Below are 461373 nucleotides of genomic sequence, written 5' to 3' on the forward strand. Positions count from 1 at the left end.
CGACGACATGACCGACCCACAGCCCCGGGAGCGTGGCCGATGAGAGTTCTGCTGCTCGGCTCCGGGGGATATCTCGGCCGCTATGTCGCCGAACACCTGCTCGCCGACCCCGCCGTCCAGCTCACCGCGCTCGGCCGCGGCGACGACGCGGATGTGCGGTTCGACCTGTCCACCGGGAGCCCCGGCGCGCTGACCCGCTTCCTCAACGCCGTCCACCCCGGAGTGGTGATCAACTGCGCGGGCGCGACCCGCGGCGGGGCGCGCGAGCTGACCCGGCACAACACCGTGGCCGTCGCCACGATCTGCGAGTCGCTGCGTCGCAGCGGCTGCGGCGCCCGCCTGGTCCAGCTCGGCTGTTCCGCCGAGTACGGGCCGTCCCAGCCGGGCTCGTCGACGGCCGAGGACGCGGTTCCGCGCCCCGGTGGCCCGTACGGGGTGAGCAAGCTGGCCGCGACCGAGCTGGTGCTGGGGTCCGGCCTGGACGCGGTGGTGCTGCGCGTCTTCTCTCCGGTCGGGCCCGGCACCCCGGCCGGCTCGCCGCTGGGCCGGCTGGCCGAGGCGATGCGCCGCGCCATGCAGGCCGGGGACGGCGAGCTGAAGCTGAGCGGCCTCGGGGTGCAGCGGGACTTCGTGGACGTACGGGACGTGGCGCGGGCGGTGCACGCGGCCTCGCTCTCGGCCGCGCAGGGGGTCGTCAACATCGGCACCGGGCGGGCCGTCCGGCTGCGCGACGCGGCCGCCGTGCTCGCCCGGGTGGCGGGCTACGGCGGCACCCTGCACGAGATCGACGGCCCGCCCGGGCGCGGGCCGCTGCACCACATCCCCGCGGCGGCGGGCCCGGCCGGGCCCGGGGTCGAGCACGTGGGCGGCGCGTATCCGTACCCGGACGGCTGCGGCAGCTGGCAGCAGGCGGATGTGCGCACCGCGCGCGACCGGCTCGGCTGGCGCTCCAGGATCGGTCTGGAGGAGTCGCTGGCCGACATCTGGATGGAGGCGGCGTGCCGCATCTGACGGCCGGCGGCGCTGCCCGGGTGCTGGGACGGATCCGTCTCGCGGACCGGACCGCCCGTCTCGGAATGAGATGGGCCATGGCAGTGTTACGAGGAGAAGAACCCTGCTCCCACTCATTACGGAGTCCCCGTGTCGCTGCCACCCCTGGTCGAGCCGGCCGCCGAGCTCACCGTCGACGAGGTCCGCAGGTATTCGCGCCATCTGATCATCCCTGATGTGGGGATGGACGGGCAGAAGCGGCTGAAGAACGCCAAGGTGCTGTGTGTGGGCGCGGGCGGTCTCGGCTCGCCCGCGCTGATGTACCTCGCCGCGGCCGGTGTCGGCACCCTCGGCATCGTGGAGTTCGACGAGGTCGACGAGTCCAATCTGCAGCGCCAGATCATCCACAGCCAGGCGGACATCGGCCGCTCCAAGGCGGAGTCCGCGCGCGACTCGGTGCTCGGCATCAACCCGTATGTGAAGGTCGTGCTGCACGAGGAGCGCCTCGAGGCCGACAACGTGATGGAGATCTTCTCCCAGTACGACCTGATCGTGGACGGCACCGACAACTTCGCCACCCGCTATCTGGTCAACGACGCGTGCGTGCTGCTGAACAAGCCGTATGTGTGGGGGTCGATCTACCGCTTCGACGGCCAGGCGTCGGTCTTCTGGTCCGAGCACGGTCCCTGCTACCGCTGCCTCTACCCGGAGCCCCCGCCGCCCGGCATGGTCCCCTCCTGCGCCGAGGGCGGCGTGCTCGGCGTGCTGTGCGCCTCCATCGGCTCGATCCAGGTCACCGAGGCCATCAAGGTGCTCACCGGCACCGGCGAGCCGCTGGTCGGCCGCCTGATGATCTACGACGCCCTGGAGATGACCTACCGCCAGGTCAAGGTCCGCAAGGACCCCGACTGCGCGGTCTGCGGCGAGAACCCCACCGTCACCGAGCTCATCGACTACGAGGCCTTCTGCGGCGTCGTGTCGGAGGAGGCCCAGGAGGCGGCGGCCGGCTCGACGATCACTCCCAAGCAGCTCAAGGAGTGGATCGACGACGGCGAGAACATCGACATCATCGATGTCCGCGAGCCGAACGAGTACGAGATCGTCTCGATCCCCGGCGCCCGGCTGATCCCGAAGAACGAGTTCCTGATGGGCAGCGCCCTCCAGGACCTTCCGCAGGACAAGAAGATCGTCTTGCATTGCAAGACGGGTGTCCGATCGGCGGAAGTCCTGGCCGTCCTGAAGTCCGCGGGCTTCGCGGACGCGGTCCATGTGGGCGGCGGCGTCATCGGCTGGGTCCACCAGATCGAGCCCGAGAAGCCCGTCTACTGACCCGAGGCTTGTGTGCCACGGGGCCCGCACCGTCGAGGACGGTGCGGGCCCCTGTGCGCAGGCGCTACGAGCAGACCTTGCCGTCCGCCGGCACCTTCCCGTTCAGCAGGTAGTCGTTCACGGTCTTCGTGGTGCACGTGTTGCCGCCGCCGCCGTTGTACGCGCCGTGGCCCTCGCCCTTGTTGGTGAGCTCCACGCCGACGCCCTTGCCCAGTTCCTGGACCATCTTCCGGGCGCCCTCGTACGGCGTGGCCGGGTCGCCGGTGTTGCCCACGACCAGGATCGGAGCCGAGCCCGGGGCGCTGACCTCGGGGTGCTCGGTCTTGCCCGTCACCGGCCAGTCCATGCACGAGAGCATGCCCCAGGCCAGGAACTCGCCGAAGACCGGGGAGGCCTTGCGGTACTCGGGTAGCTTCGCCTTCACATCGGCGACCGTGTAGCGCTGCTTGTCGTCCGCACAGTTGATGGCGACGTTGGCGGCGTTGATGTTGCTGTAGCCGCCGTTCTCGTCGCGGCCGGCCATGGAGTCCGACAGCAGGAGCAGCATGTTGCCCTGCTTGGCCTGGAGGGCCTCGGTCAGCCCCAGCGTCAGGTACTGCCAGGTGTCCTTGCTGTACAGCGCGGCGGCTATGCCGCCCACGGCCTGGTCCTGGGTGAGCTCGCGGCCGCTCCTGGTGGGCAGCGGCTGCTTGTCGAGCCTGGCCAGCAGCGTGGTGATCGTCTTCTCGGCCTGGTCGGGGTCGTCGCCGACCGGACAGGCGAGCCCCTTCTTGGCGCAGTCCTTCAGATAGTTGTCCAAGGCGAGCTGGAACCCCTTCGCCTGGCCGAGGTTGCTCCGCTCCGGGTCCTCGGTCGGGTCGACCACGGCGTCGAAGACGGCGCGCCCCACGTTCTTGGGGTAGAGGTGGGCGTAGACGCCGCCCAGCTCGGTGCCGTAGGAGATGCCGAAGTAGTGCAGCTTCTTGTCGCCGAGCACCTCCCGCATGAGATCCATGTCGCGGGCCGCGCTGACGGTGTCCACATGCGGGAGCACCTTGGCGGAGTTCTTCTCGCACGCGGCTATGAAGTTCTTCTGGTCCGCCGTCGCGGCCGCGATCTCGGCGGCGTCGTCGGGCGAGCCGTCCACGGAGTCGGAGGCGTCGAGTTCCTTGTCGCTCAGGCATTTCACGCCCGCGCTCTCCCCGACCCCGCGCGGGTCGAAGCTCACCAGGTCGTAGCGGGCGCCCAGGCGTTCGTAGTCGTCGGCGAAGCCGGGGAGGGTGGAGACCCCGGAGCCGCCGGGGCCGCCGAAGTTGAAGATGAGCGAGCCGATCCGCTTGCCCGGATCGGTGGCCTTGGAACGGATCAGGGCGAGGTCGATCGTCTCGCCCTCGGGCTTGGCGTAGTCCAGCGGGGCGCGCAGGGTGGCGCACTGCCAGTCGCTGCCCGGGGCCTCGCCGCTGCCCTGCATGGTGGTGGGCGCGGGGCAGGACTTCCAGTTCAGCTTCTGTCCGGTGAGCGAGGTGGGCAGGCCGGAGGCGGATGGTCCGTCGGACGACGAGGAGGGGGCGGAGGAGGCATTGTCCTTGCTGTTTTCGCCGCCGTTGTCGTCGTTGCAGCCGGCGACGGCGGTGAGTGCGACCACGACGGTCGCGCAGACCAGTGCCCTGGCCCGTATGGTGCGTATGGAACTCGACATAGCCGAGGATCCTATGAGCACGGTATGACCCGGAAGGTGCAGGTCCCTTCTCGATTCGGTCACAGGTTCCGGAACGTCGGGTGTGGATTCCGGTACGGAACCGGGCCCGCTAGCCACAGACCTTGCCGTTCGCCGGCACCTTGCCGCGCAGCAGATAGTCGTTGACCGTACGGCGCACACAGGCGTTGCCGCTGTCGTACGCGCCGTGCCCCTCGCCCCGGTACGTCAGTTCCACCCCGACGCCCGGGCCCAGCTCCTGGGCCATCTTGCGGGCGCCCGCGTACGGCGTGGCCGGGTCGCCGGTGTTGCCGACGACCAGGATCGGCGCGGCGCCCGGGGCACTGACGTCCGGGGTGCGCCAGGCGCCGTGCACCGGCCAGCCGGAGCACTGGGTGAGGCCCCAGGCCAGCGAGTCGCCGAAGACCGGGGACGCCTTGCGGAACTCGGGCAGCCTCGCCTTCACATCGGCGACCGTGTAGCGCTGTTTGAAGTCGGCGCAGGTGATAGCGGCGAGGGAGGACTGAAGGGTGCTGTAGCGGCCGTCCGGGCTGCGGCCGTTCATGGCGTCGCCGAGGGCCAGCAGGATCTTGCCGTCGCCCTGTTCGGCGTCCGCCATGCCCTCGGTGAGGTACGGCCAGAAGTCGCGCGAGTACAGCGACTGCGCGATGCCCCCGCCGGCCAGCGACTCGGTCAGCTTGCGCCCGCCGATGCCGGGCAGCGGGCGCTGGTCGAGCTTCTTCAGCAGCCCGCGGATCTCCGCCTGGGTGGGGCAGCTGGAGCCGCCGCCGCTGCCGCCGGCGCACGCCTTCATGTAGTCGCCCAGCGCCAGCTGAAAGCCCTTCGCCTGGCCGAGGGCGCCCTGCTCGGGGTTCTGCGTCGGGTCGACCACGCCGTCGAAGAGCGCGCGCCCCACCTTCTTGGGGAACAGATGGGCGTAGACGCCGCCCAGTTCGGTGCCGTACGAGACGCCGAAGTAGTGCAGCTTCTTGTCGCCGAGGACGCTGCGCATGAGATCCATGTCACGGGCCGCGTTGGCGGTGCCGACATACGGAAGCACTTTTCCGGAGCGCTTCTCACAGGCCGCGGCGAACTTCTTGCCGCGGCCCACAAGGGCGTTCACTTCCGTCTTGTCGTCCGGGGTCGAGTCGGCCGCGAAGAAGGCGTCGAGCTGCTTGTCGCTCAGACATCTCACCCCGCTGCTGAGACCGACCCCGCGCGGATCGAAGCTGACCAGGTCATAGCGGGTGCGCAGCTCCTTGTAGCCCCTCGCGAAAGCGGGCAGGGCGGCGACGCCGGAGCCCCCGGGGCCGCCGAAGTTGAAGATGAGCGAGCCGATGCGGCGGCGCTGGTCGGTGGCCTTGGCGCGGATCATGGCGATGCCGAGGGTCTCCCCGTGCGGCTTGCGGTAGTCCAGCGGGACGTGGAGCGTCGCGCACTCCCACTGCTTGCCGGGGGCCTTGGTGGTGGCCCCGTCCTCGCTGTTGTCGGGGGCGTGACAGGTGGACCACTTCAGCTTCTGGTGGGCCGAGGTGTCCGGCCGCTCGTCGCCGCCCGTTCCGCAGCCCACGGCGGCGGCCAGCAGCAGGGCGACGGCGGACGGCGCACCGGCGCGTACGGGTCGGGACACGGCGCTCTCCGGGGGTGGGGGCGTGGTGCCATCCTCCGGCGCGCCCGGGCCCGGCGCGCGCGGTGCGGGCGTACGGGTGATCCGTGCCCGGGCACCAAAGGGCTCCGTGCCCGGGCCCCCTACAGGGCCTCTTTGCGGGTGAGGTGGGTGAAGGCCAGCCAGCCCGGCAGCACCGGCAGCCAGAAGACCATCAGCCGGAAGAGGAGCACCGCGGGCGCGGCGATCTCGTACGGCAGCCCGGCCAGCGTCAGACCCGCGATCAGCGCCGCCTCGACAGCCCCCACGCCGCCCGGGGTGGGCGCCGCCGACCCAATGGCGTTGCCCGCGAGGAAGACCACCGCGATGCTCGCGTAGCTCATGTCGCCGCCGAACGCCCGGATCGAGGAGTCGAGGCAGAGCACGTTGGCCGCGGTCAGCAGCAGCATCCCGCCGATCCCGGCCAGCAGCTTCCTGGGCCGCTGGAGCACGTCCAGCATGCGCGGGACGACGCCCGCGAACAGGGACCGCAGGCGGGTGGACACAAACTTCCGCAAGCCCGGGATCGCGGCCACCACGAGCGCGAGCACCGCGGCCGTCAGCAGCCCGGCGATCACGGTGCGGGACGGCGAGAGGGTCGGGGTGCGCTCGGTCCCGGTGATGTAGCCGAAGGCCAGCAGCAGCAGGATGTGGCTGGCGAGGCCGAACAGCTGGGACGCGCCGACGCTGGCCACCGCCAGCCCGGGCCGCACCCCGGCGCGCTGGAGGAAGCGGGCGTTGAGCGCGACCCCGCCGACCGCGGCGGGCGCCACCAGCTTCACGAACGACGCGGCGACCTGCGCCAGCACGGTGCGCCCGAACGGCACCTTCTCCGGCACGAAGCCGAGCAGGGCCAGCGCCGCCGCGATGTACGTCAGCGCCGAGGACAGCAGGGCGGCGATCACCCAGATCCAGTTGGCCTCGCCGACCACCGTGCCCAGCTTGATGTGGGTGAACTGGGACAGCAGGAAGTACGCGGCGAAGGCGCCCGCGCAGAAGCTGACCAGCGTGCGCGGCTTGATGCGCTCCAGCCGCACCGGCTCTATCGGCGCCTGCGGCCTGATCAGCAGCACCTGGCGGCGGATCTGGGAGAGCAGGTCCTCCTCCCGGGCCACCTCCACGGCCTCGTCGATCGCCCGCTTCTCGGCCTGCTTCTCGGCCTTGAGCGCCTTGCGGTCGACCGCCGCCGTGTCCACCCGGCGCCCCACCTCCTCGGCGGGGACGGCCTTGGCCGCCTCCTCGGCCTGCTTCGCCTCCTTGGCCTCCTTCGCGGCGCGCGAGGCCTCCACGACGGCTTCCCGGTAGCGCTGCGCGCGCTCGCGCGCCAGCTGGCGCAGCGTCGCGCGGGTGCTGCGGTGGAGGGCGAGAGGCTGGAGCAGCGGAAGGCTGTCGGCCACCGCGTCCGGGCCGAGGACCGCGACCGCGGCGGCGACGGACCGCTCCGCGCCGACCCGCAGGCCGAAGGTGGTGAGCAGCTGCGCGACGTCCATCCGCAGCACCACGTCGCCGGCCGCGATCTCGCCGCCGCGCAGATCGGTCAGCACGATGGTGCCGGAGCGGTCCACCAGCAGCGCGTCGCCGTCCAGCCGGCGGTGGGCGATGCGGCGCGACTGGAGGGCCTGGACCTGGCGCCAGGCCCCGGCCATCAGCTCGTCGGTGACCGCCGCGTCGGGCAGCGCGTTGAGCGGGCGGCCGCCGATGTGCTCGTAGACCAGCATCACGGCGTCCGGGCCGAGCTCGGAGGTGGCGATCAGCTTCGGCGCGTTGGCGCCGGCCGCGATGGCCGCGTAGGACAGCAGCGCCTCCTGCTCGAGGGCCTGGCGCAGCGACTGGAGGCTGCGCGGCGGGGTGATGGTGCGCAGCGTCAGCCGCTGCCAGAGGCGGTAGAAGAAGCCCTGGGCCTGCTGCTCGCGGTCCACGACGGTGACGTCCAGCGGCGGGCCGTCCTCGAGGGTGACCAGATAGCGGCGGCCCCGGTCGTTGTGGTTCCCGTGCTCGCCGTCGGCGGAGCCGGAATCGTCGTATCGCAGCGCGCTGACCGGCGCGAAGCCGACCCGGCGCAGCCCGGCGAGCAGATGCTGGCCGGTGGGGCGCACGTTCGGGGAGCCGACGGCGTACAGCGTGCCGTAGGCCACGGTCCAGCCGATCAGCACCGTGATGATGATCGAGAACGGTGTGGTGTAGCCGCCCACCAGCACCGCGAAGGCGTCGAGCAGCAGCACGAACCACATGGCCACCCGCCAGCGCGGGCGGCGGGCCATGCCGACGGCCGTCATATAGGCGATGACGGGTGCGAGATAGCCGTGGACGGGGTCGCTGAGGGTGCCGCCGGGCGCGGGCTGGGTGAGCGCCTCGCGGATCGAGTCGGGGGCGCCGCGGGCCACCCACAGGTCGGTGGCCAGGGACACGCCATGGGCGAGGACCGCGGCCAGCACGCCGTCGGCGATCCGCAGTCCGTCGCGTTTGATCAGCCGCTCGATGGCGAAGGCCATCGGGAGGAGGAGCACCGCGACGCTGGCCGCCAGGCCCGCGAAGTCGATCAGCAGCGTGGGCGCCTGGTTGGCGCCGTGGCCGATGTCCTTCTCCAGGCCGGCGGTGGTGCCGTGGGCGAAGGCCGCGATGGCCAGCACGACGCCGATGCCCAGGATCCCGAGCAGCAGCCGCATCAGGTCGAAGGGGCGGTGGACCCGGGCGGGGAGCAGAGGCTCGTCGCCCGACACGCGGTCGACGGGCGGCTGGGGGGTGTCGCAGTCGTTCATCTCGGAGGTCTTGTCGCCGGTCTCGCGAGCCTCACGAGTCTCGGGAGCCTCAGGGGCGGACGGCTCCGGCTCGGGCGCCTCGGGCCGTGACGCTTCGTGGTCGGACGTCTCTGGCTTCGGCTCTCGCTTCGAGGGCTCTCGCTTCTTGGCGCGGGGCAGCGCCTTGGGGGAGCGGGCCTCCCCTTCCGGAGGCTGCGCACCCTGCTGCTCGGCTGTCTCTTCTTGATCTCGTATCACCAGTCACCGCCCGGAAGATGGTGGCATGCCCGGGCTGAGCAGGTGGGCATCAGGGTGCATTTCGGGGACGTGAAATTCGGATGGTACGTCGCGTATGGGGTTTCCGCACGCTTGATGGCCGGGTCGGGGGATGGCGCTGTGGAGCACCGGCGGGGCTGTCGGTGGGGTGCGGCAGGATGTACCGGATGAGCCGGATTCCCGATCAGAGCGGTGAGCACGCCGAGGGCGAGCGGACGGGGGACGCGCACCAGCTGCCCGACTACGCGGAGCGAGTGCTGGAGGTCGCCGAGCTGATTCCGCCCGGCCGGGTGATGACCTATGGCGATGTTGCCGAATGGCTGGACGAGGGTGGCCCGCGGCAGGTCGGCCGCGTCATGGCGCTCTACGGCGGCGCCGTGCCCTGGTGGCGCGTGGTGCGCGCGGACGGCGCGCTGCTGCCCGGCCATGAGCTGCGGGCGCTCGGCCACTACCGGCAGGAGGGCACGCCGCTGCGCGAGGCGGCGCGCTCGGCCGAGGGCCATCTGCCGCGCATCGACATGGCCCGGGCCCGCTGGGGCGGGGATGGTGGGGACGGCGGGGACGGCGGGGCCGGTGCGGACTGACCCCGGGCCCCACGTCCGCCGGTCGCATGGCCGGCGGGGCCCATGCCGAAGCGACGCGGCGCGCCCGCGGCCGTATCCACAGCCATTCGGGTGACGCCCCGCGTCACATGAGAGGCTGTGCCGCACCCAGCACACCCACCAGGACCGGCGATCCACGTGAGCTCCTCCTCCTCGTCCGTTCCGCGCCAGCGGCAGGCCCGACAGCCGTCCTCACGGCAGCCGTCCCCGGGCACGTACCGGCTGGTCCGCACCCGGCCGGACCCGGTGGCGCCGCCTGCGCTGGACGCACGGCAGCGCGCCGTGGTCGACCACCCCGGCGGCCCGCTGCTGGTGCTGGCCGGTCCGGGCACGGGGAAGACGACGACGCTGGTGGAGGCGGTGACCGAGCGGGTGCGGGGCGGTGCGGACCCCGAGCGGATCCTCGTGCTCACCTTCAGCCGCAAGGCGGCGGTCGAGCTGCGCGATCGGATGGCGGCGCGCCTGGGGGGCGCCCGCGGACCGCAGGCCACGACCTTCCACTCTTTCTGTTATGCCCTGGTCCGCGCCTACCAGGACATGGACATTTTCGCCGATCCGATGCGGTTGCTGTCGGGTCCCGAGCAGGACGTCGTGGTCCGCGAGCTGCTCACCGGCCAGGCCGAGCTGGAGCGCGAGGGGCGCGCCGCGGTCCGCTGGCCGGACGAGCTGCGCGCCTGCCTGACCACCCGCGGCTTCGCCGACGAGGTGCGCGCGGTGCTCGCGCGCAGCCGGGAGCTGGGGCTCGACCCCGGCGCGCTGGGGGACTTCGCGGCGCGCCAGGGGCGGCCGGACTGGCGCGCGGCGGCGGCCTTCCTCGCCGAGTACCTGGATGTGCTGGACGCGCAGGGGGTGCTGGACTACGCGGAGCTGGTGCACCGGGCCGTGCTGCTCGCCGAAGGCCCCGGCGCGGCGGCGGAGCTGGCCGCGCGCTACGACGCCGTCTTCGTCGACGAGTACCAGGACACGGACGTGGCCCAGCTGCGGCTGCTGCGCGCGCTGGCGGGCGGCGGCAGGACGCTGGTCGCCTTCGGCGACCCGGACCAGTCGATCTACGCCTTCCGCGGCGCCGACGTGGGCGGCATCCTCGAATTCCCCCGCAGCTTCCCGCGGCGGGACGGCCGACCGGCCCCCGTCGAGGTCCTCACCACCTCCCGCCGCTCCGGCGCCGCGCTGCTCGCGGCCACCCGCCTGATCACCCACCGGATGCCGCTGACCCGCCTCCCCGCGGCCGCGGTGCGCGCCCACCGGGAGCTCGCGCCCGCCCGCGCGGGCGGCCGCGTGGAGGCGTACACGTATCCGACCGCGGGCTCCGAGCTCGACAACATCGCCGACATCCTGCGCCGCGCCCATCTGGAGGACGGCGTTCCGTGGCGCGAGATGGCCGTGCTGGTGCGCGCCGGAGGCCGCTCGCTCCCCGGCGTCCGCCGCGCCCTGACCTCGACGGGCGTGCCCGTGGAGGTCGACGGCGACGACATCCCCCTGCGCCACGAGCCCGCGGTGGCCCCCCTCCTCACCGCCCTGCGCGCCGCCGCGACGGCCGCCCTGCGGGGGCCCGCCGGGCGGGGGCCCGTGGGGCGAGGTGCGCCCGTGGCGGCTCGCGGCCGGGGGTCCGCCGAGCCCGCAGGGCTCGCCGGGGCGGCGGCTTCCCCCGGCGCGGCCGCGGACGCGGCCGGTGCCACCGGCCCCGGGCCGGCCGAAGCGGCCGTGCCCGCCGCCGGTCTCGACGTCGAGACCGCGCTCACCCTGCTCACCTCGCCCCTCGGGGGCATGGACGCGGCCGATCTGCGGCGGCTGGGCCGGGCCTTGCGGGAGGAGGAGCGGGCCGCGGGGCGGGGGGTGCCGCGCCCCTCCGACGTCCTGCTCGCTGAGGCGCTCGCCGAGCCCGAGCGGCTGGTCGCACACGACCCGGCGTACGCGCGCGGCGCGCAGCGGCTCGGCCTGCTGCTGGGCAAGGCGCGCGAACTGCTCGCGGGCGGCGGCACCGCGGAGCAGGCGCTGTGGGAGCTGTGGGACGGCACGCCCTGGCCGCAGCGGCTGGAGCGGGCCGCCCACCGCGGCGGCGCCGCCGGGCGCAACGCGGACCGCGACCTGGACGCGGTGTGCGCGCTGTTCGAGACCGCCGCGCGCGCGGAGGAGCGCGTCGGCGGCCGCGGCGCGCTCAACTTCCTGGAGGAGATCGACGCGCAGGACATCGCGGCCGACACCCTCTCCCGCCGTCTCGTCCGCCCCGACGCCGTACGGCTGATGACCGCGCACCGCTCCAAGGGCCTGGAGTGGCGGCTGGTCGTGGTGGCGGGGGTGCAGGAAGGGCTCTGGCCCGATCTGCGGCGCCGTGGCTCGCTGCTGGAGGCGGACCGGATCGGCCGGGACGGGCTGGCCGAGCCGCTGCCCGCAGGGGCGCTGCTGGCCGAGGAGCGGCGGCTGTTCTACGTCGCGGCGACGCGGGCCCAGGAGCGGCTCGTGGTCACGGCCGTCAAGGCCGCGGCGGAGGACGGGGACCAGCCCTCCCGGTTCCTGGCCGAGCTGGGCGTCGAGCCGGTGGACGTCACCCAGCGCCCGCGCCGCCCGCTGTCGGTCGCGGCGCTGGTCGCCGAGTTGCGTGCCACCACCGTCGACCCGGCGGCCCCCGACGCCCTGCGGGACGCCGCCGCGCGCCGCCTCGCGCGGCTGGCGGCGCTGCGCGACGAGGACGGTCAGCCGCTCGTCCCTTCGGCGCACCCCTACCGCTGGTGGGGGCTGTACGAGCCGACGCACAGCGAGGTGCCGCTGCGCGACCGCGACCGCCCCGTGGCGCTGTCCGGCAGCGCGCTCGACCAGCTGGTCAACACCTGCTCGCTCCAGTGGTTCCTGGGTCGGGAAGTGAAGGCCGACACCCCGGCGACGGCCGCCCAGGGCTTCGGCAACGTCGTCCACGTCCTGGCCGACGAGGTGGCGTCCGGCCGCACCCCGGCCGATCTCGCGGTCCTCATGGAGCGGCTGGACTCCGTATGGGAGGCGCTGGCCTTCGACGCGCCCTGGAAGTCGCGGCAGGAGAAGGAGCAGGCGCGGGCGGCACTCGAACGCTTTCTGCGCTGGCATGTGATGGAGCGCGGCGGCCGCACCCCGGTGGCCACCGAGCACGAGTTCGACGTCACCTTGGAGGCGGACGCCTATCTGGTGCGGATCCGCGGCAGCATGGACCGGGTCGAGGCGGACGGGGATGGCCGCGCCTATGTTGTCGACTTCAAGACGGGCAAGCAGTCGGTGACCCGCGACGCCGTCGCCCGCCACCCCCAGCTGGCCGTGTATCAGCTGGCGGTACGGGAGGGCGCGGTCGACGGCCTGTTCGCGGACGGCCGCCCCGAGCCGGGCGGCGCGGAGCTCGTACAGCTGCGGCAGGGCGCGGCCCGTAAGGAGGGCGGGGACACCGCGCCCAAAGTGCAGGCGCAGGAGCCGTTGCAGGGGGAGTGGGTGGGCGAGCTGCTGGCCACGGCGGCCGGGCGCGTCCTCGACGAGCGCTTCTCCCCGAGCGCGGGCGACCACTGCAACCGCTGCTCGTTCCGCGGGGCGTGCAGCGCGCGGGCGGAGGGGCGGCACGTCGTGGAGTGAGCGAGTGAGCGATGTGGCGTTCGCTACACCGGTTCTGATTGGTTCTGGTTGCTGCTGATTGATGCCGATCGGTCCCGTCCGGTGGGGCCCGCGTACGGACCGGCGCTGACCTCGGTGTTGACGTCGGTGTCAGCGGGCCCGGATAGCCTCACTGGAATGTCCGCCCGCATCACCGACCCCGAGCAGCTCAAGGAGCTCCTCGGCATTCCGTTCACCCCGGAGCAGATCGCGTGCATCACCGCGCCCCCAGCCCCTCAGGTGATCGTGGCCGGAGCGGGCTCGGGCAAGACCACGGTGATGGCCGCGCGGGTGGTGTGGCTGGTGGGCACCGGGCAGGTCGCCCCGGAGCAGGTGCTCGGCCTCACGTTCACCAACAAGGCGGCCGGGGAACTGTCGGAGCGGGTGCGGAAGGCACTGGTCAAGGCAGGGGTGACGGACCCGGAGCCGGTGCCGCCGGGGGCCGCGCGGAGCGCCGGGACCGGGCCCGAAATCGCTGCGGGCGAGCCGCACATCTCCACGTACCACGCCTTCGCCGGGCAGCTGCTCAAGGAGCACGGGCTGCGCATCGGCCTCGAACCGGGCGCCCGGCTGCTCGCCGACGCCACCCGCTTCCAGCTCGCCGCGCGCGTGCTGCGCACCGCCCCCGGGCCGTTCCCGGCCCTCACCCGCCCCTTCGCCGACCTGGTCACGGATCTGCTCGCGCTCGACGCCGAGCTGGCCGAACACCTGGTCCCCGCCGAGCGGCTGCGCGCGTACGACACCGAGCTGCTGCGCACCCTCGACGGGGTGAAGCTGACCAACGCCGAGCTGCGCAAGGTGCCCGAGGCCGCCCACGCCCGCCTCGAACTCCTGCGCCTCGTCGAGACGTACCGCGCGGACAAGCGCGGCCGCGATCTGCTGGACTTCGGCGACCAGATCGCGCTCTCCGCCACCCTGGCCGGCACCCGCCCGGAGGTCGGCCGGATCCTGCGCGAACAGTTCGCTGTCGTCCTCCTGGACGAGTACCAGGACACCTCGGTCGCCCAGCGCCTGCTGCTCTCCGGCCTCTTCGGCGGCGGCACCGGCCACGCCGTCACCGCCGTCGGCGACCCCTGCCAGGCCATCTACGGCTGGCGCGGCGCGTCCGTGGCCAACCTCGACGACTTCCCCGAGCACTTCCCGCACGCCGACGGCAGCCCCGCGCGCCGCTTCGCGCTCAGCGAGAACCGCCGCAGCGGCGGCCGCCTCCTGGACCTTGCCAACGGGCTCGCCGCGCCCCTGCGCGCCATGCACGAGGGCGTCGAGGCGCTGCGCCCCGCCCCCGGCGCCGAGCGGGACGGCGTGGTGCGCTGCGCGCTGCTGCCCACCCACGCCGAGGAGCTGACCTGGCTCGCCGACTCCATCGCCCACCTGGTGCGCACCGGCACCCCGCCCGGCGAGATCGCGGTGCTGTGCCGTACGGCAGGCGACTTCGCCCGGATCCAGGGCGCCCTGGTGGAGCGGGAGGTCCCGGTGGAGGTCGTCGGCCTCTCCGGGCTGCTGCACCTCCCCGAGGTCGCCGACCTGGTGGCCGTCTGCGAGGTGCTCCAGGACCCGGGCGCCAACGCCGCCCTGGTGCGCCTGCTGACCGGCCCCCGCTGGCGGATCGGCCCCCGCGACCTGGCGCTGCTCGGCCGCCGCGCCCGCGCGCTCGTGCGGTACGGGGGCGCGGGGCTGCCGGATGGGGGCGAGGACCCCGACCGCCGGCTCGCCGAGGCCGTCGAAGGTGTCGACCCAGCCGAGATCGTCTCGCTCGCCGACGCCCTGGACACCTTCCTCACCCCGGACGGCCCGGACGACGGGCTGCCCTTCTCGGCCGAGGCCCGGATCCGCTTCGCCCGCCTCGCCGCCGAACTGCGCGAGCTGCGCCGCTCGCTGGGCGACCCTCTGATGGACGTGCTCCACCGGGTGCTGGCCGCCACCGGCCTGGAGGTCGAGCTGTCCGCCTCGCCCCAGGCCCTGGCCGCCCGCCGCCGGGAGACGCTCGGCAACTTCCTCGACGTCGCGGCGGGCTTCGCGGCCCTGGACGGCGAGGCCACGCTGCTCGCGTTCCTCGGCTTTCTGCGCACGGCCGCGCAGTACGAGAAGGGGCTCGACAACTCCCTCCCCGGCGGGGAGAACACGGTCAAGGTGCTCACCGCGCACAAGTCCAAGGGGCTTGAGTGGGACGTGGTGGCGGTGCCCGGTCTCGTCGCCAAGCAGTTCCCCAGCGACCAGGCCCGCGAGTCCTGGACGGCGAACGCGCGGGTGCTGCCGCACGGGCTGCGCGGCGACGCGGAGACGCTCCCCGAGGTCGCCGACTGGAACGCCAAGGGGCTGACCGCCTTCAAGGAGTCCATGAAGGCGCACCAGAGGACCGAGGAGCTGCGGCTCGGCTATGTGACCTTCACCCGCCCCCGCTCCCTGCTGCTCGGCTCCGGCCACTGGTGGGGGCCCACGCAGAAGCGGCCGCGCGGCCCTTCGGCCTTCCTGGAGGCCCTGCGCGAGCACTGCGAGGCAGGCCACGGCGAGGTGGAGGCGTGGGCGCCGCCCCCGGAGGAGGACGAGGAGAACCCGGCCCTCGAAGCCGCGGCCGCCGACCGCGCCTGGCCGCTGCCCCTCGACCCGGACGCGCTCGCCCGCCGCCGCCGCGCCGCGGATGTGGTGCTGGCGCACCTGGACCGCCTGGAGGCGGCGCGGAACGAGCCGCCCGCGCCCGAGGCCCTGCCCCCGCGCGGTGGCCCCGCCGCGCACGACGCGGGCCACCCGTCGGTCGGCCGGACGCCCGAGGCAGACGTCGGCGCCGGAGACGCCCCGGCCTGGCCCGAGCCGCCCGAGGACGCGTACGACGACCCGGACGCGTACGACGGCCCGTACCCGTACGACGAGGCGTACGCCGATGAGCCGTACCCCGACCCCGACGCCGCCGGGAAGGGGCGGAGCGAGGGAGGAGACCGACCCGACGACGACCTGTGGGCCGACTGGCCTGCCGAAGCCGACCCCCACCCGACCCCGGTAGGGGCAGCCGCATCGCCCGGCGGCGGCCTGTCGCCGGAGGAGGCGCGGCTGGTCGGCTCCTGGGACCGGGACCTGGACGCGCTCGCCGGCGAGCTGCGCCGCGCCCGCGCGACCGTCCGCGACGTGCCGATGCCGTACACCCTCAGCGCCTCGCAGCTGCTGCGCCTCGCCGCCGACCCCGACGGCTTCGCGCGGGAGCTGGCCCGCCCCATGCCGCGCCCGCCGCGCCCCGCCGCCCGCCGCGGCACCCGCTTCCACGCCTGGGTGGAGTCGCGCTTCGAGGCGCTGCCGCTCCCGTTCCTCGGCCCGGACGAGCTGCCCGGCGGCGAGGACCACGAGCCGGAGATCGCGAACGAGCGGGACCTGGCCGAGCTCAAGGAGGCGTTCGCGCGCACGCCGTACGCGCGGCGCACCCCTTACCGCGTCGAGGAGCCGTTCCAGCTGGCGCTGGCGGGCCGGACGATCCGGGGCCGGATCGACGCGGTGTACCGGGTGCCGCGGGCCGCCGGGGCCGGGCCGGGCGTGCGGTACGAGATCGTCGACTGGAAGACCGGCCGCTCGCAGGACGCCGACCCGCTCCAGCTGGCGGTCTACCGCCTGGCCTGGGCGGAGCAGCGCGGTCTGCCCCTGTCGGCGGTCTCGGCGGCGTTCCTCTATGTGCGCACCGGCGACGTCGTCCGCCCGGCCGACCTGCCGGGCCGGGCCGGGCTCGAGCGCATCCTGCTCGGCGAGGAGCACGAGCCGCACGCCGAGCAAGCCGAGGAACACGTGACGGAGAACACATAGCGGCGGCGGCCGCGCGTGGACCCCGGCCCTGGCACCCCTCCGGGCCGGATAGGCTCAAGTGCATGAGTAATACCCCGGACACGGACATCGCCGTCCGCACCTACGTGGAAGGCAACCGCGCCGCGTTCCTCGATGATCTCGCCGAGTGGCTGCGCATTCCGTCCGTGTCCGCCGACCCCGCCCGCGCCGACGACGTCCGGCGGAGCGCGGAGTGGCTGGCGGCGAGCCTGACCGCCACGGGGTTCCCGGTGGCCGAGACCTGGCCGACGGCCGGGGCGCCGGCCGTGTTCGCGGAGTGGCCGTCCGGTGATCCGGACGCCCCGACCGTGCTGGTCTACGGGCATCACGACGTCCAGCCCGCCGCCCGGGAGGACGGCTGGCACACCGAGCCCTTCGAGCCCACAGTCAAGGACGGCAGGCTGTACGCGCGCGGCGCCGCCGACGACAAGGGGCAGGTGTTCCTGCACACCCTGGGCGTACGGGCCCACCTCGCGGCGACCGGCCGTACCGCCCCCGCGGTCAACCTGAAGCTGATCGTCGAGGGCGAGGAGGAGTCCGGCTCGCCGCACTTCGCCGAGCTGATCCAGGCCCACGCCGACCGGCTCGCCTGTGACACCGTGATCGTCTCCGACACCGGGATGTGGTCCGAGGACACCCCGACCGTCTGCACGGGCATGCGCGGTCTCGCGGACTGCCAGATCGATCTCTACGGCCCCGACCAGGACATCCACTCCGGCTCGTTCGGCGGCGCGGTCCCGAACCCGGCCACCGAGGCGGCCCGGCTGGCCGCCGCCCTGCACGACGCCGACCGCCGCGTCGCCATCCCCGGCTTCTACGACGGGGTCGTGGAGCTGACCGACCGCGAGCGCGAGCTGTTCGCCGAGCTGCCCTTCGACGAGGGCGCCTGGCTGCGCTCGGCGCACTCGCACGCCACGCTCGGCGAGGCGGGCCACTCCACCCTGGAGCGGATCTGGGCCCGCCCGACCGCGGAGGTCAACGGGATCGGCGGGGGTTACCAGGGGCCGGGCGGCAAGACGATCGTGCCGTCGTACGCCCAGCTGAAGCTGTCCTTCCGGCTGGTGGCGGGCCAGGACGCGGACAAGCTCGAGCCGGCGGTGCGGGAGTGGGTCGCGGCCCGGCTCCCGACGGGCATCCGCCATGAGATCGCCTTCGGGAACGCGACCCGCCCCTGTCTGACCCCCCTCGACCACCCGGCGCTCCAGTCGCTGGCGCGGGCCATGGGGCGGGCCTTCGGCACCGAGATCCGCTTCACCCGGGAGGGCGGCTCGGGACCGGCCGCCGATCTTCAGGACGTGCTCGGGGCGCCGGTGCTCTTCCTGGGCATCTCGGTGCCCTCCGACGGCTGGCACGCGCCGAACGAGAAGGTCGAGCTCGACCTGCTCATGAGGGGCGCCGAGACGGCCGCGTACCTGTGGTGCGATCTCGCGGAGAAACGCCCCGTATAGCACGCATATGTAGGTAAGACACCCGTTCCTCAGGGGGAGTTGGAAGCAGCCGTGACCACCTGGACCGATCGCACCGACGACTTGCCGATCGCCCTCAGCGGCGCGAGCGGCATCGACCGTGCCGCGCACCACCGTCTGGACGAGGCGTGGCTGGCCGCGGCGTGGAGCCACCCGACGACGCGGGTCTTCGTGGTCTCCGGCGGCCAGGCGCTGGTCGACGACACCTCCGACGGGCGCACCGAGCTCGTCATGACCCCGTCCTTCGAGGCCCCGCTCACCGAGAACCACCGCTACTTCCTGGGCACCGACGACGACGGGGTGCGCTACTTCGCGCTCCAGAAGGACGCGCTGCCGGGCCGGATGGACCAGTCGGCGCGCCCCGCGGGGCTGCGGGAGGCGGGCGCGCTGCTGTCGGCGCGGGACGCCGGGCTGCTGGTGCACGCGGTGGCGCTGGAGAACTGGCAGCGGCTGCACCGCTTCTGCTCGCGCTGCGGCGAGCGCACGGTGATCGCGGCGGCGGGGCACATCCGCCGCTGCCCGGCCTGCGGGGCCGAGCACTATCCGCGGACGGACCCGGCCGTGATCATGCTGGTGACCGACGAGCAGGACCGGGCGCTGCTGGGCCGCCAGATGCACTGGCCCGAGGGGCGCTTCTCGACGCTCGCGGGCTTCGTCGAGCCGGGCGAGTCGATCGAGCATGCCGTGGTGCGCGAGGTGGCGGAGGAGGCGGGCGTCACGGTCGGCCAGGTCGAGTATGTGGCCAGCCAGCCGTGGCCGTTCCCGTCCAGCCTGATGCTCGGCTTCATGGCGCGCGCCACCACCTCCCGGATCCAGGTGGACGGGGAGGAGATCCACGAGGCGCGCTGGTTCTCGCGGGACGAGCTGCGGGCCGCGTTCAAGTCCGGGGAGGTGCTCCCTCCGTCGGGTATCTCGATCGCGGCCCGTCTCATCGAGCTCTGGTACGGGGAGCCGCTGCCCAGGGCCTGAGCCCGCGCCCGAGGCCGGGTGCGAGCCCGGGTGTGAGGCTGGGCACAGGCGCCAGGCTCAGGCGCCGACCTTCGCCTTGACCTGGGCGAGGGAGGGGTTGGTCAGGGTCGAGCCGTCGGCGAAGAGCACGGTGGGCACCGTCTGGTTGCCGCCGTTCGCCTTCTCGACGAAGGCCGCCGACTCCGGGTCCTGCTCGATGTTGACCTCGGTGTACGCGATTCCCTCGCGGTCCATCTGGCCCTTGAGCCGGCGGCAGTAGCCGCACCAGGTGGTGCTGTACATCGTCACAGTGCCGGACATCGGTCCTACTCTCCTCGGGGCTCGGCCTCTCCGTGAGGCTCGGCGTATGGCAGTGGTGGAACGTCCGCCCGGCCCCGGAGATTCCCCCGCCGCCGCGCGACCCTCGCCGCCGTGCGACGGGGCCCCCGCCGGCAGGCAGATGATCGGCAGGCGGATGACCGGCAGGCAGATGAGATGACCGGGTGGTCACGGCTGTGGACAACCGTCCCGGCGGTCTCAGCGGACCTGGCAGCATGGCGGGGTGACAGCAGCAACGCCCTCCCCTCTCTTCCCGCGAGTCTCCACGCCGGCCGAGTACGCGGCGGTTCCGCGCGACGCCGACGCGGTGCTCGAAGGGCTCGATCCGGAGCAGCGCGAGGTGGCCACGGCCCTCCAGGGCCCGGTGTGCGTGCTGGCCGGAGCCGGCACGGGCAAGACCCGTGCCATCACCCACCGGATCGCCTACGGGGTGCGTGCGGGAGTCTTCCAGCCCGCGAGCGTGCTCGCCGTCACCTTCACCAACCGCGCGGCGGGGGAGATGCGCGGGCGGCTGCGGCAGCTGGGCGCGGGCGGGGTGCAGGCGCGCACCTTCCACTCGGCCGCGCTGCGCCAGCTCCAGTACTTCTGGCCCAAGGCGGTGGGCGGCGAGGTGCCGCGGCTGGCGGAGCGCAAGGTGCAGCTGGTCGCGGAGGCCGCGGCGCGTTGCCGGGTCCGGCTGGACCGCAATGAGCTGCGGGATGTGACGGGCGAGATCGAGTGGTCGAAGGTCACCCAGACGGTGCCCGAGGACTATCCGGCCGCGGCCGCCAAGTCCGGCCGGGAGGCCCCGCGCGACGCCGCCGAGATCGCCCGGATCTACGGCATGTACGAGCAGCTCAAGCGCGAGCGCGGGGTGATCGACTTCGAGGATGTGCTGCTGCTGACGGTCGGGGTGCTCCAGGAGCGGCATGACATCGCCGACCAGGTGCGCCGTCAGTACCAGCACTTCGTGGTCGACGAATACCAGGACGTCAGCCCGCTCCAGCAGCGGCTGCTCGAGTTGTGGCTCGGCGACCGGGAGACCCTGTGCGTGGTCGGCGACGCCAGCCAGACCATCTACTCCTTCACCGGCGCCACCCCCGACCATCTGCTGAACTTCCGCACCCGCCACCCGGGTGCCACGGTCGTCAAGCTGATCCGCGACTACCGCTCCACGCCCCAGGTCGTGCACCTGGCCAACGGGGTGCTGGCCCAGGCCCGGGGCCGGGCGGCCGAGCACCGGCTGGAGCTGGTGTCGCAGCGCGAGCCGGGACCCGACCCGGTCTATTCGGCCTACGCGGACGAGCCGGCCGAGGCCGAGGGGGTGGCCCGCCGGATCCGCGAGCTGATCACCCCCGTGGAGCGGGGCGGCGGCGGGATCCCGGCGAGCGAGGTCGCCATCCTCTACCGGGTCAACGCACAGTCGGAGGTGTACGAGCAGGCGCTGGCCGATGCCCAGGTGCCCTACCAGCTGCGCGGCGCCGAGCGGTTCTTCGAGCGCTCCGAGGTGCGTGAGGCCGGGCTGCTGCTGCGCGGCGCGGCCCGCGCCGGAAGCGCCGACCCCGCGCTGACGGACGCGGATGTCCCCTCCCAGGTGCGGGCCGTGCTGGGCACCCGCGGCTGGACGCCGGAGCCCCCGGCCGGGTCGGGCGCGGTGCGGGACCGCTGGGAGTCCCTGGCGGCGCTGGTGCGGCTGGCCGAGCAGTTCTGCGCGGGCCGTCTGGCGGAGGGCCACCAGGTCACCCTGGCCCACCTGGTGGCGGAGCTCGACGAGCGGGCGGCGGCCCAGCACGCGCCCACGGTGGAGGGTGTGACACTCGCCTCACTGCACGCCGCCAAGGGGTTGGAGTGGGACGCGGTCTTTCTGGTCGGGCTCACCGAGGGCATGGTGCCCATCACCTACGCCAAGACCGACGCGCAGGTGGAGGAGGAGCGTCGGCTGCTCTATGTGGGGGTCACCCGCGCCCGCCGCCATCTGGCCCTCTCCTGGGCCCTCTCGCGCTCTCCCGGGGGCCGCGCGAACCGCCGCCCCAGCCGTTTTCTGAACGGGCTGCGCCCCGGCTCCGCGGCCTCCGTCCCCCGCGCTCCGGGCGGGGGCGGCGGCATCGAGCGCGGCGTCAGCGGCGGCGCGACCGGCCCGGTCCGCAAGCGGCGTGGCCCGGTCCACTGCCGGGTGTGCGGCAGGACGCTGACGGACGGGGGCGAGATGAAGCTGAGGCGCTGCGAGGACTGCCCCTCCGAGATGGACGAGGCGCTGTACGAGCGGCTGCGGGACTGGCGGGCCGAGCAGGCCGGACAGCTGAGTCAGCCCGCCTATTGCGTCTTCACCGACAAGACGCTGCTGGCGATCGCCGAGGCTGTGCCGGGAACCGAAGGGGAGCTTGCCGGCATCCCTGGAGTGGGGAGGCGGAAGCTCGACAAGTTCGGTGCCGACGTCCTCATGCTCTGCTCCGGGCGGGAACTCACCCGGGCGGAGGATGCCGACGGGACCGGCGGAAGTGGTCCCGAAGACACCGCGCAAAACTCGACGGAAAAATAGTTTGCGCGCGCGGAGCGCATACCCATAGCCTTCCGAGCACGGAGACAACGGCCCTTCCGGGATCCGATGAATCCGTGTTGTACTGAACTAGCCGGACCGGATTCGAGACGGTCCCTGAGACGCCGAGAGGAGGCGAGCCCAATGATCAGCTTCATGAAGACCATCAAAATGACCGATCGTTCGGTCGTCGCCGCCTGCCCGCTCGGCTTTGAACTGCCTGGCACCGGTCTGTCCACCGGCGCCAATGAAGCACGTCTCAGCGAGCGACCGATCCAGGCACCTGCGGTAGCAGCGACCGCGCGGGCGATTGCCTATGCGTTTGCGGCCAATGGTGCCGGATCCCGGACGACGCAGCAGCACCACCAGAAGTGGGCCCTCCGCGGGCTTGGACCCTGGAGTTATCCAGCCTGATCCACGATCAGGTCGGCACCTTCCAGGGCCGCGGAACCCACACCGGGATCCGCGGCCCTTTTGATTTGCCCGCGTCCGGCCACCAGCCGGACCGAAAAGACGAGGAACTGACGACCGTGCAACTCAAGGCACACACGCCGTCCGTAGCGACCGACCTGATCCCCCCGCCCGACCCTTCGGAGGACTCCTTGACCCCGCTTACCGCCCTCACCGAGTTGGATGAGGCCATCGAGAACCTCGGCGTGGCCGTGCCGTGCCGCTCCTACGACCCGGAAGTCTTCTTCGCCGAGTCCCCGGCCGACGTCGAGTACGCCAAGTCGCTCTGTCAGACCTGCCCGCTGCGTGAGGCCTGCCTCGCCGGGGCCAAGGACCGCCGTGAGCCCTGGGGGGTGTGGGGCGGCGAGCTCTTCGTCCAGGGCGTCGTCGTCGCCCGGAAGCGGCCGCGTGGTCGCCCGCGCAAGAACCCGGTCATGGCATGAACGCCACCGGCACCATCGATCGCCCAGCGACGCACGACCCGATGAAACAGGTCCCGATGACCCCGTCCGTCTCCGACACCTCAGCCCGCAACACTTCGGGTGCGACCGAGTCGCGCCAGAACAGGACCCGTGAAATGCAACTCATCCCAGAAGCCCTGGCCCGTGCGCATATGCGTGAACGACTGCACGAGGCCGAGTCTCAACGCAGGGCGCTCCGGCTCGCCGCGGCGCGGCGGATGCAGCGCCGTGCGGAGCGCGCCTCGCTCCGCGCCCGCCGCGCTCTGGCCGTGGCGGTCATGCAGTAACACAGGGGGATACGAAGGGGCCGGTCCGATCGGACCGGCCCCTTCGTCTGTCCGCCATGAGGGCGGACGCTTCAGGCAGATGCCTCAGCCGTCTTCCCGGGCACCTCAGCGACGATCTCCGACGAACCCTTGTCCGCTTCCTCCACCTCTGTGGCCTCGACGGCCTCGACCGTCTCGGGTGCCTCTGCTGCTTCTTCTGTGTATTCCTCGTCCCGCTCGGCGAAGCCGGGCACCCAGTCCTCCAGCTCATTGCGCAGCCGCACCTCCGCGCCCAGCTGGCACAGCACCCCGATCGTGCTCAGGCACACCCGGTGGATCAGCAGATAGGCGGGCGGCAGATTGAGCTGGTTGCCCAGCTCATAGACCGGGGAGCGACGATCGGCCACCCGCGCCGCCTGGCGGCGCAGCCACTGGCGGTCGAAGGTGAACTCCTCCACCTGGGCCGGCTCCAGCATGGGCAGCAGGAAGTCCAGCAGCGCCTCCGGGTCGAGCTCGATGGCCGGCTTGACGAACCCCTCGCCGCGCAGCAGGTCATAGACCCCCTGGGCATCGCCCTCCAGCGCCATCCGCAGGGCGATGCCGATGGGCTCGGGAAGCCCGCCCGGGAGCCGGTCCATCGAACCGAAGTCCAGCACCCCCAGCTTCCACTTCTCCGGCGGACCATCCGGGGCGTCACCGGTCAGCAGCCGGAAGTTGCCCGGGTGCGGGTCGGCGTGCAGCAGCCCGGTGCGGGAGGCGCCCGAGAACAGGAAGCGCGCGAGCAGCTGTCCGGCCCGGTTCCGCTCCTCGGGCGTGCCCTCGGCTATCACCTCGGAGAGCGGTATGCCGTCCAGCCATTCCGTGATCAGCACCTGGTCGCTCTGGTGCACCACCTGCGGGACCACCACATCCGGATCTTCCGCGTACTCCTCGGCGTGGATGCGCTGAGAGTCGGCCTCCAGCTCGTAGTCCAGCTCCTCCGCCACCCGCTCGCGCAGCTCGGCGATGAGCGGCTTGACATCCAGGCCCGGCACCAACGGCCCCAAGACTCGGGCAAATCGGCTCAATTGGTTCAAGTCGGATATCAGTGCCTCGCCCGCGCCCGGGTACTGCACCTTGACCGCGACCGTGCGCCCGTCGTGCCACACCGCCCGGTGCACCTGCCCGATCGAGGCGGACGCCGCGGGCTTGTCGTCGAACTCGGCGAACAGTTCGCGCCACTCCGGGCCCAGCCGCTGCTCCAGCGCGCCGTGCACCGTGCGGGTCGGCATGGGTGGCGCCGCCTCCTGGAGCTTGGTCAGCGCCGCCCGATAGGGCTTGGCTATCTCTTCCGGCAGCGCCGACTCGAAGACCGACATGGCCTGGCCGAGCTTCATCGCACCGCCCTTGAGCTCGCCGAGCACCTTGAACATCTGCTCCGCGGTGCGCTGTTGCACCTCTCGCGCGACGATCTCCGCCGGCCGTCCCCCTATCCGCTTCCCCAGACCCCAGGTGGCGCGCCCGGCGAACCCCAAGGGCAGCGTCGCCAGCTTGGCGGTACGGGTGATCGCCTTGCGCGGCAGATCGGACATGCGCCCCTCCAACTACAGCTGAGCCATTCCCGGGAGGTGGCCCCCGGGCCCCCGTCGCCCACTTGGCGGACGCCGGTCACCCGGACATTGTCGCGTGCGGGTCCTCGGCAACCGAGGCATATACCGCATCAGTCCGCTCCGCCGCACCGCAGCCGCATTCCGCATGGGGCTCGATCCGCCGCATGTCCCAGGTGAGAGCCGGTAGCGCCGCCTCCAACCGGGCTCCGGCGGCGGCCGGCAGCCGCCCGTCCAGAAAACCCAGCGCATGCACGGCCGTGACCCCCGCGACCACCGTGGCCAACGCGGTGTCGCAGGCCCAGGTGGGCCGGCGGCGGCCGGACCGCCACTGCGCCAGCATCCTCGGCCAGGCCGGCTCCCGCTCGGCCCGCCCCGCCGCGACGCACCCCGCACACGGGGTGATCCCCGGGCACACCAGCGGCCCCACCACCCCCGTCGCCTCCAGCACCCCCGCGTACAGATGAGGTGTCCCCGAGGCCAGCAGCGGCTCGGCCTCCGCCGGATCCGGTGCATAGGCCGCGAGCCCGTCGCGCGGGGCGAACACCACCAGGCTCAGCCCCGGCTCGCCCGAGGGCATCGGGCCCGCCGACGGCCGGCGCGGCATCGGCCCCGGCGCGGACCGCCGCACCAGGCCGCGCGCCGCCGCGTCCCGCCGCTCGCCGATCCGCTCGGGCGGCAGCCCGCCGGGCATCACATCCCACGGCTCGACACAGCCGCCGTCCACCACATCGACCCGCCCGACCCCCGAGGCCGACAGCAGCGCCGCCACCGCCGCCCCGACCCGGCCCGCGCCCCTCACCTGCACACGCATCGCACCGCGCGCGGCCAGCAGCCGCGCCCCGGCCCCCGGCTCGGGACACAGCACCGACAGCGCCGCCAGATCGGGCCGCAGCCGATCGAGGGCCGCCCCGCGGCCCCAGGCCGCGGCCGCCCGCTCACCGCCCTCCACCGGATCGTCGAGCAGACCGGCCGCCGCCAGCCGCTCCACCAGTGCGTCGGCCCGCCCCTCCGGCAACCCCAGGGCCCTGGCCTCCTCCCGCAGCAGCGGCAGCCCGCGCGTGCCGTCCAGCAGCTCCAGAAAGCTGCCCGTCGCCGTGTCCAGCGGCCCCACCACCACCGCATGGGCCCGGGCCACCCCGAACTGCACGGTGTCCCGGCTTCGCCAGCCGCGCCGCAGCGCGGGCTTGAGCATCGGATGCATCGCCACCCCCGTGGTCACAGTCCCCGTCTCCGAACTGCACCCAGCTTGCGCGACCCCGCCACGCCGCCGCCGAAAGTTGTCCACAGCCCCGGGGGATAGTCGTACAAGCGATGACCACGGTGGAGTGGTTCGTCCGGCGACCCGGTGCGCGGCGGGACTTCCCCGGCTGCCAGCGGGTAACGTCAAGGGGTGTCTGCCGACCGTTCCCCCCACCTCGCCGGGGAGACTTCTTCGCACAGCGCCGCCAGGACGCGCGGCGCCCAGAGCCCGCCCGGCCGGGGCCCGGGCGCGGTCGAGGTCCGCCGGAGCACACGGCGGCGCAGAACGGTCTCGGCGTACCGCGAGGGCGACCGCACCATCGTCCTGATCCCCGCCCGCATGTCCGAGGCGGAGGAGCAGCGCTGGGTCGGGGTGATGCTCGACAAGCTCGCCGCACAGGAGAGCAAGCGGATGCTCGGCGACACGGAGCTCGCGGACCGCGCCGAGTGGCTGTCCGAGCAGTACCTGGCGGGGCGGGCCCGCCCCGCCAGCGTCCGCTGGGTCACCAACCAGAACACCCGCTGGGGGTCGTGCACCCCGTCCGAGGGCAGCATCCGGCTCTCGCACCGCCTCCAGGGGATGCCGGAGTACGTGGTGGACTACGTCCTCGTCCACGAGCTGGCCCATCTGCTGGTGCCCGGCCACGGCCGGCGCTTCTGGCAGCTGCTGGAGTCGTATCCGCGGACCGAGCGGGCGCGGGGGTATCTGGAGGGCGTGGTGGCCGCAGGAAGACTGCCGCACCTCCCCCCGGCCCCGGCCGAGTAGTCACCGGAACCACACGTCGCTCCCCGGCGTCGCTCCTTCTCGGCGGCAGCGGTTAGCCTGGCGCGCAATGCATTCTCCGCTATCGGGATGGGGGACGGTCGTTACGTATGGCCAGGGAATTCCAACGCGGCCACAAGGCCAAGCTCAGTGATCTGACCGCGGGGAGGGATCTGTATGTCGGTGTGCAGATCGCCGGGCCCGGCCTGACCTTCGACATCACCTGCTTCGGCCTCGACGCCGACGAGCGGCTCTCCGACGACCGCTACTTCATCTTCTTCAACCAGCCCAAGTCCCCCGAGGAAGCGATCCAGCAGCTCGGGGCGCAGGCCGGCGACGCCGAGTCGTTCCGCGTCACCCTCGACAGCATCCCGGCCCACATCCACAAGCTCTCCTTCACCGCCACCATCGACGGCGCGGGCCAGATGTCCCAGGTCGGCCCCGGTTACATCCGGGTCGTCGCGGGCGGCGAGGAGGTCGTCCGCTACTCCTTCACCGGCGCGGAGTTCAGCACCGAACGCGCCGTGATGCTCGGTGACTTCTACCTCAAGGACGTGTGGCGGTTCGCCGCGGTGGGCCAGGGCTTCGACGGCGGCCTCGACGCGCTCCTCAAGAACTTCGGCGGCGAGGTCGCCGAGGAGGAGCCCGCCCCCGCCCAGGGCGCGGCCCCCGGCTTCGCGCCGCCCGGCCAGGCCGCCCCCGCGCCGGGGTTCGCGCCCCCGGCCGCCGCGCCGCAGCCCGCCCCGGACTTCGGCCCGCCGCAGCCCGCACCGCAGGCCCCGCAGCCCGCGCCCGCGCAGGGCTTCGCGCCGCCGCCCGGCAGCACGCCCCCTCCGGTGGCCCCCAACCCGCCGCAGATGCACGCGGCACCGACCATCGCCGCGCCGATCGTGCCCCCCGGCCAGGTGCCGCCGCCCGGCCAGGTGCCGCCCCCGGGCCAGCCCGCGCCGTACCCCGGCCAGCCGCAGTTCGGCCAGCCCCCGGGCCAGATGCCCCCGGCCCCCGCCCCGTACGGCCAGCCCGCCCAGCCCGCCCCGTACCCCGGCCAACCCGCGCCGTACGGCCAGCCGGCCCAGCCGCAGGGCGGCGGCGCCGCCCCCGGCGTCCAGGCCGCGCTCGCCAAGTACCGCGAGGCGCCCACCGGCCAGCGCTGGACGCCGCAGAACCCCCGGCTCATCCGGGCCGACCTCGGGGTCGGCGGCCAGCCGATCCTGGCCCGCCAGGGCTCGATGGTGCTCTACCAGGGCAAGGTCGACTTCAGCTACAAGGGCGCCGGCTTCCGCGGCCGGATCACGGGCAACGCGACCGGCCAGGAGATGCAGCTGATGCGCTGCACCGGCCAGGGCCAGGTCTTCCTCGCCGAGGATGCCGCCGAACTCCACCCCATCGAGCTCCAGGGCGACGCGATCTGCGTGTCCGCCGAGAGCGTGCTGGCCTTCGACGAGGGGCTGCACCACGAGGTGCGCCGGATCGAGGGCCACGGGATCCCCGGCGGGGCGCTGTTCACCATGCAGTTCCAGGGCACCGGGACCGTCGTCGTGAAGACCCTGGGCACGCCCGTCGTGCTGCCGGTCACCCCCACGACCTTCGCCGACGCCAACGCCGTCGTCGCCTGGTCCGCCGCCTCACAGGTGATCATCTCCAGCCAGGTGCGGCTGCGCCGCAACGCCTACCCCGGCCACAGCGGGGAGACCGTGAACCTCCAGTTCCGCGGTGCGCCCGGCAACTTCATCGTCGTCCAGCCCTACGAGGTCTAAAGGGACCGCCATGGACCAGCAACTGATCAACGGTTACGCGCCGGCCCCGGTCTCCGCCCGGATGGAGAACCACGGCAGCAGCATGCTCAAGGTCGCCATGCAGAGCGGCCAGGACCTCTTCGCCCGCACCGGCTCGATGGTCGCGTACGAGGGCTTCATCCAGTACGAGCCCAACCCGCCCGCGGTGCGCCAGATGGCCTCCCAGTGGTTCACCGGGGAGGGCGCCCCGCTCATGAAGTGCAGCGGCGACGGCCTGCTCTATCTCGCCGACTACGGCGCGGACGTCGTGTGCGTCAACCTCAACGGCGACTCGCTGTCGGTGAACGGGACCAATCTGCTTGCCTTCGACGCCCACCTCCAGTGGGGCGTCGAGCGGGTCAAGGGGATCGCCAAGTTCGCCGGGCAGGGCCTGTTCAACGTGGGCGTCTCCGGCACCGGCTGGGTCGCCCTGACCTCCCGGGGCACCCCCATCGTGGTCGACTGCGGCCGCGGCGAGGACGAGACCTATGTGGACCCGGACGCACTTGTGGCCTGGTCCACCAATCTCAAGGTGAAGGGGAAGCGCAGCTTCAAGGCGTCGTCCCTGATCGGCCGGGGCAGCGGCGAGGCCTACCAGCTCGGCTTCTCCGGGCAGGGCTTCGTCGTCGTCCAGCCCAGCGAGGACAGCACTGACCGGCTCCGGGCGCGGGGCTGAGGGGGAGCGAAGACACCATGCAGAGCCCGCTTTTCGGCTTCACCGAGGCCCAGACCCAGGACCGCTACGCGCTTCAGAACCCGCAGCTGCTGCGGGTCGCCCTCAACGGCCATGAGGACGTACTGGCCCGCAAGGGCGCCATGGTCGCCTACCAGGGGCTGATCGAGTTCGACGGCGAATACCAGACGCAGGGGCAGCAGCGCGCCCGGGCCCGCACCGGCGAGGCGCTGGACCTGATGCGCTGCTCCGGCCAGGGCACCGTCTACCTGGCCAACCTCGCGCAGCACATCCACGTCCTGGATGTGGACCACGAGGGGCTGACCGTCGACAGCGCCTATGTGCTCGCGCTCGACTCCACCCTGCACTGGGAGTCGATCGCGGTGGACAGCCAGTACGGCATCTCCGGCTCGGGGAAGTACAACCTCAACATCTCCGGCCGCGGCAAGGTGGCCCTGATGACCTCGGGCCAGCCGCTGATGATGCAGGTCACCCCCGACAAGTACGTCAATGTGGACGCGGACGCCATCGTCGCCTGGTCCACCTCGCTGCGGGTCCAGATGCAGGCCCAGACGCACTCCAGCGGAGTGTGGCGGCGCCGTGGCAACACGGGGGAGGGCTGGGAGCTCAGCTTCCTCGGCCAGGGCTATGCGCTGGTGCAGCCCAGCGAGCTGCTGCCGCCGCAGGACGCGACGATCGGCGGCGGGGCGGCCGCCCAGTTCGGCATGGGCCAGCAGGGCGCCCGTGGGCAGAACCAGGGCAACATCTTCAGCAACTGACGGCCACCGACGGCCGCTGATGTCGGCCGACGGCAGTCGACGCCCCGGGTGTGGCGGCCCGGGGCCCGCCGTACCCGCGCGCTTCCCTTACGACCTGGGGCGCCATAGGGAGCGGCGTCGCGACGTCCAGCACGGCCGCTCGCGGCGTTACCGAAATGCCCAAGTAGCTCCGCTACGAGGACCTTCCGGTGCCTTGCGATCGACCGCACCGGACGCCGCTCCTTGGCCCACTCCCTATGGCGCCCCAGGTCGTTACACCAGCGCGCGGGTACGGGCCACCAGGCGGTGCACCGACTCGTCGGCCACGCCCGCCACCTCGTCATAGCCGAACCAGCGCAGATCCAGCGACTCCTCGCTGATCGCCGCGACCGCGCCCCGCGGGGCCAGCGCCGCGTACTGCACATCCAGGTGCCAGGCGCACGGGGTCCGATGGCGGTCGAGACGCACCGGGCCGCCCGGCAGCAGCGTCAGCCCCTCGATCCCGGACTCCTCGGTGGCCTCGCGCAGCGCCGCGCCCGCCAGGGTGGCGTCCTCGGGCTCGCAGTGGCCGCCCATCTGGAGCCACATCTTCAGTTTGCGGTGCAGCGTCAGCAGGACCCGCTCCTGGGACGGGTCGATCACCAGCGCGCTGGCCGTGATGTGCCCGTCCTGGCAGGCCTTCCACATGCCGTCCGGATACGCGGCCAGATGGTCGCCGTAGTCCTGCCGCAGCCGGTCCTGCGCGGCGTCCGGCGCGGGCCACTCGCGCAGCACGCGCGCCGCGTCCTGGTGCAGACTCACCGGCCGCTCTCGCCCTTGCCGCCGCTGCCCTTGTCGCCGTCGTCCTCGCCGTCCTGGGCGCCGCCGGCCTGCTGAGGGCCGCCGGTGCCCTTCTCGCCGCCCGCGGCCTCGCCGAGCATCTTGTCCAGCTCGGAGAAGTCCAGCTGCTCGCGGTGGACGAAGCCGTCCGGGTCGTCCAGGTCCTCGGCCGTCGGCAGCATGTCGGGGTGCGCCCACAGCCCGTCGCGCCCGTCCACACCGCGGGCGTCGGTCAGCGAGGCCCACAGCCGCGAGGCGTCGCGCAGCCGGCGCGGCCGCAGCTCCAGGCCGATCAGCGTGGCGAAGGTCTGCTCGGCGGGGCCGCCGCTCGCCCGGCGCCGCCGCAGCGTCTCGCGCAGGGCGTCGGCCGACGGCAGATGGGGCGCCGCGGCGGCGTGCACCACCGCGTCCACCCAGCCCTCGACGAGCGCCAGGGCGGTCTCCAGACGCGCCAGCGCGGCCTTCTGGGCCGGGGTGTCCTCCGGCTGGAACATGCCCTGCTGGAGCGCCTCCTGCAGCTGCTCCGGGTGGGTCGGGTCGAGCTGGCCGACCGCGTCCTCCAGCTTCGCGGTGTCAACCTTGATCCCGCGGGCGTACCCCTCGACCGCGCCGAACAGATGCGAGCGCAGCCACGGCACATGCGAGAACAGCCGCTGGTGGGCGGCCTCGCGCAGCGCCAGGTACAGCCGGACCTCCTCCTCGGGGACGCCGAGCCCGGAGCCGAACGCCGCGATGTTGATCGGGAGCAGCGCCGCCTTGCCCACGGGCCCCAGGGGCAGCCCGATGTCCGTGGAGCCGACGACCTCGCCGGCCAGCACGCCCACCGCCTGCCCGATCTGGGTGCCGAACATCGCGCCACCCATGGAGCGCATCATCCCGAGCAGCGGGCCGGCCATGGCCTGCATCTCCTCGGGGAGCACATCGCCCATGGCGGCGCCGACCCGCTCGGCGACCGGGTCCACCAGGTCCTTCCACACCGGCAGGGTGGCCTCGACCCACTCGGCGCGGCTCCAGGCCAGCGCGGCGCCCGAGCCGGAGGGCAGCGACGTGACGCCGTCCAGCCACAGGTCGGCCAGGCGGAGGGCCTCCTGGACCGCGGCGCGCTCGGCCGGGCCGACGCTCGAGTCCTTGGTGCCGTCCGCCGTGCCGCGCGCCACCGTCTGCCGCGCGATGTCCTTGGCCATGTCCCAGTTCACCGGGCCGCCCTCATAGGAGAGCATCTGGCCCAGCTGCTGGAAGGCCGCGCCCAGGTCGCTCGGGTTCAGCGACCCGAACATCGCGGCGAACGGATTCTCACCGCCGCCACCGCCCGCGCCGAACCCGAACGGATTCGCGGGGCCCTGACTGCCGCCGTGGCCGCCCTTCTTCTTGCCGTCGTCGCCGTCATCCGGCTCCTCCGGCGGGAGGCCGAATCCGAATGGGGTGTCACTCACGGGTTCCCTCGGCTCGTAGGGCCGCCGGCCCGGGCCGGCGGCGAATGCCTTGCATCACCACCCAGCCTAGACACCTCGCCGGTTTGCGGGCTCAGTGCTTCGCTGATAGCGGGCCTGCGGCAGGATGGACGTCACCTGGTACGTATGCGTCAGTGCGCTGCGTACTGAAGACAACCGCTGGAGACGCCCGGTGAGTTCCCCAGACCGAGAAGTTCGCGCCGCTGACCGAGAAATTCGCGCAGCGCGAAACGATACGCCGCGCACCGCGCGACGCCCCGTCGTCGCGGTCACCGGCGCCGCGTCGGGCGCCGGAGCCCTGCTCACGCAGCGGCTCGCCGAATCCGACGAGATCAAGCACGTCCTGGCCATCGACGAGCGCCGCGGCGAGGTGACCGAGGCGCAGTGGCATGTCCTGGACGTGCGTGACCCGGCCATCGCCGAGAAGCTGCGGGGCGCCGACGTCGTCGTCCACCTCGCCGTCGACCTCGACCTGGGCACCGATCCGGCCGCCCGTACGGCCTACAACGTGCGCGGCACCCAGACCGTCCTGACCGCCGCCGCGGCCGCCGGGGTGCGCCGCGTGGTGCTGTGCACCTCCGCGATGGTCTACGGGGCGCTGCCCGACAACGACGTGCCGCTCGCCGAGGACGCGGAGCTGCGCGCCACGGCAGAGGCCACCGGCGTCGGGGACCTGCTGGAGATCGAGCGGCTCGCCCAGCGCGCGCCCAGGGCCCACCCCGGGCTGAACGTCACCGTCGTACGCCCCGCCATCCTGGTCGGCGGCACGGACACCGCGCTCACCCGCTACTTCGAGTCGCCGCGCCTCCTGGTGGTCGCCGGATCCCGGCCCACCTGGCAGTTCTGCCATGTCGAGGACCTGGTCGAGGCGCTGGAGTACGCCGCCCTGGAGAAGGTCGAGGGTGAGCTGGCGGTCGGCTGCGACGGGTGGCTGGAGCAGGAGGAGATCGAGGAGCTGTCGGGCATCCGGCGCATGGAGCTGCCCTCCGCGGTCGCCCTGGGCGCGGCCTCCCGGCTGCACCGGCTCGGCCTGACCCCGTCCCCGGCGGGCGACCTGGCGTACACCATGCACCCCTGGGCGGTCAGCGGCAGCAGGCTGCACGAGGCGGGCTGGCGCCCGCGGTGGACCAATGAGGAGGTTCTTGCCGAGCTGCTGGAGGAGGTCTCCGGGCGCCACACGGTCGCCGGGCGGCGGCTCGGCCGCAAGGACGCCGCCACGACGCTGGGCGCCGCCGGCGCGACGGTGGCCCTGGTGGGCACCGCGGCGATCGTCCGCCGCGCCCGTAGGGCACGCCGCAGGGCCTGAGCGGAAACCATGTTCCGCCATCCGGCAAGATCCGGCATTCCGTGGAGTGAGTGCGGTGGGGCACGATGGGGCGCATGGGACGTAGGTACGACCATCCGGGCGAGCTCGCGGCCGCCGATCCGATCCGCCTGCTCGCGATCCGTGACACCCCCCTGTCCGTCGACGAGGTGTTCGGGGCGGTCGGCGACGCCGCCGCGGGGGGCACCGCGCTGTTCGTCGGCACAGTGCGCGACCACGACGGAGGCGCTGACGTGGGCGCACTCGGCTACTCAGCCCACCCGTCCGCCGAGGCGGAGCTGCGCCGGGTGGCCGAGAAGGTCGCGGCGGACTTCCCGGTGCGGGCGCTCGCGGCGGTGCACCGGGTCGGGGACCTCGCGATCGGGGACCTGGCCGTGGTCGTGGCCGTGGCCTGCCCGCACCGGGCCGAGGCCTTCGCGGCCTGCCGCCGGCTGATCGACGACCTCAAGAGCGAGGTCCCCATCTGGAAGCACCAGACCTTCAGCGACGGCACAGACGAATGGGTGGGCGCGTAGCGCCTCGTTGAGGGGTGGTGGTCGGGTGACGGGAGGGCGGGTGGGCGCGTAAGGGGCGCTTAGGGCGGGCGGGTGGAGGTGTACCGCTGAAGGATGTACTCCGGTTGCGTAACCCGCACCCTGCCCCGAGCGTTGACATGGCGGAGGATTAATCTGCTCATCTGTCAGTCGCGGTTGTGTCATGGGGATGGGAGGCCGCTATGAGTGTGCTTCTGTGGTTGCTCATTCCGGTTCTTGCCGCACTGGCTGCCGTGCTCTATACGGGCTGGGCCTCACGCACCCGCAAGACCGGGGACGTTGCCGAGCTCGCCGGGTACGCGCGGTTCCGTGAGGCGATGGAACGCGCACATTCCGATTCGGACGCCGCCTAGTCGTCGCCGCCCTCGGCCGTCGGCTCGTACGGACGGCCCGGGCGGTGCACTGACGGGCGTGTCCCGTACTGTCGTTCCATGCCACGCCGCACCGCGACGATGCTCGCTTCCCTCCTGATGCTGATCGCGCTGCTGTGCGCCGGGCTGCTGATCCCGGTGCCGTACTCCGAGATGTCGCCGGGGCCGACCTACAACACTCTGGGGTCGCACGAGGGCGAGTGCGTGCTTCAGATCTCCGGCCAGAAGGGCTGTGAGACCACCGGCGGGCATCTGAACATGACGACGGTGCGCGTCACCGGCTCCGAGTACAAGATGAACCTCGTGGAGGCCGTCTACGGCTGGCTGGCCCATGACGAAGTGGTGGTGCCGCACAGCACGCTCTACCCGGACGACAAGACGGCGGACGAGGTGAACCAGGAGAACGCGGAGGAGTTCACCCAGTCCCAGGAGAGCGCGAAGGTGGCGGCGCTCAGGCAGCTGGGCAAGAAGGTCAAGGCCCACGTCATCGTGGCCCGCGTGGAGCGGGACAAGCCGGCCCAGGGCAAGCTGCACGCGGGCGATGTGATCAAGGAGGTGGACGGCTCGCCGGTGCGCAGCGCTGAGGACGTCGCCAAGCTGATCACCAAGCACAAGCCCGGCGAGAAGGTGGTCTTCACGGTCGTCCCGGCCAAGGACGCGGCCGCGGCGGAGAAGCAGAACAAGGAGGCCACGCGCCGCGAGTCGGTCACCGTCACCACCGAGAAGGCGAAGGACGGACGGGCGATCGTCGGCATCGGGCCCGGAGTCGACTACACCTTCCCGCTGAAGATCGACATCAAGCTGGCCGACGTGGGCGGGCCGAGCGCCGGGCTGATGTTCGCGCTGGGCATCGTGGACCGGCTGTCGCCGGGGGACCTGACCGGCGGCAAGTTCATCGCGGGCACGGGCACCATCGACGACATGGGCACCGTCGGCCCGATCGGCGGGATCCAGATGAAGACCATCGGCGCGCGGAAGGCGGGCGCGGAGTACTTCCTCACGCCCCAGGAGAACTGCGCGGCGGCCGCCGCGGACAAGCCCGGCGGCCTCACGCTGGTGAAGGTGCACACTCTCGACGGGGCGATGAAGGCCCTGAAGCAGATCCGCGCGGGGGACACCGCCGCACTGCCCAAGTGCGCCAAGGGCTGAGCCCGGGCGGGGGCTGAGCGGAGGCCCCGCAGGCCCCCGCAGCCCCGGCCCGCCGCGGCCCCCGCCGCCGTCAGTCGGCGAAGGTGGCGGACAGCGCCTCGGCCAGCCCCGGCACCAGGTCGGCGCCGGTGAGCACGTCGGTGGGCGAGTCCTTCTCGCGCAGCCGCACCGCCGCCTCGCGCGACCCGTCCCGCAGCACCGCGACCGTCATGCGGACCTCCTGGCGGTCCGGATGCTTCGCGACCCAGGCGGCGAGCTGCTTCTCGCTCAGGTTCTGGGGCACGGAGTCCTCGGCGGACGGCGGCAGCATCAGGCGCTCGACGGTGAGTGCGCAGCCGACCACCGCGTCGGGCCAGGCGATGGTGGCCAGGAACTCGTCCAAGGGGGTGCCAGCGGGCAGCTCGTCCTGCTCGATGGGGGTGAGGGTGGCGGCCTCCGTGGTGTCGGTCTCCTCGTCGAGCCCGAGCTGGGCGGCCAGGCCGGGCTCCTGTTCGCGCAGCCGCGCGGTGTCGACGAGGGCGAAGAGGCGGGCCGGGCGGTCCCAGCCGAGCCCGGCGGCGTACTCGTCGATCTCGAGGACGGCACGGGTCAGCGGATTGGCGGCCAGGGGCCCGGAGGGAGGGGGAACGTTCGACATGGGTCATATCGTGCCCTGATCGGACCCGGAAACGGGAACTGAGTAAAGCCTGGGTAAGTTGCTCCATTGGGTCCTACTGCCCGGACCCGCTAGTCGACAGCGAACTTCGAGGTGCACACCTTGGCTTTCCAGATGCCGGACCGCGGCGGAGGCCCGACGGGGCCGCGGATCAGAGTCGGCCGACCGTCCCGGCGAGTCCGGACCCTGCTCATGACCCTGGGTGTGCTGGCCGTGCTGGCCATGCTCTTCGTCATGTTCGCGGGGTATTGGACCGACTGGCTCTGGTACCGCTCGGTCCATTACTCCTCGGTCTTCACCACCACCCTGTGGACCAAGATCGGTCTGTTCTTCGTCTTCGGCCTGCTGATGTCCCTGGCCGTCGGCGTCAACATCTGGCTGGCGCACCGGCTGCGGCCGCCGCTGAGCGCGATGTCGCTGGAGCAGCAGAGCCTGGACCGCTACCGCATGGGCATCGCGCCCTACAAGAAGTGGGTGCTGCTGGCGATCACCGTGGTGGTCGGGCTGATCGCGGGAGCTTCCGCGTCCAGCCAGTGGCGTACCTGGCTGCTGTGGGTCAACGGCGTGCCGTTCCACCAGTACGACCCGCAGTTCCACTTGGACGTCAAGTTCTACGCCTTCGACCTGCCCTGGTACCGCTTCCTGCTGAGCTTCGGCTTCGCGGCGACGGTGCTCTCGCTGGTCGCCGCCGCGCTGGTGCACTACCTCTACGGAGGCCTGCGCGTCACCAGCCCGGGCGCCCGCGCGACCGGCGCGGCCACCGGCCATCTGTCGGTGCTGCTGGGCATCTTCGTCAGCCTCAAGGCCGTGGCGTACTGGCTCGACCGGTACGGGCTTGCGGTGAAGTCGAGCGACTTCAAGTCGTCCAGCAACTGGACCGGTCTGCGCTATGTGGACGCCCACGCCTATCTGCCCGCGAAGACGATCCTCTTCTGCATCGCGGCGATCTGCGCCGTGCTGTTCTTCGCGACGCTGTGGCGGCGCACCTGGCAGCTGCCCGTCATCGGCTTCGGCCTGATGGTGCTGTCGGCGATCCTGATCGGCGGGCTCTACCCGGCGATCGTGCAGAAGTTCCAGGTCCAGCCCAATGAGCAGGCCAAGGAAACGCCGTACATCAAGAAGAACATCGAGGCCACGCGCAAGGCGTACGGCATCGACGGCTCCGACGTGCGGGACTACGAGGGCGAGGCGCCCAAGGACGCGGACCGCAAGCAGCTGCGCGCCGACGCCGACGCCACGGCCAGCCTGCGGCTGCTCGACCCGAATGTGGTCTCCCCGACCTTCCAGCAGCTCCAGCAGGTCAAGGACTACTACGGCTTCCCGTCCACCCTGGACGTGGACCGTTACAAGACCCCGGACGGCAAGGACCAGGACACCGTCATCGGGCTGCGCGAGCTGAACGTGAGCGGTATCCCCGAGCACAACTGGATCAACGACCACTTCAAGTACACCCATGGGTACGGCGCGGTCGCGGCCAAGGGCACCACGACGTCCCAGACGCGGCGCGGCGCTCCGGACTTCATCGAGGAGGACCTGCCGTCCAAGGGTCAGCTCCCGAAGTACGAGCAGCGCATCTACTACGGCGAGAAGACCACCCAGTACTCGATCGTCGGCGGTCCGCAGAAGGAGCTGGACTACTCCAGCGACAAGGGTGAGAAGACCTACCGGTACCAGGGCGACAGCGGCGTCAAGCTGTCCAACCCGATCACCCGCGCCGCGTACGCGCTGACCTTCAGTGAGCCCCAGATCCTGTACTCCGGGGCCATAGGGGACGGTTCGCGGATCCTCTACAACCGCACGCCCAAGGAGCGCGTCGAGGCGGTCGCCCCGTGGCTGACCATCGACGGCGACGCCTATCCGGCGGTGGTCGACGGCCGGGTCAAGTGGATAGTGGACGCCTACACGACGACGGACGGCTATCCGTACGCGTCGCGTACGACACTCGGCGACACGACGGCCGACTCGCTCAACGACCACGACGGCGAGCGGTCGGTGGTCGCGCAGCAGAACAAGGTCAACTACATCCGGAACTCGGTCAAGGCGACCGTCGACGCGTACGACGGCAAGGTCACGCTGTACGAGTGGGACACCAAGGACCCGGTGCTGAAGACGTGGAAGAAGGCGTTCCCGGGCACGGTCAAGCCGAAGAGCGCGATCAGCTCCAGCCTGATGGAGCATCTGCGCTATCCGCAGGACCTGTTCAAGGTGCAGCGCGAGCTGCTCACCCGCTACCACGTCACCGACCCCGTGACGTTCTACAGCGGCAGTGAGGTGTGGCAGGTCCCGGACGACCCGACCAACAAGGGCACCTCGGTACCGCCGTACTACCTGAGCATGAAGATGCCGGACCAGAAGGAGCAGACCTTCTCGCTGACGACGACGCTCACGCCCAAGGGCCGGGACAACCTCGGTGCCTTCGTGGCGGTGGACGCGGATTCGGAGAGCAGCGGCTACGGCAAGATCAGAATCCTGAAACTGCCGTCCAACACCGGTGTGGCCGGTCCACAGTTGGTGCAGTCCAAATTCAACTCCGATGACAAGATCGCCGAAACGCTCAACATTCTCAAGCGGGGCGATTCGGATATCGAGTACGGCAATCTGCTCACCGTTCCGCTCGGCGGTGGCCTGCTGTACGTCGAGCCGGTCTATCTGCGAGGCGCCGGTACGGACCTTCCGCTGCTGCGGCAGGTGCTGGTCAGCTACGGGGACAAGACCGCCTTCGAGAGCTCGCTCAGCAAGGCGCTGGACGTGGTCTTCGGTCAGAGCGAACCGTCCGACTCCTCGAGTGGCCAGGACGGCGGCGGTGGCGGTGGCGACACCTCCAAGCCGCCGGCGGCCGGTAACGCCACGGTCGAGCAGGCCCTGAAGGACGCCCAGAAGGCGTACGAGCAGGCCCAGGAGGCGCTCAAGAAGGACCCGCAGGACTGGGAGGCCTACGGCAAGGCCCAGCAGGACCTCAAGGACGCGCTGGACCGGGCCGCCAAGGCCGAGGAGAAGGCGGCCGAGAAGAAGGGCCAGAGCCAGGACGGCGGACAGCAGGACCAGAAGCAGGGTCAGTCCGCCGACGACAAGGCGAGACGGGAAGACGCCTGAGCTGACGCCCCGGCCGCTCGGGTGAATATCCGGGCGGCCGCCACCCCGCGCCGTGGTAACCTTGAGAAACAACGGCGCGGGGTGGAGCAGCTCGGTAGCTCGCTGGGCTCATAACCCAGAGGTCGCAGGTTCAAATCCTGTCCCCGCTACTGACAGACAAGGCCCGGATCCGAAAGGATCCGGGCCTTGTCGTGTGTCCGCCGGACGTCTACCCAAGGAATCGCGATACAAGCGTTTGGGTTGTCTCTCTGTGGGCATGTCGACAAAACGCTGAAGTGACCTCATCGGCTGCGGTATACCAAGGTGTACCCGGGTTGCAGGTGATGCCACGATGGAATTTATGGGGGACAGGGTCAGTCTGTTGGAGACAGGGCGTTTTGCGCACACTCACGACGATGCCGAGGAGGAGGCCCGGCACCGCCGGGCCGCCGAGTCCGGCGACATCGCGTCGATGAGCGCCCTGGGTGCGCTGCTGCTGCGCCGCGGCGACCTCGACGGTGCCGAGGCGCATCTGCGCGGGGCCACCGCCGCGGGCGACCGGGCCGCTGCCAACAACCTCGGTGTCCTTCTCCATCAGCGCGGCTACGCGGACGAGGCGGCAGGCTGGTGGCGCATCGCCGCCGTCGCCGGGTCCGCCGCCGCGGCCCACGCCCTCGGCCGCCACCACCGTGAGCGCGGGGACGAGCCCGCCGCCGAGTACTGGCTGCGCCAGTCCGCCGAGTCCGGCCACGCCCTGGGCGCTTACGCCCTCGGCGACCTGCTGGAGCACCGCAGCGACATCGGCGCCGAGCACTGGTTCCGGTCCGCCGCGGAGCGCGGCCACCGCGAGGCCTCGTACCGCCTCGCCCGCATCCTCGACAAGCGCGAGGACGAGGCCGTCAGAGGCCGCGCCGGTCCCGGCGCCGAGTCGGAGGCCGAGAAGTGGTACCGGCAGGCCGCCGCGCGCGGCCACCGCCGTGCCGCGCTCCACCTGGGCACGCTCCTGGAGAAGCGCGGCGAGATCCAGGAGGCGGGCCGCTGGTACCTGACGTCCGCCAAGGACGGCGAGGCCCGCGCCGCCTGCGCGCTCGGCTTCCTGCTGCGTGACGCGGGCGACACCGACAGCGCCGCCGTCTGGTGGCACCGCGCCGCCCAGGACGGCGACGGCAACGCGGCCAACGCGCTGGGCGCCCTGCACGCCGACCGCGGCGAGACCCAGACCGCCGAGCGCTGGTACCGCACCGCCCTGGACGCCGGGGACATCAACGGCGCGTACAACCTCGGGCTGCTCTGCGCCGAGCAGGGCCGCGCCGCGCAGGCCGAGCAGTGGTACCGCCGCGCCGCCTACGCGGGGCACCGCGAGGCCGCCAACGCGGTGGCCGTCATGCTGCTCCAGCGCTCCGACGCGGCCGGCGCCGAGCCGTGGTTCTCCAAGGCCGCCGAGGCCGGGAGCGTGGACGCCGCGTTCAACCTGGGCATCCTGTACGCCGGGCGGGGCGAGGAGCGGGCCGCCCACCAGTGGTACGAGCGGGCCGCCGCCGCCGGGCACACCGATGCCGCGCTCCAGGTCGGCATCGTCCTGCTGCGCGAGGGCGACGGCCGCGAGGCCGAGCGCCATCTGCGCTGCGCGGCCGGGGGCGGCAGCGCCGAGGCCGCCTTCCGGCTGGGCGCGCTCCTGGACCGGCCGTCCGCCGACGGGGGCGCGCCCCGCGGGTCCCTCGGCCGGGCCGAGACGGAGCCCGCCGTGCCCGAGTACGAGGAGTGGTACGAGCGCGCCGCCCGGCAGGGCCACCGGCGCGCGCAGGTGCGCATGGGCATGCTCGCGGCCGGCCGGGGCGATGTGGTGGAGGCCGCCCGCTGGTACCGCGAGGCCGCCGAGGCCGGCAGCAGCAACGGCGCGTTCAACCTGGGCCTGCTCCTCGCCCGCGAGGGCAGCGAGCCCGAGGCCGCCCTGTGGTGGACCCGCGCCGCCCAAGCGGGCCACGGCCGCGCCGCGCTGCGTCTGGCCCTCCTGGCCGCCCGCCGGGGGGCGCTCTCCGAGGGCCAGCGGTGGTGCGCCCGGGCGGTCGAGCTGGGCCCCGCGGAGGTCGCCGAGCGCGCGGCGCGGCTGCGGGACGCCCTCCAGCAGGAGCTCACGGCGTAGCCCCGCCTTCCCCGGCCCCCTCCTCCTTCCCGCGCCCCTTCCCGCTGATCGCTCTCTGCTCGCGATTTGCCCTGGCCGTCGCCCTGTGGTTAATATTTCGACACACCGACGCGGGGTGGAGCAGCTCGGTAGCTCGCTGGGCTCATAACCCAGAGGTCGCAGGTTCAAATCCTGTCCCCGCTACCAAGGCGAAGGGCCCGGATCCTCAAGGATCCGGGCCCTTCGTGTCGCGCCCGTGCGTCCGGGACCGGGCGGTCGCCTGGGGTCAGGCGGCCACGCAGTCGGGGCAGAGTCCGCGGTAGGTGACCTCGGCCGCCGAGACCGCGAAGCCGAAGCGCTCCTCCGAGGGGAGGTCGGCCAGCGGGTCGCCGGAGGGGTGGACGTCGCGGATGGTGCCGCACCGCGCGCACACCAGGTGCTGGTGGGCGTGGTGGGCGTTCGGGTCGTACCGCTTGGCCCGGCCGTCCGTGCTGACCTCGATCACCTCGCCGAGCGAAACCAACTCCCCGAGGGTGTTGTATACGGTCGCGCGCGAGATCTCGGGCAGACGCCCGGCTGCGAGGGCGTGAACCTCATCGGCGGTGTAGTGCACATGGTCCCCGTCGAGGACCTCGGCGACGACGCGCCGCTGTGCCGTCAACCGCCAGCCGCGTCCCCGGAGTCGTTCCAGCAGGTCACTCATGCCATTCACCTATCAGTCAGATAAGGCAAGGGTAGCAGTGGGCGCGTCCATGACCAGATCTGTTATCACTCTGAAGGCATTATTGAGTTAGACGTTGTCCAGGGTGGGCTTCGTCTCAGCCTGCCAGTGCCGGTGCCGGCCGCCGTGCGCCGGTCCAGCAGCGGATGATGTCGCGCACCGACACCACGCCCACGGGGTCGCCCGCGTCCAGGACGATCAGATGGCGGAAGCCGCCGTGGGACATCGCGCGCGCCGCCTCGTCGAGCGTCCACTGGGGCGCGGCGAAGACGACGTCGGAGGTGGTGTGGGCGTGGGCCGGCTCATGGTCCGGGTCCTGGCCCGCTCCCAGTGAGTTGAGGACGTCGCGCTCGGTCAGGATGCCGAGCCCGCTGGTGTCGGGGTCCAGCACGATCGCCGAGCCGACGCATCGCGCGGACATCAACCGGGCGGCCTGGCGCAGGGTGTGGGTGGGGCCGATGGTGAGCACCACGGAACTCATGGCGTCGCGGACGAGCATGGGTGGGGACATGGTCGTCGCCTCCTCCTTGGCGAATCCTTACTGCGGGGGGTTGAACGGCTGCGCGGGTGAACGATTGCGGGGGTGAGCGAAACCGCGGCGACTGCACAAGTTCACAAGCGCGCGGATTCACATGTTCACATGGGGGCGCGGGCGTCAACAAGGGGCGTGCGGAAGCCGATCTACCGCCTGGTGCGCCCCCGCGCTCCGGGATGTACGAGCCGGTCCGGGCCCGCCAGCGGCCCTAGCCGCCCAGATAGTTCAGCAGTTCGCCGTGCAACAGGCCGTTCGATGCCGCCGCGTCACCGCTGAGCACCCCCGGCACCCCGTCGAGTCCCGTGAAGCGGCCGCCCGCCTCCTGAACGATGACCGCGTTCGCCGCCATGTCCCACAGTGACAACTCCGGCTCGGCGCAGATGTCCACCGACCCCTCGGCGACCATCATGTACGGCCAGAAGTCGCCATAGCCGCGCGTCCGCCAGCAGGCCCGCGTCAGATCGAGGAAGCCGTTCAGCCTGCCGCGCTCCTCCCAGCCACTGAGCGAGGAGTACGCGAACGACGCGTCCTCCAGCCGCGACACCTGCGAAACCCCCAGCCGGGTCGCGGACGACAGGCTCCGGCCGGTGTACGCCCCCAGCCCCTCGGCCGCCCACCAGCGGCGGCCGAGCGCGGGCGCCGACACCACCCCGACGACCGGCCGGTCGCCGCCCTGGCCGCGCTCCATGAGCGCGATCAGTGTGGCCCAGACGGGCACCCCGCGCACATAGTTCTTGGTGCCGTCGATCGGGTCCACGATCCAGCGGCGCGGACCGCTGCCCTCGCTGCCGAACTCCTCACCCAGCACCGCGTCCCGCGGCCGGGCGCGCTGGAGCGAGCTGCGGATCAGTTCCTCGGCCGCCTTGTCGGCCTCGCTGACCGGCGTCATATCAGGTTTCGTCTCGACCTTGAGGTCGAGCGCCTTGAATCGCTCCATGGTGGTGGCGTCGGCGGCATCGGCGAGTACATGGGCGAGACGCAGGTCATCGTGGTAGTCGGGCATGGCCGAACAGTATCGATACGGATTCGGCCGATCCACACGACGACGGCCGGACGGGGGGCGCCCGGGGCGTACGCCGTGGCCATTGACATCACCTGGCGGTGCGTCAATTCTGTCCGCACGTGCCGCTGAAGAGGGACGCATGGCCTGGGAGGCGACGATGCCCGCAGCACGTGAATCCTTGCTCGACGCGGCCTTCACCGCGCTCGCCGACCGCCCGTGGGCGTTGATCCGCATGGTCGATGTGGCGTTGGCGGCCGGGGTCTCGCGGCAGACGCTCTACAACGAGTTCGGCAGCAAGGACGGCCTCGCGCGCGCTCTGGTGCGCCGGGAGGCGGAGGCGTATCTGACCGGCGTCGAGCGGGCGCTGTCCGGAGCGTCCGGCGCCGCCGGCCCGGACGAGCGGCTGGCGGCCGCGGTGGTCTGGACCCTGCGGGTGGCGGCCGCGAACCCTCTGGTGCGGGCGGTGCTCACCGGCTGCTGGAGCGAACGGCTGCCCTCGCCCGCGCACGCGGGGGCGGGAGCCGGTACCGGTGCCGGTGCCGCTCCGGTGAGGCCGTCGTGGCGCCCGGACCGCCCGGACGATCCGCTGCCCTCGCCCGTCGAGGTCCTGGCCCAGATCAGGGACCGCGCGGTGCGCCTGCTGGCGGGCGACTGGCCGCAGGGCGCGGCGGCGGACCTCGGCCGGGCCTGCGAGACGGCGGCGCGCCTGGCGCTGTCGTACGTGGTCGCGCCCGTGTCGGAGGAGGAGGCGGAGAGCGCGGTACGCGGCGTCCTGGCCTAGGCCGGCACTTTCGCCACGGCCCTAGTGGGCCGAGCCGGAGAGCTGGAGTCCTATCACGCCGGCGATCACCAGCGTGATGGAGATGATCTTGAGCGTGGAGACCAGGTCACCGAGGAAGACCATGCCGTAGATCGCCGTTCCGGCCGCCCCGATGCCCGTCCACACCGCGTACGCCGGGCCCACGTCCAGCTTCTTCAGAGAGAGCGTCAGCAGGCCGAAGCTGCCCAGCGCGAAGGCGCAGAAGGCGATGGTCGGCCAGAGTCTGGTGAAGCCGTGCGAGAGTTTGAGACAGACGGCGAAGCCGGTTTCGAGTAGCCCGGCGACCACGACCAGCAGCCACGCCATACAAGTCCTCCCGCGCCGGTGTCGGCTGCTTCCGCCTCGCTCGCCTGGAGCCGATCTCGCGATCTGGATCGGCCCGGTGTGATTATCCAGTTACCTCCCATGTGATGGGGGGTGGCAAACGTCGCGCGGGCGGGCGGATCAGTCGCCCTCGCGCCGCTCCCGTGTGGCCAGCAGCCGCCGCAGGGAGTAGAGCCGGGCCGGGTCGGCGTGGCCGTCGGCGACCCACTGGTCCAGCGCGCAGTCCGGCTCGTCGTGGCTACAGGCCCGCGGGCAGCCCTCGGTGCCGGGCTCCAGGTCCGGGAAGGCCTGGATGACCCGCGCGGGGTCGACGTGGTGCAGCCCGAAGGACCGTACGCCCGGGGTGTCGATGACCCATCCGTCGTCGCCGGGCAGCGGCAGCGCGAGCGCGGAGGTGGTGGTGTGGCGGCCGCGGCCGGTCACCGCGTTGACCCGGCCCGTGGCCCGCTTGCGCTCCGGCACCAGGGCGTTGACCAGGGTGGTCTTGCCGACGCCCGAGTGCCCGACGAAGACCGTGACCTGGTCCGCAAGCCGCGCGCGCACCCGGTCGGCCGCGGCGCCGTCGGTCAACTCCTCGCGGTTGGTGACGACATAGGGGATGCCGAGCGGCTCGTAGGTCTCCAGGAGCGGGGCCGCCGGAGCCAGGTCGGACTTGGTGAGGACCAGCAGCGGGGAAAGACCGGCGTCGAAGGCGGCGACCAGACAGCGGTCGATCAGCCGCGGGCGCGGCTCCGGATCGGCGAGCGCGGTGACGATCGCCAGCTGGTCGGCGTTGGCCACGACCACTCGCTCGAACGGGTCGTCGTCATCGGCGGTACGGCGCAGCACCGACGAGCGCTCCTCGACCCGCACGATCCGCGCGAGGGTGTCCTTGGCCCCCGACAGATCCCCGACGACCGCGACCCTGTCCCCGACCACCACGCCCTTGCGGCCCAGCTCGCGGGCCTTCATGGCGATGATCGTGCGGTCCTCGACCAGGACGGTCAGCCGGCCGCGGTCGATGGTCAGCACAAACCCCTCGGCGGCGTCCGCGTGCTTGGGGCGGATGCTGGTGCGGGGCCGGTTGCCCTTGCGGTTGGGGCGGACCCGGACGTCGTCCTCGTCGGTGTGCTTGCCGTAGCGGCGCATGGCGGGGGCGCCTCAGGCTCTCCGCGCCGGGGCCGTCGCCGCGTCGAGCATGCCGCTCCACAGGCCGGGGAAGTCGGGCAGGGTCTTGGCCGTGGTGGCCACGTTCTCGATCCGCACGCCCTCGACGACCAGGCCGATGACCGCGCCCGCGGTGGCCAGCCGGTGGTCCTCGTAGGTGTGGAAGACCCCGCCGTGCAGCGGGCGCGGGCGGATCCGCAGCCCGTCGGCGGTCTCGGTGACATCGCCGCCCAGCTCGTTGATCTCCTTGGCCAGGGCCGCGAGCCGGTCGGTCTCGTGCAGCCGCAGATGCGCGATGCCGCTCAGCGTGGACTCGGAGTCGGCCAGCGCCGCCACCGCCGCGATCACCGGGGTGAGCTCGCCCACCTCGTGCAGATCGGCGTCGATGCCGGTGATCCGGCCGGTGCCGGTGAAGGTCAGCCCGGCTTCGGTGAGCTCGCAGGAGCCGCCCATGTCGGTGAAGATCCGGCGCAGCGAGTCGCCGGGCTGGGTGGTGCGCTCCGGCCAGTCCGGGATCGTCACCCGGCCGCCGGTGACCAGGGCGGCCGCCAGGAACGGCGCCGCGTTGGACAGATCGGGCTCGACCACCAGGTCGCGGCCCAGCAGCGCGCTGGGCGACACCCGCCAGACGTTCGGCTCGCCGCCCGCCTCCGGGGCGTCCACGGCCGCGCCCGCGGCCCGCAGCATGTCGACGGTCATCCGGATGTGCGGCAGCGAGGGCAGCGCGGCGCCCACATGGCGCACCTCGACGCCCTGGTTGAAGCGCGGCGCGGACAGCAGCAGCGCGCTGACGAACTGCGACGAGGAGGAGGCGTCGATGCGCACCGGGCCGCCGTCCAGCGCCCCGCCGCCGTGCACGGTCATGGGCAGCGAGCCGCGGCCGTCGTCGTCGATCCGGGCGCCGAGCGCGCGCAGCGCGTCGATCACGCCGTGCAGCGGACGCTCGTGCGAGCGCTTGTCGCCGTCGAACCGGACCGGGCCGTCGGCCAGCGCCGCGACCGGCGGCAGAAAGCGCATCACGGTGCCGGCGTTGCCGACGTCCACGGTGGCCGGGCCGTGCAGCCCCGCCGGGATGACCCGCCAGGCCTCGCCGCCGCCCGCGGAGCCCGGCGCGCCGTGGGAGCCGGGGGAATAGTCGGGGACCGTCTCCTCGATGCCCACGCCCAGGGCGCGCAGCGCCTCGGCCATCAGGAGGGTGTCGCGGGAGCGCAGCGGGCGGCGCAGCCAGCCGGGCTCGGCGGCGAGCGCCGCCAGGATCAGGCCGCGGTTGGTGACCGACTTGGATCCGGGCACGGTGACGGTCGCGTCGACCGCTCTGTCGGCGAGCGGAGCGGGCCAGAGGGCGGAGTGCGCGCCCGAAGAGGTCTCAATGCCGGTCATGGCTCTCACTTTAGTGGCTCGCCGAGAGTGAGATTCCTGATCAAAAGTGGCGAAACCCAGTCGAAACACGCCGCTGGTATGAACAGCTCGCGGTTGGCTCGGGGCCGGGTCGGGGCCGGCTCGCGGCCAGGTCGAGGACCGGCGGGACCTCGGTTCACACCCCCAGCAGCCAGCGGCCGCCGCCGATCAGCGAGGTCAGCGAGACCACGTGGAAGAGCAGCAGCCAGACCGTGGCCGGCACATTGGTCAGCCGGGCCAGCTGATCGGGGTCGGAGTCGTGCGCCCCCGAGTAGCGGCGCTTGCGCTGAAGTTCGAACGGGGGGCGTACGCCGCCGAGGAGCAGAAACCAGACCACGCCGTACGCGAAGGCCGCCTGGACGTCCGGCTCGGTCAGCCAGGAGACCAGGAAGAAGGCGGCCCCGGAGAGGACCACGGTGAGCACGCCGTACGCGTTGCGGATCATGACCAGCATCGCGGCCAGCAGCGCCGTCGTCCCCCACAGCAGCGCGGTGATGTGGCCCGCGGCCAGCAGCCACGCGCCCGCCAGGCCGAGCAGGGACGGCGCGGTGTATCCGGCGGCCGCGGTGAGGATCATGCCGAGGCCGGTGGGCTTGCCGCGCGAGACGGTCAGCCCCGAGGTGTCCGAGTGCAGACGTATCCCGTCCAGCCGCCGCCCGCTGACCAGCGCCACCAGGCCGTGGCCGCCCTCGTGGGCGATGGTGATGGCGTTGCGGGCGATCCGCCAGGCGATCTGGGAGACGACCGCCGAGAGCGCGATGAGCCCGGTGGCGGCGACCAGCCAGGGGGTGGGGTCCGGCTGGGTGCCGACGACGCGGTCCCACAGATCGGCGGCGTTCGTGCTGTCCATGCGCGGGAGGCTCCTCGCGTCCGAGTTCGGTGCTTCTTCTGTTCTGTACGTTCTTCTTGGTCGCGCGGTTTCGACGGCCCGGCGTCACCGGCCCCGGGCGTCGTGGCAGTGTGGCACCTATGTGCGGTCGATACGCAGCGAGCCGGAAGCCCGAGGACCTCGTGGGCCTCTTCGCGGTGCAGAAGTGGGAGCCGGAGGAGACGCTGGCCCCGGACTGGAACGTCGCGCCCACCAAGGACGTGTACGCGGTTCTGGAACGCCCTCTGAAGGACGCCGACGAGCCGGGCCCGGTCCGCCAGCTGAGAGCGCTGAAGTGGGGACTGGTCCCGTCCTGGGCCAAGTCGCCGGACACCGGCGTGAAGATGATCAACGCGCGGGCGGAGACGGTCCACGAGAAGCCCTCGTACCGCCGCCCCTTCGCCTCGCGCCGCTGTCTGCTGCCCGCCGACGGCTACTACGAGTGGGTCACCGCACCGGCGGAGCGGCAGCTGGAGGAGCAGGGGAAGCGCAAGCGGCCGCGCAAGCAGCCGTACTTCGTGACCCCGGTGGACGGCTCGGTGATGGCCATGGCCGGGCTGTACGAGTTCTGGCGGGACCGGACGCTGCCGGACGACCATCCGCGGGCCTGGTGGGTGACCTGCACGGTCATCACGACCGAGGCGGAGAAGGAGCCGTTCCCGCTGCTGGGCGAGGGCGGCGACGACGCCGGCGCGGGGCCGCGGTCGCTCGCCGACATCCACCCGCGGATGCCGCTCGTGCTCACCGAGGACCGCTGGGCGGACTGGCTCGACCCCTCCCACACCGACCCCGACGAGCTGCGCCCGCTGCTCGCCCCGCCGCCCGCGGGGCTGCTGCGCGCCTACCCGGTCGCCACGGCCGTGAGTGACGTTCGCAACAACGGGCCGGAGCTGGTGGCCGAGCTGGAGGCCCCCGAGGCGGGCACGCTCTTCTGAGCCGCGTTCTGCGCCGCGTTCTGCGCCGCCGGTCTTCCGATCGGCGCGGGGTCGATACCGCGGCGCGCCGCCCGGACGCGGCAGGATGGGCCTGTGAGCGCCGAGCAGACCCAGCAGACCGCACAGACCGGTGAGCCGTCCGGAGCGACGACGGCCGGGACCGGCGAGACCGTGCCGACCCCCGCCGGTGACGCCCGCATCACCTGGCACCGCGCCGCCTCCGCCTCCGGCGCCCGCGCCGTGCTGGCCGTGAGCCATGGCGCCGGGGGCGGGATCGAGGCCCGGGACCTGCGGGCGCTGGCCGCCGCGCTGCCGCCGCTGGGCGTCGATGTCGCGCTGGTCGAGCAGCCGTGGCGGGTGGCGGGGAAGAAGGTCGCGCCCGCGCCCAAGACCCTGGACACCGGATGGCGCGCGCTGTGGCCCGCGCTGGAGAAGCCCGGGCTGCCGGTCGTCGCGGGCGGGCGCAGCGCCGGGGCGCGGGTGGCCTGCCGTACGGCGCGCGAGCTGGGCGCGAGCGCCGTGCTGGCGCTGTCCTTCCCGCTGCACCCGCCGGGCAGGCCGGAGCGGTCCCGGGCCGAGGAGCTGCTGGACGCCGGCCTGCCGACGCTGGTGGTCCAGGGCGACCGGGACCCGTTCGGCCGCCCCGAGGAGTTCCCCGAGCTGCCCGTCGGCATGGAGCTGGTCGGGATCCCGCACGGCGACCACGGTTTCGCCGTGCCGAAGAGGGCGGACATCGGCCAGGAGGAGGCGCTGGCGCTGATCACCGGAGCCGTCGCCGACTGGCTGGCCCGCCTACCGGGCTGAGCTGCGCGGACGTGCCGTATCGAGCGGCGGAGGCGGCCCGGGAATGCGATCGGGACGCTGTGTGTTGTAGCGCGCGTAGCTATGAATCAGGACAAGGCACAGGCTCAGGTACCCGCACCAGGAGAAGGAGTCCCCAGTATGGGTTCGCTCGCTTGCCCGGCCCGCCCGCGCGCCGCCGACCTGGACTGGTCGCAGCCGCAGCCGGGGTGGACCGCCCGGAACGAAGCGGCGGGCGGACCGGATCGTCGTCTATTCTCCGATTCGAGTGGGTCCGCATTCGGCGGTCCCGACACGAAGGCGGAGGAGGTGGGTCAGGTCACTGGCACCGACGCGGGGACCGACGGCGTGACCGAGGGCCGGCCGGCCGGGCAGCCGCACGAGACTGACGCCGAGCGCAACGCGCGCTTCGAGCGGGACGCCCTCACGTTCCTCGACCAGATGTACTCCGCCGCATTGCGTATGACGCGCAATCCGGCCGATGCCGAGGACCTGGTCCAGGAGACGTACGCGAAGGCCTACGGGTCGTTCCACCAGTTCCGTGAGGGCACCAACCTCAAGGCGTGGATGTACCGCATCCTCACCAACACCTTCATCAACTCGTACCGCAAGAAGCAGCGGGAGCCCCAGCGCAGCGCGGCCGAGGAGATCGAGGACTGGCAGCTCGCGCGCGCCGAGTCGCACATGTCGACCGGTCTGCGCTCCGCCGAGTCGCAGGCGCTCGACCACCTCCCCGACTCGGATGTCAAGGAAGCGCTCCAGGCCATTCCCGAGGAGTTCCGCATAGCGGTCTATCTCGCGGACGTCGAGGGGTTTGCCTACAAGGAGATCGCGGACATCATGGGGACACCCATCGGTACCGTGATGTCGCGGCTGCACCGTGGGCGCCGCCAGCTGCGCGGACTGCTCGAGGACTATGCCCGTGGGCGCGGGCTGGTCCCGGCCGGCGCGCCCGCCGCGGCGGACGAGTCGCACGATCGGAAAGGCGCGGACTCATGAGCTGCGGAGAGCCGCACGAGACGGATTGCTCCGAGGTCCTCGACCACCTCTACGAGTTTCTCGATCGCGAGATGCCCGACGTGGACCGCGCCAAGCTGGAGGTGCACTTCCACGAGTGCTCCCCCTGCCTGGAGAAGTACGGGCTGGAGCAGGCCGTCAAGAAGCTGGTCAAGCGGTGCTGCGGCCATGACGACGTGCCCAGCGACCTGCGCTCGAAGGTCATGAACCGCATCGAGCTGATCCGCTCCGGCGAAGTCGCGCCGGAGCGGGAGGTCGTCGCGGAGGCGAACGCGCCGACGCCCGCGCAGGACTAGGCGCCCTCCGGCGGGCTGTTCCGTTCACCGCCGTGCGGGGCCGAGGCCCTGCGCGCTGTCCGGGCAGCCCGGCCCGGCTCGCGCGTTCGTACAGTACGGCCGCCCGATCATCACCCGAAGGTGTGCAATCGGGCGGAGCACACGGACGAACCCCGCGCGCCCGGCTCTATCCTCCCCAATCTGACGGCCCGACCGGGGCCGCGGACGGACGGGGAGGAGGGGGCATGCGGGCGGTTCCTCTGGCGGCGCGCGTCTACATCCTGAGCGCCGCGCTCCTGGCCGCGGTGTGCGCCGCCCCGGCCCTGTGGCCCGCGGCGCATGTCTCATGGGCCACGGCCGCGCTGCTCGCCGCGCTCCACGCGGTCGTCGTCCGCAGGCCGCCCGGCTCCCTCCTGCTCAGCCCCGCGCTTCTGGCCGGGGCTTTTCTGCTGCCCGCGCCCGCCGCCGCGCTCGTGGCGGTGCCCGGCGCGCTGCTCGGACCCGTCGAGCGGCGCCCCGCCGGCGTACGGCGGCTGTGGCGCGCCGCGCGGCTCGCGCTCGCCGGATACGCCGCCTCGGGCGCCTTCGCGCTCTGCGGCGGTCGGGAGGCCCTGGCCGCCCCCGCCACCGCCGGTGCGCCCGATGTGCCGGGCGGCTTTCCGTACGTCCTGGTGCCCGCGGCCGTCGCCGCGCTCGTCCTGGGCCTGACCGCCGCCGCCCTGGAAGGCGGTGTGCTGATCACCGCCGAGGACCGCTCGCCGCGCGCCGCCTGGCGCGGCCGGGTGCTGTGCTCGGTCGTCCCCCATCTGGCGCACGGCCTGGCCGGGCTGCTCATGGCGGCGCTGTGGCGCAGCCCGTACGGGCCGCCCGCCGCGCTGCTGGTGCCGGTGCCGATGTACGTCTGCGCCCGCGCCTTCGCGCTGTGTCACCAGGAGCGCGCCGCCCACCAGGCCACCGTCCGCGCCCTCGTCCAGGCCGTCGACATCAAGGACCGTTATACGCGCGGCCACTGCGAGCGGGTCGGCCGCGCCTCCGTCATGATCGCCCGCGAGCTGGGGATGGGCGGGGACCGGCTGGAGGCGCTGCGCGTCGCGGGCGTCCTGCACGACGTGGGCAAGCTCGGCGTCCCCACCCGGCTGCTGCGCAAAAACGGTCCGCTGACCCCCGAGGAGCGCCGCGTCATCGAACTCCACCCCGAGTACGGGCACGAGATGGTGCGCGGCATCGGCTTCCTGGAGGAGGCGCGGGAGGCGGTCCTGCACCACCACGAGCGGCTGGACGGGAGCGGCTATCCCTATGGGCTCGCGGGGGCGGAGATTCCGGAGTCGGCGAGGGTGGTGGCGGTCGCGGACGCCTTCGACGCGATGACCTCGACCCGCGCGTACCGGCGGGCGCGGCCGGTGCCCGTGGCCATGGAGGAGCTCGAGCGGTGTGCGGGGGCGCAGTTTGACCCGCGGATGGTGGGGGCCCTGGCCCGCGCCCTGGACCGGTACGGCTGGCCTGTCCCCGCCCCGTCCCCGGCCCCGGAGGAGGCGCGCCACCTCGCCCCGGCCGGCCGGGAACGCGCACCGGGGCATTCGCCGGACCGGCGCGGAAACGTCCCGCCTGCGTCCCCTGAGACCGTGCCGGGCCGGGGCCCGGGCGGCTCCCGGCCCCGGGGGCTGAGCGCCTCGCGGCCCGGGCCGGGCGGTGGCACATGAGCCCGTGGCGGTGCGCCGTGCCGTGGCCCGGCGCGGGCGCGCGCAGGACGGCCGTCGGCGGGGGAGGTGCCGCGGCCCCGGGCCGGGCCGGTCGCCGCGGCGGACGCGAGGCCGGGCCCGGGCCGGAAGCCGGGCACCGGCCATGGTCCGGCCGCTCGGCGCGGCGGGGCCGGGGAGCGCTCACCGTCGTCGCGGTGTACGGCGCGGCCGGCGCGCTGGCCGTGGCCGCCGTCGCCTGGACGCAGTGGCGGGGCGTGCGCGAGCCGGGGACGGCGCTCGCCTTCGGGGCGCTGGTCGCGCTGGGGGAGGCCCTGCGGTGGGACGGGCGCGCGGGCCCGGCCGGGGCGCCCGGGCGGCCGGACGAGCCGGAGGCCGGGGAGCGCGAGCCCGCGCCCGTCGCCGCCGCCGGCGCCCTCGGCTACGCCGCCGTACTGGGGCGGCTGAACGGCCAGCCGGCCGCGCACGGCGTCCTCCAGGCCGTCGCCGTCATCGGCGCCGCCTCCCTCGTGGCGCTGCTGCCGCGCGTCGCGCTCGGGCGCCCGGTCGGCCTCGGCCTCGGCCTGGACACCGACCGCGCCGCGCGCCGGGTGCTCGCCGTCGCCTTTGTCGCGCTCTGCTGCCAACCGCTCCACCACACCGGCCGGTTGCCCGCCCTGCTCGACGGTCTCGACCGGCTGAGCGAGGGCTCGTATCTCGTCGTCTCCTCGCTGCTGGTCCTGGCCCTGGCCGCGCTCGGCGACGCCGCCCTGGCCGCGGCCCTGACCCGGGCCCGTACGGGCCGGCCGTACGCCCTCCTGCTGTGCGACGGACTGCGCGCGCTGCCCGGCGTGGGCGCCGCGGTCTGCGCGACGGCGGCGGCCATGGCCCCGGCGGTGGCCGTGGCCGGGCTGTGGGCGCTGCCGGTGCTGGCTGTGCCGCTGCTGCTCGTCCAGCACTCCTTCCGCCGCCGCGCGGCGATCCGGGCCACCCGCCGCCAGACCGTCGCCTCGCTGGCCAGGACGACGGAGACGGCCGGGTACACCCCCGCGGGCCACGCCCGCCAGGTCGCCCTCCTCAGCCGCGCCGTCGGCCGCGAGTTGCGGCTTTCCGGCCCGTCCCTGACCGTGCTGGAGTACGCGGCGCTGATGCACGACATCGGCCAGCTGTCGCTGCTCGACGCCGTGCCGGCCGGGGCCACCGAGCCGCTGCCGGAGGCCGAGCGGCGGCGGATAGCGCTGCTGGGCGGGGCCGTCGTCCGGCAGACCGGGGTGCCGGACGAGGTCGCGGAGATCGTGGAGCGGCAGGCGGACCCGTATCGGGAACAGCCGCTTCCGGCCCGTATCGTGCGGGCCGTGAACGCCTACACCGAGCTGGTGAACGCCTACACCGAGCCGGTGGGAGGTTCCCCGGGCGGCTCCCTGGGAAGCCCTCAGAAGGGCCGGGGCGCGGCCGGGCCCAGGGCCCTGGAACGGCTGCGGCGGGGCACGGCCCACGACTTCGACCCGGCCGTGGTGGAGGCCCTGGCCACGGTCGTGTCGCGTCCGGCGCCCGACCTGGTGCACGGCCGCCGAGCCGGCCGCGTACCAGGTCACCCGAGGTCTCCCGAAGCGAGAACTCGCGGGTAATGAGCGGCTGCCCCGAGAGGCATGGTTGGATGCGAAGAGAGGGGGTGTCGGGCCTATGGCCGGCGGCAAGGAGGTGTGGTGGGCATCGTCCCCGGGCCGATGTGTGAGGGGCCGGGCTGAGATGTCCGCGAATGTGTGGCAGGTTGTCGTCGAGGGAGGGCTTGTCCGTCCGCGAAGGCATCTGGTGCGGTACTACTTCGATACCGGCAGGCGGGAATGGTGAAGATCTTCGGCAAGGTGCGGCACCGGCCGTCCGCGTCATGGCGGCAGGCCACGGACCGCGCGTTCACGCTCATCGGAGACGGCCGGTACGAGGACGCGGGAGCTCTGCTGACCCGCGCCGCCGACCTGGAACCGTGGCTGTCGGAGTCCTGGTTCAACCTGGCGCTGCTGCACAAGTTCCGGCACGACTGGGAGCAGGCGCGCGCGGCGGGGTTGCGCGCGGTCGCGCTGCTGGACCGCGAGACCGGCGCCCCGGACTGGTGGAACGTGGGGATCGCCGCCACCGCTCTCCAGGACTGGCCGCTGGCGCGCCGCGCCTGGCAGGCGTACGGCCTGAAGGTGCCGGGCGAGGCCTCCGCGTCCGGTGAGCCGCTGGGCATGGAGCTGGGCAGCGCGGCCGTGCGGCTGTCGCCGGAGGGCGAGTCCGAGGTCGTCTGGGGCCGCCGGCTCGACCCGGCCCGGATCGAGGTGCTGTCCATCCCGCTGCCGTCCTCCGGGCGGCGCTGGGGCGAGGTGGTGCTGCACGACGGCGTTCCGCACGGCGAGCGCGTCACCTCCGCCGGCCCCGCGTATCCGGTCTTCGACGAGATCGAGCTGTGGGCGCCGTCCCCGGTGCCGACCTGGGTGGTGCTGCTGGAGGCCGCGACGGAGGCCGACCGGGACGCCCTGGAGCGGCTCGCGGCGGACGCGGGCTTCGCCGCCGAGGACTGGTCGTCCTCGGTGCGGCTGCTGTGCCGCTCCTGCTCGGAGAGCCGGATGCCCAGCGACGAGGGCGAGGGCGAGCACCTGGACCCGCACGACCACAGCGAGCCCGGCCAGCCCGGCCCGCTGGGGCACCGCATGGCGGGCTCGGGCTCGCTGTGGGTGGCGGAGCGGGAGTGCGGGATCGCCGCGCCGAGCGGGCTGGTGCGGGGGCTGCTGGACGGCTGGGTCGCGGACAGCCCGGACACCCGTGAGTGGCGGGACCTGGAAGAGGTCTGCTGACATACCCGCTCATCCGTCGCGGGCCTTACGACCTGGGGTGCGGCCGTTACCCTGTAGGGCGACGAGTGGCGGTTTTGAGGAAGGCGTGCGGCGGACGATGGCGCAGCAAGGGACTGAGCAGCGGGTGGACGACGAGTTCATCGTGGACACGGAGGACTGTGAGGAGCGCGAGCGCGCGTATCGCGAGCGCGGCACGGCCCGCCCGATCACGGTCGTCGGCAATCCGGTGCTGCACAAGGAGTGCCAGGACGTCACCGAGTTCGACGACAAGCTGGCCGCGCTGATCGACGACATGTTCGCCAGCCAGAAGGCGGCCGAGGGCGTGGGCCTGGCCGCCAACCAGATCGGCGTCGACCTGAAGGTCTTCGTCTACGACTGCCCGGACGACGACGGCGTCCGCCATGTGGGCGTGGTCTGCAACCCGGTGCTGGACGAGCTCCCGGCCGACCGCCGGGTGCTGGACGACTCCAACGAGGGCTGTCTGTCGGTGCCCACCGCCTACGCCGCGCTGGCCCGCCCCGACTACGCGGTGGTGCGCGGCCAGGACGCCCAGGGCAAGCCGATCGCGGTCCAGGGCACCGGCTACTTCGCGCGCTGCCTCCAGCACGAGACGGACCACCTCTATGGCCGTCTCTACATCGACCGCCTCTCCAAGCGCGACCGTAAGGACGCGCTGCGGCAGATGGCGGAGGGCACGCCGCGCTACGAGACGGTGCCCAACGACTGACGCCCGACAGGGCATACATACGGCGCGGCGCCCCCGGGAGATCCCAGGGGCGCCGCGCCGTATGCCGGGTTTGCATCAGAAGCGGCTCAGAAGTCGTCGTCGAAGGAGACCGAGCCCTCGACCGCCACCTGGTACGCGGAGGCGCGGCGCTCGAAGAAGTTGGTCAGCTCCTGGACGTTCTGAAGCTCCATGAAGGAGAACGGGTTCTCCGAGCCGTAGACCGGGGCGAAGCCCAGCCGGGCGAGCCGCTGGTCGGCGACGCACTCCAGATACTCGCGCATCGACTCGGTGTTCATACCCGGCAGCCCGTCGCCGCACAGGTCGCGGGCGAACTGGAGCTCGGCCTCGACGGCCTCCCGCAGCATGTCGGTGACCTGCTGCTGGAGTTCGTCGTCGAAGAGCTCGGGCTCCTCCTCGCGGACCGTGTCCACCACCTGGAACGCGAAGTTCATGTGCATGGTCTCGTCGCGGAACACCCAGTTGGTGCCCGTCGCCAGGCCGTGCAGCAGGCCGCGGGAGCGGAACCAGTAGACGTACGCGAAGGCGCCGTAGAAGAACAGGCCCTCGATGCACGCCGCGAAGCAGATCAGGTTGAGGAGGAAGCGGCGGCGCTCCTCCTTGGTCTCCAGCCGGTCGATCTTGTCGACCGAGTCGATCCAGCGGAAGCAGAACTCCGCCTTCTCCCTGATCGACGGGATGTTCTCCACCGCGGCGAACGCGGCGGCCCGGTCGTCCGGGTCGGGGAGGTAGGTGTCCAGCAGCGTCAGATAGAACTGGACGTGCACGGCCTCCTCGAACAGCTGCCGGGACAGATACAGCCGCGCCTCGGGCGAGTTGATGTGCTTGTAGAGGGTGAGCACCAGGTTGTTCGCCACGATCGAGTCACCGGTCGCGAAGAAGGCGACCAGGCGGCCGATCAGGTGCTGCTCGCCGGGGGAGAGCTTGGCGAGGTCGGCCACGTCCGAGTGGAGGTCGACCTCCTCCACGGTCCAGGTGTTCTTGATCGCGTCGCGGTAGCGGTCGTAGAAGTCCGGGTACCGCATCGGCCGCAGGGTCAGCTCGAACCCGGGGTCCAGGAGGTTCTTGACGCGTTCGGGGGCGGTGGTCACTGGCAGGCCTCGCAGGACTCGGGGTTCTCCAGGGAGCAGGCGATGACCTCGGGGTCGACGGGCGCCTGCTGAGTGGGGATGGGCACGGTGGCGGGGGCGGCCGCGCGGGCCGACTGGGCGATCCGGGTCGCCGGGCGCGAGCGCAGGTAGTACGTGGTCTTGATGCCGCGCTTCCAGGCGTACGCGTACATCGAGCTGAGCTTGCCGATGGTGGGCGAGGCCATGAAGAGGTTCAGCGACTGGCTCTGGTCGAGGTACGGGGTGCGGGCGGCGGCCATGTCGATCAGGGCGCGCTGCGGGATCTCCCACGCCGTCCGGTACAGCCGGCGTACGTCCTCGGGCACCCAGGAGAAGTCCTCGACCGAGCCGTTGGACTCGCGCAGCGCCTCACGGCTCTGGGCGTCCCACACGCCGAGCTTCTTCAGGTCGTTCACCAGGTAGGAGTTGACCTGGAGGAACTCACCACTGAGCGTCTCGCGCTTGAAGAGGTTGGAGACCTGCGGCTCGATGCACTCGTAGACGCCCGCGATCGAGGCGATGGTGGCGGTCGGCGCGATGGCCAGGAGGAGCGAGTTCCGCATCCCGGACTTGGCCATCCGCTCGCGCAGCGCTGCCCACCGCTCGGGCCAGGTCGCCACCGCGTCCGTGTAGTGGTCCGGGTGCAGCACACCGCGCGCGGTGCGGGTGGCGGACCAGGCCGGGTGCGGGCCGTGGCGCTCGGCGAGGGCGCAGGACGCCTCGTACGCCGCGAGCATGATGCGCTCGGAGATCTGGGTGGACAGCGCTTGCGCCTCGGGCGAGTCGAAGGGCAGCCGCAGCCGGAAGAAGACGTCCTGGAGGCCCATCAGGCCCAGGCCCACCGGGCGCCAGCGGGAGTTGGACGCCCCGGCCTCCTCGGTCGGGTAGAAGTTGATGTCCACCACGCGGTCGAGGAAGGTGACGGCGGTGCGGACGGTCGCGTCCAGCCGCTCCCAGTCCATTACTTCTTCCCCGGCGCCGCCGTCTTTGCCCAGGTGCGCGGCCAGGTTGACCGAGCCCAGATTGCACACGGCCGTCTCGCCGTCGTCCGTGACCTCCAGGATCTCGGTGCACAGGTTGGAGGAGTGCACGACCCGGCCGGGCTCGGCGGTCTGGTTGGCGGTGCGGTTGGCGGCGTCCTTGAAGGTCATCCAGCCGTTGCCGGTCTGCGCGAGGGTGCGCATCATCCGGGCGTACAGCTGGCGCGCCGGGACGGTCTTGACGGCCAGCCCGTCCGCCTCGGCCTTCCGGTACGCGGCGTCGAACTCCTCGCCCCACAGGTCGACCAGCGCGGGCGCGTCGACCGGCGAGAACAGCGACCAGTCGGCGTCGGCCTCCACCCGGCGCATGAACTCGTCCGGGATCCAGTGCGCGATGTTGAGGTTGTGGGTGCGGCGGGCCTCTTCGCCCGTGTTGTCCCGAAGCTCCAGGAACTCCTCGATGTCCGCGTGCCAGGTCTCCAGGTACACACAGGCCGCGCCCTTGCGCCGGCCGCCCTGGTTGACGGCGGCGACGGAGGCGTCGAGGGTGCGCAGGAACGGCACGATGCCGTTGGAGTGGCCGTTGGTGCCGCGGATCAGCGAACCGCGGGCGCGGATGCGCGAGTAGGACAGGCCGATGCCGCCCGCGTGCTTGGAGAGCCGCGCGACCTGGTGGTAGCGGTTGTAGATCGAGTCCAGCTCGTCCAGCGGCGAGTCCAGCAGATAGCAGGACGACATCTGCGGGTGGCGGGTGCCGGAGTTGAACAGCGTGGGGGAGCTGGGCAGGTAGGACAGTGTGCTGGTGAGCCGGTACAGCTCGGCGACGTCGTCCAGCGCCCGCTCCGAGTGGTCCTCGGCCAGCCCGCAGGCCACCCGCAGCAGGAAGTGCTGCGGGGTCTCGATCACCTGGCGGGTGATCGGGTGGCGGAGCAGATAGCGGCTGTGGAGGGTGCGCAGCCCGAAGTAGCCGAAGCGGTCGTCGGCGCCGTCGGCCAGCGCCCGCTCGACCAGCGCGTCCAGGCGGGCGGCGTGGGCGGTCACGAACTCGGCCGTGCCGTCCGCGATCAGGCCCTCGCGGTGGCCCACGGCCACCGAGGCGGAGAAGGAGACCGCGCCCTGCCCGGCCGCCTCCTCCGCGATGGCGAGGGTCAGCAGCCGCGCGGCGAGCTTCGAGTACTCGGGTTCTTCGGCGATCAGACCGGCCGCCGCCTCGGTCGCGAGGGTGCGCAACTCCGCCTCGTCCGAGCCGGGATGGCGGCCGCGCAGGGCGGCGGCCGCGACCTTGCCGGGGTCGGTGGCGGGCAGGTCGGCGGTGAGCTCCGTCAGGGTCCGCAGCAGGGCGGTCCCGGGCGCGTCGTCCGCTGCCTGAGTAGCCGCTGCCTCTGAAACCGGATCGGCTGGCGCGATGGTCACTGAAGTGTTCTCCCTCGCTCGGCTGGGGGCCGGGCGGGTGGTACGCGATGGGCGCGTGCGGGCATGCCGAAACCGCCAAGGGCATACCGCACAGCGTCCATCGGCCCAACCCGCGGGGCCCGGACGTATGAGACGGCTGTCGGCAGGTCCTCGGACTCGCGGGTACGCAAAAGCGTACGCGTACACCGTTGCGGGACAGTTCCGGATTCGCACCGGATTCCCCTGCGGCGACAGCGAGCATGAGCATACATCTTGTGGTGGCGAGCGCACGCGCCCCCACATGTTGTGTCGCGAGGTGGAGTGTTTCGTACGAATGTGCTATTCAGTGCCGGACTTGGCGCGGTCTTGGCGCGCGCTTGGCACAGGCCTGACGCAGGCCCGAGACAGGCCTGACGCGGGCCCTGGGGCGTGCCCCGAGGTGCCCCGAGGTGGCCCGGCAGAGGCCGGCAGGGGGCCGGTACGGCCCCGGCGCGGCCCCGGTGCGGGTCCGGCGCGGACGGTCGGGCGCGAGCCCGGCAGGGGCCCGGCAAGGGCCTGCGCCGGGCCCGGCGCGGCGCCGGGTCGCCTTTAAGCGGGCGCCGTTGCCCGCCACTCCGCGAGGGTACGGGCCAGCCTGGCCCGGTAGTCCGCGTAGCCGCGCTCGTATGCCTCGGCGCGCTCCGCGTCGGGTACGACAGTACGCGAATCGGCTCGCCATTGTGCCGCGTCCACCGGGTCGCCCAACGCGCGCCAGGCGACCGCGACCGCGCCGCGCGCCCCCACCTCGGGCTCGTCCGGGATCCGCACCGGCCGCCCCAGGACGTCCGCGAACAGCTGGGTCCAGGCGGCGGACCGGGTGCCGCCCCCGCAGGCCGCGAGCGTCGCGCTCAGCCCCGCGGCCTCCAGGCAGTGGCGTGCCGCGTACGCCACGGCCTCGCAGGCGGCCCGGACGGCGTCCGCGCGGGTCGTGGCCAGGGTCAGGCCGTCCAACCGGCCCCGCGCGGCGGGCTCCACGAACGGGGCGCGCTCGCCCGCGTCCGACAGGAAGGGCAGCGCGGTGACCCCGCGCGCCCCCGGCGGGCTGTCGGCGAGCAGCGTCTCCAGATCCGCGGTGGTCGCCCCGGTGAACTCCAGGACCCACTCCAGGGCCGCCGTGCCCACCATGGCGGGCATGCCGCGCAGCCAGCGGTCCCGGTCGGGCGTGCACAGCCACATGCCCGCCGGGTCGGCCGCCGGGTCGATCCGCGCGCTGTCGGTGAGGACCTGGCTGGCGAGCGTGGTGCCCACGATCAGCAGCCCGTCGCCCACCTCCGTCACGCCGCTGCCGATCGCGCAGGCCGGGAGGTCGTACGGGCCCGCCGTGACGGGCAGTCCGGCCGGCAGCCCGAGCAGCTCCGCGCCCGCGTCGTCGAGCCGCAGGACGGTGCCGGGCGCGGCGGGCGTCGGCAACAGCCGGGCGTATTCGGCGATTCCGCACGCTTCCAGGGCATCGGGGACGTATGCGCGTGTGGTCACGTCCAGGAAGGGCATGGACGCGTCCGAGGCGTCCACGCCGATGACGCCGGTGAGCCGCTGGGCCACCGCGTCCACGCAGTAGCCCGCGACCTCCGCGCGCGCCAGGGCCTGTGGCTCGTGGTCGGCCAGCCAGCGCAGCAGCGGCGCGTGGCAGCCGGGGAACACCCCGGAGCCGGTGAGCCGGTAGAGGTCGCGGATGGTGCCGTCCTCGCCCCAGCGGGCCACGGTGTCGTTCGCCCGGCCGTCCATCCAGGAGATCGGCGGGCGCACGGCGCGGCCCGCCGCGTCGCGCAGCCACAGCCCGTCGCCCTGCCCGGTGAGCGCGAGCGCCACCGGGGCCTCCCGGCCCTTCGCGGCCAGGGCGGCGGTCACCTCGCGGACCACCTCGGCGACCGTGCGCAGCACGTCCTCCAGGTCCTGCTCCACCCGCCCGCCGGGCAGGCGGTCGAGCCGGCTGGGACGGCTGGCGGCCGCCAGGGACCTGCCGTCCCGGCCGAAGGCCACGGCCTTGGTGACGGAGGTGCCGACGTCGACTCCGAGGACGATGCTCATGACGTGGGCCCTCCTTGGGGGCGTCGACTGCGCGGGTTTGTGCGGGGCTGTTGTGCGGGGGCCGGGCTGGGCCTGTCCGGCGGATCTTGCCGCCGGACACCTCCTAGCCCGTGGGCTGGTTCGCGGGGTGGGCGAGCTTTTCGCCGCGGGCGTAGCGGCCGACCTCGGCGGCGGTGATGGCGGCCGCGCGGTGCGCGGTCTGCCGGGTGGCGCCGGCGAGGTGCGGGGTGGTGACGACGTTGGGCGCGGAGTGCAGCGGCCAGTCGGCGGGCGGCGGTTCGAGGTCGTACACGTCGAGGGCGAGGGCGCCGAGCCGGCCGGAGCGCAGCGCCTCGGGCAGCGGGGCGTAGTCGAGCAGGCCGCCGCGCGCGGTGTTCACCAGCACCGCGCCGGGCCGCATCCGGGCGATCCGGTCGGCGTCGATGAGCCCCTGGGTCTCGGGGGTGAGCCGGGCGTGCAGGCTGACCACGGAGGAGCGGGCGAGGAGTTCGTCCAGCTCGACCGGGACGACGCCGTCCGCGCGGGCGGTCTCGGGGTCGGTGTACGGGTCGGCGATCAGCACCCGGGCGCCGAACGCGCGCAGCACGCGGGCGACGATCCGGCCGATGGCCCCGTAGCCGACCAGGCCGACGGTCGCGCCGTCCAGCTCGATGCCGCCCTCCTCGTACGCGTAGAAGTCCCCGCGCCAGCGGCCGGCGCGCAGCTCGGCGTCCGCCGTCGGGATGCGGCGCATCGCGGCGAGCATCATGCCGACCGCGAACTCGGCGGCGGCGGTGGCGTTGCGGCCGGGCGCGAAGCTGACGGCGACGCCGGCGCGGGTGGCGGCCGGCAGGTCGACGTTGACCGGGCCGCCGCGGGAGACCGCGACCATACGCAGCTCGGGGCGGGCGGCGAAGACCTCGGCGGTGAACGGCGCCATCTGCGTCACGCACACCTCGGCCCCGGCCAGCGCCTCGATCAGCTGCTCCTCGGTGCCGCTGGCCTCGATCACCCGGCTCGCCGGGCCGCCCACCGGGCCGAAGGGCTCGTGGGGCCACGGCAGCGTCAGCTCGGCGACGTCGACGTCGATGTCCTCGAGCCCCGGCTCGTCGCGGAGCGCGGCGATGATGAGGTCGGGGCGTACGAAGTGGTCTCCGGCGGCGAGGACACGCATGGGTGGCCTTTCTTCGGCGTTCCATCACAGAGGCGACGCTAGATTTAACATCGTTGACGTGACAAAGCAATGGCCCGCGCGTCGTGCGGGCCGAAGGGAGGAAGCGTCCTGTGACGGCTCGCCTACTGCTCGTCCGCCATGGAGAGACGGTGTGGCACGCGGAGAACCGGTATGCCGGGATCTCGGACGTGGCCCTGACGGAACGGGGATTCCGGCAGGCGGAAGCGCTCGCCCATTGGGTGAAGGGGCGCGAAGTAAACGTGGTGGCCTGCTCCCCGCTGAGCCGCGCCCGGCTCACCGCGCGCCCGGCCGCGGACGCGCTCGGGCTCGTCCCCGAGATCGTCGAGGACCTGCGCGAGGTCGACTTCGGCTGGGGCGAGGGCCGCACCATCGCCGAGATGGAGGCGGAGGACCCGGCGGCCGTACGGGCCTTCCGGGCGGACGCGGAAGCGGGCGCCTTCCCCGGCGCGGAACCGCCGGGCGCCGCGTCCGCCCGCGCCGCGTCCGCCCTGCGCGGGCTGGCCGCCGCGCACCCGGGCCGCACGGTGCTCGTCGTGGCGCACAACTCCCTGCTGCGGATGGCGCTGTGCGCGCTGCTGGGCATCCCGGTCGGCCGCTACCGGCAGGTCTTCCCGCGGCTGGACAACGCGGCGGTGAGCGAGATCGAGGTGGCAGGCGAGAGGACGGCGCTGCGCTCGCTGAACGTACCGACGGGCGCGGTGGCCACGAGCGCGGGGGCCACGGGGGCGGTGGCCACGAGCGCGGCGGCCACGGGGGCGGCGGCCACGAGCGCGGGGGCCACGGGGGCCGCGCCCGCCGGGGACGCGTCCACCGGCCGTGGGGGAGAATCCGCCCCATGACCACGACCGGCGCGTCCGACGTCCCGCCCCGCTCCCAGGCCGCACGCAGACAGACCATCACCGAGTACGTGCTGGCGCACTCCACCGCCACCGCGGCCGAGCTCGCCGAGCTGGCCGGCGTCAGCCTCATGACCGTGCACCGGGACCTGGACGAGCTGGCCAGGCTCGGGGTGGTGCGCAAGTTCCGGGGCGGGGTCTCGGCGCTGCCGTCGTCGGTCTTCGAGTCCAGCCTGGACTACCGGATGGGCGTGAACCGGGCCGAGAAGGAGGCGGTGGCCGCGGCCGCCGCGGAGCTGGTCGAGCCCGGCATGTCGATCATGTTGGACGACTCCACGACCGCCCTCGCCCTGGCCCGGCTCCTCGTCGACGCCGCCCCGCTGACCGTGGTGACCAACGCCCGGCGCGTGGTGGAGGTGTTCGCGGGGGTGGAGCAGACCCGGCTGATCGGCCTGGGCGGGGAGTACTCGCACACCCACGACTCCTTCCTCGGCGTGCCCTGTGTGGCGGCGATCGAGGCGCTGTCGGTGGACATGGTGCTGGTCTCCACCTCGGCGGTGGACGCGCACACCACCTACCACCAGGAGCAGGACGTGGTGCTGGTGAAGCGGGCGATGCTCGCGGCCGGAAGCCGAAAAGTGCTCCTTATGGACGCGTCGAAGACCAGGCGCACCGCCCTGCACCGCCTCTGCCCGGTCGACGAGTTCGACCACCTGGTGGTGGACGGCGGAGTGGACGCGGCGCTGCTGGTGGAGCTGCGGGAGCGCACGGATGTGAGGGTGGCGGGGGCGCGCTCTTAACGTCTCCCGTGTTAACTTCACTTCGCACATGAGGCTGGTGGGCCTTGGGCGCGCCGGGGAGCCCCCAAGGCCCACCGTTGTACGGCCGCGCCGCGCGTCGAAGGAGCCGACCGCTATGAGCACAACGTCGCCCTCCCTGGAGGTCGTGGCAGGCATCGACATCGCCACGGCGGCGGTCCGGGTGGTGTGCGTCGACGCGCAGGGCCGGATCCGCGCGGAGACGCGCGAGCCGCTGCCGCCGCCCCGGCGCGGCGCGGGCGGGCGCAGCGAGCAGGACGCGCGGGCCTGGTGGCCCGCCGTCGCCGCCACGCTGCGGCGGGCGACCGCGGCGCTCCCGTCGGGCGGCCGGGAGGTGGTGGCCGTCGCCACGTCCGCGACCTCGGGCACGGTCGTCCTGGCCGACGGCGCGGGCGAACCGGTCGGCCCGGCCCTGATGTACGACGACCGCCGCGCGGCCGAACTCAACGCCCGCGCCCAGCGCGTCGGCGCCCCGCGCTGGCAGGCCCTCGGCCTCTCGGTCGGCCCGACGGCGGCCCTGGGCCGGATCGCCTGGCTGGCGGCGGAGGAGGAGGGCGACGACGGCAAGCTCCTCCACACCCCCGACCTGATCGGCCGGCGGCTCACCGGAGGCCCGGTGGCCACCGACTGGAGCCACGCCCTCAAGAGCGGCTACGACGCGCGCCTCGGCGAGTGGCCCGCCGAGGTCCTGGACGCGCTCGGCGTACCGCCCGGGTGGCTGCCGCCCGTGCAGCCGCCCGCCACCGAGGTGGGCACGGTGTGCGCGGCCGCGGCACACGAGACCGGGCTGCCGGTCGGCTGCTCCGTCCGCCTGGGGATGACGGACGGCTGCGCCGGACAGATCGCCACCGGGGCCGTCCGGCCCGGCCAGTTCGTGGGCGTCCTCGGCACCACGTACGTCCTCAAGGGCGTCACCCGCGAGCTGGTCCACGACCCGACCGGCGCGCTCTACAGCCACCGCCACCCCGACGGCTGGTGGCTGCCGGGCGGCGCCTCCAACACCGGCGGCGAGGCCCTCGCGCACGTCCCCGCCGACCGCCTCCCCGCCCTCGACCGCGCCGCGGCCGCCCGCGGCCCCGCCTCCGTGGTGACCTACCCCTTGCGCCGCGAGGGCGAGCGCTTCCCGTTCGTCAGCGGCGAGGCCTGCGGCTTCGTCCTCGGCACCCCGGCCGACGAGGCCGACCGCCACCGCGCCGAGCTGGAGGGCGTCGCCTTCCTGGAACGCCTCGCCATCGAGCGCGTACGGGAGCTGGGCGTACCCGTCGAGGGGCCGCTGTGGGCGGCGGGCGGCGGCAGCCGCAGCGCCCTGTGGACCCGCGTCCGCGCCACCGCCCTCGGCATGCCCCTGCGCGTCGCCGACCACGCCGAAACCGCCTTCGGCGCCGCGCTCCTCGCTGCCTCCGGCACCCTCCACCCCGACCTGGCCGCGAGCGCCGCCGCGATGGTCCGTACGGGCCGGGACATCGACCCGGACGAGACCGAGCGCGCCGCGCTCGACGAGTCGTACGCGGCCTTCACCGCCGCCCTGCGCGAACGCGGCTGGCCGGCGTAGTCCGGCCTCCTGCTGTAGTCCGGCCCTCGGAATCGCTCCCCGGGCTCCCCCGGTACCCACTGTCGAACGGAGTCAAGTCCGACCCCTTGACGGAGGCTTGGTCTATACCTAGCTTCTCCTCCGCCCCCACTTGTCATGTATGTGACTGGGATTCGGGTCCACAGACAGATGCCCCGGCATCTGCCGCCGAGAGGAGAACCCTCATGCGCGAGACCGCTCAGCGACCGACCCACCCGCGAAGCCCCCGCCGGCGAAGGATTCCCGCACTCACCGCCGCCGCCCTGTCCGCCGCCTGCCTGGCCGGTGCCCTCGTCGGCCCGGCCCAGGCCCAGGCCGCGAAGACGGCGTCCGCACCGCGCTCCGCCGACAAGGCCGCCGCGCCCGCCGCGTTCACCCACCCCGGAGTCCTGGTCGGCCGCTCCCAACTCGACTTCATCCGGGGCAAGGTGCAGGCCGGCTCGGCGCCCTGGAAGGGGGCGTACGACGCGATGATGGCGAGCAAGTACGGCTCGCTGTCGTACACGCCGAAGCCGCGCGCGGTGGTGGAGTGCGGCCCGTACTCCGACCCCAACTACGGGTGCACCGACGAGCGGCAGGACGCCATCGCCGCGTACACCCACGCGCTCGCCTGGTACGTCACCCGCGACGACCGCTACGCGAAGAAGGCGATCGAGATCATGGACGCCTGGTCGGCCACGATCAAAGACCACACCAACAGCAACGCGCCCCTACAGACCGGCTGGGCCGGATCCGTGTGGCCGCGCGCGGCGGAGATCATCCGCTACACCTACACCGGCTGGCCGAACGTCAGCCGCTTCGCGACCATGCTGCGCAACGTCTACCTCCCCAAGGTGATCAACGGCTCGAACAGCAACGGCAACTGGGAGCTGTCCATGATGGAGGCCGCCGTCGGCATCTCCGTCTTCCTCGACGACCGCGCGAGCTACGACAAGGCGGTCGCCCGCTATCTGAACCGGACCCAGGCCTACGTCTACCTGGAGTCGGACGGCGCCCTGCCCAAGACCGTGCCGGGCAGCGGGCTGGACACCAAGGACAAGATCGTCAAGTACTGGCAGGGCCAGTCCACGTTCGTCACCGGGCTGACCCAGGAGACCTGCCGGGACCTCACCCACACCGGCTACGGCATCTCCGCGATCTCCCACGTGGCGGAGACCTCCCGGATCCAGGGCGAGGACCTCTACCCGAAGGTCGGCGAACGCCTGCGCCAGGCGCTGGGCTTCCAGTCCAAGTACGATCTCGGCGCGTCCGTGCCGTCCTGGCTGTGCGGCGGGACGCTCAAGGACAAGCTGGGGCCGGTCACCGAGGTCGGGTTCAACGCCCTGCACAACCGCCTCGGCTACCCCATGGACAACACCCAGAAGCTCACCGAGCAACAGCGCCCGGCCGGCACCAACAATCTCTTCGTGGCCTGGGAGACCCTGACCCACGCCGACAACTCCGGCTGAGCCGACCGTGTCCCGCCGGTCAGCCGCCGAGGAGGAAGGCCAGCGCGTCGGCGGCGAACCGCCTGTCGGTGAACGTCGCGCCGTGGCCCCTGCCCGGGTAGCTGATCAGGCGGGCGCCGGGGATCCCCGCGACCGTCTGGCGGGCCAGCTCCAGCGGGTAGACCACATCCTTCTCCCCCTGGATCAGAAGCGTGGGGGCCTTGATGTCGTCCAGCCGCCCGCGCAGGTCGAAGCCGTCTTCGGCGCCCAGCATGGTGGCGGCGTCGGTATGGTCCTTCCGGCCGTCGGCCAGCCATCCCAGCGCCCTGACGAGGGTGCGGCCGACCGTCGACTCGGTCACCAACTCGGCCAGGGCCGGGCTCGGGCGCTCGCCCCGCCGCGCGCGGTCGATGTAGGCGCGCTGGGCGCGCCTGCCGATCGGCCCGAGCGTGCAGGCCGTACCGCCCAGGACCAGGCGGGCGACCAGTTCGGGGCGGTCGGCGGCGAGCTGGAGCGCCGCGGAGCCGCCGCTGGACAGGCCCAGGACGTTCACCGGGCCGGTGAAGGTGGCCTTGAGCGCGTGGGCGTAACAGTCGGCCAGCTCGGCCATCGTCGTGGTGGGCGGCAGCCCGGGCGGCCGGTTGAGGACATGGACGGTGAAGTGCTCGGTGTAGGGCCGGACCGTTCGCATCAGGTAACGGCGCGCCAGTCCGGTCGGGTTGGCCGCCTCGGGCGTGAAGAGCAGGACGATCAGCGGCGGCCCGGCACCGATCGACAGACAGGGCAGCCCGTTCATGACGGCGAGGCTCCCTCCGCCGTGTGCGAGGCGGCGATCAGGGCGGCGCCCAGCTGTACGGCGACGAGCTTGCGGAGCTCGACGGGCAGGCCGGGGGAGTCCGCCTCGGCCTGGCCGTACCACTGGTCGAAACGCTCGGTGAGGGCGCGGTGCTGCTCGCGGATCGCCGGTGTCAGGTTTCCGGCGGCGAGTTCGGCGTCGAGCATGCGCAGGAACACGCCGAGGAGGCGAAGGCGCAGTAGGTGTGTGGTCTGGTGGCTGCTGAACTCCTCGGCGACGGTGGCCGGGCGGCCGAGGCCGGGGCCAGGGCCGGGCCGGGATTCCTCCAGTTCGGCCATCCTGCGGAAGGTCTCCAGCGTGCTCTCGGTCGAGCGGCGGAACGGCGAGGGTACGGTCAGGTCGTCGGAGACGGCCCGCATCGCCGCCTTCAGCGTCTCGATCAGCTCGCGCCGCGCCACCGCCGCCTCGGCGACGACCTCGCCGTACGGCCGGTCGGTGGCGCTTCGGTCGGATACGCGGTCGTCGGCCCAGTACGGCACCTCGGCCACGAGGTGGAGCGCGCCGAACCTGGCCGCGTAGTCAGCGCTGCTGCCGCCCGCGCCGAAGGCGGCGCCGACGTGGGCCCCGGACGGAGTCAGGTAGACGGCGGGGGCGATCGGCTTGGCGCCGGGCAGTTCCGGTTCGCCGTGGTGCAGCGGGAGGCCTTCCTCGCCTGGCAGTTCGGCCAGCCGCTCGGCGAGCGTCGGGTTGTCGCGGTTGAGGTAGAAGAACGCGCCGTGGTACTCGCCGTTGTGAAGGGAGTAGACCAGCGACGGCCTCACCTCGTCCATGAGCCGCATCAGCGCCGCCGTCTCCGGCAGCGTGCGGTCGAAGCGGTAGTCGCCTTCGGCCAGCGGAAACGTCCACTCGACCTGTTCGGACAGGTCGGGGCGGAAGAAGTGCCGGACGTAGCCGCGCCGGTCGCCCGGCCTGCTGTACCAGGGCTCGTTGAGCCTGGCGCCGTCCGGGTCCGCGCACGGGACGAAGTGCCAGCGGTGGCCGAGCTCCGCCCGCAGCTCGGGGTCCTCGCACAGCAGCTTGATCAACGCGCTGACGGTGAGGCCGCCGACCGGCTCGTTGGGGTGCGGTCCGCCGATGACCACCGCGTCCGCCGGTCCGTCGCCGACGGTCAGCGCGCGCAGCGGTTCGCCCAGGCGCGAGGTGCCGATGCGGCGCAGTCGCACCAGGTCGGGGTGGGTGGCGGCTAACGCATCCAGCTCGGCGTGCATGGCGTCGACGGACGGGAACGCGGTGGAGCCGGGGACCCGGCTCAGATACTCCCCTGTATTCATAATGGAGTTACCGTAATAATGAGATTATGAGAATGACAAGGGTGGAGGCCAAGCAGCGCAACCGGCGGGCCCTCCTCGACGCCGCGCGCGGCATCGTCGCCAGAGACGGCCACCGGGCCAGGCTCGAAGAGATCGCCGAGCGGGCCGAGTTGACCACCGGAGCGATCTACTCCCTCTTCGGCAGCAAGAACGGCCTGCTGATCGCGCTCGTCGCGGACCACCTCGGCCCGCACGACGAGGGCTTGGAGCGGCTCCTCCCCGCCGAGCTCGCGCTCGTCGACGCGGTCGACGCCTTCGCCCGCCACTACCGCCGCCTGTGCGACGACCCCGACGCGCTGCGCCATCTCTCGTTCGAGATCAGCTTGCAGGACCTGGCCCTGCGCGACCCCGAGTTGCAGCCCAGGCTCGCCGCGTCCGTCCGCGCCCACGAGGAGCGACTGGCCGGGCTCTTCACCGGCCGGTCCCATGACGGCTCCGCCGTGACGCCGCCCCAGGCACAACGCCTGGCCACCGCGGTCAGGGGGCTCCTGGTCGGCCTCAGCCAGGGAGTCATCCTCGGCCGGATCGACGCGGCCCCCGAGGACTACTTCGCCGACACCGCCCGCGCCCTGGTCACCCCGGACGTGCTCGGCCCGCCATGACACCGTCATGGGTGCGGTTGTGGTGAGTATGGGACAGCGACACGCCGTCGCGACGGCGTGTCGCTGTCCCATACTCACCACAAACCGAGGCCTCGGTGTCAGGCCGTGAAGAAGTCCGCCAGAGCGCGCGCTACTGCGGCGGCGTCGTTCTCCATGGGAATGTGGTCGGCCCCCGCGACCCGGACCAACCCGGTGTGCGGCATCTCGGCGGCGAACCGCCGGCAGGCCACGGAAGCCCCTGCCCGGCTACAGCTCAACGGTGAACGCCCACAGCGTGATCCCCGGTATCGGCTCCCAGTCCCGCTCCGGGGCCCGTACGAACCCCAGCCGCCCGTACAGCCGGTGCGCGGTGGTCATCTTCTGCTGGCTACAGATCACGATCCGTTCGAGGCCCAGCTCCAGCCCCCGCTCCAGGCACGCCCGCACCAGCGCCTCCGCCGCTCCCCGCCGCCGTGCCTCCGGCCGCACGGCCAGCATCCGGAACTCGCCCTCGCCCGGGCGGGCCAGATCCGTGTACGCCCCGCCGTGCCCGGTGAAGGCCACCGCCCCCAGCACCTCGTCGCTCCCCGCGTCGGCCGCGACCAGGACCTCCGCATGCTCGGCCCGCCGCCGGACGTCGCGCAGCTCGCCCTGATACCAGCCGCTTTCGTCGAATTCCAGCAGCCCGTCCGCGAGGTACGCCCGCGCGGTGAACTCGCCGATTTCGTCGAGCTCCTCGTCCCGCGCCCGCCTGATCATGATGTCCATACCAGGCAGTGTGGCGCACTCGGCCTCAGGCGCCGTCCCGGAGCCGGTCGCGCTGGATCTGGTGGGCGAGGGCGCGGCGTACGGAGGCCGATGCGGTGGTGGTGGCCCCCGAGGGGAGGTCGAGGGCGCGGCTGATCTCGTCGTACGCGGCCCGATAGCCGCTGGGCAGCTCCGGCTGATGCGTCCGCAGGTCCTCTTCGACCAGGCGCCTCAGCTCGTCGACATTCTCGGGCGTGAAGCGCTTCCTGCCCCGGGCGATGGCGTTCACGTAGCGGGTGCAGCGGGCGGTGTCGTAGAAGGTCTCGGAGATCTCCTCGGCGAGGCCCCATAGGCGTCCTTCGAGCCATGAGATGTCGCGCTGGTCCAGGGAGAGCGTCACCGGGGGCGGTGGGTCCCCCGCCCTGTACTTCGCGACCTGCTTGGACACGGCGGGCTGGCTCATGTCGGTGAGCCGGGCGATCCTGTCCTGGGTCCAGCCGAAGCCGACCAGCACTTTGATCATCTCGGCGCGCAGCTTCCGCATCTCCTCGCCCGCGCGGATGACCTCGTTCATGGCGGCGAGCATCCGCCCGGCCTGTTCCTCGGTCAGCGCCTCGGGGATCCGGTCCGTGCTCTCCTCACCTGCCACACCACGGTTATACACCCGGGAGCGGGTGCGGGTGCGCCATCACCATAACCGGGTTGTATAACTCGGTTATGGCATGGCAGGGTGCGACCCATGCCCACCTTCTCCGCACCTGACGGAACCGAACTCGCCTACCGCGTACACGGAGACGGCGACCCGGTCGTCTGCATCCCCGGGGGTCCCACGGACGCCGGCTACCTCGGCGATCTCGGCGGCCTGTCCGCGCACCGCCGGCTGATCGTTCTCGACCTTCGCGGCACCGGCCGGTCCGCGATCCCCGAGGACGTCTCCTCGTACCGCTGCGACCGACTGGTCGACGACGTCGAGGCGCTGCGCGCACACCTCGGGCTCGCCAGGATGGACGTGCTCGCGCACTCCGCGGGCGTGAACATCGCGGCGCAATACGCGGCCCGACACCCGAAGCGCCTCGGCAGGCTCGCCCTGATCGGCCCCAGCACCCGAGCCGTCGGCATAGCGATCACCGGGGAGACGCGGCGCGAGCTCGCGCGGCTGCGGAAGGACGAGCCGTGGTTCCCGGCGGCGTTCACGGCCCTGGAGGCGATCACCGAGGGCAGGGGCGGCGATGGGGACGCCATCGCCCCCTTCTTCTGGGGCCGGTGGGACGCCGCGGCGCGGAAGCACCATGCGGCCGCCCGGCCGAGCAACAAGGAAGCCGTCGCCCTTTTCGGGGCCGAGGGCGCCTTCGACCCGGAGGCCACTCGCGCGGCGCTCGCGGCCTGCGAGGCCCCCGTCCTGCTGCTCGCCGGTGAGTACGACCTGAACAGCCCTCCCGAGTCGGTGGCCGAGTTCGCGGAGCTGTTCCCCGACGCCACGCTCGTCGTGCAGCCGGGGGCGGGGCACTATCCCTGGCTGGACGACGCGGACCGGTTCACCGCGACCACCGCGGCGTTCCTGGGCTGAGGACGGAGGCCCCGCCTACGACCGGGGCTCCGGTTCGGCGGGGGTGGAGGTCCGGCGCTTCGTCGGCTGGTCCAGCGGCGTGGTCGGCCGCACCGGTGCGCGGGTGGGGTCGGCCCGGCCGCTCGGGGTGGCGGTGGTGCCGGGGGTGTTGCTCTGGGGCCGCTGGGTGGGGCGGGGGGTGACGCGTTCGGGCGACGACGACGGGGTGGGGGTCGCCGACGGGGCCGGGGACGCGGTACGGCCGCTCGCCGGCGGGGCCAGGGGGACCGACGGGGGCGCGGGCGACTCGCGCGTCGCCAGGTGGAGCGGCAGCGCGACCAGGGCCGCGACGGCACAGGACACGCCGACCCCGGCCGCCGTGCGGAGCACCCGACGGCGGGTCGCGGTGCGGCGGATCGCCTCGTATCGGCCGGGGGGCGGGGCGAGGCGGTCGGAGGCGGGCCGGAGGATCACCGCGAGAGGGTCGTCGGGCTCGAACTCCGGGCCGTCGTCAAGGCGTGTGGTCAAGGCTTCTCCTCAGGTGGGCGCGGAGCAGTTCGCGGGCCGCGTGGAGGTCGGCCTTGACGGTTCCTTCCTTGCGCCCGGTCAGTACGGACACGTCCCGGACCGGCATGTCAGCGTAGTAGTGCAGCAGGATCGGGACACGCAGCCGTTCCGGCAGCGACTGCACGAGCAGCCGCACCGACGGGTCGCCCTGTTCGGCGTGGGGGCGGACGGCGGCTTCGGCGGTGACCCGGCGCAGGGCCCTGCGCTCGCGCTCCAGCTTGCGCCAGTGATCCCGGACGAGGTTTGCCGCGGTGACATAGAGGAAGCCGCGGGGTTCCTCCACGGACGTCCACCGGGCCCAGAGCCGGGTGAACGCCTCCGAGGCGATCTCGTGCGCCGTCTCGTCGTCGTCGACGAGCCTGCGGCACCAGCCGGCGAGGCGCGGGTAGAAGGCGGCGAACAGCTCGGACGCCGCCTTGTCACGGGACCGTTTCAACGCTCTCCATGGCCGTGATGGCACTCGTAGGGGAGGATCCCGGGCCCGGCGGCGTACGTTCCGCGGGCCCGGGATCCGGTGGGGGGTGGGTCAGGGGCTGGTGGGGCTCAGAGCGGCGAAGACGATCACGTTGTCGCGGTACACACTGCCGCTACGAGGGCCACCACATGTGATCAGCCGCAGTTCCGGGCGGTCCACGTTCCCGTAGACGTCGTCCGCCGGGAAGTCCGCCTTGGCGACCGTCCGTACGCTGCTGACGGCGAACACCGCCGCGGTGCCGTTCTCCAGGCGCGCCTCGATCCGGTCGCCCCGGTGCAGCCGCGACAGGTGACGGAAGACCCCATCCCCGTAGGCGCCGACCGTGACATGGCCGAGGATGACCGACGGGCCGACCTGCCCCGGTGTCGGCGAGTCCCGGTACCAGCCCGCCCGGTCGTGCGCCGTGATCGGGGGCACCTGCACGGTGCCGTCCGCCGCCAAACCCAGCCGCATGACCGGGGTGTCCACCCCGATGGCCGGGATCCGCAGCCTGACCGGGGCCGAACGCGCAAGGGCGCGCGCCCTCTTCACGGGGGTCGAGGACGGCGGGGGCGTGCTCTCGCGGTGCCCGGCCGTGGTCTGCCGGGTCCGCGGGGCCTGGTTGCCGCCACCACAGCCCACGAGCAGCGAAGCCATCGCCGCGGTGGCGAACGCGCGCCTGGAGACGGGGGTCATGCCCCGGTGGCCCGCCGGCGGCGTACGACGAAGACGGCCGCGCCACCAGCGGCCAGCAGCGCGGCGGCGCCCCCGCCGATCAGCGCGCCCTCGGCCCCGGACCCCGAGGACTCCTCCGCCACCCCGGTGTTCGGCGCGCCCTTCGGCACCGCGCGGACCTGGGGTTCGGCCCGCTTCTGGGCCGATTCGTCGCGGGGGGTCGGGACGGCGGTGGCGGGGGACTTGGACGGTTCGATGCTCGGAGCCTGGTCGGCGGGGGCCGGCGTCTTGGTCGGTTCGGCGCTGACGGTGGGCTTGGGAACCGGGGTCGCCTCGTCGGCGAACGCGGGCCCGGTGCTCGCCAGCACAGCGGTGCACGCGAGTGCCACGGCACTGAGGACAGTTCGGCGCATCTGATCGCTCTCTCTCGTCGGTCCGCCTGGCCGGTACCCGGCGGGCTGGGTTACGGATCGAGCGGAGAGACGAGGCAGCGGCGGCGCGGGTTGTAAAGAGATGGCAAAGCCGTCAGGGCTTGTTCAGGTAGGTGAGCACGGCGAGGACGCGGCGGTTGCTGCTGTCGTCGTCGGTGATGCCGAGTTTGCCGAACATGGAGGTGGTGTACTTGCTGATGGCGCTGTCGCTGAGGAACAGCCGCCGGCCGATGGCCTGGTTGGACAGTCCTTCGGCCATGAGGCCGAGCACGGAGTATTCGCGTTCGGTGAGCCCTCCGAGCCGTCGGTTCGAGGCCCCGCTGGACAGCAGTTTGGCGATGACGGCCGGGTCCATGGCGGTACCGCCGGCGGCGACGCGCTCCAGGGCGTCGATGAACTGATCGGCGTCGAAGACGCTCTCCTTGAGGAAGTAGCCGATGCCACCGGCGCCGTCGGCCAGCAGCTCGCGGGCGTACAGCTGCTCGACGTACTGGGAGAGGATGAGGACCGGCAGTCCGGGCAGTTCGCGGCGGGCGGCGAGAGCCGCCCGCAGGCCCTCGTCCGACTGGCTCGGCGGCATGCGGACGTCGACAACGGCGACATCCGGCCGCCATGTCAGCAGCGCGTCGAGCGTCTCGGGTCCGGTGGCCGCCGTCGCCACCACCTCGTGTCCGCACGCCTCGATGAGGCGGACCATCCCGTCACGCAGCAGGTAGAGATCTTCGGCTACAACGATTCGCACGGCACCATCATCCTCGCGCGGGTCGGGCCGCCCGCCGGGCTGGTGACCTCCAGGGTGCCGTCGAAGACCGCGAGACGGCGGCGCAGCCCCGCGAGCCCTCCGTCGGTCCGCACGCGGGCCCCGCCCCGGCCGTTGTCCTCGACATCGATGACGATGGCGGTGTCGTCCCGGGCGATGGAGATCCGCGCCCGGGTCGCATGGGCGTGCTTGACCGCGTTGGTCAGCAGTTCGGTGGTTCCGAAGTACAGGGCGGACTCGATCGGCGGGTCCAGGCTGAGCCGAACGTCGGCGCTGACCGCCGCTTCGAGCGGGCTGTCCAGGACGAGGGCGCGCACGGCATCGACGAGCCCCCGGTCGTTCAGCACCGGCGGGTTGATTCCCTGGACCAGGTCGCGGAGTTCGGTCAGCGATGTGGCGGCGCCGACCCGCGCTTCCCTCATCAGTGCCCTGGCCTGGTCGGGGTCGGTCTCCATCAGCTTCTCCGCGGTCGCCAGGGAGAGCCCGAGCGCGACGAGGCGTGCCTGCGCCCCGTCGTGCAGGTCGCGTTCGATCCGGCGGATCTCGGCGGCCTGCGCGACCGTCGTGTCCGCGCGCTGGGCGGTCAGCTCGTCCACCCGGTCCGCCAGCGCCATCGCGGGCGACGGGCCCAGGAAGCGGACGGCCACCGGTTCGACGGGCCGCCAGGCGTACGGGGCCCCGGCGAGGGCCACGACCAGGCCGAGCGCCCCGACGACGCGCCCGGCGGGCCCCGACTCGCCCTGGCCGAGCGAACCGAGCCCGAGGACCGCCGCGGCCACCCCGGCCGGCGGAAGGGACGCCACCAGGCCCGCGGTGAGCGGCGCGATCGCCGTGAACCGCAGGTCGCGCCAGTTGGCGGGGTCCTTCCACCGGACCCGCCACCTCTGGTCCAGGAGGGCGTCGCGCTTGGTGCGCTCGTACCCGAAGCCGTTCCACCAGTACCCGGTGGACATCCGCGTCACCGGCCCGGCCTGCCGGTATCCGTCGGGGACGACGGTGGCGGTCCACCGCGCGACGAGATGGCGGACCATCCGGCACACCGGGCGGGCCAGGCCGAGCGTGCCCACGCACACCAGCACCAGCGGCGCGACCCACGACCACGGGTTGCCCGCCCCCCACCAGATCCCCAGTGTCACGGCGGCCCCCCACACCGCCGGGACCAGCATGCTGACGACCACCACGACACACCCCCGCACAAACCCCACGCAGGCGTCAGTCGCCCACGACACCACCTGTCGCATGACCCTTCCGTCTCCTTCAACACGGTGCGCCGACCTGGCCGGTACGGCTCGCTGCTGCCACTGTGCACCGCACGGAGCCGGACGCCCGCCGGATCGGCCGCGAAGTGGGTCTGGCCCCACCCGGCTGTGGGTCCAGGCGCATACCGCCTCGGCCAAGCGCTTCGTAGCGTCGGTGAGCATGGACACCAACACGCACACCACGACCGAGGCGGCACTCCTCGACAACCCCCGCGCCCAAGGGGCTCTCGACACGGCGAAGAGCAGCATCAAGGTTTACGGCGCGCTCAGCGCCGTCGCCCTCCTGGCGGTCGTCGTGGTGTCGAGCAGCGGGCACATGGTGAACACGTTCATGTGGGTCCGGGCAGTCCTGCTGCCGGTCGTCACCGCGCTGATCTACCGGATGGCCATCTCCGCTTCCCGGGGATCCCGACGGGCCTTCGAGCGCGTGAGCACCCTCGCCGTCATCATGCCGATCGCGATCATCGGCGTCGACCTGATCCCGGGTGTCTGCCCGCCGTGGTACGTCGTGACGCAGGTCGTCTGCATGCTGCCCATCATCCGCGTCGCCTTCCTCACCCGCGGCTCCGCACTGCGCGCCGCCTTCCCCAAGGGGCGCTGAGCTACCGGTCGGTCAGTTCGGCGGGGTCCTCGGCACCGTCGCTGCGGCTCCACCGGCGCAGCACGGCGTCGAAGTCAGCTGTACGCGGCCTGAGGGTTTTAGGGTCGATGCTCATGTCCTGCGGAGGTGGTCGAGGTGGCCTGCCTTGGCGCTGCGTATGAGGGCGCGGAGGGCGGCGGGGGTGGTGGTGAGGATGGTGTCGGGCTCGTCGCTCTCGCGGAGCCGGACGGTGGCGTCGTCGGTCGAGGAGACGTAGAGGCAGGCGTTGCCTTCGGCGCTGTACGAGGACTTTTGCCAATTGCGAGAGGACAACTCATTCACCTTCCAGGGTGCGGATGATGTTCCGGATGAGGTCACGCGACTCGTGCTCCGTGAGGGCGACCGCCTCCATACGGTCCAGCACGACGCGGTACTTTTCCAACTGCGCTGCGGCGTCGAGTAGTTCGGAGCCATATTCCGCATCAAGCTGCACCGTGTCCAGCTGTGGGACAGGCCCGGTGGCGTAGCAGACGGACTGTCCCGAGCCCGGGAACGATCCGGCCTCGAAGGGGATCACCAGCACCCTGATGTGCTTGCGCTCGCTCATGTCGAGGATGTGCCGCAGCTGCCCTCGCGCGGTTTCCGGGCCACCGAAACGCATGCGCAAAGCAGCTTCGTGGACGATCGTCGTATATGGCGTGGGGTTGTCGCGATACAGAATCGCCTGGCGTTTGATGCGGTGCGAGACACGGTGTTCCACGTCGGGAGGAGGCAGCTGTGGCACAGCCTGCCGGAAGATCTCCCGAGCATGCTCGGGGGTCTGCAGCAGGCCAGGGATGTGGGCGATGGAAAACCCCTGGTCATACTCCCTCCGCCTGCCTCACGACCCCCGTGCCGCCGCCATCGCCCGAACCACCCTGCGGGCCGTACTCGCCTGGCACGGTATGCGAGAACTGACGGACCCAGCGGAGCTCGTGACGTCGGAAATGGTGGCCAACGCCTACCGTCACACCACCGGCCCGGCGGAAATGCGCATCCGCGCCGTCGAAGAGGGCCGCCTCCGCGTCAGCATCTGGGACACCAACCCCGACATCCCGCCGCCCTTCGACAAGCCCCCGGCCCTCTTCGGCCGCTCGGCCGCCCTCGCCGAAGCCGCCGCGAACACCGAGGCCACGTACGGGCGCGGGCTGCTCATCGTGCGGATCTGTGCGGACAACTGGGGCGGCTACGCCCTCGCCGACGAACTGTTCGGGGTCAGCGGCAAGCTGCTCTGGTTCGAGCTCGCGCCGACACCCTGTGATGCCTTCGACATCGCGGCCTGAGGCGGCCCACGGCGCAGGCGAGTCAGCCGACCACGAACGTGGCGCCGGGTGCGGCGTAGTCGACCGGACCGGGGAAACGGGCCGAGGCCCGGGCCACGGCCTGCTGCGGGGTGAGGAAGCGGCCGACATGCGTGACGATCAACCGTCCCGCCCCGGCCGCGCGGGCGGTGTCGCCGGTGTCCTCGGGCGTGTGGTGGACCTGTTCCCCCGTGCTCGGCCGCTCCGCGCTCTCCGCCTCGCACAGCAGCACATCGCACCCCTCGGCCAGGCTGGTGAGGCCGGCACACGGGGCGGTGTCCCCGGAGTAGACCAAGGACCGGCCCTCGGCCTCGGCGCGCAGGGCGAAGGCGGGGATGCCGTGCGCCACCGCGCGGCTGGTGAGGGTGAGCGCGCCGACGCGCGCCTGGTGGCCGTCGTGCAGTTCGTCGATGGCGAAGGCGGACTCGACCGGGCTGCGCTCGGAGGTGTTGGTGAGGAAGTGCGCGAGCCGGTCGGCGATGCCCGGCGGGCCGTAGAGGGGGATGGGCGCGGCGAGCCGGATGTCCGCGAAGAGCGCGCCGTAGTAGGCGGTGAGCAGGTCCGCGCTGTGGTCGGCGTGCAGATGTGAGATCCAGATCGCGTCCAGCTCGTCGAGCCGGACATAGCGTTGCAGCGGGCCGAGTGTCCCGGTGCCCGCGTCCACCCAGACGCGGGTGTCGCCACTGGACACGAGGTAACCGGAGCAGGGGTTGTCGACGCTCGGGTACGGCGTGGCGCAACCGAGGACGGTGAGGCGCAGGCCCTGGGAGCTGTTCATGTCTTCTGTGCGCATACGTTCCCTCTCGGACGTCCTCTGCCGGTCCTTCAGACGGCAGCGGCGCCAGGCGTCGCCCTCCGTGGACGCATCATCAACGAAGTGGGTACTTCCGGTCAAAGACGTCCCGACGGCCGCATGACACTCTGAAAGCGATTGACGCTGCTGGGATATCCCTCGGGATTTCGAGCATCTCAGCCGCGGAAAACTTACCCCCGGGAAATCCACACGCAGACAACGAGGGGACACGTATGTCCATTTCCCCAGGAGCCACCATACGAGTTGCCGTGGCCACTGCCGCGCTCGCGGCGCTCGGCTTCACCGCTCCGCAGGCATCCGCCGCCGAGACGGCCTCCGTCGTCGATTTGGTCGCGCCCCAGGCGGACGAAGAGACCCGAAGGATAGCCGCTGAGGACCCGCAGGCGGTCCAGGCTGCGGCCACGCTGTGCGGCTCGGGCTATGAGCTCTCCGACGCCGATCAGCTTCCCGAAACGGACTGGAGACTGGGAACGCTCTTTCTCTACTTGAAAGCCGGCGCGGGGAGTTCGTGGCGCGGGTGCCAAATCTTCGACAACAACACCGGCAGCACGAAATACATGAAGCTCAAGGTGTGTGACAACAAGACCGACAATCCTCCCTGCGACACGGACGAAGGAAACTTCAGCCAGTACGCGGGCCCGGTGTACACGGGCACTCAATGGAAATACCCGCAGTGCGCCAGGGTCACCGCGATCATGAAGAACTCCCAGAGCTCCGGCACGGCCCTCATCGACGCCGTGAGGGTGGCGGGTTCGTGTAACTGACGGGCAATCCCCGGCAGCGTCCTCCGGTCGCACCGGCGCCGGAGGGCGGTGTCGAGCTTTTTCGCCCGGAAAGGGGCAGGGATGAAACACCGGCACGGATTACGTACCACTCCGCTCTGGGGGACGGGAGCACTGGCCGTCGCGCTGGCCGCCGGTCTGCTTCAGGCACCGGCGGTGCGAGCCGACGAGGCGTCGTCGTCCTCAGTCCACGAGGCCGACAAGCAGGTCCCGGGACAGTCGCTTGCCGACGCGGTCGAGCCCGATGAGCGCGCCGCCGTCCTGGGTGAGGGTTACCGAACATCCGGTGACCGGGCGTGGACCACGTCCGGGGACGCCACCGGCTTCCACGTTCTGGTGGCGGAGGCCAAGGGCGGCTACCGCTGGAAGACCGCCGCCACGCTCTCCGAGCCCGGATTCGACACCGACGCCTGGATCGGAAACGCCTGCGTGACGGAATCCGGCACCCGCGCGGTCGTCGCCTATGCGCCGCGCACCTTCACCAACAAGCCCGAGTTGATGAGCAGGGGCGCGTTCACCGCTGTCGTCGACCTCGGCAGCGGGAAGGTCACCAAGCTGCCGGTGCAGTCGTCGCTGGCGTACTTCTCGCCGGGCTGTGGTCATGGCGAGCGGGCGGTGCTGTCCCAGCTCACCGATGACGGCATGGCCGAGAACGCCACCCGTCTGATCACCGTCGACGCCGCGGCGGGCAGGGCCCTCAAGCCGCTGGAGGCCAAGGGGCAGATCACCTCCGCCATCCCCTACGACAAGGACGAGATCGTCGCCGCGGACGGAACCCGTCTGGTGAAGATCGACAAGCGGGGGAAGCGGACGAAGATCGCCGACACCGCCGGCATACCGTTCCAGATCACCAAGGACGCCGCCGACGGCATCAGCTACCTGGACCGGGCCGGTCGCGAGGCGAAGACGGGAAAGACCTTCGGACACGTCCGACATGTGGCCGCCGGGGCCATCGATGCGGCCGGCCGCGGCGGGACGGAGCCCGAGCCGAGACTGGTGGCCTCCGGTGAGCTGACCGCGCTGGATCTCACCGGTTCCGCCTCCGGAGAGGTGTTCGTCACCGGGAAGGCCACCAGCCGGGGCAAGGCTCCCGTACATGTGCACAATCCCGGTGGCCTTCTCAAGGAGACAAAGGTCAGCACGCGCGGCCGCGCGGCCGTGGCATCCCGATGGGCGGCCGGTAAGGGCTCCCGTATCCGCTCCGAAGAAGCCCTGACCGAACGTACCGTCACCATCGACATCACGGTTCCGGGCACGGGGAAGGAAGTGCGGCTCGGTTCGGTGCCCGGCGCCTCGCCCGTGGCCGAACGGTGGATGTCGCTGGGACGGCGAACCTCTCCCGCTCTGGCCGTCCCGCAAGGCGTCAAGGCCGCCGCCGACCCCCACGACCCGGTCGAGTCGGAGCGGACCTGCTCGGTGCCGCGCGGTGACGTCCGCAAGCAGGCCTTCCAGCCGACGCCGCGGCAGGTCGAGTGGGCCGTCGACCAGGCTGTGATCAACGGCCTGGACAAGTGGATCAGCCGCCCGGCGAACTGGAAGAACACCGGGATGGCCGCCTACCGGCCGCAGGCTCTGTTCCCGCTGCGGGTGCTGTCCGGTGACCCCAACGGCAAGGTGGACCGCGACGAGGAACAGTGGCACATCCCGGCGCAGATCCTGCTCGGCATCACCGCGCAGGAGTCCAACATGTGGCAGGCCACCCGCTTCGCCGTGCCGGGTGTCACGTCCAACCCGCTGATCGGGAACTACTACGGCATCGCGTACGGCTCCGACGGCACCGAGGTCGACCCGTGGCGCGTCGACTGGGCGGAGGCGGACTGCGGCTACGGCATCACCCAGGTCACCGACGGCATGCGGCTGCCGGGCCACGGCCAGCCGACCCTCAGCGAGACCCAGCAGGAGGCCGTCGCCCTGGACTACACCGCGAACATCGCCGCGGGCGCGGACATCCTGGCCGAGAAGTGGAACCAGACCCGCGGCGCCGGCCTGATCATCGCGGAGGGCAGCCCGAGGTATCTGGAGAGCTGGTTCTTCGCCCTGTGGGCCTACAATTCCGGCTTCTACCCGCAGGCGGACGCCGGTGAGAACAAGGGCAAGTGGGGTGTGGGCTGGACCAACAACCCCGCGAATCCCCTGTGGAAGGCCAACCGGCTCCCGTTCCTGGAAGGCGAGAGCGGCGGTGACGACTACTCACACGCGGCGCATCCCCAGGACTGGCCCTACCAGGAGAAGGTCCTCGGCTGGGCCGCCCGGCCGATCTCCGCGCTGTTCAAGCCCGGTGACATGCAGCCCGGCTACCGCGCGGCGTGGTGGAGCCTGCCTGCGGACCGCTCCACGGTCAAACCCCCGGTGGACCTGTTCTGCGATGCCTCGAACGAGTGTGACCCGAGCCTGATCGGGCCCGAGGACGCGAACGAACCGGGCCTCGGGGCCTGTGAGCGCGAGGATCTGTACTGCTGGTGGAACAAACCCGCCCGGTGGAAACTGTGCTCCAGCGCGGCCTGTGGCAACGCGATTCACCGGTTCAACAACAGCGACTACCCGGAACAGCCCGACGAGAACTCCTACCCGCCACGCTGCATCAGCGGCCTGCCGACCGGCTCGCTGATCGTGGACGACCTGCCGAACGGCGCCGCCTACGCGGGATCGGCACCACGGCAATGCTCGGGAATCGCCTCGCGCGGCACATTCGAGTTCACCTTCGCCAACGACGGGGGGCAGTATCCCGGCAAGATCGACACCCATCAGATCGGCGCCGGCTATGGCAACCACTTCTGGTTCTCCCACACCCGCGACACCCGGGACCCGGGGGACACGGACGGCCGGCGCCTGTCCACCACCGGCACCTGGACGCTGGATCGGCAACTCGGCGGGTGGGCCCGGGTGATGGCGCACATCCCGGACCACGGCGCGCACACCCGCCAGGCGCGCTACATCATCAGGGGCACCGACTCCACCAGCCCGGTCCGGGTGGTGCCGCAGCGCACCATGGAGAACAGATGGGTGGAGCTGGGGGTGTTCCGGTTCACCGGCACGCCCCAGGTGTCACTGTCCACCGATGCGCAGGACGGCGACGGCAGCGAGGACGTCGCCTGGGACGCCGTCGCCTTCCAGCCGCTGTCGGAGAAGCCGGACGACTTCGTCGTGGCGATGGGCGACTCGTACTCGTCCGGCGAGGGAGCCTCCGCCGGCGGTGGCGGCGACTACTACCGGGAGACCGACTGGGGTGGTGACCAAGGCAAGCTGCGCAGCGCCTGCCACCGTTCCCGCAAGGCCTGGTCGCGCCAGGCGGCGCTGCCGGGCAACAGCACCAGCGTCGGGGAGCGGGTCGCCAACTGGGACCCGTCCCTGGACTTCCACATGACCGCCTGCTCCGGCGCCAAGACGCACAACCTGCTGCCCGGGAACAAGGGCGGGTACGGCGAGCTCGCCCAGCTCGACCAGGGCTACCTGGACCAGAACACCACGCTGGTGACTCTGTCGATCGGCGGCAACGACGCGCGCTTCGCCGACATCGTCTCGTTCTGCGCCATGCGGCCGGATTGCCACCTGGAGACGATGGATGACGACAGCGAGCGCCTGGAGCTCGCTCAGCCGAAGTACATGCGGAGCCAGGTCACCCCCAAGATCACCGAAGCGCTGGGCGCGATCAAGGAGAAGGCGCCCAACGCGCGGATCGTCCTGATGGGATATCCGCTGCTGTTCTCGGAGTCGGACTACGGGCGGTGCATTGCCGATGGGTCCTTCTTCAGCGACGCGGAGGTGCGGTGGTTCAACGAGATGGGCGGCGTGTTGACCGACGTCATGACCGAGGCCGCCGCGGACGCCAGGGCCGCCGGGGTGGACGTGACATTCGCCGACCCCGCAGAGGAGTTCTCCGGCAAGGGCGTCTGCGACGACCCGGAGACCATCCATGGCGTCGTGACGGACCTGACCCCCGGTGACGACCCGCTGTGGGAGTGGGGCCCCATCAAGGCCGGTACGTCCGCGCAGTCCTTCCACCCGAAGATCGAAGGAGCCCGGCTGTATGCGGATGCCCTGGAGAAGACACTGAGGCAGATGGGAAGCGCGTAACGACGACGCCGACACCACGCGAACGGGCCACCGCTCCCCAGGGGGCGGTGGCCCCGTGTATCGCCGCCTGATCGCGACGGTCGGGGTGGCGCTCAGCCGCGGTCCGCGCGCCGCGACAGCAGCGCCACCGCCGCGACCGCGCCCAGCGCGACGACCGCGATGCCGCCGAGCAGTGCGTTGGCCATGCCGCTGTTGAACGCCTCGCGGGCGGCGTCGGTCAGCCGGGCTCCGGTGCGGTCGTCCAGTTCGGTGGCGGCGCGCAGGGCGCCGGCCAGGGAGTCCCGGGTGGCATCCGCCGCCTCGGCGGGCAGGCCGTGGGCCGTGTCGGCGATGTCGGAGCGGTAGGTGGAGTTGAAGACGCTGCCCAGGACGGCGATGCCGAGAACTCCGCCCAGTTCGCGGGTGAGGTCGTTGAGTGCGGAGGCGACGCCCTGCTTCTCGGGCGGCAGCGCGGCGACGATGGCCTCGGTGGCGGGGGTCGCGGCGAAGGCGATGCCCGCGCCGAGGAGGGTGGTGCTGGCGAGGAAGGGCCAGAGGCCGCCGCCGTCGACCGTCGCGGCCAGGACGCCGAGCCCGGCGGCGATCAGGGCCATGCCGAGACCCATCACGGCGCGCATCCCGTACCGCTTGGCGAATCCGGGGGCGACCGGGGAGAACAGGATCGCGCCGAGGGCCATGGAGACCAGGGCGAGCCCGGAGCGGATGGGGGAGTAGCCGAGGATCTGCTGGAGGTACTGGAGGCCGAGGAAGAAGAAGCCGAACATGGCGATCGACTCGGCCGTGATGATGAGCGAGCCCGCCGAGACGCCCGGCAGCCGGAAGACCCGTACGTCCAGCAGCGGGTGCGCGGTCCGCAGCTCCCAGCCGACGAAGGCCGCGAGGCCGACGGCGCCCAGGGCGAAGCCCGTGATCACCGAGCCGTCGGACCAGCCCAGTTCCGGGCCCTCCACGATGCCGAAGACCAGCGCCCCGATGCCGATCACCGACAGCAGGGCGCCCACGACATCGAGCCGCGCCGACTCCGTCTGCTTCGAGGCCGGGGCGATCGCGGCGGCGACGGCGAGGGCGAGGGCGGCGAGTACGGCGTTCGTCAGGAACACCGAGCGCCAGGAGTACGCCTCCAGGAGGCCGCCGGCCAGCAGTACGGCGAGCAGGCCGGAACCGAAGCTGACGCCGGACCAGATGCCGACGGCGCGGCCGCGCTCCTCGGGCGGGAAGACATGGGTGATGATCGACAGGGTCATCGGCATGACCAGGGCGGCGCCCACGCCCGCCAGGCCGCGCAGGCCGATCACCAGCGTCACCTCGTCGGTCCAGACGACGGCGCCCGAGGACAGCGCGAAGAGGGCGAGGCCCACGAGCAGGACGCCCTTGCGCCCGTAGCGGTCGCCGAGGGCGCCGCCCAGGAGCAGCAGGCCGGCGAAGGCCACGCCGTACGCGTTCATGATCCATTGCAGCTCGGACTCGGTGGCCCGCAGGTCGCGGGCGATGTCGGGCACGGCCACCAGGAGCGAGGCGAGCATGCCGACCACGACGGCGAGGGCCAGGCACATCACCACCAGGACGGCTGTCCGGCGGGCGGCGCCGGGGTGTGGCGGTGCGGTCGGCGGGGCCGTGGACTGCTGCATGGCGATCACTCCGTTTAAGCGAGCGTTTCAAACGACTGTTTCAAGTGGAGCATGAGTGGCTTGCTTGAATCAAGCGTTCGTTTAAACTCGGTGGCGATGAGCGAGCCCAAGCAGCCCACCGCCGCGCCCCCGTCCCGTCCCGCCCCGACCCGGGACCGGCTTCTCGACGCCGCCGAGCGGCTGTTCGGCGAGCACGGCTTCGCCGCCACCTCGCTCCGCACGGTGACGGTCGCGGCCGAGGCCAATGTGGCCGCGGTCAACTACCACTTCGGATCCAAGGAGGGGCTGCTGCGCGCGGTCGTCGAGCGCGCCATGGCCGAGGTCAACGGCGAGCGCCTGCGCCTGCTGGAGGAGTTGGGGGCCGCCGGTGACGGGCGGCCCGGAGTGGCGGAGCTGGTGCGCGCCTTCGTCATGACGGGCGCGCGGCTCGTGGAGCGCAGCGGGGAGCGGGGCGCGTCGGTCGCCCGGTTCCTGGGGCGGGTGATGGCCGAGCCCGACCCCGCGATCCGGCGTCTCTTCGCCACGGAGGTCGGCCCGGTGGAGGGGCGGTACCTCGACGCGCTGCGGGCGGCGCTGCCTCAGCTGTCCGCGGCGGAGGTGGCGTTCCGCTTCCGCGCCATGGTCGGCCTGCTGGGCCTGCATCAGTCGAGCGCTCTGGGCGATCTGCACCCGGGCGACGCGGCCGAGGGCGCGGCGCCGGGGGATGACGACGCCGGGCGGCTGGTCACCTTCCTGACCGCGGCGTTTCACGCGCCGCCCACCACCGGCGACGAGCGCTGACAGCCGTACGCATGCGAACGGACCGCCATCCCCCCACCAGGGAGGACGGCGGCCCGTCAGGTGTGGCTCAGTGGCCGCCGGAGGTGCCGGCCGTGGCCGGGGGGAGGTCCGCCTTGACGCCCGGGTCGCCCGCGTCCGCCTTGTAGTCGGCGGCCGTCGTCTCGTCGACGCCGTCCGGGGCCTTCACGGCGCGCAGGACGAGGGTGAGGACGACCACCACGGCGGCGTTGAGCACAAAGGCCGTGAAGCCGATGTAGCCGATCTCGCCGATCCCGGGGATCTCCTTCTGGCTGCCGCCGAAGTGCTTCTGGGTGGGGGTGGCCACGCCGTACGCCGCCATCGTGCCGTAGACCATGCCGACCGCCCAGCCGGCCAGCAGCGCCCAGCGGTGGAACCAGCGGGTGAACAGGCCGCCCACCAGGGCCGGGAAGGTCTGGAGGATCCAGACGCCGCCCAGCAGCTGGAAGTTGATCGCGACGGACTTGTCCATGCCGAGGACGAAGACCAGCGCGCCGACCTTGACCAGCAGCGAGACCAGCTTGGAGACCTTGGTCTCCTGCTCGGGCGTGGCGTTCGGCCGCAGGAAGTCCTTGTAGATGTTGCGGGTGAAGAGGTTCGCCGCCGCGATGGACATGATCGCCGCCGGGACCAGCGCGCCGATGCCGATGGCGGCGAAGGCGACGCCGGCGAACCAGTCCGGGAACATGTCCTCGAACAGCTGCGGGATGGCGAGCTGGTTGTTGTCCACCTTCACGCCCGCCGCGATCGCCATGAAGCCGAGCAGCGCCAGCAGGCCCAGCATCAGGGAGTAGAGCGGCAGGATCGTGGTGTTGCGGCGGATCACCTCGCGGCTGCGGCTGGAGAGCGTCGCGGTGATCGAGTGCGGATACATGAACAGCGCGAGCGCCGAGCCGACGGCCAGGGTGGCGTAGGCCCACTGCGCCTTCTCCCCGGGGGCCAGGGCGCCGCGCGGCGCCCCGGTCTTCGGGTTGTCGCTGGAGAGCCAGGCGCCCGCCTTGGAGAAGATGTCGTCGAAGCCGCCCAGCTTGATCGGGATGTAGATGATCGCCACCACGATGACGATGTAGATCAGCGTGTCCTTGACGAACGCGATCAGGGCGGGGGCGCGCAGACCCGAGGAGTAGGTGTACGCGGCGAGCACGCCGAAGGCGATCAGCAGCGGCAGGTCCTTGATGAACCAGTTGGTGTTCTCGCCGCCGCCCACGCCCATCACGTCCAGCACCGCCTGGATGCCGACGAGTTGGAGGGCGATGTACGGCATGGTGGCGAGGATGCCGGTGACCGCGACGGCCAGCGACAGGCTCTTGGAGCCGAAGCGGCCGCGGACGAAGTCCGAGGTGGTGACGTACCCGTGCTTGTGCGACACCGACCAGAGCCGGGGCAGGAAGAGGAAGATCAGCGGATACACCAGGATGGTGTACGGGACCGCGAAGAAGCCGGACGCGCCCGCTGCGTAGATGGCCGCCGGGACGGCCACGAAGGTGTACGCGGTGTAGAGGTCGCCACCGAGCAGGAACCAGGTGACCCAGGTGCCGAAGCTGCGGCCGCCCAGGCCCCACTCGTCGAGGTTGTTGGCGTTCTCGGCCGCCCGCCAGCGCGCGGCCATGAATCCCATGACCGTGACGGCCAGGAAGAAGAAGATGAAGACGCCGAGCGCGACGCCGTTCACGTCGTTCTTCATTCCGCCGCACCTCCCTTCTGCGCCCGCTCCGCCTCGCGCAGCGCCCGCTTCTCACGGCGGACCAGCGCATACGCGACCGCCGTCAGCACGGCTGAGACGGGCACCCAGAGCATCTGGTACCAGTAGAAGAACGGGATGCCGATGAAGGTGGGCTCGACCTTGGCGTACGAGTCGACCCACAGCAACGCCACGAAGGGGGCGACCAGGCACAGACCGACCACGACGCGCGAGGGCGTGATGACCGGTCTCCTGCCTTGTGTTTCGGATGTTCCTGACATTGGCGGTTGCTCCGTCCCGTCCGTCCCGTGGCTGAGCACCTGCGCTGAGCACCTGTGTATACAGACTGATCGTTTGCTTAATGCGCAGGAAATCTAAGCCAGAGGCCGGGCGGACGTCACTACCCGTCCGTATATCGGTATGGGAAAGAAAGGGCGTCGGAGGCGACTCGGATGACGGAGGCTCAGCCGATCGGCGTGGGCTCAGCCGTTCGGCCGCTGTAGCCGGGCCACGAACTTGTAGCGGTCCCCCCGGTAGACCGACCGCACCCACTCCACCGGCTCGCCGGCCGCGTCCAGCGAGTGGCGCGAGAGCATCAGCATCGGCAGCCCGACGTCCGTGCCCAGCAGCCCGGCCTCGCGCGGGGTGGCCAGCGAGGTCTCGATGGTCTCCTCGGCCTCCGCGAGGTGGATGTCGTACACCTCGGCCAGGGCGGTGTAGAGCGAGGAGTACTTGACCAGGCTGCGGCGCAGCGCGGGGAAGCGCTTCGCGGACAGGTGGGTGGTCTCGATGGCCATGGGCTCGCCGCTGGCCAGCCGCAGCCGCTCGATGCGCAGTACCCGGCCGCCGGTCGCGATGTCCAGGAGCCCGGCGAGCCGGTCGTCGGCGGTCACATAGCCGATGTCCAGGAGCTGGGAGGTGGGTTCCAGGCCCTGGGCCTTCATGTCCTCGGTGTACGAGGTCAGCTGGAGGGCCTGGGAGACCTTGGGCTTGGCCACGAAGGTGCCCTTGCCCTGGATCCGCTCCAGGCGTCCCTCGACGACCAGTTCCTGGAGGGCCTGGCGCACGGTGGTGCGGGAGGTGTCGAACTCGGCGGCGAGGGTGCGCTCGGGGGGGACCGGGGTGCCGGGCGGCAGGGTTTCGGTGATCTCCAGCAAGTGCCGCTTGAGCCGGTAGTACTTGGGCACGCGCGCGGTGCGCGTCCCACCGGAGCTGCTGCCGGAGCTGTTGGCGCTCTCGGCCGTGGCCGATGTGGCCGTCGTAGCCGCCGTGGCCGTGCCGGCCGTCGCCGTTGCCCCCTCGGTGTCCATCGCGCGCCCTTCCGACTCCTGATCTGCTGCCGTCACCGGCTCCTCCGTTTTCAGCGGCTCACATCGTGGCACGGCCCTGGCCTCGGACGACTGCTGCGCCCGGATGTCGTCAGGTGTCGGTCCGATAACGGAGCCTACGGCGGCTCTTGGGCACCTTGACACCCCAAAAGGTCTAGGCCAAGCTGCGGGCACTGGTCTAAACCATTAAACCTGTCTTCCGGTCCTTTGGGGAGTGTGCTGTGAAGCGTGGGCTGATAGCGGCGACGGGCGTCGCGGCAATGCTGGTGACCGTCGCGGCCTGCGGGTCCGGCGATGACGACGAGAAGACAGGGGCGGACGGCTTCAAGGGCGAGACGCTCACCGTATGGGCGATGGACGGATCCACCCCCGACGGCTGGACCAAGGACGTCAAGGCGGCGTTCGAGAAGAAGACGGGCGCCAAGCTGAAGCTGGAAGTCCAGCAGTGGAACGGCATTCAGCAGAAGGTGACCACCGCGCTCTCGGAGTCCGACCCGCCGGACGTGATCGAGATCGGTAATACCCAGACCCCCGCCTACGCCCGGACCGGCGGTCTGGCCGAGCTGACCGACCTGAAGGAGTCGATCGGCGCCGACTGGGCCGAGTCGCTCAACAAGTCCGCGGTCTACGACGGCAAGCAGTACGCCGCCCCGTGGTACGCGGCCAACCGGGTGGTGCTCTACAACAAGAAGATCTGGGCCAAGGCCGGGATCAAGGACACCCCCAAGACCCGGTCCGAGTTCTTCCAGGACCTTGACGCGATCAAGAAGAAGACGGACGCCGAGCCGATCTATCTGCCGGGCCAGAACTGGTACTTCTTCGACGGGCTGACCATCGGAACCGGCGCCGACCTCGTCAGGAAGGAAGGCGACACGTGGGTCTCCAACCTCGCCGACGCCAAGGTCGCCAAGGCCATGGACATCTACAAGCAGTACCAGTCCTTCAGTGAGGCCCCCAAGGACAAGGACGAGGCCACCCCGCAGCAGGCCGAGGTCTTCGCCAAGGGCAAGACCGGCGCCTTCATCGGAATGGGCTGGGAGGCGGCGACCGCGATCAAGGCCAACCCGAAGATCGAGCAGGACATCGGCTACTTCACCATCCCGGGGGAGACCGCGGACAAGCCGGAGGGCGTCTTCCTCGGCGGCTCCAACCTCGCGGTCGCGGCGGGCAGCAAGAAGCAGGAACTGGCCAAGGAGTTCCTGAAGATCGCACTGTCGGACACCCACGAGGGGCAGCTGGCGAAGGAAGGCGGCGTGATCCCCAACAAGGAGTCGCTCCAGTCCCAGCTCAAGGGCAACGCGGCGGCCGAGGCCGCGGCACCCGCCGCCGCGGGCGGCGGCACCACCCCGCTGATCCCCGAGTGGGCCCCGGTGGAGAACGCCCCCAACCCGATCAAGACCTATATGACCGCTGTGCTCCGGGGTAAGTCGCCCGCGGAAGCGGCCAAGTCGGTCGAGGACGAGATGAACAAGCGCCTCAGCCAGGAGCAGTAACGGCCATGGCTGTAGCGACCACACGCAAGGGCCCCGGCCCCGGCCGCCCGACGGCGGCCGGGGCCCCCGGGCGCGGAGCGCCGCCGGGCCGTACGCGCACGGGCGGCGGAGCGCCCCGGGGGCGGCGCGGCCGGCTCACCGGCACCGCGCCCTATCTGCTGCTCCTGCCCGCGCTGGCCGTCACCGTGGTGCTGCTGGGCTGGCCGATGGTGAAGAACGGCATGCTGTCGTTCCAGAACCTCAATATGCGGCAGCTGATCCAGCACCTCACCGAGTGGAACGGCGTCGACAACTACCGCGAGGCGCTGACCAGCGAGGACTTCTGGCGGGTCACCCTCAGATCGGTGGTCTTCACGGCCGTCAACGTCGTACTGATCATGGTGCTCGGGACGCTGATCGGGCTGCTGCTGGCCCGGCTCGGCAAGAAGATGAGGCTGCTGCTGTCGACCGGCCTCGTCCTCGCCTGGGCGATGCCGGTGATCGCGGCCACCACCGTCTTCCAGTGGCTCTTCGCGTCGCGCTTCGGGGTGGTCAACTGGGTCCTGGACAAGCTCGGCTGGCACTCGATGGCCGACTACAACTGGACCGGCAGCCAGTTCTCGACCTTCTTCGTCATCACTGTGCTCATCGTCTGGCAGTCGATCCCCTTCGTGGCGATCAACCTCTACGCCGCGACCACGACGATCCCCCAGGAGCTGTACGAGGCGGCCGCGCTGGACGGCGCCGGGGCCTGGCGCGGCTTCACCTCCGTGACCCTGCCCTTCCTCAAGCCGTTCCTGTTCGCCACGACCTTCCTCGAAGTGATCTGGGTCTTCAAGTCGTTCGCCCAGGTCTTCGCGATCAACGAGGGCGGCCCGGAGCGGCTCACCGAGACCCTTCCCGTCTACGCGTTCATCGAGGGCGTGGGCAACCAGCACTACGGCATGGGAGCCGCGATCTCGCTGCTGACCATCCTCGTCCTGCTGGCCCTGACCTCCTACTACCTTCGGATCGTGCTCAAGCAGGAGGAGGACGAGCTGTGAAACGCTCGCTGGCCGGGCGGCTGTGGCCCAATGCGACGGCGGTCGTCCTCTTCGTCGCCTTCGTGTTCCCCGTCTACTGGATGTTCAGCACGGCCCTCAAGCCCACCTCGGACATCATCTCCGAGGACCCGGTCTGGTTCCCGGCCGACGCCACCTTCGAGCACTTCGGGACGGCCATCGACGCCGAGAACTTCTGGACCCTGGTGGGCAACTCCCTCACCGTGACCGTCTCGGCGGTGGCGCTCTCCCTGGTGATCGCGCTCCTGGCGTCCTTCGCCCTGGCCCGGATGCGCTTCAAGGGGCGGCGCGGCTTCCTGGTGACCTTCATGATCGCCCAGATGGCGCCCTGGGAGGTCATGGTCATCGCGATCTACATGATCGTCCGCGATGGCGAGATGCTGAACAGCCTGGTGCCGCTGACCCTCTTCTACATGGTCATGGTGCTGCCCTTCACCGTCCTCACCCTCCGCTCCTATGTCGCCGCCGTGCCCAAGGAGCTGGAGGAGTCGGCGATGGTCGACGGCTGCACCCGGCCGCAGGCGTTCACCCGGGTGATCTTCCCGCTGCTGGCGCCCGGCCTGATGGCCACCTCGCTGTTCGGCTTCATCACGGCCTGGAACGAGTTCCCGCTCGTGCTCATCCTGAACAAGGACGCCGAGGCCCAGACGCTGCCGCTGTGGCTGTCCAGCTTCCAGAGCAACTTCGGCGACGACTGGGGCGCCACCATGGCCGCCGCCTCGCTCTTCGCCCTCCCCATCCTCCTCCTGTTCCTCTTCCTGCAACGCAAGGCGGTCGGTGGTCTCACTTCCGGCGCTGTGAAGGGATGATCCCTCGCATGACGACCTTCGCCCGCGGCTCGGCCACCCTCACCAGGGACGCCCTGGCCGTACTCCAGCCCGGCTTCGCCGGCACCACCGCCCCCGACTGGCTGCTGCGGCGGCTCGGCGAAGGGCTCGGCTCCGTCGGCATCTTCGGCCGCAACGTCGTCTCGTCCGAGCAGCTCGCCGCCCTCACCGCCCAGCTGCGGGCGGAGCGCGACGACGTCCTCGTCGCCATCGACGAGGAGGGCGGCGACGTCACCCGGATGGAGGTGCGCACCGGCTCCTCCTTCCCCGGCAACCTGGCGCTCGGCGCCGTCGACGACACCGCCCTCACCGAGGCCGTGGCCCGGGAGCTGGGCCGCCGGCTCGCCGAGTGCGGAGTGAACCTCGACTGGGCGCCGTCCGCCGACGTCAACTCCAACCCCGACAACCCGGTCATCGGCGTACGCGCCTTCGGCGCCGACCCGGGGCTCGTGGCCCGCCACACCGCCGCGTACGTCCGGGGCCTCCAGGGCGCCGGGGTCGCCGCCTGCACCAAACACTTCCCCGGGCACGGCGACACCGCCATCGACTCCCACCACGCCCTGCCGCGCATCGACGCCGATCTCGACACCCTGGCCGCCCGCGAACTGGTCCCTTTCCGGGCCGCCGTGGCCGCCGGCACCAAGGCCGTGATGAGCGCCCACATCCTGCTGCCCGCGCTCGACCCGACCCTCCCCGCCACTCTCAGCCCGGCCGCCCTGCACGGCCTGCTGCGCGCCCCCGCCACCGAGGGCGGCCTCGGCTTCGAGGGGCTCATCGTCACCGACGGCATGGAGATGCGGGCCATCTCCGCCGCCTACGGCATCGAGCGCGGCAGCGCGCTCGCCATCGCCGCGGGCGCCGACGCGATCTGCGTCGGCGGCGGGCTCTCCGACGAGGACACCGTGCTGCGGCTGCGCGACGCGCTGGTGGCCGCCGTACGGGCGGGGGAGCTGCCGGAGGAGCGGCTCGCCGACGCCGCGGCCCGGGTACGCGCCCTGGGCGACTGGGCGCGCCACGCCGGGGGGCCGGGTGCGGCGCAGGGGATCGCACCCGCCCCCGAGGCGGGGCTGCGCGCGGCCCGCCGGGCGCTGCGGATCACCCGCGGCGAGCGGCCCTACGAGCCGCCCGCCGGCCCGGTGTTCGTCGCCGCCTTCACCCCGGTGGCCAACATCGCCGTCGGCGACGAGACTCCCTGGGGCGTCGCCGCCGAACTGGCCCGGCTGCTCCCGGGCACCGGCACGGCCACCTACGGACGGCAGGACGTCGAGGCTGCTGAGGCTGCGGAGGCTGCTGAGGCTGCGGAGGGTGCGCCCGCATTGATCGCAAATGTACTCGGCGAGGCGGCGGATCGTAGGATCGTCGCAGTGGTACGCGATGTCCACCGCCACCCCTGGATGGCCGGTGCCCTGGACACCCTGCTCGCCGCCCGGCCGGACACGGTCGTCGTCGAGATGGGCGTGCCCCAGGCGCCGCCGACCGGGGCGCTGCACATCGCGACTCACGGCGCCGCCCGGGTCTGCGGGGTGGCCGCCGCGGAGGTCATCACCGGCGGCGTGGCCGGGCGATGACACCACCGCCCAGCCGGACCCGCACCGCGGGCCCGGCACAGCACAGCACACTGGAGGCACCCAGCATGTCCGCCACGACTCCGGCACAGCACAGCGACCAGCCGGGCCGGATCATGTCCGGGGAGATGGCCGAGCAGCCCGCGGTGCTGCGTCGGATCCTCGACGAGGGCGCGCCCCGTATCCGCGAGATCGCCGAGCGGATCGCCGCGCGCGACCCGCGCTTCGTACTCCTCACCGCGCGGGGCACGTCCGACAACGCGGCGCTGTACGCGAAGTATCTGCTCGAGGTCCTGCTGGGCAAGGCGTGCGGCCTCACCTCCATGTCCACCACCACCGCGTACGGGGCCGAGCAGGACCTGACCGATGTATTGGTGATCACGGTCAGCCAGTCCGGCGGCTCCCCGGACCTGGTCGCCTCCACCAAGGCCGCCCGCGAGGCCGGCGCGATCACCCTCGCGGTCACCAACAACCCCGACTCCCCGCTGGCCGCCGTCTCCGAGTTCCACATCGACGTGCTGGCCGGCCCGGAGAACGCGCTCCCCGCGACCAAGACCTACACAGCCGAACTGCTCGCCCTCTACCTCTTCGTCGAGGGCCTGCGGGGCGGCGACGGCGCGGCCGCCAAGGGCCTCCCCGAGCTGGCCCAGCAGATCCTGGACCGGGGGGACGAGGTGAAGCAGCTCGCCGGCCGCTACCGCTTCGCCGAGCGCATGGTGATCACCTCCCGTGGCTACGGCTACCCGACCGCGAAGGAGGCCGCGCTGAAGCTGATGGAGACCAGCTACATCCCCGCGCTGTCCTACTCCGGCGCCGACCTGCTGCACGGCCCGCTCGCCATGGTCGACAACATCTCCCCGGTGATCGCGATCGTCACCGAGGGCAAGGGCGGCCAGGCGCTTCAGCCGGTCCTGGAGCGGCTGCGCGGCCGCGGCGCGGACCTGGTCGTGATCGGCGCCCAGTCGGAGGTCGACCGCGCGTCGGCGGGCTTCGCCCTGCCCACGGAGGGGGTGGCCGAGGAGGTCCAGCCGATCCTGGAGATCCTGCCGCTCCAGCTGCTCGCGTACGAGGTGACCATCGCCCGAGGCCAGGACCCGGACGCCCCCCGCGCCCTCGCGAAGGTCACCGAGACCCGCTGAGTCACCGGATACGGGCCGCCACCCCCCACCGGCTCCCGCGCCTCCCTGCGAGGCGCGGGAGCCTCCCGTTTCGGGGCGGGGGCGCCCCTGGACTCTCGGGGTCTGGGGCGGAGCCCCAGTTGAGGGAAGGGGCGGGTAGGGGAAACGGCTCGCCGCAGGCGTCCAGACCCCCAGACCCCCCAAAACCACCCGCGGGCCGCGGCGCCAAAGCGGGACCCTCAACCCGCCCGGCACCGCAGCCCGGAGTTGCATCGGCCGCAGCGGGCCGACCTGAGGCGCCCGGAGCGGTCAGGGCAGAGCGCCCCGCGTGCCTCGATCCACCCTCCTGTGCGGGGAGAGTGGAAGATCGTAGTGGGGCCCATTCTGGACTAGACCAGTCTTGCCTGTCCACGGCTCTGCGCGGAAAGGCTGAATCCGCCGTCCGGGTAGGCTCACAGCGTGCCCTCCATGAACGACCTCGTACGCGAGCACACCGCACTCGGCGACTCCGACCTCGAGTGGCTCCACCTGCTGGTATCGGAGTGGCAGCTGCTCTCCGACCTGTCCTTCGCCGATCTCGTCCTGTGGGTCCCGACCCGCGACGGCACCCGCTATGTGTCGGTGGCGCAGATGCGCCCGAACACCGGCCCCACCTCCTACCAGGACGACATGGTCGGCCATCTCGCCCCGCGCGGCCGCCGCCCGATGCTCGACGCCGCTCTCGACGAGGGCCGGATCGTCCGGGAGGGCGACCCGGAGTGGCGGGAGGAGGTCCCGGTCCGGGTCGAGTCCATCCCGGTCCGCCGGGAGGGCCGGGTGCTCGGGGTGATCGCCCGTAACACCAATCTGCTGACCGTACGGACGCCCAGCCGGCTGGAGCTCACCTACCTCCAGAGCGCCTCCGACCTCGCTCAGATGATCGCCGCAGGATCGTTTCCCTTCCCCGAGCAGCAGGTCGACATGGACGCCTCGCCCCGCGCGGGCGACGGGCTGATCCGGCTCGACGCGGACGGCGTCGTCCAGTACGCCAGCCCCAACGCCCTGTCCGCCTACCACCGCCTCGGCCTGGCCGCCGACCTGGTCGGCCACCACCTCGGCCAGACCACCGCCGAACTCGCCCCGGTGCGCGGCCCGGTGGACGAGGCGCTGGTCAAGCTGGCCAGCGGCTGGGCGCCGCGCGAGTTCGAGGTGGAGGGCGACGAAGGCGTCATCCAGCTGCGGGCCATCCCGCTCAAGCCCAAGGGCGTCCACATCGGTTCGCTCGTCCTCCTCAGGGACGTCACCGAGCTGCGCCGCCGCGAGCGCGAGTTGATCACCAAGGACGCCACCATCCGGGAGATCCACCACCGGGTGAAGAACAACCTCCAGACCGTGGCCGCCCTGTTGCGCCTCCAGGCCCGCCGGATGGACTCCGACCAGGGGCGGGAGGCGCTCAACGAGGCGGTGCGCCGGGTCGGCTCGATCGCGATCGTGCACGAGACCCTGTCCCAGAACCTGGACGAGCGGGTCGAGTTCGACGAGATCGCCGACCGGGTGCTGGCCATGGTCGCCGAGATATCCCCGGGCAAGGTCACCGGCCATCGCACCGGCCGGTTCGGCATCCTGGACGCCGAGGTCGCCACCCCGCTGTCCATGGTGCTGACCGAGGTGCTCCAGAACGCGCTGGAGCACGGCTTCGGGCCGGGGGAGCTGGGCACGGTCGAGGTCTCGGCGGTGCGCGGCGGCACCGGCGCGGACGGGCGGCTGCTGGTCACCGTCGAGGACGACGGGCGCGGGCTGCCGGAGGGGTTCGACCCGCAGCGGGCGGGCAACCTGGGCCTTCAGATCGTACGGACGCTGGTGGAGGGGGAGCTGGGCGGGACGTTCGACATGGTGCCCGCGCCCGAGCGCGGCACCCGGGTGGTCCTGGACATCCCGGTGCGGGCCGAGAAGCACTGACCCGGCGCCGGGTCGCGCCGGGTCGCGCCGGGCGGAATTCCGGGTGAGACCTTCAGCACACGCTCACATTCTGAGCACAGCACTGAGCCGCACAGCACTGAGCCCCGGACCGTTTCCGGTCCGGGGCTCAAAGCTCACGTTGCTGTGCGCATCGGGGTTACTGCGCGCTGCGGCTCGGGGGCCACGGGGTGTGGGCGTCAGGCGCTGGCGTTGCGTGCCCGGTTGCGAGCGGCACGGCGCTTCATTGCGCGGCGCTCGTCCTCGCTGAGTCCACCCCAGACGCCGGAGTCCTGGCCGGACTCAAGCGCCCACTGCAGGCACTGCTCCATGACGGGGCAGCGGCGGCAGACGGCCTTGGCTTCCTCGATCTGCAGCAGCGCAGGACCGGTGTTGCCGATGGGGAAGAACAGCTCGGGGTCTTCCTCGCGGCAAACGGCGTTGTGACGCCAGTCCATGGCTGCTCCATCTCCTCGTGTTGCGGAAAAGTTGCTTGTGAATGTGAACGCTTTCACGAACCCCTCGACAAGGGTAGGGACATCAACCAGTTGGGGCTGGTGCGGTCCCATGGAATGAGGAGGGGGATTCGGACTCTCAAGGGGGCCTTCTGGAGGCCGTCCCGATCGCCAAGAAGAGACTCGCAAACCTCGGCGGCGGATACAACCCCTTCCGGAAAGTTTTTTTTGATTCCTTGGTGTCGGCTCTGTCACAGCCCTACTTCCGGGGGGTGGAAGCCAGGCTAAACGTTCGACTGGAAGGACTTTTTGCGGTCTCACTCACACAATCACACGCAGTGCACGGCGTACGCCTGTGAACGTCACGCTCGTACGCAGTCCCAGATGGTCACCGTCCATCTGAAACGGCAGTGGCGCCTGCGATTGCAAGGTGAAGTCCGTCAGGTCGTGCAGCGAGACCGCGTGCTTGCCGCGGGGCCCCCGTTCGGGGCTGGAAGTCAGCAGCTGGGTCACATAGCGGGTGGCCGCCGGCGTGGACAGTTTGGAGAGTCCGAGCACGTCAAGGGCGGTGTCGAAGGACGCGTCCGGTAGGGCGTAGATCGGGCGGTTGCCCAGATATGTCCACGGGACGGTGTTGCAGACTATGGACACCACGAGCCCCTCGACGGGGTCCTCGTCCGGGCGCTTGAGGGTGATGGTCCCCTCGCGGCGGTGCGGGTCGCCGAGGAACTGCCGTGCGACCTGGCGTATATAGAGCGCGTGTGTTGACCGCTTGCCGCGTTCGCGCTGTTGTTCGACGCGGCCGATCACGCCCGCGTCGAAGCCGAAGCCCGCGCAGAAGGTGAACCACCGGGCCGGCACCGACTCGTCCGCGGTGCCCGGCGTGCCCGCGGCGAGGCCGAGGCCCACGGTGCGCTCGGTGCCGTCCCGCAGCGCGTCCAGCAGGGCGCCGGTCGCCTCCACGACGTCATTGGGCAGACCGAGGGCGCGGGCGAAGACATTGGTGGAGCCGCCGGGCACGACGGCCAGGCGGGGCAGCGCGTCCGGGTCGGGGCCACTGTGCAGCAGCCCGTTGACCACCTCGTTGACCGTGCCGTCGCCCCCGAGGGCGACGACCAGCTCGTGTGTGCCCCCCTCCGCGGCCTGCCGGGCCAGGTCGCGGGCGTGCCCCCGGTACTCCGTGGTCGCGACGTCCAGCTTCAGGTCGCTGGCGAGCGCGTGGATCAGGACGTCGCGAGTGCGGGCACTGGTGGTGGTTGCTGCCGGGTTGACCACGATGAGTGCGCGCATGCGCAGCAGCCTACCCACTGATGATGAACCGCCCGCAATCCCGGGCCCGCCCCGGCCGGACCCGGGCGGCGGCTAGGCTGCCGGGGTGAGCAGTAAGAAGTCCGCCTCCGCCAAGAAGGCCAGGCCCGCGAAGACGGCGAAGCCGACGCCGAAGGCGACGACGGCCCCGAAGGCGACGACGGCCAAGGCGACCACGCAGGCCCCCGCCGACGCGGCCCCGTCCGGCCCCCGCCCGACGCGGCTGACCGCGGCCGCGGTGCTCGCCGCGGCCGAGGCCGCGGTGCTGGTCGGCCTGGGGGTGTATGTGCTGATCATGGGGGTGACCGGGGATCCGGACAGCCCGCAGCAGGCCGAGATGCTCGGGGTGACCGTGCTGGCGCTGGCCCTGCTGCCGCTGGCCGCCGCCCGCGGGCTGTGGCTGCGCCGGCGGTGGAGCCGCGGGCCCGCGATGATCACTCAGCTCATGGCGCTGCCCGTGGCCTGGACGCTGGTGCAGAACGGCGGCGGGCTGATCGCCGTCGGGGTGGCCACCGCCCTCGCGGCGTTTGCCGTGCTGGCGCTGCTGATCAACCCGACGGCGACGGAAGCGCTGGGCATCGGCCCGCGCGACGCCTGACCCCTCTCCCCGGCCCTCCGGCCGCCTTTACTCCTGTACTCCTGGCGGCCCGTTACTCCTCCACCAGCAACCGCTCCCGCAGCTGGGCGAGGGTGCGCGCCAGCAGCCGTGAGACATGCATCTGCGAGATGCCGACCTCCTGCGCGATCTGCGACTGGGTCATATTGCCGAAGAAGCGCAGCAGCAGGATCTTCTTCTCGCGCGGCGGCAGATCCTCCAGCAGCGGCTTGAGCGACTCGCGGTACTCGACGCCCTCCAGCGCCTCGTCCTCCGCGCCGAGTGTGTCCGCGACCGCCGGGGACTCGTCGTCCGTGTCCGGCACGTCCAGGGAGAGCGTGCTGTATGCGTTGGCCGACTCCAGGCCCTCCAGCACCTCTTCCTCGGAGATGCTCAGATGCTCGGCCAGCTCATGGACCGTGGGGGCGCGGCCGTGTCGCTGGGAGAGCTCGGCGGTGGCCGTGGTCAGCGAGAGCCGCAGCTCCTGAAGCCTGCGCGGCACCCGCACCGCCCAGCCCTTGTCGCGGAAGTGCCGCTTGATCTCGCCGACGACCGTGGGGGTCGCGTACGTCGAGAACTCGACACCGCGGTCCGGGTCGAACCGGTCCACGGACTTGATCAACCCGATGGTGGCGACCTGGGTGAGGTCGTCCAGCGGCTCGCCGCGGTTGCGGAAGCGCCGCGCCAGATGCTCCACCAGCGGCAGATGCATCCGCACGAGGGTGTTGCGCAGCTCGGCGCGCTCCTCGGAGCCCTCCGGGAGCCCGCGCAGCTCGACGAACATCGCCCGCGCTCCGCTGCGGTCATGCGGATCGGGCCGCTCGTGCCGCTCGTGCTGATGCTGATCCATGTGGTCCGCCCGCTCTGGTCGGTCTCCTGCCGCCTCCGGGTCCGCGGGATGCGGCTGGGCCGGCGGGTGCGGGATGGCCGGGGTACGCACTCCCCGCGATGATGCGGTGCTCACGGAGCCCCCCTTTCCTTCACGGCTGTCCGGGGCCGGCGCCGCGCTCCTTGTACAGGCTGATACTGACCGTGCGGTCCTCGGCCACGGTCGAGTCGACCTTGCCCGCGAGCGCGGAGAGCACTGTCCAGGCGAAGGTGTCGCGCTCGGGGGCGCGCCCGTCGGTGGTCGGAGCCGAGACGGTCACCTGAAGTGCGTCGTCGATCAGGCGGAAGACGCAGCTCAGCACACTGCCGGGCACGGCTTGCTGGAGCAGGATCGCGCACGCTTCGTCGACGGCGATGCGCAGATCCTCGATCTCGTCGAGGGTGAAGTCCAAGCGGGCTGCGAGGCCGGCCGTGGCCGTCCGCAGCACCGACAGGTAGGCACCCTCAGCGGGCAGCCGGACTTCTACGAAGTCCTGGGTCCCGGGCTCGCCTGCGATCTGGGACACCCTCACCTCCAAGGTGACACAAGCTGATTGAGCTGAGCTGATTGGAGCGCCGGTCGTGAGCCCTTATGGTGGAGGGGGAAACGGACCGGCGCGGCACGTGGTTCGGCTGCGACGCTATCGCGATCTGCGGCTCGGTGTCGCCCGGACGAAGCACGGCCCCCGTCATGGGTGAACGCCGACCCGAAGGTCCTCGATATCACTCATAGTAAGCACATGAGTACGCACAGTGGCTAGAGGTTTGCGGCCTCAATTCGAAAGAGATGTCGCCCCGTTGAAGGATCCGCAGGTGACATGGCTCCTTTCCCCTCCTCTCCCGCTGAAGGCGTCGCTGTTCGGATCATGTGATGAAGGCTAGCGGGCCACACCGTCCATGGGGCAGTCCTTAGAGGATCATGTGGTCCACGTAGCACCAGCGCCAGCTCTCGCCGGGCTCGAAACTGCGCATCACGGGGTGTCCGGTCTCCTTGAAGTGCTCGGTGGCGTGCTGGAACGGCGATGAGTCGCAGCAGCCGACGTGGCCGCAGGACAGACACAGCCGCAACTGCACCGGATGGCTTCCCACGGTCAGACACTCCGGGCAGGTGTCGTACCTCGGCTCCGGCTCGGGCACCGGCAGCTCGGGAACATGCGGACACTCGTTCATGATTGCCAGACTAAACCGACAAGACGAGCGGGACGGGCTGGCTGATGGACGTATTTCCCCTGTTGGTACTGGTCGCGGGCAGCGCGGCCGTGGCGGGCGCGGCCCGCCGCACACACGTGCCCGCGCCACTGCTGCTGGTCGCCGCCGGGCTCATCGCCTCGTATGTGCCCGGGGTGCCCGAGTACGCGCTCGACCCGCATGTCGTGCTGCCCCTCGTGCTGCCGCCCCTGCTGCACAAGGCTGCGTACGACAGCTCGTATCTGGACCTGCGCGCCAATATCCGCCCCGTCGCCCTGCTCTCCATCGGATATGTGCTCTTCGCGACCGTCGCGGTCGGCTGGATCACCTATCTGCTGGTACCGGGCCTGCCGCTGACCGCCGCGCTCGTCCTCGGCGCGGTCATCGCCCCGCCCGACGCGGTCGCGGCGACGGCCATCGCCCGGAAGGTCGGCCTGCCCTCCCGGCTGATCACCGTCCTCCAGGGCGAGTCCCTGGTCAACGACGCGACCGCCATCACCGCCTACAAGGTGGCGCTGGCCGCGGCGGTGGGCGCGGGGGCCACCTGGGCGGGCGGCCTCGAGGAATTCGCCCTCGCGGCCATCGGCGGCGTCGGCGTCGGGCTGATCCTGATGGTGCCGCTGCACTGGCTGCGCACCCGGCTGCGGGATCCGCTGCTCCAGAACACCCTCTCGCTGCTCATCCCCTTCGTCGCCTACGCGGCGGCCGAGCAGGTCCACGCCTCGGGCGTGCTGGCGGTCGTCGTGGTCGGCCTCTACCTCGGGCACCGGTCCTGGCAGGTGGACTTCGCCACCAGGCTCCAGGAGACCGCGGTGTGGAAGATGCTCGCCTTCATTCTGGAGTCCGTGGTGTTCGCGCTGATCGGGCTCCAGCTGCCGGTCGTGCTGCGGGGCCTGGGCGAGTACGGCCCCTTCGAGGCCGGCTGGTACGCGGCCCTGCTCTTCCTCGTGGTCGTGTGCGTGCGCTTCGCCTGGGTCTTCCCCGCGACCTTCCTGCCCCGCGCGCTCTCCCGGCGGATCCGTGAGCGGGAGCCGGAGACCGACTGGACCGCTCCGGTCGTCATCGGCTGGGCCGGGATGCGCGGCGTGGTCTCGCTGGCCATCGCCTTCTCCATCCCGGTCACCGTGCACGGTGGACTCCCCTTCCCCGCCCGTAACCTCGTCCTCTTCCTGACCTTCACGACCGTCATCGGCACCCTCGTCATCCAAGGGCTCACCCTGCCCGCGCTGATCCGCGTGCTCCCGCTGCCCGGTCGCGACCCCCAGGCCCAGACCCTGGCGGAGGCCCAGGCCCAGAACGACGCGTCGCGGGCCGCCGAGCGCCGCCTCGACGAGCTCCTCGCCGACGAGCGCAACGCCCTGCCCCAGCCGCTCGCCGACCGGCTGCGCACGGTGCTGGAGCGGCGCCGCAACGCGGTGTGGGAGCGGCTCGGGGCGGTGAACGAGGTGACGGGGGAGTCGGCCGACGACACGTACCGCAGGCTCGCCAGCGAGGTGATCGGCGCCGAGCGCGCGGTGTTCGTGGAGCTCCGCGACGCCCGGCGGATCGACGACGAGATGCTGCGGACCCTGCTGCGCAGGCTGGACCTGGAGGAGGCGGCGGCCTACCGCGAGGAGAACGAGGACTAGCCGGTGCCCGGACTCGGGCCAGTCCGCGGGGTCACTTCAGGCGGTCGCGGATGCGGGCGCGCATCGCGTCCATGGTGAAGCCGCGCGGGTCCGTCTTGCCCGGCTGCCATTCGAGATGGCCGATCACCGAGCGCTCGGTCCAGCCGTGATGACGGCAGATCGCCGCCGCGGCCCGCTCGATCGCCGCCAGTTGTTCCTCCGGCCAGGGATCCTTTCCGTCCCCGAGGTTTTCGCACTCGAAGCCGTAGAAGCAGCGATTGCCGTCGGTGTTCGCCTCGTTGTCCGGGGGCAGGGCCTTCTCGGCGATCACGGCGCGCAGCACCTCGTCGTCGCCGAGCCCCGCGTGGTTGGCGCGGCCGTAGCCCACCAGGTGTACGGCGCCATCCTTGGCGATCACGCCGTGGCACAGCGGGCCGGGCAGCGAGTCGAAGCCGTCCCGGCAGATCCGCACGGTGAGGTCGGTGCCGGAGGTGACCGTGTGGTGGATCATCACGCCGTGCACCTCGCCCCAGGGCCCCTTGTGGTTTCTGTTGTGGTGGCGCCAGTCGCCGACCTGCACCACACGCAGGCCCTCGCGCTCCAGAGCCGACAAAAAGTCCCCTGCGGACATGGGTGAGGCCATGGCCGCCTCCGTTCGCGTCGTGCGGGGCCGCCCCTCGCGGCCCGACTGTCACCCCGTGCATACCCATGAAAACGCTCGGTGACGAGTCCTGGTGCAAGCGATGTGAAGCACTCCGGTTATCGTGCGTTCCGAGCCGCTCGACGACGCGCAGGAGAACCACGGAACCATGGACTACCAGGGACTTCTCGACGAGGTCGCGGCCCACGTCGCACCGCAGCTCGGCCAGGGCGAGGTGGCCCAGTACATCCCCGCGCTGGCCTCGGTGGACCCGCGCCGGTTCGGCATCGCCGTCGCGGACGTGGACGGCACGGTGACCGGGGTCGGCGACTGGGAGGTCCCGTTCTCGGTGCAGAGCATCTCCAAGGCGTTCAGCCTCGCGCTCGTCCTCGAACAGGACGGCGAGCGGATCTGGCGGCGGGTCGGCCGGGAGCCCTCCGGCAACCCCTTCAACTCCCTGGTGCAGCTCGAGTACGAGAACGGCATCCCGCGCAATCCGTTCATCAACGCCGGCGCCCTGGTCGTCACCGACCGGCTCCAGACCCTGACCGGCGACGCCAGCACCACCATGCTGGAGTTCCTGCGCGCCGAGAGCGGCAACCCCGGCCTCGCCTTCGACCAGTCCGTCGCCGCCTCCGAGTCCGAGCACGGCGACCGCAACGCCGCCCTCGCATACTTCATGGCCAGCTACGGCAATCTCGACAACCCGGTCCCCACGGTCCTCGAGCACTACTTCTGGCAGTGCTCGATCGAGATGAGTTGCCGCGACCTTGCCCTGGCCGGCGGCTTCCTGGCCCGGCACGGGCTGCGCGCGGACGGCTCCCGGCTGCTGTCGCCGCGCCAGGCGAAGCGGATCAACGCGGTCATGCTCACCTGCGGCACGTACGACGCGGCGGGCGACTTCGCCTACCGCGTCGGCCTGCCCGGCAAGAGCGGCGTCGGCGGCGGCATCGTCGCGGTGATACCGGGCCGCTGCACGCTGTGCGTCTGGAGCCCCGGGCTCGACGCCCGCGGCAACTCGGTGGCCGGGACGGCGGCGCTGGACCACTTCACGACGCTGACCGGCTGGTCGGTGTTCTAGCCGGTGTCCTGGCCGGTGTTTCGGGGGTGCGGACCCCGGTGGCGTTCGGCCGGGGCGGGCGGGACCATGGAAGGAGCAGGAGGTGTACGCATGCAGCACGAGATGCGCGCCGAATACGAGGAGGGCAGCTCCGGGCGGGTGGCCGGCGCGCCGGTCAAGATCTGGCACATGGTGCGCGGCATCGGCACGACCGCGATGTGCGGACGCGAGCTGAACCCGGACGCGGAGACGCAGTCGGCGGAGGTCTGGGCCACGGACGACTCGGTGCCTTTCTGCCATTCTTGTGGCGCGATGTATCTGCGCGAGGTTCCTTGAGCGAGGTGCCGTACCAGGAGTGGCGATCAGGGCTGCTGGGCGGCCGGGCCGTGGTGTGGTCCCGTACCGCCGGGGCCGGGCCGCAGCGTGTGCTGCCGGACGGCTGTACCGACCTGATCTGGAGCTACGGCGACCCGGCCGCCCCGGCCGGGGAACTGTTCGTGGCCGGGCCCGACACCCGGGCGCACCTCGCGGAGGGCGCCCCGGGCACCGGCTGGGTCGGGCTGCGGTTCGCCCCCGGCACGGGTCCGGCCGTGCTCGGTGTGCCCGCGTACGAACTGAAGGACCAGCGGGTGCCGTTGGCGGCGCTGTGGCCGGGCGCCGAGGTGCGGCGGCTCGCCGAGCGGCTGGCGGAGGAGGCGGGCCGGGCCGGCACGGGGTGGAACGGCGCGGGCCGGGGCGGTACGGGCCAGGGCAGTGCGGGCCGGGCGCTGGAGGCCGTAGCGCTGGACCGGCTGCGCGGCGCCGAGCCGCCCGACCGGGCGGTCGGCGCGGTCGTGGCGGGGCTCTCCGGTGGCCGGACGGTCGCGGAGGTCGCCGCCGAGGTGGGCCTGGGGGAGCGGCAGCTGCACCGGCGGTCGCTCGCGGCGTTCGGCTACGGCCCCAAGACCCTGGCCCGGGTCCTGCGGCTGAACCGCGCACTGGACGCGGCGCGGGCGGGGACGGCCTTCGCCGAGATCGCGGCCGTCACCGGCTACGCCGACCAGGCCCACCTCGCCCGCGAGGTCAGGGCGCTGACCGGGGTGCCGCTGAGCCGGCTGCTGTAGCCGCGCCCGCGCCCGCGCGCCCCCGTCAGTCGGTGGCCAGGGGCGCGAACAGGTCGACGCCATTGCCGTCCGGGTCGAGGACGGTGGCATACCGCTGGCCCCAGAACGCGTCCCACGGCTCCCGGTGCCCGCGCCCGACGCCCGACTCGACGAGCTCGGCGTACGTCTTGTCCACGTCCGCCGGGCTGTCGCAGAGGAAGGCCAGGCCGATGCGCCCGGACCCGCTCGGCGGCGGCGTCCAGCCGGGGTCGAAGGAGCGGACCACCTCGACGGTGTCCCACAGCAGGCGCAGCCCGCCCGGCAGGGTGGCCTCGACATGCGGCTGGGTATCGGCGTCGGCGGGGATGTTTACGCCGAGCCGGCGATAGAAGGCGAGCGAGGCGGCCAGGTCGGTCGCGACCAGGCCGACCGCGTCAAATCGTGCTGTCATGCGGGCAGCGTAGGCACCGGGCCGGCCCCCGGTCTTGAACGAATCGGACACCGCCCGGCGGCGCGCCCTTATGGGCAGCGGATGACCTGGCCCGCGTACGAGAGATTGCCGCCGAAGGCGAAGAGCAGCACCGGTGCGCCCGGCTCGATCTCCCCCCGCTCGACCAGCTTGGACAGCGCGAGCGGCACGCTGGCCGCTGAGGTGTTGCCGGACTCGACGACATCGCGCGCGATGACCGCGTTCGTCGCGCCGAGCTTGCGGGCGACCGGCTCGATGATCCGCAGATTGGCCTGGTGCAGCACCACCCCGGCCAGCTCCTCGGGGGTGACCCCGGCCCGCGCGCACACCTCTCGCGCGATGGGCGGCAGCTGGGTGGTGGCCCAGCGGTAGACGGTCTGGCCCTCCTGGGAGAAGCGGGGCGGGGTGCCCTCGATGCGCACCGCGCGGCCCATCTCGGGCACCGAGCCCCAGACGACCGGTCCGATCGCCGGGACGCCGTCCGTGTACGTCGTGTCGTCGGCCACCACGACGGCGGCGCCCGCGCCGTCCCCGAGCAGCACACAGCTGGAGCGGTCGGTCCAGTCGGCCGCCTCGGTGAACTTGTCGGCCCCGATGACGAGGGCGGCGGTGGCCGACCCGGCCCGGATGGTGTGGTCGGCGGTGGCCAGCGCGTGGGTGAAGCCGGCGCACACCACGTTGAGGTCCAGGGTGGCGGGGGAGCCGAGGCCGAGCCGGGCGGCGACCCGGGCCGCCATGTTGGGGCTGCGGTCGATCGCTGTGGACGTGGCGACGATCACCAGATCGATGCGGGCGGGGGCGAGCCCGCTCGCGGCGAGGGCCTTGCCGGCCGCCGCGGCGGCCATCTCGTCCACCGTCTCGTCCGGGCGGGCGATGTGCCGGGTGCGGATCCCGACCCGGGTGCGGATCCATTCGTCGCTGGTGTCGACGATGGCGGCCAGGTCGTCGTTGGTGACCACCCTCGTGGGCTGGTAATGGCCGACGGCCGCTATGCGTGAACCCGTCATGCTGTCTAGCCCTTCGCCCGGGTGTCCATCCGGCCGCCGCCCGGATGTGCGGGTGAGCGGGGAGCCGGTCGGCTTGGTCGCCTTCAGTCTTGTGGGGGCGCGCGGCCACTGGACACGCCGGTACGTGCCAATCTTGCGCCCCGAGTTCTGGAGCTTACGGCCTTTCCAGCGGAGGAACCGGATCCCTCGTGGCCGCCGTCTGAGGTCATGTCCGCCGGTAGGGCGGGGGAACGCGCGCATGGCGACATGCGGGCACGGTGTGATGCGGCACGGCGGAGCCGGGCGCCGCGAGCGGGGAGTACGGAGTGCGGTACGTCGGGGGACGGCTGGCGTGGCCGGGGCGGCGGACGTGGCTGGTGGTGCTGGCGCTGGTGACGTTCCAGCTCGGATCGCTGGTGTGGCCGGCGTACGCCTGCGGCTGCGGCGGGCTGGTGCCGGGCCGGAACACCACCATGGTGGTGGAGCGCGAGACGTCGGTGGTGCGCTGGGACGGCCGCACCGAGGAGATCGTGATGAGCCTGACCGTGGGCGGCGACGCCCACGAGGCGGCCTGGATCATGCCGGTGCCGAACCGGGCGACGGTCCGGCTCGGGGACCGCGCCCTCTTCGACGAGGTGCGCGAGCTCACCGCGCCGGTGCGCCGGACGCGTCACTACTTCTGGCCGAGGCCGGGCGACTGGCCCTTCGACGACCGGAAGATCGAGTACCTGGGCGGGCCCCGGGACGGCGCCGGGGCCGGCGCGCCCCCGCGCGTGGGCGTCGTCAGCCGTGAGCGGCTCGGCCCGTTCGACGTCGCCCGGCTCACCGCGACCGACCCGGACGCGCTGCGCGACTGGCTGGAGGCGCACGGATTTGAACTGCCCGACCGGCTGGCCGAGGGGCTGAAGCCGTATGTGCGCGCCAAGTGGGAGTACGTCGCGGTGCGCCTGGCGCCCGCGGTGGCCGGTGACAAGGGTGACGGCGCCAAGGAGGTGCTCGGCGGGACGCTCGACCCGCTGCGGCTCACCTTCGACTCGTCCCGCCTGGTCTATCCGATGAGGCTGTCGCGGCTGGCGAAGACTCCGCAGGCCCTGGAGCTGTATGTGCTGGCGCCGCACCGCATGGAGCCGCGCGGCGACATCGGGGGCGGGGCGCCGCGAGTGACCTACGCCGGGTGGTTCACCCCCGGGCAGGCGCCGCTGGGGGAGCTGGCGGAGGTCGCGGGGCGGCGGATGTTCCTGACCGGCTTTCAGCAGTCGTTTGCGCGTCCGGAACTCATCGACGGGGACCATGAGTTCCGGCGCGCCGCGGAGGACACCACCTTTCAGCGCGTCACCTATGACCACGAGCTGCTGAGGGTGGGGGGCGTCCCCGCCTGGCTGCTGACCGTGGGCGGCGTCCTGCTGGTCCTGGTGGCCGCGGCGTTCTGGGCGTTGAAGGCCGGGCGCCGCAGGCGGGCGGAGCGCTACTGGGGGCCGGGAGGCCCGCCCGCGCCACGGCTCGGGTGACCCGGGCGGGGCGGTGTTCATGTGGTCGGCGCAAATACGCCAACGACACTTGCCGCCCTGTTCGTTGACTGGTGAGCGGATAGATGGGTATGTCATGTACTGACGTGGTCGCGCCTCCATCACCCCAAGGGGGCTTCATGTTTGACGATCGGCCCGCGTTCGGCGTGCGCGTGCGTGTGCTCGGCGGTGTCACGGTGGCGGAGGTCTCGGGCGAGCTGGACATCTTCGCCGCGGCGAGGATCTCCGCCCGGCTCGATTCCCTCACCCGCGCGGCCCGCCCGAACCTGGTGCTGGACCTGCGGATGGTGACCTTCCTGGACTGTGCCGGGGTGTCCCTGCTGTGCCGGTTGCGCAACCGCGTGCTGGAGCGCGGCGGGCGGCTGCGGCTGGTGATCGTCGACCCGCGGTTCACCCGGCTGCTGCGGATGGTCCGGCTCGATGAGGCCTTCGAGGTCGTGGACGACCTGGCCTTCGCGGTCGCGCGGTCGGGGGAGGTGAGCGCCGGAGGGAGCAGCGGCGCCATTGCGTAAAAGTGTGTCCGACCAAGTGTCAATAGTATGAGCAGAAATTCACTCGCACGAGCGCATTTACTCCGGCAAAAATCGGGTCCCTACCTCCGTAACCGGCGGTCACCCGTCTACGCTCGCGGGCACATCACCCAGGACCCCGGTGGTATCCGTCCCGGTGCCGACCCTGCCCGCTTCCGGGACCCTCATGAGGGTGAAAGGGGGCAGTGTGCCGTTCCGAGGTGATTTCGCGATGACGCAGCAAGGCCCTCCCCGCCGGGAGGTGCCCGCGCCTGCCATCACCCCCGGGCGCCTCCGCGCGGACCGCGGCGCGGCGCCCCGCGCCTGTACATACAAGGTCGCCGGGTACACCGTCGTGGAGCTCCACGGCGAGATCGACATCGTCGGCCGGGAGCGCATCGGCCTGGAGCTGGACCGGGCCACCTCCCCGCCCGCGCCCTCCGTCGTCATCGACCTGACGCCGACCCGTTTCTTCGACTGCTCGGGGTTAGAGCTGCTGTGCCGCGCCTACCGCCGGGTGCGGGACCGCGGCGGGCGGCTGCGGCTGGTCTGCGACAGCCCGCTGATCCTGCGCACACTGCGCGTGGGCGGGCTCCTGGACGTGCTGCGCCCGGCGCCGACGCTGGCCGACGCCTTGCGAGAGGACTGACCGAGGAGGCGGCGCGGGGCCGCTCAGAGCCGCCGGCCCCCGCCGTGGGTGACGCGGTGGTGGCTCGCCCGCCGGCGGGCGAGCAGGCGGTGGTGGCGCAGGGGGCGGCGCTGTCCGGGCGGGTTGTCGCCGTAGCGGAGCGCGGAGACCCGACTGCCGTGCTGGGCGTTGAGCCGGTGGATCACCACCACGCCCGTGACGACCAGCACGACGATCACAGCCACCATGACGACGGTCTCCATGGCGCTCACTCCCAGGGGCCGGGCCCCAGTCTGGAGGGAATCCGGCCGTTATGCGCTGAATGCTCTCGTGGCCTTTACGGTACTCCCCGCGGACACCGGACCGCACCCGGCGTGGCGCGGGGTGCCGGGTGCGGTCAGGGGTGCCGGTCGCGGCCCTACCGGGCGCTCGCTCCGTACGTCTTGCCGAGGGCGGCCAGGCCGTTCGCCCACAGCTGGTTCACCCTGCTGATCTCGGCCGCGTTGGGCTGGGAGTTCCTGCAGGACGTGCCCGGCCCGCCGCCCGACATCAGCTCGCTGCACGGACCCGAGTAGTGGTCCGGCAGCCCGAGCACATGGCCGGTCTCGTGCGCGGTGACGCGGGTGGAGTCGTACTGCTGGTTCTGCGCGAAGTCCAGGAAGATGTAGCCGTTGCCGTGGCCGTCCGTGCTCGCGTACGAGCCGCTCGGGTCATTGCCCTCGCGGTACTCGAAGTCGGCGTTGCTGCCTTCCTGAAGCTTCACATTGCTGACCGAGGAGTTCCAGATCTGGGTGGAGCGCGCTATCACGGACCTGAAGCTCGGGGCCCTGCTGGTGCTGTAGGTGACGGTGACGGCCTCCGCGCCGGGCACCACGCCCCGCTTGTCCAGCACCGACTTGATCACGGCCTTGAGGAAGGCGTCGGTGTCGGCGCGGCTCTCGCCGCTCGCGACGTACGCGGACTTGGCGGTGTGGCTGACGGCGCCGCCGTCGGGTGTGGCGGCGGAGGCGGGTACGGCGGACAGAGTCGAGGCCAGGCCGAGGCCCAGCGTCGTCACGAGCGCCGACGTGGAGAACTTCATGTGGGGGGCTCCTCATCGTCCGTCAGGCCCCGTCCGTCCACGGTGAGGTGGCGGGCCGAGGCCATGGGATGAACGCTTGGTGCCCCGAAGTCTTGGTCAGATCCGGCGCCACGCGGAGATATCAACCGGCGATAGCACCATCACATAACCCCCGTGCGCCCCCGAATTTCCGGCCGCGCTCCGATCGTCTCCCGGACCTCGATCGACCGTCCGGGATGCGGTGTTCGTGTGCATTGAGTGTCTGGTGTGACCTCCTGAACGGCCGTTATGCTCGCGCCGTGGAGCTCGAGGTCAGGCACCTTCGCGCACTGTGCGCCATCGCCGACACCGGCAGCTTACGCAAGGCCGCACGCCAACTGGGTATGAGCCAGCCCTCGTTGACAACCCAGCTCAGGCGCATCGAGAACGCCATCGGCGGCCCGCTGTTCTCACGCGAGCTCACCGGCAGCCGGCCGACCCCCCTCGGGCGCTCCGTGCTCTGCCGGGCCCGGCCCATCGTGGCCGAGATGAACGCCCTCGTCGCGGAGGCCAAGCAGGAGGCCGGCCGGTGCGGTCCGGCCACGGGTGCCCGGCTGCGCATCGGCAGCACCGGCGGCCAGGCCGTGGCGGGCTGGCTGCGCAGACTCCGCGCCCGCTTCCCCGACGCGGACACCACCATCCACATCGACGTCTGGGCCGACTCGCTGCTGCGGATGGTCGCCGGGAGCCAGCTGGACGTCGCCTTCGTCCACGAGGTCGAAGGCGCCCCGCTGCGCGTCCCCGACGGCGTGCGCAGACGCGTACTCGTCGCCCGTGAGCCCCAGTTCGTCGCCCTCCCCGCGACCCACCCGGCCGCCGCCCGCCCCGTCGTCCCGCTTGCCGACCTCGCCGCGGACCAGTGGATGCTCGACCCCGCCCACGAGGGCCAGGAAGCCACCCTCCGCCGGGCCTTCGCCACCGCGGGCCGCGGCCCCCGAGTCGTCTACGGCGACTACCCCACCGCCGCCGACCTGGTCGCCTCCGGCGAACTGGTCACCCCGTGCCGCCCCACCGCGACCCCCCGCCCCGGCCTCGCCATCCGCCCCCTCCTCGACGACCCCCTCACCCTCCGCCTCTCCCTGGCCTCCCGCCCCACCGACCCGCCCGACGCGGACGCGCTCTTCCACGACCTCAGGGACTCCTACCTGGAGCTGGCCTGGGCGAGCACGGCGTACCGGCAGTGGCTGCGGCGCAACGACAGCCCGCTGCCGCGCGCGTCGGAGGGCGGCAACCCCACGAAGAACCGGCTGCCCGCGTGAGCCTTGTCCGGCCCTTGCCGAAACCCTGAGCCGCACCGCAGAGCCCCATCGCTACAGCGACGGCAGCGCCTGCTCCGCCCAGATCGTCTTCCCGGTGGCCGAGTGCCGGCTGCCCCAGCGCAGGCAGAGCTGGGCGACCAGCAGCAGCCCGCGGCCGCCCTCGTCGAAGACGCGGGCGCGGCGCAGATGCGGGGCGGTGTTGCTGCCGTCGGAGACCTCGCAGATCAGCGTGTGGTCGTAGATCAGGCGCAGCTGGATGGGCTCGGCGGCGTGCCGCATGGCGTTGGTGACCAGCTCGCTGACGACCAGTTCGGTGGTGAAGACGGCCTCGTCGAGCCCCCAGGCCAGCAGCCGGTCCGTCACGTCCCGGCGGGCCCGGGCGACCAGGGCCGGGTCGTCGGGCACGTCCCAGGTCGCCACGCGCGAGGCGTCCAGACCGCGGGTGCGGGCCAGCAGGAGGGCCACGTCGTCGGAGGCGCCGTGCTCGGGGAGCAGCGTCCGCAGCACGCTGTCGCACCCCGCCTCCAGGGAGGGGGCGGGATGGGCCAGCGCGGCGGTGAGTGCGGTCAGCCCGTCGTCGAGGTCACGGCCGCGGCCGCCGATCAGGCCGTCGGTGTAGAGGGCGAGCACCACGCCCTCCGGGACGTCGAACTCGATCGCCTCGAAGGGCAGCCCGCCGACGCCGAGCGGCGGCCCGGCCGGCACGTGGACGGCGCTCGCCGTGCCGTCGAGGGCCACCAGAACCGGCGGCGGATGGCCCGCGCGGGCGAGCGAGCAGCGGCCGGCGACCGGGTCGTACACCGCGTACAGGCAGGTGGCGCCGACGTCCCCGGTGGGGGTGCCCGCGCCGCCCTCGGCGGACAGGTGGATGACGAGGTCGTCGAGGTGGGTCAGCAGCTCGTCGGGCGGCAGGTCGACGTCGGCGAGCGTGCGCACCGCCGTACGCAGCCGGCCCATCGTGGCGGAGGCCTGGATGCCGTGGCCGACCACATCGCCCACGACCAGCGCGACCCGCGCCCCGGACAGCGGGATCACATCGAACCAGTCGCCGCCCACCCCGGCGTACGTCCCCGCGGGCTGGTAGCGGAAGGCGATGTCCAGCGCCGTGGGCCTGGGCAGGGTCTGGGGCAGCAGGCTGCGCTGGAGCGCCAGGGCGGTGTCGCGCTCCCGGGTGAAGCGGCGCGCGTTGTCCAGGCAGACGGCCGCCCTGGCGGTGATCTCCTCCGCGAGCAGCACATCGTCCTCGGTGAACGGCTCGGGCCGGCTGTGGCGGGAGAAGGCGGCCACGCCGAGCGTGACCCCACGGGCCCGGATGGGCACCGACATCATCGAGTGGAAGCCGTAGGTGCGCAGCGTGGCGGCGCGGGCCGCGGACTCGGCCGCCCAGCGCCTGATGGCGGCGTCGGTCTCGCGGTGGATGATGGGCCGGCCCGCCGCCAGGGACGCGGCCTGCGGGGAGTACTCCGGGTAGGTGTCCACCTGCCCCAGCTTCACCACGGCCTCCGGGGCGCCCGGGAGGACGGACTGGTGGGCGGCCCGGCGCAGCACCACCGGGCCGGCGAGCGGCCCGGGCGGGGGCTCGCCGAACGCCCCGTCCCCCTCGACCCCTTCGGCCCCCTCGTTGTGGCCTCGCTGCTCCAGCAGATCGACGCTGACGAAGTCGGCCAGGCCGGGGACGCCCACGTCGGCCAGTTCCTGCGCGGTGCGGGTGACGTCGAGCGTGGTGCCGATGCGCACGCTGGACTCGCTGAGCAGCAGCAGCCGCTGCCGGGCACGGTACTGCTCGGTGATGTCATGGGCGGCCAGACAGACGCCGTGCACCTCGCCGTCCGGCGTCTTGAGCGGGGCGAGGCGGGCCGACCAGGCGTGCGCGCGGGTCTCGGCGCCGACGCGGCGGTACGTCTCCACATTGCGCCGCTCCCCGGTGCGCAGCACCTCGGCCATGTTCCGTTCGAGGTCCTCGCTCTCCAGCTTTCCGCCGATCTCCGACAGCCGCAGACCGCGGATCTCCTCCTCGGGCAACCCGATGACCTGGGCCATATGGTCGTTGATCTTGCGCAGCCTGAGCAGCCGGTCGTAGATCGCCACGGGGCAGGGGGCCTGCTGGGACGCCAGCGCCAGCAGGGCGTCGTCCTCCGCCTGCCCGGTGACGTCCTCAGTGACGTCCTCGGTGCCCCCGGTGCCCTCGCCGGGGCCCGGGAGCGGGGAGACCAGCAGCCAGTCGCCCGGCCCGTCCGCGCTCGGCGCGCCGCGGTGGGCCAGCAGCCGGACCGGTACGGTGCGCCCGTCGCGGTGGCGCAGGGTCAGCGTGCCGCTCCAGCGGGGAAGGGCCGCCGCGGCCCGGACGTCGTCGGGGGAGAGCTCCTCGGCGAGCAGCGCGGCCGCGTCCCGGCCCACCACCTCCGCGGGAAGGTGGCCGAGCAGCCGTCGGGCGCCCTCGTTCCAGCTGGTCACGACGGCGTCAGCGCTGATCGTGGCCCTCGCCGTGGCCGCCTCGTCGAGCGGGTCGCCCCGCCGGTCGCCGAGCCCGTCGCCAAAGGGAAGGGCGCTCTCCTGGCCCGTCATCGTCGATCTGTCCCACTTTCACCGCGCCTGGCCCGGCCTCCGAGCGGGAGGTCACAAGGGCGCGCAGATCCAGCGTCGTGCACATCCGGCACGACATCAACCGGGATGCCGGCGCGGAACCCCTCGTCAGGGCCGATCTTCCGCGTTGACAGGGGGATGAACGCCCGGCTGTAATGGCGCCCGGTGCCACGTGGCGTCGGCCAGAGAGCAGTGGGCAGGCCGGCAGCTGGGCGAGCACCATCACGAAGGGACCACGTCATGAGCGCCTACTCCGCGCTGCGCGTCTGACCTGAGCACCGCCTCCGCGCGTCGTCCCTCTTCCGTCACTTCCGCTCAGCCGACTGAGCACACAGACGTCCATGTCCGGGCCTCCGGACCAGGGTCGCGCGCCTCACCGTCGTCACACACCTTTTCTGGAGATTCGGCACCGTATGCCCACATCCTTCAACCAACAGATCATCGAGGAGTTCCGAGCCAACGAGGGAAAGGTCGGCGGCCCCTTCGAGGGCGGCGATCTCCTTCTGCTCACCACCACCGGGGCGAAGTCGGGCGGTCGGCACACCGTGCCGCTCGGCTACGTCCGCGACGGCGACCTGCTGCTCGTCATCGCGTCCAACCTGGGCGCACACCGCCATCCCGCCTGGTACCGCAACATCCTCGCCCACCCCGTGGTGGGGGTGGAGATCGGCGCCGAGGCGTTCGAGGCGATCGCGGTCCCCGCCGAGGGGGCGCGGCGGGACGAGCTGTTCGAGCGGGTGGTGCGGGTGGCGCCCGGATACGGCGACTACCAGAGCCGTACCGAGCGCGCCCTGCCGGTCGTGGCGCTGGAGCGCCCCGACCACGGAGCGGCGGGGGAGGTGCCGCGTGAGATCAGGACCCTCGCCGACAAGGTCCTGGAGATCCACGCCTGGCTGCGTGGCCAGCTGCGCCACATACGCCACGAGGCCGACGCCCACCTCGTCGCCCGCGCCGCCCACCAAGGGCCCGGCGAACCCCCGGCACCGGGGCTCGGCCTTCAGATCCGGCAGCACTGCCTCGCCTTCTGCGAGGCGCTGACGCACCACCACACCGGCGAGGACACCGCCGTCTTCCCCGCCCTGGCGACCCACCACCCGGATCTGCGCGAACCCCTCGACCGCCTGCGCGACCAGCACCGTACGGTCGCCGTCCTCAAGGAGCGGCTTCTCGCGCTCCTGGCCGACATCACCACCGCCGACCCGGCCCGTTTCCGGGCCGAGCTGGACCGGATGACCGAGGAGCTGACCCGCCATCTCGACGACGAGGAGGCGGAGCTGCTCCCCGTCCTGGAGCAGATCCCCTTCCCGCCGGCCGCACCGGGCCCCCGGGCGGCGGAGGGCGCCACCGCCTGACGGCGGCTGATGGGCGGTGCCCCTCGTTCCGGCTCCCGGGCCGGGACGCGGGGGCGCCTCGTCATGCGCGCGGAGCGCGTTCCTTTCGCCAGAAGAGGTGGTGCGTCACCCCGCTGGGGCTGGGCACGACATCGAGGTGGAACCGGTCGAGCAGCTCATCGGGCGACTCCCAGAGCCGTATCCCGGATCCGAGCTTCACCGGCGAGACCGCCACATGCAGGGTGTCGACGAGGTCGGCCTCGAGGAACTCCCGGATCGTGGTGGCCCCGCCGCCGAGCCGGACGTCCTTGCCCCGCGCCGCCTCGCGCGCCTGCTGGAGGACCGTGGCCGGATCGCCGTCGACGAAGTGGAACGTGGTGTCGGAGAGCGTGAACGAAGGACGCGGGTGGTGGGTCAGGACGAACACCGGGGTGTGGAACGGGGGCTCGTCACCCCACCAGCCGCGCCACTCCTCGTCCTGCCAGGGCCCACGCTGGGGCCCGAACTTGTTACGGCCCATGATCTCGGCGCCGATATTGCGTGCGAAGTCCCGAGTGAAGTAGTCGTCGAGGCCGCGGCTGCCTCCGGGGTCGGTGCGCATGGGCCAGCTCGCCGTGGCGCCGGCCCAGGCGAACAGCCTCCCGGGATCGACGTGGCCGAACGGATTTTCGAGGGTCTGGTCCTCGCCGGCGGCGATTCCGTCGCTCGAGACACTGAAGTTCTGAACTCTCAGCAGCTGATGCATGCGTCTCCTCCTGCGTTTATGGACAACAGTGAGACCGTCCGTGCCGGGAAAACTCATCGTGCGGCAGTCAGGATGCGTTCAGGTGTCCGATGGCACGGTCGCTGCCCATGACCCATGAAACGTCCGAGACATTCGCGATGTCCACGGCAGGCCGACCCGCCGCTCCGGCGCGGCATCGGCTGAGCTGGAACAAGGTGCCCGAGGTCACCGTCTACTTCTGGATCATCAAGGTGCTGTGCACGACGGTCGGCGAGACCGCCGCCGACCTGCTGAACGAGAAGGCCGGGCTCGGCCTGACCGGCGTGTCGGTGCTGATGAGCGCGCTGCTGGCCGTGGTGCTTGTGGTGCAGTTCCGCACGAGTGCGTACCGGGCGGGCGTCTACTGGCTCGCCGTGGCCCTGATCAGCGTCGTCGGCACCCTGATCAGCGACAACCTGACCGACAACATGGGCGTGCCGCTGGAGGCGAGTACGGCGGTGTTCGCGATCGTCCTCGCGGCCGTGTTCGCCGTCTGGTACCGGCGCGAGCGGACGCTGTCCATCCACAGCGTCGACACCACCAGCCGCGAGTCCTTCTACTGGCTCGCGGTGCTCTTCACCTTCGCCCTGGGCACCGCGGCCGGTGACCTGGTCTCCGAGCGCATGAGCCTCGGCTACTGGCTGGCCGCCGTGCTGTTCGCCCTGGCCATCGCCGCAGTCGCCGTCGCGCACTTCGCACTCGGCCTCGACGCGGTGTGGAGCTTCTGGATCGCGTACATCCTCACCCGGCCGCTCGGCGCCTCGATCGGCGACTACCTCTCCCAGCCCACCGGAGACGGCGGCCTGGGCCTGGGCACCGTCATCACCAGCGCGCTGTTCCTGGCCGTCATCCTCGGTCTGGTCGTCTACCTGGGGGTGACGCGCAGGGACGTCACCGCCCCGGAGCGGGCCGCCTGACACCCGGCCTGACCTGCCGAGCGGTCCGCGTTCAGGATGCGTTCAGGCTCTCTGTGCCACGGTCGGAGATCCCGGCCGCCACCGGCGGCCGGTTCATCTCAACAGGGCGCTCGTCCCGGTCCCGGGAGCGAGCGCTCTGTTGTTCGACCGGACAGGAGAAGCCGAGTTGGCGAAATCGGAGATCCTCACCGAACTCGACGTGGCGAGTACGTCGAACACGTCGAGCACGTCGAGCACGACCAAGTCGGTGATGAAGAAGCTGCCCGAGGTCACGCTGGCCTTCTGGATCATGAAGATCGCCGCGACGACCCTGGGTGAGACGGCGGGCGACCTCTTCTCACAGACCCTGAAGCTGGGCTACTTCCTCACCACGATCGCGCTGTTCCTGATCTTCGTGGTGACGCTGGTGGTCCAGCTGCGATCCCACCGCTACAACCCGTTCTTCTACTGGACCGTGATCCTGTCGACCAGCATGGCCGGCACCACGATGTCCGACTTCATGAATCGCGACGCCAGCGCCAAATACCTCGCGAACGGCGCCGCTTCGCTCGGCTGGGGCCCGCAGGGGCTGGGCCTCGGCTACCCGGTCGGAGCGGCGATCCTGATCTCGATCCTTCTGGCGATCTTCCTCGCCTGGAAGGTGAGCGGGATGACGTTCCGGATCCGCGACATCGTCACCTTCAGGGGCGAGGCGCTGTTCTGGGCGGCGATCCTCGTGTCGAACACCCTCGGCACGTCCATGGGCGACTTCCTGTCCGACAGCTCGGGCCTCGGCTACGCCGGCGGCGCACTGCTCGTGACCGGGGTGCTCGCCGTGCTCGTGGCGCTGATGAAGGTGCGCGCGGTGCCGAATGTGCTGCTGTTCTGGTTCGCCTTCGTCCTCACCCGCCCGCTGGGTGCCACCGCGGGCGACTTCCTCACCAAGCCGGTCGCCAAGGGCGGCCTGGATCTCGGTACCGCGGGCTCGTCCGCCGTCCTGCTCGCCGTCCTGTTCGGCCTGATGGCCTTCGCCCAGGTGCGGGAGCGCCGGACCGACGCCCCTGCGGCGAAGCCGGAGCGGGAGCCGGTCATCCGGCAGGCAGGCTGACCGTGAACCTGGCGCCGGGCGCGGGTCCGGGTTCGTAGGACACGTCACCGCCGACGGCGCGGGCCAGGCGTCGCGCGAGCGGCAGCCCCAGCCCGGCGCCGTCGTGCCCATCGCCGGTGTCGGCGCGCCTGCCGGGCTGGAACAGCTCGTCCACGAACGCCTCCGGCACACCGGGGCCGTCGTCGACGACGGCGATCCGCACGGCGCCGGGGACGGGCCGCGCGGACACGGTCACGCGGGAACGGGCGTAGCGGGCGGCGTTGGCGAGCAGGGGGCTGAGGATGCGTTCGAGGAGAGCGGGCGCGACCCCCGCCGCCAGCACCGGGGCTCCCGGCTCCATCGAGGTCCGCACCTGATCCGGTGTGTCGAGGCGCTGGAGCAGGCGGTACAGGACGGGCACGACGTCGGTCGTCCCCGGGGCCGCCGCCGGGTTCAGCGCGTTCTCGCGGGCGTCGTCCAGGAGGGTGTCGCAGATGGTGCGTATGGACTGCGCCGCCTCGGCGATCACCTCCTGGGTGGCGCGGGTCTCGGCGTCCGTGCGGGGGCGGGCCCGCAACCAGTCGAGCTCGATGATGATCCGGGTGAGCGGGGTGCGCAGTTCGTGGGACAGCTCCGCCGTCAGTTGCTGTTCGTGGCGCAGCACGGTGCGGATGCGGTCCAGGAGCTGGTCCAGTGAGGCTCCGAGGCGGGCGAGCTCGGCCGGGCGGTCCTCCGCGCTGAAGCGTGCGTCGGAGCCCACGGCGCTCCACTGGGTGGCCTGGTCGGTCATCGTCCGCACCGGGCGCAGCGCCCGGCCGACGGACAGGCGGGTGAGCCCATAGGTGCAGCCGAGCATCACCGCGTCCAGGATGAGCGACCCCAGCAGCAGGGTGTCGGCCGAACTGCGGTACGGAGTCAGGTCCAGCGCGGTGACGACGGTGGCGGTGACATGGCGGCCGGGGATGGGCTGGGCACACAGCCGGACCGGCGGGTGACCGCGGGCGTCGACGGTCGCGCAGGCATGCTTCCGCTGCGCCGCCAGCCGGTCGGCGGCCTGGGTGAGCGGGCTGTCGGCCGTGACGGACGGCGGCTTCTCCAGCGGGCGAGTGCCGTCGTAGGTCCAGACGTTCGCGTCGAGGAGGCGGTCGTTGACGGTTTCCAGGACCCGAACCCGGGGGCCGCTGGTGTCGATGGTCGTGGCCACGGCCGCCGCCCGGTTGCGCAGTTCGTCGTCCGCCTGGTGCCGCAGATGCCGGTCCATCGCGGCGTTGAACGCCACGGTCAGGATCGTCATCAGCAGCGTGGCGGTGGTCAGCGCCACGAGAGAGAGCCGGCCGCGCAGGGTGCGGGGGACAAGGCGACGGAAGACCCGGGAGACACGGCTCATGACAGACGGTGTCCCGCGCCCCGCGCCGTGCCGATCGCCAGGCCGCTGCCCGCCTCCCGCAGCTTGCGGCGCAGCCGGCTCAGATACTGGTCCAGGGTGTTGTCGCTGACCTGCGCGCCCTCGGGCCAGCCGGCCCGCACCAGGTCACGGCGGCGCACCAGCGTCCCGTCGGCGGCGACGAGCGTGGCCAGCAGCCGGAACTCGGTGGGGGACAGCGCGACGCGGGCACCGCCCACGGTCAGGCTGTGGTCCACCGCGTCCAGGACCAGGTCCCCGACGGAGGCCACCGCCGTCGTGGCGGCCCGTTTGAGTACGGCTCTCAGCCGGGCGGCGAGCTCGGCGAGGTGGAAGGGCTTGGGCAGGTAGTCATCGCCTCCGGCGGAGAATCCGGACAGGCGGTCGGTGAGCTGGTGCCGGGCGGTGAGGAAGATCACGGGGGCGAGGAAGCCATTGGCGCGCATCGCCTGGCATACGTCCCGTCCGTCCGCATCCGGCAGGCCGACGTCCAGGACGGCCGCCGAGATGTCGGCGGTGGCCAGCCGCAGGGCGGTGGCGCCGTCGGCGGCCAGGACCGGGGCGAAGTCCTCGTCGCACAGGCCACGGCGCAGCACGTCCCGCAGGGCGTGATCGTCCTCCACCACCAGGATCTTGGGGCGCATGATCCTCCGTCGGAACACCGTTCGTCTACGGAACTGTAGACGAGCGGCGGCCATGGAGCGTTCCCGGACGAAGGGCGCCGCGCGAGAAACATCCGTACTCAGCCGTACTCATCCGCACAAAAGACCGCACCCGGACCGCAGGGACGCCGTGGTCGGCGGCCCGTGGCCCGGGTGCGGACGAATAAGGTGCTGCGATCGGAGCAACCGCAGCTCAGAGGGCATGATCCAAGATCAGGCCTTCTTGGTCTCCCAGAAGATCTTGTCGATCTGGGCGATGTAGTCCAGAGCCTTCTGACCCGTGGCCGGGTCCGTGGAGGCCTTGGCGGCGCTGAGCGCCTTGAGGGTGTCGTTGACCAGCTGGTGCAGTTCCGGGTACTTCTCGAAGTGCGGCGGCTTGAAGTAGTCGCTCCACAGCACCGAGACGTGGTGCTTGGCGAGCTCCGCGCGCTGCTCCTTGATGACGGTGGCGCGGGCCCGGAAGTGCGGGTCCTCGTTGGCCTGGTACTTCTCCTGGACGGCCTTGACGGACTCGGCTTCGATACGGGCCTGGGCCGGGTCGTACACACCGCAGGGCAGGTCGCAGTGGGCGCTGACCTTGACCTTCGGGGCGAACAGGCGGGAGAGCATAGAGCTGTCCTTCCTTAAGTGATCGTCTTCTCAGGTGCGAGATTACTCCGTGGGGGAAGGCTTTTCCCGGGTGCCCCGGGGGGCTTAGGTCAAAAGTCCAGTGGCAGCCTGGGACGCCTGGGATGCTGAATGTACGTGACCGGAGGTGTCTTGATGCCAGAGCAGCTGCACGATCGCGGGCAGGAGCAGGACCGCGAGCGCCGTGGGCTGCTGCGGATCGGGCTCGCCGAGGTCTACAACCCGTCGATGGTGCCGACGCTGAACCCCGGAGATCAGCTGGTCGTCCGGTACGGCGTGGCCGTCCGGGCGGGCGATGTGGTGCTGCTGCGGCATCCGTTCCGCCAGGACCTGCTGATCGTCAAGCGCATCGTGGAGCGGCGTGACGGCGGCTGGTGGGTGATGGGGGACAACCCGTACGTGGAGAACGACAGCCGGGAGTTCGGCGTGGTGCCGGACGAGCTGGTGGTGGCCAGGGTCTGGGTGCGGCTGCGGCCGCTGCCGGGGGCCGGGTCGGGTCAGCGGTCGGTGGCCGGGATGCTGTCGTGGGTGCTGTCCGCGGTGCGGCGGGTGGGGTCGGCGCGGTCGGCACGGTCGGCACGGTCTGGGGGGGTGCTGCCGGGCCGGCGCGGGGCGGTCTCGGAGCGCTCGGTGTCCAGGCGCTTGCGGGCGCGGTAGGCGGCGACGTTGGCGCGGGTGGCGCAGCGGTCGGAGCAGTAGCGCCGGGATCGATTTGTCGATGTGTCGAGATAGGCGTTGCGGCAGGGCGGTGCCTCGCAGATGCCGAGGCGGTCGACGCCCAGTTCGGTGAGGTGGAACGCGAGCCCCATGGAGGCGGTCGCGGCGTAACCCGCGCTCGCGTTGGCGGCGTAGTCGGCGATGTGCATATGCCATTTGGGGCGGTCGTCCTCGTCCCGGTACTCGTGCCCGGAGATCTGCGGGCTGACCGGGAACTCGATGAGCAGCGCGTTCAGCAGGTCCACGGCCAGCACCTCGTCCCCGCCCGCCGCCGCCTCGAAGACGGCGCGCAGCCGGGCGCGCACCGACCTCAGCCGGGTGACATCGGAGTCGGTGGCGCGCCGCGCCGCCTGCTGGCTCTCCCCGAAGAGTGCGCGCACCGCATCGACCGAGGTGAGGGCGTCGGTGCCGCGCGCGGGCTCCTCGCTGTTGACCAGGCGCACGGCGAGATCCGAGTAATAGGCCAGTTCCACTTGTGGTCCTTACGAGGGTCGGGCTATCGTCGGTAATGGCTGATATGGCTACGAGGGTATTACGACGGAGCAGGCGGGGAGAGAATTGATGACCGACACCGTCGCCGCGCCGGACTGGCGGGCATGGCAGCAGAGCTGGGACCGGCAGCAGGAGTGGTACCTCCCCGACCGCGAGGAGCGGTTCGGGGTGATGCTGGACATGGTCGAGGCGCTGGTCGGCCCGGAGCCGAGAATTCTGGACCTGGCCTGCGGCACCGGCAGCATCACCGACCGGGCGCTGCGCAGATTCCCCCGCGCCACCAGCACGGGCGTGGACCTCGACCCGGCGCTGCTGACCATCGCGCGCGGCCACTTCGCGGCGGACGACCGGGCCGAGTTCGTGACGGCGGACCTGCGCGACCCGGGGTGGACGGACAGGCTGCCACACCGCTCGTACGACGTCGTGCTCACCGCCACCGCGCTGCACTGGCTGCCGGACGACGCGCTGCGCGTGCTGTACGGGCAGCTGGCAGGGGTGGTGCGGGACGGCGGGGCGTTCCTGAACGCCGACCACATGCCGGGGCGGGACACGCCCAGGATCGATGCCGCCGTGCGCGCGTTCGAGCACGCCCGGCGGGAGCGGGCCAGGGCCGAGGGCGCGCAGGACTGGGCGGCGTGGTGGCAGGCGGCGGCCCGGGACGAGGCGCTCGCCGCGCCCGTCGCCGAGCGGTTCAAGATCTTCGGCAACCCGGCCGACGGCGCGGACCACGCGGACGGCGTGGCCGAGGCGTTCCAGCCCGTCGGCTGGCACGCGGCCACGCTGCGCGAGGCGGGGTTCGGGGAGGCGCGGGCCGTGTGGTGCTCCCCGTCGGACGCGATGGTGCTCGCCCTGAAGTAGCCGGCGTAGTCGAAGTGGCTGGAGGAGCTGAAGCAGGCACGGGTGGTACGGGCCGGATCCGGCCCGTACCACCCGTCGTGCGCCGCGGGACAGCTCTGGAGGGCCTAAAGAACCTTCGAGAGGAACGACTTGGTCCGTTCGTGCCGCGGGTTGGTGAGCACCTCGCGCGGGTGCCCGGACTCCACGACCACCCCGTCGTCCATGAAGACGATCGAGTCCCCGACCTCCCGGGCGAAGCCCATCTCGTGGGTCACCACGACCATGGTCATGCCGTCCTCGGCCAGCCCGCGCATCACGTCCAGCACATCGCCGACCAGCTCGGGGTCGAGCGCCGAGGTGGGCTCGTCGAAGAGCATCAGCTTGGGCTCCATGGCCAGCGCCCGCGCGATGGCGACGCGCTGCTGCTGGCCGCCGGAGAGCTGCGAGGGGTAGTTGCCGGCCTTGTCGGACAGGCCCACCCGGTCGAGCAGCCGCAGCGCGCGCTCCCGGGCGACCGCCTTGGCCTCGCCCTTGACCTGGACCGGCGCCTCCATGACGTTCTCCACCGCGGTCATGTGCGGGAAGAGGTTGAAGCGCTGGAAGACCATGCCGATGTCCCGGCGCTTCGCGGCGACCTCGCGGTCCTTGAGCTCGTAGAGCTTGTCGCCCTTCTGCCGGTAGCCGACCAGCTCGCCGTCCACGTACAGCCGCCCGGAGTTGATCTTCTCCAGGTGGTTGATACAGCGCAGGAAGGTGGACTTCCCGGAGCCGGACGGGCCGATCAGACAGAACACCTCGCGGGGCGCGACCTCCAGGTCGATGCCCTTGAGGACCTGTAGCGCGCCGAAGGACTTGTGGACGCCTTCGGCCTTCACCATGGCGTTCATGACGTGCCCACACCTCCGGAGGGTCGGTTGGAGAAGGAGAAGAGATTGACCCGGATCCGCTGGAGCGGGGTCATGGGCAGGCTGCGGCTCGAGCCGCGGGCGTAGTACCGCTCCAGGTAGAACTGGCCCACGCTCAGGACGGAGGTCAGGATGAGATACCAGAGGGCCGCGAGGAAGAGCATCTCCGCGGGCGCGCCGGAGGTCTGGCCGACCTCGCTGGTGGCCTGGAGCAGATCCCAGTACTGCACGGCGACGACCAGCGAGGTGGTCTTGAGCATGTTGATGAACTCATTGCCGGTCGGCGGCACGATCACCCGCATCGCCTGCGGCAGCACCACCCGGCGCAGCGTCTTGGCGTGGCTCATGCCCAGCGCGTGCGCCGCCTCGGTCTGGCCCTCGTCGACGGCCTGGATGCCCGCGCGGCAGATCTCCGCCATGTACGCGGCCTCGTTCAGGCCGAGCCCCAGCAGGGCGGCCAGGAACGGGGTCATGAAGTCCGACCACTCGTCCTGGTAGATCGGGCCGAGGTTGATGTACTCGAAGATCAGCCCGAGGTTGAACCACAGCAGCAGCTGCACATAGACCGGGGTGCCGCGGAAGAACCAGATGTAGCCCCAGGCGATGGAGGCGGTCACCGGGTTCTTGGACAGCCGCATCACCGCGAGGAGGATGCCGAGGACCACGCCGAGCGCCATGGAGGCGATCGTGATCCAGACGGTCTTGCCGACGCCCTTGAGGATCTGGTCGTTGAAGAAGTAATCCGGGATGGCTCCCCAGTTCACCTTCCCTTGGGAGAAGGCGTACACGATTGACGCCAGGAAGGCGATGACCACGACCGCCGCGACCCAGCGCCCGTAGTGCCGCACCGGGATGGCCTTGATGTTCTCCGGCTCGGGTGGGGGCGGTGGGGCGTCCTGGGGACCCACCTTGTCGATCTCAACAGTCACGGAAAGAGCCTTTCAGTGGGGGAGAGGGGAGGCCGGGTCACTTGCCGCCGTTGACGATGGCCTTGAGGACCGCGCCGTCCTGGACGCCCCACTTGGCGATGATCTTGTCGTATTCGCCGTTCGCGATGATGAAGGCCAGCGCCTGCCGCAGCGCATCGCGCAGCTCGGTGTTCCCCTTGGCCACGGCTATGCCGTACGGGGCCGCCTCGACCTGCTCGCCCACCACCTGGAAGTCATTGCCGCCGCCCGAGGTCTTCACGGCGTAGGCGGCGACCGGGAAGTCGCTGGCGCCGGCGTCACCGCCGCCGCCGAGCAGCCGGGTCTGGGCCTCGGTGTCGTTCGCGTAGGCCTCGATCGAGATCTTGCTCTTGTGGTTCTTCTCGCAGGTCTTGCTCTGGGCCTTGGCCAGGTCGTGGGAGGTGGTGCCGCGCTGGACGACGACGTCCTTGCCGCACAGGTCGTCCCAGGTCTTGATCCCCTGGTCCTCGCCCTTCCTGGTGTACATCGACACACCGGCCGTGAAGTAGTCCACGAAGTCGACGCCCTCGCCGACCGGCTTGCCGGTCTCGGGGTCGACGCCGTCCTGGCGGCTCTTGTTGTCGGTCATGGCCGACATGGCGATGTCGTACCGCTTGGAGCGCAGGCCGGTCAGCAGACCGTCGAACGTGCCGTTGTTGAACTTGAACTCCACGCCGAGGACCTTGCCCATCGCGGCGGCGAGGTCCGGGTCCAGGCCGATGACCTGCCCGTTCTTCCTGAACTCCACCGGCGGGTAGTTGATGTCCGAGCCGACCTTGATCACGCCCGCGCTCTGGATCTTCTTCGGCAACATGCTGAAGAGCGGGGCCGTGGTGGCGCCTCTGGTGGTGTTCGTCTTGTCCCTCTGGTCGCCACAGCCCGTCAGGAGCAGGGCACCGGTGACCGCGATCGCGCCGGCGACGGCCGCCTTGGACTTCATGCCGGTCCGTCGGCTGCGTCGGCGCGTAATGCTGGCGGTCATGCTCGTTCCTCCTGCGGGGTGAGAGGGTGTCCGGATGGGCCAGAACACGTTTGTGGGTGTCGCGACCCTGTGTGATTGGGGCATCTTGCCACCGGACTGGCTCGATCAGACGTCCAGCCATGTCAAAATCGGGTAACGGGCGACCCCCGTGGTGCACAGGGGCGGAAACGCCCGGCCGGAAGACCGCGGCCAATGAGCGGAACGAGACGTTCATCACGTTTGATCACATAGGGAAACGTCTCGAGTGGTGGACGTTCAAGGGTGATTCAATCGCTTTCGCAGGTAACGCGAGGTATTCGAACACCACACATACGACCGCGGCGGGAAACCGTTCGTCCCCGGAGGAGCCCTTCCGGTAGAACGGACGGTTACCCCCCTCACCCGGGGCTCGGGGCGCGTGTGCGGCGCGCCCGGCGTTCGAATCTGGACCCAGCGGCGGATATCCGCCCAGTGGGACCCGGACGCGGTGCCCGCCCGCTCCCCAACCAGGGGCGGATACCCTCAACAGAAATACGACAAAGGGGTCAAATAGTGGCAGCGGAGATCGCGAATCCTCGCAGCGACAGCACGAACGGAAGCGCCGGAGACGCGGAGGGAGTCGCGGACGGCGAGCCCTTCGATCCGGCCTTCGCGCTGCACCGGGGCGGCAAGATGGCCATCGAGGCGACGGTGCCGGTGCGGAACAAGGACGATCTGTCCCTCGCCTACACGCCGGGCGTCGCGAAGGTCTGCAGCGCCATCGCGGAGAAGCCCGAGCTGGTCGACGAGTACACCTGGAAGTCCCACGTCGTCGCGGTCGTCACGGACGGCAGCGCGGTGCTCGGGCTCGGCGACATCGGTCCGGAGGCCTCCCTGCCCGTGATGGAGGGCAAGGCCATCCTCTTCAAGCAGTTCGGCGGCGTCGACGCGGTGCCGATCGCCCTCGACTGCCGCGAGGTGGACGAGATCGTCGAGACCGTCGTCCGACTCGCCCCCTCCTTCGGCGGCGTGAACCTGGAGGACATCTCCGCCCCGCGCTGCTTCGAGATCGAGCGCAAGCTCCAGGAGCGCGTCGACATCCCGATCTTCCACGACGACCAGCACGGCACGGCGGTCGTCACCCTCGCCGCGCTGCGCAACGCGGCCAAGCTGACCGACCGCTCGCTCGGCCAGCTGCGCGCCGTCATCTCCGGCGCCGGCGCCGCGGGCGTCGCCATCGCCAAGATCCTCGTCGAGGCGGGGATCGGGGATGTCGCGGTCTGCGACCGCAAGGGCATCGTGTCCGCCGACCGCGAGGACCTCACCGACGTCAAGCGGGAGCTGGCCGGCTTCACCAACAAGGCCGGTCTGACCGGGCCCATGGAGGCCGCGCTGGACGGCGCCGACGTCTTCATCGGCGTCAGCGGCGGCACCGTCCCCGAGCAGGCGGTCGCCAAGATGGCGCCCGGCTGCTTCATCTTCGCCATGGCCAACCCGACCCCGGAGATCCACCCGGACGTCGCCCACAAGTACGCCGCGGTGGTCGCCACCGGCCGCAGCGACTTCCCGAACCAGATCAACAACGTTCTGGCCTTCCCGGGCATCTTCGCCGGCGCGCTTCAGGTCCGGGCCTCCCGGATCACCGAGGGCATGAAGCTCGCCGCCGCCGAGGCGCTGGCCGCCGTGGTGGCCGACGAGCTGAGCGCCGACACGGTCATCCCCTCGCCGTTCGACGACCGGGTCGCCCCGGCCGTGACCGCGGCCGTCGCGGCGGCGGCGCGCGCGGAGGGCGTGGCGCGCCGCTGAGTCCCCCAGGGCGCGCGTCGTATACGACGGCCGGGCCGCCGCCTCGCATGGAGGTGGCGGCCCGGTCGTCGTACGGGCGCGGGCGGCCGTTCGTACGCGCGGCGCGTGTCACACCGCGGCGTGGTTCCGCCGCCCGGCCCGCCGCCCCTATCGTCGGGATCATGTTCGCTGCCTACGCCGCACGTATCGACCGTGACCAGCCGCTGAACGGCCTCGAACTGGGCGAACGCCCCGAGCCCGAGACGCGCCCCGGCTGGACGACCATCACCGTCAAGGCCGCCTCGCTCAACCACCACGACCTGTGGTCGCTGCGCGGCGTCGGCCTCGGCGAGGAGTCGCTGCCGATGATCCTCGGCTGTGACGCGGCCGGGATCGACGAGGACGGCAACGACGTCGTCGTCCACTCGGTCATCGGACAGACCGGGCACGGCGTCGGCGCGCGCGAGCCCCGCTCCATCCTCACCGAGCGTTACCAGGGCACCTTCGCGGAGAAGGTCGCCGTCCCCACCTGGAATCTGCTGCCCAAGCCCCCGGAGCTCTCCTTCGAGGAGGCGGCCTGCCTGCCGACGGCCTGGCTGACCGCCTACCGCATGCTGTTCACCAACGCGGGCGTGCGCCCCGGCGACAGCGTCCTGGTCCAGGGCGCGGGCGGCGGCGTGGCCACCGCGGCCATCGTGCTGGGCGCGGCGGCCGGGCTGCGGGTGCTGGCCACCAGCCGGGACGAGGCCAAGCGCAAGCGCGCGGTCGACCTGGGGGCCGAGGGCGCGTACGAGCCGGGGGAGCGGCTGCCGCGGCGCGTGGACGCGGTGATCGAGACGGTGGGCGCGGCGACCTGGTCGCACTCGGTCAAGTCGCTCAAGCCCGGTGGAACGCTGGTCATCTCGGGCGCGACCAGCGGGCCGAGCCCCAAGTCCGCCGAGCTCAACCGGATCTTCTTCCTGGAGCTGAAGGTCGTCGGCTCCACGATGGGCAGCAAGGAGGAGCTGGAGGACCTGCTGAGCTTCTGCGCGGCGCGCGGCGTGCGGCCGGTCATCGACTCGGTGCTGCCGCTGGACCGGGCCCGCGAGGGGTTCGAGAAGATGGCGAGCGGGGACCTCTTCGGCAAGGTCGTGCTGACGGTCTGAGGGTCTGAGGGCTTTTACGGCTTCACGGCTTCACAGCTTTACGGCCGTATGAAGCTCCGCGCGAAGCGGTACCGCTTGGCCGTGGTGCCCTGGAACCCGGGGAAGTGCCTGACCCGCTCCCACTCAGGGGTCGGATCGTCGGCGGCGATGGCCGCGTCGTACGCCTCCTCGCTGGTCCACTGGGCGTAGTTGAGCACCTGCGCCCGGTCGTTGGCCAGATGGCGGGCGCCGTCGACGATCAGGTGGAAGTCGGCGGAGATGAGGTCAGGGCTCGGGGCGGGGTCGGTCTCCAGGGCCTCGATGACCGCGTCGATCCACCTCCGCCGCAGCTCCGGGGCGGGGTCGTCGAAGTCGGCCCTGATGACGACGATGCACCCGGGCACCCGGGGATCGCCCGCCGCCCGGGTGTCGAAGCCGCGGTAGCGGCGGTAGTTGGCGATGCCGTGGCGCTCGATGCCCGGCACGGCGGCGTCGATCTCGTCCACCCGCTCCTGGCGCTGGGCGCGGACGAAGGCGAGGTACGCCTCCTCGCTCGCCCACTGGGCGTGGTGCATCAGCGTCTCGCCGTCCATTCCCACATACACGTTCTGCGAGAACAGCTCCGGGCTCGGCCACGGACGGGAGTCCCAGGAGTGGGCGAGGGCATCCACCGTCGCCCGCTGCCGCTCGGGGGTGCCGACGCCCCAGGTGGAGAACAGGGCGGCGCCGACGTCGGGGCGCGCGAGGTCGGGGAGTGGGCTGGTGGGACCGAGCATGGGGGGCTCCTTCGGGATCGCGGGCGAAGGCCGCTTCGCCTTCGCCCGCGATCCTGATACCTCAACCGAGGTTGAGGTCAAGGCCGTTCGCTACTCGTACGCGACCTGGACCGCGGCGATGCCCAGCGTGCTCTGCATGGGCAGCATGCCCGCCTCGAACACCGCCGCGAGCAGCGGGTGGACCAGGCTCGCCAGCCGCTCGGCGCGCTCCGTGCCGAGCGCGCGCCAGGGCTCGGCGGCCAGCTCGTCCGTCAGCCGCTCGATCGCGTCGCGGCCCTGCCGGCCGCGCTCGGTGGCGTTCCCCTCCGCGTCGAGCCAGCCGCGCTCGGCCAGTCGGCCGGCCGCGGCGCTCCACTCCTCCGCGGTCCAGCCGCGGCCGCCGAAGTTGGCCGTCGGAGCGGCGCCGATCCCCGCGAAGGACACCAGCGACTCGCACGGGTCGAGACCGGCGGTGAGCAGCGCGGCCAGGTGGCCGTCCCCGCGATGCTCCCGCAGCACGGCGGTGGCCTGCCACAGGGCGAGGTGCGGCTCGTCGGACCAGCCGAGGTCGCGGTTGGCGGCGGCGATGGGGCGGGCGGCCAGGGTCGCGGCCTCGGCCGCCTCCTTGGCCAGGGCCGCGGCCTCGGCGATGTCCGGCCCGTCGATCCGGTCGCCGAGCAGCGCGCGGTACGTACGGTCGACCGCCCGCAGCCGGGCGGCCACCACCTTGTCCGGGGCGGCCGTCGACCAGACGGCGGGGATGTACTCGGCTATGGTGCGCGGGCTGAAGCTGTAGAACGTGGCCGTCACCAGCTCGGGGCCGACCGGGCCCAGCGGGGCGGCCCGCCAGGCGAAATAGCTGGGCCAGCGGGACTCGACGTCGTAGCCGAGCGCCGCGGCCTCCTCGGATGCCTGCGGAGCGAAGTAGAGACATGCGTGCACCGGCTCCAGCTGGTGCCACATGCGGCGGGCGAGCGCTTGATACTGCGTCACTCTTACCTCTTCGGATGAGACTCTGGCGAGGGCGGGCGGAAGCGGGGGAAAGCCGAGGCCGAAGGATAGCCAGAGCATGGGGAGGGTGAGGCCTATTCCTCCGTACGTCCCCGCAGCAGCGCGTTGATCCGCGCCGCGGTGGCCGCGAGCCGCCGCCGGGCCTCGGCCGCCTGTTCGGCGTTCACGCCGTGGTCGCGGGCCGTGTCGCGGATGTCGTCGCGGAAGCGGTCCAGCAGCCGGTCCAGGTCGCGGGCAGGGTCGCCGGACGGGGTGAAGTCCCGGGCCCACTCCGGCTCGGGCCCGGCCTCAGCCGCCGTCTCCTTCTCCGTCTCCGGCAGATCCACGCGCTCGACGACGACCTCCGGCTCGGCCCGCTCCGCGCCCCCGGCGTTCTGCCGTGAGATACGGCCCATGCCGCGCGACACCTCGGCCAGCCCCTCCCGGACCGCGCGCTGCCAGTCGCCCGCCCGGAGGTGTTCCTGCGTCTGCTCCTGAAGCCGCCGGGCCATCCGCTGCATCTCCTCGCGCGCGAAGTCCTGGGCGTCCTTGGCCTGTTGCCGGGCGCGCTGGGCGTCCTGCCGCGCCCGGCGGCTCTCCTGCTTGGCCCGGCGCGCCTGCTCCTTCCACTCGTCCTTGGCGCGGCGCATCTCCTCCTTCGCCAGCCGCCACGCCTCCTTGTCCCCCCACGGGCCCTCCCACGACGGCCCCGGCTGCTCGGCGGAGCCGCCCGACCTGCCCGAGCCGTTCGAGCCGTTGCCGGAGGTGCGGGCCTGCTGCGCCGCCTCCCGCATCTCGCGCCGCAGATCGCTGGCGGAGCCGCGTACGTCCTCCCGGATCTCGGCGGCCAGCTCGGCGACGGACTCGCGGATCTCGACCTCCAGGTCGGCCAGCTCGCCGCCGCGGTCGGCCAGTTCGGCGCGGCCGGCGTCGGTGATGGAGTAGACCTTGCGGCCGCCCTCGGTGGTGTGGGTGACCAGGCCCTCGGCCTCCAGCTTGGCCAGCCGGGGGTACACGGTGCCGGCGGAGGGCGCGTACAGGCCCTGGAAGCGCTCCTCCAGCAGGCGGATGACCTCGTAGCCGTGGCGCGGCGCCTCGTCGAGCAGCTTGAGGAGGTACAGGCGCAGTCGGCCGTGGGCGAATACGGGCGGCATCAGAGGACCTTTCCTTCGGGGCGGTCAGGGCCTTGCGCCGGGCCGGCCGCATCCTCTTCTCCGGTGGGCGGGCGGCGCAGCAGCGCTATCGCGCCCGAGACGGTGGTGGCCTTGAGCCTGCCATGGCCGGCGCCGAGCCGGCCGGAGATCTTCTTGGCCCCCCACTGCCCGCTGACCCGCAGATTCTCGAAGGCGTTGGAGACGGCGCCGCTCGTGGTGTGCGCCTCTACCTCCGCGTCGGCGGGGTGCGGCAGCCGGATCGCGATCTCGCCGGACACGGTGGTGAGGGCGATGTCCGCGCCGCCCGGGGCGGCGACGGGGGCGAGGTCGAGGAGGATGTCGCCGCTGACGGAGTCGGCGCGCACGGAGGCGCTCGAGCCCTCGATGACGGTCAGGTCGCCGGAGACGGAGTTGAAGCGCAGCCGCCCGGTGACGGCCTGGGCCTCGACCCGGCCCGAGACGGTGTCGGCCCGGACCGGGCCGGTCAGCCCGACCAGGGTGAAGTCGCCGGTGACGCCGTGCACATCGGTGCGGCCGCCGAGCCCGGAGAGCACGGTGCCGGCGCCGACCGCGCCGATCGAGGCGCTGGTGCCGGTGGGCACGGTGAGGGTGAGATGGACCGTGCGGTTCCAGCTCTTGTGGTCGAGCCACTTGAGCCAGCCCTTCCACGGGACGTCGTCGTATCCGACCCGCAGTACGCCTTCCTCGTGGGTGACGATCAGCGGCGGCCCGTCGATCTCCGCCAGCTCCAGGCGGGTGGGCCCGGTGTCGGTTCCGACGACGTTGACGGTGCCGCCGACGACGCGCACCTGGAGGGTGGACACGGGGTCGTCGAAGGTGAGCTTCTGCGGTTCGGTCAACGACCACTTCGACCCGGCTGACATCCCTGGCCTCCCCTGGGCTGGACGCTGACGGGACCCCGGACCGGACCCCGTGACGGATGCGACGCAACATATCGCGTCTCCTGCTAGACACGATATATCGCGGATCCGGAGAGTCAAGCGGCGGCGGAGGCGGGGCCGGTTCCGGGCGCGGGGCGGCGGCGAGGAACGGAATGGCTGATTCCTGACGAGGGTGTCGTCCGGGGATTCCGCTAGAGCGCCGCTAGAGCCTTGCTGGAGAGTCATGGAGTGCGAATGTTCGAGGCTGTTACCTTCAGGGCCTCGGAATCGGGGGGGAAGGGTCAAATTGGGTCATGCCGGCACAGCCCTTGAAATACATCACACCCGAAGACGCTCGGGATCTGCGTTCTGTGGCCCAGCTGCTGGTCAGGGCAGCGGACGATTACCCCTATTCGGGGGTAGGTTACTTGGCCGAAGGCGCGGAGAGCGAATCAACACGTCAGTCCTATCCAGAGCTTCTTGATTCCGCGCTCCGATTGCTCACCGCACTGCGATCCCGCGGGCTGAAGCCGCATGACAAGGTCGTGCTGCTGCTGGACGGCCAGCGGGAATTCCTCACCGTTTTCTGGGCCTGTCTGCTCGGCGGGTTCGTCCCCTGCCCCATGGTGCCGGTGCCCGGCGACCCCGCCCGCTGGGCCGCGCAACTCGCCCATGTCAACCGGCTGCTCGACGGACCGCTGCTGGTCACCACCGAGGCGATGCGCGCCGAGCTGCCCGCGGTGCCCGGGCTCGCCGTGGCGTCCGCGGAGGAGCTCGGCGGCGGCGAACCCGCGCCGGACATCCACCGGGCCGCGCCGGAGGACCTCGCGCTGCTGGTGCTGACCTCCGGCTCCACCGGGAATTCCAAGGCCGTGATGCTCTCCCATGGAAACGTGCTCGCGTCCATGGCCGGAAAGGCGGAAAAACAGCGGCTGACCGCCGCCGACACCACTTTCAACTGGATTTCCTACGACCATGTCGCGGCGCTTCTCGAAGCGCATATGCTGCCGCTCTACACAGGCGCGAACCAATTGCACGCCCCGGCCTCGGTCATACTCGAGGAGCCTCTGCGGTTTCTCCGCATCATATCCCGCCACCAGGTGACGATGACCTTCACGCCGAATTTTCTCCTCGGCCCGCTGAATGCCGCGGCTCGGGAACTCGCAGAGGCGGAGGAGGCGGCGGAGGCGGCGGAGGCGGGTGAGGAGGCCGAGGCGGGCGGGGAGCGGCTCGACCTGAGCGCCCTGCGCCACATCGTGAGCGGCGGCGAGGCCAATGTGGTCGCCACCGGTGAGGCATTTCTCGCCAACTACGCCCCGTACGGCCTGCGGAGGTCCGCCCTCTGGCCCGCCTTCGGCATGACCGAGACCTGCGCGGGCAGCATCTACAACCGCGACTTCCCCGCCGCCGACACCGGCCAGGAGTTCGCCAACCTCGGCACCCCCGTCATGGCGCTGTCCATCCGGGTGGCCGACGACGAGCATCGCGCGCTGCCCGCGGGCGAGGTGGGGGAGCTTCAGCTCAGCGGCCCGATGATCACGGCGGGCTATTACAACGACCCGGAGGCCACCGCGGAGGCCTTCACCCCCGACGGCTGGTTCCGCAGCGGCGACCTGGGCCGCATCGACGACGGCCGGCTCACCCTGGTCGGGCGCAGCAAGGACAGCGTCATCGTCAACGGCGTCAACTACTTCAGCCATGAGATGGAGGCCGTGCTGGAGCAGCTGGACGGCGTGGCGGGCGGCTACGCCGCGGCCTTCCCGACCCGGCGGCCCGGCAGCGACACCGAGCAGCTGGTGATCGCCGTCCACCCCGAGACGGCGGAGGACGACGAGGCGGGGCTGTACCGGCTGCTCACCGCCGTGCGCTCGACCGTGGTGATGCACTGGGGGTTCCGCCCCTCCCTCATCCTGCCGCTGCCCAAGGAGGCGTTCCCCAAGACCAGCCTGGGCAAGACGCTGCGCCGGCGGATGCGCACGCGCCTGGAGTCCGGCGGCTTCGACGACGTCATCGCGCGCGTCGCCGAGCTGACCACCCGCAGGCTCGGCGGATACACGGCGCCGGAGGGCGGGACCGAGCGGGTGCTCGCCGAGATCTACGCCGAGATGTTCGACCTGGCCCCGGACCAGGTCAGCGTCACCGCGAGCTTCTTCGACCTCGGCGGGACCTCGCTGGACATCCTGCGGCTGCGCCGCCAGGTGGCCCGCCGCCTCGGCGGCGCCGACCTGCCGGTCATCGCCGTGCTCACCGCCCCCTCGGTGCGGCAGCTCGCCGCCCGGATCGACGGGGGCGGCTCGCCCGCCGCCACGGCGTACGACCCGGTGGTGCCGCTTCAGGCCGCCGGCGACAAGACGCCGCTGTTCTGTGTCCACCCGGGCGTCGGCGAGGTCCTGGTCTTCGTCAACCTCGCCAAGTACTTCGTCGGCGACCGGCCCTTCTACGCCCTGCGCGCCCGGGGGTTCAACGAGGGCGAGCGGCCCTTCGGGAGCTTCGAGGAGATGGTGGCCACCTACGTCGACGCCATCCGCGCCACCCAGCCCCACGGCCCCTACGCGGTCGCCGGCTATTCGTACGGCGGCGCCGTGGCCTTCGAGATCGCCAAGGCGCTGGAGGCCCGGGGCGAGCGCGTCGACTTCGTCGGCAGCTTCAACCTCCCTCCGCACATCAAGTACCGCATGGACGAGCTGGACTTCGTCGAGACCGCGACCAACCTCGCCTTCTTCCTCGACCTGATCAACAAGAAGCAGTCCCTCGACCTCCCCGGGCAGCTGCGCGGGCTGCCCCGGGAGGAGCAGCTGGCGCACCTCCTCGAGATCGCCCCGGCCGGCCGGCTGGCCGAGCTCGATCTGGACCTGGAGAAGTTCGCCGCCTGGGCCGCGCTCGCCAGCGGGCTCACCGACCTCGGCCGCGGCTACACGCCCACCGGCACCACCCGGTCGATGACGGTCTTCTACGCGATCCCGCTGCGCGGCACCAAGCAGGACTGGCTCGACAACGAGCTGCGCAGATGGGACGAGCACAGCACCGAGGCCAACCGGTACATCGACGTACCGGGTGAGCACTACACCCTGATGGGGCCGCAGCACGTCGCGGCCTTCCAGGCCATCCTGCGCAGGGAGCTCGACCGCGCGCTGGGCGACGGCACGTAGTCGACGGCACGTAGCCGACGGCAGGCAGTCGACGGCAGGCAGTCGACGGAGAGCAAGAGGAGAAGAGCAGGTTGGAAGGCAAGAAGATCCTGGTCACGGGCGGCACCGGACAGGTCGCCCGCCCGGTGGCCGAGGCGCTGGCCGAGCACAACGAGGTCTGGTGCCTGGGCCGGTTCGGCACCCCGGGCGTCGAGGAGGAGCTGAACGCCCGCGGGATCAGGACGCGCCACTGGGACATGGACGACCTGAGCGGGGCCGGGTACGACGGGCTCCCCGACGACTTCACCCACGTCATCCACTCGGCCGTGCGGCGCGGCGAGGACGGTGACGTCAACGCCGCGATCGAGGTCAATTCGGTCGCCTGCGGCCGGCTGATGACCCACTGCCGAGGCGCGGAGGCGTTCCTCTACGTCTCCACGGGCGCGCTCTACAAGCGGCAGACCCTGGACCACCGGTACGCCGAGGACGACCCCGTGGACGGGGTGGCCGACTGGCTGCCGGCCTATCCCGTGGGCAAGATCGCCGCCGAGGGCGCCGTACGGGCCTTCGCGAGCGTGCTGGACCTGCCGACCACCATCGCCCGGCTCAACATCGCGTACGGGCCCGGGGGCTATGGCGGGGTGCCGATGCTCTACTTCAAGCGGATGCTGGCCGGCCAGCCGATACCGGTGCCGCTGGAGGGTCAGAACTGGTGCTCGCTGCTCCACACCGACGACCTCGTCGACCAGGTGCCCAGGCTGTGGGCGGCCGCGTCCGTGCCCGCGACGCTGGTCAACTGGGGCGGCGACGAATCGGTCGGCATGACCGACTGCGTCCGCTATCTCGAGGAGCTCACCGGCGTCGCGGCCCAGCTGGTGCCCAGCCAGGTCACCCGGGAGACCTACCAGTTCGACCCGGCGCGGCGCCTGGCGCTCACCGGTCCCTGCCGGGTGCCCTGGCGCGAGGGGGTGCGGCAGACCCTGGAGGCGCTGTACCCCGACCACGTCAAGCCGCGTCCGGCCGCCCCGGCAGCCTGATCCGAGCAGACACCGAGCAGACACCGAGCAGACACCGAGAAGAGACCGAGAAGAGACCGAGGAGATTCGAACCACCGTGGCGTCACAGAACATCGAGGCCATCCAGGGGTGCTACGCGGGCTTCCGCGACCGGGACGTCGAGGGGATCCTCTCCGGGATGCACCCGGACGTGGAGTGGGTCCACCCGGACGGGATGGCCAAGTACGGCCTCGGCGGCACCAAGCTGGGCCATGCGGGGATCAAGGAATTCCTCGCGCATGTCCCGACGGTGCTCGGCGGGATGAGACTCAGACCCGAGGAGTTCATCGAGCAGGGGGACCGGGTGGTCGTCTTCGGCACCCGCGAGGTGACCTCGCGCACCGGCACCACCATGACCTTGGCCTTCGTCCACTCCTGGACGATGCGGGACGGCAAGGCGACGAGGATGGAGGACATCTTCGACACCGTGGCGTTCCATGAACTGATCGAGAGCTGACCCCCGCATGAACGGACCGCCTGTGCCCTACCGCCGGGGCACAGGCGGTCCGTTCGTGCGTCACGCCGTGGTGACGACCTCCGCGTAGTCCAGGCGCGGCAGCCGGCCCATCCAGGCCTCGGGCCCCGGCCGGCCGATGTTGACCACGCACAGCGCCCGGTGCCGGCCGTCCTCGAAGAACTCCTTGGACACGGCCTCGGGGTCGAAGCCGATCATCGGCCCGGCGGCCAGCCCCGCCGCCCGCACGCCCAGGATGAAGTAGCCCACCTGGAGGGCGGTGTTGAACCGCGCCGAGGCCTCGCGCAGGCCCGGCTCCGCGAAGAGGTCCTGCGGGCTGTCCATGAACGGCACCAGCCGGGGCAGCTCCTCGTGGAAGTCCAGGTCCGCCGCGAGGATCGCCACCAGCGGCGCCTTCGCCGTCTTCTCCTGGTTGCGCCCGGTCATGTACGACACGAGGCGGGCGCGGGCCTCCGGCGAGCGCACCAGGACCACGCGCAGCGGCTGCTGGTTCATCGATGTGGGGGCGTACTTGACCAGTTCGTAGATGGCGCGGACCTGCTCGTCCGTGACCGGCTCGTCGGTGAACGTGTTGGCCGTACGGGCCTCCAGGAACAGCTGGTTCTGCGCCTCGGGCGCCAGGGTGAGGTGGCTGAGGGCGGCGTCGCTGTTCTCCGGTGTGCTCATGGAGCTGTCTCCTCGTGGGCCGGGTCGTCATTTATTGGACTGGACTGGCTAGTCCAGTGAAGTGATGGAAGGCTAGACTCGCAAGTCCATTGGGGGCAAGAGCGCACCGAAACCGGGGGAGTCAGGAGGACGGGCCTGTGCGGACGGACAGCGCGCCGCGGCGCGGCACCGTGGGCCGGCCGGCGGGCCCTCAGCCCGCCAAGCGCCAGGCCATATTGGAGGCGGCCGTCGCCGTCTTCCTGCGCGAGGGATACACCCGGGCGAGCGTGGACGTCATCGCCGACGAGGCCAGGGTGTCCAAGCAGACCGTCTACAACCACTTCGGCGACAAGGAGCGGCTGTTCCTCGCGGCCGTCGAGGGCGAACGCGAGCGGGTGGCCGCCGACTTCGCCCCCGTCCTCGGCTCCGATCCCGCCGACGCGTCGGGGGGACAGGACGACACGGACGCCGAGACCGCCCTGGTGACCTTCGGCCACCGGGTGCTCCACGTACTGCTCGACGAGCGCGCCTCCGCGCTGCGCCGCCTGGTCATCGCCGAGGTGGCCCGCCATCCGTCGCTGCGCCTGGCCTGCGCCGAGGGGGAACCCAGGCAGCTCGTCGAACACCTCGTCGACCTGCTCACCCGCCGCGCCGAGCGCGGCGAGCTGAGCGTCGACGACCCGGCCACCGTCGCCCGCCAGTTCGTCGCCCTGCTCGTCCAGCAGGGTCTGCACCAGTCGATGTACGGCACCCGCCCGCTGCCCGGGCACGAAGCCGCGGCCATCTGCGAGAAGGCCGCAGACCTGTTCGTACGCGCGTACCGCAGGTGATGTGTGAGGAGGTGGCACCACCTATGCATGTGAGCGTCCTCGGACCGCTGACGCTGCGCCTCGGCGAACAGTCGGCGGTGCCCAGCGCGATGAAGCCGCGCAAGGTCCTGTCCCTGCTGCTGCTCCACGACGGCCGGATGGTGCCCGTACAGACCCTGATGACCGAGCTGTGGGGCGAGCGGCCGCCGCGCACCGGGCTGACCACGCTCCAGACCTACGTCCTGCATCTGCGCAAGCTGCTGGCGCAGGCGCTCGGCGTCCCGTCGACCGCGGTCGCCCGGGACGTCCTCCAGACCAGGCCCGGCGGCTACGCCGTGGTGCTGCGCTACGGCCAGCTCGACGTCCACCGCTACCGCGACCTCGTCGCCGACGGCGAGCGCGCCCTGGAGATGGGCGACGAGCGGGCCGCCGACGCGGCGCTCCGGCGGGCGCTGTCGATCTGGCAGGGCCCGGCCCTGGTCGACGTCACGCCGCACGGGCGCCCCCTCCAGGCCGAGGTCGCCCGGCTCGAACAGTCCCGGCTCACGGTCACCGAGCGGAGCATCGAGACCCGGCTGCGGCTCGGCGGCCACCAGGAGGCGCTGAGCGACCTGGCCTCCCTCGTCGTCGAGCACCGCTTCCACGAGGGCATCCACGGCCACTACATGCTCGCGCTCCACCGCTCCGGCCAGCGCACCCGCGCCCTCGCGGTCTACCAGCGGCTGCGCATGGCCATGACGGAGGAGCTGGGGCTCGAACCGTCGGCCAGGCTCCAGCGCCTCCAGCAGGCGGTGCTGGCCTCCGACCCCCGCCTGGACTTCGAGTCGGGGGCGGCGGGGCGGGGGCCGGTGGTGGCGTAACGGGTGGTGGCCCGACGTCCGTGCGGCCCACCGCGCGACTGCTCGAGGTCGCCGACGCGGACGCCGCTGCCGCCGGCCGCCTCAGATCGTCCTCAAGCTTCTGATCTTCGAGCCAGGTCTGTACGTGGCGCTGCTAGCTTCCTAAAGTGCAATCGCCGAATGTGGCGTTCCACTTGATGACCGGCCACGGGGGAATCATGCTGTTCGTCCCGCTCGCTCCATATCCGCAAGACACGCCGTCCCCGTCTCGCGCCGCCAAGAACCGCTGAAGGGGAATCGTGCTCACGTACCGCCAGGTCATGACCACCGATCTGTCCCTTCTCGAAACGGCCGCCACCAAATGGGACGAGGCCGCCAAGAAGTTCGAAGCGGTCCAGAGGATCTACGACAGCAAGGTCAAGTCGGTGGGGCTCGACGGGAGCTGGACCGGCCAGGCGAACCTGGTCGCGCGCCCCAATATGCAGCTGACCGATCACCAGTTCACCGCGGCGCCCAAGGAAGCCCGCGCCATCGCCTCGATTCTCCGGGACGCGCACAGCCAGTTCGTGGAGCTGCGCGGGAAGGTGAAATCGGCGGTCGCGGACGCGCAGAAGGCCGGGATGAAGGTCTCGGACGCCGGTGTCGCGAGTTACGACTACTCGAAGGCCGGCGCGAGCGCCGCCAACGCGGCGCGGCACGACCCGGGAACGCATGAGGCCGAGCAGACCTGGACCCGGCACATCGACGCGGCGGTCAAGGCCGTCGACGACGCCGACCAGGGCGTGAAGCTCGCACTCAAGGCGGCCGTTCAGGACCCCGATCTCATCGACGGCGCGGTCAACGGGTTCAACGACAAGGCCGAAGGCGACATCGAGAAGGTCGAGGCCAAGGAAGCCGAGGAGCTCTCGACCAGAATCAACTCCGGCGACAAGCTCAGCGACAAGGAGATGGCCGAACTCCAGCGGCTGTTCCGGGACAACCAGCACGACAAGGCGTTCAGCCAGACATTCCTGGACGCCATGGGCCCCAAGGCCACCATCCAGCTGAACAACAAGTTCAACAGCCTCGCCAAGGACGGCGACGACAAGGACTTCCGCGCCCTCCAGGAAGGCGTGGCCACCTCGCTGGCCACCGCGACCAAGTCCCCCTCCGACCCCTTCTACAAGAAGTGGCAGGAGGGGCTGCGCAAGGTGGGCACCGAGAACTTCGGGCGCATCGGGGAAAGCCTCTACGGCTACCAGTCGTTCCTCAACCTCATGACTCACGGCAAGAACTACGGGAAGAAGTTCCTGCTCGATCTCGGGAACGATCTCATCGCTCTGGAGAAAAAGGACGGCACCGACAAGTGGCAGAAGGGCGCCGGGCACAGCCTCGAATCCACCGACCCGCTCGATGATCTGCTCGGCATCATGGGCAAGCAGCCCGACGTCGCCAAGGCATTCCTCGATCCGGGCGTGGACGGCTCGAACGACCACTTGCGCTATGTGCTCCAGGACCGCAACTGGCCCAAGATCGTGATGCAGACCCCGGACGGCGACATCTACTACCGTGACGACCCCGACAGCCGTCAGGGTCTGGGGCCCGCGCTCGAAGCGGGGGCCACCGGAAACGTCCCCGGCACGGACCACGTTCTCGGCTATCACACCGATGCCGAGGCCCGCATCATGCGCGACACCATCAAGCTCCTGGACGAGGGCCGCCACGGGGGCGATCTGCACCCGAACCTGCGCGACAACATGGGCCGCATGCTCGTCGACTACACACCCGAAACCCATGAGATCCTGACCCGCACGGGCATGTACATGGACAAGGACGGCGTGTGGAACGACGGCACGAGCGACCCCAAGGACTCCCATATGTCCGTCCCCCGGGAGAGCCTCGTCCGCATCATGCGCGGTGTGTCGGAAGACGGTAAGGCATTCGACGAGATGTACGAGGCCGAGCGCTTCTACGCCGCCGGGACGCTGACCAAGACGGACTTCCACGACCCCAATGAACGTGCCTCGGCCATCGAAGGGGCGTCCTCCGTCTTCGGTTTCTACGACGGAATCAGCTCCGACATCGCCCGCGACAAGAAGGACGACGCCGTTTCCTGGGCCAACCACGCCCAGACCGGCGAGTTCGTCATCACCGGGGGTATACAGGCCGCTGCCAGCGCCGGCGCCTCGCTCGCCGGCAAGGGCCCGGCCACCGGCTTCGTCACGGACGCCGTCTACCGCATTCTCTACGCGGGCGTCTACGACTGGAAGGAAGACCAGATCGCCCAGGCGGGGCACGCGGCGGCGGGGGAGACGGAGTATCACTTCACCACCGGCCAGAAGCAGGTGAACCATCTCGTCGCGGGCTGGGCCAAGGAGAACGGCTACAGCGCCGAGAGCGGGTTGTCGCGACACCTCGTCGGCTCCGGCCAGGAGCGTTACGACAGCGCCCGGACGGAAGGCCTCATCTACCTGGACGGCTGAGCCGGGAGCCCGGGCCCGGGCCTCGGTCCGGGCCCCGGCGGGCCCGGTGTCGGCCGAGGCGGGCTACTCGTCCTCGTCCTCGTCGTCGAGCCGGGCCAGCCAGGTCGCGAGGCGCTCCACCGGGACCTCGAAGTCCGGGTTCAGGTCCACGAACGTGCGCAGTTGCTCGGCGAGCCACTCGAAGGTGATCTCCTCCTCGCCGCGCCGCTTCTCCAGCTCCTCGATGCCGCGGTCGGTGAAGTACAAGAGGGTGCTCCGGGTCGGGTTGGGTCGGGTCAGGTGTGCGGGTGCGTACGGCCCCAGGATAGAGCGGCCGGGGCCCTCTTCTCGCTAATGCTACGCGCGGCGTACTACGCATCGCGTAGTATGGGTTCATGCGGACCAACGACGCCCAGATGCTGGTGCTCTGCGCCCTGGCCGACGGGCCCCTGCACGGCTACGCCATCAACGCCGCCATCGAGAAGCTGTCGGGCGAACGCCTCGGCCCCGGCAGCCTCTACGGGGCCCTCGCCCGCCTGGAGTCCAAGGCGCTGATCGAGCCCCTGGAGGGGGAGGGCCGCCAGCGACCGATGCGGCTCACGGCCGAGGGGCACGAGGTGCTGGAGCGGGAGGTGCGGTCCATGGCCGAGGTCGCCGGGCGGATGTTCGAGGCCGCCGTGCCGGACCGGATCGGCTACCTGGACCGGCTGGCCGGGACCGACCAGGCCCGCTCCTACAAGCAGGTCATGCTCGACGCGCTGGCTGTCCGCCCCGGCCACACCGCGCTCGACCTGGGCTGCGGCCCCGGCACCGATCTGGCCGTCCTCGCCGAGGCGGTCACCCCGTCCGGGACGGTGATCGGCATCGACGCCGACCCCGAGATGGCGGCCCGGGCCCGCGAGCGTACGGCGGACCTTCCCGCCGTGGACGTACGGATCGCGGACGCCCAAGCCCTCCCCCTCGCGGACGCGAGCGTCGATCGCGCCCGCACCGACCGCACCCTTCAACACGTGGCGGACCCCGCCCAGGTCCTCGCCGAGGCGCGGCGCGTGCTGCGGCCCGGCGGGCGGCTGGTCATGGGCGAGCCCGACTGGGACTCGCTGGCGATCGACCACCCCGACCCCGAGATCTCCCGCGCCTACACCCGCCACATCACCGAGCGGATCGTCCGCAACGGCGTCATCGGCCGCCAGCTGCCCCGGTTCGCGACGGAGGCCGGCTTCGCGGTGCCGGCGGTCGTCCCCGTCACCTCCGTCTTCCGGGACACCCGGTCCGCCGACCGGATCCTCGGCTTCCAGCGCAACGCGGAGCGCGCGGCGGCGGCCGGATACCTCAGCGAGGAGGCGGCGCGGCGGTTTCTCGACCACCTCGCGGAGGGGCCGTTCTTCGCGGCGGTGACGCTTTACGTGGTGGTGGCGGAGGTTGCGGAGGCGGGCGCTCAGCCCTCTTCGTAGTGACTCAGAAGTCGGGAATATCGTCCAGCCGGCTCAGGAAGCGGCCGGGCCACGAATACAGCGCGCCGCTGAAGGAGAGATTGCGTGTGTAGACGCCCTCCAGCAGGATGGCCAGCCCGATGTCCAGCCCGTCGGCACCGCCCTGCCCCGTGCCCGAGATGGTGCGCGGATACCGCCAGCCCGAGCGCGACATCGTGACGACGGCCCCCTCGCGCCGCAGCTCGTGCCGGAGCTTGCCGCCCAGCACCTGGTAGCGGTACGAGCGCCCGGCGACCTCGATCCGCAGCGCCCGCCCGCGCGCCGTCACCGCCAGGTGGCGGCGGCGCAGCGTGCCCGTCCAGCCGTCGGCGGTCAGCGTCATCGTGGCCAGGCGCGGCAGGTCGCGGAATTCGTAGCCGGTGAACGACATGGGGGGTGTCGCGTGTCCCGACACCCAGGCGGTGAGGGTTTCCTGGAGGAGATCCTCCTCCGCCGGACACGCCAGCTCGACCGGCCCGAAACCGGGCACGGTCCCGGCCCAGGTGTGGGTGGCCCTCAGCCTGAGACGGCCCCGGGCGGAGCCTGTGTGGGTGAGTTCGAACTGGACCGAGTGCTGGACCGTGCTCATATGCCGTTTCCCCCTGAACAACTCCGCTGGTGACACTACCTGCCGTGGGCTCAGGCGGCTGGGCGGGGGGCAGGCCCGCTCGTCGGGCGGAAACGGAGCGACGGTCCGCGGCGTCTCAGTTCTCAACAGACCGCGCTCGGCAAACCCGCCGACGCGATGGGAGAGGGCACACCGATGGCAACCACCACCACACCTGACCCGCGACCGGACCGCGCGCAAGACCGTATCGCCGCGACGGTGACGTCCTTACAGGCCGACCTGGCCCGCTCCGAATCCAAAGCCAGCCTGTTACTCGCCCTGGCCGGAGCGGCGCTCGTGGCGCTCGGCTCCATGGCGTCCGACCTCCACCCGACCGTCCCGGCCGCTGTGGCCGGCGCCCTCGGCACCGCCGCCCTGCTGGCCACGACCGTGATCCTGCTGCTCGCGGTGCGTCCGTACGTCGGGGGCAACGACTGGACCAGCTGGCCCGCGTTGAGCGATGACCAGTTGGGCGAGCGTCTGTCCGCCGGCTACCAGGTGGAGCATGTGCGGTTCATGGCCGAACTCGCCGCACGGAAGTTCCGCCTCATCCGGGCCGCCGTCGACTGTCTGCTCGCCGGGCTCGGCCTGCTGGCTCTCGCGGCCGTCCTCGTCGCGGCGGCGTAGCGTGCCGCTGGTGACACCGACGTCGCCCGGCCGGGCCGCCGCCGAAAATCCGGAGGTCAGGTCGCGGTGCGGTCATTACGATCCGAATCATGAGTACTCACCCTGACGGCCCCACGTTTGTGCTGGTCCACGGCTCCGGCTCCAGTTCGTTCATGTGGGCGCCCGTCCAGCGGGAACTTGCGTTGCTCGGCCATCGCAGCTTCGCCGTCGACCTGCCGGGCCACGGCTTCGACGCGCAGTACCCGGTGGCCTATCAGGCCCCGCAGGACCTGGACGCCTGGGCGGCCGAGCCTTCGACGCTGGCCGAGGTCACCTTGCGGGACAACGTGGACATGGTGGTTGACGTCGTCCGCCGAGTGGCCCGGTACGGACCCGTGGTGCTGGTGGGCGCGAGCCTTGGCGGGACCACCATCACGGGAGTGGGCAACGCGGTGCCCGACTTGGTGGACAGGCTTGTGTACATTTCCGCGTGGTCGTGCGTACAGCGGTCCAGCCCTGTTGAGTACATGCAGGAGCCCGAGTTCGCCGACAACCTGTTGGCCCCGCTGGCCGCGTTGAACGTGGGCGACCCGGCCGGACTCGGCGTCGGGCGGGCGAACTACCGCACGGCCGACCCCGACCTGCTGGCCGCCCTCAAGGCAGCGGTCATGGCGGATGCCACCGACGAGCAGTTCCGTGCCTTTCTGAACATTCTGCAACCTGATGAGTCGCTCGCCGTGATGACGGCCGATGCCCGTGGGCAGGCCGACACCTGGGGAACGATCGCCCGCACGTATATCCGGCTCACCGGCGACCGCACGCTTCCGGTGGCGATGCAGGATCGTCTGATCGCCGAGGCCGACGCACTGACGCCCGATAACCCTTACGACGTGCACACCCTGGACACCAGCCATGTCGGCTTTCTCCTGCGCCCGGCGGAGGTGGCGGGAATTCTGGATGGGCTGACCTGACCGCCTGGTGACTCACCGGACGGGCGCAGGCCCTTCAGCGAAGGGTGATCACATTTCCGGTGACCAGGGCCGCATCGTCGGAGGTGAGGAACACGATGGTCTTCGCGACGTCTGCCGGGTCGGCGACATGGAAGTGCGTGGCGCTCGACGCGACGAATTGCCGCACCTCGTCCGTGACCCATCCGGTGTCGGTCACGGGCGGATGCACGACGTTGGCGGTGATGCCGAGAGGGGCCAGCTCCGCGGCGGCGGACAAGGTGTAGTTGGTCTGAGCCGCCTTCGCTGCCCCGTACGACACCTCTCCCGGAAAGCCGAGGTCGCCGCCCGAGGTCAGACCGACGATCCTTCCCCAGTCGGCACCACGGGCCCTGTGCCGACGGGCCATTTCGCCGATCAGCAGCGCCGGGGCCATCGCGTCCACCGAGAACTGCCGGGACCAGGTGTGGGCGGTGACCGGTTGCAGCGGCCGGCCGAACTGGTCGGCCGGATTCGGGGTGAAGGTGTCCTGGATCCACCCCGACGCGTTGTTGATCAGGATGTTGACCGGCCCCAGACGTTCCTCGGCGACGTCGAAGAGTGTGGCGGGGGCGTCGGGGTCGCTGAGATCCGCCTCGAATGCCTCGGCCCGGCCCCCGGCTCGGCGGATCTCGTCCACCACGTCCGTGCCGTCGACGGATCGCTCGCTGTGGTACCGGTCTGTCGTGTCCGTTGCGTCCGTCGCATCGGCGTCGCGCAGCCGCAGATAGGTGCAGAGCACCGCAACGCCCCGGGCGGCGAGCGCCTTTGCCGTCGCGGCCCCGATGCCCTGATTCGCGCCCGTCACGATCGCGACATGGCTGGTCCCCGGTGTTTCCGGCATGCCGTCACTCCTCGCAGGTGAATGATCTCGGTCAGGGCCGGAGGTGTTCGAGGGTGAACTCCGGCAGGGCGTACGCGCCGGCCTGAGGTGCGGCAGGGTCGGCGGGGTGGTCGGCCCCGGGGATGTCCCCGGCGTGGAGTTCCGCGTCGTCGACGGGGATGTAGTCCAGCACCGTCGGGTCGGGGAGTTCCCAGAAGCGGCGGGCGTTGGCGGAGACGGCGTACACCGTGGCGAAACGAGTGGACGCCGGGGCGGTCAGCGCGGCCCGGACGAAGCCGATGGCATCGCGCGGGCTCAGCCAGGTCGCCAGATGCCGGGGCTCGGTGGGCGCGTGCTCGAAACTGCCGATACGCAGGCACACCACGGACAGCCCGAACTTGTCCGCGTACAGCTGCCCGAGGGCCTCGACGGCCACCTTGCTCACCCCGTAGAGGCCGTCCGGGCGTGCCGGCTCCTGCGGCCCGGTGAGATGCCCGGCCGGATAGAAGCCCGTCGCGCGGTTGCTGCTCGCCAGCACCACCCGCCCGATCCCCGCGCGCCGTGCCGCCTCCAGGACGTGGTGCGTACCGAGCACATTGGCCTCGAGCAGATCCGGAAGAGGCGCCTCATCCGGCACACCGCCGAGATGCAGCACGCGGTCGGCCCCCGCGAGCGCCGACTCCACGGCGGCCGCGTCCCGCAGATCGACGGTGCGCACCTCCTCGTTCCCGGCCTCCGGCCGGAGCGGCACCCGGTCGAGCAGAATCAGCCGCTCCGCCTCGCCCCGCAGCGCCTTCCGCACCACGGACCCGATGTTCCCCGCCGCGCCCGTGACCGCTACCGTCCCGAGACCCACTACGCCCCCTTCCGGGCGGCTTCGCGGCGCTGCCGCTTGCCCAGCGGCGCCTGGGAGAGGTCCTCGGCGCCGGGCCTCAGGTTCTTGAAGCCGTAGCCGCGCTGCCCCAGCCACTCCCTCGCCGCGTCCTCGGCGCGCTCGGTCGCGTCCAGGATGTCCTCCTCGGCCTCCCCCGAGTCCAGGAAGCGGAACGTGAAGGCGGGCCGAGCGGCGATGTCGTAGCTGAGATGCCCCTCCGGCGTGAACGCCGCGCGCAGTACGTCGTGCTCGGCGGCGCGGGCCAGGAGCTCCGACCGCTGATCGGTGCTCAATCCGTCGAAGACGCCACGGACGGTGATACGGAAGGTACGAGTGGCCATCCCGCGAGCCTATGCAGCGACATCGGTGTGGCTCCACCGAGTTTTCGCGGCGGAGGATGGGCCGATGACGATCGGGATCGCGGACATGGCGGCGCGGCTGGTGGAGGTGCCGGGCGTGGTCGGGGTGATGCTCGGCGGGAGCCGGGCGCGGGGTGAACACGCCCCGGACTCGGACTGGGACCTGGGCGTGTACTACCGGGGCCCGCTGGATGCGGAGCGGCTGGGGGTGTTGGCGGCCGAGGTGGTCGGCGGGCCGGTGGAGGTCGCGGGTCCGGGCGAGTGGGGGCCGTGGGTGAACGGCGGGGCATGGCTGGACGTGGACGGCCGGGCGGTGGACTGGATCCTGCGGGACGTGGACCGCGTACGGGCGGTGTGGGAGGACTGCCGCGCCGGGCGGTACGAGGTGGGCACGCAGGCCGGGCATCCGCTCGGGTTCTGGTCGCCCTGCTACGTGGGCGAGGTGGCCCTGGGGCGGGTGCTGGCCGACCCGGGCGGGGAGCTGGACGAGTTGCGGGCGGAGGCGGGGCACTATCCGGAGCCGCTGCGGGATGCCCTGACGGCGGGGGCGGTGTGGGAGGCGGGGTTCCTGGTCGCGAACGCCGCGAAGTCCGCCCGGCGGGGTGACGTCCTGCATGTCTCACTGTCTCTGTCCCGGGCTGTTGGGCTGCTCGTCCAGGCGCTGTTCGCGCATCACCGCCGCTGGTGCCTCAATGAGAAGGGCGCGATGGCGGCGGTGGCGGGGATGCCGGACACGCCTGCCGGGTTCGCCGGGCGGGCGGAGTCGCTGCTGGCGGATTTGGGCGGCGGCGCGGGGGAGTTGGGGGAGCGGGTGGGACGGGCGGGTGGGCTGGTGGATGAGGTGCGGGCGGTGGTGGGCGGGTAGCGGCATGTGTTCTAGTCAACTTTGACTAGAAGGTGTCTGCGCCCTACCGTCTGGAGCATGGTCGAGAAGATGATCCCCATCCTCCCCTGCCCGTCGATCCCCGAACTGGTGGAGTTCTACGAGCGCCTCGGCTTCGCCGTGGACCACCTACAGACCCGCCCCAACCCGTACGCGGCACTCAGTTACGGCGACAACATCGAGCTGCAGTTCTTCGGCACCAAGTCGGTTGTCCCGGCCGAGTCCTGGTCCACCTGCTACATCGCCACCGACCGGGTCGATGAGCTGTACGAGACCTTCCGGGCCCGGCTCAAGGCCTCCCTCGGCCGCATCCCGACCCGTGGCCTCCCGCGCATCGGGCAGCTGAAAGACACCTCGTACGGCATGCGGCAGTTCCTGATGACCGACCCAGGCGGCAACTGCATCCGCATCGGCCGGCCCACCGGCGCCTCCCTCGAACACGCCCCCGCACCGAAGGAGCCCTTCGCCCGCGCGGTGCACAACGCCTCGCTGATCGGCACCTCCAAGGAGGACCCCGCCCAAGCCGCCCGCATCCTCGATCGTGCCCTCGCGAAGGAGACCCCGTCCGGCCCCGCCGAGCACTACCGCGCCCTGATCCTGCGCGCCGACCTCGCCGCCCAACTCGACGACCCCGCCACGGCCCGCGCCCATCTTGCTGATGCGGCCGCCCTCACACTCACCGAGGGGGAGCGGACGGAACTGGCGGACGAGCTCTCTCGGGCGGCGGACCTCGCGGCCGATCTGGGGAGGGTCTAAGGCGCGTATCCCCCTCGCGGTACCCACCACTGTTCCCCGGCCCAGTACGGCTGGAAAGTCGTGCATGGGATGAGCGGCTGGGCTGGGCGTTCGGGCTGATAGCAGATGATCCGGCTGGGAGGAGTGCGGCACGCGCCGGCCGTCGTCCTCGACCTGACCGCGTGCGCGATGGCGGACCGACAGCGCACCCCGCGCCATGGCGACCTGGCGCAACCTCGCGGTCGGCGCCCTGCGGCTGAACGGCGCGAAGAACATCGCCTCCGGCCGTCGCCGCAATGCGCGTGACGCCCGCCGACCCCTCACGCTCCTCGGCCTCGCCTGAGCACGAAGTGGAGGTCACTCGACTACGCCGAAGCCCTGAGGGCTGTCGCAGCACAACTTCAGGCTTTGATCTTGATCAGGCGGGCTGTCTCGCGAGGTCATCGAGGGGAACGGCGCTTCGGCGTTCGTGAGTTATTTTCCGACGGCTCCCTGGGTCGCTCAGGGGCCGACCGGGTCCGGCGCATGCGTTCTCGGCGTTCTCACAGGCCGAGACCGAGAGGTAACGCCGCCTCAGATGGTCGGGGTGTCGTCAACAACCGGCCTGTGAATCTCAACGACCGGCTTCCACCCCGCGGAGAACTCGATGAAGTCCGCACGGGTGGGGTAGGTGTCGACCGCGCGACGGTCACGCTTGGGGCTTTCGGTCCCCTTGCGCCCCCGGGGAATCTGCTCCTCGAAGATGTCGACCTTCACGTCGGGGACCTCCTTGAGGCCCTGGCGCCAGATCTGCACGACGTCGGCGCCGAAGGCCTGCCGGGCCGCGGCGTAAAGGGCCGTGAGGGCCCCCTTGTCCCCACCGGGGACGAAAAGTGCCAGGTCCAGAACGACACCGGCGGACTGGAGGACCTCGATGGTCACCGAGCCGTTCTCGTCGGCCAAGTAGATTCCGGCTTCATTCTCGTCGTCGGGAAGGAAGGTGACCTCTTCCTGGAATACGGTTCTCGCCGTGATCGAGCCGCCCTCGAAATCCTCACCGGACTTGGTCAGAAAAGCAGGGACATAGCAGTCGGGAAGCTTGAGTTCTGCCGTGTCGGCGGAAATGAAGAGCCTGTCCTTCACACCGAGCTTCGTCACCTCTTCCAGCGAGAGGCGGCGAGCGGCGATCTTCTCCGTGTTCACGATTTCCCTTTCAGGTTGCACTGTCCCTCCGAACAAGGACGCTACCACGAAACCCTGAGGTCAACTGCCCAGTAATCTTTGGGTAAATGGCCTCCGATGACCTGCACGGGAGGATACCGAAGCGAGTGCCACTCGGTCGGGAACACGCATCCGCCAGGTAGTGTCCCTCCTCATGCTGTTGGGGATCAACTGGCGGTTGCATTTCGGTGCGTTGGGTAGCGCGGAGGAACTAAAAGAGAGTTTACGGCAGATATCGCCCATATCGCCTTCGGGGAGGTGGCGGCGCGGTAAGGGGATCCATTCGTCGTGCATCTCGAAGAGCGCAGCGGAAACCAACCGGATGGTCCGACAGCGCAACAACGGAGACCCCCACCGGCAACATCTGGATGGAGCGCGAACCGGAAGTCGCGTACTACCGGGCCCTCTTCGGTCAGGACTTCGGCGTAGTCGGCTGACGCCCGGTTGCTGACGTCTCGTCATGGTGGGCGGGGTTCGGTACACAGCAGGCACGGACGTCCGCGATCACGGAGTTCTCTACGCTCTGTGACCTTGGACTGCCGGTGCCTGCCGACGCGTCATCTCTGATCTCCCCTGCCTTTGAACAGCTCAGACCGCATCCGGAAGTGTCCGGGAGTGATCTTCCCTGCTCGCGGTGAGTGAATGGGTGGCCGACGCACCGCCGACCCTGCTCGAACGGCTCGGCACGGCCGTCGACCCGCTGGTCCCGAAACGGTCCTGGCCCGCGGAATCCACGATCCGGCGACTGCTCGCCAGAATCGACGCGGACGCCCTGGACCGGGCGGTCGGAGCCTGGCTCGCGGACCGGCAGACCAGGGGACAAGGGCTGCGAGGGCTCGCGGTCGACGGGAAGTCGCTGCGGGGTGCGGCCCGCGCGAAGGGACGGAAGATCCACCTCCTGGCCGCCTGCAGAAACCTTGCGATCGGAGCTCTCCGCCTGACCGGCGCCCGCAACATCGCCTCCGGCCTCCGACGGGCAGCCCGAGACCAAACCCGGCCCCTTGCCCTTCTCGGCCTCACATGATCAAAACGGACGACAGGAAACCACGCCGAAGCCCTGCGTCGAAAGTGACGGGACGGCCGCCCCGGTTGCCCTTCTTCTTGCGGTTGGCGGCCTGGTCCTCTCGCGTCTCTGATCAGCCCTCGCAAAGCCCATCGCGTGAAAGCGCGGAGTCAGGAAACATCCTTGCGCAACGACGCGATGAGGAGGTCAAGGTCGCCGCGTGCCGTGTACGTACGGATCGGGTCGATGTAGTCGCGTGACTCGATGATCTGGCCGTCCCGGACCCGCATGACGAAGACACAGGGCACCTTGGCCGTGGAGCCGTCCGGCAACGTGAACTCATAGGCGAACTCGGCGACGATCACTTCAGGATCGGCGGTCTCGTGAACGACGACATCGACCACCCGCCTCTTCGGTGCGGACGCCCGAACCTCCGGCTCCACCGTGAAGTGCTCCTGGAGCGCCCGCCGACTCGTCAACGGCTCGGACTCGGGCGTTGCCATCGGATGCCGGACATCGGTGACCTCGCCATACAGGTCAGGCAACTCGTTTGAGTTGCCGCCGGCGACCCCATGAACAAGTCGGAGAAACACATCGCGCGGACTCAGACTCACAAGACCTCCCCAAGTAATACGCAGATACGCACAGGCAGCTAGTGATCATTATCGCCGGATGCCGGCCGGTCTTGCGGACTGTCTGATGCTCTGACCACATCCGTTCACCGACTTGGGCAACCGAACCCCGACGCGCATGGGGCGGTAATCTCTGCGCTCGGTCGGATGTTCCGCCGGGCGGTCGAAGGGTGGGGGCAATGGGGGTTGCGCGGCAGGAGGTCAGGACGGAGTCGGGGTCGGAGAGAGAGCCGAGTCTGCTGCCGGCGCTTGGGGTGTTGATCGTGCTGGCCGCAGTACTGGAACGCTATCTGTCGCTGTTCGGTGGACCGGAGACGTACATACTCTGCAGTGACGTTGGAGAGCTGTCCGAACGACTCGACCAGGAAGTAAGCATGAACCGGTGGCTCCTCCTGGCCGGTCTCGTGGTGTCCGTGGCAGCGCTGGCCATCTCACGCGTGCGCCGCGGACGAGTTCTTCCCGTGCTCATGCTGTCTTCGGTTCTGATCTTGGTGGTTCTGGCGGACGACTATGCGGCGCGCGCGGATGCCGTCGCCCTGGAGATCTTTACATCCCGGACTTGCGACGAACCCACAAACCTCTACGACACTTCCCGGGGCTGGTTCAACTGGAATCCACTCGGCTAGGTGCTGTGACCGCATAGGTCCGCCGGGTTCAGGCTGCGGTTTCGTGAGGGGCGTCCGCCCCGGCGGATGCCCTTCTCACCGCGGAGGGTGGCCAACGCCCCCAAGTCGGCTTGGTGCGGTAGCGGCACGCATGGAGTTTGTGGTGGATATGGGACGGCGACACGCCGACGCCACGGCGTGTCGCCGTCCTATATCCACCACAAATCCGCTCACGGTTCGCGTGACTCGGGCGCAGATCAATGGGGATGGCGGTTTGCCGTCCTCAGGCGTTTCTCTGGGGGCGTCGATATTGCTCCAAGAGGTCCTTGGCGAAAAGTGTCCACGGATGAGTTGGGCCGAGTGCCCTGGTTCGGCTTTCTGCAAGGTACTCCGCGTGCTCGATAGCCTCCGCGTATTGACCTAGTGCTGCCAAAATCATGCTGAGTGTTGCTCGGGCGTTCAGCGCGATCGGGTAATCAGGGCCAAAACGTCGCACATACTCCGCGAAGGCGGAGCGAATGTGCGGTAGTGCCTCCGCAGCTCGCCCTGCCTGGCGGAGAGCGCATGCATAGTTGAGTTGCGTATCAAGCGTGATGGAATGGTCTTCTCCCACCTCACGAAGGCAATCCGCGACCAAGGTGGACCCTGCGGCTACGTCGGTCGGCTGGGTGGATACCTCCAGGAGAGACGACCTCGCGAGAAGCGTAAGGGGGTGTGTAGGTCCCAGGGCTTGGGTGTGGCCCTCGGCCGCTCGACGCATCAGTGAGGTGCCATCCTGCTCTCGACCAAGGTTGAAGAGCGGACCGGCTAGTTTCAAACAGGTTTGCAGAGTCTCCGGTGCCGTTGGACCAAGTGTCCGTTCGCAGTCTTCCAACACGTTCAGATATAGGGCCTCGGACTCCTCGAATCGGCCAAGCCGAAAGAGGGCCCGCGCCACACGTTGACGCAACCTGATAGCCAAGACATGGCTGGCGCCCAGCCGGGGAGTTACCAGTTCCACAGCCTCGCTGCCCAAGCTGAGAGCTGAGGCGTAGTCGCCAGCCCTGTGGACAGCGGTGACGAGCCGAAGAGCGCACTCCGCCGCCGCTTCCACTGTCGATTGACTGGGTTCCCAATTCGCTGTTCTCCGCAGTAGTGCGATCACATGCGGCGCGAGCAGGTTCACCCGGGGTTCCTGCGCCCCTCGGTCGGGCACCGCCGGCAAGACAGCGAGAAGTAGGCGGGCGGCCGTGGCCGAAAGCTGTTCGCGCTGGTCAGCGGGCGTGGTTCGGGCGACGCTGCCGAGGAGTACGCCGTGGGTGCGCAGGCAGCGCATCTCCCCAGATACGAGCTCGGTAAGGGAGTGATCAAGGAGTCCGCGCAGCGCTGATTCCACGCGGGATGCCGGGAGTACCGGGTCGAGTCTGGTCCCGGAGAGGACCGACAGTGGCAACGGATCACTGGACCAGCAAGCGAGGAGGCTCAGAAGGCGGCCCGCTTCAGGCAGGCCTTGGGCGGCGAGGGCATCGAGGGACAGCTGCCAGGTGTGACTGAGCAGATGACGCGAGTCACCGCCGACGGCTGCGGCGCCCTGGTCGATGAGCTCGATGGGATCGGTGGGGCTGAGACCGGAGCCGCCGCCGTCCAGCCGGCGACTGTAGTCCGCGAGAGTCCATGGGTCGATCACCTGGTGGGCAAGGAATCCGCCGGCCAGGGTGAGTGCCAGGGGCAGCCGTCCGAGGCGGTCGGCGACCTCCCCGGCGTCTTCGACCGATCCGGCATGTGGCGCAAGGTCGCGGAGAACGAGAGCGGCATCCTCACGCGGAAGTACGCCGAATTGAAGGAGTTCGGCACCAGGCCACCAGTGAGCTGCTGCTTGTCGGGTTGTGACGACGACAGTGCCGGTGGGACTGGTGCGCAGCCAGCCGCCGTCGCGGAGGATGGCGGGGGTGTCGGCATTGTCGAGGACCAGTAGCCAGGGCTGGTCGGAGTGGTCGAGGTAGTGCCACACGAGGTCGGCGGCCGGACGCAGTCCGCTGCGTGCCCCCACCAGTTCGCCGTCGGTGGCTCCGCGGTCGGCTGCGACGGCGAGCATTCCGGCACGAAGGGAGGCGGGGTCGGATGCGTTGACCCACAGCCCGAGTCGACCGGCCTCGCTGGTGGCGTGGTGAAAGAGCGCATAGGCAACAGCGGTCTTGCCGCATCCGCCCAGGCCATGAAGGACGTAGACGCGGTTGCCGACGCCAGATTCCACGGCGGCCCGCAGCCGGTCCATCTCCCCGACCCGGTCGCGAAGCACCACGGGAGCACGGCCGACCGCCGGGCGGCGTACGGAGTCGGGCCCCGACCAGTCGGGGGTGTGATGGTGGTGCTCGGTGATGTGCTGGTCACCGGCGGCTTGATAGACGCGACCTTGGCCATCGGCCCAGGCGTCATTACGGCCGCTCACCGCTGGCCGAAGTTCTGGTCGCGGCCGGCCTGGTAGACCCGGGCTTGACCTGAGGCGGTGGCGTGCTGAGTCACCGATGGGACTTCGGGCGTGTGAGGGGCCAGTTCGTTCAACAGCATCCGCAACGCCTCCATCTCCTCGGGATGGGTCACAAGCAGTCGCCGGACGCGTCCCTGCCACTCGGCGCCCAATTCCTCGCGGGAGTCGAGGTCACCATTGGCCTGCGCAGTGAGCAGGTCGCTGCGCGTCGCTTCGAGCTCGGCGGAAATCGCGTCGGCCCGGTCCGGCTGAGCACGACGCCAGAACGAGGCGAACCCTTCCCTGACGCTCTGCCATGCCTCGGTTGTCAGCGTCGTGACCAGGGTCGTCCCTGCCGCACTCGCCAGCGCGACCATCTCCGGATCCATAACTTGTCCCCTCCGACCAGCCACTATCCGTCGCCTCAGACTAGCCAGCGAGGCGGGCGACCGCATCGGCTTGCTGTCGCGGAGGGGGACTATGCCTCGCAGACCTCCATAGCCGTTCGGATCAGCCTTGCGGATTCCTCAGGTCGCAGGGCGTACGCCCGTAGCTCATCGTAGGCTCGCTGGCGCTCCTGCACGGACCACAATTCCTCGTACAGATGGCCGACATCGATGCCCTCTTCGTACGCCACGGTGTAGCTACCGGGGACGCTGAGGAGGGTGAGTGCTCCGCCACTCAACCGGTGTGCTCCATGGCGAAAGGGCAAGATCTGGATCTTGCTGTTGGGAGTGTCCACCAGAGCCGATAACTTGGCTAGTTGCTCGCTCATGACCTCCGGCCCGCCGATCTGCCGCCAGATCACTGACTCATCGCAGATGGCCCATACGTGCAGGGGCTTTCCGCCGAGCAGACGCTGATGACGGCTCATGCGCGCAGCGACCCGCTGCTCGATCTCCTCCTCTGTCGCGGCGGAAGCGCCAGCCCGGAGCAGCGCACGTGCGTACGCCTCGGTCTGCAACAGGCCCGGCACCAGGGACTCCGACCACTCTTGGACAACCTCGGCCCGTGCCTCGAAGTTCAAGTACCGCCGGTACTTGTCCGGGTGTACCTCGTGCCGCGCCAGTTCGTACAGCCTGGTGAAGTGGCCGTCTGTGCCGAACGCCGCATCGAGCTTCTCCGACAGGCCCTCCGGGATCATCGACTCCGCCGTCTCGATGCGCCCCAGGTGCGGCTTGCTGTACTTCAGGATCTCGGCCAGCCCGGCCAGGGACATGCCCGCCTCGACCCGTAGGCGGCGCATCTCCGAGCCGTAGAAGTGGCGGACTGATCGATTGGGGTTCAGCGGCTTCGGCTGGAACGTCATTGGTCCCTCCCTGTCTGTTCCTGAACGGGTTTAACGACGGGGTGACGTGCGCTGTCTCTCCCCCAGCCGTGAGACGGAGTCCCCCTGTCCAACAGTACGCACTGAGCGCGACGCTTTCATTGCACACGGTAGTTAGTGCTGGAATGCGGCACGCAACGAAAGCAGGTTCGGTGAAGGACGGCCGTATTGATCAACCGCCCCGCAATCTCCGTCTGATCAGGTCCGCGATGACGGTCACGGTCTACAAGCTGAACCCCACGACACGATCGCGGACGGAAGTCTCCTCGTGGTCGTGCCCGCCGATGGCCTACGGCGATCCCTTCAGCCTGTCGTCCGTCTGGCCGCCGTGCGAGTGTCCGCGCTGCCAACGGCGGGGCAGGTGACCCCGCCTGGAGCAGTGCGTTGGAATCGATGAGAGGAAAGGAAAGTCGATGGGTAGCCATGGAAAGCCACCAGCCCCGAACCCCCAGCCGAAGGAGCCGTCGCCGGGTGACAGCGACAGTCAGCACCCGGATGTGTCGAAGCCGGGTGGCGGGACGCACCGCAAATGACCCTCGATGAACTGCGCCTCCAGGCCGCCGAGATCATCGGCGGCCTGGACGGGTTTCCCGCGCACTGGATGCGCGAGACCTTCCTCAAGGTGCCGCGCCATGCGTTCGTGCCCGACACCGTATGGGTGTGGTGGGAGGACGCCTACCGACCGCTTCACGCCTCGGACGAACCGGACACCTGGGCCGCGTTGGTGTACGACCCGCTGCACCCCCTCGTCACGCAGGTCGACGACGGACGTGTCGATGGAGGAGGCGCGGACGTGCGAGGAGCCCTGCCCACCAGCTCGATCAGCGCCCCGAACGCGGTGTTCACCATGCTCGCCGCCGCCGACTTACGCCCCGGCCTGAAGGTGCTCGAAGTCGGCACCGGTACCGGCTACAACGCCGCGCTGCTCTGCGAGCGGGCGGGAGAGGCGAACGTCGTGTCGGTCGAGGTGGACGCTGGGCTGGCGGAGGGGGCCGTTCAGCGGCTGGCCGCAGCCGGGTATCTGCCGCGCGTGGTGGCGGGCGACGGGGAGCGCGGTTGCGCGGGCGGCGCACCGTACGACCGGGTGTTGTGCACGGCGTCGCTGCACCGCGTTCCGTTCGCGTGGGTGGAGCAGACCCGGCCCGGTGGCCTGATCGTCACGCCCTGGAAGACGACGCTCCAGCCTCACGGTATGGCCTGCCTGCGGGTGTCGGAGGACGGCCGTTCCGCGAGCGGACACTTCGGGCGCCCGATGTCGTTCATGGATCTTCGGGGGCAGCGGCGCCCGGAGTTCCCGCTCAAGAACGTGTACACCGCCGAATCCTGGGAGGAGAGCCGCGACAGCCGCACCGACCTTGACCTGTCGTTCCTGAACGACGACTTTCACGCACGCTTCGCGTTGGGCCTCCAACTGCCCGGTGTGCAAGCCGACGGGGACGGTCGGGAGTGGTGGTTCGCCACGGCCGACTCGTGGGCGTGCGTACGCGACGGAAGCGTCCAACAGTGGGGCCCGCGTGACCTGTTCGCGGAGGTGGCGGACGCGTATCGGTGGTGGCGGGGGGCCGGGGAGCCGGAGCTTTACGAGTTCGGGCTCACGGTGACCGCTGACCAGCAGGTGGCATGGCACGCGGACCCGGATCGTGGCCATCAGTGGGAGCTGCCCGCCTGAAGTGGCGGTGGCCCGATCAGGACACGGACACGCCGACGCCACGGCGTGTCCGCGTCCCATCCACCACAAAGCCGCCTACGGCGCGAGGATCAGGCGGGGCGGAATTCCCCGTGCTTGACGGCCTGGACGAACGAGGTCCAGGTGGCGGTTTCGAAGATCAGGGCAGGGCCCTCGGGGTTCTTGCTGTCGCGGAGCGGGACTATGCCGGGTATTCCGTCGGCGACCTCTACGCAGTTGCCCCCTTGCGTGTTGCTGTAGCTGGACTTGCGCCACACAGCCGTGCTCAGGTCCGGCGTGGTTGGCATGAGTCGCAGACCTCCATGGTGGTTTGGATCAGCCTCGTAGATCTGTTGGGCGACGGTCGTACGCCCGTGCGAATGGTAGGTCTGCTGGTGCCCATCGCGTAATAGATGTGCGACGGAAGCATTCAACAGTGAGGCCCGCGCGACGGCCGGGGAGCTGCTGCCGCCACGCCGAATTGACCCATGGAGTAGGCGCCTGAATGAACCATCCAATGGGTCTTTCGGCGACCTAGCTTTGTTGGTGTCAAGGGGACAACCGCCACAAGCAGCCAGGAGCCACCATGAACATCAACAGCACCACCACCGCCCCCGTCCTCGTCCGCGCCGAGCAGGCCGAGACCCTCCAGGACGGTGCCACCAGCCTGATCACGCTGCTCGCCGACGCGGGCGTGACCGGCGGGGCGCTGACCGCCAACAAGGCGACCTTCGAGAAGGGGTCCCCGGGGGCTCCGGCGCACTTCCACACCAAGGCCACCGAGATGTTCTTCGTGCTCGACGGCACGATGCGCATCCTGGTCGGCGACGAGGTGCACATCCTCGGCAAGGGCGACTTCCTGACCGTGCCGCCGACCGTCCCGCACGCGTTCGCGCCGGCGGCGGACAGCACCGCGGAGCTGCTGGTGGTGTTCACGCCCGGGCTGCACCGCTTCGACTACTACCGGCTGCTGGAGCGCGTGTACCGCGGCGAGGCGAGCGTGCGGGAGATCCGCGAGAGCTCCGAGACGTACGACAACCACTACTTCGAGAGCCCGGTGTGGCAGGACGAGCTCGCCGGGCGCCGTACGGCCAACTGAGGCACCCGTGTTACTGTGCCCGTCCGCGCTCCGATCGTGATCGTTCCCAGGCGGAGCAGGCTCGTGAAGGACCCGTATGAGCGCGCCCGGCCCCTTCTTGGTCATACCCGCAACGCTGTGGACCGTGGCGGCCGCCGCCTCGCTGATCGCGGCGATCGCGCTTTCCGTACGAACCAAGCGTCGGGGGGCGGCTCCCGACGGCTGGAATCCGTTCGGCACGGGCTTCCCGGTCACCGCCATGGCAGCGATCACCGGGTACGCGGTCGCTGTCGTCGCCACGGATCGCTTCTATCCCCGCACCGCCGCCTTCAGCGTTCTGTGGCCCGCCATGGCCGCCGTGGCCCTCGCCCACGTCGCGGGACGACGCGCCCGCGGCTGGCCTCAGTGGGCCACCGCGGCCTTCGCCGCCGTGGGAGCGGGCCTGTACGGCGCACTGCCGATATGACGGGGTGGGCAGGCGCCGCCCGCTGAGTTTCCGGGCTCGTCCCGAGCGGATCAGTCCTTCTTCTCGCCCAGCTTCTCGACGAAGCCCTGAGCCTTGTCGACCGCGGTGTCGATCTTGTCGCTGTGCTTGCCGCCGGTCTTGTCATCGACGAAGTCGCCGACCTTTTCGAGCCCGTCAGAGATCTTGTCGCTGTGGGCTTCGGCGAGGTCCTCTGCCTTCTCCTTGAGGTTCTTAAGGGCGTCGAACATGTGCGGGCCTGTCTCCTTCGGTGGACTGCCTGGTCAGGGACATGATCCCACGGAGGGCGCGGCGGACAAGAGCGAGCCGGACGGACGCTCAGTCCACCGTCCGCTCCAACAGCCAGCCCACCAGGGCTCGTACGGCGCCCGAGACCGCGGCGGCGGCGAGAGCGAGGAGCGGGCGGGGGGTGGGGCGGTTCGTGGGGTGCATGGCTGAGGGGTCCTTTCCGTGCGGCCGGTCGGTTCGCCGGGTACGTTCACCTTGCGCGGGACGCCGGGTGTTGCGGCAGGTGTCACGCGTTGCCGGGTCGCCGCAACGGGGGAGGGGCGTGCGTGGAGGACGAGGACGGGGAGCTGCGCGGGGAGTTGGTGCCGCTCTCGGGGGACACCGGGCGGGTCGGGGACCTCAAGCCGATACCGGACCATGTGGAGCCGTCCTGCGCCGAGTTGGCGGCGGGGCTGCGCGGGCTGTTCGGGGCGGTGGGGGTGTCCCTGCGGGTGTTCGCGCTGCGGGTGCACTGCGACCCGGGGACCGTCTCGCGCTATCTGAACGGGACCGTGGTCGCCCCCGCCGAGTTCGTGGACACGCTGCTGACCCACGCAGCCAAGGCCACCGGGCGGCCCGCCTCGCCCGAGGTCGTCGCCCATGTGCACGGCCTGCAACGGCGGGCGTTGCAGGCCACCAACAGGTCCCGCTGGGAGCTTCAGAACCTGCGTGACCAGCTCGCCGACGCCGACCGCCGGCGCCAGCAGGCCGAGGTGCGCGCGGAGGCGCTGACCGAGGCGTTGCAGGCGCGGAAACAGCGGATCGCGGAGATGGAGCTGGAGCAGCGGCAGCTCGCGGTGTCGATGTCGGTCGAGCGCGACGGCCGCGGCGCCGAGGTGGAGCTGCTGCGGGACGAGCAGCAGCGGTTACGCGGTGAACGGGACCGGTTGAAGGAGGAGGTCGCCCGGCTCCAGGGCGAGCTGGAGCACGCGCGGCGGCAGGCGCTGGAGGCCGAGCGGCGGTGCGAGGATCTGGAGCACCAGCTTCAGGCGGGGGAGGAGGCGGCGGCCGAGCAGGCCGGGGCCGAGGACCCCGTGGCGCACCGGCTGTGGATGGCGGAGGAGCAGGCCAGCGCCGCGGAGGACCGGGCCCGGCGGCTGGAGGCGGAGCTCGCCCGGATACGGGGCGAGGAGGGCGGGCGGGCCTCCCGGGTCCCAGCGCGGGACTGGGTGGTCGCGGTGCAGCACCGGGACGCGGTGCACGTGTCCGCGCCGCCGGGCCCGGGCCCGGGCCCGGCCGGCGTCCCCACCACAGGCCTCCCCGGCCATCTGCCCGTCGTCGTGACGTACGCCGGGCCCAACCGCCCCTGGGCGGCCTGGGTCGCCCAGCGACTGGAGGCGACGGGGGTCGCGCGCGAGGAGATCACCGTCCGGCGCTGGGATCCCGCGGCCGAGCCGTCCCTGGACCTGCTCGTCGACGACGCCTTCCATCTGCTGCTGCTGAGCGAGCATTTCTTCGCCCTCGACTCGGCCCGCATCGAGGCGGAGTGGGAGGCGGCGCTGGGAAGGGGCGCCGTACGCGCGGACCGGATCGCCGCCTTCGTCGTCAGCGGTCACCCGTTGCCGCTCGTCGTCGCCCGGCTGGGGGCCGTCGGGCTGTTGGGGGTCGACGAGGAGGAGTGCGAGTGGCGGCTGTTGCGCGCGCTCGGGGGGAGCGGGGCCCCGGCCAGGGCGAACGGTGATCGGCAGCGGTCCCGGCTGCCCGGGGACCCGCCCGAGCTGTGGGACGGGGTGCCGCGCCGCAACCCCCGCTTCACCGGCCGGGACCTGCTCCTGGAGCGGATCAACGACCGTCTGCGGAGCGCCCCCGCCGAGGCCGCGGTGTGCGCGCTCGTGGGGCTGCCGGGCATCGGCAAGACCCAGCTCGCCACCGAGTACGCGCATCGCTTCGGCGCCGAGTACGACGTGGTGTGGTGGGCCGCGGCGGATGACCGCGGGGTGCTGGAGGAGCGGCTCGGCGGGCATCTGGCGCACCTCGGCAAGGACGTTCAGGGGTACTCCGCCTCCGCCCGGGCCGGGGCCGCGCTGGACAATCTGCGCCGGGGCGTGCCGTCCGACCGCTGGCTGCTCGTCCTCGACGGCGCCGACGCCCCCGAGGCCGTCGCCGATCTGCTGCCGGGCGGGCGCGGGCATGTGCTGATCACCTCGCAGAACCGCGGCTGGGCCGACCACTACGTCGAGCTGCTGGAGGTGCCGCCGTTCAGCAGGGACGAGAGCGTGGCGTTCGTACGGGCCCGCGCCCCACGGCTGGGCCGCGAGGAGGCGGACGGACTCGCCGACGCCGTGGAGGACCTGCCGCTGCCGCTCGACCAGACCGCGGGGTGGCTGGACGGCTCGACGATGCCCGCCGAGGAGTACAGCCGCAAGCTGCGCGAGGGCGGGACGGTGCCGGTGAAGTCCGGGGCGGCGTACCCGGCGTCGTACGCCGCCGCGTACAGGGAGCTGATCCGGCGGCTTCAGGCGCACTCACAACTGGCCGCCGATCTGCTCCAGTTGTGCGCGGTCTTCGGGCCGGGCCCGGTGCCGCTCGCGCTGCTGCGGGCCGTTCCGGGAAAGCTGGTCTCCCCGGCGCTGGCGTCGCTGTTGGAGGACCCCACCCACGTCGAGGTCACCGTCGCCAGGCTGGTGCAGCACTCCGTGGTCCGGCGGGAGGCGGAGGTGCTGCATCTGCACCGCTTCGTCTGTGACGCGGTGCGCAGAAGGCGGCCGGAGGACCGCCGGAACAAGGACGCCGAGGTCGTCTGGCGCGCCCTCGTCGCGGCGCGTCCGGGATGGCCCCAGGAACCGGCTACCTGGCCTCGCTACGCCGAACTCATGCCGTATCTTGACGTGTTGTGGGCGCTGGAGTCCCCGAATCCCCGGGACAGGACGCGCCCGCTGCGGCGCGACTGTCTGACGTATCTGACGCTCCGAGGCGATGACGCGACGGCCCTGCGCCTCGTCGACAAGGAAATGGACGTCACGGACTGGGAGCTGACCCTGTGCCGCACCGTGCTGCTGCGGGCGACCGGGGACTACGCCCGGGCCGAGCGGCTGGACCGGGCGCTCATGGGGCAGTTGAGCCACCCCAGCGCCCTCGCCGCGATGAACGCACTCTCCGCCGATCTGAGGGGCCTGGGCCGCTACGCCGAGGCGTACGAGCTCTGCCGGCGCCAGTCCGACTTCCACCCGGTGCTCGACCACCGTAAAGAACTTCACAGCCAAGCCGAACTGGCTGCCTCGCTGCGGGCGCTCGGCCAGTACGGAAAAGCGCTGGAGCTGGACAAGACGGTCCTGGGGCGCCGGAGGGAGATCTTGGGGAGCGACCATCTCGAGACGCTGGCCTCCGAAACGGACTACGCCTGGGACCTGCTGCTGACGGGCCGCTATGCGGAGGCCCTGGCCCACCAGTACCGCAACGTCGGGCGGCACCACGCCGCCGTGGGGAGCGAGACCCCGCACACGCTGGCGGCCGAGTGCGCCCTGGCGGTGTGCCGGCTCAAGTGCGGTGAGTCGGAATCCGGTACGGCCCTGCTCGCCGTGGTGCTGGACCGCGCGCGGCGGCTGCTGGGCGAGGCCGCGCCGCTGTCCCTGATGATCGCCTCCCACTACGCGTGTGCGCTGCTGAGGCAGAGCCGCGATGAGGCGATAGCGCTCGATGACTTCGTCACGGACGCCTACCGGGTGACTCTGGGAGAGCTGCATCCGTATGCCATCGGGGCATCGGCGAACCAGGGGCTCGTGTTGCTGAAGCGGGGCGATCCCCATGACGCGCGGTCGGTACTGGAGAAGGCCCTGGACGACATGACCACAGCGCTTGGTGAGCAACACCCCTGGACGCTCGGGATCGCCGTCAACACCGCCGCCGCCTGCCACAGCCTCGGCGATTGGACGGACGCCTGCGCCCTGAGCCGGGAGGCCGCGCTGCGGGCCGAACAGACGCTGGGCCAGGGACATCCGCTGACCCTGGCGGCACGGCTCGCGCTCGCTGCCGATCTGGGCGAGATCAAGGGCGGGCGGGACGAGGCGTGGACGATCAAGCAGGCGGCCATCGGCGAGCTGGAGGCCCTGCTGGGGCCGAACCACCCCCAGGCGGTGGCGGCCTGGCAGCGGGCCCGCCCGCTGTGGAACTTCGAGCCGCTGCCCGTCTGACCGCCGTACCGGACCCCGTACGCCGGAAGGCCCGGCCCCCGCGTCGCGCGGGAGCCGGGCCTTCCGTACCGGTACGGGCCGTGGAGACCGTCAGATCTCGAAGACCTCGTTGACCAGCGCCTGCTGCTCCGCCTGGTGCCGCTTGTTCGACCCCACCGCCGGGGACGAGGAGTGCGGCCGGGACACCCGGACGAGCCGCTCGGAGGCCGGCAGGTCCGCGCCCACCGCGAGCTCCAGGTGGTCGATCAGGTTGAGCGCGACGAACGGCCACGCACCCTGGTTCGCCGGCTCCTCCTGCGCCCAGACGAACTTCTGGACGCCGGAGTACTTGGCGATCTCGGCCTGGAGCTCCGCGCCCGGCAGCGGGTACAGCCGCTCCAGCCGGATGATGGCCGTGTCCGTCGCACCGCGCTTGCTCTGCTCGGCGGCCAGGTCGTAGTAGACCTTGCCGGAGCAGAAGACGACCTTGCGGACCGCGGCCGGGTTGGCCGTCTCGTCGCCGATGACCGGGCGGAAGGAGCCGTTCAGGAACTCCTCGGTCTTGGAGGCCGCCGCCTTCAGACGCAGCATCGACTTCGGGGTGAAGACGACCAGCGGCTTGTGGTGCGGGTTGTGGACCTGCCAGCGCAGCAGGTGGAAGTAGTTCGACGGCAGCGTCGGCGCCGCGACCGTCATGTTGTTCTGCGCGCACAGCTGGAGGAAGCGCTCGATGCGGGCCGAGGAGTGGTCCGGGCCCTGGCCCTCGTAGCCGTGCGGGAGCAGCAGGGTGACGCCGGAGGTCTGGCCCCACTTCTGCTCGGCCGAGGAGATGAACTCGTCGACGATCGTCTGCGCGCCGTTGACGAAGTCACCGAACTGGGCCTCCCACATGACCAGCGCGTCCGGCCGGGCCAGTGAGTAGCCGTACTCGAAGCCCATCGCCGCGTACTCGCTGAGCAGCGAGTCGTAGACGTTGTAGCGGGCCTGCTCCTCGGACAGGTAGAGCAGCGGGGTGTGGTCCTCGCCGGTCTCCCGGTCCACCAGCACCGCGTGGCGCTGGCCGAAGGTGCCGCGGCGGGAGTCCTGGCCGGCCAGGCGGACCGGGGTGCCCTCCATCAGCAGGGAGCCGATGGCGAGGGTCTCGCCCATGCCCCAGTCGATCGTGTCGTCCTCGATCATCGCCGCGCGCCGCTGGAGCTGCGGGTACAGCCGCGGGTGGACGGTGATCCGGTCGGGGATGTTGACCTGGGACTCGGCGATCCGCTTGACGACCTCCTGGCTGACGGCCGTGGTGACCGCCACCGGGAACTCCGCCTGCGGCTCGGGGACCGCGGTCGGGGCCGGGTGCGAGGTGGCGTCGCGGACCTCGGTGAAGACCTTCTCCAGCTGGCCCTGGAAGTCCTGGAGCGCCTGCTCGGCCTCTTCCACGGTGATGTCGCCGCGACCGATCAGCGACTCGGTGTAGAGCTTGCGCACCGAGCGCTTCTTGTCGATCAGGTCGTACATCAGCGGCTGGGTGAAGCCGGGGTTGTCGGTCTCGTTGTGACCGCGGCGGCGGTAGCAGATGAGGTCGATCACCACGTCCTTGTTGAACGCCTGGCGGAACTCGAAGGCGAGCCGCGCGACGCGGACCACGGCCTCCGGGTCGTCGCCGTTGACGTGGAAGATCGGCGCCTCGATCATGCGCGCCACGTCGGTGGCGTACATCGAGGAGCGGGACGCGGCCGGGGCGGCGGTGAAGCCGACCTGGTTGTTGATGACGATGTGCACGGTGCCGCCGGTGCGGTAGCCGCGCAGCTGCGACATGTTCAGCGTCTCGGCCACCACGCCCTGGCCCGCGAAGGCGGCGTCGCCGTGCAGGGCGACGGGCAGGACGGTGAAGTCGGTGCCGGCCTTGCCGATGATGTCCTGCTTGGCGCGGACCACGCCCTCCAGGACCGGGTCCACCGCCTCCAGGTGGGAGGGGTTGGCGGTCAGCGAGACGGCGATCTGCTCGCCGTCCAGGCCGGTGAAGGTGCCCTCGGCGCCCAGGTGGTACTTGACGTCGCCGGAGCCGTGCATCGACTTCGGGTCGAGGTTGCCCTCGAACTCGCGGAAGATCTGCGCGTACGACTTGCCGACGATGTTCGCCAGGACGTTGAGGCGGCCGCGGTGGGCCATGCCGATGACGACCTCGTCCAGGCGCGACTCGGCGGCCGCGTCCAGCACCGCGTCGAGCAGCGGGATGACGGACTCGCCGCCCTCCAGCGAGAAGCGCTTCTGGCCGACGTACTTGGTCTGGAGGAAGGTCTCGAACGCCTCGGCCGCGTTGAGCCGGCGGAGGATCCGCAGCTGCTCGTCGCGCTCCGGCTTGGCGTGCGGGCGCTCCACGCGGTCCTGGATCCACTTGCGCTGCTTCGGGTCCTGGATGTGCATGAACTCGATGCCGGTGGTGCGGCAGTACGAGTCGCGCAGCACGCCCAGGATGTCGCGCAGGTTCATCATCGTCTTGCTGGCGAAGCCGCCGACCGCGAACTCGCGCTCCAGGTCCCACAGGGTGAGCCCGTGCTCGATGATGTCCAGGTCGGGGTGCTTGCGCTGGCGGTACTCCAGCGGGTCGGTGTCGGCCATGACATGGCCGCGGACCCGGTAGGAGTGGATCAGGTCGAAGACGCGCGCGGCCTTGGTGACGTCGTCGTCGTGCGAGACGTCGATGTCGCGCAGCCAGCGGACCGGCTCGTACGGGATCCGCAGCGCCTTGAAGATCTCGTCGTAGAAGTCGTTCTCGCCGAGCAGCAGCTGGCTCATGATCCGCAGGAACTCGCCGGAGGCGGCGCCCTGGATCACCCGGTGGTCATAGGTGCTGGTCAGCGTCATGACCTTGGAGATGCCCAGCTTGTTCAGGGTGTCCTGCGACGTGCCCTGGAACTCGGCCGGGTAGTCCATGGCGCCGACGCCGATGATCACGCCCTGCCCGGGCATCAGCCGCGGCACGGAGTGCACGGTGCCGATGCCGCCCGGGTTGGTGAGAGAGGCCGTGACCCCGGTGAAGTCCTCCATCGTCAGCTTGTTCGCGCGGGCGCGGCGGACGATGTCCTCGTAGGCCTGCCAGAACTCGAAGAAGTTGAGCGTCTCGGCCTTCTTGATCGCCGCGACGACCAGCTGGCGGTCGCCGTTGGGCTTGACCAGGTCGATGGCGAGGCCGAGGTTGATGTGCTCGGGCTTGACCAGGGTCGGCTTGCCGTCCTTCTCGGCGAACGAGTAGTTCATCGAGGGCATCGCCTTCAGCGCCTGCACCATGGCGTAGCCGATCAGGTGCGTGAAGGACACCTTGCCGCCGCGGGCGCGCTTGAGGTGGTTGTTGATGACGATGCGGTTGTCGAACAGCAGCTTCACCGGGACGGCGCGCACGGAGGTGGCCGTCGGCAGCTCGAGGCTGGCGTTCATGTTCTTCGCGACGGCGGCGGAGGGGCCACGCAGGGTGACGTACTCCGGGCCGGCCGACGGGGCGGCCGGCTCGGCCGCCTTCGCGGGCGCGGCCTTCGCGGGCGCAGGCTTGGCCGGTGCGGCGGCGGCCGCGGCGGGCTTCGCCGGAGCCGGGGCCGGGGCGGCCGGGGCCTTCGCGGCCGGGGCGGGCTTCACCGGAGCCGGAGCCGGAGCCGGGACCGGAGCCGCGGCAGCGGTACCGGCCGCCCCCGCGGCGGCCGGGCCCGGCGGTGCTGCGGACTCGGCCACGGCGGAGGTGGTGTCCTGGCCCGGCTTGTAGTCGGCGAAGAAGTCCCACCAGGCTCGGTCGACCGAGTTCGGGTCCTGGAGGTACTGCTGGTAGATCTCGTCGACGAGCCACTCGTTGGGACCGAACGCGGCGGCAGGGTTACTCCCCTGACCGTCCTGCTGGTCGGTCGAGACGCTCGAACTGTTGGGGGACTGTGGCGACACGGCGGCAACCGCCCTCTTCCGCTTCCTAAGGTGGTGGACAGCGGGAATAAAGGCTACGCCTCTCAGGGCCTTACGTGCAGGCCGCACTGGTCATCGTCGCGCAAGTCACATTGATCGGCTGGTTTCGGGGCCTGAGGTGGCGGGAATCACCGCTGGTTCGGACCGGCGACGGGAACGCTGAAAGGCGCCCACACCCGCTCGGATGTGCGCGTCCTTCGACGTCTGTGCGCCTTCGTTGACGACTTTACGTCAATTTTGATCTCTGTGGGGGTGCGGTTCGCACTGGAGATCGCCCTAGAGATCGGCGCGTCCCGGCAGGCTGACCTTGATCCGGCAGCCCCGGGGGGACTCGGCCACGCCGATCCGCCCCCCGTGCAGATCGACCGCCCACCGCGCGATGGCGAGACCGAGCCCCGTGCCGCCGTCGCTGCCCTGCCCCGGGCCGCGCGGCTCCCCCGGCTCGCCGGCCTGCGCGGACGGGCCGCCCCGGTTGAAGCGCTCGAAGACCCGGTGCCGCTCGGCCTCCGGGATCCCCGGGCCCTCGTCCAGCACCTCCAGCTCCAGGCTCTCCGGGCTCTCGCCGCGCCGCGCCCGCACCGTCACCCGGCCGTGCGCAGGGGAGTGCTTCACGGCGTTGTCGATCAGATTGGCGACGACCTGGTGCAGCCGCTCCACGTCGGCGTGCGCGGACAGGTCGGACGGGAAGACGTCCAGGTTGAGGTGGACGTCCTTGCGGGTGTGCGAGCCCGAGCCCCCGTACGCGCCCTTGGCCATCCCGGCCTCCTTGAGGATCCCGGCCAGATACGGCCAGACCTCGAAGCGCCGCGCGTACAGCGGCACCACACCCTTGTCCAGCCGGGACAGGTCGAGCAGTTGTTCGACCAGCCGGCCCAGTCGCTCGGTCTGGCGCAGCGCGACGCGCATCGTCTCCGGGTCGGCCTCAGAGACCCCGTCCACCACGTTCTCCAGGACCGCGCGCAGCGCCGCGATCGGGGTGCGCAGCTCGTGGGAGACGTTCGCGACCATCTCCTTGCGCTGGGTGTCCACCGCCTCCAGATCGGCGGCCATCCGGTTGAAGGAGGTGGCCAGGGCGCCGAACTCGTCGCGCCGCTCGGCCGCGCTCACCCGCCGGGTGTAGTCGCCGTGCGCCATCGCCCGGGTGACCTCGGTCATCTCGTCCAGCGGGGCGGTCAGGCCGTGCGCCACGAACTGGGTGATCAGCAGCGAGGCGATGATCGAGAAGATGGTGATGATGCGCAGCTCGGTGTCGGAGTGCATCGCCGCGAACACCAGCAGCGTGGTGATGATCACCGAGCCGATGACCAGCGCGCCGAGCGCGGCCTTCACCGACCGGTACGGGTCGAAGGGCTTCAGCGCCTCCCACAGCCGGTCCCAGTGGCGGGCCCAGGCGGCGCGCCGGGTCTCCGGCCAGATCCCGCGCCAGATCCCGCGCCAGACCCCGAGCCAGGTCTCGCGCCAGGTCTCGCGCCAGGGTCCGCGGCTCCAGACGGCCGTCCGGCGGCCGGATGGCCTCATGCCGCCGGGGTCTCCAGGGCGTATCCCACGCCGTGCACCGTACGGATCCGTTCCGCGCCGATCTTCCGGCGCAGCGCCTTGATATGGCTGTCCACGGTGCGGGTGCCCGAGGCGTCGGCCCAGTCCCAGACCTCCGCGAGCAGCTGCTCGCGGGAGAGCACCGCGCGCGGCGTATTGGCCAGGCAGACCAGCAGATCGAACTCGGTCGGGGTGAGATGCACATCTGTGTTGCGCACCCGAACCCGGCGCTGCGCGTGGTCGATCTCCAGCTCGCCCAGGCGCAGGATGCCGCTGCGCGGGGTGTGCGCGGCCAGCGCCGCCCGCTCGACGCGTCTGAGCAGCACATGCACCCGCGCGGCCAGTTCACGCATGGAGAACGGCTTGGTCATGTAGTCGTCGGCGCCGACCCCCAGGCCCACCAGCATGTCGGTCTCGTCGTCCCGCGCGGTGAGCATCAGCACCGGCACCGGGCGCCTGGCCTGCACCCGGCGGCAGACCTCCAGGCCGTCGAAGCCGGGCAGCATCACGTCCAGTACGAGCAGGTCAGGCTGCCAGGCCTCGGCCGTGTCGACGGCCGCCGGGCCGTCCCCGGCCGTCTGCACCTGGAACCCCTCGGCGCGGAGCCGGGCCGCGATGGCGTCCACTATCGTCGGGTCGTCCTCGACGACCAGCACCCGGCGCTGTGCCCCCGGGGTGGTCGTGGCGGCCCCGTTGTGGCTGCTGTGAGTCTGCTCCATGCGCCCGCCCCTGCTTGTTCCGTGAAACCGCGGCTCTGGCTGGTCACTTGCCCGGCCGCGCGCGCTGGCAAGCAGCGTAAAGGCAGCGTACGCGGCTCGGCTACGCGCCTCGAACCGCGAGGTGAACGACGTCCGGGACACCTCGGGCAACACTGATCTCTTCCGTCCGCACCCCTACGAACCCGGCATTCCGGAGTGCCTCCTCGAACGCGGACGAGGGCTGGGCGGACCACACGGCGAGGACCCCGCCGGGGGTGAGGCGGGCCCGGCAGGCGGCGAGACCTGCGGGGGAGTAGAGGCCGCCGTTGTCCTCGGTGACCGTCCAGTCGGGGCCGTTGTCGATGTCCAGGCAGAGGGCGTCGTACGGCGCCGCCCCTTCGCCGGCTCGGAGACAGGCGACCAGATCGGCCCGGATCACCTCGGTGCGCGGATCGGCGAGCGCGGCCGCGGAGATCCGCCCCAGCGGGCCGCTGCGGTGCCAGTCGACGACCGCCTCCTCGCGCTCCACCACCGCGATCCGCCCCCACCGCGGCTCGGCCGCCGCCTCGGCCAGCGAGAACCCGACGCCGAGGCCGCCGATCAGCAGCGCCGGCGCGCTCCGGCCGGCGGGCAGCGCGTCCAGCGCGGCGCGGATCAGGAGCCGCTCGGAGCGGCCGTCGGAGGTGTCCATCAGGAAGCACCCGTTCGCGATGATCTCGAAGACCGGCGCCGGGGCGGCGGGGCCCCCGGCCGGACCCGTCCCGCCCCCGCCGCGCCGCCGCAGCACCACCTCGCCGTACGGACCCTCGCGGCGGTCGAGGGTCACGGGGCGGCCGGCGTCGGCGGTGTCGTACGGCGGGTACACGGGGCGGGTCCTTCCGGGTGAACTCGGGATGCGGCCGAATCTACCGGGGCCCGACCCTGGGACGGCGATCCTCACTGTGGCCTGCTTCACAACCGGCGGTCCGGCGACATGAGACGCGGACCGTTTGTTGTTGTGCGTGAAACGGGGGCGGTACGAGGAAGGAACCCCGGTGTGACGTGGACGCGAGCGGTCGACACCGCGGCCGGTGACCCACGGCGGGCGGCGCGCCCGCCGAAGCGCTGCCGCCACGCCGCCGCGCGTCGTACGGCCGCGGCCCCCTCCCCTGGCCCCTCCTCGGGCCAAGCCGGTTATGCCGGCCCGGCCGCCCCGGACGCCGACACCCCGCAGCTCCGTTCCGAGAACCGGGCCCTGCGGGCTCTGCGCGCGGGCGGGTGGGCGCGGTTCCTGCCCAGCCCCTCACGGACCCCGTTCACGTTCGGCTACGCCCTGCTCCTGGTCGCCACCGGGACCTTCACCCAGCTCGCGGACCCGGACCTCGTGCGCGACGTGCTGGCCCACTCCAGTACCGACGTCGCGAACCTCGCCGAGCGGCCCGTGCTGGTGCTGGTCGCCAGCGGGGCCTGGCTCGTCGGCGGGCTGCCGTACATCCTCGCCTTCCTCGTCGTGCTCAGCTCCCTGGAGCGGCGGCTGGGCGCGCTGCGGACCGCCGGGGTGTTCCTGCTCGGGCACGTCCTGGCGACCCTGCTGACCGAGCTGTTCGTGGCCGCCTCGGTCGCCGCCGGGCAACTGCCCGACAGCTCGCTGCGCCGCCTCGACTACGGCATCAGCTACGGGCTGCTCGCCTGCGCCGGCGCGCTCGCCGGGCTGCTGCGGCCCTGGCTGCGCTGGACGGTGCTCGGCGCGGTCGTGCTGGGCCTCGTCGCGGACCTGCTGGAGTTCACCGATCCGCTCACCGACTGGGGCCATCTGCTCGCCCTCGCGATCGGCGTCCTGTGCTGGCCGTTGGTCCGGCGGGCCGCCCGGCGGCGCGATCCCGCTCAGCGGCGCGAGCCGGGGCCCTCCGGGCGGGCGCCGCGCAGCGCGTAGAGGCAGGTGCCCGCGGCGAAGAGGACGGCCGTCGTCCACCATGCCGCCGGCTGCGGTCCCGGCTGGACCGACCAGGCCCAGACCGGGCCGGGGTCCTCCGGGCCGGTCTGCGCGCCGAGGTAGACCGCGCTGGTGTGCAGCAGCATCGGCAGCCAGCTCAGCCGCGCCCCGATGAACGTGGCGGCCAGCGCGGTGACCCCCACCGCGCCCAGGAGGTTGCGGACCATGGCGGGCGCCCCGTACAGCTCCGGGTCGCCGGGGACGGCGGCCGCGAGCAGCCCGGCCGCCACCGCCGTGAGCAGCAGCAGCTGGCAGGCGCGCCGCGGCCACCACGGGCGTACGGCGGTCCGGTCCAGCTCCTCGCTGTGGGTGTACAGGCTCGCCCCGATCGTGGCCGAGGCCAGCACCGGCGCGAGGACGACGAGGGGCAGCCGGGCCCGCGGGCCGAGGTCGGAGTGCGCCACGATCCAGTCCGCGAGCCAGGCGGTGGTGGGCCAGGCGGCGGCCAGGACGGCGACGGTCATGGGCAGGGCGCGCGAGCGCGCGTACAGCGGCAGGCTCATGGCGCCGTCACCTGCTCAAGACGGCAGGAGCGCGCGGCGGCGAAGTAGGTGCCGAGCCAGTGGGTGCGCTCGCGGTCGGGCATCGCCTTCAGCCTCTCCAGATCGCGGGTGTAGCCCGGGGCGTCCTGGCCGGCGGGCGGCTCGGGCCGGGGCATGGGCGCCAGCCATTCGGCCACGGCCTGGCTGAGGTCGTTGTAGCGGTCCTCGTCCGAGACGCCCGGGCAGGACGGCGCCGTCGCGCCGAGGGCGGCGTTGGCCGCGAACATCTCCGGCTCGACGATCCGGTTGCGCCGGAAGTAGTAGTCCCAGCCGAACAGCGCCGCGTCGGTGCGGGGCCCCCGGTGGTGGTCGCCCCGGCTCTCGACGATGCGGGTCGGGGCGTTCGGCACGCCGCGCAGCTTCGCCGACAGCCCCGCCAGCGCCGCGGACGCGTCCGGCAGCATCCGGTCGTGCGCCCGCGACGCGCAGACGCGCGGCGTCCCGTCGTCGCAGACCAGCGCCGCGCTCGCCGGGTCCGGGCGCCATACGCCGTCGCCCGTCTGCACGATCAGGACGGCGGCGGTGGCCGCGGCGGCGAGCGGCGCGAGCGCCAGGGCGCGGGCGCGGCGGCGGGCGGCGTACGCCAGCAGCGCAGCCGCCGCGAGCCCGGCCGTCCACACCATCGAGGCCGGGCCGAACCACCACACCGGCCGGTCCCAGGAGAAGATGTGGTTCTTGCCGGGGCTCAGCCAGGCGACGGGGGAGTCCTGGTTGGCGACAAAGGGGTCGACGGCGAAGACGACGAAGGCCACCAGGGGCGGGGCCAGCCGCCACGGCACCAGCCGGCCGGCGATGAACCCGAGCGCGGCGAACGAGCCGATCGCCATCGCGTCGGCCGCGATCATCGACGGGTACGGGCCGCCGACGCCGCTCGCGTAACGCCAGGTAGCCGCCAGGCACACGGCGGCCGTGAGCAGATACCCGACCACCGGCCACAGGATGGTGGGCGCCGCGGTCAGCAGGGTCCGCCGGAGGCGGCCGCGCGCCACGGTCGCCAGCAGCTCCTCCGTCCCGCGCCGCCGCTCCCGGCCGCCCTGCCAGCACGCGGCCGCGGCCGCCAGCGGCCCGCCGACCAACACCCCGGCCGAGCGCAGCATGTCGGTGGTGTCGGTCCAGCCGGCCAGCCAGCTGTCGGCCCGCTCGTACATGGCGAGCAGCAGGGCGGCCAGCGTCGCGGCGCCCACGGCCGGGCCGATGCCGCGGCGGAGTTCGGTGCGCAGGGGGCGCGCGGTGCGCGAGGGGCGGATGGTGGTGGTCCGGCTCATCGGGTCACCGTCCATCCGGTGGTCCCCGCGCCCGACCGCTGGCGGCGCAGGGCCACGGCGTAGCCGCGCTCGATGGGGTTGTCGCCGAAGTCCGCCGCCCCCGCCTCGGCGCCCAGCCCGGCCAGCGTCTGCGGCGTGCCCCGGTAGGCCACCCGGCCCGCCGCGATGAGCGTGACCTCCGTGCAGGCCGCGGCGACGTCCTCCACCAGGTGGGTGGAGACGATCACCGTCGCGTCGCGGCCCAGCTCCCGCAGCAGGGCCCGGAAGTCCACCCGCTGCTCCGGGTCGAGACCGGCCGTCGGCTCGTCGAGCAGCAGCAGCCGCGGGTCGTTGACGATCGCCTGGGCGATGCCGACGCGCCGCACCATGCCACCTGACAGGGTGCGGACCTTCGCGTCGATGCGGTCGGCGAGCCCGACCCGGGCGACCGCGCGCTCCACGGCGGCGGGGGCGTCGGCCCGCGGTATCTCCTTCAGCCACGCCATGTAGGCCACGAACTCGCGCACCGTGAAGCCCGGGTAGTAGCCGAAATCCTGCGGCAGATAGCCGAGCCTGCGGCGTACGGCGGTGCGGTGCGCGGGCGCCGAGATGTCGCCGCCGAGCAGCTCCACCCGCCCGGAGGTGGGCGCGGCGACCGTCGCGAGCACGCGGATCAGGGAGGTCTTGCCCGCGCCGTTGGGGCCGAGCAGGCCGTGGACGCCGGGGCCGAAGGCGAGGTCGACGGCGTCGAGGGCGGTGGTCCTGCGGTGCCGGACGGTCAACCCATGGATATGGACGGAGACGGAATGGACGGAGACGGCGCTGTTCACATGTGCTCCAGGCGGTCGAAGGAGGTGCGGCGCAGGGTCAGCAGCCCCGCGCAGACGGCCGCTGCGGCTGCCCAGCAGCTCTGGGCGGCGGGGCCGGAGAGTACGGCGGTGAGGGAGTCGGTCAGGGCGTCGGCGAGCGAGCCGCGCTCGCCCTGGACCGGGCCCGCGAGCAGCGCCGGGGCGCCGACCGCCAGCAGCCAGCCCGCGCCGACCGCCAAGGTGGCGATCCGGCAGCCGACGTACGAGGCGAGGGCGAGCGCGGCGAGCGTGAGCGCGAGCCCCGGCAGCAGCCAGGCCGAGGCGGCGGGCGCCCCGGCGGCGGCGGGCAGCAGCAGCCCGGCGAGGGTCAGCAGCGGCACGGACACGGCGAGCACGGCCGCCGTCCGGGTCAGCAGCAGCCGCAGCCCGCCGGACGGCGTGGATGCGGTCAGCTCGTGCATCGGGTCGACGTGCCGCCCGTACGAGACGGCCACCCCGGCGGACGGCAGTACGGGCGCGAGCGCCAGCAGGAGCGGCCGCACCCCGGAGATCCCGGCGGCCCGCGCGGCCCCGGCCGCGACCAGGCCCGTCACCACCAGCGCGACCAGCCAGGGCCCCCACAACGCGGGCCCCGCGGCCCACGCCATCCACACCCGGGACGCCCGGACCGCCCCGAGCCGCCCGGCGGGGGACGCTTCCGCGTCCGGCGCCGCGTCCGGCGCGGCGAAGGCCAGCACCGCCGTGCGGATCTCGGCCAGCGCGGGGGCCGCCGCGCCCGTGCGGACAGCCGCCGAGACGCGCTCCGCGCAGGCCGTGCAGGACTCGACGTGCTTCTCGACCGACCATGCGTCGGTCTCCGGCAGCGAGCCGTCGGCGTAGGACGCCGCGTGGCCGGGCGTCACGTGCCAGGCGGTGGCGGGGCCGCCGCGCTTGATCAGTCGCCGGGGCGTCATGCGGTGCCTCCGAGGGCGTCCAGGAGGTGCGGGGGCGTGGCGCGCAGCTGGGTGAGGGCGGCGCGGAGTTCTCTTCGGGCGCGCTGGGCGCGGGTCTTGACGGTGCCTTCGGGGATGCCGAGGAGCTGTGCCGCCTCGCGCGTGGTGAGCCCGTCGACGACCGTGGCGCGCAGGACGGCGCGCAGCTCGGGGGAGAGCCGGTCGAGGGCGGCGCCGACGTCGCCGTACTCCAGCGCGTCGAGCGCCCGCTCCTCCGCGGAGGGCGCCGTGGCGCGGGCCGCGTCGGCCTGGTGGCGGGCGTGGGCGGCCTGGGCCTCGGCGGCGCGGGCGGCGGCGCGCTGGGCGTCGACGAGCCGCCGGGCCGCGATGGTCCACAGCCAGCCGCCCGCCTCGCGCCCGCGGTGCGCGTCGGCCGTGCGCCAGGCCGCCACGAACGTGTCCTGGAGGACCTCCCGTACGGTCTCGGGGTCCTGGCAGCGGCGGGTGAGCCGCGCGTGCAGCCAGCCCGCGTGCCGGTCGTAGAGCGTGGCGAGCGCCCGCGAGTCCCCCCGCGCGACGGCGCGCAGCAACTCCCCGTCGCTTCGGTCTGGCCCCATGGGGCGGAACAGTTTCACGACTCCTTATCGCTCGCCGAAGGGGCGGCGGTTCGCGGTTGGCCGACTTCCCTCGGCCGGGCAATCGGCGCGGCGGTGGCTGATCGCTCAGAGCGAACAAGGAGCGGGGAACGACGGCAGGCGGCCCGAGGGCACGCGGGTCGAAAACGGTCGTCCCGGATCCGCTTTCGGTCAGGGATCGACGGAAAGCGGGCAGCGTCCGGCATGGCGCGTCCACTCATGGGGGCGTGCTTCCGCGCCGCCGCCGAACCGGGCCGATGGACCAAGGGGCGGATCGCGACACCGGACCGGAGCGTCGGCGCTTTGTCCGTGGTGCCCTGTTGCCGCTGGTCACCGGCGCGCGGACGGCGCCGGTACGTCCGCGCCCGCCGTGCTGGACCCACTCGCCCGAACCGCCCTCCGTCGCGGACCGGCCACCCCGGGCGCGACCGGGCACATATCCACCGCGGAACCACGTTTGATACGGCGAAGCGCCGGGACTTCCGGCCGGTTCGGGGCGCTCGCGAGATCCTGGTCCTTACATCATGATGTCCGCCGGGGAAACGTCGACATACAGACATGCTGGCCTGATTGTTGCCTTCTCCGTCACCCTCCCTGGATTTAGCCTTGGCGACGTGCCCGGCATCAGCTGGAAAAGGGAATCTGACACCGGGCTGCGTCATCCAGAACCGGAGGGTTTCAGCAATGGTTCATGCGAACGAGAAACTACTACGGGATTTCATGGGGCGGCAGGCCGAAATGCGCCTGCTCCGCCGAGCGCGCCACGACAGCACGGATCGTCTCCCGGCCCGGTACGCGGTGACGGGCGAGGCGGGGATAGGGCGTACGTCGCTGCTCCGCGCGTTCGCCATCACCTCGCGCCACAAGGGGTGCGCTGTCGTCGATCTGGTCTGCACCGAGCAGCGGCATTACATTCCGTGGGCCTTGCTGGATGATTTAGTCGGAGGTTTTGCAGACTGTTTGCCACCCGGATGTGAACAGGGGGTGGAACTCCACGACATTTACAAAAAACTGTCGCAGGGTCCCGTTCCCGACGGTGCTGTTCCGCGGGTATGGGGGGCGGAGATAGCGGTCGCGGTGCAGAATGTGGTGTCCCAGCTGACCGTGAAAGCGCCGCTGGTCATCACCATCGACGACGCGGACCGGGCCGACGCGTTGTCGCTGAGCTTTCTGCGCTGCGTGGTGGAGGCATGCTGCCACCTTCCGGTGATGCTGGTGGCCTCCGTGCAGAACGGCGTGCCCGCCGCGGCTCCCTCGGAATTGGCCGAATTGCTCGTCGGCGCACAGCAGGTGCACCTCGGGGGGCTGTCCGAGCAGGAGACGGCCGCCCTCGTACGCTCCCGGCTGCCGCGCCCGCCCGGCACCGGGTTCGCCGACGCCTGCCGCCGGCTGACCGCCGGCAACCCGTTCATGCTGGTGGAGCTCGTCCGCTGGGTCCGTGACACCGTCCGTGACACCGGGGGCGTCCCGGACCCGGAGGTGCTGGACACCGCGGTGCTGCCGGCCGTCGCCGAGGTGGTGACCAGGCGGCTCAACCGGATCGACCCGAGGGCCGGGCGGCTGGCCGAGGCCATCGCCATCGCCGGGGACGGCGGTGCCGACATCCCGCTCATCGCCCATCTGGCGGGCACCGGGCTCGGGGACACGCTCACGGCCGCGGACCTGCTGGTCCGTATGGGGCTCGTGGCGGACGACAACACCCTGCTGCTGCGGCACTCCCTGGTGCGCAACGCCCTGGTCGGCGGAATGACCCTGATGGCCCGTAACGCGGCCCATCTGGCCGCCGCCACCTATCTTCACGAGCGGAGGGCCCCGGCCGAGCGGGTCGCCGCCCATCTCATCGCCTCCGCCGTCCCGTTGGACGGCTCCTGGCCGGCCGGCGTGCTGCTCCAGGCCGCCCGGTCCGCGCTGGCCGCCGACGACACCGACACCGCGCTGCGCTGTCTGGAACACGCCGCGCAGGTGGCCTCCGGCGACGAGCACCGCCAGGCGGTGCTGGGCATCGCCGACATCCGGATCCGGTCCGACCGCGCCCGCGGCCTCGACGCGGCGGTGGCGACCCTGGCCGGTACGACCGACGAGGTCGTCCGCGCGCGCCTGCTGGAGCGCGTCGGGAGCGCGCTGTACGGCGTGGACTCCCCCGAGGAGCGGCAGCGGGTGCTGGACGCGACCGCCGTGGCCGTCGCCGGGACCGAAGTGGCCCACTGGCCCCGGCTGCACCGCATCGCGTGGCATCTGTACGACCGCTTACCGGGCCTGACGTCGGAGCTCCTCGACGAACTCATCGCGTCCCGGCCGGACCCGCTGGCCGACGCGGACGGCACGGACGGACTGCGCACGGCCGCCTCGGCCGTGGCCGCGCTCTGCCGGCATCTCACCGACGAGGCTCCCGAGTCGGCCGTGGGGCAGGCGCGCCGGGCCCTCGGCCGCCCCGGTGACGAGCTGTGCCTCCATCCGCTGGCCAGGGCGGCGGCGCTGACCGTCCTGGTGGACAACGGCCACCACGAAGAGGCCGCGGCGCGGCTGGGGGACGACGACCAGGCCGGCCTGCGGCCCCGCCCGCTGTACCGGGTGCTGCTCCTGCCGGTCGCGGCGCGGATCGCCCTCGCGCGAGGGCGCCTGGACATCGCCCGCGAGCAGTTGAGCGAGTGCCTGCGGGAGCTCGCCCGGCACGGCGTGGGCCCGGGGTCCCCGGCCCGGGTGGCCGCGCTGGCCGCGCTCGCGGACGTGCTGATCAGCCAGGGCGAGAACGACCGGGCCCGCATGCTGCTGCGCCGCTACCGGTGCTGGGGCGATCTGCCGCCGAGCTGGCACTACCGGGACGTCCTCATGGCCAGGGCGCGGCTGCTGGCGGCCGACGGCGATCTGCCGGGTGCCGCGCGCGACCTCGCGGAGCTGCACGCCCGGAACAAGGGGGCGGGGCTGCGCGTCGCGGTGACCGCCTCGTGGCGGACGCACGGCGCCATCCTGCTGCACCAGGTGGGGCGGTCGGACGAGGCCCTGGAACTGGCCCGCGAGCAGCTGCGGTTCGCCCACCGCGCGGGCTCGCCGCAGGAGCGCGGCCGGGCGTTGCGGGCGCTGAGCCGGGTTTCCGGCGGGCCACGGGGCGAGCGGCTGCTGCGCGCGGCGGCGCGGCTGCTGAAGGCGGAGGGGAGCGAGCTGGACCTGGCGTACTGCCTGGCCGACCTGGGGCCCTCGCTGACCCGGCGCAACCGGCCGGACGAGGCGATCGCCGTGCTGACCCAGGCGATCGGGCTGGCCGGCCGGTGTGGCGCCCGGCCGCTGGTCGAGCGGGGGCGGCAGCTGCTGGCCCTGGCGGACGACCGCGCCCCGCGCCACTCCTCGCTGCGCGGCGTGCTGGCGCTGACCGCACGGGAGCGCCAGATCCTGATCGACGCGGCGCGCGGACTCACCAACGAGCGCATCGCGACGGCCCTGCGGATCACCCGCCGCACGGTGGAGCTGCATCTGTCGAGCGCGTACCGCAAGCTCGGCATCACCGGCCGCCGGGACTTCCCGGAGATGTTCCGCGATCCCGGGCTGTGGCCGCTGCTCACCGAGGGGGCGCCGGTCGCGCGGCAGAGCGCACCGGCCGACCCGGGCCGCTGCGTCTCGGAACCGCCGTGCCCGCCCTTCGGCCTCGTACCAGGGGTCCTTCGGCACCGTGCCGCGATGCGCGACCCGCGGGCCGGACACCACCATGAGCGAACACACCCGGCCGTATGCGCCTCGTGTCTCGGCGACTCCCCTATCTCCGGAGGCTCATGATGGAGCAGAACAGCAGCAGTGCCGATCCAACCGATCCGTTCACCGCGTTGGTGGTGCTCTCAGGGGGCATGGACTCCACCACGCTCATGGCGCACTACGCGGCGCTGAGCTACCGGCTGATCGCCGTGACCGTGGACTACGGCCAGCGGCACCGCCGGGAGATCGACTCGGCGCGCCGGATCGCGGCCCACTACGGGGCCCGGCACCATGTGGTGGACCTCAGCGGGCTCGGCTCGGTGCTGGGCGGATCGGCGCTGACGGACGACAGCGTGACGGTCCCCGACGGCCACTACGCGGAGCAGTCGATGAAGGCCACCGTCGTGCCGAACCGGAACGCGGTGCTGGCCAACGTCGCCGTGGCGGTGGGGGTCGCGCACCGGGCCGGGGTGGTGGCGCTGGGCATGCACGCCGGTGACCACTTCATCTACCCGGACTGCCGGCCCGCGTTCCACGCCGCGCTGCGGGAGCTGGTGACGGTGGCCAACGAGGGTTTCCCCACCCCCTCGGTGGAGGCGCCGTTCATCACCTGGTCCAAGGCGGACATCGCCGCCCACGGGATGCGGCTCGGAGCCCCGCTGGAGGCCAGCTGGTCCTGCTACAAGGGCGGCGAGCGGCACTGCGGCACCTGCGGGACCTGCTACGAGCGGCGGGAGGCGTTCCAGACCGCCGGGCTGACGGACCCGACGGAATACCTGGACGCCGTGACCCGGTTCGCCGCGCCCTGAACGGCCTAGGGCCTGTCGTCGAAGGGGGCGACCGGCCGCGAGCGGCGTCTGGCGCAGGGGGCACCTCCCAGCGGTAGCTGGGGGAGGATCGCAAGGCGGAGCATCGTCCTCGTACTGGGCGTACTTGGGCGATGCGACAACGCAGCTGGGGGCACCTCCCAGCGGTAGCTGGGGGAGCCGTGCCAGACGTCGGGAGCAGGGCGCCCCCTTTGACGACAGGTCCTGGGGCCGGGATCCTCCGCGGATCCCGGCCCTCGGCACCACAGGAACCCGTCAGTTCGGGCCCAGCACCACATCCACCAGGCCCGCGACCGAGGGCAGCATGGTGTCGGGGCCTTCAGGCGGGGCGTCGGGCAGCATGTGGCCGTTTCCGGTCCGCACCCCCACGACGGCCGCGTCAAGACCGCGCCCCAGGGCCACGTCGGCCGCGGTGTCCCCGACCACGAACAGCCGGTCGTCCGTGCGGTGGCCGATCCGGACCAGCGCCTGCCGGGCCAGCGTGATCTTGACGTCCGCGTCCGAGGCCTCCTCGCCCCGGCCGGGCAGGTCGTCGCGGGTGACGACCTCCCCGAAGCAGTGCCCCACGCCGTTCCTGCGCAGCAGTTCGACCGTCGGCGCGGTGCCGACCCAGGAACTCACCAGCGCCAGCCGGACACCCGCGCCGAACAGGGCGGTGATCGCGGGCACGGCACCCTCGTAGAGCGTGCCGTGTGCCATGTAGCGGTGGGCCACATCGTCCACCCGGTCCAGGACCCGCACCCCGCCGATGTGCAGACTGCCGCTGGTGATGGCCTTCCAGTACGCGTATCCGAGCACCACCTCGCGCGGCGGCGGTGAGACCCGCTCATCGCGGTGCAGATCGAGCACGAACTGGTGGAACATCTCGTAGAAGTCGAGGAGGGTGCCGTCCCGGTCCAGGATGACCGTGGTGCCGGGGTTCACCGCGGCGCCGCGAGGACGGTGGTGGAGTCCTCGGCCCCCGGCGGCAGTTCCCACGGGAAGACCGTCCAGTCGTCGACCTCGACGGCCTGGAAGTCGGCGCGCCCCCGCGATCCCACGTTGCGCACCACCACGGCCGTGCGGATCTCCGCGGCACCCAGCCCGCGGATGGTGTCCACCGCCAGTGCCATGGTGCCGCCGTCGCCCATGATGTCGTCGACGATCAGTACGTCGGCGCCGGTCACGGGGCGCTGCGGGGTGATGTAGTCGAGCACCGCCTCGCCTCTCTCGCTGTAGCGGGAATTGGTCGTGTTGCGGGGGATACCCAGGATCCGGAAGTCGGTCACCCCCAGCAGGTTGGACAGGGTGACGGCGGGCGGCAGTCCGCCGCGGGCGATGCCCACGATGACAGTGGGGGCGAAGCCGCTCTCCTTGACGTCGTGGGCCAGGCCGGTCAGCATCCGGCCCATCTCGGACCAGCCGATGGTGAGCAGATTGGCGCGCCGCCAGGTGGGGGTCGCGTTCATCGTTCGCCTCCTTGTGCCGTCCATCGGTCGATGAGGTCGTCGCTGGCGGGGCCGGTGCCGATCAGATCCACGGGCCGCCCCAGGCCCTTCTCCACGTGCCGGACGAACGCGGCGGCTTCCGCGGGCAGCGCCCCGCCGCGCACGCCGAGGGCGTCGGGGGTGACATGGTCCAGGAAGGTGAGCGCCAGCCGCGACGGTCGGTTGATCCGGACGGCCTCCCGCGCCTGGTCCAGGTCGAAGGTGCCGGTGCGCCGGCGCCGCCCGGTGACCGTGCCGTACTCCACGATCCCGCGCCGCTCCGCCTCCTCCTCGGGGATCTCGGTGGGGAAGGGGCCCGCGCCGACCCGGGTGGGATAGGCCCGGAACACCAGGACCACCTCGTCGACGGCGAGCGGCCCCAGGCCCACGTCGGCCGCGGCGGTGCTCGCGGTGGAGTCCTTGCCGACGGTGTACGGGTAGCTGCCGTACAGCACGGACAGGCCGAACCCGTTGGTGCCCTCGACCTGGACCCCGTCCCCGGCGTCGACCGCCGCGTTCACCTCGGCGGCCACATCGGTGAGATACGGGGCGAGTTCGGCCACGTCCCGCGCGCGGCGCGCCGAGCGCATGGCCCGGGCGGCGAGGGCCGGGCCATGCCCGCTGCCGGTGGAGCGCACCGTGTCGCGGAGCCCGGCGTCGGCCTGTTCGGCCTCGACGTGCCCGGGTTCGATGACGGTGGCGCGGTGGTCGACGCCGATGCGGTCGCCGACCCCGGTCTCCTTGATCTCCCGCAGCAGCACTTCGGGGCGGATGAGCACGCCGGCGCCGAGGAGCAGCCGGGTGCGGGGGTTGACCACGGCGCTGGGCACCTGCCGCAGCCGCAGGGTCCGCCCGCCGTGCACCACGGTGTGTCCGGCGCCGGGGCCGAGCCCGGCGCGGACCGCGACGCCGGGGTCGTCACGCAGCGCCAGATAGCTGGAGACCTTGCCCTTGGCCTCGTCGCCCCACTGACCGCCCACCACGATCGTGCAGGTCATGTCCGTCCTCCTGATCCGGAGTTGCGCATCGCCGCTTCGGCGCGCGATACCGTCTCGCGCGCGAGATCCGCACACGCTCCGACGTCGGCCGCGGCCTTCGCCAGGGAGGTCAGCTCCGAGGCCGGGACGGTGGCGGTGACCCGCGGGTCCTCGCCCAGCACGGCGAGCAGGTCGCGCCGGTCCCGGGCGGCCGCGGAGCTGGCCTCCTGCAACAGCCGGTAGCCGGCCAGCCGGTCCATGCCGCCCGCGACCAGGGCGAGCAGGACGGCCTCGCTGAGGTGCGCGTTGCGGGACAGGGCCAGGTTCTCCGCCATCCGGTCGGGGAAGACCCGCAGGTCGCGTACGACGGCGGTGGCGGTGGTCAGCATCTCGTCGAGCAGCACACAGCTCTCGGGAAGGGTGAACCGCTCGTTGGCCGAGTTGGCCAGGTCCCGCTCGTGCCAGGTGACCACGTTCTCCAGGGCCGGACCGACCGCGGAGCGCAGCAGCCTGGCGAGCGAGCAGATCCGCTCGCTGCGGACCGGATTGCGCTTGTGCGGCATGGCCGAGCTGCCGATCTGGTCGCCCTCGGCGAAGGACTCGGCGAGTTCGCCGATCTCGGTGCGCTGAAGGTTGCGGATCTCGGTGGCCAGGTTGTCCAGGCAGGCGGCGGTCAGGGCGGCCCAGCACACGAACTCCGCGTACCGGTCGCGGGCCACGGCCTGGGCACAGATCCGCGGCTCCGGCAGCCCGAGCCGCTCCAGCGCTTCGTGCTGTACGGGCACCCCGGACGGCCCCAGTCCGCCGAGGGAACCGACCGCGCCGGCCACCTTGCCCATCACGGCCCGGTCCCGCAGCCCGTCCAGCCGTGCCAGGCAGCGTGTGAGCTGGTCCAGCGCGATGGCCAGCTTGAAGCCGAGCGTGATGGGCTGGGCGTGCTGGCCATGGGTGCGGCCGATCATCACCTGATCCCCGTCGGCGGCGATCCGGTCGCGCAGGGCCGCCATCAGGGCGGTCAGCCGGGTCCGCAGGATGCCGATCGCGGCGTCCAGCTGGAGGGCCATGGTGGTGTCGAGGATGTCGCTGCTGGTCGCGCCGTGATGGACGTACCGCCCGTACGGCTCGCACGCCTGCGCGAACTCCTGCACCACGGCGAAGAGTTCATGCCGGCTCATCGCCTCGATCTCCGCGATCCGGTCCAGGTCGCAGACGTGGTCGCGGGCCTGCCGCGCGATGTGCTCCGCCGCCTCGGCCGGGAGCACCCCGTGCCGGCCCTGCGCCTCGGCGAGCGCGCCCTCGACCGTCACGAAGAACTGATAGCGGGCCCGGTCGGTGAAGAGCGCGCGCATCTCGTCGGTGCCGTACCGCCCGCTGTCCAGGGGGGTGGTCATCCAGCGGCCTCCGTGGCGTAGTCCAGGGGGACCTGGTCGGCGCGCTGGAGCGCGTGCGGGCGGCTCTCGGCCATACCGGCCGGGGTGATCCGGATGAACTCGGCCCGCTCGCGCAGCTCGGCCAGGGAGTGCGCGCCGGAGTAGCTCATGCCGGACCGCAGGCCCCCGAGGAAGGGCCGCAGGGTGGCGGCGAGGGAGCCGGTGTACGCGAAGGTCGCCTCGACGCCTTCGGGGGTGTACTCGTCCAGCTCCTCGCGGCTCACCTGCTCCCCGCGCGCCCGCTTGAGGGTCAGCCGCATGCCGAAGGTGACGAACCCCGTGCTGACCTTGGCGCGCCGCCCCTCGTGCTCGACCAGCCTCGCCTCGCTCTCGTCGGCCCCGGCCAGGGCGCTGCCGAGCATCACCGAACGCGCGCCCGCCGCCAGGGCCTTGACCAGGTCGCCGGGTGCCTTGATGCCGCCGTCGGCGATGACCGGGATCCCGCTGCGATCGGCCTCCTCGGCACAGTCGAGGACCGCGGTGAGCTGGGGCACTCCGCTGCCGGCGACGATGCGGGTGGTGCAGATGCCGCCGGGCCCGATGCCGACCTTGACCGCGTCCGCGCCGGCCTCGATCAGATCCCGGGTGCCGGCCGCGGTGGCCACGTTCCCGGCGATCAGGGTGGTGCCCGGGAAGCGGGACCGCAGCTCCTCGACGGATTTGATCACGTAGTCGGCGTGGCCGTGTGCCACGTCGGTGACCAGCACATCCGCGCCGGCCTCGACGAGCAGGGCGGCCCGTCGCAGATAGTCGTCCGTCACCCCGACCGCGGCGGCCACCCGCAGCCGCCCGTCGGCGTCGACCGTCGGACGCGCCGGGTCCTCCGGCCCGCCGGGCCCCGGCGGCGCGGCCGCCTTGACCGCCGCGACCTCGGCGGCCTGGTCCTCGGCGGTCTGCATGCGGTGCACCACGCCGAGGCCGCCGCGGCGCGCCATCGCCTCGGCCATCCGGGCGCCGGTGCACCACGGGGTGTTCGCGGACAGCACCGGGACGCTCAGCTCGATTCCGGCGGCGAGTTCGGTGCCCAGGTGTGTCGCCGAGCGGCTCACCACCGAGGTGTGCCGCGGGACCAGCAGCACATCGTCCAGGCTGAGTCCGGTGCGGATTTCACGCAGAGCCATGTGCACTCCTTGAGCGAGGGGTGGTGGGTGCCTGACGTGCGGGTCCGGTGGTCGTCACCGTCCGTGGAAGATGGCGGCCACGAGCTCCTGGCGGGCCGGCCCGTGATCCTGGAAGATCCCGTTGAACACCGAGGACGTCATGAGCGCCGGGGTGCGGATGCCGCGCATGCTCATGCACAGGTGCTCGCCCCGGGCCACCACCGCGACATCGGAGGATCCGGTCACCGCGGTGATCTCCTCGGCGATGTCCCGGACCAGCCGCTCCTGCACCTGGAGCCGGTGCGCGTGGCGGTGGGCGATCCGGGCGAACTTCGACAGGCCCAGCACATCGCCCTCGGGCCGGTACGCGATGGTGACGGCGCAGGAGAACGGCAGCAGGTGGTGCTCGCACAGCGACCACAGGTTGATGTCGGAGACCATGACGATCTGCCCCTGGTTGCGCAGCGGGAACAGGGTGCCGACCTCGCCCGGGTCGTAGTTGCTGAACTCCCGCCACCAGCGGGCGAACCGGGCCGGGGTCTCCTTCAGGCCCTCCCGGTCCGGGTTCTCGCCGATTTCGAGGAGGAGCCGGCGCGCCACGTCCTCCAACGGGTCCGGCATCCGGTCGCGGTCCTCCGCCGCCCCGTTCACCTCCACCGCTCCACTGCTCATGTCACACACCCCTCCTGTCACCCCATACGGCGACATGCAGTCTGGTCGTCAGATTCCAGCCACGGGCGACCACGTCGTCGCCGAGGGCCGCGATGTGCCGGTCGACCTCGTGTGGCGTCTGGCCCTCCGGCATGATCCACACCGGGGTGGTGCCGTACCGGTCGACGATGGACGCCACCTCGTCGAGGTCGTCCCGCGTCCGGCAGACGAACTTGAACGCGGTCCCGGGCACGGCCGCCAGCGCGGCCAGGGCCTCCGGCACGAGCCGGCGCTCCTCCTCGTCGCCGGAGTGCGCCAGCTTGGGCGAGATGTTGAAGCGCACGCCGAGGCCGGCCAGCTCGGGCAGCGGTACGACGGTGCCGTTGCTCTCGATCTCCACGCGATGGCCGGTGTCGATGAGCGCCCGCAGCAGCGGCAGCAGCCGGGCCTGCTGGCTGAGCGGTTCCCCGCCGGAGACGACGATCATGGGGACCTCGTACGCCCGCAGCCGCTCCAGCACCTCGCGCCAGGCCATCGGGTGCAGCTCGTCGCGGGGGCGGTAGGCCACCCCGGAGTCGCCGACACCGGTCCAGTCCCAGGTGTACGGGGTGTCGCACCAGCGGCACGCCAGGTTGCAGCCGCCCAGCCGCAGAAAGGCGCAGCGCTGCCCCGCCGAGGGTCCCTCTCCCTGTACGGCGCTCAGGTGGGGCCGAAGATCTCGTTCACGACGAGTTTCGGTTCCACAGCGGCATCACCTCCTCCGCTCGCGCCCGCGGCCGCCCGCGTCACGGCCGGTACTCCGCCCATGTCTTGGGCGTCTCGCTGACGCGTACGGAGCTCAGCTCCGGGAACCGCGGCAGCCAGCGCTCGTACAGCCACCGCGCGAGGTTCTCCGCCGAGGGATTGCGATCGGTGAGCAGATCGTTGAGGTGACGGTGGTCCACGTCATCGTCCAGCCACCGGCTGAACGCGGACAGGTCGCCGTAGTCCCGGACGAAGCCGGTCGGGTCCAGGCCGTCCGGCCCCGCGGCGAGCTCGAGTGCGACGACGTAGTTGTGGCCGTGCAGCCGGCCGCACGGATGCCCCTCGGCCAGCCCGTCCAGCCGATGACTGGCGGAGAAGTGGAATTCCTTGCTGATCCTGAATGCCATCTCGGACCTCCTGCGCACATCGTGGCGACGAGCGCGGGGGCGACACATCACGGCGCGCACCGTGGGGCGGCCGAAGGGGACACCGAGAAGCGGCGGTGAGGGTTCCGAAATATCCGGCTGCCGGGCTGATCGCTCAGAGCGAACAACGGGCCGGGAACATCGGCGGGCCTCCAGGCATTGAGTCTGCATAGCTCAACTTGCCTGCCGAAGGGGAGATCATGGCTTCGATGTCCACACCGCTCACTCTGCCCGTGCTGCCCCTCGACGACGAGGTGGTACTGCCCGGCATGGTGGTGCCGCTGGACCTGTCCGACAGTGAGGTACGAGCCGCGGTGGAGGCCGCCCAGGCCGCCGCCCGATCAAGCGGCAGCGGCGGCGGCAAGCCGCGTGTGCTGCTGGTGCCGCGCGTCGACGGGACATACGCGGGCATCGGCACGCTCGGCACGATCGAGCAGGTGGGCCGGCTCTCCGACGGCGACCCGGGCGCGCTGATCCGCGGTGTGCGCCGGGTGCGGATAGGGGCGGGGACCACCGGCCCCGGCGCCGCGCTGTGGGTGGAGGGCACCCAGGTCGAGGAGATCGTTCCGGATCCGTTGCCCGGCTCCGTCACCGAGCTGATGAAGGAGTACAAGGCCCTGGCCGCCAGCTGGCTGCGCAAGCGCGGCGCCTGGCAGGTCGTGGACCGGGTGCAGCAGATCGACGACGTCGGCCAGCTGGCCGACAACTCCGGCTACTCGCCGTTCCTGTCCGTCCAGCAGCGCGTGGAGCTGCTGGAGACGGCCGACCCGGTGGCGCGGCTGAAGCTGGCCCTGGGCTGGCTGAGCGACCACCTCGCCGAGCAGGACGTCGCCGAGTCGATCGCCAAGGACGTCCAGGAGGGCGTCGACAAGCAGCAGCGCGAGTTCCTGCTGCGGCGGCAGCTGGAGGCGGTCCGCAAGGAGCTGGCCGAGCTCAACGGCGACCCGGAGGACGAGTCCGGGGACTACCGGGCCCGGGTGGAGGCGGCCGACCTTCCCGAGAAGGTGCGGGAGGCCGCGCTCAAGGAGGTCGACAAGCTGGAGCGGTCCTCCGACCAGAGCCCCGAGGGCAGCTGGATCCGCACCTGGCTGGACACCGTCCTGGAGCTGCCCTGGAACGAGCGCACCGAGGACGCGTACGACATCACCGGCGCCAAGGCCGTGCTCGACGCCGACCACGCGGGCCTGGAGGACGTCAAGGAGCGGATCACCGAATACCTGGCGGTGCGCAAGCGCCGCGCCGACCGGGGACTTGGCGTGGTCGGCGGCCGGCGGGGCGGCGCGGTGCTGGCCCTGGTGGGCCCGCCCGGCGTCGGCAAGACCTCGCTCGGCGAGTCGGTCGCCCGCGCGATGGGGCGCAAGTTCGTGCGCGTCGCGCTCGGCGGCGTCCGCGACGAGGCGGAGATCCGCGGCCACCGGCGTACGTACGTCGGCGCGCTGCCCGGCCGGATCGTACGCGCCATCAAGGAGGCGGGCTCGATGAACCCGGTCGTCCTCCTCGACGAGATCGACAAGGTCGGCTCCGACTACCGCGGCGACCCCGCCGCGGCCCTGCTCGAGGTCCTGGACCCGGCGCAGAACCACACCTTCCGCGACCACTACCTGGAGGTCGAGCTCGACCTGAGCGACGTGGTCTTCCTCGCGACGGCCAACGTCCTGGAGGCCATCCCCGAGGCGCTGCTCGACCGCATGGAGCTGGTGCGCCTGGACGGCTACACCGAGGACGAGAAGGTCACCATCGCCCGCGACCACCTGCTGCCGCGGCAGCTGGAGCGGGCCGGCCTGGAGCCGGGCGAGGTGACCCTGGCCGAGGACGCGCTGCGCAGGCTGGCCGCCGAGTACACCCGCGAGGCGGGCGTACGCACCCTGGAGCGGTCCATCGCGCGGCTGCTCCGCAAGGTGGCGGCCCAGCACGAGCTGGGCGAGCGGAAGCTGCCCTTCACGATCGACGCCGACGAGCTGCGGCCGCTGATCGGCCGCCCGCACCACACCCCCGAGTCCGCCCAGGACCCGGCCGAGCGGCGCACCGCCGTGCCGGGCGTGGCGACCGGGCTCGCGGTCACCGGCGCGGGCGGGGACGTGCTGTTCGTCGAGGCGTCGCTGGCCGACCCGGAGACGGGCGGCGCGGGGCTGACCCTCACCGGCCAGCTGGGCGACGTGATGAAGGAGTCCGCGCAGATCGCGCTCTCGTTCCTCCGCTCGCACGGCGCGGAGCTGGAGCTTCCGGTCGGTGATCTGAAGGAGCGCGGCGTCCACCTGCACGTCCCGGCGGGCGCGGTGCCCAAGGACGGCCCGAGCGCGGGCATCACCATGACCACGGCCCTGGCCTCGCTGCTCTCCGGCCGCCAGGTGCGCCCGGACGTGGCGATGACCGGCGAGGTCTCGCTGACCGGGCGGGTGCTGCCCATCGGCGGCGTCAAGCAGAAGCTGCTGGCGGCGCACCGGGCCGGGGTGACCACCGTGATCATCCCGAAGCGCAACGAGCCCGACCTGGACGACGTCCCCGCCGAGGTCCTGGCGGGGCTCGACGTCCACCCGGTCTCGGACGTCCGCCACGTCCTGGAACTGGCCCTCACCCCGGCGGCCACCCCGGCCGCCCCGGAGGTCCCGGTGGCGGCGTGACGGACGCCACCGGTACGCCGGCCCGGGGCTCCCGTTCGCACGGGAGTTCCGGGCCGCGCGTGTCGTGAGGGCCGTCGTATCGTTGTACCAACCGGTCGCACGCATTCGAGTTGCGGCGGGGAGGAGCGGCACGGTGATCGTCAGCGAGTTCACCTTGGACAGGATGTTCGAGGCGCTTGAGAAGATGCCGGTCCCCGAGGGATTCAAGGTGGAGATTGTCGACGGGAACATCTTCACGTGGCCCCAGCGGGAGACCCATTGGGAAATCACCATCGGCATCATCGACCAGCTGTGGACGCGATACCCGCACAAGCGGCTGATGTCCGATGTGCGGATCGACTACCCCGGCTATCTCAACGGCTTCGCCACCGACGTGACGCTGCTTGCCGAGAGCGCCGGCAAGGACTCCAGCGGCAACTGGCGCTACCAGGATGTGGAGTTCGTGGCCGAGGTGATCTCGAAGCGTACGGGCATGAATGACTACGGCTCGAAGAAGGCGACCTATGCCACCGCCGGAGTCCCCGTCTATCTGATCGCCGACCCGTATGTCGGCCGGTGCCGACTGTTCACCCAGCCCAAGGACGGCGAATACCAAACCGAAGTGACCGTCCCCTTCGGCAGCGAGCTGGACCTGACCGACACCGTCGTCGGTCTGACGCTCAAGACCGACGAATTCCCCCGGGACTGAAACGGACTGAAAGCCCGTCGCCCCCCAGCGCACGGACAGCCGGGTCCGTGCGCCGGAGGGCGGAAGCGCCGAGGGTGGGGCCGCGGGGGGCGTCAGCCGTTGGCGAGGGCCTGGAGGCGGTCCAGGGCGCCGTTGAACTGGTTGTGGTCGCCGACCGTCGCGCCCGACGAGGTGTACTGCCAGATGGTGTGGAAGCCCCAGCCCGCCGGGAGTTCACCGACGGAGGAGCCGTAGCGCGGGATCCACAGCGGGTTGATGCTGCCGAAGGCGCTGGAGTTGCCCGTGCAGCTCTTCCACCAGCTGGTCGAGGTGTAGATCACCGGGTCGCGGCCGGTCAGGGACTTGTAGGTGTTGGTGAAGTCCTTGATCCAGGTGACCATCGCGCTGGCGCTCTTGCCGTAGCAGGTGGCGCCGTACGGGTTGTACTCCATGTCGAGCGCGCCGGGGAGCGTCTTGCCGTCCTTGGACCAGCCACCGCCGTTGCTGACGAAGTACCTGGCCTGCGCCGCGCCGGTGGAGTTGTCCGGCAGGGCGAAGTGGTACGAACCGCGGATCATGCCGACGTTGAATGACCCGTTGTACTGCTGCGCGAAGTACGGGTTGGTGTAGCTGGTGCCCTCCGTCGCCTTGACGTAGGCGAAGCGGACTCCGCTGTTCCAGAGGGTCGACCAGGCGACATTGCCCTGGTGGCTGCTGACGTCAACGCCTTCGACGGAGGCGAGGAGCCCCGGCGGTTCCTCGCCGCTCGTGGAACCGCCTTCGTGCTTGAGTATCTGGGAGCCCGCCCAGTGGTCCTCTGGGTTGGGTTTCTTCCCGCTGTCCGCGGCCGTGGCCGTACCGGAGAGCGTGAAGCTCGTCGCGAGGAGCGCGGCGAGAATGCCGAACAGCGCGGTGAGGGTGCGCCGGGTCGTGCCAGGTCTGTACTTGGGCATGGCGTGCCTCCGAAGGCCTCGTGTGGGGAGAGGTGCACGTGTCTGTCATTGGTGTGGCCATGTCACTCTGACGCTACGGGCGTAGACGCTACGGGCGTAGATACGCGGCGCGGAAGGGGGTCGGGTTGCTGCCGTTGGTCTAATCCTGCGAAATACTGGCGGAGCTGCGGCGACGACCGCGCTTGGAAGAAACTTTCAGGCCATGAAAATCCGGAGAGGGCTCTGACGTGCATAATAACGGGGCATTGCCCCCCGAGGGGGGTGAGGGACGCACCATGGGTGGAATTGGTGTAGACCATGCATTCCTGGCTCTGGAGCGCGAATTGGCGGTTTTCCTTCGCCGAGCCCGCGCCTCTTCGGGTGAATTGGCCCGGGAAGTCCACCCGGAGCTGGAATCCGCCGCGTACGGACTCCTGATGCGGCTGGAAGACGCCGGAGAACAGCGGGCCACGGATCTCGCGGCCTACTTCGGCGTGGGCAAGGCGACGATGAGCCGCCAATTGCGCGCCTTGGAGGATCTCGGGCTGGTGGCACGAGCTCCCGACCCCGCGGACGGGCGGGCCTTCCTGGTTCAGTTGACGGATGAGGGGCGGGCCCGGTTCCGTCGGGTGCGCGGCGCCCGGCGCACGCGGTACGCGCGCCGCCTCGCGGCGTGGGAGCGCAGCGAGGTGGCCGAACTCGCCCGGCTGCTGCACCGGCTGAACTCCGTACAGCTCACCGACGAGCCCGGCCAGGGCGCACGTCCGCCACAGGAGTAGGGCTCTCATGTACGTCAGGATCGGCGAGGTCCGCCGATCCGGCGACGTGGGTGTGGCGACGGGAGTACGCCGGGCCGCGCGCGGCCCGGCGCACGGGGGTGTCGGATGCCCCTAGAGCTCGGCGAAGACGATCGCCGCGTCGTCGTGGGTCTTGCCGCGCGGGAAGCCCGTCCGCTCCGGGTCGGCGCCCTCCGCCGCCCGTACCCGGTCGATCAGCGACTGCGGGCCCTCCTTGCGCAGCAGGGCGATCCACTCGGCCCAGTCGCCCTCGCGGAACACCTCCACCCATCGCGCCGCCCCGTCGGTGAGCGCCGCCAGCGCGCGCGTCCCCGCGCGCGGGCGGGTGCCGGTCACGGCCCTGCGGGCGACCGCGGGGTCGGCGGCGGCGGTGAAGAAGCCGCCCTCGACATTGCGCAGCGGGGCCAGCGGCCGCCGGCCCGCGGCGCGGAGCCGGTCGATCCGGTCGTCGAGCACGGGAGTCACCGTGCCGTCCGTCCCCTCGATGAGCAACGCGGAGTCGGAGAGCACCAGATGCTCGATCCGCTCCGTGTCCCACCGCACCGCGACGACCGTCGCCTGCGGCGTTCTAACGTGAGAAAGGTCACATTCGGGACCGTGGGCCGCGGCCGTCCGCTCGATCGCGCGTGAGAGGCAGTCCGTCAGCGGCATATCGCGTCGCGAACCGGACAGTTCGAGCAGCGCCCCGCCCAGCCGCGCGGTGAACCAGGGCACGCCGTGGACGCATCCGTCGTCGTCCTCGGGGGGCGTCACCCCGTCCAGTACCACCAGCGCGCCACCCTGCCCGGACGCCGGCAACGCTACCGACGCGTAGTCCTCGTTGGGGATGTGGGGATCACCGGGGGCGGTGGCGAGTTCGATGCGCATTCGGCCAGTCTGCCGGATCGGGTCCGTCGCCCCCGGCCGGATAGGTGGCGGAGTCGTTTGCCGGATTGGTCGCGATTGACGGTTCCCGGGATGTGTGGGGGAGCATCCTGTCAGGAGGTCAGGTGATTTCCAACCCGTGAAAGGTTGAAGGAGGGTATGGCCCGCGACCGAAGTTTGGTGGTCAACTACGCAATGCGGTTCACTCGTTCAGGGTGGCTGGAACGGATGATCCGATCCATCCCAAGCCCTCCTGAAAGGGTCGGAACCCCTACCAGAGGTGGGGGAGCGAGCACAATTGTTGAACCGTCGTCACCTCTGGAACCACAGTGGGTCGGGCGAGAAAAGATTGTGAGCACCGGTGCGGAAGAAGCGGCTTCGGGGCAGCAACCATGAGCAGGGCGGCGAGCCACGCCGGCAGGAGGCGTCGCCGCAGCGCAGCACCGCACGCGTCCGTAACCGGCTCGCCGTGTCCGTCGCCATCGTCTCCCTCGCCGTCCTCGGGGCCGGGGCCCCGGCCGTGCTCGGCGCGCTCGACGACACCACCGACGCCCAGAAGCTGGTCGACCTCGCCGAGACCAACCGCGGCGCGGTGACCCTCTCCCACGCCCTCGCCGACGAGCGCGACGCCATGACCGAGTACGTCGCGGCCGGGCGCAACTCCGCCTCCGGCGCCGGGGTCTCCGAGAGCCAGCGGGCCCGGGTGGACCGGCAGGTCAAGGAGGTGGGCCCGAGCACCCCCGCCGAGGTGCGGCGGCTGCTGGACGCGCTGCCCAAGGTCCGGCAGCAGGCGCTGACCGGCAACGGCTCGGCGCTGGACGTGTACGAGAGCTACACCGAGACCATCCAGGCCCTCGGCGGCCTCGCCGACACCCTGGCCCGCAGGCTGGAGGCCGGCGCCGACGACGGCTCCGCGGCCGCGCTGGCCCCCCTCGGCCGCGCCACGGAAGAGGCCTCCGCCACCCGCGGGCTGCTGCTCGGCGCGCTGGCCGCGGGCGGCAGCCAGCCCAAGCTCACCTCGGCGGCCCAGCGCACCAATGTGAGCGAGCAGTCCGCGCTCTCCGACTTCAACCAGCTCGCCCCGTCCTCCGTCCGCGACCGCTTCGCCCGCACGGTCAACGGCACCGAGGTCACCGCGGCCGAGCGCTATATCGCCCGCCTCACCGACCAGCCCCAGCTCTCCGACACCGACCGGTTCCTCAGCGACGAGCGCGTCGAGTCCAGCCTGTCCGCCCGTATCGACCGGATGCGCGGCGTGGAGTCCTCGCTGGCCACCGCCGAGATCGAACATCTGGAGAAGCTGCGCGACGACGAGGTCACCGACCTCGAGGTGGGCATCGGCCTCCTCGGCGCCTGTCTGCTGCTGGCCATCGGCGCCAGCGTCCAGGCCGCCCGCTCGATGACCCGGCCGCTGGCCGCGCTGCGGCTCGGCGCGCGGCGGGTGGCCGCCGACCCGGTGGCCGAGGAGCCGATCGCCTTCAAGGGCCGCGACGACGAGTTCGCGGAGGCCGTGCGGGCCGTCAACCAGATGCACCAGGCCGCGGTGCGCGAGCACGAGCGCGCCCTGAAGCTGGATGCCGAGCGGACCCGCCTGATCGAGGAGCGGCGGAAGCTCGCCGACGAGCGGTCCGAGCTGCGCCGCGAGCGGGACGCGGTCGCCACCCGCCTCGAGGGGCTGCGGGCCCGCGTCCACGGCAGCTTCGTCAGCCTGGCGCTGCGCACCCTCGGCCTGATCGAGCGCCAGCTGACCATCATCGAGCAGATGGAGGAGCGGGAGCAGGACCCGGACCGGCTCCAGACCCTCTTCCAGCTCGACCACCTGGCCACCGGAATGCGCCGCTACGGCGAGAACCTGCTGGTCATCGCGGGCTCCGAGAACAAGGCCGCGCACCCGGGGCCGGTGCCCCTGCTGGATGTGCTGCGCGCCTCGATCAGCGAGGTCGAGCGCTACGACCGGGTGCAGATCCAGTCCCTGCCGCAGCACGCCCAGGTCGCCGGCTACGCCGCGGACAGCATCAGCCACCTGGTCGCCGAGCTGCTGGAGAACGCGACCACGTTCTCGCCGCCCGACACCATGGTGCAGATCGCCGGCTGGCTGCTGGAGAGCGGCGAGGTCATGCTCTCCGTCCAGGACGAGGGCATCGGCATGACGCCCGAGCGCTTCGTCGAGCTGAACGGCCGGCTGGCCGACCCGGTGCCCGAGTACTGCCAGGGCCCGCAGCCCGAGGACCCGCTGGGGCTCGGCCTGTACGTGGTGACCCGGCTGGCCGCGCGCCACGGCGTACGGGTGCAGCTGCGCGAGCAGAAGCCGGGCGGGGTCGCGGCCGTCGTGGTCCTGCCGACCAAGATCCTGCCCGCCGGTCCGCCCGGCGCCGGGCTGCCGCCCGCCGTGCCCGCCGGCTCGTCGTACGGCGGCGCCTCGCTGCCGTCCTTCCCGGGCTCGGTGGCCGAGGCCAACTCCAACACCCTTCCGGGGCAGGTCCGCCCGGCCCTCACCGCCTCGGGGACCTCCGCGGCCGACCTGGAGTCGCCGCGGACGCTGTCGCACCGGCGCGGTGGGCGCCTGGGGCTGCCGCGCCCGGGCGCCGCCACGGAAGGCGCCGACGGCCCGGCTCGTACGGCGGCGACCCCCACCGGTACGCCGTCCGGCGGGCCGGCCCAGGACCCGCGGCCCGGGACGGCGGACCCCGCCGCGGCGGCCGCCCCCGGCCTCGAGTTCGCCCAGGAGCCGACCCCGCCGCGCGGCCACCCGATGCCGTCCGACGGTGGGACGCTGCCCATGCTGCCGCGGCGCGCCGCGAAGCAGGACCCCGACCCGCTGGTGGAGGCCGCCGAGCGGACCATCCAGCTCTCCGGGCGCCGGGGCGAGACGGTCCCCGACCCGCGTCGGCCGGCCCAGCGCGGCGGCGGTGACACGATCGGCGGCCACGGCATGCGCCCGGTCGGCGCCGACGCCTGGGGCCCGATCGCCGACGCGCCGATCGCCGACGGCCCGGCCGCCGGCGTACCGGCTCCGGCCGGGCCCGCGGACGCGACGCGGTCGGTCACCGGGCCGTCTCTGATCGAGCGCGCCGAGCACACCCGGCCCGGGGTTGAGCCCTCGGCGACCGCCGCGACCGGCCAGGACGCGGCCCACCAGCCCGGGTTGCCCCAGCGCCGTGCGGCGGCGGACGCCCCGGACGGGGCCGGGACCGCGCTGTCCGGGGTGCCCGGGCAGCGGGCCCCGGAACAGGCGGCGGCGCGCGAACGGGGCCTGCCCGAACGGCGCCTCACGGACAAGGGACTTCCCAAGCGCACCCCGAGGAACGTGGCCCTGCCGGAACCGGATCCGCAGGAGCGCACGGGCGCGGTGAACGCCGAGGAACTTCGGCGCAGGCTCGGCGGTTTCCAGAAGGGCGCGCGCGAAGGACGCCGCGACGCCGAGGCCGAGTTCGCGGGTCGTGGCCCGGCGGGGGAGCGGCAGCGGGGACAATCGGGGGCGCAGGACGAGGGTGGCACGGTTGAGGAGGCACGCAGGTGAATGCGCCCAGTAGCACATATGGGTTGAGTTCTGAGGCCCGTAATCTGCATTGGCTGCTGTCGAATCTGGTCGAGGAGGTGCCCGGCGTCCGTTCGGTCGCCGTCGTCTCCTCCGACGGGCTGATGCTGCTGTCCTCGGACGCGCGGCACGCCGCGGCGGCCGTGGAAGCCGCGGACCCGACGGCCCAGGACGGCCCGAAGGGGTCGAGCGCCGACCTGGCGACCATCGTCTCCGGCCTCGGCAGCCTGACGCTGGGCGCGGCCAAGCTGATGGACGGCGGGCTGGTCAAGCAGACGATGATCGCGATGGACCAGGGCAGCCTGTTCGTCATGTCGATCAGCGACGGCTCGCTGCTGGGCGTGCACGCCACGCCGGACTGCGACATGACGGTGGTCGCGTACCACATGGCGCTGTTCGTCGGCCGGGCCGGGCATGTGCTCACCCCCGAGCTCCGGACCGAGTTGCGCCGGTCCCTGGAGTCCGCGCAGTGACGTCCGCGTCCCACAAGGCCGCCCGCGTACGCCCGTACTCGCTCACCGGCGGCCGGACCCGCTCCGGCCATGTGCTGCTGGTCGAGACCTTCGTGGCCACGCTGGAGACCCCGGACGGGGCGGTCGAGCCCGCGCTCAGCGGGCCGGCCTCCCGGATGGTGCCGGAGATCCGCGCCATCATCGACCTCTGCCGCCGGATGCGCTCGGTCGCGGAGGTCTCCGCGCTGCTCAAGATTCCGCTCGGTGTGGTGCGCGTGCTCCTCAGCGATCTCGCGGACCAGGGAAAGATCCGCGTGTACGGGACCGGGCGGAGCCCCGGACAGCCGGAACGCGCGTTGCTCGAAAGGGTGCTCAGTGGACTTCGCAGACTCTGAGACGATGACGGTGGCACCGGTGCGGGTGCCGAACATACCCGGGGCCGACGAGGCGCTCCAGGGGTGGCAGACGGACCGTTCGCGGGCCCCTATCGCCACCAAGATCGTCGTCGCGGGGGGTTTCGGCGTCGGCAAGACGACGTTCGTCGGTGCGGTTTCGGAGATCACACCGCTTCAGACCGAGGCGCTGATGACGCGGGCCAGCGAGGACGTGGACGACCTCGCCGCGACCCCGCAGAAGCTGACCACGACGGTCGCGATGGACTTCGGCCGGATCACGCTCGACTCCGACCTGGTGCTGTATCTGTTCGGCACCCCGGGCCAGCAGCGGTTCTGGTTCATGTGGGACGACCTGATGCGCGGCGCGATCGGCGCGGTGGTGATGGTCGACACCCGGCGGCTGGAGGACAGCTTCCCGGCGCTCGACTACTTCGAGAGCTGCGGGCTGCCGTACGTCATCGCGGTCAACCACTTCCACGGGACGCCGGAGTACGAGCCGGAGGACGTGCGGGACGCCCTCTCCGTACCGGCCAAGGTGCCCGTGGTGAGCATGGACGCCCGCAACCGCATTTCGGTGGCCGACACTCTGCTCGCCCTGGTGAGGTTCGCCGTGGACGTCTCGCCCGAGTGACACGGGCCCGGCCATGCGCAGGATCCTGATCGTCGGGGCCGGTCAGTCCGGGCTCCAGCTCGCCCTGGGGCTCCAGGCCCTGGGGTACGACGTCACCTTGATGTCCAATCGCACGGCCGACGAGATCCGCGGCGGCCGGGTGATGTCCACCCAGTGCATGTTCCACACCGCGCTCCAGCACGAGCGCGATCTGGAGATCAACTTCTGGGAGGAGCAGGCCCCGCGCATCCAGGGTCTCGGCGTCTCGGTCGCCGGTCCCGTCACCCCGCTGGGGCATCCGCGCCTGGTCGACTGGCTGGGCGAGCTGGACGGCTACGCCCAGTCCGTCGACCAGCGGCTGAAGATGGCCGGCTGGATGGATGCCTTCGAGCGGCGTGGCGGCCGGCTGGTCATCCACGGCGCCGCCGTCTCCGACCTGGACTTCCTGGCGGCGCGGTACGACCTGATGCTGGTCGCCGCGGGCAAGGGCGAACTCGGCGCCCTCTTCGGCCGGGACGCCGCCCGCTCCCCGTACACCACCCCGCAGCGCGCCCTCGCCGTCGCCTATGTCCACAACCTCGCCCCCCGGCTCGAACACCCCGAGCTCGAAGCGGTGCGCTGCAATCTGGTGCCCGATGTGGGCGAGCTGTACGTCATGCCCGCCCTCACCAACTCCGGGCGCGCCGACATCCTGTTCTGGGAGGCCATCCCCGGCGGCCCGGCCGATGTCTTCGGCGGCGTCACCGACCCCTCCGAACACCTGGCCCTCACCCTCGAGCTCATGGAGTGGTTCACGCCCTGGGAGTACGGGCGGGCCACCAGGGTCGAGCTGACGGACGCCGGCGGCACGCTGTCCGGGCGCTACGCCCCGACCGTCCGCGACCCCATCGGCTGGCTGCCGGGCGGCGGTCTGGTCCTCGGGGTGGCCGATGTCGTGGTCACCAACGACCCGCTCACCGGGCAGGGGTCCAACTCCGCGGCCAAGTGCGCCACCTCGTATCTGGAGAGCATCGTCGAGCACGGCGACCGGCCCTTCGACGAGGCGTGGATGCGGCGGACGTTCGGGCGCTTCTGGGCGACGGCGCGCCACGTGACCAAGTGGACCAACGCGATGCTGGCCCCGCCGCCGGAGCACATCGTGCGGCTGCTGGGCGCGGCGGGCCAGCTGCCCGCGGTCGCCCACCGCTTCGCCAACGGCTTCGACGACCCGGCCGACTTCGAGAACTTCTTCTACGAGCCGGACAAGACCGCGGCGTATCTGGAGGAGGCGGAGGCCGGGGCCGCCGTAGCGGATACGGACGGCGAGTTAGTCGCCGAGTCGGTCGGCGAGGCGGTTGGTGAGCCCGAGAGCGAGGCGGCCGAGCAGGTGGGCTGAGTGCGGCCGGGTCGCCGTCAGCCCTTGGTGGGGCGTACGGCGCCGCGCAGCGGGTTGGACGCGATCGGGGACAGCTTGACCCGGCCCCCTGGGCGCGGGGCCTGCACCACCATGCCGTTGCCCGCGTAGATCGCCACATGGCTCGCACGCTTGAAGTAGACCACCAGATCCCCGGGGCGCAGCCGGTTGAGTTTCACCCGCGGCAGCCGGCGCCACTGCTCCTGGCTGGTGCGCGGGATGCGCCGCCCGGCGTGCGCCCACGCCTGGGAGGTCAGCCCCGAGCAGTCGAAGGAGCGCGGCCCCTCCGCGCCCCAGACGTACGGCTTGCCGATCTGCTTCAGCGCGTACCGCAGCGCCCGCTGCCCGGCCGCCTTGGAGGCGGAGGCGCGGCGGGGCGTGCGGCGGTGGACGGTCTCCTTGGGGCGCCGGGGCGGGGTCTCGGAGGCCTCGGGCTCGGGGGTGGGCTCCGAGGGGGTTTCCTTAGGAGTTTCCTTAGGGGTTTCCTTGGGAGTTTCCTTGGCGTCGGTTCCGCTGCCGGTGTCGCTGCCCGTGTCGCTGTTCGCGTCGGCGCCGGTGTCGGCGTCGTCGGTCTGCGGGTCGGGGGCGACGTCGTCCGGGTCGGTGTCGGGCGCGATGTCGGGCGCGATGTCGGGCACCGGGGGGTCGAGGGCCCCCGAGTCGAGCAGCTCGCGCTGGGCCTTCTCGGTGTCCTGCCGCTCCCGTTTCTGGATGGCCCGGATCTGGCGGCGGCTCAGCGAGGCCAGTTTCACTTCGATGGCGGTGAGGCGTTTCTCGACCTTGTCCCGCTGTTTCTTCCGTTTGGTCGCGAGGGACAGCTGTTTCTTCAGCGAGGCCCTGGCCTGTTGGACCAGCCGTGCCGCGTGTACCTCCCCTCTGGCCAGCCGTTCCATCAGGAGCGCCTGGCGGTCGGCGGCCCGGCCGAGCACGCGCGTCTGTTCGGTGACCTGGTCGGGGCTGGGGGACAGCAGCGCCATGAGGAAGAAGTACGAGGAGAGCTGGGTGTGGCCCTGGTACTGCTCGCGGGCCAGCCGCCCCACGTCGTCGTGGCTGAGGGCGAGCCGGGAGCGGGTGCGGGCGAGGGCGGCGGCCAGCGCCCGGGTCTTGGTGCGCTGCTTGCGCAGCTTCTCCTCGGTGGCGTTGTACGCCTCGGTCGCCTCCTCGGCCTTGCGGTACGCCGTTTTGAGCTGTGTCAGCAGCTCGGCGACGGACTGCTCGGCGGGGGCGGCCGCGGCGGGCGCTGACGGGGCGGGGGCGACCACCGCGGCGGCCGCGGTCAGCGCCACCGCGCAGACCGATCTCACGATGCGTCCTGACACGGTCTCACCTCCGGGCTCGACGACCTCGGGGCGATCGTGACATGACCAGTCGTATATTCGGGAGAATTGTTGGCAGTCTGGGCAATACGGTCACCCGTCCGGCGGCCGGTCCGCGTGCCCGTTCCCTCGCATACACGTACGAGCCGACGCCCTGTCGTGACGTCAGTCAGGCTTTGACCAGGGCCATTTCAGCCGGTGCGGCTTGCCCTCCGGGTCGTACTCGTAGCGCCACCCGCGCACCAGGCCCAGCCGCCGCGAAGTGGCGGCCGGCACCCGGCGGTAGACGTACACCGTCGGCGCGCCGCCGCCCTCGTCGGGGACCGGCACCTCGTATGTCTTCGGCGGCTGCCCGGTCAGCCCGGTCAGCACCGGCAGCACCCGGCCGTCCAGCGGCCCGCCCACAAAGGGCGTCTCCTCGCTTCTCACCGCACCAGTCTCACAGCAGGTGGGAGGCGTCGCCGAGCACCGGCATCAGGCGCCGGGCCAGCGCCCCGGCCTGCCCCTCCGCCGGCTCGATCGCCAGCGCCGCCCGCAGCACCCGCGCCGTCTGCGGGTCGCTCGCGCCCGTGGCGGCCAGCAGCGTGACGAAGTGGTCGATGAGCCAGTCGCGCAGCTCCGCCATCGGCGGCTGCTTGCCCTCGTCCAGCCACATCAGCGAGGCGGCCTCGACCGCGGTGATCCAGGTGCGCACCATCATCCGCAGCCGCGGGCCGGGTTCCGCCACCTCCAGATGGAGCAGGATCTGGTCGGCGGCGGCCCGCCGCACCTCGTCCACGATGGCGTTGGTCCGCGAGGTCTCGGCGACGCTGCCGCCCTGGAGCAGCGCGCTGAACCCGGTGTCGCGCTCGGCCACAAAGGAGAGATAGCGGTCGAGCGCCTGGCTCAGCCGTACGGTGACCGGGCCGCTCCGGGGCTCGGCGAAGCACAGCTCCAGCTCGTCGGCGGCGGTGCGCAGCGCGGCCTCGTACAACTGCTGCTTGCCGCCGGGGAAGTAGCGGTAGACGAGCGGGCGGGAGGCCCCGGCGGCGGTGGCGACGTCGTCCAGCGAGACGTCCTCGGGCGCGCGGTGGGCGAACAGCCCGAGCGCGGCGCTGATCAGCTGGGCGCGCCGCTCCTCGACGCTGAGCCGGCGGTAGGCGCCGCGGCGCGCGGGGCGCGCGGCGGCGGGGGTCGTTTCCGCCGGGTGCGCCGGGGCGGTGCCGCTGCCTGTCGTCATGCCTGGCAGCGTAACCGGCCCTGCGTGCGATTAGGCCAGCAGGCCCGAGCTCTGCCACAGCCGCCGCCCCGCGCCCCGCAGCACGCCGATGTCGTCGAGGAAGTCGGTGAGCGGCTTCGCGCCGGTGCGCATCACCTCGCGCCGATGTGCGCTGGCCCGCACCTGTTCCACCGCCGCGCGCCGGTCGAGCCCGACGTCCGCATACACCTGGGGGTTGACGAAGGCGCGCGCGAACACCCGGGCGAACTCGCCAGAGCCGATCCGGGTCAGCTCCGCCGTCCAGCGCGGCGCCGACACCATCTGGCGGCGCAACTCCTCGCGCGCGTACCGCACATGGCGGGCCTCCTCCACGACATGGATCCGGGTCGCGCCGCGCACCAGCGGCTGGATCCGCTCGTCGGGGAAGGTCAGCCGCTGCATCCAGTCCAGGATCTCCTCGCCGAGCAGGGTCGCGGTGAACGAGCCGGGGGTCGTGGAGACCGTCTTGAAGAAGCGGCCGAGGTTGTGGTGCGGCCGGGCGGGCGGATAAGCGGGGGTGCCGCCCTTGGCGATCAGCCGGGCGAACATCTTGGAGTGACGGCACTCGTCGGCGATTTCGGTGAGCGCGTAGCGCACATGCGCGCTGGTCGACGGCTTGTCGTAGATATGGCGGGTGAGCAGCTGGATCAGGATCACCTCGAGCCATATGCCGAGCGAGAGGAGCGCGGCGAACTCGTGCCGGGACAGCAGGACGCGCTGCTCCTCCGGCATCCGCCGCCACATCGGCGTGTCGTACAGGGACACCAGCTCCGGCGGCCAGAACCACTTGTCCGGCTCGTACGGCGCGTCCCAGTCGAGCTCGGTGTCCGGGTCGAAGGAGTGCCGGGCGGAGGACTTCAGCAGCCGCTCGGCCACCTTCTCGCGGTCCTTGAGGAGCCCGAGCGCGTCGCGCGGCGCGGAGGGTGGGGTGGCAGTCGTCATGGTCGGCACCTCGGTCAGGGCGGGCCGCCGGGAGGGTTACCGGCGGATACATCTTATGAGACGATGTGTCAGCAAGCACGTCAATCCCTTGTGTACGGCCGAGTGGAGGTCTCGCTCGACCGATCCTCGAGCGTCATAGGACCCGGCCGTACTAGACGTGTGAGCCTGCGTTTTCCCAACCGTTCACGGGGGAGCGAGCAAGGCGAAGGAGGCGCCGGTGTCGACGCAGGAGCTCTACGCGATGGACCCCGGGGACCCGATGTGGCAGGTGCCGACCGCCGGGGCGGCCCGCTTCAGCTGGGACTACGACGAGGGCCGCGAGCGGCTGCTCGCCCTCTACCAGAAGGGCAAGGACAAGCAGTGGGACGCCGTGAAGCGGATCGACTGGGACCAGGAGGTGGACCCGTACGACCCGCTGGGCGCGCCCGACGAGACCCTCGCCCTCCACGGCACCCGGCACTGGGCCAAGATGACCGAGCGGGACAAGGGCGAGCTGCGGCACCACTTCGCCGCCTGGCAGTTCAGCCAGTTCCTGCACGGTGAACAGGGCGCCATGGTGTGCGCGGCGCGCATCGTGGAATCGGTCCCCGACCTGGACGCCAAGTTCTACTCCGCGACCCAGACCATGGACGAGGCGCGGCACGCCGAGATCTACGCCCGCTTCCTGCGGGACAAGCTCGGCACCCTCTACCCGATCAACGACAACCTGGCCGGGCTGCTCGGCGACACCCTCCGCGACTCCCGCTGGGACATGCCGTACCTGGGCATGCAGGTGCTCATCGAGGGCCTGGCGCTCGCCGCGTTCGGGCTCATCCGCGACACCACCGACAAGCCGCTGCCCCGCCAGATCCTCACCTACGTCATGCAGGACGAGGCCCGCCATGTCGCCTTCGGGCGGATGGCGCTGCGCGACTACTACCGGCAGCTCACGGACGCGGAGCTGCGCGAGCGCGAGGAGTTCGTCATCGAGGGCTGCTACTTGATGCGCGACCGGCTGGGCGGGGTCGAGGTCCTGGAGAACCTCGGCATCCCGAGCGCCGAGGCGCGGGAGTGTATCGAGAGGTCACCGCAGCTCCAGCTCTTCCGGAAGCTGCTGTTCAGCCGGATTGTGCCGTGTGTGAAGGACATCGGGCTGTGGGGCGTGCGGCTGCGGCGCGCGTATGTCGACATGGGCGTGCTGGAGCTGGGCGACGGCGATCTCGACCAGCTGATGTCCCAGGACGAGGAGCTGGCCGACCGGCTCGACGCGAAGCGCTTCAGGGCGGAGGAGGCGGCGCGTACGGGGGAGGTGTCGGCGGCGATCGCCGAGGGTGCGGCGGACGACTGAGGTTCGCGGTCGGGGGCTTGGGGCTCAGGGGCAGCCGCGCCGCGCCCCCGGGGTCGGGTCCACCGTGCCGACCCCGTCCACGAGGGAGGCGAAGCTCTGCGCGCCCAGCGGCCCGACGACGCGCTTGCGCAGGGCGTCGGCCAGAGTGAGCGCGGCGGTGACGGCGGCGGCCAGGCCCGGCTCGGTCAGCCGGGCGAGGGTCACCCGGCGGTCGCAGGGCGAGGGGTGCCGTTCGAGCAGCCCGGCCTCGGCCAGCCGGTCGGCGACCTTGGTGGTCCCGGCCGTGGTGAAGCCGAGCGTGGCGGCGAGCTGGTTCATCGGTGCGGCGTGCTCGGGGGCGGTGAGCAGGAACCACAGCGCCCGGAACGACGAGGGCGCCAGGTCGGTCGTCGCCTCGACGTCGTCCAGGAGCTGATCGGTGAGCCGGCGCATTCCCGACTGGAGGACGTCCCACTGCTCCAGCAGCGCGAGGTCCTCCGGGGTGGGACACCGCGCGTCGCCGTCGTCGCCCGCGCGCGTTTTCTCCGGGCGTTCCGCCATGTCTCGCACCCCTCTCGCGCTTTCCGGCCGTCTTGCCCAGGGTATCAACGCCAGCTATTGTCTAACTAGCTACTTAATATCTGGCTACCTAAAACTGCTCCTGACACTGCTCCTGACCTGCCCGTATGAAAGGCCTCCCGTCATGTCCGAACCCGCTGCCGCCACGCCCCCCTCGGCCGTCCAGCCCGGCTCCTGGATCCTCGACCCCGCGCGGACGCGGGTCCGTATCCAGCACAAGACCATGTGGGGAATGGTCACGGTCAAGGGCGGCTTCACCAACGTCGACGGCGAGGCCGAGACCCTGCCCGACGGCTCCGCGAGCGGCACCCTGACCATCGACGCGGCCTCGGTGGACACCGGCCACGCCAAGCGCGACGCGCATCTGCGCAGCGCGGACTTCTTCGACACCGACCGCCACTCCACCCTCGTGTTCACCGCCCACCGCGCCGCCCCCGACCCCCAGGGCGCGGTGGAGGTCTCCGGTGAGCTGACGGTCCGCGGCACCACCCGCCCGCTGTCCTTCACCGCCACCGGGCCCGGCGCCACCGCCGACGAGGTCACGCTGGCCGCCGAACTCACCGTCGACCCGGCCGACTTCGGGCTGACCTGGAACCGGCTCGGCATGATGAAGGGCCACACCACGGTCACCGTCGAGGCCCTCTTCACCCGCGGGCGCGCGTAAGGGACGGACGCGGCGACGGACACCGCGGCGCGGGAGGCGCGGTGGCCGGGAAAACGGCGATGCGCGGGCCACCCCCCACTGGCACGATGCGCACCATGACCGCGACTCCGGCCCCGAACCCGAGCCCGACGACTCCGACCCCCACCCCCACCCCCACCTCGACCCCGACTCCGAACCCGGCGGCCGCCCGCCGCAGCATCGAGGCCCTCGCCCTGGGCGACGCCTTCGGCGAGCGCTGGTTCCCGCTCTTTCGCGACCGGCGGCGGGCGTACGAAGAAATCCGGGCGCGGGCCGTGCCCGAGGAGCCGCGGTGGCCCTGGACGGACGACACGGCGATGGCGCTCGGCGTGCTGAGCGCGCTCAACGAGCACGGGAAGATCGACCGGACCCAGCTGGCCCAGACCCTGGCCGACACCTTCCTGTCCGACCCCGGGCGCGGCTACGGCAGCGGCATGCACGAACTCCTGCCGTCCCTCGCCGCCGCCCCCTCCTCCTGGCCCTCCGCCACCCGCGCCCTGTTCGGCGGCGAGGGCAGCCTGGGCAACGGCGCGGCGATGCGGGTCGCACCGCTGGGCGCGTGGTTCAGCGCGGACCCGGACCACGCCGCCGAACAGGCCCGCCGTTCGGCCGAGGTCACCCACGCCCACTCCCAGGGCATCGCCGGCGCGGTCGCGGTCGCCGTCGCGGCGGCCCTCACCGCCCGCCGCGCTCCCATCCCCGACCTCCTGCGCCAGGCCGCCGACCGCACCCCGCCGGGCCCGGTCCGCGACGGCCTCACCCACGCCACCGAGCTCCCACCCGCCACCACCCCGCGCCAGGCAGCCGACCTCCTCGGCAGCGGCCGCCGCATCCGCGCCGACGACACCGTCCCCTTCGCCCTCTGGTGCGCCGCCCGCCACCAGGACGACCTGATCGCCGCGCTGTGGACCACGGCCGAGGGCCTCGGCGACGTCGACACGACCTGCGCGATCGTGGGCGGCGTCGTCGGAGCGGCCACGGGCGTATCGGCCGTCCCGGCCGACTGGCTGGAACGACGCGAGCCGCTGCCCGCGTGGGTGGCGCAGATGCCCTGACGACGGGGCAGCACCGCACTCCCCTGGGGCGCCGTAGACCGTGCGGGCGTTCCTCGGCCATGTTGACCGGCATGCTCCTTGCGGTAGGTAAAGGGCCTCCATACGCTCGGTAGCGATCGAGCTGAGCGCATAGGGGGAGACAACATGGCCCGTCCCTGGGAAGCCGATCCGTCCGCGTTATTCGTGCGGCGGTTGGGAAAGTCGGCCAAGGAGCTGGGCACGACCAAGGACGAGGACGGCTGCCCGGACATCTGGGAGCTCGGCAACGGCGACATCGCCATCGTTGGACGCGATCTCACCGATGCCTACGCCGCACGTCTGCCCGCGGATGTCACCATCGCCTCGGATGAGCGCCTGGTGGTCATTCCCGGACGCATGCTCCGCTCCGCGAAGCCGGACATCGCGGATGCCTGACCGGAGCGCCCTCGAACTCCCCCTCTCCCAGGGGGAACGGCTGTCCCTCGAGGCATATCGGAGCGAATACCGGCAGCGTCGAGCGGAGCTCCGGGATCGTCACTCCTGGAAGTTCGAGCGACAGCAGGAGTTCGAGGAACGGGACGACAGCTGGGAAGCGTTTTGCCGAGGCCATTGGGAGGAATCCCTGCGGCTTCTCGGCGAGGAACGGGAAGCGCTGCTCAAGACGGCCCAGCGCGACCGGGAGCGCGGTACCGCTTTCCACCGCGTTCGCGTGGCGGAAGAGCCGCTGACGCCCTATATGCAGTGGGAATTGCACGCGCTGCGGGTGCAGTCGGAGGCCGGTAAGAAGATTCGAGTCGTCACGCCCGCTGCCCTGGGCTCGCTGGAGACCACTGGCCCGCTACCCGAAGTCGTGGTGGTCGGCGGCCAGGTCCTGTACCAGGTCGTCTACACCGAAGCCGGCGTCCTGGACGGAGCGATCCGTTTCACGGACACCGAGCTGACCAAGCGCTGGGAGCGCTTCATCAAGGAGCTGTACGAGGCCGGGGAAGATCTGCTGTCCTACTTCGAACGCCGCGTGGCCCACCTTTCGCCGCCGCAACCGAAAGCGGTGTAAGCGATCACCAGGGACGACGCGGACGGGAGGCGTCGGGGAGATACGGACAACGATCTGTCGGGATCCTCTCGCGATGTCGTACAAGCGGGAGCCATCTCCGGAGGAGTGCACTTCCACAGCACCCGGGCGGCGGACGACCCGGCTCGGGTCGTTCCGCGACAGTTGCCCGGTGACGTCAGAGGCTTCGTCAACCGTACGGAGGAGCTGCACCGCCTCGATGCGATCTTGGCCGGCGGGGAGGGCGACTCTGTCGTCGTCGCCATATGTGTGATCGCTGGCACCGCCGGAGCGGGGAAGACATCTCTGGCCCTGCGCTGGGCCCACCAGGTGAAGGCCGACTTTCCCGACGGCCAGCTCTACGTCAACCTACGGGGGTACGACCCGGGCGAGCCGGTCACCGCGCAGGAAGCAATCTTGAACAAGCCCTTGTGGCGCATGAGCGGATGGCGAACAAGGGCAGCGTGGGCAATGTCCTGCGCATGCGCAGTGCTGTCCACCTGGAGCGCGGCGAGCTGACCGAGGCCGCCCGGACGGCGCACGAGGCCCTGGACATCGCCTTGGAGCTGCGCGACCGCGTGATGGAGGGGTATTGGCTGCTCTATCTGGGCGATGCCCAGCAAGCGCGCGGGCAGTGTGCCGAGGCACTGATCTCCTACCAGCGATCTGCCACGATTCACCGTCGCCTGGGCGACCGCAGCCGCGAGGCGCTCGCCTGGTACGGCGCGGGCAGGACGTACCAACGCCTTGAGCGCACTGGCGAAGCCGCTGACTTTTTCCGCAGGGCCACCGCAGTCCATCAGGAACTGAGTGATTCCTGGCACCAGGCCCTGGCCCTGGACGCCCTCGCGACGTCGCTGTCGGCCGAAGACGCGGTAGCTGCCAGGCGGCACTGGGGCGACGCCCTACGGCTCCTGGCCGGCTACGACGACGCGCGCGCGGTGAAGCTGCGAGAACGGATCGAGGGCCGGCTGGCCCCTGGCCCCTGACCGCTTGGGGCCCGGCATTACGGAATGGAGAGGGGCTTCCCGCCGAGGCCGCCCAGGGAGTCCAGCAGCCCACCCCCATTGCCCAGCTTGCCCAAGGAGCCGAGCTTGTCGCCCAGGCCGCCCAGCTTGTCCTTCAGCGGGGAGAGCGGGGACGTCTCGGACTGTGTGAGGGGGCTGTCGTCCGTGAGGTCGAACTGGGCCCAGGCCTTGTCGGTCTTTCTCGCGTCGTCGTCGGGGCCGGCTTGCGCCTGGTTGCGGATCTCGACGGTCTGCTGGAGCGGCCGGCCGGGGCCGAGGGAGAGGTCCTGGTCGAGCTCGCCCTTCTTGCTCATCGTCTGCTCGGTGTCGCCCTCGTACAGCACTCCGCGCACATGGACGCTGACCTGGTTCTCTGTGGCGCTGGCCAGGTTGGAGTTCGGGGCCGGGCTGACGTAGCGGTAGGTGACGAGCCACTCGGCGCGCATGGAGTCACCGCAGCGGTCGATGTACTCCCGCTCCACGGGCGGCGTGTTCAGGACGAGGGTGATGTCGAGGGGGTGGTCCATCCTCGGGCAGTCGACGTAATTGCCGGCGCCCTTGTACTGGGCCGACCACAGGCTGACCGTCCCGGTCACCTGCTCGGGCGCGGCCTTCGGGGCCGGTGCCGCCGAGGCGGAGCCGACGGCCGTGGCGGAGAGGCCGAACAGGATGGCGGCACAGGCGGTCAGGAGACGCGATCGACGCACGGTGAACTCCGATCACTCCGACGTCAGGAGAACCACCTTGAGCCATCCACGGTGGAGTCGATCGCTGTACGCGTCGGGGATGCGCCGGATTCACCCGATTGCGGGGGCTGGTGGGCAGGGTCCCAGCTCGAACCATGTCGCCTTGCCGGGCCCTGGACCATGCGCGCAGACGCCCCATGCGTCGGCGCCGTAGGAGATGAGTGCCAGCCCTCGGCCTTGTTCGTCCTCTGTGGCCGCCGGTGCGCGGGGGACGGGGAGGCCGGGGGCCTCGTCCTGTACGAGGACGCGGAGGTGGTGGGGGTCGGTCCACTCGGCGAAGAGTGTGACGGGTGTCGAGCAGCCACTGCGCAGGCAGGCGTTCACGGAGTTGGTGACGGCCTCAGAGGTGAGGAGCAGCGCGGTGTCCGCGAGGTCGCGCCGGTCGGCGGCAGCGAGGAGGGTACGGACGGCTTGCCTGGCGGCCCGGACCCAGACGGGCTCGGGCGGGAAGACGAGGGAGACGAGGCGGGAGTCGGAAGGCGGCATGTCGGCCTCCTGGGGTGGGGTTCGCGTGTCGTCAGGGCAAGTGGCGTTGCTGATTGCTCACTTGTGCGTTGAGCAGCGCGATAAGGTCGATTGCGACGGTAGGGAACAGTTTTCCCACTCCGCAACCTTTTCTCGGGAAGTTACCCCGCAGGGGTGGTGGAAGGCGCAACCGGTGGACCGCCCGCTCGGGCGCTGTGCAGACTGCCCGCACATCGTGAGGAGGAGTGAGCATGGCACCCAGGAGTGAGCCGAGCGAGCGTCAGCGCCGCCTCGGCGCTGAACTGCGCAAGCTGCGCAATCGGGCCGGACTCTCAGGCGACCAGGCCGCCGTGATCCTGGAGGCGGACCGCGCTCGCATCAGCAACATCGAGGCGGGCCGGATCGACGTGTCGCGGAATCGGCTCTACAAGCTCCTGCGCGAGTACGGGTGTCCGCAGGGGCCACTCTTCGACGGGCTCATGGAGATGGCGCAGGTGCACGGCAAGGGGTGGTGGGACGAGTTCCGCGACGTCATGGGCCGAAGCGCCCTCGACTTGGCGGAGCTGGAGTCACGTTCCACGGCGATCCTGATGCACGAGCCGCTGTTCATCCCGGGAATGTTCCAGACAGAGGACTACGCGCGTGCGGAAATCCTCGCCACCAGCGAGGATCACGCGCACGACGATCGATACGTGGGCTTCCGGATGGCGCGACAGCGGGTCATTGATGGCGAGTCGCCGGTCACCTATCACGCGGTGATCCATGAAGCGGCGCTGCGCGTGCAGGTTGGCGGCGGCAGGATCATGCGCAAGCAGTTGCTGAGGTTGATCGAACTTGCCCGGCTGCCCAATGTGACCGTGCAGATCTTCCCGTTCGAACGGGGCGCATACGCGGCCTTCAGTCGACCCTTCCTGCTCTTCGAGGGCTCAACGCCCGAGTTGCACACCGTCTATCTCGAGTACCCGGGCAATTCGATGTTCCTTGGGGATGGAGAGCACATCGACGAGTACGCCAAGATGTTCGAGAAGCTGACGGACCTGGCGCTCGCTCCCGTCGACCCGGAAGCGACGCCGGAGTCCCACGGCGGCCGCGACTCTCTGAGCTTGATCCAGCATGTGATGTACGAACTGTGAGAAGGAGTCCGATGTCCGAGCGTATATGGCGCAAGTCTTCGTTCAGCACTGGTCCGCAGGGCGAGTGCGTCGAGATCGCCGCCGGGCCCGACGGGTTGGTCCACTTCCGGGAGAGCGACGACCCGCGCGTCACCGCCGCGACGACCCGCGAGATATGGGCCACCTTCCTCGCCGCCGCGAAGGCCGGGGACTTCGACGGCGTTACGAGCTGATCAGCCAGCGGCCCCGGACCCCAGCGCCCGCAGGGCCTTCGCCGTGAACTCGTCGAGCGGGTAGAACAGCTCGATCGCCAGCTCCGACAGCGTGACGTCTGCCGGAGCCCCGAACGTGGCCATTGTGCCGAACATCGACAGCTCGCCCATCGGCGTGCGCACCCGCAGCGGCACCTGGATGGGGCTGGGCCGTGTCGTCGTACGGGCGTCGGCGTTCGGGGTGATCGCGCCGGTGGGGGCAGGGTAGTCGCGTACCTCCTCGTACAGCGCCCGCAGCTCCGCGTCTCCGTTGGCGTCGGCCTGGCGGCGCAGCCGTTCGAGGAAGAGGGCCCGGACCTCGTCGAGGTTGGCCAGGCGGCCGGCGAGGCCGTCGGGGTGCAGGGTCAGCCGGTAGACGTTCGGGCGCGGGTCCAGCAGATGGGGCGGTATGCCGTCCATGAGGACGGACATGGCGCGGTTGCCGGTCAGCACATTCCACAGCCGGTCCACGACGACGGCCGGATACGGCTCGTGGGCCGCCAGCATCATGTCGAGCGCGGTGCGCACGGAGGCCATGTCCTCGTCGTCGAGGCTGCTCTCCCGGTACGCGGGGGCGTAGTCGGCGGCCATCAGCAGCGTGTTGCGCTCGCGCAGCGGAACGTCCAGGGCGGCGGACAGGCGCAGCACCATCGCCCGGCTGGGGCGGGCGCGGCCGGTCTCCACACAGGAGAGGTGGCGCGCCGAGCTGTCCGCGAGCAGGGCGAGTTCGAGCTGGCTGAGCCTGCGGCGCCGACGCCACTCCCGGAGCAGGGCACCCACCCGGGACGGCTGTTCCACATCCATGGCGAGGAGCGTAACCGCCGGTTGATCAGCGGGGCCATGACCTCGGAGGTCATTGAGCCCATGACCGCGGGGGTGTCACCGTTTGCGCAGACCAGGGGCCGGGCTAGGCCCCGGGCCCGGATAGCGAGGGGACCCGTATGAGCGCCCAGGCCATGACCACGACGCCGGAACTGTTGCGCACCACCCTGCGCGTCGACAGCTGGTCCACCGGCGCCTTCGGCGTCGTCATGCTCGCCGGTGCGACGTGGTTCGACGGCCTGTTGGGGCTGCCGGTGAGCTGGTCGGTCGCGCTCGGGATCGCCATGCTGGGCGGGGCCGTCGTCCTCGCGCTGATCGCCGGATACGAGCGGATCCCGGCGCGGTCGGCGGGGGCGGTGGTCGTGGTCAACACGCTCTCGTGCGTGGGGCTTGTGGTGCTCGCGTGCACGGATGTGGTGGGGCTCACCGGGCTGGGGAGGGCGTTCATGGTCGTCGGGGCGGTGGTGGTGGCGGTGTTCGGGGAGTTCGAGTTCGTGGGGCTGCGACGAATCCTGGGTGCGGCCCGGTAAGGATGCCGGGGGCGCCAGACATATAGGGGGCGTGAAGACGATTCAAACGGGGGACGAGCGCGGGCGCTCGACGCGGTTCACCACGGTGTACGCGCGCGAACACCCGCGCGTCGTCGCTTTCGTGCACCGGAGGGTGGGCGACCGCGGCGCGTCCGAGGAGCTTGCGGCGGAGGTCTTCCGCATCGCGTGGGAGCACACCCTCAAGGACGGGGGCGGGGGCGAGATCACGGCCGGCTGGCTGTTCGTCACCGCACGCAATCTCGTACGCAACCACTACCGCGCCGAGGCCCGCCTGGGCGAGCTGCACCGGCGCATCACGGACGAGCTGGGCCGGACGGCGGCCACCGACCAGGACTCGGCGGTGCTGGACACGCTCGACCGCCTGCCCGCCCACCATCGCGAGGTGCTGGTGCTGAGCTACTGGGACGGGCTGAGCGCCGCCGAGGCCGGAGCGGTTCTGGGCTGCGGCGCACCGGCGGTCTGGGTGCGGCTGCACCGCGCACGCAAGGCGTTTCGCGACCTCTACCGGGCCCCGGCCCCCTCGCCCCAGGAGTCAGCATGATCCGCGTCAAGTCTCTGATGCAGCAAGCAAATCCGGTCCCGGAGGCGGTCCCGGAGGCGGCCCCGGAGGAGGCGGCCGAGCCATCCGGGTGGGCGCCGCGCCGCCGCGTGCTGGTATTGGGTGGGCTCGCCGCCGCGCTCGCCGTGATCATCACGTCCATCGCCGTCCTCGGCTCGCGGGGCGGGGGCTCCGACGACCCGGCCCGGCCCCCCGTCGCCGCCGACGAGCCGTACTACCGGACCACCGGGGACCTCGAGCGGTCCGCCGATGTCATCGTCCGCGCGCGCGTCGCCGCCACCCGTGAGACCGACGAGGACGGGTTCTCGGAGACCATCGCCACGGTGAGGGTGGTGGCAACGGGCAAAGGCAAGCCCCCCGGCCGTACGATCCAGGTGTCGTACCCCAGCCCGGGCGCCGCGCTGCCCTCCGGGCCCGAACTCACCCCCCGGCACGAATACGTCCTGTTGCTGGAGCGCATGGACGACGGGAAGTACGCACTGGTGAACACCACCCAGGGCTACTACGGGATCGAGGCGGGCCACACCGAGGCCGGGCCGGACAACGACGTGGCCCTCAGCGAGGGCGTCCTCAAGGCGCTGGGTCTGGCGCCGCGACGGGAGGGATGAGGGATGGCCGGTTGGACTCTCCCCCCGTAGGACAGGCCATGCTGAGGCGCGTGAACGACGACGACCCCCTGTCCATCGGCCAGTTCGCCCGTATCGTACGGCTCAGCGTCAAACAGCTGCGCCACTACGCCGACCTCGGACTGCTGCCGCCCGCCTGGGTGGACCCCGACACCGGATACCGGTACTACCGCGCCGACCAGGCACGGGACGCCCTGTCCATCGGCCTGCTGCGCTCGCTGGACGTGCCGCTGGCCGCCATCAAGGACGTGCTCGGCGGGCAGGACCCCGCCCACGCGCTGAGCGGCGTGCGCGACCGGCTCGACGACGAGCTCGCCCGCCGCCGCCGGTCCCTCGCCGCCCTGGAGCGGATCCTGGCCCACGGCCTGCCCACCGCCGAGGTGACCCTGCGGCGGGAGGAACCCGAGCGGGTGGCCGTCGTCCGTGATGTGGCCGACTCGCCGGAGGACATCGGGCGGGTGACGGGGGCGTGTGTGGGCAGACTGCTGGCGCTGCTGGCAGCGGGGGAGCGCGGGGAGCAGGGTCCGCCGGGTCCTCCGGGTCCTCCGGGTCCTCCGGGTCCTCCGGGTCCTCCGGGTCCTCCGGGACCTCCGGGTCCTCCGGGTCCTCCGGGTCCTCCGGGTCCACCGGGTCCTCCGGGACCTTCGGGACCTCCGGGGCCGCCCGGCGAGGGGCTTCGGCTGATCGGGCTCTTCCCCGTCGACCTGAGCGAGTACATCCCCGTCACCATCACGGCCGCGCTCCCCGAGGGCCGCCCCGCCCCGCCGGGCACCACCGCGGACCTGCTCCCCGGCGGCACGTTCGCCTGCGCGACCCACACGGGCCCGTACGACCAGATCTCCCTGACCGCGCATGCCCTGCTGGCCTGGTGCGTCGAACGCGGCCACGCGCCCACCGGGCCGATCCGGGAGCTCTACCTCGACGACCCCGCAGTCACGGCCCCCGACCACCTGACCACCCAGCTGCTGATCCCGTTGGAGGAGACGTCATGAACCACCCGGACAACACCTGGTATACCGCCGCCGACAAGCCCGAGCTCGTGACCTTCGGGCCGGTCCACGGCCTGGGGGTGACCGGGCAGGGCGAACCGGGCGGAGCGAGTACGGCGTCTGCGTCCGAGCAGGGCCTGGAGCGGGCGGGGACGCACCACGAGATCTACCTCTCCGACGTCCGCGAGAGCGATCCGGCGAAGATGCGCACGATCCTGCGGCAGCCGGTGCGTCCCGTGTGACCCGTCCGACCGCGCCCAGGAGGATGATGGGCGCGTGCGGATACGACCGAGCACCATCGAAGAGCTCCCCGTCCTCCAGGACATCGAGCGGGCCGCGGGCCTGTGTTTCCGGGACATCGGCATGGACGAGATCGCCGACGACGAGCCGCTGAGCCTGGAGGAGCTGGGGACGTACCAGCGCGCCGGGCGGGCCTGGGTCGCGGTGAACGGCAACGACCGGGCCGTGGCGTACCTGATCACCGACCCGGTGGACGGGAACATGCACATCGAACAGGTCTCCGTGCACCCCGCCAGCGCCCGGCGCGGCTTGGGGCGGGCGCTGATCGAGCACGCGGCGGGGCGGGCGACGGCCGAGGGGGCGGGGGCGCTGACGCTGACCACGTTCGTCGATGTGGCGTGGAACGCGCCGTACTACGCGGCGCGGTGCGGATTCCGGACCCTGGGGGAGGACGAACTGACCCCCGGGCTGCGGGAGATCCGGCGCAGCGAGGCGGTGCACGGTCTTGACCGGTGGCCGCGGGTGTGCATGCGGCGCGAGTTGGGCTCGTAGCGGCGGGCGGCTGGATTTGTGGTGAGTTTGGGACATCGACACGCCGACGCCACGGCGTGTCGATGTCCCAAACTCACCACAAATCCGCTGCTACTCGGCCAGTTCGGCCACGGCCCGGCCGAAGGCCCGTACCCGCGCGGTCTCCCCGGCGCGCCGCCACACCAGCCCCAGGGCCGAGTCCGGCAGGCCCTCGACCGGTACGAAGGCGATGTCGCGGCGGCTGTGGAGCGCGGCGGTCGGCGCGCACAGCAGCATCGTGCCCCGGCCCGCCGCCGTCGCGGCCAGGCCCTCCTGAAGGGTGCACACGCGCGGCCCGCGCGGGACGGGACGGCCGCCGGGCGTGGCGGCGGGGGCCACGACGTCGCGCCAGTAGCGCGGGGCGGGCTCGCCCGGCTCGATCACCGGGTGGTCGGCCAGCTCCTCGGCGTCGACCACGCCGACCGCCGCGACCCGGCGCGCGAGCGGGTGCCGGGCGGGGACCGCGAGCGTCAGCGGCTGCCGAGGGAAGACCGGGCCGAGCACGAGGTCGGGCTCGGCGACCGGCAGAAGGACGATCGCGGCGTCCACCTCCCCGCCGCGCACCGCGCCGAACGGATCCGCCCACGGGATCTCCACGGTCTCCAGCTCACAGCCCGGATGCCGCGCGCGGAAGGCGGCGACCGCCGCCATCACCCGCTCGTCGGCGGCCCCCTGGAAGCCGATCCGCAGGACGCCCTCGACGCCGCGCGCGGCGTCGCGCGCCGACTCCAGGGCGCCGTGCAGCGATGCGTACGCGGGCCGTACGTCGGCCAGGAACCGCTCGCCGAGCGGGGTCAGCCGCACGCGGCGGCTGGTGCGCTCCAGCAGCCGGGCGCCGATCCGCCCCTCGAGCGAGCGCAGGAGCTGGCTGACCCGGCTCTGCGACACGAACAGCCGCTCCGCCGCCCGGCCGAAGTGCAACTCCTCGCTGAGCGTCAGGAAACACTCCAGCTCGCGGATGTCCAGCCCGCCCGTGCCCACCTTTCGGCCGCCTCCCCGCTTCTTTGTGTCGATTCGCGCGTCGAATCGCGCGTCGAATCGTGTGTCGATAAGCCCGGCTCATAGAAGGCTGAGGAATTCTCCGTTGTTCCCGGCCGATTCCGGCTGTTCGCTTGAGACATGTCCAACACCACGGAACTCACCACCCCGGAGGGCATGTCCGGGACCGGGGCCGGATCCGTGCGCTCGCCGTTCAGGAACTGGCTCGCCGTCGCCGCCGTGGCGGTCGGCACCTTCTCGGTCGTCACCACGGAAATGCTGCCGGTCGGCCTCCTCACCTCGATCGGCTCCGCGCTCGGCGTCTCGCCCGGCACGGCCGGACTGGCCATGACGGTGCCCGGCGTCGTCGCCGCCGTCGCCGCGCCCCTGCTGACCGTCGCCGCCGGCCGGATCGACCGGCGGCGGCTGCTCATCGGCCTGTTGGGGCTGCTGGCCGCCGCCAACCTGCTGTCGGCGGCCGCGCCCGGCTTCGCGGTGCTGCTGTTCGCCCGGATTCTGGTGGGGGTGAGCATCGGCGGCGTGTGGTCCATCGCGGCGGGGCTGGCGGCGCGGCTGGTGCCGGAGAAGTCCGTCGGCCACGCCACGTCGGTCGTCTTCAGCGGTATCGCCGTGGCGTCCGTCGTGGGCGTGCCAGCCGGGACGCTCATCGGCGATCTGGTGCACTGGCGCGCCGCGTTCGCGGTGATGGCGGCGCTCTCCCTGGCCGTCGCCGCCGCGCTGGCCGTCACCCTGCCGCCGCTGCCCGCCGACCGCGCGATCCGGCTGGCCGAGGTGCCCGGCCTGTTCCGCAATGCCCGGCTGCGCACCGGCCTGATCACGACCCTGCTGGTGGTCACCGGGCACTTCTGCGCGTACACCTACATCCGCCCGGTGCTGGAAGAGGTCTCGGGGGTCGAGACCGGGCTGATCAGCACGCTGCTGCTCGCTTACGGCGTGGCGGGCATCGCCGGGAACTTCCTGGCCGGCGCCACCGCCCACCGCGACCCGCGCCGCACCCTCATGGTCATCTTCACCCTGCTCGCCGTGGCGGAGCTGCTGGTGCCGCTGGTCGGCGGGACGACGCCGGGGGCCACGGTGCTGCTGTTGCTGTGGGGGCTGGCGTACGGAGGGGTGTCGGTCACCTCGCAGACGTGGGTGCTCCAGGCGGTGCCGGAGCCGGGCGCGCGGGAGGCGGCCTCGGCGCTGTTCGTCGGGGTGTTCAACGTCGCGATCTCCCTGGGCGCGCTGCTCGGCGGGCGGGCGGCCGACGGGATCGGGGTGTCGAGCGTGATGTGGTTCGGGGGCGTGCTGGCGGTGCTGGCCCTGGTGAACGTGGCGGTCGCGCGGCGGCGGTGAGACGGGGGGCCGGGCCCGGGCCCGGGCCCGGGTGAAAGGGGACCCGGGCCCGGCCTCCGGCTTCAGGAATGGGTCGTCGGCAGCAGCCGCTCGGAGATGATGTTGAGGACCTGGGGCACATGGTCGTTGAGGAAGAAGTGCCCGCCGCTGAGGACCGTGAGGTCCATGTCCTCGGTCGTGTGCTTGGCCCAGTCGCGCACCTCGTCGACCGACGCCCTCGGGTCGGCGTCCCCCGTCAGCGCGGTGATCGGGCAGCTGATCCGCCGCCCGGGCTCGCAGCGGTACGACTCGATGGCCCGGTAGTCGCCGCGGATCGCCGGGAGCGCCATCCGCAGCAGCTCCTCGTTCTCCAGCACGTCGCCGCTCGTCCCGTTCAGCGCGCGCAGCTCCTGCAACACCCCCGCGTCGTCCCGCGTGTGCACGGTCTCGTCGCGGTACCGGGACGGCGCCCGGCGCCCGGAGACGAACAGCCGGACGGGCACCACCCCCCGCTTCTCCAGCCGCAGCGCCACCTCGTACGACAGCGTGGCGCCCATGCTGTGGCCGAACAGCGCGAGCGGCTTGTCGTCCAGCCCGTCCAGCACGCCGGTGATGGCGTCCGCGAGCTTGCCGATGTCGTCGATGCACGGCTCACGGTGCCGGTCCTGACGCCCGGGGTACTGGATGGCGAGCACCTCGATCGAGGGCGCCAGCGCCTTCGCCACCGGGAAGAAGTAGCTGGCCGACCCCCCGGCGTACGGCAGGCACACCAGCCGTACCGCGCTGCCCGGGGACTTCTCGTACCGCCGGATCCACGCCTCGGCGTCCGCTGCGATGCTCGTCATTGTCGTGCTTCCTTCCTCTGCCCCTGTGCCCCTGCCGCTCAACATCCTCTCGTCAACACCCTTGCACACACGCCTGTTTCCGGGCTTGCGTTGCTCAATGCTCTAGGTGGTGCACCGGTTTGTGGACCGGGTGACGGGCGCGCGGAGTGCGCCGTCGGGGCCCTGTACGACGAGCCGGATGATCTTGCCCGAGGGGGTCGGGGCGGCGACTCGGTGAGAACCAGGTCAGCAGGTGAGACCCTGATACCAGGGGGCTCGTCTTCGGGAGTGTCCGATGGCAGTGAGCATGCACGTGGTCTGGAGCAGGGCCGAGCCCGGGTGCGTCATCTACGAGACGCACGCGATCGCAACGATCACCGACGGCGAAGGCGTCCACGCGACGGTCGACAGCCACACCTACGAGGTTCCCCTCCACAGCCGCGCCGAGGCCGAGTCGATCGCGGATGAGGAGGGCTACGAGCTGTTCAGGAAGGGCGAGGCGTGGGAGAGCCTCCCGGAGGAGGAAAGCCTTCCTGAGGAGGAGGGCGCCATGGAGGAATGAGCGCGCGCTCAGGGGGCAGACGGAGCGCCGGACGGCCGAGGGGCCGTCGGCGTGCCCGCGTCCGGCGGACGCGGCCGGAGCCGCGTAGCGGCGCTTTTTCCCCTACCCGCCCCTTCCCACAACCAGTGGCTCCGCCCCTGGACCCCGGGGTCCAGGGGCGGAGCCACTGGTTGTGGAGCCCGCCCCGGGGTCGGTGTCCCCACCTGGCGGTGATGTCCACCTGGCGGTGGGCCCTCCTGGCGGTGGTGGAGCCCCTCCCGGTGGTGGAGCCCCTTCCGGCGGTGGAGCCCCATTCTGGCGGTGGCGGAGCCCCCGACCGTGGGGTCCCCGGCGGTGGGGTCCCTGGCGGTGGGGTCCCGCCTGGCGGCCCCACGGCCGGGGGCTCCACTCCTGGACCCCGTGTCCAGTGGCGGACCCCTGGCGGTGGAGCCCGCCCGGGGGTGGAGCCCGGTCCGGCGGTGGGGCCCGACCCGGGGGTGGAGCCGGTCCGGCGGTGGGGCCCGACCCGGGGGGTGGGGCCCGACCCGGGGGCGGACACCTGGCGGTGGAGCCCGGCCCGGCGGTGGGGCCCGACCCGGGGGTGGAGCCCGGTCGGGCGGTGGGGCTGGTGTCCCGCCCGGTGGTGGAGCCCTGGCGGTGGGCCCTTCCAGCGGCGGGGACCTTCCTGGTGATGGGGCCCCTCCTGGCGGCGGGATCCCTCCTGGCGGTGCGGCCCGCGAGCGGCGGGGCCTTTCCCGGCAGTGGAGCCGTGCATCGGCAGCGGGCCAGGTAGGGCGGCCTTGCCGCGCCGGGGTCTGGGGCGGAGCCCCAGTTGTGGGAAGGGGCGGTTAGGGGACGAGCCCGCCGCAGGCGTCCGACCCGCCGACGCCCCCTACGCCGCCCCGCTCAGACCCCGACCCCGGGCCGCTCAGCCATGGCCCAGCAGGAAGTCGACCTCCCGCGCCTCGACGCCCTGCGCGCCCTGCGCGCCCCGCGCCCCCCGCGAGCCGCCAAGCGTGACCGGGGCGGTCGCCGGTGCGTAACCGCCGGCCACCACCGTGTAGTGCTCGCCCGTGAGCCCCGCGAAGGAGAACGCACCGTCCGCGCCGGTCAGACACTGCCCGACGACATCGCCCGCCGAGTCCAGCAGCGTCACCCGCGCATCCTCCACCGGCCGCCCGCCCCGGGCCCGTACGGTGCCGCGGACCTTGGCCGCGGGCCGCAGCTCCGCGTCGATCCGCGGGGGCTGACCGTGGCCGGTGACGTCCAGCCGCTCGGCGTGCGGGCGGTGGCCCTCGGCGCTGATGGTCAGCGTGTACGAGCCGGGGGCCAGCTCGGGCAGCGCGAACTCGCCCTTCTCGTCGGTGACGGCCGTGGCCGCGACCGCACCGTCGGGACCGGTCGCGGCCACGGCCGCCCCGGCCAGCGGCTCCCCGCCGAGGGTGCGTACGGCCCCGATGGGCCCGCCGCCTCCGGCCAGCCGTACGTCACAGGTGACGGGGGCGTCGGACACCAGCAGCGTGGCCGCCTGCGGCTGGTGGCCCGGGGCGGAGCCGATCAGGACGAAGCTGCCGGGGTCGGGCGCGGCCAGGGCATACCGGCCGTCCGGGCCGCTGATCGTGCGGCCGAGCTGGCGGCCGGTGTTGTCGATGAGGGTGACGGCGGCACCCGCGAGCGGCGCGTCGCCGTGCCCGAGCACCAGGCCCTGGATGCCGGAGGCGACCTCGGCAGCCGGGACGCCAGCCACTACCGGCTCAGCGTGCTGGGGCTCCTGGTTCCCCGACGCCTGGGCGATCAGCGGCGTACGGCGCCGGTTCGGCAGGAACAGCGTGATCAGCAGACCCACCGCGGCGGCCCCGCACGCCACCGCGAACGAGATCTTGAACCCGTCCGTGTTCGGCAGTTGGAGCGGGCCGAAGGCCGTGGTCTGGTGCGCCAGGATCACCCCGACCACGGCGCTGGAGGTGGACATGCCGATCGACCGCATCAGGGTGTTCAGCCCGTTCGCCGCGCCCGTCTCCGCCGCCGGCACGGCACTGATGATCAGGGTCGGCATCGCCGAGTACGCGATCCCGACACCGACGCCGAGCGCGGTCGACAGCACCACGACCTGCCAGACGTGGTCCATCATCACGATCCCGCCGCCGTACGTCGCACCGATCACGATCAGCCCGAGGACCAGCGAGACCTTGGGCCCGCGCGTGGCGTTGATCCGCGCCGAGAGCGGCGAGACCAGCATCATCGCCACGCCCATCGGCGCCACGTACAGCCCCGCCATGACCATCGACTGGCCGAGGCCGTAGCCGGTGGCCTTCGGCAGCTCCAGCAGCTGGGGGAGGATCAGCGACATCGCGTAGAACGAGAACCCGACCATGATCGAGGCGAGGTTCGTCAGCAGCACCTGGCGGCGTGCGGTGGTCCGCAGGTCCACCAGCGGCTCGGCGGTCCGCAGCTCCACGAACCCCCAGACCACCAGGATCGCCGCGGCCGCGCCGAACAGCCCGAGGGTGGTGCCGCTGGTCCAGCCCCAGTCGCCGCCCTTGGTGATGGGCAGCAGCAGACAGACCAGACCGGCCGAGAGCCCGATCGCGCCGACGGCGTCGAAGCGGCTGGGGGTCCGCACGGCGGACTCGGGGACGACGACCAGCACGAGGACGAGCGCGAGGACGCCGAGCCCTGCGGCCCCGTAGAACAGCACGTGCCAGTCGGTGTGCTGGGCGACGAACGCCGAGGCCGGGAGGCCGAACGCGCCGCCGATGCCCAGCGAGGAGCTCATCAGGGCCATCGCCGAGCCCAGCTTCTTCGGCGGCAGCTCGTCGCGCATGATGCTGATGCCGAGCGGGATCGCGCCCATCGCGCCGCCCTGGATGGTCCGGCCGATCACCATGACGACCAGCTCGGAGGTGACGGCGCACACCAGCGAGCCGACGACCAGCAGCCCGAGGGCCACCATCAGCATCCGGCGCTTGCCGAACATGTCGCCGAGCCGCCCCATGACCGGGGTGGACACGGCGCCCGCGAGGAGGGTGGCGGTGATCACCCAGGAGGCGTTGGAGCTGGAGGTGTGCAGCAGCTGCGGCAGCTCGGTCACCAGCGGGACGACCAGCGTCTGCATCACCGAGACGGCGATGCCGCAGAACGCGAGCACGGCCACGAAGCCGCCGCCCACCTCGCGCGGGAGCGTCCGGTCGGGCGGCGCGGCGGTCAGGGGCTCGACGCGGGCTGGTGGGGCTGACGGGGACATACGGGTGCCGCCTCCAAGCGGGTGTCCTGTGCATATGAGCGGAATAAGGAAGTGAGAGATGTGCATCCTACACACGGTGTGTATCGTGCACATTTCTCGCGGTGAGCGAGAGGTCGACGAGGAGGAAGCGTGCTGGAGAGGCTGGAACGCGAGCTGATGCTGGTCGCCAGGTGCACTCTGCTGACCCCCCGGGACCGCAAGGGGCAGAGCGCGCAGGACACGCACAGCACGGAATGCGCACAGGGAGGGGGCGAAGAAACCAGGGAGCACGGACAGGGCGCAGGGGACAGACAGGGCGCAGGGGACAGACGGGGCGCGGGCGACAGACAGTGCGCGGGCGACCGCCTGGACCGCTCCGCGTACTTCCTCCTCTCCTTCCTGGACGCCGAGGGCGCGCTGTCCATCGGCCAGCTCGCCGACGCCCTGGGGCTCGACGTCTCGACCGTCAACCGGCAGACCGGCGCCCTGCTCCGCGTCGGCCTGCTCGAACGCATCCCGGACCCCCAGGGGGGCCTCGCCCGCAAACTGCGCGCCACCGCCGCCGGCGCCGACCGTCTCACCGCCGACCGGGAGCGCCGCCGCGCGGGGCTGGCGCGGGTGCTCGCCGACTGGACGCCGGAGGAGGTGGGGCGGTTCGAGGACGCGCTGACGCGGTTCAACCGGGAGGTGGAGGCGGACGAGGGACGGTCCTGGCCGCGCCCGGAGGACGCACGAGACGCGTAGCGCGACGCCGTACGCGTCCCAGGGGCTTCGGCGGGTTGTTCACCCCCCGTACGCCCGCCGCTCGGAAACCCGTGGCCACCCCCTCGTACGGTCACCGGGCACCGGCCCGGAAGGGACCGGCCCGAACGAGGAGATGCCCCGATGCCGAGCCCGAACGAACCGCTTCCGTCCCTTCCGCGCTGGGCGGACCCCGAGGTGGAGGCCCACTCGCTGGACGCGCAGGGCGTCTCGCGGCGCGGGCTGCTGCGCCGGGCGGGCCTGTACGGCGCGGGCTTCGCGGGCGCCATGGCCCTGGCGCCCACGGCCGCGGCAGCCGCCGAGACGCCCGCGACAACCACCGCCGGCGGCGACGCGGGTGGCGACCCGGACCTCGTCTATCTGGTCGGCGACCACCATGTGCACTCCGTCTACAGCCACGACGCGAAGTACACCGCGTCCCAGCAGGCCCAGCGGGCCGCGCAGTACGGCCTCGACTGGATGGTCTTCACCGAGCACAGCAACTTCGGGCACGCCAACGCGGGCGGGGCGCTCGCCGAACACGAGGACGTCCTGAAGGCCCGCGCCGAGAACCCGCGCATGCTGATCTTCCAGGGCCTGGAGTGGTACATCCCGGGCGCCGAGCACGGCACCGTCTTCTCGCCGCCCGGCCCCCACGAGGCCGACCTGCTGCGCACCTTCGAGCTGCGCTACGACGGCAAGCTGCTGGGCCGCACCGACAGCACCGCCGAGAACGAGGCGCTCGCGGTCGCGGGCATCAAGTGGCTCGCCGAGCAGCGCAAGAGCGGCTACGTCGACGATGTGCTGGTCCTCGCCAACCACCCGCTGCGGCTGGGCATCGACTCCCCGCACGAGCTGCGGGCCTGGCGCGACGCCGCGCCCGAGGTCATGATCGGCGCGGAGGGCGCCCCGGGCGCCCAGGGCGCGGCCCTGCCCGGCTGGGGCAGCGCCACCGCCATCCGCGGGGAGTACGAGAACAAGCCGTCCGCCCAGTCCTGGCCCGGCTACCCGGCCGAGGCCTACGTCACGTACGGCGGCTTCGACTGGATGACCGCGACGGTGGGCGGGCTGTGGGACGCCATGCTGTCCGAGGGCCGGCTGTTCTCGATCACCACGAACTCCGACAACCACCGGACCGTCCACGACACCTGGCGCAACGGCGACTGGCAGCCCGGCCAGAACTTCGACAACACCGGCAGGCTGCCCAACCCGGTCGACACGGACAAGGAGCAGCCGGGCAGCGACTTCTGGCCGGGGCAGTTCAGCCGTACGCACGTGGGCGTGACGGGGTACGGCTACCGCCAGGTGATGGCGGGGCTGCGGGCCGGGCGGGTGTGGGTGGACCACGGGCAGCTGCTCGACGCCCTGGACGTACGCCTGCACCGCGAGAGCGACCGTAGTGACCAGGACGGCAAGAGCGGCAAGAGCCGTGGGGTCACCCTGGGCGGCCGGCTGCGGGTCCGCCGCGGCGAGCGGCTGACCCTGACGGTCACCGTCACCACCGCCTCCCGCCCCAACTTCCACGGCGTCCTGCCGCGCCTGGCCCACCTCGACGTGATCCGCGGCGCGGTCCGCGGCCCGGCGCGCGACCGTGACGCGTGGCGCGCCCCGGACACCCGCGTCGTGCACACCTCGGACGTCTCCGGCCGCACCGGCACGTACACCCTGCGGATCCCCCTGGCCAGGGCCGAGGAGTCCGGCTACATCCGGCTCCGCGGCAGCGACGGCAACCGTCACGGCACCGGCCTGCTGGGCGCCTCCGTCGACCCGCACGGCCCGATCCCGCACAAGCCTGGCGACGGCGACCCGTGGGCCGACACCTGGTGCTACACGAACCCGATCTTCATCGAGGTCGCGGACTGACGGAATGACCGGCCCGGGGGCTGCGTTGTCGTAGATGACGCACCCCCGGAGTCACCACCGCGAGGAGGACCGTCATGACGACTCATCCCCACGGGACGGGCACAGGCACAGGCACCGGCACGGGCATCCGCGGCCACCGCGTGGAGGTGGTCCGCGGCACCCAGCACGTCACGGTCACGATCGACGGCCGGGTCGTCGCCGAGTCGCGCCGCCCGCTGCTCCTCTTCGAGACCGGCCTGCCCGTCCGCTACTACCTGCCCCCGCAGGACGTGAACCTGTCACTCCTCGAGCCGACCGACACGCACACCACCTGCCCGTTCAAGGGCCAGGCGGCGTACTGGACGTACCTTGGCGAGGAGGGCGGGAGCGGCCCGCACACCGATGTGGTGTGGGCCTACCCGGACCCGCTCGACGCGGTCGCGGAGATCAAGGACCATCTGTCGTTCTACGACACGGTTGCCGACATCTCGGTGAAGGAGACCGACTGAGAGAAGCGGATGGCCCGGCGGCGGGAACGGCTGTCGCGTGCACATCCACGCGTATTCCTGGCTGGGCGAGAAGGAGCTGTTCGACCGGGACGCGCTCCGCCGCCCACCGGACCGCCCCAGGCCACCCGTCAGCCCGGAGGACCAGGAGTACCACCGGCACCTCGTCGACGCCTTCAGACGCTCGGAGCTGCCCCCGCTGGAAACCGCCCACTGGCTGCTCAAGGCGCCCGGCCTGATCCGCGAGACCTTCGAGGAACCGAAGGACGCCGCCGCGTGGCTGGGCCGGCAGCTCACCGAACACGCCCCCGGCTTCCACTCCCAGCAGGAGGCGGACACGGCCCGCCTGGCCCACCTGGTCGCCACGGCCGCGGACACTTTGACGCACGGCGGCGACGTCTCCGTCGGCTTCTACGCAGGCCGCACGTCGTTCCTCTCCCTGGCCCTGGTGACCTGCTCCCCGAACCGCTTCGCCCCCGGAGTCCCATGCCCCCGCGGCAACGGCCGCTAGCGCGCGATGGGTTGGGCGCTGTCGGCGACGAGCGACGCCCGTATGGGGTCGGCGGTGACCGCCTGCTGCCCGTAACCGTGGTCCACCTTCCCCTCGGTCCGCAGCCCCGTACCGTCCAGGGTCCCGCACACGGCCACGCTCAGGGCGGCCGCGGTGGCCAGCGCGACGGCGGTGATCTGCACGGCGTGGGCGCGGCATTCGGCGAAGCTGATGGGGCGCATGGCGGATCTCCTGCGGGGGTCGGAGAAAGCTGATCGGTACGACAACCACCCTGATCCCGCCCCCTGCCGTGCCACTGCCGCCCCGCTAACGCCCCACTAACGCCTCGCTAATGCCCCTCGGCTCGGCCTCTGGACGGAGGCGTGAGGGCGGGTTCGATCGTCGACCGGACGTAGATGCGCCTGCTGTCCGGTGTGAGTTTGTGTCGGCCGTCCGTCGGGGATCGTCGGGTTCGCGCCGGGAGGGCGCCTGACGCCGATGGGCCACTCCCCACCGCAAGCCGAAGCGGCCCGCCAGGGCTCCTGGCGGGCCGCTCCTGCCGCGTGGTGGGCGGCTCAGGTGAAGTTGACGTCGCTGCACAGGAAGTACGTCTGGTCCATGTGCGAGGCCTGCCAGATGGTGTAGACGACGTGGCGCCCGGTGTAGCCCGAGGTGCTGACGTCGATCGAGTAGTTCTGGCTGGGGCCGTACTTACCGGTCTTGGTGATCAGCTGGAGGTCGCTCCACTTGAGCGGCTGGGTGGTGGGGTCGTAGCCCTGGCGGGTGACGTAGACCAGGAAGTAGTCCGCGCCGTGGCTGGCCTGGTCGTACAGCTTCACCGTGAACTTGTTGCCGATGTTCGTGGTCTGCCAGGCGCCGACGGTGTCCAGGGAGTTGTAGCGGTTGCTCTCGGTGTGGCCGCCGCTGCAGAGCTGGCCGTCCGGGACCACCGCCGGGAAGTTGCCCGCGGAGCCGTTGCGGTAGAGGCCGTTCCAGTTCCACATGGCGTTGGGGTTGTCCTGCCACGCCTGCCAGCACATCGGGTCTTTCTGTGCCATCTCGGGGTTCTGGAAGTCGTCCGCCCAGCGCAGCCAGCAGCCGTAGTTGCGGGACGCGGGGTCGATGACCGAGCCGTGGGCGGAGGCGGTGCCGGTCCAGGGGATCAGGGTGAGCAGTGCGGCGGACAGCAGGCCGAGGGTGCGGAGGGCCCAGCGTAAGGGGCGTCTGACCTGATCATGACAATTCTTCATGGCCGATCTCCATCGTCCGTGGGGGGGTGCCGATGGGTGCGGGGAGGCCCGATGATGGGAGCGCTCCCATTGCCGTGAGCGTGCCCGACGACACAGGAGCGAAACATGTGGTTCACCTATGGCCGAATCGGCCGGGGATGGAGGAGCGGCGAAGGGGCCCGCCGGGCGCGGCCGCGGGGCATGTCACGCGGCACTCGCGTCCGACGCTCCCACCGCTCCCGGGCTTCGGCGAGGAGTCGGATTTCGGCCGTCGGGGCGGGGCCAACTCCCCGCTTGGGCTCGGCGGGCCGTAAGGCCGACCCTTCACCGCTGTGCGCAACCGCCGCCAGGCGGTCCTGTCCGCGGTTTCCGCCAGGTGCGCCGGCCCGGCCCGGGCTCATCGGGTGCCTCGGATACTGTCCTGCCGACAGCGGCGATGCCAGACGGCGGGTCGGCCCGCCAACTGGACCGCTCACCCCGGCCGACGCTCGTACCGTTCCTCCCGTTCCTCGCACAAGGGTGGCCCCCGTGCCTGTCGCATCACGTTCGATACCTGACCAGGCCCTCCACGGCGACCCCTCCGGCACGACGCTCCACGACCGCCCGGAGGCGACCAGATGAACGTCCCGCTGGCCCTCGCCAACAACGACGGCATGCTCGCCGTCCGTTTCCTGCTCGAACTCGCCTCGCTGGCCTGCGTGACACTCTGGGCGTGGCGTGCCGTGCCCCCGCCGTGGCGCTGGCTCGCCGCCGTCGCTCTCCCGGTCGCCTTGGGCTGGGCATGGGGAACCTTCACCGTGCCGGACGACCCCTCCCGGTCCGGCGAGAGCGACATCCACACCCCCGGCCCGGCGCGACTGCTCCTCGAACTCGCCATATTCTTCGGCGCGGTGGCCGCCCTCCACTTCGCCGGCCTGCAGCGCGCCGCCCGCTGGCTGCTGGCGGTCATGGTCCTCTACCAGATCCTCGCCTACGACCGCATCACCTGGCTCCTCAGCCACTGACCCCCGCCGCGGCACGAGCCCCCGGCGAAGGACCCGGTAAATGGGGAAAACGAGCCATTGATGGGTGGTGAGCTGGTGGTCCAGATGGCCGCCCCGGTGAATCGAGCGGGCGCGTAGGCAGACGTGTCGACCTTTCCGGAATCGCCTGCGTTGCACACGGAGGGGAGCTAGCGCCACTGCCCGTATGGCATGGAGGGCAACTTCTGCAAGCATCTGGTCGCCCTCGGCCTGACCGTGCTTGCCCAGCGGGAGAGTCTGCCGCGGCAGCGGAAGACGGCCCGAGACCGTGGGCAGGACCTTGACGGCTGGTTGTCCGGCCTGTCCAAGGAGGCATTGCTCGCCCTCGTACGTGAACAGATCGTCGAGGACCGGCAGTTACGGCGCCGCCTGGAGCTTCGGGCCGCGAGCGCTCGCGGGGACCTCGCCGCGGTCCGCGCCCGTATCCGCGATCTGCTGAACATCTCACCATTCGCGCAGTACGGGTACGTCGAGTACGCCGATGCCCGCGCCTACGCCGACCAGGCCGGGCAGGCGGTGTCCGCGATCGGCGCACTCACCAGATCTGGCCGGGCCGACGACGCGATCACCCTGGCGCGGGAGGCGATGAAGCTGCTCGCCGACGCGGTGGAGAGCGTCGACGACTCGGACGGATGGCTCGGCCAGGTCGGTGCAGACCTCGCCGACGCCCACCTCGAAGCGTGCCGTGCGGCACGCCCCGACCACGAGGAGCTCGCGCGCTGGCTGGTCGACCACGCGCTCGGCGACGTGGACGACGGCCTCACAGACATCGATCCGCTCGACTACGAGGAAATCCTCAGCGAAGAGGGGATGGCCGTCCTGCGGAAGCTGGCGGTCGAGGCGTGGCGGGGCAACCGCCGCGGCTGGGCCGAGAAGTACCTGATGGAGCGTCTGGCCAAGGCGGGAGGTGACGTCGACGCGGTGATCGCCGTGCATGCGGCCGACCTCTCACCGAACGGGCGCACGCACCTGGTCATCGCCCACGAGCTGGACACCGCCCGGCGACCAGACGAGGCCCTGCGCTGGGCGGAACGCGGCATCCAAGACACCCGGGACCTCGCCGCCGTCGACACTGCCCTCGTCGACTACCTCTGCGACCGCTACGCGCAGGCGGACCGGTTCCCCGATGCAGTGGCCCTGCGCCGTGACCACTTCGGCGCTCGCCGCACTCTGCTCGCGTACCAGCAACTGCGAGCGGACGCCGGGGCCGCGGACTGCTGGCCGGCCGAGCGTGAGGGGGCGCTCGCCCTGCTGCGTGCCGACGCAGAGCAGCAACATCACTCTCGGTACGGCGGCCCGGCCCTGATCGACGCCCTGCTCGACGACAAGGACACCGACGCGGCCTGGCAAGCCGCCACCGAGACCGGCGCCCACGACCAACAGTGGCTCACCCTCGCCGACCAGGCCCGTGCCACCCGCCCCGCCGACGCGCTCGGCGTCTACCTGCGCCTGGCCAACCCCTCACGAAGCAGACGGGCAACGCGATCTACGAGCAGCTCACCAGCCTGCTGCTCAGCATCCGCGACTGCCACCGCCGCCTGGGTACCCAGGACGAGTTCACCACGTACCTCACCGCCCTGCGCGCCGGCCAGAAGCGCAAACGCAACCTGATGCGACTCCTCGACCAGCACGGCCTGTGAAGGCAAGGTGACCGTCCACCACACCCTCAGCTTCCACTGAGCCGTACGGGGGGTCCACCGTTCGGTGGACCTCAGGTTCAACTGTTTGCCGCTGTCGGCACCACACCCCGTACGAAGAGCATGAATGGCAGCGGGGCGCGCCCATCTCTCTCCCCCCGGTGATACGCCCCGCACCCCCAAGCCACCCCCTTTCCCAGGCCAAAGGACAGCCCATGGACGGGACACAGGACCCGCATGCTCGGCCGGTCGTCCGGCTCGACGCCGTCAGCCGGCTCTACGGCGGACCGAAAAACCGAGTGACCGCACTCGACAACGTCAGCATCAGCCTGCAGAGGGGTACTTTCACCGCCGTCATGGGCCCCTCGGGTTCGGGCAAGTCCACCTTCCTGCACTGCGCCGCGGGCCTCGACCGTCCGACATCGGGTGCGGTGCACCTGGACGGGGTGGACCTCGCCTCGCTGCGGGAGAAGGCGCTGACCAAGTTCCGCCGCGAGCGCATCGGCTTCGTCTTCCAGGCGTTCAACCTCCTTCCGGCGCTGAGCGTGGTGGACAACGTGACACTGCCGCTGCGGCTGGCGGGCAAACGCCCCAAGAAGGCCGTCGTCGACGAAGTCCTCGAACAGGTCGGCCTGTCCGGCAAGTGGCGCAGCCGTCCCGGTGAGCTCTCCGGCGGTCAGCAGCAGCGCGTCGCCATCGCGCGGGCGCTCGTCACCCAGCCCGCGGTGATCTTCGGCGACGAACCGACCGGCGCCCTGGACACGCGCACCGCCGCCGAAGTGCTCACGCTGATACGGCAGTCGGTGGACGTGGTGGGACAGACCGTGGTGATGGTTACGCACGACCCGGTGGCCGCCGCGTACGCCGACCGCGTCGTGTTCCTGGCCGACGGCCGGCTCACCGGTGTAGTCGACCGGCCGACTGTCGAGCAGGTGACGGAGCAGTTGCAGAAGCTGGGCACCTGGGGCGACCCCGTCAACATCCAGCGGACCGGACACGAGGTGCGCCGATGATCCGGATCGCGGCGCGCACCCTGCGCCACCACATGAGCGGCTTCATCGTCTCGTTCATGGCCCTGTTCCTCGGTGCCGTCATCGTCATCGGCTCCGGCGGGCTCCTGGAGACCGGGATCCACAACGCGGCACCGCCGCACCGGCTGGCCGCCGCACCGATCGTCGTCACCGGCGACCAGCGCTACAAGTACACACAGAAAGACCTCGTCTTCCCGGAACGACTGCGTATCGACGCCGAGTTGACGGAAAAGATCGACAAGGTACCGGGCGTTGCGGCGGCGGTTCAGGACATGTCCTTCCCCGCGGCCCTCGTCAAGGGCGGGAAGGTCACCGGCCACGGTTGGTCCTCCGCCAGGCTCTCCCCCTACCAGCTCACCGACGGCACGGCACCCACCGAGGACGGCCAGATCGTGCTGGGCAAGGCGTTCGCGGACCGTACGGGGCTGACCACCGGCGAGCGGATCCAGCTCCTCGTCCACGGCACACAGAAGGGCTACCAGGTCTCAGGCCTTGCCACCGGGCCGGACGACGGAGGCGACGACGAAAGCGACGTCTTCCTCGCGGACGCCGAGGCCGCCAGGGTCGCGGACCGCGTCGGCACGACCGACAACATAGGTGTCTTCCCGGCCTCCGGCGCGAACACCCAGGAGGTCGCCTCGGCCATCCGCGCGGTCCTCGACGGCTCACCGGTCACGGTACTGACCGGGGACAACCGCGGCCGCGCCGAGGACCCGGACGTGGTGGCCGACGGCAGCGACCTGATCCCGCTCGCCGCCGCATTCGGCGGTCTGTCGGCGATGGTCACCGTGTTCGTGGTGGCCGGCACGCTGGGCCTCTCTATCCAGCAGCGGCAGCGCGAGATGGCGCTGCTGCGCACGATTGGTTCGACCCCTGGGCAGCTGCGCCGCCTCATCCTCGGCGAGACCCTGTTCCTCGCGGTCGTCGCCACCGGGCTCGCCACCATCCCCGGGCCCCGGTTCGGGCGCTGGCTCCTGGACGCGTTCGCGGACGCGGGCGTGGTACCGGGGTCGATCGCGTACCGGGCCGGCTCCGTGCCAGTGATCGTCGGTGTGGGCACGGCCCTGCTCACCGCGATCGGTTCGGCGTACATCGCGGCACAGGCCGCGGCGCGCACCCGCCCGATCGAGGCGCTGGCCGAGGCCACGCTGCAGCGCCGCTGGTTCAGTGCGTTCCGGCTGATCGTCGGGCTGCTGTGCATGGCCGGGGGCGCGGCCCTCGCCTGGGGCACCGCGGGCTCGGCCGGGCCGGACGCGGCCGGTGTCGCAACGCCGGCGGCAATGGTGTGGGCGGCGGCGTTCGGTCTGCTCGGTCCTGTCGTCGTACGCGCCATGGTGGCCGTGCTGCGCCGTCCCGTCGGCATGGTGTCCGGGCTCGCCGGCCAGCTCGCCGCGCACAACGCGCGGGCACGTACGGCACGACTCGCCTCGGCCGTGATGCCGGTGATGCTGGCGAGCGGTCTCGCGGTAGGCCTGATCTACATGCAGACCACACAGTCCGAAGGCGCCGAGCGGGCGTTCGACGAGAACCTGCGCGCGGACGCGGTCGTGACATCGGCCTCCGGTGGGCTGCCGCTCGACCTCGTCGACACGGTCCGCAGACAGCCGGGGGTGGCGGCGGCGTCCGCGCAGATCCCCACGACCGGGTACATCGAGCCGGACGAGCCGATGCGCCCGGGCGAGGGAGAGGACGCGGGCCCGCAACCCACCGAGCTGTCGATGCAGGGCGTCACCCCACAGGGCCTGGACCGTACGACGGCTTACCACGCGTCGAGCGGCAGTCTCACCGCCCTCAGCGGCGACTCGGTGGCGCTGCCCGCCACGTACGCGAAGGACCGCGAGCTCGGCGACCTGGTCCCGATGCGGCTCGGCGACGGCACACAGGTCAAGCTGAAACTGGTGGCCACGGTCGAGGGACGGCGTGGTTACGAGACCGCGCTCGTTCCGGCGTCGGTGCTGGTCGGACACACGGACGGCGCGCTCGTGCCCCAGATCATGGTGACAGCGTCGGCCGGCACCGACCGCGCCCAGCTCATGGCGTCCCTCGCCAAGTTGGCCGCGCTCCAGCCCGGCCTGCGGGTGTCGGACACGGACGCTCTCAAAGCGGCGCAGGCGGAGGCGGACGACACCCAGGCGTGGATGGCGTACCTGGTTCTCGGCGTCGTCGTCGGCTACGCGACGCTCTCCCTGATCAACACGCAGGTCCTCGCGACGACGGAGCGGCGCAAGGAGTTCATGCTCCAGCGGCTCATCGGCGCCACGCGCCGCCAGGTACTGCAGATGATGGCGGTCGAGGCGTCCCTGGTGGCCCTGGCCGGCATCGTCCTCGGCCTCCTGGTCGCGGGGGCGACGCTGGTACCGCTCAGCATGAGCGTCCTCGGCACGGCGCTACCCGGCGGCTCCCCGTGGATCCTCGTCGTGGTCCTGGCCGCGGCGGCGGCACTGACCCTGACGACGACGCTGCTGGCGGCGGGGGCCGTGCTGCGGGGCCGCCCTGGGGACATGGCGGGCATCAAGGACTAGTGCGGACTGGTGCCGCATCGAGGAACATCCGCCCCACTGATGAGCGCACCGTCGGCTTCGAGGACAGTCACGTGAGCCATAACTCCGCTCGCTCGGTGGGCTGTCCCGAACGGACCGTCGGTCGCTACTCAACTGCCCTATGTACGAGGTGAATCAATTGACTCAGCAGCAGCAGCCGGGCGACCGGCCCACCCTGGATCGGATCCGCCGTTGGAACATGGCGTGCTGGATCCTGCTCGGCCTGCTGCCGACGGCCGTCGCCGTGCTCGACGAGTCGCCGGCCCGGAAGTACGGAACGCTCGGCCTGCTCGTCCTGGTCGCCCTGTGCCACATCGTTGTCCTGACCCGCCCGGACAACCCCGTCCTGGGCCGCCGTGCCTACCTCGCCGTCCTCGCCCTCGTCCTGGGCGCGACGTCCTACTCCCTGGACGGCGCCGCCGCCCTCTACGTGATGTCGCTGCCGCAGTTCTGGCTCTACACCCGCGCCCCGCGCGACGCGGTCACGCTCAGCGGGGCGGCCGCCGCGCTCGCCGTGTTCGGCGGCGCGATCGGCCAGGACTGGAGCTCTCAATTCCGCACCGGCAACCTGGTGGTTACCGTGGTCGCCTACGTCGCTGGGGCGGGCCTGGGCCTGTGGATGTACCGGTTCATCGACCAGAGCAACGAGCGGCAGGAACAGCTGACCGCCGAACTCGCCAGTACCCAAGAGGAGTTGGCAGCGGCCTATCAGCGGCAGGGGGCGGCCGAGGAGCGCGAGCGCCTCGCCCGGGAGATCCACGACACCCTCGCCCAGGGCTTCGCCTCCATCGTGGTGCTCGCGGAGGCCGCTCGTGCCGCCGCCGACGGCGACCCCGAACGCTGCGCCCAGCAACTCATCTCCATCGAACAGACCGCCCGCGAGAACCTTGCCGAGGCCCGGGTCCTCGTCGGCTCCGTCCCCAAGGGCGCAGTCGCGGCCGGCTCGCTCGCCACCACCCTGCGCAGAACCCTGGACCGCTTCACGCAGGACACCGGCCTCACCGCCACCGCCGAACTGCCCGACATCGACCTGGACCAGCACACCCGCGTCGCCCTGCTGCGCTGCATGCAGGAGTCCCTCGCCAACATACGCAAGCACTCCGGAGCCGCCACCGTCGGCGTGCTCCTCAGCGCATCGCCGGGCGTAGTGGAGCTGGAGATCACCGACGACGGCCACGGGTTCGTCGTCGAGGACGCCCGCGGCTTCGGCCTCGACGGCATGCGGCGACGGCTCGCCGAACTCGACGGCGAGCTCACCGTCACCAGCTCCCCCGGGGAAGGCACCCGCGTCCTCGCCACCCTTCCCACTCACAGTCAGGACCGACCATGACCGACACGGTGACCGACAACGTGAACGACCGGATCCGTGTGGTCGTGGTCGACGACCACACCGTGATGCGCGCCGGAGTCATCGCCCTGACCGCACGCGGGCCGTCGTCCTGGCACTGGAACGAGGGCTGACGTGCGATCCTGAGCGACGAGCGTCCCTGTTCGGGTGTGTCTTCGGGAGATGTGGGAGATGCCGAGGGCGGGCGGGCCGTAGGTCCGCGATATTTACCGGGGCCGTCTGCCCGTGTCGGGGAAGTCCTGGGATGATTGGCGTCAGGGCGGCAGTTTCGGCAGAGTGGATCGTATGGCCGCACGAGAACCAAGCGCGCACGCTGGCTCGTCACCATCCGCCGGAAAAGCTTTCCTATGGATTGGGTATCTCCCGGGGGTACCGACCTGCGCAAGAACTTGTACCAGACCTGACCTGCGTGAACACGGAAAGCTGAGGGACTGACAGAGTATTTCTGTCAGTCCCTCAGCTGCCGGGTTCGCCCAAGAAGGCCCTGACTTGCACTTTTCCTTGCACAGATGGTGCCCCCGGCGGGGGACCCAGGAAATGGGGACAAACCGACCCATTGGTGAGCGGCGAGCTGGTGATTCAGACGGCCGTCCCGGTGAAACGAGCGGGCACGTAGCCGATCGGGCCGTCGGCCGCTGCGCACGGGGCCGCCCATGTCATGGCTGCCAGGAGGCGACGACATCCACTGCTCCCCAGAGCAGATCGATCGTCGAGGTGTCCAGCTGTTCGGCAGTACCGGACAGTGAAACGAAAGCCAGTCCGGTACTGCCTGCAATGAAGCCGGGCACGTGTCCCGCGCCTTTCTGGAGGGCCGCGAGATCGTGCTGGTCGAACGGCGACGCCAGCCTTCTCCGCGACCTCTAGGTAGATTTAGTTTACGTAGATCTGATTTACCTAAATCTCCCCGTGCTGGGCGGGGTGTGCGGGAAGTGTCGTGCCACCCGTCACGCCGCATCGGTCCTCTGGTGCTTCAGGTGAAGTGCCCCCGGTGCCGCATGGCGTGGCTTCCCGCTCTCGCCATCTCCTGCCACGGAGGACCGAGCTGCTTCCTGCGACCGATGAGGCCGAAAGGCCGGGGACGTAACTGCCCCTGCGTGGACGCCGACTCCGCCCTGCCGGGAAAGCCCAAATCCTGTGCTCCTTGATTCAGGCCCTGATGGCCTCCTCCTTTCCGTAAGAAAAACCCAAACCGCGTGCTCTGAGCGGCGCTTGCCGTGCGACCTCTACGGTTCTTACAAGTCGGCGAGGGAAAGCGAGCCGAACGCACTCGTGGTACGCCCCATGGGGCGACACATCGAGAGGGTGGGAGTCGGAGATGGAACACAAGCTGTTGCTCGTGACCGTGGCGGTCTTGTTCGCGGTGGTGGTCGCACTGCTGGCCGGGATGCTGGAGAGGACAGGAGGGGCGCGGCTTACGGCGGCGATCCGGACAGGGGCCGCGGCCTTCGCCGCCACCCTGCCGCTTGTCATCCTGATCATGTCCACCGTGGGGGTGGTGTGAGCGTGCGTGACCGGCAGCCTGCGCGACAAAGGACGCAAACGCCCGGAGGGATGATGGAAGCAGGACCGGACGCGGTGCTGGCTCAGGTTCGGCGGCTGACGCGGAGCATCAGCGGCAGGATGAACGCACAGGACGCCTGCCGCGTTGTCGTCGGCTTGATCTACCTGCGGTGGGCGGCACGGGACCATCATGCGGCGGTATCGAGGAGACCTTCGTGGACCTGGCTCGTCGCCCAGACCGCAGACCGTTCCACACCGGTGGGACCGCGCGTTCGAAGCTGCCTGAGTCAGTGGCTGCCGCGAGGTCTTGGCCTGGAGGATGCCGATGAGGACCCGGGCCTGGTGCCCCGGCTTCCGGCGACGGTCGAGGATCAGCTCCGCCGGCTGATCGTGGCCATCGACCGAGCCGAGAAGCCGGCCGGGCTACTTGACCAATGTCTGGCGGATCTGTCCGCCGCTCAGGCTCAGGGCGGACACTACTTCACGCCCGGGGACATCGTGCGACTGATGGTGGCAGCGGCGGTGCCTCAGGACGGGAACCGGGTCCTCGACCCCGTGTGCGGCTCGGCGGGGCTGCTGATCGAGGCCGTACGCCAGGTTCGTGAACAGATCGGCTTTCTCGATGCCAAGTTGTCACTGACGGGGCAGGACCTTCATGCCGGCACCTTGCAGATCGCGCAGATGAACCTCGCCGCGCACGGTGTCACGGCAACGCTTGAGCCGCCGATGGACAGCTTGGAGCGGCCCGCACACGCGTCATACGACATCGTGCTCGCCAATCCGCCCTTCAACGTGTCGGCCTGGGGACCCGACCCCCTGCCCGAGAGCGACCCGCGGTGGCCGGAAGAAGCTGCTCCGCCACGCGACAAAGCGAACTTCGCCTGGCTGCTGCATATCGCACACGCCCTCGCTCCTCAGGGCAGGGCCGCCGTCCTCATGGCCGACGGTGCCGCCACCGGCGTACGACCGATCGAGCGAAGAATCCGCGAACATCTTGTCGGCTCCGACCTCGTCGAGTGCGTCGTGGCGCTGCCACCCGGACTGTTCACCCACACCAAGATCTCCTGCTGCGTCTGGCTGCTGAATCGGGACAAGAGCCCGCACAGGGGCTGGGGGCAGAGAGACCGTCGTGGTCAGGTCCTCTTCATCCATGCCCGAGAGGCGTACGAGCTTGTGGGTAAATCCCGGCAGCGGCGCCTGGCCCCCGACGGCGTGGAGAAGATCCTGCGCACGCTTGCCGCTTGGAGGGGGACAGCGGCCGATTCCGGAGGGCGAGAAGCCGACTACGAGGATGAGCCCGGCTGGTGCCGGTCCAGCTCAGCTCAGGAGATCGCCGACCGTGAGCACGATCTGCTGCCCACGTCATACGCGGGAGCCGAAGCGGTCGAGGAAGGCGTGGCGGCGCGACTCCAGGTCGAGCGGCTCACCCGGGAGTTGTACGCGAAGTTCGATGAAGCGCACGTGCTGGAGCGTGACCTGCGACGAGCCTTGGACAGCCTGTGATGCACGACCTCACGACCGCGGTCGCCTCCCTCCCGAGGCGCTTTGAGGCCTGGGAGAACGTGACGGTGGAAGACGCCGCCGACCGGAAGCTCACGTACGGCATCCTCGAGAACGGCCTGCCGGGCGATCAAGGTGTCGTCCGCGCGGGCGACATTGGCGATGGGCGGATCACCACCGACCAGCCGGGCCGTACCGGCAGAGCCCACCCGCGGACGACGCGGGCGGCGCTGCGGGAGGGCGATCTCGTGGTCGTCCTGGTCCGCCGGGTCGGCGATGCGGCCCTGGTGACTGCGGAGCACCACGGCTGGATCGCGACGCGCTCCGTGGGGATCATCAGGTCCAAGGATCCCGATGTCACCGAGTGGCTGCGTATCTGGCTCAGGACTCCCACCGCCAGGTCCTGGATCGAACAGCATGTCACCGCCCATGTCGAGCCGACCCTGAGCCTCGACGCCCTGCGGAAGATGCCGGTGGCCCTTCCCCCGCGCGAACAGATGGGGACGATCCGCGAACTGATCAGTCTGATCGAGCGGAAGACCGAGCTCAATCGACAAATCGCCGCCGACGCGGTCGCCCTGGCCGACGCCCATTACGCCATCTTGGCCTCCGAGCGGCCCGGTTGGCCCCCGAGCACATTCCAGAAAGTTGCCCGTGCGCGGACCGGGAAGTCGGCCTCCGCGCCTCTCCCGGACAGCGAAGGCGTGATGGCCCCCCGGGTCGCTCCCGCCCAGCTCTTCAACGCCTCCCTGCCGTACATCGAGGACACCACTCCCCATGAGCCGGCCGACCCACGCGTCGTATCCCCTCCGGGGACGCTCCTGATAGCGCCCCGCCCGGACGGAGCTCGCACCGCGGTCACCCTCCTGCCCGCCGTACCGTCCAGAGGGGTCCTCGCGGTCACTCCTGCCGAGCCCACGGACCTGTGGTGGCTTCTGCACGAACTCCGTTCCCGAAGCAGAGACCTGTCGGACGCAGCCCACGGCAGACATGCCCGTGAGCTCACCAAGCGGGGCTTCTCGGCCCTTGACGTCGCCTGGCCGGGCCCCGAGACGCGTCATCGATTCCACGCGACGGCGGAGCCCCTGCACCGCAGGGCGCGCGCGGCGCTCGATGAGAACCACACCCTGAAGGCACTCCTCGACACGCTGCTCCGCAACATCCCGTCGACGTCAGGGGGCCTCTTCGAACGGCAAGGAACCGTGCCACGCACTGACTCGTCAACGTGAAGGCACGTGTCGGCCTGATCACGTCAGACGCTTATGCGAGATCTGGGCCGGGGCGGGGATCTCGGGAAGGGCGGCTGCCAGATGTCCGGGGCGTCCCCGCCGCGCACTACCTCCTACTGCTGGGCAGCCCGTTGACCCTCCCAGGTGACCTTGAACACTGCCCACCCGCCGAAGGCTGATCGGTCCAGCTGAACGTAGCCGCGACGTTCGAGCTCGTCTCCTGCCTCGATGATTTCTTCATGGGCGAGACGAACGTATTGGGTCAGGTCGTAGTAGTGCGGAAGAGAGTTGTGATGGTCGTTGAAGTACCTGATCATCGCCCGGAGCACTGCTAGCTCTCGTTCATTGAGGGTGCTCATACTGGGCACGGTAGGGCAGGTGGCCGGAAACCGCTTCCGGGGAACTCGCACACCACACGAGGCCGACGGAGCGGCTTGGGCCGGTGCCTGCCCGGTTTGGGGTCGGGCGTGGTCAGGGGGCCGCACCCTGGTCAGGCAACTCGCCTCCGCCGCCACGGCGCGGTTTATCGGCTTCGGTGGTGGAGCTTCCGCCTGGTCGGGGAACTGCTTGGCCATGCCTCGGCATCCGGCGTCCGCCTTGGCCTTCACCTGCGGGAACTGCTCAAAAATCCCCGCTGACCTGCGGGAAAGCTCATCAAGATCATTACGCGGTCATTACGTGATCACTGTCATGGGGCTGCCCTCGGCGGCGTCCGGAGCGTCACCGCATCAGGCCGCTTCGGTGCGATGCGGGGTGAAGGTCACCTGTGTGTCGTCATCGTCGAGGGCGATGTTGAGCGAGGCGTCCAGGGCCTTGGCCAGCTTGGCGAGGAGAGGCAGCGTGGGAACGGTGTCGGAGCCCTCGATGCGTGAGATCTTGGCCTGAGTCAGTCTTGCGCGGGCGGCCAGCTCGGCCTGGGTCAGGGCGAGCTCGGTGCGGCGTTCGTACACGGCGCGGGCGAGGGCCATGGACAGCGCGATCTGCTGCCGGGCCTCGGCTACGTCATCCGGCTCGGTGACCCCCTCGGCGAGCTTCCGTTCGCGCAGGGTCTTCCAGCGGCTGTGGTTCATTGCTCAAGCTCTCCTTCCTCGATCACGCGTACGAACGCCTCATGTGCGGGGCCGTGTTCGGCTTCACAAGTCTTCTGGGCGAGCTTGGCCCGCCTGGCCTCCGCTTCCTCTCTCATCTTCGTCTTCCGGAAGACGGTCGGCAGGACGACCCTGCGATGGAGGGTGAGCCAGTACGTGATGCGTGTGTCGGCTCCGTCCGGGGTGGGGCGCGGCTCGCGGACTCCGTCGCCGAGGCAGCGAGGCGAGCGTACGGCTCGCTGAGCTGGGCGGCGTACTCGGCGAGGAGTCCGACGTACGCGTCGACTTTGAGGAAGTGCTTGGCTGCAGAGCCTCGAGCCAGTCGCGAACCTCGGGTTCGATCCCGATCGCGAAGAGCTCGTCCACAGCGCAACGATATATGTCGTAGGCGACATACCCAGCGGCCCGAGTCTCGTCCGGGGGCTACCGGGCGGGCCCCGCAGTGGGCGGTGAGCTGGTGAACCAGACGCGATCTCGGGCACGAGCCCGCTGACCTTGGCGAGATCCACACACAGGGTGAGCCGCGTGATGACCGTAAGGCGACCCTCTCACCTTTGGGTACCGCCCTGGATACACTGTGTAGCAAAAGGGTGCTCCACCACCTCGACCGGAGGCAGACATGGCCCGTGCCTGGGAGGCTGACCCGTCCGCGTTATTCGAGCGTCGGCTGGGGAGATCAGCCGAAGAGCTGGGGAACTCCGATGGCAATGACGAGTGCCCGGACATCTGGCAGCTCGATAATGGCGATGTTGCTGTGATCGGCAGGGATCTGACGGCCGACTACCGCACCCGTCTGCCTCATGGCGTGAACCTCGCTCCGGATGAGCGGCTGGTCGTCATCCCAGGGAACATGCTCAGCGCGGCGAAGAAGGACATCCCCGATGCTTGATCTCCTTGCCCCTGCCCTCACCCCCGAGCAAGGTGAACGGCTCACCCGGACCGCCTACAAGCAGGACTTCCGGGAACGGGAGAACGCCATCCGTGACGGGAGTTCCTGGAAGCTGGAGCGCCGGCAACACTTCGAGGAGCAGGGCAGTCCGAGCCGTGACGCCCTGCGCCGGGGCGACTGGGACGAGGCGCTGCGACTTCTCGCCGACCGGCGTGACACCCTTGCCGCGGCCGCTCAGGAAGAGGCGCGCAGGGGCTATGCCTTTCATCGCGTGCGGGTGGTCGAGAAGCCGCTGACACCGTATGTGCAGTGGGAACTCCACTCCCAGCGGCAGCGTGCGCAGTACGGGCAGAGGATCAGGGTCATCCCCGCCGAACGGGTGGCCGCTTCGGAGAGCACTCACCCACTCCCGGAATTGGTCGTGCTCGGCGGTCACACCCTCTTCCAGGTCCTGTACACCGAGACAGGAGTCGCGAACGGTGCGATCCGCTACACCGACCGTGATCTTGTGACGCGCTGGGAGAACTACATCAAGGCGCTCTACGCGGTAGGCGAAGATGTGATCTCCTACTTCGACCGTGAGGTGGCGCACTTTGATCCGCCGACGCTGAGCGCAGGAAGGGAGTAGGCCGATCGCAGCGCCAGGCGGAGGGGGCGAGCAGTCCGGCAGCACCCATTCCGAGCTGTCGGGATCCTCACGTGACGTCGTCCAGGCGAGGAATGTCCACGGCGGCATCCACTTCCACGCGCAGGACAAGCCGGACCCGGGAAGTTCCGCCAGCCCCACCCCACGCCAGTTACCGGCTGACGTACGCGGATTCGTCAACCGTACCGATGAGCTCGGCGAGCTGAACGCCGTTCTCACCAGCGAGGGCGGCGGTCCGCTCGTCGTCTCGGTATACGTGATAGCCGGTACCGCCGGCGCTGGAAAGACATCGCTGGCACTGCGCTGGGCACACCAGGTCCGGGAGCGTTTCCCGGATGGCCAGCTGTACGCCAATCTGCGTGGCTACGACCCCGGGGAGCCAGTCGCGGCACGTGAGGCTCTGCACCGCTTTCTGACCTCTCTCGGTGTCCCGGCCGATGCCGTACCGCAGGACCTCGATGCCGCTGCCGCGTTGTACCGTTCGTTGCTGGCCGACCGTCGGGTGCTGGTCGTCCTGGACAATGCGGCCAGTGTGGGCCAGGTCAGGCCGTTGCTGCCCGGGAGCGCGCACAGCCTGGTGCTGGTCACCAGCCGCAGCCGCCTGTCCGGCCTCGCCGTCCGGGACGGGGCCCGCCGGCTCACGCTCGGTGTGCTGCCGGAGCCGGAAGCGGTCGCCTTGCTGCGGGCCGTCACCGCTGGGTACCGGCCGGTGGACGACGAGCAGCAACTCGCCGAACTGGCCCGGCTTTGTGCACGGCTTCCCCTTGCACTGCGTATAGCCGCGGAACGCGCGGCCAGCCACCCCCACCTGCGACTGGCCGACCTCATTGCCGACTTGCGCGACGAATCGGCCCTCTGGGACGCCCTGAGCACGGGCGACGACGAGGAGGCCGAAGCAGTCCGCACCGTCTTCGCGTGGTCCTACCGCGCCCTGTCCGAGCAGGCCGCCCGCCTGTTCCGCCTGCTCGGCCTGCACCCCGGACCCGAGTTCGGACTGCAGGCCGCCGCGGCCCTGGCCGGGTCGACCAGCAGCAGCCGGACCCGGCAGCTGCTGGACTCCCTGGTCGGTGCCCATCTGCTGGAACAGACGGCCCCGGACCGCTACCAGTTCCATGACCTTTTGCGCGCCTATGCCATCGACCAGGCTCAGCACGAGGAGCCGCCCGCCGAGCGCGAGGCAGCCCTGTGCCGGGTGCTGGAGTGGTACCTGCACACCGCCGATGCCGCGCAGAGCTGGATCAACCCTGCCGAGGACCGCCTGACCCTCCCGCCTGCCCCGGATGATGTCAGCCCGCTGATGTTCTCCGACTACGACGCTGCCGTGGACTGGGCCGAGCGGGAGCACGCCAACCTCCTCCAGGCCGTACGCAGAGCGGCTGACGCCGGGCAAGACCGACTGGCGTGGCAGTTGTCGGCAGTCTTATGGAATGCGCAGTTTCCTTCCGCCTCGGGCACGAGCTGGCCGGCTGTGGGCCGCATCGGGCTGGAGGCAGCGGAACGGCTGGGTGATCGCGCCGCGCAAGGCATACTCCTCACCTGGCTCGGGATGGCCCACACCCGCATCAACTGCCTGGCTGAGAGTCTCGAATACCACGAGAAAGCGCTGCTGATCCGGCGAGAGCTGGGTGACCGCCTGAGCGAAGCCCGCTCGCTCAACCTGATCGGCCTCAACCACCTCCGCGGCAGACGACTCGACGCCGCTGCCCGCCACTTCGAGCAGGCCATCGCCGTATTCCAGGAGCAGGACGCCGCCCACTGGGCCGCTACCGCGCTGTCCAACCTGGCGACCGCCCACTACCGTGCCGGACGGCTTCCAGAGGCAGCAACCGTCATCGACCAGGCCCTGGCAGCACACCGAGCTCTCAGCAACAAGCGCGGTGAGGGCAACATCCTGCGCGTGCTGAGCGACGTCCGGCGTGAGCAGGGCGATGCCGAGGAAGCCCTGGTCTTTGCCCAGGCCGCCCTCGATATCGCCCTTGGCCTCCGCAACCTGCGCCTGGAGGGCTTCTGGCTGCTGACTCTCGGCGATGCCCAGCGAGCGAAGGGCCAGTTCGCCGAGGCCCTAATCTCCTATCAGCGATCCGCCACGCTGCACCGACGCCTCGCGGACCGCAGCCGAGAGGCACTGGCCTGGCAGGGCGTGGGCGAGGTGTACTGCCGGCTCGGACGTCATGCAGAGGCGGCCGACTTCTACCGCCAGGCCGCCTCGACGCACCGCGAGCTCGGTGATGAGTGGCACCAGGCCCTGGCTCTCGATGGTCTCGGCTCGGTCGTACTCGGCGAAGGCCCGGAGGAAGCCCGTCGACACTGGACACAGGCGCTGAGACTACTCGCCGACTTCGACGATCCTCGCGCAGTGGCGGCGCGTGAGGGAATCGAACGCCAGGTGGCAGAAACAAGCTGAAGCAGGGGCTGAGTCGTTCCGGATGGTGCCCGGTGGTGCTGATCAGCCGAAGACCCATCGCGGTGTCTTCGCAGCACCGCGAGCTGCGGGTGCTGGCCACGCTCCCGGCCGGGTACAGCTGAACGACGGCGGGATGGGCGCTCTTGTACGGCTCGACGCATCCCACTTGCTTGGGCTTACCGCGTGAGCCGCTGCCTGCCCGTCCACGGCGAGGTCGGTCGTGCATTTTAGTGGGCGCCGTTCAGCGCATGTCGAAGGCTACGCGCGTTGGCATGCCTGCCAGTAGCATGTCTGGCTCGTGACGCAGAAGAGCGTCCTTGTTACTGGGGGTGTGGGGTGGCGTTGGACGGGCCGAGCCTGGGCAAGATGCTGGACGATGTCGCGGCGGGGAGGATCCAGCTCCCCGACTTCCAGCGGCAGTGGAAATGGGATGACGATCGGATTTGTGCCCTGTTGGCGACGGTGACGCTCGACTATCCGCTGGGTGTCGCCATGACACTGGAGACCGGCGGCGAGGCTCAGTTCAAGGCCCGGCCGCTCCATGGCACCGAGGTGGGCCCACACGTTGTCCCGGAACAGCTGCTGCTCGACGGACAGCAGCGGCTGACGTCGTTATTCCAGGCGCTGAAATCGGATCGCCCGGTGGAGACGACTGGTGCGCGCAACAAGCCGCTCAGGCGCTGGTACTACATCGACATTGCCAAGGCAGTGGACGAGGCGGCGGACCGGGATGAGGCGATCCTTTCTGTTCCGGAGGACCGAGTCGTGCGAGGCACCTTCGGCCGTGGAACATCCTGGAACCTCACAACGCGGGTGAATGAGTGCGAGAGCGGCCTGTTTCCGCTGAATCTACTCTTTGATCCGGATCGGACCGGGAAGTGGCAACGGGCTTATGTCAACGGCGGCGACGATCGTTGGGACCTGTGGTCGGCGTTCCAGGCGCGGGTTATCGACACGGTCAAGGGATTCAAGGTTCCGTTGATCCGCCTGCCAAAGGAAACCCGTAAGGAAGCGGTGTGCTCTGTCTTTGAGCGTGTGAATACCGGTGGCGTTGTCCTCAATGTATTTGAGCTGCTCACCGCGACCTATGCGGGTGACGCACAGTTTGCTGAGCGCAACGGAGGCGAGGATTTCAGCCTCATCGATGACTGGCGCGCGATCAAGGGCGGATTGTGCTCTGAGTACCCGGTTTTCGGGACCCTGGACAAGGACAGTGGGCAGGAGACGGGGCTCACCAGTCTGGACTTTCTCCAAGCTATCGCACTGGTGCGAACCTACCGGCGCAAACAGAACTTCCTGACGGAGCATCCCGGAGCGACAAACGCGCCGGCGGTGAGCTGTAAACGCCGTGATCTGCTGCACCTTCCGCTCTCCGACTACACGCAGATCGCTCCGAGAACCGCAGAAGCGCTGTCCTGGGTCGGCCGATTCCTGGCTACGCAGCACGTGTTCCGTGAACGCGACCTGCCTTACGGGTCTCAGGTGGTGCCCCTCGCAGCCATTGGCGTCATTCTCGGGAAGGTGGTAAATGACCCGGGCGTCCATGAAAGGATCGCGCGCTGGTACTGGTGCGGTGTACTCGGAGAGCTCTACGGAGGGGTCACCGACACCCGGTTCGTCCGGGATGTCGAGCAGGTGGTCGGCTGGATCCGGGACGGCGGTCCGGAGCCAGACACCATCACGGAGGCAACCTTCCAGGAACAGCGCCTGCACCGGCTCACCTCTCGCAACAGCGCGGCGTACAAGGGAATCTACGCTCTCCTCATCAAGGAGGGAGCAATCGACTGGTTCTTCCACGAAGAACCGATCAGCGAGCAGACCGTCATCGGGCAGTACGTGGACATCCGTCAGGTCTTCCCGAAGACCTGGTTCGAGCACAACGGCGTGGACAGCCCGGCGATGAACAGCATCGTGAACAAGACCCCGCTGTCCTACCGGGCGCAGCAGACTATGGGGACCAGCGTCCCTTCGGCCTACCTGCTCTCCTTCGAACGGCATACAAGCAGTCCGGGCGACTGGTTCGATGACATCGTCAGCACCCATCTGATCGACCCCAAGACCCTGCGTGCGGACGACTTCGAAGCCTTCTACCAGGACAGGACGGCCAGGCTTCTGGGACTCGTGGATCGGGCGATGGGCAAAGCCGCGGTCCGTGAGGGGGCGAGCGATGGCTACACCGGATGACGCGACATTCAAGGAACTGGAAGGCACTACTGTATCGATCCGGGACCTTCTGTCTTTATGGGGTTTCCGGATCCGCGACCATGCATCCGTCCCACAGATCGAAATCGACCTGAAGAACGCGGGGCTGATCACCGTGCCGCACTTTGCGGCCGGGGCACTGGACGACCAGGTTGAGGTTATCGCGGCCACCAGTGAGCGCGATAAGCGTGTCAGGACCGAGGACTCCGAACAGGATTCAGCCCAGGGTGCTGAGGACGCCGAGGACTCCATCGGCATGTTCCCGCAGACGGCGATGAGGGTCCACGACCTGCCATGCGCTCACAGGGTCACACCGATCGCGCCTGACGATCCTCTCCCTCTCGCGATGGGCATGATGGCGGAGCACGGATACTCGCAACTCCCTGTGCTTGACCTCGCGGGTACTCTGCACGGGGTCGTCACCTGGGAATCGATCGCCCACATGCACGCGACCGGGCGCGAGCCGGGTCTCGCCAGTGCGATCACCAGCGAGTGCGAGATCGTCAATGCGTCCGCTCACCTGCTGCCGGTGCTGCCCCTCATTCGCGCCCATGAGTTCGTCCTGGTCCGAGCTGCGGACGGGCGGGTGAGCGGCATCGTCACCTCTGCTGATCTCGCAGGCGAGTTCGGCACGGTTGCTCGACCGTTCTTCACCCTGGGGGAGATTGAGCGGCGATTGCGGCGTTGTCTGGGCCGGGCCTACGACGAGTCCGATATTCAGAAAGTGCACAAGAAGAAGAAATCCGTCGACGAGATGATGTTCGGCGAGTACATCCGGCTCCTGGACAACGAGGGACGCTGGCACAAGCTCGGTTGGCCCGGTGTTGACAGGGAGCACTTCATCGGGCTGCTCAGCCGTGTGAAAGACGTCCGCAACACGGTCATGCACTTCAACGCGCCCTCGCTCAAGCCCGAACAACTCGACCTGCTCGACCGCTTCGTAGGCATGCTACGGCTTTACGACCCGGACTACGGAGCGACCAGCGCTACCTGAAGGCAACCCGATGCCGACCTCGGGCAGCAGTGCTCGCTGCCCTCGGCGTGGATGCACGCGGCCAGGCCGGGAGAGTCCGCACAACGATGCGGCGCCTGGCCTGCCCCACACGCTGGACTGCCCCTCTCACGACTCTGCAGGCCACGGCGGGAAGCCCCCAAGCCCGTAGCTCCGGGCGGCCGGTCCCCACCACTGTGAGGGCACTACGTACATCAGCAGAGAAGCGCGAGCCGTGGCTCCTCGGCCCTTCGCTCCTGACGCATAACACGCCGTCGTGGCTGATTGGCGCCCTTTCCCGTTCCAGGAACCCAATTCACCCTGAAGGCGGGGAGACGACACGGTCTGCGCCGAGGGGGAGCCGCCATGTCCGAACCGCTATATGTTTCTGTGCTGCCGACCCGACCGCATGCCGTGGCCGCCTACCGCGGGCTGCGGCCCGATGTTCAGGCCAGGGTTGCCCCGCTGTGGACCCTGCCGCCCCGCCCCGGCATGCTGCCGGACCTACTGGCCGCGGAACTTCGCAAGGAGGCGGGCCGGATCGCCACCGTGCACCGCCACCAGCCGGCATGGCTGGACGCGCCGTTCGCCGACGAGAGCGAGGCCGCCGTACTGGCCGAAACCCTGCCGCCCGAGTGGTGGGCTCAGCGAAACCTGCGCCCGGTGACCGGCCCCGGCCGGCCCGTCCCCCAGCAATCCCTGGCCCTCGCGGTGGCTCGGCGGCATGGCGGTGGTCTGGGTATACGTGTACGGGTTCCGGGTGGGTGGCACGACCGAGACGTCGGACGACTGTGTGAGCTTCTCGATCGTGCCTGTCCCGTCGACCCAGTCGACCTGTTCCTCGATCTGGGCTCTGTACAGCCCTCTCGCCAGGACGCGGCCAAAGAAGCTCTGTGCGCTCTCGACGCTCTGGTCCCACTCGCCCCCTGGCGGGCGGTAATTGTAGCGTCAGGCGGCTTCCCGGAGCTGCCTGACGGCTTCCTGGAGAGCGGGTGGTGCGAGGCCCCCCGATCGGACTGGGACATGTGGCACGAGATCCACGACAGCGGGCGCTCCTATCTCCCCCTGCTGCACTACGGCGACTACGGCATCCTCCCGGCCAGATATGCGGCACAGACCCCGGTCTCGGGAAACGGCGGACCGAAGTGGGGCATCCTCCGCTACACCACCGCCCGTTCTTATTTCCTGGCCAAGGTGCTGCAGCGCGGCGAGGACCGCGACGCGGCCAACCGCGACGCCGCTCGGCGCCTCACCCGCCTCACGGACTTCCGCGGCCCGTCGGCCGGAGCGGGGGAGGGTTGGCTGCGCGATTGCGCCCAGGGATCCGTCACCACCGGCAACCACTCCGTGTGGAACCGAGTGGGAAACATCCAGCACATGACGTTCGTCGTCAGCTGTCTCCCAGGGCGCCTTCGCTGAGCAAGTGGGTGAGGTGGTCAGGACCGGGTTGAGCACCGTGATCGAGGGGACGTGCGGCGAGGGCGGCGGAGCCGGGCATGGCGTCGATGGCGTACTTGTCCCGTGCAGGCCGGCGTTGGCGAGGAGGGACTGCGGAGTGGTGGCCGAAGGCCTCGGTGATCGGCTCGACGGCCATGCGGGACACGTCGATTCCATGGTTGGCCGTTTGACGCGGGGGACAGCGACCTGCGCGCAGCGTTGACCGGGCGCCAGACAATCGGTGAGTCCGTCGGTTTGGTCCTTGAGAAACTTGGCGAAGACGTAACGGAGCTGGCCGAGGCGGCGAGAACCGAGGACGCGTGAGCCAGAAGTTGGAGCTGGCGCGCTACGATCCCTGTGGGCCTGGCTCGGTGTGGCGGCAGGCGATTTGGGGGAGTGGATGGCATTCGCACAACCAAGGCGGATGGATTTCCCGTCTTCGGCGCGATCGCCACGGTTGGCGATTCTGCGCCCTGACCATGGCTTCCTTCGTCTGCTCGATGACGACTACACCAAGGGAAGGTCCTACTCCCAACCCTGCCGTGACTGGCCCGAGGTCAAGTCACACCTTGCGATCCTGCTTGCTCCGGCCGACCAGCAGGGTGACGAAGGTGACCGGGAGCAACCGGAGCGGATCTGGGGGCTGGGCATCGTGCGTCCTGCTCGGGAGACCGACCGGGACCGGAAGGTCGTCGTCACCCGTACACGAAGGATTCGAGACCTGGTGCCTGTCTCGGGGCTCTGGTGCGCCGGCGGTGGGCGGGACGGCGCACTCGCCAGGTCGTTACCGGAAAGCGGTCCTGTCACGGTCGGCGCAGACGCCGTGTTCGCCAATCTCCGGCGGATCTCCCGCGATGTCGAGGCCGAAGTCCAGAGGCTGATGCCTCTGCTCGACGACGCCGAAGGCTGGAGCGAACGGGAGCTCCGCTGGCGCGATGAACGTGACGCTTTGCTGCTCTTCGCCAAGATAGCCGGGTTGACCCCGAACGACTTCGCGCCGGTACGCGGCTGGGACGTGACAGCCGCCCGAGAAAGCTTCCTCAGCGGGCTCACCGGGACCGCGGTTCAGCCGATGCTCGACGACATCCGTGGGCGGGCAGCGGACAGGTTCCGCGGTGTCGGTGAGACCGTCGTCCAGGCGTTCGTGAGTGGCAAAGGCCGCCAAAGCTATGACTTCGAGGCCACGTCTATAACCGATCGGCGGGTGGTCGACGGCGGGGAGGGCTCCCTCGACGCCTACTACTACCACGTCGCCACCCGGACGCTCGTCATACTGCGCTACCTGAGTCCTGCCCCGAACGGGCTCTTGTCGTCCGACGCCCGGCACAGTCTGGACGATTTCCACGGCCGTGTTCACTGCCTGCCAAGACCCGCCCGACGCAGCGCCGACGATTACGGCTTGCTTGACGACCCTCTCTTTCTCCGCATTCACGAGCAGGTGCCCTTCACTGCTGCTCTGGACCGGACGAGCCCCGGCGCGATCTACCCATACGGCCAGATCGCGGCAGCGGTCTCGGCCACCGCGGCGCACGGTCTCCCAGGTCTCTCTACGGACATGCTCACCCGCCACCTGGTGCCGACCGACTTCGCCCGCTTGGTGCGCGACGGCTGGTTCGGTGCGCGCGATGTGCCCTTCGAAGTGGCCTTGGACTGGGTGGAGGCCACTGTCGAAACGGTCGGTGTCGCGTTGATGGTCGTCGATTTCAGCAGTCGGCCGCGTGGCAACGGCTCAGGGATCGGGACGCGGGCTCAGGGCGTCGCATAACACCACCAGTGGGAAGGCAACCATTCATGGCCACCTCGGGGGCGGACACGCCTCGCCAGGTAACGCAGGTCCGCGAGCAACTGCACGAAACATTCGACGGGGTGATAGAGGACAGTGACATCGCCCACTTCCGAGGGGGCAACTACGAACAGCGCTTCCTCTCCCGCGCTCTGGCAGCTCTCGCGGTACGACGCGTGGCCAAATGCAGTGTGGCCGAGGCGGCCCGGTTCGTCACGGACGGTATCGCGGACCAGGGAATGGACGCCATTGCCCCCCTGCCTGAGAGCGGGCAGGCTCTGCTCGTCCAGGCGAAGTGGAGCGACAAGGGCACGGCGACCTTCGACGTGGACGCCGCCAAGGCGATGGTGGACGGCCTGAACCGGATCGAGAACGAGCTGTACGACCAGTTCAACCAGCGTGCCGGTGCCCTCGCCCTGGAGGCCAGGCCGTTCATCGTCAACGAGAGAGCCACCCTGGTCATCGCGCTGATGGGCACCGTGGAGCCCTCTCCGCCCGCACGCGAGGTTCTCGACAACGCTCTCGACGAGTTCAACAAGCACGGCGCCCGCTTGAGCGTCGAGGTGCTGTACGCCGCAGACTTCCATGACCAGATCCACGCGGATCTCCGGCCGGAGCCGATCCGCCTCGACGTACGCCTTGACGACTGGTACCAGCAGAAGGGACCGCTCGAGGCCTATCAGGGCACAGTCTCCGCCGAGAGCGTCGCCGAGTGGTACGAGACGCACGGTACCGGCCTGTTCGAGCAGAATCTCCGAGCCCCGCTCGGGACCACCGTCACGAATGCCGAGATCGGCCAGACCCTCACTTCCGATCCCACCAAGTTCTGGCATCTGAACAACGGCATCACCATGATCTGCGACTCGCTCACGGCCAGGCACGACAGCGCCAAGGCACCGCAGAGCAGGCCGACCACTCTCACCGTGACGGGGGCGAGCATCGTCAACGGCGCTCAGACGGTACGGGCTGTCGCCAGGGCCATGCACGACGACGGCGAGGCCGCGGCCAACGCCACTCTGAGCATCAAGGTCATCAACACGCATGAGGACCGGGAATTCAGCGTCCAGGTCTCGCAGGCGGCGAACCGGCAGAACGCCATCGAGCAGCGCGACCACATCGCGCTGGAACCCGTGCACCAGGCGATCAAGGCCAACCTGCGCGCCGAACTGCGCAAGCAGTACGTGATCAAGCGGGGCGAGCCGGTCGCCGCGCCTGAGACCGGCTGTTCACTGGACGAACTGGCCCTCGCCCTTGCCTGCCTGCACCCGGATGCCGAACAAGCCGCCCGGGCCGCCAGTTCCACGGAGAACCTTTGGGAGCAGGGTCCCAAGGGCAGCCACACTTTGCTGTTCAAACGCGAACCCTCTCCCCAGAAGGTGTGGCGTTCCGTGCTCACGTTGCGGGCAGCACGGAGCGCGGTCTACGAACTGGGCAGCGGGCAGAACAGCCGCGAGGCGGCGACCGCGGAGCACGGTGGCTTTCTCGTCACCCACATGCTCTTCCAGCATCTCGGGGCCACGAGCATCGAGGACCCCGACTTCGACTGGGAGAGCGAGGTCCTGGAGAGAATCCCGGCCCTCGTACCGGATCTGGTGCGTCGGCTGACGCACCAGATCGTCACTCGTTACGGGCCGCGTCCCCAGATCAAGGCATCCTTCCAGACCGCGGAGACATGCCGAGAGCTGGCGAAGCAGGTCCTCGGCGACCTGGTCGATGGTGTCGCCGTTCCCGTACCTCCCGTGAAGGAGCGCAAGCCGCGTCGTCCGAACACGGTGCCGCTCCTGGTCGACCGCCGTGTCATCAAGGAGGGAGCCCCCCTCCGGTACGAGGCTCTGAACGTGCCCGAGCGTGACGCCATGGAAGAGTGGCTTGTCGAAGACGAAAGGCGACGCCAGGCGACCTGGGTCAATCACCGGACCAAGCCGATCCTGTGGGCGTACGACGAGCAGCTGTACTCGCCGTCTGGGCTGGTGTCGAAGATGTGGGCGGATGCCGAATGGGACGATCGGCCGGTGGCCAACCAGGGGACAGCTCGCTGGTTCCTTGCGGACGGCCGCAGCCTATGGGATTTGGCACAGCGCATCCACAGCGAAGAGGACGAAGAGGGCGAGGACGAGGAATGACGGTACCGGCGGAACGTCAGTAGGGGCCTGGCCCCTCCGAGTGGCGTAGCCGGGCGAGGAGGTCGGCGATTTCGCGGGTCTCCTCGTGGTCCTCGCCGAGGACGACGCACATGTCCTCGTGGAGGGCGTCGAGGACGGCCTCGGCCTCGGTGCGGCGGCCCTCGGAGAAGAGGAGGACGCCGATGCTGCGGCGCAGGTCGAGAGCGGTCTCGGAGGCGTCTGTGTCCGTGTCGGACACGACCTCCAGAACTTTTTGGAACTCCCGCAGGGCGGCGGTGGCCTGGCCGAGGTTGGCCCGGCAGTGGGCGGCGTGTCGGCGGCACTCCAGCGCCTTGTCGCTGGATGGTCCCGCCGTACGGGTGTAGACGGCGGCCAGTGCGTCGAACTCTGGTAAGGCGCGCCGGAAGTCCTCGCCGGCCATGAGGACCGCAGCGCGCTGCCGCCGCAGGCCGAGCACCCGGGGATTGTGCGCGCCGAGGGCGGTGGCCGCTGTGGCGATCGCCGTCTTGAGGACGTCCGCGGCCTGGGCGAACCGCCCGCTCTCGGCGAGGTCCGCGGACCGGGCGTAGGCGTCCTGGATCGCGTCCCGCAGGGTGGTGTCGACGCGCGCCGGGACCGGGCCCGGAACCGTCGGCTCGGGTGAGGGCGCAGGCGTCGTGGTCCGCCGCAGCGGTGCGTTCGGCTGCCGGTAGATCACCGTCGGGTCGGGCACCTCGGAAGGGGAGCCGCCGTCGGTGAAGACCACGGGGTCAGCCGCTGAACCCGGCTGCGGCAGGTGCGGAGACAGGCGCTCGTACACCGCGTACGCGTCGGCCGGACGCTGCTCGGGCGCCTTGGCCAGCAGGTCGAGGGTCAGTGCCTCCAGGTCCTCCGGCACCTCGGGCCGCAGGGCGCGCAGCGGCGTCGGCGGCACGTCCATGTGTTGGTGCATGAGCTGGTAGTCGTTGTCGCCGCTGAAGACCGGCTCACCGGCGAGGAGTTCGTGCAGCACGCAGCCGAGCGCGTAGAGGTCGCTCAGCGGCGTGATCTGCGCGCCGTCGATCTGCTCGGGCGGCATGTAGCGGCTGGTACCGATCCGGTTGCCGGTGGCCGTGAGTCGGGTGATGTCCGTGCGCAGCAGCTTCGCGATGCCGAAATCCAGCACCTTGACCGTCCCGTCCCCGGCGATCAGGACGTTGTCCGGCTTCAGGTCGCGGTGCACGACTGGGATGGCGTGGGCGTATGACAGGACCGTGCAGATCTGAGCGGCGATCGACGCGGCCCAGCTCACCGGGAGCCGTGCCGCCGCGCCGTCCTCGGTGTCCGTGAGCACCCTGCGCAGGGAGATTCCGCGCACGTACTCCATCACCAGGTACAGCCGGTCGTACGACGCCTCGTCCAACACCGCGTCGAACACCTGCGGCACGCCATGGTGGCCGATCCGTGCGGTGACGCGCGCCTCGCGTTCGAAGCGGCGGGTGAACTCCTGCGCCTGCGCGGGTGACGCGACGGCGTCGGGCCGGATGAGCTTGACCGCGATCTCCCGGTCGAGAACGGCGTCGTAGCCGCGCCAGACCGTGCCCATGCCGCCGGACTCGATCTCCTCGATCAGCTCATAGCGGCCCTGCTCGCCGATTCTCCATGCCTGCGCCACGCGTCGCGCCCCCGCCATCCCGATGCCTCGTCAGCCGATTGCCGTACACGGTACCGACTGGTGCCGGGGCGCGTGGCGTGTCCTACAGCAGGTGGTCGGCCTTGCCGGCCTTGATGTCGGTGATGAGGGTGCGCAGGGCTTCGAGGGAGTCGGTGAGGTAGCGGTCCTCCTGGCCGTTGACGGCTATGTAGCCGTTGCCGTCGGCGTCGGTGCCGAGGCGGAAGCAGTTGCTCGCATCCTGACAGAAGGGGGCTTCCCAGTTGATGTCCGGCATAATCAACTCTCCTAAAGGCTTCGCGAAATGGTGTGCATGAGGTCAAGAGTCGCGCTGGGTGAAAGAGCGATTCTCTGCATCTCGTCGAGTTGCAGCCGGTACTTACACAAGTCAGCTGCGGAATGAAGGAACTCTCCCGCCATGGTGCGATCCAGTTGCACGGTGTCCAACGGGGGTACCTGGCCGAGGGCGTAAAGGGTCGCCTGACCCGAACCGGGGAACACGCCAGCCGAGAACGGGATGGCCTGGATCGTGACGTTGTCGCGGTCTGCCGCTGCCATGAGGTGGCCGAGCTGGTCCCGTAGCCCCCGGCATCCGCCGACTTCGATCCGTAGCGCGGCTTCATGGATGATCAGCTCGTAGGCCGACGCCCCCGGCCGGTCGATGGCCTGGTGTCTTTTCACACGGTGCGCCACTCTGGCTTCGAATTCTTCCGCAAGCAGTGGCGGGATGGCAGCCTGGAAAAGAGCGCGCGCGTACGCCTCGGTCTGGAACTGTCCCGGCATGTGCGTCATCGTGCTCACACGCAAGCCCTGGGCGTGCCACTCCAACTCGGCAATGTCCAAGAATGTCGCGGGCAGGATATCGCGGTACTCCTCCCACCAGCCGCTCGTACGGTCGCCGCACATGGCGACCAGCGCATCCACCAGAGCTTGGTCCGTGCACTCATACCGGAAGGCAATGCGCCGGACGCGCTCCGGGCTGACACCGTGGCGTCCCGCTTCCGTGCTGGTGATCACCGTCCGCTTCGTGTCCAGTAGCGCGGCGGCCTGTTCGGTGGACAGTCCTGCCCCTTCCCGCAGTTTGCGAAGTTCCGCGCCCAGCCGCTGTTGGCGTGCGGTTGGGTTGCTCCTGGGCGGCATGCGTTCCCTCTCGTCATGTGCGGCTCAGTCTGCCGCTGAGCGAAGTTCGTTCCAACGGGTCTTCAAGACTAGGTAGCACATGTAGCCCCCGATGCTCTACTGTCAGTATCGCGCACGCTACACACCGCAATGCCGGAAGCGCACCGCGCGAGCATGCCTGCCTGCCTTGGGGCGGGGTGCCCGCGACCAGGGCGGCAGGCCACCGGCGACCCCAAAACCCCTCATACAGCCATGGAGTCCGCCATGCCTGAAATCCCCCTCGTACCTGCCCACTGGCGCTTCCCCGCCCACCCCACCTCCGTACGGCGGGCCCGGCACGCCGTCGCCGAGTCGCTGCCGTACGGCCTTCGCCCCACCTCGGCGACGACCTCGGCCTGCTGACCTCCGAGCTGGTCACCAACGCCGTCCGTCACGGCGCCTGCCGGGAGGACGAGGACTTCATCGAACTCGTCCTGTGGCCCGCCGACGGACACTACTGGCTTGCCGTCTCCGACCCGGGCACCGGCAAGCCCGAACTGGTCCGCCCGGAGACGGACTCCGAGAGCGGTCGGGGTCTGGTCCTCGTCGACAGCCTCGCCACCGCCTGGACCGTCCGGCCTCGCCCCACGCGCGGAACGTCCGTGATCGCGGGCCTCCCTTTCCGCCAGTTCGGTTGACGGGGCGGAGCCGTCCGCCGGGAGGGACCGGAAGGCCGGGCGTACGGGTCAGGCCGCCTCGTCGTCGATGTTCTCCTCCCGGCGGATCATCCGCCAGGCCGCCCGGCGCGCACTCTGGTTGAGAGACTGCTTGAAGCTGTCGTCGTGGCTGAAGTACTGGCGTCCCATGTTGGCGATGGTGTCGATGTGCTCGGCCATCTTGTCCTCGAAGACCTCGTCGAAGACGAGCCCGAAGTTCTCCTCGTCGTTGACGGCGGCAGCGCGGACCTTCGGGTCCGCCTTTGCCTCGTCGAACGGCGTGAGCACGTCCTGTTCCGTGAAATCGGTGCCGAACTTGTCGTTGAACTTCTCGATCAGCTCCGACAGCAGCGACTTCTCCTGCTCCTTGGCACCGCCCGCACCCTCGCCGAAGCCGCGCAGCTCCGCGGCTCCCTCGGCGGTCAGCGCGAGGTTGTGCTCGCCGGTCTTCTGGATGCGCAGGTGACTGAGGTCGATGTCCCCTATGTCCACGCCGCCGTCTCCGCGTCGCGGCAAGCGGTTGAGCAGGTGGCGGCCGTAGAGGTAGAGGCATTCGAGGTCGGCGTCGCGGTAGGGCACGATCTGCGAGAGGAAGCCGTACTTCCGGACGTAGTCGTTGAGGCCCGCGCGGAACTGCTCGGCTGCTTCCTGGGCGTCCTCGTCCGGGTCGCCCGCCTCGTCCTTGCGGTCCAGCAGCTCGGTGAACCGCTCGACGGCGGGGCTCAGATTCCGGTACAGCTCCGCGTGCAGCTTCTCCCAGCGGGCCACGGAGCCCGCCGCCTTCTCCTCGGCCGCCAGATAGGCATCCGCGAACTCCCGCATCTCCTCCTCGACGAGGATGTCGGGCTGCATGACCTTGCTTTGCGCGGTGTAGAGGAGGTTGGGGTCGGAGGGGAGGGTGGTCGCCTCCTCGAAGTACGGGCGGAAGGACTCCTTGATGTCCTCGGCGTCGTTGACGAAGTCCAGTACGGCCAGGTCCGCCTGCGACTTGCGGTCGGCGGTGCGGTTCAGGCGGGAGAGGGTCTGGACGGCGCTGATGCCCGCGAGCTTCTTGTTCACGTACATCGTGGTGAGGAGCGGCTGGTCGAAGCCGGTCTGGTACTTCTCGGCGACGACCAGGATGCGGTACTCGCGCTGCGTCGCTTTCCCGCCGGTACGCACGGTTTTGTCGTCCTTGCGTGTGTACGCGAACGCCTTCGGTAGCGCGGACTCGGCCAGGCCGCCGTTCTCCTTCGGCTCGGTCGTCTCCTCGCCGTCGTACGTCAGGCTCCCGGAGAACGCGACCAGGACGCCGGGGTCGGCGTACGCGCGGTCGTCGATGTACTTCCTGACTGCACGGGCCATCTGCACGGCGCTGTGCCGGGAGGCCGTCACCACCATGGCCTTGGCCCGCCCGCCGAGTCGGCCGGCGGTGTGCGTGCGGAAGTGCTCGACGATCACCTGTGCCTGCTGCGTCACGGTGGAGTCGTGCGTGAGCGCGTACCGGGCGAGCAGTGGATTCGCCTTGGACGGATCCACCTCGCGCTCGTCCGGGTTCTTGTTCACCAGCTTCCAGTACGTGTTGTACGTGACGTAGGTGCGCAGAGGGTCGAGGATGAAGCCTTCCTCGATGGCCTGGCGCATCGAGTACGTGTGGAAGGGGACGTACGTCGGCTTGCCGTGGACGCTCTCCAGGGTGCCGAAGAGTTCGAGCGTCTTGGCCTTGGGCGTGGCCGTGAACGCGAAGTAGGAGAGGTTCTCTGCCATGCTGCGTTGGATGGCCTTCCGGCGGAGCTTGGCATCGGTGGAGGTGGCCGCCGCTGCTGCCTGTTCGGTGGCCCCGACCTCGTCGGAGTCCGAGTCCAGGCCCATCTCACGCAGCGCCGCGCGGACGTCCGTTGCCGCGCCGCCGGACTGCGAGGAGTGCGCCTCGTCCACGATGATCGCGAAGTTGTGGCCCTGGATCTCGGTGGGGTTGCGGCGCAGGTAGTCGATGAGGGCCGGGAAGGTGTGCAGCGTGACCGTGATGATCTTCCCGGTCTCGCGGGACAGCGCCTTGGCGAGCTGGTCGGACTTCGCGCCGTGCTTCTCGTCGATCTTCACGACCAGACCGGCGGTCTTCTCGAAACTGCCGACGGTCTCGCGGAGCTGGGCGTCGAGATTGCGGCGGTCGGTGATGATCACGACCTTGTCGAAGACGGGGGCGCCCGGCTTGAGCCCGGCGGCCAAGGCGGCGGGGTCGATCTCGGCGGGGTCGGTGGGAGTGTGCAGCGACGACAGGCGGTGGGCCAGCCATCCGATGGTGTTCGACTTGCCCGAGCCGGCGGAGGCCATGCCCAGGTAGTTGTGACCCGCGCCGTGGCGGGCCGCGTGGCCGGCGAGCTTCTTGACGATGTCCCACTGGTGGTAGCGCGGGAAGATCAGCTTCTTGCGCGTCCGCCCGTCCGCGCCCTTCTCCTTGCTGAGGTGCACGAACCGCTCGATCAGGTCGAGCCAGGTGTCCCGCTCCCAGATCTGCTCCCACAGGTACGAGGTCGCGTACGTCCCGGGGACGGTGGGCGCCGGATTCCCCGCGCCGCCGGGCTTCCCCGGGCCCTCCGACCCGGTGTTGAACGGCAGGAACCGCGTCGGCTTGCCCCGCAACTCCGGCGCGACGAACACCAGGTCCGTGTCGATGGCGAAGTTCGCGATCACACGCCGCGTGAAGATCAGCTCGGTGGGGTCGCGGTCCGTGCGGTACTGGTCCTTGGCGGCCTCCACCCCCTGCCGCGTGAGGGCGTTCTTCAACTCGGCGGTCGCCAGCGGGATCCCGTTGAGGAAGAGGGTGAGGTCGAGGCGTTTGCCCTTGTCCGCCTGCTTGGCGGCGTACTCCAGCTCCTTGACGAAGGTCAGCCGGTTCCCCCAGTAGTCGTCCAGCACCGCGTCCGACGCGACGAGCGACGGTTTGAAGTGCGCGAGCCTCATCAGCACGCCGTGGTCCTTCACGCCTTTGCGGAGCACATCCATCACACCGTCGTCCGTGATCGCCTGGTCCACGCGCTTGGCGAACCCGGCCTGGGCGGTGTTGGGATCTCCGCCGTAGACGGCGATCAGTTCGGCCCATTCGTCGGCTTGGGTCTTGCCGATGAACTCGAAGAGCTGGGCGGTGTCCAGGCCGAGGTGAGGGCGGTAGTCCTGTCGGTTTCCTTCACTCCAACCACGCTCCAGCATGGCGGCGACTATGGCGTTCCCGAATGCGGCTTCGTCGTGGACGGGCATGAGCGGCTATTCTCCCCGCTTTCCAGTGACCAGATAGGTGATGTCGCGGCAGAACTTGTTGAACGAGGATGAGTTGGCGCGGGCCAGGTCGAGATCGATGACGTCAGTCAGTGCTGCCTGGTCCACCCGCGGGCGGTACCGCACCCCGTCGCGCCGGTGGTGGGTCAGCCGGCCCTTGCAGTCGCGTAACGTCTCGCTGTTGGCCGGAACCTCCAAGTGCTCGGCCAGACCCGCCCGGCCGCTGAGCGAGGGCGCTGAGGCGAGGAACCACGCCTCGAACTCCCGGTTCGCCAGCACGACGGCCGTCCGGCGATCCGGGCGGGCGGCCTCGGCCCGGGCCAGCAGCGAAGGCCCGACGCTGGCCGGGCAGTCGTCGGCGGCGTCGATCATGACCAGGATGCCACCCAGGTTGTCGGCGGGTACGCGTCGAGCCTGGGCCTCCACGGCGGCTTCCAGCCCGCCCGGCCGGGCGAGCTGGCCGCGGTCACGCCGGAGGGGTCGCTTGATGTCCGCGTCCCAGATCTGCGCCTCGCCCATCAGCCTCCGCAGGAGGACGGGCAGTGCGCTCATCTCGCCCTCACCCTCCACGACGGAGGCGATCGTGACCCTCGGGGGGTTCACTCCTCACCCTCCGGCTGCTCGTCCGGCTGGGCTGGGGGTTCGACAACCGGGCGCAGTTGGTCGGATCGCAGCAGTTCGGCCGTGGTCGCCAGGCCGTCGGCCACGATCGACCGACTCACCGGGTCCACTTCGCCGATCACCGTGACCCCGCGCTCGGCGGCGACCACGCGGATGGCCGACAGGTCGGCCTCCTTGCGGTCGAACAGCTCCGCGCTCTGCGTGGTGGCAAGGACCTGTACGTGCTCGCTCGCTTCCGCGAGCGCGTCGTAGAGGGCCCCGGCCGCGAGCGGGTGCGGCGCCAGCTCGGGCTCCTCGACGGCGATGAGCGGAATCCAGCCTTCACGGGCATCGGGCTGGAAAAGCGCGGTCAGCAGGCCGATGGCCCGGATGGTCCCTTCCGACATGGACTCGGCCCGGAAAACGTGGGGTTCCGTCTCGCCGTCGGTGGCGAAGTTGATCCGCGCCGCGATGTAATCGGCGGAGGGGTCCGTGGGACCGACCTCCACGACACCGGGCACGATCACCCCCAGGTACTGCGAGATGCGCTCGCGCTCCTGTTCGCCGAGAGCGGCCAGGGCCGGGCCGAGGTCGCCGCCGTCCTCGCCCAGGGCTCCGGCGGTCGGCGTGTTCGGGCTGGCCTTGCGGAGATTGGCCGGATCAGGGCTGTAGAAGAACATTTCCGTGAGGGCCGCGAAAAGGTCACCGAACGGCTCGCCCTCACTCAGGTGTGAAAGTTGCAGTCGCTTCTGGCGACGCCCCTTCCCGCTGCGGTCGCGCATCAGGAAGCGCTCGGCATTCGCCCGACCCTTGACGCCCAGGCGGCGCATCTCGCACAACTCCCGCTGGATACGGACACCATGCCCCGTATCTCGCCCCGTCTCGGGGATGGTCTGCGGCGCGAGGGTGATCTCGTACCGCCCCACCCACGGCTTCGCGTTGGGGGTGATCTCCGGCAGGTGAAATTCCAGCCCGATCGTGCAGGAGGTCGCCGGCTCCGGGACCCGGCGCAGAACCTCCTCCCACCCGCCACGCGTCGCCACGGCCTCGGTCGGGCCGTTCACCAGCGCGTCGCGGACGAAGCGCAGGGCATCGAGGAAGTTCGACTTGCCTGCGGCGTTCAGCCCGAGCAGCACGGTGAACCGGCCGAGAGTCACGTTGCAATGAGCGATGGATTTGTAGTTGTCGACTCGGACACGGGTGATGAACGGCATCGGGCGGTGGGGCGCGGCGGGACTCATGGCGCGATCATTCCTCGATCCCTCGCCCGCTGGCGGTGGACACGTCGATCTGGCCGGTGACGGCGGCGGTGATCAGGGCTTGGCGCCGTTCGGCGAGGAGGCTCAACTGTCGGTTCAAGGCCGACAGCAACGTGTCCGTGTGTTGCTGGTGCGCTCCCACACATCGGGCGAGATTCTGCCGTTTCGCTAGGCCGTCAGGGAGCCAGACGGTGAAGTGTGCGAGATCGGACATGTTCAAGGCAGGCTGAGCTGCAGAACCACTTGTAGCAACCTCAGCCTGCTGCCGGAAGCCTCTGCTTCGAACCCAAGAAGCAATCAACTCTGGTTCCAGCTCCGGGACGAGTTGAACTCGAGCGACAGCGCGACTTACGTTGAACCCATCGACGCCGTTAGGAGCTACATCACACCTCCCGATGGTGGCACCTACCACGGTGATGAGTAGGTCGCCAGGCGAGATGCGAGTGCGCCGATACTCATGGGCTTGTTCCTCCTCGATCCTTGGCAACCTGTCGAGGTCTTGGTCAAGTCGCCCGAGGTCGCTGACGCGGATGAGCGGAATGCCATTGCTTGAGAATTTTGGCACCAGCACCCCGTAGCAAGGGTTTGATCTCATTAGGTGCCTGAATCGGTACTCGCGGTGCCTATTGGAACCGGAGAAGAGCTCGGTGAGAACTACATCTGAGCGCTCAAGAACCAACTCGGACTGTCTGCGTCGCAGGGCTACTAGGCGGTCGATGCGGGAGGTCCCGGCGTCCAGGAAGTCGGCGATGCGGCGCTGCTCCTCCAATGGTGGCAGCGGGACAGGCAAGCGATTGATGTCCCACTGGAAAAGATGCGGAACCCCCATGCCGCCCTTGAGCATATTGATGGTTTCCTGTGTCGTCCGGCTCGCTAGGACATACCGAAGGTAGGACGGCTCAATCCCGGTCGATCGGATGACGGCAATCGAGCCGTTCACGGTCGCCGGACGAGGGAGATCCCGGATTATATTGACGATTCCAAGAGTGTTGCCGTCTTTAGCGAGCAGTACGTCCCCTGGCCTCAACTTCAGTTCCGGGGACTCTTCGTAGCGGAATTCAGAAATGTAATTTACGTTGAAGAAGTCAATCTCGCGCCCCTTGATATTGGGAGTTGACAGAAACGCGTATCCTTCTGGCTGATACTCGGCTGCAGTGAGAGCCTTCCAGCCAATTCGCGCGTTGACCGTAGCAACCCGGTCCACCCGAGTCCTGCTCCATCCAGCAGGTAGCGACTGGAGGTCGACAGTCACTCTGTCACCTCCCCAAGCAGCGCCTGAATCTCGGCCTCAAGCGCCTTCAGCTCCCCGTCGATCTCTGCCAACGGCCGCGGCGGCTTGTACACGTAGAAATGCCGCGTGAATGGAATCTCGTACCCGATCTTCGTCTTGCTGTGGTCGATCCACGCATCCGGGACATGCGGCAGGACCTCGCGGCGCAGGTATTCCTCCACGTCCTCCGCAAGCGGGACGTTCTCGTAGTCGCGCAGCTCCGGGTCCGGTTCCGGCTCGCCCTTGACGAGCTGGACCTCGCCCTCCGGGTCGCGGACGCCGACTGCTTCCCGCAGCGCCTTACCGAACGGCGCACCCGTCGGCCACAACAGGCCAGCCGCGACGACCGCGTCCTTCAGGTCGATCCACGCGTCGGACTTCGTCGTCCAGGACTTCCCGACCAGCGGGCGCAGCGCCGCCACGAACTCCTCGACGTCCGTGGCCCGTGTGATCGGCTTCGACGCGGTGATCGCCGCCAGCGTCTCCTCCGTCACCTCGAACCGCAGCTTCAACGGCCGCTCGACGGTGATCCGGCGATACCCGAAGTCCTCGTTGCGGAAGACCTTGATCTTCCCGGCCCGGTCGGCCAGGTCGTGGCCGCCGCCCTTCTCCGCCGCGTTGAGGACCGCCAGCGCCTCCGTGTACAGCCGCGTGATCTCGGAGATGTGCTGCTCGCCCAGTTCCTTGCGCTTGTCGCCGAGGGACTTCCGCATCTTGCGCCAGTAGTCACGCGCGTCCAGCAGGACGACTTTGCCGCGCCTGTCTCTGGCCTTGCGGTTGCTGAGCACCCAGAAGTACGTGGAGATGCCGGTGTTGTAGAAGAGCTGGTCGGGCAGGGCGACGATGCCCTCCAGCCAGTCGTTCTCCAGGATCCACTGCCGGATCTTGGACTCGCCCGACTCAGCTGCCCCCGTGAATAGCGGGGAGCCGTTGAAGACGATCGCGATCCGGCTGCCGCCTGACCCCGACGCGTCCACCGGCTTCATCTTCGAGATCATGTGCTGGAGGAAGAGCAGCGAGCCGTCGTTGATGCGCGGCAGGCCGGCCCCGAATCGCCCGCTCTCACCGAGGCGTTCGTGCTCCTCCTCGACCGCGTCCTTGACCTTCTTCCACTCCACGCCGAACGGCGGGTTGGCCAGCAGGTAGTCGAAGGTGGCGCCGGTGTGGCCGTCGTCGCTGAACGAGTTGCCGTACTTGATGTTCTCTGGGTCCTGACCCTTGATCATCATGTCCGACCGGCAGATGGCCCAGGACTCGGGGTTGAGTTCCTGGCCGAAGACCTTGACCGTGGCATCCCGGTTGTAAGCGGTGATGTGCTCCTCGGCCGCGCTGAGCATGCCGCCGGTACCGCAGGCCGGGTCCATGACCGTGCGGACGGTGCCCGGCAGGGCCAGCGCGTCGCTGTCCGGTGCGACGAGCAGGTTGACCATCAGCCGGATGACTTCCCGCGGCGTGAAGTGCTCACCGGCCGTCTCGTTGGACTGCTCGGCGAAGCGCCGGATCAGCTCCTCGAAGACATAGCCCATCTGGTGGTTGGAGACGATCTCGACCGGCTTGCCGTCCTCGTCGAGTACGACATTGCCGTCGGCGTCCCTCTTCACCGGCCGCAGGTCGAGGTCGGCGAACCGTCCGACCACCTGGTACAGCAGGTCCGCCGCCTCCAGCCGCTTGATCTGCTGGGCGAACTCGTATCGCTCCAGGACTTCCCGGGCGTTGGGGGAGAAGGCGCCGTAGTACTCGTTGAGGTACTTCGCCGCGTGTGAGGCGTCGCCCGCGATGGCCTTCAGCGTGTAGGTGCTGGTGTTGTAGAAGCTGTGGCCGGACGCCTTGCGCAGGAAGCGGTCAGGGTTGATGTCCTGATTCTCGTAGCGGTCGGCGACCTCCAGGACCTTGTCCTTGGTCGGAGCGAGGACACACTCCAGGCGCCGCAGCACGGTGAACGGCAGGATCACCTTGCCGTAGTCGGACTGCTTGTAGTCGCCGCGCAGGAGGTCCGCGACCGACCACGCATGGTTCGCCAGTTGCGTGTGCTTACTGCTGTTCAACGGAGTCCTTCCGGTGTTCGCCGTCCCTGTGGGACAGAGACGTCAAGTCTGGTCGTTCGCGGTGCCGGGCCGCACGTTTCACGCCGATCCGTGACCGTCCGGCAACAGCGCGCCGCCGGTGAGTCCGGTGCTGAGGAGACGTGTGACGTCCTCGGCGGCCTGGTCGGCACGGCGGGCGGCGGTGCGCAGTTCGTGCAGGCGGCGGAAGGCGGCGCCGTAGCGCTGCTGTTCGGCGAGCGGGAGCAGGGGAACGCGCAGGCGTCGCGGGTCCACCCGGACGAGGGATGAGCCGGTGGCGGCGGCGTTGACGTTCTGCTCCGCCGCGAGGAACCCGGCCAAGAACCATGGGTCGAGCCGACGCCGATCCGGGCGGAACAGCAGCAGGTGGGTTCCGAGGAAGCAGCCTGCCTCGCCAGGCTCGACGACCCGGGCCACGGCCGTGCGTCCCACGCGGAGGATCTCCGTGAGCAGCACGTCACTTCCCTGGATCAAGGGGACGGCGACGCCGGTGGGAAGGTCCGCATCCGTTCCGGAGGCGGACCGGTTCTCGAAGACGTCGGCAGCCGTGAGCGCTGGCCATGCGACGGGTTCTGCTTCGGGCCGAGGCTGCGATTGGCCGCTACGGGTCCGGCGGCCCGGGGGCGCCGTGTGGAGCAGACTGAGAGCGCCGCCACGCAGAAGGTCCGCGACCGTTGCGGTGCGCCAGTCGCGGGGCCGGTCGTCGGCCGGCGGCCAGTCGCCGCCAGTACTGAGGCCGACCAGGTCTGTTGCCGCTTGACGTAGTTGGTCGTACCGCTCCGATGCCCGCCGGGCCAGCAGGGCGGGGCGGAGTGCTTGCCGGGAAGCCGTCCGGATGTGGCGGGCCGGGGTCAGGTCCACGGCCTCGTCCAGGAGGTCGGTGACCGGCATGGCGGCGGCGATGCCTGGGGCTCCCGTGAAGTCGCCCTGATCGGCGAGGTATGCCCGCCATGCCGAGAGCACGGTGTCGTTGACGGCGGACCAGTCAAGATCTCGGTTCTCGGCGGCGGCATCGACCAGCAGGACGGTCCCCGGGGCTTCAGTTTGTGGCTCGGGGCGCTCGAGCACCCATAGGTGCAGGCCGATGTGGAGCGGGGTGGCCGCGCCCTGGGGAAGCGCGACGACCGCGCGGAGGGCTCCGTCCCGTACGAGCTGAGCCCGGATGCGCCGGCCGGCGGTGCGCTCCGCGACGGCGGGCGGCATGAGCAGTACGGCCCGGCCGCCGGGGGTGAGGTGGGCCAGGCAGTGCTGGACCCAGGCGAGCTCGGGCTCGCCCTTGGGCGGCACGCCGTAGGCCCAGCGCTGGTCGTACGCCAGCTCGTCGTGCCCCCAGTCACGGACCCCGTAGGGGGGATTGCACAGGACGGCGTCCGCGGTGAGGAACTTGAAGGCATCGGAGCGCAGGCTGTCCCCCGTACGTACGGAGATCGCCGCCTCGGCGGCGTTCAGCCGGAGCCGCACGGCGGCCTGTGCGGCCTGGGCGACCAGCACGTCTTGGCCGTACAGTGCGGTCGCGCCGGCGGATGCCGCAGCGGCGAGCAGCGATCCGGTACCGCACGCGGGGTCGAGAACGCTCGCGGGGAAAGCACCCGCGCTGTCGGTCAGGAGCCGGGCCATGAGGTCGGCCAAGGGGCGCGGCGTGCGGTAGGTGCCGGTGCCCCCCGCGTCCTCCAGCAGACGTTCGGCCAGGACGTCCGACGCAGCCTCGGCGCCATCCGCGATGACGGACTGCAACAAGGCCCTCACCGGCCCGGTCGCCTCGGGAGCGTATGCGGCGTCCTCGGCTCCCGGGATGTCCTGGGCTCCGTCGTCCACAGCTGACCGGACCCATCGCAGTAGTGCGTCGTCACGCAGTTCGGAACGGGCTTCGCGCTCTCTCCGGTCCAGTTGGGCAGTCGCGAGCACCACAGGGAGCAGGTGCAGGGCCAGTTCGCTGTCGCCGGGGTGGGTGCGCAGCGCGGTGCGCAGCCGGTCCGCCGGGGTGTCCTCGGGGAGTTGGCCACGGGCGGAGAGCCAGGCGCGTACGGCGTCGAGGTCGTAGGTCGGGCTGGTGTCCGTGCCACCCGCAGGGGCCGGGAAGTCCGGATGCCGACGACGCCAGTTGCTCACTGTGGCGCGGGTGACTCCGGCCAGCCGCGAGATGTCGGCGGCGGTCACGTGGGCACTGGCCTGCTGGTTCATGGGCTCCTGCCGGGTGACGTGGGGCGGGCGTGCTGGACAGCTTCACTCTATACCGACACTCAACCGCCGTGAAGTATTTGACAGTGCTTTCAGTTGTCGCTCTACTGGTCATGCTTTCACTCGGCTTCCCGGCTTCCCCGGGTCTCCCGGGCTTCCCCCTGCCCACCACACGTCGATTTGAATGGAGCGGCACCATGGCCACCAGCACTTCCGGGACGTCCAAGCGCACCCTGTATCGGCTCACGGGTGTCGCTCCCACGGTCGACGCGATGTTCGGCGTCCTCGACCCCACCCGACTTGACGCCGTCGGTGCGGAACTGGACTTCCCGGGGGAGTGGTTGGGCGTTCCGGCGCTGCTGGTCACCGGCAGCTTCGCGCAGCCGGTGGCGAGCTGGTGCGGCGAGATCAACCGCACGACCGGGTGCGAGGTGTCGCGGCCGGTGAACCGGTCGGCCGGGCTGCTGATGCTCGCGGTTGACGGCGAGGTGTACGCCATCGGCTACGACCAGGGCTTCCGCCTGGTGCCCGACCGGGTCAAGGACCGGCGGTTCGGACTGAGTTTCGTGATCCGCAGGGTGGACCCCGCCCAGATCCGGGACCTGGTCTCCCATACGCCGGGCGGCGGCCGGACCGACATCACCCTTGTGCCCGGCGGCGCTCCGGTCTGGAGCCTGGGTGTCCAGGAGCACGCGCAGATCGTGCGGCGGCTGGGCGGCCGACTGGACGGGATCGAGCTCACGATCGCTCAGGACAACCGTACGAAGATCTCCAGCGTCGAGGGTGGTACCGGGCTGCGGATGCGCCTCGGTATCGACGCCGCGGACCTGGTCGCGGACATCCGGGCCATCGCCCGTGTCCTTCGGGACGAGGCCCCGGCTCCGGAACTGGAGTTCGTCGAGCACATCGTCCCGGTCAAGGGCGCCGACCTCGCCACTCGGCTGGAGGAGCGGCTCGACGGCATGCTGGGCGAGGTGCCGGACGGACGTATCGCAGTCGCCGTCCCGTCCGATCGCTGGGACGACTACGGCACCGCCCAGGCGTTCGCCACCAAGGTGCACAGCCCGGAGGCGCGCCTCACCGACGACTTCAGCTTGGATTACGTCCTGAACCGGGCCCGCGTGCAGAGGGCGGGAACGCGCTTTGCCGCGCTCCGGGACGGCACCGTCACCCTCTACGCGCACACCCGGGCGGAGAAGGGTGACGTCATCTGGACGTCGAGCGTGCTGCGGTGGATCGAGGCGGAGGTGGTGCTCGGTGCTCGCCGGTTCTTCCTGTTGGACGGGCAGTGGTATGAGATCGGTGAGGCGTACCTGGAGGCGATCCGTTCGCAGGTGGAGCGGCTCATCACCGACACGCCCTCGGTCGACCTTCCGGCCTGGGTGCTCGGGGACAAGGAGCGGGACTACAACGAGTCGGTGCCCGACCTGCGGCCCGGGTACGTCTGCTTCGACCGTGACAACGTCCGGACCGCGCTGCACCGGGGCAACGGCGTGGAGATCTGTGACCTGCTGAGCCCGGACGACGTCCTGGTCATGGTGAAGCGGGCCAAGGGCTCCGACGCGCTGAGCCATCTGTTCGGCCAGGCCGTCGTCGCCGTACAGACCCTGTTGCACTCGCCGGAGGCCGGGGACGGATTTGCCCGGAAGGTGGCTGCGGCCCGGCCTGGCCGGCCTCTGACGGAAGGTTTCCGGCCGTCGAGGGTCGTCTTCGCGATCCTGCTGAAGGACGGCGCTGACCTCACCGCCGACACGCTGTTCCCGTTCTCGCAGGTCACCCTCGTGCAGACGGCCAAGATCCTTGAGGCCTGGGGCGTCGAAGTCGAGGTCATCGGGATCCAGGCCACGGCGGTGCCTCCGAGCGGGGCGGGAATCCGCCACCTGGCCGCGTAGCGGGTGCCTCAAACACATCTAAGGAGGATGAATCAGAGGCAGGCGACACCGAGTGATGAAACGGCTGTGACGACCATCGGCTGACGCGAACCCCGGAGTGATCCGGGGCTTTCGTCGTGTTGAGGCGGCGATCCCTGAACTTTTCAGATGGGGCCGGAAAAGCCCGTTGCTGGGCTTAGGCTGGCCTGCGGATCATGTCTTGTGTGTCGGACTGGAGTGATCTCATAGGCCAAGCGTTCAGCGCCTTACTGGGGACTGTCCTCGGTGGTGCGATCACGGTATTCGTCGCGCGCTGGCAGACTGTCAAAACGATCAACGCGCAAACCCGACTAGCAGCTGATCAACATGTGGCCAGTGTTCAACTGGCGCGCGTTGAGAGGGAGCGGGAGAACTCGGCAGTCGCCGCCAAGCAGCTTCTTGAACGCTTGGCCGACCTCTATGCCTGGTTGCCCTCACTGCCAGATGTCTCCCTTGAGAACCCCAGTCTGAGTGAACATGCGCGGGTGCGTTGTGCCGAGGCGATGGAGTCCGTCCGCCGTGGGATGTTCACCGAACTCTTTTCGATCACGGACGCCGAGATGCGTGAGCGGTACCGAGCGTTGGTACGCCTCGTCTACGACACGGGGTGGCGTGGGGCAGGAGGCCAACGCCCTGATCGGCTTGTCCGAGATGTCCGCAATTACCTGCGCTACGTGCAGATGTCTCTGGGGTCCGTCATCGACGGCAAGCCGCTGCCTGTCCACGAGGAGCCCCCAGCCCTCGACCGAGACTCACCTGGTGTCTGGTCGCCATCCAGCTCTTCGGCGATCTGGAACGACCCTGCCGACAACAGTTGAAGACGGACTCAGCATTAGACCCCGCATCCAGCGTCTTGGCTGGTGGCGGGGTCTTCTGGCACTTCGAGTGAAGTGCCCCCGGCAGGATTCGAACCTGCGCACACGGCTCCGGAGGCCGTTGCTCTATCCCCTGAGCTACGGGGGCGGCGTCGCTGTTGTTTGCGGCGACGGGTAGAACCCTACCAGCTTGCTCAGGGTGGTCATGAACGCTTTTCGAGGGTGGGCGGAGGGGGCGGTCGGCAGGGGTCTGGACCGCGAGCGGAGGGGGGTATACCGCATTCTGGGGCCTGGCGGTGGCGTCTTGAGGAAAGGTCCCCCGCACGTGGCGGAAGTGGGCAAAACCCGGACGCAGCGCTGGGTGCGCGCCTACCCTTCGAGATGTGCCTGGCTTGTCCGGCCGGGTCCTTGTCGTCGACGACAACAAGGTCATCCGGCAGCTGATCAGGGTCAACCTCGAGCTTGAGGGCTTCGAGGTCGTGACCGCGGCCGATGGTGCCGAGTGCCTGGAGATCGTTCACCAGGTGAGGCCCGATGTGATCACTCTCGATGTCGTGATGCCCAGACTGGATGGGCTTCATACGGCATCCCGGTTACGTGCCGATGCGCGTACGTGTCATGTGCCCGTCGCGATCATCAGCGCGTGTACGCAGTACGAAGTGGATAGCGGCAGGGCCGCGGGGGTGGATGCGTTCCTTGCGAAACCCTTTGAGCCCGCCGCGCTGGTGAAGCTCGTGCGACGGCTGATGGCCCGGGGCGCCGCTGCGGCGGCGCCCGGGGATGCGGAGCCCGTTGTGGGGCCCACGGGCTGAGTCCGTGGGCCTGGGTGCGGGGCCGGGGCGGGCTGTCCTCTGTCCCGGTTCCCGCGCCCGGTCCCCGCGTCCGGTTGTCGGGCTGGGCTGGGTGTTCGCCGTCCGAGGGGCGAAACCCATTCGCGGGGTCGCCCCCCTCCTCCCATACGCTTGTGCCGTGACACCCGCCCAGCTCTCCCGCACCGTGCTACAGACCGTGCGTCGCGCCGTCGAGGCCGACGAGCTGCGGGTGGCTGTGCTGCCGGAGCGGGTGAAGGTGCAGACTCCGCCGCGGGCGGGGTGTGGGGATTACGCGACTAATGTGGCGCTCCAGCTTGCAAAGCTCGTAAAGGGGGATGGCGGGCCCTCGGCCGCCCTGCGGGTGGCCGAGGTGTTGCGGCGGCGGCTGGTGCGTACGCCCGGGATTGCCCGGGTGGAGATCGCCGGGCCCGGGTTTTTGAACATCACCGTCGATCCCGGCGGGCATGCCGCGCTCGTGCGCGGTGTGCTGGAGCGCGGGGAGGCCTACGGGCACTCGGACGCCCTCGCCGGTACGCGGGTGACGCTTGCGCCTGCGCGGGAGGTACGTGGGGCGCTGGTCGGGGTCGTCGTGGGGCGGCTCGTGGACGTTTGTGGGGGAGAGGGCGAGGTCGCTGACGGGGGTGAGGTGCTCGGCGTGCGGCCGGTCGAGGTCGACGCTGAGGAGCTGCTCGGGCGGCTCGGGAGCGACGGCGCCCGTTGGGCGCTGCTACGGCCTGCCGCGCACGATCTGCCCGACCTCGATCCCGGTCGGCTCCTCGCCCAGCGGGAGAGCAACGCCTTGTTCCGGGTGCGGTACGCCCATGCCCGGGTTCGGGGCCTCCTCAGGAACGGGCATCAGCTCGGGGTTCACAGCAGCCCCGACGCTGCGTACGGCCATCCCGCCGAGGTCGCGTTGATCTCCCTCCTCGGCGACTACCCCCGCCTCCTCGAATCCGCCGCCCGCCACCGCGCCCCCGACCGCCTCGCCCGGCACCTGGAAGCCACCGCCGACGCGTTCTTCCGCTTCCACGACGCGTGCCCGCCCCTCCCGCGCGGCGAGCAGAAACCCTCGGCCGCCCACCGCTCCCGGCTGGCCCTTGCCGAGGCCGCCGGGGCGGTGCTGGCCGGCGGCCTGCATCTGCTCGGCATCAGCGCACCGGAACATCTGTGAGACACCTGAGAGAGACGCCATGAGCCGTTCCGCACACCCCGCCGGGCCCCGCTACGCCGATGTGCTGCCCGAGGGGCACTACGCCGCACCGCCCACCGATCTCAACGCCCTGGACCCGCGCGTATGGGCCCGTACGGTCGACCGTGACGCCGACGGGGTGGTCACCGTCGGCGGGGTGGACGTGAAGACGCTGGCCGAGGAGTTCGGGACGCCCGGGTACTTCCTCGACGAGACCGACTTCCGGGCCCGCTGCCGGGCCTGGCGGGAGGCGTTCGGGGAGGACGCCGATGTGTTCTACGCCGGGAAGGCCTTCCTGTGCCGCGCCGTGGTGCGCTGGCTCAACGAGGAGGGGCTGAACCTCGACGTGTGCTCCGCCGGGGAGCTGGCGACCGCGCTGGGCGCCGGGATGCCGGCCGAGCGGATCGCCCTGCACGGGAACAACAAGAGCGAGGCGGAGATCCGCCGGGCCGTCGAGGCCGGGGTGGGGCGGATTGTGCTCGACTCGTTCCAGGAGATCGTGCGCGTCGCGCACATCGCGGAGCGGCTCGGCAAGCGGCAGCGGGTGCAGATCCGGGTGACGGTCGGGGTTGAGGCGCACACCCATGAGTTCATCGCTACCGCCCACGAGGATCAGAAGTTCGGCATTCCGCTGGCCGGCGGGCTGGCCGCGGAGGCCGTGCGGCGGGCGCTGAAGCTCGACGGGCTCGAGCTCATCGGCGTCCACTCGCACATCGGGTCGCAGATCTTCGACACCTCGGGCTTCGAGGTGGCCGCCCACCGCGTGGTGGGGCTGCTCAAGGAGGTCCGGGACGAGCACGGCGTCGAGCTGCCCGAGATCGACCTCGGTGGCGGCCTCGGCATCGCGTACACCTCCGAGGACGACCCCCGCGAGCCGTACGAGATCGCCAAGGCGCTCCGCGACATCGTCCACCGCGAGTGCGAGTCCGCCGGTCTCGCGGTGCCGCGGCTGTCGGTGGAGCCGGGGCGGGCCATCGCCGGGCCGACCGCGTTCACGCTGTACGAGGTGGGGACGGTCAAGGAGCTGCCGGCGCTGCGGACCTACGTCAGCGTCGACGGCGGGATGTCCGACAACATCCGTACCGCGCTGTACGACGCCGAGTACTCGGTGGCGCTGGTCTCCCGTACGTCCACCGCCGAGCCGATGCTCTCGCGCGTGGTCGGCAAGCACTGCGAGTCCGGCGACATCGTCGTACGGGACGCCTTCCTGCCCGCCGACCTGGCGCCCGGGGACCTGATCGCCGTCCCCGCCACCGGCGCGTACTGCCGCTCCATGGCGAGCAACTACAACCACGCGCTCCGCCCGCCCGTCGTCGCCGTGAAGGACGGGCAGGCGCGCGAGATCGTCCGGCGCGAGACGGAGGAAGATCTCCTGCGGCTCGATGTCGGTTAGCCGAGCAAGCCGAGTAGTAGCTGGCTCGGCTGGCGAGAAACAAATCTCGGATACTGGACCAGGGGTAGAAAGTCCCGTCCAGTGAGTGAGACTGGTGCACCACCTAGATGGATGAGAAGCGAGGTCGGATGATGCGTACGCGTCCGCTGAAAGTGGCGCTGCTGGGCTGTGGAGTGGTCGGCTCAGAGGTGGCGCGCATCATGACGACGCACGCGGCGGACCTCACGGCGCGCATCGGCGCCCCGGTCGAGCTGGCCGGGATCGCCGTGCGCCGCCCCAACCGGGTGCGGGACGGGGTGCCGGCCGAGCTGATCACCACCGACGCCACCGCGCTGGTCAAACGTGGCGACATCGACGTCGTGGTTGAGGTCATCGGCGGCATCGAGCCCGCCCGTACCCTCATCACCACCGCCTTCGAGCACGGCGCCAGCGTGGTGTCCGCGAACAAGGCGCTGGTCGCCCAGGACGGCGCGGCGCTGCACGCGGCCGCGCAGGAGCGCGGCGCCGACCTGTACTACGAGGCCGCCGTCGCGGGTGCGATCCCGCTGGTGCGGCCGCTGCGCGAGTCCCTGGCCGGGGACAAGGTCAACCGGGTTCTCGGCATCGTCAACGGCACCACCAACTTCATCCTGGACCGGATGGACACCAGCGGCGCCGGATACAGCGAGGCCCTGGACGAGGCCACCGCGCTCGGGTACGCCGAGGCCGACCCGACCGCCGATGTGGAGGGCTTCGACGCCGCCGCGAAGGCCGCGATCCTGGCCGGGATCGCCTTCCACACCCGGGTCACCCTCGACGATGTGCACCGCGAGGGCATCACCGAGGTGACCGCCTCCGACATCGCCTCCGCCAAGCGCATGGGCTGCACGGTCAAGCTGCTGGCCATCTGCGAGCGCGCCGAGGACGGCCAGTCGGTCACCGCGCGGGTGCACCCGGCCATGATCCCGCTGAGCCACCCCCTCGCCTCCGTCCGCGAGGCGTACAACGCGGTGTTCGTCGAGGCCGAGGCCGCCGGCCGGCTGATGTTCTACGGGCCCGGGGCCGGCGGCTCGCCGACCGCCTCGGCCGTCCTCGGCGATCTGGTCGCCGCCTGCCGGAACAAGCTGGCCCAGTCCACCGGACCCGGCGAGTCCGCATACACCCGGCTCCCCGTCAGCCCCATGGGCGACGTGATCACGCGCTACCACATCAGCCTGGACGTCGCCGATAAACCAGGAGTTCTCGCGTCGGTCGCCACGGTTTTCGCCGAGCACGGCGTATCCATCGATACCGTCCGCCAGCAGGGCAAGGACGGTGAGGCGTCCCTCGTCGTGGTCACCCACCGGGCGAGCGACGCGGCCCTGACGGCCACCGTCGAGGCGCTGCGCAGGCTGGACACCGTCCGTGATGTCGCCAGCATCATGCGGGTTGAGGGCGAGTAGAGGGTGAGTAGGGGAGTAAAGGAAGATCATGAACACAATCGCTGACGCCGGGCCCGCGATGTCCGGCACCCGCCGGTGGCACGGCTGGCGGGGCATCATCGAGGAGTACCGCGACCGGCTGCCGGTCAGCGAGACGACCCCCGTCGTCACCCTGCGTGAGGGCGGCACCCCGCTCGTCCCCGCCCAGGTGCTCTCCGAGCGCACCGGCTGTGAGGTGCACCTCAAGGTCGAGGGAGCCAACCCCACCGGGTCCTTCAAGGACCGCGGCATGACCATGGCCATCAGCATGGCCAAGGAGGCGGGCGCCGAGGCCGTCATCTGCGCCTCCACCGGCAACACCTCGGCCTCCGCGGCCGCCTACGCGGTGCGCGCCGGGATGGTCTGCGCCGTCCTCGTCCCGCAGGGCAAGATCGCGCTGGGCAAGATGGGCCAGGCCCTGGTCCACGGCTCCAAGATCCTCCAGGTCGACGGCAACTTCGACGACTGCCTGGAGCTGGCCCGCTCGCTGTCCGAGAAGTACCCGGTGGCGCTGGTCAATTCGGTCAACCCGGCCCGTATCGAAGGGCAGAAGACCGCGTCCTTCGAGATCGTCGACATGCTCGGCGACGCGCCCGACATCCATGTGCTGCCGGTCGGCAACGCGGGCAACATCACGGCCTACTGGAAGGGCTACAAGGAGTACGCGACGGACGGCCCGTTCGGCGCGCTCGCCTCCCGTACGCCCCGGATGTGGGGGTTCCAGGCCTCCGGCTCGGCGCCCATCGTGCGCGGTGAGCCGGTCAGGAACCCGAGCACCATCGCCACCGCGATCCGCATCGGCAACCCCGCCTCGTGGGCCTTCGCCGAGCAGGCGCGCGACGAGTCGGGCGGCCTCATCGACGAGGTGACCGACCGTCAAATCCTCGCCGCCTACCGGCTGCTCGCCGCCCAGGAGGGCGTTTTCGTCGAGCCGGCCTCCGCCGCGAGCGTCGCGGGTCTGCTCAAGGCCGCCGAGCAGGGTCTGGTCGACCCCGGCCAGCGCATCGTGTGCACGGTGACCGGCAACGGCCTCAAGGACCCGGACTGGGCGGTGGCGGGTGCCCCGCAGCCGGTCACGGTGCCGGTGGACGCGGACGCGGCGGCCGAGCGGCTCGGGCTGGCCTGATCCGGCCGTTACGCGGTCGCAGGTCGCAGGTCGCAGGTCGCAGGTCGCCAGGGGCCGGTCGGGTCGATCTCCGGTTCCAGGGGCCCTGGTTCATGTGGCGCCGGTGGGCCGGGCGGAGCTGTCCGCCCGGCCCACCGGCGCCGAGCCTCAAGATCCACTAGAGTGCGGGCGGAGAAGTACGGGAGCGAGGAGGGCGCGCGGAGCGCTCCAGTAGAGTGGTCGCGGACGACGAGAGGGAGCGCGACACGCACCGTGCGCCTCCCGTGCGCCCTATGTCGCCACAGAACCTTCCTTCGATAGGCTGTACTGAATCCGCCCCGACGCAGAGCAGCCGCCTCTGCACGGCGTTGCCGTACTTCCCGTCACGGCCCTCGCGGTGTTCCGTACCTCTTCGAGCAATCCCAGTCACACAAGGAGAGTCATCGAGCGATGGCCGGTCCAGCGTTCCGCGCCGCCGCCGTCCGAGTGCGCGTGCCCGCCACGAGCGCCAACCTCGGTCCCGGTTTCGACGCCCTCGGCCTGGCCCTGGGGCTCTACGACGACGTGGTGGTCCGGGTGGCCGACTCCGGCCTGCACATCGACATCGCCGGCGAGGGCGCCGAGACGCTGCCGCGCGACGAGGGTCATCTGCTCGTACGCTCCCTGCGCACCGCCTTCGACCTGCTGGGCGGTCAGCCGCGCGGCCTCGAGGTCGTGTGCGCCAACCGGATCCCGCACGGGCGGGGCCTGGGCTCCTCCTCGGCCGCCATCTGCGCCGGGATAGTCGCGGCCCGCGCGGTGACCATAGGCGGCGCCGAGAGGCTCGACGACGCGGCGCTGCTGGAGCTGGCCACCGAGATCGAGGGCCACCCCGACAATGTCGCCGCCTGTCTGCTCGGCGGCTTCACCCTGGCCTGGACGGACGCGGGGGCCGCCCGGGCGATCAGAATGGACCCTGCGGATTCCATCGTTCCGGTGGTCTTCGTGCCGGGCCGGCCGGTGCTCACGGAGACGGCCCGGGGGCTGCTGCCGCGCTCCGTTCCGCATGTGGACGCCGCGGCGAACGCGGGGCGCGCCGCGCTGCTGGTGGAGGCGCTGACCAGGCGCCCCGAGCTGCTGCTCGCGGCGACGGAGGACCGGCTGCACCAGGAGTACCGCGCGCCGGCGATGCCCGAGAGCGTGACCCTGGTGAACCGGCTGCGGGCGGACGGCGTCCCCGCGGTCATCTCGGGCGCGGGCCCCACGGTGCTCGCGCTGGTCGAAGACGGTGCGGCCGACAAGGTCGCACGGCTGGCGGGCGAGGGGTGGGCGGCCAATCGGCTGGCTCTCGACGCCGGGGGGGCGAGCGTCCTGCCGCTCACCTGACACCGCGGACGCCCGATGCGGCCCAGGCGGGCCTCGCGAGTCCCGAAAAACTCGATAGCCGGTCTTGGAGAGGGGGAATGTTTGTTGGATCCGGTAGTGTTAACCTCAAGTCTGCACTTGATGCCTCATGCTCGGAGTGATCGCCGGGCGGGGAGGCGCAGTGCTCAGTGTCCCCCTCCGGGACCACCTTTCTTCCGGGAGCCTCCCAAACTGCCTGAGCAGCCTGCCTGAGCAGTTCCGAGCACGCTCCGGAGCTCCGGAATGGCGTGGCGGATTCAGGCAAAGCCTCCGTCGCGTCGGAACCAATGAATTGATCTCTCCGCCACACCTGGCGGACCTCCGCCCCGGCCGGTCCGCACGAGAAGGACCACAGCCGGACAGCACAACCGGTCGCCGAGCCAGACAGGCCGACGCCCGCTCCAGGGAAGGACCCTTCGTGAGCGACACCACCGATCTGATGGGCGTGAACGCCTCCGGCACCTCCGACAGCGGTGTCGGCAATGCCGCGCCCGCCACGGACGCTTCCGCGCCTGCCACCGGTGCTGCCACTGGCGCTGCCCCGCGGCGACGCCGCTCGGGCACCGGCCTCGACGCCATGGTCCTGGCCGAGCTCCAGCAGCTCGCCTCGAGCCTCGGCATCAGGGGCACCGCGCGGATGCGCAAGAGCCAGCTGATCGAGGTCATCAAGGAGAAGCAGGCCTCCGGCTCCGGCGCCTCCGCCAAGTCCGCCGAGGCCGCCCCCGCCGCCGCTGAGGGGGTGACAAAGCCCAAGCGCCGTACGACGTCCAAGGCCCGTACGGGCGAGGACGCCGAGCCGGCCGCGGCCAAGGCCGCCACCAAGGCCGAGCCCGCCGCCAAGGACGAGCAGTCCGCGAAGGCGGAGAAGGCCACTGCTCAGCAGCAGATCGAGATTCCCGGCCAGCCGGGTGAGCCCGCCGCCGACGAGCAGCCGGCCGAGGGACGCCGCCGCCGGCGGGCCACCGCGCCCGTCACCGCCACGACCGACAGCGCTTCCACCGCCACCGCCGTCGAGACCAAGACGGAGGCCAAGGCCGAGGCCGCGGTCAAGACCGAGCCCGCCGCCAAGGCCGAAGCCGCCGTGGACACGGCCGAGGGCAAGGGCATCAAGGGCCAGGACCGGTCCGAGCGCGGCGAGCGCGCCCAGAAGAGCGACCGCCGGGAGCGCGGCGGCCAGCGCGAGCGTGACGGCCGCGATGGCCGTGACGGCCGTGATGGCCGTGACGGCCGTGACCGCCGCGGCGGCAAGGGCGAGGACAGCGCCGCGCAGGGCGGCGGCCGCCAGCAGCGCGACGGTCGTGGCCAGGGCCAGCAGCGCCCCGGCGCCGACGAGATGGACGACGACTTCGACGGCGGGCGGCGCGGGCGCCGCGGCCGTTACCGGGACCGCCGTGGCCGCCGTGGCCGCGACGACTTCGGCAACGAGCCGCAGGTGTCCGAGGACGACGTCCTGATCCCGGTCGCGGGCATCCTCGACATCCTCGACAACTACGCGTTCATCCGGACCTCCGGCTATCTGCCGGGCCCCAACGACGTGTACGTCTCGCTGGCTCAGGTCCGCAAGAACGGCCTGCGCAAGGGCGACCACGTCACCGGCGCGGTCCGTCAGCCGCGCGAGGGCGAGCGCCGCGAGAAGTTCAACGCCCTCGTCCGCCTCGACTCGGTCAACGGCATGGCGCCCGAAACCGGCCGCGGGCGGCCGGAGTTCGGCAAGCTGACCCCGCTGTACCCGCAGGACCGACTGCGTCTGGAGACCGAGGCCGGCGGGCTGACGACCCGCATCATCGATCTGGTCGCGCCGATCGGCAAGGGTCAGCGTGGTCTGATCGTGGCCCCGCCGAAGACCGGTAAGACCATGATCATGCAGGCGATCGCCAACGCGATCACCCGCAACAGCCCCGAGTGCCATCTGATGGTCGTCCTCGTCGACGAGCGGCCGGAAGAGGTCACCGACATGCAGCGGTCGGTCAAGGGCGAGGTCATCTCCTCGACCTTCGACCGCCCGGCCGAGGACCACACCACCGTCGCCGAGCTGGCCATCGAGCGGGCCAAGCGCCTGGTCGAGCTGGGGCATGACGTGGTCGTCCTGCTGGACTCCATCACCCGCCTGGGCCGTGCGTACAACCTCGCGGCCCCCGCCTCCGGCCGCATCCTGTCCGGTGGTGTCGACTCGACCGCGCTGTACCCGCCGAAGAAGTTCTTCGGCGCCGCGCGCAACATCGAGGACGGCGGCTCGCTGACCATCCTGGCCACCGCGCTGGTCGAGACCGGCTCGCGGATGGACGAGGTGATCTTCGAGGAGTTCAAGGGCACCGGCAACATGGAGCTCAGGCTCGACCGGAAGCTCGCCGACAAGCGCATCTTCCCGGCGGTCGACGTCGACGCGTCCAGCACCCGCAAGGAGGAGATCCTCCTCGCGCCCGAGGAGCTGAACATCGTCTGGAAGCTGCGCCGGGTGCTGCACGCGCTCGACTCGCAGCAGGCGATCGAGCTGCTCCTGGACAAGATGAAGCAGACGAAGTCGAACGCCGAGTTCCTGATGCAGATCGCCAAGACCACGCCCACCCCGGGCAACGGCGACTGACCAGCAGCGCTCAACGAATGACGAGGGCCTCTCCGCCACGGCGGAGAGGCCCTCGTCACGTTGCCCCCTTTTGTAGCGGCTTCGCCTCCGGGCGCTCGGGTCCCCTGTGGCTCAGTCTCTTGAGATCTGGGCCACATCCCTCCTCATCCCCGTCGACCTGCGCGATCTCCGTCGTACGCGACGAAGGCGCAGGTCAGCCGGGTGGCCCTGGAAGATCGGCCGGTCGGGGGGTCGATCGGCTCGCCGCCGGAACGGGAGAGGTCCGTATGCAACCCTGACCCTCGACCTGTCGTCTGTCAGGTCGAATCACGGCGAGACCAGGCCTGACCGTGGTGGGGGGTAACCGGACATCGAGGACTGAGGAGCGCATGGCTGACGACGGCAACAGCACACCGGAGTATTCGCGCCCGGGCCGGGGCGGGGGCAGCGGCCGCCGCCGCAAGGTGCCGGCGCCCCGCAGTACGGGCCGCAGGGTGCTGCGCGGCACGGTGTGGACGCTGGGGACCGTGCTGGTCCTCGGCGGCGCGGGGATCGGCTATCTCTACTACAAACTGGACGGCAACCTCACCGGGGTCAACATCAACGCCGCCCTCGGCTCCGACCGTCCCAAGAACATCGACAACGGCTCCATGGACATCCTGGTCCTCGGCTCCGACTCACGGGCCGGCAAGAACGGCCAGTACGGCAAGGACGAGGGCACCTCGCGCTCCGACACCGCGATGATCGTGCACGTCTACAAGGGCCGGCAGAAGGCCAGTGTCGTCAGCATCCCGCGCGACACCCTGGTCCGGCGCCCCGCCTGTGAGAAGGACGGCCAGACGGCCCCTGCCGAGCGCCTGGCGATGTTCAACTCCGCGTACGAGGTCGGCGGCCCGGCCTGCGCCGTCAAGACCGTCGAGTCGCTGACCGGCATCCGCATGGACCACTACCTCGAGGTCGACTTCTCCGGCTTCAAACACCTCATAGACCAGCTCGGCGGCGTGGACATCACCACCACCAAGCCGATCCACGACGCCAAGAGCCACCTCGACCTGGCGCCCGGCGCGCACAAGCTCAACGGGGAGCAGTCCCTGGGCCTGGTGCGCACCCGGCACGGCGTCGGCGACGGCAGCGACCTCGGCCGGATCAAGCTCCAGCAGGCGTTCGTCAAGGCGCTGCTGGACCAGATCAAGTCCGTGGACCTGTTCAGCAGCCCGAAGAAGCTCTACGGGCTCGCCGACACCTCCACCAAGGCGCTGACCACCGACTCCGAGCTGGCCTCGGTCAACAAGCTGTACGGCTTCTCCAAGAGCCTGAAGAACATCGGCTCGGGGGACATGCGGATGGTGACGCTGCCCGTGCGGTACGACCCGAACAACCCGAACCGCGTGGTGCCGATCGAATCCAAGGCCCGGCAGGTCTGGCGGGCGCTGCGCTGGGACAAGCCGATCCCCGCCTCCGCGACCAAGGGCTCGGCGGGCGAGGCGACCAGCGCCGGCAAGGTCGTCCAGAAGCCCTGAGTGCGGTTCTTCCGGCCCCGGCCCCCGGACTCCGGACCCCCGGCCCCGGGGGTCGGGGCGCCCGGGAATATCTGGGCCCCACCCCCGGTTTTGGGGGATGCGGCCAGTCCTGGCAGACTGGACCGTCGGCCCCGGTTCACGTCAGGCAACCAGCCTGTCGACCCGGAGCCCTCCCGAACCTAGGAGAATCCCTTGAAGCGCGACATTCACCCGGAGTACGTCGAGACGCAGGTCAGCTGCACCTGTGGCGCCTCGTTCACGACCCGTAGCACCGTGGCGGGCGGCACCATCCGTTCCGACATCTGCTCCGAGTGCCACCCCTTCTACACGGGCAAGCAGAAGATCCTCGACACCGGTGGCCGTGTGGCGCGGTTCGAGGCCCGCTTCGGCAAGAACGCCGGGTCCGCGAAGAAGTAGCGACCCGCACGGCGCCGGTCTTCGGCCGCCCCTTCCCTGGGGCGGCCGGACCGGCGTTTTGTCGTCACGGCTTGTCGTTGTCGCCGTTACGGTCCTTCACTCTCTGCACACAGCCCCCCACGCAGCCCATTCCACGCAACCAGGAGCCCTTGATGTTCGAGGCGGTCGAGGAACTGATCGGCGAACACGCCGACCTCGAGAAGCGGCTCGCCGACCCCGCGGTCCACGCCGACCAGCGCGAGGCGATGCGGCTGGGCAAGCGCTATGCCGAGCTGACCCCCATCGTCGGCACGTACCGCTCCTGGAAGCAGACCGGCGAGGACATCGAGACGGCGCGGGAGCTGGCCCACGACGACCCCGACTTCGCCGACGAGGTCAAGGAGCTGGAGGGCCGGCGCGAGGAGCTGACCGAGCGGCTGCGGCTGCTGCTGGTCCCGCGCGACCCCAGCGACGACAAGGACGTGATCCTCGAGGTCAAGGCCGGCGAGGGCGGCGAGGAGTCGGCGCTGTTCGCGGGCGACCTGCTGCGGATGTATCTGCGCTACGCCGAGCGCGTCGGCTGGAAGACCGAGATCCTCGACGCCAACGAGTCCGACCTCGGCGGCTACAAGGACGTCCAGGTCGCGGTGAAGGCCAAGGGCAACCCGGAGCCCGGCCAGGGCGTGTGGGCCCGGCTGAAGTACGAGGGCGGCGTGCACCGCGTGCAGCGGGTGCCGGCCACCGAGTCGCAGGGCCGTATCCACACCTCAGCCGCCGGAGTGCTGGTCACCCCGGAGGCCGAGGAGGTCGAGGTCGAGATCATCCAGAACGACCTGCGGATCGACGTCTACCGGTCCTCGGGCCCCGGCGGCCAGTCGGTCAACACCACCGACTCCGCGGTGCGCATCACCCACCTGCCCACCGGCATCGTGGTCTCCTGCCAGAACGAGAAGAGCCAGCTCCAGAACAAGGAGCAGGCGCTGCGGATCCTGCGCTCGCGGCTGCTGGCCGCGGCCCAGGAGGAGGCCGAGCGGGAGGCGTCGGACGCGCGGCGCAGCCAGGTCCGCACGGTGGACCGGTCCGAGCGCATCCGCACCTACAACTTTCCGGAAAACCGGATCTCGGACCACCGGGTCGGCTTCAAGGCGTACAACTTGGACCAGGTGCTCGACGGCGAACTCGATCCGGTCATCCAGGCGTGTGTCGACGCCGACGCCGCCGCCAAGCTCGCGGCCGCGCAGTAGGGCCACACCCTTAGCCTTAGCCTTTGTCCGGACCGGCTGGAGGAATTCAGTGAATGTGCTGCTCGCCGAGGTGGCGCAGGCCACTCAGCGGCTGGCCGACGCCGGCGTGCCGTCTCCGCGTTTCGACGCCGAGGAACTGGCCGCCTTTGTGCACGGCGTCAAGCGGGGTGAGCTGCACAGCGTCGCCGACGCCGACTTCGACGCCCGCTACTGGGAGGCCGTCGCCCGCCGCGAGGCCCGGGAACCCCTTCAGCACATCACCGGCCGCGCCTTCTTCCGCTATCTGGAGCTCCAGGTGGGCCCCGGCGTCTTCGTGCCCCGCCCCGAGACCGAGTCGGTCGTCGGCTGGGCCATAGACGCGGTACGCGCCATGGACGTCGTCGAGCCGCTGATCGTGGACCTGTGCACCGGTTCCGGCGCCATCGCCCTGGCGCTGGCCCAGGAGGTGCCGCGGTCGCGGGTGCACGCCGTGGAGCTGGACGAGTCCGCCCTGACGTGGGCCCGCAAGAACGTCGAGGGGTCCCGCGTCGTTCTCCACCACGGAGACGCGCTGAGGGCCCTGCCCGAGCTCGACGGACAGGTGGACCTGGTGATCAGCAACCCGCCGTACATCCCGCTGACCGAGTGGGAGTATGTCGCCCCCGAGGCCCGCGACCACGACCCCCAGGTGGCGCTGTTCTCCGGCGAGGACGGCCTCGATGTGATCCGCGGGCTGGAGCGCACCGCCCACCGGCTGCTGCGCCCCGGCGGGGTCGTGGTCATCGAGCACGCCGACACCCAGGGCGGCCAGGTGCCGTGGATCTTCACGGAGGAGCGTGGCTGGGCGGACGCCGCCGACCACCCCGACCTGAACAAGCGGCCCCGCTTCGCCACCGCGCGGAAGGCCATGCCGTGATCCGAGCGGACGGAAAGTAGCGATCCGGTGATGTTCCGCACTGCCGGATACCCAGCGAAGGAGAAATGATGGCACGGCGATACGACTGCGGCGACCCGACCGACCGCAAGACCGGCCTGCGTGAGGCCGCGTCCGCCGTCCGCCGCGGCGAGCTGGTCGTGCTGCCCACCGACACCGTGTACGGGATCGGTGCGGACGCCTTCAACGCCGAGGCCGTCGGCGATCTGCTGGAGGCCAAGGGCCGCGGCCGCAACATGCCCACGCCCGTCCTCGTCGGCTCCCCGAACACCCTGCACGGCCTGGTCACCGACCTGTCCGAGCAGGCGTGGGAGCTCGTGGACGCCTTCTGGCCGGGCGCGCTCACCCTGGTCGCCCGGCACCAGCCGTCGCTCACCTGGGACCTGGGGGAGACCCGCGGCACCGTCGCGGTCCGGATGCCGTTGCACCCGGTCGCGATCGAGCTGCTGAACGACTTCGGCCCGATGGCCGTCTCCAGCGCCAACCTCACGGGTCACCCCTCGCCCCAGGACTGCGACGCGGCCCAGGAGATGCTCGGCGACTCGGTCTCGGTCTACCTCGACGGCGGGCCCACCCCCGCCGCCGTCCCGTCCTCCATCGTCGATGTGACCGGCAAGGTACCGGTGCTGCTGCGCGCGGGCGCCCTCACCGCCGAGCAGCTCCGGGAGGTCGTACCCGACCTCGAGGTGGCCAATTGACAGCCCCTGAGGGGCGTGGCATAGCGGAACACCGTCACCACAGCGCCGACCACACCTTCCGCATCCTCCACGTCAGCACCGGCAACGTCTGCCGCTCGCCGATCACCGAGCGGCTGACCCGGCATGCCCTCGCGGACCGCCTGGGCAGCGAGCGCACCAGCGGGCTGATCGTGGAGAGCGCCGGGACCTGGGGCCACGAGGGCGCGCCCATGGAGGCGCACGCCGCCACCGTCCTGACCGACTTCGGCGCCGACCCGGGCGGTTTCCTCGGCCGCGAGCTGCTCGACGAGCACGTCATCCGCGCCGACCTCGTCCTCACCGCGACCCGTGACCACCGCGCCCAGGTCATCTCCATGGGGCACTCGGCGGGGCTGCGCACCTTCACGCTCAAGGAGTTCACCCGGCTGGTGCGGGCCATAGACCCCGCGACGCTGCCCGATCCGGAGGAGGCGGGCGGTGTGGTGGACCGCGCCCGCGCCCTGGTCCAGGCGGCCGCCGCGCTGCGCGGCTGGCTGCTGGCGCCGACCGAGGAGGCGGACGAGGTGCACGACCCGTACGGGGCGCCGATCACCTTCTTCCGCAGCATCGGCGAAGAGATCCACGAGGCCCTGGACCCGGTGGTGACGGCCCTGACGGGGGTGCCCGCTCCCGCGTAGCCCCAGGCCGGGCCCGGGCCTACATTGGGAGGACGCACCCCTGCGCACCACTGCTCCCACGTGCGCCTGTTCTACCCGAGGCGGTGAGCCGATGGCCGCTACCCCCGCGCCGCCCCGCGGCACCCCGGCCGGGCCGCCCGGCAGCGATGCCGGGGCGGTCCGTATGACCGGTGCCCCATGGCAGCCCGACTTCGACGCGCTGCGCCGGCAGGACCCCGATATCGCCGGGGTGGTCCTGGGCGAGCTGGACCGCGTCAGCTCCGGACTCCAGCTGATCGCGGCGGAGAACTTCACCTCCCGGGCCGTGCTGGCCGCCCTGGCCTCGCCGCTGGCCAACAAGTACGCCGAGGGCTACCCGGGCGCCCGCTTCCACGGCGGGTGCGAGCTGGTCGACGTCGCCGAGCGGATCGCCATGGACCGGGCGCGGGCCCTGTTCGGCGCGGAGCACGCCAATGTGCAGCCCCACTCGGGCTCCTCGGCGGTGCTCGCCGCGTACGCCGCGCTGCTGCGGCCCGGCGACACGGTGATGGCCATGGCGCTGGCGCACGGCGGACATCTCACCCATGGCTCCCCGGCCAACTTCTCCGGCCGCTGGTTCGACTTCATCGGCTACGGCGTGGACCCGCACACCGGCCTCATCGACTACGACCAACTGCGCGACCTGGCGCGGGCCCACCGCCCCAAGGCGATCGTCTGCGGCTCGATCACCTACCCCCGCCATCTGGACTACGCCGCCTTCCGGGAGATCGCCGACGAGATCGGCGCCTACCTCATCGCGGACGCCGCCCACCCCATCGGCCTGGTGGCCGGGAAGGTGGCGCCCAACCCGGTGCCGTACGCCGACGTGGTGTGCGCCACCACGCACAAGGTGCTGCGCGGGCCCCGTGGCGGGATGGTGCTGTGCGGCGCGGACCTCGCCGAGCGGATCGACCGCGCGGTCTTCCCCTTCACGCAGGGCGGCGCCCAGATGAACAGCGTCGCCGCCAAGGCCGTGGCGTTCGGCGAGGCCGCGCAGCCCGCGTTCACCTCGTACGCGCACCGGGTCGTCGGCAACGCCCACGCACTCGCCGACGCCCTGATGGCGGAGGGGCTCCCGGTGACCACCGGCGGCACCGACACCCATCTGATCACCTTCGACCCCGCCCCGCTGGACCTGGACGGCCCCGCCGCCCGGGGCCGTTGCGCCGCGGCGGGCCTCGTGCTGGACAGCTGCGCCCTGGCGTCCGCGACCGAGCCGGGCGGCTGCGTCAAGGGCGTCCGGCTGGGCACCGCTGCGGTGACCACGCAGGGAATGGGGCCGGACGAGATGGCGCTCATCGCCACCTTGCTGATGGCGGCGCTGCGGGGCGAGGGGGCGGTGCGGCGCGAGGTGGCCGAGCTGGCCGGGAGGTTTCCGCCGTATCCGGAGCTGCGCGTATAGATCGCGTGGAGAGGCGGGCCGGTTCGGGTTGCTAGCGTTGCCCGATCTCAGGTGCCTGGTGGGTCGGTCCGGTCGGGAGGCGGGGGAAACCGATGAACGTGGTCGAGGAACTCCCCGACGACTGCACAACGCTGGACCTCACCGATCCCAGAACGTTCCAGCGCTATGACCGGAACGAGATGTGGCGGCGGCTCCGGGCGGAGCGGCCGGTGTTCTGGCATCCGCCGGGGAGCGGTCGGCCGGGATTCTGGGTGCTGACCCGGCACGCGGACATCATGGAGGTCTACCGGGACAACCGGAGATTCACCTCGGAGCGCGGAAATGTGCTGACGACGCTGCTGGCGGGCGGGGATTCGGCGGCCGGGAAGATGCTCGCGGTCACGGACGGCGCACGGCACAAGCGCTTGCGCAACGTCATGCTGAGGGTCTTTTCGCCGCGTTTTCTCGAATCCGTCGAGCAGCGTGTCCGCGAGATGGCGCGGCGGCTGCTCGGGGGCGCTGTCGAGCAGGGAGGATGCGACTTCGCCAGGGATGTGGCGGAGAAGATCCCCATGGGGACGATCTGCTATCTGCTGGGTATTCCGGAGAGCGACCAGGATCTTCTTCTGAAGCTGACGAAATCCGCGCTGAGTTCGGATCACGAGAACGCCTCGGAGTCCTCCGCCGTATGGGCCAGGAACGAGATTCTGCTCTATTTCCTGGATCTGCTCGACGGGGTTCGGAAGAACCCTCGCGAGGGCATCATCAGCGGCCTTGCGAACGGGCGGGAAGACGAGGGGAAGCTCTCCGACGAAGAGATCGTCTTCAACTGTTACAGCCTCATCATCGGCGGCGACGAAACCAGCCGGATGAGCATGATCGGAGCGATTCCGGCGCTGGCGGAGCACCCGGCCCAATGGGCGCTGCTGAGGAGCGGGGAGGTGGGTGTGGACACCGCCGCGGAGGAGGTCCTGCGCTGGACCACTCCGGCCATGCACTTCGGCCGCACCGCTGTGGAGGAGGTCACCATCGGGTCCCACACCGTCCGCCCGGGCGAGATCGTGACCCTGTGGAACTCCTCGGCGAACCGGGATGAGCGGGTGTTCGCGGACCCCGATCGTTTCCTGCTGGCCCGCACGCCCAACCGGCACCTCACCTTCGGCTACGGGCCGCACTTCTGTATCGGGGCCTATCTGGGCCGTGCGGAGGTGGCCGCCGTGCTCGACGCGTTGCGGTCCCGGGTCGTGGACCTGGCCGTCACCTCGGAACCGCGGCGGGTCCACTCGAACTTTCTGGACGGGATCAGCAGTCTCCCGGTCTCCTTCACCGCCGGATGAGCGGGGCTCATCCGGCGGCTCATCCGGCGGTGAAGGGGCCGTCCTAGGCCCGCGTCCGGGCGTGCAGGCGGGTCAGCACGGGCAGCTCATAGCGTCCCGTGGCATCGGGGCCGGTCAGCAGCTGGTGATCGACAAGGGAGTCGATCAGGTCTTCGGCGGCCGCGGGCGAACATCCGAGCGTGTCCGCGGCGGTGTCGACGGTGAAGGGACCGGCGCAGTCGGTGAGCAGCATGAGGGTCTGTCGGAGTGGCTCCTCCAGCGAGGCGACATGGGTGTCGAGGCGGGACCGCACATCGAGGTCGCCGTGGGCGAGCTCGGACAGCCGTCCTTCCTCGTTCCGGAGCCGCTGCGCCATGCGCGCGAGCGACCAGTGGGGGCGTGCGGCCAGCCGCCGGCCGACGATTCTGATGGCGAGCGGCAGATGGCCGCACAGCTCGGCGATCTCGGCGACCCGGTCGGGTTCGGCGTGGGCCCGGTCCTCTCCCACGATCCTGGCCAGCAGCCTGAAGGCCTGCTCGGTGGTGAACAGCGACAGCGGAAAATGGCGGGCTCCGGGAATGCCGACGAGCGGCGTCCGGCTGCTGAACAGCAGTGCGCTGCTGAATCCACCGGGCAGCAGGGGTGCTATCTGCTCCTCCCGGGCGACGTTGTCGACGACCACCAGGACGCGGCGCTCCGCCAGCAGACTGCGGTAGCAGGAGATGCGCTCCGTCAGCCCCTTGGGAATGCCGCGCTCCGGTGTGCCCAGGACGCGGAGGAACCGTTCCAGGATCGCGCTCGTCTGGGTGGCCCCGGATGTTTCGTTCCGGATATCCGCGTAGAGGATGCCGTCGACGTAGTGGAGCCGGCTGGAGTTGGCCACCCGGACCGCCAGGACGGACTTGCCCGCGCCGGGCGGTCCGTACATGGCGGCTACCGGCGAGGGCCCGAACAGACCGGTGTGCGAGCCGCCCTGGGTGAGATGGAGCAGCACCGGGTGGTGTTCGGCGCGCCCGACGAGATCGTGGGTGTCCGGGGGAAGCTCATAGGGCCGTTCCACCTTCCGCCCGGCCGTGTGGTCCGCCGCGGGCGCGCTGTTCTCCACCGGTGCGACGCCGCGGAGCACCGCCATCTGCGCGGCGCGGAGTTCCGCCCCCGGTTCGATGCCGAAGTCATTGCGAAGGGCCCGGTCGAGCCTGCTGAACAGGGCCAGGGCCTCCACCTGCTGTCCTGCACCGGCCAGCGCGATCATCAGCCGGGCGTGGAGCCCCTCGTGCAGGGGGTGGTGGCGCACGATCGGCCGCAGCTGGTCGATCGCCTGTTCGTAGTGGCCCGAGGTGACGGCGAGGTAGCTGAATCTCAGCGCCGAGGAAATCTGCTGCTGGCCGCATTCCATGGCGAGCGGATGTTCCCGCAGGCGCGGTGAGAATCCTTCGAGCACCAGGCCCGACCACATTTGCAAGGAGTCCCGCAGCAGCTGTACTTCGAGCGTGAGGTCGCCGCTGAGGCGCGCGTATTCGGCCCGCCGGGTCAGTTCCCTGAACTGGAGGAGGTCAAGGCATTCGGCCTCGATACGCAGCTCGTAACCCGCGTTTCGGCGCACGATCGACGGCGTCCCGGTCTCCGGGTCCTGGTGTGCTGTCAGCAGGGCGCGCAACCGCGAAACATAGGTGTGGATGAGCTGGTGAAAAGAGTTGGGTGGCTCCTCTCCCCACAGGACGTGTGCCATTTCCTCCTGCGATACGCTGCGGTTCGCGTGAAGGGCCAGCAAACCCAGGAGGCTCTGCTGCATCGGGGTTCCGGCATTGAGTACGGAGTGACCGCGAGTGGCGCTGAGCGGTCCCAGTACCCGCAATATCAGATGGTCGTCGTGTCCGTACGCGATATCGTCCCCGGACGCGCCGGTCGCCCCGTGCTCGAGCAGCCGGGAATCCTGTAACGTTTCCGCCAGACGCTCTATGGAGCGAAGCCGGGGCATACGGACCCGGCCGCTTTCGATCTCACGAAGAGTACGCAGGCTGACGCCGGATCTCTCGGCCACGGCGCGTTGGCTCAGCCGAGCCCGGTCTCTGGCGTCCCTGACCACCTCGCCCAGGTGGACGGGGTGGCCGGGAATGGCTCTGGGTACGTTTGCCACTGACTGCCCCCGTTTTCGCAATTGCCTTTCCGGTACGCCGTAACGCAAGGCGAGCGGCCCGCCCGGATGCGTTGCGGAACTTGCTGCGGCCGCCTGGTTCCGCACCGTGGTCGAGGTCCGGCAGGCGACGCTTGTTCGCTCTGTATTCCACATGCCGGAGTGGTGGTGGGAAAGAGGCAGATCGCGCGTATAGGGCATGTCAAGTGTGCCGTTGGAAAGTGTCTGTAGCATCCCGTTACGCGCGTGAAGCAACTCCGTGACAATACCTGCCGCAGATGGGTTCCGCATATATGAATGTCGACCCCGGATCCATCGCCGCATTGTTTGTGCCTGGCGCGATCGCCGAGAATTTACTGGCGCGGGGGTGATTGGGGCGTGTTGAGTCATGCGGGCGCGTCGGGGTTAACGCTGATTGAGTTGGGCGATATGGGGCGCGATGTGCCGCCCGCCCCGGTTTCGGTCGCTTATGAGAAGCCGATTCGCGAGGTCATAGATTGGGCGTCCACGTATCTTTCCCGGCCGCACCCGGATATAGGTAGACGAGGGCACGTCTGTCCCTTTGTAAAGACCTCGATGCACAAGGGCCTGTTCTATCTGGCGGTGCAGCCCGGCGTGCCGGGCGATGTGACGGAGGTCGCCGAGTCGCTGCGCGAGTACCGCGACTGGTTCATCGAGCTCGCCGCCGAGAGTGGGGCCGCGGCACACTACACGACGATCCTGGTGCTGTTCCCGGAACTGCCCCCGGACAAGGTGTCCGGCATCATCGACGGGGCTCAGGACCTGCTGAAGGCCGACTATGTCTCACACGGCCTGATGATCGGTGAGTTCCATGACGGGCCGCCCGCCAAGCCCGGGCTGTGGAACCCCGGCTTCCGTCCGTTGCGCAGCCCGGTCCCGCTGCTGGCGATGCGCCACATGGTCCCGACCGACTTTCCCTTCCTCAAGGACGATCCGGAGTATCTGGCCCAGTACCTGGACCGCTACGGCCGGGACCTTCCGCCTCAGGTGGCACAGGACGCGATGGCGGCCGCGCGCGAGTTCGGACTCGAGGCGCTCCTGGCCACCCCCGGGGAGGCCGGCGGCGTCTGATCGTGGTGCGCCGGGGCGGGCCGCGGCGGCGCGCCCGGGTCGGCCGCGCGGCCCCGCTCAGGCGCCGAGCCCGGTCGTCAGGCGCACAGCTCGGCCAGGCGCGCCACCTGCGCGGCCGGCGTCCTGCCCTCCCCGGGCACCGGCTGGACCTGGAGATGCGTCACCCCGGCCGCCCGGTAGGCGTCGATCCGGTCCTTGATGTAGCTCTCCGGGCCGCAGAGAGTGGTGGCCTCCAGCAGCTCGGCGGGGACGGCCGCCGCCGCTCCCACGCGGTCGCCCGCGCGGTAGAGCCGCGCGACGGCCGCGGCCTCGGCGGCGTAGCCGTACCGGCAGACCAGGTCGTAGTAGTAGTTGTGCCCCGGCGCGCCCATGCCGCCGATGAACAGCGCGAGCTGCCCGCGGGCGCGGTCGCGCTCGCGGGCCGCGTGGGGGCCGATGGCCAGCAGACCACCGGCGGAGACGCGCAGCGGCCCCAGCCGGGGGTCCCGGGCGGCCGCTCCCGCCCGCAGCTCGGCCCCCCAGATCTCCTCGCACCGCTCGGGGACGAAGAACATCGGCAGCCAGCCGTCGGCGACCTCGGCGGTCAGCCGGACGTTCCTCGGGCCCAGCGCCGCCACCCAGACCGGCACGGCGGGCCGGACGGGCGGCGTCAGCAGCCTCATCGGGACCCCGAGGCCCGTGCCGCCGCCCTCGCCCCCGCCGTCGGGCGGCGGCAGCGGGAGCCGCAGCACCCGCCCGTCGTACGTCACCGGCCTGTCCCGTTTCCAGAAGGCGCGCAGCACCTCGACGGTCTCCCGGGTGCGGGCCAGCGGCTCGGCGTACGGGACGCCGTGCAGCCCTTCGACGACGCCCGGTCCCGAGGTGCCGAGGCCCAGGTGGCAGCGGCCCCCCGACAGGGCGTCCACCCCGGCGGCGGTCATCGCCAGCAGTGCGGGGGTGCGGGTGAAGACGGAGAGGATGCCGGCCCCGATCTCCACCCGACTGGTGCGGGCGGCGAGGTATCCCATGAAGCTGGGCGCGTCGAAGGCGTACGCCTCGGGCACCCAGATGAGGTCGAGACCCGCCCGCTCCAGCCCGGCGACCTGGTCGGCGGCGGCCACGACATCGGCGGCGCCCCCTTCGTACCGCAGCTGCATGGAGATCTTCACAGAGCCTCCCCCTCGGCGCCGCCGAGCCGGCGGAAGGCGCCCTCGACGGCGAGTTCCAGTACCCGGAACCGCTGGATCTTCCCGGAGGCGGTCAGCGGGAGGTCCCTGGCCGTGAACCAGTGGACGGGGATCTTGTACGGGGAGAGCCGCTCCGCGCACAGGGCCACCACGTCCTCCAGGTCGACGGCCGCGCCCGGCTCGGTCTGGAGGACCGCCGCCACCACCTGTCCCCAGACCTCGTCGGGGAGGCCCACCACGACGGCCTCCTTCACCCCGGGCAGGGCGGTGAGGACGTCCTCGATGGAGACGGGGGAGATGTTCTCGCCGCCCCGGATGATGAGATCGCTGCGCCGGCCCTCGAGCCGCAGCGTTCCGGTGGCGTCCATCGAGCCGAGATCGCCGGTGTGCAGCCAGCCGTCCGCGTCCACCTTGCGGGCACTCGCCCCGGGGTCCCCGTAGTAGGCGACCATCTGCTGGTAGCCGCGGGCGCAGATCTCGCCCGTGACGCCGAGCGGCTGCACCCGGCCCGAGCCGGGGTGGACGATCTTGCATTCGACGTGCGGAAGCGGCCGGCCGACGGTGGTGGTCTTCAGCTCCAGGGGGTCGTCGGGCCGGGTGAGGGTGAGCACGGAGGCGAGTTCGGTCTGCCCGTACAGGTTGAACACGGTGGTCGAGAACAACTCCTCGGTCTCCGCGATGAGCTGGGCGCGCACCGGGGCCGCGCCGGTGAGGACGGCGGACAGCGGGGGAAGGTCGGGGGCCCCGCGGGCGGCCTCGTTGAGGGCGGCGAGCACGGTCGGGACGCTGGTCAGCACGGCGCCCGGGGTCCGCCGCAGCACCTCGAGGAGCACCTTGGGGTCGAAGCGCTCCATGAGCGTGAACGTGCCGCCGCTCCACAGCGGCCCCAGACAGGAGATGACACAGCCGGCCGTGTGGAACATGGGCAGCGGCGAGACGACCTCGGCCGTGTCGCGGACCCGGAGCGCCTCGAAGGTCAACCGGGAGACGTTGAGCACCGACCGGTGGGACAGCAGTACGGCCTTGGGGGCGCCGGTGGTGCCCGAGGTGAACTGGAGCTGGGCGGGGACGCGGGCCGCGGCGATGTCGTCCTCGGCGGGGAGGGCGGCGCCGCCCCGCAGCTCCTCCCAGTCGGACAGGGAGACGATGTGCCGCAGCCGGGGCAGGGAGGCCGCGGCGCCGGACACCACGGCGGCCATGTCGTAGGCGCGGCTGCGGTCCGCGTGGATCAGCATCTCGGTCTCGCTGACGCCCAGCGCGTGCGTCAGCTCCCCGGCGCGCAGCGTGGGGTTCAGCGTCACCAGGGTGACTCCGGCGAGCGCCGCGGCGTACTCGACGAGGGGCCACTCGGGGACGCTCGGCGCCCAGACGGCGACCCGGCCGCCCAGCGGGACCCGCTCGCGGATGCCGGCCGCAATGCTCTCCGCCTCCGCGAGCAGTTCGGCGTACGTCCAGCGGCGCGGCCCGCTCCCGTCGTCCGGGATGCCGGTCAGGGCGATCGCCTCCGGGCGCCGGGCGGCGGTGGTGCGCAGCAGCTGTCCGACCGTGTGCCGGTAGAGCGGGGCCGCGGTGTCCGCGGGGCGGTACGAGGCCGTGAGCAGGGGGGCGTGGCCGCGCTCGGTGGCAGTGGGGTCATGGGGCACTGGGGCTCCTCGGGGGGACGGTGTCGGCGAGGACTTCGGCGGTGTGCTCACCGTGTGCGGGGGCCGCGCCGCGCAGGGATTCGAGCCCCGCCCCGAAGAGCACGGGGAACCGGACCTGCTTGCGGGGGCCGTCGGTAGCCGAGGCCGGCACGGTCCCCACCAGGCCGCGGGCCGCGACATGCGGGTCGGCCAGGAACTCGGCCGCCGACTCGTAGACCGGGGCCCAGGGGACGTCCAGCTCGGCCAGGGCCGCCGACCACCAGGCGAGGTCGCGCTGGGCGAAGACCTCCGCCAGCAGGGCACGCACCTCGCCCTTGGCGCGGGTGCGGTCGGCCCGGCGGTCGTACGAGTCGTCGGCGAGCGCCGGGAACTCCCCGGCGAAGCGCAGCCGGAAGGCGCGCCAGAACTTGTCCTCGAAGGTGGCGAAGGCGAGCCGACGCCCGTCGGCCAGGACGAACACATCGTTGTCCCCGGTGACGAGCGGGCTCTCGGCGGCGGCGTCACGGCCCGACAGCGGCAGGGCCAGCGGAGCCGCCCAGCCGGCGGCCGCCTCGTGCAGGGAGACGTCCAGGTGCTGGCCCGCACCGGTGGCCCGGGCCCCGAAGACCGCCACGACCGTGGAGAGCGCCGCGTACATGGCGCCCGACATGTCCGCGACGCGCACCCCCACCCGGTCGACCGGCCCCTCCGGGCGGTGCGGCACCGCGAAGAAGCCGGACAGCGCGAGGAAGTTGACGTCGTGTCCGGGCCGCGAGGCGTACGGGCCGGTCTGGCCGAAACCGGTGATCGAGCAGAGCACCACGCGCGGGTTGGCGGCGCGCAGCCGCTCGTAGCCGAGCCCCAGGCTCTCCATGACCCCGGGGCGGTGGCTCTCCACCACCGCGTCGCTGCTCTCCACCAGGCGCAGCAGCGCCTCGCGGCCGGCGTCCTCGCGCGGATCGAGGATCACCGAGCGCTTGTTGCGGTTGAGGGCGGCGAAGGTGTCCGGGTCCACCAGCCGTCCGTAGTCGCCCCGGTCGGGGCTCTCGACCTTGATGACGTCGGCGCCGAGGTCGGCCAGCAGCGACGTGGCGAAGCCCCCGGGCAGCAGCCGTGACAGGTCGAGCACCCGGACCCCGGCCAGGCCGGGCCACCCCGTTGTCGGTTCCATCAGTCTCCTAGTCGGCCGGTGGGACATCGTGGGCCTCGTCCGGGCAGACGCCCTCCAGCAGCGCCAGCGCCGCCGAGATCTCCGCGGGAGCCCCCGGCGGTTCGCCTGGGACACCGTCGCCGCCGTCACCGCCGTCGGTGAGTTCGGCGTACTTCTCGCCGCTGTCGGGGCAGACGCAGGCCAGCTCGCGCAGGGCCGGGTCGCGGGCGGCGTGGACGGTCGCGGCCAGCACCGCGGCGCCCGCGCTGCCGCCGAGCGAGATCCCGGTGCGCCGCCGGATCCGGGCGCAGGCCGCGGCCGCGTCCTCGTCCCTGAGGAGGGCGCGGTGGTCGAAGTGGCAGGGCCGTACGAACCCGGAGACCCGCCCGGAGCCGAACCCGGCCAGCTTGAACGGGCGGTCGGCCGGGGCGCCGCCCAGGGCGGCCGAGCCCACCGCGTCCACGGCGATGATCCGGGCGTCCGGCAGCCGGTCCCGGAAGTACTCGGCGACACCGGCGAGCGTGCCTCCGGTGGAGACCGCGACGGCGACCGCGTCGAAGCGCCCCCGCGGCGCGTCCCGTACCAGCTCGGCCGCGGTCCGGGTGGTGTGCACGCGGGGGTTGGCCGGGCTCTCGTACTGATTGGTCCACACCGCGTCGCCGTCGCGGCGCAGGATCTGGCGCACCGCGTCCAGCCGGGCGTCGACCGTCCTGCCGCCGGGCACCTCGGCGACGGTCACCACCTCAGCCCCGTAGGCCGTCATCCGGTCGATGCTGCTGCCCGGCGTGGTCGGCTCCACGATCAGCGTGCACCGGTAGCCGCGGGCCGCGCAGAGCCCGGCGAGCGCGATGCCCAGGTTGCCGGAGGTGGACTCGACGACCCGCCGGCCGGGCCGCAGCGCCCCGGCCGCCTCCAGGTGGTCGAGCAGCGCCTCGGCGGTACGGGCCTTGATGGAGCCGAACGGCTGCTGCGCCTCCAGCTTCAGCCAGATACGGGCCGTCCGCCCGCCGCCGAGGGGGACCCGGACCGGCCGCAGCGGGGTGCCCCGGAGGCCAGCCGTACGGCCGGTGGCCTCCGGTGCGGGCGCGACATCGGTCATCGGTGATCAGCCCCCGTGCTCTCGGCGCCCGACGCGGCGAGGACCGCGTGGCCGGGGCCGATGTCACCGATGCGGTAGCCCTTGGGATAGCCGGGGTACGTCCTGGCCGTGGGCCGGGTCATCAGCCGGGCCATCAGGGCCGGGGCGAGCCGCTCGGCCCGCGCGTGGGCGCGCAGGGCCGTCCCGTGGACGGCCGTCGCCCACAGCGGCGGGACGGCCATGCCCAGTGCCCAGCGGGCGTGGGCGTCCAGGCGGCACGGCAGGGTGGCGGCCACCAGGCGGGCCACCGGCCCCGGATACCAGGAGGAGTAGAGCCTCATCACCGAGGCGCCGACCCGGTGGTTGGACGCGGCCGGGCGGAACCGCTCGCGCTCGTAACGCCGGTTGAACCGCTCGAACTCGGCGTAGTCGGTCGGCAGCGACTGGATGTTCATCCGCCGCCCGACCTCGACGTAGAAGTAGAACGCGGCCAGCCGCTCGGTCTCGCTGACCGGGCGCCAGGCCCAGCGGTCGATCCAGCGGACCGGCTCGAAGACGAACGTCGACAGCACATAGAGCATGTCGTCGTTGGCGATGTCGTAGTGGCGGTGCGCCCGGTTGATCTGGCGCAGCGCCTCGCGGCCGCGGTCGGAGTCGTAGCCGCCGCGGACCATCTCGCCCAGCAGGATGCGGGTGTCGTCGTAGCGCTTCTGCGCCCGCAGCGCGAACTCGCCGCTGCCGTCGAGGGTCTCGGAGATGCCGGGCACGCAGCAGGTGCGCCAGATGGCCACTTCCAGGCCCCGGCCGTAGTCCCAGGGGAATTCGGTGTCGGAGGATATCCGGTGGATTCTCTGGTGGTCCGACTTGGGATCAAGGGCCTGTAGCCGTCTCAGCGTGGCGTACCGGGCTCGCATTCCGTACCTCGATCACAGGAGAGGGCACAGGGGGAGGGCACAGGGGAAGGGCACGGGGGAAGGGCACGGGGGGAGGGCGGTCGAGGAATCGGGTTACAGCGGCGTGGAACCGGTGGCGCTGACCACCTCGGGCCGGCCGGGGTCGAAGCGCAGGGTTTCGTAGCGCCACTGGAGCTGGCCGCTCAGCCAGCTGCGCAGTCCGGCGACATGGCGGCGCAGCATCCGTGTCAGGTCCGGGTCGAGCCCGTCTCCCAGCGGGACGGCGGGGAAGGCGCGGCTGAGCTCGGTGAAGCGGTCGAAGCGGCCCTGGATCATCTCCCCGACCGCGTCGGCGGAGGTCTGGAGATCGGTGCCGTGGGCGTGCCGGTGGACCAGGACCAGATTGTGCGGGTCGCCCAGCAGGTCCTCCTTCTCGCAGGAGAACAGGTCGTTGGTCCACAGGTCGGCGTCGGACAGCGACTGGTTCAGCTCGGTGAACTCCGGGAGCCGGTAGATCTCCGGGGGGACCTCGGCGTGCGTGGTCACCTCGATGAGGTCCAGATACGGCATCAGGGCCCGGCCGCGCATCCGGATGTACTCCTCCAGGCCCGGGACGCGCCCCGCGCGGCGGTTCTCCGCCTCCCACACGCACACCTCGAAGAAGGCGGCGATGTGCCCGGCCATCCGGATCCGCCAGGTGTCCGAGGTGTACGGGCGGGTGCGGCGCCACAGGTCGGCGAAGGCGGGCCGGAAGACGGTGAGGAGGGAGTGCTCGGAGGCGGTGGCGGCGGACGGGGCCTTCGCCACGCTGCCGTCGGGGGTCAGCCAGCCGAGCACCGCGTCGCACACCAGGCGCAGCCGCTCGGGCGCGAGCCCCAGGTCGGTCTCGTCGAACTGGTCGTCGAGGACCAGCATGCAGCTGATCCAGTCCGTCACCAGGGCCAGCTCGGTCGGCTCCGCGTGCGGGTAGGCACGGGACATCAGGGTGCCGAGCAGCGACCGCTCGTGGTGGAGCCGGGCCGCCTCGTCGGGGACCAGACCGAACCGGCGCACGAAGGCGCGGGTGCTGTCCTCCACCTGGTCCACGAAGGGGCTGATCTCGGCGGGGAAGTCCGCGCGGATCGGCGGATATTGGAGAGTCACGATGCCACCCGTGGTTGAGGGGCCGATGGGGCCGGGAGGTCCGGCGCATGCCGGTCGCGGGGTCAGGCGGGGAACTGGAGGGACTTGACCTCCTGGAACTCCTGGATGCCGTGGCGCCCGAGCTCGCGCCCCACGCCGGAGAGCCCATAGCCGCCGAACGGCGCCGCGGGGTTGAACTTCGCGGCGTTCAGATCGACCTGACCGGCCCGAAGCCGGCGGCCCACCGCGGCGGCGTGCTCGGTGTCGCCCGCCCAGACCGTCGCCGCCAGGCCGTAAGGCGTGCCGTTGGCGAGGGACACCGCCTCGTCCTCGTCCTCGAAGGGCAGCACCACCAGCACCGGGCCGAAGATCTCCTCGCGGGCCAGCGGAGCGCTGGGCGCGAGGTCCGTCCAGACGCTCGGCGCCACGTAGTGGCCCACCGTCGGCACCTGGCCGGGGTCGGGCCCGGCCACCCGCCGCGCCCCGCGGTCCGCCGCGCGGTACAGCCTCTCCCGTACGTTGTCGGCCTGGGCGGCGGAGATCAGCGGGCCCAGCGCACAGTCCGGGTCCGTCGGGTCGCCCGGTACGTACTGGGCGACCACGGAACGCGCCACGTCCACGGCGTCCTCGAGCCGGGACCGGGGAACCAGCAGCCGGGTGCGCGCCGAGCAGGTCTGGCCCGCGTTGAGCAGGGCGCCGCGGACCCCGTCCCGTACGGCGGCGGCCAGGTCGGCGCCGTCCAGCACCAGCGTGGCGGACTTGCCCCCCAGTTCCAGGCAGGCCCGCTTGACCGCCTGGCCCGCCGCGGCCCCGACCTCCCGGCCCACCCGGACCGAGCCGGTGAAGGAGATCACATCGGCGCCCTCGTCCGTGACCAGGGCCTGGCCCGCGGCCCGGCCCTCGCCCTGGACCAGGTTGAACGTCCCGGCCGGCAGCCCGAGCCCGTCGATGAGCGTGGCCAGGAAGCAGGCGGACAGGGGGGCGAGTTCGCTCGGCTTCAGCACCATCGTGCATCCGGCGGCGAGCGCGGCGCCGATCTTGGCGACCGCCTGGTGCAGCGGGTAGTTCCACGGGGTGACGGCGGCCACCACCCCGGCCGCCTCCCTGACCACCAGCGAATGGCCGATGCGCTCCTCGGCCGTGGCAGCGGCCAGTGCCTCGGCGTAGCCCTCCAGGGCCTTGACCGGAAGGCCCACCTGCACCCGCCGGGAGAAGGCGATCGGCGAGCCCATTTCCCGGGTGATCAGCTCGGACAATTCCTCTTGGTTCTTCACCAGCGCGTCGCGCAGCGAGGTGAGCGTCTCGGCGCGGGTCGCCGCGTCGGTGGCCGACCATTCCGGAAAGGCGGCCCGGGCCGATTCCACCGCACGCCGGACATCATCCCGGCCGCAGGCGGGTACCTTGGCCACGACCTCTTCCGTGGCGGGGTTCTCAACGGCGATGGTCTTCCGGGTATCCGGTTGAATCCATTGACCGCCGACGTATATCGACTCAAACGGAAGGGATTCCATGGCTGGGCAGCGGCTCCTTTACCGGTCGCCGATGTGTGTACCGGTTCGCGTGCTGGAAGTCGAGCAAAGCCACCTTACGGACGCGGACATCGGCAGCCTGGAAGCAAGCTGTATGGAGAACTGCCCCCCGGCGTTCGGGCGGTGACTGAACGCCGAGGACCGGCTAGGGTACGGAGCCGGAAAAGACTGGCCCTTGTCTGCCCGCCTCAGGGTGCCGAACCGCGTTTTTGATGTCGAAGCAGATGTCGAAGCAGTCCGCGCCCGGTATTCCTTGTGCCGAGTTCCGGCGTACGCGCTTCTCGAACGGACCTGTGCGCGGACCCGGCGGATTCGGTACGAGTCCAAGGAGTCCTGAATGAACTGCACCGACGACGAGATCGCGGACCGGGTGCGCAAGATCATGGTCGATGTCCTGGATCTGCGGTTGAACCCGGAGGAGATCACCCCCGATATCCCGCTCTACTCGCCGACGATTCAGCTCGATTCGCTGAACCTGCTCCAGCTGTTGGTCGCGGTGGAGGAGGAGTTCGGCCGCCATATCGAGGACGAGGACGTCATGGAGGCGGACCTGGTCACCGTCGGCGACCTGCTGCGGCTGGTCCAGGGCCAGGTCGGCGGTCCGCGGACGGAGGGCGAGGCGTGAAGGCGGTCCGCAACCGGTTCCTGATGGACGAGAGCGATGTCCCCACGCACTGGTACAACATCCTCGCCGACCTCGACGTACCGGTGGCCGAGGTGCGCCGGGCACGCCCCGACCGCCCCGACCGCACCGACGAGCCGAACCGGCAGGCACCCAACATCCCGCTGTCCATGTACCGGGGCAGCGTCGGCCGGGAGCGCTTCGTCGAGATCCCGGCCGAGGTGCGCGAGGCGTACCAGCGCTGGCGGCCCACGCCCCTGGTGCGGGCCCGCGGCCTCGAAGCCGCCCTGGAGACTCCGGCGCACATCTACTACAAGTACGAGGGCACCAACGCGGCCGGCAGCCACAAGCTCAACTCGGCGCTCGCCCAGGCGTACTTCTACAAGAAGGCCGGGGTGCGGCGGCTGACCACCGGCACCGGGGCCGGACAGTGGGGCACCGCGCTGGCGATGGCCTGTCAGTCGATGGATCTCGAGTGCACCGTCTTCATGGTCCGGTGCAGCTACCGGCAGAAGCCGTACCGCCGGGTGCTGATGGGGCTGAACGGCGCCCGGGTGATCCCCAGCCCCAGCCCGGACACCGAGGCCGGGCGCGCGGTGCTGGCCACGTCCCCGGACAGCGACGGCAGCCTGGCCATCGCCAACGCCGAGGCCCTGGAGCACGCCCGCCGGACGGACGACGCCCGCTTCGCGGTCGGCAGCGGCGAGAACCACGTCCTGCTGCACCAGACGGTCATCGGCGAGGAGGCACTGCGCCAGATGGAACTGGCCGGTGAGTTCCCCGATGTCGTGGTCGCCTCGATGGGAGCGGGCAGCAACTTCGCCGGCCTGGCGTTCCCCTTCCACCGGGAACGGCTGCGCACCGGCGCCGCCACCCGGCTGATCGCCGTGGAACCCGACGCCTGCCCCAAGATGACCCGGGGCCGCTACGCCTGGGACTACAACGACGTCTCCGGCACCACGCCGCTGACCAAGATGTACACCCTCGGACACACCTTCGTCGCGCCCGGCCTCCACGCCGGCGGGCTGCGCTACCACGGCGCCGCGCCCCTGGTCAGCGCGTTGTACGAGCGTGGGTGGATGGAGGCCGTGGCGTACGGCCAGAACGCCGTGTTCGAGGCGGGCGCGCTGTTCGCCCGCACCGAGAGCGTCGTACCGGCCCCCGAGTCCGCCCACGCGGTCCGCGCGGTCATCGACGAGGCGGTGCGGGCCCGCGAGGAGCGCAGGTCCACGGTCATCCTGTGCAACATCAGCGGCCACGGGCTGCTCGACCTGTCCGCCTACGACCAGTACCTGGCGGGGAGCCTGGAGGACCACACCGTCTCCGACGAGCGGATCGCCGCCTCGCTCGCCGCGCTGCCCGAGGTCCTTTCCGCCGGCGCGACCTCATGAACCTCGACTGGACCGAGGAGCAGCGGGCCCTGCACGAGCGCCTGCGCGACCTCGGGGAGAAGCTCGGCGAGGAAGTGGCCGCGCGGGAGCGGTCGCAGAGCCTGGAGCCGGGGGACTGGCAGCGGTGTGCGGAGGCCGGGGTCCTCGCCCTGCCCCTGCCCCAGGAGTACGGGGGGCCCGGGCTGTCCCCGCTCGCGTGCGCGTACGCGCTGGAGGGCCTCGGCCACGGCTGCCGGGACAACGGGCTGCTGATCGCGCTCGGCGCCCATATGTGGGCGGTCGAGCTGCCGGTCAGGGAGTTCGGCACCCCCGAGCAGAAGCGCCGCTACCTGCCCGCGCTCGGCGACGGCCGGCTGGTGGGGGCCCATGCGATCACCGAGGCCGAGGCGGGGTCCGACGCCCTGGCACTGACCGCGCGGGCCCGCCGCGACGGCGACACCTATCTGCTCAGCGGCACCAAGCGCTTCGTCACCAACGCGCCCATCGCCGACCTCTTCATCGTCCACGCCACCGTCGACCCCGGCCTCGGCTTCACCGGGGTGACCGCCTTTCTGGTCGAACGGGGCCAGGAGGGGCTGACGGTGGAGCCGGGCCCGGAGAAGACCGGGCTGCGCACCGCGCCCTGGGGCGAGATCACCCTCCAGGACTGCCGGGTGCCGGCGAGCCGGCGGCTGGGCGCCGAGAAGCAGGGCTCGCGGATCCTGGCCCGGACGATGGCCTGGGAGCGCTCCCTGATCCTGGCACCGATGCTGGGCACCATGCGGCGCCAGATCGAGGACTGCGTCGCCCACGCCAGGAGCCGGGTCCAGTTCGGCCGGACCATCGGCCGCAACGACGCGGTCTCCCACCGCATCGTGGACATGCGCGTCCGGCTGGAGGAGGCCCGGCTGCTCACCTACCGGGCGGCCTGGGACCTCGAGCAGGGCATCCCCTCCGTCTTCCCGGAGGCGGCCCAGCTGCGCACCAGCGAAGCCGCCGTCCAGACCTTCCTTGACGCCATGCAGGTGTACGGCGGGCTCGGCTACACCACCGGCACCGATGCGGAACGGAACCTCCGCGACGCCCTCGGCACCCGGATCTCCTCCGGCACCTCGGACATGCAACGCCGGGTGATGGCCGAGAAGATGGGGATCACGGCCCGCGCGCGGCGCGCCGCACCGGCCCGGTCGGCGGGGGGTGAGGGCGGTGGCGACGCTCGTTGACCGGCTGGCGCGGACGGTGGCCCGCCACCCGCGGGCCGAGGCCGTCCGGCACCGCGGGAACTCGCTGGACTACGCCGCGCTCGACCGGGCCGCCGACGCGCTCGCCGCCACCCTGCGGGAGGCCGGGGTGGGCCCGGGGGACCGGGTGGGGCTGTGGACGGCCAAGTCGGCCGAGGGCATCGTCGCCGTCCACGCGGTGCTCAGGTGCGGGGCCGCCTATGTGCCGGTGGACCCGGCCGCGCCCCCGGCCCGCGCCGCGTACATCCTCGGCGACTGCGCGGTGAGCTGCCTGGTCACCGACAGCGTCAGGCTCGCCACGCTGACCGGCCCCGACCCCGCGCGGCGGCCCGCGCCCGGCCCGGTGGTACTGCTCGACGAGGCGCCGCCGGACGCCCCCGCCGAGGTCATCGGCTGGCGGCAGGCGGTGGAACGGCCGCTCCCCGACGGCTTACCGCCGGTGCCGGTGGACCCGGGAGACCTGGCCTATGTGCTGTACACCTCCGGCTCCACCGGGGCGCCCAAGGGCGTGATGCTCTCCCATCGCAACGCGCTGGCCTTCGTCGACTGGGCCGTCGGGGAATTCGGCATCACCCACCGGGACCGGCTGTCCTCGCACGCCCCCCTCCACTTCGACCTGTCCGTCCTCGACGTCTTCGCGGCGGCCGCCGCCGGGGCCTGCCTGGTGCTGGTCCCCGAGCACCACAAGGCCCTCGGCGTGGCGCTGAACAGGCTGGTGGCCGAGGAGCGGATCACCGTCTGGTACTCGGTGCCGGGGGCGCTGACCCGGATGCTGGACGCGCGGAACCACCAGCAGCTGAGCTCCTCCCCGCTGCGCCGAGTCCTCTTCGCGGGCGAGGAGTTCCCCGTCAAGCATCTGCGGCGGCTGCGCGCGGCACTGCCGGACGCCGGGCTGTACAACCTCTACGGCCCCACCGAGACCAACGTCTGCACCTACCACCGGGTCACCGACGCCGACCTGGCGCCGGGGCGCACCGCGCCGCCGCCCATCGGCCGTCCCTGCCCGTACGCGACCGTCCGGCTGGTCGGCGCCGACGGCCGGCCGGTCCCGGGGACGCCGGGCGCCGAGGGCGAACTGGTCGTCGAGGGCGACTCGGTGATGCTCGGCTACTGGGACGCCGCCGACCGCGGCGCGCCGCCCGTGCGCGCCCATGCCACGGGTGACCTGGCGCGCCACGAGGGCGCGGACGGCTACCGCTTCGTCGGCCGCCGCGACCACATGGTCAAGGTGCGCGGCTACCGGATCGAACCGGCCGAGATCGAGGCCGCGCTGCTGGCCCTGCCCGAGGTGCACGAGGCCGTGTGCGTCACGGTCCCGGACGGCGCCGACCCCGACGCCGGGCTCCGGCTGGAGGCGTATGTGGTGCCCGCCGCCGGCCGGTCGCCGGACGAGGCCCGGCTGCGCCGCCACTGCCTGGACACGCTGCCCCGCTACATGGTCCCGGCCAGGTTCCGGCTGGTGGCCGACCTCGTCCGCACCTCGACGGGCAAGGCCGACCGGCGCGCGCTGGCCGCGGCGGCGGAACGAGACCGGGAGGCGCCGTGCCCGTCGAGGTCGTGACGCGGCAGTGGCCCAGCGGGGCGCTGGGCCGGGGCAAGCGGGTCAACATCGTGCTGCCCGGCGGATACGCGGCCCGCGGCCCGGGGCATCCGGTGCTGTATCTGCTGCACGGCTACGGCGGCGGCCGGGACACCTGGCTGCTGCGCACCGCCCTGGTGGAGCTGGTGCGGGACAGCCGGCTGATCGTGGTGCTGCCCGAGAGCGGGCGCCGGTGGTTCATCAACGACCACGCCGGGCTCCGCTACGAGGACTACCTCCTCCAGGATCTCGTACCGGCCGTGGACGCCGGGTTCAACACCCGCGCCGAGCGCTCGGCCCGCGCCGTCGGAGGCTTCTCCATGGGCGGGGCCGCCGCGCTGTTCCTGGCCCTGCGCCACCCTTCGGTGTTCGGCGCCGTGGCCTCGCACGCCGGTGCCTTCGAGGCGCCGCTGCGGCGCGGTGACCCCTACGCCGCGTACCGCGCGGACCCCGGCTTCGTGATGCCCACCGAGGAGAGCCACGGGCGGGTCTGGGGCCCGCCCGGGAGCGCCACCCGGCGGCGGTACGACCCGTACCGGCTCATCGGCCAGGAGCCCGCCCCCCGGCCCGCGCTCTACCTGGACGTGGGGACGGGGGACTACGACCGCATGATCCAGGTGAACCGACGGGTGCGCGACGCCCTGCGGAACGGGGGCTGGAGCCCGGAGTACCACGAGCGGCCGGGCGGCCACGACCTGGACTTCGTGAACCGCGCCCTGCCCGCGTCGCTGGCCTTCGTGGCGCGCCACCTCACCGGAGCGAGGAAGAACGGGGTGTCCTTCGTATGACCAGCGATGCCGAGAAGTCCATACGGCGCGTCGAGCGGTATTACGACCTGGTGGACCGGGACGACATTCCGGGCCTGGTGTCGCTGTTCACGTCGGACGCCGTGTACGAGCGTCCCGGTTATCCGCCGATGCGCGGGATGGGGGACCTGGAGGCCTTCTACCGGAACGACCGCGTCATCGTGTCCGGAAAGCACTTCCTGCGCGATGTGGTGGCCGAGCCGGGCCGGGTCGCGGTGCACGGCGACTTCGAAGGGCTGCTGAAGGACGGGAGGTCGGTGCGCGTGCGTTTCGCGGACTTCTTCGAACTCGCCGACGACGGGCGCTTCTCCCGGCGGGACACCTTCTTCTTCACCCCGCTGGTATGAGGAGGGCCCCGTGAACCACGCCGCCGCCCCGCCCCTCCTGCTGACCCGCCCGCGCCCCGGGGTCGTGGTCGCGGCCCTGAACCGGCCGCACCGGATGAACGCCCTGACCGAGGACACCTTCCGCGCGCTGAGCGAGCTGTGCGCCGGCCTCAGGGAGGACTCGTCGGCGCGGGTCCTGGTCCTGACCGGGGCGGGCGAGGATTTCTGCGCCGGCTACGACATCGACGAAGTGGGCCGCATCGCGGCGCTGCCCCCCGCCGAACTCCTCGCGCTGCTGGAGCGGCAGGGGGCGGCGGTGACCGCGCTGCGCGACCTGCCGCAGCCGGTGGTCGCCGCCGTGGACGGGGCCGCGGTCGGCGCCGGGCTGTCCCTCGCGCTGGCCGCCGACGTCCGGGTGCTGACCTCGCGGGCCCGGCTGCGGGCCTCCTTCGTACGGATGGGCCTGTCCGGCGGGGACATGGGGGCCTCCTGGCTGCTGCCGCGGATCGCCGGCTACGGCTACGCCTCGGAGCTGATGCTCACCGGCCGGCCCGTCGACGCGGACGAGGCCCTCGCCCGCGGTCTCGCGAGCCGGGTGACCGACCCGGCGGAGCTGCCCGCCGCGGCCCTGGACCTGGCGGAGCGGATCGCCGCCAACAGCCCGGTCGCACTGGCCCTGACCAAACGGATCCTCCAGTCCAACACGGACGCACCCTCCCTCGCCGTCGCGCTGGAGCGGGAGGCGTCGACACAGGTGGTGGCCGCCGGCTCACCGGAGGTCCAGGAGGCGGTGGCGGCCTTCCGCGGCCGCCGGGCGCCGGCTCCCGCGGCCCCCGAACCCCCGACGGAGCCCTCGACGAACACCAAGGAGGAACCACGGTGACAACCGACCCGGCCTGGCGGCCCGCGGTGGTCGACCCCGGCGGCACCGGCGCCCCGGCGACCCCGGACGGACTGCGGGAGTATCTGCGGGAAACCGACCTCGCCGAGCTGCTGACGCGCGAGAGGGCCGTGGTCTTCCGTGGCTTCGGGATCTCCCCCGACACCTACGACCGGGCCGCCGGCGACCTGTTGCCCCACCGGCTGGCGTATGTGCACGGCAACTCGCCGCGCACCAAGGTGGGGCGCAACGTCTACACCTCCACCGAGTACCCGCCCGCCTACGAGATCTCGATGCACAACGAGATGTCCTACAGCCACACCTGGCCCGCGCGGATTCTCTTCCACTGCGAGCGGGCGCCGGACACCGGCGGGGCGACCCCCGTGGTCGACGGGGTGCTGTGGCTGGAGTCCCTGGACCCCGAGGTCCGCGCGGCCTTCGCCCCCGGCGTCCGCTACACCCAGAACCTGCACGACGGCATGGGTTTCGGCAAGAGCTGGCAGCAGACCTTCGAGACCGAGGACCGGGCCGGGGCCGAGGCGTTCCTGGAGGGCGCGGCCGCGGACTGGGAGTGGCGGCCCGACGGTTCGCTGCGGGTGACCCAGCTCCGGCAGGCCACGCTGAAACACCCCGTCACGGGCGCGGAGGTGTGGTTCAACCAGGCCGACCAGTGGCACCCGGCCGGGCTCGGCGAGGACGCGGCGATGCTCGCGGACCTGCTGCCCGAGGAAGAGCTGCCGCAGAACGTCGTGTTCGCCGACGGCAGCCCGATCCCGGCCGACTACATCACCCATGTCCAGGAGACCGGGATGCGGCTGGCGGTCGATGTCGACTGGCAGGCCGGCGATCTGCTGCTCGTCGACAATGTGGCGGTGGCCCATGGGCGCCGTGCCTACACCGGGCCGCGGCGCATTCTCGTGGCCATGTCCGACTGATACCGCCGAAAGGCCGGCACCCCGGTAATCGTCCACGCGATTTCCGGGGAATTCCACCCCGCGCGCCCGGCTCACCCGGCGGCAGATATCCGTACAGGGCCGGTCCAGCCGGGCCGCGAAGGGCCTGGATAGTGTCCGGTAAACCAGGCGTAAACCAGGCAGGCACAGCACGGACGGAGAACCGCCCGGCGATTCCTGACGGCCGAGCGGAGAACCGTCATGCCCGGAATTCCCTCCCGCCCGGCCTGCCCCGCCCCCATCCGCAGGTGAATGGCGAGGAGTCGAGGAGTCATGGCCGGATCTCAGGCTTTCGCTGGTGGAGAAGTTGAGGGTGAAGCCGGTGGTGCAGCGTGCGGTGAAACTGGTGGTGAAGCGTGCGGTGAAGCCGGCGCTGAAGCGTGTGGTGAAAAGGAATCACTTCCGCTGACCGGAGCGCAGGCGGGGGTGTGGTTCGCCCAGCGGGTCGACCCCGACAGCCCCATCTTCCGGGCGGCGGAGTATCTGGAAATCCACGGCCCGGTCGACCCCGGCATATTCGAGCGGGCGCTGCGTCAGGTGGTCACCGAGGCGGACGCCCTGCACCTCAGGTTCCTGGACACCGAGGAAGGACCCCGCCAGGTGGTGGGGCCCGAGCCCCGGTGGCGGCTGCGGATCGTCGACGTCTCGGCGGAGCCGGACCCCCGGCGGGCCGCCGAGGAGTGGATGGGCCGGGATCTGCGCAGGAAGATCGACCTCACCGGCTCCTCGCTGTTCACCTACGCCCTGTTCCGCGTCGCCGCCGACCGCTGGTTCTGGTACCACGCCTACCACCACATCCTGTTGGACGGCGTGGGCGCCTCCCTGTTCGTGCGCAGGGTCGCGCACGTCTACAGCGCGCTCACGGCCGGTACCGCCCCGGACGCCACCCCGTTCGAGTCGGTGCGCACCCTGCTCGCCGCCGACTCCGCCTACCGCGACTCGGAAGCCATCCGCGAGGACCGGGAGTTCTGGCGCCGGACGTACGACGGCCGGCCCGAGCCCGGCGCGCTGTCCCCGCGCCCGCTGCGGCCCACCCCCGACTTCCTCCGCCGCAGCGCCCGGCTGCCCGACGGGATACGGCGCGACCTGGACCGGGCGGCCGAGCGCGCCGGGGTCTCCCGGTCCCGGATCCTGGTCGCCGCCACGACGGCCTATCTGCACCGGATGACCGGATCCGCCGAGGTGGTGCTGGGCCTTTCGGTGACCGCCCGCCCCGGCGGAGCCTCCCGCAACGTCCCCGGCATGGCGGCCAACGTGCTGCCGCTGCGCGTCGAGGTCGCCCCCGGCACCACCGTGGGCGGGCTGCTGGAGCGCACCCGCACGGCGCTGCGCGGGCTGCTCGCCCACCAGCGTTACCGGGGCGAGGACCTGCGCCGGGACCTCGGCCTGCGAGGCGACCACCGCAGGTTCTTCGGGCCGCAGCTCAACGTCGTGCCCTTCGACTACGACCTGCGCTTCGCCGACAGCCGGGCCGACGCGCACAACATGTCGCTGCGGCTCATCCAGGACCTGGCGATCTCGGTCTACGACCGGGTCGGCGACCGCGGGATCCGGGTCGACTTCGACGTCCACCCCGAGCTGTACGGCCCCGCCGAACTCGCCGCGCACCAGGACCGCTATGTGCGGTTCGTCGGCCGGATCGCCCGGGCCCTGGCGGAGCCGGCCACCCCGCTGGCCCGGGTGGCGCTGCTCAGCGACGACGAACTCCGCGCCGCTGTGGCCCCGCCGGACGAGGCGGTGGCCCACCCGGCCCCGGGGCCGACCCTGCCCGGCCTGTTCGAGGAGCGGGTCCGCAGCGCGCCGGACGCCCCCGCCGTCGAGTACGAGGGCGCCTCGATCGGCTACGCGGAGCTGAACCGGCGGGCCAACCGGCTCGCCCGGCTGCTGGCCGGCCGGGGCGTGGGCCCGGAGGACCGGGTGGCGCTGCTGCTGCCCCGCTCGGCGGACTATGTGACCGCCGCCCTCGGGGTGATGAAGGCGGGCGCCGCCTATGTGCCGATCGACCCCGGCTATCCGGCCGAGCGCGTCGACCACCTCCTGAGCGACTCCGCGCCCGGCTGCGTCCTGGCGCACGCCGCCACCGCCCACCTGACCGCGGCCGCCGGCCGTGCGCCGCTGATCCTCGACGCGCCCGCCACCGCGCGGGCCCTGGCGGACCTGCCGGACGGCGACCTCACCGACGCCGAGCGCACCGCGCCACTGACGGCGGACCGGCCCGCGTACGTCATCTACACCTCGGGCTCCACCGGCACGCCCAAGGGCGTGGTGGTCACCCACCGCGGCATCCCGGCGCTGGCCGGGGCGCTGACCGGGCGCCTGGGGATCGGGCCCGGCGGCCGGGTGCTCCAGTTCGCGTCCATGGGGTTCGACGCGGCCGTCTCCGAGCTGTGCATGGGGCTGCTGTCCGGGGCGACCCTGGTGCCGGCCCCGGCGGAGCAGCTGCTGCCCGGCCCTCCGCTGGCGGCCTTCACCCGCCGGGCGCGGATCACCCACGCGCTGCTGCCGCCGTCCTCACTGGCCGTCATGGACCCGCGCGGCGATCTCCCCGAGGACATGGCCCTGTACGTGGGCGGCGAGGCGTGCCCGGCCGAGCTGGCGGAGCGCTGGTCGGCGGAGCGGCTGCTGGTCAACGCCTACGGGCCCACCGAGGCCACGGTGGTCGCCACGATGAGCGGGCCGCTGTCGGGGCCGGAGCGGCCGCCCATCGGCGAGCCCATCCCAGGCACCCGGGGCTATGTGCTCGACGCCGGGCTCGCCCCGGTGCCGCCCGGCGTCCCCGGTGAGCTGTACGTGGCCGGCGTCGGCGTCGCCCGGGGGTATCTGGGGCGGTACGCGCTGACGGCCGAGCGCTTTGTCGCCAACCCCTTCGGGTCCCCCGGCGAGCGCATGTACCGCACCGGCGACCTGGTCCGGCGGCGTCCGGACGGGGCGCTGGAGTTCCTGGGGCGCGCCGACGACCAGGTGAAGATCCGCGGCTACCGGGTGGAGCCGGGTGAGGCGGAGGCCGCCCTGCTGAAGCTGCCCGCCGTCGGCCAGGCCGCCGTGGTGGTCCGTCAGGAGCCGGGCGGTGAGCCGTCGCTGGCCGCCTACCTGGTACCGGCCGCCGGGGCGGAGCCGGATCCGGCGGCGGTGCGCGAGGCACTGGAGAGCGGGCTGCCCGGCTATCTGGTGCCCGCCACCTTCACGGTGCTCGACGCGCTGCCGGTCACCCCCAACGGCAAGATCGACCACAAGGCGCTGCCGGACCCGTCCGCGGCGGCCGAACGGACCGTCACCCCGCCCCGCACCGAGCGCGAGCGGGCGCTGTGCGGGTTCTTCGCCGAGGTGCTCGGTGTCGAGGCCGTCGGCATCGACGACGACTTCTTCCAACTCGGCGGGCACTCCCTGCTGGTCGCCCGGCTGATGCAGCGGATCCGCTCCCGGCTGGGGGTCGAGTGCGGGGTCGACGTGGTCTTCCGCGCCCCCACCGTGCGCCGGCTCGCGGCGGAGCTGGGCGGCGAAGAAGCGGGCGGCGAGGAAACGGGCGGCGAGGAAGCGGAACCGGGCGGCGCGGAATCGGGCGGGGAGGGCTCGGGCAAGGGGGGCTCGGGCGGGGGGAAGCCCGTCCGTCCCGGACCGGTCCCGGTGCCCCGTGACGGCGAGCTCGAACTCTCCTACGCGCAAGCGCGGCTGTGGTTCCTGAGCCGGCTGGAGGGCCCCAGCGCCGCGTACCACATCCCGCTGGTCCTCACCCTCGACGGCGACCTCGACCCCGACGCGCTGGCCGCGGCCCTCGGCGACCTCGCCGACCGCCATGAGACCCTGCGCACCGTCTACCCGGACCGCGCGGGCGTGCCGGTCCAGCGCATCCTGCCGCCCGGCGCCCACCCCGGGCTGACCATCGTGGCCTGCGACGAGACGCGGCTGCGCGAGGAACTGGCCACGGCCGTGGCCCACCCCTTCGACCTGGCCACCGAGCCGCCCCTGCGGACCCGGCTGTTCCGGACGGCGGCGCGACGGCACGTCCTGCTGCTGCTGGTGCACCACATCGCGGCCGACGCGGAGTCCTACGGCCCGCTGCTGCGCGACCTCGCGGCCGCCTACCGGGCCCGCCGGGCCGGGCGGGCGCCCGCACTCCCGCCGCTGCCCGTGCAGTACGCCGACTACGCCGCCTGGCAGCGGCGCACCCTGGGCGACGACGCGGACCCGGCGAGGCAGACGGCCTACTGGAAGGAGCGGCTGGCCTCCCTCCCCGGCCCGCTCGACCTGCCCTTCGACCGGCCGCACCCGGACCGGGTCGCCACCGCGCCGGCCGCCCTGGTCACCCTCGATCTCGACGCCGCGCTCCACCGCGGGGTCGGCGAGTTCGCCAGGGGATGCGGCGCCAGTACCTTCATGGCACTCCAGGCGGCGCTGGCGGCGCTGCTGAGCAGGCTCGGCGCCGGGGAGGACATCGCGCTCGGCGTGCCCGTGGCCGGGCGCGGGGACGAGGCGCTCGAGGACCTGGTGGGACTCTTCGTCAACACCGTGGTGCTGCGCACCGACACCTCGGGCGCGCCGACCTTCCGTGAGCTTCTCGCCCGGGTGCGGGAGGCCGATCTGGCCGACTACGCCCACCAGGACCTGCCGTTCGAACGGCTGGTGGAGGCGCTCAACCCGCCGCGCTCGGCGGCCCGGCACCCGCTGTTCCAGGTCATGCTGGCCATGGACAGCTCGCACCGGACGCCGCCCGGGCTCGACGGGCTCCGGCCGGGGCTGCTGGACGTGCCCACGGGGACCGCCAAGTTCGACCTGTCGTTCAACGTCCGGGAGCGCTTCACCCCCGAAGGAGCGGCGGACGGGATCCTGGTGGCGCTGGAGTACCGCGCCGATGTCTTCGAGGAGTCCACCGCACGGGAGCTGCTGCGCCGTTACGGTCGCCTGCTGAGCGCGGCCATGGCCGACCCGGACGCGCCCGTCGCGGGCGCCCGGATCCTCGCCGACGAGGAATACCGCAGGCTGCTGACGGACTGGAACGACACCGCCGCACCCGAGTCCCTGCGCGATGTGGTGGGCCGGGTCAGGGAGCTGGCGGCGGACCGGCCGGACGCCGTCGCGGTCACCGACGACGACGGAGACCTCGGCTACGGCGAACTCGTCGCCCACGCCGACCGGCTGGCCCGTCGGCTGCGGGCGTCGGGTGCGGGCCCCGACGCGGTGGTCGCCGTCCTGGCGGACCGGGGCCGCTGGGCGGTGGCCGCGCTGCTGGGCGCGCTGGCGGCCGGGGCCGCGTATCTGCCGCTGGACACCGGCGCGCCCACCGAGCGCTCCGCGGCCGCGCTGGCCGACGCCGGGGCGCGGTGGCTGCTGGCCGGGCCGGGGCACCGGGAGGCGGCCGCCAAGGCGGCAGAAGCGTCCGGCGGGACATCCGGCGGGGTACAGGTGCTGCCGCTCGGCCCGGACACGGACACGGACGAGGACGCGTACGGGAACGGGCCCGCGGCCGCCGGGGGCGCGCCGCCCGCGGACCAGCTCGCCTATGTCATCTTCACCTCCGGCTCCACCGGCCGCCCCAAGGGGGCGATGGTCCACCACCGGGGGATGAACAACCACCTGTCGGCCAAGGTGGCGGACCTCGGCCTCACCGCCGCGGACACGGTGGTGGCCAACGCCCCGCTGACCTTCGACATCTCCGTGTGGCAGATGCTCGCCCCGCTGGTCGTGGGCGGTCGCGCCCTCGCGGTCTCCCAGCGGCTCGCGGCCGATCCTCCAGGCCTGTTCCGGCTGGTGATCCGGGCGGAGGTCACCGTCCTCGAAGTGGTGCCCTCGCTGCTGCGCGCGGCGCTGGACGCCTGGGACGACGGCGAGCCCCTGCCCGCCCTGCCGTCCCTGAGGTGGCTGGTCGTCACGGGCGAGGAGCTGCCCGGCGAACTGTGCCGCCGCTGGTTCGCCCGCTTCCCCGGCATCCCGGTCGTCAACGCCTACGGCCCCACCGAGTGCTCCGACGACGTCACGCACGCGGTCATCACCAAAGACCCCGGCCGCACCACGTCCCCGATCGGGCGGGCCATCCGCAACACCCGGCTGTATGTGCTCAGCGACGAGCTCCAGCCCGTCCCCGTGGGCGTCGTCGGCGATCTGTACGTGGCGGGCGTCGGCGTCGGCCGCGGATATCTGGGCGACCCGGCCAGGACCGCGCACACGTTTGTGGCCGACCCCTTCGCCGACCCCGCCGCCGCGCCCGGCGGCCGGCTGTACCGCACCGGCGACCGGGTGCGGTATCTGCCGGACGGGCAGCTGGAGTTCCTGGGCCGCCGGGACACCCAGATCAAGATCCGCGGCCGGAGGATCGAGCTGGGCGAGGTCGAGGCCGGGCTGCGCGGGCTGCCGGGGGTGACGGACGCGGTGGCGTCCGTGGTGCCGGGCCCCGCGGGCCACCCCCGGCTCGTCGGGTACGTGGTCGGTCAGGCGCGTCCCCGCCAGGTGCGGGAGGCGCTCGCCGCCGCGCTGCCCGACCATCTGGTGCCGTCGGCCGTCGTGGCGCTGGACGCCGTCCCGCTGACCGAGAACGGCAAGGTGGACCGCAAGGCGCTGCCGGTGCCGGACCTCCCCGGCACCGTGAACCGGGAGCCGCGCACCCCGCAGGAGGAGATCCTGTGCGCGCTGTTCGCCGAGGCGCTGGGGCTGGAACGGGTCGGAGCCGACGCGGACTTCTTCGGCCTGGGCGGGCACTCCCTGCTGGCCACCCGTCTGGTGTCCCGCGTCCGCGCGGCCCTCGGCGTGGAGGTCGAGGTCGCCGCGCTGTTCGAGGCGCCCACCCCCGCCGCGCTCGCCGGGCGCCTGGGCGCCGCCGGACCCGCCCGCCCCGGCCTGGTGCGCCGGGACCGGCCCGAGGTGCTGCCGCTGTCGTATGTGCAGCGCGGCATGTGGTTCATCAACCGGCTGGAAACCGGCCGGGGCACCTACAACGTCCCCCTGGTGGTCCGCCTGTCGGGCGAACTCGACATCGCCGCGCTGGAGGCCGCGCTGGGCGATGTGGCGGCCCGCCACGAGAGCCTGCGCACCGTGTTCCCCGAGGCCGACGGCGTCCCCCGGCAGGTCGTGCTCGACCCCGCGGACGCCGTGCCCGCCGTGTCCGTCGTGGCCGCGGAGGGCGAGGACGACGAGGGTGTGCGCGCGCTGATCGCCGCCGCGGCCGGTGCCGGATTCGATGTCGCCCACGAGCCGCCGCTGCGGGTGTCGCTGCTGGTCCTCGGCGCGCGCGAGCACATCCTGGTCGTCGTCGCCCACCACATCGCCAGCGATGGCTGGTCCGCCGCGCCGCTCGCCCGCGATCTGTCCCTCGCGTACCAGGCGGCCCTGCGGGGCGAGGCCCCGGCCTGGGAGCCGCTGCCCGTGCAGTACGCCGACTACACCCTGTGGCAGCGGGCACTGCTGGGGGACGAGTCGGACCAGGGCAGTGAGATCTCCCGCCAGTTCGCCTACTGGAAGGACACCCTCGCCGGGCTGCCGGACGAGCTGCGGCTGCCCACCGACCGGCCGCGGCCGGCGGCGGCGGACGGCCTGCGGGGCGGGGTGGTCCCGTTCGAGGTGAGCGCCGAGACCCACCGCGCGGTGGTGCGGCTGGCCCGGGCGACCGCCACGACCCCGTTCATGGTGTTCCACGCCGCCCTCGCGGCCCTGCTGACCCGGCTCGGCGCGGGCACCGACATCCCCATCGGCACCTCGGTGTTCGGCCGTGGCGACGACGCCCTGGACGAGCTGGTGGGCTACTTCGTCAACTCGCTCGTGCTGCGCGCCGACACCTCGGGCGACCCCTCCTTCGGCGAGCTGCTGCGCCGGGTGCGGCGCACCGACATCGCCGCCTTCGCCCACCAGGACCTGCCGTTCGAGCGGCTGGTCGCGGCGCTCAACCCCCGGCGGGTGCCGGGCCGCCACCCCCTGTTCCAGGTGAAGCTGCTCCTCCAGAACCTGGACCGCGCCCGCTTCGCCCTCCCGGGGCTCGACGCCGATGTCCTGCCGTACGACCCCGACCTGGCCAAGCTGGACCTCCAGTTCAGCGTCTCCGAGCGATACGACGACCGGGGCGAACCGGCCGGCGTCGAGGCGCTGGTGGGCTACTCGGCCGAGGTGTTCGACCGCGCGTCGGCACAGGCGGTGTCCGCTCGGTTCGTGCGGCTGCTGGAGGCGGTGGTGGCCGACCCGGACCGGCCGATCGGCACGGTGGAACTGCTGGGCGCCGCCGAGCGCGAGCGGGTGCTGACGGAGCGCAACGCCACGGCGCGCGAGGTGCCGGAGGCGACGTTCCCGGAGCTGTTCCGGGCGCGGGTGGCGGCCGCCCCCGACGCGCCCGCGGTGCTGTGCGGCGCGCTGCGGCTGACGTACGGGCAGCTGGACGCGCGGGCGAACCGGCTGGCCCGGCTGCTGCTGGACCGGGGCGTCGGCGCCGGATCCCTGGTGGCGCTGGCGCTGCCGCGTTCCGCGGACGCGGTGGTGGCGATGCTGGCGGTGCAGAAGGCCGGGGCGGCGTACGTACCGGTGGACCCGGAGCAGCCGGGCTCGCGGACGGGGCTGCTGCTGGCGGACGCGCGGCCGACGCTGGTGCTGTCCCTGGACGGGGCGGCGCCGCCTGCGGGGCCCGCCGAGGTGGTGGTGCTGGACGCGGCGGAGACGGTGGCGGCGCTGGCGGAGGCGAGCGACGAGGACCCCGGGGTGGAGGGGGCGGCGTGCGATGCGGCGTATGTGATCTATACGTCGGGTTCGACGGGGCGGCCGAAGGGGGTGGTGGTGGAGCAGGGGTCGTTGGTGGATTACGTGGTGCGGTGTGTGGTGGCGTATCCGGGTTTGGCGGGGCGGACGTTGTTGCATTCGCCGCTGTCGTTCGACTTGGGGTTGACGGGGTTGTACGGGACGTTGGCGGCGGGTGGCGCTCTGGTGGTCGCTGATCTGGATGAGCGTCTTTCGGTGCCGGGTGGGGTGACGTTCGCGAAGGTGACGCCGAGCCATCTGCCGGTCCTTCAGGAGCTGCCGGATGCGTGTTCTCCCACTGGGCAGTTGGTCATCGGAGGTGAGGCGCTGAGTGGCGCGCGGCTGGCGTCGTGGCGGGCCCGGCATCCGGGCGTCGAGGTGGTCAACCACTACGGCCCCACCGAGGCCACGGTCGGCTGTCTGGACCACCGGATTCCGGCGGGGGCGGTGCTCGCGGACGGCCCGGTGCCGGTCGGCCGTCCGATGTGGAACACCCGGGTGTATGTCCTGGACGCGGGGCTGTCCCCGGTGCCGGACAACGTGGTGGGCGAGTTGTACATCGCGGGCACCGGCGTGGCCCGGGGCTATCTGAACCTGCCCGGGCAGACCGGGGAGCGGTTTGTCGCGGATCCCTTCGGGCCGCCCGGCTCCCGGATGTACCGCACCGGGGACCTCGCCCGCTGGACCGGCGCGGGCGTGCTGGAGTTCGCGGGCCGGGCCGATGACCAGGTGAAGGTGCGCGGCTACCGGATCGAGCCGGGCGAGGTCGAGGCGGCGGTCGCGTCGTTCCCCGGGGTGGACCGGGCCGTGGCCCTCGTCCGCGAGGACCGGGCGGACGACCGGCGGCTGGTCGCCTACGCCGTACCCGCCGCCGGGGATGGCGCGGCTGTGGACCCGGCCGCGCTGGCCGCCTGGGTGGCCGCCCGGCTGCCCGACTACGCGAGGCCCGCGCTGGTCGTCCTGGACACGCTGCCGCTCACCCCGAACGGCAAGGTGGACAGGGGCGCGCTGCCCGCGCCCGAGGTGCCGGTCACCGCCTCCCGGACGGCCCGTACCGCCCGGGAGGAGATCCTGTGCGGGCTGTTCGCGGACGTCCTCGGCGTGGCCCGGGTCGGCGTCGACGACGGCTTCTTCGACCTCGGCGGCCACTCGCTGCTCGCCACCCGGCTGGTGTCCCGCATCCGCGCCGCCCTCGGGGCGGACGTGCCGCTGCGCGTCGTGTTCGAGGCCCCCACCGTCCGCGGGCTCGCGCCGCGCCTGGACGGCGAGGCGCCCGCCCGGCCCGCCCTGTCGGCGCGGCCGCGGCCCGAGACCGTCCCGCTGTCCTTCGCCCAGCGCCGCCTGTGGTTCATCAACCAGATGGAAGGGCCGAGCGCCACCTACAACATCCCGCTCGTGCTGCGGCTCACCGGGCACATCGACCGGCCCGCCCTGCGCGCGGCCCTCCGCGACGTGGTCGCCCGGCACGAGACCCTGCGCACCGTCTTCCCCGCCGTCGACGGCGTGCCCTTCCAGCGGGTCCTGGACCCCGAGCGGGGCACGCCCGAACTGGAGGAGTCCGAGGTCGCCCCGCACGAGTTGCCGGGCGCCATCGACGCGGCCGTCACCGAGGGCTTCGACCTCGTCAGCCGGCCGCCGCTCAGGACCAGGCTGCTGGTCTGCGGCGACACCGCCGCGCTGGTGGTCGTCATGCACCACATCACCGGCGACGGCTGGTCGCACGCCCCGCTGCTGCGCGACCTGTCACAGGCGTATGCCGCGCGCCTGGGCGGCGAGGATCAGCCAGGTTGGCCGCCGCTGCCGGTCCAGTACGCCGACTACACCCTCTGGCAGCGTGAACTCCTCGGCGACGACACCGACCCCGACAGCGAGTTCTCCCGGCAGCTGCGCCACTGGGCAGCCCGGCTTGCGGGCCTGCCGGAGGAGCTGGCGTACCCCACCGACCGCCCCCGCCCCGAGGCCGCCAGCTACCGGGGCGACAGGGTGCCGGTGGCGCTCGGCGCAGAGGCGCACGCGGGCGTCGTGGCGCTCGCCAAGGCGAGCGGGGTCAGCGTCTTCATGGTGCTCCAGGCCGCTCTCGCCACGCTGCTGACCCGGCTGGGCGCGGGTACCGACATCCCGCTCGGCGCCCCCAGCGCGGGCCGCACCGACCATGCCCTCGACGAGTTGGTGGGCTTCTTCGTCAACACGCTGGTGCTGCGCACGGACACCTCCGGCGACCCCACCTTCCGGGACCTCCTCGCCCGGGTGCGGGAGACGGACCTGGCCGCGTACGACCACCAGGACCTGCCGTTCGAGCGCCTGGTGGAGGAGCTCAACCCGAAGCGCTCGCTCGCCCGGCACCCGCTGTTCCAGGTGATGCTCATCCTGCACAACACGGACCGGCTGGAGCTCGATCTGCCCGGTCTGCGCGGGCGGGTGGAAGGGGCCGAGGCCCCCGTGGCGCGGTTCGACATGTCGTTCAGCCTGACCGAGCAGTACTCCGACAACGGCGCCGCCGCGGGCATCCGGGGACAGATCCGCTACGCCGCCGACCTGTTCGACCGCGCCACCATGGAGACCTGGGCGGCCCGGCTGGTCCGGCTGATCAGCGCGGCGGTCGCGGACCCGGATCGCCCGATCGGCGCGCTTCCGGTGCTGTCCGAGGAGGAGCTGCACGAGCTGCTGGTCGTCCGCAACGACACCGCACACGCCCTGCCCGACGCCTCCCTGCCCGAGCTGTTCCGCCGGCAGGCGGCCCGTACCCCGCACGCCACCGCGCTGGTCCAGGGGGAGCTGCGCCTGACGTACCAACAGCTCGACGCGCGCTCCGACGAGCTGTGTGCCGCGCTGCTGGCCCGGGGCGTCGGCCGGGAGGACCGGGTGGCGCTGCTGCTGGAGCGGCGGGCCGACCACGTGGTGGCCGTGCTCTCCGTCGCCAAGGCGGGAGCGGTGTACGTACCGCTGGACGCCCGCAGCCCCGAGGCCCGGCAGCGGCACATCCTCACCGGCACCCAGGCGGTGGTGGTGGTCGCCGACGCACGGACCGCCCCGCGCGTCCCGTCCGGCCACGTCTCGCTCGTCCTGACCGACGGCGTGGCGCCGCCGGACGCCGTCGGAACGGGGCACTCGGCGCCGGCCGTGCCGCCCGGCGGCCTCGCGTACATCATCCACACCTCGGGCTCCACCGGTGAGCCCAAGGGCGTGGCGGTCTCCCACCGCAGTGTCGTCGACATGATCCTGGACCGCTGGTGGGGGCACACCGCCGAGGACCGGATGCTGATGCACCTGCCGGTGTCGTTCGACGCCTCGACCTACGAGCTGTGGGGGCCGCTGCTGACGGGCGGCCGGATCGTAGCGTACGACGGCGAGGCCACCGACATCGCGGCCCTCGCCCGCACCATGGCCGAACACCGCGTCACCGTGGGGCTGTTCAGCGAGGGCGTCTTCCGTCTGCTCGCCGAGAACCACCTGGAGAGCTTCGACGGCCTGAGGGACATCTACGTCGGCGGTGACGCCGTCTCGGCCGTGGCCGCCCGCAAGGTCATGGACCATGTCCCCGGGGCCCGGCTGACCAACACCTACGGGCCCACCGAGTGCACCCAGTGCGTCATCCACCACGAGCTGACCCGCGAGGACGTCGAGGGGCGCCGCGCGGCCATCCCCATCGGACGGCCCCTGGACAACACCCGGGTGTACGTCCTCGACGAGCGCCTGCGGCCCGTGCCGCCCGGCGTCACCGGAGAGCTGTACGTGGCCGGCGAGGGCGTGGCCCGCGGCTACCACGGGCGGCCGGGGCAGACCGCCGAGCGCTTTGTCGCCGACCCCTTCGGGCCCCCGTCCTCGCGCATGTACCGCACCGGCGACCGCGTCTGGTGGCGCCCCGGCGGCGCCCTGGAGTTCGCGGGCCGCGCCGACGCCCAGGTCAAGGTGCGGGGTTTCCGGATCGAACTGGGGGAGGTCGAAGCGGCGGTGGCCTCCTTCCCCGGCGTGGCCCAGGCCGTCGTGGTCGTCCGCGAGGACCGGCCGGGGGACCGGCGGCTGGCGGCCTACGCCGTGCCCGCCACCGGCACCGCCCTGGACACCGCCGCCCTGGACACCGCCGCGCTGACCGAGCACGTGGGCGCGCTGCTGCCGGACTACATGGTGCCCGCGGCGTTCGTGCCGATGGCGGCCCTGCCGCTGGGGCGCAGCGGCAAGCTGGACCGCTCCGCCCTGCCCGTGCCCGACTACGGCGGCGGCGGTGGCCGGGGGCCGCGGGACGACCGGGAACGGCTGCTGTGCTCGCTGTTCGCGGAGCTGCTCGGCGCCCCCGAGGTCTTCGCCGACGACAACTTCTTCGTGCTCGGCGGCGACAGCATCGGCTCCATCCAGCTGGTCAGCCGGGCGCGGCAGGCGGGGCTGGCGATCAGCGCGCGCGATGTGTTCCTGCACCAGACCCCCGCGGAGCTCGCGCTCGCGGCCACCGCGGCGGACGAGGACCCCGAGGCACCCGCGGCCGACGACGGCACCGGCACCGTCCAGGCCACCCCGATCATGGAGTGGCTGAGAGAACTGGGTGGCCCGGTGGCCGGGTTCAACCAGTCCGTGCTGCTCCGCGTGGCCCCGGGGCTCACCCAGGACGCGCTGGTCACCGCCGTACAAGCGGTCCTGGACCGGCACGCCGTGCTGCGCGCCCGGCTCGACCGGTCGGGCGAGGGGCCCTGGCGTCTCGAGGTGCCCCCGGCCGGGGCGGTGGACGCGGCGGGCTGTGTGCGCCGGGTCGACATCGCGGACCGCCCGGAGGGGCGGCTCGCGCCCGTGCTGGCCGAACACGCCGAGGCGGCCCGCCGGGAACTGGCGCCGGACGCGGGCGCGATGGTCAGGGTGGTCTGGTTCGACGCCGGGGACCTGCGGCCCGGGCGGCTGCTGGTGATGGCCCACCACCTGGTGGTCGACGGGGTCTCGTGGCGCATCCTCCTCCCCGACCTGATGGACTGCTGGTCGGCCGCCGCGGCCGGGCGGGAGGCGGCGCTCCAGCCCGTGCGCACCTCCTTCCGCACCTGGGCGCGAGAGCTGCCCCGGCGGGCCGGGAGCGAGGCCGTCGAGGCCGAACTCCCGCTGTGGCGGCGGATGGCAGGGGACCCGGACCCGCTGCTGTCCGACCGGCCGCTGGACCCGGCCGTCGACACCCACCGGACGCTCCGCCGCCACCGGGCCGTGCTGCCGCCCGAGCGCACCGGGCCGCTGCTGACGGCCGTGCCCGGCGCGACGGGCGCGGCGGCGGACGAGGTGCTGCTCACCGCGTTCGCGACGGCCGTCGCGGAGTGGCGGCGGCGCCGCGGTGGCGCGGACGGCCCGGTGCTGGTCGATCTGGAGGGCCACGGCCGGGGCGAGGGCGAGGGGGCCGAACTCTCCCGGACGGTCGGCTGGTTCACCGCCATGCATCCGCTGCGGATCGACGCCGGCGTCGGCTGGGCGGAGTTCCGCGCCGGGGGCGCGGCCGCGGGCGGCGCGCCGGCGCGGGTACGGGAGCAGGTGCGCGCGCTGCCCGGCAAGGGCGTCGGGTACGGGCTGCTGCGCCATCTCAACCCCGGGGCCTCCGCCGAGCTGGCCGCCGCCCCCGCCCCGCAGATCGGGTTCAACTACCTGGGGCGCGTCCGTCCCGAGAGCGGGCCCGCCGAGTGGGGCGCGGCCCCCGAGGACGTACGGGTGGCGCCCGCCGACCCGGACCTGCCCTTCGCCCACGCGCTGGAACTCAACGCGGTCGTCCACGACGGGCCCGAGGGCCCCCGGCTGAACGTCACCTGGACCTGGCCCGCCGGGCTGTTCGAGGAGTCCGCGGTCCAGGAGTTGGCCGACCTGTGGTTCACCGCCCTGGACGCCCTGACGTCCTACGCCACCGCCCGCGCCGCCACCTCCCGCCCCGCCACCGCCCGGCCCGAGGCGAACGGCCGCACCTCGCCCGACACCTCCCTGGTGGACCTGGACCCGGACGAGCTCGATGAGCTCGGCGAGCTCGAAGCTGACTGGAGGAAGTGACGTGACCCGTAACGTCCGACCGGAGGGGAAGCCGTCGTCCGGGCTGGAGGGCGTCCTGCCGCTGTCCCCGCTCCAGGAAGGCCTGCTGTTCCACTCCCTCTACACGGGTCAGGGCGAGGGCGAGGACGTCTACACCGTCCAGCTCGCCGTCGACCTCGCCGGACCGCTGGACGCGCCCCGGCTGAAGGCCGCGCTGGCCGCGCTGCTGCGACGCCACCCCAACCTCCGCGCCGGGTTCCGGCCCTTGCGTTCGGGCAAGCCGGTCCAGTTCATCCCGGGCCGGGCCGAGGCGGGCTGGCGGGAGGCGGACCTCGCCGGGCTGGACGCGGCACGGCGCGAGGCGGAGGCGGCCCGGCTCGCGGACCGGGACCGCACCGAGCGGTTCGACCTGGCCGAACCCCCGCTGCTGCGCGCCCTGCTGATCCGCCAGGGGCCCGAGCAGCACCGCCTGGTGATCACCAACCACCACATCCTGCTGGACGGCTGGTCGACGCCCCTGGTGCTGCGGGAGCTGTTCACCGTCTACGAGCGGGGCGAGGACGCCCTGCCGCCCGTGACCCCGTACCGCGACTATCTGCGGTGGCTGGCCGGGCAGGACCGCTCGGTCGGCGAGCAGGCCTGGCGCAAGGCGCTGGACGGGGTGGCCGAACCCACCCGGCTGACCCCGGCCGAGCCGGGCCGGGCGCAGCGCATGCCGGACCGCGTCGAGACGCTGCTGCCCGCCGATCTCGCGGGCGCCGTGCGGCGGCTGGCGGCCGGGCACGCGGTGACGCTGAACACGGTGCTCCAGCTGGCCTGGGCCGTGGTGCTGGGGCGGCTGACCGGGCGGGACGACGTGGTGTTCGGCGCGACGGTCTCCGGCCGGCCCGCCGAGGTGCCCGGCGTGGAGTCCATGGTCGGACTGTTCATCAACACCGTTCCGGTGCGGGTCAGGCTCCAGGACTCCGAGCCCTTCGCCAAGGCGCTGGTTCGGCTTCAGAACGAGCAGTCGGACCTGGGACCCCACCAGTACCTCGGCCTCAGCGACATCCAGGCCCTCGCCGGGGTCGGCGAGCTGTTCGACACCACGCTGATCGTCGAGAACTTCCCTGTGGACCCCGCCACGGCCGCCCGCCTGGACTCCGGTCTGCGGCTGGTGGGCGCCAAGGGCCGGGACGCCACGCACTATCCGCTGACGCTCGTCGTGGCCACGTCGCCGGACGGGCTGCGGATGCGGGTGGACTACCGGTCCGACCTGCTCGACCGCTCCATGGCCGAGTCGGTGGCGGCCCGCCTGGAGCGGGTGCTGCGCGCGGCGGTGGCGACACCGGACCTCACGGTCGGGGACATCGACGTGCTGGGCGCGGCCGAGCGGGAGCGGCTGCTGCTGCGCCGCAACGACACCGCGCGCGAGCTGCCGCCGCCGTTGGTGCCCGCGCTGCTGCGGGCCCAGACGGACCGTACGCCGGACGCGGTGGCCGTGTCCGATGGGGAAGTGGCGCTGTCGTACGCGGAGCTGGACACGCGGGCGCGCGCGGTGGCCGGGCTGCTCGCCGGGCACGGGGCCGGCCCGGAGTCGGTGGTGGCGCTGCTGGTGCCGCGTTCGGTGGACGCGGTGGTGGCGATGGCGGGCGTCATGACGGCGGGGGCGGCGTTTCTGCCCGTGGACGTGGACTTCCCGGCCGAGCGCGTGGCGTATGTGCTCCACGACGCGTGCCCCGCCGTGGTGGTGACCACCCGTGAGGCGCGCGACCGGCTGCCCGCGGGTCTGGACGTCCCGGTCGTGTTGATCGAGGACGCGGACGGGGAGCCGCTGCCCCCGGTGGCGGTGGCGCCCGGACACCCGGCGTATGTGCTGTACACCTCGGGCTCGACGGGGCGTCCGAAGGGTGTCGTGGTGTCGCACGGGGCGCTGCGCAACCTGCTGGCGGCGATGTCGTCGGTGGAGCCGGTGCCGGGCGACCGGTGGCTGGCGGTGACGACCTTCGGGTTCGACATCTCGCTGCTGGAGGTGTTCCTGCCGCTGCTGTCCGGCGCCGAGGTGGTGGTGGCGGGCCGTGAGGTGGTGCGCGACCCCGTGGCGCTGGGCCGGACGGTGCGGGAGCGGGGCGTGACGGTGATGCAGGCCACGCCGAGCCTGTGGCGGGCGTTGCTGGAGGCGGACCCGGAAGCGGTGGCGGGGCTGCGGGCGCTGGTCGGCGGCGAGGCGCTGGACGGGGCGCTGGCCTCGGGGCTGGCCTCGCGCGCGGTGTGGGTGCGCAACATGTACGGGCCGACGGAGACCACCATCTGGTCGGCGAGCGCGCCGGTCGAGGCGGGCGGTCCGGTGGCGATCGGCCAACCGCTGGCGAACACCCGGGTGTATGTGCTGGACCAGGGGCTGCGCCTGACGCCGGACGGGGTGGCGGGGGAGCTGTATGTGGCGGGTGCGGGGGTGGCGCGGGGGTACCTGGGGCGGCCCGGACTGACGGGTGAGCGGTTTGTCGCGGATCCGTTCGGCCCGCCGGGGTCGCGGATGTATCGCACCGGGGACGTGGTGCGCTGGACGGAGCGGGGCGCGCTGGAGTTCCTCGGCCGCGCCGACGACCAGGTCAAGGTCCGCGGCCACCGGATCGAACTCGGCGAGGTCGAGGCGTATCTGCGCGCCCGGCCCGGGGTGACGGACGCGGTGGCGGCCGCCGTCCCCGGCCCCGAGGGGCGGCCCCGGCTCGTCGGCTATGTGGTGGGGGCGGCGGACCCCGGGGAGATACGGCGGGCCCTGGGCTCCGTTCTGCCGGAGTATCTGGTCCCCTCGGTGGTGGTCGGCCTGGACTCCCTCCCGCTGACCCCGAACGGCAAGGTGGACCGCAAGGCGCTGCCCGCGCCGGAGGCGGCCGGGGCCGGCCGGGGGCCGCGCACGGCGCGCGAGGAGATCCTGTGCGGGCTGTTCGCCCAGGTGCTGGGCGTGGCCCGGGTGGGGATCGACGACGGCTTCTTCGACCTGGGCGGCCACTCGCTGCTCGCCACCCGGCTGATGGCGCGGATCCGCGCCACGCTGGGCGCGGACCTGCCGATCCGCGCGCTGTTCGAGTCGCCCACCGTGGCCGGTCTGGCGCCGCGCCTGGACGGCGGCCGGGCCGAGGCGCGGGCGGCGCTGACGCTCCGCCCCCGGCCGGACGCGATTCCGCTGTCCTTCGCCCAGCGGCACCTGTGGTTCCTCAACCGGCTCGATCCGGCCAGCCCGTTGTACAACCTGTCGTTGACGGTGCGGCTGCGCGGCGAGCTGGACCTGGCTGCGCTCGAGGCCGCGCTGGGCGATGTGGTGGCCCGCCACGAGAGCCTGCGGACGGTGTTTCCCGCCGTCGACGGGGAGCCCTGCCAGCGGGTGCTTGACGTCCAGGAGCCGCCCACCCCGCTGCTGCGCACCGTCGAAGTGGCCGAGAGCGAGCTCGCCGCGGGGGTCGAGTCCGTACGGACCGGCTTCGACCTCACCGCACAGCCGCCGCTGCGCGCGACGCTGCTGGCACTGAATCCTCAGGAACACGTCCTGGTCGTGGTGTTGCACCACATCGCCGGCGACGCGTGGTCCGTCGGCCCGCTCGCCGCCGACCTGGCCGCCGCGTACGCCGCGCGGCGCGGCGACCAGGCCCCTGCCTGGGACCCGCTGCCGGTCCAGTACGCCGACTACACCCTGTGGCAGCGCGAACTCCTCGGCGACGACGGCGATCCCGACAGCGAGCTGTCCCGCCAACTCGCCTACTGGAAGGGCGCCCTGGCCGGGGCGCCCCGGAAACTGGCGCTGCCCACCGACCGCCCCCGGCCGGACGCCGGCACCCACCAGGGCGGCGTGGTGCCCTTCACGGTCGCCCCCGAACCGCACTCCGCGCTGCTGGAGCTGGCCCGCGCCACCGCCACGACCCCGTTCATGGTGGTCCAGGCGGCGCTGGCCGCGCTGCTGACCCGGCTCGGCGCGGGCGAGGACATCCCCATCGGCACCCCCGCGGCCGGGCGCGACGACGCCGCGCTGGACCGGCTGGTGGGCTTCTTCGTCAACACCCTGGTGCTGCGCACGGACACCTCCGGCGACCCGAGTTTCCGGGACCTCCTCGCCCGGGTGCGGGAGACGGACCTGGCCGCGTACGACCACCAGGACCTGCCGTTCGAGCGGCTGGTGGAGGAGATCAACCCGGAGCGCTCGCTGGCGTATCACCCGCTGTTCCAGGTCCGCCTGGTGCTGGACGACTTCGACCGCGAACGGGTGCGGCTCGACGGCCTGACCAGCGACGGCGGCGTGGACACCCCGCTGGCCGAACAGGCGGGCCGGGCCAAGTTCGACCTCCTCGTGCAGGCGGCGCAGCACCGCGCCGAGGACGGCGCCCCGGCCGGCATCGCCGGGACCATCACCTACGCGGCCGATCTGTTCGACCGGGAGACGGTGGAGGCGCTCGCGGCGCGGCTCGTGAGGTTCCTGGAAGCGGTGGCGGCCGATCCGGGGCTGCGGATCGGCCGGGTGGAACTGCTGCACGCGGCCGAGCGGGACGAGGCGCTGTCGCTGCGGAACGACACCGGGCACGAGGTGGCGGCAGGGTCGTTCCTGGAGGTGTTCCAGGAGCGGGTGGCGGCGGCGCCGGAGGCGCCGGCGGTGGTGAGCGGCCCGTCGGGCCCGGCCGGTGCGCTGACCTACGCCGAGCTGGACGCGCGGGCGAACCGGCTGGCGCGGGTGATCCGCAGTCAGGGGGTGGGCGCCGGCTCGCTGGTGGCGCTGGCGCTGCCGCGCTCGGCGGACGCGGTGGTGGCGATGGTGGCGGTGCACAAGGCCGGGGCGGCGTATGTGCCGCTGGACCCGGAGCAGCCGGGGGCCCGGCTGGGCCTGGTCCTGGCGGACGCGCGGCCGTCGCTGGTGGTGACCCGCGCCGGGGTGGAGCCGGTGTGGGGGGCGACCCGGGCGCTGGTGCTGGACGCGCCGGAGACGGTGGCGGCGGTGGACCGGGAGCCCGCTGACGACCCGGGTGTGCGGGTGTCGGCGAGTGATGTGGCGTATGTGATCTATACGTCGGGTTCGACGGGGCGGCCGAAGGGGGTGGTGGTGGAGCAGGGGTCGTTGGTGGATTACGTGGTGCGGTGTGTGGTGGCGTATCCGGGTTTGGCGGGGCGGACGTTGTTGCATTCGCCGCTGTCGTTCGATCTGGGGTTGACGGGGTTGTACGGGACGCTGGCGGCGGGTGGCGCTCTGGTGGTCGCTGATCTGGATGAGCGTCTTTCGGTGCCGGGTGGGGTGACGTTCGCGAAGGTGACGCCGAGTCATCTGCCGGTCCTTCAGGAGCTGCCGGATGCCTGTTCGCCCACGGGGCAGTTGGTCGTCGGCGGTGAGGCGCTGAGTGGCGCCCGGCTGGCGTCGTGGCGGGCCCGGCATCCGGGCGTCGAGGTGGTCAACCACTACGGTCCCACCGAGGCCACGGTGGGCTGTCTGGACCACCGGATTCCGGCGGGGGCGGTGCTCGCGGACGGCCCGGTGCCGCTGGGCCGGCCCATGTGGAACACCCGGGTGTATGTCCTGGACGCGGGGCTGTCCCCGGTGCCGGACGGCGTTCCGGGGGAGCTGTATGTGGCCGGCCGTGGCGTGGCGCGCGGGTACTGGGACCGTCCGGGGCTGACGGCCGAGCGGTTCGTGGCGGATCCGTTCGGCCCGCCGGGGTCGCGGATGTATCGCACCGGGGACGTGGTGCGCTGGACGCGCGCCGGCGTGGTGGAGTTCCTCGGCCGGGCCGATGACCAGGTGAAGGTGCGCGGCTACCGGATCGAGCCGGGCGAGGTCGAGGCGGCGGTCGCCGCGCTGCCCGGGGTGGACCGGGCCGTCGCCGTCGTACGGGAGGACACGCCCGGGGACCGGCGGCTGGTCGCGTACGCCGTGCCCGCCCCGGGCGCGAGCGTGGCCGCGGTCGCGGCGCGCCGCGAGCTGGCGTCGGCGCTGCCGGAGTACCTGGTGCCGTCCGCCGTGGTGGTGCTGGACTTGCTGCCGCTGACGCCCCACGGCAAGGTCGACCGGGGCGCGCTGCCCGCGCCCGAGGCGGCCGGGGCCGGCCGTGGGCCGCGCACCCCCCGGGAGGAGATCCTGTGCGGGCTGTTCGCCGAGGTGCTGGGCGTGGCCCGGGTGGGGATCGACGACGGCTTCTTCGACCTGGGCGGCCACTCGCTGCTCGCCATCCGGCTGCTGTCCCGGATCCGCGCCACGCTCGGGGCGACGCTGCCCATCCGCGCGCTGTTCGAGACGCCGACGGTGGCCGGTCTGGCGCCGCGCCTGGACGGCAGGACCGCGGCGCGGGCGGCCCTGACGCCGCGCCCCCGGCCGGACGCGATCCCGCTGTCCTTCGCCCAGCGCCGCCTGTGGTTCCTCAACCGCCTCGATCCGGCGAGCCCGCTGTACAACCTGTCGCTGACGGTGCGGCTGCGCGGCGAGCTGGACCTGGCTGCGCTTGAGGCCGCCCTGGGCGATGTGGTGGCCCGCCACGAGAGCCTGCGGACCGTCTTCCCCGAGTCGGACGGCGAGCCCTGCCAGCGGGTGCTGACCCCGGCCGAGGTGCCCGGCCCGCGCCTGCGGACCGCCCACGTACCCGGAGCCACCCCAGAACCTGACGACGGGGGAGACAGCCGCCTGGCCGCGGCCGTCTCCCCTCTCGTCGGGGAGGGCTTCGACCTGACCTCGGAGCCCCCGCTGCGCGCCACGCTGCTGTCGCTGCGGCCCCGGGAACACGCCCTGGTCGTGGTGTTGCACCACATCGCGGGCGACGCGTGGTCGATCGAGGCCCTCGCCACCGACCTGGCCTCGGCCTACGCGGCGCGGCGCGGCGGCGAGGCCCCCGCCTGGGCGCCGTTGCCGGTCCAGTACGCCGACTACGCCCTGTGGCAGCGCGAACTCCTCGGCGAGTCGGGTGATGTCGACAGCGAGCTGTCCCGCCAGCTGGCCTACTGGACGGGCGCCCTGGCGGGCCTGCCCGAGGAGCTCGCCCTGCCCACCGACCGGCCCCGCCCCGCCTCGGGCCCCCAGCGGGGCGCGGGGCTCCGCTTCTTCCTCGACGCCGAGCTGCACGGCCGGCTGCTGGCGCTCGCCCGGGAGAGCGGCGCCAGCCTGTTCATGGTGGTGCAGGCGGCCCTGGCGGCGACGCTGACCCGGCTCGGCGCGGGCGAGGACATCCCCATCGGCACCCCCGTGGCCGGGCGCGGCGACGCGGCCCTGGACAGGTTGGTGGGCTTCTTCCTCAACACGCTGGTGCTGCGCACGGACACCTCCGGCGCCCCCACCTTCCGCGAGCTGCTCGACCGCGTCAGGGCGACGGACCTCGCCGCGTACGACCACCTCGACCTGCCGTTCGAGCGGCTGGTCGAGGAGGTCAACCCACGGCGGTCGCTGACCCGTCACCCGCTGTTCCAGGTGATGCTGACGGTGCGGAGCACCAAGGCCGCGGAGCTCGCGCTGCCGGGCCTGGACGTCGCCGGCGTGCCGGGCGAAAGCCGGTGGGCCCGGTTCGATCTGTCCTTCGGCCTCGGCGAGCTGCACACGCCGAGCGGCGAACCGGGCGGTCTCGAGGGCGTGGTCGACTACTCCACCGAGCTGTTCGACGCGGCCACGGCCGCATCGGTGCTGGAGCGTCTGGAGCGGGTGCTGCGTGCCGTGGCGGACGGGCCCGACGTGCGGATCGCGGACATCGAGATCCTGGACGCCGGTGAGCGGCAGCGGCTGCTGTACGGCCGCAACGACACGGCCGCACAGCAGCCGTCGCCCCTGATACCGGCGCTGATCGAGGCTCAGTCGGCCCGTACGCCGGAGGCCGCCGCCGTGTCGTGCCGGGGCGTCACCCTCTCGTACGCGGAGCTCTCCGCCCGGGCGAACGGCGTGGCGCGCCTGCTGGCCGGGCGGGGCGTCGGCCCGGAGTCGGTGGTGGCGCTGGCCGTGCCGCGCTCGGTGGACGCGGTGGTGGCCATGGTCGCCGCGGGCCGGGCGGGCGCCGCGTTCCTGCCGGTCGACCCGGACTTCCCGGCCGAGCGGGTGAGGTTCGTGCTCGGCGACGCGGCGCCCGCCGTGGTGCTGACGGTGCGCGCGGCGGTGGAGCGGCTGCCCCGGGATCTGGGCGTACCGGTGGTGGTGCTCGACGAGGTGGAGCCCGCCGAGCGGCCGTTGCCCGCGGTCGCGGCGCGGCCCGACCACCCGGCGTATGTGCTGTACACCTCGGGTTCGACCGGGCGGCCCAAGGGCGTGGTCGTCTCCCACGGCGCGCTGCGCAATCTCGTGTCGGCGGTGGCCCCGTCGGTGGCGGTGGCACCGGGCGACAGCTGGCTGGCGGTGACCACGTTCGGGTTCGACATCGCGTTGCTGGAGGTGTTCCTGCCCCTGGTCTCGGGTGCCCAGGTGGTGGTGGTCGAGCGTGATGCGGTGCGCGACCCGCGCGAGCTCGGCCGCGAACTGCGCGCGCGGGCCGGGTCGGTGATGCAGGCGACGCCCAGCCTGTGGCGTGCGCTGCTGGACGCCGACCCGGAGGCCGTCGACGGCCTGCGGGCGTTGGTCGGCGGCGAGGCGCTGGACTCCTCGCTGGCGTCGGCGCTGGCGGGCCGCGCCGCCTCGGTACGGAACATGTACGGGCCGACGGAGACCACCATCTGGTCCACGAGCGCGCCCGTGGCGGCTGAGGGCGCCGACGGGCCGCCGCCCATCGGCACACCGCTGGCCAACACCCGCTGCTATGTGCTGGACGCGAGGCTGCGCCCGGTGCCGGACGGTGTCGCGGGCGAGCTGTACCTGGCGGGCGACGGCGTGGCCCGCGGCTACCTGGGCCGGCCGGGCCTGACCGGCACACGGTTCGTGGCCGACCCGTACGGGCCGGCCGGGGCACGGATGTACCGCACGGGCGACCTCGCACGGTGGCGGGCCGACGGGCAGCTTGAGTTCGCCGGCCGCGCCGACGACCAGGTCAAGGTCCGCGGCCACCGGATCGAACTGGGCGAGGTGGAGGCGTATCTGCGCGCCCTGCCCGGCGTGACGGACGCCGTCGCGGCGGTGCTGCCGGGCCCGGACGGCCAACCGCGGCTCGTCGGGTACGTGGTGGGAGGGGCGGACGAGGGCGGCCCGCGGGCGGCGCGCGAGGCCCTGGCCGCCCGGCTGCCGGCCCACCTGGTGCCCTCGGTGGTGGTGGCGCTGGACGCCGTCCCGCTGACGCCGAACGGCAAGACCGACCGCAGGGCGCTGCCGGCGCCGGAGGCGGGCGACGCGGCGCGCACGGCCCCCCGTACCCCTCAGGAGGAGATCCTGGGCCGGCTGTTCGCCGATGTCCTCGGCGTGGGCGGGGTCGGAGCCGACGACGACTTCTTCGACCTGGGCGGCCATTCGCTGCTGGCCGCGCGGCTGGTGGCGCGCGTCCGTGCCGCTCTGGGGGTCGAGCTGCCGATCCGGGCCGTGTTCGAGACGCCCACCGTCGCGGGTCTGGCGGCGTACGCGGGCCGGGCCGCCTCCGCCCGGCGGCGGCCCGCGCCCCGCCCGCGGCCGGACGTGCTGCCCCTGTCGTTCGCCCAGCGCGGGCTGTGGGTGCTGAACGGGCTGGGGGAGACCGGCCCGCTGTACACCATTCCCCTGGTGGCGCGGTTGCGCGGGGCGCTGGACCGGGCGGCGCTTGGGGCCGCGCTGGGCGATGTGGTGGCCCGTCACGAGAGCCTGCGGACCGTCTTCCCCGAGACGGACGGCGAGCCCTGCCAGCGGGTGCTGGACCCCGCCGAGTTGCCCGGCCCGCTGCTGCGGACGGTCGAGGTCGGGTCGCGCGACGGCCTGGACCGGGCGATCGCCGCCGCGCGCGGCGGGGGCTTCACGCTCACCGCCGAGCCCCCACTCAGGGCGACGCTGCTGGTGCTGGGACCGCGCGAACACGTCCTGGTGCTGGTGGTGCACCACATCGCCGGTGACGCCGGGTCCGTCCGGCCGCTGCTGCGCGATCTGGCCACCGCCTACGCCGCCCGGCTGGCCGGCGAGGCGCCCGGCTGGGCGCCGCTGCCCGTCCAGTACGCCGACTACGCCCTCTGGCAGCGGGAGCTGCTCGGCGACGCCGGCGACCAGGACAGCGAGATGGCACGGCAACTCGCCTACTGGGCCCGGACCCTGTCCGGCCTCCCCGAGCAGATCGCCCTGCCCGCCGACCGGCCCCGGCCCCCCGAGCCCAGCCACTGCGGCGGCGTGGTGCCCTTCGAGCTGGACGCCGGGCTGCACCGGGCGGTGCTGGCGCTGGCGCGCTCGCGCGGGGCCACGGCGTTCATGGTGCTCCAGGCGGCGCTCGCCGCCGTGCTGACCCGGTCGGGGGCGGGCGAGGACCTCCCCATCGGCACCGCGCTGGCCGGGCGCGGCGACGAGGCGCTGGACGGCCTGGTCGGCCTCTTCACCACCATGCTGGTGCTGCGGACCGACACCTCCGGCAACCCCTCGTTCCAGGAGCTGCTGGACCGTGTGCGGCAGACGGACCTGGCGGCGTACGCGCATCAGGACGTGCCCTTCGAGCGGGTGGTGGACGCGGTCGACCCGGCGCGGTCGCCCGCGTACCACCCGCTGTTCCAGGTGGCCCTGGTGCTGGACAACTTCGCCCGCCCCGACGCGGTGCTGCCCGGGCTGAGCGCAGTTGACGAGGACGCCGGCGAGGACACCGACGACGGCATGGACGCGCCCGTGGAAGGCCCCGGGAGGGCGAAGTTCGACCTGTCCGTGCGGCTGCGCGAGCGGCGCTCGGCCGAGGGCGCCCCCGCGGGCCTGACCGGGTCCCTCGCCTATGCGCTGGATCTGTTCGCACCGGCCACGGCGGCCGCGCTGGCGGCGCGGTTCGTCCGGCTGCTCACCGCCGTCGTCGCCGACCCGGGCCGCCCGATCGGCGAGGCGGAGATCCTGGCCCCGGCGGAACGCCGACAGCTGCTCCACGGCTGGAACGACACCGCCCGGCCGCTGCCCGGCGCGCTGCTGCCGCGGATGTTCGAGGAGCAGGCGGCGCGCACCCCCGACGCCCCGGCCGTGCGGTGCGGGGACACCACCGTCTCGTACGCGGAGCTGAACACGCGCGCCAACCGCCTGGCCCGGCTGCTGGTCGCGCGGGGCGCCGGTCCGGAGCGGCGGGTCGCGCTGATGGTGCCGCGCTCCGTGGAGATGATCGTCGCCGTGCTCGCGGTGCTGAAGTCCGGCGCGGCCTATGTGCCGGTGGACAGCGCGTACCCGGCCGACCGGATCGCCTACATGCTGGCCGACGCCCGGCCGGAGCTTCTGGTGACCACGGCCGGGACGGCACACACCCTGCCCGAGCCGGCGCCCGGCAGGCGGGTCGTCCTGGACAGCCCGGCCACGGTGGAGGAGTCGCTGAGCCTGCCGGGCACGGACCTCACCGACGCGGACCGCCGGGCTCCGCTGACCCCCCGCACCCCGGCGTATGTGATCTACACCTCGGGCTCCACCGGGCGCCCGAAAGGCGTGGTCGTGGAGCACCGCTCCATCCCCAACATCGTGCTGGCCAGGATCGGGACGTACGGGATGGGGCCGGGCAGCCGGGCGCTCCAGTTCGCGTCGCTGAGCTTCGACGCCGCCATGTCCGAGATCTGTACGCCCCTGAGCGCGGGGGCCTGCCTGGTGCTGGGCCCGGCCGACATGCTCGCCCAGGCGGACCAACTGCCCGAGCTGATCCGGCGCTACGGGATCACCCACGCGACGCTGCCGCCGGCGATCCTCACCCGGCTGCCCGCCGACAGCCTGCCGTCCGTGGTGAACCTGGTGATCGCCGGCGAGGCGGCCCAGCCGGGTCTGGTGCCCACGTGGGCGTCCGGGCGGCGGATGTTCAACGCGTACGGGCCCACGGAGACCACCGTCTCGTGCACCATGGCCGGTCCGCTTCCGGCCGTGGACGGGATACCGCCGATCGGCGGCCCGCTCCCCAACCTGCGCACCTACGTCCTGGACGACCTGCTGCGGCCGGTCCCGCCCGGGGTCCCCGGCGAGCTGTACGTGTCGGGGGTCGGCGTGGCCCGGGGGTATCTGGGGCGTGCCGCGCTGACGGCGGAGCGGTTCGTGGCGGACCCCTTCGGGCCCGCCGGGGACCGCATGTACCGCACGGGCGACCTCGTACGGTGGCGGGCCGACGGGCAGCTGGAGTTCGTCGGCCGCGCGGACGGCCAGGTCAAGATCCGCGGATACCGCATCGAACTGGGCGAGGTCCAGGCGGCCTTGGAGTCCCTCCCGGAGGTGGCCCAGGCGGTCGCGACCGTACGGGAGGACCAGCCCGGCCACAGGCGTCTGGTGGGGTATCTGAGGCCCGCCCCGGGCGCCGAGGCCGACGCCGCGCGGCTCCGCACCCGGCTGGCGGAGCTGCTGCCCGACTACATGGTTCCGACGGTGCTGATGACGCTGGAGCGCATACCGCTGACGGTGAACGGCAAAGTGGACCACAAGGCGCTGCCCGCGCCGCCGGCACCGCGGCGGACACCGCCGGAGGCCGACGCGGGACCCCGCCCCGGCACCCGCCCGGAGGACATCCTGTGCCAGGTCGTCGCCGACGTCCTCGGCCTGCCGCGGGTCGGGTCCGACGACAACTTCTTCGCCCTCGGCGGGGACAGCATCGCCGCCCTCCAGGCCGCCAGCCGGGCCCGCCGGGCCGGTCTGGTCCTCACCCCCCGCGACCTCTTCCGCCACCAGACCGTGGCCGAACTGGCCGCCGCCGTGCGCGAGCCCGAGGCGCGGGCGGAGGAGCCCCGGGGCGACGGCGTGGGCGCCGTACCGCCGACCCCCGTCATGCGCTGGCTCGCCCAGCGGCGCGGACCCGTGGCGCACCTCAACCAGTCGGTGCTGCTGGCCGTCCCGCCCCTGGGGCTGCCCGCGCTCACGGCCGCCGTGCAGTGCCTGCTCGACCACCACGACGCGCTGCGCGCGGTCCTGGCCGGCGCCCCGACGGGCGTCACCTGGGGGCTCAAGGTCACTCCGCCGGGCAGCGTACGGGCCGAGGACCGCATACGGCGGGTGGACATCAGCGGCCACCCGGACGGCTCCGCGGAGCTGTCCGCCGTGGTGGCCGCGGAGGGCGAGGCCGCGCGGCTGCGCCTTGACCCGGAGGCCGGGGCGCTCCTCCAGGTGGTCTGGTTCGACGCCGGGGACGACCGGCCGGGCCGCCTGCTGCTGATCGCCCACCACCTGGTCGTGGACGGGGTGTCCTGGCGCATCCTGGTGCCCGACCTGGTGACCGCCTGGCGGACCGCCGAAGACGGCGGGACGCCCCGGCCGGCCCCGGTCGGCACCTCGCTGCGCCGCTGGGCGCAGCTGCTCCTCGCCGAGGCCCAGAGCCCTGAGCGGGCCGCGGAGCTGGAGCTGTGGACGGACATGCTCGACGGGCCCGAACCCCGCCTCGGCGCCGAGACGTTCCGCCGCACCCGGGACACCCGGGCCACGGCCGAGCACCTGACCGTGACCGTCCCCGCAAACATCACCGACGCCCTGCTGACCGCCGCGCCACAGGCCTACCAGGCCCGGATGAACGAGATCCTGCTGACCGGCCTCACGCTCGCCGTGGCCCGCTGGCGGGAACGCCACGGCTGGGGCGACGGCCGTACCCTCCTGGTCGACGTCGAGGGACACGGCCGGGAGCAGATCGCCGACGAGGTGGACCTCTCCCGCACCGTCGGCTGGTTCACCAGCATCCACCCGCTCCGGCTTGACCCCGGGGAGGTGGACCTGGACGAGGCGCTCGCCGGGGGCCGGGCCACCGTGGCCGCCCTGAAGCGGATCAAGAGCCGGATCAGGGAACTCCCCGACAACGGCCTCGGATACGGGCTGCTGCGCTATCTCAACCCGGACACCGCCGCGCTGCTCGCCCAGTACCGCACCCCGCAGATCGGATTCAACTACCTGGGCCGGATGAACGGCGGCGGGCTCGACGAGAGCCCCGAACCCGCCGGATGGTCGGTCGCCGCACATCCCCAGGTCCGTCTCGACCCGTCCGACGGCGAACTGCCCTTCGCACACGCCCTGGAGATCGGCGCGGTCACCCGGGACAGCCCGGACGGGCCGCAGCTGAGCATCAACTGCGCGTGGCCGGGCGCCCTGTTCACCGCGGCCCAGATCCAGGACCTGGCCGACACCTGGCTCACCGCGCTGCGCGCGCTGGCCGACGGGGCGCGGCGCCCGGGCGCCGGCGGACTCGTCCCCGCCGATCTCCCGCTGGTCCGGGCCACCCAGGCCGAGATCGACACGTGGGAGGCGGAGCCCGGTGGGGTGGCGGACGTGCTGCCGCTCTCCCCCCTTCAGGAAGGGCTGTTGTTCCACGCCCTGTACGCCGACACCGGCCCCGACGTCTACACCATGCACATGAGGCTGGACCTGGAGGGCCCGCTGGACGGCCCGGCGCTGCGGGCCGCGGCGCGGGCCGTGCTGGAGCGCCACCCGAATCTGCGCGCCCGCTTCCGCCACCGGGCCGCGGGCGACGCGGTGCAGATCATTCCGCGCCTGGCCGAACTCGCCTGGGAGGAGACGGACCTGTCCGGGCTGGCCGAGCCCGAGCGCGGGGCCGAACTGGACCGGCTCACCGAGCGGGCCCGCCACCACCGCTTCGACCCCGGCCGCCCGCCGCTGCTGCGGTTCTGGCTGATCCGGGTCGAGGACGAGCGGCACCGGCTGCTGGTCCTCAAGCACCACATCCTGCTCGACGGCTGGTCCGTACCGATCTTCCTGCGGGACCTGATCACGCTCTACCACCACCGCGGCGACCCGGCGGCCCTGCCCCCGGCGGTGCCGTACCGGAACTATCTGACCTGGCTCGCCGCCCAGGACCCCGCGGCGGCCGAGGACGCCTGGCGCCGGGCCCTGGCCGGGCTGACCGAGCCCACCCTGCTGGCGCCCGCGGACGCCGGCCCCCCGGACCGGGCGCCGGAGACCGTGGTCCGCCTGCTGCCGCCCCCGCTCACGGCGGCGCTGCGGAACCACGCGGCCGACGCCGCGGTGACCGTCAACACGATCCTCCAGGGGGCGTGGGCGGTGCTGATCGGACGGCTGCTCGGCCGCGACGACGTGGTCTTCGGGACGACCGTCTCCGGCCGCCCCCCGGAGATCCCCGGGATCGAGTCCATGGTCGGCCTGTTCATCAACACCCTCCCGGTACGGGTCAGGCTGGACCCGGCCCGGAGCTGGCGGTCGGCGGTGGCCCGGCTCCAGGAGGAGCAGTCCGCCCTCAGCGCCCACCACCAGCTCGGACTGGCCCGCGTCCAGCAGCTCGCGGGGCTCGGCGAGCTGTTCGACACGCTGGTGGTGTACGAGAACTTCCCGGTCGCCCCGGCCGGCGACCAGCCCGCCACCGGGCCGCGCGCCACGGCCTCGGAGAGCCGCGCCGCGGCGCACTACCCGCTGGCCCTGGTCGCCGTCCTGGCACCGGCCGGGCTGCGACTGCGGCTCGACTACCGGCCCGAGCTGTTCGACCGCTCCGCCGCCGAGGAGCTGCTGGACCGGCTGGTGCGCGTCCTCGAGGCGGTCGGCGCGGACCCGGACCGGCCGGTCGGCCGGATCGGCGTCCTCGGCCCGGACGAGCGGCGGCAGCTGGTCGACGGGTGGAACGGCGCCGAAGCACCGCCGCCCCCGGGGCCGATGACGATCCACCGGAGATTCGCCGACGCGGTGGGCCGGGGCCCGGACGACACCGCCATCCGCTACGGCGACCGCCAACTGACCTACCGCGAGCTGGACCAGCGGGCCAACCGGCTGGCCCGGCTCCTGGTGGAGCTCGGCGTGCGCCGGGAGACCCGCGTCGCGGTGGAGCTCGACCGCGGCCCCGACCTGATCGTCGCGGTGCTGGCCGTACTCAAGGCCGGGGCGGTCTATGTGCCGCTGGAGCCCGACCACCCCCGGGAGCGGCTGCGGCTGCTGCTGGCCGAGATGGCCGCTCCGGTGCTGCTGACCGACCGGGTGCGCGCCGAGGCCTGGGCGGCCGAGCCCGCGGCCGGCGTCACAACGGTCGCCGTGGACGCGGATCCCGGCCTCGACGCCCAGGCCCCGACCCCGCCCGAGGTCACCGTGGACCCCGGCCAACTGGCGTACGTCATCTACACCTCGGGCTCCACCGGCACCCCCAAAGGCGTGGCGGTCACCCACCGGAACGTGGTGGAACTGGCGGACGACCAGTGGTGGCGGCTGGACCCGGCCCACAAGGTCCTCTTCCACTCCCCGCACGCCTGGGACGCCTCCACCCTGGAGTGGTGGGTCCCGCTGCTGAACCACGGGGAGATCGTGGTCGCCCCGCCGGGCAGGCTCGATCTGGACGCCCTCGCGGAGCTGGTGGTCACGGAGCGGATCACCGGGCTGTGGGCCTCGGGCGGGCTGTTCCGGCTGCTCGCCGAGGAGCACCCGGAGTGCTTCGCCGGGCTGCGGGAGGTCCGTACCGGCGGCGACGTGGTGCCCGCGTACGCCGTCCGCAAGGCGCTCGCCCACTGCCCCGACACCTGGGTCACCGCGGGCTACGGGCCCACCGAGACCACCGTGTTCTCCACCCGGCACTCGATGCGCGCCGGTGACCCGGTGCCCGAGAGCGTACCCATCGGCCGCCCGCTGGACGGCACCCGCGCCTACGTCCTCAGCCCCGGCCTCGAGCCGCTGCCGGTCGGGGTGGTCGGGGAGCTGTATCTGGCCGGCTCCGGGGTGGCCCGCGGCTACGAGAACAACCCGGCCATGACCGCCGAGCGCTTCGTCGCCGATCCCTTCGGCCCGCCCGGCACCCGGATGTACCGCACCGGCGACCTGGTGCGATGGCGCGCGGACGGCCTCATGGAGTTCGCGGGCCGGGCCGACGAGCAGGTCAAACTGCGCGGCTTCCGGGTGGAGCTGCGCGAGGTGGAGATCGCCCTCAGCTCCTGCGGCGGCATCGGTCAGGCGGTCGCCCTGGTACGGGAGGACCGACCCGGCGACAAGCGCCTGGTCGGCTATGTGGTGCCGGACTCCGGCTCCCCCGCCCCGGACCCGGCCGCGCTGCGGGCCCGGCTCGCCGGGCGGCTCCCGGACTTCATGGTGCCCTCCGCCCTGGTCGTGCTCGACGCGCTGCCGCTGACGGACCACACCAAGCTGGACCGCGCGGCCCTCCCGGCCCCCGAGTACCACACGGAGCCGGCGCGCCGGCCGCGCAGCCCCCAGGAGGAGGTGCTGTGCGGGCTGTTCGCCGACGCGCTCGGCGTCCCCGAAGTCGGCATCGACGACGACTTCTTCCTGCTCGGCGGCAACTCGCTGACCGCGGCCGCGCTCATCAGCCGCATCCGCACCACGCTCGGCTCCCGCCTCGGCATGCAGGCGCTGTTCACCGCGCCGACCCCCGGCGGCCTCGCGCGGCGGCTGGAGGCCGGGCTCGGCCCGGACGAGCGCAACGGCCTGGAGGTGCTGCTGCCGCTGCGGACCACGGGCAGCCGTCCCCCGGTCTTCTGCTTCCACGCCGGTGGCGGCCTGAGCTGGCGCTACGCCGGACTGCTGCGCCATCTGCCGCCGGAACACCCGGTGTACGGACTCCAGGCGCGCGCCTTCGGGACGCCGGGCTACCGGCCCGCGGACATCGAGGAGATCGCCGCCGACTTCCTGGAGCGGATCAGGAGCGTGGCCCCCAGCGGGCCGTACCACCTCCTCGGCTGGTCCTTCGGCGGTCTCGTCGCCCACGCCGTGGCGACCCGGCTCCAGGAACAGGGCGAGGAGGTGGGGCTGCTGGCGATGCTGGACGCGTACCCGGTCGCGGAGGTCACGGCCCCGTCGGCCGGGGACCGCGCGTACGAGAACGGGGGAGACGGGGGAGACGGGGAGGACAAAGAGGACGGGGAGACGGACAACGATCTGATGCGGGCCCTGCTGGAGGTCGTCGCCCCGGGAGCCACCGCCCACGGTGATGCGCCACGGCCCGGTGAGCCGCTGACCCGGGAGGCGGTCGCGCGGACGCTGCGCGCCCAGGGCAATCCGCTCACCGACCTGCTGGCCGGCAACCTGGAGACCATCCTGCGGGCCTTCGGCGACCACGTGGCCCTGCGGCACGCCTTCCGGCCCGGCGTGTTCCACGGCGACGCGCTGCTCGTCGCCGCCCGCCCGGACGGCGGGGACGGCGCCGACGACGGCAGCGAGCGCTGGCGCCCCTACGTCCGGGGGCGGGTGCTCGGCCACCGGGTCCGCTGCCGGCACGAGGACATGATGCTGCCGGAACCGCTCGCCGAGATCGGCCGGCTCGTCACCGCCCGCCTCGAAGACCCGCGTCACCACCGAACCGAGAAGGAGGCCTGATGGGACGGGAGATCTACGCGCTCGGCGAGATGCCGCCGCTCGGCGAGGTGCCCCGCTATATGCACGCGGCGCTGATCCGGCGGCACCGCTACGGCAGGCCCGCCGACGCGATCGAGATCGAGCAGGTCGAGGTGCCCCCGGTGGGCCGGGGCCAGATCCTGCTGATGGTGATGGCGGCCGGGGTCAACTACAACGGAGTGTGGGCCGCGCTCGGCACGCCCGCCGACGTCATCGCGGCCCGGCGGAAGAAGGGCGATCCGCACGACTTCCACATCGCGGGCTCCGAAGGGGCGGGCGTGGTGTGGGCGGTCGGCGAGGGCGTCACCCAGTTCCGGGTGGGCGACCAGGCGATCGTGGGCGGGGTGCGCTGGAACGAGTCGGCGCCCGACATCCGCATGGGCACCGACCCCACGGCCTCCACCAGCCAGCGCGCCTGGGGATACGAGCTGAACTTCGGCTCCTTCGCCCAGTTCACGGTGGTCGACGAGTACCAGTGCCACCCCAAGCCGGACCATCTGACCTGGGAGGAGGCCGGCTGTTTCCTCGGTGGCGGCTCCACCTCCTACCGTCAGCTGAGCGGCTGGCCGCCGCACACCGTGCAGCCGGGCGACCCGGTGCTGATCTGGGGCGGCTCCGGCGGCCTGGGCTCCATGGCGATCCAGATCGTGCGGCACTTCGGCGGGATTCCGGTCGCCGTGATCTCCGACGAGGCCAAGGCCGACCACTGTCTGCGGCTGGGCGCCCAAGGGGTCATCAACCGGCGCGAGTTCGACCACTGGGGCCGGCTCCCGGACGCCGAGGACACCGCGGCCTTCCAGTCCTGGCTGGAAGGGGCGCGGGCCTTCGGGCGCAGGATCTGGGAGGTGCTGGGCGAGCGCCGCTCGCCGCGCATCGTGCTGGAACACCCCGGCCGGGACACCCTCGCCACCTCCGTGTACGTCTGCGACAACGCCGGGATGGTGGTCACCTGCGCCGGCACCAGCGGCTACAACGGCGATATCGACCTGCGCTTCCTGTGGATGTTCCAAAAGCGCCTCCAGGGCTCGCACGCGGCCAATGTGCGGGAGACCCGGGCGATCATCAACCTGGTGGCCTCGGGCCGGATCGACCCGTGCATGAGCCAGGTGACGCCGTTCCAGGAGATCGGCGCCGCGCACCAGCTCGTGTACGAGAACAAACACCCGGCGGGGAACACCGCGGTGCTGGTGAACGCGCCCGGGCCCGGCCTGACCGGGATGCCCTGACCAGCCGCCAGAAAGGACCAGGCCATGACCGCCCACCGCCCGTTCCGCTTCGGCGTCCTGGCCGGAGCGTTCCCCGATCTGGCCGCCTTCCGCCGGCTGGTCCGGCGGGCCGAGGAGACCGGGTACTCCTCCCTGCTGGTGCCCGACCATCTGGACCACCGGTGGGGACCGCTGGTCTCCCTGGCGCTGGCGGCCGGGTGGACCTCGCGCCTCACGTTGGGGACCCTGATGCTCGCGGCCGATCTGCGCCGTCCCGCCGTGCTGTTCAAGGAGCTGGCGACGCTGGACCAGGCGGCGCCCGGGAGGCTGGAGATCGGCCTGGGAGCCGGGTGGCTCGCCGCCGACTTCGAGCGCGCCGGGGTGCCCATGGACCCCCCGGCCACCCGGATCGCCCGGCTGGAGGAGACCGTCCACATCGTGCGGGAGCTGTGGGACAAGGGCGCCTGCTCGGTCACCGGCGCCATCGGCCAGCCGCGCCCCGCCCCGGCCCGGTGGGTCATGGGCGGCGGCGGCCGGAGGATGCTGCGGACCGCGGTGCGGCACGCGGACATCGTCTCCCTGACCGCTCAGCTCTCCTCCGCCCGCAAGGACGTCCCGCTCGGCGCCAACGCGAGCGCCGAGCGCTTCGATACGCGGGTGCGCTGGATCCGCGAGGACGCCGGGGACCGGCTGGCCGAGCTGGAGCTCCAGTGCCTGCTCACCGCCGCCGCGGTGGTCCGCGACAGCCGGGACCACGCCGAGCGGGTGCTGGCCCCGGCCTTCGGGCTGCCGCCGGCCGAGGTCCTCGACTCGCCCGTGGTGCTCGCGGGCGAGGTTCCGGAGATCTGCGACCGGCTGCGGGCCCGGCGGGAGCGGTTCGGCATCAGCTACTGGGTGGTGCCCGCCGCGCGGGCGGAGGAGTTCGAGCCCGTCGTGGCGCGGCTGTCGGGAACCTGAGCCGTGTCTCAGCGCGGCTCAGCGCAGAAACCCTCGCTCTTCCCGCCACCCGGCGCCGATATCGGCCTCCAGCTGGTTCAGCCGGGCCGCCACCACCTGGTCGAAACCGTCCATGAAGTACTCGTCGCCCGGCCTCGGGGCGACCTGGACCCGCTCGGTCACAAAGCGCTCCACGACACCCGACAGCGAGGAGCCGGGCCCCACCCGCCCGGCGATGTAGCGATCGGCCCCGGGCAGGCCGGGGAAGCCCGCCTCGCGGTACAGGTAGACATCGCCCGCCACATCGACCTGCACGGCGACCTGAGGGTGCGCGGCGGGCCGCATGGTCTCCGGGCGGATGCGCACCAACTGCGCGTCGGCCCCGGACTTCAGCGCGTGCAGGGCGTAGCCGTAGTCCACGTCCAGCGTGGGCGTCACCCGTCGCACCTTCTCCTCGAACTCCAGCAGGATCTCGCGGAGTTCGGCACGCTCCCGGGGGGACAGGGCGCCGTCGGGCCTGCCGCTGTAGTCCTCGCGCAGATTCAGGAAGTCCACCGGCCGCTCGGGCGCCGCGGCGTCCAGCTCCGCGATGAAGTCCACCAGGTCCAGCAGGCGTCGCGCGCGCCCCGGCAGCACGATGTGGTTCAGCCCCAGCCGCACCGGCCGCTCGCGCTCGGCGCGCATCCGCTGGAAGCGCCGCAGGTTGGCCTCGACCCGGCGGAACGCGTGCCGCTTTCCGGTGGTGGCCTCGTACTCGTCGTCGGTCAGGCCGTACAGCGAGGTCCGGACGGCCCCCAGATCCCACAGCCCGGACTCCCCGCCGAGCGCCTTCTCGGTCAGCGCGAAGCAATTGGAGTACAGGGTCATCGAGAAGCCGCGGGCGGCCGCCCGGCTGATCAGGGCGCCGAGGCCGGGGTTGGTGAGCGGTTCGAGCCCGCCGGAGACATAGAGCCCGTGGGGGTTGTCGGCGGGCATCTCGTCGATGACCGCGGCCAGCGCCTCGTTTCCGTCCGCGAGCGTGGCATGCGGATAGCGGGCCCCGGTCACCCGGACGCAGAAGTGGCAGCGGAACATGCAGGTCGGCCCCGGATACAGGCCCACGATATGCGGGAAGCGGGGCTTGCCCGCCAAGGTCGCGTCCAGCACCCCGCGCTCCTCCAGCGGCAGCAGGGTGTTGGACCAGTACTTCCCGGCGGGCCCCGCGAGCACCGCGGAGCGCAGCCCGGGAAGGCGGGCGAACAGCCCCAGCAGCCGACGGAACGCGTCCCGGTCCAGGCTCAGTTCGCGCCGCGTCTCCTCCAGCGTGGTGAACGGATGGCTTCCGTAGCGCCGGGCCAGGCCCACCAGCCTCGCGGCGGCGGCGTCCGCCTCGTCCGGCGGGCAGTGGCCGTCGGCCACCAGCAGCCGCCGCACGGCCGCGGCGGCGTCCTCCCGGTCGCCGCCGGGGGCCGCGCAGCGCGCGATGGCCTCCGCCCTCGGGTCGCTTGCCACCGTCATCTCGGTCACCCCTTCTGCCGACGGGCGGTTACTTCCGGGCCTTTGGCGACGGCCAGCCGTATGACGTCGCAGATGCGCCGGATGCTCTCGCGGGAGACGGACGAGCCCGTGGGCAGGGCGAGCACCCGCGAGGCCAGCCGCTCGGTGTGCGGCAGACGGACCGGCTGCCGGGACGCGTAGGGCTCCAACTGGTGGCAGGCGGGGGAGAAGTACGGCTTGGCCACGACGTTCTCGGCCCGCAGCAGCTCGATGAGCAGATCCCGGCCGAGGCCCGTCAGGTCCTCGTCGAGCTCGACGATCAGATACTGGTAGTTGTTGGACTCACGCCGGTCGTGGGGCATCACGAAGATGCCGGGCGTCGCGGCCAGCTCCGTGAGGTAGGTCTCGAAGTTGGCCCGGTTGCACTCGACGGCCTGCTCGAAGGCGTCGAGCGAGGTGAGCGCCATGGCGGCGGACGCCTCGCTCATCTTGCCGTTGGTGCCTCCCGCCGGGCTGCCGCCCGGGGGCAGGCCGATGCCGAAGTTCTGAAGCGAGCGCAGGCGCTGCGCGAACGCGTCGTCGTCGGTGACGATCGCCCCGCCCTCGAAGCCGTTGACCACCTTGGTGGCGTGGAAGCTGAAGACCTCCGCGGTGCCGAAGCCGCCGATGGGGCGGCCGCCCGCGGTGCAGCCGATGGCGTGGGCGGAGTCGAAGAACAGGGGCAGACCGTGCGCGGCGGCGATCTTCTCCAGCTCCTCCGCGGGACAGGCGCGCCCCCACAGATGGACCGCCAGGATCGCGGAGGTCTGCGGCCCGATCGCCTCGGCCACACAGGCGGGATCCACCTGGCCGGTCAGTGGGTCGATGTCCACGAAGACCGGGTCGAGCCCGATCCAGCGCACCGCGTGCGCCGTCGCGACGAAGGTCAGCGAGGGCATGATCACCTCGCCGGTGAGCTCCGCCGCCTGGCACAGCAACTGGAGCCCGACGGTGGCATTGCAGGCGGAGACGCAGTTGCGTACGCCCGCCAGCTCGGCTATTCGCCCCTCGAATTCCAGGGCCAGCGGCCCGCCATTGGAGAGCCACCGGTTGTCCAGCGCCCAGTTGATTCGGTCGAACAGCCGGCCACGGTCCACCGGACCGGGAGAGCTCACATATAACGGATGCAGGAAGGCGGGTCGCCCTCCGAACAGCGCGAGATCGCCGATTCCCCGTTTCACGGCACTCCCAGGGTAGATATCCGGGCGTAAAACATTCCTGTGTGACAGCAGCCGCAGCCTACAACCCGGTTCCCGGCCGTGCCAGATGCTATCCGCTGCTATCCGCGAAGAACACCCGAGCACGGCCGAGGGCAGTTTCACGTATAGGTCGAGTACAGTCCGTCCGAGCATTCGCAGGGCATTATCCGGTGTTCAGTGGAAGTAGCGTCGCATAAATTCCCGGACGCCCAGGAGAGGCCGGATGACGAACCCGTTCGAGAACCCCGACGGCCGGTATGTGGTTCTGGTCAATCACGAGGGACAGCACTCGCTGTGGCCGCAATTCGTCGATGTGCCCGAGGGCTGGACGGTCGCCCATCCCGAGGACAGCCGCCAGGCGTGCCTGGACTACATCGAGGAGCACTGGACGGATATGCGGCCCAAGAGCCTCATCGAGCGGATGAGCGGCTGACGGGATGAGCGGCGACGAGAGGCTCACCGGCTGGAGCGGTGAAGCCGGGTACTTCGCCTTCCGCGAGTACCAGGAGTTCCGCCCCGAAGCCGTGATCGATGTTCTGCGGGGCACCAGCGCGGGCGTGGTCTTCCGAGGGATGGTGGGCCCCACGCTGTGCGCCGAGCTGTCGGCCAGGTTCTGGGCCAGCCCCGACCGGCTGCGGCGCAGCACCGAGGCCCCGAGCTACTACCTGGGCACGTACCACTACCACAAGACGACCGCGGACTACCTGGAGGAGTCGACGCGGACCGCCGCGGCGCTGGACCGGGTGCTCGACCTCCCCGGCGACCCGCTGACCGCCTTCTACCGGGGACTGGCCGAGGCGCTCGCCCCCGAGGGGGTGACCGTGCGACAGGCCGAGCACGACGGCCGCCGGGCGTGCCGCGCGCTGCTGCGGTCCTGGCACGGCGACGGGCGCTACGCCCTGGACCCGCACGAGGACCGCTCCCAGTGCACCGAGCCGCGGCAGGCGGACTTCGAGATCCAGCGGGTGCTCGACCCCACGGCCCTCAACATCTGCCTGGAGAACGGTGACGGCGGCCGGCTGCTGGTCTGGAACATCCAGCCGGACGACGCCTGCAAGCGGCGGCTCGGGCTGCACTACACCGGCTCGCCGTATCCGCCCCGGATGCTGGAGGGCATCGGGCGCCAGGAGATCGACATCCACGCCGGGGACGTGTACGTCTTCAACGGTTCCCACGTCCACGCCGTGGAGCCCAACACCAGCGGCGACAGCAGGCGCACCACGCTGGCGGGCATCTTCGGGTTCACCGACGACAGCACGGTGGTGTCCTGGACCTGACCGGGCCCCGCGGGCGGGGGAGGGGGCTCACCCCGCGATCTCCGCCAGCACCTTGACCGCCGCCCCCAGCCCGTCCTCCGCCCGCAGCGCCTCCCCCATCCGGGCCGCGGCGGCCGTGATCCGGGGGTCGGTCACGGCCTCGCGGACGGCCGCCGCGAGGCCTTCCGCGGTCAGCTCGCGCTGCATCATGGGGGCCGGGGCGACCCCCAGCCGGTGCAGATGGTCCCCCCACATCCGCTGGCTCGTCTCGAGCGCGCAGATCACCTGGGGGACGCCGGCCAGCAGTGCCGCGTTGTAGGTGCCGGGCCCGCCCGCGTGCACGGCCGCGCGTACCCGGGGCAGCAGCCAGGCGTACGGCACGTCCTTGACCACCATGACCTGGTCCGGGGCGTCGGTGACCTCGATCCCTCCCCAGCCCTCGACGACCACGGCGCGGTGCCCGGTCTCGCGGAGTGCGCCGAGGACGGTCCGCGCGTTCGCCCGCGGGTCCGGGCTCAGGGTGGATCCGTAGCCGATGAAGAGCGGGGTGTCCCCCGCGCCGAGGAAGCGCACCAGATCGCCCGGCGGCTGCCAGCCGGGCGCGGGCGGCAGATGCCAGAACCCATGGGTGTGGACCCAGTCGGGCCAGTCGGCGGCGGGCGCGAGGACCTGCGGGCTGAAGATGTGGAGCACCGGGGTCGGGCTTCCGTCGGCGCGGTGCCGGAAGTCCAGGAATCCCTCCCTGGGCGGCAGCCCGAGCGTCTCCGTCCGCCAGTGCGCGATCATCCCGATGAGCTCCGGCGAGATATAGGTCCTCGGATCCGTGCCGCGCAGGTCCTCCCGGTCGCTGAAGACCTCCGAGATACGGCCGAAGGCCGGATAGTCCCGGGAGACGACGAAGTTCGGATAGAGGACGGCCAGCACATTCGGGACGCCGAGCCGCTCCGCTATCTGGGCGATCTGCTCGCGGGACGCCTGGGAGTGGATGATGACGTCGAGCCCGTCCGCGTGGCCCGCGGCCGCCTCCCACATATCGCGCAGCAGCACCGGATAGCGGTCGGTCGCCTCTTTCCGGATGGCGGCCCGCTTCGCCTCCGTCTCGGGGGTCCGCTGATCGCTCGTCCACCGCAGCTGCCGGATTTCGGGGCGGCGCCACAAGGTCACCGCCCAGTCGTCGAGCGGGGCGAATTCCACTCCGTAGGCGGCGGCGAAGGGCGCGAAAACGGCGGGGGCGGCCAGCACGGCCGTATGTCCCGCCTGGTTGAGCGCATACGCCAGGGCCAGATACGGCTCGACGTCGCCTCGGCTTCCATGGCAGTACACCAGCGCCTTCATGGAGCGGGCCCCCTTCTGTCGCGTCCGATCCGTCGCGTCCGAATTCACGCATCGTCGCGGGGCGCGGCGCGGGCGGGCAAGAGGCAGCTTGCCGCGTCCAGACCGCGTTCAGCCGGCCGCCCCGGACCCGGCCTAGGCTGCGAACGTGAAGGCGCTGATCTACTGCCACGGCACCCGTGGGGACCTCCAGCCATATCTCGCCCTGGCCTACGCCCTCAATCGGGCGGGCCACTCCGCCACGCTGGTCGGACCGCAGATGTACGCCACCTTCGCGGCCGCCTACGGAGTGCGATTCGAGCCGCTGACCGATGAAGGCGTGAAAATCCTCTCCAGGCCCGATGTCCGCAGAATTCTGCTGCACAGCGACCGGCCGGAGAGCGAGATCGGCGAGTATCGCAAGGCCCGCGAGAAGATATTCAACGAATTCATGCCCAAGACGTATCCCGTGCTGCTTCAGCAGCTGTGGGACGCGGCCCGGGGCGGGGCCGACATCGTGGTCCACTCCCATCACTCGCGCCAGGTGATGCATCAGATCGCGGAGAAGCTGGGTGTCCCGCACGTGCTGGCCACGCTCTATCCGCACTTTGTCGCCTCCCGCCGGTACCCCAGTGAGATCGGCACCTTCGACGCCCGGCCGGACAACCTGGAACAGCACGAGAGGGCCGCCCGGCAGCCCCTCAAGCCGCTGCTCGTGGACCTGATCTCGACCTGGCGGGAGAAGACCCTCGGGCTTCCGCCCCGGGAGGGGTTTCTGGATTCCCGGTTCCGCGCCGACGGAAGTCCGGCCCCCGTCCTGCACGGTTTCAGCCCCCATGTGATCGAGCCTGCGCCGGACTGGCCCGCCTGGGTGCACACCACCGGCTTCTGGTCGCTTCCGCGGCAGGCCGACTGGCGGCCCGCACCCGAGCTGGTGCGTTTCCTGGAGGACGGCGACAAGCCCGTGTTCATCGGCTTCGCCAGCCTCTCGGGCACCGATCCCGAGGCCACCGGGCAGCTGGTCCTCGAAGCCGTGCGGCGTACCAAAGTGCGCGCGGTGGTGGTCACGGGCTGGGGCGGAATCAGCATCGCCGACCCCCCTCGGCACATCCGGGTGGAGAACGACGTCCCCTATGACTGGCTGTTCCCCCGGGTGCGCGCCGCGGTGCACGCGGGTGGGCCCGGCACCCACAATGTGGCCCTGGAGGCCGGTATCCCGCAGGTGACCTGCCCGTTCCACAAGGATCAGGTGATGTGGGGGAACCACCTGCGTGACCTCGGCGTCGCCCCGCCGCCCCTGAGGCAGCGCGATCTCACCGCGGACGCCCTCGCCGCCGCCATCGACACGGCCCTGACCGACCCGGCGATCGCCCGAACCGTCGACCGGATGGCCCGGTCGGCCCGGAAGGCCGAAGGAGAGAAAGGGGAGAAGGGAGCGGAGAACGCGGTGCGGGTATTGGAGGAGATTCAGCGGGGGAGCCACCCCATGCCCGAACCGGCCCGGTCGTCCTGATCGTCCGTTCCGCCGGGAAATGCGTCCCGGCCGGCTTCGCCGTGGCGTTTGCCGGAACCGACTCGGGGAAGGCCGACGTCCTCGTCGATGGCCCGTCTCACTCGTCGGAGGCGGCTAGTGTGTGTTGCTGAGATGGCCGGCGACATCTGTGGGGCAGTCTGTGCGTGAATATCTGCTGACTCTGTGCATCACGGCCGCGGTCACCTATCTGCTGACCGGGCCGGTTCGTAAGTTCGCCATTGTGGTGGGCGCGATGCCGGAGATCCGCGCGCGCGATGTGCACCGAGAGCCCACACCGCGGCTCGGCGGTATCGCGATGTTCGGCGGGCTGTGCGCGGGGCTGTTGGTGGCCGCGCATCTCACCAATCTCAAGGGCGCCTTCGAGCTGTCCAACGAGCCGCGCGCGCTGCTGTCAGGGGCGGGGCTGATCTGGCTGCTGGGCGTGCTGGACGACAAGTGGGGCGTGGACGCGCTGATCAAGCTGGGCGGCCAGATGATCGCCGCCGGTGTGATGGTGCTCCAGGGCCTCACCATCCTGTGGCTGCCGGTGCCCGGGGTGGGCCCGGTGTCGCTGACGCCCTGGCAGGGCACGCTGCTCACGGTCGCGCTCGTGGTGATCACCATCAACGCGGTGAACTTCGTGGACGGCCTGGACGGTCTGGCCTCCGGCATGGTGTGCATCGCTGCCGCGGCGTTCTTCATGTACGCGTACCGCATGTGGTACGGCCACGGGCTGGAGTCGGCCGCCCCCGCGACCCTGTTCGCCGCCATCCTGATGGGGATGTGCCTGGGCTTTCTGCCGCACAACATCCACCCCGCCCGGATCTTCATGGGCGACTCCGGCTCGATGCTGATCGGCCTGGTGCTGGCGGCGGGCGCGATCTCGGTCACGGGCCAGGTGGACCCGGACTCGCTGAGGCTGTGGGCCGGCTCCGAGACCGCCGCGGTGCACGCCACCGTCCCGGTCTACATCCCGCTGCTGCTGCCGCTGACCGTGATCGCGGTGCCGTTCGCCGACCTGGTGCTGGCCATCGTCCGCCGCACCTGGCGGGGCCAGTCGCCGTTCGCCGCGGACCGCGGCCATCTGCACCACCGGCTGCTGGAGATCGGCCACTCGCACAGCCGCGCGGTGCTGATCATGTACTTCTGGTCGGCGCTGATCGCCTTCGGCGCGGTGGCGTACTCGGTGAACTCGGTCAGCATGTGGTTCGTGCTCTCGATCGTCGCGCTGAGCGCGACGGGGCTGGTCCTCCTGCTGCTGCCGCGCTTCACCCCGCGGGTGCCGCGCTGGGCGGAGCGTTTCGTTCCGCCGCGGTACCGCCGCCGCAAGGGCCCGGTCGCCGCGGCCTCACGGGAGATCGTGCGGGAGGCATCCGCCGGAGCGCCGGACGGAGAGGCGGAGCACGCGCCGGGGTGTGAGCCGGTGGGCCGGATCCCGGCGGGGATCAATGGGGCCACCGCGATCGGCGACCGCTCCCGCTTCACCCAGCGGGGCAAGATCGGTAGCTCTCGGTGAGGTCCACCGAGCGCTCCGTGTGATCAATTTCCGATATCGCCTTCCCGCTAACACCTTCCCGCTTCGCTATCCGGGCAACGGCCCCATAAAGGGCGATTCGCAGTCGTCAACGCATGATAGGTTGGCTCACCCTCCCGTGTGACGTGCAGCACATTGGGCAGGTAAAGACCTCATCAAATAGTTTGTGATACCGTTCACGAAAACCCGGTGCCAGAGCCGAAGGGCCGTAGTGCGACTGTCCTTCGTCGTGAGGTTCCTTTCACTTCCGGGGATACGCTCGTCAACGACGAACCGTTGCTTCCGACTCTTGCCGGAGAACCCTTTCATGCAGTCCAACGACGCCCGAACGCTCCTGCAGTGTGCCGTGCCCACCGCAGCCGTCGGCGCCGCCGCCGTTGTCGTCGGTGCCGTACTCGCCGGTGGCAAAGGCGCGTTGGGAGCCGCGTTCGGGGCGATCCTGGTGACCGCGATCATGACCGTCGACCTGATCGTGCTGGTGCGCACCGCGAACAAGCTTCCGCAGATCTTCCAGATGATGGGTCTCGCGCTCTATGCCGTGCAGTTCCTGCTGATGGCATTGGTACTCGCCATCTTCAAGGACACCACGCTGTTCAACACCAGGGCCTTCGCTTTCTCGCTGCTCGCCGCGACGCTGACGTGGATCACCGCGCAGACCCGCGCGCACATGAAGGCCAAGATCTTTTACGTGCAGCCGGAAGCGGAAGACGAACGGAACCCGGCGGGGGAGAAGAAGGCTTCTCCCGCCGGGTCTCCATCGTGAGCTGTAGGGCCGGTATAAGGGCACGTCCGCTCACCTGCTATCGTCCGGTGCCATCTGAGGCACAGCGGGCGCAGGCGGCTGAACCCCCGGATTCCACGGGACGGAATCGGCGGCCCATGCAGCTGCTGCCCACCGACTACACCGGACTTGTGCCGACAAGCCGCCCCCACATTCGTAAGACCAGTCCAGTGCCGTTCCGTGGCCATGTGCCGCGCCGACACAACGAGGTTGCCGTACCCATGCGCCACGCTGAAGGAGCTCGCGGTGAGTCCTGACCAGACGCTCGCCTTCGAGACCGATTGCCACATCTTCGAAGGGTGCGGCTTCCCGGCCCCAGGGCTCCACTCGTTCACGTTCGAGCCGATCGCCACGATCGGCGGCTTCGAGATCAACAAGCCGATGCTGCTGGCGCTCCTGAGCACCGTGGTCGTGGTGGGCTTCTTCTGGGCCGCCTTCGGCCGGGCCAAGGTCGTCCCCGGCAAGCTCCAGTTGATCGGCGAGGCGGGTTATGACGTCGTGCGCCGCGGCATCGTCTACGAGGCCCTGGGCAAGAAGGAGGGCGACAAGTACGTCCCCCTCATGGTCTCGCTGTTCTTCTTTGTCTGGATCATGAACCTCTGGTCGATCATCCCGGTCGCCCAGTTCCCGGTGACGTCGATCATCGCTTTCCCGGCCGGCCTCGCCGCGATCGTCTACATCCTGTGGGTGAGCCTGACCTTCCGGAAGCACGGCTTCGTCGGCGGCCTGAAGAACATCAGCGGCTACGACAAGTCGCTCGGCGCGGTGCTGCCGCTGGTCATGGCACTGGAGCTGCTCTCCAACCTGATCATCCGGCCGTTCACCCACGCCGTCCGGCTCTTCGCCAACATGTTCGCGGGTCACGTGCTGCTGCTGATCTTCACGATCGCCAGCTGGTACCTGCTGAACGGCATCGGCATCGCCTACGCGAGCGTCTCGTTCGTGATGGTCATCGCGATGACCGCCTTCGAGCTGTTCATCCAGGCCCTTCAGGCCTACGTCTTCGTCCTGCTGGCCTGCGCCTACATCCAGGGCGCTCTCGCCGAGCACCACTGAGCCACCGGCCAGTCCCGTCCCAAACAGGCGTCCGGTGGCCAACCCCCACCGGTCCGTGAAAGAGAAGGAAGAAACGGCATGTCCGCTCTCCAGACCCTCGCTGCCGACGCTGTCCAGCTCAAGGGCAACCTCGGTTCGATCGGCTACGGCCTCGCGGCCATCGGCCCCGGCGTGGGCGTCGGCATCATCTTCGGCAACGGCACCCAGGCGCTTGCCCGGCAGCCCGAGGCGGCCGGTCTGATCCGCGCCAACCAGATCCTCGGCTTCGTTCTCTGTGAGGCGCTCGCCCTGATCGGTCTGGTCATGCCGTTCGTCTACCCCTACAAGTGACCGCGGCGGCTGACCGGTCCCCCGGACGAAAGGCAATGATGTGAACGCCCTGGTGACCCTGGCGGCTGACAAGCCGGAGAACCCGCTCATCCCGCCGATTCCCGAACTCGTCATCGGCCTCATCGCCTTCGCCATCGTCTTCTTCTTCCTCGGCAAGAAGCTCCTCCCGAACATCAACCGGGTTCTGGACGAGCGCCGTGCGGCGATCGAGGGCGGCATGGAGGAGGCCGACGCGCGCAAGGCCGAGGCCCAGCAGGTCCTCGAGGACTACCGCGCCCAGCTCGCCGACGCCCGTCACGAGGCCGCGCGACTGCGCCAGGAGGCGCAGGAGCAGGGTGCCGCGCTCATCGCCGAGATGCGCGCGGAAGGCCAGCGGCAGCGTGAGGAGATCATCGCCGCGGGCCACGCCCAGATCGAGGCCGACCGCAAGCAGGCGGCGCAGACGCTGCGCCAGGACGTGGGCAAGCTCGCCACCGACCTGGCCGGCAAGATCGTCGGCGAGTCCCTCGAGGACGTCGCCCGCCAGGGCCGCGTCATCGACCGGTTCCTCGACGAGCTCGAGACGAAGGCTGACGCCGCGGCCGAGACGAAGGCCGAGGCCGGCCGATGAACGGAGCGAGCCGGGAGGCACAGGCCGCCGCACGCGAGCGCTTCGACGCGCTGACGGACAGCGTCTCCGTCGACGCCACGAAGCTCGCGGACGACCTGGCCGCCGTCACCGCGCTGCTCGACCGCGAGGTCTCGCTGCGCCGGGTCCTCACCGACCCGGCGCAGCCCGGCGAGGCCAAGGCCGAGCTGGCCGCGCGCCTGATGACCGGGCAGGTCGGCGGCGAGACCGTCGACCTGGTGTCCGGCATGGTCCGGTCCCGCTGGTCGCGCTCGCGCGACCTGGTGGACGCGATCGAGGAGCTGGCGTCCTCCGCCGACCTCGTCGCGGCCCAGCGGGCCGGTGCCCTGGACGACGTCGAGGACGAGCTGTTCCGGTTCGGCCGGATCATCTCCTCCTCCACCGAGCTGCGGTCCGCGCTGACCGACCGGGTCGCGACCACCTCGGCCAAGGTCGCGCTGGTGCGCGAGCTGCTGGGCGGCCGGGCCAATCCGGCCACCGAGCGGCTGGTCACCCGTCTTGTGACTCAGCCGCGGGGACGTAGCCTGGAAGCGGGGCTCGAGGGCCTCTCGCGGCTCGCCGCGGCCCGCCGCGACCGCCTGGTCGCGGTGGTGACCTCGGCTGTGCCGCTCAGCGACCGGCACAAGCAGCGTCTCGGTGCGGCTCTGGCGAAGCTGTACGGCCACAAGGTGCACCTCAACCTGGATGTGGACCCGGCGGTCCGCGGCGGGATCGAGGTACGCGTCGGCGACGAGATCATCGACGGCACCATCGCCGAGCGCCTGGACGAGGCGGCCCGGCGGATGGCCGGCTGACCCGGCCGTACCAACTCAAAAGCCAACTCAACAAGCATGCAAGCGGCCCGAGTTGGGCCGTAGTCAGATACTTCGGGCCCAACAAGGAGAGCAGGGAACCCAGATGGCGGAGCTCACGATCCGGCCGGAGGAGATCCGGGACGCGCTGGAGAACTTTGTCCAGGCGTACAAGCCGGACGCGGCCTCGCGCGAGGAGGTCGGTACGGTCACCGTTGCCGGCGACGGCATCGCGAAGGTCGAAGGTCTTCCCTCGGCCATGGCGAACGAGCTGCTGAAGTTCGAGGACGGCACCCTCGGCCTCGCGCTCAACCTGGAAGAGCGCGAGATCGGCGCGGTCGTCCTCGGTGAGTTCAGCGGCATCGAAGAGGGCCAGCAGGTGCAGCGCACCGGCGAGGTGCTCTCGGTCGCCGTCGGCGAGGGCTACCTCGGCCGCGTCGTCGACCCGCTGGGCAACCCGATCGACGGCCTCGGCGAGATCGAGACCGAGGGCCGCCGCGCCCTCGAGCTGCAGGCCCCCACGGTCATGGACCGCAAGTCGGTCCACGAGCCGATGGAGACCGGCTACAAGGCCGTCGACGCGATGACGCCGATCGGCCGCGGCCAGCGTCAGCTGATCATCGGCGACCGGCAGACCGGCAAGACCGCGCTGGCCGTCGACACGATCATCAACCAGCGTGACAACTGGCGCTCCGGCGACCCGAAGAAGCAGGTCCGCTGCATCTACGTCGCCATCGGCCAGAAGGGCTCCACCATCGCCAGCGTGCGCGCCGCGCTGGAGGAGGCCGGCGCCCTGGAGTACACGACGATCGTCGCCGCCCCGGCGTCCGACCCGGCGGGCTTCAAGTACCTGGCCCCCTACACCGGCTCGGCCATCGGCCAGCACTGGATGTACCAGGGCAAGCACGTCCTGATCGTCTTCGACGACCTGTCCAAGCAGGCCGACGCCTACCGCGCCGTCTCGCTGCTGCTGCGCCGCCCGCCGGGCCGCGAGGCGTACCCCGGTGACGTCTTCTACCTGCACTCCCGGCTGCTGGAGCGCTGCGCCAAGCTCTCCGACGAGATGGGTTCCGGTTCGATGACCGGTCTGCCGATCGTCGAGACCAAGGCCAACGACGTCTCGGCGTTCATCCCGACCAACGTCATCTCCATCACCGACGGCCAGTGCTTCCTGGAGTCCGACCTGTTCAACGCCGGCCAGCGCCCGGCTCTGAACGTCGGTATCTCGGTCTCCCGCGTCGGTGGCACGGCCCAGCACAAGGCCATGCGCCAGGTCTCCGGCCGGCTCCGGGTGGACCTCGCCCAGTTCCGTGAGCTCGAGGCGTTCGCCGCCTTCGGCTCCGACCTGGACGCGGCCTCCAAGGCCTCGCTGGAGCGCGGTTCGCGCATGGTCGAGCTGCTCAAGCAGCCGCAGTACGCCCCGTTCGCCACCGAGGACCAGGTCGTCTCCATCTGGGCCGGCACCACCGGCAAGATGGACGACGTTCCGGTCGGGGACATCCGCCGCTTCGAGAGCGAGCTGCACGACTACCTGCACCGTGAGCACAAGGGCCTGATGACCAGCATCATCGAGGGCGGCAAGATGTCCGATGACACCATCGGCGCGCTCGGCGAGGCCGTCGAGAGCTTCAAGCGCCAGTTCGAGACCTCGGACGGCAAGCTGCTGGGCGAGGGCTGAGCATGGGTGCCCAACTCCGGGTCTACAAGAGGCGGATCAAGTCCATCTCTGCGACCAAGAAGATCACCAAGGCGATGGAGATGATCGCCGCCTCGCGCGTCGTCAAGGCGCAGCGCCAGGTGGCCGCGTCGACTCCGTACGCCAGTGAGCTCACCCGGGCGGTGGGCGCGGTGGCCACCGGCTCCACCACCAAGCACCCGCTCACCACCGAGGCGGAGAACCCGACCCGGGCCGCGCTGCTGCTCATCACCAGCGACCGCGGCCTGGCCGGCGGCTACTCGGCGAACGTGATCAAGGCGGCCGAGCAGGCCACCAAGGCCCTCACCGAGCAGGGCAAGGAGGTCGACACCTACATCGTCGGCCGTAAGGGTGTCGCCTACTACGGCTTCCGTGAGTACAAGGTCACGGAGTCGTGGACCGGGTTCACCGACAACCCGACCTACGCGGACGCCAAGAAGATCGCGGGCCCGCTGATCGAGGCCGTGCAGCAGGACACCGCCGAGGGCGGCGTTGACGAGCTGCACATCGTCTACACCGAGTTCGTCTCGATGCTGACGCAGCAGCCGGTCGACAACCGGCTGCTGCCGCTGAGCATGGAGAAGACGGCGGAGGAGACGGCGGCGAAGGATGTCATCGCGCCGCTGTACGAGTTCGAGCCGTCGTCGGAGGAGGTGCTCGACGCGCTGCTGCCGCGGTACGTCGAGTCCCGTATCTACAACGCCCTGCTCCAGGCCGCAGCGTCCAAGCACGCGGCCACCCGCCGGGCGATGAAGTCGGCGACCGACAACGCCGAAGAGCTCATCAAGTCGCTCTCGCGGCTTGCCAACGCGGCCCGCCAGGCCGAAATCACCCAGGAAATCAGCGAGATCGTCGGTGGCGCCAGCGCCCTGGCCGACGCTTCTGCGGGGAGTGACTGACAACTATGACCACCACTGTTGAGCCGACCGCTCCTGCCGGCGTGGCCACTGGCCGCGTCGCGCGGGTCATCGGCCCGGTCGTCGACGTGGAGTTCCCCGTCGACGCGATGCCGGAGATCTACAACGCGCTGAACGTCGAGGTCGCGGACCCCTCCGAGGAGGGCAAGACCAAGACGCTCACCCTCGAGGTCGCCCAGCACCTCGGTGAGGGCGTGGTTCGCGCCATCTCCATGGAGCCCACCGACGGCCTGGTCCGCCAGGCCCCGGTGACCGACACCGGCGACGGCATCACCGTCCCGGTCGGCGATGTCACCAAGGGCCGGGTGTTCAACACCCTGGGCAAGATCCTCAACGAGCCCGAGGCCGAGTCCGAGGTCACCGAGCGCTGGTCCATCCACCGCAAGGCCCCGGCCTTCGACCAGCTCGAGTCCAAGACCGAGATGTTCGAGACCGGCCTGAAGGTCGTCGACCTGCTGACCCCGTACGTCAAGGGCGGCAAGATCGGTCTGTTCGGCGGCGCGGGTGTCGGCAAGACCGTCCTCATCCAGGAAATGATCATGCGTGTGGCCAAGCTGCACGAGGGCGTTTCCGTGTTCGCCGGCGTCGGCGAGCGCACCCGTGAGGGCAACGACCTGATCGAGGAGATGGCCGAGTCCGGCGTTCTCCCGCAGACCGCGCTGGTCTTCGGCCAGATGGACGAGCCCCCGGGCACCCGTCTGCGGGTCGCCCTGGCCGGTCTGACCATGGCGGAGTACTTCCGCGATGTGCAGAAGCAGGACGTGCTGTTCTTCATCGACAACATCTTCCGCTTCACCCAGGCCGGTTCCGAGGTCTCGACCCTGCTCGGCCGTATGCCCTCCGCGGTGGGCTACCAGCCGAACCTGGCCGACGAGATGGGCATCCTCCAGGAGCGCATCACCTCGACCCGCGGTCACTCGATCACCTCCATGCAGGCGATCTACGTCCCCGCGGACGACCTGACCGACCCGGCCCCGGCGACCACCTTCGCGCACCTCGACGCGACGACGGTGCTCTCCCGTCCGATCTCGGAGAAGGGCATCTACCCGGCGGTGGACCCGCTGGACTCCACCTCCCGGATCCTGGACCCGCGTTACATCTCGCAGGAGCACTACGACTGCGCCTCGCGGGTCAAGTCCATCCTCCAGAAGTACAAGGACCTCCAGGACATCATCAACATCCTGGGCATCGACGAGCTCGGCGAGGAAGACAAGCTCACCGTCTTCCGCGCCCGCCGTATCGAGCGCTTCCTGTCGCAGAACACCCACGCGGCGAAGCAGTTCACCGGCGTCGACGGCTCGGACGTGCCGCTGGACGAGTCCATCGCCGCGTTCAACTCGATCGCCGACGGTGAGTTCGACCACTTCCCGGAGCAGGCCTTCTTCATGTGCGGTGGCCTGGACGACCTGAAGGCCAAGGCCAAGGAGCTGGGCGTCTCCTGAAGCCCGGTCTTCCGGAAGTCCGGTCTTCTTGAGAAGCCTGGCCTTCTTGAAGCTGGACCTTCCATAAGCCCGAGGTCACCGGAGAGGGGTGGGCCGCGTCCCACCCCTCTCCGTACGCCCGTTATCCTTTGACGAAAGCCCTGTCGCACCCGGCAGGTGAAGACCCGAGGAGCCACGTTGGCTGCTGAGCTGCATGTCGAGCTGGTCGCGGCGGACCGTAGTGTCTGGTCCGGCAAGGCCTCCTTGGTCATCGCGCGCACCACATCCGGTGACATCGGCGTCATGCCCGGCCACCAGCCGCTGCTCGGTGTGCTGGAGTCCGGCCCGGTGACCATCCGCACGAGCGAGGGCGGAACGGTCGTCGTCGCGGTGCACGGTGGGTTCATCTCGTTCTCGGACGACAAGCTCTCGCTGCTCGCGGAGATCGCGGAGCTGTCCGACGAGATCGATGTCAAGCGGGCGGAGCGGGCGCTGGAGCGTGCCAAGGCGGAGGCGGACGCCGCCGCCGAGCGGCGTGCCGACGTCCGGCTGCGCGCGGTGGCGGGAGCGCACTGAAGCCTGTCACGAACGGTCGAAACCCTCAGCCGCGGGCCGCGTGGGAACTTCCCTGCGCCGGTCCGCGGCTGAGGCGATGCAGGTGCGGTTTTTCCGGATGACGCGAGGAGGTCGGTGAAGATGGCCCTCGCTCTGCTTGTGTGCGGCGTGGTCGTAGCGCTGGTGGTCGTGGGGCTCTTCGTCTTCGGTCTGCGGCGGCGGCTGATCCAGCGGTCCGGCGGAACCTTCGACTGCTCACTGCGCTGGGACGCGCCCGGCCCCGAGGCCGAGCCGGAACCCAGCGGCAAGGGCTGGGTGTACGGCGTCGCTCGCTACAACGGTGACCGGATCGAGTGGTTCCGGGTCTTCTCCTACGCGCCCAGGCCGCGCCGGGTCCTGGAGCGTGCCTCGATCGAGGTGCTGGAGCGGCGTACGCCGAAGGGCGAGGAGGAGCTGGCGCTGCTCTCCGACGCGGTGGTGCTGGCCTGTCTGCACAGCGGCACGCGGCTGGAGCTGGCGATGAGCGAGGACGCGCTGACCGGCTTTCTGGCCTGGCTGGAGGCCGCCCCGCCCGGCCAGCGGGTGAATGTGGCATAGGTTTTGAATTCTCTTAATGGGTCGCCTGAAAGAAGGGGGCCCATTTTGTTGTTTCGTGTCCACTGGATGGGCGTGATATGGCTCACGGCGGAATGCGTTCTGCGCTCGTCGTGGATGTGGCACGATCGGGGCGTAGCCGCATTCGATCTTGTTTTCGGTCCGGCGGCGCGGGGGAAAGGCTTTCGCCTCGTATGGCATGCGCCTGTGTATGGCGTGCCGATATCGCTTGCTTTCCCTCCTGATACGGCCGCGGCGCGGAAGTCTTCCCCCGAGCTCTGCGCCGCGGCTCCCCACTCTCTGTGGGGGTCAGCCGACTCCGCCCAGCTCCTGGGCCAGCACCGCCGCCTGCACCCGGCTGCGCAGCCCCAGCTTGCCGAGCACCCTGCTGACGTGTGTCTTCACGGTGGCCTCCGCCATGGCGAGGTGATCGGCGATCTCGGCGTTGGACAGGCCCCGGCCCAGTGCGCCCAGCACCTCCCGCTCGCGGGGGGTGAGGGAGGCGAGCGCCGCCGGGTCGGCGGTGGCGGCGGCCGGTGCGGGGTTCGGGCGGGCGAACTCGGCGATCAGACGGCGGGTCACGGCCGGGGCGATCATGCCCTCGCCGCGGGCCACCGTCCGTACGGCCTCCAGCAGGCCCGCCGCGTCGCTGTCCTTGAGGAGGAAGCCGGCCGCCCCGGCGCGCAGGGCGCCGAAGACATACTCGTCGAGGTCGAAGGTGGTCAGGACCAGTACGTCGGCCAGCTGCTCGGCGACGATCTCGCGGGTGGCCGAGACCCCGTCCAGACGCGGCATCTGAACGTCCATCAACACCAGGTCGGGGCGCAGCTCCCGGGTGAGGCGGACGGCCTGTTCGCCGTCGGCCGCCTCCGCGATCACCTCGATGTCGGGGGCGGAGCGCAGGATGAGCACCAGCCCGGCCCGTACGGCCGACTGGTCCTCGGCGACCAGGACGCGGACCCTGGACGGTTCAGCCTCCCCCTGAGGCCGCGGTGCGTTCACTGTGTCAGGGCTCCTTTGCCGTCGAGGGGCAGCGCCGCCCGTACCCGCCACACCGGTCCGGCCGGCTCGGGGTGCGGGCCGGCTTCGAGGGTGCCGCCGAGCAGGGAGACGCGCTCCCGCATCCCGATGACGCCCATGCCGGAGCCGGGCGCGCGGGGTCCGGGGCGGGTGTCGAACGGGCTGGTGACGCCGACATCCAGGACGCTCGCCCCGGCCGGACCGTCGGCGCGGTGGGCGAGGCGTACGGTCACCTCGCCGGGGGCCGCGTGCTTGAGCGCGTTGGTCAGCGACTCCTGGACGATGCGGTACGCGGCGAGCTCGACCGGCGCGGGAAGCGCGGTGCCCGGCGCGCGCTCGTCGCGCAGCGCGAACTTCAGCCCGCTGACGGCGGGGGCGTCCGCGCGGGCGCGTTCGATCAGCGCGTCAAGGGCGTCGAGGGTGGGCGCCGCGGTGGGTTCCGTCTCCCCGCCCGCGTCGCGCAGCAGCTCGATCAGCTGACGCATCTCGGCCAGGCCCCGCACGCTGTTCTCCCGGATGACGCCGAGCGCGTCGTCCGTCGCGGCGGCGTCTCCCAGGGACAGCGCGGCGGTGGAGTGGATGGCGATGGCCGACAGATGGCCGGCGACCCGGTCGTGCAGCTCGCGGGCCATGCGGGCGCGCTCGGCCACCACCGCCTCCCGCCGGTCCAGCTCGGCCAGCAGGGCCGTCCGCTCGGCCTCCAGCCGGGCGGCCTCGGCGGCCTCCTGGTGATTGCGCACGATCGCCCCGGTGCCGGCCGGGGCGAAGGTGAGCAGGGCGGTGACCAGGCCGATGAACAGCGACTCGGGGGTGCGCAGCAGCGCCAGCGGCACGACCGTGGCGACCACGGTGGTCGCCACACACGCGGGCGGCAGCCGCCGGGCCAGGGAGGGCGGTCCGTAGAGGACCGCCGCGTACACCAGGTCCGTGTACATCAGGACGGTCGCGATGAGCGAGCCGCCGCACAGGTCCACGGCGAGGGCGGCGGTGCCGAGCGCCAGGGCGGTGCCCGGGGCCATGCGGCGCAGCAGTTCGGCGACCGCCATGGCGGTCAGCGCGGTGACCGTCGACCACGGGGGCAGCGTGATGGGCGACAGCTCGCCCAGATACACCCCGCCGCGCAACCCGAGCCCCATCAGCAGCAGCCCGCCCAGCAACCCGCCTACGGCGATGGCGACGTCGACGCGGTGCGGCGCCGGAAGGCGGGACGGCATGGGTCCATCACAACACGCCGCCGCCAGGGCCGCGTCCCCTTCCCGACGGGCGCGGGCCGCGCGGCCGTACATCGAAGGATGCAGTCCGGTCTCGTCGCCGCCGACGACGCGGCGGCCCGGATCTCGCGGGACGGTAGGGGAGACGGGCAGGAGAAGGGAGAACGGGCCGTGATCGTGGGACTGATCGTCGCCAGCGAGGTCGGCTTCTGGGTGATGCTGCTCGCGGGCCTGTGCGTGCGGTATGTCCTGAGGAAGCCGCGGGTGGGGGCGGCGCTGCTGGCCTGTGTCCCGCTGCTGGACGTGGTGCTGCTGGTCGCGACCGTGGTCGATCTGCGGCGGGGCGCCGAGCCGTCGACGGCCCATGGGCTGGCCGCGGTCTACCTGGGCTTCTCCGTCGCGTATGGGCACTACATGATCAATTGGGCGGACGGGCGCTTCGCGCACCGGTTCGCGGGCGGCCCGCCCCCGGTCAAGCCGCCGAAGTACGGCGCGGCGCGGGTGCGGCACGAGTGGCGGCTGTGGCGGATGACGCTGATCGCGGTGGCGATCGCGGTGACCGTGCTCCAGGTGTGCGTCTGGCTGATCGGCGACGGGGACCGCAGCGAACCGATGGTGGGGTGGCAGCGGCAGATGGGCATGATCGCGGGTATCCATCTGCTGGTCGCCATCTGTTACACCGTCGCGCCGCCCAAGGAAAAGGGAGGCAAGAAGGCGACCGGGGACCAGGACCGGCCCCGGTCCCTCACCAAATCCTGATCAGCGGTTCTCGCCAGGCACCCACAGCACGTCCCCGACCTCCTTGTTGGCCACCCGGGCCAGGATGAACAGCAGGTCGGAGAGGCGGTTCAGATAGGTGGCGGCGAGCGGGTTCATGGACTCCCCGTACTCGTCGAACGCCGCCCACGTCGAGCGCTCGGCCCGGCGTACGACGGTGCACGCCTGGTGCAGCAGGGCCGCGCCGGGCGTGCCGCCGGGGAGGATGAAGCTGCGCAGCTTCTCCAGCTCTTCGAGGAAGAGGTCGCAGTCCGCCTCCAGCTTGTCGATATAGCTCTGTTCGACGCGCAGCGGCGGGTGCTCGGGGTTCTCGACGACCGGGGTGGACAGGTCCGCGCCCACGTCGAACAGGTCGTTCTGGACGCGGACCAGCACGTTGACGATCTGCGGGGGCAGCGCCCCCAGCGCGATGGCTACCCCGATCGCGGCGTTCGCCTCGTTCGCGTCGGCGTATGCGGCGATCCGCGGATCTGTCTTGGTGGTGCGGCTCATGTCGCCGAGGGTCGTCGTGCCCTTGTCTCCGGTGCGCGTATAGATGCGGGTGAGTCTGACCATGTGTCCGAGCCTACGCGCGGGGGGATGGAGAACAGTCGCTACGCCCCGGCCTTGCGGAACACCCGGGTGCCGATCGTCATGGACACCGCGCACAGGGCGAGCCCGACCAGCGCGCCGACGCCGACCGTGTCCCAGCCGTAGTCCCCGACGTACGCGGCGCGCACCGCGTCCACGAGGTAGCGGAACGGCACACAGCGCGAGACGGCGTTCAGCCAGCCCGGGGCCAGGGCCATCGGCAGCAGGATGCCGGAGAGCAGCATCGCGGGCATGTTGACGGTGCTGATGACCGGGGCGAACCCCTGCGGGCCGTCGACCCGCATGGCCAGCGCGTACGACAGCGAGGCCAGCGAGATGGTGAGCAGGCCGACGAAGACGAAGCCGACGACCACCCCGAGCACGGGGGCGCGCAGCCCCAGCGGAACGGCGGCGATCACCAGCACCAGCGACTGGACCAGCAGTTGGACCACGTCCTTGAGCGCGCGGCCCAGCAGCAGCGCGAGCCGGCTGACGGGGGTGACCCGCATCCGCTCGATCACCCCGAACTGCTTCTCCAGGAGGATGCCGAAGCCGGCGAACGCGGCGCTGAACAGGCCGAGCTGAATGAGCAGTCCGGGGACCAGCGTCTGCCAGGAGTCGCCCTCGCCGCCGAGCGGGACGTCGCGCAGCAGGGGACCGAAGAAGACGAGGTAGAACATGGGCTGGAGCAGCCCGAAGGCCACGGCGACCTTGGAGTTCATGGCCTGGCGCAGATAGCGGCCGAAGATCAGGCCGGTGTCGGAGAACAGGTTGGACACGGCGTAAGGCTCCTGGGTCGTCAGACGGCGATGGGGTCGGGGTCGGGCCGCTGTGCGCCGCGCCCGGTGATGGCGATGAAGGCGTCCTGGAGGGTGGCGTCCGGCGATCCGCCGTACTCGGCCTTGAGCCGCGCCGCGGTGCCCTCGGCGACCACCGTGCCCTTGTCGACGATGACGAGCCGGTCGGCGAGCGCCTCCGCCTCGTCGAGGTAGTGGGTGGTGAGGAAGACCGTCATGGTGTGATCTGCGCGCAGGCGCCGGATCAGCTCCCACAGATCGGCGCGGCTGCCCGGGTCGAGCCCGGTGGTCGGCTCGTCGAGGAAGAGGACGGCGGGGCGGTGGGTGAGGCCCATGGCGATGTCGAGGCGGCGCCGCTGCCCGCCGGACAGGGCGCCGCACTTGCGGTCCAGCAGCTCGGTCAGGCCGAGGTCGGCGGCGAGTTCCTCGGCGCGGGCGGTCGCCTCGGCCTTGCCGAGCCGGTAGAGGCGGCCCTGGGTGGTGAGTTCCTCGCGGACGGAGACGGACGGGTCGACGCCGCCGGACTGGGCGACGTACCCGATCTTCCGGCGCACCCCCGCCGGGTCGCGGGCGAGGTCGTGCCCGGCGACGGTCGCGGCCCCGCCGGTGGGCGGGAGCAGCGTGGTGAGCATGCGCAGGGTCGTGGTCTTGCCCGCGCCGTTGGGGCCGAGGAAGCCGAGGATCTCGCCCGGCCGGACGGTGAGGTCGATACCGCGCACGGCCTCGACGGGGCCGTGCTTGGTCTGGAAGGTCCGGGCGAGCCCGGCCGTGCTGATGACAGGCATGCGCCTAGAAAAGCAGGGAGACTTAAATTTTGCAACGACCCCAAAAATTGAGAGGCTCCATCGAAGCTAGGATGAGGCCATGGCGGAAGGACTCAGGGAGCGGAAGAAGCGGCAGGTCAAGCAGCGCATCTCGGACATGGCCACCGCGCTGTTCCTGGAACACGGCTTCGAGGCGGTCACGATCGCGGCGGTCGCCGAGGTCGCGGACGTCTCGGTCAACACCGTCTACAACTACTTCCCCGCCAAGGAAGACCTCCTTTTCGACCGCGAGGACGAGGTCGTCGAACGCCCCTCGCGGCTCGTCCGGGAGCGCGGAGAGGGCGTGCCGGCGGTGCGGGCGGTGCTGGACCGGCTGCGCCAGGACGTCGCGGAGCGCAACCCGTACGCCGGGATGGACCCGGGCTACGCACGCTTCATGCAGGTCATCCAGGAGTCGCCGACGCTGATGGCCCGGCTGCTGCGGATGCAGGGCCAGATCGTCGACCGGCTGGCCACCACCCTGCGCGAGGAGACCGGCGCCGCCGCGGACGACCCGACGCCCGAGTTCATCGCCCACCAGCTCGTCGGCATGCAGAACGCCGTCCACCGCAACATCGCGCGCTGCCATGCCACGGGCGGCACCTCCGAGCAGCTCTCCGCGGAGCTGCTGCGGCAGATCGACGTCATGGAGTCGCTCCTCAGTGAGAGCGTTCTCAACTATGCGGTGAAGAACACACCGTGACGCGCCTTACTAGGGGCTGCCACAAGGGGTGAACGGGCGTTAAGGTCCGGCCATTGGCGTCAGTTACTCAACGTACGAAAGGACGTGGACGTGGCCAGGAAGCTCGCGGTCATCGGGGCCGGACTCATGGGATCCGGCATCGCACAGGTCTCCGCCCAGGCGGGCTGGGACGTGGTGCTCCGTGACGTGACCGACGAGGCGCTGCGCCGCGGCACCGACGCCATCCGGGCCTCGTACGAGAAGTTCGTCGCCAAGGGCAAGCTCGAGGCGGAGGCCGCCGAGCAGGCGCTGGCGCGTATCACGACCACGACCGACCTGGACGCCGCCGCCGACGCGGATGTCGTCGTGGAGGCCGTCTTCGAGAAGATCGAGGTCAAGCGGGAGATCTTCCGCACGCTCGACGGCCTGGTCAAGGACGAGACGATCCTCGCCTCCAACACCTCCGCCATCCCGATCACCAAGATCGCGGCGGCCACCGAGCGCCCCGAGCGGGTCGTGGGCACCCACTTCTTCTCGCCCGTGCCGATGATGCAGCTGTGCGAGCTGGTGCGCGGATACAAGACCAGCGACGAAACCCTCGCCGCCGCCCGGGAGTTCGCCGAGGGCGTCGGCAAGACCTGTATCGTCGTCAACCGCGACGTCGCGGGGTTTGTCACCACCCGGCTGATCTCCGCGCTCGTCGTCGAGGCGGCCAAGCTGTACGAGTCCGGAGTGGCCACCGCCGAGGACATCGACATCGCCTGCAAGCTGGGCTTCGGCCATGCGATGGGACCCCTCGCGACGGCCGACCTGACCGGCGTGGACATCCTGCTGCACGCCGCGGAGAACATCTACACCGAGTCCCAGGACGAGAAGTTCGCGCCGCCGGAGATCATGCGCCGCATGGTCGACGCCGGGGACATCGGACGCAAGAGCGGCGGCGGGTTCTACCGCTACTGACCGCCGCTACTGACCGCCGGTACCGACCCGGCGGCACCGATCCGGCCCGACATGGACGCTCTATCTGCCCCTGACGCACATCTCAAACGCAATCGGGGGCAGACGCACCCTTGCGGGTGAATTCGGTATCGGTTCGCTTACAAGCGGCAACTTCACCGCATGAGACACAGTCAATTCGGTAGACCAGATTGACAAATGGGAGACAGGGGGCGCCCCCGCCGACGAGGGCTGGGGGAACGCCACATTGGGGAGCGCATATGTATATCAGGGGCGACCACGCCGAGCTCGCCGTCGGGGGCCGACTCGACGTCCGGAGCGCGGCGGACGCCCGTACGGCCTTGCACACCGCCCTTGAATCCGGCGGCGGGGACCTCGTACTCGACCTGACCGAGCTCGACTCCTGGGACGCCACCGGGCTCGGCGTGATCATGGGGGCGCACCGGAAGGCCGGCCGAGCGGGCCGGCGGCTGGTGCTGCGCGGGGTGCCGCCCCAGATGCAGCGGCTGCTCGTGGCCACCCGGCTGCACCGGATCCTGGCCATCGAGGGCGGACTCGAAGTGGAGTCGCTGCCGCGCGTGTGAGTGCGGGAACGTAGCGGGCCGTCAGATGGCGCGAAGGCTCCGGGACGGGGCGCGGGGCGGCGCGAAACCCCTTCCCGTCGGTGGATACTGTGTGGAGATCTAGGGTTCGGTCACTCCGCCGGACACCATTCCCTACGGCGGGCACCGCACCGGAAGAGACGGCAAGGCGAGCGTGCGGACAGGCCGGAAGCCGGACAGAACGCCACGCACCTGGGGGGCTTTCACCATGGATCCGACGAACCACAGACCGGAGGAGCCCGGTCGTGACCACCCGACCACGCGCCCGGCCCCGCGCCCGGCCGAGGGCCACAGCCCCACGCCCCCGCCCGTGCGCACGGTCCAGCTGGTCTCCGGCGACTACCTGCTGACGATCAACCCGGTCGACGGCAGCGAGATCGAGCCCTGCCCGCCCGGAGAGCGGCCCGACTTCCCCGAGCGCCGCGGCCCCGACGAGCGCGCCGAGCTGCGCCGCGCCGCCGCCCCGCCGCTGCCCGCGGGCGCGGTGGGCTTCGAGGTGCCGGTGCTGGAGCGCGAGCGCCTCACGCGGCTCCTCGCCCGCGGCCGTTCGGTGCGGGTCACCGGGCCCTCCGGCGCGGGCCGCAGCACGCTGCTGGACGCCGTCGCCGCGGACTGCGAGACCCTGGCGCCCGACGGGGTGATCCGCCTCTCCGGCTACCGCCGCACCCCCACCGACCTCCTGTACGAGCTGTACGCGGCGGTCTACCGCGCCCCCCTGTACCGCCCCGACCGCACGGAGCTGTCGGCGGCGGTCGCGGAGGTCGGCGCGGTCGTCGTCCTGGACGACATCGAGTTCGGCGGCGCCGCGCTGGACGAGTTCCTGGACGCGATGCCCGAGTGCGCCTTCCTGATCTCGGCCACCCCCTCCGTCGCGGCGCCCTCCGCCGACTCGCACCTCGAGGAGGTCTTCCTCGCCGGGCTGAGCCGCAGCGGGTCCCTGGAGCTGCTGGAGCGGGCCGTACGGCGCCCGTTGGCGGAGGACGAGCGGGGCTGGGCCGCGGACCTGTGGTTCGAGTCCGAGGGGCTGCCGCTGCGGTTCGTCCAGGCGGGAGCGCTGCTGCGGCAGCGCGACGCGCTGCGCGCCGAACAGGCCGCTCCCGAGGAGGAGGCGGGCTCTGCCGACGCCTCGGGCACTGCCGGGCACTCGGACGGGGCCGGGGCACGCGACATCCCGCTGCCGACGCTCGCCGAGGGCGCGGCCCCCGTCGCGCTGATCGCCTCCCGGCTGAGCGAAGCGGCCCGCGACACCCTGCGGTTCGCGGTGGCGCTCGGCGGCGAGTGCCCGCACCAGTCGCATCTCCCCGCGCTGGCCGGGGACACCCACGCCGACACCGCGCTGGGCGAGCTGATCGCCGGCGGCCTGGTCACGCCCGCCGGGCCGCACTACCGGCTGGCGGTCGGCGTGGCCGACCAACTGGCCGCCGACGGCTACGCGGACGGGCAGTCCGAGCGGGCGAGCGCCGTCGCCCAGCACTACGCCTGGTGGACCGGCCACCCCTCGGTCGCCCCGGAGCGGGTCGCCGTCGAGGCCGACGCGATCCTCACCGCGATGGCCGCCCTGGTCGCCGCCCGCGAGCCGGGCCGCGCCGAGACCGCCGTGCTGCTGGCCCGCAGCGCCACCCCCGCCTTCGCCGCCGCGCTGCACTGGGGCGCCTGGGAGCGCGCCCTGCGCCACGGCCAGGAGGCCGCACGCCTGGCGGGGCAGGTCGCCGAGGAGGCGTACTTCCACCACGAGCTGGGCGTCCTCGCGCTGTGCACGGGCAATCCGGACCGGGCGCGGGCCGAACTCGAGGCGTCCATCGGGCTGCGCGGCGTGCTGGCCGACAAGCGCGGCACGGTCGCGGGCCGGCGCGCCCTGGCCCTGGTCACCGACCGCACCCGCGGCCCGGCGGGCCCCGGCGTCTTCGCCGCGCCCGGCGGCCGTACGGGGGCGGGCGAGGAGGGCCCGGACGCGCGCCATGACACGTCGGCCGCGCCGTTCGACGGGGTGTCCGCGGGGCGCCGGGACCCGGCCGACACGGAGATCACGGTCGTCACGCCGCGGGTCGAGACGACCACGCGCATCGACCGCACCGATGTGCTCGCCGCGATCGGCGCGGCCGGCCCGGGCGGCCCCGAGGGCAAGGGCGGCGGAGCCGGTGCGGGCCGCCAGGGCGGCGGCCGGACCCCGCTGGGCCGCCGCATCGCGGCGCTCACCCGCACCCGGCGCAATCTGCTCGCGGCGGGCGCGGGCGCACTGCTCGTGGCCGTCCTCGGCACGGTGGTGGCCCTCGGTATCGCCTCGGGCGACGGGGACAAGGGCTCCACCGACACCGTCAAGCCCGGCCAGTCGTCCTCCCGGAAGGACGACGACAAGGGGCTGACCGCCGAGGAGCCCACGAGTGACGCGGGCGAGAGCGGGCAGCCGGGCCCCAGTAGCGCCCCCGGGACGCCCACGGCCCCGTCCACGCTCGGCAGCGACTCGCCCAGCGCCTCCGAGAGCCCGACCGCCCCGTCGTCCAGCGGCGAGGCGTCGCCCACGGCCGAGCCGCCGTCCCCGTCCTCGTCCGAGCCCACCACGCGTCCCCCGACCCACCGCCCGACGACGCCGCCGACCACCCCGCCGACGCCCACCAAGACGCCCCCGACCACCCCGCCCACCACTCCGCCCACCAGCTCCACCACGAGCCCCGGCGGCGACACCACCAACACGGCCAGCGGACCGGCGACCACGGCGAGCAGCTCCCCGACCTCGCCGGGGTCTTCTGCGTCTTCTGCGTCTTCGCCGAGCGTGTCGGCGTAAGGCGCGACGGCGGCATACAGCACGCGGCGCGGCCCGGCGATGCCGGACCGCGCCGCGGCGCGTTGCGGGCCGAATCGGCCGCGGGGTCAGAACAGCCGCAGCTTGTCGTCCTCGATGCCGCGCAGCGCGTCGTAGTCCAGCACGACGCAGCCGATGCCGCGGTCCGTCGCCAGCACCCGCGCCTGGGGCTTGATCTCCTGCGCCGCGAAGATCCCCTTCACCGGGGCCAGCAGCGGATCGCGGTTGAGGAGTTCCAAGTAGCGGGTGAGCTGCTCCACACCGTCGATCTCCCCCCGCCGCTTGATCTCCACCGCGACGGTGGCGCCGTCGGAGTCCCGGCAGAGAATGTCCACGGGGCCAATGGCAGTGGGGTATTCACGCCGAATAAGCGTCCAGCCATCGCCAAGTGTCTCGATACGGTCGGCCAGCAACTCCTGGAGATGGGCCTCCACCCCGTCCTTGATCAGACCGGGGTCCACGCCGAGTTCATGCGAGGAGTCGTGCAGCACTTCCTCCATGGTGATGATGAGCTTCTCGCCGGCCTTGTTCACCACCGTCCACACATCGCCGTCGCCCTCCTTGAGGGTGCACGGCGGAGACATCCAGTTGAGGGGTTTGTAGGCCCGGTCGTCCGCGTGGATCGAGACACTGCCGTCGGCCTTCACGAGGATCAGACGGGGTGCCGAGGGGAGGTGGGCCGTGAGCCGGCCGGCGTAGTCCACGGAGCAACGGGCGATGACGAGACGCATGGTCGGCAACGCTACTCGACGGCGGGTGGCCTACGCGATTCGCCCGACGATGGCCCCCTTCGAGAGTGGCTGGTTGTGAACGCATTCTCCTGGTGCGCCCGCAGTGGCCGAATTACCGTTGAAGCGGGCGGTCGTCATGCGGGTACGCTCCGTCGCCGTCCGCTCATCCGTCCCTGAGACCCCGGTCCCCGGGGTCGCGAGAGGAGATTCCATGTCGCTCGACGTCTCACCGGCCCTTCTTGCGCAGGCCGAGCGAGGCGAGGTCGACGAAGCCGACTTCGTCGACTGCGTCCGGACCTCCCTTCCCTACGCATGGGAGATGATCAGCTCTCTGGTAGCCCAGTTGAAGGTCGACGGCGGGGAATTCGCCGACAACCAGACGCCGCCGCCGGACGAGCAGGCCCGCGGCCAGCTGCTGCGGGCGCTCGCGAGTGACGCGATACGAGGTGCGCTCCAGCGCCACTTCGGGGTTCGGCTCGCCTTCCAGAACTGCCACCGCGTGGCGGTGTTCCCGCTGGACGCGTCGGTTGACGAGAGACTCGCCCGCTTCACGTCGACGCGCGGGCAGCTGCTGAACCAGTCCCCCGAGCTGCGCGACTGCTGACCCGACTGCCCGCTGCCGCTCCATGAGGGGGAGGTGTCCTGAGCGCGGAGGTCTTCAGTGCGGCGGAGGTCTTCAGCGCAGGAGCGGCAGCACCTCGGCGCCCAGCCGGCGCACGTTCTCCTCCGTGGTCGCCAGGTCTCCCGAGCCCTCGACCAGCAGCGCGAAGCGGCGGATGCCGGTGCGCTCCGCCGTCGCCGCCAGCCGGTCCGCGCACAGCCGGGGCGGCCCGACCGGGTGCAGCCCGCACAGCAGCTCGGCATAGGCCAGCGGGTCGCGCATCCGGCGCGGCCGTCCGTCCACCGTCACATGGGCGTCGAGCCCCTGGCGCAGCCAGCCGGGCATGGCCTTGACGAGGGTCTCCACCGCCGCGGGGCGGGCGTCCGCGACCTGCACCACCCCCGCCGAGACATGCTCGGCCGCCACCGCCGCCACCTTCTCGGGGGAGTGGCCCGCCGCGAGCGCGGAATCTCGCCACAGCGTGACCGCCTCGGCCTTCTCATCGTCTCCACAGTGCATCCCCAGCATCATGGGCAACGCGCGCTCGGCGGCCAGCCGCACACTTCCCGGTGAAGTACAGGCCACGATCACCTGGGGGCCGGGTGCGCCCTGCGCCTCGTTCCCCAGCGCCTCGACACGCAGCGCCTCGTCGGGGCGCGGTACGACCGGCACCTCGCGGAAGACGAATCTTTCGCCCGCCGCGGCCACCCGCGGCTCGCGCAGCCAGCGCAGCAGCAGGTCCAGCGATTCGGGGAAGTCCCGCTCGTACGCCCGCAGACCGGTGCCGAACACCTCAAGGTCGACCCAGGGCCCGCCCCGGCCGACCCCCAGGGTGAAGCGCCCCCCGGAGACGAGGTGGAGCAGCGCCGCCTGCTCACCCAGCGCGACCGGATGCGCGGTCGGCAGGACGCTGACCGCCGTGCCGACGCCTATCCTGCGGGTACGGCCGAGCAGCAGCGCGGCGAGCGTGACCGCCGACGGGCACACCCCGTACGGAACGAAGTGGTGTTCGGCGAGCCACACCGCGTCCAGCCCCGACTCCTCGGAGAGTTGCGCGGACCGTACCGCCCGGTGCAGCGCCTCCCCCTGGCCCTGACCCGGGAATTGAGCGGCGAGGATGAAAGCCCCCACGCGCATTGCCATCTGCCTCCTCTTGCGGCCGCCGCCGCTGACACGGGCACCCTCCCCCGCACAGGCAATAACGCCTGACACGTGCCAAAGGCACGGCCTGGCAAGAAATTCTCATGATGATCGGAGGACGGTTGTGGACACGGCTTTCCGGGACCGTGACGGTAACGCGTACGCTGGTCACAGCCAGTAGCCCAGCGTCCTTCGAGGTGCCCCGTGTCCCCACGCCGAAACCGCCCGCGAGGCGGCGAGAAGCCGATCGGCAGCCAAGACGAAGACCGCGCGGACCGCTATGGGCTGGAGTCGACCCAGTGCTGGCAGGGCGAGGAGTGGGTGGTGCGCCAGGTCGGCGGTGGCGCCGCCGCCAAGCACTACCGCTGCCCCGGCTGCGACCAGGAGATCCCGCCCGGTGTGCCGCACATTGTGGCCTGGCAGCAGCACAGCGGCGTGGACGACCGCCGCCACTGGCACAAGTCCTGCTGGAACGCGCGAGACCGCCGGAGCGCGAAGCTCCAGCGGTCCCGTAACGCACCGAGGTATTGACCGGGGGATCAGCCCATCACACGTCGCGCTTCTCCAGCAGCGCGTATGCCGCGATGAACGCCGCGGCCGTGATCCCGGCCAGCATCCCCACCTGCGACCAGCCGGTCCCGAGACTGTCGTCGACCTGGAAGAGCGCGGCCAGAGACTGGGGCGAGGAATACTTCTGCATCTTCTCGCCCAGGGTCTGAAGGCTGCTCGACATCATCAGGAAGGCGGGGAGGATGGCGGGCAGCAGCACCACACCGAGCATCGCGGTGATCGCGCCGGCGGAGTGCCGCAGCATGCTGCCGACCGCGAGCGACAGCAGCCCGAGCAGCGAGACATACAGCCCGGCCCCCAGGGTCGCCCCGACCAACTGCTTGCTCGTCGGCTCCTGGACGCCCGGCCCGCTGTGCATCCCCGTGCTCACAAAGGCCACGAACGCGAGCGCGGCGGTCGTGGTCACAAAGGACATGAAGAAGAAGACGAGGGCCTTGGCGGTCAGCACGCGCGAGCGCTGCGGCGAGGCGGTGAAGGTGGTGCGGATCATCCCGGTGCCGTACTCGGAGGTGACGACGAGCACGCCGAGCGTGACGATGCACAGCTGGCCCAGCAGCGTGCCGAACAGGCCGGGGATGGTGGTGGGGGTGGAGGAGTAGTCGCTGTCCTTGGTGCCCGAGGCCACCAGCAGCCCGATGCCGATGACCAGCGCGACCATGACGCTCAGCGTCCAGATCGTCGAGCGCACCGACTTGATCTTGGTCCACTCGGAGGCGAGCGCATTCCCCAGGTGCGTGCGCCGGATCGGGATCGGCGAGGTGTATCCGGCGACGGGGGCGGCGGAGGCGTAGGGCTGCTGCGGCGCGGCCGGCATCCCCGGCACGGCCTGCATGCCGGGCTGTGCCGCCTGCTGTGGCGCGTACTGCTGGGCCTGCGGGTGCGGCGCCTGCTGCGGGGCGGCCGGCATGCCCGGCGCGCCCGGCTGCTGCTGAGGCGCCTGCTGAGGCGCCTGCTGGGGCGGCTGCGGCGGGGTGGGCGGCTGGGACGCCTGGGCCTGCTGCTGGTAAGGAGTGCTCATCGGGCGTCCTCGCTGTCGCGCTTGTTCATGTCGGCGGGGGCCGGCGCGGCGGCCGGAGCCGGGGGAGCGGCGGGAGTCTGCGGCGCGGCGGGCGCGCCCTGCCCGGCCGGGGGCTGCTGCGGCTGCCAGGGGGCCTGACCCGGGGCGGGCTGGCCGGGCGCGGGCTGGCCCGGGGCGGGCTGGCCGGGCGCGGGCGGCGGGTTGTAGCCCGGCATGCCGCCCATGGGCGGATAGCCGCCGGGCACGCCGCCAGCGGTCGGCGGGGCGTAGCCGTACGCGCCCTGCGGGGCCATGCCCGGCACGGCCTCCTGGAGCCCCGCCCGCTGGTCGGCGGTCGAGCGGTAGTCCACGGCGCCCTGCGTCATCCGCATGTACGCCTCCTCCAGCGACGCCTGGTGCGGGGAGAGCTCCCACAGGCGGACGTCCGCGCCATGCGCCAGGTCGCTGATCCGAGGCAGCGGCAGCCCGGTCACCCGCAGCGCGCCGTCCTGCTCCGGCAGCACTTGGCCGCCCGCCTCGCTCAGCGCGGCGGTCAGCTTCTCGCGCTGGTCCGGCTCCCCGTCGGGGGTGCGGACCCGCGCGAAGTCCGCGGAGTTGTAGGAGATGAAGTCCTTGACGCTCATGTCGGCGAGCAGCTGCCCGCGCCCGATCACGATCAGGCGCTCGGCGGTCAGCGCCATCTCGCTCATCAGGTGGCTGGAGACGAAGACCGTGCGGCCCTCGGATGCCAGCTGCTTCATGAGGTTGCGGACCCACAGGATGCCCTCCGGGTCCAGACCGTTGACCGGCTCGTCGAAGAGCAGCACCTGCGGGTCGCCCAGCAGCGCGGCCGCGATGCCCAGCCGCTGCCCCATGCCCAGCGAGAACCCCTTGGACCGCTTCCTCGCCACGCTCTGGAGCCCGACCACGCCCAGCACCTCGTCGACCCTGCGGGCCGGAATGCCCGACAGCTGGGCCAGGCACAGCAGATGCTGGCGCGCGCTGCGGCCGCCGTGCACGGCCTTCGCGTCGAGGAGGGCACCGACCTGCCGGGGGGCGTTGGGCAGTCGGCGGAAGGGGTAGCCGCCCACGGTGACATGGCCGGCGGTGGGCTCGTCCAGCCCCAGGATCATGCGCATCGTGGTCGATTTGCCGGATCCGTTGGGTCCCAGGAAGCCGGTCACCGTGCCCGGCCGCACCTGGAACGACAGGTTGTACACGGCCGTCTTGGCGCCGTAGCGCTTCGTCAGGCCGACTGCCTCGATCATGCTCCGCCCCTCGTGCGATGCGTCCGGGGCGCGTGCCCCCGTGCGGGTAAGGAGAATAACCGCGGGGCGGCGGTTCCCGTTAAGCGAGAGTCGAGAGCGGATCGTAACCCCGCAGCACCCACCCCTCCGCCGCAAGCACCGAGGCCGCCGCCTCGCGCACCGTACGGTCCGCCGCCGCGCGCCGGATCCAGGCCCGCGGGTCCGGCCCCAGCAGGTCCCGCAGCCGCGCCGAGGACGCCAGCAGCCCCGCCAGCAGCGCGCCTTGGTCGCCGCCGCCCGGCCGCGGCCTGCCGGAGGGCCGGTCCGGCGCGCCGTCGGGGCTCGCGAGCACACCCCGCACGCTGACGTAGAGATACGCGCCGCCCAGCGGCTCCCCGGACGGCAGCACCATGGGGAAGCTCGCGCCGGGCAGCAGGACGCGCCGGTAGTTGGGGAATTCGGTGGCGTCCACCGACGCCAGCTGGTCGCCGTCGAGCCAGCTGACCACCAGCGGGGTCTCGGCCGCCGGGTCCGCGTACGGCGCGGCGGCGACATACCCGTACCGTCCGATGTGCGCCGAGCAGCCCACCGCTATGCCGCGCACCCGCACCGGCACCATCGGCACGGCGGCCGGAGCCCCGAGCGCCGTCAGCTTGTGGTGCAGCTGCGCGGGCGAGGCGTTGGAGCCGACCGCGATGACCGGATGGCGCTGCCCCGACGGCACATGGCCGAGCCGCGCCAGCACGGCGTCGAGCGGTTCGCCCGGCGGGTCGAAGGGCGCCCCGGGCACCGGCCAGCCGCCCGGCCCGCCCGGACCGGGCGTCAACTCCCACAGCTCACCCCCCGCGAGAAGCGCGGGCGCGGTCACGGGCCGGCCGGGATAGGTCAGCGGCCGTATCGCCGGCACATCGGCGAACCCCAGGGCGGCGAGGGTGCGGTCGGTCACACGGGGAGGCTACGCGCCACGGCCGCACGCCCGTAAGACGTCGTACGCCCGTCGCCCAGCCGTAAGGCGCCGTACGACCCCAGGACGCCGGGTACCGGTAGCGCCCGCGGCCGACGCGCCGTCATGCGCGTGCCCCGCGCCGCACGAGGCGGGCGCGGGGCACGAGATGAGCGCGTGATCCGACGTCAGGAAGTCCTGGGCGTCAGCGGCTCTGCTGGGCCGGGACACCGCGCGAGATCGGCTCGTCCTCGGTGGGGGAGCCGGCCGCGGCCACCGCGGCACCGGTCAGCGTGGCCAGCATCTCGCGGACGTTGGTCAGCTGGGCGTTGATGCTGTCGCGGCGGTTGGTGAGCGCCGCCAGCTCGCGCTCGGATTCGCTGCGGATGCGGTCCGCCTTGGCGTTGGCGTCGGCCACGATGTCCTCGGCCTGGCGCTGCGCGGTCTCCACCGTCTGGCGGGCGCGGCGCTCGGCGTCCGTACGCAGCTTCTCGGCCTCCAGGCGCAGCTGCTCCGCCCGGTGCTCGATCTCCGCCAGCCGCTTCTCGGCCTTGGCCTGACGGGAGGCCAGGTCGCGCTCGGACTGCTCGCGGCGCTTGGCGAGGTTCGTCTCGAAGTCCGCGGCGGCCTGGGCGGCCTTGGCGCGGGTCTCCTCGAAGAGGGAGTCGGCCTCCTCGCGCTTCTGCTGCGCGTCCTTCTGAGCCTCCTGGCGCAGCGTCGCCGCGTCGCCCTTGGCCTTCTCGACGATACGCGCGCCGTCGTCCTCCGCCTTCGCCTTGCGCTCGGCGGCGAAGGACTCCGCGTCGTTGCGCACCTGCTGGGCCGCCGACTCGGCGAGCTCACGGTGCTGTTCGGCGGCCCGGCGGGCCTCCTCGCGCAGGTCCTTGGCCTCCTCCTCGGCGAGACGGAGGATCTTCTCGACGCGCGCGCCGAGCCCCGCGTAGGACGGCTCCGCGTCGGTGATCTGGGCCTGGGCGTTCTGCGTCTCGAGGTGCAGCTCCTCGATGCGCTTTTCCAGAGAGGTGATGCGGGCCAGTGCACTGTCACGGTCGGCGACGAGCTTGGTAATGCGGTCGTCCACCTGACCGCGGTCGTACCCACGCCGCACGAGCTCGAAGCCGAAGGGGGAGGAAGTGTCGCTCATGGGGTTCCTGTCGAAAGAGACCGGTGAGGTGATAGAGGGAATCCTAGGGGGCCAAACGGCGTGTCATCGAGTCAACGTCCGTTTGATCTGGAGAATGTCCAGCCTTTTGAGTGGCAGACAGCCAGACGGCTTGTCACTCGTCGGGATGATACGGACACGACACGGGGTGTGTCTCTAGCGCCCCTGCCCACGAACACTACGATTCGGCAGCACCCGCCCCCAGGACCGCTCAGCCGTCCGAGCGCTTGCCGCTCGATCGCGTCCCGGCACCGGCCGCCGTCTTCACCCCACCGCTCTCGTTCCTTCCCGAGTTTCCGCCCGAGCTGCCCCCGGACGCGGGGGCCTCAAAGGACTCCAACGCCGCAAGCACGTCCTGGACACGGGAGATCTCCGCGTTGATGTCCTCCTGACGCCGCTTGAGCAGCTCCAGCTCCCGCTTGCCGTCGTCCACGATCCGCTTGGCCTCGGCCTCCGCCTCGGCGCGCCTGCGGTCCGCGTCCCGCGTGGCGTCCGCCTTCTTCTGCTCGGCCTCCTTGAGCAGCGACTCGGCCTTCTTCACGGCGGCGATACGGACCCGGCTGGCCTCGCTGTTGGCGTCCGAGACCAGCGTCTTGGCCTTCTCCTCGGCCTTCACCAGCTGCGCGGTCGCGGCGGCGACCAGCTTGTCCACCCGCTCGCCCGTCGCCTTCATCTGCTCCGCGGACTCCCGGCGGGCCCGCTGGTGCAGCTCCTCGACATCGGCCTCGGCCCGGGTCCGAAGCTCCTCGGCCCGGTCCCGGATGGCGGTCGCGTCGCCCCGGGCCTCGCCGAGCATCGTGTCGGAGTCCGTACGGGCCTTCTCCACCAGGCTGTTCGCCTGCGCGGTCGCCTCGCCGACGAGCCGGTCGGCCTCCTTGCGGGCGGCGCCGACCATCATGTCGGCCTGCTCCTCGGCGGCGGTCGCGGACCGCAGCGCGGCCTCCCGCGCCTCCTTCGTCAGCCGGTCCGCCTCCGCCGTGGACTCGGTGATCAGCCGGTCGACCTGGTTCGCCGCATCCGAGCGCCGCTTGTTGGCGTCCTCGCGTGCGCCGTCGACCATGCGCTCGGCCTCGGACTGCGCCTTGGCGCGGACCCGCTCCGCCTCCGCTGACGCCTCGGCCGCCACCCGCTCCGCGTCCGCGCGGGTGCGCGCCGCGTGCTGCTGCGCCGAACCCACCGTCTCCGACGCCTCGGTGCGCAGCCGCTCGGCCTCCGCGCCGGCGTCCGCCAGCAGCCGCTCGGCCTCCCTCGTGGACTCGGTGATCAGCCGGTCGGCCTGCCCGGCCGCCTCCGAGCGGATGTTGTTGGCGTCCCCGCGGGCCTGGGCCCGGGTGCGCGCCGCGTCCTGCTCGGCCGTCGCCCGGGCGTCGGACGCCTCCGTACGCAGCTGCTGCGCCCGCGCATTGGCCTCCGAGACCAGCCGCTGGGCCTCCTCGGTCGCGCCGGTGACCAGCGTGTCGGCCTGCTCAGCGGCCTCGCTGCGCTGCTTGTTGGCGCTCCGCCGCGCATCGTCCAGGACATCCTGGGCCTCGCCGCGCAGCCGCTCGGACTCGCTCGTGGCCTCGGTGACCAGCCGGTCCGCCTGCTCGGCGGCGTCCGAGCGGCGCCGGTTGGCCTCCTCCCGGGCCTGGGCGGAGAGCCGGTCCGCCTCTCCGATGGCCTCCGAGACCGTGCGCTCCGCGAGCGCCTTGGCGGCCTCCGACTCCTCGTGGGCCTCGCGCCGCAGCCGCATCGCGTCCTCGGCGGCCCGCTCCCGCTCGGCGTGCGCGTCCCCGCGGACCCGGTCCGCCTCCGCCTGGGCCTCGTGGCGGGTCCGGTCCGCCGCATGCTCGGCCGCCGTACGCAGGCCCGTGATCTCCGCCTCGGCCTGCTCGTGCAGCCCCGCGACCGAGTCCCGCACCTGCTGCGCGGTCTGCTCGGCGGCGGCCACCAGCTCCGCCGCGTGCCGCTCGGCCTCCTCGGCCAGCCGCTGCGCCTCGGCCTGCGCCTCGGTGACCCGGTTGCGGGCGGCGGCCAGCAGCTCCTCGCTCTGCTCATGCGCCAGGCTGCGCTCGCGCTGGGCCTCGTCGCGGGCGTCGCCCAGCGTCTCCTCGGCCTCGCGGCGGCGGCGGGCCGCCTCCTCCTGCGCGGCCGCCAGCGCCTCGGCGGCCTCGGCCCCGATCCGCTCGGCCGCCGCGTTGGCCTCCGCACGCACCCGGTCGGCCGTGTCCTGCGCCTCGGTGCGCAGCCGCTCGGCCTCCGCGGCGGCCTCGCCGCGCAGCCGCACCGCGACCGACTCGCCCTCGGCACGCATGTTCGACGCGTCCGCGACCGCCTCGTCGCGCAGCCGGTCCGCCTCCACCTCGGCCTGCTGCCGCAGCGCGGCCAGCCGGTCGGCGGACTCGGCGCGCAGCCGCTCCGTGTCGTCGGACGCCTCCCGGCGCAGCCGCTCGGCCTCCTCACGGGCGTCCCGCAGCGCCTGGTCGGCCGAGGCGAGCCGCTGCTCGGCCTCCCCTTGCAGCCGGGCCAGCTGGGCCTCGGCCTCCGCGCGGCGGTCGGCGGCGGCCGCCTCGGCCTCCTCGCGGGTCCGCCGGGCCGCGTCCGCCGCCTCCGTCCTGACCTGCTCGGCCTGCGTCTCGGCCGAGGTCACCAGCTCCTCGGCCTCGCCGCGGGCCCGCTCCAGCGCCTCGTCGGCCTGCCGGCGCAGCGACGCGGCCCGCTCGATCGCCTCGGTCCGCACCCGCTCGCTCTCGGCGGTCGCGCCCGCGCGGGTCTCCTCGGCGCCGGTCTTCGCCTTGGCCAGCAGGTCCTCGGCGGTGGTCGCCGCCTCCTCGATCTGCTGGACCGCCTCCCGGCGGGCCTCGGCGCGGATCCGCTCGCCCTCGGCCACCGCCTCCGCGCGCAGCTGCTCGGCCTCGCCGCGCAGCCGGCGCGCCTCCTCCTGGAGCTCGACGGTCTTGGCGCGGTACTCCTTGGTGTCGTCCTTCGCCGCGCCCTTCAGCTGCGCGGCGGTGTCGTGCGCCTCGGCCCGCAGCCGGTCCGCCTCGGCCTCCGCCTTGCCCCGGATCCGCTCCGCCTCGTCGGCCGCCGCCTTCGTGGTGGCCTGCGCGTTCTCCGAGGCCTTGGTCAGCACCTCCTCGGCGCTGCGGGCGGCCTTGGCCAGCTGGGCCGCCGAGTCCTCGGCGACCTTGGCGCGCGCCGTGTCCTCGGCCTCGGCGAGCAGCCGCTCGGCCTCGGCGCGGGAGTCGTCCCGCACCTGCTCGGCCTCGGCGCGCAGCGCGTCGGCCTCCTTGGTGGCCTCCCCGACCAGCCGGGCGATCTCCGCCTTCGCGGTGCGGGTGCGCTGCTCGTTGTCCGTCTCGGCGGCCGACAGCCGCTTCTCCGCCGCCTCCTTGGCCTCCGCGAGCACCTTCTCGGCCTCGAGGCGCGCCTCGCGCAGCGACGTCTCGGCCTCCTGGATGCGCAGCTCGGCCGCCCGGGTCAGCTCGGTGGCCTGCCGGCGAGCCTGGTCGGACTCGGAGGCGGTGGAGGTGCGCAGCTGCTCCGCGTGGTGGCTGGCCTCCTGCGCCTGGGCGCCGGCCGTGTTCACCAGCCGCTCGGCCTCGGTGCGGGCGCGGCGCAGGATCCCTTCGGCCTCCGAGCGGGCCGACTCCGCCTCCGAGCCGAGCCGGTCGCGGGTCTGGTCGGCCAGCCGCTGGGCCTCGGCGCGGGCGGCGGCCAGCGCCTGCTCGGCCTCGGCCCGGGACTCGTCCATGAGCCGGCGCGCCTGCGCCTCGGTCCGGGCCCGCAGCTGCTCGGCCCACGCGACGTTCTCGTTGACGTGCGACTCGACGGTGGCACGGCGCTCGGAGAGCTCCTGGTCCAGCCGCTGACGGCGCGCCACCGCCTCGGCATGCAGCTCGGCTTCGAGCCGGGCCTGCCGCTCGGCCTGCTCCTGGAGCAGCCGCTGGGTCTGGGCCCGGGTCTCGCGCACCTCGCGCTCGGCGTCGGCGCGCAGCTGCTCCGCCTGGACCTGCGCATTGCGCAGCAACTGCTCTGCCTGGTAGCCGAGGTTGGCGCTGTCGTAGGCAGGGCGGCTCGCGAGATTGCGGCGCGCCTCGTGCAGCTTGGCGCGCAGCACCTCGACTTGGTAGCCGAGGTCGTCGGCGTGCTGGACGGCCTTCTCCCGCTCGGTCTTCAGCCGCTCCATCTCGGCCTCGAACTTCGAGAGGTGGTCGTCAGGCTCGTAGCGGTCGTAGCCCCGCACTGCGCGGTCCCATCCGTCCCCTGGTCGCGGTGGCGGCCGACTCCGTACCTGGGGGTGCCACGTGGCACCTCGCGGTCCCGACCTGGCGCCCGGCCGTGGCGGCCGGACCGGAGCTAGCCCTTCCGAAGAAATGGTGTCAGATCATCGGCAATGCCTGGGCCGGACCCTGATCCTTTCCGATCTCGTTCCCGTACCCCGGCCGAGGTTGCACTCTACCGGCCGGGGAAGCGGAAGGTCAGTGGTCCGCTTGAGTGGTGGACTTCCTCGCTCCCGCTTGTGCGGGTCGCTTCGGTCGGGTAGGCGGGTCCGGCGGGGGGTTTGCTGAGGTCAGTGGTCTGCGGGCGGGGTCTCGGACGGGTTCTCGGGCTGGTCCGCGGAGTGGGCTTCGGAGTGGTTTTCGGGAGTCTGGGCGGCCGCCGACGTGACGAGCTCGGTGAGCACGCCGTGACAGTCCTTGGGGTGCAGGAATGTGATCCGGGAGCCCATCGAGCCGCGGCGCGGCTCCTCGTACAGCACCCGGATGCCCTTGTCCCGGATGGCTTCGGAGTCGGTGTCCACGTCCGCCGTCCCGAAGGCGATGTGGTGCACCCCCTCGCCGTTCTTGGCCAGCCACTTTCCGACGGCCGAGTCCTCCCGGACGGGCTCCAGGAGCTGGAGGTACGAGGCCCCGCCGTCCGAGGTCTCGTTGATCTTGAGCATGGCCTCGCGGACCCCCTGCTCCTCGTTGGTCTCGGTGTGGAACACCTCGAAGCCATACGTGGCACGGTAGAACTCGACGGTCTTGTCGAGGTCGAAGCAGGCGATCCCGATGTGGTCGATTCTGGTCAGCATGGTTCCAGTGCACCGCCCACACGGCTGGTTACGCAACGTGCGCGCGATCACACTGATGGCCCGGTGACCGGGCGGGTACTCGTCAGTACATTGACGATAACCCTCGTTAACTTCCTTCTCCTCTGGAGGACGCACCATGACTCGGACATCTGTGATCGTGGCGGGCGCGCGCACGCCGATGGGGCGGCTGCTCGGCAGCCTGCGGTCGTTCTCCGGAGCGGACCTCGGCGGGATCGCGATCAAGGCGGCGCTGGAGCGGGCCGGAATCGGCGGCGAGCAGGTGGAGTACGTGATCATGGGGCAGGTGCTCCAGGCGGGCGCCGGGCAGATCCCCGCCCGGCAGGCCGCGGTCAAGGCCGGCATCCCCATGGCGGTGCCCGCACTGACCATCAACAAGGTCTGCCTGTCCGGGCTCGACGCCATCGCGCTGGCCGACCAGCTGATCCGGGCCGGCGAGTTCGACATCGTGGTCGCGGGCGGCCAGGAGTCCATGACCAACGCCCCCCACCTGCTGCCCAAGTCCCGGGAGGGCTACAAGTACGGCGCGGTCGGGATGCTCGACGCCATGGCCCACGACGGGCTCACCGACTCCTTCGAGGGCATCGCCATGGGCGAGTCGACCGAGAAGCACAACACCCGGCTGGGCATCCTGCGGCCCGACCAGGACGAGGTCGCCGCGCTCTCCCACCAGCGGGCCGCCGCGGCCCAGAAGAACGGCCTGTTCGACGCCGAGATCACCCCCGTGGAGATCCCGCAGCGCAAGGGCGACCCGGTCGTCTTCAACAAGGACGAGGGCATCCGCGCGGAGACCACCGCGGAGTCGCTCGGCAAGCTGCGGCCCGCCTTCGCCAAGGACGGGACCATCACCGCCGGGACGTCGTCGCAGATCTCGGACGGGGCGGCCGCCGTGGTCGTGATGAGCAAGGCCAAGGCGGAGGAGCTGGAGCTCGAGTGGATCGCGGAGATCGGGGCCCACGGCAATGTGGCCGGACCCGACAACTCCCTCCAGTCGCAGCCGTCCAACGCGATCGCGCACGCGCTGGGGAAGGAGGGGCTCGAGGTCTCGGATCTTGATCTGATCGAGATCAACGAGGCGTTCGCGGCGGTCGCGGTCCAGTCAATGAAGGATCTTGGAGTTTCCTCCGAAAAGGTGAATGTGAACGGCGGCGCGATCGCCCTCGGGCATCCGATCGGGATGTCGGGCGCGCGCATCGTGCTGCACCTGGCCCTGGAGCTGGGGCGGCGCGGCGGTGGCGTGGGCGCGGCGGCGCTGTGTGGTGGGGGTGGGCAGGGGGATGCGTTGATCCTGCGGGTGCCGCGCTCGTCGTAGGTAGTGCTCGGGGCCTCGGGCGTGTGGACGGAAGGGAGCGCGGCGGCGATGGCTGATGTGTCCACGCTGGTGGAGCAGGCGCGGCAGGGACGGCCCCGCGCGGTGGCCCGGCTGATCTCGTTGATCGAGGGCGACTCACCGCAGCTGCGCGAGGTCATGGCCGCGCTCGCTCCGCTGGCCGGGGGCGCGTACGTGGTTGGGGTGACCGGCTCGCCCGGGGTCGGCAAGTCGACGTCGACCTCGGCGCTGGTCACCGCGTACCGCAAGGCCGGGAAGCGGGTGGGGGTGCTCGCCGTGGACCCCTCCTCGCCCTTCTCCGGCGGCGCGCTCCTCGGGGACCGGGTGCGGATGTCCGAGCACGCCTCGGACCCCGGCGTCTACATCCGCTCCATGGCCACCCGCGGGCACCTGGGCGGGCTCGCCTGGGCCGCCCCGCAGGCGATCCGGGTGCTCGACGCGGCCGGGTGCGATGTGGTGCTGGTGGAGACCGTGGGCGTCGGGCAGTCCGAGGTCGAGATCGCGGCGCAGGCCGATACGAGCGTGGTGATGCTCGCGCCCGGGATGGGCGACGGGATCCAGGCGGCCAAGGCCGGGATCCTGGAGATCGGCGATGTGTACGTGGTCAACAAGGCTGACCGGGACGGCGCCGACGCGACGGTCCGCGAACTGGGGCACATGCTGGGCCTCGGCGAGGCCCGCGCTCCGGGCGACTGGCGGCCGCCGATCGTGAAGACGGTGGCGGCGCGGGGCGAGGGCGTCGACGAGGTGGTCGAGGCCCTGGAGAAGCACCGGGCGTGGATGGAGGAGCACGGGGTGCTGGCGGAGCGGCGGCTGCGGCGGGCGGCGGGCGAGGTCGAGACCATCGCCGTGACGGCGCTCCGCGCCCGGATCGGCGACCTGCACGGCGACCGGCGGCTGGGCGCGCTGGCCGAGCGCGTGGCCGCCGGGGAGCTGGACGCCTATGCGGCGGCGGATGAGCTGGTGGCCGGGGTGACCTCCTCGGTGACCTCCTCGGCCTGAGGCGCGTGGGTGTGCGCCTGCTGTGCGTGGTCCGGCGGGGGCGGGGCCTCCGGGGCTGTCACCCTGGACCGCATATTTACGGCGCCGGTGCCCGGAAGCGTGGGGTGGCCCGGAACTTGGCGCCACAAATATGCGTAAGCGTCCAGGGCACCACCCCTGCACCCCCACCCCCTCACGTCTCGTCGGCGGCTACAGCCGCTCCGTGGCTTCCAGCCGTACGCGGCCTCCCACGTCGATCAGCCCGTCCGGCCGCGGCGCCGTCAGGATCTGTGAGCCGCGGCCCTGCGCGATGTTCAGGGCGCGCCCCAGCTGGGCCGTCAGCAGCAGCGCTGCCGCGCCCGTCGCCTCGTCCTCGTCGATGCCGTCGCCGCGCCCGGGGAAGGCGCGCGCCCTGATCCGGCCGGCCGCCTCGTCCTCCCACGCCCAGGCGTAGATCCACTCACCCGGCGGTGGCACCTGCAGTGCGTCGACCTCGGCTGCCGTGTCGTATCGCTTGAGCGTGCGTGGTGGCGCCCACTCGGGGCGCGCCTCGATCCAGTTGAACTCCCCTTCGAGCCTGGCGCCCACCAGGCCCGCGGGTGTGACCAGTTCCGGCACGTCGAGCAGCCAGGCCGCGCCCACGCACGGGTGCCCGGCGAACGGCAGCCGCAGCGTCGGCGTGTAGATGTCGATGACGCCGCGCTCGGGGTCGTCGACGAACACGGTCTCGCTGAAGCCAAGCTTCCGCGCGATGGCCTGGCGTTCGGCCGTGCCCGCGCCGCTTTGGCGTATGACACCGAGCGTGTTGCCGTGGCGGCCGTCGGGGCCGCAGAAGACGCGCAGTACGTCGTAATCGGTCACCTGTGCAGTACATCACGCCGTCGGGCGGCCGCCGGCTCCGGCGGCCGCCCGGGGCGGGTCAGTCTTCGTCCTCGTGGTGGTCGTCCTCGTGGGACTGGGTGACTGCGCCGGTCTGCGGGTTGACGTTCACTTCGCGGAACTTGCCCGCGAGCTCGACCTCCCAGGCCTTGTCGTCCAGCTCCACGGAGGTCACCGTGCCCTTGACCCGCTCCGCCGCGGCCACCGCGCCGACCTTGGCGGTGCGCAGCACGGTGGCCTCCTTCCGGTCGTCTTCGTCCTTGTCGAGCTTCTGGCCCAGGACCTGGCCGTTCGCCCCGACCTTGACCTCGTGCCACGCGTTGTCCTTGCCGAGGACCTCCACCTCCCAGCCGGGCCGGTCGTCGTCGCGCTCGACGGACGCCACCGTGCCCGGTACCGCCTTGATCGCCGCCTCTGCCGCCTGGACGAGTGACGTGGACTTCGATGTCGTCGAGGGGCGAGGGGCCGCGGTAGCGGTGGCGACCGTCAGGGCCGAGGCGGTGGCCAGGGACGCGGCGGCCAGGGCGGCGATGATGGGCATGCGCTTCATGTGGGTTCCTCCCCAGTTGTGTTGACGGGAATTACGGTGGCGGAGTGGGGCTGAAGCCAGGCTGAAGTCGCCTGAAGGGATCTTCAGGTTGTCTTTGGGACGCTCTCCCCATGCGTTTGCTGATTGTGGAGGACGAGCGGCGGCTCGCGGTGTCGCTGGCCAAGGGGCTCATGGCGGAGGGTTTCGCCGTGGATGTGGTGCACGACGGCCGGGAGGGGCTGCACCGGGCCCAGGAGGGGACGTACGACCTGGTCGTGCTCGACATCATGCTGCCGGGGATGAACGGCTACCGCGTCTGCGGCGCGCTGCGGGCCGCCGGGTGCGAGGTGCCGATCCTGATGCTGACCGCGAAGGACGGGGAGTACGACGAGGCCGAGGGGCTCGACACGGGCGCCGACGACTATCTGACCAAGCCGTTCTCGTATGTGGTGCTGCTCGCGCGGGTGCGGGCGCTGCTGCGGCGGCGGGGGCAGGGCGCCTCGCCGGTGGTGCGGGTGGGGGATCTGGTGGTGGACCGGGGGGCTCGCCGCGTGGAGCGGGATGGGTGCGAGGCCGCGTTGACCGCCAAGGAGTTCTCCGTGCTGGAGCAGTTGGTGGTGCGGCCCGGCGAGATCGTGTCGAAGGCGGAGATCCTCGAGCATGTGTGGGACTTCGCGTACGAGGGCGACCCCAACATCGTCGAGGTGTATGTGAGCGCCCTGCGGCGGAAGCTCGGGGCCGGGGTCATCGAGACCGTGCGGGGGGCCGGGTATCGGCTGGTGGGGCGTGCGTAGCGGCTCGGTCCGGATGCGGGCCGCGGTGGGGGCGACGCTGGTGGTGGCCGGGGCCCTGGTCGCCGCGGGGCTCGCGGTGCTGGGGGTGCTGCGGGCGAATCTGTCGGAGCAGGCCCAGCTGCGGGCCGAGGTGCATACCCGCGCGGTGGCCTCGCGGGTCGCGGCCGGGGCGCGGTTCGACGGGCTGGAGCTGGGCGAGGACCCCGTGCAGATCGTGGACGGGCAGGGGCGGGTGCGGGCGGTGAGCGACGATCTGGAGGCCGTGACGGGGGCGGGGAGCCGTTCGGTGGTGCCGGTGGAGCTCGAGGTGGAGGACGAGGACGACGCGGGGAGGGTGGAGGCCCAGAAGCCCCGGTTCGCCGAGGGCACCGCCCGGGTGGACGGGCGCGAGGCGGACTACGTGTGGGCCGCGGTGCGGGCGACCACCCCGACGGAGGAGTCCGTCACGGTGTACGCGGGCGCCCCGCTGGCGACCGGCACGGTCGACTCGGTGCGGGACGCGATGCTGCTCGGGCTGCCGCTGCTGTCGGCGGTGGTGGCGGCGGTGACCTGGCTGGTGACCCGGCGCGCCCTGCGGCCGGTGGAGGCGATCCGCCGGGAGATGGCGGCCATAACGGCCAGTACGGATCTGTCCCGGCGGGTGCCGGTGCCCTGGTCGCGGGACGAGGTGGCCCGGCTGGCGCGTACGACCAATGAGACGCTCGCGGCGCTGGAGGGGGCGGTGGCACGGCAGCGGGCGTTCGTCGCCGACGCCTCCCATGAGCTGCGCAGCCCCATCGCGTCGTTGCGGACGCAGTTGGAGGTGGGCGCCGCGCATCCGGGGCTGCTGGATGTGGACGGCGCGGTGGAGGACGTGGTGCGGCTTCAGCGGCTGGCCGCCGATCTGCTGCTGCTGGCCCGGCTGGACGCCGGGGAGCGGCCCTCGGGGGCGCGGGTGGCGCTCGCGGAGCTGGTGCGCGAGGAGTTGGCGCAGCGGGTGGGGGACCGGGTGGCGGTGCGGTGCGAGTTGGGGGCGGTGGAGGTGGCGGGGTCGCGCGGGCAGCTGGCGCGGGTGCTGGGGAACCTGGTGGACAACGCGCAGCGGCACGCCCGGAGCGAGGTGCGGGTGGCGGTGCGGGAGGAGGGCGGCTGGGGGGTCGTGGAGGTCGAGGACGACGGCAGCGGGGTGCCCGAGGAGGAGCGGGAGCGCATCTTCGAGCGGTTCGTACGGCTCGACGACGCCCGAAGCCGCGACGACGGCGGGGCCGGGCTCGGCCTCGCCATCGCGCGAGACGTGGTGCTGCGGCACGGCGGACGGCTGGATGTGCGGACCGCGCCGGGCGGCGGCGCGCTGTTCGCGGTGCGGCTGCCCCGGAAGGCGCCTGTGAGCTAGACGCGGCCGCGCTGGGCGCGCAGGTGGTCGGCGATCGGGTTCAGGGAGTCGTGGACGGCTTCGAGCGCTTCCGGGGAGAGCAGGTCGATGAAGTGCTTGCGCACCGACTCGACATGGTGCGGCGCGACCTTGCGCATGGTCTCCCAGCCGCTTTCGGTGAGCACCGCGTAGAGCCCCCGCCGGTCGGACTCGCAGTGCTCGCGGCGGACGAGGCCGGCGTTCTCCATCCGGGTGATCTGGTGGGAGAGACGGCTCTTGGACTGGAGGGTGGCGGCGGCGAGGTCGCTCATGCGCAGCCGGTGGCCCTCGGACTCCGAGAGGTTGACCAGGATCTCGTAATCGTTCATGGTCAAGCCGAACGGCTGGAGGTCTCGTTCGAGTTGGTAGGTCAGCAGCCGGCTGACGTCCAGGTGGATGCGCCAGGCGCGCTGTTCCTCGTCGCTGAGCCAGCGCGTGCCGTTCTCGGTCTCCATGGGAAGCATTCTACCTATAGAAGTTGAATTTCGAACCAATGGATATGAGGTCACCTGTTCGAGGTTACACTCCGCATGCTTGCGCTCACGAACCGGTGCCCCCCGTGCTCCCTATCGGCACCTCATCGAGGACTTCTTCCGTCGACTGGAGCAGTACCGTCCCCGCGCCGACGAACTCGAACTGGTGCTCCTCGCCAGACGTCCCCCCGATGCCGGTGTGTGCGCGGATCCCGCCGAGGACGCCCCGCAGATAGTCGTGATCGTAGTGGTGATTGGGCGTCGGGCAGTCCGCCCAGCCGACAAGGGCCTGCGGGTCCACCCGGATCGGCGGCTCCATGAAGACCACCGGGCCATTGGAGGCCGCGACGAACTTGCCGGTGCCGATCAGGGTGAGAAAGCCCGGGACGATCGACTGCTTGAGGGAGAGCGAGGGCTGGAAGGCGAGCAGATTTCCTGACCGGATGGTGAGATTGCCGTCGTCGAGGTCGTAGGAGTTGACGTCGAAGGCCCGGTCCGCGAGCACCATCTTGCCCTGCCCCTCGGCCACCACCCAGTCAGCGGCGTGCATCGGGGAGTGGAAGCTGTGCGCGATGAGGTGGTCCAGCCGGCCCAGGCCCACGCCCTGGAAGTCGATCCGCCCGTAGTAGGCGATCATCTTCCCCTTCTGGAGGAACCACTGGCCGTTCAGCTCCACGCTGAAGGCGTACGGATTGATGTTGTCGTCGACCGGGAGGGTGTACGCGTCATGGATGACCGGGCCGTTCACAGCTTCTCCTCCGATGCCTGGACATACACCGTGCCGGTGCCCGAGAGCTCCAGCTGGAAGGCCTCTCCCGAGCCGCGGCCGACCATCTCGCGCCAGCCGAGCGCGGCCGAGAGCTTGTTGCGCACCTCGCCGCGGTGGGCGACATACGCCTGCGGGTCGACATGGACCGGGCGGCCGGGTGCGATCGGCAGCTGGATGACGCCGCCGTGCGCCATGACCGCCGCCGAGCCATGCCCCTCGAGGGTGGTGGTGAACAGTCCCTGGCCGGTGACCTGGCCGCGCACGATGCCCATCACCCCGCCCTGCGAGCCCATGAACATCGTGCCCTGGCGCAGCGACCCGTCGAAGGCGAGCAGCCGGTCCGACTCGACATAGAGCTTGTCGCCGGCCATGTGGACGACCTCGACATGGTGGCCGCCGTGCCCGAACATCACCGTGCCGCTGCCCTCGACGGTCATCAGCGGGGTCGACTCGCCCGCGACCCGGCGGCCGATCATGCCCATCACCCCGCGCTGCCCGCCGGTGATGCTGGGCGTGAACCGCACCTCGCCCCGGTAGGCCAGCATCGCGCCGCGCTGGCTGAAGAGCGTCTGGCCGGGCAGCACCTGCGCCTCGACCATGCGGGAGTTGAGGACGTTGAACGGCATCAGACGTCACCGCCGACCGTGTTGCGCTCGCTGGGCTGTACGTACACCAGTCCCTCGCCCTCGAAGCGGATCTGGAACGCCTCGCCCGAGCCCTCGCCTATGAGCGTGCGGAAGTTCACCCCGGACTGGAAGTGCTGCTTGAGCTTGCCCGTATGGGCGATATACGCGCCCGGGTCGACCTGGAGCGGCAGCTCCGGGGTGACGCGCAGCACCACCGCCGTGCCGTCGGAGAGGATGGCCGCCTGCCCGGTGCCCTCGACGGTGGTGGTGAACAGGCCGTTGCCCTGGGAGGAGCCGCGCAGCCCGGTGAAGGAGGTCCCGGTGCGCAGCGCGGAGTCCGTGCACAGCAAATTGCTGGCCTCCACATAGAGCGCGTCGCCGTGCAGCGACACCAGGCTGATCTCGCTCGCCCGGTCGGCGAAGTAGCACGTGCCGTGCCCCTTCACCTCCATGACCTCCATCTGCTCGCCGGTGAGCCGCCGGGTCACCATCCCGCGCAGCCCGTCCCCTCCGCCGGTCTTCTTCTTGAAGGTCATCTCCCCCTCGTACGCGACCATCGAGCCGTTCTTGGCCTTCACGGAATCGCCGGTCATGTCGACGGCGAGCACCTTGCTCCCCTGGAGCCGAAACTGAGCCACGGATCTGACGTTATCGGGACCGAACGCCTCGGAACAGGGACAGCCGGACCCCGGCGCGGTGATCGGTTACGAGGCTGCGACAATGCGAGGAAGAGTTTGTGCATCACTTCACAAGCTCTCCCTCTGTGTCCTTCGTCCTCTCCCCAAAGGTGCTGCTCCCGTGGACTTCAAGACCGCCACCGCACTGCGGCGGCTCCGCCTGGTCTCCGCGCCCGAGGCCGTCTCCTTCCTCCTGCTGCTGGTCTGCTCGGTGCTCAAGCGCACCACCGACTTCAACGCGGTCCCGGTGATGGGGATGGTGCACGGCGTCCTCTTCATCCTGTACGTGGTCTTCTGGCTGGACGCCTGGAAGCGCGCCAAGTGGAGCGGCAAGACCGCTGCGCTCTACTTCGCGCTGTCCGTCCTGCCGACCGGCGGCTTCTTCGCCGAGCGCATGCTCAAGCGGGAGGCGGAGGCCAGCGTGATCGCCGACCGGGCGCGCCGTGAGGGCGTGGTCAACGCATGATCGTCGCCTTCTCCGTGACGCCGCTCGGCGTCGGCGAGGATGTGGGGGAGTACGTCGCGGACGCGGTTCGGGTGGTGCGCGAGTCGGGCCTGCCGAACCGTACGGACGCGATGTTCACCTCCGTCGAGGGTGAGTGGGACGAGGTCATGGACGTCGTCAAGCGGGCGGTCGCGGCCGTGGAGGCCCGGGCGCCGCGGGTGTCCGTGGTCCTCAAGGCGGACATCCGCCCGGGCGTCACGGACGGACTCACCTCGAAGGTCGAGACGGTCGAGCGGCACCTGTCCGCGTAGCCGTAGCCGTAGCCGTAGACGCAGTCGTACGGAGCGCGCGCCGCTAGGCCGCGTCGCCGCCCAGCAGCGCGATTCCGAGCGGCGTGCGCTCGTACAGCACCCGGTGGCCGTCGCGGCGCGACGTCAGCAGGCCGGCCGCGCGCAACACCGCCAGATGCGCCGACACCGACGACGGCGCCAGGCCCAGCCGCTGGGCCAGCGCCGTCGTGGCGGCGGGCTCCTCGAGGGCGCTCAGAACGGCCGCGCGGTTGGCGCCGAGGAGCCGTACGAGCGCGTCCGCCGCGCCCTCCGCGGACTCCTGCCAGAGCCCGCCCACCCCGCGCGCCGGATAGATCACCGTCGGCTGCCAGGGCGGCACGAAGCCGCTCACCACGTCCGGCCAGACGAACACGCTCGGCATCAGCAGCAGGCCCCGGCCGTCGAGCTCCTGCACCTCCGGGCCCCCGGCGCGGGTGCGGACCGTGAGCCGCCCATCGGCCCAGGACACCGAGGGGCGCAGATCGGCGAAGAGCCGCTCGAGGCCACCGTCCGCCAGTTGCCGGGCCCGATAGGCCACATCGGCCTCCAACAGGTCGCGCACCCGGGGCCAGTCCGGCTCGAGCAGCGCGTGCCAGGCCCGCTCGGTCAGATCCCCGAGCCGCCGCACCGCCCGCGCGGGGTCCTCCAGCACCGAGCGCCCGGCCGCGGACTCGGTGGCCCCCGGTGTGTCGGCCAAGGAAAGGGCCATCTCCCGGCGGGCCGCCTCCGGCTCGGTCGCCCGCAGCCGCGCCAGCTCCTCCTCGAACGAGGGATACGGCACCGCCGGCGGCGGACCCAGAAAATCCGGGGTGTAGCCGCGGATGGGGATGAACAGCGCGAGCAGGGAGAGGTCGAGCCCGGCCACGGCCGAGCGGATGCGGCGCAGCCACGGCAGGTGATAGCCGTGCCGCTCGGAGCGCAGCAGCGTCCGCACCGCCTCGTGCGTCTGGCACAGCGGCGAAATCGCGAACCGGCAGCGCAGCAGGTCGTCTGTTCCAAAGCTCATGTGCAGTGCCACAGGTCCCCCCCGAAGATTCGCCCCAGGGCGAAACACTAGAGCGCCCCGGACCGCTCCGGGCACGCTGCCGCCATGCCAACGCCTTCCGGGTCCGGGACGACGGACCCCACCCCTGCGCGCCCTGCCGCAGATGCCTCCGGACCCGAGCCCGCGGCCGAGTGCGCGGAGGGACCCGCTCTCCCGGAACCCCGCCCGGAAAGCGTTGGCTACTCCGCCGTCTTCGCGGTGCGCGAGTTCCGGGCCGTGTTCGTCGCGCATCTGCTGTCGATGCTCGGCGAGGTGGTCTGCGGGATCGCGCTGTCCGTCCTGGTCTACCGGGCCACCGGCTCGCCGCTGCTGTCCGCGCTGGCCTTCGCCTTCGCGCTGCTGCCGTACGTCATCGGCGGCACCCTGCTGTCCGCGGTCGCCGACCGCTACCCCGCCCGCCGGGTACTCGTCGTGTGCGATCTGGCCAGCGCACTGTGCGTGGCCGCGATGGTGGTGCCGGGCATGCCCGTCGGGCTGCTGCTGGTGCTGCGCTGTGTGCCCGCCGCGATCTCTCCGGTGTTCAGCGGAACGCGGGCCGCGACCCTCGGCGACATCCTGGGGAAGGGCGATCTGTTCGTGCTCGGCCGGTCCGTCATCCGTCTCACCGCGCAGGGCGCGCAGCTCGCCGGGTTCGCCGCGGGCGGGCTGCTGCTGACCGCGGTCTCGCCGCGCGCGGTGCTCGCGATCACGGCGGCGTCGTTCGTGGCGTCGGCCCTGGTGCTGCGGCTGGGCACCCGCCGCCGTGCGGCCCGTGCGGACGGCCGGCGCGGCGCGCTGCTCGGCGACTCGCTGCGCGGTATCCGGCAGCTGGCCGCCGTCCCGCGGATCCGGGCGCTGTTCCTGCTGAACTGGGTGCCGCCGACGTTCGTGGTGATGTCGGAGGCGCTGATGACCCCGTACTCCGACGGTCTGGGCCTGGGCTCGACCGGGCTCGGGCTGCTGATGTGCGGGATGCCGATCGGCGCGATCGTCAGCGAGACCCTGGCGGGCACCCTGCTCGGCCCGGCCGGCCGGGCGCGGCTGACCCTGGTGGTGGCGGTGCTGTGCATGCTGCCGTCCCTGGGGTATGTCTTCGAGCCCTCCTTCGGCTGGGCGCTGGCCCTCCAGGTGGCGACGGGCTGTGGCATGGCGTACAGCCTCGGCCTCGACCAGTGGTTCATCGCGGCCGTGCCGGAGGAGCTGCGGGGGCGGGCGATGACGCTGCTGACGGCGGGGCTGATGACCGCGCAGGGCCTGGGCATGGCGGCGGCGGGCGCGGTCGCCGAGGTGGCTCCGGTGCACCTGGTGGTCACCGCGGCGGGGGTGTCAGGCACCGTGTGTTCGCTGCTGGTGGTGGTGATGGTGCGGCGCGGCAACGCTCCCGGCCGGCCCGCCCCGCTCGAAACGTGAGACCGGGCTGACCACGATATGACCGGCCGGTAGGGTCGGTAACGTGCCCAAACCGCTCAGCCTCTCCTTCGACCCCATCGCTCGCGCAGACGAACTGTGGAAGCGACGGTGGGGGTCCGTGCCGTCGATGGCCGCGATCACCTCGATCATGCGGGCCCAGCAGATTCTGCTCGGCCAGGTCGACGCGGTGGTCAAGCCGTACGGGCTGACCTTCGCCCGCTACGAGGCGCTGGTGCTGCTCACCTTCTCCCAGGCCGGTGAGCTGACCATGTCCAAGATCGGCGAGCGGCTGATGGTCCACCCGACCTCGGTGACCAACACCGTGGACCGGCTGGTCAAGTCCGGTCTGGTGGCCAAGCGGCCGAACCCGAACGACGGCCGCGGCACGCTCGCCTCGATCACCGACCGGGGCCGTGAGGTGGTGGAGTCGGCCACCCGCGACCTGATGGCCATGGACTTCGGCCTCGGGGTGTACGACGCCGAGGACTGCTCGGGCATCTTCGAGCTGCTGCGGCCGCTGCGCGTCGCGGCGGGCGACTTCGACGAGGTGTGACGGGGGAGCGGCACCGGCGGGGGCGGCGAAGATCGCCCCGGAACGGACGGTTACGCTCGACGTCATGAAGCGAAGCGTATTGACGCGCTACCGGACCATGGCCTATGTCACCGGCGTCCTGCTGATCCTGCTCACGATCGGCGTGATCGCCAAGTACCTGCTGGACGTGGACGGCGCGTCCGGCTTCGTCAGCGTCGTCGGTATCGCACACGGCTGGCTGTACGTCCTCTACCTGGTCTTCGCCTTCGACCTCGGCTCCAAGGCGAAGTGGCCCTTCGGCAAGCTGGCCTGGGTGCTGCTCGCCGGCACCGTCCCCACGGCGGTCTTCTTCGTCGAGCGCAAGGTCGTGGCCGAGATCGAGCCGCTGGTCAGCGGCGCCGAGCCGGAGCCCGCCAAGGCCTGAACCACCCCCGCCCCTTTGTGGGCCCGGTTCACCTCCAGCACCCCGCGCGCCCCGTCCGGACCCCGGACGGGGCGCGCGATCTTGTTGACACGCACCGGCGCGGAAGGTTAGCTTCCGTCGCAGCTTTACTTGCGGCATACACAAACGTGCGGCAGCGCCGGGACATCCGGTGTGTGCCGGGAATCGGGGGGAAGGATGACGGCCCGCGCTTCGGCACGTCCCGCCCTCCCCCTGCCTCGCCGCCTCTTCTCCGCGCGCCTCTACCTCGATCTGCGGCGCAGCTCCAGCACCAGCTGTTCCAGCTGTTTCTGCTGACGGCCGTTCCCGGAGCGTCGGCTCTCTCCAGCGTTCTCCAGGCGTCGGGCCTGCTCTGACGTCTGTCTTTCTTCGGCGCCTGTCCTTCCTTGGCGTCTGACTTTCCTTGGCGTACGCGCCCTCGTGCGCGGCCTTGCCGTCTCGTTTCCCCGTTCTGATGAGGACTTGTCATGCCCTCCACCTCGCGCTCCCGCATACGCGAAGAAGTGCGCCGCCTCGACGAGCTGAGTGATCAGCTGCGCCGCGGCCGCATCGGCCGCCGGTCGTTTCTCTCCCTGGCCTCGGGCATGTCCGCCGCCGCCCTGCTGACCGCCTGCGGAGCGGACTCCGGCTCCGGGAAGAAGACCGTCCCCTTCTACACGACCGAGAACGATCCCCAGTCGCTCGCCTTCTACAAGATGGTGATCGAGAAGTTCGAGAAGGCCCACCCCGGCGTCAAGGTCAAGATCACCCTCTATCAGGACGAGAACCAGCTCCAGTACCTCCAGACGGCGATGCAGACGGGCAACGACATCGGCGTCTTCGCGCCCCCCGCCGCCAACATCCTGGACTGGGCGGAGAAGCGCTATCTGCTGCCGCTGACCGACCTGGTCAAGGACATCGGGGAGGACGACTTCCTGGCGGGCACCCGCATCCGGGTCAAGGGCCAGGACTACGCCATGCCCTTCCAGGCGGGCGCCTCGGTGCTCTACTACCGCAAGGACCTGCTGGACGCGGCCGGGCTCCGGCCGCCCAGGACCTACCAGGACTTCCTCGACGCCGTCACCGAGCTCGACGGCAAGGACGGCGTCGACGGGATCTCCTCCGGCGCGAGCAACACCCCCGGCATGACGACCCAGTTCCTCGCCCCGTACGTCTACCAGTCCGGCTGGGACTACTACGGCGCCGACGGCGAGGTGCTGTTCGGCAGGCCCGAGGTCCTGGAGGGCGTCAAACGCCATGTGGCGATCATGCGGCACGCCCGCAAGGGCGCGTACAACACCAACTACCCCGACCTGATGAACACCTACATCTCCGGCCGCGCCGCGTTCGCCACCATGGCCGGCCGCCTCGGGGTCAACCTCGCCAAGCAGAATCCGAAGATCGCCGAGAACACCGGCGTGATCGCCGTCCCGGCCGGGCCGTTCCGCACCGGCAAGCTCGCCTACGGCGGCAAGAACCAGTACAGCGTCTACGCCAGGACCAAGCACCGCGCCGAGGCCATCGCCTTCCTCAAGGCGCTCACCACCGGCGCCAACGCGCTCGCCTTCTCCCTCACCGTCCCCGGCCATCTGCTGCCGCCGCTGAAGTCGGTGACCGCCCGGCTGCGCGCCGAGATACCGAAGTCCGAGGACGCGTACCTCAAGAAGCACGGCGACTGGGTCGCCACGATCATGGACCTGGTCCCGGACGCCATGAGCCCCGACCTCAGCATGGGCTCGGTGCACGACCACACCTACGACGGCCGGCTGTCCAACCCGTGCCCCTGGGCCGGCAAGGCGTGGGCCCCGCCGCCCGCCGACGGCGCGATGATCCAGGACATCCTGATCCGGGGGACCGACCCCGAGAAGGCGTGGCAGGACGCGGTGGCCAAGCTGGAGAAGGCCGCCGAGGAGTGGAAGTCCGCCCATCCGGACTGGAAGCCGAGCGTCTGAGCCGTGACCGCCGCGCGCCTCGGCCCGAGCCCCTTCCGGGTCTTCCAGTACGTCTGTCTCGCCGTGATCGTGGTGGTCGCGGATCTGCCGCTGGTGTGGATCGTGTTCACCGCCGTCAAGCCCGACACAGAGATCGTCGCCTACCCGCCCACCCTCTATCCGCACGAGCTGACGTTTCAGAACTTCACCAACCTCTTCGCCATCTCGGACTTCGGCACCTACCTCGCCAACAGCGCGGTCGTCTCGCTCGCCGCGACGGCCGCCACGGTGGTCCTCGGCACCCTCGCCGCGTACTCGCTCAGCCGCTTCACCCTCCCCGGTCTGCGATGGGTGGGGGAGCTGTCGCTGTTCGCCTACATGGTGCCGCCCATCCTGGTCCTGGTCCCGATGGCGCAGCTGGTGAACCGGCTCGGGCTGGCCAACGACAGGACGGCGCTCGTCGTCCTCTACACCGCCACGCTGCTGCCCTTCGCGCTGTGGACGCTGCGCTCGTACTTCCACGGGCTCACCGTCGAGCTGGAGGAGGCGGCCATGGTCGACGGCTGCACCCGCTTCGGCGCCTTCCTCCGGGTGGTGGTCCCCCAGGCGCTGCCCGGCATCATCGCCACCGCCGTCTTCACCTTCAACGCGGCCTGGAGCGAGTACCTCTTCTCGGCGACCCTGATGACCGACCCGGAGAACCTCACCCTGAGCCCCGGGCTCGCGCTGCTCATGGACCAGACCGGGGTCTACTCGTGGGGCGTGCTCATGGCCGCGGCCGTGATCGTCGTGCTGCCGGTCGTGGTGCTGTTCGCGTTCGTGCAGAAGTTCCTGGTGGGCGGCGTGGGCCAGGGGGCGGTCAAATGAGCGTGCGCAAGACCGGCGTGGCCGCGGGCGCGCGCGGGCGGACCCGGAGCGAGCGGACCCGGCGCGGGCTGAGCGACCGGCAGCTGGGCACCCTGATGCTGCTGCCCGCGCTCGCCCTGCTGCTGTGCTTCGCCGTCTATCCGTTCCTCGCCTCCGTCGTCGACAGCTTCTTCCAGATCGACTTCCTCACCCGGCAGCGCGAGTTCCTGGGCCTCGGCAACTACCGCCGTCTGTGGGAGGACCCGGCCACCCGCGCGGCCTTCGGGCGCAGCGTGCTGTGGGTGGCAGGGAACGTCGTGATCCAGGCGGGCGTGGGCGTGGCCGTCGCGCTCGTCCTCAACGCCGGGCTGCGCGGGCAGACGCTCGCCCGCGGCCTGGTGCTCTTCCCCTACGTGGTCCCGGCCGTCGTCGCCGCGATCGTGTTCCGCTTCATGTTCAACGACACCACCGGCCTGGTCGGCTATCTGCTCAGGGCCTCCGGCGCGAGCGACCAGCCGGTGAACCCCTTCGGCGACCCCGACACCGTCATGCTCGCCCTGATCGCGGTGAACTGCTGGAAGTACGTGCCGTTCATCGTCATCGTCGTGCTCGCCCGGCTCCAGACCGTGCCGCGCGAGCTGTACGAGGCGGCCTCGCTCGACGGGGCCGGGCGGATGGCCTCCTTCCGCCATGTGACGCTGCCGTGGATCGCCCCGGCGCTGATCGTCGCCATGCTGATGCGCACGATCTGGACGGCGTACGACTTCGACCTGCCGTATCTGCTGGCCCAGGGCGGACCGCTGGACAGCTCCACCACCGTGCCGCTGGCCATCAGGAAGATCGCCTTCAGTGACCAGGAGCTCGGCCTCGCCTCCGCCCTCGCGGTGTCCGTGGCGATCCTCCTCGTCGTCGGCGCCTGGCTCTACCTGCGCGCCTACCGGCGCACCGAGCGCGCCACGGGCTGACCCGGGAAGCCCCGAACAGGGAAGCCCCGGTGACAACAATGGACGAGTCAATGAAAGGAGCGGCCATGACCGCCCCCGCCCCGACCCTGATCGAGGCGGCCCGGCGCCTCGCCGACGAGGTGCTCGCCCCGGGCGCCGAGTCCGCCGACCGCGAGGGGGTCACCCCGGCCGCGATCGCCGCGGTCAAGGCGTCCGGAGTGCTCGGGGTGAGCGGCCCCGCGGCGTACGGCGGGGCGCAGGCGCCGGATCCGGTCGCCCGGGAGATCGCCGAGACCCTCGCCGGGGCCTGCTGCTCCACGTATTTCGTCCAGGCGCAGCACCACAGCCCGGTCAGGATGCTCGCGTCGTCCGCCTCCCCGGCCCGCGAGCGGCTGCTGCGGCCGCTGTGCGACGGCACGCTGCTGTCCGGCATCGCCTTCTCCCACCTGCGGGCCTTCCCCCGCACCCCGGTGCGGGTCGGCCGGGTCGCGGGCGGACGGCGCTTCGACGGGCGGGTGCCCTGGTACACCGGCTGGGGCCTGAACGATGTGCTGCTGCTCGGCGGGGTCACGGAGGACGGCGAGGTCCTGTTCGCCTTCGCGGACGCCCGTGAGCAGCCCGGGCTGCGCCCCACGCCGCCCCTCCGGCTGGCGGCGCTGACCGGCACCCGGACGGTCGGCCTGGAGCTGGACGGTTTGGTGGTGCCCGAGGAGGCGGTCGTCTGGAGCCGCCCGTACGAGGAGTGGGCGGTCGCGGACCGGCCGAAGAACACCAACCCCAACCCGGCCGTCTTCGGCGTGGCCCGCGCCGCACTCTCCCTGCTGGAGGCCGCCGGGGACGCGGAGGCCGCGGAGACGGCGCGGGTGCTGGGCGAGCGGCTGAACGAGGTCAGGCGGGAGGCGTACGCGCTGGTCGACGAGGTGGAGCCGGGCGAGCGGCCGGCGGACCGGCTGGCGGTGAAGACGCGGGCCTACGACGTTCTGCGCGCGGCGACCACCGCGGCGATCGTCGCGGGCGGCGGCCGCGCCTTCGGCCTGGGCAGCCCGGCGCAGCGACTGGCCCGGGAGGGCCTGTTCCTGGTCGTCCAGGGCCAGACCGCCGACGTACGGAGCGCCCACCTGCGGGCACTGCGCGACTGACCCGAATGGGCCGGTGGGGCCCGTGTCGCGTCGACAGATAGTTGGACATCCTAGTAAATTTGTAGCCATGGACGCCGAAGGCATTGAGGAGGGCCGCCGGCGCTGGCAGGCCCGGTACGACGCCGCCCGCAAGCGCGAGGCAGACTTCACGAGCTTGTCCGGAGACCCCGTGGACCCGGTCTACGGACCCGCCCCCGGCGACACCGTGGCGGGCTTCGAGCGCATCGGCTGGCCCGGCGAGTTCCCCTACACCCGCGGGCTGTACGCCACCGGCTACCGCGGCCGCGCCTGGACCATCCGCCAGTTCGCGGGCTTCGGAAACGCCGAGCAGACCAACGAGCGCTACAAGATGATCCTCAAGGCGGGCGGCGGCGGGCTCTCGGTGGCCTTCGACATGCCCACGCTGATGGGGCGCGACTCCGACGACCCGCGCTCGCTGGGCGAGGTCGGCCACTGCGGCGTCGCCGTCGACTCCGCCGCCGACATGGAGCTCCTCTTCAAGGACATCCCGCTCGGCGACGTCACCACCTCGATGACGATCAGCGGCCCCGCCGTCCCCGTCTTCTGCATGTACCTGGTCGCCGCCGAGCGCCAGGGCGTGGACCCCTCCGTGCTGAACGGCACCCTCCAGACGGACATCTTCAAGGAGTACATCGCACAGAAGGAGTGGCTCTTCCAGCCCGAGCCGCATCTGCGCCTGATCGGCGACCTGATGGAGCACTGCGTGCGCTCCATCCCCGCGTACAAGCCGCTGTCCGTCTCCGGCTACCACATCCGCGAGGCCGGGTCCACGGCCGCCCAGGAGCTCGCGTACACCCTCGCCGACGGCTTCGGCTACGTTGAGCTGGGGCTCTCCCGCGGGCTCGACATCGACACCTTCGCGCCCGGCCTGTCCTTCTTCTTCGACGCCCACATCGAGTTCTTCGAGGAGATCGCCAAGTTCCGCGCGGCCCGCCGGATCTGGGCCCGCTGGATGCGGGATGTGTACGGGGCGAAGACCGAGAAGGCGCAGTGGCTACGGTTCCACACCCAGACCGCCGGGGTCTCGCTCACCGCGCAGCAGCCGTACAACAACGTGGTGCGCACCGCCGTGGAGGCGCTGTCCGCGGTGCTCGGCGGCACCAACTCGCTGCACACCAACGCCCTGGACGAGACGCTCGCGCTGCCCAGCGAGCAGGCCGCCGAGATCGCCCTGCGCACCCAGCAGGTGCTGATGGAGGAGACCGGCATCCTCAACGTCGCCGACCCGCTGGGCGGTTCCTGGTACGTCGAGGCGCTGACCGACCGCATCGAGGCCGACGCCGAGAAGATCTTCGAGCGGATCAGGGAGCGCGGCCGCCGGGCACTGAGCTCACAGGGTGAGGGGGCCGACGGGCAGCACCCCATCGGGCCCATCACCTCCGGCATCCTGCGCGGCATCGAGGACGGCTGGTTCACCGGCGAGATCGCCGAGTCGGCCTTCCAGTACCAGCGGGCGCTGGAGAAGGGCGACAAGAAGATCGTCGGCGTCAACTGCCACGAGGGCTCGGTCACCGGCGACCTGGAGATCCTGCGGGTCGGCCACGAGGTCGAGCGCGAGCAGGTGCAGGTGCTCGCCGCCCGCAAGGAGATCCGCGACGACGCCCGGGTGTCCGCCGCCCTGAAGGACATGCTGGCCGCCGCCCGTGACGGCTCGAACATGATCGGGCCCATGATGGAGGCCGTCCGGGCGGAGGCGACCCTCGGCGAGATCTGCGGCGCGCTGCGCGAGGAGTGGGGCGGCTACACGGAGCCGGCCGGCTTCTGAGCGGGGTCGGCCGGCCTCTGGACGATGGCCGGGAAGCCGCGGAGCAGCAGCTCGGCGAAGTCGCGCGCCCAGAGCTCGTCCACGACATCGGCGCTCACCAGCGTCCGGTGCACCACCGCGCCGGCGATCACGTCGAATATCAGGTCCGCGCTGCGGGCCGCCGCGGCGGTGTCGGCCTCGCGCGGCAACTCGCCGCGGGCCTGGGCCCGCTCCCGGCCCAGCAGCACCAGCCGCTTCTGCCGGTCGACGATCACGGAGCGGATCCGCTGCCGCAGCGCCTCGTCGTGGGTGGCCTCGGCGACCACGGCCATCAGCGAGGTCCTGGCCTCCGGCCGGTCCAGCAGCGCGGCGAACCGGAGCACCGTCTCCTCCACATCGGCGCGCAGCGACCCCAGGTCGGGCAGTTCCATCTCCTCGTCGAGGAGGGCCGCCACCGCGTCCACCACCAGCTCGCTCTTGTTCGCCCAGCGGCGGTAGAGGGTGGTCTTGGCCACACCCGCCCGGGCCGCGACATCGCCCATCGTCAGCTTCGGCCAGCCGAGCTCGACCAGGGCGGCCCGCGTCGCGCCGAGGATCGCGCGGTCGGCCTCGGCACTGCGGGGGCGGCCGGTGCGCCGCGTTGGCGGGCTCATGCCCGTGACCCTACCCGTACGCCCGCTTTGGCCCCTGGATCTCCGAGGGCGCTTCCAGTTACGCTACGGCTCGTAGCGTAAGGGTGTGCGCTTTTCCATTCACCGCGGGAAGAGGGGAGGATAGGACCATGCAGCCACGGAACATGTCCATGAGTGGAGTGGTCGACCTCGCCGCGGTGAAGGCGGCCGGAGAAGCGAAGCAGAAGGCGGAGAAGGCGCGGGCCGAGGCGGCCCGCACGGGCACCGCGGTGCCCACCCGTCTGATCTTCGACGTCGACGAGGCGGGATTCCAGCAGGAGGTCCTCCAGCGCTCCACCGAAGTACCGGTCGTCATCGACTTCTGGGCCGAGTGGTGCGAGCCGTGCAAGCAGCTCGGTCCGGTCCTCGAGCGGCTGGCGGGGGAGTACGCGGGCCGGTTCGTCCTGGCGAAGATCGACGTCGACGCCAACCAGATGCTCTTCCAGCAGTTCGGGGTGCAGGGCATCCCCGCCGTGTTCGCGGTCGTCGCCGGCCAGCCGGTGCCCCTCTTCCAGGGCGCCGCGCCCGAGGCCCAGATCCGGCAGGTGCTGGACCAGTTGATCCTGGCGGCGGAGCAGCAGTTCGGCATCGTGGGCGCCCCGGTGCAGGACGCGGACGCCGAGGGCGATGAGCCGGTCGCGCAGCAGCCCGCCACCCCGTACGACAGCGCGCTCGCGGCGGCACACGAGGCGCTGGACGCGGGCGATCTCGGCGGTGCGGTGCAGGCGTACCGCAATGTGCTGGCCGACGACCCGGGCAACACCGAGGCCAAGCTGGGCCTGGCTCAGGCCGAGTTGCTGAGCCGGGTGCAGGGCGCGGACGCCCAGGTGGTGCGCAAGGCGGCGGCCGACAATCCGGCGGATCCGGCGGCGCAGATCGCGGCCGCGGATCTCGACCTGGTGGGGGGTCATGTGGAGGACGCCTTCGGGCGGTTGGTCGACGCGGTCCGGCGGACGGTCGGCGAGGACCGGGAGGCGGTACGGGTCCACTTGCTGGAGCTCTTCGAGGTGATCGGCGCGGATGATCCCAGAGTGGTCGCGGCGCGCGGTGCGCTGGCTCGCGTACTGTTCTGATCTCTTGCCACCTCAAACAGAGAAGCGACCGCGCTTTACCAAAACTTGGTAATCGCGGTCGCTGTAACTGGCAGTAAGTAAACGGCAGTTCGTTGTCCGGTCATGGCATGAATTGCCCCCTCTTTCCGGTCATGTGACGGCGACCCTGAGTGCCCGGTCTCTACCGGCCTGCCGCAGTACGGTTATCCGCCCGTTACTCGCTGGTAACGAACCCCTTGTGCACCCGCCCGTAAATGGACCACGATCGGCCAAGCTCGGTCCATCCCCTCAGTCCGGCATCCGGTCGGCGCGGTCGGTGTGATGGGTCCCCACCGAGCAGGCCGACGGCAGTGGCGTCGGCCGTGGACAGGGGGGTCTCTGCCTACCGGCAGAGCCTGTCCAGGAGGTTGCGCGAAAGGCGTGGCCAGTGGTTGTCGCTCGGGGGTGATCGCCGGTGTTTCGGGTGCGGTACGCGCCTGCGAGACGTGGGCGCTCTCCTTCCCGAGGACGTAGCACTTCTCCCATCCCAGGCTCGGGCCGCGGCCCCAGCCGGAGATGTACGTCCGAGAAGGAGGAAAGTCATGGAGTCCCAGGCTCGTGGCGGGACCAGATGGAAGCGGTTCGCCGTTGTCATGGTGCCGAGCGTCGCTGCCACGGCGGCGATCGGTGTAGCCGTCGCGCAGGGTGCGCTCGCGGCCTCGTTCAGCGTGTCCGGCCAGCAGTTCAAGGTGAAGGTGAAAGAGCTCGACGGCAGGGGCTTTGTCCAGTACGGCACGCTTGACACCCAGCACGGGGGCAAGAAGATTCCCGTCGCCGTGTCGGCGTTCAAGAGCGCCAAGATCGAAAGCCTGTGCCAGTCGGTGGTGGTCCCGGTCCCGCTCTTCGGCGATGTCACGCTGAGGCTGGAGGCCGGCGGCAACGGCAGGAAGGTGGTCGCGAAGAACCTCTTCATCGACCTCGACCAGCTCAAGGCCGACGCCGTCTTCGGCAACATCAACATCGGCGTGGCGGCCGGCGACACGTCCAAGGGGCCGACGAACGACTCGAACAAGAAGGACCCCGGTTCCTTCGGTCAGGAAGCCGACACGGCGTTGCTGACCGATGTCGAGCAGACCGCATGGGCGACCAACGCGGGCACGTTCAAGCTCCCCGACCTTTCTATGAAGATCTACAAGGGCAGTGGCAAGGGCAAGGAGTGCTTCTGACCCGTTGAGCGGGTGGGGGGCCGTGTCAGCCGCCCCTCACCCGGGATCGCTCAGCGGCGTCGGGGCACCGGCACCGCGACTGTCAGTACCGCATCAGAACACTTGCGATCGTCCAGATCGCCGGCCCCAGGGAGCTGTTTTCATTGAGTGCCGAGTCGCCGGGGGCGCGTGACCGTATCAGCCGTCTGCGCCTGGCTTTCAGGCATTGGCGCTGGCAACGCCCGTTCTGGGCAGGGCTCTTCACCATATTGGCCGGGCTGCCGATCGGGTACCTGCCGTATGCCAACATCACCTTGGGTCAGATGACCGTCCGGATGTCGACCACCACGGGGTCCGGCGCGCTGATCATCGGCGTCCTGCTGGTCGTGCTGGGCCTGACCATGTGGTTCCAGCCCATCGTGCGGGTCTTCGCGGGAGTCGCCACCATCCTGCTCGGCCTGGTCTCGATCCCCGTGGCCAACTTCGGGGGACTCCTGGTGGGCTTCCTGCTCACCCTGTTCGGCGGCGGGATGAGCGTCGCCTGGGCGCCGGGTGAGACGCCCACCGAGCAGCCGGCGAAGGACACGGGGCCCGCACCCACGGACAGTTCGGACGGCGTGGACGACGCGGACGCTGGAGACGGCGCGGGCGGCGGCGAGCCGGAGCCGGCCGTCGCGGGGGCCGCGCGGGACCAGGAATCCAGGGATGGGAGGCACCGTGCGGGGTGAACAAGACGAGTCGGAGGGTGCGAGCGTCACCAGTCCACGCAAGGCGAGAACGGGGCCGCGGCACGCGGCCCCCAAGAAGTCGATGCTCACCCGCCTGCACATGCCCGCCGGCAAGGCGATAGCGCTCGCCGCCATGCCGACGGCCGTGCTGATGGGCATGGGGCTGACCCCGCAGCTCGCCCAGGCGACCTCCCGGGCCGAGGACCGCTACAAGCCCGGGCCGTGCGTCTCCCAGTCGGACGAGGCCGACAAGGACGACGCCAAGGACCAGAAGAGCACCGACGAGGCCGGCGAGACGTCCAAGGACTCCAAGGACAAGGACTCCAAGGACTCCAAGGGCTCCGAGGGTTCCGAGGACAAGACTTCTGAGGGCAAGAGCTCGGACGACAAAGGCTCCGAGCCCGGCGCCACGCCGACCCCGTCGGCCACGTCCGGCACCAAGACGGGCGACAAGACGGACGACGCGACGGACGACGCGACGCCGGAGACGCCCTCCGCCTCACCGAGCCCGTCCGCGACCAAGACCAAGAACCCGCTCGACCCGCTGGGCCTCGGGGACGCGCTCAAGGACATCTTCACCGGGGGCGGTGACGACAAGGACGAGACGGCCGAGCCGAGCACCACGCCGACCCCGTCGGACTCCTCGACCGGCTCGTCGGGCAAGACCGCCGACCCCACCGAAGACGCGGCCGACAAAGCGAAGGACACCGCCGACAAGGACGAGTCCAAGGCCGAGGAAAAGGCCAAGGACAAAGCCCAGGACGCCAAGGACAAGACCGAGGACGCCAAGGACGCCGAGGACAAGGCCGACGGCTCCACTCCGTCGCCCGGCCCCAGCTCCTCGTCCTCCCCCAAGGCCGAGGACGGGGACAAGAGCGGCAAGGAGCCGTTCCCCTGCCCGACGTTCGACGCCGAGGCGTACGACAACGCCGAGACCGAGCCGACCGCCGCCCTGGTGCCCGAGGACCCCTGGACCCTCAAGAGCACCCTGCTGACCCTGCACGGCCTGGACTACAAGGGCATCGTCGAGGTCAAGACGTACAGCGGGCAGGTCAAGAAGGTCCTCAAGTTCACGGCCTCCGGCATTGAGATCAAGGATCTGCACCAGCTGACGGTCGGGACCGGCGGGACGACCAACCACGTGGCCGCGCGCGAGGGCTCCACCTCGACCTTCAACAACGGCCCGATCACCATGTACACCGAGGAGCTGTCGGGCAATCTGCTGGGGATCATCCCGATCACCTTCAGCCCGAAGAGCCCGCCGCCGATCAACCTCCCCGAGGTGTTCTTCACCGATGTGACGGTCACGCAGGCCGGCCAGTTCGGCGGCGACCTGACCATCCCCGGCATGCACCTCTACAAGACGGGGGATTAACCCCGGGACACAGACCCGTTCGGGAGCCGCACAGCCCTCCTCCGGGAGGGCGAACGCCGGTGGGCACCACCCCAGTCGGGGCGGTGCCCACCGGCGCGTCAGCCGCCTGTTCGAGCGGCCGGTCGCTCGTCAGCCGGGCGCGTTACTTGCCCTCGCCGCCCAGGTGGTGCACCCGGACCATGTTGGTGGTGCCGGAGACGCCGGGGGGCGAACCGGCCGTGATGATCATGGTAGCGCCTTCGTTGTAGCGGCCCAGCTTCGACAGCTCGGCGTCCACGAGGTCCACCATCGCGTCGGTGTGCTCCACATACGGCACCACGAACGACTCCACGCCCCAGCTGAGCGTCAGCTGGTTGCGGGTGGCCACGTCGGTGGTGAAGGCCAGGATCGGCTGCTGGGCCCGGTAGCGGGACAGCCGGCGGGCGGTGTCGCCGGACTGGGTGAAGGCCACCAGCGACTCGGCGTCCAGGAAGTCGGCGATCTCGCAGGCCGCACGGGCGACCGAGCCGCCCTGCGTACGCGGCTTCTTGCCGGGGACCAGCGGCTGGAGGCCGCGCGAGAGCAGCTCCTGCTCGGCGGCCTGGACGATGCGGGACATCGTCTTGACCGTCTCCAGCGGGTACGCGCCGACGGAGGACTCCGCGGACAGCATGACCGCGTCGGCGCCGTCGAGGATCGCGTTGGCGACGTCGGACGCCTCGGCGCGGGTCGGACGCGAGTTGGTGATCATCGACTCCATCATCTGGGTCGCGACGATCACCGGCTTGGCGTTCCGGCGGCACAGCTCGATCAGGCGCTTCTGCACCATCGGGACCTTCTCGAGCGGATACTCGACGGCCAGGTCACCGCGGGCCACCATGACGCCGTCGAAGGCCGCGACGACCTCCTCCATGTTGGCGACCGCCTGCGGCTTCTCGACCTTGGCGATCACCGGCACCCGGTGCCCCACCTCGTCCATGACGCGGTGCACATCGCGGACGTCGGCGGCGTCCCGGACGAAGGACAGCGCGACCATGTCGCACCCCATCGCCAGCGCGAACTTCAGGTCCACGATGTCCTTCTCGGACAGCGCGGGCACATTGACCGCCGTGCCCGGCAGGTTGATCCCCTTGTGGTCGGAGATCACCCCGCCCTCGATGACGATCGTCTTGACCCGGGTGCCCTCGACCGCGGTGACCCGCAGCTCGACGTTGCCGTCGTTGATCAGGACCTGGTCGCCCTTGGAGACATCGCCCGGCAGCCCCTTGTACGTGGTGCCGCAGATCGTGCGGTCGCCCGGCACGTCCTCGGTGGTGATGGTGAACTCGTCACCGCGCACCAGCTCCACCGGGCCGTCGGCGAAGGTCTCCAGCCGGATCTTGGGGCCCTGGAGGTCGGCGAGCACGCCGACCGCGCGCCCGGTCTCCTCGGAGGCCTTGCGGACGCGGTGATACCGCTCCTCGTGCTCCGTGTGGCTCCCATGGCTCATGTTGAATCGGGCCACGTTCATCCCGGCCTCGATCAGCGACTTCAGCTGGTCGTAGGAGTCGACGGCGGGGCCCAGAGTGCAGACGATTTTGGAACGGCGCATGAGGCAGATCCTATCGGTTTGTTTCGGAGCGGAATTTTTAAGCTTATGTACGCCGGTGCAATGCCTGGGCAAGCACGGCGGAAGAGCCGGAGGCCGGACGGTGACCAGGAGGCTAGGCAGTGACCAGTTCGTACGCCTGGCTCGCTATCTCCAGCTCCTCGTCGGTCGGCACCACGGCCACCGCGACCCGGCTGGCCTCCGTGGAGATCAGCCGCGCCGAGGAGCCGCGCACCGCGTTGCGGACCGCGTCCACCTCGATGCCGAACGCGGGCAGGCCGCGCATCGCCGCCTCCCGCACCGCCGCGGAGTTCTCCCCGACGCCCGCGGTGAAGGCGATCGCGTCCACCCGCCCCAGCACGGCGGTGTACGCGCCCACATACTTGCGCAGCCGGTGGATGTAGACGTCGAAGGCCAGCTGCGCCTCCGGGTCCCCCTCGCCCATCCGGCGGCCGATCTCGCGCATGTCGTTGTCCCCGCACAGCCCCAGCAGCCCGCTGCGCTTGTTCAGCAGGGTGTCGATCTCGTCGACCGACAGCCCGCCGACCCGGGCCAGGTGGAAGATCGCCGCCGGGTCCAGGTCCCCGGAGCGGGTCCCCATGACCAGGCCCTCCAGCGGGGTGAGCCCCATCGAGGTGTCCACGCACACCCCGCCGCGCACGGCGGAGGCGCTGGCGCCGTTGCCCAGGTGCAGCACGATCGTGTTGACGTCGGAGACGTCCCGGCCCAGCAGCGCGGCGGTGGCCCGGGAGACGAACGCGTGCGAGGTGCCGTGGAAGCCGTAGCGCCGCACCCCGTACCGGTCGGCGGTCGCCCGGTCGATGGCGTAGCGCGCCGCCTCCTCCGGCATCGTGGAGTGAAACGCGGTGTCGAAGACCGCCACCTGCGGCAGGTCCGGGCGCAGCGCGCGGGCCACCTTGATCCCGGTGACGTTCGCCGGGTTGTGCAGCGGGGCCAGCGGCACCAGCTTCTCGATCTCCTCGACCACCTCGTCGGTGATCAGGGTCGGCTCGGTGAACCGGGTGCCGCCGTGCACCACCCGGTGGCCGACCGCCGCCAGCGCGGGCGAGTCCAGGCCGAGGCCCTGCCCGGCCAGCTCCTCGGCGACCTGCTTGAGGGCGGCCGAGTGGTCGGCGACGGGGCCCTCCCCGATCCGCTCCACGATGCCGGAGGCGAGCCGGCTGCCGTCGGCCATGTCCAGCAGCTGGTACTTGACCGACGAGGAGCCGGAGTTGAGAACGAGGACTCGGGAGCCGTTCACGCGGTGGGTGCTTTCTGTGCGGGGGAGGCGGGGGTGGGCGTCTGGGCCTGGACGGCGGTGATCGAGACGGTGTTGACGATGTCCTGGACCAGCGCCCCGCGGGAGAGGTCGTTCACCGGCTTGCGCAGCCCCTGGAGCACGGGGCCGACCGCGACCGCGCCCGCCGAGCGCTGCACCGCCTTGTAGGTGTTGTTGCCGGTGTTCAGGTCCGGGAAGACCAGGACCGTGGCCTTGCCCGCCACCTCGGAGTCCGGCAGCTTGGTCGCCGCGACGGCCGCGTCCACCGCGGCGTCGTACTGGATCGGGCCCTCGACCAGCAGGTCCGGGCGGCGCTCGCGGACCAGCTCGGTCGCCTTGCGCACCTTGTCGACGTCCACGCCGGACCCGGAGGTGCCGGTCGAGTACGAGAGCATCGCGATCCGCGGCTCCACGCCGAACTGGGCGGCCGTGGTGGCCGACTGGATGGCGATGTCCGCGAGCTGCTCGGCGTCCGGGTCCGGGTTGACCGCGCAGTCGCCGTACACCAGCACCCGGTCCGCCAGGCACATGAAGAAGACCGAGGAGACGATCTGGGCGCCCGGCGCGGTCTTGATGATCTCGAAGGCGGGCCGGATGGTGGCCGCGGTGGAGTGCACGGCGCCGGAGACCATGCCGTCGGCCAGGCCCTCCTGCACCATCAGCGTGCCGAAGTACGAGACGTCGGCGACCACGTCGTAGGCCAGCTCGTAGGAGACGCCCTTGTGGGCGCGCAGCTTCGCGTACAGCTCGGCGAAGCGGTCGCGCAGCGGCGAGGTCTGCGGGTCGATGATCTGCGCGTCCGCGAGCTGGATGCCCAGCTCGGCGGCGCGCTTGCGCACCACGTCCTCCGCGCCCAGCAGCGTGAGGTCGCACACATCGCGGCGCAGCAGCACATCGGCGGCGCGCAGCACCCGCTCCTCGGTGCCCTCGGGGAGGACGACCCGGCGGCGGCCCGCGCGGGACCGCTCGATCAGCTCGTGCTCGAACATCATCGGGGTGACCCGGCCGGAGCGGGCGACCGAGATCCGGTTGGTCAGCTCCGAGGTGTCCACATGCCGCTCGAACAGGCCGATCGCGATCTCGGCCTTGCGCGGCGAGCCCGCGGTGAGCTTGCCCTCCAGCGCGAACAACTCGGCCGCGGTCGGGAAGCTGCCGCCGGCCACGGCCGCCACCGGGGTGCCCGGGGCCAGCCGGGAGGCCAGCGCCAGGATGTCCGGGCCCGGCCGCTCGTCCAGGGTGAGCAGCACCCCGGCGATGGGCGGGGCCCCCGCGCTGTGCGCCGCGAGCGCCCCGATGATCAGGTCGGCGCGGTCGCCGGGGGTCACCACCAGGCAGCCCTCGGTCAGCGCGGGCAGGAAGCTGGGCAGCATGGCGCCGCCGAAGACGAAGTCCCGCACGTCCCGGGACAGCCCCGCGTGGTCGCCGAGCAGCAGCTCGGCGTCCAGGGTGCGCACCACCTGGGAGACGGTGGGCGCGGAGAGCGAGGCGTCCTCCGGCAGCGCGTAGCAGGGGACGGGGAGGCGGCCGCTCAGCCGCTCGGCCACGGCCTCCCGGTCGCCGGGGGCCACCCGGTTCACCACGACGGCGACGACATCGCAGCCCTGCGCGTCGTAGGCGCGGTAGGCGTTGTGCGCCTCGGCGCCCACGGACTCGGCGCTCTGGTCCTGGCCGCCCACGACGGTGATCACCGAGGCGCCGAACTCGTTGGCCAGCCGCGCGTTCAGCCCCAGCTCGTCGGGGAGGCTGGTCGCGGCGTAGTCGCTGCCCAGGACGAGGACGTACTCGTAGTCCCGGGCCACCTCGTGGAAACGGCCGACCAGGTGCGCCACCAGCTCGTCGGTGCCCCGCTCGGCCTGGAGGGCGGACGCCTCCTCGTAGGTGATCCCGAAGACGGACTCGGGGGACTGGCCCAGCCGGTAGCGGGCCCGCAGGAGGTCGAAGAGGCGGTCGGGGTTGTCGTGCACCAGGGGGCGGAAGACGCCGACCCGGTCGACATGGCGGGTCAGGAGCTCCATGACCCCCAGCTCGACGACCTGGCGGCCGTCGCCGCGTTCGATCCCGGTCACGTACACGCTGCGCGTCACGCCCTGCTCTCCGATCCTTGTCGACTGCGTCCGGTGCGTCCGGTGCGTCCGGTGCGGTGGGTGCGGTGGGTGCGTCCGGTTGTTTCCGGTTGTTTCCGGTCGAAACTCCTGAAAACGGCCGTATTGGCGGCCCTGTCCCCTTGACAATACCTGCGGCCATCGATAGAACGCTCGCCCGGTCCGGGGCCGGATCAGGGGCCTGGTCCGGGGCCTGGTCGGGGCCATGCTCCGGGGCAGGTTCCGGGGCCCGATCCGGAGTCCGGCCGGAGCGGGGGTTGGAGCCGGGGGCGGAGTCGGGTATGCAGGGACATGGCACCGCCAGGCCCGTGGAACAATCGGACTGGCTCACACTTACCCGTACGCAGCAGGAGACACAGCACGATGCGCATCGGAGTTCTCACCGCAGGCGGCGACTGCCCCGGCCTGAACGCTGTGATCCGCTCGGTCGTCCACCGGGCCGTGGTCGGACACGGAGACGAGGTCATCGGCTTCGAGGACGGCTTCAAGGGGCTCCTCGACGGCCGCCACCGCAAGCTCGACCTGGACGCCGTGAGCGGCATCCTCGCCCGCGGCGGCACCATCCTCGGCTCCTCCCGCCTGGAGCGGGCCCGGCTGCGCGAGGCCTGTGAGACCTCCAAGGACCACGCCCGCGACTACGGCATCGACGTGCTGATCCCGATCGGCGGCGAGGGCACGCTCACCGCCGCCCGGATGCTCTCCGACGCCGGGCTGCCCATCGTCGGCGTGCCCAAGACCATCGACAACGACATCTCCTCCACCGACCGCACCTTCGGCTTCGACACCGCCGTCGGCGTCGCCACCGAGGCCATGGACCGGCTCAAGACCACCGCCGAGTCGCACCAGCGGGTCATGGTCGTCGAGGTCATGGGGCGCCACGCGGGCTGGATCGCGCTGGAGTCCGGCATGGCGGGCGGCGCGCACGGCATCTGCCTGCCGGAGCGGCCGTTCGAGATCGACGCGCTGGTGAAGATGGTCGAGGAGCGCTTCTCCCGCGGCAAGAAGTTCGCGGTCATCTGTGTCGCCGAGGGCGCGCACCCCGCCGAGGGCACGATGGAGTACAAGAAGGGCGCGATCGACCAGTACGGCCACGAGCGGTTCACCGGCATCGGCAACCGCCTGGCGGCCGAACTCGAGCGGCGGCTGGGCAAGGAGGCCCGCCCGGTCATCCTCGGCCACGTCCAGCGCGGCGGCACCCCGACCGCGTACGACCGGGTCCTGGCCACCCGCTTCGGCTGGCACGCCGTCGAGGCCGCCCACCGCGGCGACTTCGGGATGATGACCGCGCTGCGCGGCACGGACATCAAGATGGTGCCGATCGCGGAGGCGGTCACCGAGCTCAAGACGGTCCCGGTGCACCGCATGGACGAGGCGGAGTCGGTCTACTGACCCGGGCTCCCGCCGCGCCGCTCTGCTACTGTCCCGGCTTGATCAAGGTGGACTGCTGATCAACTGATCAAGGGGGACGAAGGAGCGGGGGCGGGATGCGTCGTTTGTGGGCTCGCGTGTGGCTGCGCTACACGGCCCTGGTGGTACTCGTCATGGCACTGGTCGCGGTCTTCGTCATCGCGAACCGCGACAGCGACGAGGGCGGCCATCTCGCGGCGAACCGTGCCCAGTTGAGAAAGGCGTGCGACGGCACCCTCCCGTACGCGGACCTGAAACGTCTCGTCCGCGACGGCCAGGCGGGCGAGCTCAGCCAGCACGGCACGATGCTCGAACCCGACCAGGAGAGCCGCTCGCTGCTGGACTGCGAGCTGTCCTGGGGGGACGGCTACAGCGTCACCGTCCATGCCGAGGCGCTGGTCTCCGACATCCCCGAGGACATGGAGACCAAGGATCTCCTGGGGAAGGGCAGCGACGTCGAGGGCACCCACGTGGCCCCCGGAACCACCGGCCAGTACGACCGGCGCGGCGCCTGGGTGGTGGCCGAGTGCGTGGGCGGCCTGCGCGGCCGGGTCCGGCCCACGACCGACCTGTATGTGTCCGCGCGCGTCTCCGACGGCGAGCGCAAGGCCGCCGACAACCGCGCCGAGCGCGAGGAGCAGGCCAGGGCCGAAAAGGCCGCCGCACTCACCGGCTTCCGCACCGCCGTGCACGTCGCGAACGCCATCACCGAGGCTCAGGACTGCGGCAGCGACCCGCTCAAGGCCCCGACCCGGGTCCTGGACACCCACGAACACGACGGGGGCTCGCAGGCCGAGCGCATCGTGGAGCCCGGCCGCGGCCTGCGCAAGTGCGGCTGGATCAACGCCCGGTCGCTCTCCGGGGTGATGCCCGGCACCTGGACCACGCTCGGCGACCTCCAGGAGTCCGGCGTGGTGAACGCCTGCCAGGGCATCTGGGACTCGGAGGCCGAGCAGAACGACGGGGAGCAGCCGGAGGACTGGCAGGTCACCGGAGTCGAGGCGGCGAGCTGGGCGGGCATCTTCGGCCGGACCGCGTACAACTCGTACGAGCGCGAGGGCCATGTGCCGGGGTGGGGGGTGTCCCAGGACCGCGGAAAGCCCACGGGCGGCGGCGGGACGGCCGGCGGCAAGGGCGAGGACCGTATCTCCTCCTACGTCGACGACCCCCAACTCGCCCTGTGGGCACGCTCGGTGTGCGGCGGCCGCGAGACCTACCACCGCGTCTCGGTGGAGCCCTCGATCCTCATCGAGGACGGCGATACGGCGACCCTGGGCGCCAAGGACCGCGCCGCGCTCTCCCGCGCCGCACGCTCGGTGCTGGACCGCTATCTGAGCGCCGAGGACGGCTGGCCCAAGTCGGCGGGGTGCCGCGATACGAAGGTGCTGGGGGAGGTCGAGGAATGGCACTGAACAGACTGCGACTCGGCGGGCGGCTGACCCGCCGTCGCCGATGGGGCCTCGGGGCCGCCGTGCTGGCGCTGGCCGCGCTGACGGGCACGATCGTCTGGACGGCCGGCAGCGACGACCGCGCGCTCGACGCGGCCTGCGACGGGGTGCTGGCCGCGGACGAGGTCCGCGCGGTGCTCGGCGACGGCGAGATCAGCGTCAGCAACCGCACCAAGGGCACCTTCGACGCCGACCTCGAAGCCGACCGCAAGAGCGAGGAGGGTGTGGCCAACACCCTCTCCGTACAGTGTGAGGTGAAGGGCGACGGCAAGGGCCGCGTCAAGGTGACCATCGCGGGCGCGCCGCGGCCCCACACCCGTTATGGCCTCGCCGGGACGTACACCTCCGTCCCCGGGGGGAGCACCCTCGCGGTCCCCCTCGGCCACGGCTGGTCCGGGCTCTTCGGCACGGCCAACGAGCGCCCGGACGGCAGGGAGGACGGCAAGGCGACCACCGCCGTGCTGCTCGACTGCGTCAAGGGCGGCACCAGCCTGCTGATCACCGTCGAGACGGAGCTCATCGGCGTCACCCTCGACGACCCGGCCGCCCGCCCCGACTACGTCCGCACCGCGACCGCCACCGCCGAGGCGGCCAACGACCACTGGGGCTGCGGCGCCCGCCTGGGCAAGCCGGTCGACACGGTGGGCCTGCCGGTTAACGAGGACGAGTACGAGCCGCTGCTCGGCGCCGACGGCACCTGCGAGGGCGTCCCGACGGCCTCCCGCTCCGCGGTGTCCACGGCCCGGGAGACCGCCCGCGACCGCGCACCGCGCGAGTCCTGCGCCCTCGGCGCGCGCGACGGCTCGCCGCGCTACCGCCTCGACGCGTACTACGGCCCGTACGCCGAGGAGGCCCGCGCCGAGTACAGCGCCGACCGGGGCCTGGACGGCCCCAACCCCTCCGAGGAACCCTCGGGCCGGCTGGGCCAGAGCGCCTACTGGGCCAGCGCCTCCTGCCCGGACAACGCCGAGGACGCGCTGTTCCTGGTCCGCGCGGACAGCACCAAGGACAACACCCGCCGGGAGCCGGACCTGTCCTACGAGCGCGCCGCCCTCAAGGCCTTCGCGGAGGCCTCGGCGCGCAGCCACGGGTGCGGGGCGCCGGACACGCCGGGCGGGTGAACGGCCGCCTGCCGTTCAGGCCGGGCGCTCAGGCCGGGTCCACGGGTGGCGGGACATCCTGTAGTTTTCGCAGCTCTTCCTGTGCCTCATCCCGGTGAGTCACATCGCAGCGTTCGTCGGTGGCGATCGCCTCGAGGAGCTTCTTGGCCTGCTCGTGGTGGGCCCGGCCGAGTCCACCGATTCGCGTGGCCGCGCGGATTCGGTATCGCGCCGGGCAGGTTTGATCGGCGGCGAGGTCCGAGAGCTGGTCGGCCACGGATTCCACCGCCAGGGGGTCGATCGAGGCCAGCGAGTCCGTGGCGTCAAGTCGTACATCGGTCTCGATGGCGGCATCGGTGACGCAGGCCGAGAGAATACGCACGGCATCCGCGCGCTCTTGCGCACCACCCAGTTTCGCCAGCGTCTCGACGAGCTGTTTGCGGGTGGCCTCCGATTCGCCGGGGGCGGTCAGCCGTGTGTGCACGATGCGGGCGGCCTCTTCGTGTCGACCCGGGTCGATCGAGACCACGGCATTCAACATCCACCGCATGTAGATCGCCTCCGGCTCCTCCTGCGCATGGCGCAGCAATGCGGCGACGACCTGGGGCCGGGTCCGCGGTACCAGGCTGACCAGCGATTCCGCCGCCTCACGAAGCTCATATGCATCGGTGAAGCGGGATTCCACCACCCGCATGAGGACCGCCTCGACCTCATCGGTCTGCTCCGGAGCCAGTTGTGCCAGGGTCTTGGCGAGTGCCGAGGCTTCCTCTGGGGAGGTCTCTGGCGCCATGACCCGTCGGCGCAGGATCTCGATGGCGCGCGCACGGTGGGCGTCACTCAGTTTTGCGAGGTGGCGTGCGGCCTCCGCTTGCGAGTTCGGGTGCACACCCGGGGTGCCCAGGGCCTCTTCCAGCACGGGGACCACCCGTTCGGTGTTCTGCGGGTCCATGGTGTTCAAGCGCGAGACCGCGTAAAGCCGATCCCTCAGGCTCAGCGCCGTATTGCACGCGGTCGCGGCGAGCAGGTCCACACAGCGCCTTCTCTTGCCGGGCGCGAGAGAAGCGGACCTCACCACCGCCTTGACCTTGTCCGTCAGCCCGCAGTGTGACGACTGCGCCAGGCGGAACAGCTCATCAGCCATGTCCGCCCGCTGGTCGGCGTCGACTCGAGCGAGCCGTTCCGCCGCGTCGATCCTGTCGTCCATGTCCAGCCGGGAGTTCAGGACCAGTCCCCGCAGTACATCCACGGACAGCTGGATACGGTCCGGCGCGACGTCCGCCAGCGCCTCGGCCGCCTTCGCCCGGATATGGGCACCGGCCCGAGGCGAGGTCATGAGCTTGTCCATCATGTCGATGGAGCGGGCTCTGCGGCCGTGATCCAGGACGGCGATGACGCGCATGAGGTCGATCCGGTCGAAGACGGACGTCGCCGGGTCCTCGGCCATCGCCTCGAGGGCGGACAGCGTCTCGTCAAATGACGACGGGGAGAGTTTGGTCAAGGCTTCCGCAACCGTCACGACGTCCTGGACGAGGGCCCCGGGGCTGTGCATGAGGTCGCTCAGACAGGCTTGAGCCTGCTTCAGGACTTCGCCTCCCATGCTCGCCAGAGCCTCGGCCGCCGAGCGGCGCTGTGCGATGCTGACCCGTTCGTCCCGGGCCGTCTTCAGCAGGGCGTCGGCCGCCCGGTCCCGTGAGGAGTGCTGGGTGCGAGCGACCGCGGCGGCGCCGCGTACTCGATCGGCGTCCGTGAGGTGCGGGTTGTCGATGACGGTCCACAAATGGTCGACCGCCGCCTTCGCCGTGGGCCCGCTGCGCTCAGTGAGCAGCTGGGCCGCCGCGACGCGCGCCGTGGTCGGGGCCTCCTCGTCCTCCATGACCGAGGTGAGGGTGGCCGATACCCTGGGGTCGCCCAGCAGCGCCGCAGTGGTCAGCATGTCGTCGTAGTGATCGTTGTCGGGTACGAAGAGAACCCGACGGAGACCGTCGCAGAAGGCGTCGAGCACCGGGCTTGTGGCCTGTGCCCCACGCAGCAGCAGCTCGCCGACGAGTGCCTGATGGTGGTCGGTCTGCTGCTGGAGCCAGGGGAGCAGCGTGCTGGCCGGGTGGCTGTGGGTGTGCCGGACCAGTACGAGCCGCGCGACCTCCTCCTGTCCGGCGCCGTCGAAGACGCGGGCGAGCCAGGAGCCCCAGACCTCCGTCCTGGGGTCGAACGCATCCGGGAGGTCCTGCTCGTGGTGTTGCGCCGCCAGATGCTCGGCGAAGGAGAGATGCCAGAAGCGGACGTTGTCGTCGTCACGGGTGACGAGCCCGGTGGACTCCGCCAGGGAGAACAGGATCGTGGACCACATAGGGATTCTCGGAATGGGCGCTTCCAGCTCCTCGGCGAGCTCTCGCACCCAGGAATCCGCGTGACGCAGCAGGTTCGTCTCTCCCTGGGAGGCCGCCACCGCCAGCCGCTGTCCGAGCTGTGAGCGCCGAAGCCGGATCTGCACGGCCAGCCGTTCGCCGTGGGGCAGTGCGTCGAGCAACCTCCGCAGGTCCTCATCGACCCTCTTGCTGTTCCGGCCCTCCGCCAGTTGGGTCAGGAACTCTTCGTACAGGCCGAACCGCTGCTTGGGCAGCGGGGTGTCCGGAGAGCTCTCGAAGACGACCGCGGCGATGGTGGCGAGCAGCGGCACCTTGGTCACGTCGAGGAGATGGCCCTCGCGCAGCTGGATCAGGAACCGATCCGCCAGATCCGGCTCGGGGGAGTCGAGGAACCACCCCTTGGCGAAGCGTTCCAAGCCGTCGGCGGTGAACGGTTCCAGGGTGTAGTGCACCATGCCCGCGTGGCTCAGCCTGCGCCGGTCGGCCTGTGTCGGCGGGCGGCTGGTGAGGATCATCCGGAACGGCAGGTCCTGCCGACGCAGAACGCCGTCGATCCAGTCGACGAGATCCCCCCGGTCCCGGACGCCGGAGACCTCGTCGAGCGCGTCGATGAGGACCACCCACTGCCCGTCCGGCGTGGGCCGGTCCGGCAGCCGCAGCAGCCCCGCCGGGAGCAGATCGTCCTCCACCGCCGCGGCGATCGCCTCCTGCCAGGGCTTGTGCCTGGCCGCGTGAGGGGCGAGGTGTCTGGCGGTGACCCGGATGGGGACGGCGTTCTCCGGCAGCTCCCGGTGCAGCTGGCTGATGAGGGACGACTTGCCCATGCCCGGGCCGCCGGTGATGAGCAGATGTTCCGGCGACGCGAGCACGGATTTCAGGGACTGGGAGACCCGGCGGTCCTGCTTGCCGTCCGACGCCGGAGCGCCGACCTCGGCCCGCCGCTCCTCCCGCTCCCGCGCGCGGGACCAGTCGCCGTGCCGTGCCGGATCCGACGCGCGCTCCGTCCGCTGATCCCCGTCCGTGCCCTGGGCGGACACCTGCTGGCGTACGTACACCTCGGTGAAGCGGGGGCGGCGCTGCCCGCGCAGGAGGTCCGGGTACGGGAAGCTGTTCGCCCTGCTCTTCTGGTCCTCGATCAGGCGGTCCAGGTCGAACCGGCTCAGCCGGACGGTCGGTGCGTTGCCTTGATCGACGGCGGGGACGGCCGGGGGCAGTTCGGGTACGTAGGCGCGGTTGCGTACCAGGGGGATCTGGCCGGCCGAGTCGGTCGCCAGCTTGCGCGGGGCCGGGAGGTTCTTGCGGATGGTGGCCTGCCGGACCTTCTGGAACAGGTCCTCCACGGTGAGCAGCTCGGGGCCGCCCGGCACACCTCCCTCGATCAGCGACAGCAGTTCGCCGGTGAAGACCGTCAGCTCCGCGTCCGGTGGCGCGAACGACACGGCGTTGGAACCGGAGGAGGCGAGAACGTATGCGCCCTCGATCTCCGCCTCTTCCTGGGGCCCGGACGGCCCCATGACGGCTGCCGCGTGACCGCTGTGGCAGCAGTCGAGCACCACGATCTTGCGCCGCGCCCGGCGAGGTTTCAGCAGCTCTGTGCGCACGTCCCGGTAGCGCAAGGACAAGTACAGTTCGGTGCGCTTGGATTCGGACAGCGCCAGGTAGAGCTGGTCCGAGGGGTCCACGGCATCCGGGTCCGTCAGCCCGTGTCCGGCGTAATAGACGAAGAGCGTGTCCTTCGCCTCGCCTGCCGCCTTGGAGATCGCGTGCAGCACCTCGCGGTCGTAGCGCGGCTGGGGGATCACCTGGCAGTGCTCCTTGGGGAGCCCCCACAGCTCGGGATCGGTCAGCGCGTCGCGCAGCCGGTTGAGGTTGTTGGCCACGGACTTCAAGGGCGGCAGGTGCTCGAAGTCATGGACTCCGATCAGCACCGCCCGCGAGGTGGCCGGGTCTGGCAGGTGCACGCCCTCAGCCCTCCGACGAGTCGCCGGAGTCACCGGAGTCGTCGGAGTTGGTGTTGCCGGCGCTGTTCAGGGCCTCCAGCAGCCGACGTACGGCCTCCGGGTCGTCGGTCTGCACGGTGACCGTGGTCCCGTTCGACTGGGCGTTCAGGGGCGGCGTGGACGGTCGGCTCTGGCGCCACGCCGCCACGGACACCGCCAGGCCGGACAGCGCGGTGGCGTGCGTCAGCACGATGTTCACCGTGTCCCAGACGCCGCCCATGGCGCCTTCCAGAGGCGGGGCCTCCCGCAGTTCGACCGTGGACGTCCGCTCCAGGGAGTCATCCCGGTAGAGATGCCGGTACAGCGACCGCAGAGCCTCGCCCTCGTCGTCCCCCTCGTCGAAACGGAAGCCGATCTCCACCTGCTCCATCCGCGCGCCCCCTCGCTCGCTCACCGCCGTAACAGCGGATTTTCTCACGACCCGTCACCCTCCGACGTCACCCCTTGACAGCCCCGCCCAGCGCGAAGCCGCCGCCCATCCGGCGGGCGATCAGCACGTACAGGAGGATCACGGGGGTCGAGTAGAGGATCGAGAAGGCGGCCAGCTGGCCGTAGACGACCTGGCCGTAGTTGCCGAAGAAGGTGAAGATGCTGACGGACGCCGGGAGTTGCTCGGGGGTGAGCAGCAGCATGAAGGGCACGAAGAAGTTGCCCCACATCATGATGAAGCTGTAGATCATCACGACCGTGATGCCCGGCCCCATCAAGGGGAGGATGACGCGCGTCAGGCTCTGGAGCCAGGACGCGCCGTCCGTCCACGCGGCCTCCTCCAGGATGATCGGCACCCCGTCCATGAAGTTCTTCATCAGCCAGATGGCGAAGGGGAGTTGGGAGGCGGCCAGGAACAGGGCCGTCCCGTACATCGTGTCGATCAGGTCGACCTGGACGAAGAGGCCGTAGACCGGGACCATGATCGCGGTGATCGGCAGACAGGTACTGAACAGGATCGTCAGCAGGTACGGGCGTACGAGGCGGGAGCGGAACCGGGACAGCGGATAGGCGGCCAGCGCCGCGCACGCCACGGTCAGGATGGTGGCCCCGCCGCACAGCAGCAGGCTGTTGAGCATCGGCGTGAAGGTGATCTCGTCCGTCCACACCGCCTGGAAGTTGTCCAGGGTGGGGGAGCCGGGAGCGGAGACGCGCAAGGTCGCCTCGCTGTCCACAGAGGCCAGGATCAGCCAGGCCAGGGGCAGCACGAAGGCCGCGGCGACGACGAGCAGGGCGGCGTCGGCGGCCAGTCGGCGGCGGGTGCGGGGGGACCAGGCGGTCCGGGGGGCGGCGTTACGGGATCTGCGGGATCTGCGGGATCTGAGCGGGGCGGACTTGGCCGGACGGGACAAGGTGCGGCCGGAGAGTGCGGACAACCTCGGACCTCCTCGCGCCTGCGAGCGCAGTCGATCAGCGTTCCGTACATCAAACCGCCCGTCCGGCCGTGGGGGGAAGACTGCCGTCACGTGAGAGGGCGTGAGCGCGGGTGGCGATGTAGCCGTCCGGGCGGATGAGTACGAGTTCGTCTCCGTCGGTGTTGTAGAGCCGATGGGCATGGCCGTCGGCGTCGAAGATCGTGTCGGGGCCGGTCGCGGTGGCGTCGGTCGTCACCCGATAGGTGCGCAGCGGGACGGATGTCTCATCGGCGATCAGATCGCGTACCGGGTCATGGCTGTGGTCGTGGTCGTGGTCGTGGCCGAAGGACAGCAGCGTCCAGTGCGGGCCGCGCAGCAGGTCGAAGATGCGGCGCTCGCGGCCCGTCGCGGCGTCGAGGCAGGGCGCGTCGGGTGCCCGGTCGCCGGCCCGGGGGCCTTCGGGGCGCGGCGGCAGGTGGCGGTGACGGGTCAGCGGGCTGTCGGCGTAGGCGATGGTCAGTCCGGTGGTGAAGTCGTCGGTGAGGCCGCGCAGGGCGTCCGAACCGTCGCCGTTGCCGGAGGCGCGCATCATGGCGTGCAGACGGGTGGTGCTGTCTTCGAGGACGGACTGCGCGACGGGGCGGCGTTCTTGTTCGTAGGTGTCCAGCAGGGCGGCGTCCGCACCGTCGAGGACGGCGGCGAGCTTCCAGCCCAGGTTGTAGGCGTCCTGGATGCCGGTGTTCATGCCCTGCCCGCCGGCGGGCGAGTGAATGTGAGCCGCGTCTCCGGCGAGGAAGACCCGGCCCACGCGATACCGGTCGACCAGGCATACGTTGACCTTGTACAGCGATTGCCAGCCCGCGTCGTCGATGACCAGGCCGGGAACGCCCGCGCGTTCGGCGAAGATGTGGCGGAACAGCTCCAACGAGGGTGGGACGGGCTGCTGTTCGTCGGCGGGGACGGACGCTTGGAGCTGCCAGATGTCGGTGCTGGGCAGCGGGAACAGCGACAGGATCCCGTGCTCGGGGCTCATCCAGAGGTGCTGGCAGTGCCGGTCGAGGCCCGCGACGCGCACATCGCCCAGGTACCAGCGCTGGTCCGGGTACGAGGTGCCCCGCAGGGTGGCCCCCGTCCGTTGCCGGACGAGGCTGCGGGCCCCGTCGCATCCGACGAGGTAGCGCGCGCGGATCTCGCGCCGCCCGGCCGCAGTTCGTACGGTCGCGGTGACGGAGCCGGCATCCTGCCTGAGGCCGGTCGCGGCCGATCCCCATTCCACCTGACCGCCGAGCTCTGCCAGGCGGTCGCGCAGGATGGACTCGAACCGCGGCTGTGACAGCCAGACCGGTGCGTAGGGGGCGCCGGGGGTGGGCTTGCCCACGGCCACTTCGACGGCCTCCGAGACCACTCGCTCCCGGTCGTAGTGCCGGGTCGGGACGTCGATGGTCCCCAGCCGCAGAACGCGGTCGATCACGCCGAGGTCGTCGGCGACCTCCAGGGAGCGCGGCTGGATGGTCTTGGCGCGAGAGGCGTTGCTGGGCCGCTCCGCGCCGTCGACGACGCGGCAGGCGATGCCGCGCCGGGCGAGATCGCAGGCCAGCGTCAGTCCGGCGGGTCCGGCACCGACGATGAGGACGTCCAGGACGTCGTCGCTCATGGTCGAGTCACACCTCTTGGGCATGTTGGTCATGGCACCTCTTACCTAACTTAGGTATCTTTATTTACGGTAGGCGTCCATCGGGGGCGCCGACTGGTCGAGGTGAATGTATACCTAAGTTAGGTATCTATCAAGATTGAGGTTGTTCATGACGGCCGACAACGACGTGTTGATGGGCCTGCTGCCCGCCATGAACCGGCTCAGCGGCACGCTGAGCCGCGGACAGCTCTTCGAGCGGGCCACCGCCACCGCCGGGGTGACCCTGGACCGGCCCGCGGTGACCGTCCTGGTCATCCTCAACGTGGCCGACCGGCCCCTGCGGGTCGGGGAGATCGCCCAGCGGATGCAGGTGGCCGGCCCGCACGCCACCCGCCAGATTCACGGGCTGGAGCAGCGCGCACTGGTGGAGAGGGTGGCCGACCCCGACGACCAGCGGGCCCGGCTGATCACCCTCACCGCGGCCGGCCAGCAGCTCGTCGACCGCTATCTGCGGGTCATCAACGGCTGGTTCGGCGAGGCCCTTTCCGCATGGTCCGACCCGGACCGGCGAGAGCTGGTCCGCCTCCTCGGCCGCATGGTCGATGACCTGTCAGCTCATCTGGACTCGGTCGCCAGGGACAACCACACCGTCGAGTGACGGCCCACTCAATCCACGAAAAAGCTGTCGTGGCGGATACGGAACTCCTCGAGCTCCTTGCCGCCACGCCGCGTCATCTCCGCGACCTGCTCGAAGTACTCCTCGCGCGGTGCGCCCGGGGCGAAGAGCAGAAGCAGGGACGCAGGGTCGTCGGAGTCGTTCTTGAACGCGTGCAATCCGCCTACCGGCACATAGAGAAAGTCCCCCGAGCGCGCCGTGATCCAGTGGTCGCCGTCGTACAGCCGCACCGCCCCCGACAGGATGAAGAAGGACTCCGAGATGGAGCGGTGGAAGTGGGTGGTGGGGCCCGGCGACCTGGGTCCCATGTCAACCCGGTACAGCCCGAATTCACCCCCGGTGGAGGCGTGCGTGGCCAGGTAGTGCGTTCGGTTGCCCGAGGGGGAGTCCAGCTCCGGCTGGGTGTCCACCGGCCTGTACACCGCGTTGACCTCGCCGTTCTCGCCGAGATAGCGGGGCTCGGGATACGACATGTTCGGCTCCTTTGTTTGATCGTCACCGCATTGTGGACACGGACGGAACCCGTGGTCGTCGGCCTGGAGAACGGAGTGTCAGGGGACCTGGGGACCAGGACGCGAGGCCCATCGGCTCGGTCGGAAGACGCCCTCGCCCCGCCGCCCCGCGCCTCGTAGCCTGGCCGCATGTCTGATTGGAACCTTGACCGCTACTGCGCCGAAATCCTCACCCAGACCGACTTGCTGCGCACCCTGGTGAAGGACGCCGACCCGACCGTCCACGTGTCAACCTGCCCCGAGTGGAACCTCGGCCAGCTGTTACGGCACGTCAGCGGAGCCCATCGCTGGGTGGAGACCATCGTCCGCACCCGGGCCACCGAGCAGGTCCCGGAGGACCAGGTCAACGACGTCTTCCATTACGGCGACAAGGACATGGCCGTGGTCGACGCCTGGCTCGCCGAGGGCGCGCGGCTGCTCACGGACCACCTGACCGAGGCCGGCCCCGACACCCGTGTGTGGACCGTGGTGCCCGACCAGCCCATCGTGTTCTGGGCGCGGCGCATGCTGTTCGAGACCGTCGTCCACCGCGCCGACGCCGCCCGGACCGTGGGGGCCCGCTACGAGGTCGACGCGGCGGTGGCGCGGGACGGCCTCGACGAGTGGATGGGCTTCGGCACGGTCCCCGAGGCGTACGACCCCACGGACGCGGAACCGCTGCTCGGCGCCGGCCGCACGCTCTGCTTCCGGGCCACCGACGACCCGTCCGGGGAGTGGCGTGTCGACCTCACCGGCGACGTCCCCCGGTGGCGGCGTGGCGGCGGCGATGCGGCCGTCACCGTCCGTGGCCCGGTCGCGGAACTGTTGCTGCTCGTCTACGGCCGACCCGTCGACGAGCGGACCGAGATCCACGGCGAGCGCGCCCTGCTCGACCTGTGGCTGAAGCGAACGGGCTTCTGGCTCCACGAGTGAGCCGTCGAGCTGACCGATGGCAATTGGCGCCGCTGAGCGGCAGCCTCCGGTCGTCGAGCGCCCGCATCGTCTCGCGTCTTCGGCGCAAAGCGGCTGGCAGCGGGAAGGGAGGGGGTTCGGGCTGGCGCCGTTGCTGCTGCTGCTGCTGCTGCTGGTGGCGGCGGGGTGGGTGCGGTGGTCGGCGGGTGGGTGTGGGTGGAGTTCCGGGTTCCGAACTGTCACTCGAAGGAGTGGAGTTGGGGGTTGTGACCTGGCCGTGTTACGGAGAGTGAGAGAGAATGGAGGTGTTGAGCCCGCTGGGGGAGGCGGGCGTTGAGCGCATCACTGGGGGGTGATCGCCATGGGGAGCAACGCTACGACCACGGTCACACATACCGCTCGCTCGGCTCCGGAACCGGCACCGGTTCCGTCTGCGGCTTCGGCTTTGGTTCCGGGGACGCCGGACGAATGGGCCGCTTACCTTGCCAACATGGCTCCGGGGCCGCAGACGGCAGTTGTGCTGCCGCTGCTGGATCCGGGGAAGCTGTCCCACACCGGCCGTGTCGACGCGCTCAAGGCGCTGGAGCGGCATGCGGCGTGGATCCAGGCGCAGCAGGTCCACATCCTGGCCGCGCTGGATGCTGATGCGCAGGCCGCGCTGCCGGAGGGGAAGTGGAGCGAGGGCATCGAGGGGGAGTTGAACTTCGCGTGTGAGGAAGTGGCCTGTGCGCTGAAGCTGTCGGGGACGACGGCGGCCAAGCGGCTACAAGTGGCTCGGGAGCTCGACAGCCACTACCCGACCACGCTCGGGCTGCTGGAGCGAGGGGAGATCTGCTACATGCAGGCCGTCGCCGTCACTGAGGCCTGTGGTGTCCTCGACCCGCTGCTTGCCGCGGAGGTCGAAGCCGCCGTGGCCGGGAAGATGCCCGGCCTCGCCACCGGACAGACCCGGCGGGTGCTGGCCCGGGAGATCGTCCGGGCCGACCCGTACGGGGCGGAGGAGCGGCATCGCAAGCGTAAGCGCGAGCGGCAGATGGTCCACTACGCGCAGGTTGACGGGATGGCGATGTGGGGCGCGATCCTGCCCGCCGAGCAGGCCGCACGTATGAATCAGGCCGTGGACGCGCATGCGGCGACTCTGCCGGATGAGGGGCGGACGCTGGAGCAGAAGCGGGTGGACGCCCTGTTCGACCTGGTCGTCAACCGCACCACCGCCACAAGCACCGCCGGCGCCGGCGGCACCGGCAGCGCGGGGGAGCAGGGTTCGGGTGGGCGGTCGGCGGCAGTTGTGCAGGTCACCGTTCCGCTGGATGTGCTGATCGGGGAGAGTGAGGAGCCCGCGCAGTTGAAGGGGTACGGGCCGATCACCGCGGGGCAGGCGAGGGAGATCGCGTTTGCCGAGGGGACGATCTGGCGGCGTCTGATCATCGAGCCGAAGACCGGGATGCTGGTCAAGACGGATCCAACGACGTACAAGCCGACGGCGGAGACGGAGCGGCATGTGATTGCCCGGGACGGCCGGTGCACCTTCCCCACCTGCCAGATGCCCGCCCACCGCTGCGACCTCGACCACGTCCAGCCCTTCAACCACGACGATCCGGAGGCGGGAGGTCAGACGGTTCCGGAGAACCTGAGCCCGTTGTGCCGACGGCATCACCTGATGAAGACCCACCACCCGGGATGGCGAGTCACCCGCGACCCCGACACCGGGATCACCACGTGGACCGCACCCACCGGCCACACCTACACCAACCCACCCCGCAACTACCTCGAATAGCCACCCCACCCCGCGAACCCCGCAGCCCACCACTTTGCGCCGAAGGCGCGAGACGAAACCCGCACTCGCCTGCGGCTTAGGGGGTCGGGGTCGGCAGATGACAACAGCGACAACAGGCGTGGAAAGGCATCGCATGACCAGCTATGACCTCGACACCGGCAGCGAAGTGTGGGATCCGTTGGGCACCTTGCATCAGGCCTTATGGATCTGCGGCGGCCAGTGGGCCGGAAAATCGACCGTCGCTCGAATCCTGGCGGCCAGATACGGCGTCACCGCCTATCACTACGACTACCACGACGCCCGCGCGCACAACGATCGCCGCCTCGCACGTCGCATCGGCCTCGGCGAGCCCGCCGCCGAACCCGGCCTGGACGAGGTGTGGGTCAACACCACCCCTGAGGCGATGGCCGCCCGGACCCTGGCCGAATTCCCGGTCCGCTTCGAATGGACACTGGACGACCTGCGCGCGCTGGTCTCCGGGCGGCCGATCATCGCCGAGGGCTGGGGCCTCCGCCCCGAGCTCGTCGCGCCCATCATCGACTCACCGCGCCGGATGATCGTCATGGTGCCCACACCCGAGTTCCGCGAACACCAGGTTCGCGTACTGCCCCGGGCCGCCGCGCTCGATCACCGCGTCAGCGACCCGGCCAGGGCGCAGGCCAACCGCCTGGCCCGTGACCGTCTCATCGCCGAGGAGGCTGTGCGTACCGCCCGCGGGCTGGGTATCCGCGTACTGGAAGTCGACGGTTCCCGCGACGCCATGGCCATCGCCGATGACGTCGCGGGGCATTTCAGCCCCTACCTGGTGCGTTGAGCCAGCCCCTGGCCGCGATGCGGTCACGGATGCGCTCGGCCATGTCGGAGGCTTCCTCGGGGGCCATGGCCAGCACGCCGTTCTCGGTCATCAGCGCCGCGAACTGCTGCCGCTCGTATGGGGTGCCCGGCGGCAGCCCGGCGATGTGCCAGTGCAGATGGGCGTTCCCCTGCTGGCTGCCCAAGGAGTAGAGGTACGTCCGCTCGGCTCCCACGCAGTCCTCCACGGCGAGGGCGACCTCCCGCACCACCAGCATGAGCCGTCCGTAGGCCTCCGGGTCGAGATCACGGACGACGTGCTCGATGTGTCTCTTCGGGGCGACCAGAACCTTGCCGGTCAGGGTGGGCCACCGGTCGAGGAAGGCGACGTGGTCGTCGTCCTCGAAGACCGTGTGATGTGCGTAGTCGGGGTCCCCTGACACGAAAGCGCACAGGAAGCACGGCCCACGGCGTGTCCTGGCCGTGTAGGTCTCCAGGTCCATCGACTGTCGTTCCGGTGGCATGCGTGCCCCTTTCACTGAAGGTCTGGGTCGAGCTCGACCGGGCAGGTCGCCAGGTCGAGTTCGACCCAGACCTCCTTGCCCACGGTTCGCTCCCGTACGCCCCAGCGGGTCGCCAGCGCGCGGACGATGAGGAGCCCGCGTCCGAAATTGTCGTCGGCGGTGGGCCGGCGCGGCCGAGGGAGGCGTTCGCCCTTGGCGTCGGAGACGGCGATGCGCAGGAGGTTCTTGGTGAGGGTGAGCTGGACGCGGAAGTGACGCCCCGGGACGCCGCCGTGCAGCACGGCGTTGCCGGCCAGCTCGGAGACGATCAGGGCCGTGTCGTCCGCGAGGGCGGGGTAGCCCCAGTGGGCGACCAGCTTGGCGGCGTAGCGGCGGGCGACGGTCACGCTTTTGGGGAACGGGGCGTAGTCGACGCGGTCGTGATGGACGACGGGGTCGTTGGGGTCCGGGATCCGTGGGTCTTGGGGCGCGAATGCCATCGCACACCTCCAGCAGGCGGTTTGGGGCCTGAGCGCGCGAGTCGCCTCGCTGCGCGATCGGTTCATCACGGACCGTAGCGTCGTCTAGTAGATCAACACAAGTTCCTCTTGGAGGAATTCCTCCGATCTGGTTTGCGGGGTGCGTCTGCTGACGCCAGACTGGTCGCGTGACTATGAGTCAGCTGATGCAGGGGAACAGCACCTCGACCGTTCTGGGACGCAGACTCGGCGGCGAGCTCATCAAGCTCCGCACCGAGGCGGGGCTGACGCAGGGGCACGCCGCCAAAAGCCTTACGGCGTCCACCACCAAGGTCGCCAAGATGGAACGCGGCTGGGTCCCCATGCGCGACCCCGACATCCGGGCCCTGTGCGAGCTGTACGGCGTGAGCGATCCGGCGGTTGTGGGCGGGCTGCTGGAGCTGGCGCGGGTCGACCGCGAGCGCCGCAGGGCCAAGGGGTGGTGGAACGACTTCCCGGACCTCGGCGTCATGCAGGAGTACGTCGCCCTGGAACACGTGGCGACAAGCATCAGGACGTGGCAGCTCAGCCTTGTACCCGGACTGCTCCAGACCCCTGACTACCTGCGAGCATTGGCCCTCGGCAACTCGAGGCGCGATCACCCGGACAACGGCGAACAGTTGGTCGCCGCGAGAGTCGCCCGTCAGCGGCGGCTCTCGGAAGAACCCGTGCTGGAGCTGTGGGCGTTGATCCACGAAGGTGCACTCCGGCATCAAGTCGGCGGGCTGGAGGTGATGCGCTCGCAGGTGGCGCACCTCGCCCATGCCGCCGATCAGCCGCATATCAGGCTCCAGGTCCTGCCGTTCACGGCCGGAGCGCACTTGGGTATGGGTGGCACCTTCAACATCATCTCGTTCGCCGAACCCGGCGCCATGGATGTGGTGTATACAGAGACCGCCTTCGGTCAGCTGTGGGTTGAGGGAGGGGACGAAGCCGCCCAGCACCAGGATCTCTTTGAGAAGATCTCCCGAAGCGCCCTCACTGAGCCGGAGAGCAAGGCATTCATCAACGTCCTCCGCGAAGAGATGTGAGAGATGACCGCGCTTGAGTTCCGGAAGTCGAGCTACAGCACCGCTGACCATGAGTGCGTCGAGGTGGCCACCAACCACCCCGACAGCGTCGCGATACGCGACTCCAAGCGCCCGGAAGGCCCCATACTGCGCGTGGCGCCCGCCGCATGGGCCGCCTTCCGGGAGGCCGTCGTTCAGACCTCGTCGCGCATCAACCGCAGGTAGACCAGCGAGAACAGCGCACCCACCAGCAGCAGCAACAGCGCCACCGCCGTGCCGTAGCCGATCAGCGACTTGTTGAACGCCTGGTCGTACATGAAGACCGGGAGGGTCTGGCTCCGGTTGCCGGGGCCGCCTCGGGTCATGGCCCAGATGAGGCCGAAGACGGACAGCGTCTGGAGGGTGTTGAGCATCAGGTTCGTGCCGATGGAGCGGCGGATCATCGGCAGGGTGATGTGCCAGAAGCGGCGCGGCCCGCTCGCGCCGTCGACCTCCGCGGCCTCGTTGATCTCCTTGGGGATCTCGGAGAGCGCGGCGGAGTAGACGAGCATCGAGAAGGCCGTGCCGCGCCAGACGTTGGCGAAGGAGACGGCGATGATGGGGAGGGTGAAGAGCCAGTTCTGGGACGGCAGGTGCAGCCAGTCCAGGATGGCGTTGAGCGTGCCTTCGCGGCGGAAGAACGCGTACAGCAGAAAGCCCGCGACGATCTCGGGCACCACCCACGCCGCGATGACGATCGAGCCGGTGATGGTCCGTACCGGCTTGGATGCGCGCTGCATCGCGGTGGCCAGGGCCAGGCCCAGAGTGTTCTGGCCGATCAGCGAGGACAGCAGGGTGAAGACGAGCGTGAGGACGACCGCGTTGCGGAAGTCGTCGTCCGCGAAGGCGCGCCGGAAGTTGTCGAGGCCGACGAAGTCCGTGGTGGAGGCGCCGGTCAGCTGCATGTTGGTGAAGGCGATGTAGACGCAGTAGCCGATCGGGCCGCCGAGGAAGAGCAGCAGGAGCACCGTCGCCGGGGCGAGCGGGAACCAGCGCAGGGGGCGGTGGTGCAGGGGGCGGCGGCGCCCGGGGCGTACCGGGGCCGCCGCCACCTTGGTCGCGGTCGCCATCAGCCCTTGGCCACCGTGGCGCCGTCGGCGATCGACTTCAGCTGGTCGTCGTACGACTTGGCCGACTTGTCGGGGGAGGCGTCACCCGTGGTCACCGACTCCATGGCCTCGCCGATCGCCGTGGAGACCTGGGGGTAGACGGGGAGCGCGGGCCGGTAGTGGGTGTACTTCACGAGGCCGGTGAAGAAGTCGATGCCCGGCATGGAGGACAGATAGCGCTGGTCCTTCGCGACGTCGTCGCGGACCGCGATCTGCGCGCCGGTCACGCACCATTCGGTGGCGTTCTTCTTGGTCTGGAGCTGCTCGACGAACTTCCAGGCCAGGTCGGGGTTCTTGCCTTTGGCGGTGATCGCCCAGGTCCAGCCGCCGGACATGCTGACCTTGCCGGGGGCCTGGCCGTTCTGGGTGGGCATGGGCGCCTGGCCGAGGGTCTTGGACCACTCGGGCCATGGCTTGCCGCCGGTCTTCAGCCAGTTCTGGCCGAGCCAGGAGCCGTCGAGGTCGATGGCGAGTTTGCCCTCGGGCAGCCACTCGCTGTAGACGGTGGTGCCGACGTTGGGGTCGAGGGCGTCGGAGACGTCGGGGCCCAGCTTCTCGGAGTAGACGGTCTTGATGAAGCTCAGGGTGTCCTTGAAGCCCTGGCCGCCGGTGACCCACTTCTTCGCCTTCGGGTCGTACAGCGGGTTCTCGCCCGTGCCGTACAGCAGCATCTCGAAGCTCTGCATGACGGAGGTCTCGCCCGGGGCCTTGCCGGTGTAGACGTTGAGCGGGGTGACACCGGGGACCTTCTCCTTGATCGTGCGGGCCGCGGCGAGGATCTCGTCCCAGCTTCCCGGCTGCCAGTCGGCCGGCAGCCCGGCCTTGGCGAAGATGTCCTTGTTGAACCACAGGCCGCGGGTGTCGGTGCCGTCCGGGATGCCGTACGTCTTGCCGTCCTCCGCCTTGGCCGCGGCCTTCGCGGTGTCGACGAACTGGTCCCAGGTCTGCCACTTGGCCAGATAGTCGTCGAGGGGGCGCAGATAGCCCGCCTTGATGTCGGAGTTGATCCGGAAGGTGTCCTCGTAGACCAGGTCCGGCGCGGTCTTGGGGGACCGCATCATCTGCTGGACCTTGGTGGCGTAGTCGTTGTCCTGGGCCTGGATCGGGATCAGCTTGACCGTCTTGCCGGGGTTCGCTTTCTCGAACTCTCTCTTCACTCCGGCCAGGTAGTTGTCCTGGAATCTGATCTTGTTGTCGGTGCTGCGCTTGTAGGCGACCTTGACGGTGTCCGGGTCGCTGCCCGAGCCGCCGCCGCAGGCAGTGAGTCCTGCGGCGGCGACGAGGGTGACGGCTGTGAGGATCAGTGGGGCGGTGTGGCGCACGGGCACGACCTCCTTGCTGGCCTCTGGGGCTGCGGGCCGACCGTACGGTCGGGCCCATTACAAGGTCAATCCCCTTGACCAGGAACGCCCTTGATTGAACGTTAGCCCGGTGGTCGTCAGCCCGGGTGGCGTGCTCAGCCGGTGTAGCCCGCAAGCACCTTGGTGAAGTCGTACGTCCCCTGGTCGATGCCGCTGCACGCGTCCGCGTCCCCGCCGGAGCCGCACTTGCGGTCGCGGTTGAGCGACCAGAAGCTGACCCGGGCCAGGTGGTGGCTCTTGGCGTACGAGACCACGGACTTGAAGTTGTCGAGGGTCACCGTCTCACCCGCGACGTCGGTCTTGCCGTTCATGGAAGAGAAGCCGACCTTGCGGTACGCGTCGTCGGACGACAGACCGTACGCGCTCGCGACGCTGTTCTTCAGGCCGTCCACCGCCGACTTGGTGGCCGCCGCCATGTCGACGGAGCCCTGGCCGAAGTCGAACGGCATGACGGCCCAGCCGTCCACGTCGACGCCGGCTGCGGCGCCGCGCTTGATGAGGTCCTTGCCGTTGGCGTCCGGGCCGCTGGTGGTCGTGCCGAAGGTGACGTACACCTTGATGCCGCTGTTCTTCTGCTTGACGATCTTCAACGCGTCGATCACCCGCTGCCGGACCGTCGCGTTCTCGAACTCGCTCGCCTCGATGTCGATGTCGATCGACTTGAGCTTGTAGGCGTCGATCACCTTCTGGTACGCGCCCGCGAGGGCGGAGGCGGAGGAGCACTTCTCGCCGAGCTTGTTGCCGCTCCAGCCGCCGAAGGACACCGTGACATCGCCGCCGGCCGAGCGTATGGAGTTGATCGTGGACTGGTCGTTGCCGCCGGTCAGCGCGCGGGAGCCGTCCCACTTCGGGTTGCAGCCGCCGTCCGAGAGGATGAAGGCCATCGTGAACTGGGTGGTGCCGGTGGCCGACATCACATCGGTGGCCTTGGGCGGGCTGCCCCAGCCGAGGTAGAGGTACGGGCCGGTCTGGCCGCTGGCCGCGGCGGCCGTGCTCGGGGCGGCCTCGGCGGCCTGGGTGGTGGGAGCGGTGGGGGCGGCCTGGGCGCCGGTGGCGGCGAGGGTCGCCGCGCCGCCCGTGGCTATGAGCGCGCAGGTCGCGGTGAGCACGAGCCTGCGGGTGCGCTTGGACATGTTCTTCATGGGGGGAGTCCTCCGGACAACACACGCAACAAGGACGAGAGGGGAGCATACGTGCACCGAACAACTGTCTGTTGGGCGGGGTTGCGGATGTGAACGCTAGCGAGTCGGTGCCGCGCCGACAAGATGGTGGATAGGAAAGTTTCCTATTGCGTGCTCAGCCAGCGATAGACCAGCTCCGGGCGGCCGACCTGTCCGTACTGCGGCGCCCGCGCCGCGCGCCCCGCGTCCACCAGGTGCTCCAGATACCGGCGCGCGGTGATCCGCGAGATGCCCACCGCCTCCGCCGTCGCTGTGGCGGAGATCCCGCTCTCGGCGGCGCGCAGCGTGTCGGTCACGGCCTGGAGGGTGGCCGGGGTCAGCCCCTTGGGCAGCTCGGCCGGCTGCGGCGCGCGCAGTGCGGCCAGCGCGCGGTCCACCTCGTCCTGGCCGCTGGCCTCGCCCACGCTCGCGCGGAACTCGGCGTAGCGCAGCAGCCGGTCCCGTAGCGTTGCGAATGTGAACGGCTTGAGTACGTACTGGACGACCCCGAGCGAGACGCCCTCCCGGACCACCGCGAGGTCTCGGGCCGAGGTCACCGCTATGACGTCCGTGGTGTGACCTGCCGCACGCAGCCCCCGGACGAGCTGGAGACCGTGTCCATCGGGCAAATACAGATCCAGCAGCAGAAGGTCGGCGGGCGTGCGCTCCAGCTGGCGCTGTGCGTCGCCGCGCGTCCGCGCCGAGCCGACCACGGTGAAGCCGGGGACGCGCTCGACATACATCCGGTGCGCGTCCGCGGCGACCGGGTCGTCCTCGACGACGAGGACCCGGATCGGCGCGGGCCGGTCCGGGTTCGCCTGCGACGGGCTCATCGGGCGGATTCCTCTCGGGGCGCGGTTTCGTCCCGGGGTGCGGGCTCATCGCGGGGTGCGGGTTCGAGGTGGGGTTCGGGTCGGGGTTGGGGTACGGGTTCGGGTTCGGGCACGGGTACGGGCACGGGTACGGGTACGGGCACGGGTACGGGTTCGGCCCGGGATTCTGCCAGGGGCAGGTGGACCGTGAACTCCGCGCCGCCCTCCACCGCCCGGGACACCTCGACCGTCCCGGCGTTGCGCCGCGCCGCCTGCCGCACCAGCGCCAGCCCCAGCCCGCGGCCCGGGGACTTGGTGCTCCAGCCGCGCCCGAAGGCCACCTCGGCCGTCGCCGGGTCAAGACCGGGGCCCGTGTCGCTCACGCGCAGCGTCAGCTCGTCGGCGATGGCGCGCGCCGTGACCGTGACCCGGGCGCTGCGGGCCGCGCCGCGCCCGGCGCCCTCGGCGGCGGCGTCCGTCGCGTTGTCGATGAGATTGCCGAGGATCGTCACCAGGTCGCGGGCGGGGAGGGCGGGCGGGAGCAGCCCGTCGTCGATGCGGCTGTCCGGGGCGAGGACGAGCTCCACACCGCGCTCATTGGCCTGGGCCGCCTTGCCCAGCAGCAGCGCGGCCATCACCGGCTCGGCGACCGCCCCCACGACCTGGTCGGTCAGCGCCTGCGCCAGCTCCAGCTCGGCGGTCGCGAAGTCGACCGCCTCCTCGGCCCGCCCCAGCTCGATCAGCGAGACGACGGTGTGCAGCCGGTTGGCGGCCTCGTGGGCCTGGGAGCGCAGTGCCTCGGTGATGCCGCGTACCGAGTCCAACTCGCCGGACAGCGCCTGGAGTTCGGTGTGGTCGCGCAGCGTCACGACCGTGCCGCGCTGCTCTCCACTGCTGACCGGGGAGGTGTTGACGACCACGACCCGCTCGGCGGTCAGGTGCAGCTCGTCCACCCGCGGTTCGGCGGACAGCAGGGCGCCGGTCAGCGGCGGGGGCAGCCCGAGGTCGGAGACGTACCGGCCGACCGGGTTCCCGGACAGCCCGAGCAGCTCCCGCCCGGCGTCGTTGATCAGCGCGATCCGCCGCCGCCCGTCCAGCATCAGCAGCCCTTCGCGGACGGCGTGCAGCGCGGCCTGGTGGTAGTCGTGCATCCGGCTCAGCTCGGCGGCGTTCATGCCGTGGGTGTGGCGGCGCAGCCGGGCGTTGATGACATAGGTGCCGATGCCGCCGAGCGCCAGCGCGGCGAACGCGACGACGAGCAGCGCCAGCATCTGGCGGCGCACCTGCGCGCTGATGGTGTCGACGGTGATCCCCGCGCTGACCAGCGCGGTGATCTTGCCGCCGGCCTGTGCGTCGCGCACCGGGGCCACCACGCGCACGGAGGCGCCCAGGGTGCCGGTGTATGTCTCGTCGAAGATCTGGCCGTGCAGCGCGGGCCCGGTGTTGCCGAGGAACTTCTCTCCTATGCGAGCCGGGTCGGGATGCGTCCAGCGGATCCCTCGCGTATTCATGATGGTGACGAAGGCGACACCGGTGTCGCGGCGCACCTGCTCGGCGTATGGCTGGAGCCGGGCGGTGGGGTCGGGGGACCGTACGGCCTCGGCGACGGTCGGGGAGTCGGCGACGGCGGTCGCGGCGGCGGTGGCCTGGCGGCGTGCGGACTCCTCCGCCTGGCTCCGGCCGGTGACGTACGAGAAGATCGCGCACCCGGCGACCACGGCGGCGACCAGGACGACCTGCATCGCGAAGAGCTGGCCTGCCAGACTCCGGGGACGGGGGACGCGCATGCCACACAGTGTGCACATGACCGTTTCGTGAACGAAATGAACGGAAGGGTGACCGCCATCACAGGCGGGGTGCATAGTCCTCGGGACCGTTCAGGGCGAAGTGCGAGCCGCACGACGCATCAGCCGGGACAGCTGGACGGCAGAGCAGAAGGAGGCAGCACCGTGGCTGCGCAGACCTCGCCGTCCGCGTCCGGACAGACGGATGCCGGGCGGACGAAGAAGGACAAGATTCACTACCTCTACCTCGCGGTGATCGGCGCGGTCGCGCTCGGCATCCTGGTGGGCTTCGTCGCCCCCGATACCGCGGTGGAGCTCAAGCCGATCGGCACCGGCTTTGTGAATCTGATCAAGATGATGATCTCGCCGATCATCTTCTGCACGATCGTGCTCGGCGTCGGCTCGGTGCGGAAGGCCGCGAAGGTCGGCAAGGTCGGCGGCCTGGCGCTCGGCTACTTCCTGGCGATGTCGACCGTCGCGCTCGCCATCGGCCTGGTCGTCGGCAACATCATCGAGCCGGGCAGCACCCTGCACCTGACCAGCGAGGCGGCGAAGGCCGGACAGGGCCAGGCGGCGGGCGCCCACGAGTCCACGACCGACTTCCTGCTCGGCATCATCCCGACCACGATGGTCTCCGCCTTCACCGCGCCCGAGGTGCTCCAGACCCTGCTGATCGCGCTGCTGGTCGGCTTCGCGCTCCAGGCCATGGGCAAGAGCGGTGAGCCGGTGCTGCGCGGGATCGGCCACATCCAGCGGCTGGTGTTCCGCGTGCTGTCCATGATCATGTGGGCGGCGCCGGTGGGCGCCTTCGGCGCGATAGCCGGGGTGGTCGGCGAGACGGGCGTGGACGCGCTGAAGTCGCTGGCCATCATCATGATCGGCTTCTATATCACCTGTGCGCTGTTCGTGTTCCTCGTGCTCGGCACGGTCCTGCGGCTGGTCGCGGGCGTGAGCATCTTCGCGCTGCTGAAGTACCTGGCCCGCGAGTTCCTGCTGATCGTGTCGACCTCGTCGTCCGAGTCCGCGCTGCCGCGCCTGATCGCCAAGATGGAGCACGCGGGCGTCAGCCAGCCCGTCGTGGGCATCACCGTGCCGACCGGCTACTCCTTCAACCTGGACGGCACCGCGATCTACCTGACCATGTCCTCGCTGTTCATCGCCGAGGCCATGGGCAACCCGCTCTCGATCGGCGAGCAGATATCCCTGCTGGCGTTCATGATCATCGCGTCGAAGGGCGCGGCGGGCGTGACCGGCGCGGGCATGGCCACCCTGGCCGGCGGTCTCCAGTCGCACCGGCCGGACCTGGTGGACGGCGTCGGCCTGATCGTCGGCATCGACCGCTTCATGAGCGAGGCGCGCGCCCTCACCAACTTCGCGGGCAACGCGGTCGCGACCGTCCTGGTCGGCACCTGGACCAAGGAGATCGACAAGGACCGCATGCAGGAGGTGCTCGCCGGGCGGCTGCCGTTCGACGAGACCACGCTCGTCGACGACCACTCGCCGCACAGCGGGGACGACGCGGACGACGACGCTCACGTGGACACCACCAAGAAGCACGCGGCCATCTGACCCGCGGGCCACTCCGGCCTCACCGCACGGCCTCGCGGCCCTGCCCCTCGCATCGGGGCAGGGCCGCTCGCGTTCACGCCCCGCCCGAGAACCCGGCGGGGAAGTGCACGACCCCCGTCGCCGCCTCCGCGTGGATCCCCGGGACGAAGGGGAGGAACGGGGCGGCCAAGAGGACGGCCCCCGTGACCGCCGTGGCGATCCGCCCCCAAAGAGGCATCAGCCCACCTCCCTTTCCTGTGTGTGGCCGTCCCCGTACGCCCTCACCCCCGCGAAAGGCGTACGGAGTTTTGGTGCGGCCCGGCACCGTCCGGTGCACACGGTCCACTTCAGCGGTCCGGCGGTTGTTCGGCAGCCCCGTCTCGCCACGAAACAAAGGAAGTCGAAACAAAGGCAGCCGAAACAAAGGGGCTCGAAACAAAGGGAGTACCGTCTGGGCCGGACCAGGCCGTCGAGGTGGGGGGATCGGACATGGGCCGCCGGGAGAGTCCGCTGGATCCGAGCGCGGGTCCGGTCGAGCGATTCGCGTACGAACTGCGCAAGCTGAGGAGCGAGGCGGGCGGACCGACCTACCGGGCGATGGCGCATCGGGTTCCGTACTCGCTCACCACGCTGTCCCGGGCCGCCGCGGGAGAGCAACTCCCCTCGCTGCCGGTCACGCTCGCGTACGTGGAGGCGTGCGGCGGGGACGGGGCCGACCGGGCCGCCTGGGAGGCGCGCTGGCGCGAGGCGGCGGAGGAGGCGACCGGCCTCCCCCGCGAGGACGACGACGCCACCCCGCCCTACCGCGGACTGGCCCGCTTCGAGCCGGGCGACCACGAGCGGTTCTTCGGCCGGGACCAACTCGTCGCGGATCTGCTGGAGCTGGTGAGAGAGAGCAGGTTCGCTGCCGTCTTCGGCCCCTCGGGCAGCGGGAAGTCCTCGCTGCTGCGAGCAGGTCTTATCCCGGCCCTGCGCGACGGCGCGGCGGAGCCGCTGCCGCGCCCGTCCGTGATCCGCGTCCTCACCCCGGGCGACCGCCCGCTGCGCACCCACGCCGACGCGCTCGCGCCGAAGGGCGGAGACGGGGACACCTGGCTGGTGGTCGACCAGTTCGAGGAGGTCTTCACCCTCTGCCAGGACCCGGCTGAGCGCGCCGGATTCATCGAACGGCTGCTGTCCGCCCGGGACGAGGGCAGTCGGCTGCGCGTGGTCATCGGCGTACGGGCCGACTTCCTCGGCCGCTGCGCCGAACACCGGGAGCTGACGGCCGCGCTGCGCGGCGCCACCCTGCTGGTCGGGCCGATGGGGCGGGCGGAGCTGCGAGAGGCGATCGTCAAGCCGGCCGCGGCGGACGGGCTGATCGTCGAGCGGACGCTGACCGCCAGGATCGTGGAGGAGGTCGTCGACGAACCCGGCGGCCTGCCTCTGATGTCCCACGCCCTGCTGGAGACCTGGCGCCGCCGCCGAAGCCGGGCGCTGACCGTGGAGTCGTACGAGGCGGCGGGCGGCGTCCACGGGGCGATCGCCCTGACCGCCGAGCGGGTGTACGGGGAGCTCAGTGAGGAGCAGGCGGAGGCCGCCCGGCGGATCATGCTCCGGCTGATCACCCCGGGGGAGGGGGCCCAGGACACCCGGCGCCCGGTGGACCGGGAGGAGCTGGGGCTGGGTCCCGACACACCCCCCGGCTCCGGCTCTGCCTCCGGCTCCGGCGATACAGCTCTCGTACTGGAACGCCTCGTACGGGCGCGCCTGGTCACCCTCGACGAGGGCACGGTCGACCTCGCCCACGAGGCCCTGATCACGGCCTGGCCCCGGCTGCGCGGCTGGATCGACGAGGACCGCCAACGGCTGCGTACCCACCGCAAGCTGACCGAGGCCGCCCGCACCTGGGAGGAGCTGGGACGGGATCCCGGCGCGCTCTACCGGGGCGCGCGGCTGGTGGAGGCGCGGGAGGCGTTCGAAGAGCCCGACAGCTCGGCCGAACTCACCCCCGCCGAGTGCGACTTCCTGGCCGCCAGCCGGGCCGCGGGCACGCGGGAGCGCCGACGGGTGCGTACGTTCGTGGGTGCCGTGGCGGTGCTGGTGGTGCTGGCGCTCGTGGCGGGGGCGGTGGCGTGGCAGCAGAACCGGGCGGGGGAGCAGCGGCGGGAGGAGGCCGTGTCCCGACGGATCGCGGCCGTCGCGGACGGGAACATGCGGTACTCGGATCCGGTGGCGGCCATGCGGCTGAGCTTGGCGTCGTGGCGAATCAGCCACACGGCGGAGGCCAAGGCGGCGCTGATGGGGGCGATGACCCGGCCCGAGCGGGACTCCTTCACCCCGCCCTCGACCAACTTCGACGGCGACAATCAGCTGAGTGCTGACGGCCGGACGATGGTAGGCAGCGCCGACGGCAGGCTCACCGCGTGGGATGTCGTCTCCCACAAGGCGATCGGGTCGCTGCGGGTGCCGGTGGAGATGCCGATAGTCAGCCTCGATCCGACGGGGCGGCGGGCCCTGGTATCCGAGAACGATGGCTGGCGGGTGCGGGACCTCGCCACCGGGAAGCCGCTCGGCCCGCCCGTGGGGGACCTCGATTATTCAACCGCCGAGTACGGCCCCAGCGGACGCACCGTCGTGCTGGCGGGCGACAGTGCGGTGGGGCTATGGGACCTGCGGCAGCGGCGCTTCGTGTTCAAGCAGGTCGGTGGAGAAGAGGTCGACGAGCCGAGTGTCAGCGCCGACGACCGGTTCTTCGCGTTCTGCGCGGCGGACCGGTCTCTCCAGGTGTGGGATGTGCCCCGCAGCCGCAGGCTGCGTACGTTTCCCTCGGCCGCCGTGTCGCGCCTGGCCTGCGGCCCTCTCTATAAGGACGGCACCACCGAGACTCAGGAGTTCGGGTTCACGCCCGACAGCCGCAGCCTCGTCGTCGACGACGATAACTCCGTGCGGAGATGGGATCTGCGGTCCGGGAAGGAGCTGCCCGCTATCGAACACCAAGGCTACGGGAATGCCGAGTTCAGCCGAGACGGACGGTTCCTGGTCACGTCCGACGAGCGGGAAATCCTGGTGTGGCGGGTCGCCTCACCCGATGAGCCCGTCTACCGGTACCCCCTGACGGACGGTAGCCCCGACATGCTGCGGGTGGACGCGGATCAGGGGGTGATCCGCTACCTCAAGAGCAGCGGGGCGGTGAGGACGATCGCGGTGGATCACGTTTTCGAGCCGGTCGGCCGGAGGCAGACGACGATGGCTGGGTTCAGCCCTGACGGACGGCTGGTCGCCACCGCCCGCACCACGGGAAGGTACGAGCGATTCGAGCTCAGGCGCACCGACGGCGGGCGGCCCGCCGTGGTGACCCTGCCGCCCGCCGACTGTCTGACCGGCCAGCGCGGGGTGGTGATGGACGAGGTGTCATGCGTCGTGCTCATGGCCTTCAGCGGCGACGGTCGGACCTTCGCCTATGGCGTCAGCGTACGGAACGGCAATGGGGAGGGACTGGCGGTCCCGGAACGGATCACCATCTGGGACGTGGGCGACGCGGGACGGGAACGTAAGAGGACGGCCCTCGTCATCGCGCCCAAGGGTGCCCGCAAACAGGGCGCCGACGCGATCGCGCTGGCCTCGGATGGGGAGTCGCTGTATGCCGTTCGGCAGGATCCTACGGTCATGGAACGCTGGGGCGTGCGGAGCGCGAAGCTGGAAAGGGCGTCGAAGGCGCGTGAGACCGGCGGTTGGTACTCGGCGACGGGGGCCATGCCCGGCACCCTGGCGGTACGGCCCGACGGGAAGATGCTGGCCACCGCGTTCGGCGGGGGGTTCGCCCTGCCGTCGCTCCGCGAGGCCGGCAGTGACTTGGGCGAGGAAGTCCAGCTCGCCTACAGCCCTGCTGGCGACCGGTTGGCGACAGGCGATTTCACAGGCCAGGTGAGTGTCTGGAACGGCGGCGCCGAGCGTCGGACAGCCGTCATCTCCGAGAACTTCGCGGTCGCGGAGGGAGCCCCGGCGGAGCCTGTGAGCGCGCTGGCCTACTCGCCCGACGGGCGGATCCTGGCGGTGGCGGGTGAGTACGGCACCGTGCGGCTGTGGGACGTCGCGTCCAGCCGCCCGCTGGGGGCCGCACTGCCCACAGCGAGTGACCCCGTCCAGGCCATCTCCTTCACCAATGACGGCAGGACCCTGCTGGTCGCGGGCGAACACGTGCCGCTCCAGAAGTTCGCCGTCGACCCGGAGCGCGTCACCGCCGACGTCTGCCGACGCGCCGGCGGCGGGCTCTCCCGCTCCGACTGGAAGACGTACATCCCGGAAGTGCCGTACCGCGAGGTGTGCTGAGCGAGCGGTACCGGCGGGCTGTCAGCCGAGAGTCCCGCGCCTCCCCCCGTGGAAGACGCGGGCGAACATGGGCGCTTACGTCACCTGGCCGACATCAGCCGGACATCAGCGGGAGTTAAGCGCTTGCTGCAAGCAGGGCTCGAGGAGGGCGGCTCAGCGTTCGCCGTCGATGATCGGCCGCAGCTGTTCCGGAAGCGCGGTCCATTCGGGGCCGTCGTCCTGGGGCTTGACCCAGGCGACGTTCCCGCCGGTGTCGATGTAGGCGACGCGGCCCATGGCCTCGCGCTCGATGTCGTACACGAGGTCGCCTATCCGAGGAGTGATGCGAGTCTGTCCCGTAGCCGTCATGAGCTGCCCTTTCGCCGTTGCGCCGCCTGTTGGCGCGCTTCTGGCCGCCTCGGCCTTGTAGCCGGCCGCCCCGAGGAAGCCGACCGCGAGGAGTCCGGCGGCCAAGGCCCGGTGGTATCGGCCACTCGTCCGGCGCGGTCTGGCCTGTTCGGCCGGTCTGGCGGTCGATACGCGAGTCAAGCCCCCCATGCCGCCCCCGTGTGTATGGGTCGAGAGGGCTCCCCGTTACCGCGGGCTCCCCATCCAGCGGGGTCTGCGCCGGACGTGAGCGTGGGTGCGCCGCGGCGCCCTCATTGCCCGTAGAGTGCAACGGGCGGCTGATCTCCCGCTGATGCGGCGTTGACCTGTGGCTGTGGGTAGGCTGCGAGATGGCCGCAGGGAATCTCAGGTACCGACGGGGGAAGCGCGTGCACCACGGGACCGAGTTTCGTCTGCTGGGCCCGGTCGGGATATGGCGGGGCGAGCTGGGTCTCGGCCCCACCGCCGCCCAACAGCGTTCCGTCCTCGCGATGTTGCTGCTGGAGCCCGGGCGCGTGGTCCCGGTGGACCGGCTGGTCATGGCCGTATGGGGCGAGGACCCGCCGGGGTCGGCGCGCAACGCCGTACAGGTCCAGATATCCAAGCTCCGCAGGATCCTGGCCCCGCTGCCCGACACCGAGCTGACCACCTCCGCCCAGGGCTACTGTCTCGCCGTCGACCATGTGCGGGTGGATCTGCACCGGTTCCGGGAACTGGTGCGCGAGGCCCGGACGGTCGGCGACGGCCCGGCCGGTGAACTGCTGCGCGCGGCGCTCCAGCTGTGGCGCGGCCCCGCGCTCGCGGATGTCACGGGCGGCTGGCTGACCGAGACCGTCGGGGCGGGCCTCGAGGAGGAGCGGCGTGCCGCGATGGAGGAGTGCGCCGCGATCGATCTGCGCTCGGGGCGCCACCAGGAGGCGGTCGCCGTGCTGTCCCCTCTGGTGGCGGAGCACCCGTTGCGGGAGCGGTCGGTGGGGCTGCTGATGGAGGCGCTGAACCGGAGCGGCCGGCGGGCCGACGCGCTCGCGCTCTTCCGCGGTACGCGGCAGCGGTACGTCGACGAGCTGGGCATCGAGCCGGGGGACGACCTCCAGCGGCTGCACCGGCGGGTGCTGGATGCCCCGGCCGCGCCACCTGCCCAGGCCGCGTCGCCCGAACAGCCGGTCCAGCCTGCCTCGCCGGTGCCGCCTGCCCCACCCGTCCCGCCCACCATTCTCGAACAGGCCGACGCGGACCGGTTGGCCTCCGCCCCGGAGGACCCCTCGCCCGCGCAGCCCCAGCCGTCGCCACAGCCGTCCTCCCCGCCCGCCGAGGTCGCGGTGCCGCAGCAACTCCCCGCCGACGTCGTCCACTTCACGGGCCGGGAGCGGGAGCTGGCCGGTCTGGACGCGCTGCTGCGGCCGGCCCTCGGGGCCCGGGACGGGCAGGCGCGCACCGCGGCGCTGATCTCCGTGATCGCGGGCAGCGGCGGCCTCGGCAAGACCACGCTCGCCGTGCACTGGGCCCACCGGGTCCGCGGCCGCTTCCCCGACGGGCAGCTGTATGTGAACCTCCGCGGCTTCGGCCCCACCGGCTCGGCGATGACACCCTCCGAGGCGGTGCGCGGCTTCCTGGACGCCTTCCAGGTGCCCGCGCACCGGATACCGGCGACCGTCGAGGCCCAGACCGCCCTGTACCGCAGTCTGTTAACCGGCAGACGGGTGCTGATCCTGCTCGACAACGCCCGCGACGCTGATCAGGTCCGTCCCCTGTTGCCCGGATCGCCGGGCTGTCTGGTGCTGCTGACCAGCCGTAACGAGCTCACCGGGCTGGTCGTCGCCGAGCAGGCCCAGCCGCTGCCGCTGGATCTGCTCGACCGCGCCGAGGCGCGCGGGCTGCTCGCCCGCCGGCTGGGCGCCGAGCGGGTGGCGGCCGAGCCGGAGGCGGTGGAGGACGTCATCACGGTGTGCGCGGGGCTGCCCCTCGCGCTGGCCATCGTCGCCGCCCGCGCCGCCACCCACCCCCGCTTCTCCCTCGCCGCCCTCGCCCGCGAGTTGCACGACGCCCGCGGCAGCCTGGACGCGTTCGACGGCGGTGACGCCACCACCGACGTCCGGGCGGTGTTCTCGTGGTCGTACCACACCCTCGGCACCGACGCCGCGCGGCTGTTCCGGCTGCTGGGCGTGCACCCGGGACCGGACATCTCGGCCGTCGCCGCGGCCAGCCTGGTGGCGCTGCCCGTGCCCCAGGCCCGGCGGCTGCTGATCCAGCTGACCCGGGCCCACCTGCTCACCGAGCGCAGCCCGGGCCAGTACGCGCTGCACGACCTGCTGCGCGCCTACGCCACCGAGCTGGCCGAGGCGTACGACTCCGAGGCCGACCGGCGCGCCGCGCTGCACCGGACGCTCGACCACTACCTCCACACCGCCGTCGCCGCCGGGCGTGTGTTCACCCCGCAGCGCACGCCGCTCACCCTCCCCGCCGCGCAGCCCGGCGTCAGCACCGAGCCGTTCGCGGACTACGGCGAGGCGCTGACCTGGTTCACCGTCGGGCATCCGGTGCTGGTCGCCGCGCAGCAGCAGGCCGCGGAGAGCGGATTCGAGCCCCACGCCTGGCAGCTGGCCTGGTCGCTCGCCGAGTTCCTGGACCAGCTCGGACACTGGCACGACCAGGGCGTCGTGCACACCGTGGCGCTCGACGCGGCGCAGCGTACGGACAACCTGACCGGGCAGGCGCACGCCCACCACGGCCTCGGCCTCGCCGATCTGCGCATGGCCCGCTACGACCGGGCCCGCGACCACCTGATGTGCGCCCTGGACCTGCACGGCAGGACCGACAACGCGGCCGGTCAGGCGCTCATCCATGTCGCGCTCAACCTGGCGGGCGAGCGGCAGGGCCGCCACGAGGAGGGGCTGTACCACGCGCAGCGCACCCTCGAGCTGTACCGGGAGGTCGGCCAGCGCAGCGGGGAGGCGTACGCGCTGAACAACGTCGGCTGGGCGTACGCCATGGTCGGCCAGTACCAGCAGACCCTGATCCACTGCGAGAAGGCCCTGCGGATGCTGCGGGAGGCGCACGACGGGCGGGGCGCCTCGGCCGCCTGGGACAGCCTCGGCTACGCCCACCACCGCCTCGGCGACCACGAGCAGGCCATCGTCTGCTTCCGGAACGCCGTGGAGCTGCGCCGCGAGCGCGGCGAGCGGGTCAGGGCGGCCGAGACCACGTACCGCCTGGGCAGCGCCCAGCTGGCCGCGGGGGACGTCCCCGGCGCCCGGGACACCTGGCAGGAGGCGCTGACCATGTTCGACGCGCTCGGCCACCCCGACGCCGACCGGGTCCGCGAGGAACTCGGCCGGCTCGGGTGAACTAGCAGCACCTGGAGACCGGGGCGGCGCTCGCCGTTGCCGCCGTGATGCCGGACGCGGCGACGAGACCGCACGCGATGAGCGCGATGGAGAGCGCCCGCAACAGCCGCTGTTTCATGTTGTCCTCGTGACTTCCGCCTTTGCTTGGCCGTACGGAAGCGAGTACAGCGGCGGTGCGATTGTTCGGCGACCCGTTCCACCGCGCGGAACAAAGCCCTACGGGGCGAACGTGGCGGTCCCGGCCAGGACGAGCTACACCAGTGGGGCCGATACATGGGGCTTACGGTCGAACCGCCGCGCGGCGCGCTCTGATTCAGATGTCGTGGTGGACGGAGAAGCCGTAGTGGATCGGATAGTCCTGGTCGATCACCGCCACTATGTGCCCAACCGGCAACGGCTCGCCCCGCAGCAGCGGCACGTCAAGGTCGTCCCAGCTCAAGCGGTCGAGGCCGACCTCCTCGTCATGGACAACGCATCTACCTAGGTCGATCGAGTGGACCACCCGCCCGGCGTCGACTGTGGAAAGAGTCAGCTCGGCGGACGGCCTCTTACCACCGTCAAGGAAGAGATAATCCTGTATGAGGGGCGTCACGACATCGAAGGCCCAGCGCAGCTCGTCGAGGTCGGGTACCGCCCATCGAAAAACCGAGCCAGCCGAGCCTGAGTAGATCTCCATGGTCAGGAGGTAGAAGCTGTAGGCGGAAACCGAAGAGTCGTCAACAGGATCCAGCCACTTTCCCTCTCGCAGTTTGGTGAGCACGTGGAGACCCACCTTGGCCGTTTCGTTGCCCGGATCCGACCGCCGCACTTGCGAGTAGAGCTCGTCGGTCTCCTGCATTCTCCTCTGGTTGGTCCTGCGGGACTTCGCCAGGCCGGCGATGTCGCTCGGTCCCAGCATGTTGTCCTCGTGTATCTGCCGCAGGAGCTGACCAGCGAGTAGCAGGGCTGCGGCGGTGTCGTCGGCACGGGCCGTGAGCGCCGCACGCAACCACGGCTCACCGGGCCAGCCAGGTCGTTCGCCAGGGAGATCGGCCGCCTCCATGTCCGCTGGGTCGCCCGGCGGCAGGTTGAGCAGGCGTCCGAGCTCACGTGCGGCGGCTGGGTTGCCCGCCACCGCGCGGGCGCGTAGCTGCGTCAGGAACTGTTCGGTGATAGGCACAGCTTGGGACCGTACCGGTCCGGTGAGTGCATGAACCGCCCTGGGTTCTTTGGAGGCTCCGGCCTGGGTGTCCACCGCTGGGTCGTCGAAGCGGCCTTCGCATGCCGGAGCCGTCTGAAGACCTGTTGCGGCCGAGACCATGTACCGCTTGGGCGGCGCCCAGCTGGCCGCCGACGACGTCGGGCGGCGCCCGGGACACCTGGCGGCAGGCCCTGACCATGTTCGACACCCTCGGCCACCCGGACGCCGGCCGGGTCCGCGAGGAACTCGGCCGGCTCGGGTGAACTAGCAGCACCTGGAGACGGGGGCGGCGCTCGCCGTCGTCGCCGTGATGCCGGACGCGGTGACGAGACCGCACGCGATGAGCGCGATGGAGAGCGCCCGCAACAACCGCTGTTTCATGTTGTCCTCCTTCCGCCTTTGCTCGGCCGTACGGAAGTGAGTACAGCGGCGGTGCGATTGTTCGGCGACCCGTTCCAGCGCGTGGAACAAAGATGGGTCGCCGAACGAAGACCCTGCGGACCTGCCTTGGTTACTGCGGGGCGAACGTGGCAGTCCCGGTCAGGGTGAGCCACACCAGTCGGGCCGACACATGGGGCTTACGGTCGAACCGCCGCGCGGCGCGCTCGGCCGAGGTGGTGCTGATCCGCAGGGTGCCCTCGACGCTGGTGACTTCCGAATGGTCGTCGAATGCCATGCCCCAGGCGGCGACCCTCGCGTCTTCCTCCTGGCCGTACTGCTGGACGACGGCGAACGGGCGGGGCGCGGTGTCGTTGACCAGTTCGCAGACCTCCTTGTCGAAGGGGGACGGCTCGGGGGTGCGGGCGTAATCGTTCTGGGCAGGCATGATGACTCCCAACGCAGAGTATTCGGGCGAACGTTGTGCGTAACCGAGAGCGTGAAGTAGCCTGCTCGGCAATGCAAGTGGGAATCCCAGATTTCACCACGATGGGGCAGGGAGGGCGCTGTGAGCCAAGGCGTCGAAGGCGGCGGATCCATCGTTCTGCGATGGCAACTCGCCGCCGCATTGAAGGAGTTGCGGGAGCAGGCCGGACTCACCCAGGAACAGGCGGTCGAGCGGCTGCGGGCAGGGGACGGACGCTGGTCGCGCTCAAAGCTCTCGCGAGTCGAGATCCGCGAGCACAACATCAAACCGCGTGAGGTGGAGCAGATCTTCGCGGCTTACTGCATCTCCGACAAGAAGAAGCTGGAGTCGCTGATGCGGCTGGCCACTGCCGCGAGCGAGCCGGGCTGGTGGGCCGGGTTCAGCAATGACGAGGTCCCGGCCAGCCTCAGGCCGCTCCTCAGCCTCGAATCCGGACTGATGGCCCGCAGGGACTTCCAGAGTCAACTGGTACCAGGGCTGTTGCAGACCGGCGAGTACACCCGCGCTGTGATCGACGCGGTCAACCCGTGGATGTTCTCGCCCGTCGAGGTGGAGCGCCGGGTGGCCGCCCGGATGGTCCGGCAGCAGATCATCGCCAAGGAGAACGCGCCACAGTTCCATTTCATCCTCGACGGGACCATCCTGCACCGTGTTGTGGGCCGCAAGGCTGTGATGCGTGACCAGATGCGCAAGCTGCTCGATGTGTCTGAGCGCGAGAACGTCACCATTCAAGTGCTGCCCCATGACGGCGGCGGAAGCCCCGGCCTGGAAGGGCCGTTTTCGATTCTCAGCCTGCCGGAACCCACTCCGGATATCGGATACGCCGAAGGGCCGGCCGGTACCGCGTACATCGAAGACCGGGCACGAGTGCGGACTCTGACCATGAGGTTTGGCATGCTGGCCGGAGCGGCTCTGTCGCAGGCGGAATCCCTTGAGGTTATCGCCGAGGCGGCCGAGCGTTTCCTGTAGGGAGAGGGCGAAGTGGATCACTCGACGACTCAAACGGACCTGGCACACGCCCACTGGCGCAAGAGCAGCTTCTCCGGAGGCACGCAGGATGCCCCCGAATGCGTCGAGGTCGCGCCGCTGGCCGACGGCCGAATAGCCGTGCGCAACAGCAAGACCCCCGAGGCGGGCATCGTCTTCTTCACGCGCTCGGAGATGGACGCGTGGCTCAAGGGCGTCAAGGCCGGGGAGTTCGACGACCTGGTGTGACTCGCCGAGAGGGAGTGGCGCAACACTCGCGGGTGAATGACATTCGCAATCCCGCGCAATCGCCCAGCGTGATGCGGCCATCCGCGACATCCTGCTGGCCTGATCAACTTCCAGCAGGAAGGCGACGCCCATGGCGCTCAGGTTCCTTGGTACCACGTCCGAACACGGCAACTGCCCCACGCTGTACGAGCTCGAAGAAACCGGAGATCTCGTCGTGCAGGGAGACCTCCTCACCGACCCGGCCCACCTCGGCCAGGTGCGGAACCTCAAGGGCTCCGAAGCATGCGTCGTCGTGCCTCGTGAACTTCTCACCCGTTACGCCCCCAAGGAGTAGATCGCGTGCCCGACCTCATCCCCTTCGAGGAGATCACCCACCTCTTCGAGGACTTCGAGCACACCGCCTGGCGGCTGGAGACGCAGCGCGGCTACGCCTCCGACAGCCAAGGCGCGAATTGGCAACGCTGGAAGGCGGGCGAAGCCATCGGGCGCTATGAACCCCAGCACCCCTGGCACGCCAATGTTCGGGCCCAGACCGGTGCGGGCAAGCGCTTCGAGCGGGTTCGGCTGGTCGACGACCCGCCCACGGAGGGGCAACGCTTCCTGCTCGCGTCCGGACTCGGGAACGTGGAAGCCGGAGAGGACATCCGGAATCTGCGCAGGTCGGATGCGCGGCGCAGCGGTCTGCCCGACTACGACTTCTGGCTGTTCGATTCTCGCGTCGTCATCAAGTTCGTGATCGACGGCGAGGGCGTCACGCAAGGCGTGCTCGTCCTGGAGGATGCTGAATCGGTTGTCAGGGCGTGCCAGGCTCGCGATGCCGCCTGGCACTATGCGGTGGCTACGAGAGAGTTCCAGGCCCAGGTACCGTCAGCCATGTGAGCACCGATTTCCAGGCCGGCCGTATCGCCCTCGGTGCGCGGCTGCGTGAGCTGCGCACCGAGGCCGGACTCAACGGCAAGGAGATAGCGAGCCGACTCGGCTGGCAGCGCTCGAAGGTGTCGCGGCTGGAGAACGGCAAGCAGACAACAACTGCCGAAGACCTTGAGGCATGGGCCCGGGCGGTCGGGGCTCCGAGCGAGGCCGCAGACCTCAAGGCGAGGCTGCGCGGGCTTGAATCACAGCAGCGGTCATGGCGGCGACAGCTCGCGGCAGGGCATCGCGGCGTGCAGGAGAAGTACGTTGTTGAGTACCACCGGACCGCGTCCGTGCGGGCCTATGAGGCCACCGTGATCCCGGGGCTGTTCCAGGTGCCGGACTATGCTCGCTCCCTGTTCACGCAGAATGCCGAACTGATGCAGTCGCCGCGCGATACCGACGAGGCCGTACGGGCCCGGATGAAACGGCAGGAAGTGCTGTACCAGCCGGGCAAGACCTTCGATGTCATCGTCTGGGAAGGCGTGTTGCACACCCTGATCTGTCCCCGAGACGTCATGGCGGCCCAGCTTGACCGACTTGTCGGCCTGATCGGCATGAGCGGAGTTTACTTCGGCGTCATTCCGCTCGGGGCGGCGCTCAAACTCACACCCAAGCACGGTTTCTGGATCTTCGACGATAAGCGTGTAATCGTTGAGACGATCAACACCGAGCTGCACCTTGAGTCATCTGCGGACGTCGCCTTGTACACGCGAGTCTGGGAACGGTTGAACGAGTCCGCCGTGTACGGGGCCCAAGTGCACCGTCTTATCGCTCGAGCGCGGGCCGCGCTGAAGGACGTGTAGACAACCCCTCGCAACTCGGGGTCCATCCCGACGCAATCCAGTGCAATCGGCGCGCTCCTGAGCAACCGCTGTCCCTACGGTCCTGCTCATGAGCCCAAGCGCCGTCATCACGCCTCGCAACCCAAGGCCACCATGGCTACCGGACCACGGCGTCATCGACGCCGTCCCGGCCGGGCGTTGGTGGGACGCCGTCGCTATCGACGGCCCCCTCGGACACGCCGTCGCCGACCGCTTGCGCGACGCGGGATGCCCCGGCCCGGTCCTCTGCGACCCACTCGGCCCGAAGCCCCGCGTCCACTTCCTGGTGCCCGCGCACACGGCACGGTGCTGGACCGAGCCTGACACCAGCGCCCTCGGCGAGAGCTGCTATGTCACGGTCACCGGAACGCTCGACGCGGACAACGCCGGCGTCCACTGGATCACACCGCCAAGCCGCACCCGCCCGCTCCCACTCGTACCGCCCGCCGCGCTGCGCCGCGCGCTCTCAGAAGCCCGAGTGGCGCCGTAGACGTCCCGGCACTACGGGATGAAGCCCCGCCCCGGCCAAAGGACCTGGACAGCCTGAACGGCCGAGGCGGGCCGCAAGCGCACGACGACGCGAGGAAGGCCCTGGCGTCAGCACACCCGCATGAGGAGGTTACCCATGCCTGGTCCTCTCGCACTCTCCGCCCACCAGGACCCGGAGGACGGAGACACCATGCCCGACTCCGACGACACCACACCCCCGCAGCCAGGCGGCTGCGGCTCCGGCGACGGGTGCGGTCGGCACTGATTCGGCCGGCCGCACACAGCCGATGGGGCGGTCCTCGTCCGAGGGCCGTCCCGGTCCACGAGGGAGAGCGATGACGTCGCACAGCACAGCCGATCACCACCACGGATACATGTGGCTCGGCTCCGGGTTCGAGCTGATGAAGGACGGGCCGCGACGCCCGTCGCACCCCGAGTTCATGTCGAACAAGGTCGTGCCGCTGGAGCGGGCACACTGGCTGCTGAAACCGGCCGCGCTCATCCAAGGCACGTGGAGCAGCCCTCAGGACGCCGCCGACTGGTTCGCGGACGTGGTGCGCGGGCACACGCCGTCGTTCACCTCGGAGTATGAACGGGCGGCGTCGACCCTGGCGGATCGCTTCGCTCGGGTGGCCGAGGACGTGGCGAACGGGGAGGACGCCGTTGGGGGCTGGTATCTCACGGGTGCGCGGTTCCTGTCCATCAGCCTGATCGCCTGCGGTTCCCACCGATTCCGGCCGGAGTTCGGATGCCCACAGCGGTGAGGGGCGCCGCTGGCTGTTCTGTACCCAGTGCGCGCGGCCAGGTGGGATCGGCGACCGCCGGGACGGGCTGGAGCCGTCCCGGCGAGGTCGCATGTCGTACCCCTGTCGATGCCGCCTTCCGCTCAGTCGAGCGGAACTCAGCCGAACGGGATCCGGACGTACGACTGGTTGCCCGTCCCCAGGGTGCTGCTGCCGTTGCCGATGGCGTTCCAGACCTCGACCCGTACCTTCCCGTTGGCCAGGTTTCCGAGCGAGCCGGTGGCGGACTTCAGCCCGCGGGCCTGGGTGTAGTGCTCGTAGCCCGCGACGGGGTCGGTGGCGAAGTACTGGTAGGTCTCGGTGCGGTCCCAGCTGCCGTCGCCGGTGAGGTCGTAGGAGATACGGACCTGCTGGCCGTTGGCCACAGTGGTGCCCGCGTCCACGAACAGGTCGAACTGCGTGGCGCCGCCGTTGTAGGTGGCGTTCAGCCCGGAGGCGGTGAAGGTCTGGGGCTGGTTGGGCGTGCCGTCGTGGTTGGCGCCGCCCGCCGAGGCGATGGTCGCGGCGGACGCGGAGGAGGACGCGGCGCCGAGCGCCCCGCCGCTGCCCAGGTAGCGGGTGGCGGAGCCGGTGGGCGGGTCGGTGGGCGGGTCGGTGGTGCCGCCGCCGCGGGTCCAGACCGCGACGTAGTCGACGAGCATGGGGTGGCCGGGGTCGGTGGCGGCGGTGGGGGTGGCCGAGCCGTGGACGCCGTCGGGGAAGGCACCGCCGACCGCGACGTTCAGCAGGATGAAGTAGCCGGCGTGGTCGGTCATGTTCGACCAGGTGGCGGCGTCGACGCTGTTCTGGCTGACGCTGTGGAACTGCTGGTCGTCCACGTACCAGCGCAGTTGGTTGGGTGTGGTGGAGCGGTCCCACTCGAAGCGGTACGTGTGGAAGGCGGACTGGCAGCTCGCGCCGGGGCAGGCGCGGCTGGCGCCGACGCCGGTGGTCTCGTTGCAGGGCCCGCCCGGGTTGACGCCGCAGTGGAGCACTCCCCAGACGGAGTTGATGCCGTTGACGTTCTCCATGATGTCGAACTCGCCGATGCCGGGCCAGTTCCAGTAGTTGCCCCGGTACGGACTGCCGAGCGCCCAGAACGCGGGCCAGTACCCGAGCGCGGCGTTGCCGGTGACGTTGGGCATCTGGATGCGGCCCTCGATGCGCAGCACGCCGCCCGCCGGGGCCTTGAAGTCGGCGCGCTTGGTCTCGACGCGGGACGAGGTCCAGTTGCCCGCGCCGTCGCGGAGCGGGGTGATGCGGAGGTTGCCGCTGCCGTCGAGGCTGAGGTTGCTGGTGGAGTCGGTGTAGTTCTGGATCTCGCCGGTGCCCCAGTTGCCCGGGCCGCCGGGGTAGGAGTGGCCGGTGTCTATCTGCCAGTTGGCGGAGGACGGCAGCGTGTTCGCGGAGCCGTTGAAGTCATCGCTCCATTGCAGGTTCCAGCCGGCGGCGGGCGGCACGTCGCCCCGCGCGGGCGAGGTGCCGAACAGCGTGGCGAGGGCGGCCAGCGCGAGTGCGGCGACGGCCAGCGCGGCGGTGAGGGGTGCCCTGGGTCTGGTGCTCGTGCGTGTGCTCACGGGGAACGACCTCCAGGAAGCTCCGTGGGGGGTGCTGGGGGGTGCTGGGGGGTACTGGGGGGTGTCGCGGGGATGAGAGCGCTCTCACGCTTATGTAGGTGCACACGGTGAGGTCGTCAATGCCACGCGCGCGTTTACTTGGTGAAGGCGCGCCTTGATGGCGGCACGCCTTGGTGAGGCCGCGCCCGCGTATCTCAACCCTCCGTGTGCCTCCGCGCGCTCACACGCCCGCGAGTTGGGCCGCGAGCTGGTCGCGCAGTGACTCGTCCACACCGCGCCGTGGCTGCCAGTCCAGCAGCCGCCGCGCCCTGGAGATGTCCATCCGCTGCCACTCGGCCTCCGGCCGGCGCGCGTCATCGCGCGGTTCCTCGACCACCGGGACGGCGAGCCCGCTGAGCGCGATCATGCGATCGACGAGCCGGCGGACGCCGACCGCCTGGCCACGGCCGATGTTGACGGCCTGACCGCTGACCGACGGCGCCGGCGCGGCCGCCAGCACCGCTTCGGCGACGTCCCGCACGTCCACGAAGTCCCGCCGTACGTCCATCGGGGCCAGCCGCAGCGGAGCGACAGGCCCGCCGTCCGGCGCGTCGCCCGGCCTGCCGCCCGGCCCGCCACCCGTCTTCCGCCCGCGCGCGATGGCGGCCAGATGGTGGGCGACGCCGCCCAGCACACTGGCGCGCGGGGCGCCGGGCCCGTAGACGTTGGCGATCCGCAGCACCGTGCCGTCCACCGCCCCGGCGTGCGCCGCGTCCAGCACCGCGCGGCTGCCGAGCAGCTTGGAGCGGCCGTAGACGGTGGCGGGTTCCTGCGGGACGTCCTCGGTGATCCCGGTGCCGGGCGGCACCGGGCCGTACTCGTGGACGCTGCCCAGATGGACGAGGCGGACCCTCCGGTTCAGGCCCGCGACCGCTTCGACCAGCCGGGCGACCGAGGTCGCGTTCACCGCCGTCAGCTCGGCCTCGTCCGCGCCCCAGATCAGGCCCGTGGCGTTCACGACGACGTCCGCGTCCGCCTCCGCGAACAGGCCGCGCAGCCGGTCCGTGGACGCCCGGGTCAGTTCGAGCCGTACGGGGGCGCTCCTGGAGACGCCGAGCACATGCGCGCCGGCCGTCTCGAACGCCTCGCGGATATGCCGGCCGAGGAAGCCGGTGCCGCCCAGCACCACGACCGTCAGACGCGGGGTCACGACCGGCTCAGCGCGCCGCGAGGGCGGCGCCCTCGGCGAGTTCGCACAGGGACGTCACCAGCTCGGCGGGGTCGGGCTGCGACTCCATCTCCTGCCGCAGCCGCTTCGCCGTCGCCCGGTGCGTGCCGTCGCCCAGCAGTGCGGTGGCGGCGGCGCGGATCGCCGCCGGGTCCGCGGCCGCGTTGGGCATCGCCAGGCCGGCTCCCGAGGCCGCGATCCGGTTGGCGATGGTGCCCTGGTCCCAGCCGTTGGACAGCATCAGCTGAGGGATGCCGGCGGCGAGCGCGGTCATGGCGCAGCCGCCCCCGCCATGGTGGATCACCAGATCGCAGGCGGGCAGCAGCAACTGGAGCGGGGTCAGCTCCAGCAGCCGCATCCCGGGCGGGAGTTCGCCGATGCGTTCCCGATCGGAGCCGGTGACGGTGATGAGCACCTCCACGTCCAGGGCCGCCAGCGCCTCGACCACCCTCGGCACCGGGAAGGTGGACGGCCCGAACATCCCGGTCACCGCCGTACTCCACACCACACACACCCGGGGCCGCTCGCCGGGTGTCGGCAGTGTCGGCAGCCATGTCGGCATGACCCCGGGACCGTTGTACGGCACATGGCGCACCGGATGCCGCCGGGCCGCGCCGAGCGGCGGTGCCACGCTCACCGGGCAGGGGTCGATGACGTGCTCGTAGGTGTCGGGCAGCAGCGCGGTCAGACCATGGCGGCGGAACGCGCGGCTGAAGTCGATGGGGAGGAGCCCCGGTCCCAGATCCCCGTCGTGCTGGGCGAACGGCCCCCACAGATGGAGCAGCGAGGGCACGCCGAGCACCTTTCCGGTGAGCGGCCCTTCCAGGCTCAGCAGGTCGTGCACCACGAGCCGCGGTCGCCACCAGCGGGCGAATTCCACGGCGGCGTCGGTGCTGCGGCGCGAGGCGGCGGCCAGTTGCTTCCGGTTCTCGCCGAGCCAGGTGACCGGTTCGAACGCGTCCAACGAGGTGATGGGCTCGCCCGTGACCGGGTGCGGCGGCAGCTCGGCGAAGGGCCAGCGGCCCAGCTGCGCGTCGGAGAAGTTGCCGATCCGCGCCAGGATGTCGCCGCACTCCTTCTCCAGGACGGGGACCGGCATCAGCCCGGCCCGGGAGAGCGGCTCGGCCTGGGCGGGCGGGCAGACGACTCGTACCTCGTGGCCGGCAGCCTGTAGCGCCCAGCCGAGCGGCACCATCGAGAACCAGTGGCTGGGCCAGTCGGACACGGTGAACAGCACGCGCATCAGCGGGGTTCCTTCCTCTTCGCTCCGCGAGGAGCATTCAGGGGCGCGGTCGAGCGCCCCTCGAAGGAGGGTGGCGGGGCCGCCGCGTCCCCCGGTGGGCCATCGCGGATCGGAGCCGAGCGGGCGTCGAGCCGCCCGCGAGACCGGCTCGACGCCCGGTGCGCACACTCCCGGCCATGCGTGTACTGATGATGACCACGCCCATGCCCACCCACCTGCCCCCGATGGTGCCGCTCGCCTGGGCGCTGCGGGCCGCGGGCCACGAGGTGCTGGTGGCCGGGCAGCCCGACGTCCAGGACATGGCGCACGCGGCCGGGCTCGACAGCGTGTGCGTGGGCGGCTGGTTCCACCACAACGACTGGCTGGAGCCCTATCTGCCGCCCGGGGTCCGGCCGCTTCAGGCCCTGGGGCGGGACAACCGGATGGCCCTGGCGGGCAACGCCAAGGCGGTCGCCGTCCACGCCCGCTATCTGATCCCCGCCTATCTGGAGGTGGCCCGCGACTGGCGGCCGGACCTGGTCGTCGGGGAGCAGCTCGACTTCGCCGCGCCCGTGGTGGCCGGGGTGCTCGGAGTGCCCTCCGTACGGCACCGCTGGGGCGTGGACCCGCTCAGCGGCCCGGCCCGGCCGATAGCGGAGGTGTTCCTCGACGGGCTGTGCCGCAGGCTGGGGCTTGACGGGTTGCCGGAGCCCACGCTCGTCCTCGACCCGTGTCCGCCGGTGCTCCAGGTCCCGGACGCCGCGCCCGGCACCCCCATCCGCTTCGTGCCCTTCAACGGCCGGGGCACCAGGCCCGAGTGGGTACGCCGGCGGCGCGCGGCGCGCCGGGTGTGCGTCACCTTCGGGCAGCAGACGCTGCTGCTGAACGGGATGCCGCTGCTGCGCCACGTGCTGGCGGCCTTCGACGGGCTGCCGGACACGGAGGCCGTGGTGACCGTCGACCCGAGCCTTCAGCCGCGCCTCGGCGACCTGCCGGACGCGGTACGTGTCGTCGATCCGACGCCGCTGAGCCTGTTCCTGGACACCTGCGACGCGATCGTCCACCACGGGGGCTGCGGCACCGCGATGACCGCCACCGCCGCGGGCCTGCCGCAGCTCGTACTGCCGCAGATCATGGACCAGTTCGCCGCGGGCGACGCGGTGGCCGCCGTCGGCGCGGGGATCGGCATCGAGCGCGCGGCGGACCAGGACGACCCGCGGCGGGTACGCGAGGCGCTCGGCGCGCTGCTCGCGGAGGACGGCTACCGCGCGGCCGCCGCCGAACTGGCTTCGGTGGTGCGGCGGATGCCCTCGCCCGCGCGCGTCGCCGCGGACCTCGAACAGCTCGTCGCGGGGTCGGTGGGGGCAGCGGGGTCGGTGGGGGCAGCGGGGTCGGCAGGGATCGATGAGTCCGAGAGGACGGAGGAGTCCGGATGCGTGTCCTGATGCTGTCCACGCCCGTATCGACCCATGCCCAGCCCCTGGTGCCGCTGGCCTGGGCGCTGCGCTCGGCGGGCCACGAGGTGCTGTTCGCCGGGCAGCCGGATGTGACGGGAACGGTCCGCTCGGCCGGGCTGTCCACCGTGACCATGGGCGAGTGGTTCCACGCCGACGAGATTCTGCGGGCCACGCTCCCGGAAGGGAAGCGGCTGATCGAGACGCGCGGCCGCCCCACGCCCGAGGAGGTGGTGGGATCCACGCGGGTGTGGATGTCGCACACCCGGTATGTGCTGCCGGACTACCTCGACTTCGCCCGCGTGTTCCGCCCCGACCTCGTCGTCTCCGACATGCTGGAGTTCGGCGCGCCGATCGTGGCCGGGGTGCTGGGCGTACCGGCGGTGCAGCACCGCTGGGGCGTCGACCCGTACACGGCCGGCGCGTACCCCGCGGCCCGGCTCGCCCTCCAGGGCGTGTGCCGCCGCCTGGGGCTCGAGGGCCTGCCCGATCCGGCGGTGCTGCTCGACCCGTGCCCGCCGGTGCTTCAGCTCCCGGACGCGCTGCCGGGCACCCCGGTGCGCTACATCCCGTCCAACGGCAGCGGCCCGGTGCCGTCCTGGCTGCGCGCGGACCGGCGGAGTCCGGGGAAGCGGCGGGTGGCCGTGTCCCTGGGGGTGCGCACGCTGGAGCTGGGCGGCATCCCGCATGTGCGGCGGCTGCTGCGGGCCTTCGACGGACTGGGGGACGTCGAGGCGCTCGCGACCATCGACGAGGCGTACCGCGAACGCGTCGGTCCCGTGCCGTCCAATGTGCGGCTGATCGACCCCACCCCGCTCCATCTGTTCCTCCGCACGTGCGACGCGATGGTCCACCACGGCGGCGCGGGCACCGCGCTGACCGCGACCGCCTTCGGTCTGCCCCAGCTCGTGCTGCCCCAGCTGACCGACATGTTCGACGCGGGCGACCGGATCGCCGCCGCGGGCGCGGGCATCACCTTCGACGACGCGGCGGCCCAGGACGACCCGGAGCGGCTGCGCGAGGCCCTGACCGCCCTCCTGGACGAGCCCGGCTACGCCAAGGCCGCCGCTGAGCTGAGCCGCGAGATGCGGCGGCTGCCCGCACCGCCCCAGATCGTCACCGACCTGGAGCGGCTGGTGGGCTGACCGCGCTCAGCGGGCGGCGGTCCCGTTCTCCGCGGCCGGGGCGGGGCTCTGCGCGATGACGTCGTACACCCGCGTCTCGTGGTCCGCGTCCGCCCGGGCCGCGGAGAGCCGGGCCACCGCGCGGGCCGCGTCCTCCGTCCGTACGACGGTCGTGTACCGGCCCGCGCGGCGCGCCGAGGCGATGACCGAGCCGCGGCCGAAGCCGGGCTGCCGCGCCGCGTCGCCGAGCTCCGCGCCCAGTGCCCGCTCCAGTTCCCCGGCGGCGGCGCCTTCGCGCAGGGTGTACGTCGTCAGCACGCACCGCGGGCCGCCCCCGCCGCCGTCCTGACCACCCCCGCCGGCAGCCGCCAGCACCTTCCCGTGGTCGTTGTCGAGGTCGGCGAGGTCCAGCAGTTCCGCGCCCGCGCACACATAGAAGGCCGGGGAGGACACCGCTGCCTTGTAGGCGAGCGCGTCGCGCCATTCGGTGAGGATCACCTGGCTGCCGAGGCTGTCCGGCGACCGCAGAAGCAGCGCGCGCAGAAAGCCCTCCTGGTCGGCGCAGTAGTCCCAGTACTGGGCGAATGCCTTCTCGAAAGCGTCGGCGTTCTGCTCGCACGCGTCGGCGAGTTCGAAGTGGGCGACCACCACGACCGGTGCGGTCTCGTTCATGTCGTTGTTCCTCTCCCGCGTTGAGGGGCGGCACAGCCTCGCGGGGGGCTCTCGACCATGGATCGCAGGGTGGTCGAGGGGCGCGTTCGACCAGGGTGCGAGGGCTGTCCGAGGGCCGTACAAGGACCGTACGAGGGTGTGGCGCGAACCTCGCCGCCATGCGTGCGCTCTTCGTGACCTGGGCCGAACCGACCCATCTGCTCAGCCTCGTCCCGCTCGCCTGGGCCTGCCAGGCCGCGGGGCACGAGGTACGGATCGCCGCGCCGCCGCCGTGCGCGGCGGCGGTGACCCGCAGCGGTCTGACCGCGGTACCGGTCGGGCGGGACGTGGCCGTGGACCAGATCAGAAACCGCGCCGACCTGGCGCCCTGGCGCTCCCCGGGCCGCTGGCCCGAGGGCTGGGCGGCCCGCCCGGAGCTGCTGGACGCCGGGCAGCGCGCGGTGCTGGCCGCCCTGGCCGACAAGCAGTTCGCGGTGGCCCGCGCGATGGGCGCCGAGCTCGTCGCCTTCGCGCGCCACTGGCGCCCGGACGTGGTCGTCCACGACACGCTGGCCTACGCGGGCACGGTGGCCGCTGCCGCGGTCGGCGTGCCGGCTTACGGCCACACCTGGGGGTCCGCGACCGTCATGCGGGTGGAGAACGAGGACCTCGGGGCCCGTCCGCTCCCCGGCTACACCCGGCTGTTCACCGACCTGGACGTGGAGCCCCGCGACGGGCCGACCGCCTGGTTCGACCCCTGCCCGCCCGCGCTGCGGCTGCCCGACCCC

Annotated in this window: 392 protein-coding genes, 3 tRNA genes, 3 pseudogenes and 1 riboswitch (1 of these 399 cut by a window edge); of the genes and pseudogenes, 225 read left to right on the plus strand and 173 right to left on the minus strand. The window is 71.5% G+C overall.

All coding sequences use genetic code 11. The annotated features are described in order from the left end of the window. The first annotated feature begins 39 nt into the window (after positions 1–39). Together ACZ4WQ_RS18280 and moeZ are read left to right on the plus strand one after the other, a co-directional pair. Positions 40–1011: an NAD-dependent epimerase/dehydratase family protein gene (locus ACZ4WQ_RS18280; RefSeq protein ID WP_311727667.1), complete on the plus strand. Its 972-nt coding sequence runs from the start codon at positions 40–42 to the stop codon at positions 1009–1011. A gap of 129 nt (positions 1012–1140) precedes the next feature. Then, positions 1141–2319 carry an adenylyltransferase/sulfurtransferase MoeZ gene (moeZ, locus tag ACZ4WQ_RS18285; RefSeq protein ID WP_311727668.1) on the plus strand — a complete coding sequence of 393 codons (1179 nt, stop codon included), beginning with the start codon at positions 1141–1143 and terminating at the stop codon, positions 2317–2319. Positions 2320–2383: 64 nt separating this feature from the next. Here the strand turns inward: moeZ and ACZ4WQ_RS18290 are convergent, their stop codons facing one another. From ACZ4WQ_RS18290 to ACZ4WQ_RS18300, 3 genes are all read right to left on the minus strand, one after another. Continuing rightward, positions 2384–3997 carry an alpha/beta hydrolase gene (locus ACZ4WQ_RS18290; RefSeq protein ID WP_398371185.1) on the minus strand — a complete coding sequence of 538 codons (1614 nt, stop codon included), beginning with the start codon at positions 3995–3997 and terminating at the stop codon, positions 2384–2386. A gap of 109 nt (positions 3998–4106) precedes the next feature. Then, positions 4107–5624 (minus strand): alpha/beta hydrolase, encoded by a 1518-nt coding sequence (locus ACZ4WQ_RS18295; RefSeq protein WP_398371187.1) that lies wholly within the window; start codon positions 5622–5624, stop codon positions 4107–4109. Positions 5625–5743: 119 nt separating this feature from the next. After that, positions 5744–8635: a lysylphosphatidylglycerol synthase transmembrane domain-containing protein gene (locus tag ACZ4WQ_RS18300; RefSeq protein ID WP_394816822.1), complete on the minus strand. Its 2892-nt coding sequence runs from the start codon at positions 8633–8635 to the stop codon at positions 5744–5746. Positions 8636–8820: 185 nt separating this feature from the next. Between ACZ4WQ_RS18300 and ACZ4WQ_RS18305 the strand changes: the two genes are divergently transcribed. The 5 genes from ACZ4WQ_RS18305 (at position 8821) to nudC (ending at position 19097) form a co-directional block, all read left to right on the plus strand. Then, complete coding sequence (locus ACZ4WQ_RS18305; RefSeq protein WP_398371189.1) at positions 8821–9237, plus strand: MGMT family protein; 417 nt, start codon at positions 8821–8823, stop codon at positions 9235–9237. Between the two features lie 156 nt (positions 9238–9393). After that, the gene (locus ACZ4WQ_RS18310) at positions 9394–12843 is read left to right on the plus strand and encodes an ATP-dependent helicase (protein ID WP_398371191.1); all 3450 of its coding nucleotides are present in this window, start codon (positions 9394–9396) and stop codon (positions 12841–12843) included. A 156-nt stretch (positions 12844–12999) separates the two neighbouring features. Further along, positions 13000–16644 carry a UvrD-helicase domain-containing protein gene (locus ACZ4WQ_RS18315; RefSeq protein WP_398371193.1) on the plus strand — a complete coding sequence of 1215 codons (3645 nt, stop codon included), beginning with the start codon at positions 13000–13002 and terminating at the stop codon, positions 16642–16644. Between the two features lie 62 nt (positions 16645–16706). After that, positions 16707–18110, plus strand: a complete 1404-nt coding sequence (locus tag ACZ4WQ_RS18320) for a dipeptidase (protein WP_398371195.1) — start codon at positions 16707–16709, stop codon at positions 18108–18110. Between the two features lie 51 nt (positions 18111–18161). After that, complete coding sequence (nudC, locus tag ACZ4WQ_RS18325) at positions 18162–19097, plus strand: NAD(+) diphosphatase (RefSeq protein WP_311729736.1); 936 nt, start codon at positions 18162–18164, stop codon at positions 19095–19097. Positions 19098–19154: 57 nt separating this feature from the next. Here the strand turns inward: nudC and ACZ4WQ_RS18330 are convergent, their stop codons facing one another. Further along, positions 19155–19397 (minus strand): mycoredoxin, encoded by a 243-nt coding sequence (locus ACZ4WQ_RS18330; protein ID WP_385348455.1) that lies wholly within the window; start codon positions 19395–19397, stop codon positions 19155–19157. A 241-nt stretch (positions 19398–19638) separates the two neighbouring features. Here ACZ4WQ_RS18330 and ACZ4WQ_RS18335 point away from each other — a divergent pair, with 241 nt between their 5' ends. From ACZ4WQ_RS18335 to ACZ4WQ_RS18350, 4 genes are all read left to right on the plus strand, one after another. After that, positions 19639–21933, plus strand: coding sequence for an ATP-dependent DNA helicase UvrD2 (locus ACZ4WQ_RS18335; protein WP_398371198.1), 2295 nt, complete (start codon positions 19639–19641; stop codon positions 21931–21933). A gap of 141 nt (positions 21934–22074) precedes the next feature. After that, entirely contained in the window at positions 22075–22344 is a 270-nt protein-coding gene (locus ACZ4WQ_RS18340; RefSeq protein WP_311729739.1) for a hypothetical protein, read from the plus strand. 116 nt (positions 22345–22460) lie between these two features. Next, positions 22461–22823, plus strand: a complete 363-nt coding sequence (locus ACZ4WQ_RS18345) for a WhiB family transcriptional regulator (protein WP_043486847.1) — start codon at positions 22461–22463, stop codon at positions 22821–22823. Continuing rightward, positions 22820–23128 (plus strand): hypothetical protein, encoded by a 309-nt coding sequence (locus tag ACZ4WQ_RS18350; protein WP_311729740.1) that lies wholly within the window; start codon positions 22820–22822, stop codon positions 23126–23128. The genes ACZ4WQ_RS18345 and ACZ4WQ_RS18350 overlap by 4 nt, the downstream gene beginning before the upstream one ends. A gap of 71 nt (positions 23129–23199) precedes the next feature. Here the strand turns inward: ACZ4WQ_RS18350 and ACZ4WQ_RS18355 are convergent, their stop codons facing one another. Beyond that, positions 23200–24678: an ABC1 kinase family protein gene (locus ACZ4WQ_RS18355; RefSeq protein ID WP_398371201.1), complete on the minus strand. Its 1479-nt coding sequence runs from the start codon at positions 24676–24678 to the stop codon at positions 23200–23202. A gap of 76 nt (positions 24679–24754) precedes the next feature. Further along, the gene (locus ACZ4WQ_RS18360) at positions 24755–25897 is read right to left on the minus strand and encodes a ThiF family adenylyltransferase (RefSeq protein ID WP_398371824.1); all 1143 of its coding nucleotides are present in this window, start codon (positions 25895–25897) and stop codon (positions 24755–24757) included. A 189-nt stretch (positions 25898–26086) separates the two neighbouring features. On the opposite strand from ACZ4WQ_RS18360, the gene ACZ4WQ_RS18365 reads away from it, so the two are divergent. The 4 genes from ACZ4WQ_RS18365 (at position 26087) to ACZ4WQ_RS18380 (ending at position 29925) form a co-directional block, all read left to right on the plus strand. Further along, positions 26087–26701: a M48 family metallopeptidase gene (locus ACZ4WQ_RS18365; RefSeq protein ID WP_398371203.1), complete on the plus strand. Its 615-nt coding sequence runs from the start codon at positions 26087–26089 to the stop codon at positions 26699–26701. Positions 26702–26808: 107 nt separating this feature from the next. Next, positions 26809–28455, plus strand: a complete 1647-nt coding sequence (locus ACZ4WQ_RS18370; protein WP_398371205.1) for a TerD family protein — start codon at positions 26809–26811, stop codon at positions 28453–28455. A 10-nt stretch (positions 28456–28465) separates the two neighbouring features. Then, complete coding sequence (locus ACZ4WQ_RS18375; RefSeq protein WP_311729744.1) at positions 28466–29149, plus strand: AIM24 family protein; 684 nt, start codon at positions 28466–28468, stop codon at positions 29147–29149. Between the two features lie 17 nt (positions 29150–29166). Then, complete coding sequence (locus tag ACZ4WQ_RS18380) at positions 29167–29925, plus strand: AIM24 family protein (RefSeq protein WP_361183317.1); 759 nt, start codon at positions 29167–29169, stop codon at positions 29923–29925. Between the two features lie 252 nt (positions 29926–30177). On the opposite strand, the gene ACZ4WQ_RS18385 is transcribed toward ACZ4WQ_RS18380, so the two are convergent. Together ACZ4WQ_RS18385 and ACZ4WQ_RS18390 are read right to left on the minus strand one after the other, a co-directional pair. Beyond that, positions 30178–30705 (minus strand): NUDIX hydrolase, encoded by a 528-nt coding sequence (locus ACZ4WQ_RS18385; RefSeq protein ID WP_358844477.1) that lies wholly within the window; start codon positions 30703–30705, stop codon positions 30178–30180. Further along, a complete protein-coding gene (locus ACZ4WQ_RS18390) occupies positions 30702–32156 on the minus strand; it encodes a zinc-dependent metalloprotease (protein WP_385348436.1) in 1455 nt (484 codons plus the stop codon). The genes ACZ4WQ_RS18385 and ACZ4WQ_RS18390 overlap by 4 nt, the downstream gene beginning before the upstream one ends. Positions 32157–32346: 190 nt before the next feature. Between ACZ4WQ_RS18390 and ACZ4WQ_RS18395 the strand changes: the two genes are divergently transcribed. The 4 genes from ACZ4WQ_RS18395 (at position 32347) to ACZ4WQ_RS18410 (ending at position 35551) form a co-directional block, all read left to right on the plus strand. Then, the gene (locus ACZ4WQ_RS18395; protein WP_385348433.1) at positions 32347–33480 is read left to right on the plus strand and encodes an SDR family oxidoreductase; all 1134 of its coding nucleotides are present in this window, start codon (positions 32347–32349) and stop codon (positions 33478–33480) included. Positions 33481–33545: 65 nt separating this feature from the next. Then, positions 33546–34013, plus strand: coding sequence for a molybdenum cofactor biosynthesis protein MoaE (locus ACZ4WQ_RS18400; RefSeq protein ID WP_311729749.1), 468 nt, complete (start codon positions 33546–33548; stop codon positions 34011–34013). A 200-nt stretch (positions 34014–34213) separates the two neighbouring features. Continuing rightward, on the plus strand, positions 34214–34384 hold the full coding sequence (locus ACZ4WQ_RS18405) for a hypothetical protein (RefSeq protein WP_311729750.1): 171 nt from the start codon (positions 34214–34216) through the stop codon (positions 34382–34384). A gap of 78 nt (positions 34385–34462) precedes the next feature. Next, positions 34463–35551 (plus strand): YlbL family protein, encoded by a 1089-nt coding sequence (locus tag ACZ4WQ_RS18410; RefSeq protein ID WP_352129762.1) that lies wholly within the window; start codon positions 34463–34465, stop codon positions 35549–35551. Between the two features lie 70 nt (positions 35552–35621). Here ACZ4WQ_RS18410 and ACZ4WQ_RS18415 read toward each other — a convergent pair whose 3' ends face one another. Further along, a complete protein-coding gene (locus ACZ4WQ_RS18415) occupies positions 35622–36188 on the minus strand; it encodes a PPA1309 family protein (protein WP_311729752.1) in 567 nt (188 codons plus the stop codon). A 132-nt stretch (positions 36189–36320) separates the two neighbouring features. Between ACZ4WQ_RS18415 and ACZ4WQ_RS18420 the strand changes: the two genes are divergently transcribed. From ACZ4WQ_RS18420 to ACZ4WQ_RS18435, 4 genes are all read left to right on the plus strand, one after another. Then, a complete protein-coding gene (locus ACZ4WQ_RS18420) occupies positions 36321–39299 on the plus strand; it encodes a UPF0182 family membrane protein (RefSeq protein ID WP_398371826.1) in 2979 nt (992 codons plus the stop codon). Between the two features lie 75 nt (positions 39300–39374). After that, positions 39375–39448, plus strand: a tRNA-Met gene (locus ACZ4WQ_RS18425). A 182-nt stretch (positions 39449–39630) separates the two neighbouring features. Then, positions 39631–41421 (plus strand): tetratricopeptide repeat protein, encoded by a 1791-nt coding sequence (locus tag ACZ4WQ_RS18430; protein WP_385348426.1) that lies wholly within the window; start codon positions 39631–39633, stop codon positions 41419–41421. Positions 41422–41530: 109 nt separating this feature from the next. After that, a tRNA-Met gene (locus tag ACZ4WQ_RS18435) sits at positions 41531–41607 on the plus strand. A 79-nt stretch (positions 41608–41686) separates the two neighbouring features. On the opposite strand, the gene ACZ4WQ_RS18440 is transcribed toward ACZ4WQ_RS18435, so the two are convergent. From ACZ4WQ_RS18440 to hisN, 3 genes are all read right to left on the minus strand, one after another. Beyond that, entirely contained in the window at positions 41687–42103 is a 417-nt protein-coding gene (locus ACZ4WQ_RS18440) for a Fur family transcriptional regulator (RefSeq protein WP_311729754.1), read from the minus strand. 115 nt (positions 42104–42218) lie between these two features. Next, entirely contained in the window at positions 42219–42620 is a 402-nt protein-coding gene (locus ACZ4WQ_RS18445) for a CBS domain-containing protein (RefSeq protein ID WP_311729855.1), read from the minus strand. 244 nt (positions 42621–42864) lie between these two features. Continuing rightward, entirely contained in the window at positions 42865–43659 is a 795-nt protein-coding gene (gene hisN, locus ACZ4WQ_RS18450) for a histidinol-phosphatase (protein WP_311729755.1), read from the minus strand. Positions 43660–43816: 157 nt separating this feature from the next. Here hisN and ACZ4WQ_RS18455 point away from each other — a divergent pair, with 157 nt between their 5' ends. Continuing rightward, positions 43817–44440 (plus strand): TetR/AcrR family transcriptional regulator, encoded by a 624-nt coding sequence (locus ACZ4WQ_RS18455; RefSeq protein WP_358844473.1) that lies wholly within the window; start codon positions 43817–43819, stop codon positions 44438–44440. Positions 44441–44461: 21 nt separating this feature from the next. On the opposite strand, the gene ACZ4WQ_RS18460 is transcribed toward ACZ4WQ_RS18455, so the two are convergent. The 4 genes from ACZ4WQ_RS18460 to ACZ4WQ_RS18475 form a co-directional block, all read right to left on the minus strand. Next, a complete protein-coding gene (locus ACZ4WQ_RS18460; protein ID WP_311729757.1) occupies positions 44462–44785 on the minus strand; it encodes a DMT family transporter in 324 nt (107 codons plus the stop codon). Positions 44786–44923: 138 nt separating this feature from the next. After that, on the minus strand, positions 44924–45931 hold the full coding sequence (rsgA, locus tag ACZ4WQ_RS18465; RefSeq protein ID WP_385348421.1) for a ribosome small subunit-dependent GTPase A: 1008 nt from the start codon (positions 45929–45931) through the stop codon (positions 44924–44926). 12 nt (positions 45932–45943) lie between these two features. Continuing rightward, positions 45944–47329 carry a 3-phosphoshikimate 1-carboxyvinyltransferase gene (gene aroA / locus ACZ4WQ_RS18470; protein WP_311729759.1) on the minus strand — a complete coding sequence of 462 codons (1386 nt, stop codon included), beginning with the start codon at positions 47327–47329 and terminating at the stop codon, positions 45944–45946. Between the two features lie 154 nt (positions 47330–47483). Beyond that, positions 47484–48197 carry a M50 family metallopeptidase gene (locus ACZ4WQ_RS18475; protein ID WP_398371212.1) on the minus strand — a complete coding sequence of 238 codons (714 nt, stop codon included), beginning with the start codon at positions 48195–48197 and terminating at the stop codon, positions 47484–47486. Between the two features lie 119 nt (positions 48198–48316). On the opposite strand from ACZ4WQ_RS18475, the gene ACZ4WQ_RS18480 reads away from it, so the two are divergent. From ACZ4WQ_RS18480 to def, 8 genes are all read left to right on the plus strand, one after another. Continuing rightward, on the plus strand, positions 48317–49150 hold the full coding sequence (locus tag ACZ4WQ_RS18480; RefSeq protein WP_385348414.1) for an SOS response-associated peptidase: 834 nt from the start codon (positions 48317–48319) through the stop codon (positions 49148–49150). A 171-nt stretch (positions 49151–49321) separates the two neighbouring features. Further along, the gene (locus ACZ4WQ_RS18485) at positions 49322–49954 is read left to right on the plus strand and encodes an alpha/beta hydrolase family protein (RefSeq protein ID WP_398371828.1); all 633 of its coding nucleotides are present in this window, start codon (positions 49322–49324) and stop codon (positions 49952–49954) included. A 306-nt stretch (positions 49955–50260) separates the two neighbouring features. Beyond that, positions 50261–50950, plus strand: a complete 690-nt coding sequence (locus ACZ4WQ_RS18490) for a sigma-70 family RNA polymerase sigma factor (RefSeq protein WP_311729762.1) — start codon at positions 50261–50263, stop codon at positions 50948–50950. Beyond that, positions 50947–51264, plus strand: coding sequence for a mycothiol system anti-sigma-R factor (rsrA, locus tag ACZ4WQ_RS18495; protein WP_089504922.1), 318 nt, complete (start codon positions 50947–50949; stop codon positions 51262–51264). Before ACZ4WQ_RS18490 ends, rsrA begins: the two co-directional genes overlap by 4 nt. 224 nt (positions 51265–51488) lie before the next feature. Next, positions 51489–52943, plus strand: coding sequence for an HD-GYP domain-containing protein (locus ACZ4WQ_RS18500; RefSeq protein WP_398371215.1), 1455 nt, complete (start codon positions 51489–51491; stop codon positions 52941–52943). After that, positions 52940–54547, plus strand: a complete 1608-nt coding sequence (locus ACZ4WQ_RS18505) for an HD-GYP domain-containing protein (RefSeq protein ID WP_398371217.1) — start codon at positions 52940–52942, stop codon at positions 54545–54547. The genes ACZ4WQ_RS18500 and ACZ4WQ_RS18505 overlap by 4 nt, the downstream gene beginning before the upstream one ends. A 219-nt stretch (positions 54548–54766) precedes the next feature. Next, positions 54767–55753, plus strand: a complete 987-nt coding sequence (locus ACZ4WQ_RS18510; protein WP_043486837.1) for a tetratricopeptide repeat protein — start codon at positions 54767–54769, stop codon at positions 55751–55753. Positions 55754–55850: 97 nt separating this feature from the next. Beyond that, positions 55851–56480 carry a peptide deformylase gene (gene def / locus ACZ4WQ_RS18515; RefSeq protein ID WP_311729765.1) on the plus strand — a complete coding sequence of 210 codons (630 nt, stop codon included), beginning with the start codon at positions 55851–55853 and terminating at the stop codon, positions 56478–56480. An 86-nt stretch (positions 56481–56566) separates the two neighbouring features. Here def and ACZ4WQ_RS18520 read toward each other — a convergent pair whose 3' ends face one another. The 4 genes from ACZ4WQ_RS18520 to ACZ4WQ_RS18535 form a co-directional block, all read right to left on the minus strand. Then, a complete protein-coding gene (locus ACZ4WQ_RS18520) occupies positions 56567–57523 on the minus strand; it encodes a ribonucleotide-diphosphate reductase subunit beta (RefSeq protein WP_311729857.1) in 957 nt (318 codons plus the stop codon). A gap of 62 nt (positions 57524–57585) precedes the next feature. After that, positions 57586–60000 carry a ribonucleoside-diphosphate reductase subunit alpha gene (locus ACZ4WQ_RS18525; protein ID WP_361183303.1) on the minus strand — a complete coding sequence of 805 codons (2415 nt, stop codon included), beginning with the start codon at positions 59998–60000 and terminating at the stop codon, positions 57586–57588. Positions 60001–60124: 124 nt separating this feature from the next. After that, a riboswitch (cobalamin riboswitch) is annotated at positions 60125–60247 on the minus strand. A 320-nt stretch (positions 60248–60567) separates the two neighbouring features. Further along, positions 60568–62046 carry an FGGY family carbohydrate kinase gene (locus ACZ4WQ_RS18530; protein WP_398371220.1) on the minus strand — a complete coding sequence of 493 codons (1479 nt, stop codon included), beginning with the start codon at positions 62044–62046 and terminating at the stop codon, positions 60568–60570. A 103-nt stretch (positions 62047–62149) separates the two neighbouring features. Continuing rightward, positions 62150–63199 carry a 2-hydroxyacid dehydrogenase gene (locus tag ACZ4WQ_RS18535; RefSeq protein WP_311729768.1) on the minus strand — a complete coding sequence of 350 codons (1050 nt, stop codon included), beginning with the start codon at positions 63197–63199 and terminating at the stop codon, positions 62150–62152. 110 nt (positions 63200–63309) lie between these two features. Between ACZ4WQ_RS18535 and ACZ4WQ_RS18540 the strand changes: the two genes are divergently transcribed. The 4 genes from ACZ4WQ_RS18540 to ACZ4WQ_RS18555 all read left to right on the plus strand — a co-directional run bounded on the left by ACZ4WQ_RS18540 (position 63310) and on the right by ACZ4WQ_RS18555 (position 67892). Further along, positions 63310–64059, plus strand: coding sequence for a histidine phosphatase family protein (locus ACZ4WQ_RS18540; RefSeq protein ID WP_468022292.1), 750 nt, complete (start codon positions 63310–63312; stop codon positions 64057–64059). Then, entirely contained in the window at positions 64056–64856 is an 801-nt protein-coding gene (locus tag ACZ4WQ_RS18545; protein ID WP_311729770.1) for a DeoR/GlpR family DNA-binding transcription regulator, read from the plus strand. The genes ACZ4WQ_RS18540 and ACZ4WQ_RS18545 overlap by 4 nt, the downstream gene beginning before the upstream one ends. Before the next feature lie 115 nt (positions 64857–64971). Then, positions 64972–66426, plus strand: coding sequence for an FGGY-family carbohydrate kinase (locus ACZ4WQ_RS18550; RefSeq protein ID WP_398371225.1), 1455 nt, complete (start codon positions 64972–64974; stop codon positions 66424–66426). Positions 66427–66629: 203 nt separating this feature from the next. Continuing rightward, the gene (locus tag ACZ4WQ_RS18555; RefSeq protein ID WP_398371227.1) at positions 66630–67892 is read left to right on the plus strand and encodes an alginate lyase family protein; all 1263 of its coding nucleotides are present in this window, start codon (positions 66630–66632) and stop codon (positions 67890–67892) included. A gap of 19 nt (positions 67893–67911) precedes the next feature. Here the strand turns inward: ACZ4WQ_RS18555 and ACZ4WQ_RS18560 are convergent, their stop codons facing one another. Then, the gene (locus ACZ4WQ_RS18560; protein ID WP_398371229.1) at positions 67912–68667 is read right to left on the minus strand and encodes an alpha/beta fold hydrolase; all 756 of its coding nucleotides are present in this window, start codon (positions 68665–68667) and stop codon (positions 67912–67914) included. After that, positions 68664–69998, minus strand: a complete 1335-nt coding sequence (locus ACZ4WQ_RS18565; RefSeq protein ID WP_398371231.1) for a M14 family zinc carboxypeptidase — start codon at positions 69996–69998, stop codon at positions 68664–68666. The genes ACZ4WQ_RS18560 and ACZ4WQ_RS18565 overlap by 4 nt, the downstream gene beginning before the upstream one ends. 32 nt (positions 69999–70030) lie before the next feature. Here ACZ4WQ_RS18565 and ACZ4WQ_RS18570 point away from each other — a divergent pair, with 32 nt between their 5' ends. After that, positions 70031–70639, plus strand: coding sequence for a TetR/AcrR family transcriptional regulator (locus tag ACZ4WQ_RS18570; protein ID WP_398371831.1), 609 nt, complete (start codon positions 70031–70033; stop codon positions 70637–70639). A 98-nt stretch (positions 70640–70737) separates the two neighbouring features. On the opposite strand, the gene ACZ4WQ_RS18575 is transcribed toward ACZ4WQ_RS18570, so the two are convergent. The 3 genes from ACZ4WQ_RS18575 to ACZ4WQ_RS18585 are packed head-to-tail and all read right to left on the minus strand — an operon-like array spanning position 70738 to position 72014. Then, complete coding sequence (locus ACZ4WQ_RS18575) at positions 70738–70869, minus strand: hypothetical protein (RefSeq protein ID WP_398371233.1); 132 nt, start codon at positions 70867–70869, stop codon at positions 70738–70740. A 16-nt stretch (positions 70870–70885) separates the two neighbouring features. Then, a complete protein-coding gene (locus ACZ4WQ_RS18580) occupies positions 70886–71386 on the minus strand; it encodes a GNAT family N-acetyltransferase (RefSeq protein ID WP_398371235.1) in 501 nt (166 codons plus the stop codon). 25 nt (positions 71387–71411) lie between these two features. Further along, positions 71412–72014: a sigma-70 family RNA polymerase sigma factor gene (locus ACZ4WQ_RS18585; protein ID WP_398371237.1), complete on the minus strand. Its 603-nt coding sequence runs from the start codon at positions 72012–72014 to the stop codon at positions 71412–71414. 90 nt (positions 72015–72104) lie between these two features. On the opposite strand from ACZ4WQ_RS18585, the gene ACZ4WQ_RS18590 reads away from it, so the two are divergent. Further along, positions 72105–72932, plus strand: coding sequence for an alpha/beta fold hydrolase (locus tag ACZ4WQ_RS18590; protein WP_398371239.1), 828 nt, complete (start codon positions 72105–72107; stop codon positions 72930–72932). A 15-nt stretch (positions 72933–72947) separates the two neighbouring features. Here the strand turns inward: ACZ4WQ_RS18590 and ACZ4WQ_RS18595 are convergent, their stop codons facing one another. The 6 genes from ACZ4WQ_RS18595 to ACZ4WQ_RS18620 form a co-directional block, all read right to left on the minus strand. Next, positions 72948–73439: a hypothetical protein gene (locus tag ACZ4WQ_RS18595; protein ID WP_398371241.1), complete on the minus strand. Its 492-nt coding sequence runs from the start codon at positions 73437–73439 to the stop codon at positions 72948–72950. Then, a complete protein-coding gene (locus ACZ4WQ_RS18600) occupies positions 73423–73914 on the minus strand; it encodes an RNA polymerase sigma factor (RefSeq protein WP_311729785.1) in 492 nt (163 codons plus the stop codon). The genes ACZ4WQ_RS18595 and ACZ4WQ_RS18600 overlap by 17 nt, the downstream gene beginning before the upstream one ends. Before the next feature lie 90 nt (positions 73915–74004). Further along, a complete protein-coding gene (locus ACZ4WQ_RS18605) occupies positions 74005–74628 on the minus strand; it encodes a class F sortase (protein ID WP_398371243.1) in 624 nt (207 codons plus the stop codon). Next, entirely contained in the window at positions 74625–75020 is a 396-nt protein-coding gene (locus ACZ4WQ_RS18610) for a sortase-dependent protein (RefSeq protein WP_311729787.1), read from the minus strand. The genes ACZ4WQ_RS18605 and ACZ4WQ_RS18610 overlap by 4 nt, the downstream gene beginning before the upstream one ends. Before the next feature lie 112 nt (positions 75021–75132). Next, complete coding sequence (locus tag ACZ4WQ_RS18615) at positions 75133–75780, minus strand: response regulator transcription factor (protein WP_311729788.1); 648 nt, start codon at positions 75778–75780, stop codon at positions 75133–75135. Continuing rightward, complete coding sequence (locus tag ACZ4WQ_RS18620; RefSeq protein WP_311729789.1) at positions 75765–77039, minus strand: sensor histidine kinase; 1275 nt, start codon at positions 77037–77039, stop codon at positions 75765–75767. Before ACZ4WQ_RS18620 ends, ACZ4WQ_RS18615 begins: the two co-directional genes overlap by 16 nt. 178 nt (positions 77040–77217) lie before the next feature. Here ACZ4WQ_RS18620 and ACZ4WQ_RS18625 point away from each other — a divergent pair, with 178 nt between their 5' ends. Continuing rightward, positions 77218–77658: a hypothetical protein gene (locus tag ACZ4WQ_RS18625; RefSeq protein WP_311729790.1), complete on the plus strand. Its 441-nt coding sequence runs from the start codon at positions 77218–77220 to the stop codon at positions 77656–77658. 111 nt (positions 77659–77769) lie between these two features. Here the strand turns inward: ACZ4WQ_RS18625 and ACZ4WQ_RS18630 are convergent, their stop codons facing one another. Both ACZ4WQ_RS18630 and ACZ4WQ_RS18635 read right to left on the minus strand, forming a co-directional pair. Next, on the minus strand, positions 77770–77979 hold the full coding sequence (locus tag ACZ4WQ_RS18630; RefSeq protein ID WP_394816874.1) for a DUF397 domain-containing protein: 210 nt from the start codon (positions 77977–77979) through the stop codon (positions 77770–77772). Beyond that, a pseudogene (locus ACZ4WQ_RS18635) lies at positions 77972–78481 on the minus strand (DUF5753 domain-containing protein); the annotation flags it as partial. The gene ACZ4WQ_RS18630 and the pseudogene ACZ4WQ_RS18635, both read right to left, overlap by 8 nt. Between ACZ4WQ_RS18635 and ACZ4WQ_RS18640 the strand changes: the two are divergent. Beyond that, positions 78474–78959 carry an ATP-binding protein gene (locus ACZ4WQ_RS18640; protein ID WP_398371247.1) on the plus strand — a complete coding sequence of 162 codons (486 nt, stop codon included), beginning with the start codon at positions 78474–78476 and terminating at the stop codon, positions 78957–78959. The pseudogene ACZ4WQ_RS18635 and the gene ACZ4WQ_RS18640 overlap by 8 nt on opposite strands. A gap of 22 nt (positions 78960–78981) precedes the next feature. On the opposite strand, the gene ACZ4WQ_RS18645 is transcribed toward ACZ4WQ_RS18640, so the two are convergent. Further along, positions 78982–79770, minus strand: coding sequence for an MBL fold metallo-hydrolase (locus tag ACZ4WQ_RS18645; protein ID WP_398371249.1), 789 nt, complete (start codon positions 79768–79770; stop codon positions 78982–78984). A gap of 269 nt (positions 79771–80039) precedes the next feature. On the opposite strand from ACZ4WQ_RS18645, the gene ACZ4WQ_RS18650 reads away from it, so the two are divergent. Both ACZ4WQ_RS18650 and ACZ4WQ_RS18655 read left to right on the plus strand, forming a co-directional pair. After that, a complete protein-coding gene (locus ACZ4WQ_RS18650; RefSeq protein WP_385343369.1) occupies positions 80040–80555 on the plus strand; it encodes a hypothetical protein in 516 nt (171 codons plus the stop codon). Positions 80556–80636: 81 nt separating this feature from the next. Continuing rightward, positions 80637–84647: a GDSL-type esterase/lipase family protein gene (locus ACZ4WQ_RS18655; protein ID WP_398371251.1), complete on the plus strand. Its 4011-nt coding sequence runs from the start codon at positions 80637–80639 to the stop codon at positions 84645–84647. Between the two features lie 92 nt (positions 84648–84739). Here ACZ4WQ_RS18655 and ACZ4WQ_RS18660 read toward each other — a convergent pair whose 3' ends face one another. Next, complete coding sequence (locus ACZ4WQ_RS18660; protein WP_398371253.1) at positions 84740–86275, minus strand: DHA2 family efflux MFS transporter permease subunit; 1536 nt, start codon at positions 86273–86275, stop codon at positions 84740–84742. Positions 86276–86371: 96 nt separating this feature from the next. Between ACZ4WQ_RS18660 and ACZ4WQ_RS18665 the strand changes: the two genes are divergently transcribed. Continuing rightward, positions 86372–87055: a TetR/AcrR family transcriptional regulator gene (locus ACZ4WQ_RS18665; protein ID WP_385343360.1), complete on the plus strand. Its 684-nt coding sequence runs from the start codon at positions 86372–86374 to the stop codon at positions 87053–87055. 67 nt (positions 87056–87122) lie between these two features. Here ACZ4WQ_RS18665 and mctP read toward each other — a convergent pair whose 3' ends face one another. The 3 genes from mctP to ACZ4WQ_RS18680 form a co-directional block, all read right to left on the minus strand. Next, positions 87123–88757, minus strand: coding sequence for a monocarboxylate uptake permease MctP (gene mctP / locus ACZ4WQ_RS18670; protein WP_361183280.1), 1635 nt, complete (start codon positions 88755–88757; stop codon positions 87123–87125). Then, positions 88754–89035, minus strand: a complete 282-nt coding sequence (locus ACZ4WQ_RS18675) for a DUF3311 domain-containing protein (RefSeq protein ID WP_398371256.1) — start codon at positions 89033–89035, stop codon at positions 88754–88756. Before ACZ4WQ_RS18675 ends, mctP begins: the two co-directional genes overlap by 4 nt. A 201-nt stretch (positions 89036–89236) precedes the next feature. Next, on the minus strand, positions 89237–90064 hold the full coding sequence (locus tag ACZ4WQ_RS18680) for a GntR family transcriptional regulator (RefSeq protein WP_385343414.1): 828 nt from the start codon (positions 90062–90064) through the stop codon (positions 89237–89239). Between the two features lie 239 nt (positions 90065–90303). On the opposite strand from ACZ4WQ_RS18680, the gene ACZ4WQ_RS18685 reads away from it, so the two are divergent. The 6 genes from ACZ4WQ_RS18685 to ACZ4WQ_RS18710 all read left to right on the plus strand — a co-directional run bounded on the left by ACZ4WQ_RS18685 (position 90304) and on the right by ACZ4WQ_RS18710 (position 98063). Then, complete coding sequence (locus tag ACZ4WQ_RS18685; protein WP_398371258.1) at positions 90304–91575, plus strand: extracellular solute-binding protein; 1272 nt, start codon at positions 90304–90306, stop codon at positions 91573–91575. A gap of 5 nt (positions 91576–91580) precedes the next feature. Then, entirely contained in the window at positions 91581–92597 is a 1017-nt protein-coding gene (locus ACZ4WQ_RS18690) for a carbohydrate ABC transporter permease (RefSeq protein WP_398371260.1), read from the plus strand. Continuing rightward, on the plus strand, positions 92594–93424 hold the full coding sequence (locus ACZ4WQ_RS18695; protein ID WP_311729801.1) for a carbohydrate ABC transporter permease: 831 nt from the start codon (positions 92594–92596) through the stop codon (positions 93422–93424). Before ACZ4WQ_RS18690 ends, ACZ4WQ_RS18695 begins: the two co-directional genes overlap by 4 nt. A gap of 8 nt (positions 93425–93432) precedes the next feature. Next, complete coding sequence (locus tag ACZ4WQ_RS18700) at positions 93433–95010, plus strand: glycoside hydrolase family 3 protein (protein ID WP_398371263.1); 1578 nt, start codon at positions 93433–93435, stop codon at positions 95008–95010. Positions 95011–95075: 65 nt separating this feature from the next. Beyond that, a complete protein-coding gene (locus tag ACZ4WQ_RS18705; RefSeq protein ID WP_311729803.1) occupies positions 95076–96146 on the plus strand; it encodes an SIS domain-containing protein in 1071 nt (356 codons plus the stop codon). Between the two features lie 447 nt (positions 96147–96593). After that, complete coding sequence (locus tag ACZ4WQ_RS18710; protein ID WP_311729860.1) at positions 96594–98063, plus strand: sensor histidine kinase; 1470 nt, start codon at positions 96594–96596, stop codon at positions 98061–98063. Positions 98064–98260: 197 nt separating this feature from the next. Here the strand turns inward: ACZ4WQ_RS18710 and ACZ4WQ_RS18715 are convergent, their stop codons facing one another. Together ACZ4WQ_RS18715 and ACZ4WQ_RS18720 are read right to left on the minus strand one after the other, a co-directional pair. Further along, positions 98261–98518 (minus strand): WhiB family transcriptional regulator, encoded by a 258-nt coding sequence (locus ACZ4WQ_RS18715; protein WP_003953983.1) that lies wholly within the window; start codon positions 98516–98518, stop codon positions 98261–98263. A 318-nt stretch (positions 98519–98836) separates the two neighbouring features. After that, positions 98837–99805 carry a diacylglycerol/lipid kinase family protein gene (locus ACZ4WQ_RS18720; protein WP_311729804.1) on the minus strand — a complete coding sequence of 323 codons (969 nt, stop codon included), beginning with the start codon at positions 99803–99805 and terminating at the stop codon, positions 98837–98839. A gap of 85 nt (positions 99806–99890) precedes the next feature. Between ACZ4WQ_RS18720 and ACZ4WQ_RS18725 the strand changes: the two genes are divergently transcribed. Then, entirely contained in the window at positions 99891–100421 is a 531-nt protein-coding gene (locus ACZ4WQ_RS18725) for a hypothetical protein (protein WP_311729805.1), read from the plus strand. Between the two features lie 52 nt (positions 100422–100473). Here ACZ4WQ_RS18725 and ACZ4WQ_RS18730 read toward each other — a convergent pair whose 3' ends face one another. The 3 genes from ACZ4WQ_RS18730 to ACZ4WQ_RS18740 form a co-directional block, all read right to left on the minus strand. Beyond that, positions 100474–101358: an RNA polymerase sigma factor SigF gene (locus ACZ4WQ_RS18730; protein WP_385343410.1), complete on the minus strand. Its 885-nt coding sequence runs from the start codon at positions 101356–101358 to the stop codon at positions 100474–100476. A 40-nt stretch (positions 101359–101398) separates the two neighbouring features. After that, positions 101399–101812, minus strand: a complete 414-nt coding sequence (locus tag ACZ4WQ_RS18735; protein WP_089511125.1) for an ATP-binding protein — start codon at positions 101810–101812, stop codon at positions 101399–101401. 382 nt (positions 101813–102194) lie between these two features. After that, complete coding sequence (locus ACZ4WQ_RS18740; protein ID WP_358845885.1) at positions 102195–102455, minus strand: UBP-type zinc finger domain-containing protein; 261 nt, start codon at positions 102453–102455, stop codon at positions 102195–102197. Between the two features lie 44 nt (positions 102456–102499). Here ACZ4WQ_RS18740 and ACZ4WQ_RS18745 point away from each other — a divergent pair, with 44 nt between their 5' ends. Continuing rightward, positions 102500–104101 carry a Na+/H+ antiporter gene (locus ACZ4WQ_RS18745; RefSeq protein WP_398371267.1) on the plus strand — a complete coding sequence of 534 codons (1602 nt, stop codon included), beginning with the start codon at positions 102500–102502 and terminating at the stop codon, positions 104099–104101. Between the two features lie 31 nt (positions 104102–104132). Here ACZ4WQ_RS18745 and ACZ4WQ_RS18750 read toward each other — a convergent pair whose 3' ends face one another. Beyond that, the gene (locus ACZ4WQ_RS18750) at positions 104133–104723 is read right to left on the minus strand and encodes an N-acetylmuramoyl-L-alanine amidase (RefSeq protein WP_311729808.1); all 591 of its coding nucleotides are present in this window, start codon (positions 104721–104723) and stop codon (positions 104133–104135) included. 166 nt (positions 104724–104889) lie between these two features. Here ACZ4WQ_RS18750 and ACZ4WQ_RS18755 point away from each other — a divergent pair, with 166 nt between their 5' ends. The 3 genes from ACZ4WQ_RS18755 (at position 104890) to ACZ4WQ_RS18765 (ending at position 106883) form a co-directional block, all read left to right on the plus strand. Further along, entirely contained in the window at positions 104890–105801 is a 912-nt protein-coding gene (locus tag ACZ4WQ_RS18755; protein ID WP_358845938.1) for a glutaminase, read from the plus strand. Positions 105802–105891: 90 nt separating this feature from the next. Further along, the gene (locus ACZ4WQ_RS18760; protein WP_311729809.1) at positions 105892–106116 is read left to right on the plus strand and encodes a hypothetical protein; all 225 of its coding nucleotides are present in this window, start codon (positions 105892–105894) and stop codon (positions 106114–106116) included. After that, a complete protein-coding gene (locus ACZ4WQ_RS18765) occupies positions 106113–106883 on the plus strand; it encodes a helix-turn-helix domain-containing protein (protein ID WP_398371270.1) in 771 nt (256 codons plus the stop codon). The genes ACZ4WQ_RS18760 and ACZ4WQ_RS18765 overlap by 4 nt, the downstream gene beginning before the upstream one ends. Positions 106884–106908: 25 nt before the next feature. Here ACZ4WQ_RS18765 and ACZ4WQ_RS18770 read toward each other — a convergent pair whose 3' ends face one another. Continuing rightward, positions 106909–107313, minus strand: coding sequence for a VOC family protein (locus ACZ4WQ_RS18770; protein WP_398371272.1), 405 nt, complete (start codon positions 107311–107313; stop codon positions 106909–106911). 68 nt (positions 107314–107381) lie between these two features. Beyond that, a complete protein-coding gene (locus ACZ4WQ_RS18775) occupies positions 107382–108338 on the minus strand; it encodes a beta-ketoacyl-ACP synthase III (RefSeq protein WP_358845888.1) in 957 nt (318 codons plus the stop codon). Between the two features lie 305 nt (positions 108339–108643). Between ACZ4WQ_RS18775 and ACZ4WQ_RS18780 the strand changes: the two genes are divergently transcribed. The 3 genes from ACZ4WQ_RS18780 to ACZ4WQ_RS18790 all read left to right on the plus strand — a co-directional run bounded on the left by ACZ4WQ_RS18780 (position 108644) and on the right by ACZ4WQ_RS18790 (position 111001). Then, complete coding sequence (locus ACZ4WQ_RS18780) at positions 108644–109825, plus strand: DUF2330 domain-containing protein (RefSeq protein WP_398371274.1); 1182 nt, start codon at positions 108644–108646, stop codon at positions 109823–109825. Positions 109826–109962: 137 nt separating this feature from the next. Then, positions 109963–110355, plus strand: a complete 393-nt coding sequence (locus ACZ4WQ_RS18785; protein WP_311729813.1) for an STAS domain-containing protein — start codon at positions 109963–109965, stop codon at positions 110353–110355. Positions 110356–110584: 229 nt separating this feature from the next. Continuing rightward, entirely contained in the window at positions 110585–111001 is a 417-nt protein-coding gene (locus tag ACZ4WQ_RS18790; RefSeq protein WP_358845889.1) for an anti-sigma factor antagonist, read from the plus strand. A 23-nt stretch (positions 111002–111024) separates the two neighbouring features. On the opposite strand, the gene ACZ4WQ_RS18795 is transcribed toward ACZ4WQ_RS18790, so the two are convergent. After that, on the minus strand, positions 111025–111243 hold the full coding sequence (locus tag ACZ4WQ_RS18795) for a hypothetical protein (RefSeq protein ID WP_361183267.1): 219 nt from the start codon (positions 111241–111243) through the stop codon (positions 111025–111027). 155 nt (positions 111244–111398) lie between these two features. Then, positions 111399–112061 carry a snapalysin gene (gene snpA / locus ACZ4WQ_RS18800; protein WP_398371277.1) on the minus strand — a complete coding sequence of 221 codons (663 nt, stop codon included), beginning with the start codon at positions 112059–112061 and terminating at the stop codon, positions 111399–111401. A 278-nt stretch (positions 112062–112339) separates the two neighbouring features. On the opposite strand from snpA, the gene ACZ4WQ_RS18805 reads away from it, so the two are divergent. Further along, positions 112340–113338, plus strand: coding sequence for a LysR family transcriptional regulator (locus ACZ4WQ_RS18805; RefSeq protein ID WP_398371279.1), 999 nt, complete (start codon positions 112340–112342; stop codon positions 113336–113338). A 51-nt stretch (positions 113339–113389) separates the two neighbouring features. On the opposite strand, the gene ACZ4WQ_RS18810 is transcribed toward ACZ4WQ_RS18805, so the two are convergent. Next, positions 113390–115903, minus strand: a complete 2514-nt coding sequence (locus ACZ4WQ_RS18810) for a SpoIIE family protein phosphatase (RefSeq protein ID WP_398371281.1) — start codon at positions 115901–115903, stop codon at positions 113390–113392. 431 nt (positions 115904–116334) lie between these two features. Between ACZ4WQ_RS18810 and ACZ4WQ_RS18815 the strand changes: the two genes are divergently transcribed. Beyond that, positions 116335–117273 (plus strand): nitroreductase/quinone reductase family protein, encoded by a 939-nt coding sequence (locus ACZ4WQ_RS18815; protein ID WP_398371283.1) that lies wholly within the window; start codon positions 116335–116337, stop codon positions 117271–117273. Positions 117274–117334: 61 nt separating this feature from the next. Here the strand turns inward: ACZ4WQ_RS18815 and ACZ4WQ_RS18820 are convergent, their stop codons facing one another. Further along, a complete protein-coding gene (locus ACZ4WQ_RS18820) occupies positions 117335–117997 on the minus strand; it encodes a dihydrofolate reductase family protein (protein WP_398371285.1) in 663 nt (220 codons plus the stop codon). Positions 117998–118104: 107 nt separating this feature from the next. Here ACZ4WQ_RS18820 and ACZ4WQ_RS18825 point away from each other — a divergent pair, with 107 nt between their 5' ends. Further along, a complete protein-coding gene (locus ACZ4WQ_RS18825; RefSeq protein ID WP_398371287.1) occupies positions 118105–118932 on the plus strand; it encodes a hypothetical protein in 828 nt (275 codons plus the stop codon). A gap of 166 nt (positions 118933–119098) precedes the next feature. Next, complete coding sequence (locus ACZ4WQ_RS18830) at positions 119099–120019, plus strand: hypothetical protein (protein ID WP_398371289.1); 921 nt, start codon at positions 119099–119101, stop codon at positions 120017–120019. Here the strand turns inward: ACZ4WQ_RS18830 and ACZ4WQ_RS18835 are convergent. From ACZ4WQ_RS18835 to sodN, 3 genes are all read right to left on the minus strand, one after another. Further along, positions 120000–121385, minus strand: a complete 1386-nt coding sequence (locus tag ACZ4WQ_RS18835; RefSeq protein ID WP_398371291.1) for a sensor histidine kinase — start codon at positions 121383–121385, stop codon at positions 120000–120002. The two genes, ACZ4WQ_RS18830 and ACZ4WQ_RS18835, sit on opposite strands and share 20 nt — an antisense overlap. Beyond that, positions 121382–122044, minus strand: a complete 663-nt coding sequence (locus tag ACZ4WQ_RS18840) for a response regulator transcription factor (RefSeq protein ID WP_398371293.1) — start codon at positions 122042–122044, stop codon at positions 121382–121384. The genes ACZ4WQ_RS18835 and ACZ4WQ_RS18840 overlap by 4 nt, the downstream gene beginning before the upstream one ends. Positions 122045–122275: 231 nt before the next feature. Then, on the minus strand, positions 122276–122671 hold the full coding sequence (gene sodN, locus ACZ4WQ_RS18845; RefSeq protein WP_311729825.1) for a superoxide dismutase, Ni: 396 nt from the start codon (positions 122669–122671) through the stop codon (positions 122276–122278). 246 nt (positions 122672–122917) lie between these two features. On the opposite strand from sodN, the pseudogene ACZ4WQ_RS18850 reads away from it, so the two are divergent. Then, a pseudogene (locus tag ACZ4WQ_RS18850) lies at positions 122918–123088 on the plus strand (S24 family peptidase); the annotation flags it as partial. A gap of 98 nt (positions 123089–123186) precedes the next feature. On the opposite strand, the gene ACZ4WQ_RS18855 reads toward ACZ4WQ_RS18850, so the two are convergent. Beyond that, entirely contained in the window at positions 123187–123879 is a 693-nt protein-coding gene (locus ACZ4WQ_RS18855) for a CGNR zinc finger domain-containing protein (protein WP_352129827.1), read from the minus strand. An 88-nt stretch (positions 123880–123967) separates the two neighbouring features. Between ACZ4WQ_RS18855 and ACZ4WQ_RS18860 the strand changes: the two genes are divergently transcribed. Beyond that, on the plus strand, positions 123968–124756 hold the full coding sequence (locus ACZ4WQ_RS18860) for a class I SAM-dependent methyltransferase (protein WP_398371296.1): 789 nt from the start codon (positions 123968–123970) through the stop codon (positions 124754–124756). Between the two features lie 104 nt (positions 124757–124860). On the opposite strand, the gene ACZ4WQ_RS18865 is transcribed toward ACZ4WQ_RS18860, so the two are convergent. The 3 genes from ACZ4WQ_RS18865 to ACZ4WQ_RS18875 are packed head-to-tail and all read right to left on the minus strand — an operon-like array spanning position 124861 to position 127569. Then, positions 124861–125613: an amino acid ABC transporter ATP-binding protein gene (locus ACZ4WQ_RS18865; RefSeq protein ID WP_311729864.1), complete on the minus strand. Its 753-nt coding sequence runs from the start codon at positions 125611–125613 to the stop codon at positions 124861–124863. Positions 125614–125618: 5 nt separating this feature from the next. Next, on the minus strand, positions 125619–126569 hold the full coding sequence (locus ACZ4WQ_RS18870) for an amino acid ABC transporter permease (RefSeq protein ID WP_311729828.1): 951 nt from the start codon (positions 126567–126569) through the stop codon (positions 125619–125621). A gap of 37 nt (positions 126570–126606) precedes the next feature. Beyond that, positions 126607–127569 (minus strand): ABC transporter substrate-binding protein, encoded by a 963-nt coding sequence (locus tag ACZ4WQ_RS18875; protein WP_385343293.1) that lies wholly within the window; start codon positions 127567–127569, stop codon positions 126607–126609. Positions 127570–128100: 531 nt separating this feature from the next. On the opposite strand from ACZ4WQ_RS18875, the gene ACZ4WQ_RS18880 reads away from it, so the two are divergent. After that, positions 128101–129333 carry an NAD(P)-dependent malic enzyme gene (locus ACZ4WQ_RS18880; protein ID WP_358845903.1) on the plus strand — a complete coding sequence of 411 codons (1233 nt, stop codon included), beginning with the start codon at positions 128101–128103 and terminating at the stop codon, positions 129331–129333. 161 nt (positions 129334–129494) lie between these two features. Further along, positions 129495–130457, plus strand: a complete 963-nt coding sequence (locus tag ACZ4WQ_RS18885) for a zinc-binding dehydrogenase (protein WP_311729831.1) — start codon at positions 129495–129497, stop codon at positions 130455–130457. 38 nt (positions 130458–130495) lie between these two features. Here ACZ4WQ_RS18885 and ACZ4WQ_RS18890 read toward each other — a convergent pair whose 3' ends face one another. The 4 genes from ACZ4WQ_RS18890 to ACZ4WQ_RS18905 form a co-directional block, all read right to left on the minus strand. Beyond that, positions 130496–131212, minus strand: a complete 717-nt coding sequence (locus tag ACZ4WQ_RS18890; protein ID WP_385343288.1) for an antibiotic biosynthesis monooxygenase — start codon at positions 131210–131212, stop codon at positions 130496–130498. Between the two features lie 90 nt (positions 131213–131302). Then, positions 131303–132184: an SCO6745 family protein gene (locus ACZ4WQ_RS18895; RefSeq protein ID WP_361183248.1), complete on the minus strand. Its 882-nt coding sequence runs from the start codon at positions 132182–132184 to the stop codon at positions 131303–131305. A gap of 92 nt (positions 132185–132276) precedes the next feature. Next, positions 132277–133335 carry a PadR family transcriptional regulator gene (locus ACZ4WQ_RS18900; RefSeq protein ID WP_398371300.1) on the minus strand — a complete coding sequence of 353 codons (1059 nt, stop codon included), beginning with the start codon at positions 133333–133335 and terminating at the stop codon, positions 132277–132279. After that, positions 133335–134219 carry a DUF4097 family beta strand repeat-containing protein gene (locus ACZ4WQ_RS18905; RefSeq protein WP_398371302.1) on the minus strand — a complete coding sequence of 295 codons (885 nt, stop codon included), beginning with the start codon at positions 134217–134219 and terminating at the stop codon, positions 133335–133337. The genes ACZ4WQ_RS18900 and ACZ4WQ_RS18905 overlap by 1 nt, the downstream gene beginning before the upstream one ends. Before the next feature lie 311 nt (positions 134220–134530). Here ACZ4WQ_RS18905 and ACZ4WQ_RS18910 point away from each other — a divergent pair, with 311 nt between their 5' ends. The 3 genes from ACZ4WQ_RS18910 to ACZ4WQ_RS18920 all read left to right on the plus strand — a co-directional run bounded on the left by ACZ4WQ_RS18910 (position 134531) and on the right by ACZ4WQ_RS18920 (position 138856). Further along, positions 134531–137365, plus strand: a complete 2835-nt coding sequence (locus tag ACZ4WQ_RS18910) for an AMP-binding protein (protein ID WP_398371304.1) — start codon at positions 134531–134533, stop codon at positions 137363–137365. A gap of 71 nt (positions 137366–137436) precedes the next feature. Then, positions 137437–138381 carry an NAD-dependent epimerase/dehydratase family protein gene (locus tag ACZ4WQ_RS18915; RefSeq protein ID WP_311729837.1) on the plus strand — a complete coding sequence of 315 codons (945 nt, stop codon included), beginning with the start codon at positions 137437–137439 and terminating at the stop codon, positions 138379–138381. Between the two features lie 76 nt (positions 138382–138457). Beyond that, entirely contained in the window at positions 138458–138856 is a 399-nt protein-coding gene (locus ACZ4WQ_RS18920) for a nuclear transport factor 2 family protein (protein WP_385343278.1), read from the plus strand. A 60-nt stretch (positions 138857–138916) separates the two neighbouring features. On the opposite strand, the gene ACZ4WQ_RS18925 is transcribed toward ACZ4WQ_RS18920, so the two are convergent. Next, positions 138917–139540, minus strand: coding sequence for a malonic semialdehyde reductase (locus tag ACZ4WQ_RS18925; protein WP_398371307.1), 624 nt, complete (start codon positions 139538–139540; stop codon positions 138917–138919). Positions 139541–139677: 137 nt separating this feature from the next. On the opposite strand from ACZ4WQ_RS18925, the gene ACZ4WQ_RS18930 reads away from it, so the two are divergent. From ACZ4WQ_RS18930 to ACZ4WQ_RS18940, 3 genes are all read left to right on the plus strand, one after another. After that, positions 139678–140349, plus strand: a complete 672-nt coding sequence (locus tag ACZ4WQ_RS18930) for a TetR/AcrR family transcriptional regulator (protein WP_468022293.1) — start codon at positions 139678–139680, stop codon at positions 140347–140349. A gap of 23 nt (positions 140350–140372) precedes the next feature. Beyond that, entirely contained in the window at positions 140373–141188 is an 816-nt protein-coding gene (locus tag ACZ4WQ_RS18935; RefSeq protein ID WP_311729841.1) for an AfsR/SARP family transcriptional regulator, read from the plus strand. Between the two features lie 299 nt (positions 141189–141487). Beyond that, positions 141488–143629, plus strand: coding sequence for a hypothetical protein (locus ACZ4WQ_RS18940; RefSeq protein WP_398371311.1), 2142 nt, complete (start codon positions 141488–141490; stop codon positions 143627–143629). Positions 143630–143692: 63 nt separating this feature from the next. Here the strand turns inward: ACZ4WQ_RS18940 and ACZ4WQ_RS18945 are convergent, their stop codons facing one another. Beyond that, the gene (locus ACZ4WQ_RS18945) at positions 143693–143875 is read right to left on the minus strand and encodes a DUF6104 family protein (protein ID WP_014176503.1); all 183 of its coding nucleotides are present in this window, start codon (positions 143873–143875) and stop codon (positions 143693–143695) included. A gap of 128 nt (positions 143876–144003) precedes the next feature. On the opposite strand from ACZ4WQ_RS18945, the gene ACZ4WQ_RS18950 reads away from it, so the two are divergent. Further along, on the plus strand, positions 144004–145062 hold the full coding sequence (locus ACZ4WQ_RS18950; protein ID WP_468022294.1) for a methyltransferase domain-containing protein: 1059 nt from the start codon (positions 144004–144006) through the stop codon (positions 145060–145062). Positions 145063–145066: 4 nt separating this feature from the next. Here ACZ4WQ_RS18950 and ACZ4WQ_RS18955 read toward each other — a convergent pair whose 3' ends face one another. After that, positions 145067–145669, minus strand: a complete 603-nt coding sequence (locus ACZ4WQ_RS18955; protein ID WP_468022295.1) for a hypothetical protein — start codon at positions 145667–145669, stop codon at positions 145067–145069. A gap of 237 nt (positions 145670–145906) precedes the next feature. Between ACZ4WQ_RS18955 and ACZ4WQ_RS18960 the strand changes: the two genes are divergently transcribed. Both ACZ4WQ_RS18960 and ACZ4WQ_RS18965 read left to right on the plus strand, forming a co-directional pair. After that, positions 145907–146314, plus strand: a complete 408-nt coding sequence (locus ACZ4WQ_RS18960; protein WP_385343260.1) for a Pycsar system effector family protein — start codon at positions 145907–145909, stop codon at positions 146312–146314. Positions 146315–146403: 89 nt separating this feature from the next. Further along, on the plus strand, positions 146404–147264 hold the full coding sequence (locus tag ACZ4WQ_RS18965) for an alpha/beta fold hydrolase (protein WP_468022296.1): 861 nt from the start codon (positions 146404–146406) through the stop codon (positions 147262–147264). A gap of 34 nt (positions 147265–147298) precedes the next feature. Here the strand turns inward: ACZ4WQ_RS18965 and ACZ4WQ_RS18970 are convergent, their stop codons facing one another. From ACZ4WQ_RS18970 to ACZ4WQ_RS18980, 3 genes are read right to left on the minus strand one after another with little or no spacing between them, the layout of a single operon-like run. Then, a complete protein-coding gene (locus ACZ4WQ_RS18970) occupies positions 147299–148123 on the minus strand; it encodes an SDR family oxidoreductase (protein WP_398371321.1) in 825 nt (274 codons plus the stop codon). A 31-nt stretch (positions 148124–148154) separates the two neighbouring features. Next, positions 148155–148958 (minus strand): NAD-dependent epimerase/dehydratase family protein, encoded by an 804-nt coding sequence (locus ACZ4WQ_RS18975; protein WP_398371323.1) that lies wholly within the window; start codon positions 148956–148958, stop codon positions 148155–148157. After that, entirely contained in the window at positions 148958–149317 is a 360-nt protein-coding gene (locus ACZ4WQ_RS18980) for a DUF6204 family protein (RefSeq protein ID WP_468022297.1), read from the minus strand. The genes ACZ4WQ_RS18975 and ACZ4WQ_RS18980 overlap by 1 nt, the downstream gene beginning before the upstream one ends. Before the next feature lie 64 nt (positions 149318–149381). Here ACZ4WQ_RS18980 and ACZ4WQ_RS18985 point away from each other — a divergent pair, with 64 nt between their 5' ends. From ACZ4WQ_RS18985 to ACZ4WQ_RS18995, 3 genes are all read left to right on the plus strand, one after another. Continuing rightward, positions 149382–150200: a DUF4037 domain-containing protein gene (locus ACZ4WQ_RS18985; protein WP_468022298.1), complete on the plus strand. Its 819-nt coding sequence runs from the start codon at positions 149382–149384 to the stop codon at positions 150198–150200. Positions 150201–150257: 57 nt separating this feature from the next. Beyond that, positions 150258–150974: a bleomycin resistance protein gene (locus ACZ4WQ_RS18990; protein ID WP_468022299.1), complete on the plus strand. Its 717-nt coding sequence runs from the start codon at positions 150258–150260 to the stop codon at positions 150972–150974. A gap of 196 nt (positions 150975–151170) precedes the next feature. Continuing rightward, complete coding sequence (locus ACZ4WQ_RS18995; RefSeq protein WP_258572997.1) at positions 151171–151296, plus strand: hypothetical protein; 126 nt, start codon at positions 151171–151173, stop codon at positions 151294–151296. Positions 151297–151526: 230 nt separating this feature from the next. Here the strand turns inward: ACZ4WQ_RS18995 and ACZ4WQ_RS19000 are convergent, their stop codons facing one another. Continuing rightward, the gene (locus ACZ4WQ_RS19000) at positions 151527–152135 is read right to left on the minus strand and encodes a hypothetical protein (RefSeq protein ID WP_468022300.1); all 609 of its coding nucleotides are present in this window, start codon (positions 152133–152135) and stop codon (positions 151527–151529) included. A gap of 652 nt (positions 152136–152787) precedes the next feature. On the opposite strand from ACZ4WQ_RS19000, the gene ACZ4WQ_RS19005 reads away from it, so the two are divergent. Beyond that, the gene (locus tag ACZ4WQ_RS19005) at positions 152788–153177 is read left to right on the plus strand and encodes a hypothetical protein (protein WP_468022301.1); all 390 of its coding nucleotides are present in this window, start codon (positions 152788–152790) and stop codon (positions 153175–153177) included. Between the two features lie 149 nt (positions 153178–153326). On the opposite strand, the gene ACZ4WQ_RS19010 is transcribed toward ACZ4WQ_RS19005, so the two are convergent. After that, complete coding sequence (locus ACZ4WQ_RS19010; protein WP_311728912.1) at positions 153327–153770, minus strand: nuclear transport factor 2 family protein; 444 nt, start codon at positions 153768–153770, stop codon at positions 153327–153329. Positions 153771–153967: 197 nt separating this feature from the next. Here ACZ4WQ_RS19010 and ACZ4WQ_RS19015 point away from each other — a divergent pair, with 197 nt between their 5' ends. Further along, positions 153968–154414, plus strand: coding sequence for a hypothetical protein (locus tag ACZ4WQ_RS19015; RefSeq protein WP_468022302.1), 447 nt, complete (start codon positions 153968–153970; stop codon positions 154412–154414). A 262-nt stretch (positions 154415–154676) separates the two neighbouring features. On the opposite strand, the gene ACZ4WQ_RS19020 is transcribed toward ACZ4WQ_RS19015, so the two are convergent. The 3 genes from ACZ4WQ_RS19020 to ACZ4WQ_RS19030 form a co-directional block, all read right to left on the minus strand. Beyond that, positions 154677–156821, minus strand: a complete 2145-nt coding sequence (locus ACZ4WQ_RS19020; protein WP_468022303.1) for a tetratricopeptide repeat protein — start codon at positions 156819–156821, stop codon at positions 154677–154679. Then, a complete protein-coding gene (locus tag ACZ4WQ_RS19025; RefSeq protein ID WP_311728909.1) occupies positions 156818–157228 on the minus strand; it encodes a hypothetical protein in 411 nt (136 codons plus the stop codon). The genes ACZ4WQ_RS19020 and ACZ4WQ_RS19025 overlap by 4 nt, the downstream gene beginning before the upstream one ends. Before the next feature lie 89 nt (positions 157229–157317). Then, positions 157318–158148: a helix-turn-helix domain-containing protein gene (locus tag ACZ4WQ_RS19030; RefSeq protein ID WP_311728908.1), complete on the minus strand. Its 831-nt coding sequence runs from the start codon at positions 158146–158148 to the stop codon at positions 157318–157320. Between the two features lie 547 nt (positions 158149–158695). Here ACZ4WQ_RS19030 and ACZ4WQ_RS19035 point away from each other — a divergent pair. Beyond that, positions 158696–159835 carry a methyltransferase domain-containing protein gene (locus ACZ4WQ_RS19035; RefSeq protein WP_311728907.1) on the plus strand — a complete coding sequence of 380 codons (1140 nt, stop codon included), beginning with the start codon at positions 158696–158698 and terminating at the stop codon, positions 159833–159835. A gap of 89 nt (positions 159836–159924) precedes the next feature. Here the strand turns inward: ACZ4WQ_RS19035 and ACZ4WQ_RS19040 are convergent, their stop codons facing one another. Next, entirely contained in the window at positions 159925–160140 is a 216-nt protein-coding gene (locus ACZ4WQ_RS19040; protein ID WP_311728906.1) for a DUF397 domain-containing protein, read from the minus strand. 278 nt (positions 160141–160418) lie between these two features. On the opposite strand from ACZ4WQ_RS19040, the gene ACZ4WQ_RS19045 reads away from it, so the two are divergent. Both ACZ4WQ_RS19045 and ACZ4WQ_RS19050 read left to right on the plus strand, forming a co-directional pair. Beyond that, positions 160419–160931: a cupin domain-containing protein gene (locus tag ACZ4WQ_RS19045; RefSeq protein WP_468022304.1), complete on the plus strand. Its 513-nt coding sequence runs from the start codon at positions 160419–160421 to the stop codon at positions 160929–160931. 76 nt (positions 160932–161007) lie between these two features. Then, a complete protein-coding gene (locus ACZ4WQ_RS19050) occupies positions 161008–161376 on the plus strand; it encodes a hypothetical protein (protein WP_468022305.1) in 369 nt (122 codons plus the stop codon). A gap of 50 nt (positions 161377–161426) precedes the next feature. Here ACZ4WQ_RS19050 and ACZ4WQ_RS19055 read toward each other — a convergent pair whose 3' ends face one another. Further along, positions 161427–161624 carry an antitoxin gene (locus tag ACZ4WQ_RS19055; RefSeq protein ID WP_311728903.1) on the minus strand — a complete coding sequence of 66 codons (198 nt, stop codon included), beginning with the start codon at positions 161622–161624 and terminating at the stop codon, positions 161427–161429. A 324-nt stretch (positions 161625–161948) separates the two neighbouring features. Here ACZ4WQ_RS19055 and fxsT point away from each other — a divergent pair, with 324 nt between their 5' ends. Continuing rightward, positions 161949–165791 carry an FxSxx-COOH system tetratricopeptide repeat protein gene (gene fxsT, locus ACZ4WQ_RS19060; RefSeq protein WP_468022306.1) on the plus strand — a complete coding sequence of 1281 codons (3843 nt, stop codon included), beginning with the start codon at positions 161949–161951 and terminating at the stop codon, positions 165789–165791. 90 nt (positions 165792–165881) lie between these two features. Here the strand turns inward: fxsT and ACZ4WQ_RS19065 are convergent, their stop codons facing one another. The 4 genes from ACZ4WQ_RS19065 to ACZ4WQ_RS19080 form a co-directional block, all read right to left on the minus strand. After that, a complete protein-coding gene (locus tag ACZ4WQ_RS19065) occupies positions 165882–169688 on the minus strand; it encodes a multifunctional oxoglutarate decarboxylase/oxoglutarate dehydrogenase thiamine pyrophosphate-binding subunit/dihydrolipoyllysine-residue succinyltransferase subunit (RefSeq protein ID WP_468022307.1) in 3807 nt (1268 codons plus the stop codon). A gap of 294 nt (positions 169689–169982) precedes the next feature. Beyond that, a complete protein-coding gene (locus tag ACZ4WQ_RS19070) occupies positions 169983–171224 on the minus strand; it encodes a HAMP domain-containing sensor histidine kinase (protein WP_398371349.1) in 1242 nt (413 codons plus the stop codon). Next, the gene (locus tag ACZ4WQ_RS19075; protein ID WP_311728899.1) at positions 171221–171961 is read right to left on the minus strand and encodes a response regulator transcription factor; all 741 of its coding nucleotides are present in this window, start codon (positions 171959–171961) and stop codon (positions 171221–171223) included. Before ACZ4WQ_RS19075 ends, ACZ4WQ_RS19070 begins: the two co-directional genes overlap by 4 nt. Positions 171962–172061: 100 nt before the next feature. Next, positions 172062–172805, minus strand: a complete 744-nt coding sequence (locus tag ACZ4WQ_RS19080; RefSeq protein ID WP_385343199.1) for a spermidine synthase family protein — start codon at positions 172803–172805, stop codon at positions 172062–172064. A 171-nt stretch (positions 172806–172976) separates the two neighbouring features. Between ACZ4WQ_RS19080 and ACZ4WQ_RS19085 the strand changes: the two genes are divergently transcribed. Beyond that, positions 172977–173852, plus strand: coding sequence for a rhomboid-like protein (locus ACZ4WQ_RS19085; RefSeq protein WP_468022308.1), 876 nt, complete (start codon positions 172977–172979; stop codon positions 173850–173852). Here the strand turns inward: ACZ4WQ_RS19085 and ACZ4WQ_RS19090 are convergent. Genes ACZ4WQ_RS19090 through ACZ4WQ_RS19110 form a run of 5 tightly spaced genes read right to left on the minus strand, consistent with a single transcriptional unit; the run spans position 173804 to position 178056 of the window. Continuing rightward, positions 173804–174415: a hypothetical protein gene (locus ACZ4WQ_RS19090; RefSeq protein WP_398371354.1), complete on the minus strand. Its 612-nt coding sequence runs from the start codon at positions 174413–174415 to the stop codon at positions 173804–173806. The two genes, ACZ4WQ_RS19085 and ACZ4WQ_RS19090, sit on opposite strands and share 49 nt — an antisense overlap. Further along, positions 174412–175719, minus strand: a complete 1308-nt coding sequence (locus ACZ4WQ_RS19095) for a hypothetical protein (RefSeq protein WP_398371356.1) — start codon at positions 175717–175719, stop codon at positions 174412–174414. Before ACZ4WQ_RS19095 ends, ACZ4WQ_RS19090 begins: the two co-directional genes overlap by 4 nt. Further along, positions 175716–176528 carry an ABC transporter ATP-binding protein gene (locus ACZ4WQ_RS19100; protein WP_398371358.1) on the minus strand — a complete coding sequence of 271 codons (813 nt, stop codon included), beginning with the start codon at positions 176526–176528 and terminating at the stop codon, positions 175716–175718. Before ACZ4WQ_RS19100 ends, ACZ4WQ_RS19095 begins: the two co-directional genes overlap by 4 nt. Beyond that, positions 176525–177460, minus strand: a complete 936-nt coding sequence (locus ACZ4WQ_RS19105) for a zf-HC2 domain-containing protein (protein WP_398371360.1) — start codon at positions 177458–177460, stop codon at positions 176525–176527. The genes ACZ4WQ_RS19100 and ACZ4WQ_RS19105 overlap by 4 nt, the downstream gene beginning before the upstream one ends. After that, positions 177457–178056, minus strand: a complete 600-nt coding sequence (locus ACZ4WQ_RS19110) for an RNA polymerase sigma factor (protein ID WP_398371362.1) — start codon at positions 178054–178056, stop codon at positions 177457–177459. The genes ACZ4WQ_RS19105 and ACZ4WQ_RS19110 overlap by 4 nt, the downstream gene beginning before the upstream one ends. A gap of 738 nt (positions 178057–178794) precedes the next feature. Between ACZ4WQ_RS19110 and ACZ4WQ_RS19115 the strand changes: the two genes are divergently transcribed. Both ACZ4WQ_RS19115 and queC read left to right on the plus strand, forming a co-directional pair. Then, positions 178795–181842, plus strand: coding sequence for an ATP-binding protein (locus tag ACZ4WQ_RS19115; protein WP_398371835.1), 3048 nt, complete (start codon positions 178795–178797; stop codon positions 181840–181842). After that, positions 181839–182567: a 7-cyano-7-deazaguanine synthase QueC gene (gene queC, locus ACZ4WQ_RS19120; protein WP_398371364.1), complete on the plus strand. Its 729-nt coding sequence runs from the start codon at positions 181839–181841 to the stop codon at positions 182565–182567. Before ACZ4WQ_RS19115 ends, queC begins: the two co-directional genes overlap by 4 nt. A 273-nt stretch (positions 182568–182840) precedes the next feature. On the opposite strand, the gene ACZ4WQ_RS19125 is transcribed toward queC, so the two are convergent. The 8 genes from ACZ4WQ_RS19125 to ACZ4WQ_RS19160 form a co-directional block, all read right to left on the minus strand. Next, positions 182841–183509, minus strand: coding sequence for an HAD family hydrolase (locus tag ACZ4WQ_RS19125; protein WP_311728889.1), 669 nt, complete (start codon positions 183507–183509; stop codon positions 182841–182843). Further along, positions 183506–184033: a phosphoribosyltransferase gene (locus ACZ4WQ_RS19130; RefSeq protein WP_311728888.1), complete on the minus strand. Its 528-nt coding sequence runs from the start codon at positions 184031–184033 to the stop codon at positions 183506–183508. Before ACZ4WQ_RS19130 ends, ACZ4WQ_RS19125 begins: the two co-directional genes overlap by 4 nt. After that, positions 184030–185049, minus strand: a complete 1020-nt coding sequence (locus tag ACZ4WQ_RS19135) for an adenylosuccinate synthetase (RefSeq protein WP_311728887.1) — start codon at positions 185047–185049, stop codon at positions 184030–184032. The genes ACZ4WQ_RS19130 and ACZ4WQ_RS19135 overlap by 4 nt, the downstream gene beginning before the upstream one ends. Continuing rightward, a complete protein-coding gene (gene purB, locus ACZ4WQ_RS19140; protein ID WP_398371367.1) occupies positions 185046–186419 on the minus strand; it encodes an adenylosuccinate lyase in 1374 nt (457 codons plus the stop codon). Before purB ends, ACZ4WQ_RS19135 begins: the two co-directional genes overlap by 4 nt. Continuing rightward, a complete protein-coding gene (gene guaB, locus ACZ4WQ_RS19145; protein ID WP_311728885.1) occupies positions 186416–187579 on the minus strand; it encodes an IMP dehydrogenase in 1164 nt (387 codons plus the stop codon). Before guaB ends, purB begins: the two co-directional genes overlap by 4 nt. Positions 187580–187633: 54 nt before the next feature. Then, a complete protein-coding gene (gene folE, locus ACZ4WQ_RS19150; protein WP_398371370.1) occupies positions 187634–188230 on the minus strand; it encodes a GTP cyclohydrolase I in 597 nt (198 codons plus the stop codon). Between the two features lies 1 nt (position 188231). Continuing rightward, positions 188232–188912: a 7-carboxy-7-deazaguanine synthase QueE gene (locus ACZ4WQ_RS19155; protein WP_398371837.1), complete on the minus strand. Its 681-nt coding sequence runs from the start codon at positions 188910–188912 to the stop codon at positions 188232–188234. Between the two features lie 82 nt (positions 188913–188994). Further along, positions 188995–189360, minus strand: a complete 366-nt coding sequence (locus ACZ4WQ_RS19160; protein ID WP_311728883.1) for a 6-pyruvoyl trahydropterin synthase family protein — start codon at positions 189358–189360, stop codon at positions 188995–188997. A gap of 218 nt (positions 189361–189578) precedes the next feature. Here ACZ4WQ_RS19160 and lon point away from each other — a divergent pair, with 218 nt between their 5' ends. Together lon and ACZ4WQ_RS19170 are read left to right on the plus strand one after the other, a co-directional pair. Then, a complete protein-coding gene (gene lon, locus ACZ4WQ_RS19165; RefSeq protein WP_398371372.1) occupies positions 189579–191999 on the plus strand; it encodes an endopeptidase La in 2421 nt (806 codons plus the stop codon). A 163-nt stretch (positions 192000–192162) separates the two neighbouring features. Next, entirely contained in the window at positions 192163–192687 is a 525-nt protein-coding gene (locus ACZ4WQ_RS19170) for a Uma2 family endonuclease (RefSeq protein WP_361191432.1), read from the plus strand. A gap of 92 nt (positions 192688–192779) precedes the next feature. On the opposite strand, the gene ACZ4WQ_RS19175 is transcribed toward ACZ4WQ_RS19170, so the two are convergent. Continuing rightward, positions 192780–193619 (minus strand): lysozyme, encoded by an 840-nt coding sequence (locus tag ACZ4WQ_RS19175; protein ID WP_311728881.1) that lies wholly within the window; start codon positions 193617–193619, stop codon positions 192780–192782. A gap of 275 nt (positions 193620–193894) precedes the next feature. Here ACZ4WQ_RS19175 and ACZ4WQ_RS19180 point away from each other — a divergent pair, with 275 nt between their 5' ends. Continuing rightward, positions 193895–194377: a MarR family winged helix-turn-helix transcriptional regulator gene (locus tag ACZ4WQ_RS19180; protein WP_311728880.1), complete on the plus strand. Its 483-nt coding sequence runs from the start codon at positions 193895–193897 to the stop codon at positions 194375–194377. A 111-nt stretch (positions 194378–194488) separates the two neighbouring features. Here the strand turns inward: ACZ4WQ_RS19180 and ACZ4WQ_RS19185 are convergent, their stop codons facing one another. Continuing rightward, positions 194489–195262 carry a hypothetical protein gene (locus tag ACZ4WQ_RS19185; RefSeq protein WP_398371375.1) on the minus strand — a complete coding sequence of 258 codons (774 nt, stop codon included), beginning with the start codon at positions 195260–195262 and terminating at the stop codon, positions 194489–194491. A 358-nt stretch (positions 195263–195620) separates the two neighbouring features. On the opposite strand from ACZ4WQ_RS19185, the gene ACZ4WQ_RS19190 reads away from it, so the two are divergent. The 5 genes from ACZ4WQ_RS19190 to ACZ4WQ_RS19210 are packed head-to-tail and all read left to right on the plus strand — an operon-like array spanning position 195621 to position 201629. Further along, positions 195621–198779 carry a sensor histidine kinase gene (locus ACZ4WQ_RS19190; RefSeq protein ID WP_398371377.1) on the plus strand — a complete coding sequence of 1053 codons (3159 nt, stop codon included), beginning with the start codon at positions 195621–195623 and terminating at the stop codon, positions 198777–198779. After that, complete coding sequence (locus ACZ4WQ_RS19195) at positions 198776–199270, plus strand: roadblock/LC7 domain-containing protein (protein ID WP_311728877.1); 495 nt, start codon at positions 198776–198778, stop codon at positions 199268–199270. Before ACZ4WQ_RS19190 ends, ACZ4WQ_RS19195 begins: the two co-directional genes overlap by 4 nt. Beyond that, positions 199267–199644: a DUF742 domain-containing protein gene (locus tag ACZ4WQ_RS19200; RefSeq protein ID WP_311728876.1), complete on the plus strand. Its 378-nt coding sequence runs from the start codon at positions 199267–199269 to the stop codon at positions 199642–199644. The genes ACZ4WQ_RS19195 and ACZ4WQ_RS19200 overlap by 4 nt, the downstream gene beginning before the upstream one ends. Then, positions 199625–200275 (plus strand): GTP-binding protein, encoded by a 651-nt coding sequence (locus ACZ4WQ_RS19205; protein WP_385343153.1) that lies wholly within the window; start codon positions 199625–199627, stop codon positions 200273–200275. Before ACZ4WQ_RS19200 ends, ACZ4WQ_RS19205 begins: the two co-directional genes overlap by 20 nt. A 13-nt stretch (positions 200276–200288) precedes the next feature. After that, on the plus strand, positions 200289–201629 hold the full coding sequence (locus ACZ4WQ_RS19210; RefSeq protein ID WP_398371380.1) for a styrene monooxygenase/indole monooxygenase family protein: 1341 nt from the start codon (positions 200289–200291) through the stop codon (positions 201627–201629). Positions 201630–201646: 17 nt separating this feature from the next. On the opposite strand, the gene ACZ4WQ_RS19215 is transcribed toward ACZ4WQ_RS19210, so the two are convergent. The 4 genes from ACZ4WQ_RS19215 to ACZ4WQ_RS19230 form a co-directional block, all read right to left on the minus strand. Next, a complete protein-coding gene (locus tag ACZ4WQ_RS19215; RefSeq protein ID WP_385343149.1) occupies positions 201647–202951 on the minus strand; it encodes a C40 family peptidase in 1305 nt (434 codons plus the stop codon). Positions 202952–203128: 177 nt separating this feature from the next. Next, positions 203129–203392: a hypothetical protein gene (locus ACZ4WQ_RS19220; protein ID WP_311728872.1), complete on the minus strand. Its 264-nt coding sequence runs from the start codon at positions 203390–203392 to the stop codon at positions 203129–203131. Between the two features lie 10 nt (positions 203393–203402). Then, positions 203403–204182 (minus strand): TetR/AcrR family transcriptional regulator, encoded by a 780-nt coding sequence (locus ACZ4WQ_RS19225; protein WP_385343145.1) that lies wholly within the window; start codon positions 204180–204182, stop codon positions 203403–203405. 30 nt (positions 204183–204212) lie between these two features. Further along, a complete protein-coding gene (locus ACZ4WQ_RS19230; RefSeq protein WP_398371383.1) occupies positions 204213–205142 on the minus strand; it encodes a diiron oxygenase in 930 nt (309 codons plus the stop codon). Positions 205143–205359: 217 nt separating this feature from the next. Here ACZ4WQ_RS19230 and ACZ4WQ_RS19235 point away from each other — a divergent pair, with 217 nt between their 5' ends. Then, positions 205360–206469 carry a ferritin-like domain-containing protein gene (locus ACZ4WQ_RS19235; RefSeq protein WP_311728869.1) on the plus strand — a complete coding sequence of 370 codons (1110 nt, stop codon included), beginning with the start codon at positions 205360–205362 and terminating at the stop codon, positions 206467–206469. Positions 206470–206493: 24 nt separating this feature from the next. Here the strand turns inward: ACZ4WQ_RS19235 and ACZ4WQ_RS19240 are convergent, their stop codons facing one another. Further along, complete coding sequence (locus ACZ4WQ_RS19240; RefSeq protein WP_385343139.1) at positions 206494–207009, minus strand: MarR family winged helix-turn-helix transcriptional regulator; 516 nt, start codon at positions 207007–207009, stop codon at positions 206494–206496. Between the two features lie 142 nt (positions 207010–207151). Here ACZ4WQ_RS19240 and ACZ4WQ_RS19245 point away from each other — a divergent pair, with 142 nt between their 5' ends. From ACZ4WQ_RS19245 to ACZ4WQ_RS19265, 5 genes are all read left to right on the plus strand, one after another. Beyond that, a complete protein-coding gene (locus ACZ4WQ_RS19245; protein WP_311728867.1) occupies positions 207152–207691 on the plus strand; it encodes a YceI family protein in 540 nt (179 codons plus the stop codon). A gap of 95 nt (positions 207692–207786) precedes the next feature. Beyond that, a complete protein-coding gene (locus ACZ4WQ_RS19250) occupies positions 207787–208764 on the plus strand; it encodes an ADP-ribosylglycohydrolase family protein (protein ID WP_398371386.1) in 978 nt (325 codons plus the stop codon). A 144-nt stretch (positions 208765–208908) separates the two neighbouring features. Next, the gene (locus ACZ4WQ_RS19255) at positions 208909–209178 is read left to right on the plus strand and encodes a hypothetical protein (protein ID WP_311728865.1); all 270 of its coding nucleotides are present in this window, start codon (positions 208909–208911) and stop codon (positions 209176–209178) included. Continuing rightward, the gene (locus ACZ4WQ_RS19260) at positions 209171–209797 is read left to right on the plus strand and encodes a DUF6879 family protein (protein ID WP_398371388.1); all 627 of its coding nucleotides are present in this window, start codon (positions 209171–209173) and stop codon (positions 209795–209797) included. The genes ACZ4WQ_RS19255 and ACZ4WQ_RS19260 overlap by 8 nt, the downstream gene beginning before the upstream one ends. A 443-nt stretch (positions 209798–210240) precedes the next feature. Then, a complete protein-coding gene (locus ACZ4WQ_RS19265) occupies positions 210241–210783 on the plus strand; it encodes a tetratricopeptide repeat protein (RefSeq protein WP_398371390.1) in 543 nt (180 codons plus the stop codon). 17 nt (positions 210784–210800) lie between these two features. Here ACZ4WQ_RS19265 and ACZ4WQ_RS19270 read toward each other — a convergent pair whose 3' ends face one another. Further along, a complete protein-coding gene (locus ACZ4WQ_RS19270) occupies positions 210801–211508 on the minus strand; it encodes a hypothetical protein (protein WP_311728862.1) in 708 nt (235 codons plus the stop codon). Positions 211509–211598: 90 nt separating this feature from the next. Next, the gene (locus ACZ4WQ_RS19275; protein ID WP_398371392.1) at positions 211599–212033 is read right to left on the minus strand and encodes an ATP-binding protein; all 435 of its coding nucleotides are present in this window, start codon (positions 212031–212033) and stop codon (positions 211599–211601) included. A 230-nt stretch (positions 212034–212263) separates the two neighbouring features. Here ACZ4WQ_RS19275 and ACZ4WQ_RS19280 point away from each other — a divergent pair, with 230 nt between their 5' ends. Together ACZ4WQ_RS19280 and ACZ4WQ_RS19285 are read left to right on the plus strand one after the other, a co-directional pair. After that, positions 212264–213145, plus strand: a complete 882-nt coding sequence (locus ACZ4WQ_RS19280; protein WP_311728860.1) for a helix-turn-helix domain-containing protein — start codon at positions 212264–212266, stop codon at positions 213143–213145. A gap of 11 nt (positions 213146–213156) precedes the next feature. Beyond that, complete coding sequence (locus ACZ4WQ_RS19285) at positions 213157–213357, plus strand: DUF397 domain-containing protein (protein ID WP_311728859.1); 201 nt, start codon at positions 213157–213159, stop codon at positions 213355–213357. Here ACZ4WQ_RS19285 and ACZ4WQ_RS19290 read toward each other — a convergent pair whose 3' ends face one another. Then, positions 213358–214179 carry an MmyB family transcriptional regulator gene (locus tag ACZ4WQ_RS19290; protein ID WP_398371395.1) on the minus strand — a complete coding sequence of 274 codons (822 nt, stop codon included), beginning with the start codon at positions 214177–214179 and terminating at the stop codon, positions 213358–213360. A 137-nt stretch (positions 214180–214316) separates the two neighbouring features. Here ACZ4WQ_RS19290 and ACZ4WQ_RS19295 point away from each other — a divergent pair, with 137 nt between their 5' ends. The 6 genes from ACZ4WQ_RS19295 to ACZ4WQ_RS19320 are packed head-to-tail and all read left to right on the plus strand — an operon-like array spanning position 214317 to position 217714. After that, the gene (locus tag ACZ4WQ_RS19295) at positions 214317–214727 is read left to right on the plus strand and encodes a hypothetical protein (RefSeq protein WP_398371397.1); all 411 of its coding nucleotides are present in this window, start codon (positions 214317–214319) and stop codon (positions 214725–214727) included. A 31-nt stretch (positions 214728–214758) separates the two neighbouring features. After that, a complete protein-coding gene (locus ACZ4WQ_RS19300; RefSeq protein ID WP_385343116.1) occupies positions 214759–215289 on the plus strand; it encodes an RNA polymerase sigma factor in 531 nt (176 codons plus the stop codon). After that, positions 215286–215915 (plus strand): hypothetical protein, encoded by a 630-nt coding sequence (locus tag ACZ4WQ_RS19305; protein WP_398371399.1) that lies wholly within the window; start codon positions 215286–215288, stop codon positions 215913–215915. The genes ACZ4WQ_RS19300 and ACZ4WQ_RS19305 overlap by 4 nt, the downstream gene beginning before the upstream one ends. Before the next feature lie 50 nt (positions 215916–215965). Then, entirely contained in the window at positions 215966–216925 is a 960-nt protein-coding gene (locus ACZ4WQ_RS19310) for a MerR family transcriptional regulator (RefSeq protein ID WP_468022309.1), read from the plus strand. Next, complete coding sequence (locus ACZ4WQ_RS19315; RefSeq protein ID WP_398371403.1) at positions 216922–217164, plus strand: hypothetical protein; 243 nt, start codon at positions 216922–216924, stop codon at positions 217162–217164. Before ACZ4WQ_RS19310 ends, ACZ4WQ_RS19315 begins: the two co-directional genes overlap by 4 nt. A gap of 34 nt (positions 217165–217198) precedes the next feature. Further along, positions 217199–217714, plus strand: coding sequence for a GNAT family N-acetyltransferase (locus ACZ4WQ_RS19320; protein ID WP_311728852.1), 516 nt, complete (start codon positions 217199–217201; stop codon positions 217712–217714). Between the two features lie 90 nt (positions 217715–217804). Here the strand turns inward: ACZ4WQ_RS19320 and ACZ4WQ_RS19325 are convergent, their stop codons facing one another. After that, on the minus strand, positions 217805–218713 hold the full coding sequence (locus tag ACZ4WQ_RS19325) for a LysR family transcriptional regulator (protein ID WP_398371405.1): 909 nt from the start codon (positions 218711–218713) through the stop codon (positions 217805–217807). A gap of 138 nt (positions 218714–218851) precedes the next feature. On the opposite strand from ACZ4WQ_RS19325, the gene ACZ4WQ_RS19330 reads away from it, so the two are divergent. Then, complete coding sequence (locus ACZ4WQ_RS19330) at positions 218852–220066, plus strand: MFS transporter (protein ID WP_398371407.1); 1215 nt, start codon at positions 218852–218854, stop codon at positions 220064–220066. 62 nt (positions 220067–220128) lie between these two features. Here ACZ4WQ_RS19330 and ACZ4WQ_RS19335 read toward each other — a convergent pair whose 3' ends face one another. Then, positions 220129–220890 (minus strand): thioesterase II family protein, encoded by a 762-nt coding sequence (locus ACZ4WQ_RS19335; RefSeq protein WP_311728849.1) that lies wholly within the window; start codon positions 220888–220890, stop codon positions 220129–220131. 274 nt (positions 220891–221164) lie between these two features. Here ACZ4WQ_RS19335 and ACZ4WQ_RS19340 point away from each other — a divergent pair, with 274 nt between their 5' ends. Next, positions 221165–221431, plus strand: a complete 267-nt coding sequence (locus tag ACZ4WQ_RS19340; protein ID WP_385343097.1) for a hypothetical protein — start codon at positions 221165–221167, stop codon at positions 221429–221431. 907 nt (positions 221432–222338) lie between these two features. On the opposite strand, the gene ACZ4WQ_RS19345 is transcribed toward ACZ4WQ_RS19340, so the two are convergent. Then, positions 222339–224654 carry an MFS transporter gene (locus tag ACZ4WQ_RS19345; protein WP_398371410.1) on the minus strand — a complete coding sequence of 772 codons (2316 nt, stop codon included), beginning with the start codon at positions 224652–224654 and terminating at the stop codon, positions 222339–222341. A 129-nt stretch (positions 224655–224783) separates the two neighbouring features. Here ACZ4WQ_RS19345 and ACZ4WQ_RS19350 point away from each other — a divergent pair, with 129 nt between their 5' ends. The 4 genes from ACZ4WQ_RS19350 (at position 224784) to ACZ4WQ_RS19365 (ending at position 228233) form a co-directional block, all read left to right on the plus strand. Further along, positions 224784–225377: a MarR family winged helix-turn-helix transcriptional regulator gene (locus ACZ4WQ_RS19350; RefSeq protein WP_398371412.1), complete on the plus strand. Its 594-nt coding sequence runs from the start codon at positions 224784–224786 to the stop codon at positions 225375–225377. Between the two features lie 141 nt (positions 225378–225518). Beyond that, positions 225519–227237, plus strand: coding sequence for a PHP domain-containing protein (locus ACZ4WQ_RS19355; RefSeq protein WP_398371413.1), 1719 nt, complete (start codon positions 225519–225521; stop codon positions 227235–227237). 74 nt (positions 227238–227311) lie between these two features. Then, positions 227312–227725, plus strand: a complete 414-nt coding sequence (locus ACZ4WQ_RS19360; RefSeq protein WP_398371415.1) for a DUF427 domain-containing protein — start codon at positions 227312–227314, stop codon at positions 227723–227725. A gap of 37 nt (positions 227726–227762) precedes the next feature. Beyond that, on the plus strand, positions 227763–228233 hold the full coding sequence (locus tag ACZ4WQ_RS19365; RefSeq protein WP_385339233.1) for a hypothetical protein: 471 nt from the start codon (positions 227763–227765) through the stop codon (positions 228231–228233). On the opposite strand, the gene ACZ4WQ_RS19370 is transcribed toward ACZ4WQ_RS19365, so the two are convergent. Together ACZ4WQ_RS19370 and ACZ4WQ_RS19375 are read right to left on the minus strand one after the other, a co-directional pair. After that, the gene (locus ACZ4WQ_RS19370; protein ID WP_398371417.1) at positions 228230–228454 is read right to left on the minus strand and encodes a hypothetical protein; all 225 of its coding nucleotides are present in this window, start codon (positions 228452–228454) and stop codon (positions 228230–228232) included. The two genes, ACZ4WQ_RS19365 and ACZ4WQ_RS19370, sit on opposite strands and share 4 nt — an antisense overlap. 333 nt (positions 228455–228787) lie before the next feature. Next, positions 228788–229462, minus strand: coding sequence for a lytic polysaccharide monooxygenase auxiliary activity family 9 protein (locus ACZ4WQ_RS19375; protein WP_385339229.1), 675 nt, complete (start codon positions 229460–229462; stop codon positions 228788–228790). 596 nt (positions 229463–230058) lie between these two features. Here ACZ4WQ_RS19375 and ACZ4WQ_RS19380 point away from each other — a divergent pair. The 9 genes and pseudogenes from ACZ4WQ_RS19380 to ACZ4WQ_RS19420 all read left to right on the plus strand — a co-directional run bounded on the left by ACZ4WQ_RS19380 (position 230059) and on the right by ACZ4WQ_RS19420 (position 241248). Beyond that, on the plus strand, positions 230059–230445 hold the full coding sequence (locus ACZ4WQ_RS19380; protein ID WP_398371419.1) for a YrdB family protein: 387 nt from the start codon (positions 230059–230061) through the stop codon (positions 230443–230445). Between the two features lie 177 nt (positions 230446–230622). Beyond that, positions 230623–232103: pseudogene (locus ACZ4WQ_RS19385) on the plus strand (SWIM zinc finger family protein); the annotation flags it as partial. A 212-nt stretch (positions 232104–232315) separates the two neighbouring features. Beyond that, positions 232316–233113, plus strand: coding sequence for an ABC transporter ATP-binding protein (locus ACZ4WQ_RS19390; protein ID WP_398371421.1), 798 nt, complete (start codon positions 232316–232318; stop codon positions 233111–233113). After that, a complete protein-coding gene (locus ACZ4WQ_RS19395; protein ID WP_398371423.1) occupies positions 233110–235653 on the plus strand; it encodes an FtsX-like permease family protein in 2544 nt (847 codons plus the stop codon). Before ACZ4WQ_RS19390 ends, ACZ4WQ_RS19395 begins: the two co-directional genes overlap by 4 nt. A 157-nt stretch (positions 235654–235810) precedes the next feature. Next, positions 235811–237001: a sensor histidine kinase gene (locus ACZ4WQ_RS19400; RefSeq protein ID WP_398371425.1), complete on the plus strand. Its 1191-nt coding sequence runs from the start codon at positions 235811–235813 to the stop codon at positions 236999–237001. Further along, complete coding sequence (locus tag ACZ4WQ_RS19405; RefSeq protein WP_398371427.1) at positions 236998–237132, plus strand: hypothetical protein; 135 nt, start codon at positions 236998–237000, stop codon at positions 237130–237132. The genes ACZ4WQ_RS19400 and ACZ4WQ_RS19405 overlap by 4 nt, the downstream gene beginning before the upstream one ends. Positions 237133–238334: 1202 nt before the next feature. Next, complete coding sequence (locus ACZ4WQ_RS19410) at positions 238335–238520, plus strand: hypothetical protein (RefSeq protein ID WP_398371429.1); 186 nt, start codon at positions 238335–238337, stop codon at positions 238518–238520. 53 nt (positions 238521–238573) lie between these two features. Further along, positions 238574–240022 carry an N-6 DNA methylase gene (locus tag ACZ4WQ_RS19415; RefSeq protein WP_468022310.1) on the plus strand — a complete coding sequence of 483 codons (1449 nt, stop codon included), beginning with the start codon at positions 238574–238576 and terminating at the stop codon, positions 240020–240022. Continuing rightward, positions 240022–241248 carry a hypothetical protein gene (locus ACZ4WQ_RS19420; protein ID WP_398371433.1) on the plus strand — a complete coding sequence of 409 codons (1227 nt, stop codon included), beginning with the start codon at positions 240022–240024 and terminating at the stop codon, positions 241246–241248. The genes ACZ4WQ_RS19415 and ACZ4WQ_RS19420 overlap by 1 nt, the downstream gene beginning before the upstream one ends. 113 nt (positions 241249–241361) lie before the next feature. Here the strand turns inward: ACZ4WQ_RS19420 and ACZ4WQ_RS19425 are convergent, their stop codons facing one another. Together ACZ4WQ_RS19425 and ACZ4WQ_RS19430 are read right to left on the minus strand one after the other, a co-directional pair. Continuing rightward, positions 241362–241607: a hypothetical protein gene (locus ACZ4WQ_RS19425; RefSeq protein WP_398371435.1), complete on the minus strand. Its 246-nt coding sequence runs from the start codon at positions 241605–241607 to the stop codon at positions 241362–241364. Positions 241608–241976: 369 nt separating this feature from the next. Beyond that, entirely contained in the window at positions 241977–242318 is a 342-nt protein-coding gene (locus ACZ4WQ_RS19430; protein ID WP_398371437.1) for a helix-turn-helix domain-containing protein, read from the minus strand. Between the two features lie 637 nt (positions 242319–242955). Between ACZ4WQ_RS19430 and ACZ4WQ_RS19435 the strand changes: the two genes are divergently transcribed. From ACZ4WQ_RS19435 to ACZ4WQ_RS19470, 8 genes are all read left to right on the plus strand, one after another. Continuing rightward, positions 242956–243225: a hypothetical protein gene (locus ACZ4WQ_RS19435; protein WP_147966487.1), complete on the plus strand. Its 270-nt coding sequence runs from the start codon at positions 242956–242958 to the stop codon at positions 243223–243225. Beyond that, positions 243218–243853, plus strand: a complete 636-nt coding sequence (locus tag ACZ4WQ_RS19440) for a DUF6879 family protein (RefSeq protein WP_398371439.1) — start codon at positions 243218–243220, stop codon at positions 243851–243853. Before ACZ4WQ_RS19435 ends, ACZ4WQ_RS19440 begins: the two co-directional genes overlap by 8 nt. Before the next feature lie 502 nt (positions 243854–244355). Then, the gene (locus tag ACZ4WQ_RS19445; RefSeq protein WP_398371840.1) at positions 244356–246275 is read left to right on the plus strand and encodes an ATP-binding protein; all 1920 of its coding nucleotides are present in this window, start codon (positions 244356–244358) and stop codon (positions 246273–246275) included. 366 nt (positions 246276–246641) lie between these two features. Continuing rightward, positions 246642–248459: a GmrSD restriction endonuclease domain-containing protein gene (locus tag ACZ4WQ_RS19450; protein WP_398371441.1), complete on the plus strand. Its 1818-nt coding sequence runs from the start codon at positions 246642–246644 to the stop codon at positions 248457–248459. Next, the gene (locus ACZ4WQ_RS19455; protein ID WP_398371443.1) at positions 248443–249471 is read left to right on the plus strand and encodes an HPP family protein; all 1029 of its coding nucleotides are present in this window, start codon (positions 248443–248445) and stop codon (positions 249469–249471) included. The genes ACZ4WQ_RS19450 and ACZ4WQ_RS19455 overlap by 17 nt, the downstream gene beginning before the upstream one ends. A 363-nt stretch (positions 249472–249834) precedes the next feature. Next, entirely contained in the window at positions 249835–250887 is a 1053-nt protein-coding gene (locus ACZ4WQ_RS19460) for a beta family protein (protein WP_398371445.1), read from the plus strand. A 418-nt stretch (positions 250888–251305) separates the two neighbouring features. Continuing rightward, entirely contained in the window at positions 251306–252670 is a 1365-nt protein-coding gene (locus ACZ4WQ_RS19465; RefSeq protein ID WP_398371447.1) for a hypothetical protein, read from the plus strand. 26 nt (positions 252671–252696) lie between these two features. Beyond that, positions 252697–254811: an AIPR family protein gene (locus ACZ4WQ_RS19470; RefSeq protein ID WP_398371449.1), complete on the plus strand. Its 2115-nt coding sequence runs from the start codon at positions 252697–252699 to the stop codon at positions 254809–254811. A 16-nt stretch (positions 254812–254827) separates the two neighbouring features. Here the strand turns inward: ACZ4WQ_RS19470 and ACZ4WQ_RS19475 are convergent, their stop codons facing one another. The 3 genes from ACZ4WQ_RS19475 to ACZ4WQ_RS19485 form a co-directional block, all read right to left on the minus strand. Next, on the minus strand, positions 254828–256444 hold the full coding sequence (locus tag ACZ4WQ_RS19475) for a serine/threonine-protein kinase (protein ID WP_398371451.1): 1617 nt from the start codon (positions 256442–256444) through the stop codon (positions 254828–254830). An 82-nt stretch (positions 256445–256526) separates the two neighbouring features. Next, positions 256527–256718 carry a hypothetical protein gene (locus tag ACZ4WQ_RS19480; RefSeq protein ID WP_398371453.1) on the minus strand — a complete coding sequence of 64 codons (192 nt, stop codon included), beginning with the start codon at positions 256716–256718 and terminating at the stop codon, positions 256527–256529. Between the two features lie 11 nt (positions 256719–256729). Next, complete coding sequence (locus ACZ4WQ_RS19485; RefSeq protein ID WP_398371455.1) at positions 256730–257581, minus strand: helix-turn-helix domain-containing protein; 852 nt, start codon at positions 257579–257581, stop codon at positions 256730–256732. A 272-nt stretch (positions 257582–257853) separates the two neighbouring features. On the opposite strand from ACZ4WQ_RS19485, the gene ACZ4WQ_RS19490 reads away from it, so the two are divergent. Beyond that, a complete protein-coding gene (locus tag ACZ4WQ_RS19490) occupies positions 257854–258237 on the plus strand; it encodes an ATP-binding protein (RefSeq protein WP_468022338.1) in 384 nt (127 codons plus the stop codon). A gap of 48 nt (positions 258238–258285) precedes the next feature. Here ACZ4WQ_RS19490 and ACZ4WQ_RS19495 read toward each other — a convergent pair whose 3' ends face one another. From ACZ4WQ_RS19495 to ACZ4WQ_RS19520, 6 genes are all read right to left on the minus strand, one after another. Beyond that, entirely contained in the window at positions 258286–261444 is a 3159-nt protein-coding gene (locus ACZ4WQ_RS19495; protein ID WP_398371459.1) for a type I restriction endonuclease subunit R, read from the minus strand. Between the two features lie 54 nt (positions 261445–261498). Next, the gene (locus ACZ4WQ_RS19500; RefSeq protein WP_398371461.1) at positions 261499–262113 is read right to left on the minus strand and encodes a DUF4276 family protein; all 615 of its coding nucleotides are present in this window, start codon (positions 262111–262113) and stop codon (positions 261499–261501) included. Then, positions 262110–263324 carry an AAA family ATPase gene (locus tag ACZ4WQ_RS19505; RefSeq protein WP_468022311.1) on the minus strand — a complete coding sequence of 405 codons (1215 nt, stop codon included), beginning with the start codon at positions 263322–263324 and terminating at the stop codon, positions 262110–262112. Before ACZ4WQ_RS19505 ends, ACZ4WQ_RS19500 begins: the two co-directional genes overlap by 4 nt. A gap of 34 nt (positions 263325–263358) precedes the next feature. Beyond that, on the minus strand, positions 263359–264621 hold the full coding sequence (locus ACZ4WQ_RS19510; protein WP_398371465.1) for a restriction endonuclease subunit S: 1263 nt from the start codon (positions 264619–264621) through the stop codon (positions 263359–263361). Further along, positions 264618–266684, minus strand: a complete 2067-nt coding sequence (locus tag ACZ4WQ_RS19515; RefSeq protein WP_398371467.1) for a type I restriction-modification system subunit M — start codon at positions 266682–266684, stop codon at positions 264618–264620. Before ACZ4WQ_RS19515 ends, ACZ4WQ_RS19510 begins: the two co-directional genes overlap by 4 nt. Before the next feature lie 78 nt (positions 266685–266762). Beyond that, positions 266763–268883 (minus strand): N-6 DNA methylase, encoded by a 2121-nt coding sequence (locus ACZ4WQ_RS19520; RefSeq protein ID WP_398371469.1) that lies wholly within the window; start codon positions 268881–268883, stop codon positions 266763–266765. Positions 268884–269077: 194 nt separating this feature from the next. Between ACZ4WQ_RS19520 and ACZ4WQ_RS19525 the strand changes: the two genes are divergently transcribed. Beyond that, positions 269078–270772 (plus strand): TIGR04141 family sporadically distributed protein, encoded by a 1695-nt coding sequence (locus ACZ4WQ_RS19525; RefSeq protein WP_398371471.1) that lies wholly within the window; start codon positions 269078–269080, stop codon positions 270770–270772. 203 nt (positions 270773–270975) lie between these two features. Then, complete coding sequence (locus ACZ4WQ_RS19530) at positions 270976–271608, plus strand: hypothetical protein (RefSeq protein WP_398371473.1); 633 nt, start codon at positions 270976–270978, stop codon at positions 271606–271608. 73 nt (positions 271609–271681) lie between these two features. On the opposite strand, the gene ACZ4WQ_RS19535 is transcribed toward ACZ4WQ_RS19530, so the two are convergent. Next, positions 271682–271753, minus strand: a tRNA-Arg gene (locus ACZ4WQ_RS19535). A gap of 235 nt (positions 271754–271988) precedes the next feature. On the opposite strand from ACZ4WQ_RS19535, the gene ACZ4WQ_RS19540 reads away from it, so the two are divergent. From ACZ4WQ_RS19540 to ACZ4WQ_RS19610, 15 genes are all read left to right on the plus strand, one after another. Then, positions 271989–272417 carry a response regulator gene (locus ACZ4WQ_RS19540; protein WP_311727852.1) on the plus strand — a complete coding sequence of 143 codons (429 nt, stop codon included), beginning with the start codon at positions 271989–271991 and terminating at the stop codon, positions 272415–272417. Between the two features lie 157 nt (positions 272418–272574). Continuing rightward, positions 272575–273588, plus strand: coding sequence for an ArgS-related anticodon-binding protein NrtL (gene nrtL, locus ACZ4WQ_RS19545; RefSeq protein ID WP_398371476.1), 1014 nt, complete (start codon positions 272575–272577; stop codon positions 273586–273588). A 19-nt stretch (positions 273589–273607) separates the two neighbouring features. Next, complete coding sequence (gene lysA, locus ACZ4WQ_RS19550) at positions 273608–274999, plus strand: diaminopimelate decarboxylase (protein ID WP_311727854.1); 1392 nt, start codon at positions 273608–273610, stop codon at positions 274997–274999. A gap of 128 nt (positions 275000–275127) precedes the next feature. Beyond that, positions 275128–276420, plus strand: coding sequence for a homoserine dehydrogenase (locus ACZ4WQ_RS19555; protein ID WP_311727855.1), 1293 nt, complete (start codon positions 275128–275130; stop codon positions 276418–276420). 28 nt (positions 276421–276448) lie between these two features. Then, on the plus strand, positions 276449–277564 hold the full coding sequence (thrC, locus tag ACZ4WQ_RS19560; protein ID WP_398371479.1) for a threonine synthase: 1116 nt from the start codon (positions 276449–276451) through the stop codon (positions 277562–277564). Between the two features lie 429 nt (positions 277565–277993). Then, positions 277994–278908 (plus strand): homoserine kinase, encoded by a 915-nt coding sequence (gene thrB / locus ACZ4WQ_RS19565; RefSeq protein WP_311727857.1) that lies wholly within the window; start codon positions 277994–277996, stop codon positions 278906–278908. A gap of 436 nt (positions 278909–279344) precedes the next feature. Next, complete coding sequence (gene rho / locus ACZ4WQ_RS19570; protein WP_385339143.1) at positions 279345–281510, plus strand: transcription termination factor Rho; 2166 nt, start codon at positions 279345–279347, stop codon at positions 281508–281510. Between the two features lie 368 nt (positions 281511–281878). Then, the gene (locus ACZ4WQ_RS19575) at positions 281879–283009 is read left to right on the plus strand and encodes an LCP family protein (protein WP_385339140.1); all 1131 of its coding nucleotides are present in this window, start codon (positions 281879–281881) and stop codon (positions 283007–283009) included. A gap of 192 nt (positions 283010–283201) precedes the next feature. After that, positions 283202–283426, plus strand: a complete 225-nt coding sequence (gene rpmE, locus ACZ4WQ_RS19580; RefSeq protein ID WP_311727860.1) for a 50S ribosomal protein L31 — start codon at positions 283202–283204, stop codon at positions 283424–283426. 152 nt (positions 283427–283578) lie between these two features. Further along, the gene (gene prfA / locus ACZ4WQ_RS19585) at positions 283579–284649 is read left to right on the plus strand and encodes a peptide chain release factor 1 (protein WP_311727861.1); all 1071 of its coding nucleotides are present in this window, start codon (positions 283579–283581) and stop codon (positions 284647–284649) included. 49 nt (positions 284650–284698) lie between these two features. Next, complete coding sequence (prmC, locus tag ACZ4WQ_RS19590) at positions 284699–285544, plus strand: peptide chain release factor N(5)-glutamine methyltransferase (RefSeq protein WP_311727862.1); 846 nt, start codon at positions 284699–284701, stop codon at positions 285542–285544. A 68-nt stretch (positions 285545–285612) separates the two neighbouring features. Continuing rightward, positions 285613–286260 carry an L-threonylcarbamoyladenylate synthase gene (locus ACZ4WQ_RS19595; RefSeq protein WP_311727989.1) on the plus strand — a complete coding sequence of 216 codons (648 nt, stop codon included), beginning with the start codon at positions 285613–285615 and terminating at the stop codon, positions 286258–286260. Next, entirely contained in the window at positions 286257–286916 is a 660-nt protein-coding gene (locus ACZ4WQ_RS19600; protein ID WP_385339133.1) for an arsenate reductase/protein-tyrosine-phosphatase family protein, read from the plus strand. The genes ACZ4WQ_RS19595 and ACZ4WQ_RS19600 overlap by 4 nt, the downstream gene beginning before the upstream one ends. A gap of 91 nt (positions 286917–287007) precedes the next feature. Then, positions 287008–288336, plus strand: coding sequence for a serine hydroxymethyltransferase (locus ACZ4WQ_RS19605; RefSeq protein WP_385339130.1), 1329 nt, complete (start codon positions 287008–287010; stop codon positions 288334–288336). 92 nt (positions 288337–288428) lie between these two features. Next, the gene (locus tag ACZ4WQ_RS19610; protein WP_311727864.1) at positions 288429–289652 is read left to right on the plus strand and encodes a cytochrome P450; all 1224 of its coding nucleotides are present in this window, start codon (positions 288429–288431) and stop codon (positions 289650–289652) included. A gap of 43 nt (positions 289653–289695) precedes the next feature. Here ACZ4WQ_RS19610 and ACZ4WQ_RS19615 read toward each other — a convergent pair whose 3' ends face one another. After that, positions 289696–292155: a BTAD domain-containing putative transcriptional regulator gene (locus ACZ4WQ_RS19615; RefSeq protein WP_398371485.1), complete on the minus strand. Its 2460-nt coding sequence runs from the start codon at positions 292153–292155 to the stop codon at positions 289696–289698. A gap of 39 nt (positions 292156–292194) precedes the next feature. On the opposite strand from ACZ4WQ_RS19615, the gene ACZ4WQ_RS19620 reads away from it, so the two are divergent. Continuing rightward, complete coding sequence (locus ACZ4WQ_RS19620) at positions 292195–292857, plus strand: DUF6875 domain-containing protein (RefSeq protein WP_394816831.1); 663 nt, start codon at positions 292195–292197, stop codon at positions 292855–292857. A gap of 77 nt (positions 292858–292934) precedes the next feature. On the opposite strand, the gene ACZ4WQ_RS19625 is transcribed toward ACZ4WQ_RS19620, so the two are convergent. From ACZ4WQ_RS19625 to ACZ4WQ_RS19655, 7 genes are all read right to left on the minus strand, one after another. Beyond that, positions 292935–294005, minus strand: a complete 1071-nt coding sequence (locus ACZ4WQ_RS19625; protein ID WP_311727868.1) for an LLM class F420-dependent oxidoreductase — start codon at positions 294003–294005, stop codon at positions 292935–292937. Then, positions 294002–295666 carry a class I adenylate-forming enzyme family protein gene (locus ACZ4WQ_RS19630; RefSeq protein ID WP_398371487.1) on the minus strand — a complete coding sequence of 555 codons (1665 nt, stop codon included), beginning with the start codon at positions 295664–295666 and terminating at the stop codon, positions 294002–294004. The genes ACZ4WQ_RS19625 and ACZ4WQ_RS19630 overlap by 4 nt, the downstream gene beginning before the upstream one ends. After that, positions 295656–296816, minus strand: coding sequence for a CaiB/BaiF CoA transferase family protein (locus tag ACZ4WQ_RS19635; RefSeq protein WP_398371489.1), 1161 nt, complete (start codon positions 296814–296816; stop codon positions 295656–295658). The genes ACZ4WQ_RS19630 and ACZ4WQ_RS19635 overlap by 11 nt, the downstream gene beginning before the upstream one ends. A 7-nt stretch (positions 296817–296823) precedes the next feature. Next, positions 296824–297894, minus strand: coding sequence for a PLP-dependent cysteine synthase family protein (locus ACZ4WQ_RS19640; RefSeq protein WP_311727871.1), 1071 nt, complete (start codon positions 297892–297894; stop codon positions 296824–296826). Then, positions 297891–298787, minus strand: coding sequence for an oxygenase MpaB family protein (locus tag ACZ4WQ_RS19645; RefSeq protein ID WP_311727872.1), 897 nt, complete (start codon positions 298785–298787; stop codon positions 297891–297893). The genes ACZ4WQ_RS19640 and ACZ4WQ_RS19645 overlap by 4 nt, the downstream gene beginning before the upstream one ends. A 93-nt stretch (positions 298788–298880) precedes the next feature. Beyond that, positions 298881–299909 (minus strand): terpene synthase family protein, encoded by a 1029-nt coding sequence (locus tag ACZ4WQ_RS19650; protein WP_358843148.1) that lies wholly within the window; start codon positions 299907–299909, stop codon positions 298881–298883. A gap of 62 nt (positions 299910–299971) precedes the next feature. Continuing rightward, the gene (locus ACZ4WQ_RS19655; protein ID WP_398371492.1) at positions 299972–301399 is read right to left on the minus strand and encodes an aldehyde dehydrogenase family protein; all 1428 of its coding nucleotides are present in this window, start codon (positions 301397–301399) and stop codon (positions 299972–299974) included. A gap of 355 nt (positions 301400–301754) precedes the next feature. On the opposite strand from ACZ4WQ_RS19655, the gene ACZ4WQ_RS19660 reads away from it, so the two are divergent. The 12 genes from ACZ4WQ_RS19660 (at position 301755) to ACZ4WQ_RS19715 (ending at position 344321) form a co-directional block, all read left to right on the plus strand. Further along, a complete protein-coding gene (locus ACZ4WQ_RS19660) occupies positions 301755–302042 on the plus strand; it encodes a phosphopantetheine-binding protein (RefSeq protein WP_358843150.1) in 288 nt (95 codons plus the stop codon). Continuing rightward, positions 302039–303430: a TrpB-like pyridoxal phosphate-dependent enzyme gene (locus ACZ4WQ_RS19665; protein WP_358843151.1), complete on the plus strand. Its 1392-nt coding sequence runs from the start codon at positions 302039–302041 to the stop codon at positions 303428–303430. Before ACZ4WQ_RS19660 ends, ACZ4WQ_RS19665 begins: the two co-directional genes overlap by 4 nt. Beyond that, entirely contained in the window at positions 303427–304632 is a 1206-nt protein-coding gene (locus ACZ4WQ_RS19670; protein WP_311727877.1) for an acyl-CoA dehydrogenase family protein, read from the plus strand. The genes ACZ4WQ_RS19665 and ACZ4WQ_RS19670 overlap by 4 nt, the downstream gene beginning before the upstream one ends. Further along, positions 304616–306211 (plus strand): amino acid adenylation domain-containing protein, encoded by a 1596-nt coding sequence (locus ACZ4WQ_RS19675; RefSeq protein ID WP_385339117.1) that lies wholly within the window; start codon positions 304616–304618, stop codon positions 306209–306211. Before ACZ4WQ_RS19670 ends, ACZ4WQ_RS19675 begins: the two co-directional genes overlap by 17 nt. Continuing rightward, positions 306193–307017 carry an alpha/beta hydrolase gene (locus tag ACZ4WQ_RS19680; RefSeq protein ID WP_311727879.1) on the plus strand — a complete coding sequence of 275 codons (825 nt, stop codon included), beginning with the start codon at positions 306193–306195 and terminating at the stop codon, positions 307015–307017. The genes ACZ4WQ_RS19675 and ACZ4WQ_RS19680 overlap by 19 nt, the downstream gene beginning before the upstream one ends. Then, positions 307014–307382, plus strand: a complete 369-nt coding sequence (locus ACZ4WQ_RS19685) for a nuclear transport factor 2 family protein (protein WP_385339113.1) — start codon at positions 307014–307016, stop codon at positions 307380–307382. Before ACZ4WQ_RS19680 ends, ACZ4WQ_RS19685 begins: the two co-directional genes overlap by 4 nt. A 10-nt stretch (positions 307383–307392) precedes the next feature. Beyond that, the gene (locus ACZ4WQ_RS19690) at positions 307393–308244 is read left to right on the plus strand and encodes an enoyl-CoA hydratase/isomerase family protein (RefSeq protein WP_468022312.1); all 852 of its coding nucleotides are present in this window, start codon (positions 307393–307395) and stop codon (positions 308242–308244) included. Continuing rightward, entirely contained in the window at positions 308241–309176 is a 936-nt protein-coding gene (locus ACZ4WQ_RS19695; RefSeq protein WP_311727882.1) for a TauD/TfdA family dioxygenase, read from the plus strand. The genes ACZ4WQ_RS19690 and ACZ4WQ_RS19695 overlap by 4 nt, the downstream gene beginning before the upstream one ends. A 444-nt stretch (positions 309177–309620) precedes the next feature. After that, entirely contained in the window at positions 309621–323900 is a 14280-nt protein-coding gene (locus ACZ4WQ_RS19700) for an amino acid adenylation domain-containing protein (RefSeq protein WP_468022313.1), read from the plus strand. A gap of 1 nt (position 323901) precedes the next feature. Continuing rightward, a complete protein-coding gene (locus ACZ4WQ_RS19705; RefSeq protein WP_468022314.1) occupies positions 323902–342141 on the plus strand; it encodes a non-ribosomal peptide synthase/polyketide synthase in 18240 nt (6079 codons plus the stop codon). Further along, positions 342141–343385: a crotonyl-CoA carboxylase/reductase gene (gene ccrA / locus ACZ4WQ_RS19710; RefSeq protein ID WP_358843158.1), complete on the plus strand. Its 1245-nt coding sequence runs from the start codon at positions 342141–342143 to the stop codon at positions 343383–343385. The genes ACZ4WQ_RS19705 and ccrA overlap by 1 nt, the downstream gene beginning before the upstream one ends. Before the next feature lie 24 nt (positions 343386–343409). Beyond that, positions 343410–344321: a TIGR03621 family F420-dependent LLM class oxidoreductase gene (locus ACZ4WQ_RS19715; protein WP_311727886.1), complete on the plus strand. Its 912-nt coding sequence runs from the start codon at positions 343410–343412 to the stop codon at positions 344319–344321. 18 nt (positions 344322–344339) lie between these two features. Here the strand turns inward: ACZ4WQ_RS19715 and desII are convergent, their stop codons facing one another. Both desII and ACZ4WQ_RS19725 read right to left on the minus strand, forming a co-directional pair. Then, positions 344340–345797, minus strand: coding sequence for a dTDP-4-amino-4,6-dideoxy-D-glucose ammonia-lyase (gene desII, locus ACZ4WQ_RS19720; RefSeq protein WP_398371512.1), 1458 nt, complete (start codon positions 345795–345797; stop codon positions 344340–344342). A gap of 5 nt (positions 345798–345802) precedes the next feature. Then, positions 345803–346930 carry an aminotransferase class I/II-fold pyridoxal phosphate-dependent enzyme gene (locus tag ACZ4WQ_RS19725; RefSeq protein WP_468022315.1) on the minus strand — a complete coding sequence of 376 codons (1128 nt, stop codon included), beginning with the start codon at positions 346928–346930 and terminating at the stop codon, positions 345803–345805. Between the two features lie 307 nt (positions 346931–347237). Between ACZ4WQ_RS19725 and ACZ4WQ_RS19730 the strand changes: the two genes are divergently transcribed. Both ACZ4WQ_RS19730 and ACZ4WQ_RS19735 read left to right on the plus strand, forming a co-directional pair. After that, complete coding sequence (locus ACZ4WQ_RS19730) at positions 347238–347447, plus strand: MbtH family protein (RefSeq protein ID WP_311727889.1); 210 nt, start codon at positions 347238–347240, stop codon at positions 347445–347447. Between the two features lie 4 nt (positions 347448–347451). Then, the gene (locus ACZ4WQ_RS19735; protein WP_358843162.1) at positions 347452–348291 is read left to right on the plus strand and encodes a hypothetical protein; all 840 of its coding nucleotides are present in this window, start codon (positions 347452–347454) and stop codon (positions 348289–348291) included. 27 nt (positions 348292–348318) lie between these two features. On the opposite strand, the gene ACZ4WQ_RS19740 is transcribed toward ACZ4WQ_RS19735, so the two are convergent. Continuing rightward, positions 348319–349605, minus strand: coding sequence for a glycosyltransferase (locus ACZ4WQ_RS19740; RefSeq protein WP_468022316.1), 1287 nt, complete (start codon positions 349603–349605; stop codon positions 348319–348321). Between the two features lie 145 nt (positions 349606–349750). Between ACZ4WQ_RS19740 and ACZ4WQ_RS19745 the strand changes: the two genes are divergently transcribed. From ACZ4WQ_RS19745 to ACZ4WQ_RS19800, 12 genes are all read left to right on the plus strand, one after another. Then, positions 349751–351094 carry a glycosyltransferase gene (locus ACZ4WQ_RS19745; RefSeq protein WP_358843164.1) on the plus strand — a complete coding sequence of 448 codons (1344 nt, stop codon included), beginning with the start codon at positions 349751–349753 and terminating at the stop codon, positions 351092–351094. A 160-nt stretch (positions 351095–351254) separates the two neighbouring features. Then, positions 351255–352610, plus strand: a complete 1356-nt coding sequence (locus ACZ4WQ_RS19750; protein ID WP_311727893.1) for an MraY family glycosyltransferase — start codon at positions 351255–351257, stop codon at positions 352608–352610. A 325-nt stretch (positions 352611–352935) separates the two neighbouring features. Further along, positions 352936–353391 carry a hypothetical protein gene (locus ACZ4WQ_RS19755; protein WP_311727894.1) on the plus strand — a complete coding sequence of 152 codons (456 nt, stop codon included), beginning with the start codon at positions 352936–352938 and terminating at the stop codon, positions 353389–353391. 264 nt (positions 353392–353655) lie between these two features. Continuing rightward, complete coding sequence (gene atpB / locus ACZ4WQ_RS19760) at positions 353656–354465, plus strand: F0F1 ATP synthase subunit A (protein WP_311727895.1); 810 nt, start codon at positions 353656–353658, stop codon at positions 354463–354465. 78 nt (positions 354466–354543) lie between these two features. After that, positions 354544–354795, plus strand: coding sequence for an ATP synthase subunit c family protein (locus ACZ4WQ_RS19765; protein WP_311727896.1), 252 nt, complete (start codon positions 354544–354546; stop codon positions 354793–354795). Between the two features lie 40 nt (positions 354796–354835). Further along, positions 354836–355405, plus strand: coding sequence for a F0F1 ATP synthase subunit B (locus tag ACZ4WQ_RS19770; protein WP_311727897.1), 570 nt, complete (start codon positions 354836–354838; stop codon positions 355403–355405). Then, positions 355402–356217, plus strand: a complete 816-nt coding sequence (locus ACZ4WQ_RS19775; RefSeq protein WP_311727898.1) for a F0F1 ATP synthase subunit delta — start codon at positions 355402–355404, stop codon at positions 356215–356217. Before ACZ4WQ_RS19770 ends, ACZ4WQ_RS19775 begins: the two co-directional genes overlap by 4 nt. A gap of 103 nt (positions 356218–356320) precedes the next feature. After that, positions 356321–357892, plus strand: a complete 1572-nt coding sequence (gene atpA / locus ACZ4WQ_RS19780) for a F0F1 ATP synthase subunit alpha (protein WP_385339081.1) — start codon at positions 356321–356323, stop codon at positions 357890–357892. A gap of 2 nt (positions 357893–357894) precedes the next feature. Next, positions 357895–358809, plus strand: a complete 915-nt coding sequence (locus ACZ4WQ_RS19785; RefSeq protein WP_311727901.1) for a F0F1 ATP synthase subunit gamma — start codon at positions 357895–357897, stop codon at positions 358807–358809. Positions 358810–358814: 5 nt separating this feature from the next. Then, a complete protein-coding gene (gene atpD, locus ACZ4WQ_RS19790; protein WP_385339076.1) occupies positions 358815–360269 on the plus strand; it encodes a F0F1 ATP synthase subunit beta in 1455 nt (484 codons plus the stop codon). Positions 360270–360446: 177 nt separating this feature from the next. Beyond that, positions 360447–360824 carry a F0F1 ATP synthase subunit epsilon gene (locus ACZ4WQ_RS19795; protein WP_311727903.1) on the plus strand — a complete coding sequence of 126 codons (378 nt, stop codon included), beginning with the start codon at positions 360447–360449 and terminating at the stop codon, positions 360822–360824. 120 nt (positions 360825–360944) lie between these two features. Then, positions 360945–361400: a DUF2550 domain-containing protein gene (locus ACZ4WQ_RS19800; RefSeq protein WP_311727904.1), complete on the plus strand. Its 456-nt coding sequence runs from the start codon at positions 360945–360947 to the stop codon at positions 361398–361400. Positions 361401–361706: 306 nt separating this feature from the next. Here the strand turns inward: ACZ4WQ_RS19800 and ACZ4WQ_RS19805 are convergent, their stop codons facing one another. Both ACZ4WQ_RS19805 and ACZ4WQ_RS19810 read right to left on the minus strand, forming a co-directional pair. Beyond that, the gene (locus tag ACZ4WQ_RS19805) at positions 361707–362399 is read right to left on the minus strand and encodes a response regulator (protein WP_398371526.1); all 693 of its coding nucleotides are present in this window, start codon (positions 362397–362399) and stop codon (positions 361707–361709) included. Beyond that, on the minus strand, positions 362396–363631 hold the full coding sequence (locus ACZ4WQ_RS19810; protein WP_311727906.1) for a sensor histidine kinase: 1236 nt from the start codon (positions 363629–363631) through the stop codon (positions 362396–362398). Before ACZ4WQ_RS19810 ends, ACZ4WQ_RS19805 begins: the two co-directional genes overlap by 4 nt. Positions 363632–363709: 78 nt before the next feature. Here ACZ4WQ_RS19810 and ACZ4WQ_RS19815 point away from each other — a divergent pair, with 78 nt between their 5' ends. Continuing rightward, positions 363710–364387, plus strand: a complete 678-nt coding sequence (locus ACZ4WQ_RS19815; protein ID WP_398371529.1) for a hypothetical protein — start codon at positions 363710–363712, stop codon at positions 364385–364387. On the opposite strand, the gene ACZ4WQ_RS19820 is transcribed toward ACZ4WQ_RS19815, so the two are convergent. Genes ACZ4WQ_RS19820 through ACZ4WQ_RS19830 form a run of 3 tightly spaced genes read right to left on the minus strand, consistent with a single transcriptional unit; the run spans position 364388 to position 366557 of the window. Continuing rightward, positions 364388–364960: a cob(I)yrinic acid a,c-diamide adenosyltransferase gene (locus tag ACZ4WQ_RS19820; RefSeq protein WP_385339071.1), complete on the minus strand. Its 573-nt coding sequence runs from the start codon at positions 364958–364960 to the stop codon at positions 364388–364390. Between the two features lie 38 nt (positions 364961–364998). Next, positions 364999–365754, minus strand: coding sequence for an ABC transporter permease (locus ACZ4WQ_RS19825; RefSeq protein ID WP_398371531.1), 756 nt, complete (start codon positions 365752–365754; stop codon positions 364999–365001). 20 nt (positions 365755–365774) lie between these two features. Next, positions 365775–366557, minus strand: a complete 783-nt coding sequence (locus ACZ4WQ_RS19830) for an ABC transporter ATP-binding protein (RefSeq protein ID WP_398371533.1) — start codon at positions 366555–366557, stop codon at positions 365775–365777. A 79-nt stretch (positions 366558–366636) separates the two neighbouring features. Between ACZ4WQ_RS19830 and ACZ4WQ_RS19835 the strand changes: the two genes are divergently transcribed. From ACZ4WQ_RS19835 to ACZ4WQ_RS19850, 4 genes are all read left to right on the plus strand, one after another. Next, positions 366637–367278 carry a TetR/AcrR family transcriptional regulator gene (locus ACZ4WQ_RS19835; RefSeq protein WP_398371535.1) on the plus strand — a complete coding sequence of 214 codons (642 nt, stop codon included), beginning with the start codon at positions 366637–366639 and terminating at the stop codon, positions 367276–367278. 90 nt (positions 367279–367368) lie between these two features. Further along, positions 367369–368217, plus strand: a complete 849-nt coding sequence (locus ACZ4WQ_RS19840; RefSeq protein ID WP_311727912.1) for a 3-hydroxyacyl-CoA dehydrogenase family protein — start codon at positions 367369–367371, stop codon at positions 368215–368217. 257 nt (positions 368218–368474) lie between these two features. Next, positions 368475–368798, plus strand: a complete 324-nt coding sequence (locus ACZ4WQ_RS19845; RefSeq protein ID WP_311727915.1) for an STAS domain-containing protein — start codon at positions 368475–368477, stop codon at positions 368796–368798. Between the two features lie 226 nt (positions 368799–369024). Continuing rightward, the gene (locus tag ACZ4WQ_RS19850; protein ID WP_398371538.1) at positions 369025–371598 is read left to right on the plus strand and encodes an ATP-binding protein; all 2574 of its coding nucleotides are present in this window, start codon (positions 369025–369027) and stop codon (positions 371596–371598) included. A gap of 86 nt (positions 371599–371684) precedes the next feature. Here the strand turns inward: ACZ4WQ_RS19850 and nucS are convergent, their stop codons facing one another. Continuing rightward, complete coding sequence (gene nucS, locus ACZ4WQ_RS19855; protein WP_311727917.1) at positions 371685–372347, minus strand: endonuclease NucS; 663 nt, start codon at positions 372345–372347, stop codon at positions 371685–371687. 211 nt (positions 372348–372558) lie between these two features. Here nucS and ACZ4WQ_RS19860 point away from each other — a divergent pair, with 211 nt between their 5' ends. Beyond that, positions 372559–372951 carry an SCO5389 family protein gene (locus ACZ4WQ_RS19860; protein ID WP_311727918.1) on the plus strand — a complete coding sequence of 131 codons (393 nt, stop codon included), beginning with the start codon at positions 372559–372561 and terminating at the stop codon, positions 372949–372951. A 72-nt stretch (positions 372952–373023) separates the two neighbouring features. Here ACZ4WQ_RS19860 and ACZ4WQ_RS19865 read toward each other — a convergent pair whose 3' ends face one another. Then, on the minus strand, positions 373024–374085 hold the full coding sequence (locus ACZ4WQ_RS19865) for an LLM class flavin-dependent oxidoreductase (protein WP_311727919.1): 1062 nt from the start codon (positions 374083–374085) through the stop codon (positions 373024–373026). 207 nt (positions 374086–374292) lie between these two features. Between ACZ4WQ_RS19865 and ACZ4WQ_RS19870 the strand changes: the two genes are divergently transcribed. Beyond that, positions 374293–374619, plus strand: a complete 327-nt coding sequence (locus ACZ4WQ_RS19870; RefSeq protein ID WP_311727920.1) for an ATP/GTP-binding protein — start codon at positions 374293–374295, stop codon at positions 374617–374619. 16 nt (positions 374620–374635) lie between these two features. Here ACZ4WQ_RS19870 and ACZ4WQ_RS19875 read toward each other — a convergent pair whose 3' ends face one another. The 6 genes from ACZ4WQ_RS19875 to mce form a co-directional block, all read right to left on the minus strand. Next, positions 374636–375676 (minus strand): ABC transporter permease, encoded by a 1041-nt coding sequence (locus ACZ4WQ_RS19875; protein ID WP_385339057.1) that lies wholly within the window; start codon positions 375674–375676, stop codon positions 374636–374638. Further along, positions 375673–376923 (minus strand): ABC transporter ATP-binding protein, encoded by a 1251-nt coding sequence (locus ACZ4WQ_RS19880; RefSeq protein WP_311727922.1) that lies wholly within the window; start codon positions 376921–376923, stop codon positions 375673–375675. Before ACZ4WQ_RS19880 ends, ACZ4WQ_RS19875 begins: the two co-directional genes overlap by 4 nt. Positions 376924–377002: 79 nt before the next feature. Next, positions 377003–377848: a hypothetical protein gene (locus tag ACZ4WQ_RS19885; protein WP_385339053.1), complete on the minus strand. Its 846-nt coding sequence runs from the start codon at positions 377846–377848 to the stop codon at positions 377003–377005. Between the two features lie 202 nt (positions 377849–378050). Further along, a complete protein-coding gene (locus tag ACZ4WQ_RS19890; protein ID WP_311727924.1) occupies positions 378051–378989 on the minus strand; it encodes a coiled-coil domain-containing protein in 939 nt (312 codons plus the stop codon). A 229-nt stretch (positions 378990–379218) separates the two neighbouring features. After that, positions 379219–383232: a polarized growth protein Scy gene (gene scy, locus ACZ4WQ_RS19895; protein ID WP_398371543.1), complete on the minus strand. Its 4014-nt coding sequence runs from the start codon at positions 383230–383232 to the stop codon at positions 379219–379221. Positions 383233–383559: 327 nt separating this feature from the next. Next, positions 383560–384063, minus strand: coding sequence for a methylmalonyl-CoA epimerase (mce, locus tag ACZ4WQ_RS19900; protein WP_311727926.1), 504 nt, complete (start codon positions 384061–384063; stop codon positions 383560–383562). A 136-nt stretch (positions 384064–384199) separates the two neighbouring features. Between mce and ACZ4WQ_RS19905 the strand changes: the two genes are divergently transcribed. Together ACZ4WQ_RS19905 and meaB are read left to right on the plus strand one after the other, a co-directional pair. Beyond that, on the plus strand, positions 384200–385393 hold the full coding sequence (locus tag ACZ4WQ_RS19905; RefSeq protein ID WP_385339046.1) for an acetyl-CoA C-acetyltransferase: 1194 nt from the start codon (positions 384200–384202) through the stop codon (positions 385391–385393). A gap of 48 nt (positions 385394–385441) precedes the next feature. Further along, positions 385442–386413 (plus strand): methylmalonyl Co-A mutase-associated GTPase MeaB, encoded by a 972-nt coding sequence (gene meaB / locus ACZ4WQ_RS19910; protein WP_398371546.1) that lies wholly within the window; start codon positions 385442–385444, stop codon positions 386411–386413. 189 nt (positions 386414–386602) lie between these two features. On the opposite strand, the gene ACZ4WQ_RS19915 is transcribed toward meaB, so the two are convergent. Both ACZ4WQ_RS19915 and ACZ4WQ_RS19920 read right to left on the minus strand, forming a co-directional pair. Continuing rightward, on the minus strand, positions 386603–387253 hold the full coding sequence (locus tag ACZ4WQ_RS19915) for a PhzF family phenazine biosynthesis protein (protein ID WP_398371548.1): 651 nt from the start codon (positions 387251–387253) through the stop codon (positions 386603–386605). 58 nt (positions 387254–387311) lie between these two features. Continuing rightward, positions 387312–387821, minus strand: coding sequence for a PepSY domain-containing protein (locus ACZ4WQ_RS19920; RefSeq protein WP_398371550.1), 510 nt, complete (start codon positions 387819–387821; stop codon positions 387312–387314). Between the two features lie 110 nt (positions 387822–387931). On the opposite strand from ACZ4WQ_RS19920, the gene ACZ4WQ_RS19925 reads away from it, so the two are divergent. Both ACZ4WQ_RS19925 and ACZ4WQ_RS19930 read left to right on the plus strand, forming a co-directional pair. After that, positions 387932–388594: a response regulator transcription factor gene (locus ACZ4WQ_RS19925; protein WP_311727931.1), complete on the plus strand. Its 663-nt coding sequence runs from the start codon at positions 387932–387934 to the stop codon at positions 388592–388594. A gap of 13 nt (positions 388595–388607) precedes the next feature. Beyond that, complete coding sequence (locus ACZ4WQ_RS19930; protein ID WP_398371842.1) at positions 388608–389966, plus strand: sensor histidine kinase; 1359 nt, start codon at positions 388608–388610, stop codon at positions 389964–389966. Here ACZ4WQ_RS19930 and ACZ4WQ_RS19935 read toward each other — a convergent pair. The 4 genes from ACZ4WQ_RS19935 to ACZ4WQ_RS19950 all read right to left on the minus strand — a co-directional run bounded on the left by ACZ4WQ_RS19935 (position 389963) and on the right by ACZ4WQ_RS19950 (position 392490). After that, a complete protein-coding gene (locus ACZ4WQ_RS19935) occupies positions 389963–390439 on the minus strand; it encodes a MarR family winged helix-turn-helix transcriptional regulator (RefSeq protein ID WP_311727933.1) in 477 nt (158 codons plus the stop codon). The two genes, ACZ4WQ_RS19930 and ACZ4WQ_RS19935, sit on opposite strands and share 4 nt — an antisense overlap. Before the next feature lie 85 nt (positions 390440–390524). Next, the gene (locus ACZ4WQ_RS19940; protein ID WP_311727934.1) at positions 390525–391205 is read right to left on the minus strand and encodes an AIM24 family protein; all 681 of its coding nucleotides are present in this window, start codon (positions 391203–391205) and stop codon (positions 390525–390527) included. Continuing rightward, entirely contained in the window at positions 391202–391852 is a 651-nt protein-coding gene (locus ACZ4WQ_RS19945; RefSeq protein ID WP_358843183.1) for an AIM24 family protein, read from the minus strand. Before ACZ4WQ_RS19945 ends, ACZ4WQ_RS19940 begins: the two co-directional genes overlap by 4 nt. Beyond that, complete coding sequence (locus ACZ4WQ_RS19950) at positions 391852–392490, minus strand: AIM24 family protein (RefSeq protein ID WP_398371554.1); 639 nt, start codon at positions 392488–392490, stop codon at positions 391852–391854. Before ACZ4WQ_RS19950 ends, ACZ4WQ_RS19945 begins: the two co-directional genes overlap by 1 nt. Before the next feature lie 160 nt (positions 392491–392650). Between ACZ4WQ_RS19950 and ACZ4WQ_RS19955 the strand changes: the two genes are divergently transcribed. Continuing rightward, positions 392651–392995, plus strand: a complete 345-nt coding sequence (locus tag ACZ4WQ_RS19955; RefSeq protein WP_311727937.1) for a DUF3817 domain-containing protein — start codon at positions 392651–392653, stop codon at positions 392993–392995. Then, positions 392992–393285, plus strand: a complete 294-nt coding sequence (locus ACZ4WQ_RS19960) for an MTH1187 family thiamine-binding protein (RefSeq protein ID WP_054233191.1) — start codon at positions 392992–392994, stop codon at positions 393283–393285. The genes ACZ4WQ_RS19955 and ACZ4WQ_RS19960 overlap by 4 nt, the downstream gene beginning before the upstream one ends. Positions 393286–393328: 43 nt before the next feature. Here ACZ4WQ_RS19960 and ACZ4WQ_RS19965 read toward each other — a convergent pair whose 3' ends face one another. Continuing rightward, positions 393329–394309 (minus strand): ArsR/SmtB family transcription factor, encoded by a 981-nt coding sequence (locus ACZ4WQ_RS19965; protein WP_398371557.1) that lies wholly within the window; start codon positions 394307–394309, stop codon positions 393329–393331. 84 nt (positions 394310–394393) lie between these two features. On the opposite strand from ACZ4WQ_RS19965, the gene ACZ4WQ_RS19970 reads away from it, so the two are divergent. The 8 genes from ACZ4WQ_RS19970 (at position 394394) to ACZ4WQ_RS20005 (ending at position 403336) form a co-directional block, all read left to right on the plus strand. Beyond that, a complete protein-coding gene (locus ACZ4WQ_RS19970) occupies positions 394394–395737 on the plus strand; it encodes an MFS transporter (RefSeq protein ID WP_398371559.1) in 1344 nt (447 codons plus the stop codon). A 43-nt stretch (positions 395738–395780) separates the two neighbouring features. Continuing rightward, positions 395781–396290 (plus strand): MarR family transcriptional regulator, encoded by a 510-nt coding sequence (locus ACZ4WQ_RS19975; protein ID WP_361184322.1) that lies wholly within the window; start codon positions 395781–395783, stop codon positions 396288–396290. 64 nt (positions 396291–396354) lie between these two features. Further along, entirely contained in the window at positions 396355–396693 is a 339-nt protein-coding gene (locus ACZ4WQ_RS19980; protein ID WP_043490159.1) for a DUF3817 domain-containing protein, read from the plus strand. Between the two features lie 485 nt (positions 396694–397178). After that, positions 397179–398642: an ABC transporter substrate-binding protein gene (locus ACZ4WQ_RS19985; protein ID WP_385339025.1), complete on the plus strand. Its 1464-nt coding sequence runs from the start codon at positions 397179–397181 to the stop codon at positions 398640–398642. Between the two features lie 3 nt (positions 398643–398645). Further along, the gene (locus ACZ4WQ_RS19990; protein WP_361184317.1) at positions 398646–399488 is read left to right on the plus strand and encodes a carbohydrate ABC transporter permease; all 843 of its coding nucleotides are present in this window, start codon (positions 398646–398648) and stop codon (positions 399486–399488) included. Then, positions 399485–400432, plus strand: a complete 948-nt coding sequence (locus ACZ4WQ_RS19995; protein ID WP_398371563.1) for a carbohydrate ABC transporter permease — start codon at positions 399485–399487, stop codon at positions 400430–400432. The genes ACZ4WQ_RS19990 and ACZ4WQ_RS19995 overlap by 4 nt, the downstream gene beginning before the upstream one ends. 65 nt (positions 400433–400497) lie before the next feature. Next, positions 400498–401550 (plus strand): acyl-CoA dehydrogenase family protein, encoded by a 1053-nt coding sequence (locus ACZ4WQ_RS20000; RefSeq protein ID WP_361184311.1) that lies wholly within the window; start codon positions 400498–400500, stop codon positions 401548–401550. Between the two features lie 67 nt (positions 401551–401617). Beyond that, the gene (locus tag ACZ4WQ_RS20005) at positions 401618–403336 is read left to right on the plus strand and encodes an acyl-CoA mutase large subunit family protein (protein ID WP_358843192.1); all 1719 of its coding nucleotides are present in this window, start codon (positions 401618–401620) and stop codon (positions 403334–403336) included. Here the strand turns inward: ACZ4WQ_RS20005 and ACZ4WQ_RS20010 are convergent. Next, on the minus strand, positions 403312–403968 hold the full coding sequence (locus ACZ4WQ_RS20010; RefSeq protein WP_398371565.1) for a TetR/AcrR family transcriptional regulator: 657 nt from the start codon (positions 403966–403968) through the stop codon (positions 403312–403314). The two genes, ACZ4WQ_RS20005 and ACZ4WQ_RS20010, sit on opposite strands and share 25 nt — an antisense overlap. Before the next feature lie 128 nt (positions 403969–404096). Here ACZ4WQ_RS20010 and ACZ4WQ_RS20015 point away from each other — a divergent pair, with 128 nt between their 5' ends. The 4 genes from ACZ4WQ_RS20015 to ACZ4WQ_RS20030 all read left to right on the plus strand — a co-directional run bounded on the left by ACZ4WQ_RS20015 (position 404097) and on the right by ACZ4WQ_RS20030 (position 408325). After that, entirely contained in the window at positions 404097–405059 is a 963-nt protein-coding gene (locus ACZ4WQ_RS20015) for a tetratricopeptide repeat protein (protein ID WP_311727948.1), read from the plus strand. 560 nt (positions 405060–405619) lie between these two features. Further along, complete coding sequence (locus ACZ4WQ_RS20020) at positions 405620–406243, plus strand: DUF6230 family protein (RefSeq protein ID WP_385339012.1); 624 nt, start codon at positions 405620–405622, stop codon at positions 406241–406243. A 143-nt stretch (positions 406244–406386) separates the two neighbouring features. Further along, on the plus strand, positions 406387–406950 hold the full coding sequence (locus ACZ4WQ_RS20025; RefSeq protein WP_311727950.1) for a DUF6114 domain-containing protein: 564 nt from the start codon (positions 406387–406389) through the stop codon (positions 406948–406950). Beyond that, entirely contained in the window at positions 406940–408325 is a 1386-nt protein-coding gene (locus ACZ4WQ_RS20030) for a hydrogenase expression protein HypF (protein WP_468022317.1), read from the plus strand. The genes ACZ4WQ_RS20025 and ACZ4WQ_RS20030 overlap by 11 nt, the downstream gene beginning before the upstream one ends. Positions 408326–408467: 142 nt before the next feature. On the opposite strand, the gene pyk is transcribed toward ACZ4WQ_RS20030, so the two are convergent. From pyk to pta, 3 genes are all read right to left on the minus strand, one after another. Next, positions 408468–409895 (minus strand): pyruvate kinase, encoded by a 1428-nt coding sequence (gene pyk, locus ACZ4WQ_RS20035; protein ID WP_311727951.1) that lies wholly within the window; start codon positions 409893–409895, stop codon positions 408468–408470. 112 nt (positions 409896–410007) lie between these two features. After that, positions 410008–411153: an acetate kinase gene (locus tag ACZ4WQ_RS20040; RefSeq protein WP_311727952.1), complete on the minus strand. Its 1146-nt coding sequence runs from the start codon at positions 411151–411153 to the stop codon at positions 410008–410010. After that, on the minus strand, positions 411150–413255 hold the full coding sequence (gene pta, locus ACZ4WQ_RS20045; protein WP_385339005.1) for a phosphate acetyltransferase: 2106 nt from the start codon (positions 413253–413255) through the stop codon (positions 411150–411152). Before pta ends, ACZ4WQ_RS20040 begins: the two co-directional genes overlap by 4 nt. Positions 413256–413636: 381 nt before the next feature. On the opposite strand from pta, the gene ACZ4WQ_RS20050 reads away from it, so the two are divergent. From ACZ4WQ_RS20050 to ACZ4WQ_RS20060, 3 genes are all read left to right on the plus strand, one after another. Next, the gene (locus tag ACZ4WQ_RS20050) at positions 413637–414662 is read left to right on the plus strand and encodes a 6-phosphofructokinase (protein WP_311727954.1); all 1026 of its coding nucleotides are present in this window, start codon (positions 413637–413639) and stop codon (positions 414660–414662) included. Positions 414663–414757: 95 nt separating this feature from the next. Beyond that, complete coding sequence (locus ACZ4WQ_RS20055; protein ID WP_398371572.1) at positions 414758–416092, plus strand: hypothetical protein; 1335 nt, start codon at positions 414758–414760, stop codon at positions 416090–416092. After that, positions 416083–417249 carry a hypothetical protein gene (locus ACZ4WQ_RS20060; RefSeq protein ID WP_398371574.1) on the plus strand — a complete coding sequence of 389 codons (1167 nt, stop codon included), beginning with the start codon at positions 416083–416085 and terminating at the stop codon, positions 417247–417249. The genes ACZ4WQ_RS20055 and ACZ4WQ_RS20060 overlap by 10 nt, the downstream gene beginning before the upstream one ends. A gap of 28 nt (positions 417250–417277) precedes the next feature. Here the strand turns inward: ACZ4WQ_RS20060 and ACZ4WQ_RS20065 are convergent, their stop codons facing one another. The 4 genes from ACZ4WQ_RS20065 to ACZ4WQ_RS20080 all read right to left on the minus strand — a co-directional run bounded on the left by ACZ4WQ_RS20065 (position 417278) and on the right by ACZ4WQ_RS20080 (position 424591). Beyond that, on the minus strand, positions 417278–421555 hold the full coding sequence (locus ACZ4WQ_RS20065; RefSeq protein ID WP_398371576.1) for a caspase, EACC1-associated type: 4278 nt from the start codon (positions 421553–421555) through the stop codon (positions 417278–417280). 4 nt (positions 421556–421559) lie between these two features. Next, positions 421560–421964 (minus strand): effector-associated constant component EACC1, encoded by a 405-nt coding sequence (locus ACZ4WQ_RS20070; protein ID WP_468022318.1) that lies wholly within the window; start codon positions 421962–421964, stop codon positions 421560–421562. Positions 421965–422031: 67 nt separating this feature from the next. Then, positions 422032–422832: a carbohydrate ABC transporter permease gene (locus ACZ4WQ_RS20075; RefSeq protein WP_311727992.1), complete on the minus strand. Its 801-nt coding sequence runs from the start codon at positions 422830–422832 to the stop codon at positions 422032–422034. Positions 422833–423007: 175 nt separating this feature from the next. Then, positions 423008–424591, minus strand: coding sequence for an FAD-dependent monooxygenase (locus ACZ4WQ_RS20080; RefSeq protein ID WP_398371580.1), 1584 nt, complete (start codon positions 424589–424591; stop codon positions 423008–423010). Positions 424592–424739: 148 nt separating this feature from the next. On the opposite strand from ACZ4WQ_RS20080, the gene ACZ4WQ_RS20085 reads away from it, so the two are divergent. Continuing rightward, positions 424740–425228, plus strand: a complete 489-nt coding sequence (locus tag ACZ4WQ_RS20085; protein ID WP_398371582.1) for a MarR family winged helix-turn-helix transcriptional regulator — start codon at positions 424740–424742, stop codon at positions 425226–425228. A gap of 8 nt (positions 425229–425236) precedes the next feature. Here the strand turns inward: ACZ4WQ_RS20085 and ACZ4WQ_RS20090 are convergent, their stop codons facing one another. After that, positions 425237–425719, minus strand: a complete 483-nt coding sequence (locus tag ACZ4WQ_RS20090; protein ID WP_311727961.1) for a cupin domain-containing protein — start codon at positions 425717–425719, stop codon at positions 425237–425239. Positions 425720–425887: 168 nt separating this feature from the next. Between ACZ4WQ_RS20090 and ACZ4WQ_RS20095 the strand changes: the two genes are divergently transcribed. The 3 genes from ACZ4WQ_RS20095 to ACZ4WQ_RS20105 all read left to right on the plus strand — a co-directional run bounded on the left by ACZ4WQ_RS20095 (position 425888) and on the right by ACZ4WQ_RS20105 (position 429240). After that, entirely contained in the window at positions 425888–426670 is a 783-nt protein-coding gene (locus ACZ4WQ_RS20095) for a maleylpyruvate isomerase family mycothiol-dependent enzyme (RefSeq protein ID WP_398371585.1), read from the plus strand. Positions 426671–427139: 469 nt separating this feature from the next. Next, positions 427140–428426 carry an HNH endonuclease signature motif containing protein gene (locus ACZ4WQ_RS20100; RefSeq protein WP_311727963.1) on the plus strand — a complete coding sequence of 429 codons (1287 nt, stop codon included), beginning with the start codon at positions 427140–427142 and terminating at the stop codon, positions 428424–428426. Between the two features lie 97 nt (positions 428427–428523). Further along, positions 428524–429240: a hypothetical protein gene (locus tag ACZ4WQ_RS20105; RefSeq protein WP_398371587.1), complete on the plus strand. Its 717-nt coding sequence runs from the start codon at positions 428524–428526 to the stop codon at positions 429238–429240. Here ACZ4WQ_RS20105 and ACZ4WQ_RS20110 read toward each other — a convergent pair. Then, positions 429218–429742: an HIT family protein gene (locus tag ACZ4WQ_RS20110; RefSeq protein WP_398371589.1), complete on the minus strand. Its 525-nt coding sequence runs from the start codon at positions 429740–429742 to the stop codon at positions 429218–429220. The genes ACZ4WQ_RS20105 and ACZ4WQ_RS20110 overlap by 23 nt on opposite strands. 11 nt (positions 429743–429753) lie before the next feature. Then, positions 429754–430221 carry an ATP-binding protein gene (locus ACZ4WQ_RS20115; RefSeq protein ID WP_398371591.1) on the minus strand — a complete coding sequence of 156 codons (468 nt, stop codon included), beginning with the start codon at positions 430219–430221 and terminating at the stop codon, positions 429754–429756. 185 nt (positions 430222–430406) lie between these two features. On the opposite strand from ACZ4WQ_RS20115, the gene ACZ4WQ_RS20120 reads away from it, so the two are divergent. Together ACZ4WQ_RS20120 and ACZ4WQ_RS20125 are read left to right on the plus strand one after the other, a co-directional pair. Next, positions 430407–431270 (plus strand): helix-turn-helix domain-containing protein, encoded by an 864-nt coding sequence (locus tag ACZ4WQ_RS20120; RefSeq protein WP_398371845.1) that lies wholly within the window; start codon positions 430407–430409, stop codon positions 431268–431270. A 3-nt stretch (positions 431271–431273) separates the two neighbouring features. After that, positions 431274–431474, plus strand: coding sequence for a DUF397 domain-containing protein (locus ACZ4WQ_RS20125; protein ID WP_398371593.1), 201 nt, complete (start codon positions 431274–431276; stop codon positions 431472–431474). Here the strand turns inward: ACZ4WQ_RS20125 and ACZ4WQ_RS20130 are convergent. From ACZ4WQ_RS20130 to ACZ4WQ_RS20150, 5 genes are all read right to left on the minus strand, one after another. Beyond that, positions 431444–432358, minus strand: coding sequence for a carbohydrate ABC transporter permease (locus tag ACZ4WQ_RS20130; protein WP_398371595.1), 915 nt, complete (start codon positions 432356–432358; stop codon positions 431444–431446). The genes ACZ4WQ_RS20125 and ACZ4WQ_RS20130 overlap by 31 nt on opposite strands. Further along, a complete protein-coding gene (locus ACZ4WQ_RS20135; protein WP_311727970.1) occupies positions 432358–433719 on the minus strand; it encodes an extracellular solute-binding protein in 1362 nt (453 codons plus the stop codon). The genes ACZ4WQ_RS20130 and ACZ4WQ_RS20135 overlap by 1 nt, the downstream gene beginning before the upstream one ends. 134 nt (positions 433720–433853) lie before the next feature. Continuing rightward, complete coding sequence (locus ACZ4WQ_RS20140; protein ID WP_398371598.1) at positions 433854–434900, minus strand: chitinase; 1047 nt, start codon at positions 434898–434900, stop codon at positions 433854–433856. Positions 434901–435043: 143 nt separating this feature from the next. After that, the gene (locus ACZ4WQ_RS20145; protein ID WP_311727972.1) at positions 435044–435751 is read right to left on the minus strand and encodes a response regulator; all 708 of its coding nucleotides are present in this window, start codon (positions 435749–435751) and stop codon (positions 435044–435046) included. Then, positions 435748–437517: a sensor histidine kinase gene (locus tag ACZ4WQ_RS20150; RefSeq protein WP_398371600.1), complete on the minus strand. Its 1770-nt coding sequence runs from the start codon at positions 437515–437517 to the stop codon at positions 435748–435750. The genes ACZ4WQ_RS20145 and ACZ4WQ_RS20150 overlap by 4 nt, the downstream gene beginning before the upstream one ends. Before the next feature lie 162 nt (positions 437518–437679). Between ACZ4WQ_RS20150 and ACZ4WQ_RS20155 the strand changes: the two genes are divergently transcribed. Then, a complete protein-coding gene (locus ACZ4WQ_RS20155) occupies positions 437680–439083 on the plus strand; it encodes a cation:dicarboxylate symporter family transporter (RefSeq protein WP_398371602.1) in 1404 nt (467 codons plus the stop codon). Positions 439084–439156: 73 nt separating this feature from the next. On the opposite strand, the gene ACZ4WQ_RS20160 is transcribed toward ACZ4WQ_RS20155, so the two are convergent. Continuing rightward, positions 439157–439300, minus strand: coding sequence for a hypothetical protein (locus ACZ4WQ_RS20160; RefSeq protein ID WP_311727975.1), 144 nt, complete (start codon positions 439298–439300; stop codon positions 439157–439159). Between the two features lie 251 nt (positions 439301–439551). Here ACZ4WQ_RS20160 and ACZ4WQ_RS20165 point away from each other — a divergent pair, with 251 nt between their 5' ends. Beyond that, positions 439552–443373: an NACHT and WD repeat domain-containing protein gene (locus tag ACZ4WQ_RS20165; protein WP_468022319.1), complete on the plus strand. Its 3822-nt coding sequence runs from the start codon at positions 439552–439554 to the stop codon at positions 443371–443373. A gap of 153 nt (positions 443374–443526) precedes the next feature. On the opposite strand, the gene ACZ4WQ_RS20170 is transcribed toward ACZ4WQ_RS20165, so the two are convergent. After that, positions 443527–443826, minus strand: a complete 300-nt coding sequence (locus tag ACZ4WQ_RS20170; RefSeq protein ID WP_311727977.1) for a hypothetical protein — start codon at positions 443824–443826, stop codon at positions 443527–443529. Between the two features lie 302 nt (positions 443827–444128). On the opposite strand from ACZ4WQ_RS20170, the gene ACZ4WQ_RS20175 reads away from it, so the two are divergent. Then, positions 444129–447083: an AfsR/SARP family transcriptional regulator gene (locus tag ACZ4WQ_RS20175; protein WP_468022320.1), complete on the plus strand. Its 2955-nt coding sequence runs from the start codon at positions 444129–444131 to the stop codon at positions 447081–447083. A 313-nt stretch (positions 447084–447396) separates the two neighbouring features. Here the strand turns inward: ACZ4WQ_RS20175 and ACZ4WQ_RS20180 are convergent, their stop codons facing one another. Continuing rightward, complete coding sequence (locus ACZ4WQ_RS20180; RefSeq protein WP_398371609.1) at positions 447397–448242, minus strand: hypothetical protein; 846 nt, start codon at positions 448240–448242, stop codon at positions 447397–447399. 101 nt (positions 448243–448343) lie between these two features. On the opposite strand from ACZ4WQ_RS20180, the gene ACZ4WQ_RS20185 reads away from it, so the two are divergent. Continuing rightward, on the plus strand, positions 448344–448526 hold the full coding sequence (locus tag ACZ4WQ_RS20185) for a hypothetical protein (protein ID WP_385338934.1): 183 nt from the start codon (positions 448344–448346) through the stop codon (positions 448524–448526). A 248-nt stretch (positions 448527–448774) separates the two neighbouring features. Here ACZ4WQ_RS20185 and ACZ4WQ_RS20190 read toward each other — a convergent pair whose 3' ends face one another. Further along, positions 448775–449089: a hypothetical protein gene (locus ACZ4WQ_RS20190; RefSeq protein WP_385338931.1), complete on the minus strand. Its 315-nt coding sequence runs from the start codon at positions 449087–449089 to the stop codon at positions 448775–448777. A gap of 120 nt (positions 449090–449209) precedes the next feature. Here ACZ4WQ_RS20190 and ACZ4WQ_RS20195 point away from each other — a divergent pair, with 120 nt between their 5' ends. From ACZ4WQ_RS20195 to ACZ4WQ_RS20230, 8 genes are all read left to right on the plus strand, one after another. Beyond that, complete coding sequence (locus ACZ4WQ_RS20195; RefSeq protein WP_398371612.1) at positions 449210–450097, plus strand: helix-turn-helix domain-containing protein; 888 nt, start codon at positions 449210–449212, stop codon at positions 450095–450097. Between the two features lie 12 nt (positions 450098–450109). After that, positions 450110–450343: a DUF397 domain-containing protein gene (locus ACZ4WQ_RS20200; protein WP_385338925.1), complete on the plus strand. Its 234-nt coding sequence runs from the start codon at positions 450110–450112 to the stop codon at positions 450341–450343. A gap of 130 nt (positions 450344–450473) precedes the next feature. Next, on the plus strand, positions 450474–450677 hold the full coding sequence (locus ACZ4WQ_RS20205; RefSeq protein WP_385338922.1) for a hypothetical protein: 204 nt from the start codon (positions 450474–450476) through the stop codon (positions 450675–450677). 5 nt (positions 450678–450682) lie between these two features. After that, positions 450683–451222 (plus strand): DUF6879 family protein, encoded by a 540-nt coding sequence (locus ACZ4WQ_RS20210; protein ID WP_398371615.1) that lies wholly within the window; start codon positions 450683–450685, stop codon positions 451220–451222. After that, positions 451219–452061 carry a helix-turn-helix domain-containing protein gene (locus ACZ4WQ_RS20215; protein ID WP_398371617.1) on the plus strand — a complete coding sequence of 281 codons (843 nt, stop codon included), beginning with the start codon at positions 451219–451221 and terminating at the stop codon, positions 452059–452061. The genes ACZ4WQ_RS20210 and ACZ4WQ_RS20215 overlap by 4 nt, the downstream gene beginning before the upstream one ends. Before the next feature lie 88 nt (positions 452062–452149). Further along, entirely contained in the window at positions 452150–452569 is a 420-nt protein-coding gene (locus tag ACZ4WQ_RS20220; protein WP_398371619.1) for a hypothetical protein, read from the plus strand. 135 nt (positions 452570–452704) lie between these two features. Further along, entirely contained in the window at positions 452705–452833 is a 129-nt protein-coding gene (locus tag ACZ4WQ_RS20225; RefSeq protein WP_385338910.1) for a hypothetical protein, read from the plus strand. A 70-nt stretch (positions 452834–452903) separates the two neighbouring features. After that, on the plus strand, positions 452904–453332 hold the full coding sequence (locus ACZ4WQ_RS20230) for a hypothetical protein (RefSeq protein WP_385338907.1): 429 nt from the start codon (positions 452904–452906) through the stop codon (positions 453330–453332). A 137-nt stretch (positions 453333–453469) separates the two neighbouring features. Here the strand turns inward: ACZ4WQ_RS20230 and ACZ4WQ_RS20235 are convergent, their stop codons facing one another. The 3 genes from ACZ4WQ_RS20235 to ACZ4WQ_RS20245 form a co-directional block, all read right to left on the minus strand. After that, positions 453470–454927, minus strand: a complete 1458-nt coding sequence (locus tag ACZ4WQ_RS20235; RefSeq protein WP_398371622.1) for a glycoside hydrolase family 16 protein — start codon at positions 454925–454927, stop codon at positions 453470–453472. A 220-nt stretch (positions 454928–455147) separates the two neighbouring features. Next, complete coding sequence (locus ACZ4WQ_RS20240; RefSeq protein ID WP_398371624.1) at positions 455148–456116, minus strand: NAD-dependent epimerase/dehydratase family protein; 969 nt, start codon at positions 456114–456116, stop codon at positions 455148–455150. Positions 456117–456123: 7 nt separating this feature from the next. Further along, on the minus strand, positions 456124–457377 hold the full coding sequence (locus ACZ4WQ_RS20245; RefSeq protein ID WP_398371626.1) for a nucleotide disphospho-sugar-binding domain-containing protein: 1254 nt from the start codon (positions 457375–457377) through the stop codon (positions 456124–456126). Positions 457378–457553: 176 nt separating this feature from the next. Between ACZ4WQ_RS20245 and ACZ4WQ_RS20250 the strand changes: the two genes are divergently transcribed. After that, positions 457554–458801, plus strand: a complete 1248-nt coding sequence (locus tag ACZ4WQ_RS20250) for a nucleotide disphospho-sugar-binding domain-containing protein (RefSeq protein ID WP_385338895.1) — start codon at positions 457554–457556, stop codon at positions 458799–458801. Further along, positions 458789–459955 (plus strand): nucleotide disphospho-sugar-binding domain-containing protein, encoded by a 1167-nt coding sequence (locus ACZ4WQ_RS20255; RefSeq protein ID WP_398371628.1) that lies wholly within the window; start codon positions 458789–458791, stop codon positions 459953–459955. The genes ACZ4WQ_RS20250 and ACZ4WQ_RS20255 overlap by 13 nt, the downstream gene beginning before the upstream one ends. Before the next feature lie 6 nt (positions 459956–459961). On the opposite strand, the gene ACZ4WQ_RS20260 is transcribed toward ACZ4WQ_RS20255, so the two are convergent. Then, a complete protein-coding gene (locus ACZ4WQ_RS20260; protein ID WP_311727983.1) occupies positions 459962–460606 on the minus strand; it encodes an antibiotic biosynthesis monooxygenase family protein in 645 nt (214 codons plus the stop codon). Positions 460607–460764: 158 nt separating this feature from the next. Here ACZ4WQ_RS20260 and ACZ4WQ_RS20265 point away from each other — a divergent pair, with 158 nt between their 5' ends. Then, on the plus strand, positions 460765–461373 hold the start of the coding sequence (locus ACZ4WQ_RS20265) for a nucleotide disphospho-sugar-binding domain-containing protein (protein ID WP_398371631.1). 642 nt of this gene lie beyond the right edge of the window; only the first 609 of its 1251 coding nucleotides appear in the window; the start codon lies at positions 460765–460767; its stop codon lies off the right edge, out of view.

This window comes from Streptomyces sp. NPDC028305, assembly GCF_055569495.1.

Bases quoted from the DNA above. Each gene is read 5' to 3' on its own strand.
- ACZ4WQ_RS19330 (WP_398371407.1), top strand. From the start codon at position 218,852: ATGTCCAACACCACGGAACTCACCACCCCGGAGGGCATGTCCGGGACC.
- ACZ4WQ_RS18980 (WP_468022297.1), bottom strand. From the start codon at position 149,317: ATGGCCACTCGTACCTTCCGTATCACCGTCCGTGGCGTCTTCGACGGA.
- ACZ4WQ_RS18950 (WP_468022294.1), top strand. From the start codon at position 144,004: ATGCGGACCAACGACGCCCAGATGCTGGTGCTCTGCGCCCTGGCCGAC.
- sodN (WP_311729825.1), bottom strand. From the start codon at position 122,671: ATGCTCTCCCGCCTGTTCGCCCCGAAGGTCAAGGTCAGCGCCCACTGC.
- ACZ4WQ_RS18770 (WP_398371272.1), bottom strand. From the start codon at position 107,313: ATGACAGCACGATTTGACGCGGTCGGCCTGGTCGCGACCGACCTGGCC.
- ACZ4WQ_RS18375 (WP_311729744.1), top strand. From the start codon at position 28,466: ATGGACCAGCAACTGATCAACGGTTACGCGCCGGCCCCGGTCTCCGCC.
- ACZ4WQ_RS19045 (WP_468022304.1), top strand. From the start codon at position 160,419: ATGAACATCAACAGCACCACCACCGCCCCCGTCCTCGTCCGCGCCGAG.
- ACZ4WQ_RS19305 (WP_398371399.1), top strand. From the start codon at position 215,286: ATGATCCGCGTCAAGTCTCTGATGCAGCAAGCAAATCCGGTCCCGGAG.
- ACZ4WQ_RS20185 (WP_385338934.1), top strand. From the start codon at position 448,344: ATGCCGGAGCCGTCTGAAGACCTGTTGCGGCCGAGACCATGTACCGCT.
- ACZ4WQ_RS20205 (WP_385338922.1), top strand. From the start codon at position 450,474: ATGGCGCTCAGGTTCCTTGGTACCACGTCCGAACACGGCAACTGCCCC.
- ACZ4WQ_RS19880 (WP_311727922.1), bottom strand. From the start codon at position 376,923: ATGATCGAGGCAGTCGGCCTGACGAAGCGCTACGGCGCCAAGACGGCC.
- ACZ4WQ_RS20050 (WP_311727954.1), top strand. From the start codon at position 413,637: ATGCGCATCGGAGTTCTCACCGCAGGCGGCGACTGCCCCGGCCTGAAC.
- ACZ4WQ_RS20120 (WP_398371845.1), top strand. From the start codon at position 430,407: ATGCAGGGGAACAGCACCTCGACCGTTCTGGGACGCAGACTCGGCGGC.
- ACZ4WQ_RS18405 (WP_311729750.1), top strand. From the start codon at position 34,214: ATGAGTGTGCTTCTGTGGTTGCTCATTCCGGTTCTTGCCGCACTGGCT.
- ACZ4WQ_RS20100 (WP_311727963.1), top strand. From the start codon at position 427,140: ATGGCTCCGGGGCCGCAGACGGCAGTTGTGCTGCCGCTGCTGGATCCG.
- meaB (WP_398371546.1), top strand. From the start codon at position 385,442: ATGGCTGATGTGTCCACGCTGGTGGAGCAGGCGCGGCAGGGACGGCCC.
- ACZ4WQ_RS19095 (WP_398371356.1), bottom strand. From the start codon at position 175,719: ATGAGCCGGACCACCACCATCCGCCCCTCGCGCACCGCGCGCCCCCTG.
- ACZ4WQ_RS19925 (WP_311727931.1), top strand. From the start codon at position 387,932: ATGCGTTTGCTGATTGTGGAGGACGAGCGGCGGCTCGCGGTGTCGCTG.
- nucS (WP_311727917.1), bottom strand. From the start codon at position 372,347: ATGCGTCTCGTCATCGCCCGTTGCTCCGTGGACTACGCCGGCCGGCTC.
- ACZ4WQ_RS20105 (WP_398371587.1), top strand. From the start codon at position 428,524: ATGACAACAGCGACAACAGGCGTGGAAAGGCATCGCATGACCAGCTAT.
- ACZ4WQ_RS18545 (WP_311729770.1), top strand. From the start codon at position 64,056: ATGACCACGACCGGCGCGTCCGACGTCCCGCCCCGCTCCCAGGCCGCA.
- ACZ4WQ_RS18835 (WP_398371291.1), bottom strand. From the start codon at position 121,385: ATGAGCCGTGTCTCCCGGGTCTTCCGTCGCCTTGTCCCCCGCACCCTG.
- ACZ4WQ_RS19460 (WP_398371445.1), top strand. From the start codon at position 249,835: ATGTCCGAACCGCTATATGTTTCTGTGCTGCCGACCCGACCGCATGCC.
- ACZ4WQ_RS18625 (WP_311729790.1), top strand. From the start codon at position 77,218: ATGGACACCAACACGCACACCACGACCGAGGCGGCACTCCTCGACAAC.
- ACZ4WQ_RS19170 (WP_361191432.1), top strand. From the start codon at position 192,163: ATGTTCGAGGCGCTTGAGAAGATGCCGGTCCCCGAGGGATTCAAGGTG.
- ACZ4WQ_RS19470 (WP_398371449.1), top strand. From the start codon at position 252,697: ATGGCCACCTCGGGGGCGGACACGCCTCGCCAGGTAACGCAGGTCCGC.
- ACZ4WQ_RS18280 (WP_311727667.1), top strand. From the start codon at position 40: ATGAGAGTTCTGCTGCTCGGCTCCGGGGGATATCTCGGCCGCTATGTC.
- ACZ4WQ_RS20250 (WP_385338895.1), top strand. From the start codon at position 457,554: ATGCGTGTACTGATGATGACCACGCCCATGCCCACCCACCTGCCCCCG.
- ACZ4WQ_RS18565 (WP_398371231.1), bottom strand. From the start codon at position 69,998: ATGAATACAGGGGAGTATCTGAGCCGGGTCCCCGGCTCCACCGCGTTC.
- ACZ4WQ_RS20255 (WP_398371628.1), top strand. From the start codon at position 458,789: ATGCGTGTCCTGATGCTGTCCACGCCCGTATCGACCCATGCCCAGCCC.
- mce (WP_311727926.1), bottom strand. From the start codon at position 384,063: ATGCTGACCAGAATCGACCACATCGGGATCGCCTGCTTCGACCTCGAC.
- ACZ4WQ_RS19370 (WP_398371417.1), bottom strand. From the start codon at position 228,454: ATGCGCCCCATCAGCTTCGCCGAATGCCGCGCCCACGCCGTGCAGATC.
- ACZ4WQ_RS19645 (WP_311727872.1), bottom strand. From the start codon at position 298,787: ATGCGAGCCCGGTACGCCACGCTGAGACGGCTACAGGCCCTTGATCCC.
- ACZ4WQ_RS20000 (WP_361184311.1), top strand. From the start codon at position 400,498: ATGACCGCCCCCGCCCCGACCCTGATCGAGGCGGCCCGGCGCCTCGCC.
- ACZ4WQ_RS19905 (WP_385339046.1), top strand. From the start codon at position 384,200: ATGACTCGGACATCTGTGATCGTGGCGGGCGCGCGCACGCCGATGGGG.
- ACZ4WQ_RS19890 (WP_311727924.1), bottom strand. From the start codon at position 378,989: ATGAGCGACACTTCCTCCCCCTTCGGCTTCGAGCTCGTGCGGCGTGGG.
- ACZ4WQ_RS20110 (WP_398371589.1), bottom strand. From the start codon at position 429,742: ATGCCACCGGAACGACAGTCGATGGACCTGGAGACCTACACGGCCAGG.
- ACZ4WQ_RS19265 (WP_398371390.1), top strand. From the start codon at position 210,241: ATGGCGAACAAGGGCAGCGTGGGCAATGTCCTGCGCATGCGCAGTGCT.
- ACZ4WQ_RS19420 (WP_398371433.1), top strand. From the start codon at position 240,022: ATGCACGACCTCACGACCGCGGTCGCCTCCCTCCCGAGGCGCTTTGAG.
- ACZ4WQ_RS20190 (WP_385338931.1), bottom strand. From the start codon at position 449,089: ATGCCTGCCCAGAACGATTACGCCCGCACCCCCGAGCCGTCCCCCTTC.
- ACZ4WQ_RS18745 (WP_398371267.1), top strand. From the start codon at position 102,500: ATGGACGTATTTCCCCTGTTGGTACTGGTCGCGGGCAGCGCGGCCGTG.
- ACZ4WQ_RS18380 (WP_361183317.1), top strand. From the start codon at position 29,167: ATGCAGAGCCCGCTTTTCGGCTTCACCGAGGCCCAGACCCAGGACCGC.
- ACZ4WQ_RS19025 (WP_311728909.1), bottom strand. From the start codon at position 157,228: ATGGATCCGGAGATGGTCGCGCTGGCGAGTGCGGCAGGGACGACCCTG.
- ACZ4WQ_RS18690 (WP_398371260.1), top strand. From the start codon at position 91,581: ATGGCTGTAGCGACCACACGCAAGGGCCCCGGCCCCGGCCGCCCGACG.
- ACZ4WQ_RS18675 (WP_398371256.1), bottom strand. From the start codon at position 89,035: ATGTCAGGAACATCCGAAACACAAGGCAGGAGACCGGTCATCACGCCC.
- ACZ4WQ_RS19035 (WP_311728907.1), top strand. From the start codon at position 158,696: ATGACCCTCGATGAACTGCGCCTCCAGGCCGCCGAGATCATCGGCGGC.
- ACZ4WQ_RS18665 (WP_385343360.1), top strand. From the start codon at position 86,372: ATGAGCGAGCCCAAGCAGCCCACCGCCGCGCCCCCGTCCCGTCCCGCC.
- lysA (WP_311727854.1), top strand. From the start codon at position 273,608: ATGAGCCGTTCCGCACACCCCGCCGGGCCCCGCTACGCCGATGTGCTG.
- ACZ4WQ_RS20125 (WP_398371593.1), top strand. From the start codon at position 431,274: ATGACCGCGCTTGAGTTCCGGAAGTCGAGCTACAGCACCGCTGACCAT.
- ACZ4WQ_RS19275 (WP_398371392.1), bottom strand. From the start codon at position 212,033: ATGCCGCCTTCCGACTCCCGCCTCGTCTCCCTCGTCTTCCCGCCCGAG.
- ACZ4WQ_RS19180 (WP_311728880.1), top strand. From the start codon at position 193,895: ATGGGTGGAATTGGTGTAGACCATGCATTCCTGGCTCTGGAGCGCGAA.
- ACZ4WQ_RS19340 (WP_385343097.1), top strand. From the start codon at position 221,165: ATGGCAGTGAGCATGCACGTGGTCTGGAGCAGGGCCGAGCCCGGGTGC.
- desII (WP_398371512.1), bottom strand. From the start codon at position 345,797: ATGACGGTGGCAAGCGACCCGAGGGCGGAGGCCATCGCGCGCTGCGCG.
- ACZ4WQ_RS18965 (WP_468022296.1), top strand. From the start codon at position 146,404: ATGAGTACTCACCCTGACGGCCCCACGTTTGTGCTGGTCCACGGCTCC.
- ACZ4WQ_RS19415 (WP_468022310.1), top strand. From the start codon at position 238,574: ATGGAAGCAGGACCGGACGCGGTGCTGGCTCAGGTTCGGCGGCTGACG.
- ACZ4WQ_RS18580 (WP_398371235.1), bottom strand. From the start codon at position 71,386: ATGGACATCATGATCAGGCGGGCGCGGGACGAGGAGCTCGACGAAATC.
- ACZ4WQ_RS18460 (WP_311729757.1), bottom strand. From the start codon at position 44,785: ATGGCGTGGCTGCTGGTCGTGGTCGCCGGGCTACTCGAAACCGGCTTC.
- ACZ4WQ_RS18550 (WP_398371225.1), top strand. From the start codon at position 64,972: ATGAGCACAACGTCGCCCTCCCTGGAGGTCGTGGCAGGCATCGACATC.
- ACZ4WQ_RS20260 (WP_311727983.1), bottom strand. From the start codon at position 460,606: ATGAACGAGACCGCACCGGTCGTGGTGGTCGCCCACTTCGAACTCGCC.
- ACZ4WQ_RS19765 (WP_311727896.1), top strand. From the start codon at position 354,544: ATGTCCGCTCTCCAGACCCTCGCTGCCGACGCTGTCCAGCTCAAGGGC.
- ACZ4WQ_RS18970 (WP_398371321.1), bottom strand. From the start codon at position 148,123: ATGCCGGAAACACCGGGGACCAGCCATGTCGCGATCGTGACGGGCGCG.
- ACZ4WQ_RS19075 (WP_311728899.1), bottom strand. From the start codon at position 171,961: ATGGAGCAGACTCACAGCAGCCACAACGGGGCCGCCACGACCACCCCG.
- pyk (WP_311727951.1), bottom strand. From the start codon at position 409,895: ATGCGCCGTTCCAAAATCGTCTGCACTCTGGGCCCCGCCGTCGACTCC.
- ACZ4WQ_RS18740 (WP_358845885.1), bottom strand. From the start codon at position 102,455: ATGAACGAGTGTCCGCATGTTCCCGAGCTGCCGGTGCCCGAGCCGGAG.
- atpD (WP_385339076.1), top strand. From the start codon at position 358,815: ATGACCACCACTGTTGAGCCGACCGCTCCTGCCGGCGTGGCCACTGGC.
- ACZ4WQ_RS19610 (WP_311727864.1), top strand. From the start codon at position 288,429: ATGAACGTGGTCGAGGAACTCCCCGACGACTGCACAACGCTGGACCTC.
- ACZ4WQ_RS18935 (WP_311729841.1), top strand. From the start codon at position 140,373: ATGCATGTGAGCGTCCTCGGACCGCTGACGCTGCGCCTCGGCGAACAG.
- ACZ4WQ_RS19930 (WP_398371842.1), top strand. From the start codon at position 388,608: ATGCGGGCCGCGGTGGGGGCGACGCTGGTGGTGGCCGGGGCCCTGGTC.
- ACZ4WQ_RS20165 (WP_468022319.1), top strand. From the start codon at position 439,552: ATGGGCCGCCGGGAGAGTCCGCTGGATCCGAGCGCGGGTCCGGTCGAG.
- ACZ4WQ_RS18370 (WP_398371205.1), top strand. From the start codon at position 26,809: ATGGCCAGGGAATTCCAACGCGGCCACAAGGCCAAGCTCAGTGATCTG.
- ACZ4WQ_RS19575 (WP_385339140.1), top strand. From the start codon at position 281,879: ATGGCTGACGACGGCAACAGCACACCGGAGTATTCGCGCCCGGGCCGG.
- ACZ4WQ_RS18640 (WP_398371247.1), top strand. From the start codon at position 78,474: ATGTGGGCGATGGAAAACCCCTGGTCATACTCCCTCCGCCTGCCTCAC.
- ACZ4WQ_RS19115 (WP_398371835.1), top strand. From the start codon at position 178,795: ATGGGGCGGCAGGCCGAAATGCGCCTGCTCCGCCGAGCGCGCCACGAC.
- ACZ4WQ_RS19160 (WP_311728883.1), bottom strand. From the start codon at position 189,360: ATGGCATTCAGGATCAGCAAGGAATTCCACTTCTCCGCCAGTCATCGG.
- ACZ4WQ_RS19230 (WP_398371383.1), bottom strand. From the start codon at position 205,142: ATGACGACTGCCACCCCACCCTCCGCGCCGCGCGACGCGCTCGGGCTC.
- ACZ4WQ_RS19980 (WP_043490159.1), top strand. From the start codon at position 396,355: ATGAAGCGAAGCGTATTGACGCGCTACCGGACCATGGCCTATGTCACC.
- ACZ4WQ_RS18420 (WP_398371826.1), top strand. From the start codon at position 36,321: ATGCCGGACCGCGGCGGAGGCCCGACGGGGCCGCGGATCAGAGTCGGC.
- ACZ4WQ_RS20085 (WP_398371582.1), top strand. From the start codon at position 424,740: ATGACGGCCGACAACGACGTGTTGATGGGCCTGCTGCCCGCCATGAAC.
- ACZ4WQ_RS19480 (WP_398371453.1), bottom strand. From the start codon at position 256,718: ATGCCGGACATCAACTGGGAAGCCCCCTTCTGTCAGGATGCGAGCAAC.
- ACZ4WQ_RS20070 (WP_468022318.1), bottom strand. From the start codon at position 421,964: ATGGAGCAGGTGGAGATCGGCTTCCGTTTCGACGAGGGGGACGACGAG.
- ACZ4WQ_RS19960 (WP_054233191.1), top strand. From the start codon at position 392,992: ATGATCGTCGCCTTCTCCGTGACGCCGCTCGGCGTCGGCGAGGATGTG.
- ACZ4WQ_RS19425 (WP_398371435.1), bottom strand. From the start codon at position 241,607: ATGAGCACCCTCAATGAACGAGAGCTAGCAGTGCTCCGGGCGATGATC.
- ACZ4WQ_RS19355 (WP_398371413.1), top strand. From the start codon at position 225,519: ATGCCGAGCCCGAACGAACCGCTTCCGTCCCTTCCGCGCTGGGCGGAC.
- ACZ4WQ_RS19555 (WP_311727855.1), top strand. From the start codon at position 275,128: ATGATGCGTACGCGTCCGCTGAAAGTGGCGCTGCTGGGCTGTGGAGTG.
- ACZ4WQ_RS20090 (WP_311727961.1), bottom strand. From the start codon at position 425,719: ATGTCGTATCCCGAGCCCCGCTATCTCGGCGAGAACGGCGAGGTCAAC.
- ACZ4WQ_RS19050 (WP_468022305.1), top strand. From the start codon at position 161,008: ATGAGCGCGCCCGGCCCCTTCTTGGTCATACCCGCAACGCTGTGGACC.
- ACZ4WQ_RS19685 (WP_385339113.1), top strand. From the start codon at position 307,014: ATGACCAGCGATGCCGAGAAGTCCATACGGCGCGTCGAGCGGTATTAC.
- ACZ4WQ_RS18820 (WP_398371285.1), bottom strand. From the start codon at position 117,997: ATGCATCAGCTGCTGAGAGTTCAGAACTTCAGTGTCTCGAGCGACGGA.
- ACZ4WQ_RS19620 (WP_394816831.1), top strand. From the start codon at position 292,195: ATGGGGCGCGATGTGCCGCCCGCCCCGGTTTCGGTCGCTTATGAGAAG.
- ACZ4WQ_RS19485 (WP_398371455.1), bottom strand. From the start codon at position 257,581: ATGCCGCCCAGGAGCAACCCAACCGCACGCCAACAGCGGCTGGGCGCG.
- ACZ4WQ_RS19055 (WP_311728903.1), bottom strand. From the start codon at position 161,624: ATGTTCGACGCCCTTAAGAACCTCAAGGAGAAGGCAGAGGACCTCGCC.
- ACZ4WQ_RS19250 (WP_398371386.1), top strand. From the start codon at position 207,787: ATGACCGCGACTCCGGCCCCGAACCCGAGCCCGACGACTCCGACCCCC.
- ACZ4WQ_RS18710 (WP_311729860.1), top strand. From the start codon at position 96,594: ATGAACGACCTCGTACGCGAGCACACCGCACTCGGCGACTCCGACCTC.
- ACZ4WQ_RS19875 (WP_385339057.1), bottom strand. From the start codon at position 375,676: ATGAGCACTCCTTACCAGCAGCAGGCCCAGGCGTCCCAGCCGCCCACC.
- ACZ4WQ_RS19345 (WP_398371410.1), bottom strand. From the start codon at position 224,654: ATGTCCCCGTCAGCCCCACCAGCCCGCGTCGAGCCCCTGACCGCCGCG.
- ACZ4WQ_RS19465 (WP_398371447.1), top strand. From the start codon at position 251,306: ATGGCATTCGCACAACCAAGGCGGATGGATTTCCCGTCTTCGGCGCGA.
- ACZ4WQ_RS18505 (WP_398371217.1), top strand. From the start codon at position 52,940: ATGAGCCCGTGGCGGTGCGCCGTGCCGTGGCCCGGCGCGGGCGCGCGC.
- ACZ4WQ_RS18610 (WP_311729787.1), bottom strand. From the start codon at position 75,020: ATGCGCCGAACTGTCCTCAGTGCCGTGGCACTCGCGTGCACCGCTGTG.
- ACZ4WQ_RS19335 (WP_311728849.1), bottom strand. From the start codon at position 220,890: ATGACGAGCATCGCAGCGGACGCCGAGGCGTGGATCCGGCGGTACGAG.
- ACZ4WQ_RS19605 (WP_385339130.1), top strand. From the start codon at position 287,008: ATGGCCGCTACCCCCGCGCCGCCCCGCGGCACCCCGGCCGGGCCGCCC.
- ACZ4WQ_RS19815 (WP_398371529.1), top strand. From the start codon at position 363,710: ATGCAGTCCGGTCTCGTCGCCGCCGACGACGCGGCGGCCCGGATCTCG.
- ACZ4WQ_RS18750 (WP_311729808.1), bottom strand. From the start codon at position 104,723: ATGGCCTCACCCATGTCCGCAGGGGACTTTTTGTCGGCTCTGGAGCGC.
- ACZ4WQ_RS19655 (WP_398371492.1), bottom strand. From the start codon at position 301,399: ATGGAATCCCTTCCGTTTGAGTCGATATACGTCGGCGGTCAATGGATT.
- ACZ4WQ_RS19810 (WP_311727906.1), bottom strand. From the start codon at position 363,631: ATGCCGTCCCGCCTTCCGGCGCCGCACCGCGTCGACGTCGCCATCGCC.
- ACZ4WQ_RS20245 (WP_398371626.1), bottom strand. From the start codon at position 457,377: ATGCGCGTGCTGTTCACCGTGTCCGACTGGCCCAGCCACTGGTTCTCG.
- ACZ4WQ_RS18910 (WP_398371304.1), top strand. From the start codon at position 134,531: ATGCCGGCACAGCCCTTGAAATACATCACACCCGAAGACGCTCGGGAT.
- ACZ4WQ_RS19835 (WP_398371535.1), top strand. From the start codon at position 366,637: ATGGCGGAAGGACTCAGGGAGCGGAAGAAGCGGCAGGTCAAGCAGCGC.
- ACZ4WQ_RS19505 (WP_468022311.1), bottom strand. From the start codon at position 263,324: ATGCCGTTCATCACCCGTGTCCGAGTCGACAACTACAAATCCATCGCT.
- ACZ4WQ_RS19360 (WP_398371415.1), top strand. From the start codon at position 227,312: ATGACGACTCATCCCCACGGGACGGGCACAGGCACAGGCACCGGCACG.
- ACZ4WQ_RS18445 (WP_311729855.1), bottom strand. From the start codon at position 42,620: ATGCTCGTCCGCGACGCCATGAGTTCCGTGGTGCTCACCATCGGCCCC.
- ACZ4WQ_RS18350 (WP_311729740.1), top strand. From the start codon at position 22,820: ATGAACGCCACCGGCACCATCGATCGCCCAGCGACGCACGACCCGATG.
- ACZ4WQ_RS18955 (WP_468022295.1), bottom strand. From the start codon at position 145,669: ATGAGCACGGTCCAGCACTCGGTCCAGTTCGAACTCACCCACACAGGC.
- ACZ4WQ_RS18305 (WP_398371189.1), top strand. From the start codon at position 8,821: ATGAGCCGGATTCCCGATCAGAGCGGTGAGCACGCCGAGGGCGAGCGG.
- ACZ4WQ_RS19495 (WP_398371459.1), bottom strand. From the start codon at position 261,444: ATGCTGGAGCGTGGTTGGAGTGAAGGAAACCGACAGGACTACCGCCCT.
- ACZ4WQ_RS19455 (WP_398371443.1), top strand. From the start codon at position 248,443: ATGGCTACACCGGATGACGCGACATTCAAGGAACTGGAAGGCACTACT.
- ACZ4WQ_RS19985 (WP_385339025.1), top strand. From the start codon at position 397,179: ATGCCCTCCACCTCGCGCTCCCGCATACGCGAAGAAGTGCGCCGCCTC.
- ACZ4WQ_RS19595 (WP_311727989.1), top strand. From the start codon at position 285,613: ATGGCACGGCGATACGACTGCGGCGACCCGACCGACCGCAAGACCGGC.
- ACZ4WQ_RS19850 (WP_398371538.1), top strand. From the start codon at position 369,025: ATGGATCCGACGAACCACAGACCGGAGGAGCCCGGTCGTGACCACCCG.
- ACZ4WQ_RS19015 (WP_468022302.1), top strand. From the start codon at position 153,968: ATGGGGGTTGCGCGGCAGGAGGTCAGGACGGAGTCGGGGTCGGAGAGA.
- ACZ4WQ_RS19390 (WP_398371421.1), top strand. From the start codon at position 232,316: ATGGACGGGACACAGGACCCGCATGCTCGGCCGGTCGTCCGGCTCGAC.
- hisN (WP_311729755.1), bottom strand. From the start codon at position 43,659: ATGCCCGACTACCACGATGACCTGCGTCTCGCCCATGTACTCGCCGAT.
- ACZ4WQ_RS18810 (WP_398371281.1), bottom strand. From the start codon at position 115,903: ATGACGGGCCAGGAGAGCGCCCTTCCCTTTGGCGACGGGCTCGGCGAC.
- ACZ4WQ_RS19755 (WP_311727894.1), top strand. From the start codon at position 352,936: ATGCAGTCCAACGACGCCCGAACGCTCCTGCAGTGTGCCGTGCCCACC.
- ACZ4WQ_RS19185 (WP_398371375.1), bottom strand. From the start codon at position 195,262: ATGCGCATCGAACTCGCCACCGCCCCCGGTGATCCCCACATCCCCAAC.
- ACZ4WQ_RS18660 (WP_398371253.1), bottom strand. From the start codon at position 86,275: ATGCAGCAGTCCACGGCCCCGCCGACCGCACCGCCACACCCCGGCGCC.
- snpA (WP_398371277.1), bottom strand. From the start codon at position 112,061: ATGAAGTTCTCCACGTCGGCGCTCGTGACGACGCTGGGCCTCGGCCTG.
- ACZ4WQ_RS19965 (WP_398371557.1), bottom strand. From the start codon at position 394,309: ATGAGCTTTGGAACAGACGACCTGCTGCGCTGCCGGTTCGCGATTTCG.
- ACZ4WQ_RS19260 (WP_398371388.1), top strand. From the start codon at position 209,171: ATGCCTGACCGGAGCGCCCTCGAACTCCCCCTCTCCCAGGGGGAACGG.
- ACZ4WQ_RS18985 (WP_468022298.1), top strand. From the start codon at position 149,382: ATGACGATCGGGATCGCGGACATGGCGGCGCGGCTGGTGGAGGTGCCG.
- ACZ4WQ_RS19175 (WP_311728881.1), bottom strand. From the start codon at position 193,619: ATGCCCAAGTACAGACCTGGCACGACCCGGCGCACCCTCACCGCGCTG.
- ACZ4WQ_RS18995 (WP_258572997.1), top strand. From the start codon at position 151,171: ATGGCGACCTGGCGCAACCTCGCGGTCGGCGCCCTGCGGCTGAACGGC.
- ACZ4WQ_RS18315 (WP_398371193.1), top strand. From the start codon at position 13,000: ATGTCCGCCCGCATCACCGACCCCGAGCAGCTCAAGGAGCTCCTCGGC.
- thrB (WP_311727857.1), top strand. From the start codon at position 277,994: ATGGCCGGTCCAGCGTTCCGCGCCGCCGCCGTCCGAGTGCGCGTGCCC.
- ACZ4WQ_RS18775 (WP_358845888.1), bottom strand. From the start codon at position 108,338: ATGACGGGTTCACGCATAGCGGCCGTCGGCCATTACCAGCCCACGAGG.
- ACZ4WQ_RS19865 (WP_311727919.1), bottom strand. From the start codon at position 374,085: ATGCGCGTGGGGGCTTTCATCCTCGCCGCTCAATTCCCGGGTCAGGGC.
- ACZ4WQ_RS18655 (WP_398371251.1), top strand. From the start codon at position 80,637: ATGAAACACCGGCACGGATTACGTACCACTCCGCTCTGGGGGACGGGA.
- ACZ4WQ_RS18475 (WP_398371212.1), bottom strand. From the start codon at position 48,197: ATGGACAGCACGAACGCCGCCGATCTGTGGGACCGCGTCGTCGGCACC.
- ACZ4WQ_RS19715 (WP_311727886.1), top strand. From the start codon at position 343,410: ATGACCGCCCACCGCCCGTTCCGCTTCGGCGTCCTGGCCGGAGCGTTC.
- ACZ4WQ_RS20060 (WP_398371574.1), top strand. From the start codon at position 416,083: ATGGCACTGAACAGACTGCGACTCGGCGGGCGGCTGACCCGCCGTCGC.
- ACZ4WQ_RS19255 (WP_311728865.1), top strand. From the start codon at position 208,909: ATGGCCCGTCCCTGGGAAGCCGATCCGTCCGCGTTATTCGTGCGGCGG.
- ACZ4WQ_RS18885 (WP_311729831.1), top strand. From the start codon at position 129,495: ATGTTCGCTGCCTACGCCGCACGTATCGACCGTGACCAGCCGCTGAAC.
- ACZ4WQ_RS19395 (WP_398371423.1), top strand. From the start codon at position 233,110: ATGATCCGGATCGCGGCGCGCACCCTGCGCCACCACATGAGCGGCTTC.
- ACZ4WQ_RS18330 (WP_385348455.1), bottom strand. From the start codon at position 19,397: ATGTCCGGCACTGTGACGATGTACAGCACCACCTGGTGCGGCTACTGC.
- ACZ4WQ_RS19440 (WP_398371439.1), top strand. From the start codon at position 243,218: ATGCTTGATCTCCTTGCCCCTGCCCTCACCCCCGAGCAAGGTGAACGG.
- ACZ4WQ_RS18520 (WP_311729857.1), bottom strand. From the start codon at position 57,523: ATGCGGTACCCGGACTTCTACGACCGCTACCGCGACGCGATCAAGAAC.
- ACZ4WQ_RS18940 (WP_398371311.1), top strand. From the start codon at position 141,488: ATGACCACCGATCTGTCCCTTCTCGAAACGGCCGCCACCAAATGGGAC.
- rsgA (WP_385348421.1), bottom strand. From the start codon at position 45,931: ATGCGCCGCTACGGCAAGCACACCGACGAGGACGACGTCCGGGTCCGC.
- ccrA (WP_358843158.1), top strand. From the start codon at position 342,141: ATGGGACGGGAGATCTACGCGCTCGGCGAGATGCCGCCGCTCGGCGAG.
- ACZ4WQ_RS19730 (WP_311727889.1), top strand. From the start codon at position 347,238: ATGACGAACCCGTTCGAGAACCCCGACGGCCGGTATGTGGTTCTGGTC.
- ACZ4WQ_RS20095 (WP_398371585.1), top strand. From the start codon at position 425,888: ATGTCTGATTGGAACCTTGACCGCTACTGCGCCGAAATCCTCACCCAG.
- ACZ4WQ_RS18875 (WP_385343293.1), bottom strand. From the start codon at position 127,569: ATGACCGCCAGCATTACGCGCCGACGCAGCCGACGGACCGGCATGAAG.
- ACZ4WQ_RS19995 (WP_398371563.1), top strand. From the start codon at position 399,485: ATGAGCGTGCGCAAGACCGGCGTGGCCGCGGGCGCGCGCGGGCGGACC.
- ACZ4WQ_RS19640 (WP_311727871.1), bottom strand. From the start codon at position 297,894: ATGACCGATGTCGCGCCCGCACCGGAGGCCACCGGCCGTACGGCTGGC.
- ACZ4WQ_RS18415 (WP_311729752.1), bottom strand. From the start codon at position 36,188: ATGTCGAACGTTCCCCCTCCCTCCGGGCCCCTGGCCGCCAATCCGCTG.
- ACZ4WQ_RS18705 (WP_311729803.1), top strand. From the start codon at position 95,076: ATGTCCGCCACGACTCCGGCACAGCACAGCGACCAGCCGGGCCGGATC.
- ACZ4WQ_RS20080 (WP_398371580.1), bottom strand. From the start codon at position 424,591: ATGAGCGACGACGTCCTGGACGTCCTCATCGTCGGTGCCGGACCCGCC.
- ACZ4WQ_RS19820 (WP_385339071.1), bottom strand. From the start codon at position 364,960: ATGGTCAGACTCACCCGCATCTATACGCGCACCGGAGACAAGGGCACG.
- ACZ4WQ_RS18430 (WP_385348426.1), top strand. From the start codon at position 39,631: ATGGAATTTATGGGGGACAGGGTCAGTCTGTTGGAGACAGGGCGTTTT.
- ACZ4WQ_RS19070 (WP_398371349.1), bottom strand. From the start codon at position 171,224: ATGAGGCCATCCGGCCGCCGGACGGCCGTCTGGAGCCGCGGACCCTGG.
- ACZ4WQ_RS18900 (WP_398371300.1), bottom strand. From the start codon at position 133,335: ATGCCGCCCGTATTCGCCCACGGCCGACTGCGCCTGTACCTCCTCAAG.
- ACZ4WQ_RS19245 (WP_311728867.1), top strand. From the start codon at position 207,152: ATGTCCGAACCCGCTGCCGCCACGCCCCCCTCGGCCGTCCAGCCCGGC.
- ACZ4WQ_RS19280 (WP_311728860.1), top strand. From the start codon at position 212,264: ATGGCACCCAGGAGTGAGCCGAGCGAGCGTCAGCGCCGCCTCGGCGCT.
- ACZ4WQ_RS19845 (WP_311727915.1), top strand. From the start codon at position 368,475: ATGTATATCAGGGGCGACCACGCCGAGCTCGCCGTCGGGGGCCGACTC.
- ACZ4WQ_RS18720 (WP_311729804.1), bottom strand. From the start codon at position 99,805: ATGCGCGCACTCATCGTGGTCAACCCGGCAGCAACCACCACCAGTGCC.
- ACZ4WQ_RS19110 (WP_398371362.1), bottom strand. From the start codon at position 178,056: ATGGGGCCAGACCGAAGCGACGGGGAGTTGCTGCGCGCCGTCGCGCGG.
- ACZ4WQ_RS19615 (WP_398371485.1), bottom strand. From the start codon at position 292,155: ATGACTCAACACGCCCCAATCACCCCCGCGCCAGTAAATTCTCGGCGA.
- purB (WP_398371367.1), bottom strand. From the start codon at position 186,419: ATGACCACCCCCCTGGACAGCGGGCGGTACGGCACCGACGAGATGCGC.
- ACZ4WQ_RS18555 (WP_398371227.1), top strand. From the start codon at position 66,630: ATGCGCGAGACCGCTCAGCGACCGACCCACCCGCGAAGCCCCCGCCGG.
- ACZ4WQ_RS20230 (WP_385338907.1), top strand. From the start codon at position 452,904: ATGACGTCGCACAGCACAGCCGATCACCACCACGGATACATGTGGCTC.
- ACZ4WQ_RS19210 (WP_398371380.1), top strand. From the start codon at position 200,289: ATGCGCAGGATCCTGATCGTCGGGGCCGGTCAGTCCGGGCTCCAGCTC.
- ACZ4WQ_RS20150 (WP_398371600.1), bottom strand. From the start codon at position 437,517: ATGCGCGTCCCCCGTCCCCGGAGTCTGGCAGGCCAGCTCTTCGCGATG.
- ACZ4WQ_RS18535 (WP_311729768.1), bottom strand. From the start codon at position 63,199: ATGCGTGTCCTCGCCGCCGGAGACCACTTCGTACGCCCCGACCTCATC.
- ACZ4WQ_RS20160 (WP_311727975.1), bottom strand. From the start codon at position 439,300: ATGCCTCTTTGGGGGCGGATCGCCACGGCGGTCACGGGGGCCGTCCTC.
- ACZ4WQ_RS18355 (WP_398371201.1), bottom strand. From the start codon at position 24,678: ATGTCCGATCTGCCGCGCAAGGCGATCACCCGTACCGCCAAGCTGGCG.
- ACZ4WQ_RS18500 (WP_398371215.1), top strand. From the start codon at position 51,489: ATGCGGGCGGTTCCTCTGGCGGCGCGCGTCTACATCCTGAGCGCCGCG.
- ACZ4WQ_RS20115 (WP_398371591.1), bottom strand. From the start codon at position 430,221: ATGGCATTCGCGCCCCAAGACCCACGGATCCCGGACCCCAACGACCCC.
- ACZ4WQ_RS19405 (WP_398371427.1), top strand. From the start codon at position 236,998: ATGACCGACACGGTGACCGACAACGTGAACGACCGGATCCGTGTGGTC.
- ACZ4WQ_RS18925 (WP_398371307.1), bottom strand. From the start codon at position 139,540: ATGAGCACACCGGAGAACAGCGACGCCGCCCTCAGCCACCTCACCCTG.
- ACZ4WQ_RS18645 (WP_398371249.1), bottom strand. From the start codon at position 79,770: ATGCGCACAGAAGACATGAACAGCTCCCAGGGCCTGCGCCTCACCGTC.
- ACZ4WQ_RS19295 (WP_398371397.1), top strand. From the start codon at position 214,317: ATGAGCGCCCAGGCCATGACCACGACGCCGGAACTGTTGCGCACCACC.
- ACZ4WQ_RS20130 (WP_398371595.1), bottom strand. From the start codon at position 432,358: ATGGCGACCGCGACCAAGGTGGCGGCGGCCCCGGTACGCCCCGGGCGC.
- ACZ4WQ_RS19430 (WP_398371437.1), bottom strand. From the start codon at position 242,318: ATGAACCACAGCCGCTGGAAGACCCTGCGCGAACGGAAGCTCGCCGAG.
- ACZ4WQ_RS18755 (WP_358845938.1), top strand. From the start codon at position 104,890: ATGGACTACCAGGGACTTCTCGACGAGGTCGCGGCCCACGTCGCACCG.
- ACZ4WQ_RS20145 (WP_311727972.1), bottom strand. From the start codon at position 435,751: ATGAGCCCGTCGCAGGCGAACCCGGACCGGCCCGCGCCGATCCGGGTC.
- ACZ4WQ_RS18785 (WP_311729813.1), top strand. From the start codon at position 109,963: ATGTTTGACGATCGGCCCGCGTTCGGCGTGCGCGTGCGTGTGCTCGGC.
- ACZ4WQ_RS19030 (WP_311728908.1), bottom strand. From the start codon at position 158,148: ATGACGTTCCAGCCGAAGCCGCTGAACCCCAATCGATCAGTCCGCCAC.
- ACZ4WQ_RS19785 (WP_311727901.1), top strand. From the start codon at position 357,895: ATGGGTGCCCAACTCCGGGTCTACAAGAGGCGGATCAAGTCCATCTCT.
- ACZ4WQ_RS18360 (WP_398371824.1), bottom strand. From the start codon at position 25,897: ATGCATCCGATGCTCAAGCCCGCGCTGCGGCGCGGCTGGCGAAGCCGG.
- ACZ4WQ_RS18530 (WP_398371220.1), bottom strand. From the start codon at position 62,046: ATGAGCATCGTCCTCGGAGTCGACGTCGGCACCTCCGTCACCAAGGCC.
- ACZ4WQ_RS18455 (WP_358844473.1), top strand. From the start codon at position 43,817: ATGCCCGCAGCACGTGAATCCTTGCTCGACGCGGCCTTCACCGCGCTC.
- ACZ4WQ_RS20055 (WP_398371572.1), top strand. From the start codon at position 414,758: ATGCGTCGTTTGTGGGCTCGCGTGTGGCTGCGCTACACGGCCCTGGTG.
- thrC (WP_398371479.1), top strand. From the start codon at position 276,449: ATGAACACAATCGCTGACGCCGGGCCCGCGATGTCCGGCACCCGCCGG.
- rsrA (WP_089504922.1), top strand. From the start codon at position 50,947: ATGAGCTGCGGAGAGCCGCACGAGACGGATTGCTCCGAGGTCCTCGAC.
- lon (WP_398371372.1), top strand. From the start codon at position 189,579: ATGGCTTCGATGTCCACACCGCTCACTCTGCCCGTGCTGCCCCTCGAC.
- ACZ4WQ_RS18760 (WP_311729809.1), top strand. From the start codon at position 105,892: ATGCAGCACGAGATGCGCGCCGAATACGAGGAGGGCAGCTCCGGGCGG.
- ACZ4WQ_RS19135 (WP_311728887.1), bottom strand. From the start codon at position 185,049: ATGACCTGCACGATCGTGGTGGGCGGTCAGTGGGGCGACGAGGCCAAG.
- folE (WP_398371370.1), bottom strand. From the start codon at position 188,230: ATGAGCAGTGGAGCGGTGGAGGTGAACGGGGCGGCGGAGGACCGCGAC.
- ACZ4WQ_RS19945 (WP_358843183.1), bottom strand. From the start codon at position 391,852: ATGCCGTTCAACGTCCTCAACTCCCGCATGGTCGAGGCGCAGGTGCTG.
- ACZ4WQ_RS20220 (WP_398371619.1), top strand. From the start codon at position 452,150: ATGAGCCCAAGCGCCGTCATCACGCCTCGCAACCCAAGGCCACCATGG.
- ACZ4WQ_RS19090 (WP_398371354.1), bottom strand. From the start codon at position 174,415: ATGAGCCTGCCGCTGTACGCGCGCTCGCGCGCCCTGCCCATGACCGTC.
- ACZ4WQ_RS19285 (WP_311728859.1), top strand. From the start codon at position 213,157: ATGTCCGAGCGTATATGGCGCAAGTCTTCGTTCAGCACTGGTCCGCAG.
- ACZ4WQ_RS19315 (WP_398371403.1), top strand. From the start codon at position 216,922: ATGAACCACCCGGACAACACCTGGTATACCGCCGCCGACAAGCCCGAG.
- ACZ4WQ_RS18905 (WP_398371302.1), bottom strand. From the start codon at position 134,219: ATGTCAGCCGGGTCGAAGTGGTCGTTGACCGAACCGCAGAAGCTCACC.
- ACZ4WQ_RS20010 (WP_398371565.1), bottom strand. From the start codon at position 403,968: ATGAGCCCGCCAACGCGGCGCACCGGCCGCCCCCGCAGTGCCGAGGCC.
- ACZ4WQ_RS19670 (WP_311727877.1), top strand. From the start codon at position 303,427: ATGAACCTCGACTGGACCGAGGAGCAGCGGGCCCTGCACGAGCGCCTG.
- ACZ4WQ_RS20225 (WP_385338910.1), top strand. From the start codon at position 452,705: ATGCCTGGTCCTCTCGCACTCTCCGCCCACCAGGACCCGGAGGACGGA.
- ACZ4WQ_RS19520 (WP_398371469.1), bottom strand. From the start codon at position 268,883: ATGAACCAGCAGGCCAGTGCCCACGTGACCGCCGCCGACATCTCGCGG.
- ACZ4WQ_RS19450 (WP_398371441.1), top strand. From the start codon at position 246,642: ATGCTGGACGATGTCGCGGCGGGGAGGATCCAGCTCCCCGACTTCCAG.
- ACZ4WQ_RS19920 (WP_398371550.1), bottom strand. From the start codon at position 387,821: ATGAAGCGCATGCCCATCATCGCCGCCCTGGCCGCCGCGTCCCTGGCC.
- ACZ4WQ_RS20140 (WP_398371598.1), bottom strand. From the start codon at position 434,900: ATGAAGAACATGTCCAAGCGCACCCGCAGGCTCGTGCTCACCGCGACC.
- queC (WP_398371364.1), top strand. From the start codon at position 181,839: ATGATGGAGCAGAACAGCAGCAGTGCCGATCCAACCGATCCGTTCACC.
- ACZ4WQ_RS18795 (WP_361183267.1), bottom strand. From the start codon at position 111,243: ATGGAGACCGTCGTCATGGTGGCTGTGATCGTCGTGCTGGTCGTCACG.
- ACZ4WQ_RS19775 (WP_311727898.1), top strand. From the start codon at position 355,402: ATGAACGGAGCGAGCCGGGAGGCACAGGCCGCCGCACGCGAGCGCTTC.
- ACZ4WQ_RS20005 (WP_358843192.1), top strand. From the start codon at position 401,618: ATGGACGCCGAAGGCATTGAGGAGGGCCGCCGGCGCTGGCAGGCCCGG.
- ACZ4WQ_RS19800 (WP_311727904.1), top strand. From the start codon at position 360,945: ATGGCCCTCGCTCTGCTTGTGTGCGGCGTGGTCGTAGCGCTGGTGGTC.
- ACZ4WQ_RS18560 (WP_398371229.1), bottom strand. From the start codon at position 68,667: ATGAACGGGCTGCCCTGTCTGTCGATCGGTGCCGGGCCGCCGCTGATC.
- ACZ4WQ_RS19040 (WP_311728906.1), bottom strand. From the start codon at position 160,140: ATGCCAACCACGCCGGACCTGAGCACGGCTGTGTGGCGCAAGTCCAGC.
- ACZ4WQ_RS18620 (WP_311729789.1), bottom strand. From the start codon at position 77,039: ATGCGACAGGTGGTGTCGTGGGCGACTGACGCCTGCGTGGGGTTTGTG.
- ACZ4WQ_RS19740 (WP_468022316.1), bottom strand. From the start codon at position 349,605: ATGAAGGCGCTGGTGTACTGCCATGGAAGCCGAGGCGACGTCGAGCCG.
- ACZ4WQ_RS19830 (WP_398371533.1), bottom strand. From the start codon at position 366,557: ATGCCTGTCATCAGCACGGCCGGGCTCGCCCGGACCTTCCAGACCAAG.
- ACZ4WQ_RS18605 (WP_398371243.1), bottom strand. From the start codon at position 74,628: ATGACCCCCGTCTCCAGGCGCGCGTTCGCCACCGCGGCGATGGCTTCG.
- ACZ4WQ_RS19860 (WP_311727918.1), top strand. From the start codon at position 372,559: ATGTCGCTCGACGTCTCACCGGCCCTTCTTGCGCAGGCCGAGCGAGGC.
- ACZ4WQ_RS19225 (WP_385343145.1), bottom strand. From the start codon at position 204,182: ATGACGACAGGCAGCGGCACCGCCCCGGCGCACCCGGCGGAAACGACC.
- ACZ4WQ_RS18840 (WP_398371293.1), bottom strand. From the start codon at position 122,044: ATGCGCCCCAAGATCCTGGTGGTGGAGGACGATCACGCCCTGCGGGAC.
- ACZ4WQ_RS18890 (WP_385343288.1), bottom strand. From the start codon at position 131,212: ATGCTCGGTCCCACCAGCCCACTCCCCGACCTCGCGCGCCCCGACGTC.
- ACZ4WQ_RS19375 (WP_385339229.1), bottom strand. From the start codon at position 229,462: ATGAAGAATTGTCATGATCAGGTCAGACGCCCCTTACGCTGGGCCCTC.
- ACZ4WQ_RS19970 (WP_398371559.1), top strand. From the start codon at position 394,394: ATGCCAACGCCTTCCGGGTCCGGGACGACGGACCCCACCCCTGCGCGC.
- ACZ4WQ_RS18320 (WP_398371195.1), top strand. From the start codon at position 16,707: ATGAGTAATACCCCGGACACGGACATCGCCGTCCGCACCTACGTGGAA.
- aroA (WP_311729759.1), bottom strand. From the start codon at position 47,329: ATGACCGGCATTGAGACCTCTTCGGGCGCGCACTCCGCCCTCTGGCCC.
- ACZ4WQ_RS18825 (WP_398371287.1), top strand. From the start codon at position 118,105: ATGACCCATGAAACGTCCGAGACATTCGCGATGTCCACGGCAGGCCGA.
- ACZ4WQ_RS18590 (WP_398371239.1), top strand. From the start codon at position 72,105: ATGCCCACCTTCTCCGCACCTGACGGAACCGAACTCGCCTACCGCGTA.
- ACZ4WQ_RS19435 (WP_147966487.1), top strand. From the start codon at position 242,956: ATGGCCCGTGCCTGGGAGGCTGACCCGTCCGCGTTATTCGAGCGTCGG.
- prfA (WP_311727861.1), top strand. From the start codon at position 283,579: ATGTTCGAGGCGGTCGAGGAACTGATCGGCGAACACGCCGACCTCGAG.
- ACZ4WQ_RS19290 (WP_398371395.1), bottom strand. From the start codon at position 214,179: ATGGATGTGGAACAGCCGTCCCGGGTGGGTGCCCTGCTCCGGGAGTGG.
- ACZ4WQ_RS19735 (WP_358843162.1), top strand. From the start codon at position 347,452: ATGAGCGGCGACGAGAGGCTCACCGGCTGGAGCGGTGAAGCCGGGTAC.
- ACZ4WQ_RS19130 (WP_311728888.1), bottom strand. From the start codon at position 184,033: ATGAACGCGACCCCCACCTGGCGGCGCGCCAATCTGCTCACCATCGGC.
- ACZ4WQ_RS18815 (WP_398371283.1), top strand. From the start codon at position 116,335: ATGCCCACATCCTTCAACCAACAGATCATCGAGGAGTTCCGAGCCAAC.
- atpA (WP_385339081.1), top strand. From the start codon at position 356,321: ATGGCGGAGCTCACGATCCGGCCGGAGGAGATCCGGGACGCGCTGGAG.
- ACZ4WQ_RS19935 (WP_311727933.1), bottom strand. From the start codon at position 390,439: ATGGAGACCGAGAACGGCACGCGCTGGCTCAGCGACGAGGAACAGCGC.
- ACZ4WQ_RS19380 (WP_398371419.1), top strand. From the start codon at position 230,059: ATGAACGTCCCGCTGGCCCTCGCCAACAACGACGGCATGCTCGCCGTC.
- ACZ4WQ_RS19525 (WP_398371471.1), top strand. From the start codon at position 269,078: ATGGCCACCAGCACTTCCGGGACGTCCAAGCGCACCCTGTATCGGCTC.
- def (WP_311729765.1), top strand. From the start codon at position 55,851: ATGGCGCAGCAAGGGACTGAGCAGCGGGTGGACGACGAGTTCATCGTG.
- mctP (WP_361183280.1), bottom strand. From the start codon at position 88,757: ATGAAGAACGACGTGAACGGCGTCGCGCTCGGCGTCTTCATCTTCTTC.
- ACZ4WQ_RS18680 (WP_385343414.1), bottom strand. From the start codon at position 90,064: ATGGACACCGAGGGGGCAACGGCGACGGCCGGCACGGCCACGGCGGCT.
- ACZ4WQ_RS19105 (WP_398371360.1), bottom strand. From the start codon at position 177,460: ATGACGCCCCGGCGACTGATCAAGCGCGGCGGCCCCGCCACCGCCTGG.
- ACZ4WQ_RS18410 (WP_352129762.1), top strand. From the start codon at position 34,463: ATGCCACGCCGCACCGCGACGATGCTCGCTTCCCTCCTGATGCTGATC.
- ACZ4WQ_RS18700 (WP_398371263.1), top strand. From the start codon at position 93,433: ATGACGACCTTCGCCCGCGGCTCGGCCACCCTCACCAGGGACGCCCTG.
- ACZ4WQ_RS18990 (WP_468022299.1), top strand. From the start codon at position 150,258: ATGGTCGAGAAGATGATCCCCATCCTCCCCTGCCCGTCGATCCCCGAA.
- ACZ4WQ_RS18865 (WP_311729864.1), bottom strand. From the start codon at position 125,613: ATGGTGAAGGCCGAAGGCGTCCACAAGTCCTTCGGCGCGCTACAGGTC.
- ACZ4WQ_RS19410 (WP_398371429.1), top strand. From the start codon at position 238,335: ATGGAACACAAGCTGTTGCTCGTGACCGTGGCGGTCTTGTTCGCGGTG.
- ACZ4WQ_RS18290 (WP_398371185.1), bottom strand. From the start codon at position 3,997: ATGTCGAGTTCCATACGCACCATACGGGCCAGGGCACTGGTCTGCGCG.
- ACZ4WQ_RS18715 (WP_003953983.1), bottom strand. From the start codon at position 98,518: ATGGACTGGCGTCACAACGCCGTTTGCCGCGAGGAAGACCCCGAGCTG.
- ACZ4WQ_RS19240 (WP_385343139.1), bottom strand. From the start codon at position 207,009: ATGGCGGAACGCCCGGAGAAAACGCGCGCGGGCGACGACGGCGACGCG.
- ACZ4WQ_RS19635 (WP_398371489.1), bottom strand. From the start codon at position 296,816: ATGGAACCGACAACGGGGTGGCCCGGCCTGGCCGGGGTCCGGGTGCTC.
- ACZ4WQ_RS18570 (WP_398371831.1), top strand. From the start codon at position 70,031: ATGACAAGGGTGGAGGCCAAGCAGCGCAACCGGCGGGCCCTCCTCGAC.
- ACZ4WQ_RS18340 (WP_311729739.1), top strand. From the start codon at position 22,075: ATGATCAGCTTCATGAAGACCATCAAAATGACCGATCGTTCGGTCGTC.
- ACZ4WQ_RS18860 (WP_398371296.1), top strand. From the start codon at position 123,968: ATGACCGACACCGTCGCCGCGCCGGACTGGCGGGCATGGCAGCAGAGC.
- ACZ4WQ_RS19660 (WP_358843150.1), top strand. From the start codon at position 301,755: ATGAACTGCACCGACGACGAGATCGCGGACCGGGTGCGCAAGATCATG.
- guaB (WP_311728885.1), bottom strand. From the start codon at position 187,579: ATGGCTCTGCGTGAAATCCGCACCGGACTCAGCCTGGACGATGTGCTG.
- ACZ4WQ_RS20015 (WP_311727948.1), top strand. From the start codon at position 404,097: ATGCAGCCACGGAACATGTCCATGAGTGGAGTGGTCGACCTCGCCGCG.
- ACZ4WQ_RS20020 (WP_385339012.1), top strand. From the start codon at position 405,620: ATGGAGTCCCAGGCTCGTGGCGGGACCAGATGGAAGCGGTTCGCCGTT.
- ACZ4WQ_RS18440 (WP_311729754.1), bottom strand. From the start codon at position 42,103: ATGAGTGACCTGCTGGAACGACTCCGGGGACGCGGCTGGCGGTTGACG.
- ACZ4WQ_RS18480 (WP_385348414.1), top strand. From the start codon at position 48,317: ATGTGCGGTCGATACGCAGCGAGCCGGAAGCCCGAGGACCTCGTGGGC.
- ACZ4WQ_RS18400 (WP_311729749.1), top strand. From the start codon at position 33,546: ATGGGGCGCATGGGACGTAGGTACGACCATCCGGGCGAGCTCGCGGCC.
- ACZ4WQ_RS18790 (WP_358845889.1), top strand. From the start codon at position 110,585: ATGACGCAGCAAGGCCCTCCCCGCCGGGAGGTGCCCGCGCCTGCCATC.